This is a genomic window from Pseudorhodoferax sp. LjRoot39 (genome assembly GCF_964253035.1).
Classification (GTDB): Bacteria; Pseudomonadota; Gammaproteobacteria; order Burkholderiales; family Burkholderiaceae_C; genus Pseudorhodoferax.
In genome coordinates, this window is record NZ_CAXUQL020000001.1 from 3894047 (window position 1) to 4340629 (window position 446583).

General features: G+C 70.6%; 406 protein-coding genes, 3 tRNA genes, 2 pseudogenes, 2 riboswitches and 3 other annotated features (1 of these 416 running past the window's edge). Of the genes and pseudogenes, 177 read left to right on the forward strand and 234 right to left on the reverse strand.

Annotated features, from left to right (window positions below):
• Positions 1-312 precede the first annotated feature (312 nt).
• The 18 genes from ACSQ4M_RS18120 to ACSQ4M_RS18205 all read right to left on the reverse strand — a co-directional run bounded on the left by ACSQ4M_RS18120 (position 313) and on the right by ACSQ4M_RS18205 (position 19342).
• On the reverse strand, positions 313-2580 hold the full coding sequence (locus tag ACSQ4M_RS18120; protein WP_436190817.1) for a putative baseplate assembly protein: 2268 nt from the start codon (positions 2578-2580) through the stop codon (positions 313-315).
• 4 nt (positions 2581-2584) lie between these two features.
• Positions 2585-2977 carry a GPW/gp25 family protein gene (locus tag ACSQ4M_RS18125; protein WP_436190818.1) on the reverse strand — a complete coding sequence of 131 codons (393 nt, stop codon included), beginning with the start codon at positions 2975-2977 and terminating at the stop codon, positions 2585-2587.
• Positions 2974-4530, reverse strand: a complete 1557-nt coding sequence (locus tag ACSQ4M_RS18130) for a hypothetical protein (protein WP_436190819.1) — start codon at positions 4528-4530, stop codon at positions 2974-2976. Before ACSQ4M_RS18130 ends, ACSQ4M_RS18125 begins: the two co-directional genes overlap by 4 nt.
• 749 nt (positions 4531-5279) lie before the next feature.
• Entirely contained in the window at positions 5280-5969 is a 690-nt protein-coding gene (locus ACSQ4M_RS18135) for a phage baseplate assembly protein V (RefSeq protein ID WP_436190820.1), read from the reverse strand.
• Positions 5969-7051, reverse strand: a complete 1083-nt coding sequence (locus ACSQ4M_RS18140) for a phage late control D family protein (protein ID WP_436190821.1) — start codon at positions 7049-7051, stop codon at positions 5969-5971. Before ACSQ4M_RS18140 ends, ACSQ4M_RS18135 begins: the two co-directional genes overlap by 1 nt.
• 227 nt (positions 7052-7278) lie before the next feature.
• Positions 7279-7443, reverse strand: a complete 165-nt coding sequence (locus tag ACSQ4M_RS18145; protein WP_156473079.1) for a hypothetical protein — start codon at positions 7441-7443, stop codon at positions 7279-7281.
• Positions 7444-7455: 12 nt separating this feature from the next.
• A complete protein-coding gene (locus tag ACSQ4M_RS18150) occupies positions 7456-8427 on the reverse strand; it encodes a CIS tube protein (protein ID WP_436190822.1) in 972 nt (323 codons plus the stop codon).
• A complete protein-coding gene (locus ACSQ4M_RS18155; RefSeq protein ID WP_436190823.1) occupies positions 8427-8906 on the reverse strand; it encodes a phage tail protein in 480 nt (159 codons plus the stop codon). Before ACSQ4M_RS18155 ends, ACSQ4M_RS18150 begins: the two co-directional genes overlap by 1 nt.
• Positions 8903-10480: a phage tail protein gene (locus tag ACSQ4M_RS18160; protein ID WP_436190824.1), complete on the reverse strand. Its 1578-nt coding sequence runs from the start codon at positions 10478-10480 to the stop codon at positions 8903-8905. The genes ACSQ4M_RS18155 and ACSQ4M_RS18160 overlap by 4 nt, the downstream gene beginning before the upstream one ends.
• Before the next feature lie 724 nt (positions 10481-11204).
• Positions 11205-11648: a phage tail protein gene (locus ACSQ4M_RS18165; protein ID WP_436190825.1), complete on the reverse strand. Its 444-nt coding sequence runs from the start codon at positions 11646-11648 to the stop codon at positions 11205-11207.
• A gap of 10 nt (positions 11649-11658) precedes the next feature.
• Entirely contained in the window at positions 11659-13431 is a 1773-nt protein-coding gene (locus ACSQ4M_RS18170; RefSeq protein ID WP_436190826.1) for a phage tail sheath subtilisin-like domain-containing protein, read from the reverse strand.
• Between the two features lie 41 nt (positions 13432-13472).
• Positions 13473-14276, reverse strand: coding sequence for a hypothetical protein (locus ACSQ4M_RS18175; RefSeq protein ID WP_436190827.1), 804 nt, complete (start codon positions 14274-14276; stop codon positions 13473-13475).
• Positions 14273-14872 carry a DUF4255 domain-containing protein gene (locus ACSQ4M_RS18180; RefSeq protein WP_436190828.1) on the reverse strand — a complete coding sequence of 200 codons (600 nt, stop codon included), beginning with the start codon at positions 14870-14872 and terminating at the stop codon, positions 14273-14275. Before ACSQ4M_RS18180 ends, ACSQ4M_RS18175 begins: the two co-directional genes overlap by 4 nt.
• 19 nt (positions 14873-14891) lie before the next feature.
• Positions 14892-15107 (reverse strand): hypothetical protein, encoded by a 216-nt coding sequence (locus tag ACSQ4M_RS18185; RefSeq protein ID WP_436190829.1) that lies wholly within the window; start codon positions 15105-15107, stop codon positions 14892-14894.
• A 210-nt stretch (positions 15108-15317) separates the two neighbouring features.
• Positions 15318-16292 (reverse strand): sigma 54-interacting transcriptional regulator, encoded by a 975-nt coding sequence (locus ACSQ4M_RS18190; protein WP_436190830.1) that lies wholly within the window; start codon positions 16290-16292, stop codon positions 15318-15320.
• Positions 16293-16430: 138 nt separating this feature from the next.
• Complete coding sequence (locus ACSQ4M_RS18195; protein WP_436190831.1) at positions 16431-16844, reverse strand: hypothetical protein; 414 nt, start codon at positions 16842-16844, stop codon at positions 16431-16433.
• Between the two features lie 103 nt (positions 16845-16947).
• On the reverse strand, positions 16948-17901 hold the full coding sequence (locus ACSQ4M_RS18200) for a CysB family HTH-type transcriptional regulator (RefSeq protein WP_436190832.1): 954 nt from the start codon (positions 17899-17901) through the stop codon (positions 16948-16950).
• A gap of 232 nt (positions 17902-18133) precedes the next feature.
• Positions 18134-19342, reverse strand: coding sequence for an acyl-CoA dehydrogenase family protein (locus ACSQ4M_RS18205; RefSeq protein WP_436190833.1), 1209 nt, complete (start codon positions 19340-19342; stop codon positions 18134-18136).
• Positions 19343-19486: 144 nt separating this feature from the next.
• Between ACSQ4M_RS18205 and ACSQ4M_RS18210 the strand changes: the two genes are divergently transcribed.
• The 12 genes from ACSQ4M_RS18210 to ACSQ4M_RS18265 all read left to right on the forward strand — a co-directional run bounded on the left by ACSQ4M_RS18210 (position 19487) and on the right by ACSQ4M_RS18265 (position 32257).
• Complete coding sequence (locus ACSQ4M_RS18210; protein ID WP_436190834.1) at positions 19487-20590, forward strand: LLM class flavin-dependent oxidoreductase; 1104 nt, start codon at positions 19487-19489, stop codon at positions 20588-20590.
• A complete protein-coding gene (locus tag ACSQ4M_RS18215; protein WP_436190835.1) occupies positions 20590-21567 on the forward strand; it encodes a tripartite tricarboxylate transporter substrate-binding protein in 978 nt (325 codons plus the stop codon). Before ACSQ4M_RS18210 ends, ACSQ4M_RS18215 begins: the two co-directional genes overlap by 1 nt.
• Positions 21568-21595: 28 nt before the next feature.
• Positions 21596-22603, forward strand: coding sequence for an ABC transporter substrate-binding protein (locus ACSQ4M_RS18220; RefSeq protein WP_436190836.1), 1008 nt, complete (start codon positions 21596-21598; stop codon positions 22601-22603).
• A gap of 113 nt (positions 22604-22716) precedes the next feature.
• Entirely contained in the window at positions 22717-23352 is a 636-nt protein-coding gene (locus tag ACSQ4M_RS18225) for a LysE/ArgO family amino acid transporter (RefSeq protein ID WP_436190837.1), read from the forward strand.
• A gap of 152 nt (positions 23353-23504) precedes the next feature.
• Positions 23505-24527 carry an ABC transporter substrate-binding protein gene (locus ACSQ4M_RS18230; RefSeq protein ID WP_436190838.1) on the forward strand — a complete coding sequence of 341 codons (1023 nt, stop codon included), beginning with the start codon at positions 23505-23507 and terminating at the stop codon, positions 24525-24527.
• A gap of 4 nt (positions 24528-24531) precedes the next feature.
• Positions 24532-25569, forward strand: coding sequence for an ABC transporter permease (locus tag ACSQ4M_RS18235; protein WP_436190839.1), 1038 nt, complete (start codon positions 24532-24534; stop codon positions 25567-25569).
• Positions 25563-26354, forward strand: coding sequence for an ABC transporter ATP-binding protein (locus ACSQ4M_RS18240; RefSeq protein ID WP_436190840.1), 792 nt, complete (start codon positions 25563-25565; stop codon positions 26352-26354). The genes ACSQ4M_RS18235 and ACSQ4M_RS18240 overlap by 7 nt, the downstream gene beginning before the upstream one ends.
• 3 nt (positions 26355-26357) lie before the next feature.
• Positions 26358-27509, forward strand: a complete 1152-nt coding sequence (locus ACSQ4M_RS18245; protein ID WP_436190841.1) for a c-type cytochrome — start codon at positions 26358-26360, stop codon at positions 27507-27509.
• A gap of 58 nt (positions 27510-27567) precedes the next feature.
• Entirely contained in the window at positions 27568-27933 is a 366-nt protein-coding gene (locus ACSQ4M_RS18250; protein ID WP_436194038.1) for a DUF2946 family protein, read from the forward strand.
• Between the two features lie 85 nt (positions 27934-28018).
• The gene (locus tag ACSQ4M_RS18255; protein WP_436190842.1) at positions 28019-30310 is read left to right on the forward strand and encodes a TonB-dependent receptor; all 2292 of its coding nucleotides are present in this window, start codon (positions 28019-28021) and stop codon (positions 30308-30310) included.
• A gap of 16 nt (positions 30311-30326) precedes the next feature.
• Positions 30327-31187, forward strand: coding sequence for a copper chaperone PCu(A)C (locus ACSQ4M_RS18260; protein WP_436190843.1), 861 nt, complete (start codon positions 30327-30329; stop codon positions 31185-31187).
• Between the two features lie 251 nt (positions 31188-31438).
• Positions 31439-32257: a THxN family PEP-CTERM protein gene (locus tag ACSQ4M_RS18265; RefSeq protein ID WP_436190844.1), complete on the forward strand. Its 819-nt coding sequence runs from the start codon at positions 31439-31441 to the stop codon at positions 32255-32257.
• Position 32258: 1 nt separating this feature from the next.
• Here ACSQ4M_RS18265 and ACSQ4M_RS18270 read toward each other — a convergent pair whose 3' ends face one another.
• From ACSQ4M_RS18270 to ACSQ4M_RS18285, 4 genes are read right to left on the reverse strand one after another with little or no spacing between them, the layout of a single operon-like run.
• A complete protein-coding gene (locus tag ACSQ4M_RS18270; protein ID WP_436190845.1) occupies positions 32259-33302 on the reverse strand; it encodes a patatin-like phospholipase family protein in 1044 nt (347 codons plus the stop codon).
• Positions 33303-33327: 25 nt separating this feature from the next.
• A complete protein-coding gene (locus ACSQ4M_RS18275; protein ID WP_436190846.1) occupies positions 33328-33639 on the reverse strand; it encodes a hemagglutinin in 312 nt (103 codons plus the stop codon).
• Positions 33640-33644: 5 nt separating this feature from the next.
• Positions 33645-34010 (reverse strand): TfoX/Sxy family protein, encoded by a 366-nt coding sequence (locus ACSQ4M_RS18280; RefSeq protein WP_436190847.1) that lies wholly within the window; start codon positions 34008-34010, stop codon positions 33645-33647.
• Between the two features lie 7 nt (positions 34011-34017).
• Complete coding sequence (locus ACSQ4M_RS18285) at positions 34018-34281, reverse strand: VF530 family DNA-binding protein (protein WP_436190848.1); 264 nt, start codon at positions 34279-34281, stop codon at positions 34018-34020.
• Positions 34282-34374: 93 nt separating this feature from the next.
• On the opposite strand from ACSQ4M_RS18285, the gene ACSQ4M_RS18290 reads away from it, so the two are divergent.
• Positions 34375-35307, forward strand: coding sequence for a sterol desaturase family protein (locus tag ACSQ4M_RS18290; protein WP_436190849.1), 933 nt, complete (start codon positions 34375-34377; stop codon positions 35305-35307).
• On the opposite strand, the gene ACSQ4M_RS18295 is transcribed toward ACSQ4M_RS18290, so the two are convergent.
• Positions 35267-36382, reverse strand: coding sequence for an NADH:flavin oxidoreductase/NADH oxidase (locus tag ACSQ4M_RS18295; RefSeq protein WP_436190850.1), 1116 nt, complete (start codon positions 36380-36382; stop codon positions 35267-35269). The two genes, ACSQ4M_RS18290 and ACSQ4M_RS18295, sit on opposite strands and share 41 nt — an antisense overlap.
• A 1-nt stretch (position 36383) precedes the next feature.
• Positions 36384-37064 (reverse strand): GntR family transcriptional regulator, encoded by a 681-nt coding sequence (locus tag ACSQ4M_RS18300; protein WP_436190851.1) that lies wholly within the window; start codon positions 37062-37064, stop codon positions 36384-36386.
• Positions 37065-37406: 342 nt separating this feature from the next.
• Between ACSQ4M_RS18300 and ACSQ4M_RS18305 the strand changes: the two genes are divergently transcribed.
• Together ACSQ4M_RS18305 and ACSQ4M_RS18310 are read left to right on the forward strand one after the other, a co-directional pair.
• Positions 37407-38387: a Bug family tripartite tricarboxylate transporter substrate binding protein gene (locus ACSQ4M_RS18305; RefSeq protein ID WP_436190852.1), complete on the forward strand. Its 981-nt coding sequence runs from the start codon at positions 37407-37409 to the stop codon at positions 38385-38387.
• Between the two features lie 31 nt (positions 38388-38418).
• Positions 38419-40014 carry a gamma-glutamyltransferase family protein gene (locus ACSQ4M_RS18310; RefSeq protein WP_436190853.1) on the forward strand — a complete coding sequence of 532 codons (1596 nt, stop codon included), beginning with the start codon at positions 38419-38421 and terminating at the stop codon, positions 40012-40014.
• Here ACSQ4M_RS18310 and ACSQ4M_RS18315 read toward each other — a convergent pair.
• The gene (locus ACSQ4M_RS18315) at positions 40011-41606 is read right to left on the reverse strand and encodes a rhodanese-like domain-containing protein (RefSeq protein ID WP_436190854.1); all 1596 of its coding nucleotides are present in this window, start codon (positions 41604-41606) and stop codon (positions 40011-40013) included. The two genes, ACSQ4M_RS18310 and ACSQ4M_RS18315, sit on opposite strands and share 4 nt — an antisense overlap.
• A gap of 197 nt (positions 41607-41803) precedes the next feature.
• Between ACSQ4M_RS18315 and ACSQ4M_RS18320 the strand changes: the two genes are divergently transcribed.
• From ACSQ4M_RS18320 to ACSQ4M_RS18350, 7 genes are all read left to right on the forward strand, one after another.
• Positions 41804-44458 carry an excinuclease ABC subunit A gene (locus tag ACSQ4M_RS18320; protein WP_436190855.1) on the forward strand — a complete coding sequence of 885 codons (2655 nt, stop codon included), beginning with the start codon at positions 41804-41806 and terminating at the stop codon, positions 44456-44458.
• Between the two features lie 183 nt (positions 44459-44641).
• Entirely contained in the window at positions 44642-45538 is an 897-nt protein-coding gene (locus ACSQ4M_RS18325) for a TauD/TfdA dioxygenase family protein (protein ID WP_436190856.1), read from the forward strand.
• A 73-nt stretch (positions 45539-45611) separates the two neighbouring features.
• On the forward strand, positions 45612-46622 hold the full coding sequence (locus ACSQ4M_RS18330) for an ABC transporter substrate-binding protein (RefSeq protein ID WP_436190857.1): 1011 nt from the start codon (positions 45612-45614) through the stop codon (positions 46620-46622).
• A gap of 2 nt (positions 46623-46624) precedes the next feature.
• The gene (locus ACSQ4M_RS18335; protein ID WP_436190858.1) at positions 46625-47476 is read left to right on the forward strand and encodes an ABC transporter ATP-binding protein; all 852 of its coding nucleotides are present in this window, start codon (positions 46625-46627) and stop codon (positions 47474-47476) included.
• Positions 47473-48342 (forward strand): ABC transporter permease, encoded by an 870-nt coding sequence (locus ACSQ4M_RS18340; RefSeq protein WP_436190859.1) that lies wholly within the window; start codon positions 47473-47475, stop codon positions 48340-48342. The genes ACSQ4M_RS18335 and ACSQ4M_RS18340 overlap by 4 nt, the downstream gene beginning before the upstream one ends.
• 62 nt (positions 48343-48404) lie before the next feature.
• On the forward strand, positions 48405-49919 hold the full coding sequence (gene amaB, locus ACSQ4M_RS18345) for an L-piperidine-6-carboxylate dehydrogenase (RefSeq protein ID WP_436190860.1): 1515 nt from the start codon (positions 48405-48407) through the stop codon (positions 49917-49919).
• 61 nt (positions 49920-49980) lie between these two features.
• The gene (locus tag ACSQ4M_RS18350; RefSeq protein WP_436194039.1) at positions 49981-50523 is read left to right on the forward strand and encodes a peroxiredoxin; all 543 of its coding nucleotides are present in this window, start codon (positions 49981-49983) and stop codon (positions 50521-50523) included.
• On the opposite strand, the gene ACSQ4M_RS18355 is transcribed toward ACSQ4M_RS18350, so the two are convergent.
• On the reverse strand, positions 50524-51102 hold the full coding sequence (locus tag ACSQ4M_RS18355; RefSeq protein WP_436190861.1) for an RBBP9/YdeN family alpha/beta hydrolase: 579 nt from the start codon (positions 51100-51102) through the stop codon (positions 50524-50526).
• A gap of 80 nt (positions 51103-51182) precedes the next feature.
• Entirely contained in the window at positions 51183-52130 is a 948-nt protein-coding gene (locus ACSQ4M_RS18360) for a LysR family transcriptional regulator (protein ID WP_436190862.1), read from the reverse strand.
• Positions 52131-52242: 112 nt separating this feature from the next.
• On the opposite strand from ACSQ4M_RS18360, the gene ACSQ4M_RS18365 reads away from it, so the two are divergent.
• The 3 genes from ACSQ4M_RS18365 to ACSQ4M_RS18375 are packed head-to-tail and all read left to right on the forward strand — an operon-like array spanning position 52243 to position 54430.
• Positions 52243-53133: an MBL fold metallo-hydrolase gene (locus tag ACSQ4M_RS18365; protein ID WP_436190863.1), complete on the forward strand. Its 891-nt coding sequence runs from the start codon at positions 52243-52245 to the stop codon at positions 53131-53133.
• Positions 53130-53780, forward strand: a complete 651-nt coding sequence (locus ACSQ4M_RS18370) for a DsbA family protein (protein ID WP_436194040.1) — start codon at positions 53130-53132, stop codon at positions 53778-53780. Before ACSQ4M_RS18365 ends, ACSQ4M_RS18370 begins: the two co-directional genes overlap by 4 nt.
• Before the next feature lie 32 nt (positions 53781-53812).
• Entirely contained in the window at positions 53813-54430 is a 618-nt protein-coding gene (locus tag ACSQ4M_RS18375) for an NAD(P)-dependent oxidoreductase (protein ID WP_436190864.1), read from the forward strand.
• A 27-nt stretch (positions 54431-54457) separates the two neighbouring features.
• Here ACSQ4M_RS18375 and ACSQ4M_RS18380 read toward each other — a convergent pair whose 3' ends face one another.
• Together ACSQ4M_RS18380 and ACSQ4M_RS18385 are read right to left on the reverse strand one after the other, a co-directional pair.
• Positions 54458-56107, reverse strand: coding sequence for an FAD-dependent oxidoreductase (locus ACSQ4M_RS18380; RefSeq protein ID WP_436190865.1), 1650 nt, complete (start codon positions 56105-56107; stop codon positions 54458-54460).
• Between the two features lie 7 nt (positions 56108-56114).
• Positions 56115-57239: a Bug family tripartite tricarboxylate transporter substrate binding protein gene (locus tag ACSQ4M_RS18385; protein WP_436190866.1), complete on the reverse strand. Its 1125-nt coding sequence runs from the start codon at positions 57237-57239 to the stop codon at positions 56115-56117.
• Positions 57240-57330: 91 nt separating this feature from the next.
• Here ACSQ4M_RS18385 and ACSQ4M_RS18390 point away from each other — a divergent pair, with 91 nt between their 5' ends.
• Positions 57331-58236, forward strand: coding sequence for a LysR family transcriptional regulator (locus ACSQ4M_RS18390; protein WP_436190867.1), 906 nt, complete (start codon positions 57331-57333; stop codon positions 58234-58236).
• 52 nt (positions 58237-58288) lie between these two features.
• Here ACSQ4M_RS18390 and ACSQ4M_RS18395 read toward each other — a convergent pair whose 3' ends face one another.
• Both ACSQ4M_RS18395 and ACSQ4M_RS18400 read right to left on the reverse strand, forming a co-directional pair.
• Entirely contained in the window at positions 58289-59251 is a 963-nt protein-coding gene (locus ACSQ4M_RS18395) for a Bug family tripartite tricarboxylate transporter substrate binding protein (RefSeq protein WP_436190868.1), read from the reverse strand.
• A gap of 103 nt (positions 59252-59354) precedes the next feature.
• Positions 59355-60443 carry a tartrate dehydrogenase gene (locus ACSQ4M_RS18400; RefSeq protein WP_436190869.1) on the reverse strand — a complete coding sequence of 363 codons (1089 nt, stop codon included), beginning with the start codon at positions 60441-60443 and terminating at the stop codon, positions 59355-59357.
• 108 nt (positions 60444-60551) lie between these two features.
• On the opposite strand from ACSQ4M_RS18400, the gene ACSQ4M_RS18405 reads away from it, so the two are divergent.
• Entirely contained in the window at positions 60552-61484 is a 933-nt protein-coding gene (locus ACSQ4M_RS18405) for a LysR substrate-binding domain-containing protein (RefSeq protein WP_436190870.1), read from the forward strand.
• Between the two features lie 3 nt (positions 61485-61487).
• On the opposite strand, the gene ACSQ4M_RS18410 is transcribed toward ACSQ4M_RS18405, so the two are convergent.
• Together ACSQ4M_RS18410 and ACSQ4M_RS18415 are read right to left on the reverse strand one after the other, a co-directional pair.
• Positions 61488-62420, reverse strand: a complete 933-nt coding sequence (locus ACSQ4M_RS18410) for an AEC family transporter (RefSeq protein WP_436190871.1) — start codon at positions 62418-62420, stop codon at positions 61488-61490.
• Between the two features lie 95 nt (positions 62421-62515).
• Complete coding sequence (locus ACSQ4M_RS18415) at positions 62516-62947, reverse strand: hypothetical protein (protein ID WP_436190872.1); 432 nt, start codon at positions 62945-62947, stop codon at positions 62516-62518.
• A 143-nt stretch (positions 62948-63090) separates the two neighbouring features.
• On the opposite strand from ACSQ4M_RS18415, the gene ACSQ4M_RS18420 reads away from it, so the two are divergent.
• A protein-coding gene (locus ACSQ4M_RS18420; protein ID WP_157086564.1) for an IS3 family transposase occupies positions 63091-64316 on the forward strand; the annotation gives its coding sequence in 2 pieces (ribosomal slippage) (positions 63091-63379 and positions 63379-64316; 1227 coding nt in all).
• Positions 63369-63485 (forward strand) — a sequence feature (AL1L pseudoknot). Its footprint overlaps the gene before it by 117 nt.
• Positions 64317-64352: 36 nt before the next feature.
• Here the strand turns inward: ACSQ4M_RS18420 and ACSQ4M_RS18425 are convergent.
• The 7 genes from ACSQ4M_RS18425 to ACSQ4M_RS18455 form a co-directional block, all read right to left on the reverse strand.
• The gene (locus ACSQ4M_RS18425; RefSeq protein ID WP_436190873.1) at positions 64353-64565 is read right to left on the reverse strand and encodes a hypothetical protein; all 213 of its coding nucleotides are present in this window, start codon (positions 64563-64565) and stop codon (positions 64353-64355) included.
• Positions 64562-65191: a DUF1294 domain-containing protein gene (locus tag ACSQ4M_RS18430; RefSeq protein WP_436190874.1), complete on the reverse strand. Its 630-nt coding sequence runs from the start codon at positions 65189-65191 to the stop codon at positions 64562-64564. The genes ACSQ4M_RS18425 and ACSQ4M_RS18430 overlap by 4 nt, the downstream gene beginning before the upstream one ends.
• 19 nt (positions 65192-65210) lie before the next feature.
• Entirely contained in the window at positions 65211-65705 is a 495-nt protein-coding gene (locus ACSQ4M_RS18435) for a rod shape-determining protein (RefSeq protein WP_436190875.1), read from the reverse strand.
• A 70-nt stretch (positions 65706-65775) separates the two neighbouring features.
• Positions 65776-66168, reverse strand: a complete 393-nt coding sequence (locus tag ACSQ4M_RS18440; protein WP_436190876.1) for a nuclear transport factor 2 family protein — start codon at positions 66166-66168, stop codon at positions 65776-65778.
• Between the two features lie 51 nt (positions 66169-66219).
• On the reverse strand, positions 66220-67359 hold the full coding sequence (locus ACSQ4M_RS18445) for a serine hydrolase domain-containing protein (RefSeq protein ID WP_436190877.1): 1140 nt from the start codon (positions 67357-67359) through the stop codon (positions 66220-66222).
• A 138-nt stretch (positions 67360-67497) separates the two neighbouring features.
• Entirely contained in the window at positions 67498-68058 is a 561-nt protein-coding gene (locus tag ACSQ4M_RS18450; protein WP_436190878.1) for a hypothetical protein, read from the reverse strand.
• Complete coding sequence (locus ACSQ4M_RS18455) at positions 68051-68788, reverse strand: PEP-CTERM sorting domain-containing protein (RefSeq protein ID WP_436190879.1); 738 nt, start codon at positions 68786-68788, stop codon at positions 68051-68053. The genes ACSQ4M_RS18450 and ACSQ4M_RS18455 overlap by 8 nt, the downstream gene beginning before the upstream one ends.
• A 329-nt stretch (positions 68789-69117) precedes the next feature.
• Between ACSQ4M_RS18455 and ACSQ4M_RS18460 the strand changes: the two genes are divergently transcribed.
• Positions 69118-69912: a TerC family protein gene (locus ACSQ4M_RS18460; protein ID WP_436190880.1), complete on the forward strand. Its 795-nt coding sequence runs from the start codon at positions 69118-69120 to the stop codon at positions 69910-69912.
• On the opposite strand, the gene ACSQ4M_RS18465 is transcribed toward ACSQ4M_RS18460, so the two are convergent.
• The 5 genes from ACSQ4M_RS18465 to ACSQ4M_RS18485 all read right to left on the reverse strand — a co-directional run bounded on the left by ACSQ4M_RS18465 (position 69909) and on the right by ACSQ4M_RS18485 (position 74504).
• Positions 69909-70883 (reverse strand): Bug family tripartite tricarboxylate transporter substrate binding protein, encoded by a 975-nt coding sequence (locus ACSQ4M_RS18465; RefSeq protein WP_436190881.1) that lies wholly within the window; start codon positions 70881-70883, stop codon positions 69909-69911. The genes ACSQ4M_RS18460 and ACSQ4M_RS18465 overlap by 4 nt on opposite strands.
• 34 nt (positions 70884-70917) lie before the next feature.
• Positions 70918-71679, reverse strand: coding sequence for an SDR family oxidoreductase (locus tag ACSQ4M_RS18470; protein WP_436190882.1), 762 nt, complete (start codon positions 71677-71679; stop codon positions 70918-70920).
• The gene (locus tag ACSQ4M_RS18475) at positions 71676-72368 is read right to left on the reverse strand and encodes a fumarylacetoacetate hydrolase family protein (RefSeq protein WP_436190883.1); all 693 of its coding nucleotides are present in this window, start codon (positions 72366-72368) and stop codon (positions 71676-71678) included. The genes ACSQ4M_RS18470 and ACSQ4M_RS18475 overlap by 4 nt, the downstream gene beginning before the upstream one ends.
• A 180-nt stretch (positions 72369-72548) precedes the next feature.
• The gene (locus tag ACSQ4M_RS18480) at positions 72549-73511 is read right to left on the reverse strand and encodes a tripartite tricarboxylate transporter substrate binding protein (protein WP_436190884.1); all 963 of its coding nucleotides are present in this window, start codon (positions 73509-73511) and stop codon (positions 72549-72551) included.
• 39 nt (positions 73512-73550) lie between these two features.
• Positions 73551-74504: a 2-hydroxyacid dehydrogenase gene (locus tag ACSQ4M_RS18485; RefSeq protein ID WP_436190885.1), complete on the reverse strand. Its 954-nt coding sequence runs from the start codon at positions 74502-74504 to the stop codon at positions 73551-73553.
• A gap of 108 nt (positions 74505-74612) precedes the next feature.
• On the opposite strand from ACSQ4M_RS18485, the gene ACSQ4M_RS18490 reads away from it, so the two are divergent.
• Positions 74613-75767 carry a citrate/2-methylcitrate synthase gene (locus ACSQ4M_RS18490; RefSeq protein ID WP_436190886.1) on the forward strand — a complete coding sequence of 385 codons (1155 nt, stop codon included), beginning with the start codon at positions 74613-74615 and terminating at the stop codon, positions 75765-75767.
• Here the strand turns inward: ACSQ4M_RS18490 and ACSQ4M_RS18495 are convergent.
• Positions 75731-76702: a LysR family transcriptional regulator gene (locus tag ACSQ4M_RS18495; RefSeq protein ID WP_436190887.1), complete on the reverse strand. Its 972-nt coding sequence runs from the start codon at positions 76700-76702 to the stop codon at positions 75731-75733. The two genes, ACSQ4M_RS18490 and ACSQ4M_RS18495, sit on opposite strands and share 37 nt — an antisense overlap.
• 92 nt (positions 76703-76794) lie before the next feature.
• Here ACSQ4M_RS18495 and ACSQ4M_RS18500 point away from each other — a divergent pair, with 92 nt between their 5' ends.
• The 3 genes from ACSQ4M_RS18500 (at position 76795) to ACSQ4M_RS18510 (ending at position 79183) form a co-directional block, all read left to right on the forward strand.
• Positions 76795-77589: an SDR family NAD(P)-dependent oxidoreductase gene (locus tag ACSQ4M_RS18500; protein ID WP_436190888.1), complete on the forward strand. Its 795-nt coding sequence runs from the start codon at positions 76795-76797 to the stop codon at positions 77587-77589.
• 65 nt (positions 77590-77654) lie between these two features.
• Entirely contained in the window at positions 77655-78620 is a 966-nt protein-coding gene (locus ACSQ4M_RS18505) for a Bug family tripartite tricarboxylate transporter substrate binding protein (protein WP_436190889.1), read from the forward strand.
• A gap of 35 nt (positions 78621-78655) precedes the next feature.
• Positions 78656-79183, forward strand: coding sequence for a carboxymuconolactone decarboxylase family protein (locus tag ACSQ4M_RS18510; RefSeq protein WP_436190890.1), 528 nt, complete (start codon positions 78656-78658; stop codon positions 79181-79183).
• A gap of 85 nt (positions 79184-79268) precedes the next feature.
• Here ACSQ4M_RS18510 and ACSQ4M_RS18515 read toward each other — a convergent pair whose 3' ends face one another.
• Genes ACSQ4M_RS18515 through ACSQ4M_RS18530 form a run of 4 tightly spaced genes read right to left on the reverse strand, consistent with a single transcriptional unit; the run spans position 79269 to position 82514 of the window.
• The gene (locus tag ACSQ4M_RS18515) at positions 79269-79670 is read right to left on the reverse strand and encodes a RidA family protein (RefSeq protein WP_436190891.1); all 402 of its coding nucleotides are present in this window, start codon (positions 79668-79670) and stop codon (positions 79269-79271) included.
• On the reverse strand, positions 79660-80796 hold the full coding sequence (locus ACSQ4M_RS18520) for an alanine racemase (RefSeq protein WP_436190892.1): 1137 nt from the start codon (positions 80794-80796) through the stop codon (positions 79660-79662). Before ACSQ4M_RS18520 ends, ACSQ4M_RS18515 begins: the two co-directional genes overlap by 11 nt.
• 4 nt (positions 80797-80800) lie before the next feature.
• Positions 80801-81802, reverse strand: coding sequence for a tripartite tricarboxylate transporter substrate-binding protein (locus tag ACSQ4M_RS18525; RefSeq protein WP_436190893.1), 1002 nt, complete (start codon positions 81800-81802; stop codon positions 80801-80803).
• A gap of 37 nt (positions 81803-81839) precedes the next feature.
• Entirely contained in the window at positions 81840-82514 is a 675-nt protein-coding gene (locus ACSQ4M_RS18530; protein ID WP_436190894.1) for an HAD family hydrolase, read from the reverse strand.
• 72 nt (positions 82515-82586) lie between these two features.
• Between ACSQ4M_RS18530 and ACSQ4M_RS18535 the strand changes: the two genes are divergently transcribed.
• Both ACSQ4M_RS18535 and ACSQ4M_RS18540 read left to right on the forward strand, forming a co-directional pair.
• A complete protein-coding gene (locus ACSQ4M_RS18535; protein ID WP_436190895.1) occupies positions 82587-83507 on the forward strand; it encodes a LysR substrate-binding domain-containing protein in 921 nt (306 codons plus the stop codon).
• A 9-nt stretch (positions 83508-83516) separates the two neighbouring features.
• Positions 83517-83999, forward strand: a complete 483-nt coding sequence (locus ACSQ4M_RS18540; RefSeq protein WP_436190896.1) for a hypothetical protein — start codon at positions 83517-83519, stop codon at positions 83997-83999.
• A gap of 330 nt (positions 84000-84329) precedes the next feature.
• Here the strand turns inward: ACSQ4M_RS18540 and ACSQ4M_RS18545 are convergent, their stop codons facing one another.
• From ACSQ4M_RS18545 to ACSQ4M_RS18560, 4 genes are read right to left on the reverse strand one after another with little or no spacing between them, the layout of a single operon-like run.
• A complete protein-coding gene (locus tag ACSQ4M_RS18545) occupies positions 84330-85553 on the reverse strand; it encodes a hypothetical protein (protein WP_436190897.1) in 1224 nt (407 codons plus the stop codon).
• Entirely contained in the window at positions 85553-86302 is a 750-nt protein-coding gene (locus ACSQ4M_RS18550) for a hypothetical protein (protein WP_436190898.1), read from the reverse strand. Before ACSQ4M_RS18550 ends, ACSQ4M_RS18545 begins: the two co-directional genes overlap by 1 nt.
• A gap of 2 nt (positions 86303-86304) precedes the next feature.
• Positions 86305-86874 carry a hypothetical protein gene (locus tag ACSQ4M_RS18555; RefSeq protein ID WP_436190899.1) on the reverse strand — a complete coding sequence of 190 codons (570 nt, stop codon included), beginning with the start codon at positions 86872-86874 and terminating at the stop codon, positions 86305-86307.
• An 8-nt stretch (positions 86875-86882) separates the two neighbouring features.
• Entirely contained in the window at positions 86883-87158 is a 276-nt protein-coding gene (locus ACSQ4M_RS18560) for a DnaJ domain-containing protein (RefSeq protein WP_436190900.1), read from the reverse strand.
• 163 nt (positions 87159-87321) lie between these two features.
• Here ACSQ4M_RS18560 and ACSQ4M_RS18565 point away from each other — a divergent pair, with 163 nt between their 5' ends.
• The 8 genes from ACSQ4M_RS18565 (at position 87322) to ACSQ4M_RS18600 (ending at position 93450) form a co-directional block, all read left to right on the forward strand.
• Positions 87322-87645, forward strand: coding sequence for an ArsR/SmtB family transcription factor (locus tag ACSQ4M_RS18565; RefSeq protein WP_436190901.1), 324 nt, complete (start codon positions 87322-87324; stop codon positions 87643-87645).
• A gap of 22 nt (positions 87646-87667) precedes the next feature.
• Positions 87668-88165: an arsenate reductase ArsC gene (locus ACSQ4M_RS18570; RefSeq protein ID WP_436190902.1), complete on the forward strand. Its 498-nt coding sequence runs from the start codon at positions 87668-87670 to the stop codon at positions 88163-88165.
• Positions 88166-88179: 14 nt separating this feature from the next.
• Positions 88180-88665, forward strand: coding sequence for an arsenate reductase ArsC (locus ACSQ4M_RS18575; protein WP_436190903.1), 486 nt, complete (start codon positions 88180-88182; stop codon positions 88663-88665).
• A gap of 83 nt (positions 88666-88748) precedes the next feature.
• Positions 88749-90035: an arsenic transporter gene (locus ACSQ4M_RS18580; RefSeq protein WP_436190904.1), complete on the forward strand. Its 1287-nt coding sequence runs from the start codon at positions 88749-88751 to the stop codon at positions 90033-90035.
• Positions 90036-90060: 25 nt separating this feature from the next.
• The gene (arsC, locus tag ACSQ4M_RS18585; RefSeq protein ID WP_436190905.1) at positions 90061-90492 is read left to right on the forward strand and encodes an arsenate reductase (glutaredoxin); all 432 of its coding nucleotides are present in this window, start codon (positions 90061-90063) and stop codon (positions 90490-90492) included.
• Positions 90479-91195, forward strand: coding sequence for an arsenical resistance protein ArsH (arsH, locus tag ACSQ4M_RS18590; protein WP_436190906.1), 717 nt, complete (start codon positions 90479-90481; stop codon positions 91193-91195). The genes arsC and arsH overlap by 14 nt, the downstream gene beginning before the upstream one ends.
• 4 nt (positions 91196-91199) lie before the next feature.
• The gene (locus ACSQ4M_RS18595) at positions 91200-92384 is read left to right on the forward strand and encodes an MFS transporter (protein WP_436190907.1); all 1185 of its coding nucleotides are present in this window, start codon (positions 91200-91202) and stop codon (positions 92382-92384) included.
• A gap of 16 nt (positions 92385-92400) precedes the next feature.
• The gene (locus tag ACSQ4M_RS18600; protein ID WP_436190908.1) at positions 92401-93450 is read left to right on the forward strand and encodes an ArsO family NAD(P)H-dependent flavin-containing monooxygenase; all 1050 of its coding nucleotides are present in this window, start codon (positions 92401-92403) and stop codon (positions 93448-93450) included.
• A gap of 67 nt (positions 93451-93517) precedes the next feature.
• On the opposite strand, the pseudogene ACSQ4M_RS18605 reads toward ACSQ4M_RS18600, so the two are convergent.
• From ACSQ4M_RS18605 to ACSQ4M_RS18615, 3 genes and pseudogenes are all read right to left on the reverse strand, one after another.
• A pseudogene (locus ACSQ4M_RS18605) lies at positions 93518-93652 on the reverse strand (STAS domain-containing protein); the annotation flags it as partial.
• 4 nt (positions 93653-93656) lie between these two features.
• Positions 93657-96305: an AAA family ATPase gene (locus tag ACSQ4M_RS18610; protein WP_436190909.1), complete on the reverse strand. Its 2649-nt coding sequence runs from the start codon at positions 96303-96305 to the stop codon at positions 93657-93659.
• Positions 96306-96525: 220 nt separating this feature from the next.
• Complete coding sequence (locus ACSQ4M_RS18615; RefSeq protein WP_436190910.1) at positions 96526-97623, reverse strand: metallophosphoesterase family protein; 1098 nt, start codon at positions 97621-97623, stop codon at positions 96526-96528.
• 152 nt (positions 97624-97775) lie between these two features.
• On the opposite strand from ACSQ4M_RS18615, the gene ACSQ4M_RS18620 reads away from it, so the two are divergent.
• The 7 genes from ACSQ4M_RS18620 (at position 97776) to ACSQ4M_RS18650 (ending at position 108744) form a co-directional block, all read left to right on the forward strand.
• Positions 97776-98981: a PQQ-dependent sugar dehydrogenase gene (locus ACSQ4M_RS18620; RefSeq protein ID WP_436190911.1), complete on the forward strand. Its 1206-nt coding sequence runs from the start codon at positions 97776-97778 to the stop codon at positions 98979-98981.
• On the forward strand, positions 98978-99601 hold the full coding sequence (locus ACSQ4M_RS18625; RefSeq protein WP_436190912.1) for a c-type cytochrome: 624 nt from the start codon (positions 98978-98980) through the stop codon (positions 99599-99601). The genes ACSQ4M_RS18620 and ACSQ4M_RS18625 overlap by 4 nt, the downstream gene beginning before the upstream one ends.
• Positions 99602-99808: 207 nt before the next feature.
• Complete coding sequence (locus ACSQ4M_RS18630; RefSeq protein ID WP_436190913.1) at positions 99809-102340, forward strand: ATP-binding protein; 2532 nt, start codon at positions 99809-99811, stop codon at positions 102338-102340.
• An 81-nt stretch (positions 102341-102421) separates the two neighbouring features.
• Entirely contained in the window at positions 102422-104548 is a 2127-nt protein-coding gene (locus tag ACSQ4M_RS18635; RefSeq protein ID WP_436190914.1) for a hypothetical protein, read from the forward strand.
• Positions 104549-104553: 5 nt separating this feature from the next.
• Positions 104554-106503, forward strand: coding sequence for a hypothetical protein (locus ACSQ4M_RS18640; RefSeq protein ID WP_436190915.1), 1950 nt, complete (start codon positions 104554-104556; stop codon positions 106501-106503).
• Between the two features lie 25 nt (positions 106504-106528).
• Complete coding sequence (locus ACSQ4M_RS18645) at positions 106529-107875, forward strand: AAA family ATPase (RefSeq protein WP_436190916.1); 1347 nt, start codon at positions 106529-106531, stop codon at positions 107873-107875.
• Positions 107872-108744, forward strand: a complete 873-nt coding sequence (locus ACSQ4M_RS18650) for a hypothetical protein (RefSeq protein WP_436190917.1) — start codon at positions 107872-107874, stop codon at positions 108742-108744. Before ACSQ4M_RS18645 ends, ACSQ4M_RS18650 begins: the two co-directional genes overlap by 4 nt.
• Before the next feature lie 26 nt (positions 108745-108770).
• On the opposite strand, the gene ACSQ4M_RS18655 is transcribed toward ACSQ4M_RS18650, so the two are convergent.
• The 12 genes from ACSQ4M_RS18655 to ACSQ4M_RS18710 form a co-directional block, all read right to left on the reverse strand.
• Positions 108771-112454 (reverse strand): alpha/beta fold hydrolase, encoded by a 3684-nt coding sequence (locus ACSQ4M_RS18655; RefSeq protein ID WP_436190918.1) that lies wholly within the window; start codon positions 112452-112454, stop codon positions 108771-108773.
• Between the two features lie 34 nt (positions 112455-112488).
• Complete coding sequence (locus ACSQ4M_RS18660; protein ID WP_436190919.1) at positions 112489-113973, reverse strand: metallophosphoesterase; 1485 nt, start codon at positions 113971-113973, stop codon at positions 112489-112491.
• 10 nt (positions 113974-113983) lie between these two features.
• Positions 113984-114982 (reverse strand): alpha/beta hydrolase, encoded by a 999-nt coding sequence (locus ACSQ4M_RS18665; RefSeq protein WP_436190920.1) that lies wholly within the window; start codon positions 114980-114982, stop codon positions 113984-113986.
• A 149-nt stretch (positions 114983-115131) separates the two neighbouring features.
• Positions 115132-116853 carry a biotin carboxylase N-terminal domain-containing protein gene (locus tag ACSQ4M_RS18670; protein ID WP_436194041.1) on the reverse strand — a complete coding sequence of 574 codons (1722 nt, stop codon included), beginning with the start codon at positions 116851-116853 and terminating at the stop codon, positions 115132-115134.
• A 22-nt stretch (positions 116854-116875) separates the two neighbouring features.
• The gene (locus ACSQ4M_RS18675) at positions 116876-118468 is read right to left on the reverse strand and encodes a 5-oxoprolinase/urea amidolyase family protein (protein ID WP_436190921.1); all 1593 of its coding nucleotides are present in this window, start codon (positions 118466-118468) and stop codon (positions 116876-116878) included.
• A gap of 21 nt (positions 118469-118489) precedes the next feature.
• Positions 118490-119245 carry a LamB/YcsF family protein gene (locus ACSQ4M_RS18680; protein ID WP_436190922.1) on the reverse strand — a complete coding sequence of 252 codons (756 nt, stop codon included), beginning with the start codon at positions 119243-119245 and terminating at the stop codon, positions 118490-118492.
• Positions 119246-119271: 26 nt separating this feature from the next.
• Positions 119272-120066 (reverse strand): putative hydro-lyase, encoded by a 795-nt coding sequence (locus ACSQ4M_RS18685; protein ID WP_436190923.1) that lies wholly within the window; start codon positions 120064-120066, stop codon positions 119272-119274.
• A 10-nt stretch (positions 120067-120076) separates the two neighbouring features.
• Positions 120077-120781: an ABC transporter ATP-binding protein gene (locus ACSQ4M_RS18690; protein WP_436194042.1), complete on the reverse strand. Its 705-nt coding sequence runs from the start codon at positions 120779-120781 to the stop codon at positions 120077-120079.
• Positions 120774-121547, reverse strand: coding sequence for an ABC transporter ATP-binding protein (locus ACSQ4M_RS18695; RefSeq protein ID WP_436190924.1), 774 nt, complete (start codon positions 121545-121547; stop codon positions 120774-120776). Before ACSQ4M_RS18695 ends, ACSQ4M_RS18690 begins: the two co-directional genes overlap by 8 nt.
• A complete protein-coding gene (locus ACSQ4M_RS18700; RefSeq protein WP_436190925.1) occupies positions 121544-122581 on the reverse strand; it encodes a branched-chain amino acid ABC transporter permease in 1038 nt (345 codons plus the stop codon). The genes ACSQ4M_RS18695 and ACSQ4M_RS18700 overlap by 4 nt, the downstream gene beginning before the upstream one ends.
• Positions 122581-123459: a branched-chain amino acid ABC transporter permease gene (locus tag ACSQ4M_RS18705; RefSeq protein ID WP_436190926.1), complete on the reverse strand. Its 879-nt coding sequence runs from the start codon at positions 123457-123459 to the stop codon at positions 122581-122583. The genes ACSQ4M_RS18700 and ACSQ4M_RS18705 overlap by 1 nt, the downstream gene beginning before the upstream one ends.
• A gap of 16 nt (positions 123460-123475) precedes the next feature.
• Positions 123476-124723, reverse strand: a complete 1248-nt coding sequence (locus tag ACSQ4M_RS18710; protein WP_436190927.1) for an ABC transporter substrate-binding protein — start codon at positions 124721-124723, stop codon at positions 123476-123478.
• Between the two features lie 22 nt (positions 124724-124745).
• Between ACSQ4M_RS18710 and ACSQ4M_RS18715 the strand changes: the two genes are divergently transcribed.
• Entirely contained in the window at positions 124746-124946 is a 201-nt protein-coding gene (locus ACSQ4M_RS18715; protein WP_436190928.1) for a hypothetical protein, read from the forward strand.
• Positions 124947-125086: 140 nt separating this feature from the next.
• Here ACSQ4M_RS18715 and ACSQ4M_RS18720 read toward each other — a convergent pair whose 3' ends face one another.
• The gene (locus tag ACSQ4M_RS18720; protein WP_436190929.1) at positions 125087-125530 is read right to left on the reverse strand and encodes a VOC family protein; all 444 of its coding nucleotides are present in this window, start codon (positions 125528-125530) and stop codon (positions 125087-125089) included.
• A gap of 145 nt (positions 125531-125675) precedes the next feature.
• Here ACSQ4M_RS18720 and ACSQ4M_RS18725 point away from each other — a divergent pair, with 145 nt between their 5' ends.
• Positions 125676-126563, forward strand: a complete 888-nt coding sequence (locus ACSQ4M_RS18725; protein ID WP_436190930.1) for a LysR substrate-binding domain-containing protein — start codon at positions 125676-125678, stop codon at positions 126561-126563.
• 9 nt (positions 126564-126572) lie between these two features.
• On the opposite strand, the gene ACSQ4M_RS18730 is transcribed toward ACSQ4M_RS18725, so the two are convergent.
• The 15 genes from ACSQ4M_RS18730 to ACSQ4M_RS18800 form a co-directional block, all read right to left on the reverse strand.
• Positions 126573-127571, reverse strand: a complete 999-nt coding sequence (locus ACSQ4M_RS18730; RefSeq protein ID WP_436190931.1) for a GlxA family transcriptional regulator — start codon at positions 127569-127571, stop codon at positions 126573-126575.
• On the reverse strand, positions 127568-128182 hold the full coding sequence (locus ACSQ4M_RS18735) for a DJ-1/PfpI family protein (RefSeq protein ID WP_436190932.1): 615 nt from the start codon (positions 128180-128182) through the stop codon (positions 127568-127570). The genes ACSQ4M_RS18730 and ACSQ4M_RS18735 overlap by 4 nt, the downstream gene beginning before the upstream one ends.
• A complete protein-coding gene (locus tag ACSQ4M_RS18740; protein ID WP_436190933.1) occupies positions 128176-128745 on the reverse strand; it encodes an isochorismatase family protein in 570 nt (189 codons plus the stop codon). The genes ACSQ4M_RS18735 and ACSQ4M_RS18740 overlap by 7 nt, the downstream gene beginning before the upstream one ends.
• A gap of 85 nt (positions 128746-128830) precedes the next feature.
• Positions 128831-130129 carry an FAD-dependent oxidoreductase gene (locus tag ACSQ4M_RS18745; protein WP_436190934.1) on the reverse strand — a complete coding sequence of 433 codons (1299 nt, stop codon included), beginning with the start codon at positions 130127-130129 and terminating at the stop codon, positions 128831-128833.
• Positions 130126-130377: a (2Fe-2S)-binding protein gene (locus tag ACSQ4M_RS18750; protein WP_436190935.1), complete on the reverse strand. Its 252-nt coding sequence runs from the start codon at positions 130375-130377 to the stop codon at positions 130126-130128. The genes ACSQ4M_RS18745 and ACSQ4M_RS18750 overlap by 4 nt, the downstream gene beginning before the upstream one ends.
• Positions 130374-131477, reverse strand: a complete 1104-nt coding sequence (locus tag ACSQ4M_RS18755; RefSeq protein ID WP_436190936.1) for an NAD(P)/FAD-dependent oxidoreductase — start codon at positions 131475-131477, stop codon at positions 130374-130376. Before ACSQ4M_RS18755 ends, ACSQ4M_RS18750 begins: the two co-directional genes overlap by 4 nt.
• A 7-nt stretch (positions 131478-131484) precedes the next feature.
• Complete coding sequence (locus ACSQ4M_RS18760) at positions 131485-132420, reverse strand: 4-hydroxyproline epimerase (protein WP_436190937.1); 936 nt, start codon at positions 132418-132420, stop codon at positions 131485-131487.
• 189 nt (positions 132421-132609) lie between these two features.
• Complete coding sequence (locus tag ACSQ4M_RS18765) at positions 132610-133743, reverse strand: branched-chain amino acid ABC transporter substrate-binding protein (RefSeq protein ID WP_436190938.1); 1134 nt, start codon at positions 133741-133743, stop codon at positions 132610-132612.
• Positions 133744-133886: 143 nt separating this feature from the next.
• On the reverse strand, positions 133887-134858 hold the full coding sequence (locus tag ACSQ4M_RS18770; RefSeq protein ID WP_436190939.1) for a LysR family transcriptional regulator: 972 nt from the start codon (positions 134856-134858) through the stop codon (positions 133887-133889).
• 37 nt (positions 134859-134895) lie between these two features.
• On the reverse strand, positions 134896-136062 hold the full coding sequence (locus tag ACSQ4M_RS18775; protein ID WP_436190940.1) for a CaiB/BaiF CoA transferase family protein: 1167 nt from the start codon (positions 136060-136062) through the stop codon (positions 134896-134898).
• A 15-nt stretch (positions 136063-136077) separates the two neighbouring features.
• Positions 136078-137187 (reverse strand): zinc-binding dehydrogenase, encoded by a 1110-nt coding sequence (locus tag ACSQ4M_RS18780; protein WP_436190941.1) that lies wholly within the window; start codon positions 137185-137187, stop codon positions 136078-136080.
• Between the two features lie 9 nt (positions 137188-137196).
• Complete coding sequence (locus ACSQ4M_RS18785; RefSeq protein ID WP_436190942.1) at positions 137197-138498, reverse strand: TRAP transporter large permease; 1302 nt, start codon at positions 138496-138498, stop codon at positions 137197-137199.
• A 40-nt stretch (positions 138499-138538) separates the two neighbouring features.
• Positions 138539-139084 (reverse strand): TRAP transporter small permease, encoded by a 546-nt coding sequence (locus ACSQ4M_RS18790; protein ID WP_436190943.1) that lies wholly within the window; start codon positions 139082-139084, stop codon positions 138539-138541.
• Positions 139081-140121: a TRAP transporter substrate-binding protein gene (locus tag ACSQ4M_RS18795; protein WP_436190944.1), complete on the reverse strand. Its 1041-nt coding sequence runs from the start codon at positions 140119-140121 to the stop codon at positions 139081-139083. The genes ACSQ4M_RS18790 and ACSQ4M_RS18795 overlap by 4 nt, the downstream gene beginning before the upstream one ends.
• A 62-nt stretch (positions 140122-140183) precedes the next feature.
• Positions 140184-141638 (reverse strand): aldehyde dehydrogenase family protein, encoded by a 1455-nt coding sequence (locus ACSQ4M_RS18800; RefSeq protein ID WP_436190945.1) that lies wholly within the window; start codon positions 141636-141638, stop codon positions 140184-140186.
• A gap of 222 nt (positions 141639-141860) precedes the next feature.
• Here ACSQ4M_RS18800 and ACSQ4M_RS18805 point away from each other — a divergent pair.
• A pseudogene (locus ACSQ4M_RS18805) lies at positions 141861-142719 on the forward strand (HpcH/HpaI aldolase/citrate lyase family protein).
• Between the two features lie 12 nt (positions 142720-142731).
• Here the strand turns inward: ACSQ4M_RS18805 and ACSQ4M_RS18810 are convergent.
• A complete protein-coding gene (locus tag ACSQ4M_RS18810; protein ID WP_436190946.1) occupies positions 142732-143541 on the reverse strand; it encodes an AraC family transcriptional regulator in 810 nt (269 codons plus the stop codon).
• A gap of 129 nt (positions 143542-143670) precedes the next feature.
• On the opposite strand from ACSQ4M_RS18810, the gene ACSQ4M_RS18815 reads away from it, so the two are divergent.
• From ACSQ4M_RS18815 to ACSQ4M_RS18830, 4 genes are all read left to right on the forward strand, one after another.
• Complete coding sequence (locus tag ACSQ4M_RS18815; RefSeq protein ID WP_436190947.1) at positions 143671-144864, forward strand: MFS transporter; 1194 nt, start codon at positions 143671-143673, stop codon at positions 144862-144864.
• A gap of 77 nt (positions 144865-144941) precedes the next feature.
• Positions 144942-145187 (forward strand): type II toxin-antitoxin system Phd/YefM family antitoxin, encoded by a 246-nt coding sequence (locus ACSQ4M_RS18820; protein ID WP_436190948.1) that lies wholly within the window; start codon positions 144942-144944, stop codon positions 145185-145187.
• Positions 145177-145464 carry a type II toxin-antitoxin system RelE family toxin gene (locus ACSQ4M_RS18825; RefSeq protein WP_436190949.1) on the forward strand — a complete coding sequence of 96 codons (288 nt, stop codon included), beginning with the start codon at positions 145177-145179 and terminating at the stop codon, positions 145462-145464. The genes ACSQ4M_RS18820 and ACSQ4M_RS18825 overlap by 11 nt, the downstream gene beginning before the upstream one ends.
• Before the next feature lie 59 nt (positions 145465-145523).
• The gene (locus tag ACSQ4M_RS18830; protein WP_436190950.1) at positions 145524-146354 is read left to right on the forward strand and encodes a class I SAM-dependent methyltransferase; all 831 of its coding nucleotides are present in this window, start codon (positions 145524-145526) and stop codon (positions 146352-146354) included.
• Between the two features lie 30 nt (positions 146355-146384).
• On the opposite strand, the gene ACSQ4M_RS18835 is transcribed toward ACSQ4M_RS18830, so the two are convergent.
• Positions 146385-147473 (reverse strand): DUF3616 domain-containing protein, encoded by a 1089-nt coding sequence (locus ACSQ4M_RS18835; protein ID WP_436190951.1) that lies wholly within the window; start codon positions 147471-147473, stop codon positions 146385-146387.
• Between the two features lie 126 nt (positions 147474-147599).
• Positions 147600-149606, reverse strand: a complete 2007-nt coding sequence (locus ACSQ4M_RS18840) for a peptidase U32 family protein (protein ID WP_436190952.1) — start codon at positions 149604-149606, stop codon at positions 147600-147602.
• Positions 149607-149877: 271 nt separating this feature from the next.
• Between ACSQ4M_RS18840 and ACSQ4M_RS18845 the strand changes: the two genes are divergently transcribed.
• Both ACSQ4M_RS18845 and ACSQ4M_RS18850 read left to right on the forward strand, forming a co-directional pair.
• On the forward strand, positions 149878-151779 hold the full coding sequence (locus ACSQ4M_RS18845; RefSeq protein ID WP_436190953.1) for a sensor histidine kinase: 1902 nt from the start codon (positions 149878-149880) through the stop codon (positions 151777-151779).
• Positions 151780-151789: 10 nt separating this feature from the next.
• A complete protein-coding gene (locus tag ACSQ4M_RS18850) occupies positions 151790-153169 on the forward strand; it encodes a sigma-54-dependent transcriptional regulator (RefSeq protein WP_436190954.1) in 1380 nt (459 codons plus the stop codon).
• A 3-nt stretch (positions 153170-153172) separates the two neighbouring features.
• Here ACSQ4M_RS18850 and rrtA read toward each other — a convergent pair whose 3' ends face one another.
• From rrtA to ACSQ4M_RS18870, 4 genes are all read right to left on the reverse strand, one after another.
• Positions 153173-153781 carry a rhombosortase gene (rrtA, locus tag ACSQ4M_RS18855; RefSeq protein WP_436190955.1) on the reverse strand — a complete coding sequence of 203 codons (609 nt, stop codon included), beginning with the start codon at positions 153779-153781 and terminating at the stop codon, positions 153173-153175.
• Between the two features lie 105 nt (positions 153782-153886).
• The gene (locus tag ACSQ4M_RS18860) at positions 153887-154780 is read right to left on the reverse strand and encodes a transporter substrate-binding domain-containing protein (protein ID WP_436190956.1); all 894 of its coding nucleotides are present in this window, start codon (positions 154778-154780) and stop codon (positions 153887-153889) included.
• Positions 154781-154880: 100 nt separating this feature from the next.
• On the reverse strand, positions 154881-156683 hold the full coding sequence (locus tag ACSQ4M_RS18865; protein WP_436190957.1) for a hypothetical protein: 1803 nt from the start codon (positions 156681-156683) through the stop codon (positions 154881-154883).
• A gap of 68 nt (positions 156684-156751) precedes the next feature.
• On the reverse strand, positions 156752-158905 hold the full coding sequence (locus ACSQ4M_RS18870) for a M14 family zinc carboxypeptidase (protein WP_436190958.1): 2154 nt from the start codon (positions 158903-158905) through the stop codon (positions 156752-156754).
• Positions 158906-159196: 291 nt separating this feature from the next.
• Here ACSQ4M_RS18870 and ACSQ4M_RS18875 point away from each other — a divergent pair, with 291 nt between their 5' ends.
• Positions 159197-159499 carry a hypothetical protein gene (locus ACSQ4M_RS18875; protein ID WP_436190959.1) on the forward strand — a complete coding sequence of 101 codons (303 nt, stop codon included), beginning with the start codon at positions 159197-159199 and terminating at the stop codon, positions 159497-159499.
• Positions 159500-159608: 109 nt separating this feature from the next.
• Here the strand turns inward: ACSQ4M_RS18875 and ACSQ4M_RS18880 are convergent, their stop codons facing one another.
• From ACSQ4M_RS18880 to ACSQ4M_RS18895, 4 genes are read right to left on the reverse strand one after another with little or no spacing between them, the layout of a single operon-like run.
• Entirely contained in the window at positions 159609-160823 is a 1215-nt protein-coding gene (locus ACSQ4M_RS18880; protein WP_436190960.1) for an L-dopachrome tautomerase-related protein, read from the reverse strand.
• A gap of 39 nt (positions 160824-160862) precedes the next feature.
• Positions 160863-161156, reverse strand: coding sequence for a putative quinol monooxygenase (locus tag ACSQ4M_RS18885; protein ID WP_436190961.1), 294 nt, complete (start codon positions 161154-161156; stop codon positions 160863-160865).
• Positions 161157-161169: 13 nt separating this feature from the next.
• Positions 161170-161658: an SDR family NAD(P)-dependent oxidoreductase gene (locus ACSQ4M_RS18890; protein ID WP_436190962.1), complete on the reverse strand. Its 489-nt coding sequence runs from the start codon at positions 161656-161658 to the stop codon at positions 161170-161172.
• Between the two features lie 24 nt (positions 161659-161682).
• Complete coding sequence (locus ACSQ4M_RS18895; RefSeq protein ID WP_436190963.1) at positions 161683-162525, reverse strand: type 1 glutamine amidotransferase domain-containing protein; 843 nt, start codon at positions 162523-162525, stop codon at positions 161683-161685.
• Positions 162526-162711: 186 nt separating this feature from the next.
• Here ACSQ4M_RS18895 and ACSQ4M_RS18900 point away from each other — a divergent pair, with 186 nt between their 5' ends.
• Positions 162712-163611, forward strand: coding sequence for a LysR family transcriptional regulator (locus ACSQ4M_RS18900; RefSeq protein WP_436190964.1), 900 nt, complete (start codon positions 162712-162714; stop codon positions 163609-163611).
• 78 nt (positions 163612-163689) lie between these two features.
• Here the strand turns inward: ACSQ4M_RS18900 and ACSQ4M_RS18905 are convergent, their stop codons facing one another.
• The 4 genes from ACSQ4M_RS18905 to ACSQ4M_RS18920 are packed head-to-tail and all read right to left on the reverse strand — an operon-like array spanning position 163690 to position 167078.
• Positions 163690-164652 (reverse strand): TIGR03571 family LLM class oxidoreductase, encoded by a 963-nt coding sequence (locus tag ACSQ4M_RS18905; protein ID WP_436194043.1) that lies wholly within the window; start codon positions 164650-164652, stop codon positions 163690-163692.
• Positions 164652-165008: a MoaF-related domain-containing protein gene (locus ACSQ4M_RS18910; protein WP_436190965.1), complete on the reverse strand. Its 357-nt coding sequence runs from the start codon at positions 165006-165008 to the stop codon at positions 164652-164654. The genes ACSQ4M_RS18905 and ACSQ4M_RS18910 overlap by 1 nt, the downstream gene beginning before the upstream one ends.
• Positions 165009-165021: 13 nt before the next feature.
• Positions 165022-165834 carry a 2,5-didehydrogluconate reductase DkgB gene (gene dkgB / locus ACSQ4M_RS18915; RefSeq protein WP_436190966.1) on the reverse strand — a complete coding sequence of 271 codons (813 nt, stop codon included), beginning with the start codon at positions 165832-165834 and terminating at the stop codon, positions 165022-165024.
• A gap of 41 nt (positions 165835-165875) precedes the next feature.
• Positions 165876-167078, reverse strand: a complete 1203-nt coding sequence (locus tag ACSQ4M_RS18920) for an MFS transporter (RefSeq protein ID WP_436190967.1) — start codon at positions 167076-167078, stop codon at positions 165876-165878.
• Positions 167079-167193: 115 nt separating this feature from the next.
• On the opposite strand from ACSQ4M_RS18920, the gene ACSQ4M_RS18925 reads away from it, so the two are divergent.
• Both ACSQ4M_RS18925 and ACSQ4M_RS18930 read left to right on the forward strand, forming a co-directional pair.
• Positions 167194-168096, forward strand: a complete 903-nt coding sequence (locus ACSQ4M_RS18925; protein ID WP_436190968.1) for a LysR substrate-binding domain-containing protein — start codon at positions 167194-167196, stop codon at positions 168094-168096.
• A gap of 119 nt (positions 168097-168215) precedes the next feature.
• Positions 168216-168920, forward strand: a complete 705-nt coding sequence (locus ACSQ4M_RS18930) for a GntR family transcriptional regulator (protein ID WP_436190969.1) — start codon at positions 168216-168218, stop codon at positions 168918-168920.
• Positions 168921-168946: 26 nt separating this feature from the next.
• On the opposite strand, the gene ACSQ4M_RS18935 is transcribed toward ACSQ4M_RS18930, so the two are convergent.
• From ACSQ4M_RS18935 to ACSQ4M_RS18945, 3 genes are read right to left on the reverse strand one after another with little or no spacing between them, the layout of a single operon-like run.
• Positions 168947-169777: a shikimate dehydrogenase family protein gene (locus tag ACSQ4M_RS18935; RefSeq protein ID WP_436190970.1), complete on the reverse strand. Its 831-nt coding sequence runs from the start codon at positions 169775-169777 to the stop codon at positions 168947-168949.
• Positions 169778-169793: 16 nt separating this feature from the next.
• On the reverse strand, positions 169794-170498 hold the full coding sequence (locus ACSQ4M_RS18940) for an SDR family NAD(P)-dependent oxidoreductase (protein WP_436190971.1): 705 nt from the start codon (positions 170496-170498) through the stop codon (positions 169794-169796).
• A gap of 17 nt (positions 170499-170515) precedes the next feature.
• A complete protein-coding gene (locus ACSQ4M_RS18945; protein ID WP_436190972.1) occupies positions 170516-171640 on the reverse strand; it encodes a glycerol dehydrogenase in 1125 nt (374 codons plus the stop codon).
• 195 nt (positions 171641-171835) lie between these two features.
• Between ACSQ4M_RS18945 and ACSQ4M_RS18950 the strand changes: the two genes are divergently transcribed.
• The 8 genes from ACSQ4M_RS18950 to ACSQ4M_RS18985 all read left to right on the forward strand — a co-directional run bounded on the left by ACSQ4M_RS18950 (position 171836) and on the right by ACSQ4M_RS18985 (position 179509).
• Positions 171836-173098, forward strand: coding sequence for an ABC transporter substrate-binding protein (locus tag ACSQ4M_RS18950; RefSeq protein WP_436190973.1), 1263 nt, complete (start codon positions 171836-171838; stop codon positions 173096-173098).
• 22 nt (positions 173099-173120) lie between these two features.
• A complete protein-coding gene (locus ACSQ4M_RS18955; protein ID WP_436190974.1) occupies positions 173121-174008 on the forward strand; it encodes a branched-chain amino acid ABC transporter permease in 888 nt (295 codons plus the stop codon).
• A gap of 24 nt (positions 174009-174032) precedes the next feature.
• Positions 174033-175082, forward strand: coding sequence for a branched-chain amino acid ABC transporter permease (locus ACSQ4M_RS18960; RefSeq protein WP_436190975.1), 1050 nt, complete (start codon positions 174033-174035; stop codon positions 175080-175082).
• A complete protein-coding gene (locus ACSQ4M_RS18965) occupies positions 175079-175828 on the forward strand; it encodes an ABC transporter ATP-binding protein (RefSeq protein WP_436190976.1) in 750 nt (249 codons plus the stop codon). Before ACSQ4M_RS18960 ends, ACSQ4M_RS18965 begins: the two co-directional genes overlap by 4 nt.
• Positions 175809-176525, forward strand: a complete 717-nt coding sequence (locus tag ACSQ4M_RS18970; RefSeq protein ID WP_436190977.1) for an ABC transporter ATP-binding protein — start codon at positions 175809-175811, stop codon at positions 176523-176525. Before ACSQ4M_RS18965 ends, ACSQ4M_RS18970 begins: the two co-directional genes overlap by 20 nt.
• A gap of 157 nt (positions 176526-176682) precedes the next feature.
• A complete protein-coding gene (locus tag ACSQ4M_RS18975; protein ID WP_436194044.1) occupies positions 176683-177498 on the forward strand; it encodes a transketolase in 816 nt (271 codons plus the stop codon).
• A 2-nt stretch (positions 177499-177500) separates the two neighbouring features.
• Complete coding sequence (locus ACSQ4M_RS18980) at positions 177501-178517, forward strand: transketolase family protein (RefSeq protein ID WP_436190978.1); 1017 nt, start codon at positions 177501-177503, stop codon at positions 178515-178517.
• Positions 178514-179509, forward strand: coding sequence for an NAD(P)H-quinone oxidoreductase (locus tag ACSQ4M_RS18985; RefSeq protein ID WP_436190979.1), 996 nt, complete (start codon positions 178514-178516; stop codon positions 179507-179509). The genes ACSQ4M_RS18980 and ACSQ4M_RS18985 overlap by 4 nt, the downstream gene beginning before the upstream one ends.
• 108 nt (positions 179510-179617) lie before the next feature.
• Here ACSQ4M_RS18985 and ACSQ4M_RS18990 read toward each other — a convergent pair whose 3' ends face one another.
• The 7 genes from ACSQ4M_RS18990 to ACSQ4M_RS19020 all read right to left on the reverse strand — a co-directional run bounded on the left by ACSQ4M_RS18990 (position 179618) and on the right by ACSQ4M_RS19020 (position 187494).
• Positions 179618-180124, reverse strand: a complete 507-nt coding sequence (locus ACSQ4M_RS18990) for a cytochrome b/b6 domain-containing protein (RefSeq protein WP_436190980.1) — start codon at positions 180122-180124, stop codon at positions 179618-179620.
• Positions 180125-180146: 22 nt separating this feature from the next.
• Positions 180147-180419 (reverse strand): PepSY domain-containing protein, encoded by a 273-nt coding sequence (locus ACSQ4M_RS18995; protein WP_436190981.1) that lies wholly within the window; start codon positions 180417-180419, stop codon positions 180147-180149.
• Between the two features lie 23 nt (positions 180420-180442).
• The gene (locus ACSQ4M_RS19000; protein ID WP_436190982.1) at positions 180443-181123 is read right to left on the reverse strand and encodes a Fe2+-dependent dioxygenase; all 681 of its coding nucleotides are present in this window, start codon (positions 181121-181123) and stop codon (positions 180443-180445) included.
• Positions 181124-181182: 59 nt separating this feature from the next.
• Positions 181183-183552, reverse strand: coding sequence for a TonB-dependent receptor (locus tag ACSQ4M_RS19005; protein ID WP_436190983.1), 2370 nt, complete (start codon positions 183550-183552; stop codon positions 181183-181185).
• Positions 183553-183684: 132 nt separating this feature from the next.
• Positions 183685-186069, reverse strand: coding sequence for a TonB-dependent siderophore receptor (locus ACSQ4M_RS19010; protein ID WP_436190984.1), 2385 nt, complete (start codon positions 186067-186069; stop codon positions 183685-183687).
• On the reverse strand, positions 186042-187001 hold the full coding sequence (locus ACSQ4M_RS19015; protein ID WP_436190985.1) for a FecR family protein: 960 nt from the start codon (positions 186999-187001) through the stop codon (positions 186042-186044). Before ACSQ4M_RS19015 ends, ACSQ4M_RS19010 begins: the two co-directional genes overlap by 28 nt.
• Positions 186994-187494, reverse strand: a complete 501-nt coding sequence (locus ACSQ4M_RS19020; RefSeq protein WP_436190986.1) for a sigma-70 family RNA polymerase sigma factor — start codon at positions 187492-187494, stop codon at positions 186994-186996. The genes ACSQ4M_RS19015 and ACSQ4M_RS19020 overlap by 8 nt, the downstream gene beginning before the upstream one ends.
• 172 nt (positions 187495-187666) lie before the next feature.
• On the opposite strand from ACSQ4M_RS19020, the gene imuA reads away from it, so the two are divergent.
• From imuA to ACSQ4M_RS19035, 3 genes are read left to right on the forward strand one after another with little or no spacing between them, the layout of a single operon-like run.
• The gene (imuA, locus tag ACSQ4M_RS19025; RefSeq protein ID WP_436190987.1) at positions 187667-188389 is read left to right on the forward strand and encodes a translesion DNA synthesis-associated protein ImuA; all 723 of its coding nucleotides are present in this window, start codon (positions 187667-187669) and stop codon (positions 188387-188389) included.
• A complete protein-coding gene (locus tag ACSQ4M_RS19030; protein WP_436190988.1) occupies positions 188361-189656 on the forward strand; it encodes a DNA polymerase Y family protein in 1296 nt (431 codons plus the stop codon). Before imuA ends, ACSQ4M_RS19030 begins: the two co-directional genes overlap by 29 nt.
• Positions 189649-192957 carry an error-prone DNA polymerase gene (locus ACSQ4M_RS19035; protein WP_436190989.1) on the forward strand — a complete coding sequence of 1103 codons (3309 nt, stop codon included), beginning with the start codon at positions 189649-189651 and terminating at the stop codon, positions 192955-192957. Before ACSQ4M_RS19030 ends, ACSQ4M_RS19035 begins: the two co-directional genes overlap by 8 nt.
• 425 nt (positions 192958-193382) lie before the next feature.
• On the opposite strand, the gene ACSQ4M_RS19040 is transcribed toward ACSQ4M_RS19035, so the two are convergent.
• Genes ACSQ4M_RS19040 through ACSQ4M_RS19070 form a run of 7 tightly spaced genes read right to left on the reverse strand, consistent with a single transcriptional unit; the run spans position 193383 to position 200521 of the window.
• Positions 193383-194174 (reverse strand): enoyl-CoA hydratase/isomerase family protein, encoded by a 792-nt coding sequence (locus ACSQ4M_RS19040; protein WP_436190990.1) that lies wholly within the window; start codon positions 194172-194174, stop codon positions 193383-193385.
• 27 nt (positions 194175-194201) lie between these two features.
• Positions 194202-195050: an SDR family oxidoreductase gene (locus tag ACSQ4M_RS19045; protein ID WP_436190991.1), complete on the reverse strand. Its 849-nt coding sequence runs from the start codon at positions 195048-195050 to the stop codon at positions 194202-194204.
• Positions 195043-195870 (reverse strand): IclR family transcriptional regulator, encoded by an 828-nt coding sequence (locus ACSQ4M_RS19050; protein WP_436190992.1) that lies wholly within the window; start codon positions 195868-195870, stop codon positions 195043-195045. Before ACSQ4M_RS19050 ends, ACSQ4M_RS19045 begins: the two co-directional genes overlap by 8 nt.
• Complete coding sequence (locus ACSQ4M_RS19055; protein WP_436190993.1) at positions 195854-197023, reverse strand: acyl-CoA dehydrogenase family protein; 1170 nt, start codon at positions 197021-197023, stop codon at positions 195854-195856. The genes ACSQ4M_RS19050 and ACSQ4M_RS19055 overlap by 17 nt, the downstream gene beginning before the upstream one ends.
• Positions 197020-198231: a CaiB/BaiF CoA transferase family protein gene (locus ACSQ4M_RS19060; RefSeq protein ID WP_436190994.1), complete on the reverse strand. Its 1212-nt coding sequence runs from the start codon at positions 198229-198231 to the stop codon at positions 197020-197022. The genes ACSQ4M_RS19055 and ACSQ4M_RS19060 overlap by 4 nt, the downstream gene beginning before the upstream one ends.
• An 8-nt stretch (positions 198232-198239) precedes the next feature.
• Positions 198240-199427: an acyl-CoA dehydrogenase family protein gene (locus ACSQ4M_RS19065; RefSeq protein ID WP_436190995.1), complete on the reverse strand. Its 1188-nt coding sequence runs from the start codon at positions 199425-199427 to the stop codon at positions 198240-198242.
• Positions 199428-199429: 2 nt separating this feature from the next.
• Entirely contained in the window at positions 199430-200521 is a 1092-nt protein-coding gene (locus tag ACSQ4M_RS19070) for an acyl-CoA dehydrogenase family protein (protein WP_436190996.1), read from the reverse strand.
• A gap of 100 nt (positions 200522-200621) precedes the next feature.
• Between ACSQ4M_RS19070 and ACSQ4M_RS19075 the strand changes: the two genes are divergently transcribed.
• From ACSQ4M_RS19075 to ACSQ4M_RS19115, 9 genes are all read left to right on the forward strand, one after another.
• A complete protein-coding gene (locus ACSQ4M_RS19075; protein WP_436190997.1) occupies positions 200622-201587 on the forward strand; it encodes a tripartite tricarboxylate transporter substrate binding protein in 966 nt (321 codons plus the stop codon).
• Positions 201588-201601: 14 nt separating this feature from the next.
• Positions 201602-202573, forward strand: a complete 972-nt coding sequence (locus tag ACSQ4M_RS19080) for a Bug family tripartite tricarboxylate transporter substrate binding protein (protein ID WP_436190998.1) — start codon at positions 201602-201604, stop codon at positions 202571-202573.
• 103 nt (positions 202574-202676) lie between these two features.
• Positions 202677-203552 carry a S1 family peptidase gene (locus ACSQ4M_RS19085; protein WP_436190999.1) on the forward strand — a complete coding sequence of 292 codons (876 nt, stop codon included), beginning with the start codon at positions 202677-202679 and terminating at the stop codon, positions 203550-203552.
• 110 nt (positions 203553-203662) lie between these two features.
• Positions 203663-204163 (forward strand): sigma-70 family RNA polymerase sigma factor, encoded by a 501-nt coding sequence (locus ACSQ4M_RS19090; RefSeq protein ID WP_436191000.1) that lies wholly within the window; start codon positions 203663-203665, stop codon positions 204161-204163.
• Positions 204160-205122 (forward strand): FecR domain-containing protein, encoded by a 963-nt coding sequence (locus ACSQ4M_RS19095; protein WP_436191001.1) that lies wholly within the window; start codon positions 204160-204162, stop codon positions 205120-205122. Before ACSQ4M_RS19090 ends, ACSQ4M_RS19095 begins: the two co-directional genes overlap by 4 nt.
• Positions 205123-205194: 72 nt before the next feature.
• A complete protein-coding gene (locus ACSQ4M_RS19100; protein WP_436191002.1) occupies positions 205195-207642 on the forward strand; it encodes a TonB-dependent siderophore receptor in 2448 nt (815 codons plus the stop codon).
• A gap of 70 nt (positions 207643-207712) precedes the next feature.
• A complete protein-coding gene (locus ACSQ4M_RS19105) occupies positions 207713-209053 on the forward strand; it encodes a sigma-70 family RNA polymerase sigma factor (RefSeq protein WP_436191003.1) in 1341 nt (446 codons plus the stop codon).
• Positions 209054-209230: 177 nt separating this feature from the next.
• Positions 209231-211699: a TonB-dependent siderophore receptor gene (locus ACSQ4M_RS19110; protein WP_436191004.1), complete on the forward strand. Its 2469-nt coding sequence runs from the start codon at positions 209231-209233 to the stop codon at positions 211697-211699.
• A gap of 46 nt (positions 211700-211745) precedes the next feature.
• The gene (locus ACSQ4M_RS19115; RefSeq protein ID WP_436191005.1) at positions 211746-213092 is read left to right on the forward strand and encodes an NAD(P)/FAD-dependent oxidoreductase; all 1347 of its coding nucleotides are present in this window, start codon (positions 211746-211748) and stop codon (positions 213090-213092) included.
• A 1-nt stretch (position 213093) separates the two neighbouring features.
• Here the strand turns inward: ACSQ4M_RS19115 and ACSQ4M_RS19120 are convergent, their stop codons facing one another.
• Entirely contained in the window at positions 213094-213879 is a 786-nt protein-coding gene (locus tag ACSQ4M_RS19120) for an alpha/beta fold hydrolase (protein ID WP_436191006.1), read from the reverse strand.
• Positions 213876-214634 (reverse strand): SDR family NAD(P)-dependent oxidoreductase, encoded by a 759-nt coding sequence (locus ACSQ4M_RS19125; RefSeq protein ID WP_436191007.1) that lies wholly within the window; start codon positions 214632-214634, stop codon positions 213876-213878. The genes ACSQ4M_RS19120 and ACSQ4M_RS19125 overlap by 4 nt, the downstream gene beginning before the upstream one ends.
• A 110-nt stretch (positions 214635-214744) precedes the next feature.
• Here ACSQ4M_RS19125 and ACSQ4M_RS19130 point away from each other — a divergent pair, with 110 nt between their 5' ends.
• Together ACSQ4M_RS19130 and ACSQ4M_RS19135 are read left to right on the forward strand one after the other, a co-directional pair.
• Complete coding sequence (locus ACSQ4M_RS19130) at positions 214745-215722, forward strand: tripartite tricarboxylate transporter substrate binding protein (protein ID WP_436191008.1); 978 nt, start codon at positions 214745-214747, stop codon at positions 215720-215722.
• 308 nt (positions 215723-216030) lie between these two features.
• The gene (locus ACSQ4M_RS19135) at positions 216031-218193 is read left to right on the forward strand and encodes a putative bifunctional diguanylate cyclase/phosphodiesterase (RefSeq protein WP_436191009.1); all 2163 of its coding nucleotides are present in this window, start codon (positions 216031-216033) and stop codon (positions 218191-218193) included.
• Here ACSQ4M_RS19135 and ACSQ4M_RS19140 read toward each other — a convergent pair.
• A complete protein-coding gene (locus ACSQ4M_RS19140) occupies positions 218156-218389 on the reverse strand; it encodes a hypothetical protein (RefSeq protein ID WP_436191010.1) in 234 nt (77 codons plus the stop codon). The two genes, ACSQ4M_RS19135 and ACSQ4M_RS19140, sit on opposite strands and share 38 nt — an antisense overlap.
• On the opposite strand from ACSQ4M_RS19140, the gene ACSQ4M_RS19145 reads away from it, so the two are divergent.
• Both ACSQ4M_RS19145 and ACSQ4M_RS19150 read left to right on the forward strand, forming a co-directional pair.
• Positions 218373-221702: a hypothetical protein gene (locus ACSQ4M_RS19145; protein WP_436191011.1), complete on the forward strand. Its 3330-nt coding sequence runs from the start codon at positions 218373-218375 to the stop codon at positions 221700-221702. The two genes, ACSQ4M_RS19140 and ACSQ4M_RS19145, sit on opposite strands and share 17 nt — an antisense overlap.
• Positions 221703-221718: 16 nt before the next feature.
• Positions 221719-226413 (forward strand): GMC oxidoreductase, encoded by a 4695-nt coding sequence (locus tag ACSQ4M_RS19150; RefSeq protein WP_436191012.1) that lies wholly within the window; start codon positions 221719-221721, stop codon positions 226411-226413.
• Between the two features lie 126 nt (positions 226414-226539).
• On the opposite strand, the gene ACSQ4M_RS19155 is transcribed toward ACSQ4M_RS19150, so the two are convergent.
• A complete protein-coding gene (locus ACSQ4M_RS19155) occupies positions 226540-228327 on the reverse strand; it encodes a hybrid sensor histidine kinase/response regulator (protein ID WP_436191013.1) in 1788 nt (595 codons plus the stop codon).
• Positions 228328-228368: 41 nt separating this feature from the next.
• Positions 228369-229049 carry a response regulator gene (locus ACSQ4M_RS19160; protein ID WP_436191014.1) on the reverse strand — a complete coding sequence of 227 codons (681 nt, stop codon included), beginning with the start codon at positions 229047-229049 and terminating at the stop codon, positions 228369-228371.
• Positions 229050-229280: 231 nt separating this feature from the next.
• Between ACSQ4M_RS19160 and ACSQ4M_RS19165 the strand changes: the two genes are divergently transcribed.
• Complete coding sequence (locus ACSQ4M_RS19165; protein ID WP_436191015.1) at positions 229281-229919, forward strand: helix-turn-helix transcriptional regulator; 639 nt, start codon at positions 229281-229283, stop codon at positions 229917-229919.
• 85 nt (positions 229920-230004) lie between these two features.
• Here the strand turns inward: ACSQ4M_RS19165 and ACSQ4M_RS19170 are convergent, their stop codons facing one another.
• Positions 230005-230499 carry an Lrp/AsnC family transcriptional regulator gene (locus tag ACSQ4M_RS19170; RefSeq protein WP_436191016.1) on the reverse strand — a complete coding sequence of 165 codons (495 nt, stop codon included), beginning with the start codon at positions 230497-230499 and terminating at the stop codon, positions 230005-230007.
• Between the two features lie 76 nt (positions 230500-230575).
• Between ACSQ4M_RS19170 and ACSQ4M_RS19175 the strand changes: the two genes are divergently transcribed.
• The gene (locus ACSQ4M_RS19175) at positions 230576-231499 is read left to right on the forward strand and encodes an EamA family transporter (protein WP_436191017.1); all 924 of its coding nucleotides are present in this window, start codon (positions 230576-230578) and stop codon (positions 231497-231499) included.
• On the opposite strand, the gene ACSQ4M_RS19180 is transcribed toward ACSQ4M_RS19175, so the two are convergent.
• Positions 231459-232409, reverse strand: a complete 951-nt coding sequence (locus ACSQ4M_RS19180) for a LysR substrate-binding domain-containing protein (RefSeq protein WP_436191018.1) — start codon at positions 232407-232409, stop codon at positions 231459-231461. The two genes, ACSQ4M_RS19175 and ACSQ4M_RS19180, sit on opposite strands and share 41 nt — an antisense overlap.
• A 107-nt stretch (positions 232410-232516) precedes the next feature.
• Here ACSQ4M_RS19180 and ACSQ4M_RS19185 point away from each other — a divergent pair, with 107 nt between their 5' ends.
• Positions 232517-233278, forward strand: a complete 762-nt coding sequence (locus tag ACSQ4M_RS19185; RefSeq protein ID WP_436191019.1) for a sulfite exporter TauE/SafE family protein — start codon at positions 232517-232519, stop codon at positions 233276-233278.
• Between the two features lie 22 nt (positions 233279-233300).
• On the opposite strand, the gene ACSQ4M_RS19190 is transcribed toward ACSQ4M_RS19185, so the two are convergent.
• Positions 233301-234143, reverse strand: a complete 843-nt coding sequence (locus ACSQ4M_RS19190; RefSeq protein WP_436191020.1) for a dienelactone hydrolase family protein — start codon at positions 234141-234143, stop codon at positions 233301-233303.
• A gap of 78 nt (positions 234144-234221) precedes the next feature.
• Positions 234222-234932 carry a DUF502 domain-containing protein gene (locus tag ACSQ4M_RS19195; protein ID WP_436191021.1) on the reverse strand — a complete coding sequence of 237 codons (711 nt, stop codon included), beginning with the start codon at positions 234930-234932 and terminating at the stop codon, positions 234222-234224.
• 118 nt (positions 234933-235050) lie between these two features.
• Here ACSQ4M_RS19195 and ACSQ4M_RS19200 point away from each other — a divergent pair, with 118 nt between their 5' ends.
• Positions 235051-236088: a DUF3616 domain-containing protein gene (locus tag ACSQ4M_RS19200; protein ID WP_436191022.1), complete on the forward strand. Its 1038-nt coding sequence runs from the start codon at positions 235051-235053 to the stop codon at positions 236086-236088.
• Positions 236089-236124: 36 nt separating this feature from the next.
• On the opposite strand, the gene ACSQ4M_RS19205 is transcribed toward ACSQ4M_RS19200, so the two are convergent.
• Genes ACSQ4M_RS19205 through ACSQ4M_RS19215 form a run of 3 tightly spaced genes read right to left on the reverse strand, consistent with a single transcriptional unit; the run spans position 236125 to position 239083 of the window.
• Positions 236125-237723 (reverse strand): hypothetical protein, encoded by a 1599-nt coding sequence (locus tag ACSQ4M_RS19205; RefSeq protein WP_436191023.1) that lies wholly within the window; start codon positions 237721-237723, stop codon positions 236125-236127.
• Entirely contained in the window at positions 237720-238322 is a 603-nt protein-coding gene (locus ACSQ4M_RS19210; RefSeq protein ID WP_436191024.1) for a YceI family protein, read from the reverse strand. Before ACSQ4M_RS19210 ends, ACSQ4M_RS19205 begins: the two co-directional genes overlap by 4 nt.
• On the reverse strand, positions 238319-239083 hold the full coding sequence (locus ACSQ4M_RS19215) for a CDP-alcohol phosphatidyltransferase family protein (protein ID WP_436191025.1): 765 nt from the start codon (positions 239081-239083) through the stop codon (positions 238319-238321). Before ACSQ4M_RS19215 ends, ACSQ4M_RS19210 begins: the two co-directional genes overlap by 4 nt.
• Before the next feature lie 54 nt (positions 239084-239137).
• Between ACSQ4M_RS19215 and ACSQ4M_RS19220 the strand changes: the two genes are divergently transcribed.
• The 6 genes from ACSQ4M_RS19220 to ACSQ4M_RS19245 all read left to right on the forward strand — a co-directional run bounded on the left by ACSQ4M_RS19220 (position 239138) and on the right by ACSQ4M_RS19245 (position 243705).
• Positions 239138-240115 (forward strand): zinc-dependent alcohol dehydrogenase, encoded by a 978-nt coding sequence (locus tag ACSQ4M_RS19220; RefSeq protein WP_436191026.1) that lies wholly within the window; start codon positions 239138-239140, stop codon positions 240113-240115.
• Positions 240112-240753: a DUF938 domain-containing protein gene (locus ACSQ4M_RS19225; RefSeq protein WP_436191027.1), complete on the forward strand. Its 642-nt coding sequence runs from the start codon at positions 240112-240114 to the stop codon at positions 240751-240753. The genes ACSQ4M_RS19220 and ACSQ4M_RS19225 overlap by 4 nt, the downstream gene beginning before the upstream one ends.
• A gap of 3 nt (positions 240754-240756) precedes the next feature.
• Entirely contained in the window at positions 240757-241167 is a 411-nt protein-coding gene (locus ACSQ4M_RS19230; RefSeq protein WP_436191028.1) for a 6-pyruvoyl trahydropterin synthase family protein, read from the forward strand.
• Positions 241167-242213 (forward strand): glycosyltransferase family 4 protein, encoded by a 1047-nt coding sequence (locus tag ACSQ4M_RS19235; RefSeq protein ID WP_436191029.1) that lies wholly within the window; start codon positions 241167-241169, stop codon positions 242211-242213. Before ACSQ4M_RS19230 ends, ACSQ4M_RS19235 begins: the two co-directional genes overlap by 1 nt.
• Positions 242214-242221: 8 nt before the next feature.
• Positions 242222-243121: a class I SAM-dependent methyltransferase gene (locus ACSQ4M_RS19240; RefSeq protein WP_436191030.1), complete on the forward strand. Its 900-nt coding sequence runs from the start codon at positions 242222-242224 to the stop codon at positions 243119-243121.
• A 119-nt stretch (positions 243122-243240) separates the two neighbouring features.
• On the forward strand, positions 243241-243705 hold the full coding sequence (locus tag ACSQ4M_RS19245) for an AAA family ATPase (RefSeq protein WP_436191031.1): 465 nt from the start codon (positions 243241-243243) through the stop codon (positions 243703-243705).
• A gap of 14 nt (positions 243706-243719) precedes the next feature.
• On the opposite strand, the gene ACSQ4M_RS19250 is transcribed toward ACSQ4M_RS19245, so the two are convergent.
• A complete protein-coding gene (locus ACSQ4M_RS19250) occupies positions 243720-244670 on the reverse strand; it encodes a RibD family protein (protein WP_436191032.1) in 951 nt (316 codons plus the stop codon).
• Between the two features lie 59 nt (positions 244671-244729).
• Between ACSQ4M_RS19250 and ACSQ4M_RS19255 the strand changes: the two genes are divergently transcribed.
• Positions 244730-246052: an MgtC/SapB family protein gene (locus tag ACSQ4M_RS19255; protein WP_436191033.1), complete on the forward strand. Its 1323-nt coding sequence runs from the start codon at positions 244730-244732 to the stop codon at positions 246050-246052.
• Between the two features lie 9 nt (positions 246053-246061).
• On the opposite strand, the gene ACSQ4M_RS19260 is transcribed toward ACSQ4M_RS19255, so the two are convergent.
• From ACSQ4M_RS19260 to ACSQ4M_RS19320, 13 genes are all read right to left on the reverse strand, one after another.
• A complete protein-coding gene (locus ACSQ4M_RS19260) occupies positions 246062-247249 on the reverse strand; it encodes a serine hydrolase domain-containing protein (protein WP_436191034.1) in 1188 nt (395 codons plus the stop codon).
• Between the two features lie 98 nt (positions 247250-247347).
• The gene (locus tag ACSQ4M_RS19265; RefSeq protein ID WP_436191035.1) at positions 247348-248298 is read right to left on the reverse strand and encodes a helix-turn-helix domain-containing protein; all 951 of its coding nucleotides are present in this window, start codon (positions 248296-248298) and stop codon (positions 247348-247350) included.
• A 68-nt stretch (positions 248299-248366) separates the two neighbouring features.
• Positions 248367-249608 carry an MFS transporter gene (locus ACSQ4M_RS19270; RefSeq protein WP_436191036.1) on the reverse strand — a complete coding sequence of 414 codons (1242 nt, stop codon included), beginning with the start codon at positions 249606-249608 and terminating at the stop codon, positions 248367-248369.
• Positions 249609-249698: 90 nt separating this feature from the next.
• Positions 249699-250343: an RluA family pseudouridine synthase gene (locus ACSQ4M_RS19275; protein WP_436191037.1), complete on the reverse strand. Its 645-nt coding sequence runs from the start codon at positions 250341-250343 to the stop codon at positions 249699-249701.
• Positions 250340-252427, reverse strand: coding sequence for a PAS domain-containing hybrid sensor histidine kinase/response regulator (locus ACSQ4M_RS19280; protein WP_436191038.1), 2088 nt, complete (start codon positions 252425-252427; stop codon positions 250340-250342). Before ACSQ4M_RS19280 ends, ACSQ4M_RS19275 begins: the two co-directional genes overlap by 4 nt.
• A gap of 22 nt (positions 252428-252449) precedes the next feature.
• Positions 252450-255326 (reverse strand): aminomethyl-transferring glycine dehydrogenase, encoded by a 2877-nt coding sequence (gene gcvP, locus ACSQ4M_RS19285; RefSeq protein WP_436191039.1) that lies wholly within the window; start codon positions 255324-255326, stop codon positions 252450-252452.
• Positions 255327-255351: 25 nt separating this feature from the next.
• Positions 255352-255720 (reverse strand): glycine cleavage system protein GcvH, encoded by a 369-nt coding sequence (gene gcvH / locus ACSQ4M_RS19290; protein ID WP_056901841.1) that lies wholly within the window; start codon positions 255718-255720, stop codon positions 255352-255354.
• Positions 255721-255748: 28 nt separating this feature from the next.
• Positions 255749-256873, reverse strand: coding sequence for a glycine cleavage system aminomethyltransferase GcvT (gene gcvT, locus ACSQ4M_RS19295; protein WP_436191040.1), 1125 nt, complete (start codon positions 256871-256873; stop codon positions 255749-255751).
• Positions 256874-256931: 58 nt separating this feature from the next.
• Positions 256932-257031, reverse strand: a riboswitch (glycine riboswitch).
• A gap of 15 nt (positions 257032-257046) precedes the next feature.
• A riboswitch (glycine riboswitch) is annotated at positions 257047-257124 on the reverse strand.
• 27 nt (positions 257125-257151) lie between these two features.
• Positions 257152-258429, reverse strand: a complete 1278-nt coding sequence (locus ACSQ4M_RS19300; RefSeq protein ID WP_436191041.1) for a TRAP transporter large permease — start codon at positions 258427-258429, stop codon at positions 257152-257154.
• A 24-nt stretch (positions 258430-258453) separates the two neighbouring features.
• On the reverse strand, positions 258454-258948 hold the full coding sequence (locus ACSQ4M_RS19305; protein ID WP_436191042.1) for a TRAP transporter small permease: 495 nt from the start codon (positions 258946-258948) through the stop codon (positions 258454-258456).
• Positions 258949-259007: 59 nt separating this feature from the next.
• Positions 259008-259979 (reverse strand): TRAP transporter substrate-binding protein, encoded by a 972-nt coding sequence (locus ACSQ4M_RS19310; RefSeq protein ID WP_436191043.1) that lies wholly within the window; start codon positions 259977-259979, stop codon positions 259008-259010.
• A 109-nt stretch (positions 259980-260088) separates the two neighbouring features.
• The gene (locus ACSQ4M_RS19315) at positions 260089-261558 is read right to left on the reverse strand and encodes an alanine/glycine:cation symporter family protein (RefSeq protein ID WP_436191044.1); all 1470 of its coding nucleotides are present in this window, start codon (positions 261556-261558) and stop codon (positions 260089-260091) included.
• A 118-nt stretch (positions 261559-261676) separates the two neighbouring features.
• A complete protein-coding gene (locus ACSQ4M_RS19320) occupies positions 261677-263377 on the reverse strand; it encodes an electron transfer flavoprotein-ubiquinone oxidoreductase (protein WP_436191045.1) in 1701 nt (566 codons plus the stop codon).
• Positions 263378-263542: 165 nt separating this feature from the next.
• On the opposite strand from ACSQ4M_RS19320, the gene ACSQ4M_RS19325 reads away from it, so the two are divergent.
• A complete protein-coding gene (locus ACSQ4M_RS19325; RefSeq protein WP_436191046.1) occupies positions 263543-264325 on the forward strand; it encodes an SDR family oxidoreductase in 783 nt (260 codons plus the stop codon).
• A gap of 4 nt (positions 264326-264329) precedes the next feature.
• Positions 264330-264752, forward strand: a complete 423-nt coding sequence (locus ACSQ4M_RS19330; RefSeq protein WP_436191047.1) for an acyl-CoA thioesterase — start codon at positions 264330-264332, stop codon at positions 264750-264752.
• A gap of 1 nt (position 264753) precedes the next feature.
• Here ACSQ4M_RS19330 and ACSQ4M_RS19335 read toward each other — a convergent pair whose 3' ends face one another.
• The 4 genes from ACSQ4M_RS19335 to eat are packed head-to-tail and all read right to left on the reverse strand — an operon-like array spanning position 264754 to position 268994.
• On the reverse strand, positions 264754-265344 hold the full coding sequence (locus tag ACSQ4M_RS19335; protein WP_436191048.1) for a peroxidase-related enzyme: 591 nt from the start codon (positions 265342-265344) through the stop codon (positions 264754-264756).
• Between the two features lie 55 nt (positions 265345-265399).
• Positions 265400-266188: an ethanolamine ammonia-lyase subunit EutC gene (eutC, locus tag ACSQ4M_RS19340; RefSeq protein WP_436191049.1), complete on the reverse strand. Its 789-nt coding sequence runs from the start codon at positions 266186-266188 to the stop codon at positions 265400-265402.
• Positions 266185-267585: an ethanolamine ammonia-lyase subunit EutB gene (locus ACSQ4M_RS19345; protein WP_436191050.1), complete on the reverse strand. Its 1401-nt coding sequence runs from the start codon at positions 267583-267585 to the stop codon at positions 266185-266187. The genes eutC and ACSQ4M_RS19345 overlap by 4 nt, the downstream gene beginning before the upstream one ends.
• 2 nt (positions 267586-267587) lie before the next feature.
• On the reverse strand, positions 267588-268994 hold the full coding sequence (eat, locus tag ACSQ4M_RS19350) for an ethanolamine permease (protein WP_436191051.1): 1407 nt from the start codon (positions 268992-268994) through the stop codon (positions 267588-267590).
• 194 nt (positions 268995-269188) lie between these two features.
• Here eat and ACSQ4M_RS19355 point away from each other — a divergent pair, with 194 nt between their 5' ends.
• Complete coding sequence (locus ACSQ4M_RS19355) at positions 269189-270181, forward strand: helix-turn-helix domain-containing protein (protein WP_436191052.1); 993 nt, start codon at positions 269189-269191, stop codon at positions 270179-270181.
• On the opposite strand, the gene ACSQ4M_RS19360 is transcribed toward ACSQ4M_RS19355, so the two are convergent.
• Positions 270171-270725 (reverse strand): LuxR C-terminal-related transcriptional regulator, encoded by a 555-nt coding sequence (locus ACSQ4M_RS19360; RefSeq protein WP_436191053.1) that lies wholly within the window; start codon positions 270723-270725, stop codon positions 270171-270173. The genes ACSQ4M_RS19355 and ACSQ4M_RS19360 overlap by 11 nt on opposite strands.
• Before the next feature lie 76 nt (positions 270726-270801).
• Here ACSQ4M_RS19360 and ACSQ4M_RS19365 point away from each other — a divergent pair, with 76 nt between their 5' ends.
• From ACSQ4M_RS19365 to ACSQ4M_RS19385, 5 genes are all read left to right on the forward strand, one after another.
• Positions 270802-271599: a CoA transferase subunit A gene (locus tag ACSQ4M_RS19365; RefSeq protein WP_436191054.1), complete on the forward strand. Its 798-nt coding sequence runs from the start codon at positions 270802-270804 to the stop codon at positions 271597-271599.
• A 1-nt stretch (position 271600) separates the two neighbouring features.
• The gene (locus ACSQ4M_RS19370; protein WP_436191055.1) at positions 271601-272239 is read left to right on the forward strand and encodes a CoA transferase subunit B; all 639 of its coding nucleotides are present in this window, start codon (positions 271601-271603) and stop codon (positions 272237-272239) included.
• Positions 272240-272241: 2 nt separating this feature from the next.
• The gene (gene tilS / locus ACSQ4M_RS19375; protein WP_436191056.1) at positions 272242-273195 is read left to right on the forward strand and encodes a tRNA lysidine(34) synthetase TilS; all 954 of its coding nucleotides are present in this window, start codon (positions 272242-272244) and stop codon (positions 273193-273195) included.
• A 63-nt stretch (positions 273196-273258) separates the two neighbouring features.
• Positions 273259-274530, forward strand: coding sequence for an aspartate kinase (locus ACSQ4M_RS19380; protein ID WP_436191057.1), 1272 nt, complete (start codon positions 273259-273261; stop codon positions 274528-274530).
• Between the two features lie 38 nt (positions 274531-274568).
• Positions 274569-274661 (forward strand) — tRNA-Ser (locus ACSQ4M_RS19385).
• Positions 274662-274909: 248 nt separating this feature from the next.
• On the opposite strand, the gene ACSQ4M_RS19390 is transcribed toward ACSQ4M_RS19385, so the two are convergent.
• The 4 genes from ACSQ4M_RS19390 to ACSQ4M_RS19405 form a co-directional block, all read right to left on the reverse strand.
• Positions 274910-274983, reverse strand: a tRNA-Gly gene (locus ACSQ4M_RS19390).
• 375 nt (positions 274984-275358) lie between these two features.
• Positions 275359-276669: an IS1182 family transposase gene (locus tag ACSQ4M_RS19395; protein WP_436191058.1), complete on the reverse strand. Its 1311-nt coding sequence runs from the start codon at positions 276667-276669 to the stop codon at positions 275359-275361.
• A gap of 199 nt (positions 276670-276868) precedes the next feature.
• Complete coding sequence (locus ACSQ4M_RS19400) at positions 276869-277177, reverse strand: AzlD domain-containing protein (protein WP_436191059.1); 309 nt, start codon at positions 277175-277177, stop codon at positions 276869-276871.
• The gene (locus tag ACSQ4M_RS19405; protein WP_436191060.1) at positions 277174-277857 is read right to left on the reverse strand and encodes an AzlC family ABC transporter permease; all 684 of its coding nucleotides are present in this window, start codon (positions 277855-277857) and stop codon (positions 277174-277176) included. The genes ACSQ4M_RS19400 and ACSQ4M_RS19405 overlap by 4 nt, the downstream gene beginning before the upstream one ends.
• Positions 277858-277964: 107 nt before the next feature.
• Here ACSQ4M_RS19405 and ACSQ4M_RS19410 point away from each other — a divergent pair, with 107 nt between their 5' ends.
• Positions 277965-279533, forward strand: coding sequence for an AMP-binding protein (locus tag ACSQ4M_RS19410; RefSeq protein WP_436191061.1), 1569 nt, complete (start codon positions 277965-277967; stop codon positions 279531-279533).
• Positions 279534-279598: 65 nt separating this feature from the next.
• The gene (locus ACSQ4M_RS19415) at positions 279599-280726 is read left to right on the forward strand and encodes an IS5 family transposase (RefSeq protein ID WP_436189471.1); all 1128 of its coding nucleotides are present in this window, start codon (positions 279599-279601) and stop codon (positions 280724-280726) included.
• Positions 280727-280769: 43 nt separating this feature from the next.
• Here ACSQ4M_RS19415 and ACSQ4M_RS19420 read toward each other — a convergent pair whose 3' ends face one another.
• Positions 280770-281675 carry a LysR family transcriptional regulator gene (locus tag ACSQ4M_RS19420; protein WP_436191062.1) on the reverse strand — a complete coding sequence of 302 codons (906 nt, stop codon included), beginning with the start codon at positions 281673-281675 and terminating at the stop codon, positions 280770-280772.
• 173 nt (positions 281676-281848) lie between these two features.
• On the opposite strand from ACSQ4M_RS19420, the gene ACSQ4M_RS19425 reads away from it, so the two are divergent.
• The gene (locus tag ACSQ4M_RS19425) at positions 281849-282943 is read left to right on the forward strand and encodes an amidohydrolase (protein ID WP_436191063.1); all 1095 of its coding nucleotides are present in this window, start codon (positions 281849-281851) and stop codon (positions 282941-282943) included.
• On the opposite strand, the gene bktB is transcribed toward ACSQ4M_RS19425, so the two are convergent.
• Positions 282944-284128: a beta-ketothiolase BktB gene (bktB, locus tag ACSQ4M_RS19430; protein WP_436191064.1), complete on the reverse strand. Its 1185-nt coding sequence runs from the start codon at positions 284126-284128 to the stop codon at positions 282944-282946.
• A gap of 92 nt (positions 284129-284220) precedes the next feature.
• Positions 284221-284661 (reverse strand): Cd(II)/Pb(II)-responsive transcriptional regulator, encoded by a 441-nt coding sequence (cadR, locus tag ACSQ4M_RS19435; protein WP_436191065.1) that lies wholly within the window; start codon positions 284659-284661, stop codon positions 284221-284223.
• 61 nt (positions 284662-284722) lie between these two features.
• Here cadR and ACSQ4M_RS19440 point away from each other — a divergent pair, with 61 nt between their 5' ends.
• The gene (locus ACSQ4M_RS19440; protein WP_436191066.1) at positions 284723-286735 is read left to right on the forward strand and encodes a heavy metal translocating P-type ATPase; all 2013 of its coding nucleotides are present in this window, start codon (positions 284723-284725) and stop codon (positions 286733-286735) included.
• A 240-nt stretch (positions 286736-286975) separates the two neighbouring features.
• On the opposite strand, the gene ACSQ4M_RS19445 is transcribed toward ACSQ4M_RS19440, so the two are convergent.
• Complete coding sequence (locus ACSQ4M_RS19445; RefSeq protein ID WP_436191067.1) at positions 286976-287815, reverse strand: helix-turn-helix transcriptional regulator; 840 nt, start codon at positions 287813-287815, stop codon at positions 286976-286978.
• Positions 287816-287928: 113 nt separating this feature from the next.
• Between ACSQ4M_RS19445 and ACSQ4M_RS19450 the strand changes: the two genes are divergently transcribed.
• The 6 genes from ACSQ4M_RS19450 to ACSQ4M_RS19475 all read left to right on the forward strand — a co-directional run bounded on the left by ACSQ4M_RS19450 (position 287929) and on the right by ACSQ4M_RS19475 (position 294426).
• Positions 287929-288402, forward strand: coding sequence for a DUF3237 domain-containing protein (locus tag ACSQ4M_RS19450; RefSeq protein WP_436191068.1), 474 nt, complete (start codon positions 287929-287931; stop codon positions 288400-288402).
• A 27-nt stretch (positions 288403-288429) separates the two neighbouring features.
• On the forward strand, positions 288430-289404 hold the full coding sequence (locus ACSQ4M_RS19455) for a Bug family tripartite tricarboxylate transporter substrate binding protein (protein WP_436191069.1): 975 nt from the start codon (positions 288430-288432) through the stop codon (positions 289402-289404).
• A 26-nt stretch (positions 289405-289430) separates the two neighbouring features.
• Complete coding sequence (locus ACSQ4M_RS19460; protein WP_436191070.1) at positions 289431-291086, forward strand: DUF6351 family protein; 1656 nt, start codon at positions 289431-289433, stop codon at positions 291084-291086.
• Between the two features lie 38 nt (positions 291087-291124).
• Entirely contained in the window at positions 291125-291811 is a 687-nt protein-coding gene (locus ACSQ4M_RS19465) for a TetR/AcrR family transcriptional regulator (RefSeq protein ID WP_436191071.1), read from the forward strand.
• Positions 291812-291901: 90 nt separating this feature from the next.
• Positions 291902-293398 carry an AMP-binding protein gene (locus ACSQ4M_RS19470; RefSeq protein ID WP_436191072.1) on the forward strand — a complete coding sequence of 499 codons (1497 nt, stop codon included), beginning with the start codon at positions 291902-291904 and terminating at the stop codon, positions 293396-293398.
• A gap of 38 nt (positions 293399-293436) precedes the next feature.
• On the forward strand, positions 293437-294426 hold the full coding sequence (locus ACSQ4M_RS19475; RefSeq protein ID WP_436191073.1) for an NAD(P)H-dependent flavin oxidoreductase: 990 nt from the start codon (positions 293437-293439) through the stop codon (positions 294424-294426).
• Between the two features lie 5 nt (positions 294427-294431).
• Here ACSQ4M_RS19475 and ACSQ4M_RS19480 read toward each other — a convergent pair whose 3' ends face one another.
• A complete protein-coding gene (locus ACSQ4M_RS19480) occupies positions 294432-294977 on the reverse strand; it encodes a hemerythrin domain-containing protein (protein WP_436191074.1) in 546 nt (181 codons plus the stop codon).
• Between the two features lie 96 nt (positions 294978-295073).
• Positions 295074-296093 carry a zinc-binding alcohol dehydrogenase family protein gene (locus ACSQ4M_RS19485; RefSeq protein WP_436191075.1) on the reverse strand — a complete coding sequence of 340 codons (1020 nt, stop codon included), beginning with the start codon at positions 296091-296093 and terminating at the stop codon, positions 295074-295076.
• Between the two features lie 101 nt (positions 296094-296194).
• Here ACSQ4M_RS19485 and ACSQ4M_RS19490 point away from each other — a divergent pair, with 101 nt between their 5' ends.
• Positions 296195-297109 (forward strand): LysR family transcriptional regulator, encoded by a 915-nt coding sequence (locus ACSQ4M_RS19490; RefSeq protein ID WP_436191076.1) that lies wholly within the window; start codon positions 296195-296197, stop codon positions 297107-297109.
• On the opposite strand, the gene ACSQ4M_RS19495 is transcribed toward ACSQ4M_RS19490, so the two are convergent.
• On the reverse strand, positions 297099-297551 hold the full coding sequence (locus ACSQ4M_RS19495; RefSeq protein WP_436191077.1) for a DUF192 domain-containing protein: 453 nt from the start codon (positions 297549-297551) through the stop codon (positions 297099-297101). The two genes, ACSQ4M_RS19490 and ACSQ4M_RS19495, sit on opposite strands and share 11 nt — an antisense overlap.
• Positions 297552-297727: 176 nt before the next feature.
• On the opposite strand from ACSQ4M_RS19495, the gene icd reads away from it, so the two are divergent.
• From icd to ACSQ4M_RS19535, 8 genes are all read left to right on the forward strand, one after another.
• Positions 297728-298981, forward strand: a complete 1254-nt coding sequence (gene icd, locus ACSQ4M_RS19500; protein WP_436191078.1) for an NADP-dependent isocitrate dehydrogenase — start codon at positions 297728-297730, stop codon at positions 298979-298981.
• A gap of 240 nt (positions 298982-299221) precedes the next feature.
• On the forward strand, positions 299222-299869 hold the full coding sequence (locus ACSQ4M_RS19505; protein ID WP_436191079.1) for an STN domain-containing protein: 648 nt from the start codon (positions 299222-299224) through the stop codon (positions 299867-299869).
• Positions 299870-299880: 11 nt separating this feature from the next.
• Entirely contained in the window at positions 299881-300399 is a 519-nt protein-coding gene (locus ACSQ4M_RS19510; RefSeq protein WP_436191080.1) for an RNA polymerase sigma factor, read from the forward strand.
• A gap of 86 nt (positions 300400-300485) precedes the next feature.
• Positions 300486-301460 (forward strand): FecR family protein, encoded by a 975-nt coding sequence (locus ACSQ4M_RS19515; protein ID WP_436191081.1) that lies wholly within the window; start codon positions 300486-300488, stop codon positions 301458-301460.
• Between the two features lie 186 nt (positions 301461-301646).
• A complete protein-coding gene (locus tag ACSQ4M_RS19520; RefSeq protein ID WP_436191082.1) occupies positions 301647-315242 on the forward strand; it encodes a filamentous haemagglutinin family protein in 13596 nt (4531 codons plus the stop codon).
• A gap of 374 nt (positions 315243-315616) precedes the next feature.
• Positions 315617-316096 carry a hypothetical protein gene (locus ACSQ4M_RS19525; protein WP_436191083.1) on the forward strand — a complete coding sequence of 160 codons (480 nt, stop codon included), beginning with the start codon at positions 315617-315619 and terminating at the stop codon, positions 316094-316096.
• A 660-nt stretch (positions 316097-316756) separates the two neighbouring features.
• Positions 316757-317263 (forward strand): HNH endonuclease signature motif containing protein, encoded by a 507-nt coding sequence (locus ACSQ4M_RS19530; protein WP_436191084.1) that lies wholly within the window; start codon positions 316757-316759, stop codon positions 317261-317263.
• Positions 317190-318415, forward strand: a protein-coding gene (locus ACSQ4M_RS19535; protein ID WP_157086564.1) for an IS3 family transposase whose coding sequence is annotated in 2 segments (ribosomal slippage) — positions 317190-317478 and positions 317478-318415 — 1227 coding nt in all. Because the reading frame shifts where the segments join, the coding sequence is not laid out codon by codon here. Before ACSQ4M_RS19530 ends, ACSQ4M_RS19535 begins: the two co-directional genes overlap by 74 nt.
• Positions 317468-317584: a sequence feature (AL1L pseudoknot), on the forward strand. Its footprint overlaps the gene before it by 117 nt.
• Before the next feature lie 241 nt (positions 318416-318656).
• Here the strand turns inward: ACSQ4M_RS19535 and ACSQ4M_RS19540 are convergent.
• Positions 318657-318989 carry a hypothetical protein gene (locus ACSQ4M_RS19540; protein ID WP_436191085.1) on the reverse strand — a complete coding sequence of 111 codons (333 nt, stop codon included), beginning with the start codon at positions 318987-318989 and terminating at the stop codon, positions 318657-318659.
• Positions 318990-319210: 221 nt separating this feature from the next.
• Between ACSQ4M_RS19540 and ACSQ4M_RS19545 the strand changes: the two genes are divergently transcribed.
• Genes ACSQ4M_RS19545 through ACSQ4M_RS19585 form a run of 9 tightly spaced genes read left to right on the forward strand, consistent with a single transcriptional unit; the run spans position 319211 to position 328238 of the window.
• Complete coding sequence (locus ACSQ4M_RS19545; protein WP_436191086.1) at positions 319211-320845, forward strand: ShlB/FhaC/HecB family hemolysin secretion/activation protein; 1635 nt, start codon at positions 319211-319213, stop codon at positions 320843-320845.
• A 58-nt stretch (positions 320846-320903) separates the two neighbouring features.
• The gene (locus ACSQ4M_RS19550) at positions 320904-322682 is read left to right on the forward strand and encodes a DUF2341 domain-containing protein (protein WP_436191087.1); all 1779 of its coding nucleotides are present in this window, start codon (positions 320904-320906) and stop codon (positions 322680-322682) included.
• A 3-nt stretch (positions 322683-322685) separates the two neighbouring features.
• Positions 322686-323099: an ExbD/TolR family protein gene (locus tag ACSQ4M_RS19555; protein ID WP_436191088.1), complete on the forward strand. Its 414-nt coding sequence runs from the start codon at positions 322686-322688 to the stop codon at positions 323097-323099.
• Between the two features lie 10 nt (positions 323100-323109).
• Positions 323110-323835 (forward strand): energy transducer TonB family protein, encoded by a 726-nt coding sequence (locus tag ACSQ4M_RS19560; protein WP_436191089.1) that lies wholly within the window; start codon positions 323110-323112, stop codon positions 323833-323835.
• Between the two features lie 37 nt (positions 323836-323872).
• On the forward strand, positions 323873-325615 hold the full coding sequence (locus ACSQ4M_RS19565; RefSeq protein ID WP_436191090.1) for a putative porin: 1743 nt from the start codon (positions 323873-323875) through the stop codon (positions 325613-325615).
• 10 nt (positions 325616-325625) lie between these two features.
• Positions 325626-326333, forward strand: a complete 708-nt coding sequence (locus ACSQ4M_RS19570) for a hypothetical protein (RefSeq protein WP_436191091.1) — start codon at positions 325626-325628, stop codon at positions 326331-326333.
• Between the two features lie 26 nt (positions 326334-326359).
• Positions 326360-327250 (forward strand): peptidylprolyl isomerase, encoded by an 891-nt coding sequence (locus ACSQ4M_RS19575; protein WP_436191092.1) that lies wholly within the window; start codon positions 326360-326362, stop codon positions 327248-327250.
• 17 nt (positions 327251-327267) lie between these two features.
• Entirely contained in the window at positions 327268-327783 is a 516-nt protein-coding gene (locus ACSQ4M_RS19580) for a YbjN domain-containing protein (protein WP_436191093.1), read from the forward strand.
• Positions 327780-328238, forward strand: a complete 459-nt coding sequence (locus tag ACSQ4M_RS19585; protein ID WP_436191094.1) for a YbaB/EbfC family DNA-binding protein — start codon at positions 327780-327782, stop codon at positions 328236-328238. Before ACSQ4M_RS19580 ends, ACSQ4M_RS19585 begins: the two co-directional genes overlap by 4 nt.
• Positions 328239-328530: 292 nt before the next feature.
• Here ACSQ4M_RS19585 and ACSQ4M_RS19590 read toward each other — a convergent pair whose 3' ends face one another.
• Positions 328531-329424, reverse strand: a complete 894-nt coding sequence (locus tag ACSQ4M_RS19590; protein ID WP_436191095.1) for a LysR family transcriptional regulator — start codon at positions 329422-329424, stop codon at positions 328531-328533.
• Positions 329425-329528: 104 nt separating this feature from the next.
• On the opposite strand from ACSQ4M_RS19590, the gene ACSQ4M_RS19595 reads away from it, so the two are divergent.
• Positions 329529-330503, forward strand: coding sequence for a tripartite tricarboxylate transporter substrate binding protein (locus ACSQ4M_RS19595; protein ID WP_436191096.1), 975 nt, complete (start codon positions 329529-329531; stop codon positions 330501-330503).
• A complete protein-coding gene (locus ACSQ4M_RS19600) occupies positions 330503-331993 on the forward strand; it encodes an amidase (protein WP_436191097.1) in 1491 nt (496 codons plus the stop codon). Before ACSQ4M_RS19595 ends, ACSQ4M_RS19600 begins: the two co-directional genes overlap by 1 nt.
• 4 nt (positions 331994-331997) lie before the next feature.
• On the opposite strand, the gene ACSQ4M_RS19605 is transcribed toward ACSQ4M_RS19600, so the two are convergent.
• From ACSQ4M_RS19605 to ACSQ4M_RS19630, 6 genes are all read right to left on the reverse strand, one after another.
• Entirely contained in the window at positions 331998-332582 is a 585-nt protein-coding gene (locus ACSQ4M_RS19605; protein WP_436191098.1) for a rhomboid family intramembrane serine protease, read from the reverse strand.
• A 295-nt stretch (positions 332583-332877) separates the two neighbouring features.
• Positions 332878-333699 carry an HpcH/HpaI aldolase family protein gene (locus tag ACSQ4M_RS19610; RefSeq protein ID WP_436191099.1) on the reverse strand — a complete coding sequence of 274 codons (822 nt, stop codon included), beginning with the start codon at positions 333697-333699 and terminating at the stop codon, positions 332878-332880.
• A gap of 73 nt (positions 333700-333772) precedes the next feature.
• Complete coding sequence (locus tag ACSQ4M_RS19615; RefSeq protein WP_436191100.1) at positions 333773-334753, reverse strand: Bug family tripartite tricarboxylate transporter substrate binding protein; 981 nt, start codon at positions 334751-334753, stop codon at positions 333773-333775.
• 62 nt (positions 334754-334815) lie between these two features.
• Complete coding sequence (locus ACSQ4M_RS19620; protein WP_436191101.1) at positions 334816-335628, reverse strand: prolipoprotein diacylglyceryl transferase family protein; 813 nt, start codon at positions 335626-335628, stop codon at positions 334816-334818.
• On the reverse strand, positions 335619-336998 hold the full coding sequence (locus ACSQ4M_RS19625) for a CoA transferase (RefSeq protein WP_436191102.1): 1380 nt from the start codon (positions 336996-336998) through the stop codon (positions 335619-335621). The genes ACSQ4M_RS19620 and ACSQ4M_RS19625 overlap by 10 nt, the downstream gene beginning before the upstream one ends.
• A 192-nt stretch (positions 336999-337190) precedes the next feature.
• A complete protein-coding gene (locus ACSQ4M_RS19630) occupies positions 337191-337910 on the reverse strand; it encodes an aldolase (RefSeq protein ID WP_436191103.1) in 720 nt (239 codons plus the stop codon).
• Between the two features lie 158 nt (positions 337911-338068).
• On the opposite strand from ACSQ4M_RS19630, the gene ACSQ4M_RS19635 reads away from it, so the two are divergent.
• Positions 338069-338305, forward strand: coding sequence for a hypothetical protein (locus ACSQ4M_RS19635; protein WP_056668407.1), 237 nt, complete (start codon positions 338069-338071; stop codon positions 338303-338305).
• Entirely contained in the window at positions 338283-338624 is a 342-nt protein-coding gene (locus ACSQ4M_RS19640) for a hypothetical protein (protein ID WP_436191104.1), read from the forward strand. Before ACSQ4M_RS19635 ends, ACSQ4M_RS19640 begins: the two co-directional genes overlap by 23 nt.
• 152 nt (positions 338625-338776) lie before the next feature.
• Here the strand turns inward: ACSQ4M_RS19640 and ACSQ4M_RS19645 are convergent, their stop codons facing one another.
• Positions 338777-338980, reverse strand: coding sequence for a hypothetical protein (locus ACSQ4M_RS19645; RefSeq protein ID WP_436191105.1), 204 nt, complete (start codon positions 338978-338980; stop codon positions 338777-338779).
• A gap of 276 nt (positions 338981-339256) precedes the next feature.
• On the opposite strand from ACSQ4M_RS19645, the gene ACSQ4M_RS19650 reads away from it, so the two are divergent.
• Complete coding sequence (locus tag ACSQ4M_RS19650; protein WP_436191106.1) at positions 339257-341629, forward strand: DNA polymerase II; 2373 nt, start codon at positions 339257-339259, stop codon at positions 341627-341629.
• Between the two features lie 15 nt (positions 341630-341644).
• Here the strand turns inward: ACSQ4M_RS19650 and ACSQ4M_RS19655 are convergent, their stop codons facing one another.
• The 6 genes from ACSQ4M_RS19655 to ACSQ4M_RS19680 form a co-directional block, all read right to left on the reverse strand.
• Positions 341645-342676 (reverse strand): dienelactone hydrolase family protein, encoded by a 1032-nt coding sequence (locus ACSQ4M_RS19655; protein WP_436191107.1) that lies wholly within the window; start codon positions 342674-342676, stop codon positions 341645-341647.
• 30 nt (positions 342677-342706) lie between these two features.
• A complete protein-coding gene (locus ACSQ4M_RS19660) occupies positions 342707-343486 on the reverse strand; it encodes an alpha/beta hydrolase (protein ID WP_436191108.1) in 780 nt (259 codons plus the stop codon).
• 171 nt (positions 343487-343657) lie between these two features.
• Positions 343658-343748 (reverse strand) — tRNA-Ser (locus ACSQ4M_RS19665).
• A 24-nt stretch (positions 343749-343772) separates the two neighbouring features.
• Positions 343773-344162 carry a DUF2237 family protein gene (locus ACSQ4M_RS19670; protein ID WP_436191109.1) on the reverse strand — a complete coding sequence of 130 codons (390 nt, stop codon included), beginning with the start codon at positions 344160-344162 and terminating at the stop codon, positions 343773-343775.
• The gene (locus tag ACSQ4M_RS19675) at positions 344159-345076 is read right to left on the reverse strand and encodes an SPFH domain-containing protein (protein ID WP_436191110.1); all 918 of its coding nucleotides are present in this window, start codon (positions 345074-345076) and stop codon (positions 344159-344161) included. The genes ACSQ4M_RS19670 and ACSQ4M_RS19675 overlap by 4 nt, the downstream gene beginning before the upstream one ends.
• A gap of 35 nt (positions 345077-345111) precedes the next feature.
• Positions 345112-345543 (reverse strand): NfeD family protein, encoded by a 432-nt coding sequence (locus ACSQ4M_RS19680; protein WP_436191111.1) that lies wholly within the window; start codon positions 345541-345543, stop codon positions 345112-345114.
• Between the two features lie 119 nt (positions 345544-345662).
• Between ACSQ4M_RS19680 and ACSQ4M_RS19685 the strand changes: the two genes are divergently transcribed.
• Entirely contained in the window at positions 345663-348011 is a 2349-nt protein-coding gene (locus tag ACSQ4M_RS19685; RefSeq protein WP_436191112.1) for an Orn/Lys/Arg decarboxylase N-terminal domain-containing protein, read from the forward strand.
• A gap of 3 nt (positions 348012-348014) precedes the next feature.
• Here ACSQ4M_RS19685 and ACSQ4M_RS19690 read toward each other — a convergent pair whose 3' ends face one another.
• Positions 348015-348893, reverse strand: a complete 879-nt coding sequence (locus tag ACSQ4M_RS19690) for a DNA ligase (protein WP_436191113.1) — start codon at positions 348891-348893, stop codon at positions 348015-348017.
• Positions 348844-349629: an enoyl-ACP reductase FabI gene (fabI, locus tag ACSQ4M_RS19695; protein WP_436191114.1), complete on the reverse strand. Its 786-nt coding sequence runs from the start codon at positions 349627-349629 to the stop codon at positions 348844-348846. Before fabI ends, ACSQ4M_RS19690 begins: the two co-directional genes overlap by 50 nt.
• Positions 349630-349721: 92 nt before the next feature.
• Between fabI and ACSQ4M_RS19700 the strand changes: the two genes are divergently transcribed.
• The 15 genes from ACSQ4M_RS19700 (at position 349722) to ACSQ4M_RS19770 (ending at position 371303) form a co-directional block, all read left to right on the forward strand.
• Positions 349722-351563 (forward strand): extracellular solute-binding protein, encoded by a 1842-nt coding sequence (locus ACSQ4M_RS19700; RefSeq protein WP_436191115.1) that lies wholly within the window; start codon positions 349722-349724, stop codon positions 351561-351563.
• A gap of 73 nt (positions 351564-351636) precedes the next feature.
• Positions 351637-353463, forward strand: a complete 1827-nt coding sequence (locus tag ACSQ4M_RS19705; RefSeq protein ID WP_436191116.1) for an extracellular solute-binding protein — start codon at positions 351637-351639, stop codon at positions 353461-353463.
• Positions 353464-353480: 17 nt separating this feature from the next.
• Complete coding sequence (locus tag ACSQ4M_RS19710; RefSeq protein WP_436191117.1) at positions 353481-354512, forward strand: microcin C ABC transporter permease YejB; 1032 nt, start codon at positions 353481-353483, stop codon at positions 354510-354512.
• Between the two features lie 7 nt (positions 354513-354519).
• Positions 354520-355587, forward strand: a complete 1068-nt coding sequence (locus ACSQ4M_RS19715) for an ABC transporter permease (RefSeq protein ID WP_436191118.1) — start codon at positions 354520-354522, stop codon at positions 355585-355587.
• Complete coding sequence (locus tag ACSQ4M_RS19720; RefSeq protein ID WP_436191119.1) at positions 355584-357218, forward strand: ABC transporter ATP-binding protein; 1635 nt, start codon at positions 355584-355586, stop codon at positions 357216-357218. The genes ACSQ4M_RS19715 and ACSQ4M_RS19720 overlap by 4 nt, the downstream gene beginning before the upstream one ends.
• A gap of 146 nt (positions 357219-357364) precedes the next feature.
• Entirely contained in the window at positions 357365-357964 is a 600-nt protein-coding gene (rimP, locus tag ACSQ4M_RS19725; RefSeq protein ID WP_436191120.1) for a ribosome maturation factor RimP, read from the forward strand.
• Between the two features lie 54 nt (positions 357965-358018).
• Positions 358019-359515, forward strand: a complete 1497-nt coding sequence (gene nusA, locus ACSQ4M_RS19730; protein ID WP_436191121.1) for a transcription termination factor NusA — start codon at positions 358019-358021, stop codon at positions 359513-359515.
• Positions 359516-359539: 24 nt separating this feature from the next.
• Complete coding sequence (infB, locus tag ACSQ4M_RS19735) at positions 359540-362491, forward strand: translation initiation factor IF-2 (RefSeq protein ID WP_436191122.1); 2952 nt, start codon at positions 359540-359542, stop codon at positions 362489-362491.
• Positions 362492-362641: 150 nt separating this feature from the next.
• On the forward strand, positions 362642-363013 hold the full coding sequence (rbfA, locus tag ACSQ4M_RS19740; protein WP_436191123.1) for a 30S ribosome-binding factor RbfA: 372 nt from the start codon (positions 362642-362644) through the stop codon (positions 363011-363013).
• 3 nt (positions 363014-363016) lie between these two features.
• Positions 363017-363967, forward strand: coding sequence for a tRNA pseudouridine(55) synthase TruB (gene truB, locus ACSQ4M_RS19745; RefSeq protein ID WP_436191124.1), 951 nt, complete (start codon positions 363017-363019; stop codon positions 363965-363967).
• Entirely contained in the window at positions 363964-365790 is a 1827-nt protein-coding gene (gene typA / locus ACSQ4M_RS19750) for a translational GTPase TypA (RefSeq protein WP_436191125.1), read from the forward strand. The genes truB and typA overlap by 4 nt, the downstream gene beginning before the upstream one ends.
• Before the next feature lie 198 nt (positions 365791-365988).
• A complete protein-coding gene (locus tag ACSQ4M_RS19755) occupies positions 365989-367350 on the forward strand; it encodes a dicarboxylate/amino acid:cation symporter (RefSeq protein ID WP_436191126.1) in 1362 nt (453 codons plus the stop codon).
• An 89-nt stretch (positions 367351-367439) separates the two neighbouring features.
• Complete coding sequence (locus tag ACSQ4M_RS19760; RefSeq protein ID WP_436191127.1) at positions 367440-368138, forward strand: DUF6781 family protein; 699 nt, start codon at positions 367440-367442, stop codon at positions 368136-368138.
• Positions 368139-368205: 67 nt separating this feature from the next.
• Positions 368206-369945 (forward strand): sensor histidine kinase, encoded by a 1740-nt coding sequence (locus ACSQ4M_RS19765; RefSeq protein WP_436191128.1) that lies wholly within the window; start codon positions 368206-368208, stop codon positions 369943-369945.
• On the forward strand, positions 369942-371303 hold the full coding sequence (locus tag ACSQ4M_RS19770; RefSeq protein ID WP_436191129.1) for a sigma-54-dependent transcriptional regulator: 1362 nt from the start codon (positions 369942-369944) through the stop codon (positions 371301-371303). The genes ACSQ4M_RS19765 and ACSQ4M_RS19770 overlap by 4 nt, the downstream gene beginning before the upstream one ends.
• A 6-nt stretch (positions 371304-371309) precedes the next feature.
• Here the strand turns inward: ACSQ4M_RS19770 and ACSQ4M_RS19775 are convergent, their stop codons facing one another.
• Genes ACSQ4M_RS19775 through ACSQ4M_RS19790 form a run of 4 tightly spaced genes read right to left on the reverse strand, consistent with a single transcriptional unit; the run spans position 371310 to position 375447 of the window.
• A complete protein-coding gene (locus tag ACSQ4M_RS19775; RefSeq protein ID WP_436191130.1) occupies positions 371310-372137 on the reverse strand; it encodes an SDR family NAD(P)-dependent oxidoreductase in 828 nt (275 codons plus the stop codon).
• Positions 372134-372913: a citryl-CoA lyase gene (locus ACSQ4M_RS19780; RefSeq protein ID WP_436191131.1), complete on the reverse strand. Its 780-nt coding sequence runs from the start codon at positions 372911-372913 to the stop codon at positions 372134-372136. Before ACSQ4M_RS19780 ends, ACSQ4M_RS19775 begins: the two co-directional genes overlap by 4 nt.
• A gap of 17 nt (positions 372914-372930) precedes the next feature.
• Positions 372931-374436 (reverse strand): class I adenylate-forming enzyme family protein, encoded by a 1506-nt coding sequence (locus tag ACSQ4M_RS19785; RefSeq protein WP_436191132.1) that lies wholly within the window; start codon positions 374434-374436, stop codon positions 372931-372933.
• A 27-nt stretch (positions 374437-374463) separates the two neighbouring features.
• On the reverse strand, positions 374464-375447 hold the full coding sequence (locus tag ACSQ4M_RS19790) for a Bug family tripartite tricarboxylate transporter substrate binding protein (RefSeq protein WP_436191133.1): 984 nt from the start codon (positions 375445-375447) through the stop codon (positions 374464-374466).
• 80 nt (positions 375448-375527) lie between these two features.
• On the opposite strand from ACSQ4M_RS19790, the gene ACSQ4M_RS19795 reads away from it, so the two are divergent.
• Positions 375528-376322, forward strand: coding sequence for an IclR family transcriptional regulator (locus tag ACSQ4M_RS19795; RefSeq protein WP_436191134.1), 795 nt, complete (start codon positions 375528-375530; stop codon positions 376320-376322).
• 7 nt (positions 376323-376329) lie between these two features.
• Here the strand turns inward: ACSQ4M_RS19795 and ACSQ4M_RS19800 are convergent, their stop codons facing one another.
• The gene (locus ACSQ4M_RS19800) at positions 376330-377421 is read right to left on the reverse strand and encodes a DUF2855 family protein (protein WP_436191135.1); all 1092 of its coding nucleotides are present in this window, start codon (positions 377419-377421) and stop codon (positions 376330-376332) included.
• 163 nt (positions 377422-377584) lie between these two features.
• Here ACSQ4M_RS19800 and ACSQ4M_RS19805 point away from each other — a divergent pair, with 163 nt between their 5' ends.
• Positions 377585-378463 (forward strand): DMT family transporter, encoded by an 879-nt coding sequence (locus ACSQ4M_RS19805; protein ID WP_436191136.1) that lies wholly within the window; start codon positions 377585-377587, stop codon positions 378461-378463.
• A gap of 23 nt (positions 378464-378486) precedes the next feature.
• Positions 378487-378870 (forward strand): DUF2845 domain-containing protein, encoded by a 384-nt coding sequence (locus ACSQ4M_RS19810; protein ID WP_436191137.1) that lies wholly within the window; start codon positions 378487-378489, stop codon positions 378868-378870.
• On the opposite strand, the gene ACSQ4M_RS19815 is transcribed toward ACSQ4M_RS19810, so the two are convergent.
• The 3 genes from ACSQ4M_RS19815 to ACSQ4M_RS19825 are packed head-to-tail and all read right to left on the reverse strand — an operon-like array spanning position 378867 to position 381312.
• Positions 378867-379277 (reverse strand): diacylglycerol kinase, encoded by a 411-nt coding sequence (locus tag ACSQ4M_RS19815; protein ID WP_436191138.1) that lies wholly within the window; start codon positions 379275-379277, stop codon positions 378867-378869. The two genes, ACSQ4M_RS19810 and ACSQ4M_RS19815, sit on opposite strands and share 4 nt — an antisense overlap.
• Positions 379274-380629, reverse strand: coding sequence for a histidine kinase dimerization/phospho-acceptor domain-containing protein (locus ACSQ4M_RS19820; protein WP_436191139.1), 1356 nt, complete (start codon positions 380627-380629; stop codon positions 379274-379276). The genes ACSQ4M_RS19815 and ACSQ4M_RS19820 overlap by 4 nt, the downstream gene beginning before the upstream one ends.
• Complete coding sequence (locus ACSQ4M_RS19825) at positions 380626-381312, reverse strand: response regulator transcription factor (protein WP_436191140.1); 687 nt, start codon at positions 381310-381312, stop codon at positions 380626-380628. Before ACSQ4M_RS19825 ends, ACSQ4M_RS19820 begins: the two co-directional genes overlap by 4 nt.
• 62 nt (positions 381313-381374) lie before the next feature.
• Between ACSQ4M_RS19825 and ACSQ4M_RS19830 the strand changes: the two genes are divergently transcribed.
• From ACSQ4M_RS19830 to ACSQ4M_RS19840, 3 genes are read left to right on the forward strand one after another with little or no spacing between them, the layout of a single operon-like run.
• Positions 381375-382067 carry a phosphatase PAP2 family protein gene (locus ACSQ4M_RS19830; protein WP_436191141.1) on the forward strand — a complete coding sequence of 231 codons (693 nt, stop codon included), beginning with the start codon at positions 381375-381377 and terminating at the stop codon, positions 382065-382067.
• Positions 382064-383767: a phosphoethanolamine transferase gene (locus ACSQ4M_RS19835; protein ID WP_436191142.1), complete on the forward strand. Its 1704-nt coding sequence runs from the start codon at positions 382064-382066 to the stop codon at positions 383765-383767. The genes ACSQ4M_RS19830 and ACSQ4M_RS19835 overlap by 4 nt, the downstream gene beginning before the upstream one ends.
• A 49-nt stretch (positions 383768-383816) precedes the next feature.
• Positions 383817-385772, forward strand: coding sequence for a methyl-accepting chemotaxis protein (locus tag ACSQ4M_RS19840; protein ID WP_436191143.1), 1956 nt, complete (start codon positions 383817-383819; stop codon positions 385770-385772).
• Between the two features lie 24 nt (positions 385773-385796).
• On the opposite strand, the gene argC is transcribed toward ACSQ4M_RS19840, so the two are convergent.
• The gene (gene argC, locus ACSQ4M_RS19845) at positions 385797-386774 is read right to left on the reverse strand and encodes an N-acetyl-gamma-glutamyl-phosphate reductase (protein WP_436191144.1); all 978 of its coding nucleotides are present in this window, start codon (positions 386772-386774) and stop codon (positions 385797-385799) included.
• A 119-nt stretch (positions 386775-386893) separates the two neighbouring features.
• Between argC and ACSQ4M_RS19850 the strand changes: the two genes are divergently transcribed.
• The gene (locus ACSQ4M_RS19850) at positions 386894-387778 is read left to right on the forward strand and encodes a LysR family transcriptional regulator (protein WP_436191145.1); all 885 of its coding nucleotides are present in this window, start codon (positions 386894-386896) and stop codon (positions 387776-387778) included.
• A 77-nt stretch (positions 387779-387855) separates the two neighbouring features.
• Here ACSQ4M_RS19850 and ACSQ4M_RS19855 read toward each other — a convergent pair whose 3' ends face one another.
• The 4 genes from ACSQ4M_RS19855 to ACSQ4M_RS19870 form a co-directional block, all read right to left on the reverse strand.
• Positions 387856-389817: a gamma-glutamyltransferase family protein gene (locus ACSQ4M_RS19855; protein WP_436191146.1), complete on the reverse strand. Its 1962-nt coding sequence runs from the start codon at positions 389815-389817 to the stop codon at positions 387856-387858.
• A 151-nt stretch (positions 389818-389968) separates the two neighbouring features.
• Positions 389969-390865 carry a DMT family transporter gene (locus ACSQ4M_RS19860; RefSeq protein ID WP_436191147.1) on the reverse strand — a complete coding sequence of 299 codons (897 nt, stop codon included), beginning with the start codon at positions 390863-390865 and terminating at the stop codon, positions 389969-389971.
• Positions 390862-391371 carry a methylated-DNA--[protein]-cysteine S-methyltransferase gene (locus ACSQ4M_RS19865; RefSeq protein WP_436191148.1) on the reverse strand — a complete coding sequence of 170 codons (510 nt, stop codon included), beginning with the start codon at positions 391369-391371 and terminating at the stop codon, positions 390862-390864. The genes ACSQ4M_RS19860 and ACSQ4M_RS19865 overlap by 4 nt, the downstream gene beginning before the upstream one ends.
• 2 nt (positions 391372-391373) lie before the next feature.
• Positions 391374-392906 carry a DNA-3-methyladenine glycosylase 2 family protein gene (locus ACSQ4M_RS19870; RefSeq protein ID WP_436191149.1) on the reverse strand — a complete coding sequence of 511 codons (1533 nt, stop codon included), beginning with the start codon at positions 392904-392906 and terminating at the stop codon, positions 391374-391376.
• Between the two features lie 147 nt (positions 392907-393053).
• On the opposite strand from ACSQ4M_RS19870, the gene ACSQ4M_RS19875 reads away from it, so the two are divergent.
• The 4 genes from ACSQ4M_RS19875 (at position 393054) to ACSQ4M_RS19890 (ending at position 394605) form a co-directional block, all read left to right on the forward strand.
• Positions 393054-393359: a hypothetical protein gene (locus tag ACSQ4M_RS19875; protein ID WP_436191150.1), complete on the forward strand. Its 306-nt coding sequence runs from the start codon at positions 393054-393056 to the stop codon at positions 393357-393359.
• A 2-nt stretch (positions 393360-393361) separates the two neighbouring features.
• Positions 393362-393622, forward strand: a complete 261-nt coding sequence (locus tag ACSQ4M_RS19880; protein ID WP_056668525.1) for a hypothetical protein — start codon at positions 393362-393364, stop codon at positions 393620-393622.
• Between the two features lie 65 nt (positions 393623-393687).
• A complete protein-coding gene (locus ACSQ4M_RS19885; RefSeq protein WP_436191151.1) occupies positions 393688-394134 on the forward strand; it encodes a universal stress protein in 447 nt (148 codons plus the stop codon).
• A 63-nt stretch (positions 394135-394197) separates the two neighbouring features.
• Complete coding sequence (locus tag ACSQ4M_RS19890; RefSeq protein ID WP_436191152.1) at positions 394198-394605, forward strand: OsmC family protein; 408 nt, start codon at positions 394198-394200, stop codon at positions 394603-394605.
• Positions 394606-394635: 30 nt separating this feature from the next.
• Here ACSQ4M_RS19890 and ACSQ4M_RS19895 read toward each other — a convergent pair whose 3' ends face one another.
• Positions 394636-395550, reverse strand: coding sequence for a LysR family transcriptional regulator (locus tag ACSQ4M_RS19895; RefSeq protein ID WP_436191153.1), 915 nt, complete (start codon positions 395548-395550; stop codon positions 394636-394638).
• Between the two features lie 104 nt (positions 395551-395654).
• Between ACSQ4M_RS19895 and ACSQ4M_RS19900 the strand changes: the two genes are divergently transcribed.
• Entirely contained in the window at positions 395655-396746 is a 1092-nt protein-coding gene (locus ACSQ4M_RS19900; protein ID WP_436191154.1) for an alkene reductase, read from the forward strand.
• A gap of 25 nt (positions 396747-396771) precedes the next feature.
• Entirely contained in the window at positions 396772-397785 is a 1014-nt protein-coding gene (locus tag ACSQ4M_RS19905) for an aldo/keto reductase (protein ID WP_436191155.1), read from the forward strand.
• Positions 397786-397990: 205 nt separating this feature from the next.
• Here the strand turns inward: ACSQ4M_RS19905 and ACSQ4M_RS19910 are convergent, their stop codons facing one another.
• Positions 397991-398632 (reverse strand): peroxiredoxin, encoded by a 642-nt coding sequence (locus tag ACSQ4M_RS19910; RefSeq protein ID WP_436191156.1) that lies wholly within the window; start codon positions 398630-398632, stop codon positions 397991-397993.
• Positions 398633-398752: 120 nt separating this feature from the next.
• A complete protein-coding gene (locus ACSQ4M_RS19915; protein WP_436191157.1) occupies positions 398753-399505 on the reverse strand; it encodes a LeoA/HP0731 family dynamin-like GTPase in 753 nt (250 codons plus the stop codon).
• A 61-nt stretch (positions 399506-399566) separates the two neighbouring features.
• Between ACSQ4M_RS19915 and ACSQ4M_RS19920 the strand changes: the two genes are divergently transcribed.
• Positions 399567-400792 (forward strand): IS3 family transposase gene (locus tag ACSQ4M_RS19920; protein ID WP_157086564.1). Its coding sequence is split into 2 segments (ribosomal slippage): positions 399567-399855 and positions 399855-400792, totalling 1227 coding nucleotides; the frame shifts between segments, so codons are not numbered across the junction.
• Positions 399845-399961, forward strand: a sequence feature (AL1L pseudoknot). It overlaps the preceding gene by 117 nt.
• On the opposite strand, the gene ACSQ4M_RS19925 is transcribed toward ACSQ4M_RS19920, so the two are convergent.
• Complete coding sequence (locus ACSQ4M_RS19925) at positions 400756-401178, reverse strand: hypothetical protein (protein WP_436191158.1); 423 nt, start codon at positions 401176-401178, stop codon at positions 400756-400758. The genes ACSQ4M_RS19920 and ACSQ4M_RS19925 overlap by 37 nt on opposite strands.
• A 120-nt stretch (positions 401179-401298) precedes the next feature.
• On the opposite strand from ACSQ4M_RS19925, the gene ACSQ4M_RS19930 reads away from it, so the two are divergent.
• A complete protein-coding gene (locus ACSQ4M_RS19930; protein WP_436191159.1) occupies positions 401299-402426 on the forward strand; it encodes an IS5 family transposase in 1128 nt (375 codons plus the stop codon).
• Between the two features lie 193 nt (positions 402427-402619).
• Here ACSQ4M_RS19930 and ACSQ4M_RS19935 read toward each other — a convergent pair whose 3' ends face one another.
• From ACSQ4M_RS19935 to ACSQ4M_RS20015, 17 genes are all read right to left on the reverse strand, one after another.
• Positions 402620-402964, reverse strand: a complete 345-nt coding sequence (locus ACSQ4M_RS19935; RefSeq protein ID WP_436191160.1) for a DUF3325 domain-containing protein — start codon at positions 402962-402964, stop codon at positions 402620-402622.
• Positions 402961-404628 (reverse strand): PepSY-associated TM helix domain-containing protein, encoded by a 1668-nt coding sequence (locus tag ACSQ4M_RS19940; protein WP_436191161.1) that lies wholly within the window; start codon positions 404626-404628, stop codon positions 402961-402963. Before ACSQ4M_RS19940 ends, ACSQ4M_RS19935 begins: the two co-directional genes overlap by 4 nt.
• On the reverse strand, positions 404625-404927 hold the full coding sequence (locus ACSQ4M_RS19945; RefSeq protein ID WP_436191162.1) for a DUF3649 domain-containing protein: 303 nt from the start codon (positions 404925-404927) through the stop codon (positions 404625-404627). The genes ACSQ4M_RS19940 and ACSQ4M_RS19945 overlap by 4 nt, the downstream gene beginning before the upstream one ends.
• A 135-nt stretch (positions 404928-405062) precedes the next feature.
• A complete protein-coding gene (locus tag ACSQ4M_RS19950; protein WP_436191163.1) occupies positions 405063-406529 on the reverse strand; it encodes a diguanylate cyclase in 1467 nt (488 codons plus the stop codon).
• Positions 406530-406727: 198 nt separating this feature from the next.
• Positions 406728-407696 (reverse strand): Bug family tripartite tricarboxylate transporter substrate binding protein, encoded by a 969-nt coding sequence (locus ACSQ4M_RS19955; RefSeq protein WP_436191164.1) that lies wholly within the window; start codon positions 407694-407696, stop codon positions 406728-406730.
• A 25-nt stretch (positions 407697-407721) separates the two neighbouring features.
• Entirely contained in the window at positions 407722-408894 is a 1173-nt protein-coding gene (locus ACSQ4M_RS19960) for a CaiB/BaiF CoA transferase family protein (RefSeq protein ID WP_436191165.1), read from the reverse strand.
• Positions 408894-409859: a Bug family tripartite tricarboxylate transporter substrate binding protein gene (locus ACSQ4M_RS19965; protein WP_436191166.1), complete on the reverse strand. Its 966-nt coding sequence runs from the start codon at positions 409857-409859 to the stop codon at positions 408894-408896. The genes ACSQ4M_RS19960 and ACSQ4M_RS19965 overlap by 1 nt, the downstream gene beginning before the upstream one ends.
• Positions 409856-410218, reverse strand: coding sequence for an AtuA-related protein (locus ACSQ4M_RS19970; protein ID WP_436191167.1), 363 nt, complete (start codon positions 410216-410218; stop codon positions 409856-409858). Before ACSQ4M_RS19970 ends, ACSQ4M_RS19965 begins: the two co-directional genes overlap by 4 nt.
• Positions 410219-410950: 732 nt before the next feature.
• Positions 410951-412306 (reverse strand): acyclic terpene utilization AtuA family protein, encoded by a 1356-nt coding sequence (locus tag ACSQ4M_RS19975; RefSeq protein WP_436191168.1) that lies wholly within the window; start codon positions 412304-412306, stop codon positions 410951-410953.
• Positions 412303-414390: an acetate--CoA ligase family protein gene (locus tag ACSQ4M_RS19980; RefSeq protein WP_436191169.1), complete on the reverse strand. Its 2088-nt coding sequence runs from the start codon at positions 414388-414390 to the stop codon at positions 412303-412305. Before ACSQ4M_RS19980 ends, ACSQ4M_RS19975 begins: the two co-directional genes overlap by 4 nt.
• Positions 414387-415166: an oxepin-CoA hydrolase, alternative type gene (locus tag ACSQ4M_RS19985; protein WP_436191170.1), complete on the reverse strand. Its 780-nt coding sequence runs from the start codon at positions 415164-415166 to the stop codon at positions 414387-414389. Before ACSQ4M_RS19985 ends, ACSQ4M_RS19980 begins: the two co-directional genes overlap by 4 nt.
• 2 nt (positions 415167-415168) lie before the next feature.
• Positions 415169-416143, reverse strand: a complete 975-nt coding sequence (locus ACSQ4M_RS19990; protein WP_436191171.1) for a tripartite tricarboxylate transporter substrate binding protein — start codon at positions 416141-416143, stop codon at positions 415169-415171.
• Between the two features lie 21 nt (positions 416144-416164).
• Positions 416165-417049 (reverse strand): MaoC/PaaZ C-terminal domain-containing protein, encoded by an 885-nt coding sequence (locus ACSQ4M_RS19995; RefSeq protein ID WP_436191172.1) that lies wholly within the window; start codon positions 417047-417049, stop codon positions 416165-416167.
• A 727-nt stretch (positions 417050-417776) separates the two neighbouring features.
• Positions 417777-418754, reverse strand: a complete 978-nt coding sequence (locus tag ACSQ4M_RS20000; RefSeq protein ID WP_436191173.1) for a tripartite tricarboxylate transporter substrate binding protein — start codon at positions 418752-418754, stop codon at positions 417777-417779.
• 29 nt (positions 418755-418783) lie between these two features.
• On the reverse strand, positions 418784-419143 hold the full coding sequence (locus tag ACSQ4M_RS20005) for a Zn-ribbon domain-containing OB-fold protein (protein ID WP_436191174.1): 360 nt from the start codon (positions 419141-419143) through the stop codon (positions 418784-418786).
• Position 419144: 1 nt separating this feature from the next.
• Positions 419145-420287 carry a thiolase family protein gene (locus tag ACSQ4M_RS20010; RefSeq protein ID WP_436191175.1) on the reverse strand — a complete coding sequence of 381 codons (1143 nt, stop codon included), beginning with the start codon at positions 420285-420287 and terminating at the stop codon, positions 419145-419147.
• The gene (locus ACSQ4M_RS20015) at positions 420284-421084 is read right to left on the reverse strand and encodes an IclR family transcriptional regulator (protein WP_436191176.1); all 801 of its coding nucleotides are present in this window, start codon (positions 421082-421084) and stop codon (positions 420284-420286) included. Before ACSQ4M_RS20015 ends, ACSQ4M_RS20010 begins: the two co-directional genes overlap by 4 nt.
• 228 nt (positions 421085-421312) lie before the next feature.
• Here ACSQ4M_RS20015 and ACSQ4M_RS20020 point away from each other — a divergent pair, with 228 nt between their 5' ends.
• From ACSQ4M_RS20020 to alaS, 3 genes are read left to right on the forward strand one after another with little or no spacing between them, the layout of a single operon-like run.
• Positions 421313-421555: a type II toxin-antitoxin system Phd/YefM family antitoxin gene (locus ACSQ4M_RS20020; RefSeq protein ID WP_436191177.1), complete on the forward strand. Its 243-nt coding sequence runs from the start codon at positions 421313-421315 to the stop codon at positions 421553-421555.
• On the forward strand, positions 421555-421983 hold the full coding sequence (locus ACSQ4M_RS20025) for a type II toxin-antitoxin system VapC family toxin (RefSeq protein WP_436191178.1): 429 nt from the start codon (positions 421555-421557) through the stop codon (positions 421981-421983). Before ACSQ4M_RS20020 ends, ACSQ4M_RS20025 begins: the two co-directional genes overlap by 1 nt.
• A gap of 33 nt (positions 421984-422016) precedes the next feature.
• Positions 422017-424647, forward strand: coding sequence for an alanine--tRNA ligase (gene alaS, locus ACSQ4M_RS20030; protein WP_436191179.1), 2631 nt, complete (start codon positions 422017-422019; stop codon positions 424645-424647).
• Between the two features lie 21 nt (positions 424648-424668).
• On the opposite strand, the gene ACSQ4M_RS20035 is transcribed toward alaS, so the two are convergent.
• Complete coding sequence (locus tag ACSQ4M_RS20035) at positions 424669-425541, reverse strand: alpha/beta fold hydrolase (protein WP_436191180.1); 873 nt, start codon at positions 425539-425541, stop codon at positions 424669-424671.
• A gap of 127 nt (positions 425542-425668) precedes the next feature.
• Between ACSQ4M_RS20035 and ACSQ4M_RS20040 the strand changes: the two genes are divergently transcribed.
• Together ACSQ4M_RS20040 and ACSQ4M_RS20045 are read left to right on the forward strand one after the other, a co-directional pair.
• Positions 425669-426193: a TlpA family protein disulfide reductase gene (locus tag ACSQ4M_RS20040; protein WP_056668620.1), complete on the forward strand. Its 525-nt coding sequence runs from the start codon at positions 425669-425671 to the stop codon at positions 426191-426193.
• Positions 426194-426225: 32 nt separating this feature from the next.
• A complete protein-coding gene (locus ACSQ4M_RS20045; protein ID WP_436191181.1) occupies positions 426226-427338 on the forward strand; it encodes a transglutaminase-like domain-containing protein in 1113 nt (370 codons plus the stop codon).
• Here ACSQ4M_RS20045 and ACSQ4M_RS20050 read toward each other — a convergent pair.
• Positions 427328-428236, reverse strand: a complete 909-nt coding sequence (locus ACSQ4M_RS20050) for a pseudouridine synthase (RefSeq protein WP_436191182.1) — start codon at positions 428234-428236, stop codon at positions 427328-427330. The genes ACSQ4M_RS20045 and ACSQ4M_RS20050 overlap by 11 nt on opposite strands.
• A gap of 149 nt (positions 428237-428385) precedes the next feature.
• On the opposite strand from ACSQ4M_RS20050, the gene ACSQ4M_RS20055 reads away from it, so the two are divergent.
• On the forward strand, positions 428386-429222 hold the full coding sequence (locus ACSQ4M_RS20055; protein WP_436191183.1) for an undecaprenyl-diphosphate phosphatase: 837 nt from the start codon (positions 428386-428388) through the stop codon (positions 429220-429222).
• Positions 429223-429300: 78 nt separating this feature from the next.
• Here the strand turns inward: ACSQ4M_RS20055 and trmB are convergent, their stop codons facing one another.
• Genes trmB through flgB form a run of 14 tightly spaced genes read right to left on the reverse strand, consistent with a single transcriptional unit; the run spans position 429301 to position 440443 of the window.
• Positions 429301-430059 carry a tRNA (guanosine(46)-N7)-methyltransferase TrmB gene (gene trmB / locus ACSQ4M_RS20060; RefSeq protein WP_436191184.1) on the reverse strand — a complete coding sequence of 253 codons (759 nt, stop codon included), beginning with the start codon at positions 430057-430059 and terminating at the stop codon, positions 429301-429303.
• Positions 430060-430070: 11 nt separating this feature from the next.
• Positions 430071-430610, reverse strand: a complete 540-nt coding sequence (locus ACSQ4M_RS20065) for a nucleoside 2-deoxyribosyltransferase (protein ID WP_436191185.1) — start codon at positions 430608-430610, stop codon at positions 430071-430073.
• Positions 430611-430641: 31 nt separating this feature from the next.
• A complete protein-coding gene (locus ACSQ4M_RS20070; protein WP_436191186.1) occupies positions 430642-431685 on the reverse strand; it encodes a hypothetical protein in 1044 nt (347 codons plus the stop codon).
• Positions 431686-431702: 17 nt separating this feature from the next.
• Positions 431703-432614, reverse strand: a complete 912-nt coding sequence (gene flgL, locus ACSQ4M_RS20075; RefSeq protein ID WP_436191187.1) for a flagellar hook-associated protein FlgL — start codon at positions 432612-432614, stop codon at positions 431703-431705.
• A 7-nt stretch (positions 432615-432621) separates the two neighbouring features.
• On the reverse strand, positions 432622-433998 hold the full coding sequence (gene flgK, locus ACSQ4M_RS20080; RefSeq protein ID WP_436191188.1) for a flagellar hook-associated protein FlgK: 1377 nt from the start codon (positions 433996-433998) through the stop codon (positions 432622-432624).
• Positions 433995-434369 (reverse strand): rod-binding protein, encoded by a 375-nt coding sequence (locus ACSQ4M_RS20085; protein WP_436191189.1) that lies wholly within the window; start codon positions 434367-434369, stop codon positions 433995-433997. The genes flgK and ACSQ4M_RS20085 overlap by 4 nt, the downstream gene beginning before the upstream one ends.
• Entirely contained in the window at positions 434369-435481 is a 1113-nt protein-coding gene (locus ACSQ4M_RS20090) for a flagellar basal body P-ring protein FlgI (RefSeq protein ID WP_436191190.1), read from the reverse strand. The genes ACSQ4M_RS20085 and ACSQ4M_RS20090 overlap by 1 nt, the downstream gene beginning before the upstream one ends.
• 11 nt (positions 435482-435492) lie before the next feature.
• Complete coding sequence (locus ACSQ4M_RS20095) at positions 435493-436161, reverse strand: flagellar basal body L-ring protein FlgH (RefSeq protein WP_436191191.1); 669 nt, start codon at positions 436159-436161, stop codon at positions 435493-435495.
• 27 nt (positions 436162-436188) lie between these two features.
• Entirely contained in the window at positions 436189-436977 is a 789-nt protein-coding gene (gene flgG, locus ACSQ4M_RS20100) for a flagellar basal-body rod protein FlgG (protein ID WP_436191192.1), read from the reverse strand.
• A gap of 42 nt (positions 436978-437019) precedes the next feature.
• Positions 437020-437745: a flagellar basal body rod protein FlgF gene (locus ACSQ4M_RS20105; protein ID WP_436191193.1), complete on the reverse strand. Its 726-nt coding sequence runs from the start codon at positions 437743-437745 to the stop codon at positions 437020-437022.
• A 7-nt stretch (positions 437746-437752) separates the two neighbouring features.
• Positions 437753-438952, reverse strand: coding sequence for a flagellar hook protein FlgE (locus ACSQ4M_RS20110; protein WP_436191194.1), 1200 nt, complete (start codon positions 438950-438952; stop codon positions 437753-437755).
• Positions 438953-438970: 18 nt separating this feature from the next.
• On the reverse strand, positions 438971-439645 hold the full coding sequence (locus ACSQ4M_RS20115; protein ID WP_436191195.1) for a flagellar hook capping FlgD N-terminal domain-containing protein: 675 nt from the start codon (positions 439643-439645) through the stop codon (positions 438971-438973).
• A gap of 5 nt (positions 439646-439650) precedes the next feature.
• A complete protein-coding gene (flgC, locus tag ACSQ4M_RS20120; protein WP_189690833.1) occupies positions 439651-440070 on the reverse strand; it encodes a flagellar basal body rod protein FlgC in 420 nt (139 codons plus the stop codon).
• A gap of 10 nt (positions 440071-440080) precedes the next feature.
• Positions 440081-440443 (reverse strand): flagellar basal body rod protein FlgB, encoded by a 363-nt coding sequence (flgB, locus tag ACSQ4M_RS20125; protein WP_114469552.1) that lies wholly within the window; start codon positions 440441-440443, stop codon positions 440081-440083.
• 42 nt (positions 440444-440485) lie between these two features.
• Between flgB and flgA the strand changes: the two genes are divergently transcribed.
• A complete protein-coding gene (gene flgA / locus ACSQ4M_RS20130) occupies positions 440486-441163 on the forward strand; it encodes a flagellar basal body P-ring formation chaperone FlgA (protein WP_436191196.1) in 678 nt (225 codons plus the stop codon).
• Positions 441164-441179: 16 nt separating this feature from the next.
• Here the strand turns inward: flgA and flgJ are convergent, their stop codons facing one another.
• The 8 genes in view from flgJ to ACSQ4M_RS20170 are tightly spaced (at most 36 nt apart) and all read right to left on the reverse strand, a layout consistent with a single transcriptional unit that may run on beyond the window.
• Positions 441180-442010 carry a flagellar assembly peptidoglycan hydrolase FlgJ gene (gene flgJ / locus ACSQ4M_RS20135; RefSeq protein WP_436191197.1) on the reverse strand — a complete coding sequence of 277 codons (831 nt, stop codon included), beginning with the start codon at positions 442008-442010 and terminating at the stop codon, positions 441180-441182.
• Complete coding sequence (flgN, locus tag ACSQ4M_RS20140; protein ID WP_436191198.1) at positions 441997-442461, reverse strand: flagellar export chaperone FlgN; 465 nt, start codon at positions 442459-442461, stop codon at positions 441997-441999. The genes flgJ and flgN overlap by 14 nt, the downstream gene beginning before the upstream one ends.
• Positions 442458-442733 carry a flagellar biosynthesis anti-sigma factor FlgM gene (flgM, locus tag ACSQ4M_RS20145; RefSeq protein WP_436191199.1) on the reverse strand — a complete coding sequence of 92 codons (276 nt, stop codon included), beginning with the start codon at positions 442731-442733 and terminating at the stop codon, positions 442458-442460. The genes flgN and flgM overlap by 4 nt, the downstream gene beginning before the upstream one ends.
• A 36-nt stretch (positions 442734-442769) precedes the next feature.
• Positions 442770-443771, reverse strand: coding sequence for a flagellar motor protein MotB (locus tag ACSQ4M_RS20150; RefSeq protein WP_436191200.1), 1002 nt, complete (start codon positions 443769-443771; stop codon positions 442770-442772).
• Position 443772: 1 nt separating this feature from the next.
• Positions 443773-444675, reverse strand: coding sequence for a flagellar motor stator protein MotA (gene motA, locus ACSQ4M_RS20155; RefSeq protein ID WP_436191201.1), 903 nt, complete (start codon positions 444673-444675; stop codon positions 443773-443775).
• A gap of 16 nt (positions 444676-444691) precedes the next feature.
• On the reverse strand, positions 444692-445408 hold the full coding sequence (locus tag ACSQ4M_RS20160) for a FliA/WhiG family RNA polymerase sigma factor (RefSeq protein ID WP_436191202.1): 717 nt from the start codon (positions 445406-445408) through the stop codon (positions 444692-444694).
• A 2-nt stretch (positions 445409-445410) separates the two neighbouring features.
• Positions 445411-445866, reverse strand: coding sequence for a flagellar basal body-associated FliL family protein (locus ACSQ4M_RS20165; protein WP_436191203.1), 456 nt, complete (start codon positions 445864-445866; stop codon positions 445411-445413).
• Positions 445863-446583, reverse strand: the 3' portion of a protein-coding gene (locus tag ACSQ4M_RS20170) for a flagellar hook-length control protein FliK (RefSeq protein WP_436191204.1). 326 nt of this gene lie beyond the right edge of the window; the window shows 721 of its 1047 coding nt (coding positions 327-1047); the start codon falls outside the window, past its right edge; the stop codon is at positions 445863-445865. Before ACSQ4M_RS20170 ends, ACSQ4M_RS20165 begins: the two co-directional genes overlap by 4 nt.

Consider the following 446583-nt stretch of genomic DNA (forward strand, 5'->3'; position numbering starts at 1 on the left):
CTCGCCAAGAAAAGTAAGCAAAAGAAGGCGACCCCGGTGCCCCTGTCCCTGCGCTTCGCTCCGGGCAACCTGCGGTGCTCACGCCATGGGCTGCATTGCGCAACTCGCACCGTTCACTGCGTTCACTCAGCTCGAACAAGCGCAATGAGTCAGTTATTGAAGCGCAAGGTGCCCTTGCGCAGCCCATGGCGCTGCGCTCCTCGGCAGTGGCACAGGGGGAAGTCCCACACGGGCCATCGCTGCGCTCGGCCTGGGGCCCGGGCCATCGCTGCGCTCGGCCTCGGCTTTGGAGGGCGTGGCCACTTTGTTCCATCAGCACAGCTCCAGCACGACTGGCACCGCCACGGCGCTCGCATCGGCGAAGGGATTGGGCAGGGCGCCCAGGTCGGTCGGCGCGCTGGCGCCCTCGACGGCGATGACCGACAGCAGCTCGGGCAGCTGCCAGGGCGAGAGCACGAGCTGCTGGGCACCATCGGCCGCAATGGCCGGCAGCACCTGCCAGTCGTTGCCCTGGCGCTGGAACAGGCGCAGGCCGCGCAGCTCCTCGACGCCGGGCACGCGCGAGACCTCGACCTCGAGCTCGCGCGAGCGCACGGCGCGGCCCAGCGGCCAGCCACTGCCGTCCAGGCCGCCGGGGGAAAGCGGCCACAGCAGCCGGCGCAGCGCCTCGCGCACGTTGAGCAGCACCTGGTCGCGCGCATGGCCGTCGCGCACCAGCACGGCGACCGACAGGCCCAGCGCCACGTAGTCGCAGCCGATCACATAGAGCTCGGTGGCCAGCGGCGTGCGCACCGAGAGGTGGGCGTGCAGGCGCTCGATGAAGGGGCGGTCGGGCCGCGGGTTGGGGGCCGGTGCCAGCGGCGCGGCCGGCAGCGCGAGCACGCTGACCACGCCGGGCACGTTGAAGCGGCGGTCGCGCGGCTTGAAGCGCGGCAGCACCTCGATGCGGCCCACGTCGATCGACGAGGCCTCCAGCGCCAGGCTGCGGTAGTCGTCCTCGGTCACGGCCCTGTCGCGGTGGCGCAGGCGGGCCGGGATGCGGCGCTCGGCCACGGCCAGGGTCTCGGCGTCCTCGCCGCCGGCCAGCGGCAGCGGCTGCAGCACGCGGATCGGCGGGGCGGTCTGGCCGGACAGCAGGGTGCCGGTCAGTTCGGCCAGCGCCAGTGGCGGCAGGTTGCCGGCGCGGCCACCGCCGAAGCGGCCCAGCGCGAGACGCACGCGCATGCCGGCCTCGGGCACCTTGCCGCGCAGGCCGTCGCCCAGGCGCAGCATGCCGGCCTCGGCGTCGAGCTCGTAGGCGGTGGCATCGCGCGCGACCTGCGGGTCGGCATGGATGGCGGCCAGGTCGTCCACGCGGGTCCAGGGCTGGTAGCCGCGGCCCGGCGCCTCGACCTCGATCTGCACGCTGGCCGCGTCGACCGAGCCCAGCGGCAAGGCGAACTGCTGGTCGGCCGCGCCATTGGAGGCGCCCAGCACGCGGCCTGCCAGCGTGTTGCGCTGGTCGATCTCGACCGCGTTGACGCCGATCCAGGCCAGCGGCAGCTGCTGCACCTGCTGGCCGGGCTGGGGCCGCAGGCGCAGCCAGGCGACCAGGCGCGCGGCGCGGGCCGGGTCGTCGAGCCGCGGCGGCGCGTCGCCCACGCCGGCATGCGGGTTCTCGCCCACGTCGTTGGAGGGCGCCCAGATCGCGCGCTCGTCGGGCAGCTGCAGGCGCAGCGTGCCGGCGCGGGCCAGGCCGCCGCTGGTGTCGGTGCCGCCCTGTACGGGCAGCACGGTGTAGCTGGTGTCCAGCGCGGTGGCGCCGCGCGTGGTCATCTCCCACAGCACCGGCACCGGCGTGGCGGCGGTGACCTCGTCGAAAGGGCCGGCCGGACGCACGGCGGGCACCACGCCGACCGAGAGCAGCGGCGGCAGCGCGGCATCGCCGCCGCCCAAGGCGTTGCGCACTGCCGTGTTGACCTCGCCCTGTTGCGCGGGCTGGCGCGCGGGCGGGGCCAGCAGCGCGATCCACAGCGCACGGTCCACGCTCTGCGCGAACACGTCCACGCCCTCGGGCGCGGCGCGGCCCTGGGCGAACACGGGCGTGGTCTGGTAGGCCTTGAGCGCGCCGCTGATGCGGTGGATGCGCGCCAGGCCCTGCAGCAGGTCGCTGCGCTGAGCCAGCTGTGCGGGCGGCAGCGCGCGCTTGATGTAGGCCTCGCCCGTGATCGGCAGCACCGTGGTCTCGGCCAGGGTCTCGAAGGGCACGGCGGCCTTGAGCAGGGCACGCGGCTGCAGCGTGTGGGCCGCCAGCTCGGTGTCGCGCGCGAAGGCCAGGCCGACGATGCCGCGCGCCGGCAGCGCGGGCGCAAGGCCCATGCCCAGCAGCTTGAGGAACACCAGGCGCTGGCGCTCGGGCACCAGGTTGGCGCGGTACAGCAGCGTGTCGCCGAGCCAGGCGAACAGCTCGATCAGCGTGCGGCCGGGGTCGCCCTGGCGCGGGTGGGTCCATTCCGGCGTGTGGGCCGGGATGCGCGCGATCAGTTCCTCGACGAGGTCGTCGAAGCGGCGGTCGTCCAGCGAGGGAGGCAGGAGCGGCATGGCGTCAACCCTCTAGATCTACTGTCACGTTCATGGCGCCGGCCTGGCCCGAGCGGGCCAGCCGGTAGGCGATCTCCACGCGCACCTGGCTGGGTGCGCCGGCGACCTCCCAGACCTCCACGCGGTCGAGCAGGATGCGGCTCTCCCAGCGGGTCAGCGCGTCCTGCACCAGGTCGCGCATCTCGCGCCGCGTGGCGATGGTGTTGGGCGCGTGCAGCAGCCGGTCCAGCCCGCCGCCGAACTCGGGCCGCATGAGCTGCTCGCCCGGGCGCGTGGACAGGATGGCGCGGATGCCGTCGCGCACGCTGGTGGCCAGGTCGGGCCAGGCCAGCGCGCCGTGCGCATCGGGCAGCGGCAGCAGGGGCCAGCCGATGAGGGGGCGTGGATGCGCGCTCATGACTTCGGCGGAATCTTCGGGAACGGCAGGCAGATCTTCATCGAGAACATCCAGCCGAACACGATGTTGAAGAGCCCCAGGAACAGGTTCAGCACCAGGAAGGCGCAGATCGTGATGATGGGGATGTTGAAGCTGCAGATCCACGTGAGGCCGAACTTGCTGCTCGCGCCTTCGCCGTCCAGCAGCTTCTTGCTCGACCCGGACAGCAGGCTCTGCAGCGAGGGCGGCACGACGAAGGCCACGCTGGGCTTGAGCGCATCGAGCAGGCCCTTGTCGCTGGGGTCGGGCAGCGCGATCTGCACGGGCGGCGCGCCCGCGCCCTCGTACCAGGCCGCGATCACGAAGGGCTCGCTGGCCTCGCCCCAGACGATGCGCGCCGGGCAGGCGCCCTCGGGTGCGAGCCGCACGAAGGCGCGCAGCTGGTAGCGCGCGCCTGGCTCGTCGAAGCGGCCACGCTTGCCCTTGACCGCGGCGAAGCGGCGCTGCATGGCGGCGTGCATGGCGTCCAGCAGGCGCTGCGCGGCCGTGGTTTCCATGGCCGGCCAGCTGGCGGGCATCTCGACGCTGCCGGCCTGCTGCTGCAGCAGCACGGCCTGGGCCTGCTGCAGGAACTGGTCGGCGCGCACGCGGCGCTGCTGGGTCTCGCCGCTGCGCAGCACCAGCGGCAGTTCCAGCGTGGACAGCGCCTGCAGGATGGGCGCGCCGGCGCTGCCGAAGGCATCGAACTCGCTGGCCAGCTGGCGCAGCAGCAGTACGAAGCGGGTCAGGGCGGCATCGGCGCCGGCCTGCTCGCTGTCCTTGAGCCAGGCGGCCGTGATGTTCTGGCCGGTGCGCGGCAGACCCATGGCCTGGCCCTGCAGCGCCAGCACCAGGTGGTCGCGGAAGGCGGCCGAGCGCGGGCCGAAGTCGGTGCCGGGCGCGGCGGCCAGTTCGTCGTCGGCCTCGCTGATCTCGCTGCTGACGGTGGGCACCAGGCCGTAGTAGAGGGTCTGTCCGGCCTCGGTGCAGACGTCGGGCGGCGCCAGGTACAGCGGGATGGTCGCCTCCTCCAGCGCGCTGTCGGGCTGGGTGCGCGTGAAGCTTGCCAGCTGGCGGTCGATGTCGGGCACGCCGGTCAGGCCGCCTGTGCTGCGCTGACCGGGCAGCGGGTCGGCGTCGGCGCCGCCCACGCGCGTGAGCGGCAGCCAGCCGTGGATGCGGCCTGCGGACTTCATCCAGCCCTCGGCGCGGCCGTCGGCGCCGACGCGGCGCAGCACCATGCCGGCGGCCTGGATGCGCCTGGGGTCCAGCCGCGGTTCGCCGGCGGTGTCGCACCAGGCCTCCAGCAGCGCGAGGTGGAACTGGCGCTGGATCGGCTGGAACAGCTTGAGCGTGCCCTGGCCGTCGAGCGCGCGGGCGCGCAGGGCGCGCAGGCGTTCGCGGCCGGCGGCGTTGCGAAGGTCGTTGAGCGTGGCGGGCAGGAAGTCGTCGTCGCTGCGTTGCAGCAGCCAGGGGCGGGCGCTGCGGGCGAGGCCGCGCGGTGCGCCGATGAGGATGGGGTGGTGTTGGGCCATGTCAGTGGTCCGTGGCGCAATGCAATGCAACGGCCGAGCGCAGCGATGGCCCGTGTGTGACCCCGCTCCCACCCCTGTGCCCACGCCGAGGAGCGCAGTGGACTGGGCGGCGCGGGGAACCTCGCGCTTCAACATCTGACTCATTGCACTTGTCCGAGCTGAACGAACGCAGTGAGTGGTGCGAGTTGTGCAATGCGCCCAGGCCGCGAGCACCGCAGGTTGCCCGGAGCGCTAGCGGAGGGACGGGGGCACCGGGGCCGCCTTCTCTTTGGTTACTTTCTCTTGGCGGAGCAAGAGAAAGTGACTGCACTGCCGGGGGCATATCCCGGCCTCTGGTGCCCGCAGGAAACACTACGTCTGATCGAGGTGAGGAGGTGGGGACTTCATCCCCACACCCCGACCTACTTTTCTTGCTTCGCCAAGAAAAGTAGGCAAAAGAAGGCGACCCCGGTGCCCCTGTCCCTCCGCTAGCGCTCCGGGCAACCTGCGGTGCTCGCGCCATGGGCTGCATTGCGCAACTCGCACCGTTCACTGCGTTCACTACGCTCGGACAAGCGCAATGAGTCAGATGTTGAAGCGCGAGGTTCCCCGCGCAGCCCATGGCGCTGCGCTCCTCGGCAGTGTCACAGGGGAAATTCCGATCCGGGCCATCGCTGCGCTCGGCCTGAGGTTCGGGCCATCGCTGCGCTCGGCCGCAATGGGTTGCGGCTGTGCGGGGGCGGCGCGCGGTTCCAAGTGTCGTCATGGCATCACCACACATTTCCCGCACCGGGCGTATAGCTCGCGCTGATCACCGCATTGGTCTGCAGCACCGCGCACTTGACGATGCCCGAGAAGTCGGCGATGGCCGCATCGACCTTGACCATGCCGGCCGTGACCTCCACGTTGGCGGCCTGCACCGAGACCTTGGCCGCGGCCGTGACCGTGATGCCGGCGGTCTCCAGCTTGATGCTGTTGCCGTTGGCGTCCTCCACCGTGAGCTGGCTGGGGCCGTCCTTGAGCGTCACGCGCGTGCCGCCAGGGGTTTCCAGCGTCAGCGTCTCCTGGCCGCTCTCATCGACCAGCGTGATCTGGATGCCGTTCTTCGAACGCAGGCGCTTGGTGCGGTTGGCGCCGCCGGCCTCGATGTCGGCCGGCGCCGCGGCGCTGCCGTTCCACAGCCCGCCCACGATCAGCGGCGCGCGCGCATCGCCCTGGGCCATCAGCACCAGCACCTCGTCGTCCACGTCGGGCAGCATGAACAGGCCGCGCTGGTCGCCCGCGAACGGGGCGACGACGCGGGCCCAGAGCGGCGCGTCCTGGCCCGTGGCGCCGTCGAAGGCCAAGAGGCGGATCTGCACGCGGTTGAGCCGCTCGGGGTCGTCCAGCGAGACCACGCGCGCGAGCTGGGCCAGCGCGGCCCAGGGCGGCGCGGACATGAAGGGCAGGTCGCGTTGCATCAGGTCCCCAGCCAGGCGCACTCGGCCTGGAATTCGGTGCGGTAGCCCTGGCGCTGGTCGAACAGATGGCGCGCCTGCACCACGTAGTAGCTGTTGTCGAACTGCGGCGCGATGCCGGCCAGCCGCACATGGCCACCCACGCGCAGCCGCGCATTGCCCTCGGCCACACCCTCGGCGCGCACGAAGCGGCGCGCGCGCTGGTCGAACGCGGCCTCGGCCACGGCGCGGGCTTCCGCGTCGCTGTGCACCGCCGGGCCTGCCAGGTGCAGCGGGCGTGCGCCCAGCGCATCGCTGGCCCAGTCCGGGCCGCTGCGGCCGCTGCCGGGGCCGCCGTGCGACAGTGCGCTGGCCTGGCCGCTGACGGGGGCACCGTCGCGCGCGTTCCAGCCCGACACGCTGACGGCGCTGACCTGTCCGGCCAGGTCGGCCGTGATGCGCACGCGCGCCAGCTGGCTGTACAGCGTGAGCTCCAGGCTGCCGCGCTGCACCTCGCCGCGCGGCGCCACCTGCAGCCTGTTGCCGACCACCTGCAGGTCGGCGTCGAAGCGCGCGAGCAGCCGGCGCAGGAAACCGAGGTCGGTCTCGTCGAGCTGGGCCCAGGTGCCGCGTGGCTGGTCCAGCGCGGTCACATCGACGGCCAGGCCCAGAACGCCTGCGATGGCGCGCGCCACCTCGGCCGGCGACTGGTCGGTGTAGACGCGGGTGCGGCGGGCGCGGCGTGCGGCGCCCAGTGCGTCTTCGGCCAGCACCACGAGTTCGGGCGGCTTGCCGTAGTCGCAGACCATCTCCAGCGCGCTCACGCGGCCCTGGAAGATTTCCGTGGGGGCGGCGGCGTCGCCGCTGTAGACGGCCAGTTCTGCGCCCAGGCGCAGCGTGGAGCCGGCGTCGAAGGCGAGCTCGGGGCTGCCGTCGGTGGCGACCCAGTTGTTCAGCCGCAGCTCCAGGTGCGAGAGGCCGCCCTCGTTCTCCTCCATGCGCAGCGCCAGCAGCTGGGTGCTGAGCCGCGCGTCCTCCTGCCCCGCGATGCGCAGCGTCGGGCGCGCACTGAAGATGGCGCTGCGGCTGAGGGTGGCTTCGGTCATCGCGGTCAGAACGTTTGAATGAACCGATCGCGCCCACGACGGGGTGCGGCGGGCTGCAGGCGTAGGCGCAGGCCGCCGCCCGGGCTCATGCCCGGGCAAGGACTGCAACGCCCGCATGCGGCCTGGCGTGCCCCGGCCCGCAGGGCGAGGCCCTGGGCGCGGCGATCATGGTGAAAGCAGGTGCTCATGGGGCCTCGCGTGGGTGTGAGCGGTTCGTTCATACGTTCTCATTGGTCGCACAAACGTGCTTCGCGCTCGGCGCGCACGCGCAGGGTCTGCTCGATCTGTTCGGCCAGCGCGGCGCCATCGGGCGCGGCGGCGGCCGGCGCCGGCGCTGCAGCCGGTGGCGTGGGGCTGATCTCGGCGCTGACTTCTTCGAAGGTGACGGCCATGCTCTGTGCTCCTCAACCGAACTGGATGCGGCCATGCAGGTCCGCCTGGACACCGACCTCGGCGCTCAGGCTGCCGCCGGCCTGCACCACCGCGCGGCCGCCCGGGCCGAAGGCCGCGCCGGCCACGGGCGGCGCCGGCAGCAGGCTGGCGCGAGCGGCGCCCAGGTCGACCGACACGCCGGGCGGCGCGATGGACAGGCCGGCGAAGGCCGGGCCGGCGGTGGCCGTGAGCGCGGCGCCCACGCTGAGGCCGGCGCCGGCACCGACCGACAGGCCCGCACCCGCGCCGAGCGACACGCCGGCCCCGGCCGAGAAGTCGGCCGCGGCCGACAGCGTCACGCTGCCGCCCACCGCAAGGCCCGCCTCGGCGCCGAAGCGCAGGCTGGCCGACGCATTGGCACCGGCGATGGCGCGCGCCGCGCGCGGGTCGCCCAGTGCGCTGGCCACGCTGGCGGCGCCGGCCCCCGGCGCGGCGCTGACCGGGTCGGCCGGCAGGCTGCGGTCCACCGTGGGGGACGGGCTCTTGTTGCTCTGGAACTCGACCTCCTGGCTGGCCAGCGTCAGCGCGATGGACGAGCGCAGCGGCACGCCTTCGGCCGAGAAGAAGTCCAGCGTCTCCTTGAACTGCTCGACCACGCCGCGGAAGCGGTAGCTGCCCCAGCCGAACTCGACCTTGGGCGCGAATTGCTTGCTGCCGTCCTTCGCCGGCTCCAGGAGGCCGCTGATGTGGGCCGTGACGTCGCGCACCGAGACGCCGGTCTCGGTGGTGTCGAACACCAGAGTCATGCTGAGCTTGCCGCTGCTCTTCTTGACGAACTGGCGTGCGCCGTTGTTGCCGTTGCGGTCGTCGAACTCGTTGCTGATGGTGTACTCGAGCGAGGCCGGGTTGAACTGCAGCTCGAACGGCGCACCGCCCGCGCCCGGGCCGTCCAGCACCTTGAAGGTGGCGGCGGCCACGGTGGGGGCGTCGGGCAGCCAGGCCATCACGCGGCTCCGTCGAACAGGCGCAGGCCTTCGTGCGCCAGGTGCAGCTCTTCGATGCCGACCTCGGAGCCCTTGGCATTGAGGTCGGCGGCCTTGAACTTGACCGGCAGGCAGCGGTCCAGGCCCCAGGTCAGGGCCGGCTTGCCGGCGCTGTCCTGCACCACGATCTCGGCCGACAGCCGGTAGGCGTAGGCGCCGCCGCCGACCAGCTGGAACCAGCGGAACAGGTCGCGTGAGCGCGTCATGCCGCGCTTGAGCACCACGGTGGCGAAGCTGACCTGGCCGGCCCGCTGGGTGGCGCCGTAGTTGGCGCCGCCCGCGCGGATGAGCTTGGGCTCCATGGTGGCCTCCAGGCCCGTGCACTCGGCGAAGGCGCCGCTGCAGACCTCGACCGCGCCGCCGCCGCCGCTGCCCGCGCGCTTGAACGTGACCGCGAAGCGGAACACGTGCAGGCCGATGAAGGCGGCATCGATGGTCATGGGGATTCCTCCGCCAACGCGTCGACGCTGGCCGCGTGGCCGAGCTGCAGCACCACCGTGATCTGCTCGATGGCCATGGCCGGGCGCACCTGCAGCACGGCGATGAGGCGGCCGGCGTCCAGGTCGGACTGGGTCATGGTGCTGCGGTCGCAGCGCACCGAGAAGGCCTGCGCGCGCGTCGCGCCGCCGAAGGCACCGGCCTGCCAGAACCCGGCCAGCAGCTCCTCCAGCGTGCCGCGCAGGCGCGCCCACAGGGCAGGGCCGTTGGGTTCGAAGACGGCCGTCTCGCCGGCGCGCTGCGCGGCCTGCAGCAGCGTGGCGAGCAGCCGGCTGGCGCCGCCGAAGCGCCAGGGGTCCAGCGCCGAGGCGCTCACGTCGGACTGCAGCGCCCAGCCTTCGGCCTGCTGGGCGAACAGGCACACGCGCCGGGCCAGCAGGGCCGAGGGGCTGTCCGGTGCCAGGCCCCAGGCCGGCACGGGCTCGGCGCCACCGACATCGCGCAGCAGCGCGAGCGAGCGGTCGCCGGCCACCGCGCGGTGCGTGCCCAGCGTGACCGCGCCCTGGGCGACGAGGCCGGCCAGGATGCCGTCGGCCGGCTCCAGGCCCTGCGGCAGGTCGCCGGCCGCGGCGCGGGTGCGCAGCCAGGGCCAGGCCAGCTGCGACAGCGCCTCGGCGGGGCGGCCCTGGGCGGTGTCTTCCGCGATGCCGTCGGCCAGCACGCCGGCCTGCTCCAGGTAGTTCAGAAAGTCGGCTTGCGCGTGCACGCCGGCAACGCTGCGCGTGCCGGCCTCGGGCAGCGGCAGCGCGGCCAGCAGCGTGGCGCTGCGCCGGTGCCGGGCCAGGAAGCCGCGAACGCCGTTCAGCGCCACGCGCCATTGCTGGTAGCCGGCTGCGTCCAGCCGCGGCGCGGGCACGCGCTGCAGCGCGGTGTCGGGCTCGGGCGTTTCCTCCACGTCGCAGGGCGCGAAGCCCTCGGGCAGCGGTGCGAGTGCGCGCGCGGTGTCCGGCGGTGGCGGCAGGCCGGCGCACAGGTCGGGCAGGTCGGGCAGCAGCAGCAGGCTGGCCTGCGGCAGGCCGTAGAGGTGCTGCAGGCCGTGCCAGCTGGCTGGCTCGTGCGGTGCGAACGGTGTGGCCGTGGGCAGCAGCCGGGCCAGGCGCGTGGCGCGCTGGGCTGCGCGCATGGCGCTGCTTTCCTGGCAGGGCCAGGGATCGCCCACGCGCACGACGATGGCGCGCCTGCCGCCGCGCGCGAAGAAGCTGCGCACGGCCGCGCCGAGGTAGCTGGCGCAGTGGCGCGTGCCGTCCACGTCCACGGGCCGGGCGTTCCAGTCGTAGAAGCGGTCGAACAGGTGCCAGCTGTCCAGCGCCAGCGGAAGGTCCAGCAGGTCTTCGATCTGCGCGGGCGGGCGTGCCCAGGGGCCGCTCACCCAGCCGCCCGCGTCCAACTGCGCGCGCAGCGCATCGGGCAGCGGCCGGCCGGCGCGCCGGCCGACGTAGCCGACGAAGCAGGCCACGTCCGAGCGGTACAGGTCGGCGGGTGCGCTCGGCGCGACGGGTTCGAAGACCAGACCCATGTCAGTCCCCTGGTTTCCGTGCCATGGCCGAGCGCAGCGATGGCCCGGATCGGTTCCCGCTTCCCGGGGCCCCTGTGCCCACGCCGAGGAGCGCAGTGGCCTGGGCTGCGCGGGGAACCTCGCGCTTTGTGAACTGACTCATTGCACTTGTTCGAGCGTAGTGAACGCAGTGAACGGTGCGAGTTGTGCAATGCGCCCAGGCCGCGAGCACCGCAGGTTGCCCGGAGCGCCAGCGCAGGGTCGTGGGCACCGGGGTCGCCTTCTCTTTGGTTACTTTCTCTTGGCGAAACAAGAGAAAGTGACTGCACTGCCGGGGGCAATCCCGGCCTCTGGTGCCAGCAAATGACACTACGTCTGATCGAAGTGAGGAGGTGGGGGCTTCTCCCCCACACCCCGACCTACTTTTCTTGTCTCGCCAAGAAAAGTAGGCAAAAGAAGGCGACCCCGGTGCCCCTGTCCCTCCGCTAGCGCTCCGGGCAACCTGCGGTGCTCGCGCCATGGGCTGCATTGCGCAACTCGCACCGTTCACTTCGTTCACTACGCTCGAACAAGCGCAATGAGTCAGATGTTGAAGCGCGAGGTTCCCCGCGCAGCCCATGGCACTGCGCTCCTCGGCAGGGGCACAGGGGGAAGTCCCACACGGGCCATCGCTGCGCTCGGCCGCGGGCTCGGGCCGTCGCTGCGCTTGGCCTGGGGGCGATGCAGGGTGTGTTCGCATGGGGACTCAGGCGCTGTACTCGAGCGCTTCGGCGGACAGCACGACCTCTTCCATCGCGACATCCCCGCCACCCTTGCCGGCCAGCGTGGGCCCCGTGTACTTCATCGGGATCACGCCGCGCAGAACCCAGGACTGCACGGGCTTCTGCGCCTCGTCGAGCAGCGTGATGGTCACGCTGCGCTGGGCCGCCGGGCCCTGCACGCGGGCGCTGCCGATCCAGTCGAACAGGGTCTTGGAGTTCAGGATGCCGCGCTTGAGCGTGACGTCGGACACCTTGTGCACGCCAGCGACCTTGCGCACATGGTTTTCCTTGTCGTTGCCGAAGCGGTACTCGGCCACCGTGAGCTCGGTGCCGATGCCCGAGACATCGGAGAAGCCGCCGAAGACCTCGCCGCCGTCGAAGTTGACGATGAAGTTGAAGGCGCCGTAGGGCGTGGTGCGGTTTGCCATGCTGCTCTCCTCAGGCCGCATCCGCGGTCATCTGGCCGATGCGGAAGATCACGAACTCGGCCGGCTTGATGATGGCCACGCCGATCAGGCAGACCAGGCGGCCGTTGTCCAGGTCGTTCTGGGTCATGACGCTGCGGTCGCAGCGCACGAAGTAGGCCTGCTCTGCCGTGGCGCCCAGCAGCGCGCCGTTGCGCCACTCGTTGTAGAGGAAGTCGGAGATCGTCTGGCGCACGTTGGCCCACAGGCGCTCGCCGTTGGGCTCGAACACGGCCCACTGCGTGCCGCGGTCGATCGAGGATTCCAGGTAGTTGAAGTAGCGCCGGTCCGACACGTACTTCCACTCCGGATCGCTGGACACCAGGCGCGCGCCCCAGACCCGGTAGCCGCGCCCGGAAAGGTAGCGCAGGCAGTTCACGCCCAGCGGGTTGAGCAGCTCCTGCTGGGCGAAGTTGATGTCGAGCTCGAAGCGCAACGCGCCCGTCACGACCTCGTTGGCCGGCGCCTTGTGCACGCCGCGCTGCACGTCGTTGCGCGCGTAGATGCCGGTCACGAAACCCGAGGGCGGCAGCGCGATCTCGCGCGGGATGTCGTCGCGGCCCGCCCGGGCCAGCGGGTTGGCCACCACCACCCAGGGGTAGTAGAGCGCCGCACGGGTGGAGTCGACACGGCCGCGCGCGATGCGCATGTCGCCGGGCGTCTGGCGCGGCGCGCAGTCGAGCACGGCGATGCGGTAGGCACGGCGGCGTTCGGCGTGCGCGATCAGCGCGTTCTGCACGGCCGGGCCTTCGGCGTAGGCGCTGCTGCCGGGCGCGGCGACGATGGACACGTCTTCCAGGCCCGACAGCAGGGCCAGCGCGGCAGCGTAGCTGCCCTCCGTGGTCTCCGCGCCCAGGGTGGGGGCATTGCCGTCGCTGCCGCCAGCCAGGGTGAGCAGGCGGCGGCCCTCGGTGTCGCCGGCCACGGCGGGCAGCGCGCGCACGGCGGCCAGCAGTTCGAAGGCGTCCACGCCGGTGCCGACATCGGCCATGACCAGGTTGGTGAGCGCCTCGGCCCGGCTGCCGGGGGTCTGCGCCAGCACCGTGCCCAGCCAGCGCGGGTGGGCGCGCGCCAGGCCCAGGTCTTCCCAGGTCTGGGCGCCGCCGTCGGCGTCGACCACGTCCAGCGCCAGCGTCAACAGGGCGGCCGTGGCGCCGTCGCCACCGGGCACGTCGGCCGGGCCCAGCCCGGCGAGGTCGAGCGCGGTGGCGTCCGATTCGGCCCAGGCGCTGCCGCTGCCCTGGTAGAGCGTTTCGGTGTCGGCCACCGTGACGGCGAGCAGGCTGCCGGCCGGCGCCGTGGCCATGGTGCGCAGCGTGGCCGGGCGCTGGGCGACGCGGAACAGCACGCGGCCATTGCCGGCTGCGCCCGGAAAGCGCGCGCGCATGACCACGCTGGCGGCCGCATCGGCGCCCGTCAGCAGCGCGCCGGAGGCCGGCTGCGCGCCGCCGACCGTGCGCACCACGTACAGCCGCGAGCCGCCGTTGTCGAAGTAGGCGCGCACGGCATGGGCGACGTAGTTGAGGTTGCGCGTGGCGTCCGCCAGGTCGGCCAGACCCAGGTTTTCCAAACTGCCGTAGATGTGCTCGAAGTCGGTCAGGCTGGTGACCAGCTCGGGCACGCCGGCCACCGGCCCGCGCCGCGTGGGACCGACGAAGGCCGTGGTGCTGGTGCCCACGCCCTCGATGGATTTGGCGCGGAAGCTGGTCTCTTCCACGTAGACGCCGGGTGCCAGGTATTCGGGCATGGCCTAACTCCTTTCATGCAGACGGGAAGCTCGCGCGGCTGTCATGGCACGGCGAGCACGAGGGACAGGGACAGGCTGCGGCCCGCTGCGAGCGCCACGGCCTGCGTGGCGTTCGGCAGCGTGGCGGCGCGGGCTTCGAGCAGATCGGGGTCGACCAGTGGCAGCACAGCGGGCGCGCGGCCGGCCTGTACAACGGCCAGCGGCGTGCGCAGGCCGGCTTCAGGATCGAACACCCATTGCAGTTCGGCCGCCAGTTCGCTGACGACCACGGCGTCCGGATCGTCCGACCAGGTCGTGACGGGCACGCCAGGCACCGGCACCAGGGCCTCGCCGCGCCAGTCGGACAGGCCGCGCGCCAGCACGCGGCCATCGGCGCGCACCAGCAGCAGTGCGCCGCCCAGCGCATCGCCGCTGGCCTGCGCGTGCAGGCTGGCGCGCAGCAGCGACCAGTTGGCGCCGGTGGGGGCGGCGGCGGCGGGGTAGAGCGCGAGTTCGATGGGTGCGAACAGGCCGTCGGGCTGGCCGGGAACGGGGTCGCGCGGCAGGGCCAGGGTCGTGCTGCGCGGCAGGTAGCGGCCCAGCGGGTCGTGCACGCGGAGCGGCAATTCGACGCTGCCGATCGCGGGCGCCGCTGGCGGCAGTGCGAAGGCGGCTTCGTGCGCGGCCAGCGCATCGGCGCGCACGATCACGTACAGGCCGCTGCGGTTGCGCCGCACGCTGCCGCCAGCCAGCTGCAGTTGCAGCGGTGTGTCGATCTGCGTGCGCGTGACGGCGTCGATGCAGCGCACGGCGCCCAGCACGCGTGTTTCCACGCGTTCCAGTTCGCGCAGCGCCAGCGTGCTCACGACGGCGTCCCCGCTGCGATGGCGCTGCCGTAGGCCAGGCGCGTGGCGACGACCGGTGCGGCGTCGAGCAGGCCATCGGGATCCAGCCGCACACGGCGCGCGATGTAGGAGACCGACAGCCGGTAGGGCGGCTCCAGCGCGTCCCAGATGCGCATCATGTCTTCGGTGGACAGCTCGGACGGGATGATCTGCACCACCTCGTCGGCGCCCCAGCCGGCCTCGGGCGACAGCGCCGACGCGTCCAGGATGGGGTGCTGGTAGAGCTGGCGCATGGCCCAGGCCATGGGCAGCAGCTCGTCCTGCGGGTTGCCGGCCCAGGCCGTCAGCAGCAGGTGCACATCCAGGCCCAGCGGCGGTTGCTGCTCGGGCGACATGCGGTCGGGCCGGGCCTGGCGCAGGTGCTCGTTGACGGTCAGTCGGTAGCAGTACAGCGTGAGCCGCGTGGCGTCGTCCTGCGGCACGGCGAGTTCGCCCGAGGACAGCAGCGCGAAGTCGCACTCGGGCATGGCCTGGCCAGCCACCTCGGCCGGGTAGGTGTTGCGCAGGTAGGTCACGAGGGACTGCCCCACCGAGTGGATCGCCTGGATGTTGGCCATGGTTGTCGCGTCATGTCGTTCAATGCCTGCCCGACGGGGAGCGTGGTGCGCGGTAGATCGCGCCGTGGCCCGGCAACGGCACCCGCTCGATCCGGCCCTGCTGCAGCAGCGCAGACAGCGCCTGCTGCAGTTCCTGCGCCGTGACCAGCACCCCGGCCTTGCCCAGCCACCACTGCGCGATGCCGTCCTCGGAATCGGCCGCGAACGGGTGGCGCGCGAGGTAGTCCAGGATCACCTGTTGCGCCTGCCGCCACGCTGGTTCCGCCGGATCGTGCAATCACACCCCCCAGTCCATCTGACCATGCCATTGCGAACGCCGTGCCAGCCCGCAGGCCGCACGCAAGTGATTGATGGGATTGGCGTTCTTGCCGCACGCCGGGGGCAGGTGGGTCGCTGGCGACCCGGCGCGGCGGACCCGCTGGGTCGGCCGCCGCCCCGGTTGCTGCTACAGGCCGTGCTTCTTGAGCAGCTTGCCCAGCGCGCGCCGCTCCTTGCCGGCCAGCCGGGCGGCGTGGGTCACGTTGCCCTGGGTCTGCTGCATCAGGGCCTGCAGGTAGTCGCGCTCGAACTGCAGCAGCGACTCCTCGCGCGCATCGTGGAAGCTGCGCAGCGCGCCAGGGGCCACGCTGGCTGGTGTGACCACGGTCACCCGCGTGAGTGCCGGCTGGGGCGACAGCTCCAGCGTGTCGCCATCGGACAACATCAGCGCGCGCTGCACGCGGTTGTCGAGCTCGCGCACATTGCCGGGCCAGGCGTGGCAGGCCATCCAGTCCAGGCTGGCGGCGGTCAGCCGGCGCGGCGCCAGCGCATGCTGGCGCTGGTGCTCGACCAGGAAGTGCTCGGCCAGCAGCTGGGCGTCGCCCGGGCGTTCGCGCAGCGGCGGCAGCTCCAGCAGCAGCACATTGAGGCGGAACACCAGGTCGTCGCGGAAGTGGTGGCCGTCCAGCAGCGCGTCCAGCCGCGGGCTGGCGGCCGCGACGATGCGCACGTTGCCGCTGCACTCGCGCGCGCCGCCGACCGGGCGGTAGCGCTGGTCCTGCAGGAAGCGCAGCAGGGCGACCTGGGCGCGCGGCGGCAGCGCGTCGAGCTCGTCCAGGAACAGCGTGCCGCCTTCGGCCGCGGCCACCAGGCCGGTGCGGGCCTGGCGCGCGTCGGTGAAGGCGCCGCGCTCGCAGCCGAACAGCTCGGTCTCGACCAGCGTCTCGGGCAGTGCGCCGCAGTTGACGGGAACGAAGGGCCCGTGCTGGCGCGCCGAACGGTAGTGGATGGCACGCGCCGCCAGTTCCTTGCCGGTGCCGGTTTCGCCCCGGATCAGCACCGGCGCGTCGAAGCGGGCCATGCGCTCGATCAGCTGCAAGGCCTGCAGGAAGGCGGGCGAACGACCGATCAGGCGTGGCGCGGCAAGGCTGGCTGGCTGCATGGATCTTCCCGGTGGTGGGCGATCCCTGAGCCTAGCGCCGCCGGCCCCTGCCGGGCAAGTCGCAGGCCCCGCTGCCGGCGCGGCAGCGGGGCCTTTTTCGGCTGGATGGTGGATGACTCCAGTCACCCACCGAGCGGGTCAGCTGGCGCTCTTGTCCTTGAGCTTCTCGCCGCCGCGGCGGATGGCATCGCCGCTGCGTTCCATGCCGTTGCCCACGGCTTCGCCGGTGCGTTGGGCGCCATGCTTGATGGCCTCGCCCGTACGGTGCGCGCCGCGCTTGATGGCGGCGCCGGCATTGTGCGCGCCTTCCTTGATGTTCTGCTCCGCGCGGGCGGCCGGACCGGGCTGCGGGTTGCGCGGGTCGGCGCTGCGGTAAGCCGGCTGCGCGTCGCGCGCGGCTGGGGCCATGTCGGTGTTGCCGTTGCGGTAGTTCTGCAGGGCCTGGTCCATGCGCTGTTCGCGTGTGGTGTCCTGCGCCTGGGCCGTGGGCAGCAGGCCGGCGAGGGCGATGGCGGTGGCGGCGATCAGGCCCAGGTGGCGGGGAGTCTTCATGGTGCAATCCGTTGTCGTTGGGATGGCACAAGCGTAAACAGGGGCCGCCACCGGCGCAGTCGGCTGGCCGCGCGCGCTGGCGTGGGCCTGCGACTACGTGGCGTCAGATCTCGTAGCCCTCGGCTGTCGCGCGATCCTTGTCGGCCACCATGGCCTGGTCGACCACGCTGCGCTGCAGCGTCGGTGCGAAGGACTCGATCAGCGCGTAGACGTAGGCCCGCAGGTAGCTGCCGCGGCGCAAGGCCAGCTTGGTCAGGTTGATGCCGAACAGCGCGCCCGCGTCGATGGCGCGCAACTGGGTGTCGCGCTCGGCCTCGAAGGCGATGGAGGCGACGATGCCCACGCCCATGCCGAGTTCCACATAGGTCTTGATCACGTCGGCGTCCATCGCACTCAGCACGATGCGCGGCTCGATGCGCTGCTTGGCGAAGGCCTGGTCGATGTGGCCGCGGCCCGTGAAGCCCGCGCCGTAGGTGATCAGCGGATAGCGCGCCAGCTTCTCCAGGCTGAGCGGGCCGTCCAGCAGCGGGTGGTTGGGCGGCACGATGATGGAGTGGGTCCAGCGGTAGCAGGGCAGGGCCACGAGGTCGGCGTACTGGGCCAGCGCCTCGGTCGCGATGCCGATGTCGGCCTCGCCCGACAGCAGCATCTCGGCCACCTGGCGCGGCGAGCCCTGGTGCAGGTGCAGCCTGACGTTGGGGAACTGCAGCCGGAACTCCTGCACCGCCGTGGGCAGCGCATAGCGGGCCTGGGTGTGCGTGGCCGCAATCGAGAGCGAGCCGCTTTGCTGCGCCACGAACTCCTGGCCCGCGGTGCGCAGGTTGTGGCTGCCTTGCAGGATGTTCTCGATGATGGGCAGCACATGGGCGCCGGGCTCGGTCAGCCCTGTGAGCCGCTTGCCGGCACGCACGAACAGGTCGATGCCCAGCTCTTCCTCCAGCTCGCGGATCTGCCGGCTCACGCCGGGTTGCGAGGTGTGCAGGGTGTGGGCCACTTCGGTGAGGTTGAAGCCGCAGCGCACGGTTTCGCGCACGGATCTCAATTGCTGGAAGTTCATCGTGCCGCATTGTTCGGGGCGACACACAAATCTCAAACGATTGATTCGTAGGTTCTATATGGCCAAAACATCGCTGGAAAAAAAGCCCCATGCCGGCCGGCATGGGGCCCAAATCCCCTTCCAAGGGAGCAGTCGCTGAAAGGCGCGACGCAGCCACTGTAGGCGCGGCGCAGCAGGGGGCCAAGGAAGCTTCGCGCGCTTGCTTATGCGTCCAGCGCGCAGTGGATGGAGGCTAAAGGCCCAGCGCGCGCCGCCCGGCCGCGGCCAGCACGGCATCGCTCTGCGGCGCGTGCACGCGGCCGCACAGCACGTCGCGCAAGTGGCGCTGCAACGGGTTGTGGCGCGTGAGGCCATGGTTGCCGCAGAGCTTGAGCGCGCGTTCCACGGCCTCGATGGACTGGGCCGTCACGCTGTGCTTGAGCAGGCCGCTGTCGGCCACCGCAGGCGGCTCGCCGCAGTCCACCGCGGCCACGGCATCGTCGAGCTGCACGCGGTTGCTGCGCAGCAGGGCCTCGATCTCGCCCAGCGCCTCGTGCGTGCGCGGCAGGCTGGCCAGCGGCGCGCCCAGGCTGCCCGGTGCACGCTCGCGCAGAAAGCCCAGCAACCAGTCGCGCGCGGCGCGCGCCACGGCGTCGTAGAGCGCGCCCAGCAGCACCGCCATCCAGGCCTGGTGCAGCGCCTGGGCCTGCTGCTCGGCCGGGCTGCCGGCGCCGGGCGCCCAGTCGGCCGGGGCACGCAGGTCGACGGCGTTCTCCAGCGGCAGCGGCACGTCGTCGAACACCGCCTCATGGCTGCCCGAGGCGCGCAGGCCCAGGTGGTCCCAGCTGCGCTCGATGCGGATGCCGGTCGCCTCGCGCGGGACCAGGAACACGCCCGTGCGCGGCTGGGCCTCGTCGGTGCGGCCCCAGACGGCCAGCCAGTGCAGGCCCTCGATGCCGGTGCAGTACAGCTTGTGGCCCGACAGCCGCCAGCCGTCGTTTGTGCGGCGCGCCACGGTGCCGGGCAGGCCGCCGCGGCTGGGCGAGCCCAGCAGCGGCTCCACACGCAGTGCGTTGATGAGCGCGCCGTCGCGCACGGCATCGCGCGCCACGCGTTCGCGCAGTGCCAGCGGCCAGCGGCTGCCCTCGTGCGCGAGCGCCAGGTGCTGCAGGTAGGTCATGGTGAGGATCAGCGCCGTGGCTGGCTCGGCATGGGCCAGTGCGGCGACCACGCGGCGGGCCTCGGCCAGGCCGGCGCCCGCGCCGCCCCAGGTCTTGGGCACCACCAGCGCGACCAGGCCAGCCGCGTGCAGCGCCGCGAAGTTGGCCTGCGGAAACGCGCCGCTGGCGTCCAGCTCGGCCGCACCGGCGGCCAGCTGGGCCGTGAGGCGGGCCAGCACGGCGGGATGCAGGCCGGCAACGGCGGGTGCGCTGGGCAGGCGGTAGAGCAGGGGGGCGTTCATGGAGAGGGCTGATCGTGGGGACCGGCCGAGGCTATCGGCCTGGCCCCTCTGCCCAAACTTGCGGGCTGCATATGCATGCTTGCTTTTCTTCGTTTGGATTGCGTGCTCGGCTGGCTACTGTCGCGCCGATCAACCGGAGTCAACATGAGCCAAGTCGAATTCATCGGCATGATCCAGAGCCAGAAGGTCTCGGAGATCCACGCCGCCCAGGGCCCCGCCGTCGACCGCGACTACGTGCGCGCGTTCGCCCAGGCCCACGAGGCCGCAGGCTTCGACCGCATCCTGGTGCCCCACCATTCCACCGGCCCCGACGCCACGCTGACGGTGGCCTACGCGGCCTCGGTCACCGAGCGCATCGGCTTCATGCTGGCGCACCGGCCCGGCTTCGTGGCGCCCACGCTGGCGGCGCGGCAGTTCGCCTCGCTGGACCAGTTCAGCGGCGGCCGGCTGGCCGTGCACTACATCTCGGGCGGTTCCGACGACGAGCAAAAGCGCGACGGCGACTGGCTGGACCACGACCAGCGCTACGCCCGCACCGACGAGTACCTGGAGGTGCTGCACAAGGTCTGGACGGCGGACAAGCCGTTCGACCATGAGGGCGCGCATTACCGCGCGCGCAACGCGTTCTCCGAGGTCAAGCCGGTGCAGACGCGCAACGGCCAACCGCACGTGCCGGTGTATTTCGGCGGCGCATCCGAGGCGGCGATCCCCGTGGCCGGCAAGTACGCCGATGTCTACGCGCTGTGGGGCGAGTCCCTCGACCAGGCGCGCGAGCTGACCACGCGCGTGCGCGCCGAGGCGGCCAGGCACGGCCGCAGCGTGCGCTTCTCGGTCTCGTTCCGGCCCATCCTGGCCGAGACCGAGGAGAGGGCCTGGGCCCGCGCCGAAGCCATCCTGGCCGAGACGCGCCGGCTGCGCGTGGTGCAGGGCTTCGGCCGCGGCGGGCCGCAGCAGAGCGAGGGCGCGCGCCGCCTGCTGGCCGCGGCCGGGCAGGGCGTGCGCGTGGACAAGCGGCTGTGGACCGCGATCGCGCAGGAGACCGGCGCGCGCTCCAACAGCACGGCCCTGGTCGGCACGCCCGAGCAGGTGGCCGATGCGCTGCTGGACTATTACGACCTGGGCGTGAGCACCTTCCTGGTCCGCGGCTTCGACCCGCTGGAGGATGCGAGCGACTACGGCCGGGCCTTGATCCCGCTGACGCGCGCACTCGTCGCGCAGCGCATCGCCAACCGCCGCGAGGCCGCGTGATGCGCAGGCTCCAACGCATCGCGCTCGGCCTTCTCGGTGCCGCCAGCCTGCTTGCCGCACCGCTGGCCCAGGCCCAGGCCTGGCCCAGCAAGCCGCTCAAGCTCATCGTGCCGTTCCCGCCCGGCGGCGCGGCCGACACCATCGGCCGCTACTACGCCGAGCAGCTCGCGCACGCGCTGGGCCAGGCCGTGGTGGTGGACAACAAGCCTGGCGCGGGCACGGCGATCGCGGCCGAGGCCGCCGCGCGCTCGGCGCCCGATGGCTACACCTTGTCGCTGGCCACCAGCGGCCAGCTGACCATCCTGCCGCACCTGCAGGCCAACCTGCGCTTCGACCCGCTCAAGGACTTCACGCCGGTCTCGCTGCTGGCGTCCGTGCCCAACGTGGTCGCGGTCAATGCCAAGTTTCCTGCCGACTCGGTGGCCGCGCTGGTGGCCGCTGCCAAGGCGCAGCCGGGCAAGCTCAGCTACAGCTCCTGCGGCAGCGGCACGCTGTGCCACCTGAGCGGCGAGCTGTTCAAGGGCCTGACCGGCGCCGACCTGCTGCACGTGCCCTACAAGGGCAGCGCGCCCGCGGTGGCGGCCGTGCTGGGCGGCGAGGTGCAGGTGGCGGTCGACACACTGACCATCCTGGCGCCGCAGATCCAGGCCGGCAAGCTGCGCGGCCTGGTGCTCACCGCCGCCCAGCGCTCGCCGCTGCTGCCGGGCGTGCCGAGCGCGCCCGAGGCCGGCCTGCCCGAGTTCGCCACCTCCGGCTGGTTCGGCATCGTGCTGCCCGCCGGGGCGCCCGCGCCGGTGGTCGAACGCCTGCAGCGCGAGATCGCGACCATCGCGCGCGCGCCCAAGACCGTGCGCGAACTGGAAGCCAAGGGCATCACGGTGGAGCACAACCAGCCCGCCGCGTTCGCCGAGCTGATCCGGGTGGACCATGGCCGCTGGGGCCGTGTCATCAGGGACAGCGATGTGCGCATCGAATGAACTCCGTTCTTCCTTCCCGGACCACGCCATGACCACTTCCGCATCCACCCTCACACGCCGCCGCGCCCTGCGCGCCACCGGCAGCGCCGCCATCGTCGCGGCCAGCGGCCTGCTGGCCGCGCGCGCCTGGTCGCAGCCGCGCAAGCTCAATTTCGCCTGGAACGCCACGGCCTTCTGCCTGTCGCCCGTGGTCGTCGCGCAGGAGCGCGGCTACTTCGAGCGCAACGGCCTCTCGGTGGAACTGACGAACTACACCGGCTCGACCGACCAGCTGCTCGAATCGCTGGCCACGGGCAAGGCCGATGCGGCGGTCGGCATGATCCACCGCTGGCTCAAGCCGCTGGAGTCGGGCTTCGACGTGAAGATCGTCGGCAGCTCGCACGGCGGCTGCGTGCGCCTGGTGGGCGTGAAGGAGGCCGGCGTGACGAAGCTCGCCGACCTCAAGGGCAAGACCATCGGTGTCTCCGACATCGCCAGTCCCGGCAAGAAGTTCTTCTCCATCCTGCTCAAGAAGAACGGCATCGACGCCGACAAGGACGTGGCCTGGCGCCAGTACCCGGCCGACCTGCTGGACATCGCCGTGAACAAGGGCGAGATCCAGGCCATCGCCGACGGCGACCCCAACATCTACCTGATCGAGAAGCGCAACAAGGCGCGCTACGTGGAGATCGCCACCAACCTCTCGGGCGAGTACAAGGACAAGGTCTGCTGCATCCTTGGCGCGCGCGGCGAGCTCGTGCGCAAGGACAGGCCCGTGGTGGCTGCACTGGTGCGCTCCATCGTGCAGGCCTCCGACTACGTGGCCGACAACCCCAACGAATCGGCCAAGCTGTTTGCCAGCTACGCACCCAAGGTTGGCGTGGACGACCTGCAGGCGCTGCTGGGCACGCTCACGCACCGCCACCACCCGACCGGGCGCAGCCTGCGCGACGAGGTGGAGTTCTATGCGCGCGACTTCCAGTCGGTGGGGGTGCTCAAGCCGGGGACGAACGCGGCGCGCTTCGCGGACCACGTGTCGGTGGACGTGCTGGGCTGACGGCGGGCCGTCCGGGCACAGGCGTCGCTGCGCCGACCCTGCGCGGCTTTATGATTCCGGCTCACCCCCATTGAATCCGGTCCAGCTTGAGAGGTTGTCGGTAGCGCACCGACATGGTCGACCTCTCTGCACTGCCGCAAGGCTTTGTCCTCGGGCTGGGCATGTTCATCTGCCCCGGCCCCAAGGATGTCCTGATCCTGCGCGAGGCCCTGGCCGGGCGTTCCGCGGTGCAACTGGTCGGCATCGGGACCGGCAGCGATGTGGCGCTGATCGCGTTGAGCATGCTCGGGCTGTCCGCTGCCCTGCAAGCGGCGCCCGGGCTGCAGTCGGCGGCGCAGGTGCTGGGCATCGGGCTGTTGTTGCTGCACGGGGTCCAGGCGGCGCGCAGCGCGCTGATCGGCCATCCCGCGGCGCTGGGCGCCGGTGCGCACGCAAGTGCCCGCGCTGGACGCGGCTTGCGCCAACTGCTGTTCGTCTCCTTGCTGAACCCTACCGCCTGGCTCGACACCGTGCTCGTCATCGGCACGGTCGGCGCTGCCTTGCCGTCCGGATCACGGCTGGGCTATGCCGTCGGCGCCATGTGTGCATCGCTGGTGTGGTTCCTGGCGTGGGTCGCTGGCGCCCGTCACGCGCAACGCTGGATGGGCAACGCGCGCGCCTGGCGGGGTCTGGACGCGGGCATCGCGCTGGCGATGCTGGGGCTGGCGGCCTGGATGGCTGCGGGCCTGGTCGCGCCGACGCCACCATGACAGCGTTCGCGGCCAGGTGACCGCGCTGGGATGGCGTGCTGTGTGAATCTCTCATTTGCGCATATCCAATCGCGTTTTGCTGCGTTGGAAAAGCACGCAGTGCCCACTACCGTCGCTGCATTCTTGGTCCACGACGGAGAGGGAGTCTCACCATGTCCAGCCTGCACAGTCCGCACACACCCACCTGGTCGCGCCGCAAGCTCGTGCGCACCGCCAGCCTCGCCGCCGTGGCCGCCTCGGGCACGCTGCTGGCCTCGCGCGCACGCTCGCAGCCGCGCAAGCTGACCTTCGCCTGGAGCCAGGCGGGCTTTTGCCTGACGCCGGTGCCCGTGGCGCTGGAGCGCGGCTTCTTCCAGCAGAACGGGCTGGATGTGGAACTGCTGAACTGGGCCGGCGCGGCCGACCAGCTGCTCGAGGCCGTGGCCACGGGCAAGGCCGACGTGGCCGTGGGCCTGATCCACCGCTGGGTCAAGCCGCTGGAGGCGGGGCTGGACGTCAAGCTCGTCAGCAGCGTGCACGGCGGCTGCCTGCGCCTGGTGGCGGCCCAGGGCGGTGGCATCACCAGCGACGTGAAGAGCTTCAAGGGCAAGGTCATCGGCGTGTCCGATCTCAACAGCCCGGCCAAGCAGTTCTATGCGATCCACCTGGCCAAGCGCGGCGTGGACATCGACAAGGACGTGGAATGGCGCGTCTACCCGGCCGACCTGCTGGATGGCGCGGTCAAGAAGGGCGAGATCCAGGCGATCGCCGACGGCGACCCCAACCTGTACCTGATCGAAAAGCGCAACCCTGGCCTGTTCACCGAGATCGGCAACAGCGCCAAGGGCGAGTACGCCGAGCGCATCTGCTGCGTGGTCGGCGCGCGCGCCCAGTTCGCGCAGAAGGACAAGCCCCACGCCGCCGCCGTGGTGCGCGCGCTGGCCCAGGCCTCCAACTACGTGGCCGAGAACCCCAACGAGGCCGCGAAGATCTACCACAAGTACACGCCCAAGGTGCCCGTGGAAGACCTGCAGAAGCTGCTGGCCGAGCTGACCTACAAGCACCACCCGGCCGGCGCGCCGCTGCGCACCGAGGTCGAGGCCTTCGCGCGCGACTTCCACAACGCCGGCATCCTGAAGAAGAGCACGGACGTGGTGCGCTTCGCCAACCACGTGTCGCTGGACGTGCTGGGCTGATCCCATGAGCGCACTCGCACCATCCTTCGAGCCCGCGTCGCAGCGCCCGGCGGCGGCACGTCCCGCGCTGCAGGCGCAGCCGCCCGGCGGCATCTGGCGCACGGGCATTCTTGCTGCCCTGGCCTGGATCGGCCTGGGCGTGCTGACGCTGGCCTGGCCCAACAAGCCCATCGGCTTTTCCGACTGGGCCTTCACCGAGGCGTTCGGCATCACCGCACTCACGGTGGCGGCACTGGTGCTGGCGGTCGCATTGCTCGGCGCGCGCGCCGGCCCAGTGGGCCGCAAGCTGCGGCCCGCGGGCCAGTGGCTGGTGGCAGCGCCCTTGCTGCTGGCGCTGTGGGAGCTGCTGACGGCCAAGCTCGGCCTGTTGCCGCCGCCGTTCTTCGCGCCGCCGCAGAGCCTGATCGACGTGGTGGTGGAGGACTGGAGCCGGCTCGGCCTGTCGACCGCGCACTCGCTGCGGCTGCTGGCCAACGGCCTGGTGTTCGGCGCGCTCGTGGGCTTCCTCGCGGGTGTGTGGATCGGCTGGTCGCGCATCGCGGGCTACTGGGTGCATCCGCTGCTGCGCTTCCTGGGGCCGGTGCCGGCCTCGGCGCTGCTGCCGCTGGCCTTCTTCTTCGCGCCGTCGAGCTACTCGGCCGCCGTGTTCCTGGTGGCGCTGGCCACCTTCTTTCCGGTCGCGGTGCTGACCTGGTCGGGCGTGGCCTCGGTGCCCAAGAGCTACTACGACGTGGCACGCACGCTGGGTGCGTCCGAATGGTTCCTGGTGCTGCGCGTGGCGATCCCGGCGGCGCTGCCGCAGGTCTTCGTCGGCCTGTTCATGGGCCTGGGCGCCTCGTTCTCGGTGCTGGTCACGGCCGAGATGATGGGCGTGAAGGCCGGGCTGGGCTGGTACCTGCAATGGGCCCAGGGCTGGGCCGCCTACGCCAACATGTACGCGGCGCTGCTGGTCATGGCGGTGCTGTGCTCGGGCCTCATCACGCTGCTGTTCACGGTGCGCGACCGCGTGCTGTCCTGGCAGAAGGGGACGGTCAAATGGTGAGCACGGTGCAGGCCACGCCAGTGGTGAAGAAGGGCGCGCACATCGCGGTGCAGCAGGTCAGCCACTGGTTCGAACAGAAGGGCAGCGCGCTGCAGGTGCTCGATGGCGTGGACCTCACGGTCGCGCCGGGCGAGTTCGTCGCGCTGCTGGGTCCCAGCGGCTGCGGCAAGTCCACGCTGCTGCGGCTGGTCGCGGGCCTGGAGCCCGCCACCACCGGCACGCTGACGCAGGACGGCACGCCGATCACGCGGCCCGATCCCTCGCGCATCGTGGTGTTCCAGGACCCCACGCTGTTCCCCTGGCGCACGGTCTGGGACAACGTGGCGCTGGGCCCGCAGGCGCGCGGCCTGCTCAAGGACCAGCGCGCGCGCGTCGATGCGGCGCTCAAGCTCGTGGGCCTGTCGGACTTCGCGGCGAGCTTTCCGCACCAGCTCTCGGGCGGCATGGCGCAGCGCGTGGCGCTGGCGCGCGCGCTCGTCAATGACCCGCAGCTGCTGGTGCTCGACGAGCCGCTGGGCAAGCTCGACTCGCTCACGCGCATCGCGATGCAGAGCGAACTCGTGGCGCTGTGGCAGCGGGCCGGCTTCTCGGCGCTGCTGGTCACGCACGACGTGGAGGAGGCGCTGTTCCTGGCCCAGCGCGTGATCGTGCTGAGCGACCGACCTGCGCGCATCACGGCCGAACTCAAGGTCGACCTGCCGTACCCGCGCCAGCGCGGTCACCAGCGCCTGGCCGAACTGCGCCACGAGGCGCTGCGCCACCTGGGCCTGGACGCCACCTGGTAGCCGATGCCCCCTGCAACGGAGTGGCTGAACCAGCTCATCGCCGCACTGCAATCCGCCCAGTACGGGCTGCTGCGGCTGCTCGGTGCGCTGGGGTTGGTGCCGCCGCTGGACGGCCAGCCGGCCTGGCCGTTCGCCTTGCGCCTGTCGGGCGAGAACCTGCTGATCGACCTGGGCCAGGCGCGCCGCCTGGGCTGGACGTTGGCGGCCCTGGCGCTGGCCGCGCTGCTGGTGCTGCTGGCCCTGTTCTGGCGGCGTGGCCGCTGGCTGCTGCTGGCCGGCGTGCCCGTGCTGCTGTTGGCCGCGCCCTGGCCCGAGGCGCGCGTGCTGCTGGTGCCGGCCACGCCGGCCAGCTTCCACCGCTCGCCGACGGGCTTCTCGGCCCAGGCCATCGTGCAGGGCCAGGCGCTCTACGCGCAGCACTGCCTGGCCTGCCACGGCGCGGACGGGCGCGGCCAGGGGCCGTTGGCCGCGGCGCAGCCGGTCTGGCCGCCGAACTTCGCCGGGCCCTTGCTCTGGCGGCGGGCCGATGGCGACCTCTGGTGGCATGTGCTGCACGGCGTGCGTGGGCGCGGTGGCCAGGCCACCATGGCCGGCTTCGGCGATCGGCTCTCCGACGACGAGGCCTGGGCGCTGATCGATTTCATGAAGGCCCAGGGCGCCGGCCAGGCCTTGCGCGCGGCCGGCTTCTGGCCGCAACCCGTGGGCCTGCCGGATGTGGCGGTGCAGTGCGCGGGGCGGGGCGAGCGGCCGCTGCGCAGCTGGAGCGGGCAGCGGGTGCGCGTGGTGGCCGAAGGGGCAGGACAGGTGCTCGAAGACCCGCGCTTCGTCACCGTGCTGCTGCGGCCCGCGGCATCGCGGGCGCCGGCACCGGCGCTCGACTGCGTGGCCAGCGGCGATGCGGCCTGGCAGGCCTTCGCCCTGATCACGGGCAGCGAGGCGCTGGCCGGCACGCAGCTGCTGGCCGACCGCGATGGCTGGGCGCGCGCGCGCTCGGCGCCGGGCCAGGCCGGCTGGTCCGAGGACGACCTGCTGTGCCGCACGGAAGGCCAGCCGCGCGCGCCTGCGGGCGATGCGCGGGCCGATGGGCTGTCGGCCCTGATCGCGGCCATGGACGCCGAGCCGGTGCGCTACGTCAAGGGCGGCTTCGTGCATTGAGCACACCCTCATGCACAATCGCCACCCCATGCACGCCTTGCTCCGCCTGATCGCCCGCATGCCCCTGGTGGCAGGCCGGCGGCCGGGTGCAGGCCTGGTACGCGGCGTGCTCGCGCTGTTCCTGCTGTCGCTGGGCGCGGCCATCGCCTCGCCCGTGGTCAAGCCGCAGGCCATGGAGCTGATCTGCTCGGGCGCCGGCCTCATCAAGGCCGTGGTGCACACCGACGACGGCGTGCAGGAGATGGGCGCCGGCCACCTGGACTGCCCGCTGTGCGTGCTGGGCGGCGCGCCGCCGCTGCCGACCGCGGCCGCGCTGCCGGCCGTGCTGCCGCTGGGCCATGCGGTCCAGCCCATCCCCGCCGCGCGCATCGCCGCGGCCACCGCGGCGCCGCTGCCGGCGCGCGGACCGCCCTCGCTCGGCTGACATTGCCATCGATGGCGTAGCGCTGCTGCGCCCTTCCTTCGCCATGCAGCGGCGGGCCGTGCCCGCCATCCGAGAGAGTTGTTCCATGCACAAGATCACCGTGCTGCTGTCGGGCGCCTTCGCGGCCGGCGCAGCCCTGGCGCAGGCCGCCGACGCGGCGCCCGAGCGCCAGAAATCCCTGGGCGTCGTGACCGTCAGCGGCGGCCAGCCCAGCTCGCTACCCACGCAGATCCCGACCACCGTGGAGGGCGTCACGCGCGCACAGATCGCCACCACCGTCAACGCCACCGATGCCGAGGACGCGCTGAAGTACCTGCCCAGCCTGCTGGTGCGCAAGCGCTACATCGGCGACTACAACCACGCCATCCTGTCCACGCGCGCCTCGGGCACGGGCAACAGCGCACGCTCGGCCGTCTATGCCGACGGCATTTTGCTGTCGAACTTCCTGGGCAACGGCATCGCCAACGGCACGAACTACGCGCCGCGCTGGGGCCTGGTCACGCCCGAGGAGATCGAGCGCGTGGACGTGATGTACGGCCCGTTCTCGGCCGCTTACCCGGGCAACTCGGCCGGCGCCGTGGTCGACTACGTGACGCGCATGCCGAAGAAGCTGGAGGCCCACATCCGCCTGGGCTACGCGGCCCAGCCCAACAGCCTGTACGGAACGGACCGCACCTTCACCTCCTGGCAGACCAGCGCCTCGCTGGGCAGCAGGAGCGGCGACTGGTCCTGGTGGCTGGCGCTGCAGCGCGGCCGCAGCGAAGGCCAGCCGCAGACCTTCGCCACCGCGCTGCAGTCGGCCGGCCAGGCCGGTGGCAGCGGCGTGCCCGTGACGGGCGCGGTGCCGGGCCGCAACCTCACGGGCCAGCCCTGGTGGCTGCTGGGCAGCGCCACGCAGTACACCACCGTGCAGGACCAGGCCAAGCTCAAGCTGGCCTACGACATCACGCCGCAGCTGCGCGCCAGCTACACCCTGGGCTGGTGGCAGAACCAGTCCGAAGGCCGGTCGCAGAGCTGGCTGCGCGATGCGGCCGGCAACCCCGTCTATAGCGGCCCGGTGCAGATCGACGGGCGCAGCTACCAGCTGGGCGCGACGGCCTTCCCCTCGACCGACGACGCGCAGACGCACTGGATGCACGGCTTCTCGCTCAAGAGCCGCACCCAGGGCACCTGGGACTGGGAGCTCGTGGCCAGCCTGTACGACTACGCCCGGGACCGCCAGCGCGCGCCCACCACTGCGCTGCCGCAGGCCGCCAACGGCGGCGCTGGCACGCTGCAGACGCAGGACGGCACGGGTTGGAACCAGTTCGCGGCCAAGGGCACCTGGCGGCCGCAGGGCGTCGGCGGGGAACACACCGTGGACTTCGGTCTGGGCCGCGATGCCTATGAACTTAACATCGCCAAGACGGCGGTTTCCAGCGACTGGCGCAGCGGCGAGGGTGGCGCGCTCGTGAGCCAGGTCGGCGGCCGCACCAGCACCTGGTACGGCTGGGCGCAGGACGCCTGGGCCTTCGCACCGCAGTGGAAGGCCGTGCTGGGCGCACGCTTTGAGCGCTGGCAGGCCGAGGACGGCCTGAGCGCCATGGCCAGCAGCCGGCTGGCCTACGCTGCGCGCAGCCAGTCCGACGTCTCGCCCAAGGCCGCGTTGGCATACCAACTCACGCCGCAGACCGTGCTCAAGGCCTCGCTCGGCCGCGCCGTGCGCTACCCCACCGTGGGCGAGCTGTATGGCGCCACCTCGGGCGGCGCGCTGGACTTCGTCAACGACCCGAATCTCAAGCCCGAGAAATCCTGGACCAGCGAACTCACGGCCGAGCGCGACCTCGGCACCGGCCTGGCCCGCGCCACCTTGTTCCACGAGACCACGCGCGATGCGCTCATCAGCCAGCTGATCCCCAATAGCACGGTCTCGCGCGTGCAGAACGTGGACAAGGTGCGCACGGTCGGCGTGGAGCTGGCGGCCAACGCGAGCGATGTGGCCCTGCGCGGCCTGGATCTCTCCGGCAGCCTGACCTTCGCCAACAGCAAGACCGTGGCCAATGCGGCGAACCCGGCCAGCGTGGGCAAGTGGCAGCCGCGCGTGCCGCGCTGGCGCGCCACGGCGCTGGCCACCTGGCGGGCCGACGACCGCTGGTCCGCCACGCTGGCCGCGCGCTACAGCGGCCGCCAGTACAGCAACCTGGACAACAGCGACACCAACCCCTTCACCTACTTCGGGGCCAGCCGCTACCTCACGCTGGACCTGCGGCTGCGTTGGCAGATCGACCGGCAGTGGTCGGCCGCCTTCGGCATCGACAACCTCAACAACCAGCAGTTCTGGGCCTTCCACCCCTATCCGCAGCGCACCTACCACGCGCAGCTCCAGTTCGACCTCTGACACAAGGACCACCGTCATGCGCTCTTTGCTCCTGCCCCTGATCGCCGCCGCCGCGCCGGCCTTCGCCCACATCACGCTGCCGCCCGGCGGGGCCGCCGCCGGCAGCGACTACGAGGCCGCGTTCCGCGTCGGCCATGCCTGCAAGGACACGGCCGCCACCACCGCCGTCACGGTGCGCCTGCCCGAGGGCTTCACGCTGGTGGAGGCCCAGCCGCGCGCCGGCTGGACGCTTGCCAGCAGCGCACGCGAGGTGCGCTGGACGGCCGACGCCGCCAGCGCGCTGCCCGACAAGGAGCGTGCCGAGTTTGTGGTGCGCGGCAAGCTGACCGGCCAGCCGGGCACGCTGTGGTTCCCGGTGCGCCAGGACTGCGGCGCGCAGAGCGCCGACTGGGCCCAGCTGCCGGGTGCCGACGCCAGCGCCAAGCTGCCGTTCCCGGCGGCCCGGCTGGACGTGCTGCCGCCCGGCGTGGCCGCGGTGGACGTGAAGAACGCCTGGGCCCGGCCCAGCGTGCCGGGCCAGAGCGGCACGGGCGCCTTCATGCAGCTCAGCGCGCCGCAGGGCCTGCGCCTGGTGGGTGTGGCGACGCCGCTGGCCGGCGTGGCCGAGCTGCACGAGATGCAGATGGACGGCAACACCATGCGCATGCGCGAACTCAAGGACGGCCTGGCACTGCCGGCGCGCCAGACCGTGGAGCTCAAGCCGGGTGGCTACCACCTGATGCTGATGGACCTCAAGCAGCCGCTGGCCAAGGGCACGCAGCTGCCGCTGACGCTGCGCTTCATCGACGCCAGGGGCGCGGCCAGCCAGCGCGAGGTGCAGGTGCCGGTGGGCGTGCCCGAGGGGCAGGCCGCACCGGCCGGCGGCCACGTGCATTGAATCGGCCGAATATGACGCCGCGTGCGCCGAAGTGAATGCGTGTGATGTTTCGATACTCCGGATGTCGATCGAAATCACCGAATATCGAGAGCCATCGTCGGAATAACTGACAGCCAGTGATTCTCCGCATTCTTCGATCAATTCAAAGAGCCTGACGGCAATGGAGAATATCGAGAAGGGCATGCAGATTGCTGATTCAAAAGGGTCAACCCCGGTTGGCTTTCTTCTGTTTCAGCATTTGAGGATCTGTTATGCGACACATCACATTCACCCGCGCCGGCCTTGCGGCAACCCTGGCTTTGGCCGCCTGCGCGGCCTCGGCGGCACCCGTCACCACCTGGACCTACGCGATCACCAGCGCGTTCGACACCGACCCCTCGGTGACGACCTTCGTGAGTTCGGGCACCAACCCGGCCAACCCGGTCAACAGCAGCACCAGCTACTGGACCAGCGACACGCTGCTGCAGTGGGGCCAGAAGAACGGCAGCATCGCCGCCGGCACGCGCAGCGGCCTGGAGATCACGAACACGCCGGCCACGGGCACCGTGGACACCAACGGCAGCTTCGTCGCCGCCAACAGCTACACCCACTACAACAACAACGCACTGGGCGCCAACAGCTATACGCTGTCCACCACTAAGATCGATTCGGTGCTGACGCTGTATGCCGATGGCGTCGAGCAGGCATTTTCCACGGCCTACAGCGTTTATTTCCTGGAAACGCCCAATACCAACGCCACCTGCCCCGTACAGGAAACCAATCCCTGCAGCGACATTTTCGTCCTGGTGGGTTCTTTCGGTGAATCCTTTACCTACAACGGCTACGAATACAGCTTCGAATTCGTGTCCGATCCCTCGTTCACCCAATTGACCGACGCGCAGTGCGTGGCGGCGGGCTACGAGGCCGGCTGCTATGGCTTTGCCACGCCCGAAGGGCAGGACTACACGGTGAACTTCGCGTTCCGCGTGGTCGCGACCGAGGTGCCGGAGCCGGCCTCGGTCGCGCTGGTGGGCCTGGGCCTGCTGGGCCTGGCCGGCGTGCGCCGCCGCAAGAACGGCAAGCAGGGCTGATTCAGCCCTGGGCCACCGCGCGCAGCCCCGTGCTGCCGCGCTGGCCCACCTGGCGCGCGGGCCCGGCCAGCCAGGCCTGCGCCGCCGCGCGGCCCGCGTCGCGCAGGCGCTCGAGGAAGGGCAGGTGCGCGATCAGCCGCGTCTCGCCGCGCAGCGCGGCCAGTACCGGCCCGCCGTCCACCAGGTGCCAGCGCGCGCGGGCGATGCGCGCGGCCACGCCGCCGTCGGGCCACCAGCGCTGGCCGGCATCGGCCTGCAGCGTGGCCAGCAGCTCCAGTTCGCGCAGGAAGGGCGCCTGGAACGCGATGTCCATCGCCCGCTCGGCGATCTCGGCGCGCTGGCGCGGCGTGCGCGCATGCTGGCGCGGCGCCAGCAGCACGAGCAGTGTGTCGGCGGCGCAGCGCGCATCCGCGAGCAGCGGCAGCAGGGCCGGGTTGGCGCTGTAGCCGCCGTCCCAGTAGGGCTCGCCGGCGATGTCCACTGTGTGGTGCAGCGTGGGCAGGCAGGCCGAGGCCAGCAGCGCGTCCAGGGTGAGCGCCGCGTTGTCGAAGACCTTGAGCCGGCCGCTGTTGGCATGCGTGGCGGCGATCGCCAGCCGCGGTGCGTCCGCCCGGCGCAGCGCGGCGAAGTCCAGCTGCTCGGCCAGCAGTTCGCGCAGCGGATCGCGGCCCAGCGGGTTGAGCTCGTGCGGCGCGAACAGCTGCGACCACTGCAGCATGAGCCGCGCCAGCGGGTTGAAGGCCAGCGCATCGTCCTCGCCCACGGTCAGCCATTCGAAGGGCACGCGCGTGCCGATGGCGCTCCAGAAGCCGGCCAGCGCCGCGCGTGCGGCCTTGGGTCCGCCCTGCACCAGCCCATGGGCCAGCAGCACGCCGTTGATGGCGCCGGCGCTGGTGCCGCTGATGCCGGCGATGGCGAAGCGGTCGGCCTCCAGCAGGGCGTCCAGCACGCCCCAGGTGAAGGCGCCGTGGGCGCCGCCGCCCTGCAGGGCCAGGTTCAGGGCCGGACGGTGGGGGGTGAGGAAGGGCAGGGTGGGCCAGCGCATGCCTGCAGCATGCCATGGTCATTTGTCAGGGCTTGCCGCGGTAGCGGCCGGGCCGGGCGGCGCCGTCGATGATCTGGCGCCAGGACTTGCCCTGGGCGTGCAGCTGCTCGGCCGAGGGGCCCAGCGCGTTGCCGTAGCGCGAGCGGGTCCAGGCCTCGAGCCGGGCCAGTTCGTCGGCCGGCGTGCCGGCGCGAAAGCGCTGCTTGAGCGCATTGCGCTGCGCCACGGTCCAGCGCGCCACCTGCTCCTCCCCGCTGCCCGTGGCGAGGCGTTGCTCGGCCGCGGTGCGCAGCGCGGCGACCTCGGCTTCGTATTGCGCGCGCAGGTCGGCGGCCATGGGCTTCAGCGGCGCGCGCTGCCTTGCTTCGCGGCGGCCGGGCGCGCGGGCTTGGCCGCACGCAAGGCGGCGTCCCAGGCCAGGCGGGCCCAACGCGCGGCCTCCTCGCGGTCGTCGAAGACCTCGGCCGGCGCCTCGTGGTAGTTCATGCGCGCGGTCGCGCCCTGGCGCGCGTATTCGAAGGGCGGCAGGCCGCGGGCCTCGAACGCGGCCCGGTTCTGCGCGTCCGTCTTGAGGTACAGCCGTCCGCTCGCCACCAGCGCGAACATGCGCCCCTCGTGGAACACGCCATGGCCACCGAACATGCGGCGCACCGCGATGCGGCCGAAGCGCTCGAAGACCTCGTGCAGGTTGTCGCTGAATTCGCTCATGGGGTTCTCAGGCCCGGCCGGCGCGGCGCTGCTCGCGCAGCATGAACAGGTACAGGCCTTCGACCTTCTCGCGCGCCCACGGCGTCTTGCGCAGGAACCTGAGGCTGGAGGCGATGCTGGGGTCGTGCGTGAAGCAGCGCACGGGGACGCGCTGGCCCAGCTCGGGCCAGCCGAAATGGGCCACGAGCTCGGTCAGGATGCGCTCCAGCGTGAGGCCGTGCAGGGGATTGCGCGGTTGCGCGGGCGGGGATGGGGGCAGGCTGTCGTTCACGTGGCGATGCTGCCACAGACGGGCCGCGGGTTTGCGTGCCTCGCCCTGGCGCGCGCACGCGCGCACAATCGGCCGCCCCCAGATGCCCACGCCATGAACACCATCGAGAAGATCCTGCTGTTCGGTGCCGCGCCCGCCGTGCTGGCGCTGTCGCTGCTGGAGGCCGTCGTGCTGTCGCTGCGTGGGGGCTACGACTGGCGGGCCTACGGCGTCTCGCTGTTCGACTATGCCGGGCGCATCGCGCTCACGGTCTTCGTGCCGTTCACCATCGCCGCGCCGCTGGTGCGCTGGGTCGAGCAGCACCGGCTGGCGACGATCCCGGTGGATTCGGTCTCGGCGGCGCTGCTGCTCTTCGTGCTGCTGGAGTTCTTCTACTACTGGCTGCACCGCGCCGGCCACCGCGTGCGCTGGTTCTGGTGCAACCATGCCGTGCACCACACCCCCAACCAGCTGAACCTGGGCGCCTCGCTGCGCATCGGCATGTTCGGCAAGCTGACCGGCAACGTGGTGTTCCTGCTGCCCCTGGTCTGGCTGGGCTTCGAGCTGCGGCTGGTGCTGGCCGCGCTGACGCTGAACCTGCTCTACCAGTTCTGGCTGCACGCCACCTGGATCCCCAGGCTGGGCTGGCTGGAATACTGGCTCAACACGCCTTCGGCCCACCGCGTGCACCATGCGGCCAACCTGGAGTACCTGGACGCCAACTACGGCGGTGTGCTGATCGTCTTCGACCGGCTGTTCGGCACCTACGTGGCCGAGCGCGACGCGCTGCCGTGCCGCTACGGCCTGGTGCACCCGATGACGAGCCGCAACCCGTTCCGTGTGGAGCTGGCGCAGTGGATCGCGTTGGCGCGCGACCTTGCCCGCGCACGCAGCCTGCGCGCGCTGCTGGGGCACCTGGCCATGCCGCCGGGCTGGTCGCCCACCGGCGCGCACGAGACCACCGAGGCGCTGCGCGCGCAAGCTGCCAGCCCGGCGGCGCCGCCGCTCAGCGCGCCCCGAACGCCGCGCCTGCGAACAGATCCTTGAATTCGCGCGGCTGCGAGCGCCAGTACTGGCGCGGCGCGACCACCTGGGCGCCGAGCCTGGCCGCGGCATGCCAGGGCCAGTGCGGGTCGTAGAGCAGGCCGCGGGCCAGGGCCACGGCGTCGGCCCGGCCTTCGGCGACGATGGCCTCGGCCTGCTCGGGCTCGGTGACGAGGCCCACGGCGATGGTCGGCAGGCCGGTCTCGGCCTTCAGGCGTTCGGCGAACGGCACCTGGTAGAGCGGCCCCAGCGCGATGGCCTGCCGCGGCGAGACCCCGCCCGAAGAGACGTGGATGGCCGCGCAGCCGCGCGCCTGCAGTGCCTGCGCCAGCGCCACGGTGCTGTCCAGATCCCAGCCGCCCGGCACCCAGTCGGTGGCCGAGACGCGCACCCAGACCGGCTTGCCGGGCGTGAAGGCCTCACGCACGGTGTCGAACACCTCCAGCACGAAGCGCATGCGGTTGTCCAGGCTGGCGCCGTAGGCGTCGTCGCGCTGGTTGGACAGCGGCGACAGGAACTGGTGCAGCAGGTAGCCGTGCGCGGCGTGGATCTCGATGCCGTCCAGGCCCAGCCGGGCGGCGCGGCGGGCCGCGGCGGCGAAGGCCTCGCGCACGCGGCGCAGGCCGGCGGCGTCGAGCGCCAGCGGGGCCTCTTCGCCGGGCGCGTGCGGCAGGGCCGAGGCCGAGACGCCTTGCCAGCCGCCGGGCTCGGTCGTGCGCACCTGGGTGCCGCCATCCCAGGGCGCGCGGCTGGAGGCCTTGCGCCCGGCATGGCCGAGCTGGATCGCCACCGGCATGGGCGAATGCGCGCGCAGCGCGGCCAGCACGCGGGCCAGGCCGGCTTCGTTGGCGTCCGAGTACAGGCCCAGGTCGCCCAGGCTGATGCGGCCTTCGGCTTCGACCGCCGTGGCCTCCAGGACCAGCAGGCCGGCGCCCGACAGCGCGAGCCGGCCCAGGTGGATCAGGTGCCAGTCGCCCGGCGTGCCCTCGCTGGCCGAGTACTGGCACATGGGGGCGACCACGATGCGGTTGGCCAGCCGCAGCGGGCCGATCTGCAGGGGCTGGAAGAGTTGGCTCATCTCATGCAGTGGGTGTGGCGGTGTCGGCGGGGCGCGGTGCGGTGATGCCGGCGATGGTGCGCAGGATGTGGGCGCGCACCAGGGCTTCGACGCCCTCGGCATCGCCGGCCTTGAGCGCCACGAGGATCTCGCGGTGCACGTCCTGCACGTAGTCGACCGAAGGCCGGTTCTCCATCCAGACGCGCATGAGTGGCTCGATCACCGAATGCAGCGCCGAGATCTGGTGCATCAGCCGCGGTGCGTCGCTGACGGCGCACAGGCGTTCGTGGAATTGCCGGTGCACCGTGATCCAGTCCGAGGTGTGGGCCGCGCTGCGCTGCATCCTGGCCAGCAGTTGCTCCAGGTCGTGGATGTCGTCCGCGCTCACGCGCCGCGCCGCCATGGCTGCGGCCAGGCCTTCGAGCACGGCGCGCATCTCGAACACCTCGCGCACTTCCTTCTCGGTGAGGTCGCGCACCACGGCCCCGCGGTTGGGCCGCATCACGATCAGGCCCTCGGCCGCCAGCCGGTTCAAGGCCTCGCGCACGGGCATGCGGCTCATGCCCAGTGCGCTGGCGATCTCCTCGGGCACCAGGCGCGCACCGGGCCGCTGCAGCCCCATGCGGATGGCATGGCGGATGTGCTGGTAGGCCTCCTCCTGGGCGGTCGAGTGGGTGGATTCGAACGAGGAGGAGCGTTGCATCAGCATCAATGAGGCGGGGGATTTGCACGAAAGGCGGCGCGATTCTATGAGGGGGTCCGGCCTGTGCGCTGGCGCCGGACGGTGCCTTGCCGCGGTGCGAGATGCACGGCGCCGGTGCATGGCGCTGCTGTTGCCTGTGCGTTCAGTCCTGCGCCACCCGCGACATCCGGGCGATGGGCACGCCGGCAGACCCTGGCCTGGCACTTGCTTTACAGACGCATTCCGCAAATTGGATCCAAATATCCAAATATCCAGAAATTGCGGGATACTCGCGGCGGCCTCGGGCTCGCGGCCGCCAGACCAGACCCTTCGACCCTTCATTCGTCAGACAGGATTCCTTCCATGATTCTTGAGTCGTTGCGCACGTCCATCCTGGCGGCCATGGTCCTGGCAGTGGGCAGCGCCAGCGCGCAAACGCCCGCGCCGGCCTGGCCCGCCAAGCCGGTCCGCATCGTGGTGCCGTTCTCGGCCGGCGCCGCCACGGACCTGATCAGCCGGCAACTCGGCACCGGCCTGGCCAAGGCCCTGGGCCAGGCCTTCGTCGTCGAGAACAAGCCCGGCGCCGCCGCCATGATCGGCAGCGACGCGGCGGCGCGCGCGCCCGGCGACGGCTACACGCTGCTCATGAGCGGCCCGGCCTCGATGGTGACCAACCGCTTCCTCTACAAGAAGCTCAGCTACGACCCCGATGCGTTCGCGAAGGTGGCGGTGGTGGCCATCACGCCCAACGTGCTGCTGTCCCACCCCGCGCTGCCGTTCAAGACCGTGCCCGAGATGGTGGCCTACGCCAAGGCCCATCCGGGCAAGCTGACCTATGCCTCGTTCGGCGCCGGCACCACCTCGCACATGGCCGGCGAGATGCTGCGCCAGCAGGCCGGCATCGACATCGTGCACGTGCCCTACAAGGGCGCGGGCGAGGCCATCCCGGCGCTGCTGTCGGGCCAGGTGTCCATGTACTTCGACACCATCATGACCGCGCTGCCGCAGGTCAAGGCCGGCAAGCTCAACGCGCTGGGCGTGTCCAGCGCCACGCGCTCCGCGATGGCGCCGGAGATTCCCACCATCGCCGAGCAGGGCTACCCGGGCTACGACATCGCGCCCTGGTACGGCATCGTTGCCAGCCCCGGCACGCCGCAGCCCATCGTGGCCCGCCTGAACACCGAGATCAACAAGCTGCTGCAGGATGCCGCGTTCCGCGACAGCCTGGCCGCCACCGGCGCGGAGCCGCGCGGCGGCTCGGTCGCCGACTTCGAGGCCTTCGTGCGCACCGAGGTGCCGCGCACCGAGAAGCTGGTGCAGCAGTCCGGCCTCACCATGCAGTAGCAGCAACACTGCCTTCCTTCCAACCCAAGCCATGCCCATGCCCGATTTCGACTGGTCCTTTCCCTACCGTTCGCAGAAGATGCCGCTGCTCGCGGCCAACGCCGTCAGCACCAGCCAGCCGCTGGCCGCGCAGGCCGGCCTGCAGATGTTGCGCGAAGGCGGCAATGCCATCGACGCCGCCATCGCCACGGCCATCACGCTGACGGTGGTGGAGCCGGTCATGAACGGCATCGGCGGCGACCTGTTCGCCCAGGTCTGGCACGAAGGAAAGCTCTATGGCCTCAACGCCAGTGGCCGCGCCCCCGCGCGCTGGACGCTGGACCATTTCGCGGGCCGCAGCGCCATGCCCAAGGTCGGCTGGGACACCGTCACTGTGCCGGGCCAGGTGGCGGGCTGGCGCGCGCTGTCCGAGCGCTTCGGCAAGCTGCCGTTCGCGCAGCTGTTCGTGCCCGCCATTGCCTACGCGGCAGATGGCTTCCTGGTCTCGCCGCAGATCGCACGGCAATGGGCGGCGCTGGTGCCGGTGCTGGCGGAGCAGCCCGGCTTCAAGGAGACCTTCCTGGTCGAAGGCCGCGCGCCGCGCGCGGGCGAACGCTGGCGCTGCCCCGACCAGGCGCGCACGCTGGGCGAGATCGCCGCCACGGGCGGGCGCAGCTTCTACGAGGGCGGCCTGGCCGAGCGCATCGTCGACCATGCGCGCAAGACCGGCGGCGCCCTGGCCGCGCAGGATCTTGCGCAGCACCAGGTCGCCTGGGTCGAACCCATCGCCCAGGCCTTCCGCGGCCACCTGCTGCACGAGCTGCCACCCAACGGACAGGGCATTGCGGCCCTGATCGCGCTGGGCATCGTCGAGCGCTTCGACGTGGAGGCCATGGGCCTGGACAGCCCGGACTTCTACCACCTGGCCATCGAGGCCATGAAGCTGGCCTTCGCCGACCTGCACGCGCATGTGGCCGACCCGGCCCACATGCGGGTGCCGCCCGCGGCGCTGCTGGACCCGCAGTACCTCGCCGCGCGCGCGGCGCTGATCCGCATGGACCGTTCCTCGGTGCCGATGGCCGGCGTGCCGAAGCCGGGCGGCACCGTCTACCTGGCGGCGGCCGATGCCCAGGGCTCCATGGTGTCCTTCATCCAGTCCAACTACCGCGGCTTCGGCTCGGGCGTGGTGGTGCCGGGCACCGGCATCGCGCTGCACAACCGTGGCGAGAGCTTCAGCCTGCAGGCCGGCCACCCCAACTGCGTGGCACCGGGAAAGCAGCCCATGCACACCATCATCCCGGGCTTTGTCACGCAGGGCGGCCAGCCGCTGATGGCCTTCGGCGTGATGGGCGGCTCCATGCAGGCGCAGGGACATCTGCAGATGCTGATGCGCCTGGCAGCATTCCGCCAGAACCCGCAGGCCATGAGCGATGCGCCGCGCTTCCGTGTGGAGAACGGCCCGGTCGTCAACGTCGAGGCCCATCTGCCGGGCGCCGTGGCGCAGGAACTGCGCGCGCGCGGCCACGACGTGCAGGTGGCCCCAGGCGACAGCCTGGAGTTCGGCTCGGCCCAGCTGATCCACCGCGTCGAGGGTGGCTACCTGGCGGCCAGCGACTCGCGGCGCGACGGCCAGGCCGTGGGGTTCTAAAGCACCCGGAAGCCGTGCGTGCCGTCGCGCGCCAGCTGCGCGACGAGGCCGAACTCCCAGTCCAGATAGCCCTGCATGGCCGCGCGTGGCGCGTCCGTGCCTTCGTAGGGGCGGCGGTAGCGGTCGGTGCGCGGCGTGGCCAGGCGCGGCTCACCGGCCTCCAGGGGCAGGCCGGCCGCTGCCCAGGCCGCCGTGCCGCCAGCGAGCACCAGCACACGGGCCGCGGGCTGGCCGCGCGTGGCCAGCAGGGCCTGCAGTTCGGGGGCGGCGTAAGGGGCCAGCGCGCCGTCCGCACTGGTCAGCACGTACTGCTGCGCCGCTGGCAGTTGCTCCAGCGCCTGGCGCAGCTGCGCACGGATGGCGAACCAGGCGCCCGGGATGTGGCCGCGCACATGGGCCTGGCCCGGGCCCAGGTCGATCACCACGCTGTCCGACAGCGCGGCCGACAGCTGCGCGGGCGTGACGCGCTCCACGTCCGGCGCCGGCGGCAGCGCAGGCAGGGCGGCGCCGGTTGCTTCGAAGGCGCCGGCGCCGTCGAGCACATGGACCTCCCAGCCCATCTGCGCCAGCCACGAGCCCGTCATGTTCGCGCGCACGCCGTCGTCATCCACCAGCACGATGCGCGCGCCGCGCACCGGCACGCTGTGGTCGGTCTCCTGTACGAGCTGGCCGCCGGGGGCGTTGGCGAAGCCGGGCAGGTGGCCGGTGGCGTATTCCTCGGGTGTGCGCACGTCGAAGGCGTGCAGCGTGCGGCCGGGCTCGGCGCGCCACCGCGCCAGCGTCTGCGGCGTGGCGCGGCCCACGCCGGCACGCCGGGCTGTGTCGGCCGCCGCCTGGCGCGCCTGGGCCAGCCGCTCGGGCGCCACCTGCGCGGGCGCGCGCCGTGCCGCGCCATGGTCCAGCTGCTGGCCGGCCAGCAGCCAGCCGATGGTGCCGTTGCGCAGGGCCGCCACGGGATTGGGCACGCCCGCGTTGACCAGCGACTGCGTGCCGATGATGCTGCGTGTGCGGCCCGCGCAGTTGACGACGATGGTCGTGGCCGGATCGGGCGCGAGCTCGCGGGCGCGCAGCACGAGTTCGGCGCCCGGCACGCTGGTCGCGCCCGGGATGCTCATGGTCTGGTATTCGTCGAAGCGGCGCGCGTCCACCACCACGGCATCGGCGCCCGTGGCGATCAGCGCCTGCACCTCTTCGGCCGCCAGCGAAGGCGTGCGGCGCTCGTGCTCCACGAGCTCGCCGAAGGCCTTGCTCGGCACGTTGACGTCGCGGAACACCTCGCCGCCCGCGGCGATCCACGCGTCCAGACCACCGGCCAGCGCGTGCACCTGCGTGTAGCCCAGCGCGGCCAGCACGGCCGCGCCGCGCGGCACCAGGTCTTCGCCATCGTGCACGCCGTACAGCACGATCGGCGTATCGCGCCGCGGAATGCGGCGCCAGACCTCCAGCTCGATGCGCGACAGCGGCAGGTTGGCGGCCCACAGCGGATGCGACTGGGCGAACGGGTCTTCCTCGCGCAGGTCGAGCAGGGCGATCTCGTCGCGCGCCAGCAGCGCGGCGCGGACATCAAAGGGTGTCAGTGAGGGCAGGGGCATGCGGCGAGCATAGGCGCACGCCGCCCATGCGCTTGCGCGGCCGGCGCATCAGCACATGCGCAAAACGTGCTTGCATTCGACCGGCACGTTGTGGGCAACGGTCGGCCGCGGGCACTCGGCCGACAACGCAACGGCGTCGTGCGTGCTGGACCGGCGCTCGCATGCGCGCACACTGGTGTCTTCCCTTCGCCACCAGGATGTCTCCATTGGCACGAGCCCCCCGTCGAGCGCCGCCACGCGCTGCCCATCCGCCCACGGCCCTGCAGCGCGACGGCTTCGTCCAGGTGCGCGGCGCACGCGAGCACAACCTCAAGAACGTCGACGTCGACATCCCGCGCAACGCCTTCGTGGTGTTCACGGGCATCTCGGGTTCGGGCAAGTCCTCGCTGGCCTTCGGCACCTTGTTCGCCGAGGCGCAGCGGCGCTACCTCGACTCCATCGCCCCCTATGCGCGCCGGCTCGTAGACCAGGCCGGCATCCCGCAGGTCGATGCGGTCGAGGGCATGCCGCCCGCGGTCGCGCTGCAGCAGCAGCGCGGCACGCCCATGGCGCGTTCTTCGGTCGGCAGCGTCAGCACCGTCTCCAACCTGCTGCGGCTGCTGTTCTCGCGCGCGGGCCACTATCCGGCGGGCCAGGCCATGCTGTTCGCGGAGGACTTCTCGCCGAACACGCCGCAGGGCGCCTGCCCGCAATGCCATGGCCTGGGCCGCGTCTACGACGTGACCGAGCGTTCGGCCGTGCCCGACGACAGCCTCAGCATCCGCCAGCGCGCCGTCGCGGCCTGGCCCAGTGCCTGGCAGGGCCAGAACCTGCGCGACATCCTGACCACGCTGGGGCACGACGTTGACAAGCCCTGGCGCGCGCTGCCGCAGCGCACGCGCGACTGGATCCTGTTCACCGACGAACAACCCACCGTGCCCGTCTATGCCGGATTCGACCGCGACGAGGTGCGCGCGGCGGTAAAGGCCAAGATGGCGCCGAGCTACATGGGCACTTTCACGGGTGTGCGGCGTTACGTGCTGCAGACCTTCGCGAACAGCCCGAGCGCGGCCATGCGCAAGCGCGTCGCGGCCTACATGGTGAGCGCGCCCTGCAGCCTGTGCGCGGGCCGCAGGCTCAAGCCCGAGGCCCTGGCCGTGACCTTCGCGGGCCACGACATCGCCGCGCTGGGCGCCATGCCGCTGGCCGACCTGGCGCAGCGCCTGGCGCCCGCTGCCCAGGGGCACGCGGCCGCTGCGTCCGCCCACCGCGGCGCGCACCGGCCTGCACCCGCGAACCCGCGCCATGCCGGCGCGGACGACGTGCTGCGCACACCCGAGGATTCGCAGGAGAAGAACCTGGCCGCCCAGCGCCTGGCCGGCGAGATCCTCGCGCGGCTGCAGACGCTGCAGAGCCTGGGCCTGGGCTATCTCTCGCTGGACCGGGCCACGCCCACCCTGTCGGTCGGCGAACTGCAGCGCCTGCGCCTGGCGACGCAGATCGGCTCCAAGCTGTTCGGCGTGGTCTACGTGCTGGACGAACCCTCCGCCGGCCTGCACCCGGCCGATGGCGTGGCGCTGCACCAGGCGCTGGAGCGGCTCAAGGCGGCCGGCAACACGCTGTTCGTGGTCGAGCACGACGTGGCCACCATGCGCGCGGCGGACTGGCTCGTGGACGTGGGGCCGGCCGCCGGTAGCCACGGCGGCGAGGTGCTCTACAGCGGCCCGCCCGCGGGGTTGGCGGCCGTTGCACGCTCGCAGACGCGGCCCTACCTGTTCCCGGATGCGGGCGCCAGGCCGGCGCGGCGCGCGGTGCGCCAGCCGCGCGCCTGGCTGCGGCTGCAGCAGGTGCGGCACCACAACCTCGATGGTGTGGACGCCGACTTCCCCATCGGCTGCCTGAGCGTGGTCACGGGCGTCTCGGGTTCGGGCAAGTCCAGCCTGGTCAGCCAGGCCGCGCTGGAGCTCGTGCGCCGCCAGCTGCATGTGCCCGACGAGGCGCAAGAGGAGGTGACCGCGCCCGAGGGCGACGACGCCGCGCAAGCCCCCATGCCGCCCGTGCAGGGCCGCATTGCCGAGGGCCTGGAGCACATTGCGCGCGTGGTGCAGGTCGACCAGAAGCCCATCGGCCGCACGCCGCGGTCCAACCTGGCCACCTACACGGGTTTGTTCGATGCGGTGCGCAAGCTGTTCGCGGCCACGCCCGAAGCACGGCGGCGCCGCTGCGATGCCGGCCGCTTTTCGTTCAACGTGGCCAAGGGCCGCTGCACGACCTGCGCGGGCGAGGGCTTCGTCAGCGTGGAACTGCTGTTCCTGCCCAGTGTCTACGCGCCATGCCCCGACTGTCAGGGCAAGCGCTACAACGCCGCGACGCTGAAGGTCACCTGGCAAGGGCTCAGCATCGCCGACGTGCTGGACCTCAGTGTGGAAGCCGCCTGCGCGCGCTTCGCCGAAGAGCCCGCCGTGCTGCGCCCGCTGGAGGTGCTGCGCGACATCGGCCTGGGCTACCTGCGGCTGGGCCAGCCCGCGACAGAACTGAGCGGCGGCGAGGCCCAGCGCATCAAGCTCGCCACCGAGCTGCACCGGCCGCAGAGCGGCCGCACGCTGTACGTGCTGGACGAGCCCACCACGGGCCTGCATCCCGCCGACGTGGACCGGCTGCTGGCGCAGCTCGACAGGCTCGTGGCCGCGGGCAACACCGTCATCGCGGTGGAGCACGACATGCGCGTGGCGGCCGCGGCCGACTGGCTGGTCGACATGGGGCCGGGTGCGGGCCCCGAGGGCGGGCGCATCGTCGTGGCCGGCCCGCCAGGCAAGGTGGCCAGGCAGCGCGGCAGCGCCACGGCGCCTTACCTGGCGCAGGCGCTGCGCTGACGCGGGAGGGCCTTGCGCGTTCTGCGCATGTGCGCATGCGCAAAACACGCTTGTGAGATCAAGGGGGCCTGCACAGAAGTTTTTCGCATAAGCAAGCAAGTAAACAATCGTTGGTCGCCGCGCATGCGCGGCCTACAGTGCGGGGCATCGCTGCCCGGTGCAGTTCCCCGCATCGCCCCCCACATGCCCGCCTTGCTCGATTCTCCCGCCCAGTCCGAAGCGCCCGCCCAGGCCTTTGAAGTCCGCCGCCTCGACGCGCCCTTCGGCGCCGAGGTCGTGGGCCTGGACCTGTCCCAGCCCCTCAACGACGCCGACTTCGCGCGCCTGCACCGCGCCCACCTGGACCACCACGTGCTCGTGCTGCGCGACCAGCGCATCACGCCCGCCCAGCACGTGGCCTTCACGCGCCGCTTCGGCCCGCTGCAGATCCATGTGCAGAAGAAGTTCCAGCTGGAAGGCCAGCCCGAGGTGCTGATCGTCTCCAACATCAAGGAGGGTGGCCAGCCCATCGGCCTGGGCGACGCCGGCCACTACTGGCATTCGGACCTGTCGTACAAGGAAAAGCCCAGCCTGGGCTCGCTGCTGCACGCGCAGGAGCTGCCGAACGAGGGCGGCGACACGCTGTTCGCCGACCAGCATGCCGCCTACGATGCGCTGCCCGAGGCCGTCAAGGCCCGCATCGCCAACCTCAAGGCCGAGCACAGCTACCTGGCCAAGTACGAAGAACTGCGCGCGCGCAGCCCCTGGCGCCCGGCGCTCACGCAGGCCCAGCTCGACGAGGTCAAGCCCGTCGTGCACCCGGTCGTGCGCACCCACCCCGAGACCGGCCGCAAGGCGCTGTTCGTCAGCGAGCACTTCACGACCAAGGTCGTCGGCCTGCCGGAGAACGAGAGCCGCGCGCTGCTCGACCTGCTGTTCGCCGCGAGCACCAAGCCCGCGTTCCAGCTGCGCCACCAATGGCTGCCGCACGACATCGTGTTCTGGGACAACCGCTCGGTGCTGCACCTGGCGGCCGGCACGCCCGACAGCGAACGCCGCAAGCTCTACCGCACGACGATCGAGGGCGACCAGCCCTTCTGATCTTCCCGTTCCCATTGTTCAGCCCACGCTGCGGCGTGGGCAGTCTTCGCTCACCCTGGAGATTCCCGAGACCATGAAACGCATCACCCGCCGCCTCGCCACGCTCGCCACTGGCGCCGCGCTGCTCGCAGGCAGCCTCGCCGCCCACGCCGAAGGCCGCATCCGCATCGCCGAGCAGTTCGGCATCGTCTACCTGCTGCTCAACGTGGCGCAGGAGCAAAAGCTCATCGAGAAGCACGGCAAGGCCGCGGGCGTGGACATCAACGTCGAGTTCGTCAAGCTCTCGGGCGGCTCGGCCGTCAACGACGCGCTGCTGTCGGGCAACATCGAGGTGGCCGGTGCCGGCGTGGGCCCGCTGCTGACCATCTGGGACCGGACCCGAGGCCGCCAGAACGTCAAGGGCGTGGCCTCGCTGGGCAACTTCCCGTACTACCTGGTCAGCAACAACCCGGCCGTGAAGACGATTGCCGACTTCACCGACAAGGACCGCATCGCCGTGCCGGCGGTGGGCGTGTCGGTGCAGTCGCGCGTGCTGCAGCTGGCGTCCGCCAAGCTGTGGGGCGACAAGGACTTCGCCCGGCTCGACAAGATCAGCGTGGCCGTGCCGCACCCCGACGCGGCCGCCGCCATCATCAAGGGCGGCACCGAGATCACGGGCCACTTCGGCAACCCGCCGTTCCAGGAACAGGAACTGGCCGGCAACCCGAACGCGCGCATCGTGCTGAAGTCCTACGACGTGCTGGGCGGCCCGTCGTCGGCCACCGTGCTGTACGCCACCGAGAAGTTCCGCGCCGAGAACCCCAAGACCTACAAGGCCTTCACCGACGCGCTGGGCGAGGCCGCACAGTTCATCGCCGCCAACCCCGAGAAGGCGGCCGACATCTACCTCAAGGTCTCGGGCGGCAAGACCGACCGCGAACTGCTGCTCAAGATCATCAAGAACCCCGAGGTGCAGTTCACCACCGCGCCGCAGAACACCTACGCGCTGGCCGAGTTCATGCACCGCGTGGGCGCCATCAAGAACAAGCCGGCCTCGGCACGCGACTACTTCTTCGACGACGCGCACAGCGCGCAGGCGAACTGAGCATGGCCGAGCTGGTGCTTCGCAACGCCCTCTCCGCCGTGCCGCTGCGCGGGCCGGGCGCCGTTGCGCAACCGCTGCGGGCCGCCGAAGCCCAGCCGCTGCTGCAGGTCGACGGCGTGAGCCTGGAGTACCGCACGCTCGAACGCGTGGTGCGCGCCACGCACCGCGTCGGTTTCGACGTGCACGCGGCCGAGCGCTACGTGCTGCTGGGGCCTTCGGGCTGCGGCAAGTCCACGTTGCTCAAGGCGATTGCCGGCTTCATCCCGCCCGTGGAAGGCGAGATCCGGCTCGACGGCAAGCGCGTCACGGCGCCGGGCCCGGACCGCATCGTCGTGTTCCAGGAGTTCGACCAGCTGCCGCCGTGGAAGACCGTGCGCGAGAACGTGATGTTCCCGCTGCTGGCCTCGCGCACGCTGCCGCGCAAGGAGGCCGCTGAGCGCGCGCTGCACTACCTGGACAAGGTGGGGCTGTCCAAGTTCGCCGACGTGCACCCGCACCAGCTCTCGGGCGGCATGAAGCAGCGCGTGGCCATCGCCCGTGCGCTGGCCATGCAGCCGCGCGTGCTGCTCATGGACGAGCCCTTCGCCGCACTCGACGCGCTGACGCGCCGCAAGATGCAGGAGGAACTGCTCGCGCTGTGGGACGAGGTGCGCTTCACGCTGCTGTTCGTGACCCACTCCATCGAAGAGGCCTTGGTGGTCGGCAGCCGCATCGCGCTGCTGTCGCCGCACCCGGGCCGCATGCGCGCCGAGATCAACAGCCACGCCTTCGACCTGCAGAGCACCGGCGGCGCGGAGTTCCAGGCGACGGCGCAGCGCATCCACCATTTGTTGTTCGAGGAGACTGCGCAATGAGCGCGCTGAATCCCCCGGTGCGGCCCGAGACCGAGTGGCCGCTCGTCCCCTACACCGAGGGCAGCGTCGAACGCGCGCTGCCCCTTTCCACGCGCCTGTGGCAGCAGGCCTGGCTGCGCAAGGGCCTGATCCTCGCGGTGCTGGCCCTGCTCTGGGAACTGCTCGCGCGCTGGCAGGACAACGACCTGCTGCTGCCCACGTTCACTGCGACGATGCGTGCGCTGGTCGAGGGCTTCGCCAGCGGCGAACTGCTGGCGCGCGTGGGGATCTCGCTGTCGGTGCTGCTGCAGGGCTACGTGGCCGGCGTGCTGCTGGCCTTCGCGCTGACGCTGCTGGCCGTGTCCACGCAGCTGGGCCGCGACCTGCTCTCGACGCTGACCTCGATGTTCAACCCGCTGCCGGCCATCGCGCTGCTGCCGCTGGCGCTGCTGTGGTTCGGCCTGGGCCGCGGCAGCCTGGTGTTCGTGCTGATCCACTCGGTGCTGTGGCCGCTGGCGCTCAACACCTTCGCGGGCTTCCAGGGCGTGCCCGAGACGCTGCGCATGGCCGGGCGCAACTACGGGCTCAAGGGCCTGCGCTATGCGCTGCAGATCCTGGTGCCGGCCGCGCTGCCGGCCATCCTGTCGGGCCTGAAGATCGGCTGGGCCTTCGCCTGGCGCACGCTGATCGCGGCCGAACTGGTGTTCGGCGCGAGCTCGGGGCAGGGTGGCCTCGGCTGGTACATCTTCCAGAACCGCAACGAGCTCTACACCGACAAGGTGTTCGCGGGCCTCGTGACCGTGGTGCTGATCGGCCTGGCGGTCGAGACGCTGGGCTTCGCCACGCTGGAGCGGCTGACCGTCCGCCGCTGGGGCCAGCAGCGCTGAGCCTGGAAGGCCGGGCCGAGGTCGGGTACAAGGTGGGGACCTCCACCGCCCTGTTGCCGCACATGCCCGACCTGAAGGAACGCAGCCTTTCTCTCCTCTCCGCCTTGGGCGTGGACCGCACGCAGCTCGCTGCCGGCCCGCTCGCGGTCCGCTCGCCCGTGGACGGCAGCCTGCTGGCCGAACTGGCCATCGCGGGTCCGTCCGAGGTGGCCAGCGCCGTCGGCATGGCGCGCAGCGCCAGCCTGGCCTGGCGCGACGTGCCGGCGCCCCAGCGTGGCGAGCTCGTGCGCCTGCTCGGCGAGGAACTGCGCGCGGCCAAGCCGCTGCTCGGCGAGCTGGTCTCCATCGAGGCCGGCAAGATCGGGACCGAGGGCCTGGGCGAGGTGCAGGAGATGGTCGACATCTGCGACTTCGCGGTCGGCCTGTCGCGCCAGCTGTACGGCCTGACCATCGCGTCCGAGCGGCCCGGCCACCGCATGATGGAGACCTGGCATCCGCTGGGCGTGGTGGGCGTCATCACGGCCTTCAACTTCCCGGTGGCGGTGTGGGCCTGGAACGCGGCACTCGCGCTGGTCTGCGGCAATGCCGTGGTCTGGAAGCCCTCGGAGAAGACGCCGCTGACCGCGCTGGCCTGCCAGGCCATCTTCGAGCGCGCTGCGCTGCGCTTCGGCCAGGCGCCCGCGCAGCTGAACCAGGTCGTCGTGGGACTGCGCGAGACGGGCGAGGCCCTGGTCGACGACGCGCGCGTGGCGCTGGTCTCGGCCACGGGCAGCACGCGCATGGGGCGCGCCGTCGGCCCGCGCGTGGCGCAGCGTTTCGGCCGCACGCTGCTGGAGCTGGGCGGCAACAACGCCGTCATCGTCACGCCCAGCGCCGACCTGGACCTCGCGGTGCGCGGCATCGCCTTCGCGGCCGTGGGCACGGCCGGGCAGCGCTGCACCAGCACGCGCCGGCTCATCGTGCACGCCAGCGTGAAGGACGCGCTGGTGGCGCGGCTCAAGACCGCGTTCGCCAAGCTGCCCATCGGCAGCCCGCTCGAGGCCGGCACGCTGGTCGGCCCGCTGATCGACCGCCAGGCCTTCGAGGCCATGCAGGCCGCGCTGGCCGCGGCGCGCGCCGAGGGCGGTGCCGTGACGGGCGGCGAGCGCGTGCTGCAGGAGCAGCTGCCGCAGGCCTTCTACGTGCGCCCGGCCATCGTAGAGATGCCGGCGCAGACCGCCACCGTGCGCCACGAGACCTTCGCCCCCATCCTCTATGTGCTGGCCTACGAGGATTTCGACGACGCCATCGCGCTGCAGAACGACGTGCCGCAGGGCCTGTCGTCTGCCATCTTCAGCAACGACCTGCGCGAGGCCGAGCGCTTCCTCTCCGCGAGCGGCTCGGACTGCGGCATCGCCAACGTCAACATCGGCACATCGGGCGCGGAGATCGGTGGCGCCTTCGGCGGCGAGAAGGAGACCGGCGGTGGCCGCGAATCGGGCTCGGACGCGTGGCGCGCCTACATGCGGCGCGCCACCAACACCGTCAATTACTCGCGTGCACTGCCGCTGGCGCAGGGTGTGAAGTTCGACGTCTGAGCACAGGGGCATCGCAGGGCTGGCACACTCGCCGCTTCGTCCACCGGAGAAGCCCGTGACCCTGAGACTGTCCCTGCGCCGTGCCGCGGTGATCGCCGCCTGCGCCCTGTCCCTGTCCGCCGCGCAGGCCGCGCTCAAGCCCGGCGACGCGGCCCCGACCTTCGCGGCCGAGGCCGCGCTGGGCGGCAAGACCTTCCGCTTCCAGCTCGGCGATGCGCTGGCCAAGGGCCCGGTCGTGCTGTACTTCTTTCCCAAGGCCTTCACGCAGGGCTGCACGGTGGAGGCCCACCTGTTCGCCGAGGCCAGCGAGCGCTTCGCCGCGCTGGGCGCCACCGTGGTCGGCGTCTCCGGCGACAACATCGACACGCTCAAGCGCTTCTCGGTCGAGGCCTGCCGCGACAAGTTCGCCGTGGCCGGCGCCAGTGCCAAGACCATCGAGGACTACGACGCGCGCTCGTCCTGGCGCGCCGACATGGCCGACCGCATCTCCTACGTGATCGGCAAGGACGGCAAGATCGTCTTCACGCACCATGGCTCGGACCCCGAGGCGCATGTTGCCAACACCTTGAAGGCCGTCGAACAGTTGGCCAAGCAGGCGCGCTGATCAGCGCGCGGCCAGCGCGAGTTCTGCACCGCGTGGCGCCGGGCGCGCGATGGGGCGGGGCGGGGCCGTTTCCAGCGCCCGCAGCAGCTCCAGCCCCTGTGGCCACGCGCCGTGCCCCGATTCCACATTGATGTGCCCCGCTTCGGGCAGCCGCACGAGCTGGCTGCCCCAGGCGCGCGCATAGGCGCCGGCCAGGCGCACGGGACAGTAGGGGTCGTTGGTGCTGGCCACCAGCGTGCTGCGGAACGGCAGCCGCGCATGCGGCACGGGCGCGAAGTCCACCAGCACGGCGCGGCGCTCGGGGTCGGCCGGCGCCACCAGCAGCGCGCCGTGCACGCGGGCCTGGGCCTCGGGCGGCAAGTGGGACACCACGATGCAGCCCAGGCTGTGGGCCACCAGCAGCACCGGATCGGGCCGGGCCAGGATGGCCTGCACGGTGGTGTCCAGCCAGGCCGCGCGCCGCGGCGCGACCCAGTCGTCCTGCTGCACGCGCGTGACGTCGGGCAGCTGCGACTCCCACAGGCTTTGCCAATGGCCGGGGCCGGAGTTGCGCCAGCCCGGGATGATCAATGTGCGCATGCGGCGTTGTCGTCCAGAAGAGGGAGCGCCCCATTCTGGAAGCCGCGGTGCGCCCGGCCAACGAAGCTTTTCGAGCAAGCTTAGACGCGTGGGCGGCGGCTGCGTGCGGGGCCGGCCGGTGCCGCGGGCCAGTGCGCGGGCACGGCGAACCAATCCACCAGGAAATCCAGCAGCGCACGCAGCACGGGTGGCACGCGGCGCTGCGGCTGGTACAGCGCATGCACGCCCAGGGCCTGCGGCACCCAGAGCGGCAACAAGGCCTGCAGCCGCCCGGCCGCCAGCAGTGGGGCTGCCGCATAGACCGGCTGCAGCGTGATGCCCACGCCCTGCGCCGCGGCGGCCAGCAGCACCTGCGTCTCGTTGGCGCTGAGCGGGCCGCCCACGGGCACGCCGACGGGCCGGCCCTGGGTGTCGGCGAACTCCCAGACACTGCGGCCGAAGTAGGAGTAGGTCAGGCAACGGTGGGCGGCCAGGTCCTCGGGCCGCTGCGGCGTGCCGTGGCGGGCCAGGTACTCGGCCGAGGCGCAGACCACCGAGGCGCAGTCGGCCAGCCGGCGCGCGACCAGGCCCGGCTCCAGCTGGTTGCTGATGCGGATGGCCAGGTCGATGCGCTCCTCGACCAGGTTCACGGCGCGCGAGTCCACGCGGAAATCGATGGCCGCCAGCGGATGGCGCTGCAGGAACACCGCCGCCGCCGGCGCCAGCACCTCCTGCGCGAGCGACTGCGCGCAGGCCAGGCGTAGCAGGCCGCGCACCGGGTCGGCCTGGCGTTCGTCCTCGGCCACGCGCGGCAGCTCGCGCGCCACCTCGAGCAGCTGGCGGCTGTGGGCCAGCGCCTGCTCGCCCGCGCTGGTGAGGCTGAGCCGGCGCGTGGTCCGGTGCAGCAGCCGCGCGCCGGCCCATTGCTCCATCTGCGCGAGGTAGCGCGTGACCATGGCGCGCGACATGTCCAGCGCCGTGGCGGCGGCCGCCATGCTGCCGCGCTCGGCGATCTGCACGAAGACTTCGGCGGCGGTCAATCGGTCCACGAGAGGTCCATGATTTCATCGAATGGTGCAACAAAGCATTGCATGGTAGGCGGTTTTTCAATCGAATGGAGAAACCTAAGATGGCGCCACTTCTTCACTGCACCGCCGATCCATGTCCGTTCTCCCTTCCCGCCGCACGCTGCTCGCCGCTGGCCTCGGCATGGCTTTTGCCATTGCGGCACCGGCCACCGAACCGCTCAAGCTCGAGGTCTACAACGCCGGCGCCGAGGCGGTGTTTCCTGTCAGCTCGGTGCTCGTGACCGGCCCGCACGAAGCCGTGCTCGTCGATGCGCAGTTCCAGCGCAACGACGCCCAGGCGCTGGTCCGGCGCATCCGTGCCAGCGGCCGCAAGCTGACCACCATCTACGTGAGCCACAGCGACCCCGACTACTACTTCGGCCTGGATGTGTTGCGCGCCGCGTTCCCGCAGGCCCGCATCGTGGCCACGCCGGAGACCGTGGCCGCCATCGCCGCCAGCATGGAAGGCAAGCGCGCGCACTGGGGCCCTATCCTCAAGAGCAATGCCCCGGCGCAGCTGGTGCTGCCGCAGGTGCTGCGCGAGCGCCGCCTCACGGTGGACGGGCAGACGCTGGAGATCCGCGGCCCCGAAGCGGCGCGCAGCTTCGTCTGGATTCCCTCCCTGCGCGCCGTGGTCGGCGGCATCCCGGTCGCGGCCAACATCCATGTGTGGATGGCCGACACGCAGACGCCCGCCGCGCTCCGCCAATGGCTGCAGACGCTGGATGCCATCACGGCCCTGCAGCCGGCCACCGTGGTGCCAGGGCACTACCTGCCCGGTGCCGACGGCCGGGTGCCGCAGGGGCTGGAGAGCGTGGCCTTCACGCGCGCCTACCTCGAGGCCTTCGAGCAGGAGGCCGCCGCGGCGGCGGACAGCACGGCCCTGATCGCGGCCATGCGCAGGCGTTTCCCTGCGCTGGGCGAGCTGTCCTCGCTCGAACTGAGCGCGCGCGTGGTCAAGGGAGAGATGCGGTGGCCGCAATGAATGCCGGCAGCGCCCCCACGCTGCACTACATCTTCGACCCGCTGTGCGGCTGGTGCTATGCGGCCGCGCCGCTGCTGCAGGCCGCGCGCACGCTGCCGGGCCTGGCGATCGCGCTGCACGGCGGCGGCATGCTGGCCGGCAGCAACCGCCGGCCCGTCACACCGCAATGGCGCGAGCATGTGCTGCCGCACGACCAGCGCATCGCCGAGCTGTCGGGCCAGCCCTTCGGCGATGCCTACTTCGACGGCCTGCTGCGCGACACCGGCGCCATGCTGGACTCGGCCCCGCCGACCACGGCCATCCTGGCCGCCGAGGCCCTGGCTGGACGCGGTCTGGAGATGCTGGCGCGCCAGCAGCGCGCCCACTATGTCGAAGGCCGCTGCATCGCGGACGCCGCGGTTCTGCAGGCCCTGGCCACCGACATCGGCCTGGATTCGCAGGCCTTCGCCACGCAGAGCACCGCGCTGGCCGGCGCGCCCACGCAGGCCCACGTGGCCGACAGCCGCCAGTGGCTGGCGCGCGTGGGCGGCCACGGTTTTCCGACGCTGGCCCTGGTCCGCGGCGCGCAGCGCACCCTGCTGGACGCCGGCGCCTGGCTGGGCCGCCCCGAGGCCTGGCGCGCCGAGCTGGCGCAACAGATCGCCTGAACCCCGTTTCGTTTTTTCACAAGGAGCACACCATGTCCAAGATCGCCATCCTCGGCATCACCGGCAACGCCGGTTCCCGCATCGCCCATGAACTGCTGGCGCGCGGCCACAGCGTGACCGGCATCGCACGCGATCCGTCCAAGGCCACGGCGCGTCCCGGCCTCACGCTGGTCGCCGCCGACGCCACGCAGGCCGCCACGCTGGCGCCGCTGCTCGAGGGCCACGATGTGGTCGTGAGCAGCACGCGCTTCGTGGGCGGCATCGATGCGGCCACGCTGGTCGCGGCCGCGAAACAAGCCGGCGTGCCGCGCATCGCCGTGGTCGGCGGCGCCGGCAGCCTGGAGGTCGCGCCCGGCGTGGCGCTGATCGACACGCCGCAGTTCCCGGACGCGTACAAGGCCGAGGCCGGCGCAGGCCGCGTGTTCCTGCAGGCGCTGCGTGGGGAGAAAGACCTGGACTGGACCTTCCTGTCGCCCTCGGCCCTGTTCGCGCCGGGCGAGCGCACCGGCAAGTTCCGCCTGGGTGGCGACCAGCTGCTGGCCGATGCCCAGGGCAACAGCCACATCTCGATGGAAGACTTCGCCATCGCGCTGGCCGACGAGATCGAGCGGCCGCAGCACGCGCGCCAGCGCTTCACCGTGGGCTATTGAGCGCCGGCGGCGCCGGGGCGCCCGCTGTCAGCGCGCAGCGCCGCACAGCCGCGCGACCAGCGCCTGCGGATCGACAGGCGCCGCGTTGCTGCGCCAGGCCACATGCTGGTCTTCCCGGCACAGCACCAGGGCGTGGCGGTAGCCTTCGGGCGGCTGCACGCCGGCCAGATCCAGCACGGCCAGCGGCATGCCGCGCGCTGCGGCCGCCTGCTGCAGCGCAGTCAGGTCCACCCCGGTGTCGAAGCGCAGCAGCGTGTAGCCCTGGCCGAACGCGTCGTACAGCGAGCGCCCGTCCGCCAACCAGAAGTGCGGTGCGCGGCAGCCCGGCACGGTGGAGGGCGTGAAGCTGCCCATGCTGTAGGCCGGTGGTTCCTCCGCATCGGCGGCGACGATGGGCGAGCCGCTGTAGAAGTAGCCGAAGTTCAGTCCGGCGCAGCAGAACTGCTGGACGTTCAGTGCATAGGCCTCGCGGCCGACCTCCGCGCGCAGTTGCGCGCCGTGCGCGCTGTCCTCCTCGATGTCCGGCGGCACCGCGCGGCGCGCCTGGATCATCTTCTGCGCATGGTCCATCGCGAAGCGCGAGACCTGCTCGGTGATGGGTTGGCGCTCGGCCTCGTAGGCGTCCAGCATGGCCGCGTCGCCCCAGCCCTGCAGCTGCGCGCCGAGCAGCCAGGACAGGTTCAGCGCGTCGGCGATGCCGGCGTTCATGCCATAGCCCGCATACGGCACCCACAGGTGCGCGGCATCGCCCGCGATGAACACGCGGCGGTCCCGAAAGCGCGTGGCCACGAGCCGGCGGCCGACCCAGTCCTCCTTGCTGATCACCTCGTAGGCGAAATCCGCATCCACGCCCAGGATCTGGCGGATCGACCAGTCGCGGTCGACCGAGTCGAACTCCGGCTCGTTCGGGTTGAGGTGGTTGTGCACCAGCCAGGTGGACTTGCCGTCGATGGCGAACACCGTGCCGCAGCGCCGCGGGTTGACCGCATACCAGGACCAGGCCGGCTTGCCCGGCAGCATGGCGCGCAGTTGCGGCGCGCGGATGTAGGTGGACTGCACGCGCTGGATCACCGCCGTGCCCTCCAGCTTCGCGCCTATGCCCTTGCGCACCATCGAGCTGCCGCCGTCGCAGCCCACCGCATAGCGGGCGCGGATGCGCACGGGCTCGCCGGTGTCCAGGTGCCGAGCCGACAGCGTCACGCCGTCGGCGTCCTGGACGAGCTCCAGCGCCTGCATGCGGTTGAGCAGCGTCACGCCGGGCAGCGTGGCCGTGTGCTCCAGCAGGATGGGCTCCAGGTACAGCTGGTTGATGCGGTGCGGCGGCTCCGGCGTGGGCCACCAGGTGTCGGGGCCGCCCTGCGCGGTGTAGCGCTCCGCCCGGCCGGGAATCGGGATGCGGGTGAGCTCCTGGCCGCAGACGCTGGTGGCGAACGCCACGTCGTTCGGGTAGTCGGCGGGCAGGCCTGCGTCGCGCAGCTTGCCGGCCACGCCGAGCCGGCGAAAGCGCTCCATCGTGCGGGCCGCGACGTGGTTGCACTTCACGTTCGGCGGCTCGGCGTAGTGGCGCGTCTCCACCAGCGTGACGCGCGCGCCGCGGCTTTGCAGGTCCATGGCCAGCGTCAGGCCCACGGGGCCGGCGCCCACGATGGCGATGTCGGTTGCGATCTCTTGTGTCATGCGTCGTTCATTCGATGCGGATGTTGGCCTGGCGGATCACCCGGGACCATTTGCTGGTCTCGGTGGCGATGTAGCGCCCGAAGGCCTCGGGTGTGCCGGGCGCGGGTTCGACGCCCAGGTTGCGGATGCTGCTGCGGACCTGCGGGTCGCCCAGCGCCTCGTTGATCGCCGCATTGAGCCTGGCCACGCTGGCGGCGGACATGCCCGCGGGCGCGACCATGCCGAACCAGCCCGTGGAGTCGTAGCCCGGCACGCCGGCCTCGGCGACCGTCGGAACCTGGGGCAGCTGCGGCAGGCGCTGCGGGCTGGTGACGGCGAACGCGGTGAGTCTGCCGGCCTGGATCTGCTGCAGTGCCGACGGCAGGTCCACCACGGCCAGCGGCACCTGCCCCGCCAGCGTGTCCATGGCGGCGGGGCCCGAACCCTTGTAGGGCACCTCGACGAGCTGGAGCCCGGCCAACTGCGCGAGCAGCGCGGCCGACAGGTGCATCGCCGTGCCGTTGCCCCCGTGCGCGATCGACAGCGTGCCCGGCCGCGCCTTGGCCAGCGCGATCAGCTCGGGCAGCGTCCTGGCCGGCACCGAGGGGTGGCCGATCAGCACGAACGGGATGGCGGCCAGCATGGCGACCGGCTGGAAGTCCTTCTGCACGTCGAACGGCATTTGCGCGTACAGGCTGCTGTTGGCCGACAGCGCGCCGGCCGCGCCCACGCCCAGCGTGTAGCCATCGGCCGGCGCCTTGGCCACGAGCGACAGGCCGATGTTGCCGCCCGCGCCGGGCCGGTTGTCGACGATGAACTGCTGGCCGAGCCTGTCGTTCAGCCGCGGCACCAGCATGCGCACGACCACGTCCGTGCTGCCGCCGGGCGGGAAGGTCACGACCACGCGGATGGGCTTGCTGGGGTAGTCGCCCTGCGCGGCAGCGGGGCCCCCCAGGACGGCGCCCAGCGCGACGGCCAGGACAGCGAGCATGCGCCGCACGGTGGCGCCGGCGGGCGGGACAGTCTGCAGCGCATGCCGGCACCGGGCAGGCTGCCGGCGTGGCGCGCCCCGCGCGTCCGCCGGGTCCGCGCCTGCGGGTGGACGCTTCAAGGCCATGGACGCCGGATGGCGCTGGTGGGAGGTGGGGTCCATCGGATGTCTCCAGTCTTGTCGTGGGCGCATTGGAGCGCGGGGCTAGACTTGCGTAAATCGAAACATTCCGAACGATTCTTGTGGATCCTTCATGAATCAACGCTTCACGCCCACACTGCGGCAGATCCGCGCCTTCGTGGCCATCTACCAGCTGCGCAAGCTGGGCGCGGCGGCCGAGCACCTGCATGTGACGCAGTCGGCGGTGAGCGTCATGCTGCGCGAGATGGAGCAGGGCCTGGGCTGCAGGCTGTTCGACCGCACCACGCGCGCGCTGCAGCCGACCCAGGCCGCGGCCGACGCCGTCGCGGTGGCCGAGCGCATCCTGCGCGACGTCGACCAGTTCGGGGCCGGGCTGCGCGACCTGACGGCATTGCGCAGCGGCAGGGTCTGCGTGGCCATCACGCCGACGCTGGCCGAACTGGTGATGCCCGTGGCCGTGGAACGCTTCGGCCAGGCGCACCCGCAGGTGCGCGTGCAGGTGGACGACTGCGCACCCGACCAGTTCGTCGCGCGCGTGCTGGCAGGCCATGCGGACTTCGGCGTGGGTGCACCGGAGCGCGCGGCGACCGACGTGGACACCGAGGTGCTCGTCGCCGACCACCTGGCGCTGGTGTGCCGCACCGACCATCCGCTGGCACGGCTGCGCACCGTGCGCTGGGGGCAGCTGCGCGGGCACGGACTCATCACGGTGCGGCCCGGCTACGGCATCCGCCCCCTGGTGGACGGCGCTGCGGCGCAGGCGGGCATCCAGCTCGACGTGGTGAACGAGGTGACCTTCCTGTCGACCGCCCTGTGGATGACGGCCAGCGGCCTGGGGCCGTCGCTCATGCCGTCCGGCTATGCGCGCGAGCCTGCGGCGCGCGGGCTCGTGGTGCGCAAGCTGCACGAGCCGGTGGTGTCGCGCAACGTGTCCATCGTGACCAAGCGCGGGCGCTCGCTGTCACCGGCGGCGCAGGCGTTCGTGGCGTGCCTGCGCGCGGCCATGCGCGGCGCCTGAGCCGGCACACGCCTGCGCCGCAGCACCGGCGCAGGCCGCCGCGCGCCGCATCTCACTCGATCGCCACCTTCGCATCCTTCACCAGCCTGGCGTACCTGGCCGTGTCGTCCTTGATGCGCGCGGCCATCTGCTCGGCCGTGTCGCCCACGGGCTCGGCGCCGATCTCCTCCATGCGCTTCCTGAACTCCGCCGAGTGGATGATCCTGACCATCTCGGTGTTGAGCCGGGCCACGATGTCCTTGGGCGTGCCTGCCGGCGCGAGGATGCCGAACCAGGTGCCCTGGTCGAAGCCCGGCATGCCGGACTCGGCCAGCGTGGGCACATCGGGCAGCGTGCTGGAGCGCTTGCCCGTGGTCACCGCCAGCGCGCGCAGCTTGCCGCCCTTGATGTGCTGCACCAGCGGCGTCAGCGTGTCGAACGACAGGTCGATCTGCCCGCCCAGCAGATCGGTCGTCAGCGGTGCGCTGCCCTTGTAGGGCACGTGCACGAGCTCGACGCCCGCCAGGCCCGAGAACTGCGTGCCGATCAGGTGCTGCACCGTGCCGTTGCCGTTGGAGCCGTAGGCGATCTTGCCCGGGGCGGCCTTGGCCAGCGCGATGAGTCCCTTCACGTCCGTGGCGCTCGACCTGGCGTTGACCACCAGCACGTTGGGCACCACGGCCACCGTGGTGATGGGCGCGAAGCTCTTCTCGAAGTCGTAGGGCAGCTTCTTGTAGACGCTGGTGGCGATGGTGTGGTGCACGGCGCCCATCAGCAGCGTGGTGCCGTCGGCCTTGGCCTTGGCGACGAAGTCCGCGCCGATGGTGGCGCCGGCACCGGGCCGGCTCTCGACGATGACGGGCTGGCCCAGCGCCTGCGACAGCGGCGTGGTCAGCGAGCGCGCCAGTGCGTCGGAGCTTCCGCCGGGCGGGAAGGGCACGACCAGCGTGATCGGCTTGGTCGGGAAGGCCTCGGCCGAGGCCAGGCCACAGCTCAGGGTCAGGGCCAGCGTGGCCAGCGTATTGCGGCGGTTCATGCGTGTCTCCAGGAATCAGCGGGCAAGTGCCGTCCCCGCAGCGCTTGGCGGCTGCTTCGCAGGGGGACGGGCGGAAAGGGCGCGGGCACAGGGCCCGTCGGCGTCAGGCGGCCTTGCGCTGGGCGCTGCCGGCCACCAGGGCGCAGACGGCCTGCGTGACCTGGGCCGTGGTGGCCTGGCCGCCGAGGTCGCGCGTGTGCAGTTGGGGGTCAGCGGTGACCTGCTCGATGGCGGCCATCACGCGCTGGGCGGCGGCGTGCTCGCCCAGGTGTTCCAGCAGCATCACGACCGACCAGAAGGTGCCGACCGGGTTCGCCAGGCCCTTGCCCATGATGTCGAAGGCCGAGCCGTGGATGGGCTCGAACATCGAGGGGTAGCGGCGCTCGGGATCGATGTTGCCGGTGGGCGCGATGCCCAGGCTGCCCGCCAGCGCGGCCGCCAGGTCCGACAGGATGTCGGCGTGCAAATTGGTGGCGACGATGGTGTCCAGCGTGGCGGGCTTGTTGACCATGCGGGCCGTCATCGCGTCCACGAGTTCCTTGTCCCACTTGACGTCGGGAAAGCCCGTGGCCACCTCGGCGGCGATCTCGTCCCACATCACCATGGCGTGGCGCTGGGCGTTGCTCTTGGTCACCACGGTCAGCTGCTTGCGTGGGCGGCTTTGCGCGAGCTTGAACGCGTAGCGCAGGATGCGCTCCACGCCCACGCGGGTCATGATGGACACGTCGGTCGCGGCCTCGATCGCGTGGCCCTGGTGCACGCGGCCGCCCACGCCGGAGTACTCGCCCTCGGAGTTCTCGCGCACGATGACCCAGTCCAGGTCGTCCGGGCCGCAACGCTTGAGCGGCGCGTCGATGCCGCGCAGGATGCGCGTGGGCCGCACGTTGGCGTACTGGTCGAAGCCCTGGCAGATTTTCAGGCGCAGGCCCCACAGCGTGATGTGGTCGGGAATGTGCGGGTCGCCGGCCGAGCCGAACAGGATGGCGTCCTTGCTCCGCAGCAGCTCCAGGCCGTTGGCCGGCATCATCTCGCCGTGGGCGCGGAACCAGTCGCCGCCCCAGCCGAAGTCCTCGAAGTCGAAGGCGAAGCCGCTGCTGCCGGCCGCCACGGCCTCGAGCACTTCGCGGCCGGCCGGCACGACCTCCTTGCCGATGCCGTCGCCGGGGATGGTGGCGATCTTGTAGGTCTTCATGGGTCCGTCTCCTTGGGGAACAGTGTTGGGGATGGACGAACTGTAAGAACCATCCAAGGTGCTGGATCGGCGCTAAAGTGAATCCATTCTTAACTTGAACTCAACACCATGGGCCACGGCATCCAGCCCGCCGACCTGGGCTTCTTCTCCACCCTGGCCGGCGCGGCCAGCCTCAGCGCGGCGGCGCGCGAACTGGGCGTGACGCTGCCGGCCGTCAGCAAGCGGCTGGCGCAGATGGAGGCGCGCCTGGGCGTGCTGCTGGTGAACCGCTCGACGCGCCGCATGGGCCTCACGCCCGAAGGCGAGCTCTACCTGGAGCATGCGCGGCGCATCCTGGCCGACATCGACGGCCTGGGCGAACTGCTGGGCCTGTCCAAGGCCACGCCGCAGGGCCTCTTGCGCGTGAACGCCACGCTGGGCTTCGGCCGCAGCCATGTGGCGCCGCTGGTCTCGCGCTTCGTGCGCAGGAACCCGCAGGTGCAGGTGCAGCTGCAGCTGTCGGTCAGCCCGCCGGCACCGACCGAGGACCTGTACGACGTCTGCGTGCGCTTCGGCGCGCCACCGGACAGCCGTGTCATCGCGCGCAACCTCGGTGCCAACCGCCGGCTGCTGTGCGCCGCGCCGGCCTACCTGGCGCGGCACGGCGTGCCCAAGGTGCCGCACGACCTCACGGCGCACAACTGCATCGGTATCCGCCAGGGCGAGGAGGCCTATGGCGTGTGGCGGCTCACGCCGGCCAAGGGCAAGGGCCGCAGCGTCCGGCCCGAGGCGGTGAAGACGCGCGGCAGCCTGACGACCAACGACGGCGAGATCGCCGTGAAGTGGGCGCTGGACGGCCACGGCATCGTGATGCGCGCGGAATGGGACGTGCAGCACCACCTGCGCAGCGGCCGGCTGGTGCAGGTGCTGCCGCAGTACGACACGCCCGATGCCGATATCTACGCCGTCTATCCGCAGCGCCACCAGACCTCGGCCCGGGTGCGCGGCTTCGTCGACTTCCTCGCCCTGGCCTTCACGCAGCAGGGCGCGGCACCGGCGTGAGGCTCAGATCCAGGCGAGCCAGAGGTTGATCGTCAGGAAGGACAGCGTCATCGCCGCCAGCAACGCGGCCGCGCAGAGGCCTTCGAGCTGGTACTTCTGCGCCAGCACGGCGTAGACGCTCATCATGGGCACGCAGGCGTAGACCAGCGCGGCCTTGGCCAGTTCGCTGTCGCCAGGCGGCAGCAGCGTGAGGGCCAGCAACACCATGAGCGGGTGCAGCACCAGCTTGCCCAGCGTGATGGTGGCCACGTCGGCCAGCATGCCGCCGGGTTTGAGTCCCACCAGCGCACCGCCGATCGCGAACAGCGCGAGCGGGCTGGCGCTGCCCGCGACGATGTTGATGGTCTGGTGCAGCACGGCCGGCACATGCAGGTCCAGCGCCGAGACGGTGATGCCCACCGCGATCGCCACCACCAGCGGATTGCGCACCATGGCACGGGCCAGGCCCGCGAGGCGCCGCAGCACGCTGCCCGAGCCACCGCCGCTGTCGGCGACCGACAGCGCCAGCGGGATCATGAGCAGGTTCTCCACCAGCATCACGAGCGCCAGCGCCACACCGGCCGTGGGCCCCAGCAGCTGCGAGGCGATCGGGTAGCCGACGAAGGCGCTGTTGGAGCCCGACATGCCCATGCCCATGATGGCGGCCTTGGTCACGCCTTCGCGCCGCACGCGGCGCGCCCAGACGAAACCCAGCGCCAGCGCGGCGAGCGAGCCGGCCGCATAGGCCAGCAGGAAGCGCGGGCTCAGCACCTCGCCCAGCGGCCGGCTGGCCAGCGCGCGCAGCAGCAGCGCGGGCAGCGCGACCAGCGTGGCGAAGCGGCCCAGCACGCGCACCTGCGTGGCGTCGAACACGCGCAGGCGCACGCACAGGAAGCCGGCCAGGATCAGCAGGTAGATCGGACCCGTGGCCGCGAGCACATTGCCGACAGCAGTCATCTGGTAGGGAAAGGGGCGGCGCGCATCATCGGGGACAGGCGGGATTCTGACCGGTGACGGCCATCACGCAAATCGCGTGCCGGTGCGGGCCGGCTTCAACGCCGTGCAGCGTGCGCCATGACCTGCCCGATCGACTGCGCGCCCGGCGCGTAGGCTGCCATGGCCGCACCGACCAGCGCCACGAACACGGCCGTGGCGGCGAAGGGCAGCACGGTCCGGCGCACCGTGCTGGCCAGCCAGTGCGCGGGATCCTGGCCGCGCAGGTGGCGGAACAGTGCATAGGACAGCGCGCCGTCCACGAGCACCTCGGCGAACAGCACCGGCGCGATGTACACCACGTAGAGCGATGCCAGCGCCAGGCCGACGGCCAGCGCGATGGCCAGCAGCGGAACCGCGAGTTCATCGCCCTCGGCCGCCGCGCTGGCGGCGTCGCCCAGGGCGCCCAAGGGCGCGCCATCCGCGGACGGGCCATCGAACGCCGCCGAGGCACCGCCGCCGCCGAAGTCGCCGCCGCCACCGCTCTGCAAGCCGGGTGTCCGTGCCGGCAGCCGTGGCAGCGGCCCCGCAAGATCCACCAGGTCCAGGTAGTCCGCGGCGTTGGTGCGCAGCCAGAGCCAGACTGAACCGCCCCGTATTTTGAGGAGGCTCCAACTTTTGAGAGGATGGAGCCATGAGGAAGTCAGTGAAGTTTTCGCCCGAGGTACGCGAGCGCGCCGTGCGCATGGTGTTCGAGCACCGCGGTGAGTACGAGTCGCAGTGGGCGGCGGTGGTGTCGATTGCCGGCAAGATCGGCAGCACGCCGCAGACGCTGCTGAACTGGGTGCGCCAACAAGAGCGTGACACGGGCCAGCGCGAGGGCGTGACCACGACGCAGACGCAGCGCATGAAGGAGCTTGAAAGGGAGAACCGCGAGCTGCGCAAGGCCAACGAGATCCTGAAGCTGGCCAGCGCGTTTTTCGCCCAGGCGGAGCTCGACCGCCGGCTGAAGTCGTGAAGGCGTTCATCGACGCGCATCGCGCCGCGCACGGGGTCGAGCCGATCTGCAGGGCACTGCAGGTCGCCCCGTCGGCGTACCGGCGCCATGCGGCCCGCCAGCGCCACCCCGAGCTGCTGTGCGCCCGCGCGAAACGCGATGCGGTGCTGATGCCGCAGATCGAGCGCGTGTGGCAATCGAACCTGCGGGTCTACGGCGCCGACAAGGTCTGGCACCAGTTGCAGCGCGAGGGCGTCACGGTGGCCCGCTGCACCGTGGAACGACTCATGCGCCACATGGGTCTGCGCGGCGTGATGCGTGGCAAGGCCGCACGCACCACGATCAGCGACGCCAAAGCGCCTTGCCCGCTGGACCGGGTCAATCGCCAGTTCAACGCGCAGCGGCCCAACCAGCTTTGGGTGTCGGACTTCACGTACGTGTCCACCTGGCAAGGCTGGCTGTACGTGGCCTTCGTCGTGGACGTGTTTGCGCGGCGCATCGTGGGCTGGCGCACGAGCAGCTCCATGCGGACGGACTTCGTGTTGGGCGCACTGGAGCAGGCGCTGTACGACCGTCGTCCGCAGCGCGAAGATGCCCTTGTGTGCCACTCCGACCGCGGATCGCAGTACGTCAGCATCCGCTACACCGAACGGCTTGCCGAGGCCGGCATCGAGCCCTCCGTGGGCAGCAAGGGCGACTCCTACGACAACGCGCTGGCCGAGACCATCAATGGGCTGTACAAGGCCGAAGTCATCCATCGGCGCAGTGCGTGGAAGACCAAGGAATCGGTAGAGCTGGCGACGCTGCAATGGGTGGCCTGGTTCAACCACCAGCGCCTGCTCGAACCCATCGGGTACGTGCCACCGGCCGAGTTCGAGGCCAACTACTATCGAACTCTTGAGCAGCAGGCCATGTCGGCCTGACTCAAGCCAACGGGCCTCCGCGAATTCCGGGGCGGTTCAGACCAGGAACAGGAAGAACCCATAGGCGCAACACAGCGCGAGCGGATAGCGCAGCGCCATCGCGTCCAGGCCCAGCCGCAACAGCACGAACGAGGCGATCAACCCGAAGCCGCCCGTGAGCGCGACGATCAGCGCCATCTGCAGGCGCGGGAAGGCCTCGCGCGAGAGGCGCTCCGTCATCTGCCGGATGGCCCGGGCGCGCGGGTTCATGCGCGCCAGGCCTGCCACAGCGGCGTGTGCAGGGCGACGAAGCCCACGGCGTTGAGCACCACGCTGCCCCAGAACGCCGCACGGAACGACGCCTTGCTGGTCTTGTGGCGCAGCAGTTGCTGCGCGACGATGGCGCCCGGCCAGCCACCGGCCAGGCTCAGCAGCAACAGCGTGCTCTCGGCGATGCGCCAGCGGCCCGCGGTGGCGGCCGACTTGTCGATGGCATAGGCCAGGAAGCAAACGGCGCTGGCCACCAGGTACAGCCCTGCAACCCAGGCCGGCACATCCCACAGCAGGGCCACGACCGTGTAGACCAGGGCGAACACCGGGATGGCCAGGGCGCTCGCCGCGCTCCATGGCGCCGGGCTGTCATGGCGCCGCGGTGTGCGCGGCGCGGCCGTGCGCACGGCCTGCACCAGCGCGACGTTCCTGGCGCGCTTTTTTCCCGCGCGGCCGATCTCGATCTCGAAGCTCACGCGCTGCCGGGGCTGCGGCCGGCCGCAGCGGGCAGGGAAGGCCTTGATGTGGGCGAAGACCTCCTGCCCGCCCTGGTCGGCCTGGATGAAGCCGAAGCCGCGTTCGTCGTTCCAGGAGGTCACGGTGCCGGTGAAGCGCGGCGCTGCCATCAGTGCGCGGATCCGCCGGTCATGAGAGCAGCGTCCCGTCCAGGGGGAACTGGCGGGACAGCAATTCCTCGTCGGTCAACGGGCGCCCCTGCCAGACCCTGGCTTCGCTGGCACCCGCGCCCAGCGCCATTTCATGGAAGGCGCGGATCTCCACCTGCGTGAAGCCGCCGGCCGGATCGCCCAGCGGGTGCATGACCACGCGCGGTGCCAGAGACAGCAGGGATGCGCCCTCGACCCGGCGGATCACGGCCTTGAGCAGTTGCTCGGCCACGGTGAAGTCCGACACCAGGGACCTGGGATGGCCGAACGGGTTGACGATTTCCACCGACGGCTCCGCGGCGCGCAGGCGCGCGGCCGCGCCGAAGCCGACGATGCCGGCCTTGGGCGCGCGGGCGATGGCCACCTCGGGCGGCTCGGAGAACGACGCACCCGACTTGGGGTTGTGCACGCTGAGCCGCTCCGGGGCGATCTGGACGTACAGCATGGGCGCGAACCAGGACGTCAGCAGGCCCATCGGGGTGGCCCTGCTTCGGTACGGCACGCCGGGCCCGGTCCGGCGGGACGGGGCTTGCGGATGGACGGCTTCAAGGCTTGCGCGCCTGCAGCATCGCCGCCATCTTCTGGTGAACGAGGTTGATGGCCTTGAGCGGGCGGATGAACACCTTGAATTCGGTGATCCGGCCGTCGGCATTCCAACGGAAGCTGTCGATGCCGTTGACGGCGATGCCGTCGATGTCCACCTCGAACTCCAGCACCGCCGAGGCCGGGCCCGTGGTCTCCTGGACGTAGCGGAAGCTCTCGTTGAAGAAGACGTGGAAGGCCGCCGACAGGTACTGGGTCGTCACCGCCTTGCCGACCTGCGGCGTGTGGACCACGGGCGAGTGGAACACGACGTCGTCGGCGAGCAGGTCGGCGAGGCCCGCGGTGTTGCGCTTCGAGACCAGGTGGTGCCAGGTGGCAAGCGTAGCGATGGCCATGGGAAGTCCGTTTTCAGGATGGTGCGACCCCGAACGATAGCCGACGCCGACCTACCGGATGGCGCCGTGGATGAGACCTTGCACCCCGAACACCGGCCCCAGCTGGTCCTTGCGGTAGTAGTTGCCCATGAAGATCACATACACCAGGTCCAGGCCCGGCACGGCCACGAGCCGCTGCCCGCCCAGCCCGATGCCCAGCGTGCCGAAGGGCTCGCCATCTGGCCGTCGCGCCAGGTACCAGTGGTAGCCGTAGCGCACGCCCTCGAAGGCGGCGGTGCGCGGGGTCAGCGAGGCCGCAATCCAGTCGGCCGGCACCACGCTGCGGCCCTGCCAGCGGCCCTGGTCCAGCACCAGTTGGCCCACGCGCGCGAGGTCGGGCGCGCGCATGCGCAGGCCCGAGGCCGCGGCGGCCTCGCCGTTCAGGCCGGGCGTCCACTCCACGTCCTCGATGCCCAGCGGCGCGAACAGCCTGGCGCGCGCGTACTCCAGCAGCGGCATGCCGGTGCCGCGCGCGATCAAGTGGCCCAGCAGGGCGGTGGCGCCGCCGCTGTAGCGCCAGGCCGCGCCCGGGGCGCCGACGATGGGCTGCGACAGCACGTAGCGGTAGCGGTCGGCGCTGCGTTCCATCGCGATCTCGCTGTTGCGCGGGTCGGTGTAGGGCAGGTCCTCGTTCCAGGCCAGGCCCATGGTCATGGACAACACATGGGCGATGGTGATGGCGCGCCGGGCCGGCTCGGCGGCCAGGTCGGCGTAGGCCGGGAAGGCGTCGAGCACGGGCTGGTCCGGCGCCGGCACCTTGCCTTCGGCCAGCGCGATGCCGTAGAGCAGGCCCACGATGCTCTTGCTGACCGAGCGCAGGTCGTGCCGCGTGCGCGCGTCGAAGGCCACATGGCCCAGTGGCTGGCCCCAGCGCTCGTCGAGGCCGGTGTAGTAGCGCTCCAGCACGATGGCGCCGCGCCGCACGACGACCGCCGCATGCAGGTCGGCGAACTTGCCGCTGCGCACGCCCTCGTCGAGCTGGGCGCCGAGACCGGCAAAGACATTGGCGGCCGCCGCATCGGCGCGCGGCCAGGCGAAAGGGTCCACGGCCGGGGCGGCGATGGTCGGGGCACAGGCCAGGGCTGCGGCCGCCTGCAGCAGCCTGCGGCGGTCGCATACGGCCGGCTGCTCGGGTAGGTGCGCGGGGGACATGGCGTGTTCTCGGAGGGTGGGTGTCCGGGGCACTTCAGCGCCGTGTGGCGGCAGGCCTGTGTGCGGGCGTTACGCGCCGGCCGGGCCGGCTCGACATCCGCCGTGGCCGCGCCGGCTATGGCGGTGCCAAGCGTGGGCTCAGGGTCTCGCGTCAGCGCGCACGAGGCGCGCCGTGGCGAGATCGATCGACAACTGCACCCCGCCGGCCTGCAGCGACACGCGCTGCGGCTCGGCCGTGTGTCCTGGCGCAGCGCTCATCCAGGGCCCGGACCGGGCACGCGCAACCAGTTCCGCAATGGGGAGGCCGGACACCGCCGCAATGTCGGCCATGGAATGTGTGCCCAAGGTCTCGCCGCCCGGCCCCAGCACCATCAGCGCATAGGGGCTGGGCGTCTTGACCCACTCGTCCAACAGCAGCGTCGATCCTTCGTCCGACACCAGCGCCAGCGCCGGCCCCAGGCGCTGCGGCAGGGGCTGCGACCACAGGCTGTGGCGGCCCGCGGTGTCCAGGCGGAACATCTCCGCCACGACGTGCGGGTCCGAGGCAGCCTGCGCACTGCGCAACTGCAGCTCGAACCGGCCCGACGGCGAAGCGAAGCTGCGACGCGGCGGCGGCAGGACCTTCTTGTCGAGCGCGGGCACGGCGACCGGCAGCAGGCTGGCGATCGCCGCGACCAGGGTGACCCGTCGGTCAGCCACGCGCCCCCTTGCGGCGGCGCGTCACCACGGCCGCCAGGCCCAGGCCGGCCAGCACGAGCGCCTGCGAGGCGGGTTCGGGCACGTCGTTGATCACCTTGTCATCGGACAGCGCCAGCGCGATCTGCTCGGCCGTCAGCTTGTCCAGGCCAGCGCCATCGGGCGTGATGTCCGCGATGTCGGTGGGCGTCAGGCGGTCGTCGCCCGAGCGCATCAGGTAGTCCGTGTCCACGCCCGGATCGTCGTGCAGCAGGCCCAGCAGGTGGCCCAACTCGTGGGCGATGGTGTCCAGGCGGTTCTGCGCGAAGACGCCGTCCTCGATGACGATCTTGTTGCCGCCGATGTCGTTGACCTCGCCGTAGGCGTCGAAATGGAAGCCCACGAACCACATGCTGATGGTCAGCGGGTTGCCGGCGGCGCCCGGGGCGGCATTGAACAGGCCGGCGACCTCGCCAGCGTTGTCCAGCCCCAGGTACTGGCTGGAGTTGGTGGTGGTGAAGGGCAGGTAGTTGAAGGTCAGGCCGGCCTGCGCCCAGATCTTGTTCGTGGCCGCCAGGAACAGTTCCTGGCCCGGGTTCGCGCAGTTCCCGCCGGCGTCGTCGCACACCTGGATCGGCTGGATGTTCACGTAGCCCGCGTGTGCCGGAACGGCGAGACAGGCGACGGTCGCGGCGCAGGTGGCAGCCAGGGCGCGCGTGGCGTTGCCCAGACGGGCGCTGATCGTTCGATGCATTGGTTTCCCTTTGGTTATCTTGTAGTTACATTCAGAAGCGTCTTTGCACACAAAGTAGCGTGCAAAGTCAAACAGCAAAAACCGCACCAATACGGGGCGAGATTCGTAACAATTGTGTGCATCCAAGCGGAAAGGGGCTGCCAGCGCCGCGGCGGCTCTGGCGCCACAAGGTTCCATTTCCGCGAGTGTCAAGTTCTTCGACGCCCGTTGGCGTAATGCGCAGCACGAGAGCAGCGTTGTCCGTCGATGAAATCCCGCGGCCGCGCCCGGCCATTGCGGGTGCCCGCATGGCTCGGCGCATGATGCCGCGTCGCATCCCGGAACACACCATGGAAAGCCTGCAGGCCTTGTTCACCAGCCCCGCCGCCTGGGCCGCGCTCGCGGCGTTGGTCGTCATGGAGGTCGTGCTGGGCATCGACAACCTGATCTTCATCTCCATCCTGTCCAACAAGCTGCCCGAGGCCCAGCGGGCGCGGGCGCGGCGGCTGGGCATCGGCCTGGCGCTCGTCATGCGGCTCGGCCTGCTGTCCATGATCGCCTGGCTGGTGGGCCTCACGGCGCCGGTGTTCGACCTGGGCTGGCAGGGCGATGTGGGCCCCAGCGGCAACCCGAGTTTCGAGACCGAGTTCTCGTGGAAGGACATGATCCTGATCGCCGGCGGCCTGTTCCTGATCTGGAAGGCCACCAAGGAGATCCACCATGCCGTGGACCCGGTGCCCACGGGCAGCGTGTTCGAGAAGGGCGCCGGCACCGCGGCGCTGTCGTTCTCCTCGGTGATCGTGCAGATCATCCTGCTCGACCTGGTGTTCTCGATCGACTCCATCCTGACAGCGGTGGGCATGACGGACAACCTGGCGGTCATGGTCATCGCCGTGCTGGTGGCCGTGACGGTGATGCTGCTGGCCGCCGAGCCGCTGGCCAACTTCATCAACAAGAACCCCACGGTGGTGATGCTGGCGCTGGGCTTCTTGCTGATGATCGGCGCGGTGCTGATCGCCGAGGGCTTCGGCGTGCACGTGCCCAAGGGCTACATCTACGCGGCCATGGCCTTCTCCACGGTGGTGGAGATGCTCAACATGCTGTCGCGCCGCGCAAAGCAGCGCAGCGCGGGGCAGGCTTCCTAGTCCGGCTGGATGTTGGCCGCCTTGATGACCTTGGCCCACTTGGCCAGGTCCGACTTGATCACCGCCGCATAGTCCTGCGGCGTGCCGCCCTGGATCTCGATGCCGGCGGCTTCGAGCTTGCTGCGCACGTCGGGCAGCTTCAAGGCCGCGTTGATCTCGGCGTTGAGCTTGTCGACGATGGCCTTGGGGGTGCCGGCCGGTGCCAGGAAGCCGCCGTTGGTGTTGGCGTCGTAGCCCTTGAGGCCCTGCTCGTCGGCCGTGGGCACGTCGGGCAGCGCCGCGCTGCGCTTGAGCGTGGACACGGCCACCGCGCGCACGTTGCCGCCCTTGACCTGCGGCGCGATGGCGCTGATGGTGTCGATGTACAGCGCGGTGCGCCCGCCCAGCAGGTCGGGGTGCGCGGCCGACGAGCCCTTGTAGGGCACCAGCAGCATCTCGGCGCCCGACGCCATGCGGAACATCTCGGCCGCCATCTCCTGCGCGCTGCCGCGGCCCGAGGTGGCCACCTTGGCCTGGTCAGGGTGGGCCTTCATCCAGGCGATGAACTCGGGCAGGGTCTTGGCCGGGATCTGCGGGTAGATCGCGAACACCAGCGGCACCACGTGCGTGTAGACGATGGGCTCGAAGCTCTTCTCCGGGTCCCAGCCCAGGTTCTTGAACAGGAACTTGTTGATGTTGTGGCTGCCGCCCACGATGCCGATGGTGTAGCCGTCGGCCGGCGACTTGGCCAGCACGTCGGTGCCCAGGTTGTTGGAGGCGCCGGGCCGGTTGTCCACGATCACGGGCTGGCCCATGGAGATGGCCAGCTTGTCGCCCACCACACGGGCGATGGTGTCGATGGCGCCGCCCGGCGGCGCAGGCACGACGATCTTGATCGCGCGCGTGGGGTAGGCCTGGGCCGAGGCCAGTGTGGGAAGCAGGGCCAGCACGGCGCTGGCGACGAAGGTGTGGATCAGGGTCTTGCGTTGCATCGTTTGTCTCCGGTGGATGGTTGAGAAAGCCGGCTCAGCCGCGGCCCACGAAGGGCATGGCGCTGGCCATCACGGTCATGCTCAGCACGTTGGCCGACAACGGCAGCGCGGCGATGTGGCGCACCGCATCGGCCACGTGCTTCGCATCCATCATGGGCTCGGGTGCGGTCGTGCCGTTGGCCTGCAGCACGCCGCGCGTCATGCGCTCGGACAGCTCGGTCAGCGCGTTGCCGATGTCGATCTGGCTGGCCACGATGTTGAAGGCACGGCCGTCCAGCGCCAGCGACTTGGTGATGCCGCTCACGGCGTGCTTGCTGGCGGTGTAGGGGGCGGTGAACGGGCGCGGCACGTGGGCCGAGATCGAGCCGTTGTTGATGATGCGCCCGCCCTGCGGCCGCTGCTTGCGCATGAGGCCGAAGGCGGCGCGCGCGCACAGGAACACGCCGGTCACGTTGGTGTTGAGCACGGCGAACCACTTCTCCAGCGGCAGCTCGTCCATGGGCACGGCGGGAGCGTTCACGCCGGCGTTGTTGAACACCACGTCGAGCCGGCCGTAGCGGGCCTCGATGGTGTCGAACAGCGCCTGCACGCTGGCCGGGTCGGTCACATCGGTGGGCACGGCCAGCGCGGCCTGGCCACGTGAGGCGGCCTGGTCCACGAGGGCGTTCAGGGGTTCGGCGCGGCGGCCGGCCAGCACGACGGTGAAGCCGTCTTCGAGCAGACCCAGTGCGGCGGCGCGGCCGATGCCGCTGCCAGCGCCCGTGACGAGGGCGATGCGGGGAGTGGTGGTGTTCATGTCGGTTCGGAAGTGACGGTCATGGAGAAATCGCCGATGCCTGTGACGCCGCCCGTGATGCGGTCGCCCGGCTGCAGTGGGCCTACGCCCGCGGGCGTGCCGGTGAAGACCAGGTCGCCCGGCAGCAGCGCGACCGAGCGCGACAGCATGGTCACGAGCTCGGTCACGGGCCACAGCAGATCGGCGATGTCGGCGCGCTGGCGCTGCGCGCCGTTGACGGCCAGCCAGACCGCGCCCTGGCGCGGGTGGCCGATGGCGGCGGCCGGCACCAAGGGCGTGCAGGGCGCGGAATGGTCGAAGGCCTTGGCCGGCTCCCACGGGCCGCCAGCGCGCTTGGCCTCGCGCTGCAGGTCGCGCCGCGTGAGGTCCAGGCCGGCGGCATAGCCCCAGACGTGCTGCAGGGCCTGGGCGGCAGCGATGTCGCGGCCGCCCAGGCCGATGGCCACCACGAGTTCGATCTCGTGGCAGAACTCCGTGGTCTGCGGCGGGTAGGGCAGCGCGCCCTCGGCCGGCACCACGGCGCTGGCCGGCTTCATGAACCAGGCGGGCATCTCGCCGGTCCGCGCTTCGTCCGGGCTCCAGGCGTAGTTGCGGCCGATGCAGAACACGCGGTGGACGGGGAAGCGGGCCGGCGTGCCGGCCACGGCGAGCGTGGCCGGCGCGGCGGGCGGCAGCACGTAGACGCTCATCGCAGCGCACTGTCCGTGTTGCACAGAACCGGCCTGCAAGCCGCTGCTCCGACGAAGGCCGCGGAGCAGGCCATGCCAGCAGACGCCGCGGAACTGGCTCTGCCAGGCCGCTGGCGGCGCCCCCTGGGGGGGATGGGATTTCTACACGCAGTGAGAAATCCAAACGGGGGAGGGCTCATTTCACTCGATCGTGATCTTGCGGGCGCGGATGATCTGCGCGTAGCGCGCCCTGTCGTCCGCGATCAGCTTGCCGAACTCGGCCGGCGACGTCGCGCGCGGCACGCCGCCCAGGGCCACGAAGCGCGCCTTCACGGCTTCGTCGGCCAGCACGGCGCGCACGTCGGCGGCGATCTTGTCCTGCAGCTCCTGCGGCGTGCCGCTTGGCGCCAGCAGGCCGATCCACGAGATGGCGTTGAAGCCGGGGATGGTCCCCTCGGCCAGCGTGGGGACGTCCGGGAATGCCGAGACACGCTTGTCGCCCGTGACGGCCAGCGCGCGCAGCTTGCCGGCCTTGATGTGGCCGGAGGCTTCGAGCACCGTCATGAACGACAGCTGCACATGGCCGGCCAGCAGGTCGGCGATGGCCGGGCCGCCGCCGCGGTAGGGCACATGCAGGATGAAGGCGCCGGTCTGGTCCTTGAACATCTCGGCCGCCAGGTGCGGCGCGCCGCCCGCGCCCGAGCTGCTGTAGCTCAGTTGGCCCGGCCTGGCCTTGGCCAGCGCAACGAACTCGGCCGCGGTCTTGGCCGGCACCGCCGGGTTGACCATCATGGCCAGCGGCAGTTCGGCCACGAGCGAGACCGGCGCGAACGCCTTGTCCGCGTCGTAGGGCATCTTGGGGTAGAGCAGTGGGTTGATGGCCTGCGTGCCGATGTTGCCCAGCAGCAGCGTGTAGCCGTCGGGCCGGGCCTTGGCGACGAAGTCGGCGCCGATCTGGCCGGCCGCGCCGCCCTTGTTCTCCACGATCACGGGCTGACCCCAGCGGCGGCCCAACTGCTCGGCGATCACGCGGCCACCGGTGTCGGTGCCGCCACCGGGCGGGAAGGGCACGACCAGCGTGACCGGCTTGTTGGGAAAGCCCTGCGCGAACACGGGCGCTGCGGCGGCCAGGGCCAGCGCGATGAGAAGGTGGCGTTTGATCATGGGTTGTCTCCGCAAGGGGGTGGGCTCAGGTCGTGAGGCTCAGGTCGTGAGGCTCATCGCGGGGCGCTGGCCGGCCAGGGCCTGGTCGATGCTGTCCAGCACCATCTGCGCCATGGCCGTGCGCGTTTCCCAGGTGGCGCTGGCGCGGTGCGCCTGCAGCGTCACCTGCGCATGCTCGCGCAGGGCCTGCGGCACGCGCGGCTCGTCGACGAAGACGTCCAGGCCCGCGCCCGCGATGCGGCCTGCCACCAGGGCCTCGGTCAGGTCGGCTTCGTTGACGAGGCGGCCGCGCGCCACGTTGACGAGGAAGCCGCGCGGGCCCAGCGCGTCGAGCACGGCGGCGTTGACGATGCCCTCGGCCTTGTCGGCGGCGGCGCACAGCACCAGCGCGTCGGAGCCGCGGGCCAGGTCCACCAGGTTGGGCACGAAGCTGTAGGGCACGTCGTCCATGGCGCGCAGGTCGGTGTAGCCGATCGGGCAGCCGAAGGCGGCGGCGCGCACCGCGACGGCACGGCCCACGCGGCCCAGGCCGACGATGCCCACGCGCATGCCCGAGAAGCGGCGGGCCAGCGGGATCGCGCTGGGCGACGGGTTCTCCTCCCACAAGCCGGCGCGCACGAAGCGGTCGCCCGCGCAGAGGTTGCGACAGGCCGCGATCAGCAGGCCGATGGCCAGATCCGCCACGTCTTCGGTCAGTGCGCCGAGCGTGGCGGTGACGGGCAGGCCGCGCGCGCGGCAATAGGCCAGGTCGACCGCGTCCGTGCCGACACCGTTCACGGCCACCACCTTGAGCTGGGGCATCTGCTCCAGCATGGCGCGCGAGATGCCGGTGTGGCCGCCTGTGGCGACCGCCTGGATGCTCTCGCCGTGCTCGCGCAGCCAGCCCTCGGGATCCTTGAGTTCGAAGTGCTTGTGCACCTCGTAACGCGCAGCCAACTGCTCGTTGATGGCCGAGATCAGGATCGGGTTCAGTTGCAGGACACGCGGTTTCATGGGCAGTCGGGGCTCGGTTGGCAGAAGGTGGCGCATGGTAGATTTATGTTGATATCAATGTAAATATTGATGTATAAAATCAATATATAAACACCACAACGACCGACCATGGCCTCCTGGATTTCGATGGACGAGGCGTGCCGCCAACTCGGTGTGCGCGCGCAGACCGTGTACGCCTACGTCAGCCGCGGCAAGCTGGAGGTCATGCCCGACCCGGCCGACACACGGCGCAGCCTGTACCGCGCCGAGCATGTGGCGGCGCTGGCCAAGCGCAAGCAGGCCGGCCGCAAGCACGAGACGCTGGCGGCCAACACGCTGTTCGGTGCCGAGCCCAGCATTCCGACGGCGCTGACGGCCTTCTTCAAGGGGCGGCCGCACTACCGCGGGCGCGACGCGGTGGCGCTGGCCGAATCGGCCACGCTGGAGGAGGCTGCGCAGTGGATGTGGGAAGCCGAACAGGCGGTGGACTTCGCCTCGGTCGGGGCCAGGCCCGCCGGGCCGGTCGGCCGTGCCGCCGCGTTCACGGCGCTGGCGCAGCTGGCGGCCTCGGGCCACTCCACGCGCGGACGCCTCACGCGCGTGCTGCACCAGGAGGGCCAGGGCCTCGTGGGCCTGGTGGCCGATGCTTTCGGTGCCAATCCCGGGAGCGGGCCGCTGCACCAGCGCCTGGCGCGCGGGTGGAAGCAGCCGCCCGCGGTGGCCGAGTTGCTGCGCACGGCCATGGTGCTGCTGCTCGACCACGAGCTCACGAGCTCGGCCTTCGCCGCGCGCATCGCGGCATCCAACGGCGCCTCGCTGCCGGCCTGTCTGCTGGCCGGGCTCGCCACGCTGTCAGGCCCGCTGCACGGCGATGCCTCGGGCCGCGTGCGCGCGCTGTTCGCCGAGGTCGAGCGGCTGGGCGAGGAGCAGGTGGTGGCGCATTACCTGTCCACCGGCCAGCCGTTCGCGGGCTTCGGCCACTTCCTGTATCCGGACGGCGACCCGCGCGGCGCCGCGCTGCTGGCGCGCTTCGAGGCACCGCCCGTGATCGCGCGCTTCATCGAACGCGTGACCACGCTCACGGGCCTGCAGCCCAACGTCGATGTCGCGCTGGCCGCGCTGGTGGCGCACCATGGGCTGCCGCCCGATGCGGCCTTCGGCATCATGGCCACGGCGCGCAGCGTGGGCCTGCTGGCGCACAGCATCGAGCAGCTGGGCGTGACGCAGGTGATCCGGCCGCGCGGGCGCTACGTGGGCTTGATGCCGCAGGCCGCGGCCTTGTAGATGCGGCGGGCCGGCGCGAGCACGAGCCCTGCGTGCTGCGCGATCAGCTGCCGCGCAACGGCGCGCACCTCCTGCATGGCCTGCCGTGCGATCTCGCTGGGCTCGCCATGCTGGCGCGTGACGATGCCCACCGAGCGCACCGGCCCGTCGCTGATCTCCGAGACCCGCATGCCGCCCAGGTCCAGCAGCGGCATCATGCCCAGGTAGGGCAGCACCGCGATGCCCAGCCCCTGGCGCACGAAGCCGGCGATGGTGCCGACCTGGTCGAACTGCATCTTCGGCCGGAACTCCATGCCGCGCTGCAGGTAGGCCGCCACCATGTAGCGCATCGCGGTGCTGGCGTCGGTCATGCTGATCAGCGGCAGCTCCACCAGTTCGTCCAGTGTCCTGCTGGCGCCCACGCGTCGGCGCCAGCGGCCCGCGGACAGCAGCACGAAGCGGTCGCGCAGCACCTCCTCGTAGTGCAGCTCCGGGTGCGAGGGCGCGACCGAGGCCAGCGAGAAGTCGACATGGTGGTGGGCCAGCTGCTGGATCGACGCGGCATTGCTGCAGTCGTGGATGGTGATGTGCGGCCTGCCGTAGCGCTGCTCCAGTGCCGCGCACGCGGCCGGCAGCAGCACATTGGCCAGCGAAGGCAGCGAGGCGATGCGCAGCTGGCGTGTTTGCTCTTCGGCATGCGCCTGCAGGCGCTGCAGGCCGGCGTCGAACTCGCCGACCACGTCGCGCGCGATCAGCACCAGGCGCTGGCCCGCCGGCGTGAGGCGCACGGCGCGCGTGGTCCGCTCGAACAGCTTGAGGCCCAGCGCCTCCTCCAGGTCGCGGATGGCCTTGCTCAGCGAGGGCTGCGTCACGAAGAACTGCTCGGCCGTGCGGCTGAAGTTCAGCGACGCGGACAGCGCCAGGAACATGCGCAACTGGCGCGGGGAAGCATTCATGCCTTCATTCTATGAATGGATAGAAAGAAAGAACTTCTCCGATGGATCGCCGCTGCCTAGGATCGCCGCTTTCCGACCAACGAGGAGACGATGTGCTGGATCTGAAGGGCAAGGTGGCGCTGGTGATGGGTTGCGGCGCGGTGGGCGAGGGCTGGGGCAACGGCCGCGCCACGGCGGTGCTGTTCGCGCGGCAGGGCGCGCAGGTGTACGGCACCGACCTGCAGCTGGCCGCTGCGCAGGCCACGCAGGCGATCATCGCGGCCGAGCGCGGCGAGGCCGAGGTCGCGGCCTGCGATGTCACGCAGTCCGACCAGGTCGAACGCGCCGTGGCCGACTGCATCGCGCGCTTCGGGCGCATCGACGTGCTGGTCAACAACGTCGGCCTGTCGCAGCCCGGCGGGCCGGTGGACATGGACGAGGCGGTCTGGGACGCGCAGATGGACGTGAACCTCAAGAGCGCCTTTCTCACCTGCAAGCACGTCATCCCCGGCATGCGGGCGCGTGGCAGCGGCGCCATCGTCAACGTGTCCTCGGTGGCCGGCCTGCGCTACGTGGGCAAGCCGCAGGTGGCCTATGCGGCGGCCAAGGCCGGGCTCATGCACTTCACGCGCACCAGCGCCGTGATCCACGCGGCCGATGGCATCCGCATGAACTGCGTGGTGCCGGGCCTCATGCACACGCCGCTGCTCGAAGGCCTGGCCGCCAAGTACGCCAAGGGCGACACCGAGGGCTTCATCGCGCACCGCAACAGCCAGGTGCCGATGCGGCACATGGGCGACGGCTGGGACACGGCCCACGCGGCCCTGTTCCTGGCGGCCGACGAGAGCCGCTATGTCACCGGCACCGAGATCGTGGTCGACGGCGGCCTGGTGGCCGCGACGCGCTGACCCGCCACAGCGGGCCGGCCCCGGCCGGAACGCCAGGCATTTCCATCAAAAAAGGAGACATTCCCATGCTGCGCAGAACCCTCATCCACACCCTGGCCGCTGTTGCCGCGTGCACGCTGCCGGCGCTGGCCGGCGCCCAGGCCTACCCCAGCCAGCCCGTGCGGCTGATCGTGCCGTTCGCGCCGGGCGGCGCCGTCGACCAGACCGCGCGCACCCTCAGCAACACGCTGGGCGAGCGGCTGGGCCAGCCCATCGTGGTCGAGAACCGGCCTGGCGCCAGCGGCTCGCTGGGTGCGGGCGAACTGCGGCGCGGCAAGCCCGACGGCTACACGCTGCTGCTGGCGCTCGACTCCCAGGCCGTGAACCACCACATCGTCAAGAGCCTGCCGTTCGACACCTTCAAGGACTTCGACTACCTGAGCCTGCTGGTCACCACACCCCAGGTGCTGGTGGTGCGCAACGAGCTGCCGGTGCAAAACCTCGACCAGCTGGTCGCCTACCTCAAGGCCCGACCCGGCACGGCCTACGGCTCGGCCGGAACCGCCTCGGCCGGCCATGTGAACAGCGCGCAGCTGTCCATCGCCAAGGGCTTGCAGACCACGCACGTGCCGTACAAGGGCGCCGCGCCGCTGCTGGCCGACCTGCTGGGCGGGCACATCGACTTCGCGTTCGCCGGGCTGTCGGTGATGCTGCCGCACATCCAGGCCGGCAAGATGCGGGCGATCGCGGTCAGCACGGCGGCCCGCTCGCGCCAGCTGCCGCAGGTGCCGGCCATGAACGAGACGATCCCGGGCTTCGAGTTCCCGACCTGGATCGGCCTGGTCGGCCCGACCGGGCTGCCGGCCGAGGTGCGGGCGAAAATCTTGAAAGCCTTCCAGGAGACGCTGCGCGATCCGCAGGTCGCCGCGCGCTTCGCCGAGAACGCCTTCGACATCGTCGGCAGCACGCCCGAGGCGTTCGTGGCGCGCGTGCGCAAGGACGACCAGGTCATGGCCGACCTCGTCAAGCGCAAGATCGTGGGCGTCGACTGACGCCGCTCCCCCATCAACCATCAACGAAGCCCGATATGGCCCGCATTCCTTACGCCCGCCTGGACGACGACGCCGTCCGCCCGCTTGCCGAACGCATCACCGCCGAGCGCGGCAGCGTGCTGCACCTGTACCAGATGCTGCTGCACAGCCCGCCCGTGGCGCAGGGCTGGCTGGCCTACCTGACGGCGATCCGCCAGCAGTCCAGCCTGCCCGGCGCGCTGCGCGAGCTGGTCATCATGCGCGTGGCGCTGGTCAACGGCGCGCCGTACGAGGCCGACCAGCACGCGCCCATCGCGCGCCAGGAAGGCGTCAGCCAGGCCAAGCTCGACGCGCTGGAAAGCTGGGAGGCCAGCGCTCTGTTCGATGCGACCGAGCGCGCCGTGCTCGGCTACACCGACGCGATGACGCGGCACGTGCATGTGGACGACGCCGTGTTCGCCGCGGTGGCGCAGTGCTTCGCGCCGCTGCTGCTGGTGGAGCTGACGGCCACGATCGCGGCCTACAACATGGTCTCGCGCTTCTTGGAGGCGCTGCAGATCCATTCGGACGACGCGCGCCCGTGACATGGACAGCTGCGGCCAGGGACCAGGACGCACCGGGCCGGCGTGCCGGCGCCGCCGCCGCGGTGGGGCCGTGCGGCGAGCCCGCTCAGGACAGCGCCACGGCCTCCATCTCCAGCTTCAGCCCGTGGTGCAGCGGCCCGGTCGGCACGACCGCACGCGCCGGCCTGGCCTCGCCGGCCCAGGCGGCGTAGAGCGTGTCGAAGACCGGCCAGTGGGCGATGTCGTCCACGTAGACGCGCACCTGCAGCAGGCGGTCGATGTCTGTGCCCGCGGCCAGCAGGGCGGTGCGCACATTGGCCAGCACCTGCGCGGCCTGCTGCGCGAAGGGTGCGTCGGCCAGGCGCAGGCCGGTCGCGGTGATCGGCAGTTGGCCCGACACGAACACCAGCCCGGCGCCGCTGCAGGCGTGGCTGTAGTGGCCGCCCGGGCGTGCCAGGCCGGCGGGCGCGAGCGGCGCGGGCATGGCGGGGGTGCGCTCACCAGCCATGGAAGCGCTCCCAGGTCGTGATTGAGCCGTCCTGCGCCAAGGCCTGGTAGGCCGGGAACTGCGCGCCGGTGGCGCAGGCATGGTTGGGCCAGATGCGCAGCCGCGTGCCCACCGGAAAGCGCGTGGCGATGGCCGGATCCGAGCCTTCGGCATGCGACACGATGCCGTGCTCCTGGTTGGCGCCCGACAGCAAATAGCCTGCGATGGGCGCCCCGTCCACCGTGCAGACCTGGCCGTAGCCGTAGTCGCGGCTCTGGCGCGCGGTGCCGCGGTCGCGGCTCATGGCCATCCAGCCGGCGTCGACGATGGCCCAGCCCTTGTCGGCCTGGTGGCCGATCACGGTGGTCAGCACGCTGAGCGCGAGTTCGTCGTCACGGCACACGCCCACGTTGCGCATCACGAGGTCGAAGAACACGTAGACGCCCGCACGTAGCTCGGTCACGCTGGGCAGCGCAGCGGCCTCCAGCGCCGTGGGCGTGGAGCCGACCGAGACCACGGGGCAGGGCAGGCCCGCGGCGCGCAAGCGTTCGGCTGCGCGCACGCAGCCCGCGCGCTCCTGCTCGGCCAGCGCGGCCAGGGCCACGGGGTCGTCCAGCGCGTAGCTGGAGCCGGCGTGCGTCAGAACGCCCAGCAGGCGCATGCCCGCGCCATGCAGCGTGCCGGCGACTTCCAGCAGCAGCGCATCGTCCGGCGCGATGCCCGAGCGGTGGCCGTCGGTGTCGATCTCCACGAGCACGTCGAAGGCATGGCCCTGCGCGCGGCCGAATTCGGCGATCGCCCGGGCGCCCTCCATGCTGTCGGTCAGGATCTGCAGCGCGCAGCCGCGCTGGCGCAGCGCCAGCGCCTGCGGCAGCCGGTGCTGCGCCATGGCCACGGCGTAGAGGATGTCGGTGATGCCCTGGGCGAAGAACTGCTCGGCCTCCTTGAGTGTGGAGACCGTGATGCCCTGCGCTCCGGCGGCGCGCTGGGCGGCGACCACCTGGGCGCACTTGGTGGTTTTCACGTGCGGCCGCAAGCGCACGCCCAGCGCGTCGGCACGCGCTTGCATGCGTGCGATGTTGTGCTGCACGCGGGGCAGCGAGACGATGGCGGCCGGGGTGTCCAGCGTGGCGAGGGTGTGGGTCATGGTGTCAGTCGAGGTAGTCGCCCTTGGCGCGCAGGGCCAGTACGTCGTCGCGCAGGCCCTTGGCGATCAGGCCGGAGACGGTGGCGGGCGCGGCGTCCTGCGGGGCGGGCAGCTGCACGCCCAGCCCCTCCATCTGCCGGCGCAGCGCGGGGTCGGCCACCGCATGTTGCAGCGCGCGCGTCAGGCGCGCCAGCACCGGCTGCTGCGTGTTGCGCGGGGCGAACAGCGCGTTCCAGGAGCGCACGTCCAGCGCCAGGCCGGCCTCGGCCGCGGTGCCGGTCTGCGGCAGCTGCGCCAGGCGGGCGACCGACAGCACGGCGATGGACTTGATGCGCCCGCCCGCCACCTGCGGCAGTGCGGTGGTGGTCTGGTCGCACATGAAGTCGGTCTGCCCGCCCATGAGGTCGTTCATGGCCGGGGCCACGCCCTTGTAGGGCACGTGCGTCACGGCCTGGCCGAGCGCGGACAGCAGCAGCACACAGCCGTAGTGCGAGATGGAGCCGATGCCGGCGCTCGCGTAGCTGGCCTTGTCCTTGTGCGCGGCCAGCCAGGCGACGAAGCTGCGCAGGTCGGTGGCCGGCAGGTCGGCGCGGGCCAGCAGCAGCAGCGGTGCCGCGCCGGCCGGGCCGATGGGCGCGAAGTCCGCCACCGGGTCGTAGGCGAGCTTCTTGTACAGCGCGACGTTGGCCACGTGCGTTCCGATGCCGCCGAAGGCGATGGTGTAGCCGTCGGGGTTGGCCTTCAGCGCCTTGCCCAGGCCGATCACGCCGTTGGCGCCGCCCAGGTTCTCGATGACGATGGGCTGGCCCAGGTCGGCGGCCATCTTCTGCGCGACGGCGCGTGCCAGCGCGTCGCTCGGGCCGCCGGCAGGGAAGGGCACGACCAGCGTGACGGGGCGGCTCGGGAAGCCGGTCTCTGCCGTGGTGGCCGTGGCGGTGGCCGGCAGCAGCAGAGCGGTGGCCAGGGCTGCGAGGCCGTGGGCGAGAAGGCGGGGCAGTGGTGGCATGGGTCGGATCGGCAGGGTGGAGGAGATCGGTGGGCGCTCAGGCAGCGGCTGGGCGCGCTGTTAGCAGCCAGCCCGCGACGCCTGCAAGGTCGGGCGCCTCCACGTCGGCCAGCGGCGCGCCGGGCGGCCGCGGCAGGCCCACGCGGTTGTGCCAGTAGGTGCGCAGCCCCACGGCGGCCGTGCCGAACAGGTCGTAGCCCGAACCGGCCACGAAGGCGGCCTGCTGCGCGGACACGCCGAGCCGCTGCAGCGCCAGCTGGTAGGGACGCGGGTCGGGCTTGTAGAAGCCGGCCTCCTCGGAGGTGACGACCACGTCCCAGGCGATGCCCAGCCGGTCCGCGGCGCGCGCGCCGAGGCGGCGCGAGCAGTTGGTCACCACGGCGAGCTTGCAGTGCGGCTGCAATGCGGCCAGCAGTTCGCGTGCGCCGCTCCAGACCGGCAGGCTGTCCCAGCGGTCCTCCAGCGCCTGCGCCGCGCCGGCGGGCAGGCCGACCGTGGCGGCGGCCTGCTGCACGAGCTGCTCGTAAGGCTGGTAGGCGCCGCAGCCGTAGGTCAGGCGCAGGTACTCGGCGCGCCAGGCCCGGCCCTGGGCTTCGGAGCCGGCGGCGGCGTTCCAGACCGTCCAGGAGTCGAGCAGGGCGGTCAACAGGTCGAACAGGACGGCGCGCGGGGCGCCGTCGTCGGTGGCAGGGGCGTGGTGGGGTGTGTCCATGGCGGCAACTGTAGGCGTGTCAGGCCGCTACGGATGTTCATTGTTCAGTCATCAATCGTTAAGATCAGCTGAATGCAAATCGACGACCTGCGCCTGGCGGCGGCGCTGCTGCGCGAACCTTCGCTGAGCGCCGCTGCGCGCGCGCTGGGCGTCACGCCGCCCGCGCTGTCGATGCGCCTGCGCAAGCTGGAGGCCACGCTGGGCGTGGTGCTGGCCCAGCGCACGGCGCGCAAGCTGCAGCTCACGTCAGAGGGTGAACGCTTGGGCCGCGAAGCCTACGAACTGCTGCAACGGCTGGACGGCCTGCACGAATCGCTGCAGCGCGACGACCAGCGCCTGACCGGCACGCTGCGCGTGGCCGCGCCCTTCGGCTACGGCCGCAGCCATGTGGCGCCGGCGCTGGCGCGCTTCTCGCGGCTGCACCCCAGCCTGCGCCTGCAGCTGGACCTGCGCGAGACGCCCTGGCCCGACCGCAGCGATGCCGACGCCGTGGTGCACGTGGGCACAGTGCGCGATTCGTCGTGGGTGGTGCATCCGCTGGCCGCCAACGAACGCTGGCTGTGCGCCAGCCCCGGCTACCTGCAGGCGCACGGCACGCCCGCGCGCGCGGCCGACCTGGCCTACCACGCCTGCATCTGCATCCGCGAGAACGACGAGGACGTGACGCTCTGGCACCTGCGTCCGGCCGGCGGCGCACGCAAGGCCGAGTCGCTGCGCATCCAGCCCGCCTTCGTCACCAACGACGGCAGCGTGGCGCGCCAGTGGGCCGAGGAGGGGTTGGGCCTGGTGCTGCGCTCGGAGTGGGATGCGGCCGGCGCCGTGGCGTCGGGAAAGCTGGTGCGCGTGATGCCGGACTGGTCGTTCGGCACCGCGCCCGTGGTGCTGCTGGTGCCCACGCGCAAGGGCCGCAGCCCGCGCACGCAGGCGCTGGTGCGCTTCCTCGTGGAGCAGCGTGGCGATGCCGGCCCGGCCGCGGCCGAGGAGCCTGTGTAGGTGGCAGTGATGGCGATGCGCGTGATGGCAGCGTTTGCGTGGGGGGCACTGGTAGCAACCGGTGCTGCCCAAGCCGACACCTCAAAGGCCCCGGAGCGCAGAGCCGCCAAAGCTGAGCACTGCCAGCCGCGCACCGAGTTCGTCCCGGCGTTGTGCACCGTGTCGCTGCCGGCGATCAAGCGCGTTGTCATCGAACGCAATGCACGGGCCTCGCCGTCCGATGGCGCTGAGCCGTCCGATTGCAGCCGTTTCAGGCTGTCGCCTCGGCAGGTGCGCCGTTTTTTCGCATTGGTGCGACGCATCGACGACCCGAACCCCGAACACGCCATGGATCGCGGGCCCTGTCATGCCGAAGGCCGCGTGACCTTTGCCGACGGTCGCACTGGCCACTGGCGAATTGAACAGACTGGCAGCGCCACGCTGTCAGTCGGCAACGATGCACCACTTGCACTGATGTGCGTTCGCTGCAACTGGTCGCCGTTCCGTCTTTGAGGCTTCAGCTTTCGAGCGCACTGGGGTGCCTGCGGTGCGAGCCTCTTCGGACGGCCGGGCGAGGCTCATGGCCACGGCCCGTAGCGTGGGCCTGTTGGCGCACAGCCTGGAGCAGCTGGGCGTGTTGCCGGGCCTGGCGTCGGCGTGCAGCGGCCAGCGTGGCTTTGTCGACGAACTGCGTGAGGGACTCACCATCGTGCAGCGCGCTTTCGATCTGTTCGCGTACCGCGGGCATGACCGGTCCAGGTGGGAGTCGGGCGGTGTTCATGGGCCAGTCGTCGCGCAATTGCGATGCGATTCCCAGCGCTTGCGGCAGGCCTCTGAGAGCCGTCAGTCCGCGATGTTGCACTCCCGCCGCAGCAGCGCCAGCGCGTCCGCGGTGCCATGCACCTGGTCGCTGCGCAGCACGGGCTCGGCCTCGGCGATGAAGGCATTCCACAGCTGCAGGTAGTCGCTGCGCAGCGCGACCGGCGCATGTTGCGCGATGAACTGGCGCGGCAGGTCAGCATCCAGGCCCGACTTCTGGATCTTCCTGACCAGGGCCAATGCGGTCTTCTCGCTCAGCAGCGTGGCGTGCCTGCCGCCCGTGGCGATGCGCAGGAACAGCGTCAGCAGCGAGCTGTCGTCGCCGTGGCCCTCGGTGGCCTTGTCCCACAGCGCGCTGTTGCTGCGCTCGAAGTGCTCGATCTCGGCCAGCGCATCCTCGGACCAGAAGTAGCGGCCCAGGAAGGCCGGTGTCTGGTCGAACAGCTTGCGCACGCCGACCGTGGCATCGAGGATCCTGGGCAGGTCCTGCACGATGGACGCCAGCACGGACTGCACGACGTCGATGGTCGAAGCCGGCAGGTCCCTGGGCAGAGCGAGGGGCACCTGGGCCGGCTCGGCGTACTTCCTGCGCAGGCCCAACACCATCTTCTCGAAGGCGGGCCAGTCCGGCATGGCGTTGCGCCGGCATGCGCGCACCAGCAGGGCCGTGCGCAGCACGGCGTCGGCGTCCTTGCCGGCGTCTTCCAGGTCGTCGGCGTCCAGGCCGAGCTGCGCGGCCATCCAGGTGGCCGCCTCCACCAGCGCCGTGGCGTGGCTGCGCGCGGCGCGCTCGGCCTGCACCTCGGTCAGGCTGCGCAGCGACCACTTGGCCAGCAAGGGGATGTGCCTGTCCTCGAAGACGCCATGCTCCTGCATGCCGAAGTGGCTGCTCTGCGGCATCACGATCAGCGCCTTGAGCATGTCCGAGCCGCCCTTGGAGCGCGACAGCAGGCTGTGGTCGCGCAGGGACTCGGCCGCGCGGTCCAGGTCGCCGCCGCAGGAATCCTCCAGGTACAGGCTCACGAGGTTGACCAGGCGCGTGCGCGCCAGTTCCAGGTCGGGCCGCAGGTACTCGGTGCCGAAGTAGCGCGCGATCTGCACCATGCCCTTGGGCGCCTCCTGGCACATCGCGGCCAGCTTCTCGGGCACGAGGATGCCGTGGCGAACGCCGTGCTGCAGCGCCTTCTCGAAGAAGGGGCGCTCGTCGAACAGTGCGACGGACTGGGCGGCCTGCTCTGGATGCTCCATCAGATGGCCGATTCTTCGTCGTCCTCGCGCGCGGCGGGGGTGCTGCGGCCGCGGTCGGTGTCGCTGGTCTCCACGCGCACGTCTTCCTCGCCGGCCTCTTCCTCGTCGTCCGTGCCCAGGTGGTGGGCACGCGCCTGGGCGCGCAGCACCAGCAGCGTCTCGGTGAACAGGTCGGGGGTCTCGTAGCGCATGCGCCAGGCCAGCTCCATCCAGTCCTGGTCGGCCACCTCTTCGAGATCGATCTTGGGGCTGGCGTAGGCCGAGCCCAGCAGCGCCTGCTCGGACAGCATCTCGCCGTCTTCCTCGACGGTGTCGAAGGTGCCGGTGCGCGCGAAGGCCTCGATGCGGGCCCACTTCTCCGCGAAGTAGTTGGCCATGGCCTCGCTGCCGCCTTCCAGGTCGCCCACCGCGGTCAGGAAGGCCACGGGGTCGGCGTCCTCGCGGAAGATGATGGAGTTCACCATGCCGCGCAAATGCGTGTGGGTGAGGTCCTTGTAGCGCTTCTCGATCACGATGGCGCGCGCGAACTGCTCGGGCGTGACCAGCAGGTTCACGACCGATTCGCGCGAGGGGTCGTACTCGCGCATGACCGCCAGGATGTCCTTGGGCGCGAGCTGGTCCAGCACCACCATCAGCGCGCGGTCGCCCTCGGCGTCGGCCAGTTCGGTGAGGGCCGACTCGGCACCGGAAATGTCGCCTGCGGCGATCAGGCTCTGGGTCTTCTCGATCAGGGCGAGGTGGTTGTTCATGTTCAGTCCTTGCGGTCGAAGCCCTGCTCGGCGGCCCAGTCGGCGCGGGCGTCCTCGCGGGTCTGGGCGTCGGCGTCGTCCAGGTCGTCGGCGGAGAGGGGCTGGCGGTCTTCTGCGTCGCGGTCGTCGTCGTGTTCCTCGTCGGCATCGTCCGCCTCATCGCTGTCCTGCGCGCCGGCATGCCGGCTGCTGCCGACCATGTACTCCAGCGCGGCGGCCACGCAGAGGAAGTTGTCGCCTCCAGGGTGCTTGCGCAGCGTCTGTACTGTGGCCTGCGCCCAGGGGGCGATCTGGATGCTCTCGCTGAGGCTGTCCCAGGCGGTCAGGTTGCCGGCCTCGCAGGCCAGCAGGCGCTCCATCGCCGGCCCGGAGCGGAACTGGAAGGCCTTGTGCAGCACCACGGCCACCATCTCGGGGCTCAGCTCCAGCATGGCGACCAGGAAGCCGATTTCCTTGCGCCGTTCGGCCAGTCGCCGGTCCAGCACATTCGCGCCCTCGGAGTCCTGGCGCATGTCGTCGAGTTCGGCCAGGTAGGCGGTGCGCAGGTTGCGGAAGAAAGGAGAAACGTGCATCGGGGGGGCTAGGTCAGCGTGCGGAAATAGTCTGCCCAGATGCCACGCGCCGTTTCCAGCGGATCGTCGAGCAGGTTGCGCTTGCGGTTGTTGTCGTAGGCCTCGCGCTTGTCGGCGTCGCCCAGGATGTCGTAGGCCTCCTGGATGGCGCGAAAGCGCGTGGCGGCGTCGGCGGCGGTGCTGCGGTCCGGGTGGTGCAGGGCGGCCTGTTGGCGGTAGGCCTTCTTGATGTCCGCCAGGCTCGCGCCAGGGCCGACACCCAGGGCGAGATAGTGGTCTTGCATGCGGTGGCTGGCTGCGGTCCGCCGTGGGCGGCGAACGGCAAAAGGCCGCGATTGTAGAAGGGCGCGCGGCATGCCGTGGCGCGCAAGGCAGCAGCAGGCCCGCGCCTCGTGGGGCAGCTGCGCAGATGTGCTGATATTTCAATAATCGTTGTATAGTCGATCAATGGACGAAACCGATGCCGTGCAATCCCTCGCAGCCCTGGCCCATGGCATGCGTTTGCGCGTGTTCCGCGCCCTGGTGGTGGCGGGCGCCGATGGCCTGGTGCCGGGCGCGCTGGCCGGGCAGTTGCAGGTGGCGCCCAACGCGCTGTCGTTCCACCTCAAGGAGCTGAGCCACGCCGGCCTGGTGACGCAGGAGCGCCAGGGCCGCAACCTGGTCTACCGCGCGTCGTTCGACACGATGAACGCGCTGCTGGCCTACCTGACCGACAACTGCTGCGAGGGCGCAGCTTGCGCCATCACCGATGCAGCGCCGTGCCAATGCTGAACACAACTTCGCAACCCACACCATGACCACCCCTCCCGCCCTGAACGTGCTGTTCATCTGCACCGGCAACTCGGCCCGCTCGATCCTGGCCGAGGGCATGCTCAACCAGCTCGGCCGCGGGCGCTTCCGTGCCTACTCGGCTGGCAGCCAGCCCAAGGGCCAGGTGCATCCGTTGGCCCTGCAGACACTCGCGCACCTGCACTTCGAACACACCGGCTTTTCCAGCAAGAGCTGGGGCAGCTTCGCGGTGCCAGACGCGCCGCAGATGGACTTCGTGATCACCGTCTGCGACCAGGCCGCCGGCGAGGCCTGCCCGGTCTGGCCCGGCCAGCCGATCACGGCGCACTGGGGCGTGCCCGATCCGGCTGCGGTCGAGGGCCCCGGCGAAGCGCAGGAACGCGCCTTCCTGGACACGGCCGTCACGCTCAAGCGCCGCATCGAGTTCCTGCTGGCGCTGCCGCTGGCCAAGCTGGAGACGCTGGCCATCCAGCGCGAAGTGCGCGACATCGGCAAGCGCTGAAAGCTTGTGAAGACATGACGACGAACATCCTGATCCTGTGCACCCACAACTCCGCGCGCAGCGTGTTGTCCGAGGGCATGCTGAACCACTGGGCGCAGCAGCTGGGCGCCGACGTGCGCGCCCACAGCGCCGGCAGCGCACCCAGCGGGCGCATCAACGCGATGGCCACCGAGGTGCTGCAGGCGGCCGGCATCGACACGGCCGGCCACCGCAGCAAGAGCTGGGACGAATTCACCGGCGATGCCGCGCCGCGCATGCGCGTGGTGATCACGGTCTGCGACAGTGCGGCGAACGAGACCTGCCCGTACTGGCCCGGCTCGCCGGTCCAGATCCACTGGGGCTACCCGGACCCGTCGAACGCCGGCAGCAACGCCGGCGAGAGGCGCACCGCCTTCGAGGCCACGCGCCAGGCCATCGGTGAACGCATGCGCCGGCTGGCGCAGCTGCCCTTCGACACGCTGGACGACGCGCAGCTGCGCGCCGCACTGCAAAGCCTCTGAACCCAGGCGGGCCGGCCTGCCGCGGCGTCTCCGTGGCGTCTTGGCGGCGGCTGCCCTGTGCCACATCTTTTCCACCACGCACCATGCTTGCCGCCATCCTCATCTTCCTGTTCACGCTGGTGCTCGTCATCTGGCAGCCGCGCGGCCTGGGCATCGGCTGGAGCGCCTCGCTCGGCGCGGTGCTCGCGCTGCTGTTCGGCGTGGTGCAGCTGGCCGACATCCCGGTGGTCTGGCAGATCGTCTGGAACGCCACCGCCACCTTCGTGGCCGTGATCGTCATCAGCCTGCTGCTCGACGAAGCCGGCTTCTTCGAATGGGCCGCGCTGCACGTGGCGCGCTGGGGCGGCGGGCGCGGCACCCGGCTGTTCGCCTTCATCGTGCTGCTGGGCGCGGCCGTGGCGGCGCTGTTCGCCAACGACGGCGCGGCGCTGATCCTCACGCCCATCGTCATGGCCATGCTGGTGGCGCTGGGCTTCTCGCCCGCGGCCACGCTGGCCTTCGTGATGGCGGCCGGCTTCATCGCCGACACGGCCAGCCTGCCGCTGATCGTCTCCAACCTGGTCAACATCGTCTCGGCCGACTTTTTCGGCATCGGCTTCGACCAGTACGCGGCCGTGATGGTGCCGGTGAACATCGCCGCGGTGGCGGCCAGCCTGCTGGTGCTGTTCGGGTACTTCCGCCGCAGCATTCCGGCCCGCTACGACATGGCCCAGCTCAAGGCGCCGGCCGCCGCCATCCGCGATGCGGCCACCTTCCGCGCCGGCTGGGTGGTGCTGGCGCTGCTGCTGGTGGGCTTCTTCGGCCTGGAGCCGCTGGGCGTGCCCGTGAGCGCGGTGGCGGCCGTGGGCGCGGTGGTGCTGCTGGCGGTGGCAGGGCGGGGCGCGGTCATCAGCACGCGCAAGGTGCTGCACGGCGCGCCGTGGCAGATCGTGGTGTTCTCGCTGGGCATGTACCTGGTGGTCTACGGGCTGCGCAACGCCGGGCTGACCGACCGCATCGCCACGCTGCTCGACTGGTTCGCGCAGGGGGGCGTCTGGGGCGCGGCGCTCGGAACGGGCGTGCTCACGGCGCTGCTGTCCTCGGTCATGAACAACATGCCCACGGTGCTGATCGGTGCGTTGTCCATCGACGCATCGCAGGCCAGCGGCGCAGTGAAGGAGGCCATGGTTTACGCCAACGTGATCGGCTGCGACCTGGGCCCCAAGATCACGCCCATCGGCAGCCTGGCCACGCTGCTGTGGCTGCACGTGCTGCAGAAGAAGGGCATGGCCATTGCCTGGGGCACCTACTTCCGCGTGGGCATCGTGCTCACGCTGCCGGTGCTGCTGGTGACACTGTCGGCACTGGCGCTGCGGCTCAGCCTGGGCTGAACCTGAATCGACTGAAGGAACCGAGATGAGCGACACCACGATCTACCACAACCCTGCTTGCGGCACCTCGCGCAACGTGCTGGCCCTGATCCGCAACACGGGCGAGGAGCCGCAGGTCATCGAGTACCTCAAGACACCGCCCGACCGCGCCACGCTGGAGCGGCTGATCGCGGCCATGGGCATCGCGCCGCGCGCGCTGCTGCGCGAGAAGGGCACGCCCTACGCCGAACTGGGGCTGGACAAGCCCGGGTGGACCGACGCGCAGCTGATCGACTGCATGCTGCAGCACCCCATCCTGATCAACCGGCCCATCGTCGTCACGCCGCGCGGCACCCGGCTGTGCCGGCCTTCGGAGGCGGTGCTCGATCTGCTCGCCAGGCCGCAGCAGGGCGCGTTCGCGAAGGAAGACGGGGAACAGGTCGTCGACGAGCAAGGCGGGCGCGTTGCCAAGCCCTGATCTGCCGAACATCGACAGCGCGAGCTTTCGCGTGCCCGACTTGCAGCAACTGCTGCCCGCCGCGCGCGCCACGCATGCCCCGCGCATCGCGCTGCTCTACGGCTCGGTGCGCGAGCGCTCGTATAGCCGGCTGCTGACCGAGGAAGCCGCACGGCTGCTGCAAGCCATGGGCGCCGAGCCGCGCATCTTCGATCCGCGCGGCCTGCCGCAACCCGATGGCGCGCCCGAAGACCACCCCAAGGTGCAGGAGCTGCGCGCACTGGCCCAGTGGTCCGAAGGCATGGTCTGGTGCTCGCCCGAGCGGCACGGCGCCATGAGCGGCATCCTGAAATCGCAGATCGACTGGATCCCGCTGGCGCTCGGCGCGGTGCGGCCCACGCAGGGCAAGACGCTGGCGGTGATGCAGGTGTCGGGCGGCTCGCAGTCCTTCAATGCCGTGAACCAGCTGCGCGTGCTGGGCCGCTGGATGCGCATGCTCACCATCCCCAACCAGTCGTCCGTCGCCAAGGCCTTTCTCGAATTCGAGGAAGATGGGCGCATGAAGCCCTCGCCTTATTACGACCGCGTGGTCGACGTGATGGAAGAACTGGTCAAGTTCACGCTGCTCACGCGCGACAGCGCAGCCTGCCTGGTGGACCGCTACAGCGAGCGGCGCGAGGGCGCCGAGGCGCTGTCCAGGCGCGTCAATCTGCGCAGCATCTGAGAAGGTGCAGAGCCGGACCACGACCACCGTGATGCTGGGCGTGGCCCAGACGCTGGCGTGGGCCTCGTCGTACTACCTGCCCGCGGTGCTGGCGGGCGCCATCGGCAGGGATGTGGGCATCTCTGCGTCCACCGTCTTCGGCGCGTTCTCGGTGGCGCTGCTCATGGCCGCGGCCATCGGCCCCTGGGCCGGCCGGCGCATCGACCGGCTGGGCGGCCGCCCGGTGCTGGTCGCCAGCAACCTGGTGTTCGCCGCGGGGCTGGCGGGGCTGAGCCAGGCCACGCAGGCCAGCCATGTGTTCATGGCCTGGGCCGTGATGGGCCTGGCGATGGGCAGCGGGCTGTACGAGGCCGCCTTCGCCACCGTGGTGCGGCTGCACGGGCAGGACGCACGCCGTGCCATCACCGGCATCACCTTGTTCGCGGGCTTCGCCAGCACCGTGGGCTGGCCGCTGTCGGCCTGGCTGGAGAGCGTGGTGGGCTGGCGTGGCGCCTGCCTGGCCTGGGCCGCGTTGCACCTGGTGCTGGGCCTGCCGCTCAACGCCCTGCTGCCGCGCGCGTCCGCTGCGCTGCCCGCAGCGGACGCCGCCACGCCGCAGGGCGAGGGCGTCAGGTTGTCGGCCGCGCAGCAGCGGCGCGCGGCCGTGCTGATGGCCCTGGTCTTCGCCATCACCTGGTTCATCAGCACGGCCATGGCCGCGCACCTGCCCCGGCTGCTGCTGGCCAGCGGCGCGACCGCCGCCGTGGCGGTCGGCATCGCCGCGCTGGTGGGGCCGGCGCAGGTGGCCGGCCGCCTGGTCGAGTTCACGTTCCTCAGGCGCGCGCATCCGCTGCTCTCGGCCCGCATGGCCGCACTCGCGCACCCCGTGGCCGCGCTGTGCCTGGGCCTGTTCGGCGTGTCGGCCGCGGCGGCCTTCGCGGTGCTGCACGGCCTGGGCAACGGCATCATGACCATCGCCGTCGGCACCTTGCCGCTGCTGGTCTTCGGGGCCAGGGGTTACGGGCAGCGCCAGGGCATGCTGATGGTGCCCGCGCGCGTGGTGCAGGCGGCGGCGCCCTTCCTGTTCGGCATGGCCGTGGAGCGCTGGGGCGACGGCGCGCTGTGGATCTCCGCCATGCTCGGCCTGTGCGCATGCCTGGCGCTGGCGGCCATGGCGGCCGACATGCGCCGCGCCCGCACCGTGGATTGAATGCTTGAGCACTCCCATGACCCATGACGTGATCCTCATCGGCGGCGGCCAGGCCGCGCTGTCGGTGGCCTACTTCCTGCGCCGCACCGGGCGCACCTTCCACATCCTCGACGCCGAGCCGGCCGGCGGCGGTGCCTGGCAGCATGGCTGGGATTCGCTGCGCCTGTTCTCGCCCGCGGCCTGGAGTTCGATCGCCGGCTGGCCGATGCCGCCCACGGGTGACACCTATCCCGGGCGCGACCACGTGGTGGACTACCTGCGCGCCTACGAGCAGCGCTATGCCTTGCCGGTGGAGCGGCCGGTGCAGGTGTCGGCGGTCGTGCACGACGACCAGGGCTTTGCGGTGCAGGCGGGAGACCGGACCTGGGCGGCGCGCACGGTCGTGAGCGCCACGGGCACCTGGCGCAAGCCCTTCGTGCCGGAGGTTGCGGGACTGGCCGAATTCACGGGAACGCAGCTGCACTCGGCGCACTACCGCCGCCCGGACGCGTTCGCCGGCCAGCGCGTGATGGTGGTCGGCGGCGGCAATTCGGGCGCACAGATCCTGGCCGAGGTCTCGCTGTGGGCCGCGCAGACCCTGTGGGTCACGCCGCAGGTGCCCGCCTTCCTGCCCGACGATGTGGACGGTCGCGTGCTGTTCGAGCGCGCCACCGCGCGCTGGCGCGCCCAGCAGGAAGGGCGCAGCGTGGATGTGCTGCCGGGAGGCTTCGGCGACGTGGTCATGGTGCCGCCCGTGGTGGATGCGCGCGCACGCGGCGTGCTGGCATCGGTCAGGCCGTACGCGCACTTCACGCGCGATGGGGCGGTCTGGGCCGACGGCACGCAGCGCAGCTTCGACGCGGTGATCTGGTGCACCGGTTTTCGCCCGGCGCTCGACCATCTCGCGCCGCTGGGCATCGTGCAGGGAGGCCAGGTGGCGGTGGACGGCACCCGCGCGACCGGCACCCCGGGCCTGTGGCTGGTCGGCTACGGCGAATGGACCGGAACGGCATCGGCGACGCTGGTCGGCGTCATGCGCAGCGCCCGCAGCACGGCGGCGGAGATCGACGCCTACCTGGCGCGCTGAGCGCGTGGCGGCAGGCGCCGGCCACCGGCAGCGTGCCCATGTCGTGCGCGCGGTCCGCCCAGACCGCGCCCAGCACCTCGGCCTGGGCGCCCTGGCGGCGCAGCGGCATGACGGCCTTGTCCAGCGCGCTGACGGCCGCGATGTCCCAGAGGTGCGCGCGGCTCACGTCGATGACCACCCTGGGCACGACCTCCTTGAGGTCTGGGTCAGTTCGGGGAGCCGTCCAGCGCGCGCACCGCCACGCCCATGTCGCGCCACAGTTCGGGGTGGCAGGTGAACAGCAGCACCTGGTGGCGCTGCGCGGCGTCGAACAGCACGCGCTTCATGTGGCCCAGGCGCTCGCTGTCGCTGTGCACCAGCGCGTCGTCCAGGATCAGCAGCGTGGGCCGGCCGGCCTGCTGCAAGAGGTCGGCATAGGCGAAGCGGCTGATCAGCCCCAGCTGCTCGCGCGCGCCGAAGCTCAGTGCGTCCACGGCGCCGGATTCCGCGGCACCTGCTGCGCGGGGCCGCGTCAGCAGCGCAGGTGCCAGCTGCTCGTCGATCTGCACCACGGCGCCCGGCAGCAACAGTGGCAGGTAGTGCTGCAGCCGCTGCGCCAGCGGCGCCTGCAGCCGCGCCAGCGTGGCCTGGCGCCGGGCCTGCAGGCGTTCGCACAGCAGGTCGAGCGCGGCGGCGCGGCGGCGCAGTTCGTGCTGGCGGCGCAGCGTGCGCTGCAGCGTGCCGTCCAGCGCCGCACGCTGCTCTTCCAGGCCCTGCGCGCCGGCCTGTTCCAGCGCACTGTGCAGCACGAGGATCTGCTCGTGGCGCTGCTGGTGGGCGGCGCGCAGTTGCTCGGCGCTGCGCGCCAGGCGTGCGATGTCCTGCGCCACGATGTCAGGCCGGGCCGATTGCAGCGTGGCGGCGGTCTGCGCCACGCGCGCGTCCAGCGCCTGGTGCTCGGCCGTGGCCTGCAGCAGTTGCTGCTGCGCAGCCTCGCGCTGCGCCTGGCGTTCGGGCGCGGCCAGGCTGGCCTGGGCGCCCTGCAGTTCGGCGCGGGCGGCATCGCGCTGGCTGGCGGCGGCGGCCTGGCGGCGCTCCGCCTGGGCCTGCACCTCGCGCGCTGCGGCCAGTGCCTGCTGGGCAGCGCGCTGCGCGGCTTCGGCCTGCGCGGCGGGCGGGCCGTCGGCCACGGCCAGCGGCAGCCGGGCCAGCGCGTCCTGCGCTGCCTGCATGCGGGCGCGGGCCTGGGTGCTGGCCGTGTGCAGCGCGTCCAGTCCCTGCGGCGCGACCAGGGCCAGGGCCTGCTCAGCCAACTGCACCGTGGCATGCGCGGCCGTGCAGGCGGCCAGCCGGGCTTCGGCCTCGGCCAGGTCGGCCAGACCTTGCGCGGCCAGGGCCTGCTGCAGTTGGTGGCGCGCCTCGCGGTCGGCACGGGCGAGGTCGGCCAGGTCGTGGCCGCCGGGGGTGATGCGCAGTTCGCCGCCGCCGGGCAGTTGCAGCAGCGCAGGCGCGGTCAGCAGCCGTTCGCCTTCGCCCTGCAGCGGCTGCGTGTCCAGCTGCAGCGTCTGTCCGGCGGGCAGCACATAGGCCAGCCGCGTGGCCACGGCCTGCTGGCGCAGCGCGGCCTGGTCGCGCGCCTGCACCAGGCTGCGCAGTTGCTGCAGCTGTTTGGCGCTGAGGGTGGGCAGCGCGGCCGCCTGGGCGCGCTGGGTGGCCAGCGCGGCATGGGCGTCGCGCGCGCGCTGCAGCGCGGCATCGGCACGGGCGGCGTCGCTGTCGGCCTGGGCCAGCCGCTCCTGCAGGCTGTCGCGCAGGCTGCGCTGCTGCGCCGCCTGGGCCTGTTCCTGTGCGGCCTGGGCACGGATCTCGGCGCTCTCGCGCTGTTGCCGGGCGAGGGCGGCAGTGGCGTCGTCGGCCTGAGCCGCGGCCTCGGCCTGGGCCAGTGCGGCCTGGCGGCGGGCCAGGTCGTCGTCCTGCTGGGCGAACAGGGCCAGGCGCTGGCCCAGCAGCTCGCGCGTGCGGGCCAGGTCGGCCAGGCGCTGGCGGTCGTCGCCGAGCTGGCGGGCGCTGGCCTGCAGCGCCAGATGGCGTTCGCGGGCCTGGGCCAGTTGGCTGTCCAGCGCGTCCCAGGGCTGCTGGGCAGCGTCGGCCTCGTGGGCGCGGCGCAGCGTTTCGAGCCGGTCGACCTGCTCGCGGTACTGCGCGATGCGCGCGTCCAGCATGTCCAGCGCTGCGCGGTGCTGGTCCGCCGCGTCGATCGCGGCCTTGTACTCGGCCTTGGGCTTGCCGGTGTCGGTCAGCAGCTCGCCGCGGTCCTTGCGCAGCCGCTCTAGCAGCGCGTCCCCGCCGGTCGCCGCCAGTGCGCCTGCTGCCTCGCCCTGGCCGTTCAGCGCGTCGTGCAGGTGTTCGCGTGCATGCCGCACGTCCAGCTCCTGCCCGCTGCCTTGCTCCACCCACAGCAGGCCGGGGATGCCCCAGTGCTCGGGCTTGCTGGCGCCCTTGCCGGCGTAGGCGTAGCCGAACAGCTGGGCCAGGTGGTCTTCGGCATCCGTGCCTTCCAGCTGGCGCGTGCCGATGGCGAGCACGCAGCGCTTCTTGCCCAGGAAGCTCTTGACCAGATGGTGCGGCTGGCCGCCGAGCAGGAAGTCGATCTCCACGCGCGGCGCAGCGCCGCTGCCTTCGTCGCAGGGCCGCAGGTCGTCGACCATGCTGGACTTGTGGCGTTCGAAGAAGGCCGCGCGGATGGCGCGCACCAGCGTGCTCTTGCCGGCCTCGTTGGGGCCGGCCAGGATGTTGAGGCCGGGCGTGAAGCCGGCCAGTTCGAGCGGGGCGCGGAAGCGGCGCAGCTGCTCGACGCGCAGGCGGGTGATCTGCATGGTCATGACAGCGCGTTGCCCTCCAAGCCCGTGGCCGAGCGCAGCGATGGCCTGTGTGCGACCCCGCTCCCACCCCTGCGCCCACGCCGAGGAGTGCAGCCCATGGCACTGCGCTCCCCGGCAGGGGCACAGGGGGAAGTCCCACACGGGCCATCGCTGCGCTCGGCCTGGGGTTCGGGCCGTCGCTGCGCTCGGCCGGTGATGCGTAGGGGGATGCTCCTCATGCCCGCTCCGCCAACACGCCCGCCAGCAAGGCCAGCGCATCCTGCGCCGTCTCACTCTCGCCTTCGGCGCGCAGCTCGGCGATCACCTCGCCCAGGTAGCCGTCGGCCTGCAGTGCCGCGATGTCGGCGTCGGTGGGCACCAGGCGTAACGCGGACTGGTCGGCCTGCAGATGCCGCACGCGCGCCTCGGCCGCGCCCAGGCCGGCCTGCAGCCGCGTGCGGGCCGCCAGGTCGAGCTGGCCGCGCAGGCGCAGGTCGACCACGTGCTGCGGCGTGAGCGCGGCCAGTTGGTCCAGCAGGGCGTCGAGGTCGCTCTCGACCTGCAGCGCCGCCTCGATCTGCTGCCAGCGGAACTGGCCCACCGGCACGCGGCGCACCTGCGGCACGGCCCCGGGCGCGGCGATCTCCACCAGCAGCGCGTTGCCCGCGTCGTTGGCGCGGAAGCGGTCGGGCTCGGGCGTGCCGGCGTACGCGGTGCGCGCGTCGATCTCCTTGCTGCCATGCCAGTCGCCCAGCGCCAGGTAGTCGAGCCGGGCGCGCGCGGCGCGGTTCGGCGCGATGGGGTTGGCCGAATCGATGCCCTCGGCCAGGATGCCCTGCACGCTGCCGTGCGCGATGCCGATGCGCAGCAGGCCGGCCGGTGTCTCGGCGCCGTCGAACCAGGCCGTGAGGTCGTGGTGCGTGTGGCGCTGCGTCAGCGGCGCGGGCAGGGCGGCGAAGCCCTGGGCTTCGAACAGCTGCACGCCGGGCTCCAGCAGCAAATGGGCGTTGGCCGGCACGGCGCCCAGGCGCTGGGCGCGGCTCCACACGCTCTCGGCCAGCGCCGCATCGTGGTTGCCGGGCAGCAGCAGCCAGGGGCCGGCGAAGCCCGCCAGCGCATTGAACAGCCGGCGCACCGTGCGCTCGGAGACGGTCTGCGCGTCGAACACGTCGCCGGCCACGAGCACGGCGTCCACGCGCTCGGCCGCTGCCAGCGCGGCCAGCCGCTCCACCGCCTGCAGCCGCGCTTCGGCCAGCATGGGTGCGTTGTCGGGGGAGAGAGTGGCGAACTGACGGCCGATCTGCCAGTCGGCCGTGTGCAGGAAGCGGGGCATGGGCGCGCATTGTGCCGCGCCGGCCTGCGCTGTCCGCCGCGCGACATTTGCGCACGAATCGTTACAAATATCAGGGAATACACGTCTGTATGGCGATCAAGTGCGGTGCGATGTTCCAGCCCGAGAACGCTTTTCCACAACGAGAGGAGACCATGAAGAACGCCATGATCCGCGCCGTGGGCGCCGCCGTGCTGATGCTGGGTGTGGGCGGTGCCGCCTGGGCCCAGGCCAAGGCAGAGGAAGAGCCCGGCTGGGCCAAGGGCCGGCCCAAGACCGACACCGCCATGCGCATGGCGCCGGTGCCGGCCTTTCCGATCCCGACGGCGGCGGACCAATTGCCGACCAAGAAGTTCAAACTGCCGCCGGGCTTCAAGGTGGAGACCTTCGCTTCCGGCCTGCTCGATGCGCGCGGCCTGCGCCAGGGCGACAAGGGCACCATCTTCGTCAGCACGCTGTTCGTGGGCAACAAGGTCTACGCGCTGCCGGCCGACGGCAAGGGCCAGGCCAAGACCATCATCGACAAGATGCCGTTCGCCACCGGCATCGAATTCCACAAGGGCGCGTTGTACGTCGCCACCAACACGAAGATCCTGCGCTACGACGACGCCGAGGGCAAGCTGGACAACCTGGGCGAGCCCAAGGTGCTGTACGACAAGCTGCCCGGCGGCGGCGACCACAGCTGGAAGTACCTGCGCATTCGCGACGAGAAGCTGTACTTCGCCATCGGCGCGCCCTGCAACATCTGCGACCCGGGCGAGTACGCCAAGATCTACCGCATGAACCTGGACGGCACCGGCATGGAGACCGTGGCCGCGGGCGTGCGCAACACCGTGGGCTTCGACTTCAACCCCAAGGGCGGCCAGCTCTGGTTCACCGACAACGGCCGCGACTGGCTCAGCGAGGAGATCCCGAACGACGAGCTCAACGTGGTCAGCAAGCCGGGCCAGCACTTCGGCTACCCGTTCTGCCACCAGGGCAACATCTCCGACCCCGAGTTCGGCTGGGGCAAGGACTGCCTGGGCAACGAGTTCGCCAAGCCGGCCGCGCTGCTGGGCCCGCACGCGGGTTCGCTGGGGCTGAAGTTCTACACCGGCAAGATGTTCCCGGCCAAGTACCAGGGCGCGATGTTCATCGCCCGCCACGGCCCCTGGAACCGCACCGTCAAGTACGCCGACGTGTCGGTGGCCTGGCCCGACGGCAAGGGCGGTGCCAAGGTCGAGCCGTTCATGACGGGCTTCGTCGAGAACAACACCTACCTCGGCCGGCCGGTGGACTTCATGGTGATGAAGGATGGTTCGCTGCTGGTCTCCGACGACCACGCGGGCGCGATCTACCGCATCAGCTACGGCGGCAAGTGAGGCGCGCCGTCGTCCTGCAGGGCGCCGGCCTCGCGCTGGCGGCCCTGCTCGCGGGGCCGGCGGCGGCGCAGCAGGGCGCTGCCGCCTATGCCCAGCGCTACGCCACCGTCTGCGCCGCCTGCCACGGTGCCAACGGGCGCAGCGACATGCCGCTCACGCCCGCGCTGGCCGGGCAGCACTCGTTCTACGCGATCACGCAGCTGTTCCTGTTCCGCGAGGGGCGGCGCAGCAACGAGGCGATGACGGCCATCGCCAAGACGCTCACCGACGCCGACCTGCGCGGCTTTTCCGAGTACATCGCCACGCTGCCGGCCGTGCCGGCGCCGCCGCCGGCAACGCCGCCCGACGCTGCCCGCATGGCCAAGGGGCAATCGCTGGCGCAGCAGCACAAGTGCTTCGCCTGCCACGGCGCCGACCTGTCGGGCGGCCAGCAGGTGCCGCGCCTGGCCCAGCAGCGCGAGGACTACCTGCAGCACACGCTGCAGGAGTACAAGTCCGGCAAGCGGCCGGGCTACACCATGGCCATGGGCGAGGCGGTCGGCCCGGTGGCGCCCGAGGACCTGGACACGCTGGCCTACTTCATCGCGCGCTTCGCGCCCGCCGCTGCGGCCCGCAAATAGCTCCGCGCCCCCGGCCTGCACCTGCTGCGGGCCGGGGTTTTCGCCCGCCTGCCACCAGCATCCGATACAGTTCCGAACAAATATCGGACGGCTTCCGTCAGGTAAATGCACAAATATGTGCTAGCACGGCACAATCCCTGCCTCCAGGCCGGGCGATGCCGTGGCCGGATGGCGGCTAGGGCTTGGGCTTGGGCAACACGCTGGGACATGGCTGAGACTGTTTTTCGATTCGACCGGGCCGAGTTGCGGCTGGACACACGCGAGCTGTGCGTGGATGGCGCCCCCGTTGCCGTGGGCGCGCGCGCCTTCGACCTGCTGCAGGCGCTGGTGACCCACCGCGACCGGCTACTGACCAAGCACGAACTCATGGAGATGGTCTGGCCCAAGCTGGTGGTCGAGGAGAACAACCTGCAGGTGCAGGTCAGCACGCTGCGCAAGCTGCTGGGCAGCAAGGCGATCGCCACCGTGCCGGGCCGCGGCTACCGCTTCGCGTCCCTGCTGATCGACGACAGTCCTGCGCCGGCCGCTGCGCCGCGCGGGGTGGCACCGCCCGTCGCACGCGGCCATGTCGGCAACCTGCGCCAGGGCGTGCCGCTGCTCGGCCGCGGTGCCGACCTGGCGGCCGTGGCCGCGCTGGTGCGCGCGCAGCGCCTGGTCAGCCTGCTGGGCGCCGGCGGCATCGGCAAGACCAGCCTGGCCTGCGCCGTGGGCTGGGAATTGGGCCATGCCTTCGCCGACGGCGTCTGGCTGGTGCCGCTGTCCGAGGTGGCCGAAGCCGCCGCGCTGCCGCTGGCCGTGGCGCGCGTGCTGCAGATCAACCTGCCCGGCCCCGACCCGCTGGCGGCGCTGGCCGAGCGGCTGCCGCCCCAGGCGCTGCTGGTGCTGGACGGCTGCGAACACCTGGCCGGCGCCGTGGCCGAGCTCGTGGACCGCCTGCTGCAAGCCAGCCCGGGCCTGCACGTGCTGGCCACCAGCCAGGAACCGCTGCGCCTGGCGCGCGAGCAGCAGGTGCGCCTGGACGCGCTGACCGTGCCCGAACCCGGCACGCGCGAGGCCGCGCAGTCGCACGGTGCCGTGGCGCTGTTCCTGGCGCGGGCCCAGGCCGCGCTGCCGGGCTTCGCGCTCGACCCCGGCAACGAGGGCGCCGTGGTGGAGATCTGCCGCGCGCTGGACGGCATGCCGCTGGCGCTGGAATTCGCCGCCGCGCGCGTGCCGCTGCTGGGCGTGGAGGGCGTGCGCCAGCACCTGGGCCAGCGCCTGCGCGTGCTGAGCCGTGGCGCGCGCGACGCGCCCGAGCGCCACCGCACGCTGCGCGCCACGCTGGACTGGAGCCACGCGCTGCTGCGCGAGGACGAGAAGAAGGTGTTCCGCCGCCTGGGCGTGTTCGTCGGCGGCTTCGGCCTGGAACTGGCCCAGCAGCTGGCGGCCGACGCCACCACCGACGCCTGGGACGTGCTGGAACTGCTGGGCAACCTGGTCGACAAGTCCATGGTGGTGGTGGACACCGCCAGCGCCACGCCGCGCTACCGCCTGCTGGAGACCGCGCGCGCCTACGCCTGCGACCAGCTCGACCTGGCCGGCGAGCGGCCTGCGCTGCAGCTGGCGCATGCGCGGGCCATGCTGGCCATGTTCGACCGCCGCACGCGCATGGAGCGCCTGGGCCTGGAGACCGTGGACCAGTGGATGCAGGCCTGCCAGGGCGAGGCCGACAACCTGCGCGCCGCCATCGACTGGGCCGTGTCCGTCGGCGAACGCGCGCTCGCGCTGGACCTGGCCAACACCGCGGCCGAATTCATGTACGAGGCCGGCCGCTATCCCGAATGCGTGGCCTGGATGCGCCGCGCCGAGCCGCTGATCGATGCCGACACGCCCGAGCTCGTGATCGCGCGCTTCCAGTTCGGCCTGGCCATGGTCGGCCTGCACGGCGGCGTGGAGGGGCGTGAGCGGCTGCGCCTGCTGGACGCGGCGCTGGCCATCCTGGAGCGCCACCCGCCGTCCATGGTGCTGGTCTACGCGCTGTGCATGCGCGGCTACGTGGCCGGCATCTGCGGGGACCTGGCGCTGGCGCGCCGCACGCTGGACCGCGTGCACGCGCTCACGCAGCCCGCGCCCTTCGCGCCGCTGCGTGGCCTGCCGCTGTACATCGAGGGCATGGTGCGCCGCTTCGAGGGCCGCTCGCACGATGCCCTGGCCGCCTACACCGAGGCGCTGCCCTACGTGCGCCGCCATGGCGATGGCCGCACGCTGTTCTACCTGCAGAGCAACATGGCAGCGGTGCACCACGAGATGGGCCACCTGGACGAGGCCGTGGACCAGTACCGCCGCGCCATCTTGGCGCTGGAGGATTCGCCGCGCACCGACGCGCAGATGATGTCCTTCGCCCTGCTCTGGTACGCGCATGCGCTGACGGCGCAGGGCGTGCTGGACGAGGCGCTGGAGCAGGTGCGGCGCAGCTTGCCGTACTGCAGGCGTTCGGTCGGCCTGCGGCACTTCGCGGGCATGCTGGCACTGCTGGCGGCGCGGCGTGGAAAGCTGCGCGAGGCGGCCTTGCTGCTGGGCTGCGACGACGCGGCTCGGCAGCGCCGGGGCGAGGTGCGCACGCCGTTCGATCTGCGGACCATGAAGGCGGTGCTGGCGCTGGTGGGGGCCCAGCACGGGGAGGAGCGCGTGGTGGTGTGGCGGGTGCAGGGCGGGGCGTTGGAGGAGGGGGAGGTGGCGGAGTTGGTGCTGGGGGCCTGAGCCGCGGCGAACCGACCTGTTCGGCGATGCCCTACGGCGCACAGATGTCTATGGAATTCGGGCGATTCGGAGGCGGTAGGCATGACTTTGGAAGAGAACTCTGCCGCGTCGGCGACGACCGAGGGCGCGATGCCCCCCGACGCGCCCTGCGACTTGGTGATGAAGGGCGGCATCACCAGTGGCGTCATCTATCCGCGCCTGATTTCCACACTGGCGGCGCGCTACCGCTTTGCCAACATCGGCGGTACGTCTGCCGGGGCCATCGCTGCCGGCGCGTGCGCCGCTGCCGAGTACCGCCGCAGGCATGGGGGCGGACAGGCCGGATTCGACCAGCTCGACGCCCTGCCTGACCTGTTGAGCAAGAAGACGGGCGACAGCGGGCGGTCCAAGCTGTTCAGGCTGTTCCAGCCCACGCTGGTCTTGCGCAGGCACTTCGAGGTCCTGGTGGCGATGCTGAACAAGCCGCCCCGGGCAGCCTTCGAAGGCGCGGTCAGAAGCGTGCTGAGCATGTATCCACTGTGGCTGGTGCCCGGCTGGCTCCTGGCGAGCCTGTTGCTGACGCCGCTGGTTCACGGTGCCGTCGCCGGGTTGACAGGCACTCGGGCATGGGCGCTCGCGGCCATCGCGCTGGCCGTGGTGACAGGCGTCGCGGCCATGGTCGGCAAAGTCGCCCGCAGCGGCATTGCCACCGTGGCACTGCTGGTACCGGCCACAGCCGGCCTGTTGGCGGCGCTGGCCAATTGGATGCAGCCAGGCTTGTGGGGCTGGCGTCTGATGGGCATCGGCGTGGCCTTCGTCGTGCTCGCCGCACTTCTCCTGGCCTTGCTGGCGCTCATCGTGATGCTGCGCTTCTCCGTATCGCTGCTGCGCGGCCTGCATGCCAACGGCTATGGGGTCTGCAGCGGGCGCACAACGACCGGCAGTGCGGCGGCCGAGGAAGGCCTGACGGACTGGCTTGCCGGCTATCTGAACGACCTGGCGGGTTTGCCGCAGAAGGGCAGGCCGCTGCAGTTCCGCGACCTGTGGGGCACGCCGGACGCCAAGGCTGCACGGGACGTCCATCTGGAAGTGATGACCAGCGCGGTCAGCCAGAAGATGATCTACAGCATTCCGTTTCGCGAAGGCACACCTCGCTTCTACTACGACCCCGATGCCTGGGCGATGCTGTTTCCCGAGGCCGTCATGCAGTGCCTGACGGCGGCGGCGGGCCAGGGCGACGCCGATGACGATCTTCCGGGAGGCACGACGGTCGTGGATGCGCAGGGCAAACCGCTGCGACCATTGCCGCGCAGCGCCGACCTGCCGGTGGTGGTCGCCGTCCGCATGAGCCTGAGCTTCCCCGTGCTGCTGTCGGCGGTGCCACTGTTCAGCATCGACTGGAGCCGCGCGGAAAACCAGGCCGGGAGGGCCGCGCAGCGCCATGCCGCTGCGGGTGGTGCCAAGCCGGCGAGCCAGTACGTGGCAACGAAGATCTGGTTCTCGGACGGTGGCATCGGCAGCAACATGCCGCTGCACATGTTCGACGCCTTGCTGCCGGACCATCCGACCTTCGCCGTGAACCTGAAGGACGAGCATCCGGACTTCCCGATCCGGGAGCCCGAAGATGCGGGCAATGGCGCAGGCCGGATCTATCTTCCGGAGAACAACCGGGGTGGTAGCCTGCGCCACTTCGCCGCGCCGGCCGACAGCACCGCGCTTGGCGGGCTGGCTGGGTTTTTGTGGAGCATCGTCAACACGATGCAGAACTGGCGCGACGAGATCATGTTTCCCTATCCCGGTTTCCGCGACCGCATCGTCCAGATCAGCCAACGGCCGGCCGAAGGGGGGCTGAACCTGGACATGCCCAAGCCGAGCATCGACGCCCTGTCGCAGGCCGGCGCCATGGCTGCGCAGCGCCTGATCGACCGCTTCCATCCCGCTGGCGCTCAGCAGGGTAAGGGTTGGCGCAACCACCAGGTGCTGCGCATGGGGACGTTCCTGGGCGTGATGCAGCCGGCCAGCGCTGCTCTGCACGCATCGCTGGACGCCGGCACGTGGCAAGAGCATGTGCGTGACATCGGCTACGACAGCAAGGCGCAGCAGCAGTTGGCGCTCGACTTCCTGGAGGCGCTGAGGCAACTCGGCGCCAGCAGCGGCGACAACCCGCTGTCGCTCGAAAGCGGTGCACTGAAGCCACTGGCGCAGATGCGCATCTCGCCCAGGATCTGAAAACCATGCCGCCCGATCCCGGTCCGTCCATACCCATCGAGCCGGCGTTGGCCAGCGCTGCCGCTGTCTGGGCCGCGCTGGTCGCCCGGGCCGGCGTCGAAGAGCGTCTCAAGAACCGGGTCGGGCGCGACTACGAACTTGCAGACGCGGTGCGCGACGCGCTGGCCGAACGCCTGCAGGTGCCGCTACACGGTCGCGCGCTGACGGAAGTGCTGGGCTCGGGGTCACCGGAGGTCTCGGTCGAGCTGCTTCTGCGCTGCACACTGACGGCGATCCAGCCCTTCGCCGCGATGATGCGGGAGGTGTTGCAGACCCTGGTCCGTGCCGACGCCGGCGCATCGGGTGACGCGCTGCGGATCCGCTTCGATTTCAGTCCGCCGTCCGACCCTCTGACGCAGACGCTCGCGCAGTTCCGGCAGGCCGTGCAGCTGACGCGCCGCGCACTGGGCCAGGTCGAGATCCAGGTGCCGCCAGCCGACCTGGTGTGGGCGATCAGCCGGCAATTGCTGGATGTCGTACCCGACGGCTGGCGCGAAGGCGAGGGCCCATGGGGCAGCACCGAACCAGCACTGCCGTTGGCGCCCAGCGGCTTTCCTCCACTGGACACCCTGCTGTCGGCGCTGGTGGACATGGTCAACGCGATCCGCCGCTGGTTGCGCGACATCGATACCGGTGGAGACCGTGACTTGATCCGCCGCACGCTCGAGCAGGCGGCCATGTCGCAGCCCGGTGCGCCGGCTGAGGCGCGCCTGCAACTCGGCCGGGCCTGCCACGATGTTGTTGACCAGACGGTGCTGGCGGCTGCCGGTGCAGTGGTGCGGGCGGTGCAGCAGCAGCGCGTTGATCCGGCTGCGATCATCCAGCGGCTGCAACCGCTGGTGGCCCGGATCCCGCGCCAGCAAGGCTGGATCGACGAGACCTACCGCTTGCTGCTGGATGTCCTGAACCTGCCGGTCTGGAACAAGCGCAGCGAGCTGTACGCGGTGTGGATAGGTTGCCGCCTGCTCGCTGCCATCGACAGCGGCAACCCGGCCGTGCAACTGCATGCACCCGACGGCATCCTGTCCTTCGCATTCGGCGGTGCCAAGCTGGCCAGCTACAACCGGGGGGCCAAGCGCCACGATGTGTGGGCAGAACTGCGAACGCCGCTGGAGCATGGCAGCAACTTCAGAATCCGCAGCGAAGCGATCCAGCCTGATTACCGGGTGGTCGACGCCGAGGCATGGAACCAGAACGACGGCAGCGTGCTAGTCCTGGAGTGCAAACACTACCTCGACCCCAAGCCCGCCAACTTCGTCGGCGCCGCTGACGACTACGCGCGCAACTGCCGTGGTGCGCGGGTGCTGCTGGTCAACCATGGCCGCCTCGACGAGGCCGATCTGCTGTCCAGGACTCCGGTCTCGTCGCGCGACCGCGTGCGCTATCTCGGCAACGTGCAGGCGTCCGGCCATGACGCACAGGTCGCGGCACTCGACAGTGAAATCCGTGCCGCGCTGTTCGACGAAGCGGCGCCACCAGCGGCCTCGGTGCTGGCCGCCAGCATCGAGATCAGCTGGCAGGCCCCGCTGGGCGATATCGACCTGGCCCTGGTCCACGTCGATCCCGACGGCCGCCGATGCGAGATCGGCTTTCGCAGCCCGGGCTCGGCGACGGCCGCACCGTTCGCGCACCTGCTGGCGGATGTGCGGCAGGGTCCGGGTGCCGAGACCATCGAAATCCACCGCTGGCTGCCTGGCCGCTACGAAATCTGGGCCAGCGACTACGGCCGCAGTGGACGCATGGCCCGGGGGGCCATCGCGTGCACCATTCAGCTGGGCAACCTCAGGCTCAAGGTGCACTACCCGGGCCCGGCAGATGGTTCGAACCACTGGCTGGTCGCCACCGTCGACGGCGACAAACCCGAGCTCGAGATCCAGGGGCAGGCCTTCACGGAGCCGCCGCCTGGGATACCCTAGCGCGGGCCGAACTGAACAGGACACCATGTACATCAAGAGGTTGAAGATCGAGAACCTGCGCTCGCTGGCATCGGTCGAGTTGGAACTCAACACACCGTCGACACCGGGCCTGAAGCTGCCCAACGTGAATGTCATGCTGGGCGGCAATGGTCTGGGCAAGACCAGTGTGCTGCGCGCTGTCGCCCTGTCGACGTTGGGGCCGCTGCTCAGCGCTTCGTCGGGCTACGTACCGGACGCGCTGATCCGCCGGCCACCTGGTGTCCGAACGCAGCGCGCGATCGACAGGTTGCCACCAGCAACCATCGAGGGGGACATGGCGGTCGAACCGAACGAATTCGGCAAGCTCAAGCTGCCAGCCGAGTTGCGCTTGATCACGCACGTCGAGGCCCTGGGTACCACCCAGCGGCTGCGTTGGCAATGCGTCCCCGAAAAGGCTGCCAAGACGGTCGAGTTGGCCCAGTTCGACGAGCGAGCGACAGCATTCTTCGTTGTCGGCTATGGTGCAACGCGCCGCGTGGAGGCCTCGACGCGGGTCGACGAGAGCGCGCGCGCCAAGTCGCGGCTGCGCCGCTATGAACGTGTCTCCAGCCTGTTCGAGGACCACATCGGCCTGATGCCGCTGTCGTACTGGCTGCCAGGCTATGCCACCCACAACAAGGGCCGGTACAGCCAGGTGGTCCGCCTGATGAACGACCTGCTGCCGCTGTCCTGCCGCATGGAAGCCAACGCGACGAAGACCGCCGCCGGCACCGAGCACCTGTTTCGGATGAACGGCGTGACGGTGCCTTTCAGGGCACTGTCCGACGGCTACCGCGCCTACGTCGGCTGGATCGGCGACATGCTGTTCCATGTCTGCATGGGCGCCGGCACGGGTGTCAAGCTCGCAGACATGCGGGGTATCGTGCTGGTCGACGAGATCGATCTTCACCTGCATCCCGAGTGGCAGCGGGTGGTGGTCCCGACGCTGGCCAAGGCGCTGCCCGGGGTGCAGTTCATCGTGACCACCCACAGCCCGCTCGTGGTGGGCTCGCTGCAATCGCGCAACCTGTTCCTCCTGGCCGAGGAAGACGGGGCGACCGTGATCCGCCGACTGCCGGAGCGCGTGCATGGCAAGAGTGCCGAGCAGATCCTGTTGTCGCCTTACTTCGGCCTGGACAGCACGCGCGCACCCGATGTGTCGAACGCGCTGCAGATGCTGGCCGACCGCGCCAGTTCGGGCGATCGGACCGCACCCGCGAAGTACCTCGCCCTGCTATCTGGCGGCATGTCGGCAGACGACCTGGCGTCGATCACTGCACAGGCACCCGGTGCAGCGCGGCCCGCCAAGCGGGTGTCGGCCCGCAAGGCAACTGCAGTGAAGTCACGCACATGAGACGCTACCCTGTCGGCCGGCAGGAACTCATCGATTTGATCAACCAGGAAAGACCGACCTGGATCGACCGCGCGCGCGCACGCACCGATGCCTATGTGCAGAGTCGCGACTACACCGGCGGCAGTGAGTTCTGGGGCGAGATCAAGAAGGTCTACATCGATCTGCAGTTCGAGAAGTGCGCATACTGCGAGACCAAGCTGCAAGGCTTTCGCTTCGCCAGCAAAGTCCACGAAGTCGAGCACTTCAGGCCCAAGCAGAGCGTCAAGGTGTGGCCGAATTCAAGCATCGACCATCTCGCCAATTTCGTGCCGCCGTGCAGCACGGGAACGGCGTCGCCAGCAGGCTATTACGCGCTGTCCTACCATCCCTTCAACTACGCCATTGCCTGTACGCGCTGCAACTCCACGCTCAAGTCGAACTACTTCCCGGTTCGCGGTGCGCGCGACCCCGGCGGCGTTGATCCATCGCAGATGTCCGGCGAAGATGCGCTGCTTCTATACCCGATCTCGGACATCGACGACGACCCGACCGCACTGATCGCCTTCGACGGTGTTCTGGCGGTCCCGAAGCAGGCCAGCGGTCCAGCCTACGAGCGTGCAGTCGTCACGATCCGGTTCTTCCAGTTGAACCATGAGGATCTGACGACCCGACGTGCGTCGATCCTGGCGCCCTTGTGGCTGAACCTGGAAACGCTGGCCAGCAATCCGCCGGCCGAGATCGCGCAGCAGGTGCGTCGGGCGGTGGACCGTGCCTGCAGTCCTCGCAGCGAGTTCAGCGCGTGCATGAGCGCATTTCGCGCACGTTTCGAAGCCGACCCTGCAGGAGCCAGACAACTCGGCGAGATGGCCAATCTACTGGCCGACGGCTGAGCCCGGCGACCCGCACCGGCGCGCCTTCAATTGAACCGATCCAACTCCCCCACCACCCACGGATACACCTCCTTCGCCGCCGCGCGCCCCACGAACAGATCCATGTGCGCATACCCCTCGAACACCTGCCGCCGGTACAGCGCGGGGTCGTTGTACCGCCCCAGCCAGGCCTGGGTGCGCAGCGAGGTCTCGGGAAAGAACAGCTGGTTGTCGGCCCCCGCCATGAAGCTGACCGGCAGCGCGAGCCGCGGCGCGTTGGCGGGCGTCGCGTAGCGGTCCTTGCCGTCCGCGTCCACGGCCTTGCCGCGCTGCATGATCAGGCTCAACTGCTCGAAGGGGTGCAGCGAGACCGTGCCGAACATGCCGGCCAGCGCGGTGTGCGTGGCATGGTTGAGCTGGCTGTGCGTCCACGAAGGGCCGAACACCGCGAACACGCGGCGGCACAGCGGGTTCTTGCAGGCCTCGCCCTCGGGCACGGGCAGCTTGTAGGCCAGCGTGTCGATCGTGCGGTCCAGGTCGGTCGTGCCGGGCACGCTGTCGAATCGGCCCTGCAGCGGTGCATAGCCTTCCAGCAGACGGGCCAGGCCGATGTCGGCCTTGGCCGCGTTGAGCCAGTTGGTCACGGGGTGCAGCGTGAGCTGTGAGGCGATCAGCGAACGCACGCCGTCCATGCCGTCGAGCAAGGCCATCAAGAGGCTCATCGCGCCCACGCAGTGCGCCATGGCCTGCACCGAGGCGGCGCCCGTGGCTTCCCGGACCGTGCGCACGGCCGCCGGCCAGTCCTCGCGCACGATGTCGTCGATCGTGAACGGCGCGACCGGGCTGCCCGAATCGCTGCTGGCGCGGTAGTCGAACAGCCAGCAGTCGTAGCCGCGCGCGCACAGGGCTTCCACGAGGTTCTGGTCCACGGTGTCGGTGGCGAAGGAGCTTGCGCGCACCGAGAAGCCGGGCGCCAGCACCACCGGGCCGCGCGTGCCGCCGCGGTAGCGCGTGAGCCGGATCTGGAAACCGCGCGCCGGATCGCCCACCGGCACCTGCACCACCTCGGGCTGCGGCGCGCGCAGCATGCGGCGCGGCAGCAGCGGCGCGTCCTGCGCCGGGAAGTTGTTGAGGTCGGCCAGCAGGCCGCCGTAGGCGCGCATCAGCGTGGTGCCGAAGAAGCCCGCGAACTTGCCCAGGTAGACCTGCGAGATCGCGTCGCGCGCGCGCGGCACGGCGTTCTCGATCTGGCCGATCCAGTTGGCCGGCGGTTCCAGGCGGATGGTGGAGGCCTGCCAGGCCAGGTCTTCCAGGCCCAGCGTGAGCAGGCCCTGGGCCACCAGCGGCATGGTGGCCTCGTCCAGGTCGTAGACCCTGACCATCAGCGTGGTGGTGTCGGTCCAGGGCGAGGAGCCGGGCCGCTGGCGCAGCACCTTGTGGCCCTTGAAGCGCAGGCGGCTGCCGTTCTCGCGCTGCAGCACCATCTCGTAGCCCATGGTCCAGGTTTCCACCTGCTGCGGATCGACCGGGAACAGGTGGAACACGCCGCTCTGCACGGCCATGGGTGCGGGGCTCAGCGCCGGGCAGGTCACGGTGCCGCGGATCTGCGCCGGGTGCGTGGGGTCGTCGAGCAGGCGCGCCAGGTCGTCGGTGTGGATGGTCAGCGCGAAGGCCATGGACTGGCCGGCCGCGCGGCCCCAGGCGGCAGCCACGGCGTAGTCGCTGGCCAGGCGCTGGTCGCTGTCGCTGCGCGGGGTGACGGCCTGGGTGCTGATCCAGCCCGACATCGTCTCGGTGAATTCGAAGCTCGGCGACAGGCGCGAAGGGTCGTGCGCGATCAGTTCGGCCACGGCCTTCTTGGCGGCGTCGAGCAGGCCGTCCTCCACCACGTCGAGCGCGCGCTGCCACCAGTGGCGGTGCTTGCTCGGCGGCGGGGCCGGCGCGGGCAGGGGCGTGCGCGGGTTCAGTGTGGTGTCCACGCTCCAGCCGCGCGCATCGCACAGATGCTGCAGCGCGCGCTCGGCCAGCGCCGAGATGGTGAGCAGTGGGTTCACGCCCACGGCGCCGGGCAGGATGGCGCCGTCGCAGACGAACAGGCCCTCGTGCACGGCCGTGCCGGTGGCACCCGCGAACACGCGGCCCAGGTGGTCGACCACGCCGCGCGTGGCGTCGTCACCCATGCCGCAGCCGCCCAGTGGGTGCACGGTGATGAGCTTGTTGCCCAGCGGCTGGCTCCACAGCGGGTTGGCGACGAACTGGCCCGAGATGGCCTGGCTGGCGAGGTTGAGCCAGTCGTTGTCGCGCACGATGGCCGGGCTGCTGCCCGCGCCGGGCCAGTGGATGCGCAGCCGGTCGTTCTGCAGGCGCAGCTCGCCGGCCGACTCGTCCACGCTCATGACCAGATAGGTCTGCGTGCGCGCCACGGCGCCGGCATAGGCCGTGGCGGCCAGTTCGCCGGGGTGCTGCACGGCGTCGGCCATGGCCTGGGCGTCGAGCAGGCGCGCCTTGGCCTGGGCTGCGCCGAAGGTGAATTCGCCGCCGTTCAGCGCTTCGTTGAAGAACAGCGCGGGGGTCAGCAGCGTGGCCAGCGCGCCGGGGATCACGCCTTCCTCGATCACCAGGCCGTCGGCCAGCTCCGGCGTGGCGCGCATGTCGATCAAGCCGGCGATGCAGGGGCCGGGCAGTTGCTCCTTGGGCACGGGGTTGGTGCCTGCGCCCACGCCGTTGATGTTGCGGCGCTGGTCCTTGCCGTCCGGCGTGGCGGGTCGTGGGTCCCAATCGGTGTCGAAGCCCAGGGCCAGCACGTCGCCGTTGCCCGAGAAGCGCTGGCCCACACGGTCGGACAGGGCCAGGCCCTGCTCGCGCGAGCGCAGCAGGATCTCGGTGGAGCCGAGCGCACCGGCGCCCAGCAGCACGAGGTCGGCATAGACGCTGTCGGGCGCGGCCACGCCGGGCGCGGCATCGCGCAGCGCCACCGCCTCGAAGAACACGCGCCAGCCCTGGCCTTCGCGCGCCACGTGGCGCACGCGCGCGCCCGTGAAGATCTGCGCGCCGTGCGCGTGCGCGTCCGGCAGGTAGTTCATGCGCGTGGTGTTCTTGGCGCCCACGTTGCAGCCGCTGGTGCAGTCGCCGCACAGCGTGCAGGCCGGCTGCGGCACGCCGAAGGGGTTGGTCTGGTTCTCGAAGTTGACCGTGATGGGCGGGCGCGAGAAGGGCTTGCCCAGCACCTGGGCCGACTTGCGCAAGGCTTCCAGCTTGTTGAGGGAGGGAAAGTGCTCGGGATAGGGCGTGGGTGCGAGCACCTGGCGCGCGCGCTCCACGTAGGGCGCGAGCAGGGTCGGGTCGTCGCGGAAGGGCTGCGGCCAGGCTTCGGTGGCGAAGTGGCGCGGATCGACCTCCAGCGCCACGTTGGCGTTGATCAGCGAGGTGCCGCCCAGGCCGCAGCCGACCATGGCCAGCATGTCGTCGTTGAGGTGCAGGTTGTACAGGCCGTCGGCCGCGCCGAGCCGGCCGCGCGCGGTGTCGATCTGCATGTCGGCGCGCGCGCTGGCCAGGCCGTCGGGAAACTGGCCGGGCAGGATCTCGCGCCCGCGTTCGAGCACGCAGACGGATTGGCCGGCGCGCGCCAGGCGCGCGGCCGCCACGCCGGCGCCGTAGCCAGAGCCGACCACGACGGCGGTGTAGCGCGCGCCGATGGTGTGCAGCGGGCGGGCGATGGGTTGCAGGTTCACGCGGTCTCCAAAAAGTCTTGTTGTTGCAGGTGCTTCATGCCGCTTCGGCCGTGTCGAAGAAGTCGTCGAGCAACTGGCGCGCGCGCTGCTCCAGCGCTTCCTGCGCGCAGCCCGAGAACTGCTGCCAGGCGCCCGCGGTCTGCGCCAGTGCGTCGTCCAGGGCGGCCAGCATGGGGTTGGCCGCGTCGCTGAAATCACCCACGCCTGCCGCGCGCACGGGCGCCATGCGGCCGTTGACGGGGTCGTTGAACAGGCGCAGCGCGGCCATGTTCAGGTCGGTGTCCAGCAGCACCATGGAGGCGCCTTGCGTGGGCGTGAGCGTGGGCTGGTCCATGACCCAGCCGCCGGTGTTGAACACCGCCACGGGGCGCTCGAAGCCGGCCACGGGCAGGCTGTCCTCGAAGGGCTTGTGGGTGTGGCCGAACACGAAGCCCAGGTCCAGCTTCTCGGGGTGCAGAATGCCGCTGCGGCGCAGCTGGCGCCGGGTCGGGCCGCCGATGTACCAGGCCAGGTCGGCCGTGTCGGCGGCCGTCATGGTCTGGGCGTAGCTGGCGCGCTGCGACTGCGCCACCTGGCCCAGCGTGGCGTCCACCGCGCCCAGCACCAGCTGGTCCAGCGTGATGCCCTGCACCACCGCGGCGCGGCCGCTGGTCTCGAAGGTCTTGCCGATCCAGGCCACGAGCTTGGTGGCGAGCTTGCGCGAGAAGCTGTGCGAGGCACCGCCGTCGCGCATGATGTCGTACAGCCGCATGGCGGTGTGGCCGGTGGAGCCTGCGCTGCCCAGGTCGGACCACAGGAAGTCGACCCAGGCGCCGTTCTCGGCCTCCAGCTGCGCCACCGTCAGCGAATCGGCCGGCCGCGGTGTGCGGGCCAGGCCGGGCAGCTGGGCGTTGAGCGTGGAGACCATGCGGTACATCGGATCGACGTAGTGGCCGTGGTGCAGCACGCGGCAGCGCGTGGTGTCGGCATCGACGAGCGCGAGGTTGGGGTAGGCGATGTCGCAGCGCATGCCGTCCAGGCCGGGCACGCTGCGCAGCAGCCGGGTGAGCAGCGGCGAGGGCGGCAGTGGAGCGTCGGGCTGGTCGTACAGCGTGGTGTGCTGCAGCAGGTCGCGCGGGATGCGGCCGGCGTCCAGCGCGGCCTGGAACTGCTGGTCCTGGGCGGCACGCCACAGGTGGTGGTCGTGGTTGCCGGGCACGCACAGCACGCGCGGGGCGAACAGCGGCTGGCCGTCGGCATCCAGCAGCGCCGAGCGCGCGAACACGGCGAAGGATTGGGCCACGGCGCCCATGGGCGACAAGCCCATGTCCAACACGTCGCCGAGCAGGATCAGCGTGGGTCGCTCGGCACCGGGCGGCACCAGGCGCTGCAACAGCTGGCGCAGTGCGGCGCCGAAGGCGGAAAGCGTGTCGCTGCAGCGCGTGGGGTCGGGCTGGCCGCTGGCGTCGGTGCCGACGAGGCAGCTGTAGGCCGCACCCAGGTGGAGGTCGGAGAGGCAGAGGTAGCGCAGTGCGGTCATGGGTGTCGTTCTAGGCAAGCTGCGGGGCATAGCGCGGCACCGGGCGCGGCGCGCGCGCGGCGTCGGCGGAGGGCAGGTGGGCGCTGATGTGGTGGCGCGGCGGCAGCACGTCCAGGTGGCGCGCGAAGAAGCTGGCCACGCGGATCTCGTAGGCCAGCGGCAGCGCGCGGTAGGAGCCGCTGTGGCCCTCGCTGTCGGTGCGCCAGCATTCTCCGCCACAGGCCGTGGCCAGCGCGTGGGCGTCGGTGGCGGGCACGAAGCGGTCGCCCTGGCTGTGGATCACGAGCACCGGCCGGCCGCGCAGCCGCGGCATGCACGACAGCGGCTGCACGCGGCGAACGTCCACGCCCAGCAGCAGCCGGGCGGCCGCCAGCGTGCCGGGCAGGAACCAGTCCGGCGCCCGCGACAGGCGCGAGAACTGGCGGCCCAGCATCTGCTCGAAGCTGGCGAAGGCGCTGTCCAGCACCAGCGCGCCGATGGCCGGCTCGTCGACGGCGGCCAGGGCCGCGGTGCCGGCGCCCAGCGACACACCCAGCACGCCGATGCGGCCCGGCGCATAGCCGCGCGCCAGCAGGAAGTCCACCGCGCCGAGCACGTCGTGCCGTTCGTGCCAGCCGTAGCTCAGCCGCGCCGGGCTGCTGCCGCCGTGGCCGCGCAGGTCGATCAGCAGCACCGACATGCCGACATCGCGCAGCCGTTCCGCCAGCGCCAGCGAGGGCGCCTTGCCCTGCTCGCCGCGGCAGGCGTCCTTGCCGTGCACGAGGATCACGGCGCCCTGGCGCGGCGCGGCCGGCAGGTACCAGGCGTCGATCCGGGCGCGGCCGTCGCGCGCGGCGAACTGCACGGCGTGTTCCTTCAGCTGGGGGTGGCTCTGGTGCGGCGAGCGGCGCCCCGGGCGCACGCGGGTGAAGCGGTGGGCGATGCAGGCACAGGCCAGCGCATAGGCCAGGCCCAGCAGCGCGAACAGTGCGAGGGTGGCCAGGGGAGGGGCGAAGTCGGAGAGGTTCAAGGCGCGGCGCTCCGGTGAAAACGGGCAGGCCGCTACTGTCGGGAAAACCCGCGCGAAAGTCCTGAAACGCGCCTGAAAACTGCCTGAAAGTTCGGTGTCAACAGCGGCTGCGCCCGCCGGCGCCGCCTGCCGCGGCGCCGGCTTGCGGCTCACCCGATGTGGGCGATGGCCGTGCCGGCCTCCAGGTAGCGCGCGGCGGCGGCCTGCAATGTGATGCGCCCGGCCCGGTGCGCGACGATCTGCATTTCCATCTTCATGGCCTCCATGACGGCGATCGGCTGGCCTTCGGCCACGGTGTCGCCGTCCTGCACTTTCCAGGCCTGCAGCGTGCCGGACACCGGGGCGGACACGGCTTGCGCCGACGTGGCGGGGGCGGCCGGCAGCGCTTGCGGGCCGGCTGTGGCGCCGGCCAGGCCGCTCAGCAGTGCCGGCGGCAGCGCGATGGCGACACGCCGGCCGTCGATCTCGATGGCCATGCGCTGCAGCGCGGTGGGCTCCGGTGGCGCCGGCCGTGCGTCGGGCGCGAGGTCGGGCACCCAGTCGGTCTCGATCCAGCGCGTGTGCACGCGGAAGTCCTCGCCGGCAAAGTCCTCGTGCGCCAGCACGGCTTCGTGGAACGGCAGCACCGAGGCCACGCCCTCGATGCGGAACTCGCGCAGCGCGCGGCGCGCCCGGGCGATGGCCTGGGCGCGGGTGGCGCCCGTCACGACGAGCTTGGCCATCAGCGAGTCGAAGCTGCCGTGCACCAGCGAGCCCGTCTGCACGCCGGTGTCCAGCCGCACGCCGGGGCCGCCCGGGGCCTCGAAGCGCGTGATGCGGCCCGGGTGCGGCACGAAGCCGCGGGCCACATCCTCGGCGTTGATGCGCAGCTCGATGGCATGGCCGCGCGGCGCCGGCGTGGCCGTGAGCGACAGCGGCAGGCCGTCGGCCACGCGCAACTGCTCCACCACGAGGTCCAGGCCGCAGGTCTCCTCGGTCACCGGGTGCTCGACCTGCAGCCGCGTGTTGACTTCCAGGAAGGAGATGGCGCCACCGGCGCTGAGCAGGAACTCCACCGTGCCCGCGCCCACGTAGCCCGCATGGGCGCAGATGGCGCGCGCTGCGTCGTGGATGCGCGTGCGCTGCGCGTCGCTGAGGAAGGGCGCGGGCGCTTCTTCCACCAGCTTCTGGTTGCGCCGCTGCAGCGAGCAGTCGCGCGTGCCCAGCACCACCACCCGGCCATGGGTGTCGGCGATCACCTGTGCCTCGATGTGGCGCGGCCGGTCGAGGAACTCCTCGACGAAGCACTCGCCGCGGCCGAAGGCGGTCACGGCCTCGCGCACGGCCGATCCGTACAGATCGGCCACCTCGTCCATGTGCCAGGCGATCTTCATGCCACGGCCGCCGCCGCCGAACGCGGCCTTGATGATGATGGGCATGCCATGCTGCTCGGCAAAGGCCAGCACCTCGGCCACGTCCTGGACCGGCCCCGGGGTACCCGCCACCAGCGGCGCGCCGACTGCTCGTGCGATGGTGCGGGCCTGCACCTTGTCGCCCAGCGCATCGATCACGGCCGGTGGCGGGCCGATCCAGATCAACCCTGTGTCGATCACGGCGCGCGCGAAGGCCGCGTTCTCGGACAGGAAGCCGTAGCCCGGGTGCACGGCGTCGGCGCCGCTGCGGCGCGCCACATCGAGCAGCTTGGCGATGTGCAGGTAGGTGTCGGCGGGGCGGTCGCCACCCAGGCCCCAGGCCTCGTCGGCGCGCTGCACGTGCAGGGCGTCGGCATCGGCGTCGGCGTAGACGGCCACGCTGCGCACGCCGTAGTCGGCGCAGGCGCGGGCGATGCGCACGGCGATCTCGCCGCGGTTGGCGATCAGGACTTTCTTCATCATGGTGGAACCAGGAATGGGATCAGGCACCCGCCTCGACAGGGTCGAAGGCGGAGACCGGGTTGAAGCGCACGCGGGCATGGACGGGGATCTGGCCCGCGCGGTCGAGGTGGTGGGTGGCCACGGTGGCGATCACCGGGTAGCCGCCCGTGAGCGGGTGGTCGGCCATGAACAGCACGGGGTGGCCGCTGGGCGGCACCTGCAGCGCGCCCAGGGCCGTGCCCTCGCTGGGCAGTTCGCCGTCCACGGCGCGCAGCAGCGGCGCAGCGCCTTCCAGCCGCAGGCCGACGCGGTTGGACTGCGGCGTGACCCGCCATTCCTGCGAGAACAAGCGCGCCACGCCCTCGGGCGTGAACCAGTCGGTGCGCGGGCCCATGACCACGTCCAGCACCACGGTCTCGTCCACGCAGGGCAGGGGCGGCGGCGGTTCGGCCGGCGCGCCCACGATGGTGGCGCCGCGGGGGGGGCGCACGGGCAGCCGGTCGCCTGCGGCCAGCGGCGCGGGGCCGATGAAGGCCAGCGTGTCGGTCGAGCGGCTGCCCAGCACGGGCGCGACATCGAAGCCGCCGCGCACGGACAGGTAGGCGCGCACGCCGTGGCGCGGCGCACCCAGCTGCAGCCGGTCGCCCGGGCCCAGGGCCAGCGGCGCGTGGCTTGGGACGGGCCATTGGCTCCCGTCCGGCGCGTGCAGCGTGGCGGGCACGTCGGCGCCCGTGATGGCCACCACCAGGTCGCCCTGGCTCTCGACCTCGAAGCCACCGTAGGCCACGAGTTCGATGCAGGCCTCGCCGCTGTCGTTTCCCACCAGCCGGTTCGCCGTGCGCAGCGCGCCCTGGTCCATGGCGCCGCTGGCCGACACGCCCTGCGCCACCTGGCCGCTGCGGCCCTGGTCCTGCAGCAAGGCCTGCAGGCCGGGCCGGCGCAGCAGCAGGGCGTTGCCGCTGGCGGCAGGCAGCGGTTCAGGCGCCGGCGCGGTGGCGGGTGCGGGCGCCGCGAACACGCGCGCGCCCTGTTCGACGAAGCGCACCTGGAAGCCCGGCTGCAGCAGCGCCGGCACCGGGCGCGCCAGGTCCCACATCGGCAGGTCGGTGGTGCCGATGATCTGCCAGCCACCGGGGCTGGCCTTGGGGTAGACGCCGCTGAAGGCGCCGCCCAGCGCCACCGAGCCCTGTGGCACCTTGGTGCGCGGCGAGCTGCGGCGCGGCACCTTGAACACCGGGTCGCCGCCGGCCAGGTAGGCGAAGCCCGGCGCGAAGCCGCAGAAGGCCACGTTGAAAAGGCTGCCGGTGTGGCGCTGCACCACTTCGCGGCGCGTGAGGCCCAGCAGCCGGGCCACGTCGTCCAGGTCCTCGCCGTCGTAGCGCACGGGCACTTCGACGAGCGTGGTGTCGCGCGCGACGCGCCGGCCCAGGTCCAGCGCGGCGATGTGGCGTTGCAGCGCCGCGCGCGTGACCACCGACGGACGGAAGTTCACGAGCAGCGTGCGCGCCGCGGGCACGAGTTCGACGATGCCGGGCAGCGGCTGGGCCTGCAGCGCGTGCAGCAGCGCCAGCGTCTGCTCCAGGTCGGCCAGTTCGACCAGCAGCACATTGAAGTTGACGGGAAGAAAACGCAAGACGGTCTCCGGTTCCAAAGCTCAGGCGAACGGCGCCAGCGCCACGCCCGCGCCTTCCAGCACATGGCGCAGCTGCGCGGCCATGGCCAGTGCGCCGGGGCTGTCGCCGTGCACGCAGATGGAGTCGGCGCGCACCTGGGCCAGGCTGCCGTCGGCGGTCTCGACCACACCCTCCTGCACCAGCCGCTGCATGCGCTGCGCCACGCGCACCGGGTCGTGCAGCACGGCGCCCGGCGTGCCGCGTGGCAGCAGCGTGCCGTCGGGCGCGTAGCCGCGGTCGGCGAAAGCTTCGGCCACCACGCGCAGGCCGGCGTCGGCAGCCCAGCGCTCCAGGGGCGCGCCGGCCAGCACGACCAGCGGCAGGCTGGCGTCGACGGCGCGGATGGCGGCGATCACGTCCTTCGCCTGGCGCGCGTCGTGTGCGATGGTGTTGTAGAGCGCGCCGTGCGGCTTGACGTAGCGCACTTTGGTGCCGGCCACGCGCGCCAGCGCCTGCAGCGCGCCGATCTGGTAGACCAGGCCGGCCACCAGGTCGGCGCTGGCGATGTCCATGGCGCGCCGGCCGAAGCCGACCAGGTCGGGGTAGGCCACGTGCGCGCCGACGGCGATGCCGCGCTCGGCCGCGGCCTTGAGCGTGGCCAGGATGCCGGCCGGGTCGCCGGCGTGGAAGCCACAGGCCACGTTGGCGCTGGTGACGATGCCGAGCATGGCGGCGTCGTCGCCCATGCGCCACACGCCCAGGCTTTCGCCCAGGTCGCTGTTGAGGTCGATCTTCATGGGGGTCCGTTCTCGTGGGGCGGATCTCAGAGGGCCGCCAGTTCGCTGTTGCGTACGTCGGCCACCAGCATGTAGCCCGGCTTGTGGGTGATCGCCAGCGGCGGGCGCGCCACGCGGATGGCCTGCTGCGGCGTGACGCCGCAGGCCCAGAACACCGGCAGCTCGCCCGGGCGGATCTCCACCGGCATGCCGTAGTCCGGACTGTCGATGTCGGCGATGCCGATGGCGGCCGGATCGCCGAAGTGCACGGGCGCGCCGTGCACCGCCGGGAAGCGCGAGGTCACCTGGATCGCGCGGATGGCCTGCGCCGTGCTCATGGGCCGCATGCTGACCACCATGTTGCCGCCGAAGCGGCCGGCCGGCCGGTTGGCGATGCTGGTGTTGTACATGGGCACGGGGTGGTCGTTCTCGATGTGGCGCACCGGCACGCGGGCGTCCAGCAGCGCTGCCTCGAACGACAGCGAGCAGCCCAGCACGAAGCCGACCAGGTCGTCGCGCCAGAGCGCGTGCAGGTCGGCGATCTCTTCGACGAGTTCGCCGTCGCGGAACACGCAGTAGGCTGGCACGTCGCTGCGCAGGTCGATGTCCTCGCCAAGCTCGGGCACGTCGGGCGCGCCGGGCTCGGTCATGCCGATGACCGGGCAGGCCTTGGGGTTGAGCCGGCAAAAGCGCAGGAACTCGTCGGCGTGGTCGCGCGGCAGGATGGCCAGGTTGCCCTGGGCATGGCCGGGCGCCTGGCCGGCGGTGTGGTGGCGGAAGTCGCGCCGGCGGATGGCCTGGCGCAAGGCGCCAGGCTGCTGCCAGATGTGGGGTGTCGTCATGGTGTGGTTCTCACATGCCCAGGTACATGCGGCGTACCTCGGGGTTGCTGCTGATGTCCTGCGCCGTGCCGCTGAGCATGACCCGGCCGGTCTGCAGCACGTAGGCGCGGTCGGCGATCTCCAGGCTCTCGACCAGGCGCTGCTCGACCAGCAGCACCGTCACGCCGGTGGCGCGGATGGTCTTCACGGCCTCGAAGATCTCGTCGACGAGCTTGGGCATGATGCCCTGCGAGGGCTCGTCCAGCATGAGCAGGCGCGGGCGCGTCATGAGCGCCCGGCCGATGGCCAGCATCTGCTGCTCGCCGCCCGACAGTGTCTCGGCGCGCTGGGGCAGCCGCTCCTTGAGCCGCGGGAACAGGCTGAACACCTGCTCCAGCGGCCCTTCGCGGTCGGCGCGCTTGCGGAACAGGTAGCTGCCCAGGCGCAGGTTGTCGGCCACCGACAGGCGCGGGAACAACCGCCGGTTCTCGGGCACGTAGGCCAGGCCGCAGGTCGGGATGCGGTGCGGCGGCAGCGCGTCGAGCGCCTGGCCGTCGAAGCGCACCGCGCCCGCCTGCGGCTTCTCCATGCCGGCGATGGACTTGAGCAGCGTGGACTTGCCGGCGCCGTTGGCGCCCGCGACGACCACGATCTCGCCTTCGCCCACGGTCATGGAGATGTCGGAGATGGCGATCAGGCCGTTGTAGGCCGTCGTGAGGTTGGACACTTCAAGCAGCACGGTGGCGGTCTCCGAGGTAGGCCGAGATCACGGCCGGGTCGCGCACCACGTCCTGCGGTGCGCCTTGGCTGAGCACGCGGCCCAGGTTCAGCACCACGGCACGGTCCACCAGCGGCATGACGATCTCCATCACGTGCTCGACCATGATGACGGTGATGCCGCGGTCGCGGATGCGCCGGATCAGCTCCACGCCCTTGCGGGCTTCGCTCGGCGTGAGGCCGGTCATGACCTCGTCGAGCAGCAGCAGCCGGGGCTGCGTGGCCAGCGCACGCGCCACCTCCAGGCGGCGCCGTTCGGGCGGCGTCAGCTCGCCGGCCAGCACCATGGCGCGGTGCGCCAGGCCGCAGAACTCCAGCACCTCGAGCGCGGCTTCGCGTGCCGCACCGGCCCGCGGATGGCGCGCGAAGCTGCCCACCATCACGTTGTCCAGCACGCTCATGCTGTCGAACGAGCGCGGCACCTGGTAGGTGCGCGCGATGCCCAGTGCGCAGCGGCTCGGCGCGTCCAGCGCGGTGACGTCGCGGCCCTCGAACACCACCTGGCCCTGGGTCGGCTTGCGCGCCCCGGCGATGATGGCGAACAGCGTGGACTTGCCGGCGCCGTTGGGGCCGATCAGGCCGAGGATCTCGCCGCGCGGCACGTCGAAGCCGACCTCGGCATTGGCCACCAGGCCGCCGAAGCGCTGCCAGATGTCGGTGAGCTGCAGGATGGGACGGTCCTGGCCGAGGTCGCGCGCCGTGCGTGCGTCGGTGGCGGGGATCATGCGGCACCTCCCTTGGCACGCCGACGGCGGAACAGGCCGACCAGGCCCTCGGGCTTGAGCACCGAGACCAGCATCACCAGCGCGCCGTAGATGATGAGGTCGATGCCGGTGCCCGAGCCGCCCAGGTAGCTGCGCGTGACCTCGGTCAGCGGGATCAGGATGACCGCGCCCAGCAGCGGACCCCACAGCGTGCCCAGGCCGCCCAGCACCACGGGCAGCACCATCAGCAGCGAGAAGCGGAAGTGCATCACGCTGTCGGGGTCGATGTAGGCGACGAAGGCGGCGTAGAAGCTGCCGCCCACGGCCGTCAGGCTGGCCGACAGCGCGGCCGCCGCCATCTTGGAGCTGAACACCGTCACGCCCAGGCTTTCGCTGGCTTCGGGGTTGTCCTTGACGGCGCGCCACCAGTAGCCCCAGCGCGAGCCCTCGACCTGGAAGCTGATGAACCAGGTCAGTGCGAACAAGGCGAGCACGAAGTAGAAGTACGGCGCCTTGTCGCGCGCGAACTGCAACGTGGCCCAGCTGTCCGGCCCCAGCGGCCACTGGATGCCCATGGCGGCGCCGACGTAGTCCCAGTTGTGCACCAGCAGCAGGCCGATCTCCGCGATCACCAGGGTGGCGATCGAGAAGTAGTGGCCCTTCAGCCGAAAGCACATCCAGCCCAGCAGCAAGGCCATGGCGGCGGCCAGCACCGCCCCCACGGCCATGCCGAACCAGGGCAGCACGCCGTAGTTCACGTACAGCACGCTGGTGGCATAGGCGCCGATGCCGAAGTACAGCGCATGGCCCAGCGAGATCTGGCCGCAGTAGCCGCCCAGGATGTTCCAGGCCTGGGCCAGCGCCGCGTAGAGCAGCGTGAGGATCAGCACGTTGCGCAGGTAGGCGTCGTGCACGAGTGCGGGCAACAGCGCGAGCACGGCCAGCACGGCGAGCACGCCCAGCACCTGGCGGCGGCGGTGCGCCTGATGGCTGGCGACCACGCCGGTGGCGGCCGTGGCCGGCACGGCCGCGGACGAAATGGAGGCGCTTCCCATCACAGCTTCCCGAACAGTCCGCTGGGGCGCAGCACGACCACCAGCAGGTACAAGACATACACGCCGACGGTCTTCATCGAAGCCGGCAGCACCAGCGTGGTCGTGGCCTCCACGAGGCCGACCACGACGCCACCCACCAGCGCGCCGAACACGCTGCCGAACCCACCCAGCGCCACCACCACGTAGGCGATGCCGCTGAAGGCGCCGCCCACCTGCGGGTGGATGTAGTAGAAGTTGGCCAGCATGGCGCCGGCCACGCCCACCAGTGCCAGCCCCAGGCCCCAGCCCAGTGCGAACACGCGGTTGCGGTCGATGCCCACCAGCGCCACGGCGCCCTGGTCCTCGCGCGTGGCTTCCAGCGCGCGGCCGAAGTCGGTGCGCGACATCAGCAGGTAGAGCCCGCCGAAGGCCAGCAGCGAGACCACGGCCCCGGCGATCTGCGGCAGCGGCAGGAACACGCCGCCCAGCTCGATGGTCTTGTTGGCCAGCCAGCTGTTCGACACCTGGCGGTAGTCCGGCGTCAGGAAGTACTGGGCCAGGCCCTGCATCAGCGTGCCCAGGCCGAAGGTGGAGAAGATCTGCACCATGCCCACGTTGGCCTTGGCGCGCATGGCATAGCGCACCAGCAGCAGGTAGACCAGCACGCCGGCCATGAACAGCGCGGCGCCGACGATGGGCACCGCCAGAACCGGGTCCAGGTGCATGCCGACGAAGAGTCCGAAGGTGATGTACATGCCCATCATCAGGAACTCGCCGTGCGCGAAGTTGACGACGTCCATCAGGCCGAAGATGAGCGACAGGCCTGCCGCGATCAGGGCGTACATGAGCCCGATCAGCAGGCCGCTCACCAGCACCTGCGCAATCGCTTGTGCATTCATGGGTCTGCGTCCTGCCTCAAGCGCTCATGGGCCAGACCGGCTGGGCCATGGCCACGGCGGTCGGGAACACGGTGGCGAAGTCCTTGGCCTTGAACTGCTGCAGCACCGGGCTGGCGAAGGTGTTCTGGCCGCTGGCGTCGAACTTGATGCGGGCCCAGGGCATGATGGTTTTCTCGCCCGGGATGTCGGTGGCGGCCAGCGCGGCGCGCAGGGCTTCGCCCTCGACCGAGCCGGCCCGCTGCAGCGCATCGGCCAGCACGATGGCGGCCATGAACTGGCGCGAACTCGCGTCGTTCAGGTCGCGCCCGGCGCGGGCCTTGAAGATGCTGTTGACGAAGGTGATGGAGGGGCGCTTGCCCGCCGTGTCCAGCGCGAAGCTGGCGCGCGTGAGCATGCCCTGCAGCTTGTCGCCCACCACGTCCAGCGCGGCCTTCTCGACGAAGCCGGCGGCCTGGGCCAGGATGTTGTGCGGCTTGAAGCCGAGCTGGGCCGCCGTGTTCATGAGCAGGATGACGTCGGTGGTGTAGCAGGACGGCATCAGCACGTCGGCGTTGGCGCTCTTGAGCTGCTGCACCTCGGCCGACAGCGAGGGCGAGTTGGCGCGGAACTTCACGTCGGCCACCACCTTGTAGCCACGCGCGGCGGCGAGCTTGCGCTGCACGGTGGAGGAGTCGGTGCCGAAGATGGTGTCCTCGTAGAACAGCGCCACGGTCTCCACCTTCTTGCCCTGCTGCTTCTGCAGGTCCATGAAGTCGAACATGGCCTCGGAGAACATCTCGTCGTGCGCGGCCGGCCGGAAGAAGAACTTCAGGTTGCGCCGGTGCAGGCTGGGCGAGGACGAGTCGGCGCAGACGAAGGGCACGCCATAGCGCTCGCAGGTGGCGCCCACGGTGGCGGCCACCGAGGAGTGGAAGCTGCCGATGATGGCGACGGCCTTTTCCTGCGTGATCAGGCGCTCGGCCTCGGAGCGGCCCTTCTGCGGATCGGCCTGGTGGTCGGCATAGACCACGCGCAGCTTGGCGCCGCCCAGGCTGGCGATGCCGCTGGCGGCGGCGCCGGGCAGGTCGACCTGGGTGGGGGCGTTGATGATCTGCAGCGCCGTTTCGATGGCGTGGCGGGCGTCCACGCCCACCTGCGCGTTGGGCCCGCTCATGGGGTAGACGGCGCCGACGACGATCTCGCCGCCGGCTGCATGCGCCTGCAAGGAGGCCAGCGACAGGGCCGAGATGCTGCTGATCTGGAGGAGGGCTTCTCTACGGTTCATGGATATTCCTTCGTGGAAATGGATGGATATTGCGCTGGGTCAATATCGCATGATCCATGCCAGCCGAATAATCCGGGAAGTCCATGAATTGGTGGTAATTTCTCGATTTTCTGGTGACGGTGCACCAAGAATGTGCTGCGCCGAAATGCCGCTTTTCCAATTTGGTGCGTGGCGCGCAGCGAATCAAATTTATCCATTAAAATCAATGGATTGTTTCGATTGATCAGCGCGAAGTGGAAGCACAAAAAGGCCGCGAATATGATTCGCAGCCTTTATTGATATGGTTTATTAATCCGATATTTAGCGCGGTGCTCAATACCCAAGTCCGACGCCGATTCGCACCGGAATTGAAATGCCGAAATATTATTTGGCGAAGAGGCGATCTATATTCGCGAAGGCCTTGACCTCGAGTGCGTTGCCGGCCGGGTCTAGAAAGAACATGGTGGCCTGCTCGCCGACCTCGCCCTTGAAACGGATGTAGGGCTTGATGACGAAATCGGTGCCAGCGGCCGCGAGCTTGTCGGCCATGGCCTGCCACTGTTCCATGGGCAGCACGATGCCGAAGTGGCGCACCGGCACGCCGTGGCCGTCGACCGCGTTGCGCTGGGCCAGGCCGCACTCGTCGGGCGCGAGGTGGGCCACGATCTGGTGGCCGTAGAAGTTGAAGTCGATCCAGTCCTCGGAGCTGCGGCCCTCGGGGCAGCCCAGCAGGTCGCCGTAGAAGCTGCGCGTCTTGGCCAGGTCGTCCACTGGGAACGCCAGGTGGAACGGGGACATCAGGGTGGGGTTGGTGGTGACGTCGATCATGGTGGAAGCAGGTTGGAAAACCGGTTGTGCGTGTCGGCCGATCCGCTCGGTCCCTGGGCTCGCCAACGATGGAACAGAGTCTAAAAACGCTGAAGCAAAAATAAAATCAATATTTATTTGTTCGATGCACAAATAAAATCTATGCATGCTGCGTGAACTCAAGACCTTCCTCGCCGTGGCCCAGGAGGGCACCTTCGCCGCCGCCGGCCAGAAGATCGGCCTGACCCAGGCCGCCGTCAGCGCCCAGATCCAGCGGCTCGAGGAGCACCTGGGCAGCGAGCTGTTCGACCGCAGCGGGCGCAACGCCAAGCTCAACGCGCAGGGCTTGCAGACGCTGCTGCAGGCGCAGGAGCTGCTGCGCCTGTTCGACGAGATGTCGGGCGGACGGCGCGCACCGGGTGCGCCCGGGCGGGTGGTGCTGGGGTCGATCGCTTCGTCCCAGACCACCGTGCTGCCCGGCGTGCTGGAGCGCTTCCACGCGCAGCATCCCGAGGTCCAGGTGCGCATCGTGCCCGGCGTGTCCTTCAACCTGCTGAACCAGGTCGATGCGGGTGAACTCGACCTGGCCATCATGATCCGGCCGGCCTTCGCGCTGCAGGCCGACCTGCGCTGGACGCCGCTGTCACAGGAGAGCTACTGGCTGCTGGCACCCGCTGCGCTGCCGGCCGATCTGGGGTGGCAGGCGCTGCTGGCCACGCAGCCCTTTATCCGCTACGAGCGCAGTTCCTTCGGGGGCCGTCTGGTCGACCGCTTTCTGCGCCAGGCCGGCATCGCCGTGCAGGAGCGCGTGGAGATCGACGAGCTCGGCGCCATGGCGCAGATGGTGGCGCGCGGCCTGGGCGTGGCACTGGTGCCGCGCGTCTTCGGCCAGGCGCAATGGCCGGACGGCGTGCGCGCGCTGGCCTTGGGCGCGCAGGGCTTCTTCCGGGAGATCGGCCTGCTGCAGCGCACCAGCCGGATGCCGCATCCGGCCGTGGCGGAGCTGGCCCATCTGGTTGTGCAGGCGCACACGGGTGCGACCGACGTGGGCTGACCCCCGGCGTCAACGCCCGGTGTGCGGTGCCGACGGCGTGCCCGGCACGCCGAAGCGGTGCCAGGCCCGGCGCAGCTGCGTGTCCGACGCGAAGCCCGCCATCTCGGCGGCCCGCGCCACGTCCAGCCCGCTTTGCAGCGCACGCTGCGCCACTGCCAGGCGGATGCGGCGCAGGTAGTCCAGCGGCGCCACCTGCGCATGCAGCATGAACAGCCGCGTGAGGTGGCGCGGCGAGACATGGGCCACGCCCGCCATGCGCGGCACGCTCCAGGCGGCTTGCGGCTGTTCGCTCACCGCGTCCTGCACGCGGTGCAGCGCCGGGTGCAGGTGGCCACGGTGCGCCAGCATGGGCGAGAGCTCAGGGTCGTGCGGCCCGCGCCGCAGCGCCACCACCATGGTCTGCGCCACTTGTGCGGCGATGGCCTCGCCGCAGACCTCGGCGATGCGGTGCAGCACGAGGTCGATGCCGGTGGTCACGCCGGCGCTGCTCCAGATGGGCGCGTCTTCGACGAAGACGCGGTTGTCCACCACTTCGCAGGCCGGCTCTGCCGCGCGCAACTCGTCCAGGTGGTGGTGGTGTGTGGTCACGCGGTGGCCGCGCAGCAGGCCGGCGTGCGCGGCCAGCAAGGTGCCGGCGCAGATGGTCACGAGTTCCAGCTGCCCTTGCGCCGGCCGCAGGCCGCGCAGCCAGTGCAGCAGCGCGCGGGCTGGCGCATTGTCGACGGCGATGTGCCGGCCCGGCATGCCGACCAGCACCAGCCAGGTGTGGGCTGCGATATCGGCCGGCAAGGCACTGTCCAGCGGCAGCAGGCCGGCGATCTGCGCGCCGACGGAGGACTCCGTCTCGGCCAGCGGCCCGGCGAAGTGCAGCACGAAGCGCTCGGCGCGGCCCTGCGCGTGCAGGCACTGGTTGGCGATGCGCAAGGCCTCGGCCGGGCCGGCCCAGTCCAGGATCAGGCTGCCGGGCAGCAGCGCGAAGACCACGTGGATGGGCGGTTCCCCGGTCACGGCGTCTGCTGCCAGGCGTAGTCCATCTGCCGCGCCGTGCGCTCGGCCAGGGCAGGGCTGGTCAGGCGTGCGACGAGGTGCAGGCTCAGGTCCAGCCCGGCGCTGATGCCGGCGCTGGTCCACAGGCGGCCGGCCGCGTCGTGCGCGACCCAGCGCGGGCCGCCTTGCACCTGGAGGTCCGGGAAGGCGCGGCGCAGGTCGTCCAGGTCCTCCCAGTGCGTGGTGACCGGTTCTTCGCCCCCGAGCACGCCGGCCTGGGCGAGCAGGAAGGCACCCGTACAGACCGAGGCCACGGTGCCGGCCTGCGCCGCAGCCTGCGCGATCCAGGCCACGGTGGCGGGGCAGGCCAGCGCGCCATCGACCACGCCGCCGGGCACGATCAGCAGGTCGCTGGCCGGGGCGCTGGCGAAGTCGGCGTCGGGCAGCACGCGCAGACCGGCGCGGGCCCGCACGGGGGCCAGGTCGCGCGCGATGCAGCGCACCGCGAACGGGGCCGGCTGGCCCGGGTGCAGCCGCGCGTGCATGCGCACGGCCGTGGTGAAGACCTCGTAGGGGCCGGCGAAGTCCAGCGCCTCGACCTCGTCGAACACCAGGATGCCGACGTTCAGCATGCGGCGCCCTCCAGCCGGGCGATGGCCGCGTCGACGCCGACGACCTGCGCAAAGCGGTCCTGCAGCACCGTGGCGGTGCGCGTGCGGATGTCGGCCGCGCAGAGCACGGAGCCGTCGGCGTTGCGCATGTCCCAGGTCAGCGTGGCCTCGGCGCAGAAGTCGACGGCCCAGCCCAGATCGGACGCATGGCGGGCGGTGGTCTCGCAGCATTGCTCGGTGCGGATGCCGCTGATGAGCAGGCGGGCGATGCCCTGCTGCGTCAGCCAGACCTCCAGGCCCGTGCCCACCAGCGCGCTGTGGCGGCTCTTGTGGAAGCTGGCGGCCGGCGTGAAGGCGGCCAGGCCCTCGATGGGCCGCACATGGCCCGAGGCCAGCGCGAACGGGTTGTCGGCCGTCTGCGGGCCAGCCACGTGCAGCACGCGCACGATGGGCACGCCGCGCTGCTGGCATGCCGCGATCAGTGCGTTCTGTGCGGTGAGCCAGGCCGCCAGCGTGGCCGGATCGTAGAACGGGCGGTGGCGGAACGACTCCTGGGCATCGATCAGAATCAGACAGGCCTTCATGGTGTGCTCCGTGGCGATGGGATGGCGCAATTCTTCCCTGTGGAAAGGGTGTGCGCCATGGCACCACGGACGAGATTCGATCAGATCAGGACATCATGCTATCGCTGTCGTCGAGATCGGCCAGCGTGCCCGCGCGCACCGGCACGAGCGGCGGGCGGGGGGCCGGAGGCGTCCAGCCGAACAGCACCTGCGCGGCCGCGCCGCAGACGCGGCCCTGGCAGGCGCCCATGCCGCAGCGCGCCTGCAGCTTGGCCTCGGTCCAGTCGGCGCAGCCGGTCAGTGCGGCCAGCGGCACGTCCTCGCAGCGGCACAGCAGCGTCTCGGGCGTGGCCAGCTGGCGCAGCGGCGCGCCGAGCGCAAAGCGCTGGAGCAGCCGCTCGGCGAAGCGGTCCCAGTGCGCGAGCACGGGGCGCAGCGTCTGGGCCTGCCGGTTCTGCCCGACCGCGGCATGGCCGGCGATGGCACCCTGCACGAGCGCACGTTCGCTGCCGCCCACGCCCGTGCACTCGCCGGCCGCATGGATGCGGGGCCGGCTCGTGGCCTGCCAGTCGTCCACGGCCAGCGCGGGCAGGCCGTGGCGGAGGGCGGTGGCGCAGCCCAGCAGGCGGCCGAGCTCGGTGTTGGGCACCAGGCCGAAGCCGCAGGCCAGACGCTCGCAGGCGATCTCCTCGCTGCGGCCACGCGGGCCCTGCAGGCGCACGGCCTGCAGCTGGCCGTCGCCGAGCGCGGCCGTGACATGCCAGCCCGCGCGGTAGCCGGCGCCGCGCAGTCCGAGCCCCAGCCCCAGCCCCAGTGCCTGCCAGGCCTTGCCGGGCCAGCGCGGCAGGCCCAGCGCGAAGCGGGCCAGCGCCGGCCACGCCGCCTGCTCGGCCACGCGCAGCACCTGGGCGCCGGCCTGGCGCGCCGTGGCCGCCGCGGCCAGCAGCAGCGGCCCGCTGCCGGCGACGACGATGCGCTCGCCGGCCACGGGCATGCCGGCCTTGACCAGCGCCTGCAGGCCGCCGGCACCGGTCACGCCGGGCAGGGTCCAGCCCGGCAAGGGCAGCAGCAGTTCGCGTGCACCCGTGGCCAGCACGAGCGTGCCCCAGCGCAGCCGCCAGGCCTGCTCGGCGTCTTCGAGCAGCAGTTCGTCGTCTGCCGTGGCGGCCACCACGCGCACGCCGCCGTGCAGGCGCAGCGCGGCATGGGCCTGCACACGTGCGCGCAACTGGCGCGCCAGGGCCGGCAGCTGCACGCCTGGGCCATCGCGCCAGATCTGGCCGCCGGGGGCCGGGTTGTCGTCGAGCAGCACGGTGCGTGCGCCGCTGGCGGCCGCGGCATCGGCCGCCGCGAGCCCGGCCGGGCCGGCGCCGACGATGGCCACGTCGCAATGCTCGGTCCTCATGGCGCGGTGCCCGTGGCGATCTGCATGCCGGCGGCCACCAGGGTCTGGCAGGCCAGCCGGCGCCGGCCGTCGATGGCGACGCGGCATTCCTGGCACACGCCCATGCCGCAGACCGGTGCGCGCAGCGCGCCGCCCACGCTGCGTCGCGTGACCCCTGCGCCGGCGTGGCGCAGCGCGGCGGCGACCGAGATGCCGACCGGCACCTCGACCGGCTGGCCGTCGACCCAGAGGGCGATGCGCGCCGTCATGCGCCGGCTCCGAGCAGGCGGGCAGGGGCGTAGGGCAGGGGATCGAGCGAAGGGACTGCACCCGTGACGAGCGCGGCCAGCAGCGCCGCGCTGGCCGGTGCGGTGGTCACGCCCAGGCCTTCGTGGCCCAGGGCCAGCCACAGGCCCGCGTGGCGCGGGTGCGCGCCCAGCAAGGGCAGGCCGTCGGCGGTGGCGGCGCGCAGGCCGGTCCAGCTGCGGATCGCGTTGAGGTCCGCCAGCCCCGGCAGGTAGTCGATCGCCCGGCGCAGCATGCGCGCGAGCATGGCCGGCTCGACGGCCGTATCGACCGTGTCGAACTGGCGCGAGGAGCCGACCAGCAGCTGGCCCGTGGGCCGCGCCTGCACGTTGAAGGCCACCGAGTCGCCCTCGGCATGGTGGGCGCTCTTGACGTAGCCGAGCTCCACCAGCTGGTGCTGCACCGTGCCGGGGTAGCGGTCGGTGATGAGCAGATGGCCTTTCTTGGGCCGCAGCGCGATGTCTGCGCACAGCGTGGCCGCGTGCAGGCCGCAGGCCAGCAGCCGGTGCGGCGCACGGCGCCGGCTGCCATCGGCCAGCTGCACGGCGTCGCCGGCCAGCGCGACGGCGCGCGCGCGTTCGCGGCGCAGGCGCGGGCCAGCCTCGCGCAGCAGCCAGGCGGCCGCGGCGGGTGCGTAGACCAGGCCATCGCCCGGCACCTGCAGGGCGCCCAGCAGGCCGGGCCGCAGCGCAGGTTCGGCCGTGCCCAGGGCCTTGGCGTCGAGCCAGCGGCTGACCACGCCTGCGCCCGCCAGGCGGGCCTGCTTGCGCTCGGCCTCGGCTGCCTCCTCGGCGTCGGCGGCGATCCACAGCGTGCCGCAGGCGCGCGCCTCGCAGGCCGCGGGCAGCCGCGGCGCCCAGTCGCGCCACTGCGCGAGCGAGGCGCTGCTCAGCGCGAGTTCGGCCGGGTTGTCGTCCATGGCGACCAGGTGGCCCATGCCAGCGGCCGTGGCACCGGGCTGGCCGTCGTCGAGCACCAGCACGTCCAGGCCCGCGGCGGCCAGTGCCTGGGCGCAGGCGGCGCCGACGATGCCGGCGCCGATCACGATGCAGTCGGCGTCCACGGCCGGTTCAGGGGTGGATTCCCCAGGCAAAGGGGTCGTCGTCCTCGATCAGCAGCGTGGCCTCGGCGCTCAGGTGGGCGCGGCCGCGGATGGTGGGGATGACCTGGCCGGCCTCGCCGGGTTCGTAGCTGGCCTCGAACTGGCTGCCGATCACGCTGGCCTGGCGCCAGACCTGGCCGGGGGCGAGCTTGCCGTCGGCCGCCAGGCAGGCGACCTTGGCGCTGGTGCCGGTGCCGCAGGGCGAGCGGTCGTAGGCGTTGCCGGGGCACAGCACGAAGTTGCGGCTGTCGGCATCGGGGTCGTTGGCGAACAGCTCGATGTGGTCGATCTCGGCGCCATCGGTGCCCGTGATGCCCTGGGCCGCGAGTGCCTGGCGCAGCGCGGCCGCATAGGCCGTCAGCGCCGCCAGGTTGCCACCGTCCACGCGCTGGCCATGCTCGGCCACGAGGAAGAACCAGTTGCCGCCCCAGGCCACGTCGCCCAGCACGCGGCCGTGGCCGGGCAGGTCGACCGCCACCTGCTTGTGCAGCCGGTAGGCAGGCACGTTGCGCACGCTGACGCTGCCGTCGGCATGCAAGGTGGCCGTGACGGTGCCCACGGGCGTCTCGATGCGGTGCGCGCCGGGCTGGATGCGGCCCAGGTGCGCCAGCGTGGCGACCAGGCCGATGGTGCCGTGGCCGCACATGCCCAGGTAGCCCGTGTTGTTGAAGAACACCACGCCAGCGGCGGCCGTGGTGTCCTGCGGTTCGCACAGCAGCGCGCCTACCACCACGTCGCTGCCGCGCGGCTCCAGCACGGTGGCCGCGCGCCACTTGTCGTGCTCGGCCGCCAGCAGCGCGCGCCGCTCGGCCATGCTGCCGCGGCCCAGGTCGGGAAAGCCGGCCAGCACCACGCGCGTGGGTTCGCCGCCGGTGTGGGAGTCGATGACTTCGATGCGGTGCATGTCGATCCTTCCTGGCTGCCGTGGTTCCGCGGCGCCGTTTGCACTTTCACAGCATCCCCTTGCCTGCCAATGCGCCGAAGGCCGCGGAGCAGGCCATGCCGGCAACATCCGTGGGGCTGGCTCTGCCAGACCGCAGGATGTGCCCCCTCGAGGGGGAGCGGCGCGCGCAGCCCGCCGCTCGGGGGTGGGCTAATAGCTCGCCAGCGGGGACATTTTCCCGCCCTTGAAGGTCGACACCGTCACCGGCGCCTTCTGCAGGTTGCCCTGTGCGTCGTAGGCATAGCTGGCCGCCACGCCCTGGTGGCTGTTCTTGTGCAGGTAGTCCGAGACCTTGCCCGGGTCGGTGCTGCCGGCCTTGGCCATGGCTTCGCCCAGGAACATGGTCTGGTCGTAGTAGGCGGGCGCGTAGGCGTCGGCGTCCTGGTTGAAGCGGGCCTTGTACTTGGTGCGGAAGGCCGCGGCCGGGCTGCCGTCCTTGACCATGGCGCCGGCCTGGGCGCAGTAGACGGTGTCGTTGACCGCTTCGCCGCCGAGCTTGCCCATCTCCGGGCTGCACAGCGTGTCGCCGCCCAGCAGCTTGGCGGGAATGGCCAGGCGCTTCATCTGCTGCGTCATGGGCGCGGCCTGCGGTGCGTAGCCGCCGTAGAAGATCACGTCGGGCGCCTTGCCCTTGAGGTTGGTCAGGATGGCCGAGAAGTCGGTCGCCTTGTCGGTCGTGAACTCCTTGCCGACCACGGTGAGGCCCTGCTTCTCGGCCTCCTTGACGAACTCGTCGGCCAGGCCCTGGCCGAAGGCCGTGCGGTCGTCGATCACGCCGACCTTCTTGACCTTGAGCACCTGGGCCGCGTAGACGGCCATGGACGAGCCGATCTGGTTGTCGCTGGCGATGATGCGAAACAGGTTCTTGTAGCCACCCTGCGTGACCTTGGGGTTGGTGCCCACGGTGGACATCACCACGTCGCCACCGTCGTAGACGCGCGAGGCCGGGATCGCCACGCCCGAGCAGTACGGGCCGAGCACGAACTTCACATTGCTGTCGACGAACTTCTGCGCCACGCTCACGCCCTGCTTGGGGTCGCACTGGTCGTCCTCGGACGCGAGCTCGAACTTCAGCGTCTTGCCGCCCACGCTGATCTTCTTCGCGTTGAGTTCCTCGATGGCCAGGCGCACGCCGTTCTCGTTGTCCTTGCCGGCGTAGGCGTTGGGGCCGGACAGCGGGCCGCTGTGGCCGATCTTGACGACCTGCTCCTGGGCCAGCGCGGGGCCGGCCAGGGCCAAGGAGGCGAGAGCGCACAGGGCAGTGGGATGAAATGCGAAACGCATGGTGGTGTCTCCGTCGGATGCAAGGGTGAACGCCCGAGCGGGAGGTACCGCGCCGGGCCGCCGCCATCCTACTGCTGTGTACCCGGCTGCGGGTTTTCGCGGGGATGTATGCATCTGCTCCGACGGCAACGCCGGTGGCGTGCTCAGGGTGCGACCGGCAGCTGCACCTTGTTCAGCGCATGGCTGCTCGGCGTCCACCAGCCCTTGGCCAGCTCCTGGGCGAGCAATGCCTTCAGGATGGTGTTGACGCGGCGTGCCGCGCGCGACAGCGGCCGTCCGCTCGTATGGGCAATGGACACGCGCCGGTCGATGGTCGGCCGGACGATGCGCGCCGTGACGAGCGCGCCCGCGGCCGGCTCGTTCTGCACCGCGGCGAGCGACAGGATGGTGAAGCATCCGGTGCGGCGCACCATCTCCTTGAGCTGCTCGGCGGGCGCGTCGAGCTCGGCCACCATCTGCAGGCCGATGCCGATGCGGTCCAGCGCGGCGTCGACCACCGTGCGCAGCCCATGCTCGCGCCCGGGCAGCACCATGGGCAGGCCAGCCAGCCGGCTGGCCGGCACCTGCGCATCGGCGTCGAGCAGGCCGTGCAGTTCCTGCGGGCTGCGTGCCGCCAGGTAGAGGTTCTCGTCGAGCACCCACTCCAGGTCCAGCCCCGGCACGCTGGAGGTGGCGTAGACCAGGCCCAGGTCGACAGTGCCGTCCGGCAGCCAGCGCGCGATGTGGCCCGACAGGCCCGAGACCACGCGCAGCTGCACGTTGGGCATCTCGCGCTGCACGGTCTGCACCAGCGGCACCGTGAGCAGCGCCGTGAGCGAGCCCGGGATGCCCACCGCCACGCGGCCGACCTCGGCCGACTGGTGCACGCGCATGCTCGAGGTCGCCGTCTCCACCGCATCGAGCACGGTGCGCGCATGCACGAGGAAGTCACGGCCCTCGGGCGTGAGGATGGCGCCGTCGAAGCGGCGTTCGAACAGCTGCACGCCGAGCTCTTCTTCCAGCAACTTGATTTGCGCGCTGACCGAGGGCTGCGAGATGTGCAGCACCTGCGCGGCTTGCAGGAAGGAGTGCTGCTCGGCGATGGCGACGAAGTACCTGAACTGCTTGAGGTTCACCGTGGGATCTCGGGGCGCTGGGAGAGGGCGCGCAGTATCAGGCCATCCGGTCGAGTTCGGCCAGGATCTCGGCCGTGTGCTCGCCCAGGCGCGGGGCCGGACGCGTGAAGTGGCCCGGACTTTCGGACAGCCGCGGCACGATGTTGTGCATGGGGATGCTGCCCAGCTCGCGGTCCTCTACATGCACGATGGCCTGGCGGCCGGTCACGAAGGGGTGGTCCATGAGGTCGGCCACCGAGCACACCGGCCCGACCGTGACGCCGGCGGCCTCGAACGCGTCCAGGTTGTCTTGTTGGCTGCGTACGCCGATGAAGGCCGCGATGATCGCGTCCAGCGTTTCGCGGTGGGCTACGCGCGCACCGTTGGTCGCGAAGCGCGGATCGTCCTTGAGCTCCGGCCGGCCAATGGTGTCCAGGATGCGCATGGCCATGGACTGCATGGAGCCCGACAGCGCGACGTACTTGCCGTCGGCGCAGGCGTAGATGTTGCGCGGCGCGGTGTGGGTGGACTGGTTGCCCGAACGCATGGTGGGCACGCCGGTGAGCTGGTACTTGGCCGCCTCGGAGGCGATGACCGAGAAGATTGGTTCGAACAGCGACAGGTCGATCACCTGGCCGCGGCCCTCGCGCTCGGCCACACGCAGGGCGGTCAGCACACCGGCGGCGCCGTAGACGCCGGCGATCATGTCGGCCAGCGCCAGCGGCGGCAGCACGGGCGGCCGGTCGGGATAGCCGTTCAGGTGCGCGAAGCCCGACATGGCTTCCACCAGCGTGCCGAAGCCGGGCTTGTGGTGGAAGGGCCCGGTCTGCCCCCAGCCGGAGATGCGCACGACCACCAGCGCCGGGTTCAGCGCCAGCAGCGCCTCGGGCGCCAGGCCCATGCGCTCCAGAGCGCCGGGCACGAAGTTCTCGATGAAGACCTGCGAATGCCGCACCAGCTTGCGCAGCTGCGCCAGCCCGGGCTCGGTCTTGAGGTCGAGCACCAGCGAACGCTTGTTGCGGCCGTAGACCTTCCAGTAGATGTCCTGGTCTTCCTCGCGCCAGCTGCGCAGGTCGTCGCCCGCGCCCTCGCGTTCCACCTTGATGACATCGGCGCCGAAGTCGGCCAGGTACACGCTCAGCATGTTGCCGGCCACCAGGCGCGACAGGTCGAGCACGCGCACGCCGTGCAGCGGGCCGTGCGCGTTGGAGTTGAATCGTTGCATCGCTCCGCCCTCAGCCTAGACCAGGATCACCGGCTTGATTTCCTGCATGTTCTTCATGCGCTCCAGCGCGGTGTTCACCTCGTCCAGCTTGTAGCGGCCGGTGATCATCTTGTGGAACGGGAAGTCGTCGATGTGGGTGGCGATGAAGTCCAGCGCCAGCGCATAACTGCGCGCATCGCCCGAAAACGAGCCGATCACGTGGATGTTCTTCTTGACGATGAGCGAGGGCGCGAACTCGGTCTTGCCTTCGCCGAGCTGGCCCACGATCAGGTAGCGCGCGCCCTTGCGGCACAGGTGCAGGCCCTCGACGAAGGCGGCCGGCACGCCGGTGAACTCCAGCACGATGTCGGCGCCGCGCCCGCCGGTGTGCGATTGCACGATCTCCAGGCGTTCCTGCGCGGTCGTGCCTTCCACCGGGATGCACAGGTCCGCACCGAACTCGCGCGCCAGTTCCAGCCGCGCCGCGGGCGCGCCGATCACGATCACCTTGCGCGCGCCGCGCACCTTGGCGTTGGCCGTGGCCAAGAGGCCCAGCGGCCCGGCCCCCTGCACGACCACCACCTCGCTGGGGTCGATCTCGCCGAGCTGCGACATGGCGTTCATGACCGAGCGCAGCGCGCAGCTGGACAGGCTGGCCAGCTCGTTGGGCACCTTGTCCGGCACCTTGAGGCGGCCGGACTGCGGCAGCACGTAGCCGTACTCGGAGAAGCCGCCCAGCAGGTAGGGCGGCTGCTCCATGTTCTCGTACATGTAGGCGCGCCGGTTCATGCACAGCGTGGGTTGGCGCACCGTGGTGCAGAAGAAGCAGCTGCCGCAGGCGGTGTGGGTGTAGAGCACGCGGTCGCCGGTGCGCAGCGGGTTGCCCACCGAATCGCTGGCCGCGCCGAAGCCGAGCTTCAGCACGCTGCCCACCATCTCGTGGCCGATGATCACGGGCAGGTTGACCGTGAGCGACAGCGAGCCCTGCCACAGGTGCACGTCGGTGCCGCAGATGGAGCAGGCCTCGATCTTGACCAGCGCGGCGCCGGGCTCGACATCGCGCGGGATCGGCACGTTCTCGATCTGCAGCGGTTCCTTGAACTGGCGCAGCACCGCGGCGCGGGAGAATTCCGGAATGTTCGTCATGGTGGGTGTTCAGAAGAAGTAGCGGTACCAGAGGGACAGCTGGGGCACGTAGGTGATGGCGGCCATCACCACCAGCACGGCGGCCAGGAACCAGCCCAGGTGCCGCAGCAGGCTGACCAGGTCGGCGTTGTTGGTGCGCGCGGCCACGTACAGGTTGGCGGCCATGGGCGGCGTGAGCAGGCCGATCTCGATGTTGGTGACCAGGATGATCGCGAAGTGCACCGGGTCGATGCCGAACTTGGCGGCGGCCGGCGCCAGCAGCGGGCCCATCAGCAAGGTGGCGGCATTGGTCTCCATGAACATGCCGATCAGTAGCAGCACCAGGTTCACGGCCAGTAGGAACACCAGCGGGCTGTCGGTCAGCGTGGTGGCGTGGCTGGCGATGGCCTGCGGGATCTGCTCCAGCACCATGGCGCGGTTGAAGATGCTGGTAAAGCCGATGATCACGAGGATGGCGGCCGACGACAGCGCGGCGCGGCCGAAGATGCCGTCCAGCTCGCCAAAGCGTGTCATGCGGCCGAGCACCGTGACCAGCAGCGCGTACAGCGCTGCCACGGCGGCCGCCTCGGTCGGTGTGAACACGCCCGAGTAGATGCCGCCGAGCACGAGCACCGGCAGCAGCAGCGCCGGCGCCGAGCGCACCAGCACCGCGCCGACCGAGCGCCGCACCATCAGCCCGTCCGCCCGGGTGTGCGTGGCCGACTGCGCGGGCGCCGCCGTCTCCTGCCCGCCCGGCAGCACGCGGCGCGACAGCCGGGAGTGCACGAAGGCGAGCGCGAGCATCATCACGACGCCTGGCATCACCGATGCCAGGAACAGCTGCGTGATCGACACCCCGACAATGGAGCCGTACAGGATCAGCGGGATGGACGGCGGGATCAGCACGCCGAGCAGCCCGGCCGAGGCGTTCAGCGCCGCGGTGTAGCCGACCGGGTAGCCGCGCCGCGCCATCTCGCGGCCCACGGTGCCGCCGATGGCCGCCACCGTGGCGACCGACGAGCCCGTGATGGCGCCCATCAGCGCGCTGGCCAGCACCATCACATGGCCCAGCGGCGCGCGCAGCCAGCCCAGCAGGATGTCGCAGACGGCGGTGAGCTGGCGGATCAGGCCGCCGCGGTTCATGAGTTCGCCGCCGAGCAGGAACAGCGGGATGGCCAGCAGCGGGAAGCTGGAGACCGTGTCGTAGGGGATGGCCGCGAGCGAGGGCAGGTCGATGTTCCAGGCCTCGGCGCGGACCATCACGAGCAGCGCGAAGGCCACCCCAACGGGCACGCCGAAGACCAGAAGCGCGAGCAGGGCGAGCGCGATCATGCTGTGTGTCCCTCGGTGGGCGAGGTGCGGGGCAGGTACTTCATGCCAGCGACTCCTCGCGGATGGCCGGCTGGTTCTGGAGCACGCGCCACAGCTCGATGGCCGCGTGCACCAGCATCAGCACCATGCCCGCCATGACGAAGAACACCGGCACCCAGACGGGCGTGCCCATGTCCAGCATGCGCTCGCCGGACTGCCGCACGTCGAGGAAGAACAGCATGCCGATCCAGGCATAGACGCCGGCGAACCCCAGCAGGCACAGTGCGACGGCGCCGCGTGCTGCGCGCCGCACGCCGGGCTGCGGCAGCAGCTTGACCACGTCGACCGCGATGTGCGATTGCGCGTAGGTGCACATGGCCGCGCCGACGAAGGTCAGCGGCGACATCGCCACGATGGCCCATTCGGCCACGTTCGGCAGGCCCAGGTTGAAGTAGCGCACGGCCACGCTGAGCGAGACCGTGAGCAGCATGGCCAGCAGGCTCAGCATGCAGACCCAGCGCTCGGCGCGGAACAGGCGGTATTCGAACCGGTCCAGGCCGCCCGCCAGGGGCGGCGCGCCCGGCGCCATCGATGCGCTGGGTGTCATGGCTTGCGCAGCTTAGCCACTTCCTCGCGCAGCGCCTTGATGCGCTCGGCGCCGTAGACGGGGGCCAGCTTGTCCCACAGCGCCTCGCCCGTGCGCTGAAAGCCCACCATCGCTTCGACCGAGGGCACCGTCACGCGCACGCCGCCCTCGCCGATGCGCTTGAGGAAGCTAGCGTTGAGCTCGCGGTTCTTCTGGATCTGCTGCTTCGCCACTTCGGCGGCGGTGTCCTGCAGGATCTTCTTCTGCTCGGCGCTCAGGCGGCCCCACAGCCGTTCGCTGGCGGTGATCGCGCCCATGGCGTAGACGTGGTTGGTCGTCGTCATGAACTTCTGGGCTTCGAACAAGCGCGAGTTGAAGGTGATGCTGGCGCCGTTGTCCTGGCCGTCCACCGTGCCCTGCTGCAGGGCCGTGAACAGCTCGGGGAAGGGCATGGCCACGGCCTGCGCGCCGGCCGCCTCGAAGAAGCCCTTGATGCCGGCCGAGCCCGGCACGCGCAGCTTCAAACCCTTGAGGTCGGCCACCGTCTCGACCGCCTGCCTGGAGTTGGTGACGGCGCGGAACTCCAGCTCGAAGAAGCCCAGCGCCTGCATGCGGTGCTTGGCCATGGTGGCGCGCAGCGTGGTCTGCAGCACCCCCTGCGGGTTGTAGAAGAGCGCGTCGGCCTCCTGGAAGCTGGTGGCGATGTAGGGCAGGTAGTGGATGTCCAGCAGCGGGTCCAGCCCGGCCAGCGAGCCGGGGTTCAGGAAGGCCAGGTCGAGCGAGCCGCGCGAGAGCTCGCGCGCCAGCGCCTCGTCACCGCCGAGCTGGCTGTTGGGGAACAGCGCGATGGCGATCTCGCCCTTGGTCCGCTCGGCCACCAGCCGCGCGAAGTCCTTGCTGGCTTCGTCCACCGGGCTGTTGACGGCGAACACATGGCCGAGCCGGATCTTCATCTCGGCGGCGGCGGTGCCGGCCAGGGCTAGCGTGGCGAGCGTGGCGACGGTCAAGGTGGCGGCGGCGCGCTGCGCCCACCGCAGCAGGTCTGCGTGGTTCTTCATCGATGTCTCCGTTGTGTTGCTTTGTCTCTCGCCGGGCGCGCGGCCCGGCCCGTCCGCGGCGTTCAGCCGTGGTTCATCACGATGGTCTTGGCCACCGTGTATTCGCGTAGCGCCTCGAACCCCTTCTCGCGGCCGTGGCCGCTGCGCTTGAAGCCGCCGAAGGGCAGCTCGATGCCACCGCCTGCGCCATAGCCGTTGAGGTAGACCTGCCCCACGCGCAGCTTCTTGGCCACGCGGATCTGGCGCGCGCCGTTCTCGGTCCACACGCCGGCGATGAGGCCGTACTCGGTGCCATTGGCGATGCGCAGCGCGTCGTTCTCGTCGTCGAACGGGATCACCACCAGAACCGGGCCGAACACCTCCTCGTACGCCAGCTCATGGTCCAGCGGCACCGGGCCGAGCAGCGTGGGCTTGACGAAGAAGCCGCTGCGCGCGGCGCGCTCGTCCAGCCGGCCTTCGCCGATCACGGGGATGCCGTCCTGGCGGGCGCGCTCGAGGAAGCCGGCCACGCGTTCGTGCTGCACCTTGCTAATGACGGGGCCGCAGTCCAGGTCGGCCTCGTGCGGGCCCACGCGCACCGCGTTCATGCGCGCGGCCAGCGCAGCCACCACCTTCTCGTAGATGGAGCGCTGCACCAGCACGCGGCTGCCGGCCGAGCAGGTCTGGCCGGCGTTCTGGATGATGGCGTTGATGACCACGGGCAGGGCCTTGTCGAGGTCGGCATCCTCGAACACCAGCTGGGGCGACTTGCCGCCCAGTTCCAGCACGCAGGGCACGTGGTTGTCGGCGGCCGATTTTTGGATCAACGTGCCGACCTCGGGCGAACCCGTGAACGACAGGAAGTCGATGCCCTTGTGGCTGGACAGCGCCGCGCCGGCCTCTTCGCCGTAGCCCGTGACCAGGTTGATGGCGCCGGCCGGGAAGCCGACCTCGGCCGCCAGCTGCGTGAGCCGCACGATGCTGAGGCAGGCCTCCTCGGCGGGCTTGAGCACGGTGGCGTTGCCGGTGGCCAGCGCCGCGCCCAGCGTGCGGCCGAACATCTGCGCCGGGTAGTTCCAGGGAATGATGTGGCCGGTGACGCCGCGCGGCTCGCGCACGATCATGACCTGGTAGCCGTCCAGGAAGGGGATGGTGTCGCCGTGCACCTTGTCGGCGCCGCCGCCGTAGTACTCGAAGTAGCGAGCCGTGGCCAGCACGTCGCTGCGGGCCAGCTTGAGCGGCTTGCCGGTGTCGTTGGCCTCCAGCTGCGCCAACTCTTCCTGGTGGGCGAGGATGGCCAGGCCCAGGCGCGACAGCAGCCGGCCTCGCTCGGTGGCGGTGGTGCGGCCCCATTCGCCGTCGAAAGCGCGGCGCGCGGCGGCCACGGCCGCGTCGATGTCCTGGGCGTTGCCGCGCGCGATCTGGCCGACGACGTGGCCGTCGCTGGGGCAGATCATCTCGATCGCTGCGTTGGAGGCCGGCCGCACCCAGTGGCCATCGATGTAGTTCAGGGGCGGCAGATCGGTCGTGAAGGGCATGGTCTCTTGTCTCGCTCGTGCAGTGGTGGCTAGTGGCTGCGGAGCGTACAAGTGGGCGGGCGGGAGCAATAAATACTATTTATCTGCAGCTGTTCAAGCGTTGGCCTATAGGGTTCTGCGCAGGTGCAGGCAAATCCGATAGCCGTTCACCGAACAAACGATTTGCCCGCCTTGCACCGCGCCGCCTACGATGCGCGCCCCTCTCTGCAAGGACCAACCGGCATGACCACCACCCGCCTGCGCTCGTTTCTCTTCGTTCCCGCGGACAGCGGCAGGCTGCTGGACAGCGCGCTGGGCAAGCCCTGCGACGTGGTCATCCTCGACGTGGAGGACGGCGTGCACGCCAGCCGCAAGGACGGCGCACGCGCCACGCTGCGCGCGGCCATCGCGCGTGGCGGCGGCCGGCAAGACGGCGGCCGTGCGCATCAACGGCGACCTGGACACGGCCGTCTCCGACCTGCGCGAGGCGGTCTGCGCGGGCCTGGGCCTGGTGCTGCTGCCCAAGGTGGAGCATGCGCGCGACGTGCAGCTGCTGTCCCAACTGGTCGGAGCGCTGGAGGCCCGCGCAGGCGTGGCGGCGGGCCAGGTGCGCTTTCTGCTGCAGATAGAGAGCGCCATCGCCCTGCCGCGGCTGTACGAGATCGCGCAGGCCGATCCGCGCACCATGGGCATGATGCTGGGCAGCGAGGATTTCTCGCTGGACTGCGGCGCGCTGCCCACGCCCGAGCTGCTCATGCAGCCCAGCCTGATGGTCCTGCACGCCGCGCGCGCCGCGCGCATCCAGCCCATCGGCTTCGTGGGCTCCATCGCCGACCTGGGCGAGGTGGCGCAGTTCACGCAGCGGCTTGAGCAGGCCCGCGCGCTGGGCTTTCGCGGCGCGGTGATCGTGCACCCCAAGTTCCTCGACGCGGTGAACGCCTGCTACACGCCGGGCCCCGCGGCGCTGCAGGAGGCGCGCGCCATCGTCGCGGCCTTCGAGGCCGGCGATGCAGAGGGGGTCGGCGCGATGAAGGTGGGCGGCAAGATGATCGACAAGCCGGTGTACCAGCGCGCGCTGGCGCTGATCGCCGAGGCGGGCTGACTGCGCAGGGGCTCAACGCCGCAGGAAAGCGCTGGGCGGTGCGCCGAACGCGCGGCGGAAGGTGGCGCTGAAGGCGCTGGGGCTGTCGTAGCCATGGGCCAGCGCGACGGCGAGCACCGAGTCGCCGGCCGCCAGCCGCGGCAGGCTCAGCAGCAGCCGCGCATGGCGGCACCAGGCGCCGAAGTTCATGCCGGTCTCGGTGAGGAACAGCCGCGCCAGCGTGCGCGGGTGCATGTGCAGCTGCTCGGCCCAGCCGGCCAGCGTGGCGTCCAGGGACGGGTCGCTCACCAGCTTGCGGCACAGCCGCGCGAGCCGGGCGTGGCGCGGCATCGGCACGTGCAGCGCCAGCGGCGGCGCGGCCTCGATCTCGTCGAGGATCAGTTGCATGAGCCGCTCCTCGGCGCCGCCGGTCGGGTAGTCCAGCGGCAGCGCCACGGCGCGCACGATCAGCTCGCGCAGCAGCGGCACGACCGCGATGACCTGGCAGCTGGACCACAGTCCGGCGCGCGCACCGGGCTCGACGAACACCGTGCGCATGGCCACGGCACTCGGTCCCATGCGGATCTGGTGCACGACGCGCGGCGGCACCCAGACCGCGCAGCCCGGCGGCACCACCCAGCTGCCGGCGGCCGCGCGCACCAGCATCACGCCCTCGGTGGCGTGCAGCAGCTGGCCGCGCCGGTGGCTGTGGGCGGCGATCTCGGCGTCCATGGCCATGTCCTGGGAATGTGCGACGACGGGGCGGGCGGTCTGCTCGCCGTGGATGGGGCGCAAGGCCGAGGCGTGGGCGATGGATGCCGAAGGTCTGGTGTGCTTGTCCATTTCGCGACGATACCTGCCCATTCGTCGTGCGATGCCCGCGCCCCATCTTCCTAGCATGGCCTCTTCTGCCATTGCTTCGAGGACATCCATGCAATTGAATCCCTGCCGCTGCGCCGCTGGAGCGCCCCGATGAACCGCACCCGGCTCGGCCTCCTGACCGGCACGCACGCCGTCAACGACCTCTACCAGGGCCTGGTGCCCGCGCTGCTGCCCTTCATGGTGGCCGAGCGCGGTTACAGCTACACGGCGGCCAGCGGCCTGGTGTTGGCGGCCACCGGCCTGTCCAGCGTGGTGCAGCCGCTGTTCGGCATCTACGCCGACCGCGCGCCGCGGCCCTGGCTGGTCCCGCTGGGCTTCGCCACCGCGGCGCTGGGCCTGGTGCTGGCGGGCCTGGCCGGCAGCTACGCCGCGACCTGGTGCGCGGCCGCGCTGTGCGGGCTCGGCATCGCGGCCTACCACCCGCCCGCCACCGTGGCGGCGCGCCAGGCCGGCGGCGGCTCGCAGAAGGCCATGAGCGTGTTCTCGGTCGGCGGCGCCTGCGGCTCGGCCTGCGCGCCGCTGCTGGCGGCCGGCGTGGTCGGCAACGGCGCGCTGCACCGCAGTTGGCTGCTCGCGCTGCCGGCGCTGGCCATGCTGGCGCTGTGGTTCCTCGCGACGCGCCGCGATGCCGTGCCTGGCGCCGGCGCGCGCCGCACGGCCGTGCAGTCTGGCGCGGCCAACGACTGGCGCGCGTTCGCGCTGCTGACAGCCGTGGTGGTGGGCTGGTCCATTCCCTATGTGACCGTGCTGTCCATGCTCTCGCTGCTGGCCACGCGCGAGCTGGGCGCCGCGCCCGTGGTCGGCGCAGGCCTGCTGACGGCCTTCACGGCGGCCGGTGCGGCCGGCACGCTGCTGGGTGGCTGGCTCGGCGACCGGCTGGGCCGCATGTGGCCGATCCGCGTCGGCTACGTGATCGCGCTGCCGACCCTGGCCGGGCTCGTGCTCGCGCCGTCGGTGGCCTGGGCCTGGCCTTGCGCGCTGGTACTGGGCGTGGCCATGTTCCTGCCGTTCGCGCCGCAGGTGACGCTGGCGCAGGACTACCTGCCACGCAACCCGGCCACGGCGAGCGGCATCACGCTGGGCCTGGCGCTGTCGGTGGGGGGCATGGCGGCGCCGCTGCTGGGCCTGCTGTCGGATGCGCAGGGGCTGCGCGCGAGCCTGGTGGCGGCGCTGTGCGTGCTGTGCCTGGGCACGGTGCTGGCGCTGCGGCTGCGCGATCGGCGCCGCGTGGCGGCCGTTTCTGGCGACCCCATCGGCTTCGGACAGACGCCCGTCTCGAAATAGGGGTTGCAAAATTGGCGTCTAAATTGACGCCAAATTCGATGCTAATTAAAATGCGAGCATTTGGGAGCACCACCGCGATGGACACCATCCTGAGCCAGCGCTCGGTCAGCGTCACCGAGCTCAAGCGCGACTACGCGCAGATCCTGCGGCAGGCCGAGGACGAGCCGGTGGCGGTGCTGAACCACAACCGCCCCGAGGCCTACCTGGTTCCTGCCGCCCACTACGAGCAGTTGCTGGCGCAGCTGGAAGACCTGCAGGACGCCAAGCTTGCCCGCGAACGCGCCGACGGTCCCTTCGTCGAAGTGGACCTGGATGCGCTATAGCCTGCGCTTCCATGAAGTGGCGCTGGCGGAGTGGCGCAAGCTCGATGGCAGCATCCGCGAGCAGCTGAAGAAGAAGCTGGCCGAGCGCCTGGTCGAACCGCGCGTGCCGTCGGCCGCCCTGTCGGGCATGCCCGATTGCTACAAGATCAAGCTGCGGCAGGCCGGCTACCGGCTCATCTACCGCGTCGACGACGAGGTGCTGTTCGTGACGGTGCTTGCCAGCGGCCAGCGCGACAAGAACCAGGCCTACGCCAGCGCGGCCAGGCGGATCGGCTGAACCTCCCGCCTCCGCACCGGTGTACGCTGACGGCCGCTCAGTTTCCCGATACGCCGTCCATGTCCCCCACCGCCACCGACTATTTCGCCGCCAACCTCGCCAACTGGAACGAGCGCGCGCACATCCATGTGCGCGACGAAACCGGCTTCTACGGCATCGACACGCTGCTGTCCGGCGGCAACCTGCTGACCCCGATCGAGGCGTCCGAGGTGGGCAACGTGGCGGGCCTGCGGCTCGCGCATCTGCAGTGCCACATCGGCACGGACAGCCTGTCCCTGGCGCGCCTGGGCGCCGATGTCACGGGGCTGGATTTCTCGCCGGCCGCCATCGCCCACGCCAGGCAGCTGGCGCAGCGCTGCGGGCTGCCGGCGCGCTTCGTCGAAGGCACGGTCTACGCCGCGCCGCAGCTGCTGGGCACGGGCTTCGACCGTGTGTTCACGACCTGGGGCACGGTCTGCTGGCTGGACGACCTGGGGGCATGGGCACGCGCCGCGGCGGCCATTCTGGCGCCTGGCGGCAAGCTCTATTTCGCCGACACGCATCCACAGGTGTTCCAGTTCGAAGCCGACGCCACCGGCCGCTTGCAGTTGCAATGGGACTTCCGCACGGACCCGGCGACGCCCCTCGCCTGGGACGAGTCCACCAGCTACGACGGGTCGCGCGCGCGGCTCCACAGCACACGCACCTACGAATGGGTGCATTCCGTGGCGGGCATCCTGAACGCCTTGATCGGCGCGGGCTTCACCATCGATTTCGTGCGCGAGCACGAGGCCCTGCCCTGGCGCCCCTATCCCGACATGGTGCAGGGGGCAGACCGCCTGTTCCGGCTGCCTGCAGGGCATGTGCGCCTGCCGCTGGCGCTGTCGATCGGCGCGACGCGCATCGGTTGAACGGCGCAGGCGCCGCACGCATGCCCTGGGCTATCCGCGCTGCAGCAGATCGCCGAACACCGTGAACTCGCCATCCATGCGGTCGCTGCCTGGCGCGTCGTACAGCACCAGCCATCCCGGCTGACCGGCCAGCAGGCCGGCGGGAAGTTCGCAGAAGGCTTCGGCCCGGTTGCTGCCGCGCCGGTGCGGCAGCGACGTGGTCTCGCCCAAGGCGTGTTCGAAGCGCACCGGCTCGGTGTTGCCGGCCAGGGTGGCCCGGGCGCCCGGCCAGGTGAACAAACGGATGTCGCCATCGAGCACCATGGTCGGCCCGGCCAGGATGTACAGGTCGTCGCCGCGGAAATGCAGGTCGCGGATGCCCAGGCCCTGCAGCTGCAGGAAGTGCTTGCGCACCAGCGTGCCGTGCGCGTCCAGCGGCCGCAGGGCCAGGTGTGCGCCGCGCGGCGCCACCGCGATCTCCAGCAGCGCCGACCAGCCGCGCAGCACCGGGCCACGCAGTCCCAGCAGCAATCGGTCTCCGTACACGGCCAGGCCTTCGATGTCCAGGCCGTTGTCCTTGCCCGGAATCTTCAGGTAGTCGGCGAAATGCGGGTCCTCGGCCAGCAGCTGGGTCAGTGGGTTGGCGCGCGCCTTGCCCTCCAGCCGCAGAGCGCGGCGGCCATCGCGGGCCTGACGCACCAGCGTGGGCGCGCCGTCGTCGCCCGGCTCGATCGGCAGGCAGGCCAGCAGCCTGCGATTGCCGTCCAGGCTCACCTTGGCCAGCCGCCTGGCGTTCTCGGCGTGGTCGCGGTCGGGCTTGGCGTTCTTGCGCTTGAGGCCATGCGAGCCCACCACCCAGAGCCAGCCATCGACCTCGGCCATGCCCTCCAGGTCGGCTTCCTCGTCGGCTGCGCCCGGCAGGTCGAGCAGGGCCGCGAGCGGAAATTCGCGCGCATCGCCGTAACGCAGGCGCTCCTGGCCGACCGGTTCAAGCCGGCGCAGGCGTTCGATGCCTGCGGCCTCGTCGCCCACCACCCAGAGCCAGTCGCCCGTGAACGCGGCGCCTGACAGGTTGGTGTGCACCAGGCCGGCGGGCGGGAATTCGAGGCGGACGGCGTTGGCGGATCGGATGTTGGGCATGGCGGTGGTCTGCGCAGAGGGGAGGGGAAGCGGGAGTCTGGCACGGCAGCGGTCAACGCATTGCCAAACGCACCGCCCACCCCGGTCGTACCCGTGCCCAGCCCAGCCATTCCCTCCACCTACCCCTCAGTGCGCCGCCTGCGCCCCTGGCCGCGCCTTGTAGAACGTCATCGGCTGCGCCTGGGCCTCGTTCAGCACGGCGCGCTTGATCTTGCCCACCACGTGCATCTCGCAGGGCTTGCAGTCGAAGCGCAGGGTCAGCTTTTCCTTGCCGTTGATCAGCGCCAGCGGCTCGGCCTTGACCTGGCCCTGCACGCCCTTGACGCCCTTGGCCTGCTTGGGGCACAGCGACAGCGAGAAGCGCACGCAGTGCTTGGTGATCATCAGCGAGACCTCGCCTTCCTCCTCGTGCGACTCGTAGGCCGCGGCGATCACCTTGACGCCGTGGCGCGCGTAGAACTGGCGGGCCTGGTCGTTGAACACGTTGGCCAGATAGGTCAGCGTGTCCTCGGGGTAGGGCACGGGAGGCTCCACCGCGGCGGCGCGCTGCGGGCGCTGGTAGGCCGACAGGCGCGCGGCCTCCAGCCGCTCGCAGGCCTCGCGGCGCAGCTGGTTCACGAGCGAGGCCGGCACGAACCAGGGCTGGGCCAGGTCGATGGCGATGTCGATGGGTGCGAAATCGGTCGCGCCGAAGCGGCCCAGGTGCTCGCGCAGGCTGGCCAGGCCGCGTGCGGCGTCGCGCGCGGGCTCGTGGGCATGGCGCGCCGTGGCCTGCGCCTGGTGGCCGTCCTCGTCGGTCAGCTGCAGCGTGAAGCCCTGCGCGGTCTGCCCGAAGTGCACCCACACGCCGATGCGGCGTTCGCTGGACTTCTTGTCCAGCATGCGCACCCAGTCCATGTCGCGGTTGCGGTTCACCTCGGTGCCCTTGCGCAGGTCGCGCAGACCGGTCAGCTCGTCCTTGGGGAACACGCGCCAGCGGTTCAGCCTGGTCGGGCTGGCCGGCTCGGCGCGGTTGACGGCCAGGCCCACCAGTTCCTTCTGCAGGTCGTAGTAGCACAGGCCGTCGCCGTTGTGCAGCAGGGTGGCGGCGTCCGTGGTCTCGATCTCCACCCAGTTCGGGCCGACCTGCGTGACCCAGCCGATCGCGCGGCCCGGGTTCTTGGGCGTGTCGAAGGCACCGATGTCCTCCTTGCGGCCGTTGACGAAGTAGTCGGTGAACTCGCGGTTGAAGTTCTGGTCCGGATCGGGCGTGAACGTGAAGCTGGTGCGGCCGCTCGACGCACGTGCCAGCGGCGCGTGCTGCGGGTCGTTCTCGCGCGCCTCGATCAGTTCGTCGATCAGCTTGCGGTAGTGCGCCGTGATGTTCTTGACGTAGGCCATGTCCTTGTAGCGGCCTTCGATCTTGAAGCTGCGGATGCCGGCATCGACCAGCGCGGCGATGTTGGCGGACTGGTTGTTGTCCTTCATCGACAGCACATGCTTGTCGTGCGCGACGAAGCGGTTCTTGGAATCCACCACCTGGTAGGGCAGGCGGCAGGCCTGCGAGCAGTCGCCGCGGTTGGCGCTGCGGCCCGTGTGCGCATGGCTGATGTAGCACTGGCCGCTGTAGGCCACGCACAGCGCGCCGTGCACGAAGAACTCCAGCTGGCTGCGCGCGGGGTCCAGCACGGCGTGGATGGCGCGGATCTGCTGCAGCGTGAGCTCGCGCGCCAGTACGATCTGGGAGAAACCGGCGTCCTGCATGAAGCGCGCCTTCTCGGGTGTGCGGATGTCGGTCTGGGTGCTGGCGTGCAGCTGGATCGGCGGCATGCCTTCGAGCTGCAACAGGCCCATGTCCTGCACGATCAGCACGTCGGCGCCGGCGTGGTACACGTCCCAGGCCATGCGGCGCGCGCCGTCGAGCTCGTCGTCGCGCAGGATGGTGTTGAGCGTGATGAAGACCTTGCTGTTGAAGCGGTGCGCGTGGCGCGCCAGCCGTTCGATGTCCTGTACCGCGTTGCCGGCCGAGGCGCGTGCGCCGAAGCCGGGGCCACCGATGTAGACGGCGTCGGCGCCGTGGTCGACGGCGGCGATGCCGATGTCGGCATCGCGGGCGGGCGCAAGCAGTTCGAGCTGGTGGGCGAGCAGGGACATGGCGAAGCGGCGCGCACCTGGGCGGTGGCGGCGGTCTGTTGCGTGGGGAGGCGCGGATTTTATCGGGACGCGCGCCCACGCCGCATCCTTCTGCTGCATGGCACATCGGTATGTGCACCAATGGCGTGCGCGCCCGGCTTGTGGTCCAGTTGAAGCCTTTGCGTGCCAATCGGGCACACGATTTGCAGCATCTGTGCAAACACGACAGACGGCACCACGCCACAGTGAACATGACAAGCCCCTGGGCTGACGACTCCGCGGGGCAGGGCCGGTGAATCCCCAGCTGCGTTCCTCGATCCGCCACGCCGCCTGGAAGAGCGCGGCCTGGTTGCTCGCGCTGGCCTTCGTGGGCCTGAGCGGGGCGGCCGGCTACCTGAGTTTCGAGCGCCGCGGGGTGGCCAACCTGCAGGCCGACGTGCGCCACCGGCTGGAGTTGTTCTCCTCCGCCGTGGAGGGCATGATCCAGCGGCTCGAGGACGTGCCGGCCACGGTGCAGCTCAGCGAGGAGGTCCAGCGCCTGTTCCATGCGCCGCGCCGGGCCGCCGTGCGCGAACGGGCCGACCGCTACCTGCAGCGCCTGAACGCCTTCATGGGCGGCATCGCCATCTACGTGCTCGACGAGCGCGGGATCATCGTGGCTTCCAGCGGCAGCACCCAGCTGGACGCCCTGCCCGAGGAGGACTTCTCGTTCCGGCCCTACTTCCAGGAGGCGCTGTCCGGCCGCGTCGGCCGGCACTTCGCGATCAGCCTGGTCGCCAACCGGCCGGCCTACTTCGTCTCGCACCCGATCCGCGATGGCGCCAAGGTCGTGGGCGTGGCCGTGATCATGATCAACCTGGACCCGATCAACCAGATCTGGGACATGCTGGGCGCGCCCGCCTTGCTGGCCGACACCAACGGCGTGGTGATCCTCTCGTCCGACCCGGCCTGGACCTACACCACGCTGCAGGATCTGCCGATCGAGCGCCGTGTCGACCTGCAGCTCAGCCGCATGTACAACCGCATGCCGCTGCCGCGCTTTCCGCTGCAGGTGGAGCTCAAGGTCAATCCCGAGACGCTGTCCATCTACGGCAGCCTGCAGCGCGCCAACCGCTACTTCGGCTTCCAGGAGCTGGCGCAGATCGTCTCCGGCCGCAGCATCAACGGCATGGACTGGCGCGTGATGCTGTTCACCGACGTGGACGGCGCGCGCCGCGACGCGGTGCTGGCCGGCGCCGTCTCGGCGACCGGTGCCGCCTTCCTGATCCTGCTGGTGCTGGTCGTGGCCCAGCGCCGGCGCATCCACCGCCACCGGCGCGAGTCCGAGCGGCTGCTGGAGCAGGCCAACCTCTCGCTGGAGCACAAGGTCGGCCAACGCACGGCGGCGCTCACGCTGGCCAACGCGCAACTGGTCAAGGAGGTGGCCGACCGCCGGCAGACCGAGGCCACGCTGCGCGCCACCCAGGGCGAGTTGGTGCATGCCGGCAAGATGGTGGTGCTGGGCCGCATGGCCGCGGGCATCACGCACGAGCTCACGCAGCCGCTGGGCGGCGTACGCACCTTCGCCGGCAATGCCATGGAGTTCGCCAAGCGCCAGGACCTGGACAGCGTGCTGCAGAACCTGGAGATCATCGCGCGGCTGACCGAGCGCATGGGCACCATCATCCACCCGCTGCGCAGCTTCGCGCGGCGCACCGAGCCCTCGCTGAGCTTCATCGACGTGGGCCAGTGCATCGCCAACGCGCTGTTCCTCTACCAGACGCAGCTGGCCCACCTGGGCGTGGTGGTGGACAACCGCACCGCGGGCGAGCAACTGCCGGCCTGGGGCGATGCGCACCGCCTGGAGCAGGTGCTCGTGAACCTGATCGGCAACGCCATCGACGCCATGGCCGAGGCCCCGGCCAAGCAGCTCACGCTGGTGGCCGAGCGCATGCCGGCGGCCACCGAGGCGACCGCCGACGACGGCCGCCCCTATGCCCTGCGCATCGACGTGGAAGACACCGGCTGCGGCCTGCCGCCGGACTTCGCCTCGCACCTGTTCGAGCCCTTCTACACCACCAAGCAAAAGGGGCTGGGCCTGGGCCTGACGATCTCGCGCGACATCGTGCAGGACTTCGGCGGCGCGTTGCGGGCCTGGAACCACAACGGGCCCGGCGCTTGCTTCAGCATCTACCTGCCCTGCGCACCCCCATGAGGAGAACAAGATGAACGACGAGATGACCGTGCTGCTGGTCGAGGACGACCCCGACATGCAACTGGCCTGCCGCCAGGCGCTGAGCCTGGCGGGCATCCGCTCGCGCGCGCTGGACGCGGTCGAGCCCGCGCTACCCATCATCACGCCCGGCTACCGCGGCGTGGTGGTCACCGACATGCGGCTGCCCCTGGGCGACGGCCTGAGCCTGGTCAAGTACGCGCGCAGTGTCGACCCCGAGCTGCCCTGCATCATGATCACCGGCCATGGCGACATCAACCTGGCCGTCGATGCCATGCGCGAGGGCGCCTACGACTTCATCACCAAGCCGTTCTCGCCAGAGAAGCTGGTCGACTCGGTGCGGCGCGCGCTGGACAAGCGCCGCCTCGCGTTGCAAGCCAGCCTGGCCCGGCCGGCCCCGGCGCCCGCGGCCTGCCAGGGCAGCGACGGCCTGGCCCGCCTGGTGGGCTCCTCGGCCGGCATGCAGGCCGTGCGGCGGCTGATCGCCGAGATCGCCGGCTCGCCCGTGGACGTGCTCGTGCACGGCGAGACCGGCACCGGCAAGGAACTCGTCGCGCAGTCCCTGCACGAACTCTCGGGCCGGTACAAAGGTCCGTTCGTCGCGCTCAATTGCGGCGGCATGCCCGACAACCTGCTCGACAGCGAACTGTTCGGCCACGAGGCCGGCGCCTTCACGGGCGCGCAGAAGCGGCGCATCGGCAAGATCGAGCACGCCAACGGCGGCACGCTGTTCCTGGACGAACTCGAGAGCATGCCCATGGGCATGCAGGTCAAGCTGCTGCGCGTGCTGCAGGAGCGCAAGCTCGAACGGCTGGGCTCCAACACCACCATCCCGGTGGATGTGCGCGTGGTCGCCGCCACCAAGGAAAACCTGGTCGAGAAGGCGCGCAGCGGCCAGTTCCGGCTCGACCTGTACTACCGGCTCAACGTGGTGACCGTGGACCTGCCGCCGCTGCGTCGGCGCAGCGAGGACATCGCCGAGCTGCTGGCGCACTTCTTCGGGCTGGCCGCCAGCCGCTTCGGCCGGCCGGTGCCGCCGGTCGGCGCCGATCTGCTCGAGCGGCTGGCCGGCTACGACTGGCCCGGCAACGTGCGCGAATTGCGCAACCTGGCCGATTGCATCGCGCTGGGCGTGTCCACGCCGCTGCTGGGCGCGACGCTGCAGTACGCCTCCAGCGAACTGGCGTCGCCGCGCTCGCTGGCCGAATCGGTGGAGGAGTACGAGCGCAAGCTGATCCTCGAGGAGCTCCGGCGCAACGACGGCAGCCTGGCCCGCAGCGCGCGTGCGCTGCGCGTGGCCAAGACCACGCTCAACGACAAGATCCGCCGCTACGGCATCAGCGTGGCGCCGGCCGAGCCGCGCGAGGGCTGAGCTTCAGCAGCCGGCGCGGTCGTGGCGCCAGCTGCGCAGGCGCTGCGGCGCGGCCAGCATCAGCGCCGCACAGGCCAGGCCGAACACGTGGGCCTGCACGATGATGTGGCCACCCACCAGGGCCTCCTCGTGCCGGTCCGGCCCGCGGATCAGCTGGGCCCCGAGCCAGGCCGCGATGGTGCACAGCGCCGCGATGCTGACCGGGTCGAGCCGGCGCACGCCAGGCCACAGCGTCAGCAGGAACAGCCCGTACAGCACGCCGGACAGGCCGACGTAGTGCGCGAGGCGGGGCAGCAGCAGCACGAACAGCAGCGAGATGCCCAGCGCCAGCACAGCCACCTGGCGCAACAGCACGCGCGGCGCCGGCGGCGTGTCGGCCAGCAGCACGCAGACCAGCAGGCCGAGCGCGTTGAGCGCCCAGTGGGCCCAGCCCAGGTGGACCAGGTGGCCGGTCCACAGGCGCCAGAGTTCGCCCTGCAGCACGGCGCCGCGCTCGTAGCGCAGCACCTGCAACCAGGCCTCGGGCAACGCCTGCAGCGCGCCCAGCAGCACGGCGGCCGCTGCCGCGGCGAGGAGGGCGCGCCGCTGGGCGCGTGCGGGGGCGGCTGGCATGGGCGGTGCTCCGGTTGTGCGCGCGTCAGTCGACTGCATGCCGCCCCGGAAGCTTGGTCGCGCGCACGCGCGCCGATGGCAAGAACCGGGGCAGAGGGCGCCGGCTCATTGCAGCGGCCTGTCGTTGGGGTTGGCGAACAGCTCCAGCACCTCCGGCGACGGCGGCCAGTTCAGGTTCAGGCCCTTGGCGGTGATGGGCCGCTCGAACCACTTGCGGTACAGGGCCAGCAGCTCGCCCGATTGCATGAGCCGCGCGATCTCCCGGTCGACGATGCGTTTGAGCTGCAGGTCGCCCTGTCGCATCATGCAGCCGTAGGCCTCACGCGTCATGGGTTGGCCGACGACGATCCAGTCCAGCGGCTGCTGGGCCTTGGCGCGCTCGCCGTAGAGCAGGGCATCGTCCATCATGAAGGCGTCGGCCTGGCCGCGCTCCAGTGCGCTGAAGGATTCCTCGTGCTCGCGCGCCGCGAGGATCTGGAACTTCAGCCCGGAGGATTCGGCGAAGGTGCGGATCAGCCGCTCGGAGGTGGTGCCGGATGTCACCACCACGCGCTTGCCGGCCAGGTCCTTGAAGTCCTGGATGCCGGCGTCGCGGTGCACCATGAGCCGCGTGCTGATGACGAAGAACGAGGTCGAGAACAGCACCTGGCGCGCGCGCTCGACGTTGTGCGTGGTGGAGCCGCATTCCAGGTCCACGTTGCCACTGACCACCATCGGGATGCGGTTCTGCGCCGTCACCGGCACCAGCTTGGTGGTCAGCGCGGGCAGCTGCAGTTCGCGCCGGATCGCCTGCGAGATGAACGTGGACAGGTCGTGCGCGTAGCCCACCACCTGCTTGCGCGAGTCGTAATAGGAAAAGGGCACGGAGGACTGCCGGTGACCCAGCGTGATGGTGCCGGTCTGCTGGATCTTGCGCAGCGTCTCGCTGGCCAGGGCGGGTGCGGCGTCCACCAGCGCCGCCGTGGCCAGCAACAACGCAATCAGGGAGGTGGGTCGCATGGAGAGGCGTGAAAGCGGATCGGAACACCCGGTCGGTGCGCAGGCTGCCACGCGCACCGGCCGGGCCAGGCACCGCGCAGGCGGTGCGATTCTCAGGCGCTCAGAACGGCACCACGCAACGGGCGGTCGCGTCGGTCGGCCGCGCTATGGGCAGCATCGTCACGAAGCTGGTCGGTGTGCCGTAGACCATGCGCCGCTGCGCATAGGCCGTGCCGGTGGTGCCGGTGCCGAGCACGAGCTGCTTCAGGATGCCGTCGGACGGGTCGATGTCGGTGAACGGGGCCGTCTTGGTGACGCAGGCCGCGGTGCTGGTCGTGGCCGGGCGGTCGAACGCGAAGACCGTGCCCGGTCCCTTCACGTACAGGTACTGAACGGTCGCGCCGCCACCCGTTCCCGTGGTCAGACTGAAGTAGCGACCCGACCAGATGCGCGAACGCGTGGCCTCGCTGAAGCCCGTCACCGCCTGTGCGCCCAGCGTGCTGCCGAGCTTGACCAGGCGCAGGCCCGACAGCGAGATGCTGCCGTCGGCCTGGACGTGGGCCACGCCCGGATTGCTCGGCACCGACAGGTTGCCGTTGAAGTCGATCGTGGTCGCGCCGAACTCCACCACGTCGGCATTGCCGCCGCTGACGGCGTAGCTGCCGACCTGCACGCCGACGTTGCGGGCCGTCTCCAGCGCCGTGGCGGTGCCGGTCTGGCGGTCGTTCTGGTAGTAGAAGCTGCTGTGGGCGTAGGTGCCGTCGTCGAACACCACCATGTACTCGGGCCGGGACAGGCCCATGGGGCGCACCCAGCCACCGACCAGCGGGTTGCTGGCGCTGGCCACGCGGCTCAGGGCGGTGCCGTCCAGCGTCATGGCGTTGCCCGAGACCGTGGCGCTGTGGGCACCGGCGGCCGGGCCGCGCGCGTTGGCGGCTTCGATGAGTTCCAGCGTCAGCGTAGAGCCGCTCAGGCTGTAGCGGCCGTAGCGGTAGCCCAGGCCGTTGTCGAAGGCGTAGTTGGCGCCGACCGGCGTGGCGACGACCTGGTGCACGAACGTGCCGTCGCCGCCGAACAGGAACACCTCGCGCGTGGTGCCGTCGGTGCGGACCCAGGCGCCCTCGATGGGCTGGGCGGCGGTGGCGGCCTTGGCCTTGGCGGCGCCGGCCAGCGTGGCGGCGCTGGGCACCAGGCTGTCACGCGTGGCCAGGAACAGCGACTCGCGCTGCTCTGGCGTCAGCGTGGCCGGGATCTGGTAGAGCAGCTGCTGCAGCGAGCCCGGCGCCACGGCGCTGTAGGCCTCGAAGGCGGCGCGGCTGCCGCCACCCACGCCAGCGCTGACCTCGGCGAAGCCGCGCGTGAGCAACTGGCCCAGTGCCAGCATCTTTTGCTGCGCGACAGTGGGCGTAGCGCCTTCGGCAGCCTGGTAGTTGTCGTAGAGCTGGATGCCGCCGACCTGGCCGGCGGTGCCGACCAGGAAGGACAGCAGCGTCTCCTCGGCCTGGGCCAGGTTGGCCGAACGGCCCGAGTCGATCTCGGACTGCAGCAGCGTGGTGTAGGGAGAGATCACGGCGTGGCGGCCCAGCGGCGCGGTCAGCACATAGGGTGCGACGACGGGGCCCTCGGACGTGGTGCTGGTCGTGGAAGCCTGCACCAGCACGGTGGCGTCGGCGGCCTGTGTGGTGGTGATGGTGAAGCTGCCGTTGCTGGTCATGGCCGACGGTTCGCCGGCATCGCAGGCGCGGTTGTCGTTCAGGTCCAGGCAGGCGGTCGCGTTGTTCAGGCCGCGGTCGAGCACGGTGCCGGTGACCTGGCGTTCGGTCGGGGCCGGCGCGTCATCGCCGCCGCCGCCACCGCAGGCGACCAGGAAGGTGGACGCGGCCAGGGCCAGGGCCGAGAGCGCGCAGGTGTTGCGGGAATGCATGTGGTGTCCTCGAATTCGTTCTGGTGGGCTGCCGGGCCCGCGGCGCGGGCCCGGCACATGGACTGGGCTCAGAGGCCGCTGGCCGCGGCCTGCTTGCGGCGACGGTGCAGGGCCAGGCCAGCCAGGCCGGCCAACACGGCAGCCAGGCCGCCGACGGCACCGCCGCCACCGCTGCTCTTGGCCTCGGCGACGTCCAGGAACGCGGCCGACACGGCGCCGGGCTTGCCGTCGCTGTTGGTGCCCTGCACATAGACCATGTGGCGGCCCGGTGCCAAGCCGGTCGTGTCGATCTGGCCGAACGCGCGCTTGGTCGCGTCCGGAAAATCGGACTTGGCCTGGTCGGAGGTGCCCAGTTCCAGCGGCTTGCCTTCGGCACCGGCCTCCCAGGGCATCTTGTCGATGTAGACCTTGGCGTCGCGGATGTTGTAGACCACCGGGTAGGGCGGCGGCTTGATGGTCGCCTGGCCTGCGTTGCTGTAGCGGTAGCGGTTGTCGTCCACCAGCGCGGAGACGTTCACCTTGGTGCCAGCAGGCACGGCGGCGGTCTGCTCGACCTTCACGTCGACCGTGTCGGGACCGAACGGCAGCTGGTAGACGCGGTGCAGCGCCCGGCTCATGTAGTGGAAACCGTTGAAGTTCTCCGGGTAGGTCTCGCGGTCGAACACGCCGCAGTCCTCGTAGAAGGAGCGGCCCATTTCCACGGTGTACGACGGTGCGCCCAGGAAGCCGTAGAAGGCGTCCTTGGTCGTGCCTTCGGTGTTGTAGCTGAGCAGCTGCTGCGACGAGTAGTTGTTGTGGTAGGCCAGGCGCTGGGCGATGACGGCCATGCCCTTGTTGTTGGGCGTGTGGGTGTTGAAGCCGTTCTCGGCGCGCTCCACGCCCCAGGGCCACAGGATGGCACGCGCGTTGCTGTGCAGGTCGATGAACATGCCGCCCGGGTAGTCTTCGGACGCGCCGGTCTGCCAGTCCAGCTCGCCGTCGCCGTTGTTGGCTCGGTTCTTGAGGTTGCAATAAGGGCCGGGCGTGCCCACCAGAGGCTTGCCTGCGCTATCCACCGCCCACTTGTTGCGGCCGTCCGGCAGTGCGCCGCCTTCCCACTTGCACTGCGCCTGGTTCCAGGTGCCGCGCACGTAGTTCAGAACGGCCTGCGTCTCGGGTTCGGAGGCTGGGCTGGTGCCGCGGTAGGTGCCGCCGCAGACGCTGCCGTCCGAGCCGCCGGCGCCGCCAGTGGCCCAGCCGAACGGGTAGTTGCGGTTCAGGTCGACACCCGACTCGAGCTGGGCACCGGTGCCCGTGGTGCACAGCGCGGTCAGGTAGTTGGTGTTCTTGCGCTGGCGGGCCGAGCGGTCCTGCTCGGCCAGCTTGCGGCCGTCCGGGTTGTGGATGATGAAGTGGTACTGGTTGTTGTCCAGCATCATCGTGGCGTTCGGGTCCTTGCCGTAGTTGTCCAGCAGCCACTCGATGAACTTGGTGCCGACCTCCTGCGGAGCGTATTCGCGGGCGTGGATGCCGCCGGTCCAGACCATGCGCGGCACTTCCTTGCCTTCCTGCTTGGCGAAGTTGCCGACGACGATGGCGCGCACGTCGTGCGGCTGGGCCGGGAACAGCGACAGGTTGAAGCGCTGCAGCAGGCTTTGCGGGATGAACTTGGCCAGCAGGCTGGTATAGCTGGACCAGGAGTTGTCGTACTGGTTGTTGACGACGGTGGGTTCCTTGATCTGCGTCTTCATCCAGGCCGGGCCCAGCGTCTTGAGCTGCACCAGGTCCGGGTATTTGGCCTTGAGTTCGTCGAAGGTGGCGTAGGTCTGCTCCACGGTGCGGTAGCACGAGTGCGTGCCGTCGGCGATCGAGCTGGGCTGCTCGCGCGAGGAGCGCTTGACGGCGCCCGAGGCCACGTCGCGGCTGCGCGATGCAATGAAGGCCTTGATGCGCTCGGTTTCCTCCACGTCGATCTGCACGCCGATGCCCAGCGCCTCGACCGCGTGCATCTCCTCGTCGCTGACTTCCGCGTGGACCGTGCGCGTCTTCTGGTCCACATAGGGGTGGTCCAGCATGCCCGTCAGCTTGGACAGCTGGTCCTCGGAGGCGTAGGGGATCTTGACCGCATAGACCTGGTCCGGGTCACCACCGTGGGCATGGATGACCCCGGCGGCGCAGGCGAGAACGACGGAGGCCACGATGGCGGCGACCGGGGTCAGGCGGGGCGGATGGATTCGTTTCATCGAACGCTAACTCCTCAACAGTGGACGTTTGGGCCGAAGGCTGCGGGCGCCGGGGCGCCTGCAGGCCCACGCTGGCCTCTGGCTCTTGGCGGCCCTGGCCGCGCCCGGAAGGGCAGCGGCCAGAGGCACACGGAACACAAGGCAGTTCACGTGCCAGCTCCTGCGCGGCGGCAAAGCGCCTGCAAGTGCTTGTTTTGAAAGGAGGGCGATGCGGGGTATGCCGCGTTTGGCGTTCGGAAAGTCGAACGGGGTGGATGCGCCGTTCGGAAAACCGTCCGTGCGAGAAGCTAATTGCCGCTCGTCGGCGACCGTGCGATAGGCCGTCTGCGTTTCACCGGCCACTACACCAGCAGCTTCCAGGGCAAGGCCGGCGATGGGCGCTCCGTTGACTTCGTCGCAACGGACATCGGCGGCACGCCGGCCCGCGTGGAGGTGCTGGGCGATTTCCTGCGCCATGCAAGGCAGCACCCTGGTGTGGTGTTCATGCGCAAGGACCGGATCGCGCAACTGGCCGTGAGCTTGCCGGATGTTCCGGTCAAGGCGCTCTGTTCGTCCGCGCGGATGGGACCGAATCCATCGATTCGGTCCTGGTGATCGAGAGATGCGCGGAACAGGGCTGGGGTTTCCATGTCCCAAGGCGTTGACCTGCTCGGTGCTGCTGCGCGATACGCAGGCGCCGATTCCATCCCTGCAAGGGCCACATTCAGTGGGCTCGGGTCTTCCGGCCGTCGAGCGGCAGGCGCCACAACTCGTAGCGCTCCTCGCCGCTCCTGACCGCGCCGGCGAAGTGCTTGTTCAGCGCGCTGGAGGTGAAGACCAGGTCACCACCCGGAAGCAGCGCAGGGGTGTCCGGCCACTGAACGCCTTCGTCGGAGGCCAGCAGCGACATCGTCTGCGTGCGCGGGTCGTAGCGCACGATGCCGTTGTGCGTGACGTCCGTGATGTACAGCCGGCCCTCGGCGTCGGTCACGATCCCGTCCGTGTTGCCGCCCACTGGCCCGAGATCCTGGATGGCTGCGGCGATCTGCGCATCGTTCGACGTGGTGGTCCGCAGAACCGCCGTCGGCACCGACCGTGCCCGCGTTCCCGTCGTCACCGTCCAGTACAGCGTGCGTGCGTCGGGCGACAACGCGATGCCGTTGATGCCGAGCAGCAGCGGATTGCCCGGCCAGACCTCCGCGCCGTGGGACACGACCTGGACCGCAGGTTCGACCTGCAGGCCCGGGTGCTTGTCCAGCACGCGTCGCGCCTGGCCCAAGGCGAAGTCCACGACGATCAGGCCCACCATGTTGTCGGGCGCGCTGCGCATGCCGCTGTCGGAGATGTAGGCCACGCGGCGGCGCTCGTCGACGGCGATGTCGTTGAGAAAGCTGCCCTTGCGGTCGGCCACGCCGTCGAGCGCAATGCGCTTCACGGTGCGCCCCGATTTCAGATCGAGCACCAGCACCTTCTGGGCGCCAGCCGGGGCCTCGGCCTCCCCGGCAACGAAACCCATGTCGAGCGCCCACAACCAGCCGTTCCTGCGGTCGACGTGGAAGCCGAGCACGTTGCGCAGGCTGTGCTCCGGCGCGCCGGCCACGGCATTGCCTGCGACCGAAGGGAATGCGCTCAGCCGCGCCGGACCGGTCTTCGCGCGCGTGTCGAGCCTGCTGAGCGTCGCCGGTGCGGATGCGGACACCAGGCGCGGCGTGCTCACGTAGGCCGTGCCTTGCGCATCGAAGTGAAGGCCGGCGATGGGTGCGCCGACCGATGCGGCGAACGGCATGGGATCCTTGCCGTCCTTCGGCGCCTCCCAGCTCACGCCCGCGTAGCTGCGCCAGCGCTCGAGCGGGAGGCGGTCAGCCGCGCTGGCGGCTTGTTGGCAACCGAAGAGGGCGGCCAGCGCGAGGGCCGCAAATTGGAACGAGCGATGGAACATGGAGATACCTGATGTGGTGAAGGAAGGGGCAATCCGCCGCTACGCCACCTGGCGCAGGTGCAGGAGTTCGAAAGCGCCGATCAAAGGGCCTGCGTCGGCGCGAAAGGCATCCATGTGCGGGCCGCGCATGTGGCGCTCCCAGGAAGCCCGGTCGAGCCACCGTTCGAAGAACACGACCCTGCCGGGTCGGTCCATGGACTCGTGGAGTTCGTAGCTGAGGCAACCGGCCTGTGCGCGCGCGAGAGGAACCAGCGCGGCCTGCGCTGCGACCAGCGCCGTTTCATGGCCCGGCTTGGCTTGAACGAGCGCAACGATGGTGAGAGGGCTGGACATGTTGTGCACCCGTTCAGAGGATCGAGCGGAAGGTTCCGCCCTCGACGCGCACAGCGGCGCCGTTGGGCGCCGCGCCGAGCGGGCTCGCCAGCAGCGTCACCATGGCCGCGATCTCGTCGGCTTCGATCATTCGAGCGATGAGCGAACTGGGGCGGTAGGTCCGCAAGAAGTGGGCCTCGATCTCCGGGTCGCTCATGCCGGGGCGCGGGGCGGTCTCGGCCTCGCAATAGCCGAGGTTGTTCACGAGGATGTCCGTGTCTGGTTGCACGGCGATCAGCGCCGCCACGCCTTCGGCCGTGCTCTGGTCGGCGACGACCGTTGTCACCGCGCTGCCGGGCGCTGCGCTGACGATGTCGGCCGCTGCTGCGTCGAGCTTGCCGCGGCTGCGGCCGGTGATGGTGACCGCCACGCCTTCGCGCGCGAGGGAGCGGGCGATGGCCAGTCCGATGCCGGCCGTCGCGCCCGTGACGATGGCGCTCTTGCCCTGGAGTTGCATGTCCATGGTGGGTTTCCTGTGGGTTGTCGCCTACTTGAGGCGCTTGAGAATTTCTTGGGCCACGCCGACAGCCGAGGCGGGGTTCTGGCCGGTGATGAGTTCGCGGTCGATCACCACGTTCGCGGTGAATGGCACCTGGTTGCTGCCGTAGGCACCGCCGGCCTGTTGCAGCGCGGTCTGCGGGTAGAACTTCATCGCGCCGCCCTGGAGCAGACCCTTGGCGAGTTCTTCCTCCTGGTTGCTGATCACGGTCATGCGGTAACCCGCGTAGATCCAGTCGGGGCGCCGCTCGACGGTGCCGTGCGCCGCCAGCCGGGCCGTGAAGCCCGGTGCGTCGGGCAGGGTCGAGAGCAGGGCGATCGGGCCGTGGCACACGAGCGCCGTGGTCTTGTTGCGCGCATGGAAGTCCGCGAGCAGCCTGCCCAGTTCGGGGCTGGTGAGCAGGTCCTGCATGGGCGCGTGGCCGCCGGGAACGTAGACGGCGTCGAAGCGCGCGTAGCCCATCTGCGCGACGCGCGAAAGGCTCACCACCGGCGAGTCGGTGCGCGAGGTGAGCTTCAACCGGTCCAGCAGCGCCTGGTGCACCTTCAGCGCAGCTTCGTCGCCATCGAAGTACATCTTGTCGACCGAGCTGCGGTCCACGGTGGGCGCATGGCCCTTCGGGGTCGCGAACGTCAGCTGATGGCCGGCGTCGAGCAGCAGCCTCACCGGCTGCATCAGCTCGTTCAGGTAGAAGCCGGTGGCGAAGACCTTGCCGTCCTGGAGGTCGAGGTGGTCGGCGTCGGACAGCACGACCAGCACATGGGCGGCCTGTGCGCCGAGTGCGGTGAGGCTGAGTGCGCTGGCGAGGGCGAGATGGCGTATCGGGTGCATGGTTTTCTTTGGCAAAGGGGTGGGTGGATGTTTCAGAGAGGGAGGGCTGCGGCGGAGGGAATTCATCGTTTGCTCCCGGAAGAGCGCTGCGCGTGGAACGCCACTCCGCGATGACTTGAATGTATTGATTGCACCAGCGGAGATAAACTGGCCAGAAAGGAAAACATTCATTCTCCAAAGGACCAAATGAGCCGCAGATTCGATCACCTCGGCGACGTGGAGACCTTCGTCACCGTGGTCGAGAAGGGGTCGATGACGACGGCCGCCGTGGCGCTGGCGACCACGCCCTCGGTGCTCAGTCGGGCGATCACGCGGCTCGAAGCCCGGTTGGGCGTGCAACTGCTGCGGCGCACGACCCGGCGGTTGAGCCTCACCGAGCAGGGGCGGCTCTACCTGGAGCAGTCACGCGCGGCCTTTGCTCTCATCGACGATGCCGAGCGCGCGATACAAGGGCAAGGCGACGAGGTGACGGGTAGCGTGCGCTTGAGCGTGCCCACCACCTATGCCCATCACCGGTTGCCGGCGCTGATGCAGCGTTTCTCCGAGCAGCACCCGCAGGTGCGTGTTGAGCTGAACATCACCAACCGGAATGTGGATCTCGTGGCGGAGGGCTATGACCTGGCGATCAGATTGGGAAGCCTGCCCGACAGCGGGCTGGTCGCGCGCAAACTCGAAGATGCTGCAATGTGCTTGATCGCTGCGCCGAGCTACATCACCCGTGAGGGGGCACCCGCTAGCCTCAGTGAACTGGCGCGGCACAAATGCCTGCCGTTCGTGATGCCCAGCACCGGACGCGTGTCGCCATGGATCCTGCGCGAAGGCGGACGCGACATCGACTGGATACCGCATGGTGGCCTGCAGGTGTCGGACGATGTGCTGGGCGTGGTCACGCTCGCTCAGAGCGGTCTTGGCATCTGCCAGACCTACGATTTCATCGCGCAAGACCTCATAGCGCAGGGGCGAGCGGTCGAGATCCTGAAGCAGGCGCGGGGACGTTCACGGCCGTTTTCGGTGATCTATGCGCCACACCGGCGGCTGTCGTCTGCATTGCGGGCGCTGATCGATTCGCTGGTCGAGAATACTTAGAGCGAACGCGAGACCTTGGCGATGGTTGTTTCGATCCTTGATCGGGCAGCACTTCGAGCTCGGTTGCTGCCGCCGAACTCAAGCAGGTAAGACCTGCATCCTTGGCTTCTCCGAATGGAAGGCCGGCAGCACGAACGCCGCCACCTCCTCAAGGGTCTCCGCCAACGGGCGTTGGTTGCGCCGCAGGTGCAGCCCAACGTGCTGCACACCGACTTCGCGCAGCGCTTCGAGTTCGGCGACCAGCGCGTGGCGCCCCATGCGGCCGCCGAAGCGGTGGCGCTCGAGCGGGGCGTGTGCGTCTTCGGACAGGTCCAGGTGGATGAAGCTCATGTAAGGCTTGTCCGGCCCGGCTACCGCCCGCCATTGCGCCGCGCGGCGCGCATGGTCGGGCGGCGTGCCGGGGTAGGCCAGGCAGCCATCCATCTGCGCTCCGATCCAATCCGGGCTTTGCTGTGCGAGCCCAGCCACCAACAGTGGCACCGGCTGCTGCGGTCGAGGCAGAAGTTCAATGCCCGCGGGCAAGTGCGTCTGGCCCCAGTCGCGCAGCATTGCCACCTGTTCCCGAAATACGTCTCCGCGTGTCGTGAAGTCGCGACCAAAGATCGGGTACTCGACTGGCCGATCGCCGCTGGCGACACCCAATACGAGTCGGCCGTTGCTGAGGTGATCAACAGTCGCGGCCGACTTCAATGTCAGTACCGGTTCGCGTAGCGGGAGCACCACAGCGGCGGTGCCGAGCAGGATTCGCTCGGTCACCCCGGCGAGATAGCCGAGGTAGCTGAACACCTCGAACACCTGCGCGGCATCGCCGAAGGCCGGGTCGTAGAGCGGCACGTCGCGTGCCCACAGCGCGCGGAAGCCGAGCCGGTCGGCCAAGCGCGCGAGTGTGGCGTGCTGGGTCAGATCAGGAACACCTTGCGGCCGACCCGCAGCGCGGCGAGTGGTGTCGCCGACGGGCGACCAGTCGTTGTCGAGCGGCAGTTCGAGGCCGATGCTCAGGCCGTTGCCTGCGACGAGGGAACGGAGGGAGGCGCTCGTCATCATCGGGCAGTTGAAGAGATTTCGCGCAGGATTCCGGCCATGCGCACGAAGCCGTGCCGGGCCGTGGTGTAGAAGGATCGGGAGCGGCCTGCTGTGAAGTCGTCGATGTGGACCACGGTCCCCTGGTCGGCCTCCTGCCACGACAGAGCGTAGAGGCCGGGCCCGATCTCTTCGAACTCGTAGCGCACTTGGGCCGACGCGCCCTTGTAGGGGCCGGCGGTGACTTCGTAGCGCATCGTCTCACCGTCATCGGCGTAGACGTTCAGGACCGTCATGGCGGCGCCGTAGTCGATCTCGAAACTGCGGCCGATGAAGCAGGCGCGCTCACCAGCCGATTTCTGTCGTGTGCTGCGCATGATGCGGCTCCTCTCAGTCCCACGCGGGCGCGAGGCCCTCGGGGTTGGCGAGCCGCTCGCCGCGGTCCAGCGCGGCGATCTGCGCCATCTCGGCATCCGTCAATCGCAACTGCTGCGCCTTCAGGTTGCTCTGCAGGTTCGCGCGCTGCGTCGACGAGGGGATCACCGCATAGCCGAGCTGCAGCGCCCAGGCCAGCGCGACCTGTGCCGGTGTGGCGCCGTGGGCGGCGGCAATGGCCCCGATCACCGGATCGGCCAACACCTTGCCATAGGCCAGCGTCATGTACGAGGTGACGGCGATGCCCTGGCTCTCCGCGAACGCCGCCAGCCGGCGGTTCTGCAGGTACGGGCTCAGCTCGACCTGGTTCGTCGCGATCGCGCTTGCGCCGACCGCCGCGATGGCCTGCTGCAGCAGCGCGATGTTGAAATTTGACACGCCGATCAGCCGCGTCAGCCCCTGCGCCTTCGCCTCGGCCAGCGCGCCCATGAACTCTGCCACCGGCACCGCGCCGCCCGGCGAAGGCCAGTGGATCAGGGTCAGGTCCACCTGGTCGGTGCGCAGCTTCACGAGGCTGTCCTTCAGGCTCGCGACCAGCTTGCCCTGGGCCAGGTTGTCGGTCCAGATCTTGGTCGTGATGAAGAGGTCCTCGCGCGCCACGCCGCTCTCGGCAATGGCCTGGCCGACCGCGGCTTCGTTCTCGTAGATCTGCGCCGTGTCGATGAGCCGGTAGCCGACGTCCAGACCGTTGCGGACCGAGTCGATGGCGGTCTGCCCCTTCAGGCGGAAGGTGCCGAGGCCGAAAGCGGGAATGGTGTTCGTGTTCATGGGTTTCCTTGGTGAAGATGAAGGTTCAATCTGATCTGGGGTCAATGGCCGACCGGAACCGGCCCGCTGCTGCGCGCGGGGATGCCGCTGCGCTGGTCGAGCACGCCGCTCCAATGCGTCAGTGCCAGCGACACCAGCACCACCAGCGCGCCGATCCAGGGCGTGTGCATCAGGCCCAGGTGCGTGACGATCAAGCCGCCGGCCCAGGCCGCACCGGCGATGCCGAGGTTGAAGGCCGCGATGTTCAGGCCGGAGGCCACGTCCACCGCCTGCGGCGTGAAGCGCTCGGCCTGCTTGACGACGTAGACCTGCAGGCCCGGCACGTTGCCGAAGGCGACCGCGCCCCACAGCAGCACGGTGGCCAGCGCCAGCCACTTGTGCGGCGCCGTGAAGGTCAGCATGAACAGCACCGCGGCGAGCAGCGCGAAGACGATGCGCAGCGCGGCAATGGGCCCCAGGCGGTCGGCCAGCCTGCCGCCCCAGATGTTGCCCACGGCCACCGAGACGCCGTACACCAGCATCACCCAGCCCACGGCACCGGCGCTGAAGCCCGACATCTCGGTCAGGATCGGTGCGAGGAAGGTGAACGGAATGAAGCTGCCGCCGTAGCCGATGGCCGTCTTGGCATACACCAGCAGCAGCCGCGGCTCGGCCAGCACCCTGGCCTGCTGCGCCAGCGAGGCCGGCGGCGTGTGGCGGATGTTCTTCGGCACGAACAGCCAGCTGCCGATGAAGGCGACGACACCCAGCACCGAGACCGCGAGGAAGGTCTCGCGCCAGCCGAAATGCTGGCCGATGAAGGTGCCCAGCGGCACGCCGGTGACCAGCGCCACGGTGAGGCCGGTGAACATGATCGCGATGGCGCTGGCGGCTTTCTCCTTGGGCACCAGGCCGGTGGCGATGGTCGAGCCGATCGAGAAGAACACGCCATGGGCGAGCCCGGTCAGGATGCGCGCGGCCACCAGCGATGCGTAGCTGGGTGCCTGCCAGGCCAGCAGGTTGCCGGCCGTGAACAGCGCCATCAGGCCCAGCAGCAGCGCCTTGCGCGGCAGCTTGCCGGTCAAGGCGGTGAGTACCGGCGCGCCGATGGCGACGCCCAGCGCGTAGAGGCTCACCAGCAGGCCGGCCGAAGGCAGGCCGATGCCGAGGTCCGCGGCGACGGTGGGGAGCAGGCCGACGATCACGAACTCGGTCGTGCCGATGGCGAAGGCGCTGAGCGTCAGCGCGAGCAGGGCAATGGGCATGGGAACACTCCTTGTAGGGAAGGAAGTGTCGTCCGGCAGCCTTTGCAGAAAAACCCTGTTCGACTCAGAATACCCTTGATTTTAAATCAACAATCAACCGGCCTGGACGGCGCGCATGAAGACGACTCTCGAAGAACTCCAGGCCTTTGCCGCGGTCGTGGAAACAGGCTCCATCACCGCGGCGGCGGAGCGGCTGGGCCAGACCGTCTCGGGGGTCAGCCGCGCACTGAGCAGGCTGGAGAAGAAGCTCGACACCACCTTGCTGCAGCGCACGACGCGGCGCATCGAGATCACGGAAGAGGGCCAGGTCTTCCTGGCACGCACGCGTGCGATCCTCGCGTCCATCGACGAGGCGGAAGAGCAGATGGCGGCACGCCGCGGCCAGCCATCGGGTCGGCTTCGCATCAATGCGGCCACACCGTTCATGCTGCATGCGGTACTCCCATGGATACCGGAGTTCCGCCGCGCCTATCCGCAGATCGAACTGGAGCTCGACACCGACGAGCTCAACATCGACCTGCTGGAGCGGCGCACCGACATCGCCATCCGCATCGGTCCGCTGCGCGACTCCACGCTGCACGCGCGGCCTCTGGGCACCAGTCGCCTGCGCGTGCTGGCAAGCCCCGCCTACCTGGCAGAGCACGGCAGGCCGACGAACGTGGCGGCGCTGCAGGCGCACACGCTGCTCGGATTCACGCAGCCGGAGTCGCTGAACCGCTGGCCACTGCGCAGCGTGCACGGCGACGAATGGCCCACGGTGCCGACGATTGCGGCGTCGAGCGGTGAGACCTTGCGCAGCCTGGCCCTGCAGGGCGTCGGCATTGCATGCCTTTCCGATTTCATGACCGCCGCTGACCTGGCAGACGGCCGCCTGGTGCAGGTGCTTCGACGCGAGACCGTGGAGGCCCACCAGCCGATCAACGCGGTGTACTACCGCAACACGCAACTGTCGGCCCGCATTGCGAGCTTCCTGGACTTCTTCGCGGCGCGGATGAACGGCCTGGCCGCCGAGCGATGAGGATCGGGCGTTGAAGCCGTGGAGCGCGGAGCGACGACGCGTTTGTCGCCGACGGGGCACCCGCAGCCGGTGTTGGCGTGTATAAACAAGATATATCATGCGCCAAGTACGGAGCCGCCATGGCTGAGCTGGGTCGAGTCGAAAAACAGAATCTTTCCGAGCGGGTCTACGTCGAGATCCGCAACGCCCTGATGAACGGGCAATACCCACCAGGGGAGCGTTTGCGCATCGCCGTGCTCGCCGAGGTGCTGGGCACCAGCATCACGCCGGTGCGTGAAGCCATCTTCCGGCTGGCCAGCGAGAAGGCGTTGGAGATCACCGCCGCCACCTCCATCATCGTCCCGCAGATCGAGCTGGACACGGTGCGCGAGATCCAACTCATGCGCCGGTTGCTGGAGGGCGCTGCGGCCGCGCAGGCGGCGCGCACCGCCACGCCCAAGCAGATCGACCAGCTGGAAAAGATCCAGGACCAGTTCATCAAGGCCTCGGCCACCAATCCGCGCGATGCTGCCCGGCGCAACCGTGACTTCCATTTCGGGCTGATGGCCGTGGCCAGGCTGCCCAACCTGTTCGCGACGGTGGAGTCGATGTGGGTGCGCATGGGCCCGCTGCTGAACACCTTCCACACCCAGGTGCCCAAGCGCAACATCTTCAACGACAAGCACCCGCATTTCCGCGTGCTGCAAGGCCTGCGCACGCAGGACGCGGAACTGGCCGAACGCGCCATCCGCGACGACATCGCCTGGGGCGAGCGCGTGCTGACCGAGTGGATGAACGGCCGCTCGGTCGAGCACATCTACGCGAACGAAGTCGAGCCGGCCTGAGCCGGCGAGCCGGTGCGTGCGCGCATTCAGTCCGGCGCGGTGGTGAACTCCACCAGCAGCCGGACCTGGGCCGTGACCATGTGCACGCCCTTGTGGATGCGCAGTCCCCGTGCTGCGGCGCGCTGCAGCAGGGCCGTGGTGTCGGGCTGCATCACCACCTCGGCCACGGTGGCGCCGCTGTCCAGCCGGTCCGGGTCGAAGGGCAGGGCATCGCCCGCGTGCATGCCCAGCGCGGTGGCGTTGACCGCGAGGTCATAGCCTTGCAGCTCACGTGGCGCGACCGTGTAGCGCACGGCGGGAAACGCCGCGCGCAGCAAGCCGACCAGCTCTTCGGCCTTGTCGACGGAGCGGTTCACGATGCCCAGCGCCGTGGCGCCGCTGGCCAGCAGCTCGAAGGCCACGGCCGTTGCCGCACCACCGGCGCCGGCCAGCAGCACGTGGCGACCGGCGGGATCGATGCCTTGGTCCCGCAGCCCCTGCACGAAGCCCAGGCCGTCCAGCATGCGGCCCACGAGCCGGCCATCCCGCGCCTTGCGCACCACGTTGCAGACCTGGATGCGCGCGGCCGTGCCCTCCAGAACATCGCAGTAGCGCGCCATCTCCTGCTTGTGCGGAATGGTGACGACCAGGCCGGAGATGTTGTCGATCTGGCGCACCGCCTGCATGGCGGCGGCGAGGCCGTCGGGCGCGAGCTTCCACGGCAGCATGACGGCCGCGATGCCGTGCTCCACGCAGTGGCGGTTGAAGAAGGCCGGCGTGCGCACGTGCGCGCTGGGGTAGGCGAGCAGCGGTACCAGCCGCGTGTGGCCGTCGACGCGGACGGTGGGCTGGTCGGTCTGCGTGGTGTTGTTGTCCATGGGCACAGTGTCGTGTTCAGGCGATGCCGAAGCCGCCATCGACCGGCAGCACCACACCGGTGACATAGGCCGCATCGGCCGAGAACAGGAAGCGCACGACGCGTGCGATGTCCTGCGGCTGACCCCAACGGCCGATGGGAATGCGCGCCAGGATGGCGGCCGCGCGCTCGGGATTGTGGATGGCGCCGGAGGCCAGCCGCGTGTCCACCCAGCCCGGCGCCACCGCGTTGACCCGCACGCCATCCGGTGCGAAGGCCACGGCGTGTGAGCGCGTGAGGGAGTTGATGGCGCCCTTGCTGGCCGAATAGGCCGGATTGCGCGGCGAGCCGAACTGGCTCCACATCGAGGCCACGTTGACCACCGCGCCGCGTGCGGCCGTGAGGGCCGGGCGAGCCGCCAGCGTCACGCCGTTGACGGCGTTCAGGTTGATGCCGACCACGCGGTCGAAGCCCTCGGGCGTGAACTCCTGCAGGTCGTGCAGGATGATGCCGGCCGCGTTGACCAGGCCGTCCAGCCGCGGCAAGCGGTCGAACAGCGCCTGGACCTGGGCGCCGTCGCTGACGTCGAGGCGGTGGAACTCCAGCCCGTCCGGCCAGGCCTGCTGCGCCTCCAGGCCGGTGCAGACCACGCGCCAGCCGTGGGCGAGCAGTTCCTGCGCGCAGGCCAGGCCGATGCCGGTGCCGCCGCCGGTGACGACGGCGACTTTGCGTTCTTCATGCATGGGATGTCTCCAGAAAATCAGGGTTGGGAAAACGAAGAGACGGCCACCTGCTCGACCTGCCGCATCGCGCGGGCGATGTCGTCGGCAGAGAGGGGCCGGGGGAAATTGCGCGTGTGCGGCGCGGCCGCGGTCGCCGTGGCGGCCGCCTGCAGCAGCGCGTCGGTCGGCGGCACCGTCACGCCCAGTTCGCGCAGGTTGCGGGGCAGGCCGAGCTGCGCGTAGAACTGCCGCAGGTCCTGCAATAGCTCCGCCCGGCCATCCTCCAGCGTCAGTTGCACCAGCAGCCCATAGGCCACCTGCAGCCCGTGCAGGGCCTGCGCCGCACCGGGCAGCGCCGACAGCCCGCGCGTGAGCGCATGCGCGATCGACAGGCCGCCGTTCTCGAAGCACAGGCCGCTCAGCAGCACGGTGGCCTCGACCAGTGATTCGACATGCGCGTCCGGCTCGCCACGCTGCACCGCCTGCATGGCCGGCAGCGCGTGCGTGCGCAGCAGCGTGTAGCTGAGCTCGGCCAGCGCCAGCGCCGTGTGCGTGCCGGTGCCGCCGAACACGTTGGCGCCACCGGCGGCGGCGCAGTTCGCGACCTCGAACTTCTTGGACAGCGCGTCGCCGATGCCGGCCAGCAGCAAGCGCGCCGGTGCCTGGGCGATCAGCGCCGTGTCCACCACCACGGCGGCCGGGTTGTGGTCCATGTGCTCGACCGACAGCAGGCGGTGGTCCTCGTCGTAGAGAACGAAGATCTTGCTGGTCGGCGCGTCGTTGGAGGCGGCGGTCGGCAGCGTGATGACGGCTGCGCCCAGGGCCTTGGCCAGCGCCTTGCCGATGTCGATGCCCTTGCCGCCGCCCGCTGCGATGACCAGCGCGGGCTGCTGCTCGCCCACGCTGGCCACCAGCCGGCGCAGCTCGGCCGGGGTGGTCTCGCCGGCGAAGGGCAGCAGCGTGCACGCCACGCCTGCGGCGGCGCAGGACGCGACGACGCGTGCACCGACCAGGTCGAGCACGAAGGGGTCGGACACCAGCAGCGCGCGCCGGCCGCTGAGCCGCGCCAGCGCGCCGACCTGGGCCAGGGCGCCGGGCCCCTGGATGTAGCGCAGCGGTGCGCCGAAGATGCGCGGCCGCGCCGCGCCCGTGTTGTCTTGCATGTCGTCTCCTTGCAGTGCCGAGTCTGGTGGAACTAGGGCAAACCCGAAGTTTGCTATACGATACAGGATATATCATACGCCAACTCGAAGCGACCGCAACCCCGTATGTCAAGGGCCGGTCCTCGATGAAACGCCGCTGGCCCGCAGGTCCGGCGGAGATCCGCCAGAACCCAGTTCCTCATCCGGAGACATTCCATGACCGCAACCATTTCCCGCCGCCGGCAACTCGCCGCGGGCCTGGCCTTGTGCCTGTTCGGCAGTGCCGGTGCCCAGGCACAGCAGCCGCGCGAGGTGAAGGTGGGCTTCGTGCTGCCGCTGTCTGGCGGTGCCGCCACCATCGGCAACCAGACCAAGGTGGGTGCCGAGATCGCCATCGAACAGATCAACGCGGCCGGCGGCATCCGGGCGCTGGGCGGCGCCAGGCTGGTGCCGGTGTTCGCCGACAGCCAGTCCAAGCCCGATGTGGGCGTGGCCGAGACCGAGCGGTTGATCACGCGTGAGCAGGTGTCGGTGATGGTCGGGGCCTACAACAGCGCCGTCACTTTCCCGGCGACCGAAGTGGCCGAGCGCTACAAGACGCCCTGGCTGGTGACCGGCTCGGTGAAGGACGAGATCACCGAGCGCGGCTTCAAGTACGTGTTCCGGCCCAACAACATGGCCCTCTACGACGCCCGCGAGCAGATGGACGCGATCGACCTGCTGGCCAGGGAGAGCGGCAAGAAACCGCAGAACATCGGCCTGTTCTACGAGGGCACGGACTGGGGCCGCTCGCACAGCGCGGCCGTCAAGAAGCTGGCGCAGGAGCGTGGCTACAAGGTGGTGATGGACGAGTCCTACCCGCCCAACCAGTCCGACTTCTCGGCGCAGCTGCTGAAGGTGCGCGCGTCCAAGCCCGAGGCACTGGTGCTGGTCGCCTACACGCCCGACCACATCCTGTTCAGCCGCCAGTTCGCCGATGCCCGGCTCAACGTGCCCTATGGCATCCATTCGGTGGGTGGCGGCTCGGAAGACCCCTCGTTCTACAAGGCGGTGCCGCAACGCGCGGTGGAGTACCTGTTCGTGCAGGACGACTTCCAGGTCGACATCATGCAGGCCACCAAGGACCCGGCATCGCTGGACGCGGACAAGAAGTTCCAGCAGCGCATGGGCTACCCGCTCAACGCCTACGGCGCGCAGGGCGTCTCCAACGTCTACATCCTGAAGGACGTGTTCGAGCGCGCCGCGTCCAGCGAGCGCGAGAAGCTGCGCGAGGCACTGGCCGCGACCGACATCCGCAGCGGCACCGCACTGATCACCGGCTATGCCCGCGTCAGCTTCGACGCCAAGGGGCAGAACGTGGACGCGCATGGCGTGATCACGCAGAACCAGGGCGGCCAGCGCCGCACCGTGTGGCCGGCGGAGAACCGCGTTGCCGGCACCAGGCCGGTGTGGCCGCTGCCCGATTGGGCCCAGCGCTGAGGCAGGTCACGGGCACCGCGCCATGGACCCCCTCATCTTCTTCTACGCGCTGGTCAACGGCGTGCTGCAGGGCTGCATCTACGGCGGCATCGCCCTGGGGCTGAGCCTGATCTTCGGCGTGCTGCGCGTGATCAACTTCGCGCACGGCTCGTTCCTGATGGTGGCGATGTACGCCAGCTACACGCTGTGGTCGGCCTTCGGCGTGCACCCCTACCTGACGGCGCTGGTCACCATGCCGCTGCTGTACGGGCTGGGCTACTTCACGCAGAGCGCCGTCATCACGCCGCTGTTCCGGCGCGAGTCCACGCTGGTGGTCGAGCCGCTGGGCGCGCTGCTGCTGACCACTGGCGTCTACCTGGTCATGGACAACCTGGTGCTGATGGGCTATGGCCCGGACGTGCGCTCGGTCACGGTGGAGTTCGCCAGCGGCACCTTCGACATGGCCGGCCTGCCGGTCAGCGTGCCGCGCTTCGTCGGCTTCGCCGCCGCACTGCTGGTCGCCGCGGCGCTGTGGTGGGGCCTCAAGCACACCGACGTGGGCCGCCAGATCCGCGCCACGGCGCAGAACCGAGACGCGGCAGCCATGAGCGGCGTGAACGTCTACCGCGTCTACAGCCAGACCTTCGGCCTGGGCGCGGCGGTGCTGGGCCTGTTCGGTGCGCTGTTGGTGCCGTTCCTGTCGATCACGCCGACGGTGGGGCTGATGTTCGGCGTCAAGTCCTTCCTGGTGGTGGTGCTGGGCGGCATCGGCTCCATTCCGGGCTCCATCGTCGGCGGGCTGCTGCTGGGCGTGTTCGAGTCGTTCATGTCGCAGTTCGTGACCGCGACTTCGGCGGCGATGTTCTCTTTCCTGATCTTCATCGTCGTGCTGCTGTTCAGGCCCAATGGCCTGATGGGCAGCCGGCGCTGAAGGTCGCATGACGCAAAGCTTGCCATGCCATCCCTTCTGCACTTCTCCCATTCGCCGTCCACGTTGCTGCTCGGTGTTCCGCTGCTGCTGCTCGGCGCCGTGCTGCCGCTGGTGGTCAGCGATTCCTACACGCTGCACTCGCTGACCATGGTGCTGTACTTCGCGTACATGGCCACGGCCTGGAATTTCGTCTGCGGCTACGTGGGCCAGCTCTCGCTGGGCCACGCCGTGTTTGCCGGCCTGGCCGGCTACGTGACGGTGCTGCTGTTCACGCTGACCGGGCTGTCGCCCTGGCTGGGCATGCTGGCCGGCGGTGCGCTCGCGGCCGTGCTGTCGCTGGCCATCGGCTACCCGACCTTCAAGCTCAAGGGCCCGTACTTCACGCTGACGACCATCGCCTTCGCGGAGATCGTGCGCATCTGGTTCGAGAACACCGACGATTTCCTGGGCATCCCGCTCAAGGGCGCGCAGGGCCTGGTGGTGCCGCCCAGCCCGCTTGGCGCAGCGGTCTACCAGTTCGACGGCAAGCTGCCGTACTACTACATCGCGCTGGGCTTGCTGGCGTTGGCGCTGCTGGCCACTGTGGTGCTGGAGCGCTCGCGGCTGGGCTACTACCTCAAGGCCATCCGCGGCGACCAGAACGGCGCCGAGGCGCTGGGCGTGAACCCCACGCGCAGCTCGCTGGTGGCGCTGGCCATCAGCGCCTTCATGACGGGACTGGGCGGCGCCTTCTACGCGCAGTTCTTCCGCTACATCAACCCGGAGCGCAACATGGGGCTGGAGTTCTCGATCGACGTGGCGCTGATGGCCATCGTGGGCGGGCAGGGCACGGTGGTCGGGCCGCTGCTGGGCGCGCTGGTGCTGCACCCGATCGCCGAGCTCTCGCGTGCACATTTCGGCGGCCAGTTCCTGGGCCTGCACCTGGTGCTCTACGGCCTGATCCTGATCGCGGCGGTGCTGTACTTTCCCAAGGGCCTGATCGCGCCGCTGGACCGCTGGTTCCGGCGCCGGCTGCAGGCGCCGCGCCAGCCCGCGCCGGCCGCGTGGACCGCCTCCGGGGAGGTGCCGCGATGACGCAGACACAGGGCCCCGCGCTGCTGCGCGTGGAGGGCATCACCAAGCGCTTCGGCGGCCTGACCGCCGTGAACGAGGTGTCGTTCGAGCTGCGCCAGGGCGAGATCCTGGGCCTGCTCGGCCCCAACGGCGCGGGCAAGACCACGGCCTTCAACCTGATCGCCGGCTTCCTGCAGGCCGATGGCGGGCGCGTGCTGTTCGAGGGTCGCGACGTGGCGGGCCTGGCGCCCAGCAGCATCTGCCGCGCCGGCATCGCGCGCACCTTCCAGCTCTCGCGGCCGTTCGGCGGTCTGAGCGCGCTGGAGAACATCATGGTCGGCGCCTTCGCGCGGCTGGACGCCACGGCCAAGGCGCGCGAACTGGCGCGCGAGCTGCTGGACTTCCTGGGCCTGGCGTCGCGCGTCGACACCGATGCCAACGACCTCACGGCCTTCGACAAGCGCAAGCTGGAACTGGGCCGGGCGCTGGCCACGCAGCCGCGGCTGCTGCTGATGGACGAGGTGGTGGCCGGCGCCACGCCGGCGGAGGCGGCCGAGATGGTGGCGCTGGTGCGCAAGGTGCGCGACCGCGGCATCTCGGTGTTGATCGTCGAGCATGTGATGAAGGTGATCATGGGCCTGTCCGACCGCGTCATCGTGATGGACCAGGGCAGCCTGATCGCGAATGGCGAACCGCGCAGCGTGGTACAGGACCCGCGCGTGCTCGCCGCCTACTTTGGAGAAGGCTATGCCGGCACCGCTGTTTGAAGTCCGCGACCTGTGGTCCGGCTATGGCGAGCAGCAGGTGCTGCGCGGCATCGACATGGCGCTGGCACCCGGCACCATCACCGCGCTGATCGGTGCCAACGGGGCCGGCAAGACCACCTTCCTGCGCACCGTCTCCGGTTTGGTGCGGGCCACGCGCGGCAGCATCGTGCTGGACGGGCAGTCGCTGTTCGGCCAGCGGCCGCACCGCACGGTGGAGTACGGCTTCGTGCAGTCGCCCGAGGGCAAGCAGCTGTTCCCCGAGATGACGGTGCTGGAGAACCTGATGGTCGGCGCCTCCACACCCAAGGCGCGGGCGCGCCGGCAGCAGACGCTGGACGAGGTGTTCGCGCTGTTCCCGATCCTGGACGAGCGGCGCCTGCAGGTCGCCGGCACCATGTCGGGCGGCCAGCAGCAGATGGTGGCCGTGGGCCGCGCGCTGATGGCCTTGCCGCGCGTGCTGGCGCTGGACGAGCCCTCGCTGGGCCTGGCGCCCATCATGGTGGACCGGCTGTTCGAAGGCATCCGCAAGATCCGCACGCGCAACCTGGCGGTGCTGGTGATCGAGCAGAACGTGCAGATGGTGCTGAACATGGCCGACCAGGGCTATGTGCTGGAGAACGGCGCCATCGCCATGCACGGCAGTGGCAGCGAGCTGCTGCACAACCCCAGGCTGCGCGCCAGCTATCTGGGCCTCTAGCACCGGCGCACCACCGCATGCGGTGGTGTGCCTGAAAGAAAGATACACGATATATGAAAAAAGACCACCTGACCCGAGAGGAACTTCCATGTCTCAACTGAACGTGCCATTGGCACCCGCCGTCGCCGCCTTCGCGCCGACGCCCGAGCAACTGCGCCTGCTGCGCGACAAGGCGCGCTTCGTGCGCCTGGAGACGCTGCGGCTGATCGAGATCGCCAAGGTCGGCCACTACTCCTCGGTGTTCTCCTGCGCCGAGATCTTCGCCAGTCTCTACTACGACGTGATGGCGCTGCGCAAGGGCGAGCCGCGCTGGCCGCAGCGCGACCGCTTCCTGATGGGCAAGGGCCACGCGGCCGTGGGGCAGTTCCCCATCCTCGCGGAGTTCGGCTACATCAGCCAGGACGAACTGAACAGCTACACCCGGCTGGGCAGCCCGCTGGGCGACCACCCGGACATGACCAAGGTGCCGGGCATCGACTTCAGCTCCGGCTCCATCGGCCATGCGCTGTCGGGCGGCTGCGGCATGGCGCTGGGCGGGCGCATGGCGGGCCAGGACTTCAACGTCTTCGTGATGGTGGGCGACGGCGAGATGCAGGAAGGCCAGGTCTGGGAGGCCGCGCTGTTCGCGGCGCACCAGCGCCTGTCGCGCCTGGTCTGCATCGTCGACCGCAACGGCTACCAGCTCGACGGCAAGGTGGACGACGTGGTGGGCATCGAATCGCTGGCCGACAAGTGGCGCGCCTTCGGCTGGCAGGTGCACGAGGTCGACGGCCACGACCTGCACGCGCTGACGGCGCTGCTGCGCAGCCTGAAGGCCGACACCGCGCGCACCCAGCCGGCCTGCGTGATCGCGCGCACCGTCAAGGGCAAGGGCGTCTCGTACATGGAGACCGAGCCGGGCTGGCACCTGGGCTACCTGGCGCCCGAGGACGCGCGCCGCGCCGCCGAAGAAATCATGAGCAAGGAGATCTGAACATGAACGCACCCCTGCGCAATGCGCCGCTGAGCGCCGAGTCCTGGCAGTACCGGGCGCTGAACGCCATCACGCCCGGCCTGAACTACCTGTCCGACGCGCTGATCGAACTGGCGCAGGCCGGCCATCCGGTGGTGGCCGGTTCGGCCGACCTGCAGTACTCCAACGGGTTGAACAAGTTCGCCCAGGCCTACCCGGAGCGCTACGTGCAGTTCGGCATTTCCGAGCAGAACATGGTGACGGCCGCGGCCGGCCTGGCGACCACGGGTGTCATGCCGTTCGTGGCGACCTTCGCCTCGTTCCTCGGTCTGCTGTGCTGCGAGCAGATCCGCATGGACGTGGCCTACAGCCAGTTGCCGGTGCGGCTGATCGGCCACCACACCGGCATCTCGCTGGGCTTCTACGGCACCTCGCACCATGCGACGGAGGACATCGGCACCATGCGCTCGATTGCCGGGCTGACGGTGATCTCGCCGGCCGACGGCCCGCAACTGGCGGCCGCCATCAAGGCGTCGGTCGACTGGAAGCAGCCGATCTACTTCCGCATCGGCCGCGGCCGCGAGCCCGAGGTCTACGCCAAGGGCGCGCCTTTCGAGATCGGCAAGGCCATCGTGCATGCGGAGGGCGACGACCTCACGCTGATCGCCTGCGGGCTGGCCGTGCACGGATCGCTGCAGGCGGCCGAGCGCCTGCGGGCCGAAGGGCTCTCGGTCGGCGTGATCGACATGGCGACCATCAAGCCGCTGGACCGCGAGGCCGTGCTGCGCGCGGCAGCGCGCTCCAAACGGCTGATGACGGTGGAGGAGCACAACGTGCTCGGCGGCCTGGGCGCGGCCGTGGCCGAGGTGCTGGCCGACGAAGGCTGCGGCGTCAAGCTGCTGCGGCACGGCATCTACGACGAGTACAGCCTGATCGCGCCACCCACCCATCTGTACGCGCACTACCAGCTCGACGGCGAGGGCGTGGCGGCCGTGGCCCGCAAGGCGCTGGGCCGTGCAGCGGCGGAGGTGGCGGCATGACGATGCACCTGGTCCAGCACACGCCGGGTGGCGACGCGCGCACGCTGGTGCTGCGCGACGCACCGATCCCGGTGCCGGGCGACGACGAGATCCTGGTGCAGGTGGCCTACGCCGGCGTGAACCGCCCGGACGTGCTGCAGCGCATGGGCCTGTACAACCCGCCGCCCGATGCCAACCCCTACCTGGGCCTGGAGATCTCGGGCACGGTGCACGCCGTGGGCCGCGCGGTCACGCGCTGGCGTGTCGGCGACACCGTGTGCGCGCTGACGCACGGCGGCGGCTATGCCGAATACTGCCTGGTGGACGCGCGCCACGCGATGCCGGTGCCCGCCGGCCTCAGCCTGGCGCAGGCGGCGGCCCTGCCGGAGAACTACGTCACCGTCTGGGCCAACCTGTTCGCGCAGGGCATCGTGCGCGCGGGCAAGACGGTGCTGGTGCACGGTGCCAGCAGCGGCATCGGCATCACCGCCACGCAGCTCAGCGCGCAGCGCGGCGCCACGGTGTTCGCCACGGCCGGCAGCGACGACAAGCTGGCGATCTGCCGCGCCCATGGTGCGGCCGTGGCCATCAACTACCGCACGCAGGACTTCGAGCAGGCCGTGCGCGAGGCGACCGATGGGCGCGGGGTGGACGTGGTGCTCGACATGGTGGGCGGCGCCTATGTCGAGAAGAACCTGCGCGCGCTGGCGCTGGAGGGCACGCTGGTGCAGATCTCGTTCCTGCAGGGCAGCCAGATGCAGATCGACCTGGCGCCGGTGATGCTCAAGCGCCTGGTATGGACGGGCTCGACCCTGCGGGCGCGCACGGCGCAGAAGAAGGCCGAGTTGATCGCCGGGCTGGTGGACGCCTTCTGGCCCCTGCTGGCGCGCGGCCAGTGCCTGCCGCTGGTGCACACGGTCGTGCCGCTGGCCGAGGCCTGGCGTGCCCACGCACTCATGGAGAGCAGCCAGCACAGCGGCAAGATCCTGCTGGAGGTGAGGCCCGCAGGGTGATGCCTGCGCGTGCTTGTTTTGAAGGGAGGGCGATGCGGGGTATGCCGCGCTCGGCGTTCGGGAAACCGAGCGCGGGACGGTCGGACGTTCGACCGCCCGTGCGGCCGCTCAGGCGATGTCGTGTTCGCCGGGCGCGGCCTTGCGTCCCGTGACCATCGCCCGCACGAGGTTCTCGCGGTGCTGCCAGCTGGTGAACACCACGCCGGCCAGGTGCAGCACGACCAGGCCGACCATCAGCCAGCCCAGCACGAAGTGCGTCCAGTAGAGCCAGCCGTAGCCCCACAGCCAGTCCGTGGTGTAGAGCCAGCCCGACAGGCACAGCGCGGCGCAGCTGCCCAGCAGCGCCAGCACCATCCAGCCGCCGAGCGGGTTGTGGCCGAGGTGGCGCGGCGCCTGGCCGCGCCATACGCTCAAGGCATAGGCCCAGGTGGTGCGCGGCCCGCGCACGAACTCGGCGAAGCGGGCATGGCGGCTGGAGCCCAGGCCCCAGGCCAGCCGCAGCGCGACGATGGCGGCCACGGTGTAGCCGAGGTTCTCGTGCCAGCCGTCGGTGCGCCCGCCGGTCCACCAGGCCGTGGTGACGCACACGGCCAGGGCCCAGTGCAGGAGGCGCACCGGGCGGTCCCAGATCCTCAGCTCACTTTTCTTCGACACGCTCGAAGGTCTTGGGGTCGAAGAAGGCCTCGACGCGCTTGCCCTGCGGGTCCTTGCCGTAGACCTCGTAGCAGGTGTCGGTCTTCTCCATGCGGCGCACGGTCCAGCCGTCCTTGACGAGTTTTTCCTGCAACTCGGTGTGCGGGCGCCACTCGGCCTTGGGGTATTTGGTGCAGGTCACGTTGCCGTGGGCCAGGGCGTTGCCGGCCACCAGGGCCAGTGCCAGGGGCAGGGCGCGGGTGAAGAGGGTGGTCATGGAGGGCTCCTTGGAAACGGTGATCAGGTGACGGCCCAGCGCCGCACCAGGTTGTGGTAGATGCCCATGAGCTTGAGCACGCGCGGGTCCTGGGCGGTCAGCGTGGCGCTCAGCTCCTGGATGGTCTGGTCCAGGTCGTAGAGCTGGGTGCGGGAACGCTCGTCCTCGACCAGGCTTTCGACCCAGAAGAAGGACGCCACGCGCGCGCCGGCCGTGACCGGCGTCACGCGGTGCAGGCTGGTGGCGGGGTAGAGCACCATGTCGCCTGCAGCCAGCTTGACGGCCTGCACGCCGTAAGCGTCTTCGATCTCGAGCTCGCCGCCTTCGTACTCTTCGGGCTCGGCCAGGAACAGCGTGGCCGACAGGTCGCTGCGCAGGCTCTGGCCGCCCGGCAGCTGCAGGATGGCCGCGTCCACGTGCGCGCCGTATTGGCCGCCGCCCGTGTAGCGGTTGAATCTGGGCGGGTAGATGCGCTTGGGCAGGGCGGCCGAGACGAATTGCGGCGTCTCGGACAGGCGCCGCAGCAGGTGTTCGCCCAGTTGCTGGCCGATGGCGTCCTGCGCGCCGATCTGCTGGTTGTGCTTGACCTGGCGCGCTGCGCTGCCGGCGGTGGCGGCGCCGTCCTGCCAGTCGGCACGGTCCAGGTGGGCGCGGAACTGGCGGACTTCGTCAGGCGCGAGGACCTGGTCGATGGCGAGAAGCATGGATGGGTTCTCCAACGGAACAATGCCGGGCGGGCCCGGCATTGTTCCATCGGCGCGGATCAGAACTCGTAGTTCAGCGTCACGCGGGCGGCGCGGGCGTCGCCCTTGTACAGGAAGGCGCCCGAGCGGTAGACCGCCGTGTAGTAGTCCTTGTCGAAGGCGTTCAGCACGTTCAGGCGCACGTCGACGTGCTTGTTCACGCGGTAGCTGGCAAACAGGTCGTACACCGTGAACGAGGGCACGGGCTGCGAGCACACGCCGTTGGTGTAGCCGGCGCCGGTGTCGGGCTGGCCGCCGCAGCGGTTGCTCTCGTAACGCGCGATGGCGCCGACCGACAGGTCGGGCGTCAGCTGGTACTTGCCCTGCACGGTGACCGAGCGGTTGGCGAAGTTGGACAGCGGGTGACCGATGTTGGCAGCGGCGACCGACTGCAGCACCTTGGACTTCATGATGGCCAGGCCAGCCTGGACCTGGAATTTTTCCGTCACGTTGCCCGACAGGCCGAACTCGATGCCCTGCACGCGGTTCTTGCCGGTGTTGAACATTCCGGCGGAGTCGTAGCCGGTGCCTGCGGGCGCGGCTTCCATCACGTCCTTCTTGGTCGTGCGGAAGACGGCGGCCGTGAACAGCAGCTTGTCGTCCAGCAGGTTCCACTTGGTGCCGAGTTCGAAGTTCTGCGAGGTCTCGGGCTTGGCGCCGTCGGTGCGGCCGTTCAGGTCGACAACCAGACCGCCATAGCCGGCGCTGGTGCCCGTGTCGGACTCGCCGCCGTTGATGTCCTGCGCCGTGCCGTAGGCCGCGTAGACGATGCCCATGGGGTTGACCTTGTAGGTCACGCCCAGGTGGCCGTTGAACAGCGTCTTGTTGTAGCCGTAGTCGCCAGTCTGCACGCCGGTGGCAGGGGTGCGTGTAAGCAGGCTGAGGTCGGTGTAGTCGGCGCGCACGCCGCCGAACACGGTCCATTTGTCGGTCAGATCCACCGTGTCCATGGCGCTCAGCGCGAAGCTCTTGACCTGCCAGTCGCTGCCCCAGTTGCCCTTGGCGATGTTGCGGCCCAGCAGGTTGTTCAAGTCGGCGACGATGTTGCCGCCAGCGTCGAACATGCAGTAGGCGGGGGTGTTGGTCACCACGCCCGCCTGGGTGATCGCGCGCGCGATGCAGTTCGTGGCACCGGTGTTGGTGCTGGTGTAGCTGCCACGCTTGACCTTGTGGTCGGTGTACTCCAGTCCGAAGATGAACTCGTTCTTGGTGCCGGCGATCTGGGTGTCCCAGCGCAGGTTGGTCTGGTGCGCGAAGTACTTCACCTCCTGCCAGCCGTTGTGCGTGCTCAGCGACGCCGTGCTGTAGCCCGTGGTGGCGGCGGGAGAGGTGTAGCGCGTGGCCGCATTGGCACCCGTCACCACGTAGCCGTTGCTGGACTCGCCGTAGCGCGTCAGGCTGTTCACGGTCATGTTGGCGGCCGGCTTCCACTTGATGCGGGCCGTCAGCGTGTCCACGTCGGAGTTCAGGAAGTCCTGCGACTGGGCGTAGACGGGCACGCCGGTGGCAGGCCAGCGGTTGGGCAGGGTACCGGTCAGGTAGCTGCCCAGGTCAGGGTACTTGTCCTTGGCGCGCAGGCCGTAATAGTCCAGCGTGACCGACAGGTCGGCGCTGGCTTCCCACAGGCCGGACAGGGCCAGGCCGTTGCGTTCGCGCTTGGAGGGCGAGCGGTCGGGCACGCCCTCGCTGCCAACCAGCGCATTGACGCGCAGGGCGAACTGGTCGGTGAAGCCCTTGTTGGCGTCCAGCGTCAGGCGGCGGTGCTTGTCCGTGCCCAGGCCGACCGATGCGCGCGCGAAGTCGTAGTCCAGCGTCGCCTGCTTGGTGATGGCGTTGATGGCACCACCGGCACTGCCGCGGCCCGCGAAGCTGGAGTTCGGACCCTTGGTGATCTCGATCTGCTCGATCGCGAAGCTCTCGCGCGTGGTCATGCCGGGATCGCGCAGGCCGTCGACGAACACGTCGCTGCGCGCTTCCTGGCCACGGATGATGTAGCGGTCGCCGAAGGCATTGCCGTTCTCGCCGGTGCCCAGCGTGATCCCCGGCTGCGCCGCCAGGATCTGCTTGAGGTCGGTCACGCCGGCATCGTCGATGGCGTTCTTGGTGATGACCGAGATGGTCTGCGGCGTCTCGGCCAGTGGACGCGTGTGGCGCGTGTCGGCCGAGGTCTTGGCCTTGTAGGGCGCGCCGACCTCGGCATTGGGATTCGGGTCGATCTTGGTGGCCTGCACCTTGACCTCGTTCAGCGTGCCGCCGCTGGTGGTGGTCGTGGTCTGGGCCAGCGCGCCGAGCGGCAGCAGCATCGCGGTGGTCATGCCCAGCGCCATGGCGGGCGCAGCGGTGCGGGCGGCGCCGCGCAGGCTTTTCGGGATCTTGGTGTTTCGGCGCATGGTGTCTTCCTGTTGGCGTTGAATGAACGGGGCTCTCCTGCCTGCCGCACGGCTTGCGCAAAAGGGAACCGCACACCGAAAAAAAATCCATCCGGCCGCCGTGCTGCTGCAGCAGCGCGGAGCGGGGGAAGCTCAGAACGCCGTGCTCAACGCCAGCCGCAGCGTGCGCGGCGCGCCCGGCATGATGTTGTTGTTGCTGTGCGCGAACGCGTGGTAGCGCCGGTCCAGCAGGTTCTCGACGTTGGCCTGCACGCGCAGGCCGGGCGCGGGCGTGTAGTACAGCGCGGCGTCCACGCGCGCGTAGCCGGGCAGGCGCACGCTGTTGTCGGTGCTGGCGAAGACCATGCCGCGCAGGCTGGCGCCCAGGCCCAGGGCCCATTGCGGGTGCAGCGCCACGCGGTTCCACAGCGAGAGGCTGTGGCGCGGCACGTGCGGCATGACCGCGCCCGCCGGCGCGGCCGGCGACTGCGTGGCGCGCACGCGGCTGTCCTGCCAGGCATAGGCGCCCATCACCTGCCAGCCGGGCCGCCAATTGCCCGACAGGCCCAGCTCCAGGCCGCGCGTGCGCTGGCCGTCGATCAGGGTCTGGGTGTTGGTGGCCTGGTCCGTCACGCTCGCGTTGCGGCGGTCCAGCTGGTAGAGCACGGCGCTGGCTTGCAGGCCGGGGCTGGGGCGCCATTTGGCACCGAGTTCGTGGTTGACGAACTGCTCGGGGCGCAGGGCCTGGTTGCCCGGGTTCAGCCCGATGAGCTGCTCGCCCGCGCGTGGCGCGTAGCCCACGCTGCTGCCCAGGTACAGCGAGAGCGCTTCCTGCGGCTGCCAGAGCAGGGCGGCGCGCGGCGACCACAGCTGGTCCTGGCTGGACGGCGCGCGGTTCTGGGCGATGTCCTGCATGCGCACCGAGAGGCTGTCGTGCCGCAGGCCCAGCGTGGCCTGCCACTGGGGGGTGAAGCGGATCCTGTCCTGCAGGTACAGCGCGAACTGGCGCGCCTCGCTGCGGCTGTTGGGGTCGCCCGGCCGGCTGCGCCAGGTCAGCGGCACCCAGGACGTGGGTTGCGCCACCGGCAGGTAGAGCGTGGTGCTGCCGTCGGCGAAGAAACCGGTCTCGCGCCAGTTGTCGCCGGCCTGGCGCGACAGCTCGATGCCGGCCAGCAACTGGTGCTGCACGGCGCCCTGCATCCAGGACCAGGCCAGATCGGTCTGGCTGGCGGTGTTCTGGCGCCGCGTGCGGCTGTTGTGGGCCAGCAGGGCGACCTCGCGCCGGCCCGCGTTCTCGCGCACGCTGCCGGCGAACACGTTCTGGAAGAACTTGTCGTAGTCGGCATGGCGCAGGCGGCTCTGCAGGCGCAGGCCATCGCCGAGGTCGGCCTCGAACTGCGCGTTCAGCGCGTTCAGGCGCACCCAGGTGAAGCTGTCGTCGGGGTTGCCGAAGAAGGTGGCGCGGTCGGTGGCGAGCGGCCGGCCGTTCCAGGACGGGATGCCGCGGTCGTCCGTGCGCCGGTCCTGGAAATGCTCGTAGCCCAGGGTCAGCCGAGCCTGGCCGGGCAGGCGCCAGCGCACGACCGGGTTCACGCCCAGGCGGCGCAGCTGGAAGCCGTCGCGCCAGCCGGCCGATTCCTCGTAGAGCAGGTTCAGGCGCGAGGCCAGGTCGGGGCTGTGGGCCTGCGATGCGTCCAGCGTCACGCGGCGTTGCCGGTCCTCGCTGGTGGCCAGCACCAGTTCGCGCCGCGTGCTCCAGTCGGGCGCCTTGCTCACGCGGTTGATGAGGCCGGCCACCGCGCCGTGGCCGACCAGCATGGCGTCGGGCCCGCGCAGGGCTTCCACGCGCTCGACGTTGTAGAGGTCGCGGTAGTAGGGCATGTCGTCGCGCAGGCCGTCGACGAGGAAGGCGGCCGTGGTGCTGAGGCCGCGGAACACCGGCGTGTCGCGGTTGCCTTCGCCCTGGGCCGCGCCGACGCCGGGCACGTAGCGCAGCAGCTCGGCGATGTTCTGCACCGCCAGGTCGGCGATGAAGTCCTGTGTCAGCACCGTGAGCGACTGCGGCAGTTCCTGCAGCGGCGTGGCGCTGCGCGTGAGGGCCGGCGCGGCGGTGCTGGTGTAGGCCGGCGCATCGACGAAGGCGGGCGCGCGCACCGTCACCTGGGGCAGCACGGTGGGCGTGGTGGTGGCATCGGGGAGGCGGGCCGCGGGTGGCGGCGGTGTGGCGGCGGCCTGGCGCAGCGTGTAATGCGGGCCTTCCTGCACCAGCTCCAGGCCCGAGCCCTCCAGCAATTGGCCGAAGGCCTGCGGCAGCGCGTAGCGGCCCTGCACGCCGGGCGTGCTGCGCGCGTCCAGCAGGCGCGCATCCGCCGAGAACAGCACACCGGCCTCGGCCGCGAGCTGGGCCAGCGCGCGGCCCAGCGGACCGGCGGGAATGCGCCAGTCGCGCACCGTGGTGGCGGCGGGCTGTGCCCAGGCCGATGCAACGGCCAGCAGCAGGGCACAGGCGCTCAGGCGGCTTCGATGCGCACGAACCATGGCATGGGCCGGAACACGCGCACCGGCAGGCTGCGCTCCAGCGCCTGCCAGATCTGTTCGGGCTGGTCCAGCGGGTAGGCGCCGACCACGCGCAGCCCGGCCACCTCGGGCGCGCAGGCCAGGTGGCCGCGTCGGTGGCGCGCGAGTTCGGCCGCCAGCTCGACCAGGCGCATGCCATCGGCCACGAGCATGCCGCGTGTCCAGGCGTCGCCATGGGGTGGGGCGGCCTGGGCCGTGCCGGCGCTCTGGGCGTCGAAGCGCAGCTGCTGGCCGGCCGGCAGCAGCAGGTCCTGCGCCTGCGTGCGCGGCTGCACGCGCACCGCGCCTTCGAACACCGTCACCTGGCAGGCGCCGCCCTCGCGCCGCACGGAGAAGCGCGTGCCCTCGGGGCGCAGCCAGCCCGCGTCGAGCGCGACCTCGAAGGGCCGCGCCGGCTGCGCGCTGTCGGCCGCCGTGTCGATGCGCAGCTCGCCGCGCAGCAGTTGCAGCTGGCGTTGCCGGCCGTCGAAGGCCAGGCGCACGATGCTGTCGGTGTTGAGCCAGAGCCGGCTGCCGTCGGGCAGCAGGGCTTCGCGGCGTTCGCCCACGGCCGTGGCGTGGTCGGCCGTCCAGCGCTGCCAGCCCTGCTCGCGCAGGCCGGCAAAGGCCAGCAGGCCGCCGCCGGCGGCCACGCCCAGCAGCTTCAGGTGGCGGCGCCTGCTGCGGTCCAGCTGGCCGAAGGCGCTGCGCGTGGCGCGGCGGTCCAGCCGCGGCGCGAGGTGGTCGAAGCGGAGGCTCAGCGTCTCGACGCGGGCCCAGGCTTGCGCGTGGCGCGGGTCGGCCGCGAGCCACTGGCGCCAGCGCTGGCGTTCCGCCTCGCCCGCGCCGTCCTGCAGGGTTGCGAACCATTGGGCCGCCTCGCGCAGCACGGCCTCGGCCGCCTGCTCATGCATGCGGGTTCAGCAGCAGGCTGTGCATGGCCTGCGCCATGTATTTCTTGACCATGCGGTCGGAGACACCCAGTTCGGCCGCGATCTCGGCATAGCCCAGGCCATCCAGCCGCGCCATCAGGAAAGCCTGGCGCGCCTTCATCGACAGGCCGGCCAGCAGCGCATCGACCTGTTGCAGCGCCTCCAGCGCCAGGGCCTGCTCCTCGGGCGAGCCAGCCAGGGCCTGGCCCTGCGTGGCCAGCGCGTCCAGGTAGGCGCGCTCCAGCTCCAGCCGGCGCCAGTGCGAGACCACCAGCCCGTGCGCCACCGTGGTCAGGAAGGCGCGCGGCTCGCGCAGCGCGGCCGAGGCCTGCGACAGCAGCACCTTGAGGAAGGTGTCGTGCGTGAAGTCCTCGGCCTTGTGTGGGCAGCCCAGCTTGCGGTGCAGCAGCGTCTGCAGCCAGCTGCGGTGCTCGGCGTACAGGGAGCCGACGGACTCTGGGTGGGTGGGCTGCATGGCAGGGCGGAAAAGTACTGAAAACGTTTCTCATTCGATTCTATGGGCCACACCCGGGCGCACCGCCGCCGCTTGTGCCGGGTGTGACATCCATAAGACAGTGCGGCTGCTTGACCGGGCCGGCATGGGCTGGATAATGCTGTACGAATAACCAGTAAATTGAGTAAATCCCATGGCGTCCTCTTCCTTGCCGGAGCGGGCCGATATCTGGCGCGGCGATGCGCTGGGACTGGCCCCGGCCGCTGCCCTGCCCAGCGGCCACGCGGCGCTGGACGCCGAGTTGCCCGGCGGCGGCTGGCCCGCAGCCGGCCTGACCGAGCTGCTGCAAGCCCGCGCGGCCTGCCACGACTGGCGTGTGCTATTGCCGACGCTGGCGCGGCTGGCCTTGCCTGCGCGCGGCCCCGTGGCCCTGGTCGGTGCGCCCGAGGGCCTGCAGCCCTTCGCGCCGGCGCTGGCCGCGCAGGGCCTGCCGGCGACACAGCTGCTGTGGGTGCGGGCCGAGGAGGACAAGGCGCGGCTGTGGGCAGCCGAGCAGGCCGTGCGCTGCGCCGATGTGCCGGCCGTGCTGGCCTGGCTGCCGCGCGTGCGGGCCGACGGGCTGCGCCGGCTGCACCTGGCCGCGCTCGACCATGGCAAGCCGCTGTTCGCCTTCCGTCCGGCCGCAGCGCAGGCCGAATCCTCTCCGGCACCGCTGCGGCTGCGGCTGGAGGGCGAGGCGGCGCTGCAGGTGCTGGTGTTCAAGCGCCGCGGCCCCCCCATGGCCCGGCCGATCGCATTGCCGGCCGAGGCGCCGGCACTGGCTGCGCTGCTGGCACTGCGCCGGCGTGCCTGTCCTGCGCAGCCGGCCGTGCCAACCGAGACCCGCCATGGCCTGGATCGCCCTGTCACCGCCTGAGGAGCAGCTGCAGCCCTGGTGCTGGCAGGCGCTGCGCTTCACGCCGCGCGTGGCCGTGGACCAGGGCTGCGTGCTGCTGGAGGTGTCCGGCACGTTGCGGCTGTGGGGCGGCCTGCGCGCGCTACTCCAACAACTGCTGCAACCCGGTGCGCTGCAGCCCTGCCGCGCCTGGGCACGTGGCCGCACGGCCCTGGTGGCGCTGGCGCTGCTGCAGCTCAAGATCCGCGACCGCCAACCGCCAGCGCAGTTGCCAGACGGTCTGCCGCTGGACTCGCTGGCGGCCGCGGCACCAGCCCTGGCGGTGCTGGAGCGCACCGGCTGCCGCAGCTTCGGCGAACTGCGCGCGCTGCCGCGTGCCGGCGTGGCGCGCCGCTTCGGCGCCGCCTTGCTGGAGGCGCTGGACCAGGCCTACGGCGAGCGCCCGGCCGCGTACGACTGGTGCCTGCTGCCGCCCGTGTTCGACCAGAACCTGGAGCTGCCCGCCATCGCCACCGCCGCGCCCGAGCTGCTGTGGACCGGCCAGCGCCTGCTGGATGCGCTGCACACCTGGCTGCGCGCCGGCCAGCGCGGTGTGCTGGCGCTGGAGCTGGAGTGGACGCACGACCTGCGCCGGATCGACGGCCGCAGCCTGCCGCGCCTGGACCGCCTGCCCATCCGCACGGCCCGGCCCACGCAGGACATGGCGCACCTGTGCCGGCTGTTGCTGGAACACCTGCAGCACCGCAGCCTGGCCGCGCCGGCCAACCACCTGCGCCTGCGCACGCTGGAGGTGGCGCCGCTGCCCGGTGCCAGCGCCAGCCTGCTGCCCGAAGAGCGGCAGCAGGGCGAGCCCCTGCACGCGCTGGTCGAGCGCCTGGCCGCGCGCCTGGGCGCGGACCGCGTGCTGGTGCCCCGGCTCGTGGCCGACCACCGGCCCGAGTGCATGCAGCGCTGGGTGCCCGCACAGGAGGCGCAGCAGGGCGGCGCGCCGGCCGCCGAGACGCTGGCGCCCGACGCCGCGCTGTACCCGGCCTGGTTGCTGCGCGAGCCCTTGCCGCTGGAGATGGACCGGCAGGGCCAACCCGTCTTCCAGGGTCCGCTGCAGCTGCTGGCCAGGCCGCGCCGTGTGGATGGGGCGGGGTGGTGGGATCTGGACGCCGCCCAGCCTGCCATGCGCGATTACCGGCTGGCACGCAGCGCAAAACTGGGCCTGCTGTGGCTGTACAGCGAACGGCCGCACAGCGGCCAGGCCGAACCGCGCTGGTTCCTGCAGGGCGCCTATGCCTGATCCCTCGCGCAATGCCCAGGAGAAGGACGAAGAACGCGATCCCTGGAAATGGCCTTTGCCGCAGCCCGTGTCCGACCTGGCGGATCCGCTGGGCGATTACACCGAGCTGCATGCCTTGAGCAACTTCAGCTTCCAGCGCGGCGCCTCGCACCCGGCCGAGCTCGTGGTGCGGGCCTACCGCCTGGGCTACCGCGGGCTGGCGCTGACCGACGAATGCTCCGTGGCCGGCGTGGTGCGTGCGTACATGGCGCTCAAGGACTACGAGACCATGCTGGAAGAGGCGGAGCAAAAGACCGGGCAGGTCTACAAGCGTGATTTCCGGTTCCTGCCCGGCAGCGCGTTCGCCTTGCCCGGTTGCCGCCTCGTGGTGTTGCCGCACGACCTGACGGGCTGGGGCCAGCTGTGCGAACTGATCTCGCACGCGCGCCGGCACCAGGAAGTCGACAAGGGCGACTACCGCATCGGCTGGGACGACGACTGGGCCTCGCTGCGCAACTGCGAGATCCTTTGCGTGCCCGACCGCCATCCCGCGCCGGACCCGCTGCGGTTGCGCGCCACCTTGCGCCGGCTGCATGCGTGGTTCGGCCGACGGCTGTGGCTGGCGGTCGAACTCGCCGGCGCGGCCGACGACGCGCTGTGGCTGCGCCAACTGCGCCAGCTGTCCGCCCTGACCGGCGTGTCCCTGGTCGCGGCCGGCGGCGTGCTCATGCATGCGCGTTCGCGCAAACCCCTGCACGACGTGCTGACGGCCGTGCGCCTGGGCAAGCCCGTGGCCGACTGCGGCTTCGCGCTGGAACCCAATGCCGAGCGGCGGCTGCGCTCGCGCGTGACCTTGCGGCAGATCTATCCGCAAGAGCTGCTGGCGGCGACCGAGACCGTGCGCGAACGCTGCCGGTTCGACCTGAAGGAAATTGCTTACCGCTATCCGCAGGAAACCCTGCCGCCGGGCCGCACGCCGACCCAGGCCCTGCGCGAACTGACCTACGCCGAGGCCGCGCGGCTGCGCTATCCCGACGGCATGCCCCCGGACATCCGGCACAAGGTCGAGACGGAGCTGGCGCTCATCGCGGACTGCAGGTACGAGATGTTCTTCCTGACCGTGCACGACATCGTGCGCGAGGCGCGCCGCCTGGGCATCCTGTGCCAGGGCCGCGGCTCGGCCGCCAACTCGGTGGTCTGCTACTGCCTGGGCATCACGGCGGCCGACCCGCAGCTGTCGAGCCCGCTGATGGAGCGCTTCATCAGCAAGGAGCGCCAGAACGAGCCGCCCGACATCGATGTCGATTTCGAGCACGAGCGCCGCGAGGAGGTCATCCAGTACATCTACCGCAAGTACGGCGCCGACCGTGCCGCCATCGCCGCCGTGGTCATCAGCTACCGACGCCGCAGCGCCATCCGCGACGTGGGCGCGGCACTGGGCATTCCGGCCGCGCTCGTCGATGCCTTCGCCAAGGAGCACCACTGGTTCGACGCGGGCCTGATCGGCGAGCGCCTGCAAACCTTGCAGGAGACACTCCAGATCGACATCGACCCGCGCCGCGTGCTGCAGTGGGTGCTGCTGGCCGAGCAGTTGCGCGGCTTTCCGCGGCACCTGAGCCAGCATGTGGGCGGTTTCGTGCTGACCGAGGGCCGGCTCACCAGCCTCGTGCCGATCGAGAAGGCCGCCATGCAGGGTCGCTCCGTGATCCAGTGGGACAAGGACGACCTGGACCGCATGGGTCTCATGAAGGTCGATGTACTGGCCTTGGGCATGCTGACCGCGCTGCGCCGCTGCCTGGACTTCGTGAACCCGCTGCGCAGCCGGCAATGGGACCTGGCCGGCATCCCCATCGAGGATGCCGAGACCTACGACATGATCTGCCAGGCCGACACGGTCGGCGTGTTCCAGATCGAGAGCCGGGCGCAGATGTCCATGCTGCCGCGGCTGAAGCCGCGCGTGTTCTACGACCTGGTGGTCGAAGTGGCCATCGTGCGCCCCGGGCCGATCGGGGGCGGCATGGTGCACCCCTATCTGAAGGCCCGCGCGCAGCGTGACAAGGGCGAGCCCATCCACTACGAGAAACCCGCACTGATCCCCGCCTTGGAGCGCACCCTGGGCGTGCCCATCTTTCAAGAGCAGGTCATGCAGCTGGCCGTCATCGCCGCCGGCTTCACCAACGGCGAAGCCGACCGGCTGCGCCGCTCCATGGCCGCCTGGAAGAAGGAGGGCGACATCACACCCTGGCGCGAGCGGCTGATCGATGGCATGGTGGCCAGGGACTACAGCCCCGAATTCGCCGAACGCATCTACAAACAGGTCTGCGGCTTCGGCGAGTACGGTTTCCCCGAGAGCCACGCCTACAGCTTCGCCTTGCTGGCCTATGCCAGCAGCTGGTTCAAGTGCCACGAACCGGCGGCCTTCCTGGCCGCGCTGCTGAACTCCCAGCCCATGGGCTTTTACCCGCCGTCCCAGCTCGTGCAGGACGCCACACGCCACGGCGTCGCGGTGCGTGCGGCCGACGTGTCCTTCAGCGACTGGGACGCCACGCTGGAGGACGCGCCCGGCATGCGGGCGCAACCTGCCAAGGACAGCCGTCCGGCGGTGCGCCTGGGCCTGCGCCTGGTCAAGGCCTTCAACGAGAAGGCCGCCGAGCGCATCGTCCTGGCCCGCGCCGCCGGCCCCTTCGCCGATGTCGAAGACCTCTCGCTGCGCGCCGCGCTGGACCGGCGCGAACTCGATGCGCTGGCCGCGGCCGATGCCCTGCAATCCCTGGCCGGCCACCGCCGCCAGCAGGTCTGGGAGGCCGCCGCGCGCCACCGCGCGCCGGCCCTGCTGCGCGGCGCGCCCGTGCACGAGGCCCAGCTGTCGCTGCTGCCGGCCAAGGAGGGCGAGGAGATCCTGTTCGACTACGACGCCACGGGCCTCACGCTGCGCCGCCACCCGCTGGCCCTGCTGCGCGAGCGCCTGGTGCGCTGGCGCATCCTGAATGCCGCGCAGTTGAACGAACTGCCGCACGGCCGGCGCGTGCGCGCCTGCGGCCTGGTCACGGTGCGCCAGCAGCCCGGCACGGCCAAGGAAACCATCTTCGTGACGCTGGAGGACGAGACCGGCCCGGTCAACGTGATCGTCTGGAAGCGCGTGCGCGAGCAGCAGCGCGAACCGCTGCTCAAGGCGCGCCTGCTGGCCGTCGAAGGCCTGTGGCAGCGCGACGTGGACAGCGGCGGCCAGGTGCGCCACCTCGTGGCCGAGCGGCTGCGCGACCTCACGCCGCTGCTGGGCCGGCTGGGGCAGCAGCGCAGCCGCAGCCGGGATTTCCATTGAATGAAAAGACGCCGGGCGCCTGGTCTTTGGCGCGCAGCCGCGGGCATGCGTGTCTCGCGCGGCCTCCTGCCGCGGTGCGGGCCGGCGCATGGCGGAGCTCGGACGCGAACGGCAGGTGATCGCCACGATGAACAGCGCGCAGGCGATCGTGGAGGTGCTGCGCGGCAACCCGCACGTGTCCATCTGGTACCGCACCGTGGCGCGCGTGACGCGCCTGGACGACCCCGCCGCGCTGCGCATCCTGCCCCCTGTGCTTCGATCTGCTCACCGCGGAGATCGTCCTGTCGTGGGGCGACCAGACCCACGAGGACCGCTTCCATGTCTGGGCACGCCACGAGGTCGCGCGCATCGCATCGCAGCGGCTGACGCACACGGACAGCCTGCAATGGCCGACCGGCGGGGTCGGCTGAAAGGGGCCGTGCTGCTCAGCGCCCGGCGAACGCAGGCGCACGCCGCGCCGCCATGGCCGCCACGCCTTCCTTGAAGTCTGCTGTGGTGAACTGGCGGTTCTGCTCCGCGCTTTCCGTTGCCACGGCCTGGCGGATGGCCTCGACCAGCCCCGTGCGCAAGGTCTTGCGCGTGGAGACGACGGCCAGCGGCGCGGAGGTGGCGATCTCCTGTGCGAGCCGCACGGCCTCGGCGCGCACCTGGTCCTGCGCCACCAGCACGTCGACCAGGCCCATGGCCTGCGCCTCGTCGCCACCGATGCGCCGGCCCGTATAGAACAGCAGCGCGGCCTGCTGCGGCCCGACCAGCCGGGGCAGCGTGACCGACAGGCCGAAGCCCGGGTGGAAGCCCAGCCGGTTGAAGTTGGCCGAGAAGCGCGCTTCGGCGCAGGCCACGCGGAAATCGGCCACCAGCGCCAGGCCCAGCCCGCCGCCGATGGCCGGGCCGTGCACGGCCGCCACCACCGGCTTGGCGCAGGCGAACAGGCGCAGCGCCTCGTGGTAGAGCGGGTTGACCGCGCGCGGGCTCTTGTGCACGGCCGCGCCGTCGTCGCGCGCGAAGTTGGCGCCGGCGCAGAAGGCCGAGCCCTCGGCCGCCAGCACGATGGCGCGGCAGGCCGGGTCGGCGTCCAGCGCCTCGAAGGTGTCGGCCAGGCCGCTGATGAGCGCGGTGTCGAAGAAGTTGTGCGGCGGGCGGCGCATCTCGACGAGGGCCACGTGGCCCTCCATGTGCACGGCGATGTCGTCGAAGCGGGGCAGGGTGGTGGTCATGTGTTCAAGTCTCCAGGTTTTGGGTGTTCAACTGCGCTGGCGGCGGTGGGCGTCCCAGTGGCCGTCGTCCCAGTCCAGCAGGTCTTCGGCGCCGGAGGTGCGAAGGTGCGCGCCGCCGTCGATGGCGATGGTCTCGCCGTTGATGTAGGCCGCGCCGTCGCTCACCAGGAAGGCGGCCAGGTCGGCCAGTTCGCCCGCCTTCCCGTGCCGGCCCAGTGGCACGCGCCGTGTCACATCCGCGCCGGGCCGGCGGCCTTCGGGCATCAGCTGGCGCTGCGTGGCATCGGTCGGGAACGAGCCCGGCGCGATGGCCACCAGGCGGATGCCGCGCGGCCCCCATTCCACGGCCAGGCTGCGCGTCATGGCCTGCAGGCCGGACTTGGCCATGGCCGAGGGCACGGTGAAGGCCCGGCCCGTGCGCACCGAGGTCGACAGGATGCTCAGCACGCAGCCGCGCCGGCCCGCGTCGATCCAGCGCCGGCCCGCTTCCAGCGTGCAGTAGGCCGCGCCGTGCAGCGTGGGGCCGAGGATGGCGTCCAGTGCGCGCGGCGACAGGCGCTCGGTCTGCGCGATGAAGGTGGCGGCGGCGTTGTTGACCAGCGCGTCCAGCGGGCCGCGCGCCCAGATGCGCTCGAACATCTGTTCCACCTGGCCGGCGTCGCGCAGGTCGCAGACCTCGGTCTCGGCCGCGGTGGCCAGGCCGGCCGCGGCGGCGCTCAGCACCTCGCCGCGCCGCCCGCACAGCACGGGCGTGGCGCCCAGTTCGGCGAAGCGCGTGGCCATGGCCAGGCCCAGGCCCGTGCCGCCGCCGGTGACGAGGATGCGCCGGCCCTGCAGCAGCTGCGGGGCCAGCACGGTGGGGGTGGTGTCAGGCATGTTGGGCTCCTTGCAACAGTGCGCGCAGCTGCGGCACGACCTCGTCGACCGCGCGTTCGAGCTGGGTGATGAGGCCGCCCACGCCGACGGCGAAGCTGGCACCGCCCATGCCGCCCGGCGCAGCGACGGCGACGATGCCGATGCCCTCGGTCACCACGCCCTTGGAGAACGCGTAGCCCTGGCGCCGCACTTCTTCCACGCGCTCCTTCACGAACTCCGCCTCCACCGCCTGGCCGCCCGCCTGCAGCCGCTGGTTGCTGCGGTGCACCGCGCGGGCCAGGTGCTCGTCGCTGCCCTCGGCCAGCAGGGCCCAGCCCATGCCGGACATGCACAGCAGGCGCCGCGTGCCGGGCTGCACGTTGAACTGCACCGCGCGCGTGCCCAGGACCACGTGCACGTACTGCGCGTAGATGTCGTTCTCCACGCCCAGGATGGCCGTGAAGCCGGTGCTCTGCGCGATCCCGGACAGCGCCTGGAACACCCGGCCGCCCTGGAACATGCTGTCCATCACCCAGTCGCCGATGGAGGCCAGCCTGGGCGAGGCGATGTAGGCGCGCAGCCCCGAGTCATAGCGCAGGTAGCCCAGCGTGGCGATGCTCTTGAGCAGCACCTGCGCGCTGGACAGCGGGTAGTTCAGCTTCTCGGAGATCTCGCGCACCGTGACCGGCCGGCGCACCTCGCGCAGGTACTCCAGCACCTCGAACACACGCCCCGCCGTCTTGATGACCGATTGCTCCATGCCTGCCCCGTTGTGGTCCACTGCCGGCCTCGCGACCCGGTCGTCCAGCACAGCGGCGGCGATGCTAGCGCAGACGGCCACCGAGCAGCTCCCGGGCGACGACCCAGCGGTGCACCTCGCTCGGCCCCTCGTACACGCGCATCAGGCGCGTCTCGTTGGCCATCTGCTGCAGCGGCATTTCCTTGGTCATGCCCATGGCGCCGAAGGCCTGCATGGCCATGTCGATCACGTCCCAGGCCATCTCGGTGGCGTAGACCTTGATCATGGAGACCTGGGTGCGCGCCTCGTCGCCGCGGTCGATGCGCGCGGCGGCCTCGTAGGTCATGAGCCGGCAGGCGTGGATGCGGGTGGCGGCGTCGGCCACGCCCCACTGCAGGCTTTGCCGCTCGGACAGCGCGGCGCCGAAGGTGCGCCGCTGCGGCGCGAATTCGCAGACCATGTCCAGCGCGCGCTGGGCGCGGCCGATGCACCAGGCCGCCATCTGCACACGCCGGCTCGACAGCCGCGCCTGCATGGGGCCGAAGCCGCCGCCCTCGGCGCCCAGCAGCTGCGTAGCCGGCACGCGGCAGTCTTCCAGCCGGATCTCGTAGGTCGAGACACCGCCCAGCATGGGGATGCGCCGCTCGATGTGCAGGCCCGGCGTGTCCTTGTCCACGATGAAGGCCGAGATGCCGCCGCGCGCGCCCAGCGCCTTGTCGGTCACGGCCATCACGATGGTCCAGTCGGCCCGCGCGGCGCGGCTGATCCAGATCTTGCGGCCGTTCAGCACCCAGTGGTCGCCGTCGCGCACGGCGCGCGTGGCCATGCCGGCCGGGTCGGCGCCCGCGCCGGGCTCGGAGATGGCGATGGCCGAGACCGTCTCGCCGCGTGCGTAGGGCGCCAGGTAGCGCTCGCGCTGGGCCGCGTCGGCGGTCTTCAGCAGCATGCGCAGGTTGGGCGAATCGGGCGGCAGGTCGTAGGGCGTGATGGTGCGGCCCAGTTCTTCGTTGACGCCGACCATGGCCGTCACGGGCAGGTCGTAGCCGCCCATCTCGGCCGGCGCGTCCAGGCCCCACAGGCCGAGCGCGCGGGACTGTTCGTCGAGCCTGCGGTGCTCGTCGTCCTGCAACTGCAGCCCGCCGCCGGCGGCCTCGCGCGCCAGCACGGCGGGCTCCAGCGGCAGCAGCGATTCGCGCACGAAGCGGCCCACGAGATCCTTGAGCACGCGGTGGTCTTCCTCCAGCTCGAAGTTCATGCGGCCTCCTGGGGTGCCGGGGTCAAGGCGTCGATGGCCGTGGGCGCCAGGCCCGCCTCCTGCAGCACCTCGCGCGTGTGCTGGCCGATGGTGGGCGCGGGGCGGTACACGCGCGTGGGCGTGGCCGAGAAGCGGGTGGTCGGCCGCAGCTGGCGCACCGGGCCTTCGGTGGGGTGCTCGGCATCCTCGAACAGGCCCACGGCCTGCAGCTGCGGATGGTTGGGCAGTTCGTCCAGCGTGTAGATCGGCGTGGCCGGGATGTCCAGCCGCTCGCACAGCGCCATCCACTGCGCGGTGGTGCGCTGCGGCGTGAGTTCGCGCAGCTGCGCGTACAGCGCCCGCACCTGGGCGTTGCGCGCGTGCCGGTCGCGGATGCTGAATTTCTCCGCCAGGTCGGGCCGGTCCACGTCGGCGAAGAAGGCGATCCAGTGGCGTTCGGTGTAGGGCAGCATGCTGATCCACCCGTCGCGCGTGCGGGCGGGCTGGCGCCCGCCCTGCAGCAGCCGCGGGTAGCCGGCCGGCACGGCTGAGCCGCGGAAGGTCAGTCCGCCCATGTGCTCGGCCAGCACGAAGGCGGCCATGGTCTCCAGCATCGGCACCTCCACGTACTGGCCGGCGCCGCGGCGGCTCTTGTGCAGCAGCGCGGCCATCACGGCGTTGGCCACCACCAGGCCGCAGGTCTTGTCGGCGATCAGGCTGGCGGTGTAGGCCGGGGTTTCGCCGCCTTCTGCGCCCAGGCTGGCCAGGCCGCAGCCGGCCTGCACGATGTCGTCGAAGGCCGGTTTGTCGCGGTGCGGGCCGGCCTGGTCGAAGCCCACGGCCGCGCAGTAGACGATGCCGGGGTTCAGCGCCGCCACGGCCGCGTAGCCCAGGCCCAGCCGCTCGATGGCGGCTACGCGCATGTTGTGCACCAGCACGTCGACGGTGGGCACCAGCGCCAGCAGCGCGGCCCGGCCCTCGGGCGTCTTGAGGTCCAGCGCTACCGAGCGCTTGTTGCGGTTCACGGCCAGGAAGATCGAGCTCATGCCCGGGCGCTGCGAGATGCCGTTGGCCCGCATCATGTCGCCCTCGGGCGGCTCGATCTTGATCACGTCGGCGCCGTAGTCGGCCAGCGTCTGCGTGGCCAGCGGGCCGAGCACCACGGCCGTGAGGTCGAGCACGCGGATGCCCTGCAGCGGGCCGGTGGGGGAGGTGGGAGTGGTGGTCATGGTGCAGGTCAATTCGGCAGGCCGACAAGTTGGCGGGCCATGACGACGCGCTGGATCTGGCCCGTGCCTTCGACGATGTCCAGCGCCTTGACGTCGCGGAACAGCTTCTCGATCAGGTGCTCGCCGCGGCCGCCGGCCAGGCCCAGCACCTCCATGGCGAAGGTGGTGGCGTCGAACGCGGCCGGCGGCGCGGCGGCCTTGGCGGCCGAGGCTTCGAGCATGTTTGCCTGGCGCTGGTCGGCCAGCCAGGCGGCCTTCACGGCCAGCAGCAGTGCACCCTTGAGCTTGCGGCGGTGCCGCTCGAGCCGGTCGCGCAGGCGCTGGTCGGCCCACAGGCCTTCGTCGCGCATCACCTGGGCGGCCTCGTCCAGTGCCGCGCGGCCGATGCCCACGGCCATGCCGGCAATCGCCGGGCGGCCGGCGTTGAAGGTGTTCATGGCGCCCTTGAAGCCGCCGGAGCGCTGGGTGTAGTAATGCTCTCCGCCCAAAAGGTTGGCGTGCGGCACGCGGCAGCCGGAGAGGAAGAACGAGGTGCTTTCGTAGGCCTTCAGCCCCATCTTCTTCTCGAGGCGGAAGTCGCCCATGCCCGGCGTGCCGCGCTCGATGACGAAGGCGCGGTGGCCGGCGCGGCCCAGCGCCGGGTCGACGGTGGCGAACACCACCACCCATTCGGCGCGGCCGGAGTTGCCCGAGAAGGACTTGGCCCCGTCGAGGACCCAGCCGTCGCCCTCGCGGCGCGCGCGGGTCTTGATGTTGGCCACGTCGGAGCCGCCCGAGGGTTCGGTCATCGCGAACGCGCCCCAGAGGGGCCGGGCCGGATCGACGAAGGGCGCGAGAAAGCGCTGCTGCTGCTCCGGCGTTCCCATGGCCAGAATGGGCGGCTCGCCCAGGCCCGGGCCCGGCATGGCTACGCCGATGCCGCGGTCCCAGTAGGCGCCTTCCTCGGCCAGCAGCACCTGTGTGACGGCGCTGGCGGCCTTGTTCGGCGCGGCCTGGGGATCTGCGGTGCTGCCGGGCGGGCGCCAGCGCGTGCGGCCGAAGCCCTCGGCCAGCATGCGTTCGAAGAACGGGTCGTCCACCGGCAGCGGTGCGCCGGCGCGGTCGGCGCGCAGGCCGGCGGGACGCATGTGCGCGCGCCCGAGCTGGCGCAGGCGGTCGATCTTGGCGGCCTGCTCGGCCGTGATGCAAAAGTCCATGCTCAATGCTCCGTGGCGGTCTGCAGGAAGTCGGGCAGGGTGGCGTCGGGCTGCAGGGCCTGCGGCAACGCGTCGTCGCGCGCCGCGTCGGCGCCGCCCAGCAGCAGGCCCAGCGCGCGCAGTTCGCGCAGGTGCTTTTCCACCGGCACGTCGCGCATGAAGCCGGCGCCGCCCAGGATCTGCACCGCGTTGGAGCCGATGAACAGGGCCGACTCGGTGGCCTCGACGAAGGCGCCCGCGGAAGCGGCCGGGCCGTCGGCCGCGGCGTCGACACGCCAGGCGGCCTCGTGCACGAGCTGGCGCGCGGCGTCCACCGCGATGTGCATGTCGGCGATCAGGAAGGCCAGCGCCTGGTGGTGAGCGATGGGCTTGCCGAAGGCCACGCGCTCCAACGCGTAGTGGCGGGCGTACTCGGCCGCGGCGTGCATCTGGCCGACCAGCAGGGCCGCCACGTGCAGCCGGGCATGGGCCAGGGCCTGGGCGGCGGCGGCGCGGTCGCTCCAGTGGCCCTGCACGGGCGCGGCCTGCAGCCGCAGTTCGCAGGCGCCCGCGCCACGCAGGCCGCTGCCGGGCACGGGTGCCGGCTGCAGCCCCTGGTCGACGAGCGTGAGCCCGTCGCGCGTGAGCACGGCCAGCAGGTCCACGCGCTCGGTCGGCAGCCAGGCCAGCGTGCCGCTCAGCGCCTGGCCGCTGCGCTGCAGTGCACCGCGGTGGTCGAACACCAGGCAGGCCCGCGCCCCCGGCGTGCGGGCCAGCCGCGCGGCGTGCTCGTGCAGCAGCGTGGGCCCGCCGAAGGCCAGCAGCGCATGCGCCACGCTGCCCATGGGCTGCAGCGCCAGCGTGGCGCCAGGGCAGCCGCCGGCCAGCGCCTCCAGCATGCGCGCGCGCGCCAGCGCGCCCATGCCGGCGCCGCCGCAGGACTCGGGCCAGTCGATGCGGTCGAAGCCGATGCCATCGGCCTCCTCGCGCAGCGCCGGCGGCACGCCGCCAGCGGCCTCGAACGCGCGCTGCTGCGGTGCAAGCCGCTCCTGTGCGAAGCGGCCGGCCGTCTCCAGCACCAGGTCCAGCGCCTCGTCGGTCGCGAAATCAAGCATCTGCCTGTCTCCTTGTTTTGGTCATAAAAACATGAATGTGTTTTTATTAAACCATGGATGTATTATTGATGTCGAAGTTCAAGCAACCAAGGAGACACAAGTGGGTTCAACGAGAAGACAGGTCTGCATCACCGGCCTCATGGGGTTGGCGGCCGGCCTGGCCGCCGCGCAGCCGGCGCCTTACCCGAACCGGGCGATCCGGATCGTGGTGCCCTTCACCGCGGGCAGCGGCTCGGACAATTCCTCGCGCTACTTCGGCGAGCAGATCGCCACGCTGCTGGGCCAGCCTGTGGTGGTGGAGAACAAGCCCGGGGCCAACGGCATCATTGCGCTGCAGGCCGTGAAGAGCGCCCCGGCCGACGGCTATACCGTGCTGCTGGCCAGCAACTCGCCGATGGCCGTGAACCCGCTGGTGCTGAAGGACCTGGGCTACGACTCGGTGAAGGACTTCAAGCCGGTCTCCGGCCTCACGCGCGGCATGAACGTGCTGCTGGTCTCCAACGACTCCAAGTTCGCCAGCATCGACGCGCTGCTGGCCGCCGGCCGCGAGCGCGCGCTCAACATGGGCACCTATTCGGCCGGCTACGAGCTGGCGGGCGCCTGGCTGTCCAGCGTCTCGGGCGCGAAGTTCATCAACGTGCCGTACAAGGGCCAGGCGCCCATCGTCACGGACGTGATCGGCAACCAGCTCGACTTCGCGCTGGTGGACCTGGGTGGCGCCATGCCGCTGATCAAGGGCGGCCGGGTGCGCGCGCTGGCCGTGACCGGCGAGGCCCGCAACGCCGACCTGCCCGAGGTGCCGACCGTGCGCGAGCGCGGCTTCGAGACCTACGTGCAGTACAGCTGGGTCTCGTTCTACGTGCACATGAACACGCCCGACGACGTCACCGCCAGGCTGGCCGGTGCGCTGCAGACCGCGCTGGCCGCGCCCGGCGCGCGCGATTTCGTGCGCAAGAGCGGCGCCGAGCTCATGGCCTACCCGCCCGAGAAGATGCGCGCCTTCCACCTGTCGGAGATCGAGCGCTTCCGCCACATCGCCCAGGCCGCTGGCGTGCGGCCCCAATGAACAAGGAGACCCCGATGAACTTCACCCGCCGCCGCATGACCCAGGCCCTCGCGCTGGGCGCAGGCCTGGCCGCGCTGCCCGTGCGCGCCGCCGGCTTTCCGGACCGGCCGATCCGCATGATCCTGCCGTTCTCGGCCGGTGGCGGCACCGACGAGAGCTCGCGCTCCTACGCCGACGAGTTGCAGAAGCTGCTGGGCGTGCCCGTGATCGCCGACAACCGGCCCGGCGCCAGTGGCCTGGTGGCCATCAACGCCTTGCTGTCCGCGCCCGCGGACGGCTACACCCTGCTGGTGGCCACCAACTCGCTGGCCGCGGTGAACCCCGTCATGCGCAAGGATCTGCCGTACGACGCTTTCAAGGATCTGCAGCCCATCCACGGCCTGCTCAACAGCGCGCCGGTGATCTCGGCGCCGCTGTCCTCGGGCAAGGAACCGCTCAAGCAGATGCTGCTGCGCGCGAAGAAGGAGGGGCGCGCGCTGTCCATCGGCAACTACTCCGAGGGCTACCAGCTGCTGGCCGCATGGATCGGCACGCTGGAAGGCGTGCCGGTGGTGCACGTGCCTTACAAAGGGCCGTCGCCGATGCTGGTGGACCTGGTCGGCGGCCGGCTCGACTTCGCCATCAGCGATCCGACCAGCGCCATGGAGCTGGTGCGCACCGGCAAGCTGCGCGGCGTGGCCACGGGTGGCGCCGAGCGCGAGCGCCAGATGCCCGACATGCCGACCATGATCGAGCTGGGCTATCCGGACTTCGAGACCTATGTCTGGTCCTCGCTGTTCGTACGTTCGGGCACGCCGCCCGAGATCGCGAAGAAGCTGGCCGACGCCGTGGGTGTCGCGCTGGTGGCGCCGGCCATCCAAGCGCGCAATGCCAACCGGCCCGGCACGCCGATGATGCTGGCGCTGGGCGCGCTCGGTGATTTCCAGCGACGCGAGTACGAGCGGTTCAGAAAAGTGGCCGACGCGGCGGGCATGGCCGCGCGCTGACGAGCTGCACGGACAGGATTTCCACCAGTTGGGTGAATCCAGGACTGCATAGGCTCGGTTAGCATCCGAAACATCTGTGTGACACCTTGCAGCGCGTCTTGACATGCCACTTGCCGGATCGCAAAAACTGACCGATGAGATGGGCTACTGCGTTGCACGCATCGAGTGCGACACGCCCACTGGCGTGCAGTGCGGCACCGGCTTCTTCTTCGCCTTCCAGCTGGAGAACGGCAAGCGCAGCCCCTGCCTGATCACGAGCCGACACGTGGTGCACGGCGCGCGCAGCGGCCGCTTCTTCATCACGCGCAAGGACGCCGATGGCCGGCTGCAGCCCCAGCAGCCGCTGGAATGCCGCATCCCCGATTTCGAGGACAAGTGCCATCCGCACCCCGATCCCTCGATCGACCTGGTGCTGGTGTTCGCCGGCGCCAGCCTGCAGGCCATCAAGGCCGAAGGCAACGACTACCACATCACCTACCTGTCGCGTTCGGCCATCCTGCCGCGCGAGCAGCGCGCCGAGCTGGCCCATCTGGAAACCGTGGCCGTGCTGGGCTATCCGCTGGGCCTGTGGGATCCACAGCAGCTGCAACCCGTGGCGCGCCTGGGCATCACGGCCACCCATGCCAACCTGCCGTATGGCGGTGCGCCGCAATTCCTGGTCGACGCCCCCTGCCACCCCGGCATGGGCGGCGCGCCGGTGTTCCTGTGCACGCCGGCCACCGCAGGCGAGGGGAGCATGCCAGCGCAGCGCTCGCCCGGCGTGGCCCTGCTGGGCGTGCTCTACGCGCAGCGCCATGCCCACTTGCAGGGCGAGACGGGGGTCGAGCCGCTGGTCGGCCGCATGCGTGCCGGCCGGCCCGTGCCGCCGACGCCTCTGCCGGGCCCGGCGCCGCTGGGCGCGGTGCTCAGCACCGACAAGATCCTGGATTTCGAGCCGCTGGTGCGGGCGATGATCCACGGCTACATCAGCAAGTACTGAACCTGGTTCGGCGCGGCCTCCATGGCCGGCATGGCGCCCAGGCCGCGCCTTGCAGAGCGCAGCAGGCTTCGGCGGGCCTACAATGAGGGAATAAGAATTCTTCTCATCCAGTGAATCCGCACCAGCCCCTGATCCAGTTCTACCAGCAGCACCATGGCTGGTTGCGCGGCTGGCTGCAGCGCCGGCTCGGGCATGCGGGCGATGCGGCCGACTTCGCGCACGACACCTACCTGCGCGTGATCGAGTCGCGCACCGTGCTGGAGGACATCCGTGAGCCGCGCGCCTTCCTGACCACCGTGGCGCGGCGCGTCATGGTCAGCCACCTGCGCCGGCGCGAGGTCGAGCGCGCCTACCTCGACGCGCTGGCCCACCTGCCCGAGAACCTCGCACCCTCTCCCGAGGAGCGCGCCATCGTGCTGGAGACGCTGCTGGAGATCGACCGCATCCTGGACGGCCTGCCGGCCAAGGTGCGCCAGGCCTTCCTGTGGGCCCAGCTCGACGGCCTGTCCTATGCCGAGATCGCCGAGCGGCTGGGCGTCTCGCTGAGTTCGGTCAAGCAGTACATGGCGCGCGCCATCCGCCAGTGCTATTTCCCCGAGGGCGTGACATGACGGCCACCCCGCTGCCGGCCGCCGTGGTCGATGCTGCCGTCGAATGGCTGGTGCACCTGTGGTCGGGCGAGGCCACCGACACCAGCCGTGCGCAATGGCGGCGCTGGCGTGCCGCGGACCCGTTGCACGAGCAGGCCTGGTGCCATGTCGAAACCACCGATGCGCGCTGGCGCACGGGCGCACCGGGCCTTTCCGCCGCCCTGGCCGGTCGGCCAGCGGCCCCGCAACGGCGTCGCGCATTGGGCGGCATGGCCGCGCTGGCCGTGGCCGGCCTGGCGGTCTACGCCGGCCGCGAGCAGATGGCCACGCGCGGCTGGCTGGCCGAGCTGCGCACCGCCAAGGGCGAGCAGCGCCGGCTGCAGCTGCCCGATGGCACGCAACTGCTGCTCAACACCGCCACCGCGCTCGACATCGACTTCAGCCCCACGCTGCGCCGGCTGCGCCTGCACACCGGCGAGCTGCTGATCGCCACCGCGCCGGACACGCAAGCGCCCGGGCGCCCCTTCGTGGTCGACACGCCGGTCGGCCGCGCGCAGGCGCTCGGCACGCGCTTCACGGTGCGCCACGACGCTGACGGACCCGCCGCCGGGGCCATGCAGGTCGCCGTCTTCGAAGGCGCGGTGGAGCTGCGTGGTGCGAGTTCCGTGCGGCACATCGCAGCCGGTCAGGCGGCCCAGCTGTCGGCCGGCAGTCCTGCCGCGGACTTGCCATCGCCCCAGGCGCCGGCCTGGGCCGACGGTGTGCTGGTGGCCTCCGACATGCGGCTGGACGCTTTCGTGGACGAGCTGCGCCGCTACCGGCCCGGCCTGGTGCAGCTGGCACCCGAGGTGGCCGGCCTGCGCCTGTCGGGCGTGTTCCCGCTGGCCGACACCGACCGCATCCTGCAGGCCCTGGTCCAGGTGCTGCCGGTGCAGGTGCATGTGCCGGTGCGCTACTGGGTGCGCATCGGGCCGACCTAGCGTCTGCACCTTTTCGCGCCTCGCGCGACAAGGAGGGGAGAGCCACCTTTTCCTCCTCCTTTCCCGAGCACCATGCCGACATTTCCCGCCACCACATTGGCCGCCGCACTCGCGGCCGTCTTCGCCATCGCCGGCCCGCTGGCCGCCCCTGCCGCACGGGCGCAGACCGCCGCGGCCCAGCCCGTGGCCTACAGCATCCCGGCCGGCCCGCTCGATGCCGCGCTGACTGCCTTCGCGCGCAGCTCCGGCGTGCTGCTGGCTTACCAGCCCGAACTGGTGCGCGGCCTGGCCAGCCCCGGCGTGCAGGGCCACCTGGCGCCCACGCAGGCCCTGGCCACGCTGCTGGCCGGCACCGGCCTGCAGGCCGTGGTGGCCGAGAACGGCACCTGGACGCTGCGCCGCGCCGCCGAGCCCGCAGCCGCCGCGCGCCCGGTGGCCGTCACCGGGGCTGCCGTCACCGCGCTGCCCGAAGTCCGCGTGACCGCCCAGGCCGAACGCGACGGCCGCACCGAAGGCACACAGAGCTACACCGCCGCCGGCCCCAGCGCCGCCGCCACCGGCCTCGCACTCACGCTGCGCGAGACGCCGCAGTCGGTCACGGTCATGACGCGCCAGCGCATGGATGACTTCCACCTGGAGACGCTGGCCGACGTGCTGGTGCAGACGCCCGGCGTGACCGTGAGCCGGCAAGCCGACATGACCACCTTCAACGTGCGCGGCTCCACGGCGAATCTGAAGATCGACGGCAACCGGCTGCTGTCCAGCGGCTGGGGCTGGAACAGCCACATCATGTATTCGCTGGACGACATGGCCGAGATCGACCGCGTCGAGGTGCTCAAGGGCTCGTCGGGCCTGGTCAACGGCGATGGCGCCTACGGCGGCACCGTCAACCTGATCCGCAAGCGGCCCACGCGCGAGTTCCAGGCCAGCGCCAAGGTCGGCGTGGGCAGCTGGAACACCTACCGCGCCGATGCCGACATCAGCGGCCCGCTCAACCAGGCCGGCACGCTGCGCGGACGCCTGGTGGCCGCGCACAAGGACGCCGACTCCTTCCGCGACCGCCAGCACAACCGCAACAGCACGGTGTACGGCACGCTGGAGGCCGATCTCACGGAGGGCACCGTGCTGGGCGTGGGCCTGACCTACAAGGAGCGCACGCTGCGCGGCGCCACCGGCACCACGCCGATCCAGGCCTTCTCGGGCGACGGCGTGGCGGTGGCGCGCATGCCGCGCTCCTACAACAACGGCGCCTCCTGGGCCGGCTACGACCAGGAATCGCTGGGCCTGTTCGCGCGGCTGGAGCACCGCTTCGCCGGCGGCTGGTCGGCCAGGCTGCAGCTGGCGCGCGACACCGTGCAGACGCCCGACATGCGCATCGGCTACCTGCGCTACGCGCTGCCGGGCCAGGTGCAATACAACCGCTACACCGACATCCACGACCGCAACGACAGCTTGAGCCTGGACCTGCAGGGCCCGTTCCAGCTGTTCGGCCGCCAGCACGACCTGCTCGTGGGCATCGGCAACACGCGCGCACGCACCACGCTGCTGCGCGGCGCCGGCGCGGCCGCGACGCTGGCCGCCGCCGGCGTGGCCTATGCCGACGGCGGTGCCGGCATCGCCGAACCGGACTGGAACAGCATGGCGTACTCCAACGACCTGTTCAGCCGCAAGAACCGGTACGTGTACGCCACCGGCCGCCTCAACCTGGCCGATCCGGTCAAGCTCATCGTCGGCGCGCGCGTGACCGACTACGACCAGAACGACGTGACCGACATCGGCTGGTACAACTACCAGATGCACGAACGCGGCGTGGTCACGCCCTACGCCGGCCTGGTCGTCGACGTGGCGCCCGACATCTCGGTCTACGGCAGCTATGCCAGCATCTTCAACGCGCAGAGCGCCAAAGACGCGTCCGAGCGCGCCCTGCCGCCCGAGCAAGGCAAGACCTTCGAGATCGGTGCGAAGGGCGAGTTCTTCGCCAAGCGCCTGAACGCCAGCCTGGCCTACTTCTGGATGCGCACCGACAACACCGCCGAGGAGGTGGGCCTGAACGACAACGGCGACAGCATCTACCGGGCCGTGGACGGCGTGATCCGGCGCGGCTACGAGCTGGAGCTCTCGGGCGAACTCGCGCGCGGCTGGCAGGCCCAGGGCAGCTACGTGATGAACGACAGCACCCTGAGCAGCGCCTCCACCACGCCCCAGCACCAGTTCAAGCTGGGCAGCAGCTACCGCTTCGCGGGCGGCGTGCTGCAAGGCCTGACGCTGGGCGGCGGCATGCGCTGGCAGAGCGCCATCTCGACGAGCCGCGGCGCGGCCACGCTGCGCCAGGACGCCTACTGGCTGTTCGACCTCATGGCCCGCTACCAGGTCGACCGTCACCTGAGCGTCACGCTCAACGTGGACAACGCCTTCGACAGGAAGTACTTCTCGGGCGTCACCAACTTCACGAGCCAGGGCCTGTTCTACACCTGGGGCGCGCCGCGCAGCGTGAACCTCGGCGTGCGCTACGACTTCTGAGAAGCCAGGCGCGGGTGCTGCCGGCGCAGCAAGAGGATGAGAATGGTTCTCGATAGAATGCGCCGCATCCATGAAGCGCGAACCGGTCACCATGCCGCCAGCGGACGGCGTGGCGGCCGACTGGTCGCCGGTGTCGGCCGGCCTGGCCAGCCTCTATCGGCGTTGGCGTCTGCCGCTGGTCCGCCTGTTGCAGGGCCGCCTGGGCAGCCGCGCCGATGCCGAGGACCTGGCACAACAGGTGTTCGCGCGCATGGCCGCCACCGGCCGCATGCCGCTGGCCGGCAAGGAGCAGGCCTACCTGGCCCGCTCGGCCACCCATGCCGGCATCGACGCGTGGCGTCGGCGCGGCGGAACGCAGGCCCTTGAGCTGGTCTCGGCGCAGGACTGCGGCGACGCGCTGCAGTCCCTGCCGGCCGATGCGGCCAGCGACCCGCTGGACACCGCCCACCACCGCCAGCAACTGGCCCGGCTCGATGCTGCGCTGGCCGAGCTGCCCGCGCGCCAGCGCGAAGCCTTCACGCTGCATGCCGTGGAAGGCCTGACGCAGGAGGACGTGGCGCGGCGCATGGGCATCTCGCTGCGCATGGTGTCGCGCCACATCGGCCGCGCGCAAGCGCATTGCGCGCTGCGGCTGCGTCACGGGCCGGCAGTGCCGCCGTCCAGGCCGTCCACGCGCCGCACGGCCCTGGCCCGCGGCGCGGCACTGGGGCTGCTGGGCTGCCTGGCGCTGGGCGGCGGCTGGCAGGCCTGGAAGGAGGTGCAGGAGCAGCGCCTGCATTTCGCCACCGGCCCGCGCGAGACACGCGAGGTGACGCTGCCCGACGGCTCGCAGCTCGCACTGAACGTCGGCACCCGGCTGGAGGTGCGCTATGGCCTGCGCCGGCGTGCGCTGGTGCTGGTGCAGGGCGAGGCCTTCTTCCGCGTGGTGCCGGACGCGCAGCGGCCCTTCAGCGTCGATGCCGGGCACAGCCGCGTGACCGTGGTCGGCACCGCCTTCAACCTGCGCATGGCGCCCGCGACGCTGGTGCTGCAGGTGCAGCAGGGCCAGGTCGAGCTGCGGCCCGACCTGCGCGCGGCCCAGGGCACCGTGCTGCGGCTGGGCCCGGGCACCGGCGTCGCCGTCGACGCCGCCACCGGCCGGCACCAGGCGGTGCCGGCCCCGGTCGAGGCGGTCGGCGACTGGCGCAGCGGGCACCTGCGCCTGCAGCGCATGCCGCTGGGCGAGGTGGCCCAGGAACTGGCCCGCTACCTGGGCCGGCCCGTGGTGCTGGCCAGCCCGGCACTGGCGCAGTTGCCAGTGTCGGGCTACCTGGCCACGGCGGCGCCCGAGGACTTCCTGGAGCTGCTGCCCGACCTGGTGCCGGTGCACGTGCGCCGCGAGGCCGGCGGCTGGAGCATCGCGCCGCGCTGAATTTTTTTCCGCGCGCAGGTTCGTGTTGCGCACCGATCGCGCGTCTTCCACAGCAACGGCCGGAATTCTCCGGCCGTCCGGCTGCCAGCCAACCGCCCCGGGACACCGAGGCCCAGCCAACGGCCGCACACCCGCGGCGCGCCCTGCGCGCCGCCACGGCAACCACAGGATGTGCAGATGCGGACACGCAGGATGGGGGGCGCGCGCGTGCGCGCGATGGAGCAGGCGGGCATGGCCCGCGGACAGTCGGCAGCGCTGCTGCTGAGCGGCGCGCTGGCCGTGCTGGCGGCGCCGCAGGTACAGGCGCAGCAGCCGGCGCAGTTCGAGATCGCGGCCCAGCCGCTGGCCGCGGCGCTGGGTGCCTTCGGCCGGCAGTCCGGCGCACAGCTGCTGTTCGACGAGGCCGAGGTCGCCGGACGCCGCGGCCAGACGGTGCAGGGCCTGCTGCTGCCGCGCGAGGCGCTGGCACGCCTGCTGGTCGGCAGCGGTGTGGCCATCGCCAGCGAACGCGCCGGCGGCTACGTGCTCAAGGCGGTGGCGCCGGCCGAAGGATCGGCAGGCGCGGCGCTGGCACCGGTCACGGTCAAGGCACAGGCCCTGTCCGACGGCACCACCGAGCGCAGCGGCAGCTACACCACGCGCTCCACGGCCACGGCCACCGGGCTGCCGCTGTCGATCCGCGAGACGCCGCAGTCCGTCAGCGTGATCACGCGCCAGCGCATGGAAGACCAGGGCCTGACTCAGCTGACCGACGTGGCGGCCCAGACCGCCGGCCTGGTCGTGGCCCAGGGCGGCAACGTCGGCTCGGACAGCTCGCCAATCTACTCGCGCGGCTTCGCGGTCGACAACTACATGGTCGACGGCATCAAGATGCTGGAGAGCTACTCCAGCATTTTCCAGAGCCAGGACATGGCCTTGTACGACCGCGTGGAGATCGTGCGCGGTGCCACCGGCCTCATGAACGGCTCGGGCACGGCCAGCGCGGCGATCAACATGGTGCGCAAGAAGCCGACGCGCGCGTTCCAGGCCTCGGCCCGCGTGGAGGCCGGCTCCTGGGACCACTACCGCGCCGACGTGGACGTGGGCGGCCCGCTCAACGCCGCCGGCAGCCTGCGCGGCCGCCTGGTGGCGGCGAAGCAGGACGCCAAGTCCTACATCGACCGGCTGCAGGAAGACCGCACCGTGCTGTATGGCGTGCTGGAGGCCGACCTGGCGCCGCACACGCTGCTGCGCGCCGGCCTGAGCGAGCAGCGCCACGACTCCACCGGCCATGCCCGAGGCGGCCTGCCGGCCTACTACAGCGATGGCACGCGCACGCACTGGGCCCGCTCCGACTCGGCCGCGCCGAACTGGTCGTACTCCAAGCGCCACAGCACCTCGGGCTTCGTCGCGCTGGACCGCGCGTTCGACAACGGCTGGGAGCTCCAGGCGACGGCCATGCGCACCGTCACCTTCTCCGATGAACTGGTCGGCTACGCCAGCGCCGGCAACCCGGTGCGCGAGACCGGGGCCGGCGTGGGCATCTGGGCCACGCACTGGGAGTACAAGCCGCGCCAGAACGTGCTGGCCCTGCAGGCCAAGGGCAGCTTCGGCCTGTTCGGCCGCGAGCACGACCTGGTGGTGGGCGCCACGCACGCACGCACCCAGCGGCACAGCCCGTCCTACACCAATTGGACCCATGCCGGCTGGAGCAACGCCATCGACAACATCACCACCTGGGACGGCAGCAGCCCCGCGGCGCCGCCCAACCCGGCCGTCGGCACCAACGCCATGGACGAGCGCAGCAACAGCGCCTTCGCCTCGGTGCGGCTGCGCGCCACGGATGCGCTGTCGCTGATCGCTGGTGCGCGCGTGACCGATTGGCGCCGCGGCACGGCCAGCACCAGCAACCGCACGGGCGTGACGACCACCACCTTGCTGCGCGAGACCGGCGAGGTGATTCCCTATGCCGGCGTGGTGTTCGACCTCGACGCGCACTGGTCGGCCTACGCCAGCTACACCACCATCTTCCAGGCGCAGAGCCAGAAGACCGTGGACGGCAAGTACCTGGACCCGCTGATGGGCAACAGCCGCGAACTGGGCATCAAGGGCGCCTTCTTCGACGACCGCCTGAATTTCTCGGCCGCGGTCTACGAGACGCAGGAGGACAACAAAGCCATCGCCATCACCGACACGTTTGCGCCCGATGGCGCGCAGGCCTATGAAGCCATGTCCGGCACCAGGAGCCGCGGCTTCGAGCTCGAGCTGGCCGGCCAGCTCGCGCGCGGCTGGGAGGTCTCCACCAGCTTCGCGCGCAACCAGACGCGCGACCGCCTGGGCGCACCGCTCAACACCAACGTGCCGCAGAGCGTGGCCAAGCTGTACACCTCGTACCGCCTGCCGGGCGTGGGCCACGGCCTGGTGGTCGGCGGCGGGCTGCGCTGGCAGAACCGGATCTACACCGACAACCTGGGACCGGCGCGGGCGACCTTCGTCCAGGGCGCGTATGCCGTGGTCGATCTGATGGCGCGCTATGCGCTCACGCCCAAGCTGCAGGTCTCGGTCAACCTGCAGAACCTGTTCGACAAGTGGTACTACACGAGCACCGGCAACAGCTACTACGGCGCGCCGCGCTCGGTGCGTGTGGCATTGGACTTGCGCTACTGAGGGCAAGCCGGCGGCGGGGCCGCATGCGCTGCCCATAATGCCGCGCATGCAAGCACCATCTTCTGCCGGCGCGCGCCCGCGCGTCGTCGTCGTCGGCTGCGGCTTCGGCGGCCTGGAGGCCGCGCGGGCGCTGGCCGGCGCGCCCGTAGCCGTGACCGTGGTCGAGAAGACCAACCACCACCTGTTCCAGCCGCTGCTCTACCAGGTCGCCACGGCCGGCCTGGCCGCGCCCTCGATCGCCGCACCCGCGCGGCTGCTGTTCCGGCGCCAGCCCAACGTAACCACCTTGCTCGGCGAGGTCACCGGCATCGACGCCGCGGCACGCAGCGTGCAGCTGGCCGACGGCGAACGCCTGGGCTACGACCACCTGATCGTGGCCGCCGGTGCCACGCACAGCTACTTCGGCCACGACGACTGGGCGGTGCACGCGCCCGGCCTCAAGACCCTGGCCGATGCCTTCGAGATCCGCCGCCGCGTGCTGCTGGCCTTCGAGGCGGCCGAGCGCGAACATGACCCGGCCAAGCGCCGCGCGCTGCTGACCTTCGTCGTGATCGGTGCCGGCCCCACTGGCGTGGAGATGGCCGGCACGCTGGCCGAGATCGCGCGCCACACGCTGACCGGCGAGTTCCGCCGCATCACGCCGTCCGATGCCGAGGTGCTGCTGGTCGAAGGCGGCGCGCGCGTGCTGCAGGCCATGCCGCCCGCGCTCAGCGAACGCGCGCGCGAGCAGCTGCAGGCGCTCGGCGTGCGCGTGCGGCTGGCGGCGCTGGTCACGCGCATCGATGCCGAGGGGCTGGACATCACGCTCGACGCCAACACGCCGCAGGCCCGCACCGAGCGCATCGCGAGCCGCTGCATCACCTGGGCCGCCGGCGTCGCGGCCTCGCCGCTGGGCCGGCTGGTCGCCGAGGCCACGGGCGCCAGCCTGGACCGCGCCGGCCGCGTGCAGGTGCAGCCCGACCTGAGCCTTCAAGGCCACCCCGAGATCAGCGTAGTCGGCGACCTGGCCGCCGCGATGAGCCATGTGCCCGGCCAGCCGCCCAAGCCCGTGCCGGGCGTCTCACCGGGCGCCAAGCAGATGGGCCGCTGCGCCGCGGCCAACGTGCTGGCACGCATTGCGGGCCGGGCCACGCAGCCCTTTCGCTACCGCGATTGGGGCAATCTGGCCACCATCGGCCGCCACTCGGCCGTGGCCGACGTGCCCACGCCGTTCGGCCCGCTGCGCTTTTCGGGCTACTTCGCCTGGCTGTTCTGGCTGTTCGTGCACATCTTCTTCCTGATCGGCTTTCGCAACCGGCTCATCGTGCTGATGGACTGGGCCAGCGCCTACTGGACCTTCCGCCGCCATGCGCGCGTGGTGCACGACGTGCAGGCGCCGCCCGGGCCGAAGTAGCTCAGCCGACGCCGGCCAGCAGCCGCGCCACGGCCGCCAGCACCGGCTGCGGCTGCTCGCGGTGCGGCACATGGCCGCAGCCCGGCAGCAGCAGCGTCTCGGCCGGGCCGGCCACGCCGGCGGCGATGCGGCGCGGGTGCACGAGCGAGCCGTATTCGTCGTCCTCGCCATGGATGGCCAGCACCGGGCAGCGCACGGCCGGCAGCACGGCGTGGATGGACCAGTCGGCGAAGGCGGGCGAGAGCCAGGTCCCGGTCCAGGCCTGGAGCACCCAGCGCGCCTTGTCGCCGTGGTAGCGGGCCAGGCGCTCGAGCTGCCCGGGCTCGGCGAACTGCGCCTTCGCCACGCGGATGCCTTCGAGCGTGCGGTCCTCGGCAAAGGTCTGCGCCGACTCGGTGACGAGCGCCGTGCAGCGTTCGCCGAACGCGGCCGCCGTCTCCACGGCCATGGCACCGCCCACGCTGTGGCCGAAGGCGACGAACCGTGCCATGCCCAGTTGCTCGGCCAGGGCCGGCACATGGGCCTGCGCCTCGTGGCGCACGAAGGCCGGCGTCAGCGTCTCGCCGCAGGCGTCGGACTGGCCGAAGCCGAGCCGGTCGTAGGCCACGACGCGCCGACCCGTCGCCTGCGCCAGTGCGGCCGGGAAGTCGCGCCACAGCGCCACGCTGCCCAGCGAGTCGTGGAACAGCAGCACGGGCGCGGTGTCGGCAGCGGCGCCCTCGGGCGTCCAACTGCGCGCGAACAGCCGGCCGGCCGCCGTGGCGACCAGGTGATCCGATGTCCTCATGCGGGATCGCGCACGTCGGCCACCGGGTTGGCGCCGAAGTCGGGCCGCGCCAGGTAGGCCAGCACGCGCGCCGCCGCCTCTTCGGGCGAGGTCAGCTGCCCGCCCGCATGCATCTTCGCGAAGTTGCCCTGGTCGGGGAAGTGCGCCACGTCGGCGCCGCGCAGCTGGGCCTGCATGTCGGTGTCGATCACGCCGGGCGCGAGCGCGCAGACCTTGGCACCGTTCGGCCGCGCTGCCTCGTCCAGCGCCAGGCAGCGCGTGAAGTGGTCCATGCCGGCCTTGGCCGCGCAGTAGGCCGATTGCGAGGCCTGGGCGCGCCGGCCCAGGCCCGAGGAGATGTTGAGCACGCGGCGCTGGCCGCTCCAGCCGCCCGTGGCGCCCAGGAAGGCGGCCGTGAGCTGCATGGGCGCTTCCAGGCCCACGCGCAGAGCGCGGGCCAGGTCGGTCGGGTCGGCGTCGCTGAGCGGCACCAGCGCAGGGATCACGCCGGCGTTGTTGATCAGCGTGGCGCTGGCCCAGCGCGCGCCGTGGTGGCCGCTGAGCCAGTGGTCCAGCCGCGCAGCCACGGCCGCGCCGTCGGCCAGGTCGGCCTGCCACTGCGTGCAGTGGGCGCCGCCCAGCTGCTGCAGTTCGGCGTTGGCCTGGCGTGAAATGCACAGCAGGTGCTGGCCTTCCTGCAGCAGCTGCCGGGCCATGGCCAGGCCCATGCCGCGCGAGGCGCCGGTCAGGATGGTGAGGTGGGAGGAGGTGGTCATGGCAGGGTCGGGAGCGGGGAGGCGGCCATGTTAGGCCAGCGCGGGCGCGACACCTGCGCAGGCGGCCCGGGGCGACACTGCGCGGTGACAAGACGCCAAGGAGACACACCATGCCGACATTCCGCCGCCAACTGCTCACCGCCGCTGCCCTGGCCCTCGGCGCGGCCGCCGCACTGCCCGCCTTCGCGCAGACTTGGCCCGACCGGCCCGTCCAGCTGGTCATCCCGTACCCGCCCGGCGGCAGCGCCGACCTCGTGGCGCGGCCGCTGTCGATCAAGCTGCAGGAGCGCCTGGGCCAGCCCGTGGTGCTGGAGTACAAGCCCGGCGCGGGCGGCACGCTGGCCTCGCAGTACGCGGCGCGCGCCAAGCCCGACGGCACTACCTTCATCATGGTGCTGGCCGCGCACGCCATCAACGCGAGCCTGTACCCCAAGCTGCCCTACGACACGCGCAAGGACTTCGCGCCGGTCTCGCTGGTGGCCAACCTGCCGCTGCTGGTCACGGGCAGCAGTTCGCTGAAGGCGCGCACGGTGCCCGAGCTCATCGCCGAGGCCAAGGCCAACCCCGGCAAGATCACCTTCGCCTCGGCCGGCAACGGCAACACCAGCCACCTGGCGGCCGAGTACTTCAGCACGGCGGCCGGCGTGAAGATGACGCACGTGCCCTACAAGGGCAGCGCGCCCATGGTCAACGCGCTGCTGGGCGGCGAAGTGAACCTGGCTTTCGACAGCGCCTCGACCTCGCTGCCGCACGTGAAGGCCGGCAAGCTGCACCCGCTGGCCGTGACCGGCGACCGGCGCATGCCCATGCTGCCCGACGTGCCGACCATGCAGGAGCTCGGCGTGCCCAACTTCGTGGTCAACGGCTGGTACGCCATCCTGGCGCCGGCCGGCACGCCGGCCGAGATCACCGAGCGGCTGAGCCGCGAGATCGCCACCGTGGTGGCGCAGCCCGAGATCCGCGCCCAGCTGGAGGCCAGCGGCTACCAGCTGGTGGGGTCCACGCCGGCCGCATTGGGCGCGCACATCGACGCCGAGCTCGCGCGCTGGGCCAAGGTGGTCAAGGACTCGGGCGCGCGCATCGATTGAGGCGCGCCGCGGAGCAGGGCCCCGCTCAGCCGGGCTTGTGCTGCGCCACGCGCCGGCTGTGGCCTGCAGCACGCGCGACTGGACGGCATCGGGCGCGGCGGGCAGTTCCTCGGGCTTGTCCGGGCCCAGGCCGATGACCACGAACGCGCCGCCGCCCCGGTGCCCGGCGTTGCACACGTCCGCGCAGTCTCAACAAGCCCGCCTGCGTGCGGAACGCATGCCTGTCCAGGTGGAGCGCGACAAGGTTTCGCCACAGTTGTGTGCGCGAGCGGCGGGAGAATCGACGCACCGCTACCTCTTCGATCCCGATGACACCAGCCTTTGCCGAGGTCAGCTACAACCATTGGGTCGTGGCGCTCTCATTCCTGATCGCCAGCTACGCGTCCTTCGTCGCGCTGGACCTGGCCCAGCGCGTGCGCACGAGCGACCGTACCATCGCCCGCGCCTGGTGGGTCGGCGGCTCGCTCGCGCTGGGCACTGGCATCTGGTCCATGCACTTCATCGGCATGCTGGCCGTCACGCTGCCGTTCGAGGTGGGCTACGGCTATGCCGTCACCGCACTGTCCTGGGTGGCGGCGGTGCTGGTCTCCGGCGTGGCGCTGCACACGGCCAGCCTGGCCACGCTGAACCTGGCGCGGCTGGGCCGTGGTGCGCTGGCCATGGGCGCCGGCATCTGCGCCATGCACTACCTGGGCATGGCCTCGCTGGAGCTGACGCCCGGCATCCGGTGGGATTGGCTGCTGGTGCTGGCATCGGGCGCCATTGCCGTCGTCGCATCGGCCGTGGCGCTGGTGGTCTTCTTCGCGCTGCGCGGCTACCGCGGCGTGGCCGCGCGCTACCGGCAGGTGCTGGCGGCCCTGGTCATGGGCGCGGCGATCAGCGGCATGCACTACACCGGCATGGCGGCGGCAGATTTCTCCACGGGCAGCGTGTGCCTGACCGTCGACGCACTGCGCGGCGACAGCCTGGGCGTGCTCGTCACGGTGGCTGCCACCTTGCTGCTGAGCATGGCCATGTTCACCTCGCTGCTGGATGCCCGCATGCAGGGCAAGACCGAGCGGCTGGCGGTGTCGCTGAAGGCCGCCAATGCCGAACTGCAGCAGATCGCCTTCCGCGACGCGCTGACCGGCCTGCCCAACCGGCTGCTGTTCGACGAGCGCGTGGCCTCGGCGGTGGAGCGTTGCCGGCGCGGCAAGACCCGCCTCGCGCTGCTGTTCATCGACCTGGACGGCTTCAAGCCGGTCAACGACTCGTTCGGCCACCGGGTCGGCGACGCCGTGCTGCAGGAGGTGGGGCGTCGCCTGGCGACTGGGCTGCGTGCCTGCGACACGGTGGCGCGCGTGGGCGGCGACGAGTTCGTGCTGCTGCTGGAGGGCGCCGGCGACTCGGCCGCCATCGCGCAGACGGCGCAGCGGCTCATCGATCTGGTCAGCGCGCCGATGGAGCAGGGCGGGCACGAGGTGCGGCTGTCGTGCTCGGTCGGTATCGCGCTGTTTCCCTCCGATGGCCCCGATGCCGAACTCATGGCCCACGCCGACGCGGCGATGTACGCGGCCAAGCGTGCCGGCGGTGCGTCCTACGCCTTCTTCGAGGCGCACATGAACGCCGGTGTGCGTGAGCAGCTCGAACTGCAGCGCGACCTGCGCCTGGCCATCGAACGCGGCGAACTGGTGTTGCACTTCCAGCCCAAGGTCAGTGCGGGACGCGAAGTCATCACCGGCGTGGAAGCGCTGGTGCGCTGGCAGCACCCCACGCGCGGCACGCTGGGCCCGGCGCTGTTCATTCCCGTGGCAGAGCGCTTCGGCCTGATCTCCGCGCTCGGCAACTGGGTCATCGAGGAGGCCTGCCGCCAGATCGCGGCCTGGTACGGGCAGGGCCTGCGCCTGCGCGTGGCTGTCAACCTGTCGGTGCACCAGTTGCGCCAGGAGGATTTCGTTCGGCGCGTGGCGGCCACCATCGCGCGGGCCGGCATCGACGCGACGCAGCTGACCTTCGAGATCACAGAGTCGGTCGCCATGGAGGACGCCGAGGGCACGCGCAAGGCCTTCGAGGCGCTCGGCGCCATCGGCGTGCACCTGTCCATCGACGACTTCGGCACCGGCTACTCCAGCCTGTCCTACCTGCGCCAGTTGCAGGTGGGCGAGCTCAAGATCGACCGCTCCTTCGTGCAGGACCTGGAGTCCAGCGCCGACGCGCGCGCCATCGTCGAGGCGGTGATCCGGCTGGCCCATGCGCTGGGCCTCAAGGTGGTGGCCGAGGGCGTGGAGACCGCGGCGCAGCAGGATGTGCTGACCCGGCTGCAGTGCGACGACCTGCAGGGCTTTCTGTTCGCCAGGCCGATGGCGGCCGAGCGCGTGGCCGAGTGGGCCGCGGACAGGTGCCGGTCCGACCAGGTGGCGTTCGCGCTGTCGACCTATCAACCGGCCTGCGCTTTCAAGCTTTCAGCACAGGCCCCTGCAGCCCGGGCTTGAGGCAGCCCGATGCCACCGGCGTGCGAAAGCGCGCGTAGGCCAGCTCGGCATTCCACTGCGTGCAATGGGCGCCGCCCAGCTGCTTTGTCTCTGCATCGGCCCGGCGCGCGATGCGCAGCGGGTGTGCGCCGTCTTGCAGCAGCAGCCGGGCGAAAGTCTCCTGTGCATCCTCTGTTGTGATGATTTCCGAATCCAAGGAAGTGGAAAGAATCACAGAAGGACTGACGAAGAACTGCGCTCGGTCCTCACGCTACGCCATCGAGAAGCGGGCCCTGGGAGGAATCGACATGCATGGTGACGGTACAGCTGGCCTGCGAGCGGCGCCCGCGCGCGGTATGCGGTGGCCCTTCTGCCTGTTGCTGTCGGCTGTGTTGGCGGTCCTGTGGCCGGCCGCGCTGGCCGTGGGCCCCGCCTCGGCTCCAACTGGGCCGGCCTCCGTGGCGGCCGCACCTCCTGCAGATGCAGCGTCTGCCACCGCAGGGCTGTCGGCGGCGCGCACGCGCTATCCAGCAGCTGCCACGGCGCCCGCCCCGCACGCCGGCAGGCAGCCGCGCGTCGATGGTGTCGAAATCGGCGCGCCGGTCGATGCAGCCGGCAAGGGCGCCACCACGCTGCGCGGCACGCCATTGCTGTCACGCGAACCAGACAGCTTTCCCACGGAGCCACGGCCTGTCTTCGGGCAGATGGACCAAGTCTTCGATCCGAAGACGGAGAAGCTGGTTCCGCTCGAGTACCTGCGTGTGACGGACAGCCGCAACTTGCCGGCGGCGCGCCAGGCCGTGCGCGGACAGAACACCTGGATGCTCTGGGGACAGGGCAACGAGGTCTTCTGGGGCTGGTTGCAGGAACAGGGCTACGGTCTGGCCGACTTCCTGGTGCTGCTCGATTCGCGGCAGCGCGGGAGCCGCTTCAAGGATCTCGGCGTGGTCAACCAGCCGGGCATGCGTGCGAAGCTGGACGAGCCGATTCTGGGCCTGTATCTGGACGAGGCGGACGGCGACAAGGTCTGGCTGGAGGGCTTCTACCGGCCCGCCTCGCGGCGCGGGCGCGAGCCCTTCGAGATCGGCGACCGCAAGCTCTACGCGGCCACCATGGCCCGTCTGGCTCAGGACGGCGTCGATCCCCTGGTCTATGGCTACCCCTCGGGCGTCGTGGGGCTGCGCCTGCTGCCCAATCCCGACTTCTTCGGTGATACGCCGGCCGCGGAACAGGCGCGTGCTTACTGGAAGGAGAAGGTCACCGATGCAGCGCCCGGTGCCTACTACTTGAAGGACACGAAGGACAGGCCGCGCCAGGCCATCCATGCCGATCCGGCGCTGGTGCGTCCATTCCGCATCAGCATGGCCTGCGCGTTCTGCCATGTTGCCCCCCATCCGCTGAACCCGCCGGCCGATCCCGAAAACCCCGAATGGGCCAATCTGTCCAGCATCATCGGCGCGCAGTACTGGAATCCGCCCAAAGCTTTCCTGAACCTCAAGCAGCCGCACAGCTTCCTGTGGCAGCTCGTGGCCAGCCAGCAGCGGGGCACCGTCGACGCCTCGCTGGTCAGCACCGACCACATCAACAACGCCAACACCATGAATGCGGTGTTCGAGGTCAACGCGCGCAACCAACGGGCTCTCCTCAATCCGCCAGAAGAGCAGAGCGTGGCAAACCTGCTGCAGCCCAGCAGCGCCGATCGGCCGGACACCAGCCCGCGCCATACGCCACGTGTGTTGGTCGACGGTTCGGACAGCATCGGGCTCGAAGGCGCGCTGGCGCGCGTGTACCTCAACATCGGCGCTTACGCAGAGCAGTGGCAGCACCTGCACAACCCGTTCATCGGTTTCACCGCGCAACGCCCGTTCGAGCTGGCCACTGTGCAGCAGAAATCGGTCTACTGGCAGGCGACCGAGCGTTACCGCATCCCGCAGCTGGCGGCTTTTTTCACCCATGTGACCGAGCGCGGTGCGACGGTCACGCAGGCCATGAAGCTCAGCGCCACGAAAGAGGGGCGCGAGCGTCTGGCCGGGAAGGAGAAACTGGTCAAGTCCGGCCGCGAGGTTTTCCTGCAGAACTGCGCGGTGTGCCATTCCAGCAAACAGCCGTCGAACTTCGCGCTGAATTTCTCGCGCGGCTGGCGCACGGCTCCTGTGATGGCATCCGGTCCGCTGACGCTGCCGATGGACTACGCCGACTGGGACGCCTACCGGCTGAGCCCGGCGCACCAGGCCTATGTGGAACGCCTGAAGTCCTTCGTGCGCGAAGAGGAGGACGCGGGCAAGGATTTCGTGAAGGACAACTACCTGTCCACCGACATCCGCGTGCCGGTCACGCTGGTCGGCACCAATTCGGGCCGGGCGGTGGGAACCAACGCGATGCGCGGCCAAGTCTGGGACAACTTCTCCTCGGAAGACTACAAGAAGTTGCCGGAGGTGGGCGAAGTGCGCTTCTACAACCCCCGCCTGGCCGGCAGGGTGGCACTCGACCCGTGGGGCAACAACGACAGCTATGCGCCACCAAAAGGAGGCCCCGGCTATTACCGGCCGGCTTCGCTGGTGAGCCTGTGGGCCACGGCCCCCTATCTGCACAACAACGCGCTCGGTCGGCTCAACGCGCTTGACAAGGTTGATGCGCAAGGCAGGCGCCACCCCAGCAATGATCCCGATCCGTCGGTGGCCGCGCGGCTGGCCGGGTTCGACGACGGCATCGACAAGATGTTCTCGCGCGAAAAGCGGGTCGGAGGCAGCGGCCAGCTGGGCGACCTGCGCCGGGAGATCGCACGCTACGCGCAGGAACCCGGCTTCATCTACCGCACGACGGAGCCGACATGGATCGACTTTCGCGCAGTCTTCATCCGTCCGTTGCTGGCCGGCTTGGTAGGCGAGACGGTGCTGGACTTCGCCACCCGCTGGGTGTGGTTGCTGGGCGCTGTCATCGCCGCTGTGCTGGCGCTGGTGGCGCGCGCGCGTTGGGCCGGCTTCGTGCTGGCCGCGTTTGCGGCCGGCGTGGCGGCGCTGCTGCACGCGAGCGGCATTGCGGGCATCCATCCTTGGCTTTGGTGGATTCCGGCGCTGGCAGCGCTTGGCGCGGCGGTGTTCCTGCTCCTGCCGTGGCTGCGCCTGCCCACGCGCATCTTCTTCGGCCTGAGCGCGCTGGGCTCGCTCGCCATCGCCTGGTACCTCGGCGCCTGGGTCGACGGCCGCGGCAGCGACATCCGACTGGGACCCATCCCCCGGGGTACGCCTGTCAGCCTGGTGATGAACCTGAGTCCACAGGCGCCGTTCGCGGATCTGTTCAACGCTGCGGCGGGCCTGACGCGCGGCATGCTGCGTGTTCGCAAAGAGTTTCCGGGCGAGGCGTTGGCGCGCGATGAGCAGCCGCTTGCCGCCTTCTTGGCGGAGGCCGAGGAGCCGCTGCTGAAGGCCAGCAAATGTCCGGACTTCGTGCTCGACCGCGGCCACTGGTTCGCCGAGAACCTGTCGGAGCTGGAGAAGACGCAGCTCAAGGCCTTCCTGGAGACCCTGTGAAATGGCGCCGAGTTCCATGAACGCCCCGGGTCCGGACGACCGCACTGCGCTGCTCCGGCTGGCGCGCGACCCGGAAAGCACACCGTTTGACTACATCGTGGTCGGCTCGGGCGCGGGGGGCGGTCCCCTGGCTGCGCGGCTGGCGCTCGGAGGGCGGCGGGTGCTGGTGCTCGAAGCCGGCGTCGACCCCGCGCAGCCGGAGCCGGGCACGCAGCCGCGCGACGTCTATGCGGTGCCAGGCTTTCATGCCGCGGCAACGGAAGACCCGCAGACGAGCTGGATGTTTTCGGTGCGGCACTACGAGAGTGACGCCGACCAGGCCCGCGATTCCAAGTACGACGCCAGCCATGACCCGCGCAGCGGCACCTGCAAGGGCGGTATCCAGTACCCGCGCGCCGCCGCCATCGGCGGCTGCACTGCGCACCACGCGATGATCATCGTGCGCCCCAACGACGCGGACTGGGACCGGATCGCCGAGCGCACCAACGATGCGTCCTGGCGCTCCGAACGCATGCAGGGCTACTTCACCCGGATCGAGCGTTCGCTGGGCTATGGCATCTACGAGAGCTATGTGCACCGTGTGACCGGCGGGCTGTCCGGCCTGGTGCGCAGGATCGCGGCGTGGATCGAGCCGCGCCGTCAGCTCGACACCGGGGGCCATGGCACGCAGGGCTGGCAGCCCACCAACTTCATCGATCCGGTGGTGATCGCCCGCATCGTGCGCGGCGACCGCCCGTTGCGGCGCCTCCTGCTCGGCGTCGTCCTGGCCACGCTGGGGACTCGCGGCAAGCGCGCCGGGCTGCTGGGCGCATTGCTGCGTTCGCAGCTGCTGTCTTCCCTGGATCCCAACGCGCGCTCGCCCAACCTGCCGGCGCGTGCGCACGTGTCGCTGCTCTCCATCGGCACCGAGAACGGGCGCCGCAGCGGCCTGCGCGAGCACCTGTTGAGCGTGCAGGCGGACCATGGACCGCAACTGGTCATCGAGACCGGCACGCACGTCACGCGGCTGCTGTTCGCGCCCGGTGAGCCGCCCAGGGCGATCGGCGTGGAATTGCTGCGCGGCGCGCACCTGTACCGCGCCAGTCCCTCCAGCCCGCAGGCGCGTGTGCCGGAAGACTCCGAGCGCTTTTTCGCACGCCGCGAGGTCGTCGTCTGCGGCGGCGCATTCAACACGCCGCAGTTGCTCATGCTCAGCGGCATCGGCGACCGGGCCGAACTCTGCCGCCATGGCATCACGGGACTGCACGGCAGGCACGGGGACGTGGTGGCGCCCACGGTGCACCTGCCCGGTGTGGGCATGCACCTGCAGGACCGGTACGAGGTCAGCATCGTCAGCGAAGCCAGTGCCGAGTTCTCCACGCTGGCCGACGCCACCTTCCAGCCCGGCGCGCCCGGCGACAAGGTGCTGGCACAGTGGAAGCACGACGGCAGCGGCCTTTACGCGACCAATGGCGGCGCGCTCGCGCTGATGATGTCGTCCAGCGGCAACCAGGCGGTGCGCCGCGACCCCGACCTCTTCATCTTCGGCGTGCCGGCGGCGTTCCGGGGTTACTACTGGAACTGGTCGCGCGAGCTGCTGATGCCGACCAAGGGCGCCGGTACCGAGCAGCGCAACCTGTGGACCTGGGTGATCCTCAAGGCCTACACCGACAACGACCGCGGCCGTGTGCGCCTGCGCAGCGGCGATCCGCTGGAGCCGCCGCAAGTCGATTTCGGTTCCTTCCCCGATACGCCAGACATGCCACGGGATCTCGATGCCCTGGCCGAGGCCGTGGTGCGCATGCGCGAGATCAACGCTGCGGTGCCCGAACTCGTGCGCGAGGTACAGCCTGGTCCGGCGGTGCCGGCCGGGCGCTCGGCGTTGCTGGACCGATGGATCCGCGATGAAGCCTGGGGTCATCACGCGTGCGGTACCTGCCGCATGGGTGCGGCGCCCTGGACCGCCGACCCTGCCGAACTGCCAGCGGGCGACGCGCAAAGCGTGCTGAGCAGCGACTTCCGCGTGCATGGCGTGCAGGGCCTGCGCGTGGTCGACACCTCGGTGTTCCCGCGCATCCCGGGCTACTTCATCGCCACGCCGACGTTCATGATCGGCGAGAAGGCGGCCGATCTGCTGCTGGGCGATCGGCCGGAGTACCCGCGTGGCCTCGCGGCGCGCGAAGCTGCTGCAGTGCATCTGCGCCGCCATACCGCCATGACCGGCGGTGCGCCACCGGGGGGCGGTTTGCCCGGCTCCGGCGGCGCTGGCGGAGCCGCCGGTTCGGAAACGCTACCGGACAACACCGTGGGCCTGGCGCTGTCGGGCGGTGGCGTGCGCAGCGCGACCTTCTGCCTGGGCGTGCTGCAGGCGCTGGCGAAGCGGGGCCGGTTGCGTCAGGTGGACATCGTGTCATCTGTGTCGGGCGGCGCGTTCGTGGCCTCCTTCTTGGGACGCCTCTATACCCGGCTGTCCAAAGACGTGCCCGACAAGCCGGCGCGCGTCGAGTCCATCCTGTGCAACACCACGGCCTCGGAGTTGTGGTGGCTGCGCCGCCATGCCAACTACATCGACAGTGGCAGCCGCGACGATCTGCAGGCGGACGTCGCCATCGTGCTGCGCAACCTTGGCTTCGTCTACCTGTGGCTGGGCCTGCTGTTCTTCGCGCTGTTCGGCTTGGCGCGCTGGGCCGCCGACTGGATGTTGCCGCTGTCGTGGTTGCCCTTGCCGTGGCAGCCGCAGCAGCCCTTGCTGTCGTTCGGCATCGCGCTGTCGCCGTGGTGGTGTCTGCCACCCTTGCTGGCGCTGTTCGGCTGCGCGCCCCTGGCTGCAGGTTACTGGTTCGTGCTGAAGGATCCGCGCGAAGGCGTACGCGAGGTGGTGCCCCTGCTGCTCTGGGTGGTTCTGTTGGTCGGCACCGTGTGGGGGCTGGGCGTGCCGATGTTGCGTCCGTGGGCCATGCTGAGTCTTGTGCTGGTCCTGCTGGCCTGGGGGGCGCAGGAGATCGCAGGCTGGCGGACTCCGCTGCCCGATCCCGAGCGCGCGCAGCGCGGGGCTCGGGACTCTGCCGCCGCGCGCGCGACGCTGCCGCCAAGCACCGTGGTGCGCAACCGTCTGTCGCGGGCACTGGGCAGTGCCTTGTTTGGTCTGGCCGTGGCACTGGGCTGGGTCGTGCTCGACTCGCTGGCCCGCGCAGCGGCGGCTGGCGAGTTGCAATGGGCTGGCTGGTCGATGGCAGGCGTCGTGCCGCTCCTGCCGGTGCTGCGGGCCGTTGCCATGCGGTTCATCAGCAGTTCGGACAAGGCAGCGCCTTCGGCCTTCGATGGCCCGACCCTGCAGGTTCTGCTGGCCGCGCTGGCATTCGGCCTGGTGTTCGCGCTGCTGTTTTGTGTGGACATGGCGGCCCACTGGGCGTTTGGCTTGCTGCTGGACGGCCAGTCCCAGATCGGCCAGTGGCTGACCATCGCCGCGCTGGTGGCCTCGCTGGCCATCGGGCGGGCCGTTGCGTACCTCAACCTGTCGTCCCTGCAGCAGGCCTACGGTCAAAAGCTGGTGCGCACCTTCCTGGGCGCTTCCAACGCCGCGCGCGTGCATCCGCCGGGCGTGGATGTGCCGGTGCCGGTGCATGTGCCCGATGCTTGCGATGACCTGGAGTTCGACCGCTACAAGCCGCATGCGCATGGCGGCCCGCTGCACCTGATCGGCGTATGCGTCAACGACACTGTGGACGGCACCTCGGGTCGTCAGCTGCGGGACGACAAGGGCCTGCCGATGTGCGTGGGGCCGGCCGGGCTCAGCGTGGGGCTGCATCACCATGCGCTGTGGCCGCAGGTTGAGGCCGGCGCATTGAAGCGCACCGTGCAGATGACGCCCGTGCGGACCGGTTCCAATCCGCAGCAGTTCCACGTGCTCGCGCGCAGCGATGGCGTGCTCGCGCAGGTCGAGCGGCTCAAGCTCGGGCAGTGGGTCGCGATCTCCGGGGCCGCTTTTGCCACTGGATTGGGCCGTGGCACCTCGCTGGTCCGCTCGGTGCTGATGGGGCTGTTCAACCTGCGCGTAGGCTACTGGTGGAACAGCGGCATCCGCGCAGACGAGCGGCCCGGGCGCTTTCCGCTGGACCTGTGGGGGAAGCTCAAGGGTTTGGCACAGTTCCTGTTTCCACTGCAGATGCACTTGCTGGCCGAGTGGCGTGCCCGCTTCCCGGGGGCGTCGGCGGCGCTGTGGTACCTCAGCGATGGCGGCCATTTCGACAATACCGGCCTGTACGAACTGCTGCGCCGCCGCGTGCCGTTCATGATTGCAGTGGACGCCACGCAGGACCAGGATTACTGCTTCGACGACCTGGCAGTGCTGACGCGCCAGGCGCGGTTGGACTTCGGCGCCACGATCGAGTGGGATGGGGCCAGGCTGCTGGCTGCGCGCGCTGTCCCCCCGGAGTTCGCCGCCTGGCTGAAGCCCGAGGGCATTGCGCGCGACCTGTCCTCGCTCAAGCGCGATGCAGGTCGCTGTGCGACGCTGGCCCGGGTGACCTATGCCGACGACCCGTCCCGAACCTGTTGGCTGCTGCTGATCAAGCCCTGCGTGGGCATGGAGCTTCCCGCGGACACCCGCTACCAGGCGGCGACGCATCCATCCTTCCCGCAGGACCGCACGGTCGACCAGTTTTTCGACGATGCGCAATGGGAGGCCTACCGCGTCCTGGGCATGCGGGCGGGCGAAACGGTGATCGGTTGAGGAGGCTGCCCGCGCACAGGCCTCTCACCTGGGCCGCGGTGGCTCCCGGCATCCGTCGGCACCCCAACGGGCTGTACCTGCGGAAAGACCAATGGGCCGGCAAGCGAAAAGCCTGCTCCGCTGGTCTCAGTCCTTGGCCGGCGGGGGCGTCGTCGCGCGGGCGTGCAGCGCTTCGTTGATGGCCTGCGCCAGGCTCGCGTCGGTGACCGGCTTGCGCAGGCAGGGCATGCCCAGCTGCAGTGCCGCCGCCAACATCTCGGGTGAGCTGTCGGCTGAGACCAGCACGGCGGGCAGGCCGGGGCGGTGCTCGCGCAGTCGCCTGACAGTCTGCAGACCATCGGTGTCGTCCAGGCGATAGTCCACCACCGCCACTTCCACGGGCTCCTTGGCCACCACTGCGCAGGCCGCCTCGACAGTGGACACGGCATGCACCTTGCAGCCCAGGCTGGCGAGCGCGTGCCGGTAAGCCGACAGCACTGCCGCGTCGTCGTCCACCACGAGCACGCGGCGCGCGATCATGGCCGGCAGCGCATGCGAGCTGCCACCCACGACCGGCTCGGCACCGCCAGCGGCGGGCATGTCCAAGTGCACGCGCGTGCCTTCGCCCACGCGCGACTCGACCGCATAGCGGATGCCCGTCAACCGTGCCAGGCGGCGCACGATGCCAAGGCCAAGGCCATGGCCGCGCCGCCGGTCGCGCTGCGGATTGCCGACCTGGGCGAAGTCCTCGAACACCCTCTCCTGGTCCTGGTCGTCCAAGCCCCGCCCGGTGTCCCACACTGTCAGCCGGATGCGGTCCTTGTCCAGCAGACTCGCCCGTGCGCCGATGCTGCCTTGCTCGGTGAACTTCAGCGCGTTGTCCAGAAGGTTGGAGACGATGCGGCGTAGCATTTCCACATCGCTTGTCACGAAAACTCCGTCTTCGCACTCGCAGCACAGTGTCAGCGACTTGGCATGCACGGACGGTCGCAGGCGCTCGCAGACGTTTTCCAGGAAGCGCTTGAGCGGGATTTGCTGCAGATGCGGGCGCACCGCGCCGGCGTCGAGCTGGGAGATGTCGAGCAGGCCGTCGAGCATCTGGCGCAGCACTTCGATGCCCTCGCTGATCTCCTGTGCGATGGCGCGGGTCTCGCCCTCCAGCTGCATGCGTGTCAGGGTGCCGCTGTTCAGGGCCAGGCTCTGCATGGGCTGGCGCAGGTCATGGCTCGCCGCAGCCAGGAAGCGGCTCTTGGAAAGGTCGGCGCGAACCGCCGCGTCGCGCGCCTCGGCGAGCTGCTCGCGTTCGTGCGACAACTGCTCGAGCAGGACCGTGTTCTGCGTACGGATGCGGAACGCCTCTTCGAAAACGCGGCGGTTCTGCTCTGAGAAGCGAAACTGCACGCCCAGCAGCATCAGCAACAGGGCGGCGATCGCCCACGACCACCAGTGTGGCTGCAAGGCCCACACCAGCGCCGATGGCACGACCACCCCAGCCTGAAAGCCGATGCTGACGGGCCTGATCGTGTAGGAGGCCGAGGCACTGCCCGCCGCCTGCGACATCGAGACCATCGTCAGGATCGCACTCTCGGCGGTGTCCATCCAGAACATGAAGCCGGCACTTGCTCCGTGAAGGCAACCCAGCAGCAAGGTGCTCCAGCCGGCCTGGCGCAGGCGCTCCGCGACCGGCCGCTCCACCTGGGCCACCAGCCGCCGGAACAACGCCAGCCGCCACTCCCGCGCGACGGTGACGGCGACTGCCCAGGCCACGGGATACGGCCAGGGCAGCCCGCCGACGACACCCATGGCGGCAATCATCAAAACCGCGGCGAAAATCTGCCAGCGCAGCTTGGATGAAAACTCTGTGATGGTCTGCAGACGGAGTTCGTCGAGATCGTCCGCAGAGCCGGCCGCAGCCGTCTTGTGGCCGTTGTCCATGGGGGGCTTCGTTGCGCCGTGCACGATCTGGTCCGGTGCGTTTACCCCAGCGCGTGCGTGGCTCCGGCCTGCAGGACGCGGCACAGGGCCGAGACGCGGTTCTTCACACCGAGCGCCCTGTAGACCATGGACAGGTGCACCTTGACCGTGCCTTCGGCGATGTCCAGGCGGCGCGCGATGCTCTTGTTCGGCAGCCCCTGCAAGGCCAGTGCGAGCACCTCGCGCTGCCGGGTCGACAGGTCGATGCGCAGGAAGTTGGCCAGGTCCTCGCTGCCGACTTCGTCGGCCTCGTGGCCGCGCACCACGTCCTCGGAGAAGACGAACTCGGCCGGCACATAGACCCGCTGGCGCAGCACCAGGCGCAGCGCCATGGACATGTCTGCCTCGCTGTAGGACTTGGGAATGAAGCCGGATGCCCCGGCTTCCAGCACGGCGCGGATGTGATCACTCCCGCTCTCGGCCGAAAGCATGCAGACGCTGGCACCTTCGAACCGTTGCTGCATGCGCTGCAATGCCGGCAGGCCGGACAAGCCGGGCAAGTGGTAGTCCAGCAGCACGAGATCGACATCGCTGCACGGCAGCGCGCATGCAGCCTCCACGTCGAGTACAGCCTGGAACTGCAATGTTCCGGCCACCCCACCGGTTTCTCGGTGCATTTCTTCCAAGAGGCGCCGGGTGCCGTTCCAGATCAGCTGATGGTCGTCGACCAGTACAACATGCAACGCACACCTCCAGGCTTGCGTGGCCTCCGTCACCCTTGGCAGTGAACAGATCGCACACTGCCGCCAGCTTATCCCATGCGAGCCGGCGCCGGTGCGGCAGGTCACTAAACCAAAGCACTAGCCGGCGGGCACAGACCGGAGTTCAGTCCAAAGGAGCGACGGTTTACTGGTGGGTGCGTGGCCCGGTCCCTAGACTTTCTCCATCGGAATCACCGACAGGAGGACCTTGCGATGCAGGCGACAACAACGAGCCCTGAGCGGATGGCCGTCGATGCCGAGGCGCAGTGGGACGGCCATCCCGTGCTGACTGCTCTGGTCGCAGGGTTGGAGCGGTGCGCCCATGGCATGGCGCTGCTCGACGCTGCGGGCGAGGCGTGGTTCGCGAACGCCAGTGCGCGCGCGCTCTTCAAACGTCTGGCCTCGGGCGCGGACCCAGATCCACAACGCGTGCGCTGGCCACGCGATCGACATGCCGTGCTTGCCAAGGTGTGCCTCCAGGGCCACCGCGAGCTGGTGGAGCTCAAGCTGCCAAAGGGCAGCGTGTCGGTGGCGCTGCTGCCCGTGCCGGTGCGGGACAGGCAGCTGGCGTTCGCCCTGTTCGGCCGCGAGGAGATCTGCGGGCCTGTCGAACTGCAGCAGTTCGCACTGCGCCACCAGCTCACAATGGCCGAGACCCAGGTACTGGGCGCGTTGTGCAGGGGGCTCGTCGCCAACGACATCGCGCTGGTGCATGGTGTTGCCCGTACCACCGTGCTCACGCAGATCGCGGCGATCCGCACCAAAACCGGCAGCCCCAGCGTACGCGCGCTGCTGGCCTTGATGTCGCGCATGCCGCAACTCGTCCCATTGATCGGCGTCGTGCACCATTGATCCTTGCCGATCAGCGCGTCGGCCCGCGATGCGGGAGACCGAGGGCAGACTGCAGGTTCGCGCTGTCGACGTCCGGGCGGCCTGATCAGTCCGGCGCGTCCTGCAGCACCGGCACCTGCAGCCCGAGCTTGAGGCAGCCCAGCGCCACCGAGGTGCGAAAGCGGCGCACGTTCTCGTCGCCGCGCAGCAAGCGCTCGGCCAGCGCGTCGTAGTCGGCCATCGTGGCCACGGTCACGACCAGCAGGTAGTCGGCCTCGCCCGTGATGGCGTAGCACTGCTGCACGGCGGGCTCGGCCGCGATGCGCGCATGCAGGCCGGCCGTGCGCCGCGGGTGCTCGTCGTGCACATGCACCTCCACCAGCAGCGTGAGCGGGCGGCCGAGCTTGGCAGCGTCCAGCACGGCCACCTCGGCGCGGATCACGCCGGTCTCGCGCAGGCGCTGGATGCGCCGCTGCACGGCCGGGGCCGACAGGTGCACTTCCTGCGCGATCAGGCGCTGCGGCACGGTGTTGTCGCGCTGCAGGATGTCCAGGATGGCGAGGTCGAAGCTGTCCAGCGCAGGGGCGGCTCGTGCGGGCATGGGTGCGAGCGAAAGTTGCGTTCGAGGGCTGAAATTCGAGCAAGAACGAGGAGGTCGGCGCAATACATTCTCCCCGATGTCTTTCCCGCGCAGCCCCGTCGGCACCTCCCTGTGGTTCCCTTTCCTGGCCATCCTCGGCGCCGTCGGCTTCCTCGGGATCGGCACCTCCTGGGCCAAGATGGCTCTGTTCCCGCTGGTGGGCGCACAGGGCACGACGGCCTTGCGCGTGGGCCTGTCGGCCGTGGTGCTGCTGCTGTTGTGGCGGCCCTGGCGGCGCCTGCCCAACCGCGCGGACCTGCGCGTGATCGCCTGCTACGGCGTGGCGCTCGGCGTCATGAACCTGGCGTTCTACATGGCGCTGCGCACGCTGCCCTTCGGCGTGGCGGTGGCCATCGAGTTCTCGGGCCCGCTGGCGGTGGCGCTGTACGGCTCGCGTCGGCCGCTGGACTTCGTCTGGGTGGCGCTGGCCGTGGCCGGGCTGGCGCTGCTGCTGCCGCTGGGCCACGGCGTCGGCACGCTCGACCCGGTGGGCGTGGGCTTCGCGCTGCTGGCGGCGCTGTGCTGGGCCACCTACATCGTCTTCGGCAAGCGCGTGGGCCATGTGCCGGCGGGCCTGTCGGTGTCGATGGGCCTGGCCGTGGCCGCGCTGGTGGTGCTGCCGGTGGGCGTGGCGCATGCGGGCACGGCGCTGCTCTCGTTGCCGGTGCTGGGTGTCGGCCTGGGCGTGGCCATCCTGTCCAGCGCGGTGCCGATCTCGCTGGAGATGCTGGCGCTGCAGCGGCTGCCCCGGCAGGCGTTCGGCATCATGATCAGCATGGAGCCGGCCGTGGCGGCCCTGGTGGCGCTGGGCCTGCTGGGCGAGCGGCTCAGCGCGGGGCAGTGGGCGGCGATCGGGCTGATCATGGCGGCCTCGATGGGCAGTGCCGCCACGGCGCGCGGCATGGCCGCGCCGCAGTCCGTCAGGAAAGTGGCCGACGCCGCCGCACTGGCGCAGCGCTGACGGCGGCGGGGGCCACGCCTGCCAGCAGGTGCTCCACGAACAGCTGCGCGGCCGGCGCCAGCGCTTCGCCCGCGCGCAGGCACAACACCAGCTGGCGCGCGGCCCAGTCCTCGGCCAGCGGCACGCGCTGCACACCGGCGGCGCGGGCACACCGCACGGCCACCGATCGCGGCACGATGCCCAGGCCGATGCCCTGGCCGATGCCCTGGCCGACCAGCCGGCAGACCGACTCGAAGCTGCGCAGGCGCACGCGGTAGTCCAGCCGCCGACCGATGCGGCGCGCATGCCGCGCCAGGTGGGCGTGGAATGCGCTGTGCTCGGCCAGCCCGACCAGCGGCGTGGCCGCCACCTCGGCCAGCGTGACGCCGGCCCGCCCGGCCCAGGCATGGCCGCGCGGCACCACCAGCACCAGCGGATCGGGCCACAGCGGATGCACTTGCAGGCCGGCGAGGTCGGCCGCGTCCGAGGCCAGGCCGATGTCGCACAGGCCCAGGCGCAGCGCGTCGGCGATCTCCTCGCTGGGCCGCTCCTCCAGGTCCACCGAGATGCCGGCGTGGACGGCCAGGAAGCCGCTCAGCACGCCGGGCAGGTGCTCGGCCATGGCCGAGGTGTTGCACAGCAGCCGCACCTGGCCCTGCAGGCCCGCGCCGTAGCTGCCCATGTCGGCCTGCAGCCGCTCGACCTGCAGCAGCAACTGGCGCGCATGCTGCAACAGGCTGTGGCCGGCCGGCGTGGGCTGCACGCCGCGCGGTACGCGCACCAGCAGCGGCACGCCCAGCGAATCCTCCATGGCGCGGATGCGCTCGCTGGCCGAGGCCAGCGTCATGTGGCTCGCCGCCGCGCCGCCCGTGATGGAGCCGGCCGCGTGCACGTGGGCGAACAGGCGCAGGTCGGTCAGGTCGAAGCGCATGTCCGCACGCTAGCACGCGGGCGCGGCCCGTGCCTCAGGCATTGCCTGAGCCGGGCTGCGCGCATGCCGGCTGGTGGAGCCGGGGGACGCTGCGCAGAATCGGCGCCATGCTCCTGTCCGACAACCTCGCCCAATCGCCGGTGCTGCTGCCCACGCTCGTGGCCGGCGTGTTCCTGCTGGCCGGCCTCGTCAAGGGCGTGGTGGGCATGGGCCTGCCGACCGTGGCGCTGGGCCTGCTGGCGCTGTGGATGTCGCCGGCCGAGGCCGCGGCGCTGCTGATCTGGCCCTCGCTGCTCACCAACCTGTGGCAGATGCAGCCCTGGGGCCGGATCGCCGCCATGCTGCGCCGGCTCTGGCCCATGCAGGCCGGCGTGGTGGCCGGCACGCTGGGAGGCGCCTGGGCCTTCGGTGGGCTGGGCGGTGCCTGGGCGCCCGTGGCGCTGGGCGCGGCGCTGCTCGCCTATGCGCTGTGGGGGCTGGCGGGCCGGCGGCTGTCGGTCGCGCCCACGGCCGAGCCGGTGTGGGGCCCGCTGGTCGGCACCGCGACCGGCCTCGTGACCGCCGCTACGGGCGTGTTCGTGCTGCCCGCCGTGCCCTACCTGCAGGCGCTGCGCTGGAGCAGCGAGGAACTGATCCAGGCCATGGGCATCTCGTTCACGGTGTCCACGCTGGCGCTGGCCGCGGGCCTGCGCCTGGGCACCGCCCGGGTGGACATGCCCTGGGGGCTGTCGCTGGCCATGCTGGTGCCGGCGCTGGCGGGCATGGCCCTGGGCGCGGCGCTGCGGCGCCGGCTGTCACCGGCGCTGTTCCGGCGCTGCTTCTTCCTGGGGCTGCTGGCGCTGGGCGTGCACATGCTGCTGCGCGGCTGAACGCGCGCGGCGCCGGGCCGGATCAGGCCAGGGCCTTGCCGAATGTGGCCAGCAGGCGCGTCCAGGCGCGCTCGGACTGGGCGGCGTCGTACACCCGCGTGTCGGGCGGGCACCAGCCATGGGCCGCGGGGTAGACCTCCACCTCGGCCGGCAGCTTGGCGCTCTCGATCGCGCTGCGCAGCGTGGCCTTGGCCTCGGGATCCTTGGCGTCGTCGTTCTCGGCCACCGCGATCAGGTAGTGCGCCTGTGTCTGCGCCACCAGGCGGTGCGGGCTGTCGGGTGCAGCGGTCACCATGGCAGCGCCGTGGAAGCTGCCGACCGCGCCCACGCGGCCCGGCGCCACGGTGGCCGTGCGCACCGCGATCGGCCCGCCCATGCAGTAGCCGGTGGTGCCCATCCTGCGCTTCTTGTCCACTTCGCTCTGGGCGTCGAGCCAGGCCACGAAGGTCTTGCCGTCGCTGAGGTGCATGGCCGGCGTCAGGGCCTGCATCAGCGGCATCACCTCGGCGATCGGTGTCTGTCCGCCCTGCGGCGCGGTGGGCGCCTTCTTCTGCCGGTAGAAGGGGTTGACCACCAGCACGCTGTAGCCCGACTCGGCCAGGCGGCGGCCCATCTGCCGGAACGCGGGGCGCAGGCCGAACACGTCGGGCCAGACCAGCACGCCGGGTGCGCTGCCCGAGGTCGGGGCCACGAAGTAGGCATCGCAGACACCGTCGGGCGTGGTGATGCTGACCTCGCGCTCGGCCACGGCCGCGGCATTGGCCACGGCGGGCAGCGCGGTCAGCAGGCCGGCGGACGCGGCCCAGGCGCCGAAGTCGCGCCGGGTGTACTTGTGGAGCTCTTCCTGGTCGTTCAGATCGCACATGGTGGTTTCCTTTCCATTGGCTCGAAAAACAGCCGGGCTTATGCCACGGATCGGGATGACCGGCAACGCGGCAGGGCTTCAGGTGGGCGGCGTCGGCGCCTGCCGCCCGTTCATGTACTGGTTGGTCGTGAGGCCCATGGACACGTAGATGCTGGTAAGCCCTTCGATGCCCACGTCGGCGCGGCTGACCCATTCCTCGGGCACGTAGAGCAGGCCGCCGCCGACCGGCACCGGCGCGGTCGGCACCAGCACGCCCAGGTAGCGGCGGCCGCCGTCCATGACCACGGGCTCGGGCGTGCACAGCAGCGCGAGCACCGCGACCTTGCGCGCGTCGTCGCCCTGCGCGCCGTCGGCCGGCCGGCCGCCGAAGTGCAGCCACACCGGGCTCATGGAGCCCAGGCCTTCGCCGCTCTTGCGCGAGAACAGCTCGACCATGCGCGTGACCAGGTCGTAGATGTTGCGCACCAGCGGGATGCGCAGCATCAGCCGGTCGACGATGCGCCGCACGCCCACCTGCAGGCCGGCCTCCACCAGCAGGCCGAGCCCGTAGATGGCCGCGCACAGCAGCAGCAGGCCCAGCAGGTAGCCGATGGACTCGGACCGCGAGACCGAAACGCCGATGGCCACCAGCACCGAGCCGAACACGCTGGAGGGCCCGAGCCAGGCCGACAGCAGCTGCCAGATCCAGGCCAGCAAGGTCAGCGTGGCCGCCAGCGGCAAGATCGCGGCCAGCCCGGTCAGGAAGGTGCGGCCCAGGTGGCGGGACTTGGTGCGAAGACGGTGGAGCATGGACGGGGCCGGTGTGCGAAGCGCCGCATGATAGGGGCGTACCGTGGCGCCCCCATGCAGGGGATGGCGCGGCCCTGGCCCGTACCGCACACTGGCACCGACTTCCGGAGAAGCTTGCATGTCCCCTGTCCTGCGCCACGCCGCGTTCCTTCTGGCCCTGGCCGGCAGCCTGTTCGGCGCAGCGGCCACGGCCCAGCCTGCGCGCGTTGCGCCGGTCGGCGCGCCCTGGCCGGCCGGCGCGGGCTTCGTGTTCGACCAACACGGTGCCAAGACGCGCCGCTCGGTCAGCGGCATCGCCTGTGGCCTGGACGAAGGCGGGCACCGCGTCTGCCTGCTGGCCTTCGACGAAGGGACGCAGGCACGCTTTGCGCGGCTCGGCGATGGCGTGCTGCAGCCGCTGCCCGAGCGCATCGACCTGGGTACCCGTGGCAAGGAACTCGATGCGGAGGGCGCCGCCATCGATGGCGATTTCTTCTATGTCACGGGCTCGCACGCGGTCAAGCGCAAGGACTGCAAGCCCAACCCGGGCAGCGGCTACGTGCTGCGGTTGCAGCGCGATGCGCGCACGGGCCTGCTGGCCGGCGCGGGCGATGCCGCCATCCAGCGCTCGCAGCGCCTGCGCGCCCTGCTGGAAGCCGACCCTGCGCTGAAGGCCCGGCTGGGGCCGGGCAAGTGCCTGGGCGAGGGAGGGCTCGACATCGAAGGGCTGGCCGTGCACGGGGGCCGCCTGCATTTCGGCCTGCGCGGCCCGACCGATGGCGCGGACGCGTTCATCGTGTCGGTGGATGCGCAGGCGTTCTTCTCCGGCGCGCCCGCGGCCCTGGTCCTCACGCGCGTGCCGGTGGGCGTGGGACTGGGCCTGCGCGACATGGCCGCGACCGGCCAGGGCCTGCTGCTGCTGGTGGGGCCGGACGACCGCGCCAGCCATGCCGGCCTGGGCTGGGCCATCTGGTCATGGGACGGCGGCGACCCGGGCCTGCCGCCCAAGGCGCTGGCGCAGCTGGACCTGGGCCAGGTCGCCTTGCGGGCCTGCGACAAGGAGACCAAGCCCGAGGGGCTCACGGTGCTCCAGGCGTCGGCGCACGCCTACCGCGTGCTGGTGCTGTCCGATGGCATGTGCGATGGCGGCCCGCTGTTGTTCGACGTCCCGCGCTGAGCGCGCCTGGGCACGTCGCCGCGGCCGAATCTAGGTTCAATGCCCAGCGGCAGAGAAGCCGCGCAACAGCAGCGCCGTGAGTTCGTGCATGCCGCCGATGGCCGGCGCGCGCGGCGTGAGGCCCGGCGTGAAACCCATGGCCTCGAAGCGCCGCAGCAGGGCCGCGTCGGCGCTGATCAGGTGCACCGGCACGTCCCACGGCGCGCCCACGCCGCTGACGCCGGCGAACGCCTGGTGGTCGCCCAGCACGATGGTCAGCAGGCCCGGCGGCGCGCGGTCCTGCAGGTAGGCGCCCAGCCATTGCCAGGTGGCGGCGATGGACTGCACATAGCCCGGCACCGGCTCGCGCAGGGAGACGGGGTCGTCCAGTGCCAGGGCGTGCTGTTCGCGCGTGTAGGGTGCGGGGCCGGCCAGCCTGTCCCAGTCGGCCACGAAGGGCGCGAGCGGGCGGAACGGCGCATGGCTGTCCAGCGTGGGAAAGACGACGAAGCGCGGCGCGCGCGGCGGGGCGCCGGCCAGCTCCTGCGCGTGCAGCAGCGCCATCGCGGCCTGGTCGGGCAGCCGGGCCGGGCCGAACAACGGGCCGGCGTAGCCGATCGTGCGCGCGTCGGCGATGCGGTCGAAGCCGAAGAAGCGGCCTTCCGGCCAGTCGCGCTGCAGGCCCGGCATCCAGCCCACGGTGCGCCAGCCCTGCGCGCCGAAATGCTGGACCAGCGTGCGGCGCTGGCTGCTCAGCAGCAGCTCGTAGTCCAGCGGGTCGCGCGTGTCCACGCCGGCCAGCAGCGCGCCATGGGCCAGCCAGGAGCCGCCCGCGAAGGTGGGCGAGACCACGCGCGCCGACACGGCGCCGCGCCCGCTGGCGGCGATGGCGCGGGCCAGCGCGGCGCGCGGGGCGGCCAGCGCGGTGGCCTGCGCCGGCTGGTCCAGCGTGCTGACGCCGTAGGACTCGGAGAACAGCAGCAGCACGTCGGCGCCGTGCAGGCCGTCCAGGCCGGTGTCGAAGGCCGGGCTGTCCGTCAGGCGATCGGCCGCGGCGTCGCGCGGCAGCAGTAGCGCGGTCAGCGCCAACTGGCGCGCCAGCACGGGTGTGATGCTGCCCGCGAACCAGCGGTAGCGGTCCAGCCCCTGCATGCCATGCGCAGCGAACAGGGCCAGCAGCAGGGCGCTGGCGCCCAGCACCGCGTGCCGCAGCGGCCGCAGTGCGAGCGCACGGCCCAGCGTGTGCCAGCAGGCCTGCAGCAGCCGGTACAGCAGCGCGCAGGCCAGCACGAGCGCGCCGGCGCCGATGGCGATCTGCCAGCGCGCGATGCCCTGGTCCGCCAGCATCTGGCCCAGGTGGCGGCCGTCCCAGTAGACGTGCAGCGTGCGGCCGTACAGCGCGGCCGACGTGACCTCGGCCAGGCGCACGGCCACGAGCACGCTGCAGGTGGCGGCCAGCGCCGCCGCACTGCGCGGCGACAGGCGGCCGCGCCAGCCCGTCCAGGCCGCAGCCAGCAGCAGGGCCAGGCACAGCTCGGGCGCGATGCGCGCCGTCAGCTGCGGCCAGGGCGTGGGCCCGGGGTTGACCAGGGTCAGCAGTGCATTGAGCAGCAGCAGCGGTGCGACCAGGCGCAGCAGCCGCGCGGCCGGGCTCACTTGCGGATCGCCTCGAACTCGATCAGCAGCTGCACCTCGTCGCCGACCCAGCCGTTGGCCACGCCGTAGTCCATGCCGTAGGCGCTGCGCTTGACGCTGCCGCGCGCCGACACGCCCATGGTGTGCAGCTTGGTGATGGGCGAGGGCGCGCTCTTGTTCCAGGTGGCCGTGAGCGTGAGCGGCTGCCTGCGGCCCAGCAGCTCCAGCTCGCCGGCGATCTCGTACTGGCGCTCGGCGATGCGTTTGCCGCCGGCGGCGGTGAACACCATGCGCGGGAAGCTCGATGCGTTGAGGAAATCGCTGCCGCGCACATGCCGGTCGCGGCCGCTGTGCTGGGTGGTCGCGCTGTCGGTCTCGACCTCGATGCGCACCGCGCCGAGCTGACCGCTGGCCTCGTCGAAGCTGTAGCTGCCGCTGGCCTTGCGGAACTGCCCCAGCACCTTGGCGTAGCCGATGTGCTCGACCAGGAAAGCCAGCGTCAGGTGGTCGGGGTCGATCTCGTAGCGCGCGCTCTGCGCGAAGGCCGGCAGGGCGGCACAGAGCAGGCCGGCGCACAGGGCGCGGCGCAGGCGCAAGCGGACGGGGAGGGCATGGGTCATGGGCGGGCCTCGGTGGTGTGCCGGCGTGCGAGCCAGGCGATGTCGACGGCGAAGGACCAGGCCAGCAGGGCCAGGCTGGCGGCGGCCAGCGCGGCCGACCAGTCGGGTGCGATGACCGGGCCCAGGCACACGATCAGCGCGACGATCTGCACCACGCACACCGTCTTGCGCCGCCAGCTGGGCGGCAGCGGCGCCTCCAGCCAGGGCCACAGGCGCGCGGCCAGCACGAAGGCGTAGCGCATGCCCCCCGCGGCCAGCACCCAGGCGCCGGCCTTGCCGAACTGGAGCACCAGGGCGCTGAGCACGAGGATCAGCAGTGCATCGGTCTCCATGTCGAAGCGCGCGCCGAAGGCGCTGGCCTGTCCGCGGGCGCGCGCCAGCGGCCCGTCGACGGCGTCGAGCACGGCCGTCAGCGTGGCCAGCAGCACGGCGGCCCAGGCCAGCGGGGGGCGGGCCGCCAGCGGCTCGCCCAGCGCGGCGGCCAGCAAGGCGGCCAACGCCAGCCGTGCCAGCGTGATGGCATTGGCCGTGCCGAAGCGCCGGTGCGGCGCATGGTCTACCAGGCCCTGCCAGACGCAGACCGCGCCGAGGCCGAACAGCACCAGGGCCTTGGGGATGTACCAGGCGCCGAAGCCGGCGAGCAGGCGCGCGGCGAGTGCTGCCGCCAGCAGCGCAAGCAGGGCACAGCCCAGCGCGAGCGCTGTGTCGCGCTGCAGGGCGGCACGGTCGGGTGCGGCGGCAAGGGCATGGGCGGGGGGCAAGGCACTCCTCGATAAGATGCCCGACCAAGCATGCCAGCAACGCATTCACCAAAGGTGTCCAAGGGTTACAGCGCCTGCTGGACCGAAGCGCCCGGCCGCGCCGCGCTGCGCGGTGGCACGCTGCCTGCGCTGCCCGAAGGCAGCGTGCAGGTGCGCACACTGCACAGCGCCGTGAGCCGTGGCACCGAGCTGCTGGTGTTCCGCGGCGAGGTGCCCGAGAGCGAATACCGGCGCATGCGCGCGCCGTTCCAGCAGGGCGATTTCCCCGGCCCCGTGAAGTACGGCTACGCCAGCGTCGGCGTGGTCGAGGAGGGCCCGGCCGACTGGCTCGGCCGCGCCGTGTTCTGCCTGCACCCGCACCAGACGCGCTACCAGGTGCCGGCCGCGGCCGTGCATGCGCTGCCCGCGGGCCTGCCACCCGCCCGCGCGGTGCTGGCGGCCAACATGGAGACCGCCGTCAACGCGCTGTGGGACGCCGCACCGCGCCTGGGCGACCGCATCGCCGTGGTCGGCGGCGGCGTGGTGGGCCTGCTGGTGGCCTGGCTGGCCTCACGCGTGCCGGGCTGCGCGGTGGAACTCGTCGACGTGCAGGCCGAACGCGCCACCGTGGCCGCGCGGCTGGGCCTGGCCTTCGCGCTGCCGGCGGCGGCACGGCCCGACGCCGATCTCGTGGTCCATGCCAGCGGGCAACCGCAGGGCCTGGTCACGGCGCTGGGCCTGGCCGGCTTCGAATCCCAGGTGCTGGAGCTGAGCTGGTACGGCCGGCGCGCGGTGACGCTGCCGCTGGGCGAGGCCTTCCATGCCCAGCGCCTCTGCCTGCGCAGCTCGCAGGTCGGCCAGGTCGCCACGGCGCAGCGCAGCCGCTGGAGCCATGGCCGGCGCCTGGCGCTGGCGCTGGACCTGCTGCGCGATCCCGTGCTCGATGCGCTGATCACCGACCATGCGCCGTTCGACGCCTTGCCTGCCGTGCTGCAGCGCCTGTCCGATGGCGCGCCACAGACCCTTTGCCAACGCATCGACTACCCCCCATGACCATCGCCTCCACCCTGCAGCACCTGGCCCAGCGCAGCCCGGCCAGCGAGCGCAACCGCGAACCCATCCTCGAGCGGCTGCTGGCCTTGCTGCCACCCAGCGGCAATGCGCTGGAGATCGCCAGCGGCACGGGCCAGCACGTGGCCTTCTTCGCGGCACGCATGCCGGGCTGGGTCTGGCAGCCCAGCGACCGCACGGACGAGGCCTTCGCCTCCATCGACGCCTGGTGCGCACAGGAGGGTGCGGCCAAGGTCCATGGTCCGGTGCGGCTGGACGCCACCGCGCCGCGCTGGCCGGACGAGGGCCCGGCCTTCGAGCCCGGCAGCTTTGACCTCGTGCTGTGCGCCAACATGCTGCACATCGCACCCTGGGCCGCCTGCGCCGGCCTGATGCAGGGCGCGGCGCGCTGCCTGGCGCCGGGCGGACGGCTCGTGACCTACGGCCCCTACCTGGAGGCCGATGTGCCCACCGCGCCGAGCAACCTGGCCTTCGATGCCGACCTGCGCCAGCGCGACCCGGCCTGGGGCCTGCGCGCGCTGGCCGATGTGGTGGCCGAGGCCGAGGCCGCCGGCCTGCGGCTCGCCGGGCGCCACGCCATGCCCGCCAACAACCTGCTGCTCGTCTTCCAAGCGGCCTGAACCATGTACAGCGTCAACGTCCGCGACCACTTCATGATCGCCCACAGCTTCCGCGGCGAGGCCTTCGGGCCGGCCCAGCGCCTGCATGGTGCGACCTACGTGGTCGATGCCACCTTCCGGCGCCGTGCGCTCGATGCCGACGGCATGGTGGTCGACATCGCGCTGGCCACCAGCGTGCTGCGCGAGGTGCTGGCCGCATTCAACTTCCGCAACCTGGACGACGAAAGCGCCTTCACGGGCCAGAACACCACGACGGAGTTCATGGCCCGCGTGGTCTTCGAGCGCATCGCCGCGCGTGCGCAGGCCGGCGACCTGGGGCCGCACGCCCATGGCCTGGAATCGCTGCGCGTGCGGCTGCACGAGTCGCACGTGGCCTGGGCCGAGTACGAAGGGCCGCTCGTGCCGGCTGCCTGATGGCGCGCCACTGCGTGTTCCTGGTGCCTGGCGATGCGCGGGCGCGCACCGGTGGCACGCTGTACGACCGCCGCATCGTGGACGGGCTGCGTGCCATGGGCTGGCAGGTCGACTGGCGCTCGCCCGGCGACGGGTTTCCCTGGCCCGATGCGGCGGCGCGTGCGCAGGCGGCGACCTGCATCGAATCCCTGCCGGACGGCGCACTGGTGGTGGCCGACGGCCTGGCTTTCGGCGTGCTGGCGGAACTGGCCGAGCGCCACGCCCCGCGCCTGCGCTGGGTGGCGCTCGTGCACCACCCGCTGGCGCTCGAAAGCGGGCTGTCGCCACAGGACCAGGCTCTGCTGCAGGCCAGCGAGCGGCGCGCGCTGGCCTGCGCGCGCCAGGTGGTCGTGACCAGCCCGGCGACCGCGCGGGCGCTGGATGCCTACGCCGTGCCGGCGGCACGCATCGCCGTGGTCGCGCCGGGCACCGCCCCGGCGCCGCCCGCCCGCGGCAGCCGGCAGGGCCTGTCCCTGCTGTGCGTGGCCACGGTCACGCCGCGCAAGGCCCATGCGCTGCTGCTGCAGGCGCTGGCCGGCCTGCGCGACCGGCCCTGGCGGCTGCACTGCGTCGGCAGCCTGCGGCGCGATGCGGCCACGGCGGCGGCGGCGCAGGCCCTGGCGCAGACCTTGGGGATCGCGCAGCGCGTGACCTGGCATGGCGAAGTCGCCGCGGCACCGCTGCAGGCGCTCTACGCGCAGGCCGATCTGTTCGTGCTGCCTTCGCAGTACGAGGGCTACGGCATGGCTTTTGCGGAAGCGCTTGCGCACGGGCTGCCCGTGGTCGGCTGCGCGGCCGGTGCCGTGCCCGACACGGTGCCGGCCGCGGCCGGTGTGCTGGTGCCGCCCGGCGATGGCCCGGCGCTCTCGGCCGCATTGCAGGCGCTGCTCGACGACGCGCCGCGGCGCCAGGCCCTGGCCGCCAGCGCGCGCGCGGCCGGCCAGCGGCTGCCGCGCTGGGAGCAATCGGCCGCGCGCTTCGCCGCCGTGCTGGAGGCCGTCGCATGAGACACCCTGTGTCTCCCCCCCAGCAAGCGTGCTCCCCCTCGGGCGGCAGCGAACCGCGCGCCGCGGGGAGCGTGGGGGCCACCTGCGGCTTCAGCCGCGACTGGCTGGCCTTGCGCGAGCCCTTCGACCGTGCCGCACGCGCGGCCGGCGATGCCGCCATGGCCGCGCACCGCCCGGCGGGCCTGCTGCAGGTGCTGGACCTGGGCTGCGGCACCGGCAGCAGCCTGCGCGCGCTGGCGCCGCGACTCGGCGGCGCGCAGCGCTGGTGCCTGGTCGACCACGACCCGGATCTGCTCGCCGCCGCGCCGCAGGCCATCCGGCCCTGGGCGGAACGCCAAGACCTGCAAGTCGCATGGAGCTGCCACCGGGCCGAGCTTGCCACGGGGCTGGCCGACCTGCCGTTCCCCCAGCATGGCCTGGTCACGGCGTCGGCGCTGCTCGACCTGGTGTCCGAGGCCTGGCTGACCGAACTGGTGGCGCGCTGCCGTGCGGCGGGTGCGGCCGTGTGCTGGTCGCTCAGTGTCGACGGGCGGCTGGACTTCACGCCGGCCGACCCGGCCGATGCGCAGGTGCTGGCGCTGTTCGCCGCGCACCAGCGGCGCGACAAGGGCTTCGGCCCGGCGCTCGGCGAGACGGCGCCGGCGCGTGCCGACGCGCTGCTGCGCACGGCAGGCTACCGCACGCTGCTGGCGCAGAGCGACTGGCACATCGCCGGTGCCCGCGGCGCCGACGATCAGGCCATGCTGCAGGCGCTGGTCGAGGGCATGGCCATGGCCGCGCAAGAGCAGGGGCCGGCGCAGGCCGGTGCCGTGCAGACCTGGCGCGCGCGCCGCCTCGCCGGCCTGGCCGGCACGCGGCTGTGCGTGGGCCACACCGACCTGGTTGGGTACCTGGAGGCGCTGCGTTGAACAGGCTCCGGGCGCGAGCGAGCCTGGGACGCTACGACGCAGACGATGCCAGGTGGCCGACCGCGCAGACCGCTCCGCGCTTGCCGATGGAAGATCCATCGAACGCCGCACTGATCCGCATGCACATCAATCCAGATTTCTTTCTCGAGACCCCCACGGCCAGGGTTTTCACACCGGAGCGCAATGCCCGGGCATGGCAGCAGTGCTTTGCGCTACTGCCGCGGGTGCTGACCGAAGCCGGCCCAACCGGCACGCTGTACGTGCTTGTCGGCGCCCAGGGGGCGGGGAAAAGCACCTGGGCTCGCGCGTGCATCGGCCGCGAGCCGAGCGCGGTCGTCTTCGACGCTATTCTCGTGAAGCGCGCGGAGCGGGCCCCCATTCTTGCAACGGCCCAGCAGCACGGTGTCAGGGCCGTGGCGGTGTGGTTCCACACGCCGTTGGCACTCTGCCTGCAGCGCAATGCGTCCCGGCCGTCCGACGAGTTGGTCAACGCGCAGGGTCTGCGCAATGTCTTCGCGGCCATCGAGCCGCCGACAGAGCAGGAGGGCTTCGCCGACATCGTGCATGTCGGTCGTCCTGGCTGACCCGGCAGCAAGACTCAGCCGCGCAGGTCCATGTCCCACAGCACGTCGCCACCCATGGCGAAGGTGCGTGTGGGCGGCCGCAGGGCCTGGGCCATCGCGTCGGCGCGGCGCACCTGCAGGCCGGGGCGGCCGGCGCCGATGACCACGGGCGCGACGATCAGGTGCAGCCGGTCCAGGCAGTCCTGCTGTGCGAACTGCGAGACCGTGACACCGCCGCCTTCGACGAACAGCGTGCGCAGGCCGCGCGCGGCCAGTGCCGCCTGCAGCGCCGGCAGCGGCAGCTGGCCATCGCTGCCGGGTGCCAGCGCGATGACGTGCTCGGCACCGAGCCGGGCCTCGGCCTGCGCGCGGCAGGCAGCCATGCAGACCAGCAACGTCGGCGCCGCGCCGTCGCGGAACACGCGCGCGTCGGCACGCACGCGCAGTCGCGGGTCCAGCACCACGCGCACGGGGTTGGGGCCGGCCACATGGCGCGTGGTCAGCTGCGGGTTGTCCAGGCTCGCGGTGCTGGCGCCCACGATCACGGCGTCGCAGAGCGCGCGCAGGCGGTGCAGGTGCGTGAGGCCTTCGGGCCCGTTGACGTAGAAGGCGTCGCCGCAGTGGGTGGCGATGCAGCCGTCCAGGCTCTGGCCGAGCTGTGCGATGGTCCAGTCGGCGTTGCTGCCCTGGCGGTCCAGCAAGGGCTTGAGCAGCGCGAACAGCTGTTCGGCCTCGGCATCCCAGCCCGGACGCAGGGCGTAACCACCGGCCTCGGACCAGCGCAAGGGCATGCCGTCGACCTGCGGCGGCCGGCCTTCGCGCCGGCGCTGCGCGAGGGCCAGGCACAACGGCCACAGGGCTTCGATGCCGGTGTGCGGCAGGGGAACAGCGCTCAGGGTCTTCTCCCGGGGACAGGCGCGCGCCGGGCTGGCGCGGGCGGCTGCGGGCCATGCTAGCAGTGCCTGGTCGGTGCCACTGTAGGCCATGAAGCCTTCGCCGCCAGCCCCCGGACGGCAGCGGAAACACGGTCTTACACTGGTCCGCGATGCCCGAATCGTCTTCTCCCTTGCCGGCCGAAAGCTGGCCCTATGTGCAGATCCTGGTGCGGCTGGCGCTGGCCCTCGCGCTGGGCCTGTTGATCGGCCTGGAGCGCGAGCGCCGCGGCAAGGAGGCGGGCCTGCGCACCTTCGGTTTCGTGGCCCTGCTCGGCGCGCTGGGCGGCTCGCTGGGCACGCCGTTCGCGCTGGCGACACTGGCGTTGACCGGCATGCTGACCGTGGTGCTCAACGTGCAGACGCTGCGCGCGAACCAGGGCGCCGAACTCACGACCTCGGCGGCGATGCTGGTGACCTGCATGGCGGGCATCCTGTGCGGTCTGGGCCATACCATCTCACCGGCCGCGGTGATGGTCATCGCCACCGCGCTGCTGGCCTGGAAGGAGCGGCTGGCCGGCTTCTCCATGGGGCTGTCGGAGAGCGAGCTGCGCTCGGCGCTGCTGCTCGCGATCCTGGCCATCGTAATCTACCCGGCGCTGCCGGCCGGCAGCATCGGCCCGCTGGGCCTGGTGGAGCCGCGCGCGGCCTGGGTCACGGTGATCCTGATCGCCGGCATCGGCTTCGTGAACTACATCCTGTGGAAGCTCTACGGTGCGCGCGGGGCGGAGATCTCGGGCTTCCTGGGCGGGCTGGTCAACAGCAACTTCACGGTGATCGAGATGGCGGCGCGCGTGCGCCAGTCCGCCGGTGCGCTGCAGGACACGGCCTTGCGCGGCATCCTGCTGGCCACTGCCGCCATGCTGCTGCGCAATGCCACGCTGCTGGCCATCCTCGCGCCGCTGGCGCTGCTGGGCTCGCTGGGCGCGTTCGCCCTGATGCTGCTGTGCTGCCTGGGCCTGGTGCTGGCCAGCCTGCGCGGGCGGCGCGGCACGGCGCAGGCGCCAGCGCCGGCGATCACGCTGGACCTGCCGTTCTCGCTGCCGCAGGCGCTCAAGTACGGCGTGGTGTTCCTGCTGCTGCACGTGGTGGGCGCACTCACGCAGCGCCAGTTCGGTGATGCGGGCTTCTACTTCGTCAGCATGGTCGGCGGCCTGATGTCCAGCGCCAGCGCGGTGGCCGCCGCCGCCACGTTGGCCGCGCAAGGCAGCCTGGCGCCGGGCGTTGCCGGCACGGGCGCGGTGCTGGCCTCGTTCACGAGCATGGCGTTCAGCCTGTCCTTCGTGCTGCGCACCGGCCAGCGCGGGCTCATCGTGCGGCTGGGCGCCGCCATGCTGGGCGTGGGTGCGGCCGGCCTGGCGGGGCTGCTGCTGGCGCGCCAGCTCGAGCCCTGGCTCACGCAGTGGCTGCCAGCGCTGGGCCGGCTGGCCCGCTAGCGCAAGGTCTCAGCCTGCCGCGCGCGCCGGCCGCAGTTGGTCGTACACGCCCTTCTCGAAGGCATACAGCAGGTCCATCACCCCGGGGTCGGCGAACGGGAAGGTCTGCGTGGCCAGCACGCCGGCGATGCCCGTCTGCGGATCGATCCAGTAGAAGCTGTTGGCCAGCCCGGCCCACGAGAGGCTGCCGGCCGGACGGCCCGTGAAGGTCGGCGCCTCGTTGATCTGGAAGGCCAGGCTCCAGCGCTTGCGCACGCCGGGGAAGAACTCGGCGTCCGCGGTCAGCGGGATGGCCGCCTTCAGCAGGCGCACGTGGCAGTTGCCGCTCTGGTTGAGCATCAGGTGGTGCTGCACGGTCTCGGGCTTGAGCACCCGTTCGCCATCGAGCTGCCCGAGGTTGAGCACCATGCGCATGAAGCGCGTGTAGTCGCCGACCGTGCTGTACAGGCCGCCGCCGCCCATTTGGAATTCCGGCTCCTGCGTGAGCTCGAACGGGAAGGGCGCGAACTGGCCGTCCGCGCCGCGCAGGTGCACGCCGGCGAGCCGCTCGCGCATGCTTGGCGCGATGCGGAAGTCGGTGTCGTGCATGCCCAGTGGCTCCCACAGGTTGCGGCGCATGAACTCGCCGAGCGTGGTGCCGGTCACGGCTTCGACCATCTGCCCGGCCCAGTCGATGCCCAGGCCGTACTCCCAGCGCTCGCCCGGATCGGCGACCAGCGGCAGCTCCAGTGCCTTGCGTCGGCATTCGGTGACGCTTGGAATGGCCAGCGCCGCCTGCACCTTCTGCATGTCGGGGTTCCAGATCTCGTAGCTGCAGCCCGCGCTGTGCGAGAGCAGGTGCCGCAGCGTGATCGGGCGCCTGGGCGCACGGGTCTGCGGCTTACCGTCGGCGTCGAAGCCGGTCAGCACGCCGAGCGCGCCGATCGCCGGCAGCACGCGCGCGGCGGGCGCGTCCAGGTCGAGCAGGCCGCGCTCCACGCACTGCACCGCCGCCACGGAGGTCACGGCCTTGGTCATCGATGCGATCCACAGCACGGTGTCGGGCGCCATGGGCACGCCGCTGCCCAGCAGGCGTTCGCCGGCCGCACCCTGGTAGAGGATGCCGTCGCGGTCGGCCACCATGGCGGTCACGCCGGGGGCCTGGCCGGCGGCGATGCCGCGGGCCAGGATGCTGTCGAGGCTTGCCTTCATGTCCATGTCGTCTCCTGGTGTGTTGTGGGGGGGCAGTCTAGGCACATGCCGGCGGGACGGCGCGCCGTCCCGCGCCAGGAACCTGGCCGCTTTGCGCCAGCGCATCAGCGCAGGGCCTGTGCGCGAAATGCCTGTGGCGTCGTCTTGCGCAACCGTGCGAACTGCCGTGCGAAGTGCGATGCATCGGCAAAGCCGCAACGCCGGCCGATCTCCGCCACGCCCAGGCCGCGAAAGCGCGGCTGGCTCAGCATGGCCGCGGCCGCGTCGATGCGCAGCCGCATCAGCGTCTGCAGGAAGCTGCTGCCCCGGGCGGCCATCGCGCGGTGCAGCGAGCGTGTGGACAGCCCCGCGTCCAGGGCGACCTCGCCGGCCGACAGGCCCGGCTGCATGAAGCGCGCGCGCATGACCGCCAGCGTGCGTTCGAACGCAGCCCGGCTGGCCGGCCGCGGCCCGCCGCCCTGCGCGTCGCCCAGCAGCGACAGCAGGCCGCCCAACTGGGCTTCGATCAGTTCGTCCTGCGTCTCGGGCCGCTCGGCCAGCGCGCGCGGGACCAAGGCTTCCTTGATGCCGCGCAGCGCCAGGCCCCAACCCGCATCGCCGCGCAAGGGGCGGGCCAGCAGGCGTGCGGGTTCGGCCACCCAGTGCTCCACCCAATCGATGGGCAGTTCGATGGACAGGTCGTCCAGTCCCGCGCCGAAGTCGAAGTCGTACGGCTGGCGCGAGTCGATGAGCACCGCATCGCCGGGCTGCAGCCAGCTGGTGCGGCCGGTCTGGGTGGCGCACCAGGGCAGGCGGGGCTGCGACAGCAGGTAGTAGGCATTGCGCTGGCCGCGGGCGATCTCGGCTGCCGAGCGCGACACGCGCTGCGGTGCGCCGAGCGCCTGGTGGGGCAGGATGCGCCGCAGCGCACAGCGCTCGATGCTGCCGAAGAAGCCCTCCCGCTGCAGCGGCACGGCATCCATCTCCAGCACGGTGGCGTGCAGCGCTTCGCGCCAGCCGCGCAGTTGCAGGGGCGCGGGCAGGTCGTGCGTGGACCAGGAACGGAGGCTTCGCATGGGGCGGTCTCGGCAGCCGGGAAGCCGCAAGCATACGGCGGGCGGCGCGCCCCACGGCCATGCGGACGCTAGCCGGGCGCGGGCTGCGTGCCCGGTGGCCGGGGCGGCGGCCGGGCCACGAACGCGAAGGCGATCTGCGTGATGCCCGCGGCCAGCCCCATCGCAGCGGCGACCTGCCAGGCCAGCTGGTAGTTGCCGAGCAGGTCGTAGACCAGGCCGCCGCCGAAGGCGCCCAGGAAGCTGCCGAGCTGGTGGCTGCAGAAGGCCACGCCGGCCAGCATGGCCTGCCAGCGCAGGCCGAAGGTGTCGGCGATCCAGCCCGAGACCAGCGGCGCCACGCCCAGCCACAGGAAGCCCATGATGGAGGCGAACACCAGCGTGCTCTCGACCGTGGGCAGGGTGTGGAAGTACCAGACCACGACGAAGGAACGCAGCACGTAGATCAGGCCCAGCAGCACCTGCTTGGGCCAGCGCCCGCCGGCCCAGCCGAAGAACAGGCTGCCCAGCACGTTGAAGCCACCGATCAGGCCCAGCGCCTGCGCGCCGAGCATGGGGTCCATGCCGCACAGGTCCAGGTAGGCCGGCAGGTGCGTGGTCAGGAACACCAGCTGCATGCCGCAGACGAAGTAAGCCAGCGCCATCACGACGAAGGGCCGGTGCGCAAGCGCCAGGCGCAGCGCGCTGCCGGCCCCCTCTTGCGCGCCGCCGCCGGGCGGCACCGGCGCGGGCAGGCGGTCGACGCGGCCGGCCCACCAGGCCGCCGGCAGCATGGCCAGCGCCAGCACGGCGAAGGCCACCACGCCCATGCGCCAGCCCGATTGCTGGCTGATGGCCTGGCCCAGCGGCGCGGCGACCAGCGCGCCCAGCGAGCCGGCGGCCGAGACCATGCCCAGCACGGTGCTGCGCAGCACGGGCGGCACCGAGCGCGCGGCCACAGCCATGGCCAGTGCGCTGCCGGTGCAGGCCATGGCGGCGCCGATCAGGACGCCGGCGCCCAGCAGCACGCCCAGGAAGCCCTGGGCCGTGGCCAGCAGCACCAGCCCGAACAGGTACAGCACGGCGCCGCCCAGCAGCAGCGGCCGGTAGCCCACGCGCACGGCCAGCGCGCCCGCGAACGGCTGGAAGATGCCCCAGGCCAGGTTCTGCACCGAGATGGCAATGGTGAAGTCCGACACCGAGATGCCGATGTCGCGCGTGAGCGGCGGCATGAACAGGCCCAGGCTCTGGCGCAGGCCCATGGCCAGGCTCAGCAGCAGCGAGGCGCCGAGGAGGATGGGGAGGACGGGGCGCACGGCGGTCCAGCGGGACATCGCTTGTCTCTTCTTGGTCGTGGGGAGCGGCCAAGCATAGTCCTGCGGCCTGGCTGCGGCGGGCAGGGCTGTCGCCTGCGCGTCTGGGCTTCAGAACGGAGCGGGACTCTCGAACTGCAGCGCGCGCCCGTCGGCCGGGTGCTGCAGCTGGAGCCAGCAGGCATGCAGCAGCAGCCTAGGCGCGCACGCCTGCACGGCCGCGTCGGCATACAGCGGATCGCCCAGGATGGCATGGCCTTGCGCGGCCAGGTGCAGCCGCAGCTGGTGCGAACGGCCCGTGACGGGCTCCAGCGCGAGGCGGCTGCTCTGCGCGTCGCGCGCCAGCAGTTGCCAGCGCGTGCGGCTGGGCCGGCCGTCCACCGGGTCGACGATGGACAGCGGCCGGCGCGGCCAGTCCAGCCGGATCGGCAGGTCGATCTGGCCCCAGCCGTCGGCATCGGCCGGCAGATCCCAGCGGCCATCGACCACGGCCTCGTAGCGCTTGCCGATGCGGCGCTGCTCAAAAGCCATCGACAAGGCGCGTTGCGCCGCCGTGCCGCGGCCCATGAGCACCAGGCCCGAGGTCGCCATGTCGAGCCGGTGCACGACCAGCGCGTCGGGGTAGCGCGCCTGCGCGCGCACGGCCAGGCAATCCTGTTTGTCGGGGCCGCGGCCGGGCACGGACAGCAGGCCGGCGGGCTTGTCGAGCACCAGCAGTGCGTCGTCGGCATGGACGACCTGCAGGTCTGCGCTCAAGCGTTCTGCTGCAGCAGCCGCTGCACCGTAGCGCACAGCTCCTGCACGTCGTTGGGCTTGTGGATCAGCGCGCGCGCGCCCTCGGCCATGGCTTCGCGCTCGATCTCGGCCGTGACGTAGCCCGAGGCCAGCGCCACGGGCAGGTCGGCGCGGATGCCGCGCGCCTCGCGCACCAGGTCCACGCCGCAGTAGCCGGGCATGTTGTAGTCGGTCACGACCAGGTCGTAGCCCTGGGGTTCTGCGCGCAGGGCCTCGGTGGCCGCGTGCGGGTCGGTGAAACCGCTGACGCGGAAACCGCGCCGGCGCAGCAGCCGCTCGACCAGGAACACCAGGGCCTGGTCGTCGTCCACGTACATCACGTGCTGGCCGCTGCCCTGCACGCTGGCCGGTGGGGGCGGTGCGCTGGCGGCGGCCTCGGCGGCTTCGCTCGTGGACGGGAAGTACAGCATGAAGTGGCTGCCGCGGCCGGGCTCGCTGTGCACGTCCACCGCGCCGCCGTTGCTGCGCATGACGCCGTGCACCACCGCCAGCCCCAGGCCCGTGCCCTGGCCGACCTCCTTGGTCGTGAAGAAGGGCTCGAAGATGCGCTCGCGCGTGGCCGGGTCCATGCCCGGGCCGTTGTCGCGCACGCTGAGCCGCGCATAGTGGCCAGGCGCGAGGCCCAGCCGCGCGCAGCGGGCGGGCGAGGGCGCCTCGCTCTGCAGCTCGATCCAGACGGTGCCGCGTGCCTCGGGCGTGGCCTGGATGGCCTGGATGGCGTTGGTGCACAGGTTCAGCACGGCCTGCTCGACCTGGGTGGGATCGGCCAGCACCGCGGGCACGCCGGGGTGCACGCGCAGCAGCAACTCCACCTGCGGCGGCAGGGTCACGCGCAGCAGGCGCTCGGTCTCGCTGGTGACCTCGGCCAGGTCGGTGGGCACGCGGCGCGGCGCTTCGTTGCGGCTGAAGGTCAGGATCTGGCGCACCAGATCGCGCGCGCGCCGGCCGGCCTTCTCGATCTCGCGCAGGCTCTCCTGCGCCGTACTGTTCAGGCCGCTGTCTTCCTTGGCCAGTTCCACGTTGCCCAGGATGGCGTGCAGGATGTTGTTGAAGTCGTGCGCGATGCCGCCGGCCATGGTGCCCACGGCCTGCATCTTCTGCGACTCGCGCAGCTGCACCTCCAGCGCGCTGCGCTGCGCCTCCTCGCGCTTGCGCGCGGTCAGGTCGCGTGCGAACACGGTGGTGGTGTCGCCGAAGGCCATGCTGACCTCCACCGGCACGGCCGTGCCCCGCGCGGTCAGGGCCTGCAGCTCGGTGGGCGGCAGCTCGGTGGAAATCTGGTGCATGGCCAGCACCTCGGCCGCATCGGGGAAGAAGCGCTCCAGCGGGCTGCCCAGCGCGTCGGCCGGGGGGCACTGGAACAGCGCGGCGGCCGTGGGGTTGAACACCGTGATGCGGCGCTCGCGGTCGACGCAGACGATGGCGTCCAGCGAGGAGTTGATGATGTCCGCCAGCCGCGCCTCGCTCAGGCGCAACTGCTCGTTGCGCTGCTGCAGCTCGGCGCCGCTTTGCAGCAGCGCGCGGCGCTCGGCCAGCAGCGGGCCCTGGTCGATCACGGCGCAGATGAAGTGCGCCACGGGTTCGTGCGCATTGTCCAGCCGCGCGATGTGCAGGTCGCCCGTGATGGCGCCGTCGTCGCCGATCTGGAACAGCACCTCCTTGGCCTCGGCATGGCCCTCGGTGCGGGCCTGGGCGAAGGCCGACTGCACGGCCGCGGCGCTGGCGGCGCTCACGAAGGGCATCAGGAAGTTGAGCGGCCGGTCGCGCTCGGTCGGCTGGAACGAGCGCTGCGCCATCGAGTTGCTCTGCACCACGAGGTCGTGCTCGTCGATGACCATGAGCGCCAGCGGCACGCTGGAGAACAGTGTCTCGAAGCGTTCGGACGCGGCTTCGGCCATGGACTGGCTGTAGCGCAGAACCTTGTTCTGGCTTTCCAGCTCGGCCTGGTAGGTGCGCAGGTCGCGGATCAGCTGGGGCAGCTGGTAGCTCTCGATGGCCGGCGCGTCGGCCGGCATGTCCAGCGGTGGGCGGGCGGGCGTGTTCATCGGACGCCGCCTGCCGTCGCCCTCAGGCGTAGGACTCGACCGGCACGCAGCTGCAGAACAGGTTGCGGTCGCCGTAGACGTTGTCCACGCGCGCCACCGGCGGCCAGTACTTGGCCAGGGCCTGGCCCGGCTTGGCGACGGCGCCGAGCTCGCGCGCATAGGGGCGCGCCCAGTCGGCCTGCAGCAGCGTGGCGGCGGTGTGGGGAGCGTTCTTGAGCGGGTTGTCGCCTGTGGGCCATGTTCCGTCTTCGACCTGCCGGATCTCGGCGCGGATGGCGATCATCGCATCGATGAAACGGTCCAGTTCGAACAGGGTTTCGCTCTCGGTCGGCTCGACCATCAGCGTGCCGGCCACCGGGAAGCTCAGCGTGGGCGCGTGGAAGCCGTAGTCGATCAGGCGCTTGGCCACGTCCTCAGCCGTCACGCCGCTGGTCTTGGTGATGCCGCGCAGGTCCAGGATGCACTCGTGCGCCACATGGCCGTTGGCCGAGGCGTACAGCGTGGGGAAGTGATCGCGCAGCCGCGCGCTGACGTAGTTGGCCGACAGGATGGCCGTTTCGGTGGCCTGCGTGAGGCCGGCTGCGCCCATCATGCGGATGTACATCCAGCTGATCGGCAGCACGGCCGCGTTGCCCAGGGGGGCGGCCGAGACGGCGCCCACACCGCCATGGTCCAGGCCGGCCGTGTCGTGGCCGGGCAGGTAGGGCAGCAGGTCCTCGACCACGCAGACCGGGCCGACGCCGGGGCCGCCACCGCCGTGCGGGATGCAGAAGGTCTTGTGCAGGTTCAGGTGGCTCACGTCGCCGCCGAACTCGCCCGGCGCGGCCACGCCGACCAGCGCGTTCATGTTGGCGCCGTCCACGTAGACCCGGCCGCCGTGCCGGTGCACCAGCGCGCAGAGCTCCTTGACCTGGGTTTCGAACACGCCGTGCGTGCTGGGGTAGGTGATCATCACGCAGGCCAGGCGGTCGGCGTGCTTCTCGCACTTGGCTGCGAGGTCGGCCAGGTCCACGTTGCCCTGGGCGTCGCAGGCCGTCACGACCACCGTGAGGCCCGCCATCTGCGCACTGGCCGGGTTGGTGCCGTGCGCCGACGAGGGAATCAGGCAGATGTCGCGCTGGCCCTGGCCAGTGGCCTTGTGCCAGGCGCGGATGGCCAGCAGGCCCGCGTACTCGCCCTGCGAGCCGGCGTTCGGCTGCAGGCTGATGCCGGCGTAGCCGGTTGCCTGGCTGAGCCAGTCGCAGAGCTGGCGGTTCAGCGTGGCGTAGCCCTGCAGCTGGTCGGCGGGCGCGAAGGGGTGGATCTCGGCGAAGCCCGGCCAGGTGATGGGGATCATCTCGCTGGTGGCGTTGAGCTTCATGGTGCAGCTGCCCAGCGGGATCATGCTGCGGTCCAGCGCGAGGTCCTTGTCCGACAGCGCGCGGATGTAGCGCAGCATGCCGGTCTCGCTGTGGTGGGTGTTGAAGACCGGGTGCGTGAGGAAGGACGTGGCGCGGCGCAGGGCGGCCGGGATGCGGTCGGGCGCGCCGGCTTCGAGCGCGGCGAAGGCCGGCACCTTGGATGCGTCATCGGCGAACCAGGTCCACAGCGAGACGATGTCCTCGCGCGTGGTGGTCTCGTCCAGCGCCACGCCCAGGCAGTCCTCGGCCAGCAGCCGCAGGTTGGCCTGGCCGCGCTGGGCGCGGTCGAGGATGGCCGAGGTCTCGCGACCCGTGCGCACGGCCAGCGTGTCGAAGCCGGCGCCGTGCACGAGCGCGAAGCCCATGGCTTGCAGCCCGCGCGCCAGGATGGCGGCCAGGCGCGCCGTGCGCTGGGCGATGCGGGTCAGGCCCTGCGGGCCGTGGTAGACCGCGTACATGCTGGCCACCACGGCCGGCAGCACCTGGGCCGTGCAGATGTTGGAGGTGGCCTTCTCGCGGCGGATGTGCTGCTCGCGCGTCTGCAGCGCGAGGCGGTAGGCCGGGCGGCCTTCCACGTCCACGCTGACACCCACGAGGCGGCCCGGCAGCGAACGCTTGTAGGCGTCGCGGCAGGCCATGTAGGCCGCGTGCGGGCCGCCGTTGCCCATGGGCATGCCGAAGCGCTGCGTGGTGCCGACCACGATGTCGGCGCCCCAGCTTCCGGGGGGCGCCAGCAACACCAGGGCCAGCAGGTCGGCCGCCACGCACAGCGCGGCGTCCTGCGCGTGCAGCGCATCGGCCAGGCCTTGCACCTCGGGCAGCGCACCGTCGGTGCCGGGGTACTGCAGCAGCAGGCCGAAGCCGGTCTGCGTGCGCAGCTCGGCCAGCGGCGCGACCACGACCTCGATGCCCAGCGGCTCGGCGCGCGTGCGCACCACCTCGATGGTCTGTGGATGGCAGTCGCTGGCCACCAGGAACACATTGCTCTTGCTCTTGACGCTGCGTTTGGCCAGCGTCATGGCTTCGGCTGCGGCCGTGGCCTCGTCCAGCATGGAGGCGTTGGCGATGTCCATGCCGGTCAGGTCCGTGACCATGGTCTGGAAGTTCACCAGCGCCTCCATGCGGCCCTGGCTGATCTCGGCCTGGTAGGGCGTGTAGGCCGTGTACCAGGCGGGGTTCTCCAGGATGTTGCGCAGGATCACGCCCGGCGTCAGCGTGCCGTGGTAGCCCTGGCCGATGTAGCTCTTGAACACGCGGTTCTGCGCGGCGATGGCGCGCAACTCGGCCAGCGCGGCGGCTTCGCTCGCCACCGGAGGCAACTGCATGGGGGCGGCCCGCGCGATGCTGGCCGGCACGATGCCGGCCACGAGTTCCTGGCGTGAGGAGGCTTCGACCACGGCCAGCATGCGGGCCTCGTCGGCGGGCGTGATGCCGATGTGGCGGGCGATGAACTCCGAGGGGTTCTCGAGTTCGGACAGGGAGGGCGTGGTCTCGGCCATGGCGCGCAGGATCCGTTGGGTGTCGTTAGCTATTGGCAGCGAAGGCGTTGTAGGCGGTCTCGTCGAGCAGCGCGTCGAGCTGCGAGGCATCCGACAGCTTCACCTTGAAGAACCAGCCGGCCCCCAGCGGATCGCTGTTGGCCAGCGCCGGGTCGGCGCGCAGCGCCTCGTTGACCTCGGTGATCTCGCCGTCGACCGGCATGTAGACGTCGGCCGCTGCCTTGACGGACTCGACGACGCCGGCCACGTCCTTGTGCGCCAGGGTCTTGCCGACTTCGGGCAGGTCGACGAACACCACGTCGCCCAGTGCGTCCTGCGCATGCACGGTGATGCCGACGGTGGCGGTGTCGCCCTCGACCTTGAGCCATTCGTGGTCTTCGGTGTACTTGATCATGGTGTGTCCTCGGGTTGGGGAAATGGGTTCAGCCGCGGTGGTAGCGCGGTGGGGTGAAGGGCATGGTGACGACTTCCATGGGCACGGGCTTGCCGCGCACGATGGCGTTGACCTTGGTGCCGGCGGCGGCAAAGTCGGCGCGCACGTAGGCCATGGCAATGGGCTTGTCCACGCTGGGGGCGAGCAGGCCGCTCGTGACTTCGCCGATGGCCTGGCCGTCGGGAGACTGCAGCGCGGTGTGCTCGCGCACGGGCACGCGTTCCAGTGCGACCAGGCCCACGCGCTTGCGTTCGATGGGGCTGCTGCTGTCCAACTGGGCCAGCACCTTGTCGGCACCGGGAAAACCGCCCGCGCGCGCGCCGCCCGTGCGGCGCACTTTCTGCATGGCCCAGTTCAGGCCCGCCTCGACCGGCGTGGTCGTGGTGTCGATGTCGTTGCCGTACAGGCACAGGCCGGCCTCCAGCCGCAGCGAGTTGCGCGCGCCCAGGCCGATGGGCAGCACCTCGGGCTGGGCCAGGAGCGCGCGGGCCAGCGACTCGGCCCAGGGGCCGGGCACGGAGATCTCGAAGCCGTCCTCGCCCGTGTAGCCGCTGCGCGTGATGTACAGCGCCGCGCCGTTCCAGTCGAAGGCGCCGCCGGTCATGAACACGAGCTTGTCGACGCCGGGCACCACGCGGGCCAGCGCGGAGGCGGCCTTGGGGCCTTGTAGCGCGAGCAGGCCGTGTTCCGGCATCGGCACGACGGCGCAGCGCTGGCCGATGCGGGCCTGGATGTGTGCGGTGTCGGCCAGCTTGCAGGCCCCGTTGACGATCACGAACAGATGCTCGCCGCGGTTCACGAACATCAGGTCGTCGAGGATGCCGCCGTCGTCCGCCAGCAGCAGGCCGTAGCGCTGCTTGTCGATTGCGAGGCCCAGCACGTCGACCGGGATCAGGGTCTCGAATGCAGCGGCCGCATCGGGCCCTTCCAGGCGCAGCTGGCCCATGTGCGAGACGTCGAACAGGCCGGCCGCCGCGCGCACCTGCAGGTGCTCGGCCATCAGGCCCTTGGGGTACTGCACCGGCATGCTGTAGCCGGCGAAGGGGACCATGCGCGCGCCCAGTTCGAGGTGCAGGGCGTGCAGGGGGGTGTGCAGCAGAGATTCGGCGGACATGGCGGGCTTCCTGGAGGCAGAAACACAACATGGCGCTCCCCGAAGGAAATGCGCCATGGGCTGCCTCGCTGTCCGCTTTACCTGAGAGATTCGCCGCTTGCGCGGGTTGCCCCTTCGGTGGACCCGCTCGGGGCGGGCCTCTCTCCAGTGAGGAAGGTCTTCACAAGACCTGGGTCAGTCCTTTTGCCTGAGCGTTCGGACGGGTGTCCTGCGCCGTCGGCGGCCCGTTGTGAGGCGGGCTCTCTCCTGACGGCGCGGATTCTAACCAGCGGACAGCCCTATTTCGCGAACGCCAGGTCGCGCAGCGCCAGCGACAGCTCCGGCACATAGGTGATGACAAGCAGGCAGGCCAGGATCACGAGCACGAACGGGATCAGGTGCCCGATGATGCGGTCCAGCGGAATGCGCGCCACCGTGCAGGCCGCGAACAGGTTCACGCCGAAGGGCGGCGTGATCATGCCCAGCGCGAGGTTGACCACCATGATCAGGCCGAAGTGCACCGGGTCGATGCCGAAGTGCATGGCCACGGGCGCGAGGATGGGCGCCAGCACGATGATGGCGGCGCTGGTCTCGATGAACATGCCGATCACGAACAGCGCCGCGTTCACACCCAGCAGGAACAGCGCGGGCGACTGCAGCACGGCCTCCAGCCAGCGGCCGATGGCGTCGGGCACGCCGGCGCGCGTGATCAGGAAGGCGAACAGCCCCGCGTTGGCGATGATGAACATGATCACGGCCGAGGAGAGTACCGACTTGCGCAGGATGGGGAACAGGTCGCGCAGGCCGATCTCGCGGTAGATCAGCATGCCCACGACCAGCGCGTACAGCACCGCGACGGCCGAGGCCTCGGTGGGTGTGAACACACCGCCGTAGATGCCGCCCAGGATGATGACGGGCATCAGCAGCGCCCAGCCGGCCTGCCAGGTCGCCGGCAAGACGCCGAGGCGGCCGTCGCCGTCGTTCTTGCCCCAGCCCTTCCACTTGCAGTAGAGGTACACGAACAGCATCAGCGCGCCGCTGATCAGGATGCCCGGGCCGAAACCGGCGATGAACAGCTCGCCGATGGACACCTCGGCGCTCACGCCGTACAGGATCAGCGGGATGGACGGCGGGATGATCACGCCCAGCTCGGCGCTGGTGGCCTGCAGCGCGGCCGCGTAGCTCGTGGGATAGCCGTGCTTGATGAGCGCCGGAATCAGGATGGCGCCGATGGCGAAGGTGGTGGCCACGGACGAGCCCGACACGGCCGCGAAGATCATGCAGGTCAGCACGCAGGTCATGGGCAGGCCGCCCTGCACGCCGCCGACCAGGCTCTTGGCGAACTCGACCAGCCGGCGCGAGATGCCGCCGGTCTCCATGAGGTTGCCGGCCAGGATGAAGAACGGGATCGCGGCCAGCGGAAACTTGTTGATGGCGCCGAACATCTCCTTCACGGAGATCAGCATGTTGACGTTGGCCACCTGGATGCCCAGCACCGAAGCCAGGCCGATGGAGACGGCCACCGAGATGGTGAGCGCGAAGCACAGCACCATGGTGGAGATCATGACGGGGGTCATGGCGGTCCTTTCCTGTTGTTCTTGTTATTGGGCGGTGTCGAGCTCGTTGCGCTGCGGGTCGAGCCAGTTGCCGACGATGCCGAAGACGCAGAACAGGCCGCCGACCGGCATCGCCAGGTAGGCCCAGAACATGGACAGGCTCTCCAGCCCGGCCATGGTCTGCACGCTGCCGCGCTGCGCGTAGTCCCAGCCCCACCAGACGATCACGCCGATCAGCGACAGCGCGGCGATGGCGACCACGGCATCGAGCACGCGCCGCACGCCGGGTGGGCTCCAGCGGTACAGCACGTCCACGCTGACCATCGCGCCCTGGCGGAAGGCCAGCGGAATGCCCAGGAACACCATCCAGATCAGCGAGAAGCGGATCAGCACCTCGGTCCACTCGGCCGGTTGCTCCAGCACGAAGCGGGTGAGGATCTGGAACACGCCCAGCGCGGCGGCCACGACCAGCATGGCGCAGGCACCCACGAGGGCGATGAAGGTGGTGGCGCGTTCGACGCGCAGGAACAGTTGTCGCATGGCAGGGCCCGGAAAAACAAAAAGCCCGCGGAACGCGGGCGTCGAGGCGGCGCGCGCGTTTATTGCACGGCGCGGATCTTGTCCAGGTTGGCCTTGCCGAAGTCCTTCTCGAACTGCGCATTGACCGTGGTCAGCGCATTGACGAACTTGGCCTTGTCCAGGTTGTCGATCACGGTCACGCCCTTGGCACGCAGATCGGCCACGCCCTTGGCGTCGTCCTCGTCCACGCGGGCGCGGTTGGCCTTGGTGCCTTCCTTGGCCGCATCGACGAAGGCCTGTTTGTCGGCCGCGCTGAGCTTGTCGAACGAGGCCTTGTTCATGACGAAGATGGCCGGCGAGTAGACGTGGCCGGTCAGCGACAGGTGCTTTTGCACCTGGTCGAACTTGGCCGAGATGATCACCGACAGCGGGTTCTCCTGGCCGTCCACCGTGCCCTGCTGCAGGGCCGTGAACACCTCCGGGAAGGCCATGGGCGTGGTGATGATGCCGAAGCCCTTGTAGGCCGCGATGTGCACCGGGTTCTCCATGGTGCGCATCTTCAGGCCCTTCAGATCCTCGGGGGCCTTGATGTCGCGCTTCGAATTGGTCATGTGCCGAAAGCCGTTCTCGGCCCAGGCCAGCGCCTTGAAGCCCTTGGCGTCGAACTTGGCCAGCAGGTCCTGGCCGATCGGGCCGTCGAGCACCGCGCGGGCATGGGCCTTGTCGCGGAACAGGAAGGGCACGTCCAGGATCTTGGTCTCCGGAACGAAGTTGGGGATCGGGCCGCTGGAGGAGAAGGCCAGCTCCTGCGTGCCGAGCTGCACCGCCTCGATGGACTCGCGCTCGCCGCCCAAGGCGCCGTTGTAGAAGGTCTGGACCTTGTAGCGGCCGCCGGTGCGCTTCTCGACTTCCTTGGCGAAGGTGTCGATGGCGATGCCCTGGTGCGAGTTCTGGGCCGTGGAGATGCTGATCTTCATGGTGGTCTGCGCGAAGGCGGCGCAGGCCAGGCCCATGCCCAGCACGAGGCTGGCGGCGATGCGGGTGAGTTGCATGGTGTCGTATTTCCCTGAGGTGCAAAAAAATGCGGCGCCCTGGGGCGCCGCTTTCACGAACGGTGGCGACTATGCCTCAAACCAGCACCAGTGCGCCTCAGGATTTGTACTACGACTTGGGCTTTGCGGCCGCAGCGATCTGCCGCTGGCGGATCTCGCGCCACAGGTCGGCGTTCTTGATGCCCAGTGCGTCGGGATCGAAGATCGGGTCCTTGCCCTCCTTCTTCTGCTTCTCGTAGTCGCGCAGGCAGGCCAGCGCGGGCTTTTGCAGGATCAGGATGGCGATGATGTTGAGCCAGGCCATGACGCCCACGCCCAGGTCGCCCATGTCCCAGGCCACGCCGGCGCTGCGGATGGTGCCGTAGACCACCGCGACGATCAGCGCGATCTTGAGCACGAAGCTCATCCAGGGCTTGTGCGCCTTGCGGTTGATGTAGCTGAGGTTGGTCTCGGCCATGTAGTAGTAGGCGATGATGGTCGTGAAGGCGAAGAAGGTCAGCGCCAGCGCGACGAAGCTGGCGCCGAAGCCTGGCATCACCGACTCGACCGCGGCCTGGGTGTAGCCCGCGCCTGCGGCCATGCCGGGCAGCTTGTTGACGAGCATCGCGCCATCGGGACCCTGCACGTTGTACATGCCCGTGGACAGCACCATGAAGGCCGTGGCCGAGCAGACGAACAAGGTGTCGATGTAGACCGAGAAGGCCTGCACATAGCCCTGCTTGGCTGGGTGCGAGACCTCTGCCGCCGCAGCCGGGTGCGGGCCCGTGCCCTGGCCGGCCTCGTTGGAGTACACGCCGCGCTTGACGCCCCATTCCACGGCCAGGCCCAGCACCGCGCCGAAGCCGGCCTCCAGCCCGAAGGCGCTCTTGAAGATCAGCGCGATCATGGACGGGACCTGGCCCACGTTGATGGCCACGATGACCAGCGCGATCAGGATGTAGCCCAGCGCCATGAAGGGCACGACGACCTCGGCGAAGGCGGCGATGCGCTTGACCCCGCCGAAGATGATGAAGCCCAGCGCGATGGCCAGCAGGCCCGCGGTGACGGCCGGTGCGACGCCCCAGGCATTCTCGATGCCCGAGGCGATGCTGTTGGCCTGCACGCCCGGCAGCAGCAGCCCGGTGGCGATGACGGTGGCCACGGCGAAGATCCAGGCATACCACTTCTGGCCCATGGCCTTCTCGATGTAGTAGGCCGGACCGCCGCGGTATTGGCCGCTGTCGTCCTTCTCCTTGTAGATCTGGCCCAGCGTGGACTCGACGTAGGCGGTGGAGGCGCCCAGGAAGGCCACCATCCACATCCAGAACACGGCGCCGGGGCCGCCGAAGGTGATGGCGGTGGCGACGCCGGCGATGTTGCCGGTGCCCACGCGCCCGGACAGCGACATGGCCAGGGCCTGGAACGAGGAAACACCGGCCGGCGATTTCTCGCCCTTGAACATGAGCCGGATCATCTCCTTGAAGCCGCGCACCTGCATGAAGCGCGTGCGGATCGAGAAGTACAGGCCGACGCCCAGGCACAGGTAGATGAGGACCGGGCTCCAGACGTAACTGTTGAGCTTGCTGACGATTTCTGCCATGGCGTGTGGTTTTGGGTTGCTAGGAACAGAACCTTAGCAAGCCAAGTGCCAGGGCGGTATACGCGTTTGCACCGGTTTGGGGTGCGGTGCGTGGGTGTGCACCGCCGACCTTTCGGGCCTACATCCCTGCGTAGTTCGGCCCGCCGCCGCCTTCGGGCGTGACCCAGACGATGTTCTGCGTCGGGTCCTTGATGTCGCAGGTCTTGCAGTGCACGCAGTTCTGCGCGTTGATCTGCAGGCGGTCCTTCTGCGTGGCATCGTCCTTCACGAACTCATAGACCCCGGCCGGGCAGTAGCGCGCCTCGGGGCCGGCGTATTTGGCCAGGTTCACGTTCACGGGCACGCTGGCGTCCTTGAGCGTCAGGTGGGCCGGCTGGTGCTCGTTGTGGTTGGTGTTGCTGATGAACACGCTGGACAGCTTGTCGAAGGTCAGCTTGCCATCGGGCTTGGGGTAGACGATGGGCTTGCACTCCGAGGCCGGCTTGAGCATGGCGTGGTCGGGCTGGGTGCGGTGCAGCGTCCAGGGCATCCTGCCCTTGAGCACGAACTGCTCGAAGCCGTTCATGACGGTGGCCACCGTCAGGCCCTTCTTGAACCAGTTCTTGAAGTTGCGGTCCTTGTTGAGCTCGGTGTAGAGCCAGCTCTTCTCGAAGGCCTCGGGGTAGGCGCTCAGCTCGTCGTGCTGGCGGCCGGCTTGCACGGCGTCGTACGCGGCCTCGGCTGCCAGCATGCCGGTCTTGATGGCGGCGTGGCTGCCCTTGATGCGGCCCACGTTCAGGTAGCCGGCCTCGCAGCCGATCAGCGCGCCGCCCGGGAACACGGTCTTGGGCAGGGCCAGCAGGCCGCTGGCGTTGATGGCGCGCGCACCATAGGCCAGGCGTTTGCCATGCTTGATGCCGTGGGCTTCGTCGCCTTCCAGGTACCAGCGGATGTTGCGGTGCGTCTTCCAGCGCTGGAATTCCTCGAACGGGCTCAGGTAGGGGTTGCTGTAGCCCAGGCCGGTGATGAAGCCCAGCGCCACCTGGTTGTTGTCCAGGTGGTAGAGGAAGGCGCCGCCGTAGGTGTTGTTGTCCAGCGGCCAGCCGGCGCTGTGCAGCACCAGGCCGGGCTGGTGGCGGGCCGGGTCGATCTCCCAGAGCTCCTTGACGCCCAGGCCGAAGCTCTGGGGATCCTTGCCGGCGTCGAGCTTGTAGCGCGCGATGAGCTGGCGGCCCAGGTGGCCGCGCGCGCCTTCGGCGAACACGGTGTACTTGCCGTGCAGCTCCATGCCGATCTGGAACTCGTCGGTGGGCTCGCCGTTCTTGCCCACACCCAGGTTACCGGTGGCCACGCCCTTGACCGAGCCGTCGTCGTTGTAGAGCACCTCGGCGGCGGCGAAGCCCGGGAAGATCTCCACGCCCAGGGCCTCGGCCTGCTCGGCCAGCCACTTGACGACGAAGCCCAGGCGCACGATGTAGTTGCCGTGGTTCTGGAAGCAGCCCGGCAGCAGGAAGTTGGGCGTGCGCACGCCACCCGTCTCGGACAGGAACATGAAGGCGTCGTCGGTGACGGGCTGGGTCAGCGGCGCGCCCTTTTCCTTCCAGTCGGGGATCAGCTCGGTCAGCGCGCGCGGGTCCATGATGGCGCCCGACAGGATGTGGGCGCCGGGCTCGGAGCCCTTCTCGAGCACCACGACGGAGATGTCGTTGCCCTTTTCGGCGGCCAGTTGCTTCAGGCGGATCGCGGTGGCCAGGCCGCCGGGGCCGCCGCCGACGACGACCACGTCGTATTCCATGGCCTCGCGCGGGCCGTACTGGGCCAGGATTTCTTCGTTCGTCATGTGGGCTGTCTCGATCGTGGAAAAAAAGGCGTCGGGCGCGGCGCAGGCACGGGCCGTCCGCGCGCGAAAAATGTCCGGGATTCTATGCACAGGACTGCGGACGGCTTTCCACCTTGGCGACAGTCACAATGGCCGCTTCGCAGCGACGCAGCACAAGAGGCAGCCATGGCTTACAGCATCGATCTTTCGGGCCGCGTGGCCCTGGTCACGGGGGCGTCCAGCGGGCTGGGCATGCAGTTCGCGCAGGTGCTGGCACGGGCCGGCGCCGCCGTGGTGCTGGGCAGCCGGCGGCTGGAGCGGCTCAAGCAGTTGCGCGCGCGCATCGAGGGCGAGGGCGGCGACGCGCACGTGGTCGAGCTGGACGTGACCGACCGCGACTCCATCCGCTCGGCGGTGGCGCATGCGGAGACCGAGGTCGGCTCCATCGACATCCTGGTCAACAACTCGGGCGTGAGCACCATGCAGCGGCTGCAGGACGTCGAGGAGGACGACTACGACTTCATGTTCGACACCAATGTGCGCGGCGCCTTCTTCGTCGCGCAGGAGGTCGGCAAGCGCATGCTGGCGCGCTCCAGCGGCGCGGCGCCGGGCAGCTTCACGGGCGGGCGCATCATCAACGTGGCCTCGATGGCCGGCATCAAGGCCATGCCGCAGATCGGCGTGTACAGCATGACCAAGGCGGCCGTGGTGCACATGACGCGGGCCATGGCGCAGGAGTGGGGCCGCTTCGGCATCAACGTCAATGCGCTGTGCCCCGGCTACATCGACACCGAACTCAACCACGCGCACTGGCAGACCGAGCAGGGCCGAAAGCTGGTGCAGGCGCTGCCGCGCAAGCGCGTGGGCAAGCCCGAGGACCTGGACGCGCTGATCGTGCTGCTGGCCAGCGACCAGAGCCACTTCGTCAACGGCGCCGTGATCGCGGCCGACGACGGCTTCGCGGCCTGACGCCATGCGGATCGCCATCCCCGAACGCAAGAAGCTGGTCTACGAGACGCGCATCGCCATGCGCTGGGGCGACATGGACGCCATGGGCCACCTCAACAATGCCAACTACTTCCGCTACATCGAGACCGCGCGCGTGGACTGGTTCCAGCAGCTGGGCTGCATGGCCAACGGCCGCGGCGCCGGGCCGCTGATCGTCAACGCCTTCTGCAACTTCTACGCGCAGCTGCAGTACCCGGGCGAGGTGGTCGTGCGCCTCTTCGTCAGTGACCCGGGGCGCACCACCTTCGAGACCTGGGCGACGCTGGCACGCGCCGACGCGCCCGAGGTGGTTTGCGCCGAGGGCGGCGGCACCACCATGTGGGTGGACTACGAGGTCGGCAAGGCGGCGGCGCTGCCGGACTGGCTGCGCGCCGTCGTGGCCGACTGAACTACTTCCTGGCCTTGGGCACGCGGCCCATCAGGTAGAACTCTTCGTTGGGCAGCATGCCGCTGAAGCTGGCCATGCGGTTGGACAGGCCGAAGAAGGCCGTGATGGCACCGATGTCCCAGGCGTCCTCGTCGCTGAAGCCATGGGCGGCCAGCGCGGCGAAATCCGCATCGTCGACTTCGTGCGAACGTTCGCAGACCTTCATTGCGAAGTCCAGCATGGCGCGCTGGCGCGGTGTGATGTCGGCCTTGCGCCAGTTCACGGCCACCTGGTCGGCCACCAGCGGCTTCTTCTCGTAGATGCGCAGCAGCGCGCCGTGCGCGACCACGCAGTACAGGCACTGGTTGGCCGCACTGGTGGCGGTGACGATCATCTCGCGATCGCCCTTGCTCAAAGGACTGCTGCGGCCCACGCTCTCGGGGTCCATCAAGGCGTCGTGGTAGGCGAAGAAGGCACGCCACTCGGCCGGCCGGCGCGCCAGCGCGAGGAACACGTTGGGGACGAAGCCGGCCTTCTCCTGCACTTCGAGGATCTTGGTGCGCAGGTCCTCGGGCAGGGTGTTGAGGTCGGGCAGGGGGTAGCGTTGGGGCATGGGAGGTCTCCTTTGTGGGGACCGGTTGTACCACCCGCGCCGGGCGGACTGCGCTTCAGCCCGGCAACCGCGCTGCCGTGGCGTTGTCGACCACGGCCAGGTCGCTCTCGTCCTTGAGTTCCACGCCGCTGAGGCCGCGGCGCAGCGACTCGCGCACCAGCCAGGCCAGCTTGAACGCGGCCGCTGCATACGACAGGCCTTGTGGGCGCACGTTGGAGATGCAGTTGCGCTGCGCATCGTGCAAGCCCCGGCGGGGCCCGTGCGTGAGGTAGATGCCCAGGCTGTCGGGCGAGGACAGGCCTGGCCGCTCGCCGATCAGGATGGCGGACATGCGTGCGCCCAGGGCTTCGCCGATCTCGTCGGCCAGCGCGACGCGCGCCTGCGTGGCGATGACCACGGGTGCCAGCCGCAGCCCGGCCGGCAGCTGCGTGCGCAGCGCGGCCAGCAGTGGCACGGCATGGCGCGCCACGGCCAGCGAGGACAGGCCGTCGCCGATGACCAGGCAGAGGTCGCAGCCGCCTGCCGCTTGGGCGCGCAGGCGCTGGGCGTCGTCGGCATCGAGCGTGCGGCCGAGGTCGGGCCGGCGCAGGTAGGTGGCACGGTCGGCCGCGCCACTGCGCACTGTCCGGCTGTCCCAGCCGTCGGCCCGCAGCTCACGTGCCAGCGTCGCGGTGTCCAGCGCGGCGTGGATCGCATCGCGCGCCATCGCATGGGCCCAGCCGAAGCGCAGGGTTTCGTCGGTGGGCATGCCTTGGCCGGCGCGGCCCAGCGCCAGGCGCGCGGGCGTGGCCGCGCGCCAGTCCTGCCAGGCGTCGGCGGTGATGCCGGTCTTGGGCTGCGTCATGTGGGCGACTCCAGCGCGGCCAGGCCGCCCATGTCCTGCAGCAGGCGGTTGGCGGCCAGCGGCAGCAGCCGGCCATCGCCATCCGTCAGGTGCATGCGCGCCAACCAGGCCTCGAACTCCGGCGCGCGCTTCAGCCCCATGGTCTCGCGCACGAACAGCGCGTCGTGGAACGAGGTGCTCTGGTAGTTCAGCATCACGTCGTCGGCGCCCGGCACGCCGATCACGAAGGTGACGCCGGCCGCAGCCAGCAGCACCAGCAGCGTGTCCATGTCGTCCTGGTCGGCCTCGGCATGGTTGGTGTAGCAGACATCGCAGCCCAGCGGCAGGCCCAGCAGCTTGCCGCAGAAATGGTCTTCCAGGCCGGCGCGGATGATCTGCTTGCCGTCGTACAGGTACTCCGGCCCGATGAAGCCGACCACGGTGTTGACGAGCAGCGGCCGGTAGCGCCGCGCCAGCGCATAGGCGCGCGCCTCGCAGGTCTGCTGGTCCACGCCGTGGTGGGCACCGGCCGACAGGGCGCTGCCCTGGCCGGTCTCGAAATACATGACGTTGTCGCCCAGCGTGCCACGGCCCAGCGCGCGGGCGCCGGCGCAGGCCTCGTCCAGAAGTTCGGGCGTGACGCCGAAGGACAGGTTGGCCCGCTCGGTGCCGGCGATGGACTGGAACACCAGATCGACCGGCGCGCCGGCCTCCATGAGCCGCAGCGTGTTGGTCACGTGCGTGAGCACGCAGCTTTGCGTCGGGATCTGGAAGCGGTCGATCACCTCGTCCAGCAACTGCAGCAGCCGGCCCAGCACGGGCAGACTGTCGGAGGCCGGGTTCAGTCCGATCACCGCGTCGCCTGCGCCATAGAGCAGGCCGTCCAGCGTGGAGGCCGCCACGCCGCGCAGATCGTCCGTCGGGTGGTTGGGCTGCAGCCGCACGGCCAGCCGGCCCGGCAGGCCGATGGTGTTGCGAAAGCGCGTGACCACGCGGCACTTGCGCGCCACGGCGATCAGGTCCTGGTTGCGCATGAGCTTGGAGACGCCGGCCACCATCTCGGGCGTGAGGCCGGGCGCCAGCGTGGCCAGCGTGACGGCATCGGCAGCGTCCGACAACAGCCAGTTGCGCAGCTCGCCGACTGTCAGCGACGCGACCGGCGCGAACGCCGCGGTGTCGTGCGTGTCCAGGATCAAGCGCGTGATGTTGTCCTCTTCGTAGGGGATCAGTGCTTCGTTCAGGAACTGCGTGAGCGGCGTGTCGGCCAGCACATGGCGTGCGGCCATGCGCTGCTGTGCCGTCGCGGCGCCAATGCCGGCCAGGTAGTCGCCCGAGCGCGCCGGACTGGCGCAGGCCAGCACCTGGCGCAGGTCGTCGAAGGCGAAGACCTGGTCGGCGAGGGTGGTGCGGTAGCGCATGCTCAATCGGTTCCCGAGAGCAGCTTATCGTGCGCTGCAGCCGCGCGTTGATTGGCTGTCAGCCGGAAGTACGCGTAGGCCAAAGCCATCAGTGCCAGGAACAGCCCGGTGAGCAAGGTGTTGAACCAGACCATGGCGCCCAGGCACACCAGGCCGAGCCCCAGCGCGATGGCCGGGAACACCGGATAGAACGGAGCCATGTAGGGCCGGTGCAGGTTCGGTTCGGTGCGGCGCAGCTTGAACAGCGCGGCCATGGAGACCAGGTACATCACGATGGCGCCCAGCACCGCCATGGTGACGATGTTGGCCGTCAGCGTCTGGCCGCCGAAGCTGATCCACTCGTCGCTGAAGATGGCGGCCACGCCGATCACGCCGCCGGCCACCAGCGCGCGGTGCGGGGTGTCGAAACGCGGGCTCAGTGCCGCGAAGTAGCGCGGCAGGTAGCCCGCGCGGGCCAGCGCGAAGATCTGGCGCGAGTAGCCCATGATGATGCCGTGGAAGGAGGCGATCAGGCCGAACAGCCCGATCCACACCATCATGTGCAGCCAGCCGCTGGAGGCACCGACCACGGCCTTCATGGCCTGCGGCAGCGGGTCGTTGATGTTGGCCAGGGTGCGCCAGTCGCCCACGCCGCCGGCGAAGATCATCACGCCGAAGGCCAGCACCACCAGCGTGACGATGCCCGTGGTGTAGGCGACGGGGATGGTGCGGTGCGGGTCGCGCGCCTCCTCGGCCGCCATGGCCGCGCCCTCGATGGCCAGGAAGAACCAGATGGCGAACGGGATGGAGGCGAAGATGCCCGAGATCGCCTTGCCGTCCAGCACGCTGCCGCCGGCCCAGCCGTTGGCGACGAAGTTGGCCATGGACCAGCCCGGCGCCACCACGCCCATGAAGACCAGCAGCTCGAAGATGGCCAGCAGTGTCACGAACAGCTCGAAGGTGGCGGCGATGCTCACGCCCACCCAGTTCAGCGCGATGAAGATCACGTAGGCACCGAGTGCCAGCATCTTCGGGTCGATGCCCGGGAACTGCACGTTGAGGTAGGCACCGATGGCCAGTGCGATGGCCGGCGGCGCGAACACGAATTCCACCAGCGTGGCGAAGCCCGCGATGAAGCCGCCCGTGGGCCCGAATGCGCGCCGCGCATAGGCGAACGGGCCGCCTGCGTGCGGGATGGCCGTGGACAGCTCGGTGAAGCTGAAGATGAAGGTGGTGTACATGGCCGCGACCAGCACCGTGGCGACCAGGAAGCCCAGCGTGCCGGCCGTGTTCCAGCCGTAGCTCCAGCCGAAGTACTCGCCGGAGATGACCAGCCCGACGGCAATGCCCCAGAGCTGCAGCGGCCCCAGGACTTTCTTGAGATGGCCCGTGGCAGGGGTGGATGCGGCGGAGGAGGGGATGGCACTCATCGCAGTGGGGCTCGACGCGGAGCAGTGAAAGGAATGCGCCGATTGCAACCGCGCCGCCGGGCCGCGGCTATCCGCTTTCGGAAAATCCGCGCGCTTGGCGCATGCCGCGTCGCGGCGCTGGCGTGGCATCGGTCTTGCATGTACGCTGCATGGATTGCCTGGGAGAAGCGCGGATGCAGACAAGCCGACCCGCCATGGATGCCGCCTACCGCGTCCGCCGCAGCGCCGACGTGGACGAGCACGCCGGCCATCTGTCCTCCTGGCGCCAGGAATACGACCAGTTGTCCTGCGGCCACTTCACTGGAATGGTGCGCGAGCTTTGGCTGCATGCGCCGCGGCTGCAGGTCTTCCACGAGTTCACGGACCAGCAGACCAGCCAGCGCTGCAGGCCCTGGCCGGGATCGGTCTGGTTCGGCATTCCCGACGGTTTGGGGGAAGGCCTCTTGCACTTCTGCGGCCGGCTGCAGCCCGGCGAGCGGCCGCGCACGCTGATGGCCGCGCGGGCCGACGCCGGCTTCATCCTGCGCACGCCCCGGCGTTTCGGCATCTATGGCGTGGTGCTGGACGAAGACTGGCTGGCCGCCCGCGCTGACACACTGGGCCTGGCGCCGCTGCTGCAGGGGCGGGCCCAGGTCTGTGCGGCCGCGCTGTCGCCGCACCGGCACGTGGCGCTGTGCCAGACCATCGAATCCATGCTGGCGCTGGGCGCCAGCGACGAGGCGGCCCTGCCCTGGGCGCTGCGGGCCATGGACAGCCTGGGCGGGCAGTTGCTGCAGCTGCTGGCCCGGTGCAGCGACGACGCCGCATGGCAGGGGCCGCCGGCCAGCGCGCAGCGGCGCCTGGCCCAGGTCATGGCGGTGCGCGACATGGCGGCCGACCCGTTCAACCATCTGCTGTCGGTGGAGGATTTGTGTGCGCGGCTGCACCTGACGCCGCGCACGCTGCACAACCACTTCCTGGGCAGCGTGGGCATCTCGCCGGCGGACTTCCTGCGCTCGGTGCGGCTCAACGCCTGTCGGCGCCGGCTGCGCGGCACGTGCGCCGAGCAACTGCACGTGCAGGACGTGGCCGCGCAATGGGGTTTCTTCCACATGGGCCGCTTCGCGCAGGCCTATAGGGAACTGTTCGGCGAGCTGCCTTCGCAGACGCTGCGCCTGTCACGCCAGGCCGCGCCGCTCAGCGCGTGACGAGCCGGTGCACCAGATCGGCCGTGGAGCCGGCGCCGTACTTGCGCATCACGCGCGCGCGGTAGATCTCCACCGTGCGGTGGCTGATGCCCAGCACGCGGCCGATCTCCTTGGCCGTGAGGCCTTGCATGACCTGGGCCGCGATCTCGCGCTCGCGTGGCGTGAGGCTGGCGTGCACGCTGCGGCGCGCGCTCAGGTCCTCGAAGCTCCAGATGCCTGCCGCGTGCGGGACCGTGCGGTCGAAGGCCCGGCCGGTCACATGGCACCAGAACGTCTCGCCCTTCAGCCGCCCGTCCACGCGCCGCATGATGCGGTCGTCTGCGTACAAGCCCTTGGCGTTCATGACGGGCGTGATGCGCTCGCCCGTGCGTTCGTACTCGTCGGCACTCGGGTAGAGCACACGGAAGGACTGGCCGACCAGCTGCTCGCGCGCGGCACCGAACATCTCGCACAGGTGGCGGTTGCAGTCCACAATCGTCCGCTCGCGCGATACCACGAGCCCGATGGGCGCCAGATCGAAGGCCAGCCGGTAGTCGATGTCCATCGGGATTCTCATTAGGAAAAACTACGTATCTGGCTACGTAGTATCGTCCGCCCATCCGAATCCACAGGAGGCTCTCGTGAACAAAATCTATCCTTCCGCCGATGCGGCGCTGAAGGGCATCGTCCAGGACGGCCAGCTGCTGGCCGTGGGCGGTTTCGGCCTGTGCGGCATCCCCGAGGCGCTGATCGAGGCGCTCAAGGATTCCGGCGTCAAGAACCTGACCGTGATCTCCAACAACGCCGGTGTCGACGGTTTCGGCCTCGGCAAGCTGCTGGAGACGCGCCAGATCAAGAAGATGATCGCCAGCTACGTGGGCGAGAACAAGGAGTTCGAGCGCCAGTACCTGGCCGGCGAACTGGAACTGGAGTTCACGCCCCAGGGCACGCTGGCCGAGAAGCTGCGCGCCGGCGGCGCCGGCATTCCGGCCTTCTTCACCAAGACCGGTGTCGGCACCCAGGTGGCCGAGGGCAAGGAGCTGCGCGAGTTCGATGGCGAGACCTATGTGATGGAGCGGGCATTGCTGCCCGAGGTGGCGCTGGTCAAGGCCTATGCGGCCGACAAGTCGGGCAACCTGCAGTTCCGCCGCACGGCGCGCAACTTCAATCCGGCCGCCGCGATGGCCGGCAAGATCTGCGTGGTCGAGGTCGAGAAGATCGTCGAGACCGGCGAGATGGACCCCGATGCCGTGCACCTGCCCGGCATCTACGTGCACCGCATCGTGCTCAACGCGACACCCGAGAAGCGCATCGAGAAGCGCACGCTGCGCGCGGCTGCGCCCGTCGATGTGGCAGCCGCCAAGGTCGAGGCCCAGGCCGTGATCGCCCAGGCCGCGGCCAGCGACGCGCCCGTCAAGAATCAAAGCAAAGGAGCCTGACATGCCCTGGACCCAAGACCAGATGGCCGCACGTGCGGCGCAAGAGCTGGAAGACGGCTTCTACGTGAACCTGGGCATCGGCATCCCGACCCTGGTGGCCAACTTCGTGCCGTCGGACAAGGAAGTCTGGCTGCAGAGCGAGAACGGCATGATGGGCATCGGTCCGTTCCCGACCGAGGACGAGGTCGACGCCGACCTCATCAACGCCGGCAAGCAGACCGTCACCACGCTGCCCGGCACCTCGATCTTCGGCAGCCATGAGAGCTTCGCGATGATCCGCGGCGGCAAGATCAACCTGTCCATCCTCGGCGCGATGCAGGTCAGCGCCGAGGGCGACCTGGCCAACTGGATGATCCCGGGCAAGATGGTCAAGGGCATGGGCGGCGCCATGGACCTGGTGGCCGGCGTCAAGCGCGTGATCGTGCTGATGGAGCACGTAGCGAAGAAGAAGGACGGCACCGAGGACATGAAGATCCTGCCCAAGTGCACGCTGCCACTGACCGGCGTGGGCGTGGTCGACCGCATCATCACCGACCTGGCCGTCATGGACGTGACGCCCCAGGGCCTCAAGGTCGTGGAGATGGCGCCCGGCGTCACGCGCGAATCGCTGCAGGCCAAGACGGGCGTCAAGCTCATCTGAGCTTGTTCACCGAGGCGATCGCCGCCTTCGCGCCGCGGCTGCCGCTGGCCGTGGCCTACAGCGGCGGCGCCGATTCCTCCGCGCTGCTGCGCGCCTGCGTTGCGCGCTGGCCCGGCCAGGTGCACGCCGTGCATGTGCACCATGGCTTGCAGGCCGCGGCCGACGACTTCGAAACCCATTGCCGAGACACCTGCGCCGCGCTCGGCGTGCCGCTGGCCGTGGCCCATGTGCAGGCGCGCCATGCGCGCGGACAGAGTCCGGAAGATGCTGCGCGGCGCGCCCGCTACACGGCGATCGCCGAAGTTGCCGCACGCGACTGGGGCGAGGGTGGCCCACGCGACGTGGCACTGGCCCAGCATGCCGACGACCAGGTCGAGACCATCGTGCTCGCGCTCTCGCGCGGTGCCGGCCTGCCGGGCCTGGCGGCGATGCCGGCGCAGTGGGAGCATGGCGGTCTGCGGTTTCACCGGCCGCTGCTGCAGGTGCCGGGCGCGGCACTGCGCGCCTGGCTGGCCGAGCAGGGTGCGGCCTGGATCGAAGACCCCAGCAATGCCGACACCGCTTACCTGCGCAACGGCATCCGCGCCGAGTTGCTGCCCGTGTTGGAGCGACTGTTCCCGGCTTTTCGCAGCACCTTCGCGCGCAGTGCAGCCCATGCGGCCGAGGCGCAGGAACTGCTGCGCGGCCTCGCCGAGCAGGACCTGCAGGCCACCGGCATGCCGCCCGCCATCGCCGCGCTGCAGGCGCTGGCGCGCGCGCGCCAGGCCAATGCACTGCGCCACTGGCTGGCCGAGGTGCATGGCACGGCGCCCAGTGCCGCGCAGCTGGCCGAGCTGCTGGACCAGATCGACGCCTGCCGCACGCGCGGCCACCGCCTGCATCTGAAGGTGGGGGCCGGTTTCGTGCGGCGCAGCGGCGCGTTGCTCGATTGGTACAATCCCGCGCTTTCGAGTTGACACACTGCAGGGGCGTCGCCGGCCGACAGCCGAGCCCGGACAAGGCGCCTCCTGCCACTATCCATGGCACTCATCGTTCATAAATACGGCGGCACGTCGATGGGCTCGACCGAGCGCATCCGCAACGTCGCCAAGCGCGTGGCCAAGTGGGCACGCGCCGGCCACCAGATGGTGGTGGTTCCCAGCGCCATGAGCGGGGAGACCAACCGGCTGCTGGGCCTGGCCAAGGAACTGGCACCGTCCAAGGCCAGCGCCGCCTACAACCGCGAGCTCGACATGCTGGCCGCTACCGGCGAGCAGGCCTCGTCGGCGTTGCTGGCCATCGCGCTGCAGGCCGAAGGCATGGAGTCGGTCAGCTACGCCGGCTGGCAGGTGCCGATCCGCACCAACAGCGCCTACACCAAGGCCCGCATCGAGTCCATCGAGGACGACCGCGTGCGCGCCGACCTCAAGGCCGGCAAGGTCGTCATCGTCACGGGCTTCCAGGGCGTGGACGAGGACGACAACATCACCACGCTGGGCCGTGGCGGCAGCGACACCTCGGCCGTGGCCGTGGCCGCCGCGCTGAAGGCCCAGGAGTGCCTGATCTACACCGACGTGGACGGCGTCTACACCACCGATCCGCGTGTCGTGCCTGAAGCGCGGCGCCTGCAGACGGTCAGCTTCGAGGAGATGCTGGAGATGGCCTCCATGGGCTCCAAGGTGCTGCAGATCCGCTCCGTGGAATTCGCCGGCAAGTACAAGGTGCCGCTGCGCGTGCTGTCCAGCTTCACGCCCTGGGACATCGACCTGGACGAGGAATCCAGGTCGGGCACGCTGATCACTTTCGAGGAAGACGAGCAAATGGAACAAGCCATCGTGTCGGGCATCGCGTTCAACCGCGACGAAGCCAAGATCTCCGTCCTGGGTGTGCCGGACAAGCCCGGCATCGCCTACCAGATCCTGGGCGCCGTGGCCGACGCCAACATCGAGGTCGACGTCATCATCCAGAACGTCAGCAAGGACGGCCGGACCGACTTCAGCTTCACCGTCCACCGCAACGACTACGCGAAGACGATCGATCTGCTGAAGGAAAGGGTCCTGCCCGGCCTGGGCGTGCAGGAAGTGGTGGGCGACGCCAAGATCTGCAAGGTCAGCATCGTGGGCATCGGCATGCGCAGCCATGTGGGCGTGGCCAGCAAGATGTTCCGCTGCCTGTCGGAGGAGGGCATCAACATCCAGATGATCTCCACCAGCGAGATCAAGACTTCCGTCGTGCTCGACGAAAAGTACATGGAACTCGCGGTGCGCGCTTTGCACCGGGTTTTCGATCTGGACCAGCCCGCTGCGGCCTGATTCGCGCTGAATCCGTGCCATAATGGCGGGGTTTTCCAGGAAACGTGACCGAGTGGCCGAAGGTGCTCCCCTGCTAAGGGAGTATGGGGTGTAGAGCCTCATCGAGGGTTCGAATCCCTCCGTTTCCGCCAAACACCATAAGACGGGCCTTCGGGCCCGTTTTTCTTTGGTGCGTGCACATCACGTCAACACCGCGTCGCACGGCGCGCGCTGGTGGTGTTCATCTGTGCTGAAGGGTGGGCCGTGGCCTTGGGAGCGCCGTCGTCGAACCCCGGTGCAAACGCCGCAAAGAGGGCGGTCAGCGCGGCAGCGCCGACCAACGTGCGTTTGATGGGTGGACTTCGGCGGGCTTGGCGCGGCGAGCGCCTGCGCATTGCGTTGGAGCGGGTGAAGGGAATCGAACCCTCGTATGAAGCTTGGGAAGCTGCCGTTCTACCATTGAACTACACCCGCGCGGCGCGCATTCTACTGTGGCCGTTGGCCACTCCCGGCAGTGCCCTCGTCCAAAAGGATGCCCAGATTCGCCAAGCCACTGTCCCACTTCCTGAATGGGGCCTGAGCCACGCGATGGTCCTGCGTGACCGGGCAGTGAAGCGGGCCGGTGCGCTAGACGTGGACTTCGACCTGCCCGCCGTGAGCCGCTTCCTCGCCTGACAAGCCGTGAACGAACCACCTGTCAACGATGCAGGCCGACGCCAAGGTGCCTGCAAAGGCGCCAGTTGGTCCGCGGGTCACATCGCGCGGGCAGACACGGCGCGCAGCCGTGGAATGTGTTGGCGTCCTGTTGCGCGCGTGTACGGCCTCATGCGGGGGCGTATGCCCCTGAATTCATGCCGCTGGCTTGATCCCCAGGCTGCGCATGCGCATCAAGTTGTGCGCCAAGGCGTGCCACAGCAGCACAGCGCGCGCTTTGACCATGCCGCAGACGTTGAAGCGGTGCAGACCGCGTCGCCTGAGCTGCGCGTTGGCGCATTCGACGCTGGCGCCACGCCAGACGTACAGGTCCTTGGCGAAGTCGCTGGTCATGAATGCGCGCCACTGGGCTTGCGCCGCGGTGTCGGTGCCTTTGGGCGCCAGGCTGTCGATGCTCGGGTTGCGGCTGCGCGGCGGCGGCACCACCGGCTGGGTGCCGCGCTCGGTCAGCTCGTCGATGGCGGCAAGCTTGGTGAAGCCCCCGTCTGCCAGCCAGTGCTGCGGCGTGGTGGCGTAGCGCTGCTGGAGGTCTTGGTGTACCGGAGCCATCTGGCCCATGTCGCTGCCGCTGTTGGTGATGGCGACCGCGGCGATGAGTTGGGTCTGGACATCAACAGCCAGTTGCGCGTTCAAGGCCGGGCGAAAGCCTCCATCGGCCATCTTCATCACGCGCGCCTGGGGATCGGTGGTGCTCACGCGCGGTTCGGGTTCGGGCTTGACCGCAGCGGTGCATGTGCCACCGGGTGGTTCATCGCCCGGGGGCTGCTTGGACCGCTTGGCCGCTTTGGGCTGGGCCGGCGTCTTGCGCTGCAGCTTGTCCATCGTGGCCACAGCGGCCGCCAGGCGTTGCTCACGCTCGCGCGCAGCGCGCTCGATGGCCGCTTGCTTGCGCCGCGCGCTGGCACCGGCGTCCTCGCGCAGTTCGCGCTTGAGCGCACGGACCTGCTCTTGCGCTTGGGCGTGCAGTTCGGCCAGCTTGTCGCGGCGGCGAAAGCTGGAGGCCTTGGCGTGCGCACGCACGCGCAGTCCGTCCTGTGCCACGACATCGAGCGTGACCAGCCGGCGCTCGAGCAGCGAGGTGATCGAGCGCGTCAGCTGCGTGTCCAGCCAGGCTTCGTGCTCGGTGCGAAAGTCTGCCAGCGAGTGGTAGTTCACGCCCACGCCACCGCAGATCCAGCGGTAAGCGCCATCGCGCTCGCACAGCCGATCGATCTCGCGTGCCGAGCCCACGCCGTCCACCGTGGCCCACAGCCACAGCGCCACCAGGATCGCAGGGTCGATGGCTGGAGCGCCACCGCGGCTGCCAGCCGACTTGATGCGCGCATACAGCGGTGCCAAGTCCATGGTCTGCACGAAGGCCCACACGGTGCGCGCCGGGTGCGCAGGTCCCAGCATCGCGTCCAGGTCGACGGGGCGCAGTTCCACCTGGTTGCGCACCGGCGACATCACCCGTGGTGCGCCTTGCGCGCTGGCCGCAACCTGCACCGGCGCTTCGCCGCTTGCCGACAGTTCCCCTTGCCCGAACAAGCCTGGCTGGGCTTGTCCAACTGTGTTCCTGGTCTTCGCCGTGCTCATGCACTGAATGATCGCTCAGGTGCGCGGTTCGTTCACACCTTCTGAGTGGCCGGTGCGGCCGCTCGTGCGCTCAGCCGAGCTGGCGCAAGGCCGCCGTCACCAGCCCCCCCAGCAGCACGCTGCCGAACTGGCCCGCGCGCAGCAACCAGGCCACCGCCACCGCGGCCAACCCGCCGAGCAGCGTGGGCTCCAGGCCGCGGCCGGCGGCGCCCACGACCGAGCTGGCCAGCATGCCCGCCAGCAGTGCGGCCGGCAGCGCGTCGATGAAGGCCGCCAGACGGGGCGGAAAGCTGCGTCCCTGCAGCAGCACCGGGCCGACAGCCTTGATCGCGTAGTTGATCGCCGCGAACGCGAGCACGGTCCACAGCATGCTGTTCATGGCCCGGCTCCACGGCGCAACAGGGCGGGCAGGGCGGCGGCGCTGGCGGCCATCACGGCCACGCCGGGTGGCACCAGCCAGCACATGCCGGCCGTGACCAGCACGGCCAGCGCCACCGTGCCGCGGCGTTCGGACTCGGTGCGCACGATGTCCAGCACGAACACCAGGAAGAAGCCCGGGAAGACCAGGTCCAGGCCGATCGCGCGCGCCAGCGCGGGTTCGGGCGCAAGGTAGGCGCCGATGGCGGTGCCGGCCACCCAGGCCGGCCACTGCACCAGCGTGGCACCCAGCATCTTGGCGCGGTCCACGCCGCCGTCGGGCCGGCGCGCGGCGGCCCAGGAGGCATCGACCACGGCCTGGGCCTCCAGCGAGCGACGCCAGGCCCCACCCTTGAATTCGGAGGTCAGTGCCATCGGGATGAAGCGCAGATTGATCAGCGTGGCAGCGCCGATTGCGGCCGACATCCCGCCGCCGGCGAAGGCCATGACCAGCGCGAACTGCGCGCCGCCCGCAAACACGATGGCCGACATCAGCGTGGCCAGCCAGGCTGGCCAGCCCTGGGCGACAGCGGCGGCGCCGAAGCCCACGGCCAGCGCAAACGCGCCCACGCCGAAACCCGCACCCACCGCGAAACCCGCGCGCCAGCCGCCGCCGGATGCGGTGGTCTTGCCTGCCTCCATGCCGTCTCCCCGAAATCTGGAGCCGCAAATCTAGCAGGGCGAGCACAGGCGACACGCCGCCCAGCGCCCGGCCCGCAGAATGCGGCGCGCATTCCAGGGGAGACACCATGCACGTACCACCCGAGGCCCTGCGCGGCGGCACCGTCGCCGACCTCATCGTCACCGCCATCGCCAAGTACCCGGAGCGGGCGGCCTTCGCCAATGACGAGGCCACCGTCCACTACGCCGAATTGGGCCGGGCCATCAGCCGCATCGCCCAGCATTTCGACCGCCTGGGACTGCGCCCCGGCGACACCGTGGCCCAACTGGCCGTGAACCGCTGGGAGGTGTTCGCGGTGGTCGCTGCCGTCTACCTGCGCGGGCTGCGCTCGGTCACGCTGCACGCGCTGGGCAGCGAGGCCGACCACGCCCACATCCTCGGCCACAGCGGCGCCCGCGTCGCCATCGTCGACAGCTACCACCAGGCGCGCGGCCAGGCGCTGCGCGCGCAGTGCGGCCAGGTGCAGACCTGGCTGTCCATGGGCGCCGTCGACGGTTTCGACGACCTGCTGCAGGCCGTGCAGGACCTCGCCCCGCAGCCGCTCGTGCCCTGCGGCGACGCCGAGACCATCGTGCGCCTGGCCTACACCGGCGGCACCACGGGCCGGCCCAAGGGCGTGATGCTGAGCAACCGCGCGCTGGCCACCAACGCGCTGCTGGACCTGGCCGTCAAGGACTGGCCGCAGGAGGTGCGCTATGTGTGCCCGGCCCCGATCTCGCATGGCGGCGGCTCGCTCGTGGTGCCCACGCTGGTGCGCGGCGGCTGCGTGACGCTGCTGCGCGGCTTCTCGGCCAACGGCTTCGTCGACGCCGTGGCCAGGTACCGCTGCAACCTCTCCTGGCTGGTGCCGACCATGCTCTACGCGCTGCTGGACAGCCCGCGCGTGCGCGAAGTGGACTGGGCCGCCTTCCACACGCTGATCTACAGCGCCGCGCCGGCCGCGCCGGCGCGCATCCGCCAGGCGCTGGACATCTGCGGCCCGGTGCTGGTGCAAAGCTACGGCCAGACCGAATCGCCCAACGACATCCTGCTGCTGGACCGGAACGACCATGCACGGCTCACGGATGCCCAGCTCACGGCCGCGGGCCGGCCATACCCGCTCATGCAGGTGGCCCTGCTCGACGCGCAGGGCGCACCCGTGCCCGATGGCGCGCGCGGCGAGATCTGCGTGCGCGGTCCGCTCGTGATGGCGGGCTACCTGGACAATCCGGCCGAGACCGCCGCCGCGCTGGCCGGCGGCTGGCTGCACACGGGCGACGTGGCCTACAAGGGGGCCGACGGCCTGTACTACATCGTCGACCGCATGAAGGACGTGATCATCTCGGGTGGCTTCAACGTCTACCCCAAGGAGATCGAGGATGCGCTGTGCGCGCAGCCCGGCGTGGCGGCGGCGGCGGTGATCGGCATTCCCGACGAGAAATGGGGCGAGCTGGTCATGGCCTATGTGCAGGCCAAGCCTGGCACGCCACCGTCGGCAGATGCGCTGGTGGCGGCCGTGCGCGAGGCCAAGGGGGCGGTGGCCGCGCCCAAGCGCGTGGACTTCATCGATGCGCTGCCGCAGACCGCATTGGGCAAGATCGACAAGAAGGCGCTGCGTGCCCGGCACTGGGCTGCCGCTGGGCGCGCGGTGGGCTGAGAGGGCGTATCTGAATTAAAATACCCTGCGCGCCCTCTCGGTTCTGGGAGCGCAGGAGGTGACGAGTGGACACGGGGACGAGCAAGAAGCAACCCGGCAGGCCAGCACTGCTGCAAGCGCAGGACCTGCGCGCATTGGTGGAGCTGGCGCTGCGCATGCCGCAGTCGTCGATGGATGAGCTCACCCGCGAGTTCGTTCGCCACACGGGCATCGATGTCTGCTCGGCGACGATTCGCAAGGCGCTGAAGAAGGCGGGAGTCAAGCGCGTGCGCCCGCCTCGCGGCGCCAGCACGCGTGCGGCGGTCCAGGGCTCGGCTCCGCAGCGCTACGGCTACACGACAGCGCACCGCCGGCAAGCCAAGCCTGGCGGCATGAACACGGACCTGACCGATGCCGAGTGGGCTCTCGTGCATGACCTGTTTGAGCGCGAAGGTGGGCGCGGCAAGCCGATCACGCACGCGCGCCGCGACATTGCCAACGCCTGCATGTACATCGTGCGCACCGGCTGCGCGTGGCGCTTGCTGCCCGGCAACTTTCCGCCTTGGCGTGCGGTGTACTCGGCCTTTCGCGGCTGGGCACGCGCCGGCACCTTCGAGGCCATGCACGACCGGTTGCGCCAACAGTGGCGCGACCGCGTGGGCAAGGCACCCGAACCCACGGCGGCCATCATCGATTCGCAAAGCACGCGCAGCACCCCGCAGGGCGCAGACACCGGCTTCGATGCCGGCAAAAAGGTCAAGGGCCGCAAGCGCCACTTGGTGGTCGACACGCTGGGGCTGCTGCTGGCTGTGACCGTCACGGCTGCCAGCGTGCAGGATCGCGACGGGGCCGCATCCGTGGTGGCCCAAGCCTGCGCCAAGGTGACGGGCCTCAAGAGGCTGTACGCAGACTCGGCCTACGGCGGTCAGTGCGCCATGGACCTGGAGAAGACGCATGGCATCGCCGTAGAGATCGTCCGCAGACCTTCGAATCGCGTGACGGGCACGTTTGTTGTCGAGCAGCAGCAACTGTGGCCCGAGGCCCCAGCCAAGGGCTTCGTCGTGCAAGCCAAGCGCTGGGTGGTCGAGCGCACCCACGCATGGAACGAGCGTGCGCGCAGGCTGATCGCTCACCATGACCGCTCCAACTGGGCGCCTGTGGCCTGGGTCTGGCTCGCAGAAGCGCGTATGCTCGCAACTAGGCTGGCCGGGTAAATCATTTTAGATACACCCTCTGAGCCGGAGCGGGCCGGCCGCTTCAGTCGTGCATGTGTTCCGTCACGAACTGGCGGAACAGCTGCAGGGATGGACTCTCCGTGCGCCCGGCCAGCGTGATCAGGGCGAACAGCCCCTTGGCACCGAAGACGGGGCGCACCGGCAGCTCCACCAGTTCGCCCGACACGATGCCCTGCCGCGCCGCGGCAACGATGCCGAAGAAGACCACATCGGTCTGGCGCACCGTCGCGATCAGGCTGTCCATCTCCTCGCAGCGCAGGCCCACCGCCGTATTCGGGTTGGCGCGTGGCCCGTATTGCCGCATCAGCTGGTTGCCGATTTCATCGGTCAACGTGGTCGACGCGATGGGGTAGGGCAGCACGTCGTCGAAGCTGTAGGCGTCCGCTCCGCGCGCCAGCAGCGGGTGGCCGCTGCGGCAGATGAAGCCGGCACGCAATTCAGCCACCATCTCGACCACCAGGTCGTCCGCCGGCGGGACGGCGCGCCGGTCGATCACGAGCGCGTCGGCCGTGCGCGCGCGCAAGTGGCCCAGTTGCAGATCCAGTGCGCCGCGCATGATGTTGACCGGTATCTGCGGGTGGTGCCTGGCCATGTGCACCATGAACGGCGTCATCAGCACGGCCGCAGGCCCTGAGCCCAGGCCGATGCGGATCGGCCCGCCGTTGCCCTTCTTGGCCATGTCCACGCTGCGCCGCAGCTCCTCGGCGCCGAAGAGCAGCAGGCGCGCGCGCGCCGCCACCGCCTCGCCCAGCGGCGTGAGTTCATTGCGCCGGCCCATGCGGTCGATCAACTTGGCACCCAGCATTTCTTCGAGCAGCCGGATGCTGCGGCTCAGCGCCGGCTGCGTGATGTGCAGCCGCAGCGCGGCCCGGCTGAAGGAGCGCGCATCGGCAACGGCGAGCAAATGTTCGAGCTGCTTGAGGTTCATGGACTAACTAGAAGTTTTTTTTCTAGGACGGAGAAAAACAATGCATTGGACAGATGGGTGTGGGAATTTCTACCATGGTCTCATACCGTTATTTATGTGTACAAAATGTACATGAAGATGCAAGAAGAAAAGTTGCATTCAATTCGTGACGGTATGAAAAGGAGAAACCAGCCATGCCTCATCCCTTGATCGACAGCATCACCGCCCATGCCCAGATGTTCGTGAAGCTGCGCCGCGAACTGCAGTCGTCCGGCGAACGCGCCCCGGCGAATCTGCACACCAGCGACCTCGTGGCGGGACGCCTGGAGCAGTGGGGCTACAAGGTGGACCGCGGTCTTGGCGGCAGCGGCATCGTGGCCCAGCTGCAGCGTGGCAAGGGCAGCAAACGCCTGGGCCTGCGTGCGGACATGGGGGCGCTGCCGATGCAGCCCGGCTCGGCCGGGAGCCAGTTCGGCCACACCGCCATGCTGCTTGCTGCGGCCCACTACCTCGCGCGCCAGGGCGACTTCAGCGGCACGCTGAACCTGGTCTTCCAGAGCACAGACCAAGCCGAGGGTGGGGCCCGCCGCATGGTGGCCGACGGCCTGTTCGACCAATTCCCCTGTGACGCCATCTTCGCGATGCACAGTGCGGCCCGCCATCCGCAAGGCCGGCTGCTGCTGCGCGACGGGCCGGCCATGGCCTCGCACGACGAGGTGTCCATCACGCTGCACGGCGACGCGCTGCATGGTGCGGCCGATCCTGTGGTGGCAGGTGCAGCCATCGTGATGGGGCTGCAGAGCATCGCGGCGCGCACCGACGCGCAGCAGCTGGTGGCGGTCCAGATCAGCGGCTTCGAAGCCAGGGCCGTTGCACGGGCCGTGGCGCCCAACGCGACGCTGCAACTCGGCGTGCGGGCGCTCGACCCGGCCGTGCGCGACAAGCTGCAACGCCGCGTTACCACGCTGACCGAACTGCAAGCGCTCAGCTACGGGGTGCAGGCCACGGTCGACTACCGGCGGCAAGCGCCGGTGCTGATCAACAGCCCTCTGGAAACGGAGGTTGCGCGCCAGCTGGCCATGGAACTGCTGGGCCCAGGCCAGGTGGAGCCGCAGGCGCCCGCGTTCGCGGGCTGCGACGACTTCGCGTTCATGCTGGAGCAGGTGCCGGGCAGCTACCTGCTGCTGGGCAACGGCGACGGCCCTGAGCAGGACTTCAACGAAGCCAACCTGCCGATCGGTGCCGCCTACTGGGCCATGCTGGCCCAGTGCTACCTGCACGGCAACTGATCAGACCCGCTCGAACACGGCGGCGATGCCCTGGCCGCCGCCGATGCACATGGTGACCAGCGCATAGCGACCACCCACGCGCTGCAGTTCGTGCAGCGCCTTGACGGTGATCACGGCTCCGGTGGCGCCGATCGGGTGGCCCAGCGAGATGCCCGAGCCGTTCGGGTTGACCTTGGCCGGGTCCAGGCCCAGGTCCTTGGTGACGGCGCAGGCCTGGGCCGCGAAGGCCTCGTTGGCCTCGATCACGTCCAGGTCCGAGACCTTCAGGCCCAGCTTCTCCAGCAGCTTCCTGCTGGCCGGCACCGGGCCGATGCCCATGTACTTCGGGTCCACGCCGGCATGGGCGTAGCCGACCAAACGTGCCAAGGGCGCCAGGCCACGCGCCTTGGCCACCGAGGCTTCCATCAGCACCACAGCGGCGGCCGCGTCGTTCAGGCCCGATGCGTTGCCGGCGGTGACGGTGCCGTTCTCCTTCACGAACACGGGCTTGAGCTTGGCCATGTCCTCCATGGTGGCTTCGGCGCGGAAGTGCTCGTCGGTGTCGAACACCACGTCGCCCTTGCGGCCCTTGGACACCACCGGGACGATCTGCTCCTTGAAGTACCCGGCGGCGCTGGCCTTGGCGGCGCGGCGGTGGCTTTCCACGGCCAGGCCGTCCTGGTCGGCACGCGTGATGCCCCACTTGGCGGCGATGTTCTCGGCCGTCACGCCCATGTGGATGGTGTGGAAGGGGTCGTGCAGCGCGCCGACCATCATGTCGACGAGCTTGGTGTCGCCCATACGCGCGCCCCAGCGCGCGTTGAGCGAGGCGTAGGGGGCGCGGCTCATGCTCTCGGCGCCGGCGCCGATGGCGATGTCCGTGTCGCCCAGCAGGATGGACTGCGCGGCCGAGACGATGGCCTGCAGGCCCGAGCCGCACAGGCGGTTCACGTTGAAGGCCGGCGTGTCTTCGCTACAGCCGCCTTCGAGCGCGGCCACGCGCGAGAGGTACATGTCGCGCGGCTCGGTGTTGACCACGTGGCCGAACACAACGTGGCCCACATCCTTGCCCTCGACTTTGGCGCGCGCCAGCGATTCGCGCACGACCAGCGCGCCCAGTTGCGTGGGCGGCACGTCCTTGAGGCTGCCCCCGAAAGTACCGATGGCGGTGCGCACACCGCTGACGACGACGACTTCACGACCCATGTTGTTGCTCCTGAAGGGAAGAAAAAAATTCGCCGGCAATCTTCCCATGCGGACCGCCGGACCGGTGTCACCAAGCTGCCAAAGGTAACAATTCAGTGCACGCCGTGCACATGCCGCCGCCGCGCCTGCACGGCGGGCGCCGGTTCTTCGGCCAGGCTTTTGAGGATGCCGCAGTCGCCCTTTGCCTGGGCGTCCTGGCACTGGCTGCGCAAGGCCTTGAGCTGACGCTCCAGCGCGCGCAACTCGCGGATGCGCTGCGCCACATGGCCGATGTGGGCGTCCAGCAGCGCATTGACGCCACCGCAGTCGCCGCCCGGCGCGTCCTGGAACTGCAGCAGCGTGCGGATCTCGTCCAGCGCCATGTCCAGCGCACGGCAATGCCGGATGAAGGACAGGCGCTGCACATGGCTCTCGGCGTAATCGCGGTAGTTGCCCTCGGTGCGTGGCGCGGTCGGCAGCAGCCCTGCGCGCTCGTAGTAACGGATGGTTTCCACCGGTGTGTCGGTGGCGGCGGCCAGTTGTCCGATCTTCATGGCGCTTGACTCTACAGTGGCTTCAGGGTTTCCAATGCCTGCAACCGAGGAAAGACACCGCATGAAGCATTGCTGTTCAGAACCCGTGCCGCAGGCGCAGACCGTCCGCACAGGCCACCACCACAGCCCTGGCCAGGCGCATGGCCACGAGGACCACGACCACCACGACGAGGGTGAGGGAGGCCACCTGCACGACCACGACCATGGCGCAGGTCCGGGCGTGGGCCGCCTGGGCGCGGCGCTGGCCCTGGCCATCGCGGCCGAGTCGCTGCATTTCCTGGCCGGCGATGCGCTGTGGTCCAAAGGCCTGGGCCTGGCCGTGGCCGCTGTGGCCATCGGCCTGTCGGGCATGGAGACTTACACCCAGGGCTTCGCCGCGCTGCGCCGCGGCCGGCTCAACATCAACGCGCTCATGAGCGTGGCCGTCACTGGCGCCTTCCTGATCGGCCAATGGCCCGAGGCCGCCATGGTCATGGCGCTGTACGCCATCGCCGAACTCATCGAAGGCCGCGCGGCCGACCGTGCGCGTAACGCCATTGCCGGTCTGCTGGCGCTGGCGCCCGAGCAGGCCGAGGTGCTCCAGGCCGATGGCAGCTGGCGCGCGCAACCCGCGGCCGAGGTGCCGCTGGGCGCCGTCGTGCGCATCCGCCCCGGCGAGCGCGTGCCGCTGGACGGCACCGTGACCGAGGGCCGCAGCAGCATCGACCAGTCTCCGGTCACGGGCGAGAGCCTGCCGGTCGACAAGGGCCCGGGTGATACCGTGTTCGCCGGCACCGTCAATGCCGAAGGCGCGCTGCAGTTCCGCGTGACGGCTGCGGCCGGCAACACCACCTTGGCCCGCATCATCCACGCCGTCGAGCAGGCCCAGGCCACGCGCGCGCCCACGCAGCGCTTCGTCGACCGCTTCGCTGCCATCTACACGCCGGCCGTGTTCGTGCTGGCGCTGGCGGTCGCGCTGGGCGGGCCGCTGCTGTTCGGCATGGCCTGGCTGGATGCCATCTACAAGGCGCTGGTGCTGCTGGTCGTGGCCTGCCCCTGCGCACTGGTGATCGCCACGCCCGTCACCGTGGTCAGCGCGTTGGCCGCGGCCGCGCGGCGCGGCATCCTGGTCAAGGGCGGCAGCCACCTGGAGAACGCGCGCCTGCTCAAGGCCATCGCGCTGGACAAGACCGGCACCATCACGGCCGGCAAGCCGCTGCTGGTGCACTGGGAGGCCCTGGGCACCGACGACGGTGCGCTGGCCGGCCTGGCCGCGGCACTCGCGGCGCGCTCGGACCATCCGGTGTCCCGCGCGATCGCGCAAGGGGTGGACGCGGCGCAGTGGACCGTCGACGACTTCCGCGCCTTGCCCGGCCGCGGGGTGCAGGGACGCGTCAACGGCCGCGAACTCGTGCTGGGCAACCACCGCCTCATCGAGGAGCGCGGCCAGTGCAACGCCGCGTTGGAGGCGCTGCTGCGCCAGCATGAGGAGCAGGGCCGCACGCTCACGCTGCTGGCCGACGCCAGCGGCGTGCTGGCGCTGTTCGCCGTGGCCGACACCATCAAGGACAGCTCGCGCGAGGCCGTGGCCGAACTCAAGCGCCTGGGCGTGGTGCCCGTCATGCTGACCGGCGACAACCTCGCCACGGCGCAGACCGTGGCGCGCGAAGCCGGCATCGCCGAGGTGCAGGGCAACCTGCTGCCCGAAGACAAGCTGGCCGCCATCGAGGCGCTGCAGCAGCGCCATGGCGCCACCGCCATGACGGGCGACGGCATCAACGACGCGCCCGCGCTGGCGCGCGCCGACCTCGGCTTCGCCATGGGCGGCGCCGGCACCGACGTGGCCATGGAGGCGGCCGACGTGGTCATCATGAACGACGACCTGCGCCGCATCCCCGAGACCATCCGGTTGTCGCGCCGCACGCATGGCGTGCTGTGGCAGAACATCGTGCTCGCGCTGGGCATCAAGTCGGTGTTCATGGTGCTGGCGCTGCTGGGCACGGCGACGATGTGGATGGCCGTGTTCGCCGACATGGGGGCCACGCTGCTGGTGGTGGCCAACGGGCTGCGCCTGCTGCGCGCGCGCCAGGGCTGATTCAACCTAGATTCGGCAGTTGGATGCGCCCGTGGGCGCCGTGATCGGCGTGCCATGCAAGGCGCGACGACGCCGCGCACTTCCGTGCGCAAGGAGGAGCAACGCCGCATGGCGCGGCGAGCGCGGTGCCGGCGGGTGCATAGCGTCCTCACCCGGAAGGTGCGGCTCGTCGAAGCAACAGAATCCCGTGTCCACGCGGCCTGCATGGCGGCCGCGAGCGGTCAACTGCCGAATCTAGGTTCAACCGGCGTCGCGCTCCAGCACGAGCGCGAACAGCTCGTTGCGAAAGTGGATGCCCAGCCGCGCGAACGCACGGTTGCGGTAGGTCTTCACGGTGGGCAGCGAGAGCGCGAGATCGGCTGCGATGCCGTCCTGCGTCATGCCGCGCAGCAGCCGCGTGCAGACGTCGAGCTCGCGCGCGGTCAGCGCGCCGCTGTGCTGCAGCAGGCGCTGGCGCAGGGCTTCGGGCGAGCGCTGCGGCGCGGGCGCTGGCCCACGCAACGCCACCTGCTTGCGCGCCAGCGCCAGCAGCGCCGGGGCCAGCTGCTCGAAGTTGCCGATCTGCGCGTCGCTGAGCGCACTCTGGTGCCCATGGCGGTAGAAGTTGACGGCGAACAGCGCGCCATCGTCGGCGTGCTGCACGATGGACACGCGCTCGGCCATGCCGTGGGCCTCGTAGACGCGGGCGCGGTGCTCGTTCGGCACCTCGCGCGCCGTGATGTGGCACAGCTGCATGCGCTGGCCCGGCGCCTCGTCGAAGCCCAGGCTGCGGTCGCCCTGCACCGGGCCGGACAGGTAGGCGTTCCAGCAGGCGCGGGTGGTGTCGGGGATGCCCAGGCTGGCTGAGAGGTAGAGCTGCGGCGCGCAGCCCGGCCCGACCTGGTAGACCGACCACGAAGCGGCCGGCAGCAGCGGGTGCAACTGCTGCAGCAGGCGGGCGCCGAAATCGTCCGTGCCCAGGCACTCGACCATGGCGCCGACCGACACGCCAACCGACGCACCGACCGACACGCCGACCGGCGCGCCGAAGCCGGCCGGCGAACTGCCTGCCTGCCAGGCCGTGGGTGCCCATTTGCGCATGCTGTGTCTCCGGGTTCTTCCGTCATCCTCTGGGATGACTGCTGCCGCCACCTGGCGGATCTACGCTCGGCGCCGATTCTCCAGCCCTTTCGCACCCACGCCAGACCCACGCCATGGACCCCGCTTCGATCCCCGTGCCGCAGCTGCGGCCCTTCGCCGGCTTCGCCGTCGAGGTGGCCGATCCCCAGGTCGTCGGCGCCGTGCCGCACGGCCTGCGCCGCGTGATCCCCATCCTGGGTGGCACGGTGCAGGGCGAGGGTTGGCGCGGCCGCGTGCTGCCCGGCGGGGCCGACTTCCAGCTCATCGTACACGCAGGCTATGCCGAGCTGGACGCGCGCTACGTGGTCGAGCTCGACGGCGGCGATCTGGTGTTCGTGCAGAACCAGGCCGTGCGCAGCGGCCCGCCCGAACTCATGCAGCGCCTCGCGCGCGGCGAGCCGGTCGACCCCGGCCAGATCTACTTCCGCTGCCAGCCGCGCTTCGAGACCGCCTCCAAGGCGCTGGGCTGGATCAACGAACGCCTGTTCGTCGGCAGCGGCGTGCGCCGCCCCGACCAGGTGCTGATGCGCTTCTTCGCACTCGACTGAATCCCCACCATCCAACGGAGACATGCCATGAAATTCCACCGCCGCCTGGCGCTGTGCGCCGCCGCGCTCGTGCCCTTCGCCGCCTTCGCGCAGGCCCCGGCCTACCCGAGCAAGCCGGTGCGCATCATCGTCGGCTTTCCGGCCGGCACCGGGCCCGACATCGTGGCGCGGCTGCTCGCGCAGAAGCTGTCCGAAGGCTGGGGCAACCTGGGCGTGATCGTGGACAACAAGCCTGGCGCGGCCGGCCTGATCGCCGCATCGGAGGCCGCGCGCGCCGCACCCGACGGCTACACGCTGATGCTGGGCGAGACCGGCCAGCTCAGCATCGCGCCCAGCAGCTACAACAAGCTGCCCTACGACCCGGCCAAGGACTTCGTGCCGGTGTCGCAGGTCGTGACGGCCGACTTCATCCTGCTGGTCAACCCGCAGAAGGTGCCGGCGAAGAACGTCAAGGAGTACGTGGACTGGACGCGCCAGCAGAAGGGCCTGTTCATGGCCACCTTTGGCGCCGGCACGCCTGGCCACTTCGGCGCCTTCATGTTCGGCGACGCCATCGGCATCAAGCCCGAGCCCGTGCACTACAAGTCCACGGGCGACGCCATGAGCGGCATCTTCAGCGGCGACGTCTCGGGCGTGTTCGCCAGTGCCGGCCTGGCCGCGCCCAACGTCAAGTCGGGCAAGCTGGTCGCGCTGGCCAGCACGGGCGGGCAGCGCACGGCCGCGCTGCCCGAGGTGCCGACCTTCAAGGAGCAGGGCTACGCCAACCTGGAGTTCAACTCCTGGTTCGGCATCGTGGCTCCAAGCAAGACGCCGCCCGAGGTCGTCGCCAAGCTCAATGCCGACATCGTGCGCGCCATGCGTTCGCCCGACGGCCAGAAGAAGATGGAAGACGCGGGCTTCCGCGTGACCGGCACCACGCAGCAGGAGTTCGCCGGCGTCATCGCCGCGGACACCGCCAAGTGGGGCAAGGCGGTCGTCGCAACGGGCTTCAAGGCCGACTGAGAACCACCGAAGGAGGAGACACACCGATGAAGAACACCCACATCGCCTTTCCCTTGTGCACGCTCGCGCTGGCATTGCTCGCCGGCTGCGGCGGCGGCGGCGCCTCGCTGCTGGAGCTGGACGCCAAGGCGGCCGAGGCCGCCTGCACCGACATGGTCACCAAGGCGGGTCTGCCGGCCACCACGCTGTCCACGCGCTATGTGGCCGCCGGCACGCGGCGCCCTGGCACCGCCACCACCGGCGACTTCCTGGGCGGCCACTGCGTGGTGACCGGCAGCCGCGATGCGCGCACGGGCGTGGACGGCAAGCCCTACGCCATCGGCTTCGAGCTGAGCCTGCCGGACCGCTGGAACGGCCGCTTCCTGTACCTGGGCGGCGGCGGCAACGACGGCACGCTGCGCGACACCTCGCTGTCCTCCAGCATCTCCATCGGCACGCCGTCGCCGCTGGGCCAGGGCTACGCCGTGGTCTCGGCCGATGGCGGCCACCAGGGAACGAGCGCGAGCTTCGGCGCCGACCCGCAGGCGCGCATCGACCATGCCTACAACGCGCACGACAAGACCGCGCAATCGGCCAAGGCCCTGATCGAATGGCGCTACGGCAAGGCGCCCAACTACGCCTACTTCTCGGGCTGCTCGGGCGGCGGGCGCCAGGGCATGATGTTCTCGCAACGCTTTCCAAGTTACTTCGACGGCATCACGGCCGGCGCGCCGGCCATGCGCGTGTCCAGCGGCGCCACCGTGGCGGCGATGTGGAACAACCGCAAGTTCAACGACATCGCCCCGCTGGGCACCGACGGCAAGCCCGTGCTGTCGCAGGCCTTCTCCAACAGCGACCTGAACCTCGTGGCCGATGCCGTGCTCGCGGCCTGCGACGCCGGCGACGGTGTGGTCGACGGCATGGTGCAGAACACCCAGGCCTGCAGCTTCGACCCGGCCGTGCTGCAATGCACCGGCGCCAAGACCGACAGCTGCATCAGCACCGCCCAGGTCGGCGCGCTCAAGGACGTGTTCGGCGGCCCGAAGAACACGGCTGGCCAGGCGCTCTACGCCGGCCAGCCCTGGGACCCCGGCATCCGCGATGCCGGCTGGCGCGCCTGGACGCTGGGCACCTCGACCACCTCCACGCCCAATTCGCGCTACATCACGCTGATGCTGGACGCGCTGCGCAACGAGTTCTTCACGCCGCCCGATCCCACTTTCGACGCGCTGGCCTTCAACTTCGACACCGATCCGGCGCGCATGGCCGCCTTCTCGGCCGTCTACGACAGCTACAGCGACGACCGGCTCGCGGCCTACAAGGCGCGCGGCGGCAAGCTGCTGTTCATCCACGGCATGGCCGACCCGATCTTCTCGGCCAAGGACACGGTGGACTACTACCAACGCCTGGCCGCCAACAACGGCGGCATCGCGGCCACGCAGGGCTTTGCGCGCAACTTCCTCGTGCCCGGCATGGCGCACTGCTCGGGCGGGCCTGCCACCGACACCTACGACTCGCTGCAGGCCATGGTGGACTGGGTGGAGAAGGGCGTCGCGCCCGACAGCATCGCCGCGCGGGCCAGCGCGACCAACGCCACCTTCCCGAACCGCACGCGCCCGCTGTGCGCCTATCCCAAGTTCGCCAAGTACAAGGGCACGGGCAGCATCGAGGACGGGGCCAACTTCAGCTGCGAGGCGAGCTGAGCGGGGCAGGGCGGCGCGTGCCCTAAGATGCGCCGCCCATGACAGCCGCCAAGTCCGCTTCCCCTCCGCGCCGCAAGAGCGTGCGTGCCGTCAAGCCCGAAGGCCAGTGGCACCACGGCAACCTGCGCGAGTCGCTGATCCAGTGGGGCACGCACCTGCTGGACACCGAGGGCAGCGAGGCCATGAGCCTGCGCGCCACGGCCAAGCTCGCCGGCGTCTCGCAGGGCGCGCCGGCCCACCATTTCGGCGACAAGAACGGCCTCTTGGCCGCCATCGCGGCGCAGGGCTTCCGTGACCTGGTGGCGCAGCGCCAGCGCCGGCTGGCCACGGTGGATGCGACCGACGGACCGGGCCAGTTGCGCGCCGTGCTGCTGACTTACATCGCGTTCGCGCAGGCCCATCCGGCGCGCTTTCAGCTCATGTTCGGGCCGCTGCTGGGTCGGCGCGACGACTACCCCGAACTCGTGGAGGCCGGCACGGCCTCGTTCGCCATGCTGCGCAGCGTGGTGCTGCCACTGTTGCCCTCGCCGCGCGCCGGCACGCTCAGCGAGGACGACGTGGCGAACATCGTCTGGGCCGCCGCGCACGGCCTGGCCACGTTGCGCATGCACGGCCGCGGCGCGCCCATCCGCAGCGGCCCGCGCCAGAGCACCGAGCACAGTGGCGAGGCCCTGGTGCGCTTCTGCCTGCTGGCCATCGCCGGCCTGGCGGCCGCGCCGCGCTGACACCTTGGCGACTTGCGGCGCAGGCCGCGTACGTGCTAACCTCGCCGCCAACTAGACAGTGCCTAGTTCGGCGCAACAAAGGAGACGTGCATGCATCCCACGCTGGTGTTCGCAGACCAGACCTGGTCGCCCGCGGCCATGGCCGAACTGGCCGACCGCATCTCGGGCGGCCTGCGCGCGCTCGGCGTGGGCGAGGGCGACACCGCGGCCGTGATGCTGCGCAACGGTCCGGCCTACGTGGCCACCACCATCGCCTGCCGGCGCGCGGGTGTCTACCTGGTCTCCATCAACTGGCATTTCAAGGCGGCCGAGGCGGGCTTCCTGTTGGCCGACAGCGGCGCGCGCGTGCTGCTCGTGCACGAGGATCTGCAAGCGCAGATCGCCGGTGGCGTGCGCGAGGGCGTGGCCGTGCAGGCCGTGCCCGCCGACGAGACGCAGGGCGATGACTGGGCCAGCGCCTTCGCACAGGGCCATGCGCCGCTGCCGCCGGCCACGGCGGTGGCCTTCAACACCGTGGTCTACACCTCGGGCACCACGGGGCGGCCCAAGGGCGTGCGCCGCCTGCCGGTGCCACCCGAACGGCGGGCGGCGCTGGACGCCGCCAGCCAACTGGTTGGCCGCACGGTCTACGGCGTGACGGCCGCCTCCACGGCCCTGCTCAGCGCGCCCATGTACCACAGCGCCACCATGTCTTTCGTGCTGAGCTGCTGCGGCGCCGGTGCCACGCTGGTGCTGGAGCCGGGCTTCTCGGCCGAGCGCACGCTGGCGCTGATCGAACGCTACCGCGTCACCCACGCCTACCTGGTGCCGACCATGTACCAGCGCCTGCTGGCCTTGCCTGACACCGTGCGCAGCCGCCACGACCTCGCGTCGCTGCAACAGGTCTCTTCCACGGGCTCGCCCTGCGCGCCCGAGCTCAAGCGCCGGATGATCGAGTGGTTCGGCCCCGTCATCACCGAGGCCTATGGCTCCAGCGAGGCGGGCTACACCACCTTCATCGACAGCGCGAGCTGGCTGGAGCGTCCCGGCTCGGCCGGGCGCGCGCTGGGCGCGGCGCAGCTGCGCATCCTCGACGAGGCCGGCGCGCCCGTGCCCACCGGCCAGATGGGCCTGATCTACGTGCGCCAGCCGGCCATGCCCGACTTCAGCTACATCGGCCGCGACGAGGCGCGCGCCGCCATCGGCCGTGATGGCCTGGTCACGCTGGGCGACATGGGCTACCTGGACGCCGACGGCTACCTGTTCATCTGCGACCGCCAGTCCGACATGGTGATCTCCGGCGGCGTGAACATCTATCCGGCCGAGATCGAGGCCGAGCTGCTGACCATGCCCGGCGTGGCCGACGCGGCGGTGTTCGGCATCCCCGACGCCGAGTTCGGCGAAGGTCTGGCCGCGGCGGTGCAGTTGCACCCCGGCGCCGCCGTCGACGCGGCCGCGGTGCAGGCCTGGCTGCGCGAGCGCCTGGCCAACTACAAGGTACCGCGCACCATCGCCTTCCACGACAGCCTGCCGCGCGAGGACACCGGCAAGATCTTCAAGCGCCGGCTGCGCGCGCCCTACTGGGAAGGCGTCGCGCGCCGCATCTGACCCGTTTTTTTGTTCACCACCCGAGGAGACCTGCCGCCATGAGCCTGCCCCCCATCCTGTCCCAGCGCCTGCGCCTGCCCGTCGTGGCCTCGCCGCTGTTCATCATCTCCAACCCTGACCTGGTCATCGCCCAGTGCAAGGCCGGCATCGTGGGCTCGTTCCCGGCGCTCAACGCGCGGCCGGCCGAGCAGCTGGAGGTCTGGCTGGAGCGCATCACGACCGAACTCGCCGAGTACGACCGCCAGCACCCCGAGGCGCCCTCGGCCCCGTTCGCGGTCAACCAGATCGTGCACCGCTCCAACGACCGGCTCGAGCACGACATGGCGGTCTGCGCCAGGTTCAAGGTGCCCATCGTGATCACCTCGCTGGGCGCGCGCACCGAGATCAACGACGCCGTGCACGCCTGGGGCGGCATCGTGCTGCACGACGTGATCGACAACGCCTTCGCGCACAAGGCGATCGACAAGGGCGCCGACGGCCTGATCGCGGTGGCGGCCGGGGCCGGCGGCCACGCGGGCTTCCAGTCGCCATTTGCCCTGATCCAGGAGATCCGCGAGTGGTTCGACGGCCCGCTGCTGCTCTCCGGCGCCATCGCCTCGGGCCGGGCCATCCTGTCGGCCCAGACCCTGGGCGCCGACCTGGCCTATGTCGGCTCGGCCTTCATCGCCACGCAGGAGGCCAACGCTGCCCCTGACTACAAGCAGATGATCGTGGACAGCAGCGCCAAGGACATCGTGCACACCAACCTCATCACGGGCGTGCACGGCAACTACCTCAAGCCCTCGATCCGCAACGCCGGCATGGACCCGGACGCGCTGCCGACCAGCGATCCGTCCAAGATGGACTTCGGCTCCGACCGCCAGAAGCCCAAGGCCTGGAAGGAGATCTGGGGCTGCGGCCAGGGCATCGGCGTGCTGCGCGACGTGCCGCCGGCCGGCGAGCTGGTGGCGCGCCTGGCGCAGGAATACGGCGCAGCCCGGCGCGAATGGGTGCAGCGCGTGCTGCCCGAGGTGGCGCAGGCGGCCTGAGCCGTTCAGCGCAGTGGGGTGGCCCCGCGCCTGGCGGCCATCTCCTTGCCCATGGCCTGCTGTTGCATCGGCGTGAGCCCGCCTGCGACCACCGGGAAGGCCATGGCCTCTTCGGCCGCCAGGTGCCGGCGGTACAGCGCAGCGAACTGCGTCCAGCGCGCCACCGCGGCCTGCAGCGCCTGCGCATCCAGCCCACCGTCGACGACCGCCAGCAGGTCCGGTCGCAGCCGCGCCCAGTCGTGCTCCATGACCTGGTGGTCGGCGCGCAGCCGCGCGGCCAGGCCTGCCTTGCCGCGCTCACGCAACAGCGGCAGCACGTGCAGTTCCTCGTCCTGGTGGTGCAGCGGCGCGGCGATATCGAAGTAGCGCAGCACATCGGTTGCGGCGCTGCGGGCTTGGGCGTCGCAGCCCCGGTCGTGCAGGTGCCGGCCCAGGCGCTCGAGCAGGTCCAGCGAGCGCTCCATGCGCGCATGGCAGGCCGCCAGCATCTCGAAGGGCTGGTCGAAGCCGACGCTGGGGCCGGTGTGCAGCAGCGGGTGCGGGACGTTCATGCGCACCGGCATTGTCCCCGCCGGTGCGCGCGGACGCGCATGACCGCAGGCATGAACAGGCCGGCGTTTGACCCGCATCAAACGCCGGCCGATTTCTCAGAAGCCTTCCAGCACGATCTTGCCGCGCGCCTGGCCGCTCTCGAGGTGGGCATGGGCACGGCGCAGGTTCTCGGCGTTGATGCGGCCGTAGTGCTCGCCGATGGTCGAGCGCAGCAGGCCGGCATCGACCAAGCGGGCCACCTCGGTCAGCAGCCGGTGCTGCTCGACCATGTCGGGCGTCTGGAACAGCGAGCGCGTGAACATCAGCTCCCAGTGCAGCGAGACCGCCTTGCGCTTGAGCAGCGAGATGTCGATGCTGCCCGGCTTGGGGTCGTCGATCAGGCCGAAGCGGCCCTGCGGCGCGATCAATTCGGCGATCTGGGCGAAGTGTTTGTCGGTCTGCGTGAGGCCGACCACGTAGCGCGGCGCGGGCAGGCCGGCGTCCTTCAGTGCCTGGGCCAGCGGCCGGCTGTGGTCGATCACGTGGTGGGCGCCGAGCTTGCGCACCCAGTCCTGCGTTTCGGGCCGCGAGGCCGTGGCGACCACGTTCAGGCCCGTCAGGTTGCGCGCGAGTTGCAGCAGGATGGAGCCCACGCCGCCGGCCGCGCCAACGACCAGCAGGCTGTCGTTGCTGGGTGCCGTGTCGCGCGCGATGCCGAGCCGGTCGAACAGCAGTTCCCAGGCCGTGATGGCGGTGAGCGGCAGCGCGGCGGCATCGGCGTCCGTGAGGCTGGTGGGCGCCAGCGCCGCGATGCGCTCGTCCACCAGATGCAGTTCGGCATTGGCGCCGGGCCGGTTGATCGCTCCCGCATACCAGACGCGCTGGCCCGGCTGGAACAGCGTCACGGCGCTGCCCACCGCGCGCACGGTGCCCACGGCATCCCAGCCCAGCACCTTCCAGCCGCCGGGTTCGGCGCTGGTGCTGGCGCGCACCTTGGTGTCCACCGGGTTCACGGCGATGGCGCGCACCTCGACCAGCAGGTCGTGCGGGCCGGGCGTCGGGTCGGGCAGGGTCACATCCTGCAGCGCGCGCGGGTCGCTGATCGGCAGGGCGTTCTGGTAGGCGATGGCTTGCATGGTGATCTTTCCGAAAAACAAGGGAGTGGCGTGAGTGTGGCGCGGCTTCACCACCGAATACAGCGGCCAGGGCGCGAATCACTTTCAAAGAAAATGGAACGATGACCCGCATTGCCGACCTCGAACTGCTGGTGCGCGCGGCCGAACTCGGCAGCCTCACGGCCGCCGCCCGCGCGCTCGACTGGTCGCCGGCCGCCGCCAGCGCCGCCGTCAAGCGCATGGAAGCGCAATGGGGCGTGCCGCTGTTTGTGCGCAGCACGCGCAGCCTGCGTCCATCGGCGGAGGGCGAGCGGCTGCTGCCCCATGTGCGCCAGGCCCTGCAGGCCTTGCAGCAGGCGCGCGACGCGGCGCAGGCCCAGCACCAGGCGCTGCAGGGCGAGCTGCAGCTGGCCCTGCCGTCCGACCTGGGCCGCCATGTGCTGCTGCCCTGGCTGGAGGAATTCCAGCAGCGCCACCCGCAGCTGGCGCTGCGCCTGCACCTGGCCGACCGCAACAGCGACCTGCTGCGTACGCCGATCGACCTGGCCATCCGCTACGGCGCGCCCGATGCGGCCACGCAGGTGGCGCTGCCGCTGGCGCCCGACAACCGGCGCGTGCTGGTGGCCTCGCCCGGCTACCTGGCGCAGCTGGGCAGCCCGGCCACGCCCGAGGACCTGGGCACGCGCGAGGCGCTGCGTTTCATGCTGGGTGGCGAGGTGCCGGCCGCCTGGCCGCTGCAGGTCGATGGCCAATGGCGGCAGGTGCCCGTACAGGGCCGCCGTTCGGCCAACGACGGCGAGGTCGTCAAGCGCTGGGCGCTGGCCGGCCTGGGCATCGCCTACAAGTCCTGGCTGGACGTGGCGGCCGAACTGGCGGCGGGACGGCTCGTGCACGTGAACCCGCACTGGCTGGGCGAGCCCTCGCCGCTGGCCCTGGTGGTGCCGGCGCGCCGGCAGCTGACGCCGGCGGTGCGCAGCCTGCGCGACTGGCTGCATGCGCGCTTCGCCGCGATGGCGAAAGGGGAGCTCAGCGCTTGAACGGCTGGCCGGCCAGCTGGTAGCCGGCCTTGATGCCCTTCTTGGCGAACCAGCCCACGTTCATCTCGAGCACGAAGCGCACCGCCTTGGCCGAGCAGTGCGAATCGGTGGTCTGCGGCTTCATGTCCACCAGGTTCACGATCACGCCGGCATCGTCGACGAAGGCCGCGGTCAGCGGCAGCAGCGTGTTCTTCATCCAGAAGCACTGCACGCCGGGCTCCTCGAAGATGAACAGCATGCCCTCGTGCTGCGGCATCTCCTTGCGGTTCATGAGACCGATCTGGCGCTGCACCGGCGTGGTGGCCAGCTGCACGTCCAGGTGGTGCATGCCGGCCGCGAGCTGGGTGCGCGGCAGGTCGAGCTGCGGCCCTTCCTGGGCCAGGCCGGCGCCGGCGAAGCTGGCGAAGAGCAGGGGGGCGAGCAGGCGGAGCAACAGACGCATGACGGCGGTCTTTCGGTGACGGCAAAGCGGCCATTCTTCCACGCCGTGCAGTCGCTTGCGCGCCAGGGCTTGCCGCAGGGCGAAGGCTAGAATCCGCGCGCTTTTCGTCCGGTGCGAAGCCATGGCGCGCACCGCGTCCCAGATCACCCAAGCCTGCGCCGGAGTTTGTCCCCACCATGTCCCAGCACATCGCGCCGCCCGCCCGCGGCCAGAAGATCACGGTCAATGCCGACCACTCGCTGAACGTGCCCGATGAGCCCATCATCCCGTTCATCGAAGGCGATGGCGTGGGCCGCGACATCTCGCCGGTCATGCGCAAGGTGGTCGATGCGGCCGTGGCCAAGGCTTACGGCGGCCAGCGCCAGATCCAGTGGATGGAGATCTACGCCGGCGAGAAGGCCACGCGCCTGTATGGCGCCGACACCTGGCTGCCCGAGGAGACCGTGGCCGCCGTGCGCGAGCACGTGGTGGCCATCAAGGGCCCGCTGACCACGCCCGTGGGCGGCGGCATCCGCTCGCTCAACGTCAAGCTGCGCCAACTGCTGGACCTGTACGTCTGCCTGCGTCCGGTGCGCTACTTCAAGGGCGTGCCTTCGCCGCTCAAGGAGCCCGAGAAGACCGACATGGTCACCTTCCGCGAGAACTCGGAAGACATCTACGCCAGCATCGAGTTCGCGGCCCAGACGCCCGAGGCCATCAAGCTCATCGACTTCCTGCGCAAGGAGCTGGGCGTGACGACCATCCGCTTCCCCGAGACCTCGGGCATCGGCGTCAAGCCGGTCTCGCGCGAGGGCACGGAGCGCCTGGTACGCAGGGCCCTGCAATACGCCATCGACCACCAGCGCGACAGCGTCACGCTGGTGCACAAGGGCAACATCATGAAGTTCACGGAAGGTGCCTTCCGTGACTGGGGCTATGCGCTGGCGCAGAAGGAATTCGGCGCCGAACGCATCGACGACGGCCTGTGGTGCCGCTTCAAGAACCCCGACACCGGCAAGTGGATCATGGTCAAGGACGTGATCGCCGACGCCTTCCTGCAGCAGATCCTGATGCGCCCGGCCGAGTACGACGTGATCGCCACGCTGAACCTCAACGGCGACTACATCTCCGACGCGCTGGCCGCGCAGGTCGGCGGCATGGGCATCGCGCCCGGCGCCAACATGTCCGACACCGTGGCCCTGTTCGAGGCCACGCACGGCACGGCGCCCAAGTACGCGGACAAGGACTACGTGAACCCCGGCTCGCTGATCCTGTCGGCCGAGATGATGCTGCGCCACATGGGCTGGAAGGAGGCCGCCGACCTCGTCATCCACGCGATGGAGCAGGCCGTGCTGTCCAAGAAGGTCACCTACGACTTCGCGCGGCTCATGGACGGGGCCACGCAGGTCTCGTGCTCGGGCTTCGGGCAGGTCATGATCGAGCAGATGTAGCACAGCGCCACCTTGCCCCGCGCAGTGCGAAGGCCGTCGATTTCCGAGGAAGTCGACGGCCTTCGCGTTTCAGCGCCCATGGAACTCCGGCGGGCTGCACGCCATGAGATCGTGTGCCGTGGTGTAACGCCGTTGTAACGGCGGCCGGTGACCATCGCAGGCTCATCCAGGATGCCTGCACTGTGCCAAGTCGGTCGCTTCTCTCGTCGGTGTGCCCATGGCGCGGCTGCGGCCGCTGCCATGCTGGCATGTGCCGCCGGCATGGCGCAGCCGGCCGTGCCGGTCACGGCGCCGGACACGGACCAGGCCGCCGCACCGCAGACCATCGCCTTCGACATTCCCGCGCTGCCGCTCGAACAGGCCTTGCAGCGCTACGGCCGGACCACGCGGCAGCCGGCGCTGTTCTCCAGTGACATGGTCGCCGGGCTGGTGTCGTCTCCGGTGCGCGGACGCCATTCCGCGTCGCAGGCCCTGCGCCTGCTGCTGCAAGGAACGGGCTTGAGTTCCGACCGTGTGGAGACCCAGGCTGGCACCACCTTCCTGTTGCGGCCCGCGACCGGGACCGAGGCGGCCGCGCCGGCGCCCCGCCTGGCACTGGACGGTTTCGCCGGGCTGCTGCAATCGCGCACCATGCAGGTGTTGTGCGCCGACCTGCGCACCCGGCCGGGCACCTACCGTGTGCTGTTCCAGTTCGCGCTCGACGCGTCCGGCGCGGTCGACTCGGCCCGCCTGCTGGACTCCAGCGGCGATGCCGGCCGCGATGCGGTGCTGCTGGCCGCGCTGCGGCGCCTGCGCCTGGACGTCGCGCCGCCGGCCGGCTTCGTCGGCCAGCCCCTGACCATGGCCCTCGCGCCGACGCCGGCCGGTGCCGCGTCGCCGTGCGGCTAGGAAGCGGCCCGATGTCGCACAAGGCGGAACTCCCGCTGCTGGACTACCTCACGCAGTGCTATGCCAGCCTCAAGTCGCGGCTCACGCACGTGCTGGGCTGTGCGGACCTCGCCAGCGATGCCCTGCACGACACCTGGGTGCGCCTCAAGGCCAAGGACGAGCAGCGCGTCATGGACAGCCCGGGTGCCTACCTCATGCGCGTGGCGGTCAACATCGCGGTCGACATCCAGCGCCGGCAGCGCCGCATCCTCGACGGCGACGAGGTCGAGGAGCTGCTGGAGGGGCTGGCCGATCCGAAGCCGGGCCCGGCGCAGCTGGCCGAGTCGCGCTCGGAGCTGGCGCAGCTGACCCGCGCCATGGAAGCCCTGCCGGAACGGCGCCGGCTCATCCTCGTGCTGGTGCACTGGGACGGCGTGCCCCAGAAGGAAGTGGCCAGGCGCCTGGGCGTGTCGCTGCGCACCGTCGAGTACGAGCTCAAACGCGCCCACGATGCGCTGGACGCGCATTTCCTGGCGCTCGGAAAATCCTAGATGGCGGGTTTTGCATGGCTGGTTCGTTGTAGCTCCGGGCGCCCGCGTGCGCCCGCGGCGAACCCGTTCTGAGGAAGGCAGCAGCCATGGTCGAGCAAGTGGGGCCCCGTCCCGAACTCCAGCAACAGGCTTGGGAATGGCTGCGCCTGCTCGCGTCGGGCCAGGCCAGCGACCTGGACGCGCGGGCCCTGGCGCGCTGGGTGGGTACCAGCCCGGCGCACCAGGCCGCCTACAACGAGGCCAGGCGACGCTGGGGCGCCATGCATGCTGCCACCGGCAGCCTGCTGCGCGCCGATCCAGCCCTGGCGGCGGCGCGCGGGCGCGTGCAGCAACCGGCCCGGCTGCCGCGCCGCGCCGTGCTGGGTGCGGCGGCCGCAGCGAGCGTGGCCGGCATCGCGGTCGGCTTTCCCTTGCTGGGCACCTGGTCGGCCACCACGGCGGCCAGCGAGGACCAGACCGCCGCCGGCGAGCAGCGCGCGCTGGCGCAGGTCGGCCATGTGCAGGTCACGCTCAACACCCGCACACGTGCACGCCGGCAGTCGGGCGGCGGCGAGGCCCTGGGGCTGGATCTGCTGGCCGGCGAGGCCGCCGTGGACTTCCAGCAGAACGGGCAGCCTTTCTCCATCACCGCCGGCAACGGCATCAGCACCGCCGAGTCCGGCCGTTTCGAAGTGCGCTGCATGGACGGCAAGGTCCGCGTGACCTGCATCGAAGGCGCGGTGCGCATCCTGCACCCCTCCGCGCAACGCCAGCTGCAGGCGCGCCAGCAGGCCGTGTACGACACGCAGGCCGTGAGCGGCGTGGCCGCCATCGACCCCGCCGTGGTCTCGGCCTGGCGCAGCGGCCAGCTGGTGTTCCGCCAGACCCGGTTGGCCGAGGCGCTGGATGAGATCGGCCGCTACCGGCCCGGCCGCATCGTGCTCATGAACGACAAGGTGCGCGACAAGGCCGTCACCGGCCAGTTCGCCATCGCGGCGCTGGACCTGGCGCTCACGCAGCTGCAGCACGTCTTCGGGCTCACGGCGCGCAGCTTGCCGGGCGGCGTGCTGCTGCTCAGCTGAGCCGCCTTATCGCCGCTTTTCATGTCGGCGCGGTGACGCTGGAGCGCCTCGGCAGGCCTCTGTGCAGGGCTTGCGGTTTTGCGCCAGGCCGTTCGTTGAAGTGCTGACAAGGCTCCGATGCCGTGCCGCCACGCAGGCGCAGGCCGCGGAGACCCAGCCCAGTTTCAACCATTGATGGACAGCCCCATGACAGCTCGCGCGCGCACCCTTCGACGTCCTCCATCCCCGGTCGCGCGCAGGCGCCGGTTCCGCCTCGCGCCGCTGGCACGCGCGGTCGGCATCGCGCTGGCGGCCGGCGGCCTGATGGGCCCGGCGCAGGCGCAGAAGGTCTTCAGCTCCTCGTGGTTCGCCGCCAAGGGCGCGGCCCAGGGCCAGACCGCCACGCCGGGCGCGCAGCCGGGTGGTCCGGTGCTGGCGCAGCCGGGGGTGCCGGACCGCCAGTCGCAGGCCGCGCGCGACAAGCTGCAGACCTCCATCGCCAACCTGGGCCAGGCCGCCCAGGCCATTGCCGCACGGCAGTCGGCGCAGGCCACGGCGCGGGCGGCCGCGCAGGCCGCTGCCGGCACGGTGGCCGACGGCCTGGCCGAGGGCGGCCTGAAGGTCGACACCAACAGCCTCACGGCCGGCTGGATCGGCGCCAAGGGCCCCACGCAGAGCGTGGCCGATGGCCGCACCACGGTGCGCATCGAGCAGACCGACAGCCGCGCCATCCTGAACTGGGAGACCTTCAACGTCGGCCGCCAGACCACCGTCAAGTTCGAGCAGCAGGCCGGCGATGCCGTGCTCAACCGCGTCAACGACCCGCAGGCACGGCCCTCGCAGATCCAGGGCAAGATCGAGGCGGCCGGCACCGTCATGGTGGTCAACCGCAACGGCATCGTGTTCGACGGCAGCAGCCAGGTGAACACGCGCAACCTGGCCGCCGCCGCCGTCGGCCTCAGCGACGCGCAGTTCAACAAGGGCCTGTACGGCGACGCCCAGGGGCAGGGCCGCATCCCCACCTTCGCCAACGACCTGTCCACCACCGCCACCGGCTTCAGCCATGGCGCGTCCGAGGGCCAGGTCGTCGTCAAGGAGGGCGCCAAGCTGCAGACCCACGCCCCCGCCAGCGTGACCGAAGGCGGCGGCTACGTGATGCTGCTGGGCGGCCAGGTGCACAACGCCGGCGAGATCGCCACGCCCAACGGCCAGGCCGTGCTGGCGGCCGGCGACGCCTTCACCATCCGCAAGGGCATGGGCACCGAAGAGAACACCGCCTCCACCACGCGCGGCAACATCGTCGGCACGCTGCGCGTGCAGGACAGCGACGCCGGCCTGGTGCGCAACACCGGCCTGGTGCAGGCCAGCACCGGCGACATCACGCTGGCCGGCCACGACGTGCGCCAGGCCGGCGTGCTGCAGGCCACCACCAGCGTGCACACGCGCGGCACCGTGCACCTGCAGGCCAGCGGCGCGGACGCCCGCGTCACGCTGGAGGGCGGCAGCACCACCGCCATCGTGCTGGACGCCAGCGCCTCCACCGCACTGGACGTGCAGCGCGAGACCCTGGTCCAGGACAGCGACAAGGCCGACGCCGGCACCTACCACCGGCGCGACCAGTCGCTGGTGCAGATCACGAGCGCGGGCGACGTCGACTTCACGGGCAACAGCCTGACGCTGGCCACCAGCGGCCAGGTGCTCGTGGACGCCGCCGGCACCAGCACCGTGCACGCCGGTGCACGCATCGATGTGGCCGGCTACGTCGGCGTGAAGATCGCGATGGACGCCAACAACGTGCTGGTCAACGTGCAGGGCTTCGAGCAGCGCGACGCGCCCGTCAACCGCGACGGCGACCAGCTGCGCAACAACAACATCTGGCTGGACCGGCGCGACCTGGTGCTGGTGCCGGCCGGCACCAACGGCGCGGAGACCGACCGCTGGTACACCGCGGGCGGCCTGCTCGAGGTCGGCGGCTACCTGGGCATCACCGGCCACGGCATCGGCGAATGGTCGGCGCAGGGCGGCACCGTGCAGTTCAGCGGCGCGAACCTGGTCACGCGCCAGGGCTCGTCCATCAATCTGTCCGGCGGCACGCTGGATGTGCAGACCGGGCAGATCTACCAGACCTGGCTCAAGGGCGTGGATGGCCAGCTCTACAACGCCTCCAGCGCGCCGGGCGACCTGCTCTACACCGGGCTGTACCAGGGCTTCGCGTCGGCCCATGCGCGCTGGGGCAGCGCCGCGACCGAGCACTTCCGCAACCCCTTGATCGCCGCGCCGCAGCGGCTGGAGAACGGCTACACCGTGGGCCGCGACGGCGGGCGCATGGTGGTGGCCACCCGGGCCGCCACGCTGCAGGGCGACATCGAGACCGCCAGCTTCCAGGGCGAGCGCCAGACCGGCGTGCGCGAGGCCGGGCTGGACGGCTACCGCCAGGCCCAGACCGCCGCGGCGCGCAATGGCGAACTCGTGATCGGCAGCTACACGCCGGTCTACGACGCCACCACGCGCGACCTGCGCTACACCCCCGGTGCGGTGGCCGAGCAGATCACCATCGGCGCGGCCGGCAGCGTGCCCACAACGCCGCAGCAGGACGACGGTACCGCCGGGCCCAGCCGCATCGCGCTGGATGCACAGTGGCTGGGCGGCCTGGAACTCGGCGCGCTGCGCGCCTATGCCACCGGCAGCGTGGCGGTGGACCAGGCATTGACCGTGGCGCCGGGCGGCGAGATCGCGCTGCACGCCACGCAGGTGGACGTGCGCGCCGACCTCACGGCGCGCGGCGGCCGCATCGCGCTGGGCGACGTGGTCGAGCGCTACATCTCCGCCAGCCAGGGCTGGGGCCAGAACACGCTGGTGGCGACGCCGCTGGCCGACGTTGTGGCCGGCACCCAGGTCGGCGCCGGCGTCACGCTGGATGCGCGCGGCCTCTGGAACAACCTGCAGACCGACGCCACCGCCATCGGCGGCCTGCCCTACATCGACGGCGGCAGCATCGCGCTGCGCAGCAGCGGCGACGTGGCGGTCGGCGCGGGCGCGTTGCTGGACACCTCCTCCGGCGCGACCCTGCGCGCCGACGACAGCCTGGCCGGCGGCAAGGGCGGCAACATCACGCTGGTCGCCGATGCCTACCCGCAGCAAGGCCATGGCGCCGGCCGCCTGCAGCTGGACGGCGAACTGCGCGGCCACGGCGTCAAGGGCGGCGGCACGCTGCACCTGCAGACCGGCAATGCGGTCGTGCTCGGCGGCCAGGTGGCCGGCAGCGACGGCACGCTGGCCGCCGGCCAGGCCTCGCTGGTCGACCTCGTCACCGACGCGCCGTTCACCATCGCCGCCGGCGCCGTGCTGCCGGTGGACTACCACTTCACCCGCACCCATGCCGCCGCCGGCGAGGTGCTGGGCGGGGTGCCGCAGGTCGTCATCGGCGACCCGTCCAGCTGGATCACGGTGGGTGCGGCCTGGACGCCGCCCAAGCCGACCGACCAGAACCAGAGCTACGTCCTGGTGCTGTCCAGCGGCCAGTGGCTCACCGTCAACGGCTACAGCTGGACCACGCCGCCGACCGTGCCCGCCGGCAGCGTGATCACCAACATCATGTCGCCGGGCAACTTCCCGGCCGGCTATGTGGTGGGTGCGGATGTGTTCCCGAGCGGCATGCCCATCGTGCCGACGGCGGGTGTGCAGAAGGCCGGCACGGTCGCGGCCGCCGACCTCACCTATGCGGCCGGCAGCCGCATCGTCGCCGGATCGCGCCTGCCGCAAGCGGTGGCCGTCACGCCCGTGCTGCACCTGGACGCTGCGCAGTTCCAGCAGGGCTTCGCGCGCTACGAGGTGGTCGGCGGTGGCGGCCTGGCCGTGGCCGACGGTGCCAACCTGCAGGTGGCCATGCCGGTGCTGCAGGCCGAGCCCGCTTTGTTGCGCGGCCTGGCCACCGGGGCCGATCCGATGGCGGTCCTGGCGCCGCAGCTGGCGCCCTTGTTCACCGAGGACGCGGCCGCCGGCCGGCTCACCCAACGCGGCGGCGCCGACCTGCTGCTGAGCACCGCGTCCAACCGCAACCTGGTCGCGGGCACCGGGCCCACGCTGTCCGTGGCCGAGACCGCGCGCGTGCAGGTCGATCCGGGCCGCGCGATCACGGTGCGCGGCAGCGGCCAGACCAACATCGACGGCGGCTTGCGTGCCGCCGGTGGCCGCATCGCGATCGGCGGCCTGGGCCAGGACGCCAGCGTCGACGCCGTCAACAGCCAGGGGCACGACGGCTCGGTCTGGATCGGTGAGCGTGCCGTGCTCGACGTCTCCGGCGTGGCGCACACGGCGCTCGATGCGCAGGGCCGGCGCTACGGCCTGGTGCAGGACGGCGGACGCATCGAGATCGGCGGCGCCTACCGCGACCACGCCACCATCGCCGCGGCGATGGACAGCTTCGTCGTCATCCGCCCCGGCGCATTGCTGGATGCCTCGGGCGCGGCGGCCACGCTGGACCTGCCCGGCCTGGGTGCGACGCAGGTCGGCGGCGACGGTGGCCTGGTCCACCTGGCCAGCTTCAACGGCCTGTACCTGGACGGCGAGCTGCGCGCCGCGGCCGGTGCCGCGGGCGCTGCCGGCGGCACGCTGTCGCTGGCGCTGGAAGCGCCCAACTACCCCACGGCCAACGCCAGCGACCGGGTGCGCGTGCTGCGCGATCTGCAACTGGTGCAACAGCAGCAGCCCGAGGCGCTGGCGGCCGACCTGCGGCCCGGCCAGGCCGACCCGGCGCTGGTCTACGGCCATGCCCGCATCGGCGTGGACCGCATCGAGGCCGGCGGCTTCGACAATCTGTCGCTGCTGTCCAACGGCATGCTGACCCTGGGCGCCGGTGTCGACCTGACGCTGGGCCAGAGCCTGCACCTGGCCTCGCGTTCCATCGCCCAGGAGGCAGGCGCCGAAGAGGGCGACCGGGCCCGCCTTGCCGCGCCGCACGTGCGGCTGGCAGGCACCACGCGGATCGGCCGCGACCACCACGTCATGCCGTACCTGGCCGCCACGGCCTGGGGCACGCAGGGCCGGGTCGACGTGCTGGAGAACACGCAGCTGCTGATCGAAGCCGGCGTGCTCGACGTGCTGAACAGGGTGGAGTTCGGCGCCTACGGCCTGGCGCAGACCAGCGACGCCAGCCTGGTGTCGCGCAAGGGCTTCGAGCAGTTGGAGCTGCGCAGCCAGGGCGACCTGCGTTTCCTGCAGCACACCGTCAGCGACCGCACCCAGCTCGTCACCGAGGGCGACCTGGTGCTGGCCGCCAGCCAGATCTACCCCGCCACCGGCGCGCGCGCCGAGGTGATCGCCGGGCGCCACCAGGTGCAGGACCTGTACGGCAACTACGCGGTCGCCTACGACCCCGCGCGCACGCTGCGCGTGGAGCGCATCGGCAGCGGTGCCATGCCGGCCGTGCCGTATTCGGCCTTCGGCGCGCTGTCGCTGTACGCGGCCGACATCGACCAGGGCGGCGTGTTGCGCGCGCCCCTGGGCAGCGTGACGCTGGGCTTCGGTTTGGCCAGCCCGGCCAACGGCCAGGAGCCCAGCCGGATCGTGCTGCGCCCGGGCAGCATCACCTCGGCCAGCGCGGCCGGGCTGGCCATGCCGTACGGCGGCACCGTCGACGGCCTGACCTACAACTACAACGGCCGGGACGCGATGTACCACGGACTGGGCGGGGCGGCTGGCCAGGTCTCGCTGACCGCCGATGCGGTCCAGGTGCAGGCGGGTGCGCAGCTCGACCTGTCCGGCGGCGGCACGCTGACCGGCGCCGGCTTCCTGCCCGGCCGCGGCGGCTCGACCGATGTCCGCTTGAACCCGCTGGTGCAGATGGCGGCCGGCGGCGGCGGTTTCGTGCTGCCGGGCCTGGCCACCAACCCGGTCTATGCCATCGTGCCCGGCGTGCAGCAGGCGGCCGCGCCGGTGGCCGCCGAGAACGGCGCGGGCGACCCGGTGGTCGGCCGGCAGATCACGGTCGGCACCGGCGTGCCCGGCCTGCCGGCCGGCACCTACACGCTGCTGCCGTCCACCTATGCGCTGCTGCCCGGCGCCTTCCGGGTCGAGCTGAACGGCCTGGCGGCCGGTGGCGCCGCCTTCGGCGAGACCACGCAGATGCGCAACGGCTCCTACAGCACGGCCGCCAGCATGGGCATCGCCCGCACCGACATCGCCGACGCGCAGACCCTGCAGGCCGTGCTGACCCCGGCCGACACGATGCGCCGCTATGCGCAGTACAACGAGACCAGCTACGCGCAGTTCGGCCTGGACTGGGCCGCGCGTGAAGGGGTGCCGCGCCCGCAACTCGAACGCGATGCGCGCCAGCTGTCCATCATGGTCAGCGAGCAGCTCGAGGTGGCCCCGGGCGTGGCCAACTTCAAGCCCGCCGAAGGCGGCCGTGGCGGCACCGTGGTACTGGGCGGCCAGCGCATCGAGATCCTGGCCGACGGCGCGGCCGCGACCGAGGGCTTCGACGGCGTGTCGGTCCATGCCGGCACGCTGAACAACCTGGGTGCGGCCGGCATCAGCATCGGCGGCACGCCGGGATCGCAGTTCTCCTCGGACGGCTACACCTCGGCCAAGAACGCCTGGCAGGTCACCCTGGGTTCGGGCAGCGCCGACGAGATCATCGTGCGCTCGGGCGCCACGCTGCAGGCTGCGCAGGTGGTCCTGGTGGTCAGCAACCGCGAGCAGGGGCTGGTCGTGGAGCAGGGCGCCGGCATCAACACGCTGGGCAAGGGCAAGGCGCCCTGGGATTCGGCCGAAGGCTTCGTGCTCGTGCCGGGGGCCACCGCCGTGCTGGCGCTGAGCAACGGCTGGCTGGACATCATGCCCTCGGGCAACGACGAGAGCTGGGGCACGAAGGGCGCGGGCTACCTGCACATCGGCACCTGCGCCGCCGAGGCCAGCTGCAGCGGCGAGACCCGCCTGTATTCCGAAGGCACGATCACGGCGGCGACCAACAAGTCCTTCCTGCTCGACGATGCGGTGCGCTACGGCACGCGCAACCTCACGCTGGCCATGGCCGCGATCAACGTCGGCAGTGCCGGCGCGCTGGCCCAGGCCGGCGCCGAAGGCGTGGTGCCGGCCGGCCTGACGCTGAACCAGGGCGTGCTCGACCGCCTGTTGCGCGGCGACACCAGCACCGGTGCCCCGGCGCTGGAAAACCTGGTGCTGAGCGCCCGCGATGCCGTCAACTTCTACGGCAGCGTGGACCTGTCCACGCTGGACGCCAGCGGCAAGTCCTCGCTCAAGCAGCTGGTGCTGTCCACGCCGGCTTTCTACGGCTACGGCGACAGCAGCGACGTGGCCCGCATCGCCACCGACACCCTGGTCTGGAACGGCGCGATGACGCCGGCCGGCGAGGTCATCGCCGGCGGCGCCGGCACGGGCAGCGGCCGCCTGGTCGTCGATGCGCGCCAGATCGAGTTCGGCTACGGCGACAAGAGCCAGCCCAACACCGTGGCCACGCACGACCGCATGACCCTGGGCTTCGCCACGGTCGACCTGAACGCCAGCGAGCGCATCACGGCCAACCACAAGGGCACGCTGGCGGTGCACCAGTCGCAGGACGGCTGGGACGACGCCGCCCGGGCCTGGCGCTACAGCGGCGGCGACCTGAACATCACGACCCCGCTGCTGACCGGGCGCGCCGGCTCGGTGAACAAGATCAGCGCCGGCGGCAGCATTTCCGTGGCGGGCGTGCAGGGCGCGGCCGCGCCCTTGCCCGGGGCCGCGGCACTGTCCGATGCGCTGGGTGCCGAGTTGGCGCTGGACGCCGGGCGCGGCCTGGCGCTGGACACCGCCGTGCTGCTGCCCAGCGGCAAGCTCACGCTCACGGCGCAGGACGACGTGCAGCTCGCGGCGGGCGCCCAGCTCGACCTGGCCGGCCGCAAGATCGATTTCTTCGACGTGCGCAAGTTCAGCTGGGGCGGTGAGCTGGTGCTGGACAGCCGTGGCGGCAGCGTCGTGCAGCAGGCCGGCGGCCGGATCGACCTGTCGGCCGAGAACAACCGCGCCGGCAGCCTGACGGCGCTGGCGTCGCAGGGCACGGTGGCGCTGGCCGGTGCCATCGCTGGCGGCAGCAGCGGCCAGTTCGATGCCGGCGGCACGCTGGTGCCGTTCGCGGCCGGGTCCGTGGACGTGCGCGCCCAGCAGATCGATGACTTCGCCGGCCTCAACGCGCGGCTGACCGAGGGCCAGGTCTTCGGCGGGCGCAGCTTCCAGCTGAAGCAGGGCGACCTGGTCATCGGCAGCGAGCTGAAGGCGCGCGAGATCAATGTCTCGGTCGACAACGGCAGCCTGACGGTGAACGGCACGGTGGACGCCAGCGGCGCGCAGGCCGGCAGCATCCGGCTGGCCGCCAGCGGCGGCCTGACGCTGGGCGCGGGGGCGGTGCTGGACGCCAGCGCCAGCGTGCTGCGCAAGGACAGCTACGGCCAGCCGATCGAAGCGCCCAACCGCGCCGTGGTCGAGCTCGATTCGGGCCGCGGCCGGCTGACCCTCGGCAGTGGCGCGCGCATGGACCTCGGCGTGGACGGCGCCGACACCGCCTACGGCACCGTGGCGCTGAACGCGCCGCGCCTGGGTGGCGCGCGCGGCAACGACGTGGACATCGACGCCAGCGGCGCCGTGGCCATCACCGGCGCCAAGTCGATCGCCGTCAACGCTTTCCAGCGCTACGACGACGCCGCGCTGGGCACCGACGCCGCCGTGGACGGCCGCAGCTACCAGGTCATCGACCAGGCCTACCTGGACGCCAAGCATGCCGACAGCGCCGCCTTCATCGGCAACGCGCTGGGCAACGGCGCGCTGATGGACGGCAAGCTCGCGGGCCTGCGCGGCTACACCGCGCAGTTCCGGCTGCGCCCCGGCGTGGAAATCGCCAGCAATGCGACGATCAACCCCGACGGCGGCCTGCATGTGGACGGCGACCTCGACCTGTCGGGCCACCGCTATGCCAGCGTCAACCCCGCCAGCCAGCGCAGCACCGGCGTCTACGGCTCGGGCGAGGCCGGCGCGCTGGTGCTGCGCGCGGCCGGCGACTTGGTGCTGTTCGGCAGCATCAGCGACGGCTTCGACACCTCGCGCCTGAACGCGACGGCGGACGACCAGGGCTGGGTGCTGCCCGCCGGGCGCATGCCCTTCGGCGGCGACCTGGTGGTCCCGCACGGCGGCATGGCCACGCTGGACGCCGGCACCACCTTCGCCGCCGGCCGCACGCTGAACTACGCGCTGCCGGTCGCCGGCCTGAACCTGCCGGCCGGCACCGCCTTGCCGGTGGCCATGGCGCTGGCCCAGGCGTTGGAGCTGCCGGCCGGCACCGTGCTGGGCGTCGCCGTGCGCGACAGCCACGGCGCCGTGCTGCATGCGGCCGGCACCGTGCTGCGCGAAGCCGTGGTGCTGGAGGCCGGCACCGAACTGGGCGCGGGCTTCCGGCTGCCGGCCGCCGTGCAGATGGCGGCCACCGCCTGGCCGGCCGGCGTGCCGCTGCCGGTGGCGATGACGCTGTCGGCCCCGGTGCAGCTGGCCAAGGGGGCCATCGTGCCGTCGGAGACCGAGGTGGTGCTGCCCGGCGGCGCCAAGATGGTGAACCTGCGCCCGGCCGACGCCGACGGCAACCAGGGCCGCAACCTGGCCATCGCGCCCATGCTGGCGGCGGGCACGCAGTCCTGGGACCTGCGGCTGGTGGCCGGCGCCGACCTGGGCGCGGCCGACACCCGGCTGACCCTGCCGCATGCGCAGGCGCCTGCCACGCTGCGCCTGGCCGACACCCACTTCGGCATGGGGGCGGACGTCCAGACCGTCTACCAGATCAAGGCCGACGTGGACCCGGGCTTCATCGAGCTGCTCGGCCTGTACGGCGTCACGCTGCAGGCCGGGCAGATGTTGACGCCCGACGTCGTCCAGGTGCTGATCGACAACTTCATCGTGTCGCGCATCGAGGAGCTGGACCTGTTCGGCTTCGGCTCGGTCATCGACCCGGTCAGCAGCACGTTCACGCTGGGACTGGCACGCCAGCAGCTCTACAGCGTGCTGCGCACCGGTACCGGCGACCTGGACCTGGTGGCCGCCGGCAACGTGGACATGCGTTCGCTCTTCGGCGTCTACACCGCCGGCACGGCCTCGGCCTCGCTCGGCCCGGCCTACGACCAGGCGCGTGGCCAGCTGTTCGACGGCACGGTGCTGCGGCCCGCGGGCGCGCACTTCGAGCGCCTGGTCGACGGCGGCGCCGACAGCCTGTACGCGGCCTGGTACCCCGAGGCCGGCGGCAACGTGCTGGTGCGCGCCGGCGGCAACATCACGGGTGACCTGGTCGGCAACAACGACAGCCGCACCGACTTCGGCTACACCTTCAGCAACACGCGCCAGCAGATCGCCAGCGTGGCGGTGGGCAACTGGCTGTGGCGCCAGGGCTCGGGCAGCATCGCCAGCGGCGATGCGGCCGTGCCCACGGCCTGGTGGATCAACTTCGGCACCTACGTCGGCGGCGGGGCCAACGGCGCGCCCGACCCCTACGGCAGCTACCTGTACGGCAACGATCCGTTCCTGGTCGGCTTCACCGGCATCGGCACGCTGGGCGGCGGCAACCTGACGGTGCAGGCCGGCGGCAACGCCGGCATCACCGACCCCCGCGGCCAGCCGAGCACCTGGGGCGGCTCCGTGCACACGCCGCGCAGCCAGGGCCTGCACCTGGCCGTGGCCAGCAGCGGCCGCGTCACGCCGCAGGGCCAGCTGGTGCAGACCGGCGGCGGCGACCTGGATCTGCGCCTGGGCGGTACGCTGAACCCCGACCCCGCGCTGCGCATGGACAGCCACGACCTGAACAGCACCTTCGTCAACCTGCGCGGCGCCATGCAGATCGAAGCCGGTGCCGTGGGCGGTGTGCAACTGCGCTACGGCCTGGGCGACGTGATGGACAGCCGCAGCATCAACCCGTTCGTGGCCGGCCGGGCCTTGTCCACCGGCGGGCCGATCCTGGTGCTGGGCGATGCGGGTGTGCGCATCGACACCCGCGGCGACCTGGTGCTGGGCGGTGTGGCCGACCCCGGCCGCACGGCGCTGCTGAACGGCACGCCGTTCTCCTACGACGGGCAGCACTACGCGGGCAACGGCTGGAGCTGGTTCTCGCTGTGGACGCCGGCCACCGCGATCGACCTGTTCGCCGCCGGCGGCAACCTGACGCCGACCACGGCCTGGAGCGAGGGCAGCGGCCAGGAAGACGTGCGCTGGGCCGGCCCAGGCCGCAACCAGTCCGGCAACGGCGACGGCTACTTCTACCCCTCCATCCTGCGCGCCGTGGCCGCCAACGGCAGCATGTTCTACGGCCAGAGCGCCAGCGCCTTGACGAACTCCTACGGACAGACGCCCTTGCGCTACGGCGACGGCGTGGTGCTGGCGCCGTCGCCGCTGGGCGCGCAGTTCACCCAGGCCACCGGCAAGGGCGAGCTGCAGCTGCTGGCGCACGGCAGCATCCAGGCCAGCGGCTTCATGCTGACGACCTCGACGGCCGACCCGCTGGGCCTGCCCAGCCCGCTGCGCCCCGGCTTCGTCGGCGTCATGGCCGAGACTGGCGGCGGGCGCTTCGGCAATGAGCCGCTGCTGGTCTACGACGCGGCGGACGCGACGCTGGACCAGAACACCTGGATCCACGGCGGCTACCAGAACACGCCCGGTTCCGAAGGCGGCCGTATCAGCACCGCGCCGCTGTTCACCTTCGGCACCGCCGCCACCTCGGACCATGCGGTGCCGGGCCAGGCGCCGGCACGCTACTACGCGCTGCAGGGCGACATCGTCGGCCTGCGCATGGGGCAGGAGGTGCTGCTGGGCTTCCCGGCCGGAGCCGCGGGGTCGCGCTACGAAGCCTCGGGGCCGGTGGCGATCCGCGCCGGCCGCGACATCACCGACTCGGGCACGCCGCTGGGCCAGGAGGACACCATGGCCGGCACCAAGTCGGCCACCGGCAACACCCGCGGCAACCTGGTCGCGCACGCCTTCGCCGACGACATCTCGGTGGTGCAGGCCGGCCGCGACCTGCGCAACAGCAGCTTCTACATCGTCGGCCCCGGCCTGCTGGACATCAGCGCCGGCCGCGACGTCTACCTGGCCGACAACGGCGAGTTCAAGAGCCTGGGGCCCGTGGTGAACGTGAGACCGGGCGACCGCAGCAGCGGCGCCGGCATCTCGGTCTCGGCGGGCATGGGCCCGGGCGGGCGCTGGGACGCCTTTGCCGCGCGCTACCTCGACCCGGCCAACCAGGCCGACCTGGAACTGCCGTTCGCCGACCAGCCGGGCAAGGTGCTGCAGGTGTACAGCGGCGCGCTGACGCAGGCGCAGTGGCTGCGGCGCGAGTTCGGCTACAGCGGCGACGAGGCCGGCGCGCCGGACTTCCTGGCCGCCAAGCAGCGCGAGCTGGATGCCGTGCGCCAGGCCGCGCTGGCCGAGGGCCGCACGGCGGCGAACCGCTCGCTGGCGCGCGAGTACCGGCTGGCCGGCCAGGTGCACCTGGTGAACTGGCTGACGCAGCGCTTCGGCGGGGAGCAGCCCAATGGCCTGGGGCTGAGGTTCGACCCGGCGGCCACCGACGCCCGTGTGTTCTTCGCCGCGCTGCCGCCGGCGCAGCAGCAGGCCTACCTGCGCAACGTGTACTACGCCGAGCTGCGCGCCGCCGGCCGCGAGTACAACGACGCCGATGGCCGGCGCTTCGGCAGCTACCTGCGCGGCCGCGAGGCCATCGCCACGCTGTTCCCCGAGAAGGACGAAGGCGGCAGGAAGATCGCCTACGAAGGCGACCTGACGATGTACAGCAGCGCGCTGTACTTCAACGCCGACATCGTCAACGGCCAGCCGCCCGCGGCGCGCCCGACCGTGGGCCGCGACTACCTGACCAAGGCCCAGTGGCAGGCCCTGGGCAGCCCGATGTACAACGTCTCGTACTACGACGTGCTGGACGCCGGCATCCACACCAGCTTCGGTGGCGACATCAGCATCATGGTGCCGGGCGGGCGCACGCTGGTGGGCATCGACGGCGGCTTCAACCCGGGCCCCGGCTCGGGCGTGATGACGCAGGGCGAGGGCGACATCAGCATCTATGCGCAGGGGGACATCCTGATGGGCCAGAGCCGGATCTTCACGACCTTCGGCGGCAACATCCTGGCCTGGTCGGCGGCCGGCGACATCAACGCCGGTCGCGGCAGCAAGACCACCGTGGTCTACACGCCGCAGCGCCGCGTCTACGACAGCATGGGCAATGTGTCGCTGTCGCCCAGCACGCCCAACACCGGCGCCGGCATCGCCACGCTGAACCCGGTGCCCGAGATCGCGCCGGGCGACATCGACCTGATCGCGCCGCTGGGCACCATCGACGCGGGCGAGGCCGGCATCCGGGTCTCGGGCAACGTGAACCTGGCGGCCATGCAGGTCTTGAACGCCGAGAACATCGCCGTGCAGGGCGAGGCCATCGGCATCCCGGTGGTCGCTGCCGTGAACGTCGCCGCGCTGACCAATGCCAGCGCGGCCGCCACGCAGGCCAGCGCGGCGGCGCAGGAGGTGGTGCAGCGCGAACGCGCCGCGGCGCGCCAGGCGCTGCCTTCGGTGTTCCAGGTGCGCGTGATCGGCTTCGGCGACCAGCCGGCCGGCGGCGCGGCGGCACCGGCGGGCCGGCCGGCGCCGGGGGCGGTGTCGTACGACCGCTCCAGCCCGCTGCAGCTGGTGGCGGTCGGCGCCAGCGTCGATGCCGACCAGGCCAGGCACCTGACGGCGGCCCAGCGCGCGCAGTTGCAGCGCGGGGAGTGAGGTAGGTGGCTCCTGCACGCGGGCCGTGCGGGAGCCAGGCCGCCTTGTGCCATACAGTCTGGGCCCCGCGCACCGTCGCAGCCCAACGCATCCAGGCATGTCAGATCAAGCACTGAACCCGTCGGACCGACAAGTGGGCGCCTGCGCCTGTTTGCTCCACGGGCTGTTGCAACGCCTGGACATGGAGCGCCCTGGGTTTCTGGATGACTTCATCGGCGGTGTTTCCGAGGACCGGTGTCGAGATCGCCGATGAAGCGCTCGGCATGTTGCGCTTGCGCGACCAGCTTCGGTCGTAGCGCGGCTGGTGCCGCGCCGTCGGCGGGCCCCGTTCGACAACGCAAACAGCCACACCGAAGCGGACACCCGACTCCTCCATGCACATTGAAACCATCACCCTGGAACGCGTGTTCGACGTCCAGCGGCGCAAGGCATCGCGCTACGCCGCCCAGCGGACGGACTTTTCCTTCCAGTCCAAGGGTGTCAGGCGGTTCGCCGTCCAGGCTCCCGGCTGGCCCAGCATCGAGTCTGGTGCCACGCTGACCGTGGTGCTGGGTCAGGCAGGGCGCTGGAAGACCCTGGGCGGCTGGATCAACCATGCCACGGGCGAAGTCGTCTTGCCGGAGACGGGGCGTTCCATCTCGGGTGCCCTGCAAAGCTTCGTGCTGGCGATGCTGGCCGTTGCCGGGTGTGTCAGGGCCGGTACACCGCTCGGCCGTGCGGCTTTGGGGGGCGCGGCTGCATTGCTGGTTCTCCTGAGCGTGCGGCTTGTGGCGCAGTGGCGGCGCAAGCGGGCCTTGTCGAAGGCGATTCTTGGGTTGGCGGCGAAGGGTGAAGGGGGGAGGGAGGATGGCTGAGAGCGGCCAGGTGCTGTCGGTCGCCATTGCGCCGCCGCCGTCAGCTTCAGACTGATCGCGTTCGTTCGCGGTTTGGAACTGGGTGGCTGCTCTCGCCAAGAGCAGCAGTCGTCTGAGCCGGCCGGCATGTCTGCGGCCAGGTAGTACTGTGCGGCCGCGTGGGGGACAGGTCTTCGATGACGGCACGCAGGTGCGCAAAATGGGCGCAGCCCAGCCGCTGGACGTAGGCGCCATCCTCCGCAGTTGTTGTTCGCGGCGTCATGTCAGGCCTCAGTTGGGCCCGCCGGCCTACCGGCCTGCGAACTGAGGCGTCAGGAGTTGGCTGCCTCGGTCTTACCATCGCAAGACGCCCGATCGCCCTCTTTAACCGAGCAGTTGCTGGGCCTTCTTGATGGCACAGCTTTGGGATCAGCGGCGCAGGTCGATAGCCCCTTTTTGCGTGGGCGCCACCTGTTGCCACAGCTCTATAAGTGCTAGTCGCTAGTCAGAGACATGTGAGCCTGCACACGGAAATATTGACGTTGTGATTCGACGTCATTCGCAACCCATGAAGCCTTCCTAGGTCGAACCCCACCAAGGTGCTTTGTTACGATTCGCTACCAGCGAACGAGCCTGCGGCAATCCGGTCTTGCGGCTCTGTTATCGCAGCAAGGTCCTCGAATGGCGACGGCAAGAACAGACTACGGCGAGAACGAGCACAGCATCCTGTACGCAGAGACCTCCGGGTGCTGCCCGCTGTGCTCGAAGTCAATTCTTTTTCGCAAGCCGGGCTCAAGCAGGTTGAACAAAGGCTACGAAGTGGCTCACATCTACCCGCTGAATCCGACCCCGTCCCAAGTCACGGCTCTTATTGGCCGCGCCGCTCCTCAAGCTATCAATGCGCTCGAGAACGTCATTGCGCTTTGCCCCTCCTGCCACACGAAGTACGACAAGGACTTCAAGCTGGATGAGATGGACAAGCTTAGAAAAATCAAGGATGGCTTTCTCGTTGAGGCGCGCGCCAACGCAACGGTGGCCGACTACAAGATTCAAGAAGAGGTGTATGAACCGCCCCGTATTTTGAGGAGGCTCCAACTTTTGAGAGGATGGAGCCATGAGGAAGTCAGTGAAGTTTTCGCCCGAGGTACGCGAGCGCGCCGTGCGCATGGTGTTCGAGCACCGCGGTGAGTACGAGTCGCAGTGGGCGGCGGTGGTGTCGATTGCCGGCAAGATCGGCAGCACGCCGCAGACGCTGCTGAACTGGGTGCGCCAACAAGAGCGTGACACGGGCCAGCGCGAGGGCGTGACCACGACGCAGACGCAGCGCATGAAGGAGCTTGAAAGGGAGAACCGCGAGCTGCGCAAGGCCAACGAGATCCTGAAGCTGGCCAGCGCGTTTTTCGCCCAGGCGGAGCTCGACCGCCGGCTGAAGTCGTGAAGGCGTTCATCGACGCGCATCGCGCCGCGCACGGGGTCGAGCCGATCTGCAGGGCACTGCAGGTCGCCCCGTCGGCGTACCGGCGCCATGCGGCCCGCCAGCGCCACCCCGAGCTGCTGTGCGCCCGCGCGAAACGCGATGCGGTGCTGATGCCGCAGATCGAGCGCGTGTGGCAATCGAACCTGCGGGTCTACGGCGCCGACAAGGTCTGGCACCAGTTGCAGCGCGAGGGCGTCACGGTGGCCCGCTGCACCGTGGAACGACTCATGCGCCACATGGGTCTGCGCGGCGTGATGCGTGGCAAGGCCGCACGCACCACGATCAGCGACGCCAAAGCGCCTTGCCCGCTGGACCGGGTCAATCGCCAGTTCAACGCGCAGCGGCCCAACCAGCTTTGGGTGTCGGACTTCACGTACGTGTCCACCTGGCAAGGCTGGCTGTACGTGGCCTTCGTCGTGGACGTGTTTGCGCGGCGCATCGTGGGCTGGCGCACGAGCAGCTCCATGCGGACGGACTTCGTGTTGGGCGCACTGGAGCAGGCGCTGTACGACCGTCGTCCGCAGCGCGAAGATGCCCTTGTGTGCCACTCCGACCGCGGATCGCAGTACGTCAGCATCCGCTACACCGAACGGCTTGCCGAGGCCGGCATCGAGCCCTCCGTGGGCAGCAAGGGCGACTCCTACGACAACGCGCTGGCCGAGACCATCAATGGGCTGTACAAGGCCGAAGTCATCCATCGGCGCAGTGCGTGGAAGACCAAGGAATCGGTAGAGCTGGCGACGCTGCAATGGGTGGCCTGGTTCAACCACCAGCGCCTGCTCGAACCCATCGGGTACGTGCCACCGGCCGAGTTCGAGGCCAACTACTATCGAACTCTTGAGCAGCAGGCCATGTCGGCCTGACTCAAGCCAACGGGCCTCCGCGAATTCCGGGGCGGTTCACCCGATCAATTTCGGCTTTGGGCATATTGCTGACAGCCCACTCGGCAGAGCGCGATCGTCAGCAACCGCTGCACTGCTGCCGCACGAGTTCACGACGCGACGGGTAGTAGAGGGCGCGCAGGGGCCACCCGCTGCACCCCGCCACTTCACCCCAAACACCACCGCACCGTCTAAAAAAATCACCGGCAAGCACCCGCAGCCGTCAAGGCGCCACCGCGGGCCGCTGTGGCAACACCGAGTTGCCGAAGGTGTTGCCCATGCGCGTCTGCGTGGCTGCGCGGTTGAACACCCCGAGCTGGTTGGCGGACCGCTGCACGATGGCCTCGGCGCCCGATGGCGCACGGTCCGCGGCCGCGCGCGGCGCCGCAAGCCGCGGCTGCAGTTTGCGCTGCAGGCAGTCGTAGGCGGGCACGCGTTCGCCGTCGACCTCGACCTCGATGCAGGCCGGCGCATCGGCCGCATCAAGCTGAGCGGCCATGTCGGCCGCATGAACGCCCGCCGCCATCGCCAGCAGCAAGGCGGCGCCCCAGCGCACGGCGCATGGACAGGCAGGTACGTGCATCGGTCTGTTCCCCAGCCACAAAACCGCCATCCTGCCCCGGCTTCATCGCAGCGCGATGACAGTTCCGCGCCGCGCCGCTTCATGAAGATTTGGTGACTTTTTGCGGGTTCCCCCGGGCAGGCTCGTCTAGGAAGCAGAACGTGACACCGGTGCGGCCGGTGTCCTCATTTCCTGTAGGGATCGGAACTCATCACATGCGCAAAGTTTTCAGCAGCAGGCCGCCGGCGCTGGCGCGCGGCATCTGCCTGGCGGTGCTGCAGTGCCTGGGCGCGGGCATGGCGCAGGCACAGGCCGCCGATGCAGCCGGCGAGGCCGCTGCCACGGCCGCAGCGCCCGAGCGCACGGTGGACGTGCTCGAGTACGTGGTGCGCGGCAACAGCGTGCTCGACGTGCGCGCCATCGAACGCGCGGTGACGCCCTTCCTCGGCCCGCGCAAGACGCTCAAGGACCTGGAGGCGGCACGCGAGGCGCTGAACCAGGCCTACCAGGCCGGCGGCTACCAGTCGGTGCACGTGGACCTGCCCGAGCAGCAGGTGACCGAGGGCATCGTCTACCTGCGCGTGAACGAGACGCGCGTGGGGCGTCTGCGCGTGACGGGCGCCGAGTTCACTTCGCCGCGCGACGTGCGCGAGCAGGTGCCGGCGCTGCGCGAAGGCGAGGTGCCGAACTTCAGCCAGGCCCAGGCCCAGTTGAGCGACCTGAACCGCGGCGGCCAGCGCCAGGTGATGCCGCTGGTGCGCCAGGGCGCCGTCCCGGGCACGATGGACGTGGACCTCAAGGTCGAGGACCGCAGCCCCTGGCGCGCCAGCACCAGCCTCAACAACGACAACAGTGCCGACACCAGCAAGCTGCGGCTGACCACCACGCTGGGGCACGACAACCTGTGGCAGCGCGGGCACAGCGCCTCGCTGAGCCTGTTCGTCACGCCGCAGGACCTGGACCAGACCAAGGTGGTCTCGGGCTCCTACACCGCGCCGCTGCGCGGCAGCGCCTGGAGCCTGGAAGCCTCGGGCTATGTGTCCGACAGCGATGTCTCCACCACCGGCGGCACCGCTGTGCTCAGCAAGGGCTATGCGGTCGGCCTGAAAACCGTCTACACCGTGCCGGCCAGCGATGCCTGGTGGCACAGCTTCAGCGTGGGCATCGACCTCAAGAACAACAAGGAGTCGCTCACGCTGGGCACCGGCGGCGACCAGGTGCCGCTCAAGTACGCGCCGATCACGCTGGCCTATTCCGGCTACTACCAGGGCGAGCGCACGCAGTACGGGCTGGGCCTGTCGCTGGTCTACGGCACGCGCTCGTTCTTCGGCTGGGGCAGCAACTGGGCGGCCTTCGACTACAAGCGCTACAAGGCCACGCCGGGCTTCATGCTGGCCAAGGCGGACTGGAGCGGCAGCCGCGCGCTCGAGGGCGGCGCGCAGCTGGGCTTTCGCCTGAGCGGGCAGATGACCGATTCGCCGCTGGTCTCGGGCGAGCAGCTGGCCGCGGGCGGCATGAACTCGGTGCGCGGCTACCTGGCGGCCGAGAGCGTGGGCGACGTGGGCCTGGTCGGCGCGCTGGAGTGGCGCACGCCGCCGCTCGCTCTGCCCGCCGCCGCGCTGGAGAACGCGCGCCTGTATGTCTTTTCCGATTTCGGCCACCTGCGCCTGCGCGATCCGCTGCCCGAGCAGGAGGACCGCTTCACGCAGCTGGCCGTCGGCGCCGGTGCCAGCTTCCAGCTGGGCCGCCATGTCAGCGGCCGGTTCGACCTGGGCTACCCGCTGCGCAAGGGCGCACGCACCGAACGGCACGACCCGCGCGTGACCTTCAGCCTGCAGGCCAGCTACTGATTCCATCCCCGCTTACCGCATCCGTACCCACTTCACGAATCTCCGGAGAACCCAAGTCATGCGTCGACTTCTCGCTTTTGTGCTCGCTGTTCTGAGCACTGCGCTGCCCGGCCTGGCCCACGCCTGGTGGCAGGCCGAATGGTCCTACCGCAAACCCATCCTGCTTGACGGCGGCCCGCAGGGCGCGGCCATCGGCGCCGATGCCGGACGCGCGCCGGTGCTGGTGCGGCTGCACACCGGCAACTTCAGCTTCCAGGGCGTCTCGGACACCGGCGCCGACCTGCGCTTCGTGGCCGGCGACGACAAGACCGTGCTGAACCACCAGATCGAGCAGTTCGATCCGCTGCTGGGCATGGCCCTGGTCTGGGTCGACGTGCCGGCGCTGTCGGCCGGCGCGCCGCAGCAGATCTGGATGTACTACGGCAACCCCAAGGCCCCGGCCTCGGGCAACGGCCAGCGCAGCTTCGACCCGGACTACACGCTGGTCTACCACTTCGCCGAGACCGGTGCGCCGGCGCGCGACACCACGGCCTACGGCAACCACGCCCAGACCACCACCGTGACGGCGGAAGGCTCGGTGCTGGGCCGCGGCGCGCAGCTGGCGGCCACGCCGCTGATGCTGCCGGCCAGCCCCTCGCTGCAGGTGGCCGCCGGTGGCGCGTTCACGTTCAGCGCCTGGGTGCGGCCCGATGCACTGGGCGTGCGCCAGGTGGTCTATGCGCGCCGCGACGGCGCCGGCGAACTGGTGCTGGGCATCGACCAGGGCGTGCCCTTCGTGCAGGTCAACGGCCAGCGCAGCGCGCCGGGCCAGCCGGTGCAGGCCGGCCAGTGGTCGCACCTGGCGGTCAAGGCCGATGCCGGCGGCGTGGCGCTGCTGGTCGGCGGCCGCGAGGCGGCCCGCCTGGCGCAGCCGCTGCCGGCATTGAACACGGCCGCTGCGGTCGGTGCCGACCCCGGTGGCGATGCGGCCAGCACGGCCTTCAACGGCGTGATCGACGAGTTGCGCCTGTCCAAGGTCGCGCGGCCCGGTGCGCTGCTGCTGGCCGACGCCGTCTCGCAGGGGGCCGATTCGCGGCTCACGCAGTTCGGCCCGGACGAGCAGCAGGCCGGCAAGAGCCACTTCGGCTTCATCCTCGCGGCGATGCCGCTGGACGCCTGGGTCGTGGTCGCGGTGCTGGCGCTCATGATGGTGGTGTCCTGGCTGATCATGATCGGCAAGGGCCGCAGCTTCAACGCGATGGCACGGGCCAACGAGGCCTTCATCGGCCACTTCCGCGAGACCGCCGGCAACGCGCTGGAGTCGCTGGCGCAGAACGACAAGGTGCCGGCCGCAGTGCGCGTGGACTCTTCGCTGTGGCGCCTGTACGCGGTCGCCGTGGAGGAGCTGCGCCGGCGCCGTGCCAACGGCTACGACACCAACGCCGTGTCGGCCTCCACCATCGGCGCGATCCGCGCGGCCATGGACGGCGTGCAGGTGCGCGAGACCGAGAAGATGGCCAGCCGCATGAACTGGCTGTCCACCACCATCGAGGGCGCGCCCTACGTGGGCCTGTTCGGCACCGTGATCGGCATCATGCTGGTGTTCGTGGTGGCGGCCATGGCCGGCGCCGTGGACATCAACTCGGTGGCCCCCGGCATGGCCGCGGCGCTGCTGTGCACGGCGGCCGGCCTGGGCGTCGCGATCCCGGCGCTGTTCGGCTACAACTGGCTGGCCGCGCGCTCGGACGCCATCGGTGCCGACATGGCGGTCTTCGTCGACGAGTTCTCCACGCGCCTGGCCGAAGAGCAGGGCGAGGGCAGCCGCCTGCGCAGCGCCGCGCCGGCCCGGAGCGCCTGAGCCATGGCCAGCAGCGCAACCCGCTACCGCCCGAGAAGGCGCACCGGCGGCATCAACATCACGCCCTTCGTCGACGTGCTGCTGGTGGTGCTGGTGATCTTCATCCTGACCAGCAACGCCAGCATCCCCGGCATCAAGGTCGACCTGCCCAAGGCCAGTTCGGCGGTGCCGCTGGAAAAGCCCAAGACCAAGGCCATCACGGTGGACAACGGCGGGCGCCTGTTCCTGGACGCCTACCCGGTCACGCTGCCCGAGCTCGAGGAGCGGCTGCGCACCGAGAAGGCGCTGACGCCGGACTTCCCGGTCATCGTGCGCGGCGAGTCCTCGGTGCAGTACGCCCGCGTGGTCGAGGTGCTGGACCTGCTGCGCCGCATCGAGCTGAACCAGGTCGGCCTGGTCACCGGCAAGCAGCCGTGAGGGGCCCGGCGTGACCAAGAGTTCCGCACCAATGCTGCGGCAGGACGGCCTGTGGCGCCGCCATGGCGGCTGGGCCATCGGCGCCGCGCTGGTGCTCGGCCTGCTGCTGGGGCTGTGGCATCTGCTGTCCGACACGGCATCGCAGCGGCGCGAGACCGCGCCCACGGCGGTGCTGACACTGCCGCCGCCGCCCCCGCCGCCGCCCGAGCCCGAGAAGCTGCCCGAGCCCGAGCCGCAGAAGGTCGAGCCGCAGATCACCGAAGTGGCACCGCAGCCGGCCGAGTCGAACGAGAAGCCCATGGACGACGCGCCCGAAAGCCCGTCGGAGACCGCCGCCGCGCAGACGGGCGACCCGGTGACCATGGACGCGGCGGGCGAGGCCGGCTCCGATGCCTTCGCCGTGGGCGCCGGCAGCGGCGGCGGCATGTCCGGCGCGGGCGCCGGTGGTGGCGGCCTGGGTGCCGGCTCCTACAACCGCTACGTGGCCAGCATGCTGCAGAACGCACTGGCCCGCGATGCGCGCACGCGCAGCCTGGTGTTCGCCGACATCCGCGTCGACCTGTGGCTGGACGCCGATGGCCGCACCGTGCGCGTGCAGCTGGTGCAGGGCACCGGCACCGAGCGCATCGACGAGACCGTGCTGGCCTTCCTGCGCGAGCTCGACCGCCTGGACGAACGCCCGCCCGCGTCGGCGCGCTTTCCGATCCGCGTCTCCATGAAGGGCAGCCGGCCCTGACCACGACCCCTGACCTTCGAACCTCTCCATGCCTGTCATGAAAACATCTTCCCGAACCCCTTCCCGCAGCGTGCATGCGCTCGCCTGCGCCTCGGCCCTCGCGCTGCTGGCCGTGGCCGGCACCGCCCACGCGCAGGCCGCCGCCCCAGTGGCCGGCGAGAGCGCCATGGTCCGCTTGATCCGCGGCCTGGTGCAAAGCGGCGCGCTCGCCAGGGACGTTGGCGAGGCGCTGCTCGCGCAGGCCCAGACCGAGGCCATGGCCGCGCAGCAGGCGCAGCGCCAGGCCACGCTGGTGGCACCCACGGCGCGCCCGGCCGCCGAGCCCGGCGAGGTGCGCGTGCCCTATGTGCCGCAGGCCGTGCGCGACCAGATCCGCGACGAGATCAAGACCGAGGTCATGGCCCAGGCCCGCACGGAAGGCTGGGCCGCGCCGAACGAAACACCCGAATGGTCCAAGCGCATCCGCCTGAGCGGCGACGTGCGCGTGCGCAACGAATCGCGCTACTACGCCGGTGGCAACAGCAACGAGCAGATCAACTACGCCGCCATCAACGACGGCAGCGCCTACGACGTCAACCAGAACCTGAACGGCCCGCTGCCGCCCTTGCTCAACACGCGCCAGGACCGCAAGAACCAGTGGCGCGCGCGGGCCCGCATCGGCGTGGAGGCCGACATCTCCGAGAGCACCCAGGCCGGCGTGCGCCTGGCCACGGGCGGCGACGACGGCCCGGTCTCGACCACGCAGACGCTGGGCGGCGGCCTGGGCAAGAAGAGCATCTGGCTCGACCAGGCCTGGCTGTCGCATGCGCCGCTGCCCGGCCTCACGCTGGTCGGCGGGCGCTTCGGCAACCCCTTCGTCTCGACCGACCTGCTGTACTCCGCCGACCTGAACTTCGACGGCGTGGCCGCGCGCTTCAACCGCACGCTGCAGGGCAACCGCGACGTGGAGCTGTTCGGCACGCTGGGCGTGGTGCCGCTGGAGTACTCGAACAGCAACTTCCCGAGCAACAGCCAGCAAAAGGCCAAGAGCGAGAACAAGTGGCTGCTCGGTGCCCAGGTCGGCGCGAACTGGAAGCAGGGCACCGACAACCGCCTGCGCGGCGCGCTGGCCTACTACGACTTCCGCAACGTCAGCGGCGAGCTGTCGGCGCCGTGTGCGCTGTACGACGGCCGCACCCAGCAGTGCAGCACCGACTGGGCGCGTCCGGCCTTCATGCAGAAGGGCAACACGCTGATGCTGTTGCGCAACATCGCGCTGAACCCGAACGATCCGGCGGCCACCAAGATGCCGCAGTACTTCGGCCTGGCCTCCAAGTTCCAGCTGCTGGACGTGAACCTGCGCTGGGACACGCGCGTGGCCGGCGGCTACGGCCTGCGCCTGGACGGCAACTACATCCGCAACCTGGCCTATGGCGTGGACAAGATGTTCGCGCGTGCCGGCGGCGGCATCGTCAACAACTTCGACGCCGACGGCAACTTCCGCAGCGGCGGCAACGCCTACCTGCTGCAGGCCACCTTCGGCAAGCCGGCCCCGGCCGAGCGCGGCGACTGGAACCTGCTGGCCGGCTACAAGCGCATCGAGCCCGATGCCATGCCGGACGGCTACAACGACTCCAGCTTCCACGGCGGTGGCACCAACGCGAAGGGCTACTACGTCGGCGGCTCCTACGCGTTCGACAGGAACACCTGGTTCACGGGCCGCTGGAGCTCGTCCAGGCAGGTGGTCGGCGCGCCGGTGTCGATGGACCTGCTGCAGCTGGAAATCAACACCCGCTTCTGAGGAGCCCGCCGTGCCATCCACCCCTTTGCGGCGCGCCTGCGCCGTGGTCGCCTTGCTGGCGGCCTTCTCCGGCGCCGCCACGGCCCAGCAGCCGTCGATGGAGGAGCGGCTGCGCGCGCAGCTGCGTGCCACCACCGAGCAGCTGCAGGCGGCACAGAACGAACTCGCCACGCTGAAGGCGCGCGCCGTGCCGGCCCCGGTCGCGGCCGCACCTGCCGCGCCGGCGGTCGACACCAGGGCGCTGGAGCGTGAGCTGGGCAACAGCCGCACGCAGCTGGCGCGCGAGCGCGAGGCCCGCAGCCGGCAGGAGCAGCAGTTGGCCGAAGTGCGGCAGGAGGCGCAGGCCGGCATCGGCCGCGCCAATGCCCAGGCCGCGCAGTACAAGACCGCCTACGACGGCCTGCTCAAGATGGCGCGCGCCTCCGAGGCCGAGCGCCAGCGCCTGGCCGGCGAGGGCCAGTTCCAGACCGCGGCGCTGGCGCAGTGCCAGGCCAAGAACCAGCAGCTGTACGGCGTGGGGCAGGAGCTGCTGCGCGCCTACGAGGGCATCGACATGGGCACGCTGGTGCGCGTGCGCCAGCCCTTCGCCGCCAAGGTGCGCGTGCAGTACGAGCAGATCGCCCAGCAGTACGGCGACCAGCTGTACGAAGGCCGCTTCGACCCGCGCAGCGTGAACGCGCCGGCGGCTGCCGCGGCTCCGGCCGCACCGCAGCCATGAGCGCGCGGCCTTGGTGTGGGTTCGCCGTGGGGGCGGCCCTCAGCCTGCTGGCCTGGTCGGCCGCTGCGCAGCAGGCGGCCCCTGCAGCGCCTGCCGCCCGCATGGACGGCCTGTCGGTCTCGCAGCAGGAACTGGAGCAGATGCTGCGCGCGCTGCCCGAGGCCGAGCGCGCTGCCGTGCGCGCCGACCACGCTGCCCTGGCGCCCTGGTTGCGCGAGCGCCTGGCGCGCGAGGCCTTGCTGCGCGAGGCGCGCGCCAACCGGTGGGCCGAGCGGCCCGAGGTCCGCAGCAGCATCGATGCCGCGGTGCAGGAGGCGACAGCCCGCACCGTGGGCAACAGCTACCTGGCCTCGGTGGCGCAGGTGCCGGCCGGCTACCCCTCGCCCGACGAATTGCGCGCCGCCTATGCGCAGGCCCGACCCGGCTTGGCCGTGCCGGAGACCTTCCGCGTGGCGCAGATCTTCCTGGCGCTGCCGGCCGGTGCCGACGCCGCCGCGGTGGCCGCGCTGCGCGCGCAGGCCGAGGCGCTGGCCCAGCAGGCCCGCCAGGGCGACTTCGCGGCGCTGGCGCGCCAGCATTCGCAGGACAGCGCCAGCGCGGCGCGCGGCGGCGAGATCGGCCTTTTGCCGCTGGAGCGCCTGCTGCCGCAGGCGCGCGAGAGCGTGGCCGGCATGCAGGCCGGCCAGGTCGCGGCGCCGGTGCAGACGTCGGCAGGCTGGCACGTGCTCAAGCTGCTGGAACGCCAGCCGGCCCGCACCGCGACCCTGGAGGAGGTGCTGCCGCGCCTGACGGCCGTGCTGCGCGCGCAGCGCCAGCAGGCGCTGGCGCGTGCGCACCTGGAGAAGTTGGCGCCGGTGGCGTCGGTGGTGGTCGATGCGGCCACCGTCGATGCGGCCGTGCGCCATGTGTTCGAGTGAAGAGAAGGACGAAGACGATGACCGAAGTTTCCGACAAGCCCCAGGCCGAAACCGGCCCCGACCTGCGCAAGACCGGCGAGCTGCTGCTCGCGCTGACAGCCGACGACATGGCCGAGGCGATCAAGGCCGCGGGCTGCGCCGTCACGCCGATCGAGCAGGACGGCGTGGTGCGCCTGCACAGCGCCAGCCACGGCGTGGGCTTCCAGGTGCTGTGGGGCAACCAGCTGGCCCCGGGCCGCTATGCGGACCTGACCTTCAGCTGCCCGCTGCGCGTGCAGGGCGGGGTGCTGCCCGAGTCGGTGCTGGCCGACTGGCACCGCAGCAAGCGCTTTGCGCGCGTGGCCCTGCACGGGGACTTTGTGGTGCTGGAGATGGATGTGGTGGCAGCCGGCGGCATCGCGGCCACGCACCTGGCGGTGATGGTGCAGCTGTGGACCCAGATGATGGGCCAGTTCTTCGTGCACCTGCGCAACTTCAAGCCCGAGGCCGGCGATGCGGCGCAGGCCTTGCCCGAAGCGGCTGCGGCAGCGTGAGCGAGGCTGGCGGCCCAGGCTGGCTAGCACGGCTGCGGCAGGGTCTGCGCGCGCTGGGCTGGGTGGCAGCCGCCAGCGCGGCAGCACCTGCCGCGCAGGCCCAGGACGGTGTTCCTGCGCACTGGCTGCGCTATGCCACGCAGGTCAGCGCGCAGCTGCAGCAGCGCCTGAGCGATCCCGCCGATGCGGCCGTGCAGCGTCTGCACGGCTGGATGCAGGAGCGCGTGCTGGCAGCGGACACGCCGCTGTCGCAGCAGCTGGTGGCGCGGTTGTGGATTGCCGCGGACGGCCGGGTGGAGCGCCTGGAGTTCACGCCACTCGGCAAAGCCGAGGCGGATGCGGACCTGCGCGGGCTGCTGACCGCACAGCCCCTGGATGCCGGGCCGCCGGCCGACATGGGCCAGCCCTTGCTGCTGCAACTCGATCTGCAGCTGCTGGAGCGTGCACCCGGGTGAGGCGCCAGGGCGCCGGCCCGCTGCGCGCGTTGTGCTTGTCGTGGAGCGCTGGGGACAGCGCGGGGAGATTGTTTGTGCCGACCGTACTCGACCACGTGGCGTACTTCCTGAGGGCCTGGCGGTCGGCTCTGTGGGTGCTGGCGACCGGGCCCGTGGTCTTCGTCAGCCTTGTGGCGTACCGCGGTGGCCGGGCCCTGTGCGCCCGGGCACAGCGGTCACGCCGCAGCCATCCGTCCTGAGGGGCCCCGTCGCAGGCATCGAACGCAGGCCGCCGCCGGTGCGCCGAGCGGGCTCAGTCCCGCAGCAGCTCCGCGATGCAGCCGGCCAGCTCCTGCGCCACCGCACGCACCATCCCCTGCGCGGGCAGGCTGCGCGCGAAGTACAGGCTCAGCGTCATCCGTACCTCGGGCTCCACAAGCTTCAGGCAGCGCACGTCGTAGCTGCGCGCGATCTTCCTGGCGTAGCCCGCGCTGACCATGTAGCCGCCCTTGTTCTCCACCACCGACAGGGCCGTGGTGGCGCTGCCGATCACGCGCCAGTCGTCCAGCACGAAGCGGCGGTCCAGGTAGTGCATGACATGCAGCACGGCGCGCGAGTCCATGAAGATCAGCGGCTTGCCGATGACCTCGGCCCATGGGATGCAGGTGCGCTCGGCGAACTCCGCCTGTGGCGCGACGAAGTACAGCGGCACATCGCAGATGTCGATGGTCTCGATGCCGGCACCGGCCGCGCGCCGCGGGCCCACGGCCAGATCGAAGGCGCCGCGCAGCAGCGCGTCCTGCAGCGTCTCGGCATCGTTGTCGACGAGCGAGATCTGCACGCCGGGCCGGCGCTGCATGCAGGCGCGTACGGCCGGCAGCAGGAACGAGGCGTTCGCGAGCTGGGTGCCGCCGATGCGCAGGGCGCCCAGGCGGTTGTCGCGGATCGCGCCGGCGCTGTCGGTGCTGCGCTGGTGCGCCAGCACCACGTCGCGCGCGCTGCGGCCGAAGATCTCGCCCTGGGCCGTCGGCGCCACCGACTTGGGCGAACGGTCGAACAGCGCGAAGCCGACCAGCTCTTCGGCCTCGCGCACGGTCTTGCTCAGGGCCGGCACCGAGACACACAGCCGGTGCGCTGCCAGCGTGAAGCTGCGCAGCTCGGCGACCGCCACGATGGCCTTGTAGTGGCGCAGGGAGAGTTCCGGCATGGCGTGTTGCGCAGGGGTTAACAAGGCTTGCCGAATCGTCAATTGACCGATTCCTGGCGCTTCCTAGACTCGACCGCTTCCCCATCCTTCCCTGCAATTTTCGTATGAACAGTTCCAGAAGGCAGGCCGTCCGGGCCATGGCCGCACTCGCGGGCGCTGCCGCCCTGACCGGCACGGCACTGGCCGAGACCTTCCCGGCGCGGCCGGTCACTTTGATTGTGCCCTGGCCCGCCGGCGGCTCGGCCGACGCCGTGCTGCGTGCGCTGGCCAAGGCCACCGAGCCACACCTGGGCCAGCCCATCGTGGTCGACAACAAGCCCGGCGCGGCCGGCACGCTGGGGCCCACGGTCATGAGCAAGACGGCCAAGCCCGACGGCTACACCGTGAGCCAGGTCTCGCAGACGCAGTTCCGGCTGCCGCACATGCAGAAGGTCAACTACGACCCGATCAAGGACTTCAGCTACGTCATCCGCCTGACCGGCTACACCTTCGGCGTGGTCGTCGACGCCAAGTCGCCGTTCAAGACGCTGTCCGATCTCATCGCCCATGCGAAGAAGAACCCGGGCAAGCTGAGCTACGGTTCCGGCGGCACGGGCACCTCGCACCACGTGGCGATCGCGGCACTGGCCGACCGGCTGCAGCTGGACATGCAGCATGTGCCGTTCAAGGGCTCGTCGGAGAACCTGGTGGCGCTGCTGGGTGGCCATGTGGATGCCGCGTCGGACTCGACCGGCTGGGCGCCGTACCTGCAGTCCGGCCGCATGCGCCTGCTGGCGACCTACGGCTCCGAGCGCGCCAAGAAGTGGCCCGACGTGCCCACGCTGAACGAGATCGCGCCGGGCCTCGTGTTCGATTCGCCCTATGGCCTGGCGGCCCCCGCCGGCACGCCGGCCGAGCGCGTCAAGGTGTTGCACGACGCCTTCAAGAAGGGCATGGAGGAGCCCGAGTTCCTGCGCGTGATGGAGAACTTCGACCAGACGCCGCGCTACATGAACACCGCCGACTACACGGCCGACAACATCAAGACCTTCGCCGACGAGCGCGTCCTGATGCACAAGCTCGGATTGGCCAAGGAATGATGGACTTCGCAGAACAAGGCCTGGATGCCACGGCACTGGCGGCGGGCCTGGTGCAGGGCGCCTACAGCTGCACCGCGCTGATGCAGGACGTGCTGGCCCGCATCGCGGCGCGCAACCCCGACATCAACGCGGTCTGCCTGGTCGACGCGGACCATGCCGCCGAGCAGGCCGAGGGCAACGACCGCCTGCTGGCCGGGCTGGACACGGCTGCGCGTGCGGCCCTGCTGCAGGCCCGGCCCTTCTTCGGCGTGCCCTCGCTGCTCAAGGACCTGGGCACGGCCGACCCGCGCCTGCCGAGCACCATGGGCTCGGCCTACTTCGGCCAGGTGCGCTTCCCGCAGGAAGGCGACCTCACGGCGCGCTACCGCCAGGCCGGCTTCTCGCTGATCGGGCGCAGCACCTCGTCGGAGCTGGGCCTGAGCCCGACCTCCGAGGGCCCGAGCTATGGCGGCCCCACGCGCAACCCCTGGAACCGCGCGCACAGCGCCGGTGGCTCCAGCGGCGGTGCTGCCGCCGCGGTGGCAGCGGGCATGGTGCCGATCGCCCACGGCGGCGACGGCGGCGGCTCGATCCGCATCCCGGCCGCCTGCTGCGGCCTGGTCGGCCTGAAGACCAGCCGCGGCATGACGCCGTTCGGCCCGGCCCGCGGCGAAAGCTGGGGCGGCATGGTGTCCGAGCACATGCTGACCGTGTCGGTGCGCGACTGCGCGCGCGCGCTCGACGTCGCGGCCGGCGCGTCGCCGGGGGCGCCGTACGTGGCGCCGCACTTCGCGCGCCGCTTCGCGGAGGTGGTCGAGCAGGTGCAGGCCGCAGGCACCGTCACACCGCTGCGCATCGGCATCGTGGTGCAGGACAGCCCGGCGCTGGACGATGCCGTGCGCGAGGCCTATGCGCAGTTCGGCCGGCGGCTGGCGCAGCTGGGCCATGTCTGCGTCGAGGTGCCGATGCCGGTGTCGCCGCGCGAGGTCATGCAGCACGTCGTGCCGGTCATCGCGCAGAACGCCTGGGCGGCGATCGAGGCCCATGGCCGGGCCTGCGGCAACACCGCGCTGGACGGCCTGCAGAAGACCGTGCAGTCCCTGGTCCGCTACGCGCAGCGCATGTCGGCCAGCGACTATGTGCGGCACATCAACGGCCTGCACGCACTGGGCCGGCGCTTTGCCGACTACCTGGCCGCCACCGGCATCGACCTGCTGGCACTGCCGGTGCTGGCACGCGAGCCGGCGCCGATCGGCCGCTTCGGGCTGGACTGGGACGACTACGAGGACTACCGCTTCGGCGACGACAGCCTGCTGCAGTACTCGCCGTTCTGCCCGTTGGCCAATGCCACGGGCTGCCCGGCGCTGGCGCTGCCGGCCGGGCTCTCGCCGCGCCGGTTGCCGCTGGGCATGCAGCTCGTCGCGCCGCTGGGCCATGACGACCGGCTGATCGCCGTCGGCGCCCAGTACGAGGCGGCGTTTCCCTGGCAGCGCTACGCGCCGGCGGCTTGAACGTTCAGCGCCGCCCGAACGGCGTCTGCCCGCGCCAGTAACGGATCACCAGCCAGCCGCCCAGCAGCCCGCCCAGGTGCGCGAAGTGCGCCACGCCACTGGCGCTACCGGTCACGCCCAGCGTGAGTTCGATGGCGCCGTACAGCGTCACGAAGGCCCAGGCCGGCATCGGGATGGGCGGCAGCAGCGGCGTGATGCGGCGCTGCGGGAACACCATGGCAAAGCCCATCAGCAGGCCGAACAGGCCGCCCGAGGCACCCACGGTGGGCGCTGTGCTACCCGCCATGCCGGTGACCAGCAGCTGCGCCAGCGCGGCCGTGAACACGCTGGCGGCATAGAACACGGCCAGTCGGCGCGAACCCCAGACGCGCTCGAGCTCGCCGCCGAACATCCACAGGCCGTACATGTTGAAGGCCAGGTGCATGAGGCTGCCGTGCAGGAAGGCGTAGGTGGCGAGCTGCCAGGGCATGAACATGCCCGATTCCAGCGGCCACAGCGCGAACCAGGCGACGATGTCGCCGCCCAGCAGCATCTGGAGCACGAACACGCCGATGTTGGCGATGAGCAGGTTCTGGGTCAGTGGTGGCATGGCGCAGATGCTATGCGAGCCGGCTTGGCCGTCCGCCGGCTACGGGTTTGGCAGGCTCAGCCTAGATGCGGCAGTTGGATGCGCCCGAGGGTGCCGTGATCGGCGTGCCAGGCAAGGCGCGACGACGCGGCGCACTTCTGTGCGCAAGGAGGAGCAACGCCGCATGGCGCGGCGAGCGCGGTGCCGGCGGGTGCATAGCGGCCTCACCCAGCAGGTGAAGGTCATCGAAGACACCAAATCCAATGTTCATGCGGCTTTCCAAAGGGCTGCGAGCGGTCAACTGCCGAATCTAGGCTCAGTAACTGTCGGAGCGGCCGGCAGCGGTGCGCTGGTCGCGCCACTGGGCGGCGGTGCCGTCGGCGCCGTTGCGCAGCAGCAGCATGTCCATGACCACGGCCACGAACTGCGCGCCCTGGGCGATGCAGGCGCGGGCGCGCTCGGCATCGGCCATCAGGATGCCGGGCGCCTTGCCGGCGCGGCGGATGCGCCGGATCGCGTCGTCGATGGCCGCGTCCACCTCGGGGTGGCGCGGCTTGCCGGGGTGGCCCATGCTGGCCGACAGGTCGGCCGGGCCGATGAAGATGCCGTCGATGCCATCGATGGCGGCGATCGCCTCGATCTGGGCCAGTGCCTCGCACGTTTCCACCTGCACCAGCAGGCAGATCTCCTCGTGTGCATGCTCCACGTAGCCGGCCGTGCGGCCGAAGTTGGTGGCGCGCGTGGAGCCACCCATGCCGCGCACGCCGGCCGGCGCGTAGCGCGTGGCATGCACGGCGGCCTGGGCCTCGGCGGCGTTCTGCACGAAGGGCAGCAGCAGGCTGCGCGCGCCGATGTCCAGGTAGCGCTTGATCAGCACGGTGTCGTTCCAGGCCGGGCGCACCACGGCCTCCATGGGCACGGCGCCGGCGGCGGGCACGGCCGAGGCTGCGGCCTGCAGCTGGTTCAGCATGAGCGGCACGTCGCTGGGCGTGTGCTCGGTGTCGAGCAGGCCCCAGTCGTAGCCGCTGCCGGCGATCAGTTCGGTGGCATAGGGCGAGGCCAGCGTGGACCAGATGCCGATCTGCGTGCGGCCTTCGCGCAGCGCGCGTTTGAAGAGGTTGGGTTGCAAGGTGTTCATTTAAGTTTCAAAGATGCTGTGCCCCTGGAGGGGGATGGGATGTCTACACGACCTTCGACATCCAAACGGGGTGTCACTCGATCCTGATGTTGCCGGCCTTGACGACCTTGCCCCATTTGGCGACCTCGTCGTCGACGAAGCGCTGGGCGTCGGCCGGGCTGCCAGGCACGGCGGTGTTGCCGGTGGCGGCGAAGCGCTCGCGCACCTCGGGCAGCGCGAGGATGGCCTGCAGCTCGCGGTTCAGGCGCTCGACCAGGGCGGCCGGCAGGCCCGCGGGGCCGGACAGGCCGGTCCAGGACTGGGCCACGACCTCGGGTTGGCCGGCCTCGGCCATGGTCGGCAGGTCGGGCAGCAGGCTGTTGCGCTCGGGGCTGGTCACGGCCAGGCCGCGCAGCTTGCCGCCGCGCACCTGGGCGCCGGCCGAGGTGGCGTTGACGAACAGCAGGTCCACCTGGCCGCCGATCAGGTCGGTGATGGCCGGCGCATCGCCCTTGTAGGGCACGGCGTTGAAGTCGATGCCGGCGGCCTGCTTGAGCAGCTCCATCGACATGTGGCCCGAGGAGCCGATGCCGGTCAGCGCGAAGTTGATCGAGCGCGGCTTGGCCTTGGACAGCGCCACCACGTCGGCCACGCTCTTGCCCTGGAAGGCCGGGGAGGCCAGCAGCACGTTGCCGGCGCGCGTGATCATGCCGATGTGGGTGAAGTCCTTGCGCGCGTCGTACTTCACGTTGGGGTTCACGAGCTGGTTGATCGCATGCGTGCCCGGGCCGGTGACGACCAGCGTGTAGCCGTCGGCCGCGGCGCGCGCAACCTGCTCGGAGCCCAGCGAGCCATTCACGCCGGGCCGGTTCTCCACCACCACGGGCTGGCCCAGCCGGCGCGCCAGCTGGTCGCAGACCAGGCGGCCGATCACGTCGGTCTGGCCGCCGGGCGGGAAGGGCACGATGACCGTGATGGGCTTGCTCGGCCAGGCCGCCTGGGCCCGCAGCGCGGGTGCGGCGGTGGCGGCGAGCAGCAGCGCGAGGGCCCTGCGACGGGATGGACGTTGGTGCATGCGAGAGTCTCCTGTGTCGTTGTCGGGCGGCGGTTGCCGCGGCGCGACCATACCCCACGGGCTCAGGGCGCGATGCGGCGCAGCCGCTCGGCCAGCGTGGCGCGCGAGAGCTCGCCGATGCGCGCGTCCACGAGCCGCCCCTCGCGGTCGAAGAAGTAGGTGGCCGGCAGCGCGCGGTGGCCGAAGGCCTGGCCGGCATTGGCCCGGGGGTCGAACAGCAGATGGTGCAGTTGCAGCTGCTGGCCCGCGAGGTACTGCAGCACGCGCGCCGCGCTTTCGCCCTGGTTGGCGAAGACCACGTGCACATCCGGCCGCTCGGCCTGCAGCTGCTGCAGCACCGGCATCTCGCGCCGGCAGGGCGGGCACCAAGTGGCCCACAGGTTCAGCACCACGGGCTGGCCCTTGAAACTGCGCAGGTCCACCGTGCGGCCGTCCACGGCCACGAGCTGCAGGGCCGGCAGGCTGCGCTGCTGTTGCAGACCATGCCACTGCAACGCCAGCGTGCCCAGCAGCCAGAGCCCGGTGGCCGCCGCCAGCGCGCGCAGCACCGGGCGACGTTCGGGCCGGCGCACGGGCAGCAGCACGGCCGCCGCGAGCCAGCCGCCGACGATGCCGGCCACCGGGCTCCAGCCGCCGTCGCGGATGTCCAGCACCGACAGCGGTGCGGCCAGGTAGGCCTCGCGGTAACTCCAGACGAAGGCCAGCCGCGCGCAGAGCAGCGCGGCCAGCAGCACGCCCCACAGCCGCGGCTCGGTGTCCACGCCCAGCGGCCGCGCCAGCCGGCGGGCCAGCCAGAACGCCAGCAGCGTGCTGGCCAGCACCAGCAGCAGCGGGGCCGGCAGCACCACCGGCCCGAGCTGAAGGCTCAGGTCCATGCCGGCGGATGGCTGCCGGGCGGCATCGAGGGATGGCGGTAGCCAACCTGGGCGCGGCCCAGCTGCATGGCCGGGCGCACGGCGCAGAGTTCGCCGAAGCCGGAGGCGGTGGTGTCGAGGAAGGGCGTGCGCTCCGGCATGCCTGCCTGCAGTCCGCCCGGCACGCGGCCCAGGCCGCGCAGCCAGTGCGCGGTCTGCGCCAGCGAGACCTGCACATGCCAGCTGCCGCCTTCGCGTTGCTGGCGCCACAGCGCGGCCGCGGCGCCGAAGGCCATCAGAAAGCCCGATGCCTCGTCGAGGATCTGCATGGGCATGGGCCGGGGCTTGCCGTCGCCCGCGGCCTCGCCTTCAGCGTGGTTGAAGCCCATGGCCGTCTGCAGCAGCGAATCGAAGCCGCGCCGCGCGGCCCAGGGGCCTTGCGCTCCATAGGCCGTCAGCGAGACGCAGACCAGGCCGGGGCGCAACGCGGCAAGGGCTTCGGGGCCGAAACCCAGCGCGGCCAGGCCGCCGGGCCGGTAGCCCTGCGAGAACACATGGGCATCGGCCAGCAGCGCGCGCAGCCGGGCCTGGCCGGCGTCCGTGCGCAGGTCCACCTGGGCCGAGCGCTTGCCGCGGCTGGTGTCGGCGATGGCGGCGATGTTGGGCAGGTTCGGGCTGTTGACGAGCAGCACCTCGGCGCCCAGTGCGGCCAACGCACGCCCGCCGACCGGGCCGGCCAGGATGCGGGTGAGATCGAGCACACGCAGGCCGTCCAGCGGCAGCGCGTCCGCCGACAAGGGCGGCAGCGCGCGCGGCGGCGCGTCGCCGATGCGCGTGAGCGTCAGCAGGGGCTGGGCCGCGACGGCCTGCGCCTGCGGCGTGGCGTCCCACTGGTCGAAGCTGCGCAGCGCGGTGGCGACCAGGCCGCGTTCGGCCGTGGCCTGCTCGAAGTCCAGCGCGCGCCAGCCCAGCAGCGCGCGTTCGGCATCGCTGCGCTGGGCCGTGGCTGGGTCCAGGCCCAGCAGGCGCAGCGCGCCCTCGCGGTGGTGGGCGAAGTTGGCGTGCAGGCGCACATGGCCATCGGCGCAGCGGTACAGGCCGGAGAAGGCGTCCCACAGGTCGGGCGCCTGGCCGTCCAGGCTGAACCAGCCCGTGCATTCCAGGGCCGCGTGCACCATGTCCACGGCCACGCGCTGGCGTGCCACGCCGCGCGCATGGCCGAATTCGGCCGCGGCCAGAGCCGCCACCGCCATGCTGGCCTGCGCGGCCTGGCCCACGGCGAAGGAGGAGGGCACGACCGGATCCTGGCCCGTGAGCGCCAGTTCGGCCAGCGCGGCTTCGGGCAGGCCGGCCAGGGCCCAGATGGCGGCGACGGTGCGGGTGTTGTCCATTGCCATTTCAGTCTTCCATTGCATACGCGCGCCATCCGGCGAGCACAACATCGCCCCGCAAAGCGCTGATCGACTGGCCGCGGAGCAGGCCATGCCAGCGCAGCCGCGGAACGGGCTCTGCCCGGCCGCTGGGTGCGCCCCTTGAGGGGTATCGGATGGCTACACGAAGTGAGCCAGCCAAACGGGGTGAATTCACAGTGTTCGCCGCAGCGCTTCGAAGAAGAGTTCGGATTGCAGGCGCTCGCCCAGCGTCTGCTCGCACACGCGCGCCACCAGCTCGGGATTGGCGCGGCGCAGCGGCCGGCCGGTGGACTGGGCCAGCACCTGGGCCATGCAGGCGCGCTCCAGGTAGTAGAGGTCGTCGTAGGTGTGGGCTATGCGCTCGCCGCAGACCACCACGCCGTGGTTGGCGAGGAAGGCCACGTCGGCCCCCTGCATGGCACGCGCGATGCGCTCGCCCTCGGCGTTGTCCAGCGCCAGGCCGTTGTACGCGGGGTCCAGCGCCACGCGGCCGTGGAAACGCATGGCGTTCTGCGACAGGCAGCTGTCCAGCATGCCGTCCTCGGTCAGCGTCAGCGCGGTGGCATAGGGCATGTGGGTGTGCAGCACCACGGCCTGGCCGCACAGGCGGTGGATGGCGGCGTGGATGAACATGGCCGTGGGCTCCACGGCATGGCGGCCGGCCAGGCGCTCGCCATGGGCATCGACCATGACCACGTCGTCGGCCTGCACCTCGGACCACAGCAGGCCGCGCGGGTTGAGCAGGAAGCGGCCGCTGCCATCGGGCAGCTCCACGCTGAAGTGGTTGCAGACCCCCTCGGCCAGGCCATGGTGGGCGGCGGCGCGCAGGGCCAGGGCCAGGTCGTCGCGCAGCGCGGCGACGGTGGGGCTGTTGAAATCGTGGGAATGCATCGGGAGCTCCAGGTGGATGGCGCCGGCCATTCTTGCAGGGCTGCGCGCCAGCTGCCGCAAGGACGCGCGAAGGCGGGTGCCTCCACGCGGATGGCCTGCCGTCCGACAGGGCCTTCGCCGCCCGGGCCGCCAGACTCGGCCATCCACAGGAGGCCGCCATGAACATCCGCGAGAAACTGCAGGAACTCAGCATCTACGTGCCCGAAGCCGCGCAGCGCTACCGGGCCGGCAAGGGCTGCCTGGTCTGGCTGCCGGCCGAGGCCGAGGATGGATCGGCCGCGCTGTTCCTGATGCCCGTCACGCGCGAGCAGTACGAAGGGCTGATGGCGGCAGGCCTGGTCGGCAACGCCGGCTGGCATGTGGAGCAGCCCTATGTCGAGCCGCTGGCGCGCTGAACGCGGGCTGCGCGGGGCGCTACCCTGGGCGCTGGCCGGCTGCGGCAGCTGGAACAAGCCCGGCGCCACGCCCGACCAATTGGAGGCCGACAAGGCGGCCTGCGGCGCCGAGGCCGCCAAGGCCTGGCCGCCACGCCCGATGGCGGCGCCGACCTGGCCAACCGAGGCGGACCGCAAGTGCACGGACATCTACGGGCAGGGGCCCTGCGCGCCGCTGGTGCAGCCGCCCGGCACCTCCACCGATCTCAACGCCGGCGCGCGCAGCGCCGCCTTCGACCGCTGCCTGCAGTCCAGGGGCTACCGCTTCTCGTCCGGCTGAGCGCCTGTGCAGCAGGCGCTCTCGGATCCCCAGACGGGGGTGGTGTGTCCTTTCGGTCAGGGAGCCGTCGGCATGGGGTGGCTCAGACCACCATGCAGGCGTAGACCAGCAGCAGCACGGCGGTCAACGCCAACGGCAGCACGCGGCATGGCTCAGGCCTGCAGCGGGACCGGCGCGCGTTCCAGGGGACGCGTCTCGATCCAGTGGCTGCCCTGGCCGTGCATGGCCAGCGCCTCGGCCAGCCGCGCCTTCAGGAACCAGCGGTTCATCTGGCAGGCTTCCATCCATTGGCAATCGAAGCGCCGGCCGTCGGGGGCTGGGAGGGCCGCGGCGCGCGAGATCCGTATTTGTTGCATGGCGTGACGAGCGTAACGATGTTGTGACAGATGCCCCTGTGCGGTGACTCCGATGCGCCAGGTAGGACAGCGCCGACAAGGGGCGTGCCCAGCATGCTGCCCGGTTTGCAGGCACCGCGTGGCAGCCCGCGCCAGGCAAGGGTTTCGGGCGGATCCCACAAGGTTCTCCACAGGCTTGCCCACGCCCGCCGGGGACAAGTCGGCCGGCAATGGGGAGGCAGCGAGAATCGTGCCGCTCACCTCCCGCCGCACCGCTCCATCCATCCGCAGGCCTCCGTGGCGTCCACCGAACTCAAGGGCTTCATCCTCACGCGCCACTGGCGCGATGCGGCACACGGCACCGACATCGAATACTGGCTGGCGACAGAGCAGGGCCCGCGCAGGCTGCTGCTGCGCGCGCAGACCTCGGTGGCCTTCGTCGCGGCCCGGCACCAGGCCGCCGTCGAGGCCCAGTTGGCCACGCTGCCCGGCCTGGTGCTGCGCGAACTGGCACTGCGCTCCTTCGGCCAGGAGCCCGTGCTCGGCGTCTACGCGCGGCAGTTTCGCCAGTTGCGAAAGCTGGCCCGGGCGCTGCAGCCGCTGCAGATCCCGCTCTACGAGGCCGACGTGCGTCCGCACGACCGCCACCTCATGGAACGCTTCATCACGGCGGGCGTGGTGGTGGAGGGCGGGCAGCACGAGGGCGACACCATCGTCGATGGCCGCCTGCGGCCCGCGCCCGGCTACCGCCCGGTGGTCCAGGTCGTGTCGCTGGACATCGAGACCAGCGCGACCGAGGAGCTGTACTCCATCGCGCTGGACGGCACGGGCCCGCGCACGGTGCTGATGCTGGGCGACCCACCCGATGCGCCCGCCGATCCGGTGGATTTCACGCTGGTCTACTGCCCCAGCCGCCGCGCGATGCTCGAGCGGCTCAACGCCTGGTTCGTGGAACACGATCCCGATGTGGTGATCGGCTGGAACGTGGTGCAGTTCGACCTGCGCGTGCTGCAGAAGGCGGCCGATGCCTGCGGCGTGCCGCTGCTGCCCGGCCGTGGGCGCACGCCCATCGCCTGGCGCACGCACCCGGGCCAGCAGGGCTACCTGTTCGCGCCGATGCCGGGGCGGCTGGTCATCGACGGCATCGAGGCGCTGCGTGCGGCGATGTGGAGCTTTCCGTCCTTCAGTCTGGAATCCGTTGCGCAGGCCTTGCTGGGCGAGGGCAAGGACATAGGCGACGCCTACGACAAGATGGCCGAGATCGAGCGGCGCTACCGGGAGGACCAGCCGGCGCTGGCGCGCTACAACATCCAGGACTGCGCACTCGTGCTGCGCATCTTCGAGAAGGCCGCGCTGCTGCAGTTCGTGCTCGAGCGCGCGCAGGCCACGGGCCTGCAGGCCGACCACTTCGGCGGCTCCATCGCCGCGTTCAGCCACCACTACCTGCCGCGCATGCACCGCCTGGGCTATGTGGCGCCCAACGTGGGCGAGATCGCGGCCAAGGCCTACCCGGGCGGTTATGTGATGGACTCGCGGCCGGGCTTCTACGACGCGGTCGTGGTGCTGGACTACAAGAGCCTGTATCCGTCCATCATCCGCACCTTCCTGGTCGACCCCGTGGGCCTGGTCGAGGGCATGCATGCGCAGGACCAGAGCGCCCTCGTGCACGGGCCGCAGGGCACGGTCTTCTCGCGTGAACGGCATTGCCTGCCGGAGATCGTGACCACGCTGTGGCATGCCCGCGACGAGGCCAAGCGCGCGCGCAACGAGCCGCTGTCGCAGGCGCTCAAGCTGCTCATGAACTCCTTCGCGGGGGTGCTGGGGGCGTCCGAATGCCGCTTCTTCAATCCCCAACTGGTGTCGGCCGTCACGCTGCGCGGCCACGAGATGATGAAGCGCACGCGCGACTTCGTGGAGCAGCGCGGCTACCAGGCCATCTACGGCGACACCGACTCCATCTTCATCTGGCTCAGGCGTTCCCATGGCAACGAAGAGGCGCATGCCGTCGCTGCCGGACTGGTGCGGGACATCAACGCCTGGTGGACGCGCGAGCTGCGCGAGGCGCAGGGGCTGGAGAACTTCCTGGAGATCGAGTTCGACACCCACTACGCCAAGTTCTTCATGCCCACCATCCGCGGCTCGGACGTGGGCAGCAAGAAGCGCTATGCAGGCCTGAGCGTCGATGCCCAGGGCAAGGAGGAGATGGTCTACCGCGGCCTGGAGATGGCGCGCAGCGACTGGACGCCACTGGCGCGCCAGTTCCAGGAGGGCCTGCTGTCGCGCATCTTCCGCGGCGAGCCTTACCGCGACTTCGTGAGCGACTACGCCCGCGCGACGCTGGCCGGCGAGAAGGACGAATTGCTGGTCTACCGCAAGCGCCTGCGGCACCGGCTGGACGCCTACCAGGTCAACGTGCCGCCACAGGTGCGGGCGGCGCGCATCGCCGACGAACACAACCTGCGCATGCACCGGCCCGCGCAATACCAGCATGGCGGCTGGATCCGCTACGTCATGACGCGCAGCGGCCCGGAGCCGCTGGAAGCCCGCCAGGCGCGCATCGACTACGCCCACTACCTGGACAAGCAGCTGCTGCCGATCGCCGATGCGATCCTGCAGCCAATCGGGGACAGCTTCGCGGCCTTGACGAGTGCGCAGGGCCGGCTGTTCTAGGGGCGGTGGACGGGTTCAGCGCTGCAGATACGTCTTGACGAAACGGGTCACTTCGTCCTTGGCCGCGCGAGCGGCGGCAGGGTCGCCGCCGGTGTGCGCGCCTCGCTGTTGCCGGTCACAGGGGTGGCGCAGCATGTCTTCCCGACCAACGGCCTGCATCGGGTTGGCCGAGTTCGGAACGTAGAACCTTCCGGAGTCGTAGTCCTCGACAGACCGGCAGGCAGCGGTTGTCTGGAAGTTCGGATGGAACACGATCTTGTTGCCCGTATCGAACCCGTGGTACGCGCCGGGATAGGTGACCAGCTGGATGTTGGCGCCCTTCATCTTCATGACCTTGTAAGCGTGGCGGCAGTTGGCCAGCGGGACGTAATCCTCGGCCTCACCGACCAGCATCAGGATGGGTGCGCCGGTGGTTTGGGCCGCTGCCGCACAGCCACCGTAGAAGGCGAGGTGGCCTGCGAACTGCAACGGGCTCTTTTTCCCGAGAACCAGTTCATTCATGACCTTGAAGGACGCGACCTGGGCGCTCGTTCCGCCCTTGGAAAATCCCATGACGGCAATGCGCTGCGCGTCGATGAATGGGTGGGAGGCCAGCAAGCGCAGCGCCAACAGCGCATCGATGGCCGGAACGATCTGGCCGATCTGGCTTTGGTCCTCCATCGTTTTCTGGATGCCCCGGCCTGTGAAGTAGTCCAGCGTGAAGGTGGCAACGCCGATGCCATTCAAGTAGTCGGCCCAGGCTTTCACCGACTTGTTGGGTCCGTTGCTGCCGTGCATGAGGACTACGGCGGGTACCTTGTTGGCGGCCGAGGCATTCGTTCCGAACACGCCGGGGAATGAAATGGTCCCTGAGATCTCCGCGTCGAGTTCAAGCTTGCCGACTGCCCGGATGTCGCGCCTGGACGCATGGGCCCCAGCCGATCGAAAACTGATCTCGCCGCGGGTGTCGCTGGCAGAAAGACTTTCGCGCACTGGGCCCGCGTGCGCATGGACACCGGCAACAGCCAAGATGACGGCGGCGATGGTGGACTTCAAGAAGTTGGTCATGGCGGGCGATTTCCTGGGGGCTGTGGCCCGCTACTGTTGGGGAGCCTTAATCCAATCGGTGATCTGCGCGATCGCCTGCTGCTCCATGCCGATGAAGCCGTGCCAATGCCGGGCCGCGCAGACGTCGCCAACGGGGTTGGCCCCGCCGTCCACCACCATCAGCTTCTTGACCGGTGCATTGGACAGCCCTGACATGATGAGCGGGGTGTCGCTGGCCTGGCAGTGCTTGCAGGCGTCCCGGGCGTGGTGGTAGACCAGCACCGGCAGCCGGATGGCCTGCAGGTCCTGCCGTGGCACGGCGCCGGGCGTGGCGTGGCGGACCACGCTGGAGGTCAGCACCAGGCCGGCGACGGCAGGACTCAGTACCTGGATCGCCATGGCCGCCGCCGAGATCGTGCCGCGGCTGGTTCCGACGATCCACACGGGCAGGCTGCTCTTTTGCCGCACGAACGCAAGGACCGCGGCGGCGTCGGCCATGTGCTCGGGTTCGGTGCGTTCCACCCAGCCAAGCTCCGTGCCGTTGGGGCGCCCGAAGATCGCGACGTTGAATCCCCGCGCGAGGAAGTCCGGCGCCGAGCGCACCAGGAAGTTGCCCCCGCTGGCCTTGCCATCGACGACTTTGCCGAACCCGCCTGCGCCGCCGGGAAACAGCAGCACCGTGGCCTTGGCATCGGGCGCAGCCTCCCAGAACACGGTGGTCAGGACGTTCTCACGGGTGGGCACCTCGAACAAGGCGCCCTCTGCGTGGACAGCAATCCCGAACGCCTGCGTGCAGAGCAGGCCGAGCGCGCACAGCAGTCGCCGAACCATAGTGGACTCCCTTGAAATCACTGTCCGTCCGGCCCCGAGTCTGCCTGAAGCAGACGGACCGTTGGTGGACCCATGGAGTGCAGGACGTCGTCGACGAGTCCCGCATCCTGACGCGCTGAAAGACGGGCAGAAACGAAAAACGGCCCCGAAGGGCCGTTTTTCTGACTGTCTTGGCGGAGCAGGCGGGATTCGAACCCGCGGTGGGCTATTAACCCACACACGCTTTCCAGGCGTGCGACTTAAACCACTCATCCACCGCTCCGTGGGAAGCCCGCGATTCTAGCAGTCAATTTGCCGCATTCCGCTGCGGCCAGGCGTGGCGCTGCAAATCTTCCAGCAAAACGAACTCCAGCGCGCTGATGTGCGTGGACTCCAGCACCACGTGTGGGGCGCAGCCGGCCTCGTGCGCCTCTTTCCAGCGCGCCGCGCACAGGCACCAACGGTCGCCAGGTTGCAGGCCGGCGAAGCGGTGCTCCGGCCGGGGTGTCGAGAGGTCGTTGCCGCGCAGCTTGGAGAAGGCCAGGAAGGCAGCCGTCACGCGCGCGCAGATGACGTGCGCGCCCAGGTCGCTGTCGTCGGTGTTGCAGCAGCCGTCGCGGAAGTAGCCCGTCAGCGGCGCATAGGAGCAGGGCACCAGTTCGGAGCCCAGCACGTTGTGCGCCACCGGGTCGCTCATGGCCTGGGCGACTGCAGCCGCACCATGTTCATGGCCGAACTGATGAGGGCCGCGGTATCGGCCATATTGCTCGGCACGATCAGGGTGGTGGTGGCGTCGGCCGCGACCTTGCCGTAGGCGTTGACGGCGGCCTCTGCCACCTTGAGCTGCACAGCCTCGTTGCCGCCGGGCTGGCGGATCGCGGCGGCCACGCGCTCGATGGCCTGGGCCGTGGCATCGGCCACGGCGGTGATGGCGGCGGCCTCGCCCTGGGCCTGGTTGATGGCGGCCTGCTTCTCACCCTCGGAGCGCGCGATGAAGGCCTCACGCTCGCCCGTGGCGATGTTGATCTGCTCCTGGCGCCGGCCTTCGGAGGCGGCGATCAGCGCGCGCTTCTCGCGCTCGGCCGTGATCTGCGCCTGCATGGAGCGCAGGATCTCGGCCGGCGGCGTGAGGTCCTTGATCTCGTAGCGCAGCACCTTGACGCCCCAGTTCAGCGCGGCCTCGTCGATGGCGGCGACGACCTGGGCGTTGATGATGTCGCGCTCCTCGAAGGTCTTGTCGAGTTCGAGCTTGCCGATCACGCTGCGCAGCGAGGTCTGCGCCAGTTGCGTGACGGCCACGATGTAGTTGGACGAGCCGTAGCTCGCGCGCATCGGATCGGTCACCTGGAAGTACAGGATGCCGTCGACCTGCAGCTGCGTGTTGTCGCGCGTGATGCAGACCTGGCTGGGCACGTCCAGCGGGATTTCCTTCAGGCTGTGCTTGTAGGCCACCTTGTCGACGAAGGGCAGCAGGAAGTTCAGGCCCGGCGTCAGCGTGCTGTGGTACTTGCCGAGCCGCTCGACGACCCAGGCGTTCTGCTGCGGCACGACCTTGATCGACTGCGAAACGAACACCGCGGCAATGACCAATAGGACGAGTGCGACTTCCATCCGGGAACCTCCAGCGCGTTGAAAGGGAAATGCGTTCAGGCCTTGTCGACCATCAGCCGGTTGCCGACCACGCCGACCACGCGGTACAGGCCGGCTTCGGCTGGCTGTGCGGCGCGCTGCACCACGGTCCAGCGCGCGCCGCGGTAGTGTACGGAGGCCGTGCCGTCCGGATTCCAGCTGTCCACCGAGAGCGTCTCGCCGATGTCCAGGTTCATGTCGGGGTTGGTCGTGGCGGCGGCCTGGCGGCCGCGCGCGCTGCGGACGGCGTACCAGATGGCCACCGCGCCACCGCCGGCGATCGCCGCCGTGGCGACCTGGCCGGTCAGCGCCAGGCCCAGGTAGGCGGCCAGCGCCGCGGCCACGAAGCCCAGCGCGAGCATCAACAGATAGAAGGTGCCGGTGACCAGCTCCAGCACGATGCAGGCGCCTACCAGCAGCCACCAGAAGGTCGAATCTGCGATGCCCATGGGTGCTGTCCTCCTGTGAATGCCGCGCATTGTGGGTCAAAAGCCGCTGTGCGCATCGGGGCGTCACGCATTGTCCGTACACTTCGCGCCTTTCCATTTCCGCCTGGCCGGAGCTGCCCATGAAGTTTCGCTTTCCCATCGTCATCATCGACGAGGACTACCGTTCGGAGAACACCTCCGGCCTGGGCATCCGCGCGCTCGCCCAGGCCATCGAAAGCGAGGGCTTCGAGGTGCTGGGCGTCACGAGCTATGGCGACCTGTCGCAGTTCGCCCAGCAGCAAAGCCGCGCCAGCGCCTTCATCCTGTCGATCGACGATGAGGAGTTCAGCGCCGGCCCGGACCTCGACCCGGCGGTGCTGAACCTGCGCAAGTTCATCGAGGAAGTGCGCCGCAAGAACCTGGACGTGCCGATCTACGTGTACGGCGAGACCAAGACCTCGCGGCACATGCCCAACGACATCCTGCGCGAGCTGCACGGCTTCATCCACATGTTCGAGGACACGCCGGAGTTCGTGGCGCGCCACATCATCCGCGAGGCCAAGAGCTACCTGGAAGGCGTGCAGCCGCCGTTCTTCAAGGCGCTGCTGGACTATGCCGAGGATGGCTCGTATTCGTGGCACTGCCCGGGCCACTCGGGCGGCGTGGCGTTCTTGAAGAGCCCGGTGGGCCAGATGTTCCACCAGTTCTTCGGCGAGAACATGCTGCGCGCCGACGTCTGCAACGCGGTGGAGGAACTCGGCCAGCTGCTGGACCACACCGGCCCGGTGGCCGAGAGCGAGCGCAACGCCGCGCGCATCTTCAACGCCGACCACTGCTTCTTCGTGACCAACGGCACCAGCACGTCCAACAAGATGGTGTGGCACCACACGGTGGCGCCGGGCGACGTGGTGGTGGTGGACCGCAACTGCCACAAGTCCATCCTGCACGCGATCATCATGACCGGCTCGATCCCGGTGTTCATGAAGCCCACGCGCAACCACTTCGGCATCATCGGCCCGATCCCGCAGAGCGAGTTCGAGCCCGAGGCGATCAGGGCCAAGATCCGCGCCAACCCGCTGCTGGCCGGCGTGGATGCCGAGACCGTCAAGCCGCGCGTGATGACGGTCACGCAGTCCACCTACGACGGTGTGCTCTACAACACCGAGACCATCAAGCGCAAGCTCGACGGCTACGTGGACACGCTGCACTTCGACGAGGCCTGGCTGCCGCACGCGGCCTTCCACCCGTTCTATGGCTCCTACCACGCCATGGGCAAGCGCCGCGCGCGGCCCAAGGACGCGCTGGTGTTCGCCACGCAATCCACGCACAAGCTCTTGGCCGGCATCAGCCAGGCCAGCCATGTGCTGGTGCAGGATTCGCAGGACCGCAAGCTGGACCGCCACCTGTTCAACGAGGCGTTCCTGATGCACACCTCGACCAGTCCGCAGTACGCCATCATCGCCAGCTGCGACGTGGCGGCCGCGATGATGGAGCCGCCCGGCGGCACCGCGCTGGTGGAAGAGAGCATCCTGGAGGCGCTGGACTTCCGCCGCGCCATGCGCCAAGTCGAACGCGAATTCGGCGTCGACGAGTGGTGGTTCAAGGTCTGGGGACCTGATCAACTGGTCGAAGAGGGCGTGGGCACGGCCGACGACTGGATCATCAAGGACGCGGAGGCCGCCAAATGGCACGGGTTCGGCGACCTGGCCGACGGCTTCAACATGCTGGACCCGATCAAGTCCACCATCGTCACGCCGGGCCTGGACCTGGACGGCAAGTTCGCCGCCGAGGGCATCCCGGCCAGCATCGTCACCAAGTACCTGGCCGAGCACGGCATCATCGTGGAGAAGACGGGGCTGTACAGCTTCTTCATCATGTTCACGATCGGCATCACCAAGGGCCGCTGGAACACCATGCTGGCGGCGCTGCAGCAGTTCAAGGACGACTACGCCAAGAACCAGCCGATGTGGCGCATCCTTCCGGAGTTCTGCCAGCAGCACAAGCGCTACGAGCGCATGGGCCTGCGCGACCTGTGCCAGCACGTGCACCAGCTGTACGCCAAGTACGACATCGCGCGGCTGACGACCGAGATGTACCTGTCGGACCTCACGCCTGCGATGAAGCCCAGCGATGCCTACGCGCACATCGCGCACCGCAAGACCCAGCGCGTGCCGATCGACGAACTCGAAGGCCGCATCACCACCAGCCTGGTCACGCCGTACCCGCCCGGCATTCCGCTGCTGATCCCGGGCGAAGTCTTCAACAAGAAGATCGTCGACTACCTCAAGTTCTCGCGGGAGTTCAACCTGCTGTGCCCGGGCTTCGAGACCGACATCCACGGGCTCGTGGAGGTCGAGGACGACCACGGCAATGTGAGCTACTTCGCCGACTGCGTGGCCGAGGGCAAGCCGATGCCCGAGTCGCAGAAGGTCAGCGGCGACGAGCTGGTGCAGGTGGGCAGCGACGGGCCCTACGGCCGCACGATCTGAGTTTCAGCCGTCTTCGCGCACGCGCAGGAAGCGCGCGTGGCGCGGCAGGCCGCTCGCGTTCAGCCCGTTGTAGCGGTAGGTGACCAGGCTGCCGATGGCGGGCGGGTCGTCGCGTTGCGCGTCGGTGAAGCCGCCACCGAGCCTGAAGCGCCGGCCCTCGCCGGTCTCCACGAGCAGGGCGCCCATGCGGCCGGCGTGTTTGCCCTGGCCGGGCAGGTGCCCGATGACGCGGGCCTCGGCATCGTCGTAGGGTTTGAACTTCAGCAGGTCGTCGCTGCGCTCGCTGCGGTAGGGGGCGCTGCCCAGGTGCAGCATGAGGCCTTCGCCGCCGTCCTTCACGACCCGGTCGAGCAGCGCTTGCAAGGCCGCGTGCGTGGTGGCGCGCTGCTGCGGCACGGCGATGATCCAGGGTGCTGCGGCGATGGGCAGCATCTGCTGCAGCCGCGCGAGCCGGTGGTCGAAGTCGCCGGGCTCGGCGGGCACATCGAACACCATGAAGCGCATCGCGCGCCAGGCCGCATCCATGCTCTGCTGGCTGCGCACGGTGGACAGCGCGTGTTCGAAGCGGCCCCGGCCAGCCCAGAGTTCGCCGTCCAGCGGCACGGCCGGCAGCGGGGCCGTGAACCACGCGGGCGTATGGACGCGCTCACCGCCGCGGGTCCAGAGTTGCTGGCCATCCCAGTAGCCGCGCAGTCCGTCGTACTTCTCGCTGACCCAGTAGCCGGCCAGCGGCATGCCGCGGCGGTAGACGTTGGCGAGCATGAGCCTGGGCGGTGCGGCCCAGGCGGGCAAGGAAATGCCCAGCGCTGCGATCAGCAGCGCGCGGCGGTGCTTACTCGGCGTCGATGCCGCCGACGACCTGGCTGAAGCCGCCGTCCACATAGGTGATCTCGGCCGTCACGCCGCCGGCCAGGTCCGACAACAGGAAGGCGGCGACGTTGCCCACGTCCTCGATGGTCACGTTGCGGCGGATCGGCGAGACCGCCGCCACGGCCGGCAGCAGCTTGCCGAAGCCCTTGATGCCGCTGGCGGCCAGGGTCTTGATCGGGCCGGCACTCACGCCGTTCACACGGATGCCCTTGGGGCCCAGCGAGCCGGCCAGGTAGCGCACCGAGGCTTCCAGCGAGGCCTTGGCCAGGCCCATGGTGTTGTAGTTGGGCACGGTGCGCACGGCGCCCAGGTAGGTCAGCGTGAGCAGCGCCGACTTGTCGTTCAGGTAGGGCAGAGCAGCCTTCGCCATGGCCGGGAAGCTGTAGGCGCTGATGTCGTGGGCGATCTTGAAGGCTTCGCGCGACAGGCCTTCGAGGAAGTCGCCCGCGATCGCTTCGCGCGGCGCAAAGCCGATGCTGTGCACGAAGCCGTCGAACTTGGGCCAGACCGCGCCAAGGTCCTCGAACAGCTTGGCGATCTGCGCGTCGTCGCCCACGTCGCAATCGAAGATCAGCTTGGAACCGAAGTCGGCCGCGAACTCGGTGATGCGGTCCTTGAAGCGCTCACCGACGTAGCTGAACGCCAGTTCGGCGCCCTGTTCGTGGCAGGCCTTGGCGATGCCGTAGGCGATGGAGCGGTTGGACAGCACGCCGGTGATCAGCAGCTTCTTGCCAGTCAGGAATCCCATGTGGTTCTTCTCGTTCGTTGCGATGAAGCCTGCCGGCGGCACCTGTTCAGGGTTTATCCGAGGCGGCAGGGCGATTGGTGCAGAATTGTCGCATGCGATACCGCGTGCTTCCGATGCTGGCCGTGCTGTCCACGGCAGCGTTGCTGGCGCTTCCGGTGGGTGCGGCATCGGCGTTGGGCATGGGCTACACGCCCAAGTACCCAGCCACGTTTTCGCATTTCGACTATGTGAACCCGAACGCCCCCAAGGGCGGCGAGTTGGTCCTGTCGGCTGCCGGTGGTTTCGACAAGCTCAATCCGTTCACGTTGCGCGGCACGCCGCCGGCCGGCATGGGTTTTTCCAACGGCTTCGTGTTTGCCGAGTACGGCCTGCTGTTCGACTCGCTGACGACACCGAGCGAGGACGAACCGTTCTCCACCTATGGCCTGCTGGCCCAGGATGTGGCGCTGGCGCCGGACGGCCTGAGCGTCGTGTTCCGCCTGCATCCCAAGGCCAGGTTCTCCGATGGCACGCCGGTGCTGGCGGCAGACGTCAAGTACTCCTTCGACACATTGACGGGCCCGCAGGCCAGCCCCACCTTCCGCGCCTACTGGTCGGGCGTGAAGCAGGCCGTGGTCACCGGCGAGCGCAGCATCCGTTTCGACTTCAAGCAGCGCAATGCCGAGCTGCACATGATCCTCGGCCAGATGCCGGTGTTCTCGCGGGCCTGGGGCCAGGGCAAGCCGCTGGACCAGATCCTGACCGAGGCGCCGCTGGCCAGCGGCCCCTACGTGGTGGAGCGGGCGGAGTTCGGCCGCAGCATCAGCTACCGCCGCCGGGCCGACTACTGGGCCGCGGAGCTGCCGGTGCGGCGCGGTATGTTCAACTTCGACCGGGTGCGCTACGAGTACTTCAAGGACCGCCTGGGCGAGGAGGAGTCGCTCAAGGTCGGCGCGCTCGACGCCCTGGAAGAGGGGTCGATCAGTGCCTGGCTGCGCCGCTACCAGGGCGCCCGCTTCGCCAGCGGTGAACTGGTCAAGGAAGAGATCGCGCACCGGCGCTCCACCGGCATGCAGGCGCTGGTGTTCAACCTGCGCCAGGCGCGCTTTGCCGACCTGCGCGTGCGCCAGGCGTTCGCGCTGGCCTTCGATTTCGACTGGATGAACCAGCGCCTGTTCTACGGGCGCCGGGTGCGCACGCAGAGCTACTTCCAGAACAGCGACGACCTGATGGCCGGGCCGGCCATGACCGCGCAGGAGGAGGCCTTGCTGCAGCAGCTGCGCCTGCGCACGCGCTACACCGACATGACGCGTGGCGAGCTGCCCCGGCCCGCCGCCACCGGCAGCAAGGCCGATGCCCTGCGCCGCCAGTTGCTGCAGGCCAGGGACTTGCTGAACGAAGCCGGCTGGCACTACCGCGACGGAGCGCTGCGCAACGCGGCGTCCGAGCCCTTCGTGGTCGAGCTCGACATCGCCAGCCGCGCTTCGGAGGCGGTGCTGGCAGGCTATGTGCGCAACCTCGCCAAGCTCGGCATCGAGTTGCGCCTGCGACTGCGCGATGCCAGCCTGATCAAGGCACGGCAGGATGCCTTCGAGTTCGACATGGCGGTCGACCTGCTGGCCGGGTCGTCCAGTCCCGGCAACGAACTCCTCGACGACCTGGGGTCGGTGGCGGCTGCGCAGAAGGGCAGCCGCAACCTGGCCGGCATCAGCGATCCCGTGATCGACGAGCTGATCGCGCTGATCGTCGACAGCCACGACCGCACCACGCTGGCCGCGGGTGCGCGCCTGCTTGACCGGTTCCTGCTGCACCAGCACTATGGCGTGCCCATGTACTACGACAGCCGCTACTACGTCGCGCGCAAGGCCTGGCTGCAGCACCCGGATGCGGCCCTGCCGCAGCGCCTGCTGGCGCGCTCCTGGCTGCTGACCATGTGGTGGGCGAAGCAGCCATGAGCCTCACCCGACCACCCGAAGGTGCGCCAGCGCGCCAGGACGTGCACCGCAGCGCATGGCACAGAATCGCCGCATGAAGATTCGGTGTCTGTGCATGGCCTGGCTGGTGGCCTTTCTTGCGTTGCCTGCCTGGGGGGCGCATGCCTATGCCCAGTTCGGCGACATCAAATACGGGCCGGACTTCACCCACTTCTCCTATGTCAACCCGAATGCGCCCAAGGGCGGCGAGATCCGCATGGTCCCGCCGACGCGGCCCACCAATTTCGACAAGTTCAATCCGTTCACGCTGCGCGGGTCGGCGCCCTATGGGCTGTCGCAGGCCGGACTGGGTTACTCCCTGGTGTTCGAGTCGCTGCTGATCGGCAACGACGAGGAGCGCACGACCGCGTACGGGTTGCTGGCCGAGGACGTCGAGGTGGCTGCGGACTTCCTCTCCGCGACCTTCAGGCTGAACCCCAAGGCGCGCTTCAGCAATGGCGAGCCGGTGCTGGCCGCGGACGTGGTGCATTCCTTCGAGGTCTTCACCAGCAAGTACGTCGCGCCCACGTACCCCGCGGTGTATTCGCAGGTGCGCCGCGTGGTTGCCGTGGACCAGCGCACGGTGCGCTTCGAGTTCACCACGCCGGACCGCTCCCTGCCGCTGATCGTGGGCGGCATGCCGGTCTTCAGCCGCGCCTGGGGGCGTGGCAAGCCCTTCGACCAGGTCGTTACGGACGTGCCCATCGGTTCAGGGCCGTACCGCATTCCCAGTGGAGCCCTGGGGCGCGACACCACCTACGTCCGCGATCCGGACTACTGGGGCGCCGAACTGCCCACGCGCAAGGGACAGTTCAATTTCGACCGGGTGACGTTCAAGATCTACCTGGACCAGACCGCCCAGTTCGAGGGCTTGAAGGCGGGCGAGGTGGACTTCATGCGCGAGTTCACCTCGCGCAACTGGGCACGCCAGTACTACGGACGGCCGTTCGACCGGGGCGACGTAGTGAAGCGCGCGTTCGAGAACCAGAACCCCGCGATGTTCCAGGCGACGCTGCTCAACCTGCGCCGCCCCAAGTTCCAGGACATCCGGGTGCGGCAGGCGCTGGGCCTGGCGCTGGACTTCCAGTGGCTGAACCGCCAACTGTTCTACGGCATCTACACGCGCACCGAGGACTACTTCCCGAACAGCGAGTTCCGCGCGCGCGGACTGCCGGATGCGGCGGAGCTGGCCTTGCTCGATCCATTGCGCGCCCGCCTGCGGCCCGAGGTGTTCGGTCCGGCCGTGACGATGCCGACGACGGAGCCCCCCGGCAGCCTGCGCGACAACCTGCGCCAGGCGCGGGAACTGCTGCAGCAAGCCGGCTGGACCTACCGCGACGGGGCCTTGCGCAACGCGCGAGGGGAGCCGTTCACGATCGAGTACCTCAGCGACCAGCCCTCCTTGACGCGGGTGATCGCCCCCTACCAGGCGGCGCTGCGCAAGCTCGGCATCGCGCTGACGATCCGCAACGTGGACTACGCGCTGTCGCAGCAGCGCATGGACACCTTCGACTACGAGATGACCAGCATCAACATGATGCCTCTCGGCGATCTGGCACCCAGTGGTCTGCGCGAACTCTTCGGCTCCAAGGCAGCCGCGACGCCCGGCTCATCCAACTATGCGGGCATCGCCGACCCGGCGGTGGATGCCTTGATCGACAAGGTGGGTGCCGCGACGACCGACAAGGAGCAGGTGGCCTCCAAGCGCGCGCTGGACCGGGTGCTGACCCACGGCCACTACGTGATTCCGCAGTACCACGGCAAGGCCTTCCTGATCGGCTACAGGCCGCGGCCCTTCGTGCTGCCCGACAGCATTCCGCCCTACTACGAGGCCGACGGCTGGGCCGTCTCGACCTGGTGGGCCTCACCGGACAACCGCTGAATGCACCGACATCGACCATGCTGAACTACATCCTCAAGCGCCTGCTGCTGGTGGTTCCGACGCTGATCGGCGTGCTGACCCTCACCTTCGTGGTCATCCAGTTCGTGCCCGGCGGACCGGTGGAGCAGATGCTGTCGGAGTTGCGCGGGCGCGGCGCGGGCGGGGAGGCCGGCGTGGTGGTGTCCGACACGCGCGGCATGCGCGATCTCGGCCCCGAGCGCATCGCCGAGATCCGGGCGCTCTACGGCTTCGACAAGCCGGCCACGGAGCGCTTCTGGCAGATGCTCAAGTCCTTTGCGCAGTTCGACCTGGGCCAGAGCTTCTACCAGCGCAAGGGCGTCTGGGACCTCATCAAGGAGAAGATGCCGGTGTCCATCAGCCTCGGGCTGTGGACCTTCTTCATCAGCTACCTGATCGCCGTGCCGCTGGGCGTGGCCAAGGCGGTGCGTGCGGGTTCGCGCTTTGACTTCGTCACCACGCTGATCGTGCTGGTCGGCTATGCGATCCCGGGCTTCGTGCTGGGCGTTGCGCTGCTCGTGGTGTTCGGCGGGCAGTTGCAGTGGTTTCCGTTGCGCGGGCTGGTCTCGCCGAACTGGGAGCAGCTGTCCTGGGGTGCGCGCATCGTCGACTACCTCTGGCACATCACGCTGCCGGTGACGGCCATGGTGATGGGCAGCTTCGCGGTGACGGCCATGCTGACCAAGAACGCCTTCCTCGAGGAGATCCGCAAGCAGTACGTGCTGACGGCGCGCGCCAAGGGCCTGGACGAGCGCCGCGTGCTCTGGAAGCACGTGTTCCGCAATGCGCTGATTCCCATCATCACGGGCTTTCCGGCGGCCTTCATCGGTGCCTTCTTCACGGGATCGCTGCTGATCGAAACGCTGTTCTCGCTCGACGGCCTGGGCCTGCTCAGCTACGAAAGCGTGATCCGGCGCGACTATCCGGTGGTGATGGGCACGCTGTTCCTGTTCACGCTGATCGGCCTCGTGACCAAGCTGATCAGCGACCTGTCCTATGTGCTGGTCGATCCACGGGTGAAATTTGACTAGCAACACCATGCCACCCACGACCGCGGCGCCAGCGCCGGCGCCCGAGCCGCGCCACCTCTCGCCCGGCCGCCGCGCCTGGCAGCGTTTTCGCCGCAACAAGCTGGGCTTCTGGAGCCTGGTCGTCTTCACCACGCTGGTGGTGCTGAGCCTGTTCGCCGAGGTGCTGTCCACCGACAAGCCGCTGGTCGTGCGCTACGAAGGGCAGACCTACTACCCGGTGCTGCGCGACTACTCCGAGAAGGTCTTCGGCGGCGACTTCGAGACGCCGGCCGATTACCTCGACCCCTTCATCCGCCAGCGCATCACGGCCGGCGACAACTGGGCTGTCTACGCGCCCAATCCCTACGGTCCGCGCACGCTGAACTACTTCGCGGGCAAGCCGAATCCGGCCGCGCCCTCGGGCGAGAATTTCTTCGGCACCGACGACCGCGGGCGCGACCTGCTGGCCCAGCTCATCTACGGCTTTCGCGTGAGCGTGCTGTTCGCGCTCGCGCTGACCGTGATCGGCGTGGTGCTGGGCGTGGTGACGGGCGCCATCCAGGGTTACTTCGGCGGCAAGACCGACCTGGCGTTCCAGCGCTTCATCGAGATCTGGGGCTCCATGCCCGAGCTGTACCTGCTCATCATCTTCAGCGCCATCTTCGCGCCCAGCGTGGCGCTGCTGCTGTTGCTGCTGTCGCTGTTCGGCTGGATGGGGCTGTCGGACTACGTGCGGGCCGAGTTCCTGCGCAACCGGCAGATGGACTACGTGCGCTCCGCGCGCGCGCTGGGCGTGTCCAGCGTGCAGATCATGTGGCGCCACATCCTGCCCAACTCCATGGTGCCGGTCGTGACCTTTCTGCCGTTCCGCATGAGCGCGGCCATCCTGGCGCTGACCTCGCTCGACTTCCTGGGCCTGGGCGTGCCGCCCGGCACGCCCTCGCTGGGCGAACTGCTGAGCCAGGGCAAGGCCAACATCGACGCCTGGTGGATCTCCATGTCCACCTTCGCCGTGCTGGTGCTGACCTTGCTGCTGCTGACCTTCATGGGCGACGCGCTGCGCGATGCGCTCGATCCGCGAAAGGCCGAGAAATGACCCTGCCTTTGTTGCTGAACGCCAAACAGCTGCAGGTCTCCTTCGGCGGCCACACCGTGGTGCATGGCGTGGACTTCGCGCTGGCCCCCGGCGAGAAGCTCGCGCTGGTGGGCGAGTCCGGTTCCGGCAAGACCGTCACGGCGCTGAGCCTGCTGCGCCTGGTGCCGGACGCGCAGGTGGCGGGCCAGGCGCTGTTCCAGAGCCGCGCGGGCTGGACCGACCTCGTGAGCCTGCCCGAACGCGACCTGCGCGCGATCCGCGGGCAGGAGATCGCGATGATCTTCCAGGAGCCGATGACGGCGCTGAACCCGCTCTACACCGTGGGCGAGCAGATCGCCGAGGTGCTGCAGCTCAAGCAGGCGCTGCTGCGCGGCGAGGCCTGGCGTGAGGCCGTGCGCCTGCTCGGCGACACCGGCATCCCCGAGCCCGAACGCCGCGCCGGCGCCTTCCCGCACCAGCTGTCGGGTGGGCAGCGCCAGCGCGCCATGATCGCCATGGCGCTGGCCTGCAAGCCCGCGCTGCTGCTGGCCGACGAACCCACCACCGCGCTGGACGTGACGCTGCGCGGCCAGATCCTGGACCTGCTCTCCGACCTGCAGCGCAGGAACGGCATGGCCGTGCTGCTGATCACGCACGACCTGAACCTGGTGCGCCGCTTCGCCGACCGCGTGGCCGTCATGGAGGCCGGCCACATCGTGGAACAGGGCGCCGTCGAGGAAGTCTTCGCCCAGCCCAGGCACCCCTACACGCGCCGGCTCATCGACAGCCGGCCGCAGCGCGACGTGCAGGAAGCGCCGGCCGAGGGCCCACCCGTGCTGCGCGCCGAGGCCATGCGCGTGAGCTACCCGGTCACGCTGCCCGGCATCGCGGGCTGGTTCCGCAAGGGCCGCTTCGAGGCCGTCAAGGGCGCGGACTTCGCCGTGCCGCCGGGCCGCACGCTGGGCGTGATCGGCGAATCCGGCTCGGGCAAGTCCACACTGGCGCTCGCGGCGCTGGGTCTGCTGCCGTCGCAAGGCCGGCTCGAGGTGGCCGGCGGCGCCTGGGGCGGTGGGCGACGCGCCGAACTGGCGCTGCGCCGCGCCGTGCAGGTGGTGTTCCAGGACCCGTTCTCCTCGCTGTCGCCGCGCATGACCATCGAGGAGATCGTCGGCGAGGGCCTGCGCGTGCACGCGCCCGAACTCACGCCCGAGCAGCGCCGCCCACGTGTGCAGGCGGCGTTGGCCGACGTGGGCATGACGGGCGAGCGCTTCCCGGCACTGCTGCAGCGCTATCCGCACGAGTTCTCTGGCGGCCAGCGCCAGCGCATCGCGATCGCGCGTGCGCTGATCGTCGAGCCTCAGCTGCTGGTGCTGGACGAGCCCACCAGCGCGCTGGATGTGACGATCCAGAAGCAGGTGCTCGAGCTGCTGCAAAAACTGCAGCGCGCGCGGGGCCTGGCCTACCTGCTCATCACGCACGATGTGGACGTGGTGCGGGCCATGGCGCACGAGGTCATCGTCATGAAGGACGGCGCCATCGTCGAATCCGGGCCGGCCGACAGGCTTCTGGACCGCCCGGAACACCCCTATACGCGCAGCCTGGTGGCAGCCGCCGCACCTGTGGGTGTACACAGCGTGACAAATTTGGGCTAGAATGCGCGCTTCACGACCAAATGGGCGGGTAGCTACCGGCCCATTTTTTTTGGTCGCTTGATTTTGAGACTTGCGCCATGCAAATGCGTGAGTCGTGTTTGGCGTCAGTCGTGTTTGGCGCTAGTCGTTTGGGTTGAAGGAGAGCCGTGGCATTGCAGGAGCTGGTGACCAAGACTGTCGAAGGTCTGGGATACGACTTGGTGGAGATCGAGCGCTCTGCCGGGGGCTTGCTGCGCATCACGATCGACCATCCCTGGGCGCCGGGCACCGACAAGGGTGCCGAGCAGTTCGTCACGGTGGAAGACTGCGAGAAGGTCACGCGCCAGCTGCAATTCGGCCTGGAGGTCGAGGGCGTGGAGTATCGCCGGCTCGAAGTGTCCTCGCCCGGCATCGATCGCCCGCTGCGCAACGAAGCCGACTTCGAGCGCTTTGCCGGCGAGCTGGTCGACCTCACGCTCAAGGCGCCGTTGGGCGCCGCGGCCGATGGCCAGGTGTCCGCCAACCGCAAGAAGTTCCGCGGCCGGCTCGAACGTGGGGCGGCTGCCGCCGAGGGCCAGGCAGCGCAATGGCAGCTGCTGTGGAGCGAAGAGCCGCCCGCACCCAAGCCCGGACAGAAGCCATCGCGCAAGAAGGTCGATCTGCCCGTGCACGTGCTGGGCTTCACGCTGGACGAACTGCGCGACGCCCGCCTGGCGCCGGTGGTGAATTTCAAGGGCCGTGGCAACAGTGCGGCCGCCGAAGAATGAAGGGACGCCCCCGGATGTCCCCGCAACGAATGAAGACTGCAGGAGAAGCATGACATGAACCGCGAAATGCTGATGTTGGTCGACGCGATCTCGCGCGAGAAGAACGTGGAGCGCGATGTCGTGTTCGGCGCGGTCGAGGCCGCCCTGGCCCAGGCCACCAAGAAGCTGTACCAGGGCGAAGTGGACATCCGTGTGGCGGTGGACCGCGACAACGGGGTCTACGAGACCTTCCGCCGCTGGCTGGTCGTGCCCGATTCCGCCGGCCTGCAGAACCCTGAGGCCGAGGAGCTGTACTCCGACGTCAAGGAGGACATCGCCGACATCGAAGAGGGCGACTACATCGAGAAGCCGGTGGAGTCCGTGCCGATCGGCCGCATCGGTGCCATGGCCGCCAAGCAGGTGATCCTGCAGAAGATCCGTGACGCCGAGCGCGAGATGCTGCTCAACGACTTCATGAGCCGTGGCGACAAGATCTTCGTCGGCACCGTCAAGCGCATGGACAAGGGCGACATCATCGTGGAGAGCGGCCGCGTCGAAGGCCGGCTGCGCCGCAGCGAGATGATCCCCAAGGAAAACCTGCGCACGGGCGACCGCGTGCGGGCCATGATCATGGAGGTCGACCTCACGCTGCGCGGCGCGCCCATCATCCTGTCGCGCTCCTCGCCCGCCTACATGGTCGAACTGTTCCGCCAGGAAGTGCCCGAGATCGAGCAAGGCCTGCTGGAGATCAAGTCCTGCGCCCGCGATGCCGGCTCGCGGGCCAAGATCGCCGTGGTCTCGCACGACAAGCGCGTCGATCCGATCGGCACCTGCGTCGGCGTGCGCGGCACGCGTGTCAATGCGGTCACCAACGAGCTGGCTGGCGAGCGCGTGGACATCGTGCTGTGGAGCGAAGACCCGGCGCAGTTCGTGATCGGCGCGCTGGCCCCGGCCAACGTGTCCTCCATCGTCGTCGACGAGGAGCGCCATGCCATGGACGTCGTCGTGGATGAGGAGAACCTCGCCATTGCGATTGGCCGTGGCGGCCAGAACGTGCGCCTGGCGGCCGAGTTGACCGGCTGGAAGATCAACATCATGGACGCCGCCGAATCGGCGCAGAAGCAGGCCGAGGAGACCGACTCCAGCCGCAAGCTGTTCATGGAAAAGCTCGATGTGGACGAAGAGATCGCCGACATCCTGATCTCCGAAGGCTTCACCAGCCTGGAGGAAGTGGCCTACGTGCCGCTGCAGGAAATGCTGGAGATCGAAAGCTTCGACGAAGAGACGGTCACCGAGCTGCGCTCGCGCGCCAAGGATGCGCTGCTGACCATGGAAATCGCCAGGGAAGAAGGCGCAGAAGGGGTGTCGCAGAACCTGCGCGACCTCGAAGGCCTGTCGGCCGAGATGATCGACAAGCTCCAAGCGAACGGGGTGAACACCCGCGACGATCTGGCCGATCTGGCCGTCGACGAACTCACAGATATCACAGGCCAGTCCGCGGACGAGGCCACGGCCCTGATCATGAAGGCGCGCGAGCACTGGTTCTCCAGCGACGCCGCTTCGCATGAGTAATGGCTATGAAAGGTTGCGCAGTACATGTCCACCACCACCGTCGCTGAATTCGCCACTGAGCTGAAGAAGCCCGCCGAAACCCTGCTGGAACAGCTCAAGGGTGCCGGTGTCGCCAAGTCCTCATCCGCCGATACGCTGTCCGAGACCGACAAGCAAAAGCTGTTGAGCTACCTGCAGGCCAGCCATGGCACGCAGAGCGCCGACCGCAAGAAGATCACACTGGTCAAGAAGTCGACCACCGAGATCAAGCAGGCCGACGCCTCGGGCCGTGCCCGCACGATCCAGGTCGAGGTGCGCAAGAAGCGCACCTTCATCAAGCGCGACGACGCCGCCGAAGGCGAAGTGCAGACCGAAGGCAACGAGGAAGCCGAACGCGCCGCCGAGCGTGAAGAGGCCGAACTCGCCCGCCGCGAGGAAGAGGCGCGCGAGCATGCCGAAGCCCTGCGCCGCCAGGAAGAAGAACTGGCCGAGCAGCGCCGGGCGCGTGAAGCGCAGGAGCGCCGCGACCGCGAAGCCGCCGAGAAGGCCGAGCGCGAAGCCGCTGCCGCGGCTGCTGCGGCCGAGGCCGCGCGCAAGAGCGCCGAGCAGGCCCAGGCCCAGGCTGACGCTGCCCGTGCGGCCGAGGCCAAGCTGGCTGGCGCGCCGGCTGCAGCCGCTCCTGCTCCTGCAGCCGCTCCGGCGCCTGCAGCAGCCCCCACCGCCGCCGCCACGGCCCAGGCCGACAAGGCCGCCGCCGCGGCTGCCGCGTCCAAGGCCCGTGCCGAGGAAGAAGCTGCGCGTGCCAGCGAACTGGCCGAGCGCCGCCGCAAGGCCGAAGCCGAGGCGGCCGCCATCCGTTCCATGATGGCTGCGCCCAAGAAGGTGCTGATCGCCAAGAAGGAAGAGCCCAAGCCCGTCGCCAAGCCGGTCGAAGCCGCCAAGCCCGGCGTCAAGGGCACGCTGCACAAGCCTGCCACGCCTGGCGGCGTGCGCCCGGCCGTGGGCGCGCGCCCGGGTGCTCCGGCGCCAAGCGGCCCCGGCGGTGCCGGCAAGGAAATCAAGTCGGCCAAGACGTCTTCCGCCTGGGCCGGCGATCCGGCCAAGAAGAAGGCCATTCCCACGCGCGGCGATTCCAGCGGTGGCGTGGGCCGTGGCAACTGGCGCAGCGGCCCGCGTGGCCGCCGTGGCGACAGCCGCGACCAGCGCGACGACCATGGCCAGTCGGCACCGGCCGAGGCGCGCATCATCGAAGTGCACGTGCCCGAGACGATCACGGTGTCCGAGCTCGCGCACAAAATGTCGATCAAGGCGTCCGAGGTCATCAAGCACCTCATGAAGCTGGGCCAGATGGCCACCATGAACCAGCCGCTGGACCAGGACACGGCCATGATCGTGGTCGAGGAAATGGGCCACAAGGCCGTCGTGGCGGCACTGGACGATCCGGAAGCCTTCACCGAAGACGAAGCGCAGGGCCAGCAGGCCGAAGCGCTGCCGCGCGCACCGGTGGTCACCGTCATGGGCCACGTGGACCACGGCAAGACCTCGCTGCTGGACCGCATCCGCACCGCCAAGGTGGCCGCGGGCGAAGCCGGCGGCATCACGCAGCACATCGGCGCCTACCACGTCGACACGCCGCGCGGCATGGTGACCTTCCTGGACACCCCGGGCCACGAGGCCTTCACGGCCATGCGGGCCCGTGGCGCACAGGCCACCGACATCGTGATCCTGGTGGTGGCGGCCGACGACGGCGTCATGCCGCAGACCAAGGAAGCCATCAAGCACGCCAAGGCGGCTGGTGTGCCCATCGTGGTTGCGATCAACAAGATCGACAAGCCCGATGCCAACAGCGAGCGCGTGCGCAGCGAGCTGGTCGGCGAGCAGGTCGTGCCCGAAGAATTCGGCGGCGATTCGCCGTTCGTGGAAGTCTCGGCCAAGACCGGCAAGAACATCGATGCGCTGCTCGAGCAGGTGCTGCTGCAGGCCGAAGTGCTGGAACTGAAGGCACCGGTGGCCGTGGCCGCCAAGGGTCTGGTCATCGAAGCCAAGCTGGACAAGGGCCGCGGCCCAGTCGCCACCGTGCTGGTGCAGTCCGGCACGCTGAAGATCGGCGACGTGGTGCTGGCCGGCTCGACCTCGGGCCGCGTGCGCGCCATGATCGACGAAGACGGCCGCCCCTCCAAGGAAGCCGGCCCGTCGATCCCGGTCGAGATTCAGGGCCTGACGGAAGTGCCGCAGGCCGGCGACGAGTTCATGGTCATGGCCGACGAGCGCCGTGCCCGCGAGATCGCCACCTACCGCGCCGGCAAGTTCCGCAACACCAAGCTGGCCAAGCAACAGGCCGCCAAGCTGGAGAACATGTTCTCCGACCTGTCGGCTGGCGAAGTCAAGGTCCTGCCCATCATCCTCAAGGCCGATGTGCAGGGTTCGCAGGAAGCGCTGGCGCAGTCGCTGCTCAAGCTCTCGACCGACGAGGTCAAGGTGCAGATGGTCTACACCGGCGTGGGCGGCATCAGCGAGTCCGACATCAACCTGGCCATCGCCTCGAAGGCCGTGGTCATCGGCTTCAACGTGCGGGCCGACGTCGGTGCGCGCAAGCTGGCCGAAGGCAACGGTGTCGACCTCAAGTACTACAGCATCATCTACGACGCCGTGGACGAGCTGAAGACCGCGATGTCCGGCATGCTGGCGCCCGAGAAGCGCGAAGAGATCATCGGCCATGCCGAGATCCGCACGGTGTTCGTGGCGACCAAGATCGGCACGATCGCCGGTTCCTACGTGCTCGATGGCGTGGTGCAGCGCAATGCCCACTTCCGCCTGCTGCGCGACAACGTGGTCATCTACACGGGCGAGGTCGAGTCGGTGCGCCGCATGAAGGACGACGTCAAGGAAGTGCGCGAAGGCTTCGAGTGCGGTATCAAGCTGCGCAACTACAACGACATCCGCGAAGGCGACCAGCTCGAGCTGTTCGAAATCAAGGAGATCGCCCGGACACTGTGACCACCCCCAGTCTGCGCGCTGCGCGCTCCGCCAATCCCCTCCAGGGGGCGCCGTCTGCGGCCTGGCAAAGCCAGTTCCGCGACGGCCGTTGGCATCGTGAGCGTCGTACAGTGCAGACCGGGTGCCTCGTAGCGCCGTCGAAGAGTTGACATGCCAGCAAAGAAATCCGCAGCACCCAACCGCAGCCTGAAGGTGGCCGACCAGATCCAGCGCGATCTGACGGAGATCATCGCGCGCGAGTTGAAGGATCCGCGCGTGGGCATGGTCACCGTGCAGGCCGTCGAGGTCACGCCGGACTACGCCCACGCCAAGGTGTTCTTCACCGTGCTGGTGGGTGATCCTGCCGAGAGCGAAGCGGCGCTGAACCAGGCCGCCGGCTTCCTGCGCAACCATTTGTTCAAGCGCCTGCACATCCACACCGTGCCGACGCTGCACTTCCAGTTCGACCGCACCACCGAGCGTGCGGCCGACATGAACGCGCTGATCGCGCGTGCCGTCGCTTCGCGCTCCAAAGACGACTAGCCCATGCAAGCGCCACGCACCAGGGTGCAGCGGCGCCCTGTGCATGGGGTGTTGCTGCTCGACAAGCCGCTGGGGTTCTCCAGCAACGACGCCTTGCAGAAGGCGAAGTGGCTGCTGCGCGCCGAAAAAGCCGGCCACACCGGCACGCTGGACCCGCTGGCCACCGGCGTGCTGCCGCTGTGCTTCGGCGCGGCCACCAAGTTCAGCCAGCTGCACCTGGACGCCGACAAGACCTACGAGACCACCGTGCGCTTAGGGCTCACGACGACCACGGCCGATGCCGAGGGCGAGATCGTCCAGCAGCGCCCCGTGGCCTGCAGCATGGGCCAGGTGGTCGAGGTGCTGGACCGCTTCATGGGCCCCATCGCCCAGCTGCCGCCCATGCACAGCGCGCTCAAGAAGGATGGCAAGGCGCTGTACGAGTACGCGCGCGCCGGCCAGATCGTGGAGCGCCAGCCGCGCAACGTGGTGATCCATGAACTGGAGCTGCTCGAGATGCAGCTCGAGGGCGATGCGCCCTTCCTGCGCCTGAAGGTGGAGTGCTCCAAGGGCACCTACATCCGCACGCTGGGCGAAGACATCGGCGAAGCCCTGGGCTGTGGCGGCCACCTGGTGGCGCTGCGCCGCGTGGCGACCGGCCCGTTCGAGGCCGCGCAATGCATCACGCTCGCGGCACTCGAAGCGCTGAGCGAAGAAGAGCGCCTGGCACGCCTGCTGCTTTGCGAAGCCCTGCTGCCACAACACACGCGCGTCACCTTGTCCGAGCAGGATGCGGGGCGCTTTTTGTCGGGCATGCGCAGGCGCGGTGCCTGGCCCGACGCCGATGCCGCCGCGGTCTTCGGCGACCAACCGCATGCCCTTCTGGGCACCGCCCATGTCAAGGCCGGGGAGCTGATCCCCTCCCGGCTGCTGAGCCCGACCGAAATCCAACAGATCCTGGAAACCCAACCATGAGCAAACAGATCCGCAACATCGCCATCATCGCCCACGTCGACCATGGCAAGACCACCATGGTCGACCAGCTGCTGCGCCAGAGCGGCACCTTCGCCGAGCACGAGAAGGTCGTCGACACCGTGATGGACAACAACGCCATCGAGAAGGAACGCGGCATCACCATCCTGGCGAAGAACTGTGCCGTGACCTGGAAGGGCACGCACATCAACATCGTCGACACCCCGGGCCACGCGGACTTCGGCGGCGAGGTGGAACGCGCGCTGTCCATGGTGGACAGCGTGGTGCTGCTAATCGACGCGCAGGAAGGCCCGATGCCGCAGACGCGCTTCGTGACCAAGAAGGCGCTGGCGCTGGGCTTGAAGCCCATCCTCGTCGTGAACAAGGTCGACAAGCCGGGCGCGCGCCCGCAGCACGTGGTCAACGCCGCGTTCGACCTGTTCGACAAGCTCGGCGCGACCGACGAACAACTCGACTTCCCCGTGGTCTACGCCTCCGGCATCAACGGCTGGTCCTCGCTCGAAGAAGGCGCACCGGGCGAGCAGTGGGGCTCGGACATGTCGGCCCTGTTCGACACCATCCTGGACCACGTTCCCGCGAACTCGGGCGATGCGTCCGCGCCGCTGCAGCTGCAGATCTCCGCACTGGACTTCTCCACCTTCGTCGGCCGCATCGGCGTGGGCCGCATCAGCCAGGGCACGATCAAGCCCATGATGGACGTGGTCGTCATGGAAGGCCCGGACGGCAAGTCCTACAAGGGCCGTGTCAACCAGGTGCTGACCTTCCAGGGCCTGGACCGCGTGCAGGCCACCGAAGCCGGCCCCGGCGAGATCGTGCTGATCAACGGCCTGGGCGACATCGGCATCGGCGTGACCATCACCGACCCCACCAGCCCGGCACCGCTGCCCATGCTCAAGGTCGACGAGCCCACGCTGACCATGAACTTCTGCGTGAACACCAGCCCGCTGGCCGGCCGCGAAGGCAAGTTCGTGACCAGCCGCCAGATCTGGGACCGCCTGCAGAAGGAACTGCAGCACAACGTGGCGCTGCGCGTGAACGAGACCGACGAAGAAGGCATCTTCGAGGTCATGGGCCGCGGTGAACTGCACCTGACCATCCTGCTCGAAAACATGCGCCGCGAAGGCTACGAGATGGCCGTCTCCAAGCCGCGCGTGGTGTTCCGCACCGTCAACGGCGAGAAGCACGAGCCGATCGAACTGGTCACGGCCGACATCGAAGACCAGCACCAGGGCGGCGTGATGCAGGCCCTGGGCGAGCGCAAGGGCGAGCTCGTGAACATGGAACCGGACGGCCGTGGCCGCGTGCGCCTGGAGTACCGCATTCCAGCGCGTGGCCTGATCGGCTTCACCAACGAGTTCCTGAACCTGACGCGCGGCTCCGGCCTCATCAGCAACATCTTCGACAGCTACGAGCCGCACAAGGGCGACATCGGCGGCCGCAAGAACGGCGTGCTGATCTCCATGGACGACGGCGAGATCTTCACCTACGCCCTCGGAAAGCTGGACGACCGCGGCCGCATGTTCGTGCGCGCCAACGACCCGGTGTACGAAGGCATGATCGTCGGCATCCACAGCCGCGACAACGACCTCGTGGTCAACGCCACGCGCACCAAGCAGCTGACCAACTTCCGCGTGTCCGGCAAGGAAGACGCGATCAAGATCACGCCGCCGATCGACCTTACGCTGGAATACGGCGTCGAGTTCATCGAGGACGACGAACTGGTCGAGATCACGCCCAAGAGCGTGCGCCTGCGCAAGCGCCACCTGAAGGAACACGAGCGCAAGCGCGCCAGCCGCGAAAGCTGATTCGGGTTCTACTTACAGGGTTAACCCTTGAGACGGCCTCTGGATCTCCAGAGGCCGTTTTGCTTCTGCGTCTGGAAGGCCGGAGCGGCGGCCGGTCGGTGTGCTGAAATTTCGTTCTGAATCAACGGCTTGCTGCGTTCGCCGAGGTGGCACAGGCATTGCGAAGTGGTTTCTTTCTCCACCCCAAAGAGACAAGCCATGGACGCCGTTGCCAAGCCTCGCCCCTTCTACCGCTCCCTGTACTTCCAGGTCATCACCGCCATCGTGGTCGGCGTGCTGCTCGGGCACTTTTATCCCGACACCGGCGCCGCCATGAAGCCGCTGGGCGACGGCTTCATCAAGCTGATCAAGATGATCATCGCGCCCATCATCTTCTGCACGGTGGTGGTCGGCATCGCCGGCATGGAGGACATGAAGCGCGTCGGCAAGACGGGCGGCTACGCGCTGCTGTACTTTGAGATCGTCAGCTCCATCGCGCTCGTCGTGGGCCTGGTCATCATCAACATCGTCAAGCCCGGCGCGGGCATGAACGTGGACGTGAGCCAGCTCGACACCAAGGGCATCGCGGCCTACACCAAGCCCGGCCAGATGCAGGGCACGGTGGACTTCCTGCTGCAGGTGATCCCGAGCACCGTGGTCGACGCCTTCGCCAAGGGCGAGATCCTGCAGGTGCTGCTGTTCTCGGTGATGTTCGGCTTCGCGCTGCACCGCTTCGGCGGCCGCGGCACGCTGGTGTTCGACTTCATCGAGAAGTTCTCGCACGTGCTGTTCGTGATCGTCGGCTACATCATGAAGGTCGCGCCCATCGGTGCCTTCGGTGCCATGGCCTTCACGATCGGCAAGTACGGCGTGGGCTCGCTGGTGCAGCTGGGCCAGCTCATGGCCACCTTCTACGCCACCTGCCTGCTGTTCATCTTCGGCATCCTCGGAACCATCGCCAAGGCGCATGGCTTCTCGGTCTGGAAGTTCATCAAGTACATCAAGGAAGAACTGCTGATCGTGCTGGGCACCTCCTCCAGCGAGTCCGTGCTGCCGCGCATCATGGCCAAGCTGGAGAACCTGGGCGTGCGCAAGTCCACGGTCGGCCTGGTCGTGCCCACGGGCTACTCGTTCAACCTGGACGGCACCTCGATCTACCTCACCATGGCCGCGGTGTTCATCGCCCAGGCCACCAACACGCCGCTGGACATCACGCACCAGATCACGCTGCTGCTGGTGCTGCTGCTGACCTCCAAGGGCGCCGCCGGCGTCACGGGCTCGGGCTTCATCGTGCTGGCGGCCACGTTGTCGGCCGTGGGCCATGTGCCGGTCGCGGGCCTGGCGTTGATCCTGGGCATCGACCGCTTCATGTCCGAGGCGCGCGCGCTGACCAACCTGATCGGCAACGGCGTGGCCACCGTGGTGGTGGGCAAATGGACCGGCGACCTGGACGTGGCGCGCATGCAGGCCGTGCTCAACAACGAGACGCCGGCCGAGTCGGACAACCCCGAGGCCGTGCTCGACGCGGTGAACCACCACATGCCCGCATCGGCACAGGCGACGGGCAACGCGCGGGCCTGACCGCGGGACCCGATCGCAACTTGGTGCAAGATGGGGGCAGGGCGCCGGGGCCGGCGTCCGCATCTGTCCTTTGCACCAGGAGACAAGCCATGGCAAGCAGCAAGACCGGCATCGACACCGAAGCCTTGATCGCCCAGTACGAGCAGGCCACCAACAAGCAGAGCCAGGCCCTGCGCCAGGCCGTGCACGACACCACGCTCAAGGCCTTGCAGCAGCGCGAGCTCACGCTCAAGGCGATCAAGGACGTGGTCAAGTCGGTGACCGAGGCGGCGGCCCAGGGCGCGGCGCGCAACACCCATGGCGTGGACATCGACGCCATGCTCGCGCAGACCGTGGCCGGTGTCGACGATGCCGTGCGCCAGGCCGTGCAGGCCAGCCAGCGCGCGCTGCAGCAGCTGCTGGACCAGGGCCTGGACGTGCGCGAGAAGCAGGTCAAGAAGGCCATGGACGACATCGAGAAGATGGAGGACATGGTGTTCCAGACCATGCGCAAGGCCACCAGCAACGCTGCGCTGGCACCCATGCAGGGTGCCTGGGCCCAGGCACTGATGCTGTTCGGCCAGGGTGACAGCGCCACCGGCCAGGCCGCCAGCGAAGCCGTGGAGCAGCTGCTGGCCAAGGCCCAGGCGGCAGCGCGCGAAGGCCGCGCCTTCAACCAGCGCGCGGCCCAGGCCATGATGGACCACTACGCCACGCTGGTCAGCGGCGTGCTGATCGGCATGTCCGAAGCCATGGGCGCGGCGTCAAGCCCCGCAGCCAAGCCGGCGCCCGCGCGCAAGAGCCGCTGACGGGAGCGCGATGGCGGACAGCCCGGCCAAGCCAGCCCGCCCACTGCGTCGGACCGCGCACCTGGCGGTGCGCACCGCCACCGCCGCGCTGCTGATCGGCCTGGCCGCCTGGACCGGCAGCTGGCTCGCCATGCGCCAGGGCCTGGCCGCGCTGGAGCAGGTGGCGGCCCAGCGGCTGGAGGTGGCGGCCACGCGCCTCGATGCCCAGCTGGCACGCTTCGACTTCCTGCCCTCGCTGCTGGAGACCTCGCCCGAGGTGATGCAGTTCTTCGCGCATCCCGAGGACGGCCAGCGCGCCTACGGCGTCAACCTGTACCTGCAGTCGCTCAACGCCATCGCGGGTTCCGACAACCTGTACCTGGTCGATCGCGGCGGCACCGCCATTGCCGCGGCCGACTTCGCACTGCCCGGCACGCCGTACGGACGCGACCTGTCGTACCGCCCCTATGTGCGCGACGCGCTGGCCTCCGGCCGCGGCCACTTCTACGGCCTGGGCGTGACGACGGCACGCGCGGGCTACTACCTGTCGTACGCGTTGCCCTCGCAGGGCACCGCCCTGGGCCTGGCCACGGTCAAGGTCGACCTGGCCGGCATGGAGCAGGAGTGGCGCCAGCTGCCCGGGCCGGTGCTGGTGGTGGACGAGCACCAGGTCGCGATCCTGTCGAGCCGGGACGACTGGCGCTGGCGTCCGCTGGTCGCGCTGACGGACGAGGCCCGTGCCGAGGCCGCCGCCGCGCGGCGCTACGGGCCCAGTTCGCTGGCGCCGCTGGGCTGGCGCGACCGCGCCGAGGGCGACGGCCAGGCCCGCCGCGTGCGGGTCGATGGCCGGCCCTGGCTGGCCAGCACGCGCCAGGTGCACCAGGGCCGCTGGCAGCTGATCCTGCTCGACGACGAGGCAGCCGTGCGCGCCAGCGCGCGCAACTGGGCTTTCAGCGCCGCGCTGGCGATGGCGCTGCTGCTGGCTGCAGGTGCCTTGCTCGCCGCGCGGCGCCGCGCGATCCGCCAGCACCTGGCCAGCCGCGCCGCGCTGCAGCGGGCCCACGACGCGCTGGAGCGCAAGGTGGCCGAGCGGACGGCGGCTCTGCAGGCCGCGCAGGACGAACTGGTGCACGCCGGCAAGCTGGCCGTGCTGGGCCAGCTCTCGGCCGGCCTGGTGCACGAACTCAACCAGCCCCTGGCCGCGCTGCAGACGGTATCGGACAACGCCGACCAGCTGATCCAGCGCAACCGGCTGGACGAGGCGCGGGCCAACCTCGCGCGCATCGGCCGGCTCGTGGGCCGGCTCAAGCGCCTGTCCTCGCAGCTGCGGCTGTTCGCGAGCAAGCCGGCCGACATCCTTGGCAGCGTGGAGCTGCTGCGCCTGGTGCAGGAGCTGCAACAGCAGCTTGCGCCGCGCCTGCAGGAGGGCGGCATCGTGCTGTCGCTGGAGGGCCTGCCCGCCGCGCTGGCCGTGGCCGGCGACGAGAGCCGCATGGAGCAGGTGCTGGCCAACCTGCTGGGCAACGCCATCGACGCGCTGCAGGGCTGGCCTGGGCCGCGCCGCATCGAGGTGGCTGCCACAGTGGAGGGCGGCCGCGCCCGCGTCGCGATCCGCAACAATGGGCCTTTGATCGCAGACACCGTCCTGGCCCGCATGTTCCAGCCCTTCATCACCACCAAGCCCGCCGGCAAGGGCATGGGCCTGGGCCTCATGGTCTCGGCCCACCTCGTGCGCGAGTTCGGCGGCACGCTCAGCGCACACAACCTGGCGCCCACCGGGGCCGAGTTCGTCATCGACCTGCCGCTGCGGCGTGCCGATGCGCCATGACGGCTGAACTGCACCCGATCCGGGTCGTCTTCGTCGAGGACGACGAGGACGTGCGCGCCGGCAGCGCCCAGGCGCTGGAACTGGCCGGCTTCGCCGTGCAGGGCTACGAGTCGGTCGAGGCCGCGCGGCCCCATGTCGCGGCCGGCATGCCGGCCGTGGTGGTCAGCGACGTGCGCCTGCCCGGCACCAGCGGCGTGCAATGGCAGGCCGAGCTGCGCCGGCTCGATGCCGACCTGCCGGTGGTGCTGATCACCGGCCACGGCGACATCGCCATGGCCGTGCAGGCCATGCGCGAAGGCGCCTACGACTTCCTCGAAAAGCCCTGCAGCTCCGAGCAGCTGGCCGCCGTGGTGCGGCGCGCCGCCGACAAGCGCCAGCTGGCGCTGGAGGTGGCCTCGCTCAAGCGCCAGCTGGAAAGCTGGCCCGGCATCCAGGCCACGCTGCTGGGCCGTTCGGCTGCCATGCAGCGCGTGCGCGCACTGGTGCGCACGCTGGCCGCCGCGCCGGCTGACGTGGTGCTCTACGGCGAGACCGGCACCGGCAAGGACCTCGTGGCGCGCTGCCTGCACGAGCACAGCGCGCGCCGCCAGGCGCACTTCGTGCCGGTCAACTGCGCCGGGCTGCCCGAGTCGCTGGTGGACAGCGAGATCTTCGGCCACGAGGCCGGCGCCTTCACGGGCGCCACGCGCCGGCGCATCGGCAAGTTCGAGCATGCCCATGGCGGCACGCTGTTCCTGGACGAGATCGAGGGCATGCCGCTGCCCGTGCAGGCCAAGCTGCTGCGCGCGCTGCAGGACCGCAGCATCGAGCGCCTGGGCTCCAACCAGTCCGTACCGGTGGACTGCCGCGTGGTGGCTGCCAGCAAGGAAGACCTGCGCGTCGCGTCCGAGCAGGGTCGCTTTCGCAGCGACCTGTACTACCGGCTCGGCGTGGCCTTCATCGCGCTGCCGCCGCTGCGCGAGCGGCGCGAGGACATACCGCTGCTGTTCGAGCACTTCGTGCTGCAGGCCGCGCGCCGCTACGAGCTGCCGGCGCCGCTGGTCACGCCCGAGATCCTCACTGTGCTGATGGCCCACACCTGGCCCGGCAATGTGCGCGAGCTGCGCAACGTGGCCGACCGCTACGTGCTGGGCCTCATGGACGAGGAGCAGGCGCGGCTGCTGGGCGAGGGCGCGCCGGCCAGCAGCCTGCCCGAGCAGCTGGAGCAGATCGAGCGCGTGCTGGTGTCCGAAGGCCTGCGCCGCGCGCATGGCGACGTGGGCGCCACGGCGCTCGCGCTCGGCATCGCCAAGCAGACGCTGTACGACAAGCTCAAGCGGCTGCGGCTGGACGCGGCGACTTACCGCGCCGGCGAGTAGCGGCGTTCAGCTGTATTTGCCGGTCAGCCCGCCGTCCACCACGAGTTCCGTGCCGGTCACATAGGCCGCCGCATCCGACAGCAGGAAGGCGCAGGCATGGGCCACGTCCCACGCCGTGCCCATGCGCTGCATCGGAACCTGGCGTGCACGGGCCGCGCGCGCTTCGTCCAGGCTGCTGTCCGAGAACATCTTCGCCACGGTGCCGGCGATGCGCGGCGTGTCGATCAGCCCGGGCACCACGGTGTTGGCGCGGATGCCCTGGCCCGCGTACTGCTGCGCCACCATGCGCGTGAACTGCGTGACGGCCGCCTTGGTCACGCTGTAGCCCAGGTGCGGGTAGCCCACGTAGCGCATGCCGGCCACCGAGGAGATGGCCACCAGCGCGCCGCGGCCGCGCTCGGCCATGGCCGGCAGCACCTGCTGCGCGCACAGCAGCAGGCTGCGCACGTTGACGGCGTGGATGCGGTCGAAGTCCTCGGCGCTGGTCTCCATCGGGCCGCCGGTCTTGCCGATGCCCACGTTGTGGTGCAGCGCGTCGATGGGGCCGAAGCGCTCGCGTGCGGCCGCGAACAGCCGCACCACGTCGGCCTCCACGGCCACATCGCCGACCAGGGTCTCGGCCTCGCCGCCCTCGGCGCGGACCAGTGCCGTGGTCTCGGCCGCCGAGTCGGCGTCGCGGTCGGCCACGCAGACGCGCGCGCCCAGCCGCGCATAGGTCACGCAGGCCGCGCGGCCGATGCTCCAGCCGGGGCCGGCCGAGCCGCCGCCGGCGACGAAGACGACGCGGCCCGTCAGGTCCAGGGGCAGGGCGGGCGGGCGCGCATCCGCCGTCATGCCGCGCCTTCGGGCTTCTTGCCCACGAAGGGGATGGCGTGCTCGATCGTGTCCCAGATGAAGCGGCCCGAGGGGCTTTGCTGCTCCTCGACGATGTGGGCCACGAGGCCCGCCGCGCGCGAGATCACGGCGAAGCCGCGCATCACGTTGGTCGGCACGCCGATCTCGCCCAGCAGCGCGGCCACGGCGCCCGTGGCGTTGACCGTGATGGGCCTGCCCGCGACGGCGTTCACGGCCTTGGACAGCGTCTCCAGTGCGCGGATGCGGTCGCCCTTGAGTTCGGACTCGGCACGGCCCAGCTCCAGCAGCTTGTAGGCGCGCGGGTCCACCGGCTTGTGCAGGTGGTGGCCGAAGCCCGGCACGGCGCCCTTGATCTCCTTGTAGTGGCGGGCGATCTGCAGCGCCTCGGCATCCGGGTCGGCCGCGGCGGCGATGCGTTCGAGCAGCGGGGCGCAGTTCTCCATGGTGCCCACGAAGGAGCTGCCCACGGCCAGGAGGCCCGCGGCCACTGCGCCCTGCAGGTTCTCGGGTGCGCTCATGTAGACCAGGCGCGTGGCGATGGCGCTGGGTGTCAAGCCATGCTCCATGAGCACGATCAGCACCACGTCGCAGATGCGCATGTCCACCGGCCGCGGCGGGCGCTGCAGGATCTGCATGAGCATCACCTCGGTGAAGCTGCGTTGGCCCATCAGATCCTCGACGAGGTTGGCATCGCCGTAGTGCAGGCTGGTCAGCGTGTGGGTGCACAAACGGGTTTCGGGGGTCTTGGTCTTCATGCCTGTCTCCTTGGGAATCAATCGGCTGCCAGCGCGCGTTCGCGCACGGCGTTCTTGAGCACCTTGCCCACCGGCGAGCGCGGCAGGCTGGCGTGGAAATGGATGCGCTTGGGCGTGGCCACCGGGCCCAGGCGCTCGCGCACGAAGGCCGTCAGCTCGGCCTCGCTCGCCTGCTGGTCCGGGCGCAGCTGCACGGCGGCCTGCACGGACTCGCCCCACTTGTCGTCGGGCACGCCGAACACGGCGCATTCGTGCACGGCCGGGTGCTGGCCCAGCGCGTTCTCGACCTCGATCGGGTAGACGTTGAAGCCGCCCGTGATGACCATGTCCTTGAGCCGGTCCTTGAGGTAGAGCATGCCGCGTGCGTCGATGAGGCCGCGGTCGCCCGTGTGCAGCCAGCCGTCCACGATGGTCTCGGCGGTCTTCTCGGGCAGGCGCCAGTAGCCGCTCATGACGAGGTCGCCGCGCGCGACCACCTCGCCGACTTCACCGGTGGGCAGCAGCCGGCCGTCCGGCGCCATGATGGCCACGTCGCTGAACCAGGCCGTGCGGCCGACCGAGGCCCAGTTGGCCTCGTCCTCGAAGTCCTCGGGCTGCAGCACGGTCAGGATCTGCGGCGCCTCGGTCTGGCCGTAGGTGGTGGCCAGCACCGGGCCGAAGAAGGCGCGCACCTCGCGGATCTTCTCGGGCGGCATGGGCGCGCCGCCGTAGATCAGCCGGCGCAGTTGCGGAAAGTCGGCGCGGCTGGCGCCGCCCTGGGCCATCAGCATGTAGATGAGCGTGGGCGGCATGAAGGCCACGGTGCCGCCGCGTTCGCGGAAGGCCGCGCGCACGGCCGCCGCGCCGCTGCCGTCCAGCAGCACATGGCAGCCGCCCTGGGCCAGGATGGGCAGCAGGTAGGTGGAGGTGCCGTGCGTGACGGGTGCGGCCAGCACGTAGCGCTCGTGCTCGTCGAAGCCCCAGCAGTGGATCTGGTTGGCGATGTTGGCCATCCAGGCGCGGTAGGGCTGCATCACGCCCTTGGGCGCGCCCGTGGTGCCGCCCGTGAACTTGATGGCCTGGGTGGCGTCGTCGGGCAGCGCGATCTGCGGCTGCGGCGCGCCGGCATGGCGCGCCAGCAGGGCGGCCACGCTGTCGCCACCGGCCGGGGCCTGGTCGGTCCACAGGCGCTGGCCGGGCGCGCCCTCGAGCAGGGCGGCGCAGTCGGCGTCCAGCACCAGGATGCTGGGCTCGGTCGCGTCCACCAGGCGGCGCAGCTCGGGCCGCGTGCTCTTGGGGTTCAGCGGCACCCAGACCTTGCCGCAGGCCAGCACGGCCAGCAGCGCCACGATGTAGGCTACGCTGTTGTGCGCGCAGATGCCCACGCGGCTCTGCGGCTGCGGGTCGATGGCGCTCAGTGCGGCGGCCAGTGCGCGCACGCGTTCGGCCAGTTCGGCGTAGGAAAGGCTGCCCTCGGGCGCATCGATGGCGGTGCGCGCGGGCCAGCGCGTGGCGGCGCGCCAGAAGAAGTCGATCGGGTACATGGGTTTCTCAGTGGCGTGGGAGGGAACTCATTCGGCCGAGGCGCCGGAGGCCTTGACCACGGCCTGCCAGCGCGTGATCTCGGCATCGGCGAAGGCGCGCATCTGCTCGGGCGTGCCGGGCGCGGGCGTGGCCGCCAGGTCCTGCAGGCGCTTCTTCACTTCGGGTGTTTCCAGCGCTTGGTTCAGCGCCTTGTTGAGCTGGGCGACGACGGGCGCCGGCGTGCCGGACGGCGCGGCCAGGCCGAACCAGGACTGCACGTCCAGGCCCGGAAAGCCGGACTCGGCCAGCGTGGGCACATCGGGCAGCATGGGCAGGCGCTGCGCGCTGGTCACGGCGATGGCGCGCAGCTTGCCCGACTGCACATGCGGCAGCGAGGAAGGCGCGTTGTCGAACATGGACTGCACCTGGCCGCCCAGCAGGTCGGCCACGGCCGGGGCGCTGCCGCGGTAGGGCACGTGCAGCATGTTGAGCCCGGTCTGCATCTTGAACATCTCGCCCGACAGGTGGATGGACGAGCCGCTGCCCGAGGAGGCGAAGGTGATGCCGTTCTTCTCGGTCCTGGCGAAGCGCTGGTAGTCGGCCACCGTCTTCACGGGCAGGGAGGGATGCACGACCAGGATGTTCGGGATCTTGGCCATGAGCCCGATGGGCGCGAAGTCCTTGCGCGGGTCGTAGCCCAGCTTGCCGTACAGCGAGGCGTTGATGGTGTTGGCGATGGTGTAGACGTAGAGCGTGTAGCCGTCGGCCGGCGCGCGCGCCACCACTTCGGCGCCCACGTTGCTGTTGGCGCCCGTGCGGTTGTCCACGATGACCGGCTGGCCCAGCAGCTCGCCCATCTTCTGGCCGACCAGCCGCGTGACCACGTCGGTGGCGCCGCCGGCCGCGTAGCCGACCACCAGGCGCACGGGCTTGGCGGGCCAGCTTTCGGCGTAGGCGGGCAGGGCGCTCGCACACGCCAGGCTGGCGACAAAGGCCAGCAGGCGGCGGCGGCAAGGGTGGTGGTCGGTCATGTCGTCTCCTGGTTGGGGTGGTGTGGCCGGGGCTGCGGCACACTGCGCGGCATCGCTCCCGACCGCCGGAATTCTTCGCCATGGCCCGCTCCAGCACGAACCAGAACGTCCACTCTGCGGACGATTCATCCCTTGACGCCGGCGGCGCCCGCGCGTTGCGGCGGGGGCTGCAGTTGCTGGATGCGCTGCTCGATGCCGGCCCCGAGGGCCTGCGCGTGGTCGAGCTGTGCCGTGCCTGCGCGCTGGAGCGCGCCACCGTGCACCGCCTGCTGGCCACAATGCAGGCGGCCGGCTACGTGGCCACGGCGGGGCGCTTCCGCTACGCGCCGGGGCCACGGCTGGGCCGCGCCGCTGCCACCACGGGCCAGCCCAACATGGCGGTGCGGCTGCAGCCGGTGCTGGCCCGGGTCAGCGCGGCCTTCGGCGACGCCGCCTTCGCCATCGTGCGCGACGGCCCGCATTCGCACTGCATCGCGCGCCAGGTCGGCACGCACCCGGTGCAGGTGCTCGTGATCCAGGTCGGCACGCGCCAGCCGCTGGGCGTGGGCGCCGCCGGGCTGGCGCTGCTGTCGGCGCTGCCCGACGCCCAGGTGCAGCAGATCGTCGCGGCCAATGCGCCGCAGCTCGCCGCCTACGGCGGCATGACGGCCGAGCGCATGCACCTCCTGGTGCGCGCCACGCGCGAGCGCGGCTGGTCGGTGATCGGCAACCACGCCACGCGCAACGTGCTGGCCGTGGGCATGGCGGTGCGCGACGCGCGCGGCGAGCCGGTGGCCGCGATCAGCCTGGCCAGCACGCTGGCGCGCATGCCGCGCGAGCGCCAGCAGCTGGTGGCGCGCACCATGCGCGAGGCGCTGGCGCCGCTGGCGGTCTGAGCCTGTTTCAGGGCGCCGCCAGCGACACCATGTGGCCGCTGCGCGGATCGCCGGCGCCGGCCAGCAGCTGGCGGTAGAGCGCCTGCGCGGCCGCGGCACCCTGGTGGTGCTGCGGCACCAGCCAGGGCCGGGCCGGGTCGCCCACACGGGCCAGCAGCGCCTGCCAGGCCTGCAGCTGGCGCGCGTTGAAGCCCTGGCGGCCCCAGTCCTGCGTGCGCTTCTTGATCTGCGCAGGTGCGAAGAACGGCACGGCGGGCGGGCCCGGCAGCTGCACGTCCGTGCCCAGCTGTGCGAGGTGGGTGGCGCCCACCGTGCAGCTGTGGCGCAGCTGCACGAAGCGCGCGTGCACGGCCTGCCGCAAGGCGCTGTTGCCGGAGAAGTCCACGTACACGCAAGGCGTCTCGGCCGCCAGCGCATCGAGCGCGTCGTAGGCCAGCACGCGGTCGTAGCAGCCGAGGCTGGTGCAGAACGCCATGTTCGCGGGCGAGGTCAGGCCGACCACCGTGAGGCCGGCGCGCTGCGCCAGCTGGAACGCGCAGCCGAAGGCCGTCTTGCTCGACGCGCTGGACAGCAGCACGGTGCCGGCACCGAAGAAGCCCTGGTCGGCCAGGAAGTCGTCGATGAGCCAGGAGGTGATGAACAGCGGCCGCAGCAGGGCCTGCAGGTCCTCGCTGTCGGCGGTGTAGAGCGGGTCGTCCGCGCAGCGGCTGTAGTGGTTGTAGACCGGGTGCAGCGGCACGCGGTGCGGCGCCGCGTCGACGAAGCTGTCGGGCCGCAGCCGCTGCGGCTGCAGCACGGCCTGGTCCGCCATCGGCCACAAGCCGTACAGGCGCTCGCCGACCGCCACACCGGCCTGCGCGGATTGGACCACCGTGCCGAAGCCCCAGGCCGGCACGATGCCCCAGCCGACCTCGCCGCTCGGGAAGAATTCCCAGTAGCGCAGGGACTGGCCCAGCGCGGCATAGGTCAGGTTGTTGGACGTCAGCGCGAACGGTGCGATGCGCACGCGGATCTGGCCCGCGGCGAGCGCGGCGTCCGGCAGGGTCTGCAGCCGGGTCTGGTCCAGGGCGTCCTGGCGGACGAGCACAGTGGTGGGCATGGTGGCCTCCTTCAAGCATGGACGAAACACCTTAGCCCTGCGGCGTGACGGATGGCATCGCCTGCGCGGCGCGGCTGTCGCACCGGTGACGCGCGCCCTGGCGCCGGCCGGTGCGCACAGGCCGCACAATCGCCGCCCATCGGAGACAAGACAAACACGGGCCATGCATCTCACACACACGCGCGCGCTGTTCCTGATGGTGCTGGTCACACTGATGTGGTCGATTGCCGGCGTCGTCACGCGGCAGCTGCAGGCGGCCGAGGGCTTCGAGGTCACCTTCTGGCGCAGCTTCTTCACGCTGGTGGCGCTGGCCGTGCTGCTGCCGCTGCTGCAGGGCCGCACGCTGTGGGCGCGCATGCGCGCCGCGGGCTGGGCGCTGTGGATCTCGGGCCTGTGCTGGAGCGTGATGTTCACGGCCTTCATGCTCGCGCTGACGCTGACCAGCGTGGCCAACGTGCTCGTGACCATGGCGCTGGGGCCGCTGTTCACGGCGCTGGTGGCGCGCTTCGCGCTGGGCCACCGGCTGGCGCCGCGCACCTGGGGCGCCATCGTGCTGGCCGGCATCGGCATCGCCTGGATGTACGGCACGCAGCTCGGTGGGGGCAGCGGGGTGCTGACCGGTACGCTGGTCGCGCTGTGCGTGCCCGTGGCTGCCGCCGTGAACTGGACCGTGGTGCAGCGCAGCCATGCCGCCGGCCGCGACCTCGACCTGGTGCCGGCCGTGCTGGTGGGCGCGCTGCTGTCGTCGCTGACCACACTGCCGGCGGCGCTGCCGCTCACCGCCACGCCGCACGACATCGGCCTGCTGGCCCTGCTGGGCTTGGTGCAGCTGGCCATTCCCTGCGTGCTGGCAGTGCGCTGCGCGCGCGTGCTGGCCGCGCCCGAAGTCTCGCTGCTGGCGCTGCTGGAGGTGATTTTCGGCATCGCGCTGGCCTGGCTGGGCGCGGGCGAGCAGCCCGGGCCGTCGGTGCTGGTGGGCGGCTCGCTGGTGATCGTGGCCCTGGTCGGCAACGAGCTGCTGGGCTGGCGCGCGCGGCGCTGAGCGGCAGGCGTATGCTCGCGGCCATGCTGTGCCCGCACGTCCTGCACCCCGTCCGCCTGGCGGCGGCCTGCTTCGTCCTGGTCGCCGCGACGCTGGCCGCCCCGGACGCCGAGGCCTCGCAGTCGCTGCGCTGCAATGGCCAACTCGTGGGCAAGGGTGACTCGCCCGTGGCGCTGCTGCACAAGTGCGGCGACCCGGTGTACCGCCAGCCGGTCTGCGTGTCCATGCTGCAGCTGGGCTGGATCGTCACGCCCTACCGCGGCGACGGCCCCGGCGCCGTGCTGGCCAACCAGTGCGTGCCCATGGAGGAGTGGACCTACGACCGCGGCCCCGGCAACTTCCTGGGCATCGTGCGCCTGTACAACGGCGCCATCGAATCGGTGCGCGACGGCGCGCGCCTGCGTTAGCCGAAGCGCGCCAGCAGCGCCGCCACCCAGACCCCGCCGCAGAACAGCAGGGCCAGCAGCACCGCCGCGCTGCCCAGGTCCTTGGCGCGCTTGGACAGCGCATGCCACTGCGGGCCGACCCGGTCGATGGCCGACTCCACGGCCGTGTTGAGCAGCTCCACCACCATCACCGCCACCACGCTGCCGACCAGCAGTGCCACCTCGGCCCAGCCGCGGCCCAGCCAGAAGGCCAGCGGCAGCAGCACCAGCGCGAGCTGGGCTTCGAGCCGGAAGGCCTTCTCGGCCCAGCCGGCACGCAGGCCCTCGAACGAATGGCGCAGCGCATGCCACAGGCGCACGAGGCCGTGGCGCCGCTTGTGTGGGTTGTCGAACGTGGGATCGGACGGGGTGGGGCGGTCTTGGGTCACGGTGGGGACGTGTTGTGGCCGGGCGTGCTGCCCAGCGTGAGGGTGTCGCAGCGCCAGCCGTCGGCGTCGGGCCCGGTGGTGCCGAAGCCGCCACCGTGCACGGCGGCCACACGCCGCACGACCTGGTGGCCCAGCCCCAGGCCCAGCACGGCGCCGCCGCGGCGGTGATCGCCCGGGTGCAGCAGGCTGGCGGCGTTGTCGCGCACCTGCAGCGTGGGTGGGTCGGCCAGCACCCGGATCTCCACGGCGGTGCCGGGCGGCGTGTGGCCCAGCGCGTTGGCGACCAGGTTGCGCAGCGCGATCTCCAGCAGCACGGGGTGGCCGTTGGCCGTGCACTCGGCCGGCGCGTCCACCGCCAGCTCGTGGGCGCTCTCGAACGCGTCCTGGGCCTGCTCGGCCGCGATCCGGCGCGCCAGCGCCGCCAGGTCGAGCGGCTGCGCGGTTTCGGCCAGTTGGGCCCGGCTGGCCCGGGCCAGGGCCAGCAGGTCGTCCATGATGGCCGCGGTGCGCGCGGCGTCTGCCTCGACCTGCGCCAGCGCGGCCTGGCGCTCCCCGGTTGTCAGCGTGCCGCGCAGCGAGGTGGCGTGCAGGCGCAGCGAGGCCAGCGGCGTGCGCAACTCGTGCGCGAAGGTGTCGGCCAGCTCGCGCTCGTGCGCCAGCGCGGTCTGGTAGCGTGTGCCCAGCGTCTCGATGGCCGCCACCATGGCCTGGAACTCGGCGTGCGGCGGTGCGTGCAGCCGGCCGGCCTGGTGGATGTCCATGGCACGCACACGCGCGCTCAGGTCCAGCAGCGGCCGCAGGCCGCGCCGCACGGCCAGCGTGAGCACCAGCGTGACGATGGGCAGCAGCCACAGGCCGGGGGTGGCGACCTGCCCGGCGATGTCCTCGGCCAGGTCGTCGCGCTCCTGCACGCTCAGCAGCACGGCGACCTTGCGCGCCTGGCCCACGTCGTCACTGCGCACGAAGACGCGCCAGGCCTGGGCCGGCTGGCCCAGCTGCAGCGTGGCGAATCCCTCGGACGTCTCGAAGGCCAGCAGGGGCGCCGGGCCGGTGCGGGTGAGCAGCTTGCCGCTCTCGTCCCAGATGGCCACGCTCAGCGACTGCTGGTAATCGTGCGCTTTCAGGTTCGGCGCCACGCCCAGGGTGGCAGCATCGGGGCGCTGCTCCTCGAAGGCCGTGCCGGACTGCGCCAGCAGCAGCGAGGCCACGCTGGCCAGGTGGCCGTCGGTCAGCTCGTCGGACTCTTCCACGCCGGTGTGATAGCCGACCAGCATGAACACCGACCAGACCGCGACCAGCGCGCCCAGCGTCCAGGCCAGCAGCTGGCGCTGCAGCGAGGGCCGGCCCGTCACCGGCGTGCTTCCTCGGGCACGAAGTAGCCGACGCCGCGCATGGTCTGGATCAGGCCGTCGCCAAGCTTTCTGCGCAGGTGGTGCACGTGGACCTCGATGGCGTTGCTCTCCAGCGCCTGGTCGAAGCTGTACAGGCTGGCTTCGATCTGCTGGCGCGACAGCACGCGCGGGCTGGCCTGCAGCAGCGTGAGCAACACGCCGAACTCGCGCGTGGACAGCTCCACGCCGCGGCCGTCCTGGCGCACCTGGCGCGCCGCCGGGTCCACTTCCAACGTGCCGCGGCGCAGCAGCGGCTGCGGCCGGCCGGCCGCGCGGCGGCACACGGCGCGCAGCCGCGCCGCGAGTTCGTGCGCGTCGAAGGGCTTGCTCAGGTAGTCGTCGGCCCCCATGTCCAGGCCCGTGATGCGCGAGGCCACCTGGTCGCGCGCGGTCATGATGAGCACGGGCGTGGCCGGGTCGGGCAGGGCGTTCGGCACTGCCTGGCGCAGGCGCTGCAGCAGCGTGGCGCCGTCGCCGTCGGGCAGGCCCAGGTCGAGCAGCACCGCGTCGAAGGCTTCCACGCGCAGCGCCGACCAGGCGGCCTCCAGGCCGTCCACGCAATCGACCGCCCAGCCATGCTGGCCCAGCGTCAGGCGCAGGCCCTGGGCGATGCCCGGATCGTCTTCCACCACAAGAACACGCATGGCCGCCATTGTGCCGAGCGCTCTTAAGGGTTCCTTAAGTGAGGCGCCCGAAGCTCGCCGGCATGCAAGATCGACAAGGACTCCGAGGACCGGGCACCGTGGTGCTGGCCCTGCTCGCGTTGCCGCTGCTGTGGGACGCCGGCGGCTGGGACATGGCGCTGGCCGAGCACATGGGCGGCCCGGCCGGCTTCGCGCTGAAGGGCAATTGGTGGCTGACCCATGTGTTGCACGACCGGGCGCGCCAGCTGGCCTGGGCGGTGGGCCTGCTGCTGTGCCTGGGCGTGGCCTGGCCGGTCGGACCGCTGCGCCGGCTGCCCTTTGCGCGGCGGCTGCAGCTGGCGCTGTCGGGCCTGCTGGCCACGGGCATGGTCGCGCTGGTCAAGTCGGGCAGCCACACCAGCTGCCCCTGGGACCTCGCGGCCTTCGGCGGCGTGGCCCGCTACCAGTCGCACTGGCTGGGTTGGCTGCAGGCCGACGGTGGGGCCGGGCGCTGCTTTCCGGCCGGCCATGCCAGCGCCGGCTTCGCCTTCGTCGCGGGCTGGTTCGCGCTGCGGCGCGACCTGCCGCGCCTGGCCGCGCTCTGGCTGGTGCTGGCCGTCGTCGCCGGCCTGGTGCTGGGCCTGGCCCAGCAGCTGCGCGGCGCCCACTTCATGAGCCACACGCTGTGGACCGCCTGGATCTGCGCCGCCGTGGGCTGGGCGGTCGACTTCGCTTTCGCGCACACGCGCATGAACCTCCAAGGAGCCGCCGCATGATGCGCCGCCCGATGTCCCCGCTCTGGCTCGTGCTGGCCGCCAGCCTCTGGATGACCCTGGTGGGCAACGGCGCGCTGTGGCAACGCCTGTCCGCGTTGAACCTGCTCGCGGGTGGCCGGGGCCTGGCCTTCGGCGCTGCGCTGTGGCTGGCCATCTGGGCCCTGCTGGCCGCGCTGCTGGGCCTGTTCGCCTGGCGGCCCACGCTCAAGCCCCTGCTCGTGCTGCTGCTGTTCAGCACGGCGCTGGCGCGGCACTTCATGGACAGCTATGGCGTGCTGATCGATCCGGGCATGCTGGTCAACGCCATGCAGACCGACTGGCGCGAAGCCGGCGCACTGCTGAACTGGCAGCTGCTGGCCGGCGTGCTGGTGCTGGCCGTGCTGCCGGCCTGGCTCGTCTGGCGCCAGCCCGTGGCCTATGGCGGCATGGGACGCCAGCTCTGGCGCAATCCGGCGTTCTCGCTCGCGGCGCTGCTGGCGCTGGCGGCGCTGGTGCTGGCCATGTTCCAGCCGCTCGCTTCGGCCAGCCGCAACAACAAGGACCTGCGCTACCTCGTCAACCCGGTGTCCAGCGTGGTCTCGGTCGTGCGGCTGGCGGCGCGGCCGTTCCAGCACAAGGCCGGTCCGCTGCAGCCACTGGGCGAGGACGCCCGGCTGGGCCTGTCCACTCCCGCTGGCGGCACGGCACGGCCGCGCCTCTTGCTGCTGGTGCTGGGCGAGACCGCGCGCAGCGACCACTTCGGCCTGAACGGCTATGCGCGGCCGACCTCGCCGACGCTGGCGCGCGAGAACGTGCTGAGCTTTCGCAACGCCTGGTCCTGCGGCACCAGCACGGCCGAGTCGCTGCCCTGCATGTTCTCGCACCTGCCGCGCGAGGAGTACCTGCGCCGCGATGGCAACTACGAGAACCTGCTCGACGTGCTGCAGCGCGCCGGACTGGCCGTGCTGTGGCTGGACAACCAGTCCGGCTGCAAGGGCGTGTGCGACCGCGTGCCCAACGCCGCCACGGACCAGAGCGCCAGGAGCCCGCTGTGCAGCGGCGGCGAGTGCCTGGACGGCGCCATGCTGGAGCAGCTGGAAGCGCGCCTGGCGACGCTGGACCCGGCACGCCGCGCGCGCGGCACCGTCGTCGTGCTGCACCAGATGGGCAGCCACGGCCCGGCCTATGCAAAGCGCTCGCCGGCCTCGGCCAAGCGCTTCCTGCCCGAATGCACGAGCAATGCGCTGCAGGACTGCGATCCGCAGCAGCTGCGCAACGCCTACGACAACTCCATCGCCTACACCGACCAGTTCCTGGGCGAAGCCATCGCCTGGCTGCGGCGCAACCCCACGGGCACCGACAACGCGCTGATGTACGTGTCCGACCACGGTGAATCGCTGGGCGAGAACAACCTGTACCTGCACGGCATGCCCTACGCCATCGCGCCCGACGTGCAAAAGCACGTGCCCTGGATCACCTGGCTGTCGCCAGGCTTCGCGCAGGCCACGGCGCTGTCGGACAGCTGCCTGCGCGGCCGTGCCGACGCGAAGGTCTCGCACGACGATTACTTCCATTCCGTGCTGGGCCTGATGGACGTCTCCACGCGCATCTACCGCATCGCGCAGGACGCCTACGCCCCCTGCCGGCAGGACGCCACCTGGGCTGGCCGGCTGCCGCGCCAGGCCGCAGCCCTGGCCGGTGCGCCGACAGCCGGTTCCTGATCCGCCCTGTGCGGCGTGCGCGTGGTGTGGAACTTGCGGTGCTCGCCGCATGCTCCAACGCCTGTCCCTGTTTCACAAATTCGCCATCCTCGCGCTGATCGGCGTGCTCATGTGCCTGTTGCCGGCCTGGCTCTACACGCGCGGCGCGCTGCAGACGCTGGCGCAGGCCCGCCATGAAGCCCGCGGCGCCGCGCCGCTGGCCGCGCTCCACCAGGCCGTGCAGGGAATGCAGGTGCACCGCGGCCTGTCGGCCAGCATGCTGAGCGGCAACGAGGTACTGGCGGCGCGCCGCCCGGCCGCGCGCGACGCGGTGGCCAAGGCGCTGGAGGCCGCGGACGCGCGCTTGGCCGAAGCCGCGGTGCCGGCCGCGGAACGCCAGGCCTGGACCCAGCTGCGCCAGAGCTGGCAGCAGCTGGAGTCCGAGGTGGCCGCGCGCAGCCTGCAGGCGCCACAGAGCACGGCCCGGCACACTGCCCTGATCGGCACCACCATGCGCATCGGCGAGGAACTGCTGCAGAGCTTCCGGCTCACGGTGGAGCCGGAGCCGGCGCTGCAGGCGCTGATCCAGGCCGCGCTGGTGCAATCGCCCATGCTGGGCGAAAAGCTGGGCGTGATGCGGGCACAGGGCGCGTCCTTCCTCGCGCGCGGCGAGCTGCCGCCGCCGGGCCGTGCGCTGCTGCAGTCGCTGCGCGAGCGCGTGCTGGAGCTGCAGGGCGAAGCCTTCCGCAACATCGCACGTGCCAGCGCCGCCGACCCCACGCTGCGGCGAGCGCTGGAGGCGCCTGCGCGCCAGCAGAGCGAGCGCATCGCCGCCACGCTGCAACTGGCGGAGCGCGAACTGCTGCAGGCCGCCACGCTCACCTTGCCCGGTCAGGCCTATTTCGACGACTTCACACGGACCATCGACGGCCTGTACGAACTCAACGCGCTGGCCATGTCCAGCCTGGATGCGGCCCTGCAGCAGCGCATCGTGGACCAGCGCCGCGCGTTGCTGTGGACCGGCCTGGCGCTGGGCCTGGCCCTGCTGCTCGCGGGCGGCCTGATGGCTGCGTTCGTGCGCTCCATCACACGGCCGCTGGCGCAGGCCGTGGCGCTGGCGGATGCCGTGGCGCAGGGCGACCTGGCCGGCCCGGGCATTGCGCATGGCACGGACGAGGTCGGCCGCCTGATCGCCGCACTGCTGCGCATGCGCGAACAGCTGACGCAGGTGGTGCTGCGTGTGCGCGGCAACGCCGACGGCGTGGCCACCGCCAGCGCCGAGATCGCGCAGGGCAACAACGACCTGTCGGCACGCACCGAGAGCCAGGCCAGCGCGCTGCAGCAGACGGCGGCCTCGATGGAGCAGATGACGGCCGCGGTGCGCCAGAACGCCGACACGGCGCGCCAGGCCAGTGCGCTTGCCGCCAGCGCCGGCGGCGTGGCCGAGCAGGGCGGCGCGGTGGTCGCGCAGATGGTGCAGACCATGCAGGGCATCCATGCCGCCTCGGGCCGGATCGCCGACATCATCGGCGTGATCGACGCCATCGCGTTCCAGACGAACATCCTGGCGCTCAACGCGGCGGTGGAGGCCGCGCGCGCCGGCGAGCACGGCCGCGGCTTCGCCGTCGTGGCCAGCGGGGTGCGCGTCCTGGCCAAGCGCAGCGCCGACGCGGCCAAGGAGATCAAGGCCCTGATCACCGACAGCGTGCAGGGCGTGAACGCCGGCAACGCGCTGGCCGGCCGGGCCGGCACGACCATGCAGGAGCTGCTGGCCGCCGTGCGCCGCGTGTCCGACCTGATCGGCGCGATCAGCGCCGCCAGCCAGGAGCAGTCGCAGGGCGTGGCCCAGGTCGGCGAGGCCGTCACGCAGATGGACCAGACCACGCAGCAGAACGCCGCGCTGGTCGAGCAGATGGCAGCGGCCGCGGGCAGCCTGCGCAGCCAGGCGGGCGAACTGGTCGAGGGCGTGGCGGTGTTCCGCACGCAGGGCGCGCGGAACGATGCCTGGCGGCTGGAGGCGGCCTGACCGGCCTGGCCGGCGCAAGAGCGCTCACGCAGCCCGCAGGTCCGGTACGGCGGTGAAAGGCCCCTGCGTGTGGGCTGCCGACAGCCCGAGCATCAGGTCCAGGTTCTGCACGGCCGCGCCCGCCGCACCCTTGCCCAGGTTGTCGAACACCGCGGCCAGCAACACCTGGCCGGTGCGCTCCTGTCCGAACACCGCGAGCCGGATGCGGTTGCTGCCGTTGAGCGTCTGCGGGTCGATCCGCTGCGCATCGACGTCGCCGCCCAGCGGCTGCAGTTCGATGCAGGGCTGGCCCGCGTAGCGCATGGCGAGCGCGGCGTGCAGGTGCGCGGCGGTCACGCCCGCAGGCAGCAGGCGCTGGTGCAGCGCGATCGTGAGCACGATGCCTTGCCGGTAGTGGCCGTAGGCCGGCACGAACGCGGGGGCATGCGCCAGGCCGGCGTGCTGCTGGATCTCGGGCACGTGCTTGTGCTGCAGGCCCAGGCCGTAGACCTGCAAGGGCGGCGCACTGGCCGCAGCGGCGCCTTCGTGCGCCTGCAGCCCGGCCCGGCCTTGGCCCGAGTAGCCCGAGATGGCATGGATGGCCAGCGGATGGTCGGCCGGCACCAGGCCGGCCTCGACCAGGGGCCTGAGCAGGAGCAGTGCGCCGGTCGGGTAGCAGCCGGGGTTGCTGACCCGCGCGGCAGCGGCGATGCGCGCGGCCTGCGCCGGCTCCATCTCGGGCAGGCCGTAGACCCAGCCGGGCGCCGTGCGGTGGGCCGAACTGGCATCGATCACGCGAACGCCGGGACGGCGCACCAGGGCCACGGCCCCGCGCGCGGCGTCGTCCGGCAGGCACAGCAAGGCCAGGTCGCAGTCGTTCAAGGCCTCGGCGCGGTGGGCCGTGCTCTTGCGGTGTTCGGGCGGCAACTGCAGCACGCGCAGGTCGGTCCGGCCGGACAGCCATTGGCGCACCTGCAGGCCGGTCGTGCCTTGGTCGCCATCGATGAAAACGAGAGGGGTCATGGAGTGCTCCAACAGGGATCGGAGCGCATCGTGCCGTGCCTGGCGAATGCAGGCCAGTTGAATCTGACAAACTTGCGATTCACCATTCCTGAATCATCCAGCGACAACGGGCCTGCTCCATGCGCGAACTCAATCTCGACCGGCTGCGCACGCTGCTGACGGTGGCCGATCTCGGCTCGTTCGCCGCCGCCGCCAAGGCGCTGCACCTGGCACCGCCCACGGTGACGCTGCACGTGGCGCAGCTGGAGGCCCGGCTCGGCACGCGGCTGCTGCACCGTGCGTCCTCGGGCGTGACGGCCACGTCCGCCGGCAGCCTGTTGATCGACAAGGCCCGGCGGCTGCTGGCCGAAGCCGACGAGCTGCTGCAGGCCGTGCAGGCCCAGATCGCCGCGCGCGGCGGCCGTGTGCGCCTGGGCGCCTCCACCGGCGCGCTGGCGCACCTGCTGCCGCAGGCGCTGCAGGCCCTGTCGGCCCGGCATCCGGACATCGATGTGCAGGTCGCGGTGGTGACCAGCGTGGAGGCGCTCGCGCGGCTGGCGGCCGGCAGCCTGGACATCGGCATCGTCGCGCTGCCGCAGCCCGCGCAGCGGGGCCTGCGCGTGCGGGCCTGGCGCCAGGATCCCGTGCTGGCCTTCGTTCCCGCGGACTGGAAGCCGCCACGGCAGGTGACGCCCGCCTGGCTCGCGGCCCGGCCCCTGATCTCCAACGACCGCGGCACCCGGCTGTCGCGCCAGACCGCCGAGTGGTTCGCAGCGGCCGGGGAGCGGCCACAGGCGCGCATCGAACTGAACTACAACGACGCGATGAAGAGCCTGGTGGCCGCCGGCTACGGCGCCGCGCTGTTGCCGCACGAGTCCGGCGCGCCGCTGCCCGATGCACGCATCAGCATGCGGCCGTTGCGGCCGGCGCTGTCGCGTGCGCTGGGCATCGCGCACCGGGTGAGGCTGGACGACGGGCCGACGGAGTTGACGCTGCAGGCCCTGCTGGAGATGCCGACGCACTGACGCGCAGCGCGAAAAAAAAGCGCAAGGCCCGTTGCCGGGCCTTGCGCGTCGGGGCGGGGCCGCAAGAGCCCCAAGCGTTACAGCGCGCCGTCGCCCAGCACGATGCCTTCGCGGCGCGGGTCCACGCCGCCTTGCAGCATCCACTTGCCGTCCTTTTGGACGCGCATCACAGTGGAGATGCCGCTGGACTGGGCGCCGGTGCTGACCGTGTGGCCCATGGCGCGCAGGCCGGCGACGAGCGCCGAGGTGTCCAGCGTCGTGTTGGCGCCATCGACGTTGGTCGTCGGGCTGTTGGCTGCACCGAAGTCGACCATCGAGGTGGCCTGCTGCGCGTCCAGGCCCCAGTCGAGCGCACCGACCACGGTCTTCAGCACGTACTGGATGATGGTGCCGCCGCCGGGAGAACCGGTGGCCATCACGAATTCGCCGGGCTCGGCGCCGCGGAACACCAGCGTGGGTGCCATCGTGCTGCGGGGGCGCTTGCCCGGTGCGACACGGTTGGCGATCGGCGTACCGGTGCTGTCCGCCGGCTGGGCCGAGAAGTCGGTCAGCTGGTTGGTCAGCAGGAAGCCGTTGGTCATGTGGAACGAGCCCATCGACGACTCGACCGTGGAGGTGACCGAAGCCACGTTGCCATAGGCATCGACGATGGAGAAGTGCGTGGTGCCGGCTTCCTGCGAGGTGTCGCGGCCCAGCGGCACATCACCCAGGTTGCCGGCCTGTGCCGTGCCCATGCTCTTGGTCATGTCGATCAGCGCGGCGCGGCTCTTCAGGTAGTTCTTGTCGAGCATGGTCGCCAGGCCGCTGCCAGGCAGCGGGATGTAGTCCGTGTCGGCCACGTACTTGTCGCGGTCGGCGTAGGCCAGGCGCGATGCTTCGCTGACCAGGTGCACGCCCATCACGCTGGGCACACCGCCTTCGTTCGACGGGTTGGTCGGCGGGTAGAACGACAGCGGGAAGTTCTCCAGGATGCCCAGGGCCTGCGTGATCGCGATGCCACCGGAGGACGGCGGCGCCATCGAGCAGATGAAGTAGGTGCTGCGGTAGGTGGTGCAGGCCGGGTCGCGTTTCTTGGGCTTGTAGCCGGACAGGTCGGCCAGGGTCATGAGGCCGGGCGTGATGGGCGTGGCGGCGGTGTCGTCGCCCACGGTCTGGCCGACCTTGGCCACGATGGCCTTGGCGATCTCGCCGGTGTGCAGCGCGTCCGCGCCTTGCGCGGCCAGCGCCTTCAAGGTATCGGCGTACGGTGCGTTCTTGGTGGTGTCGCCAGCCTTCTTGGGCGTGCCGTCGGCGTTGAAGTAGGCGGCGACGGCGTTGGCATCCAGCCGCAGGCTGGCAGCGCTGCCGCTGATCGCCGCACCCATGCGCGCCGGAATGATGTAGCCGTTGGTCGCCAGGTCGATGCCTTCGTCGAACAACTGGTTCCACTTGAGCTTGCCATGTTCCTTGTGCGCCATTTCCATCATGCGCATCACGCCCGGCACGCCGATCGAGCGGCCGCTGCGGCGTGCGGAAGGAACGGGTGCGGCAGAGGCGGGGTCGGCCTGGTCCTGGCGCGCCAGGTAGTAACCGGTCGCTGCGGCGGGGGCCGTCTCGCGGCCGTCGTAGGCGGTGACCTTCTTGCTGGCCGCGTCGTAGTACATCATGAACGCACTGCCCGCGATGGTGCTGGACTGCGGCTCGACCAGGCCCAGCACGGCCTGCACGGCGATGGCTGCATCGGCCGCCGTTCCGCCGGCCTTCAGCACTTCACAACCGGCCTTGGTTGCCAAGGGCGTATTGGCAACGACCATGTAGCTGCTGGAGTGCTTGGCCTTGTAGCCCAGGCGGTATCCGGAAGCAGCCTCTGGCGCAGCCGGGTCGCCAGCAACCCCGGAGCCCACGACGACGGACGCGCCGCTGCTGGACAGCACAGAGCAGCTGTCGGCCTTGGTGTCGACGATCAGGTCATCGCCATCGCTACCGCCACAGGCAACGACAGTGAGCGCAATGGCAATGGGAGTGGCGATCCAGAGAGGGGTGCGTGTTGTGAATTTCATTTGAAAGGGATGGACCTCGGAACAGGGGAGCTGTGCACCAAAGCTGGGCACAGGGCGACGTGGGAAGCAGCTACTGTGCCAGCGGCGTTTCTGTTTCGGCCATTGCGGCAAACCAGCAAATTTGTTGCTGCTTGTTACAGACATTCCGCGCTCACTTCCGTGCCGGCAAGCGCACCACCCCCGTCGCCAGCGCCGTCCCGCACAGAATCACCACGCCACACCCCAGCATCGCAGGCGTCAGCGCCTCGTCCAGCAGCAGCGTGCCGTACAGCACGCCGAACACCGGCACCACGAAGGTCACGGTCAGCGTGCGGGCCGGCCCCACATTCGCGATCAGCCGGAAGAACAGGATGTAGGCCAGCGCCGTGCATAGCACGCCCACGGCCACCAGGCTGGCGAGCGCCGAGAGGCTGGGCGCCCGGCCGGGCCACAGCCACAGCGCCGGCAGCGCCAGGCCCAGCGTGGCGCCCAGTTGGCTGCCGGCGGCCAGCACCAGCGGCTTCACGTCGCCCAGATAGCGCTTGGTGAAGGTGGCGGCCAGCGCATAGCAGATGCAGGCCAGCAGGCAGGCCAGCACGGCCCAGCCGGTGGCGCCGCCGCCGGCCTTGGGCGTGAAGCTGGCCTTGTTCCAGGCCAGCAGCGCCACGCCGACAAAGCCCAGCGCCAGGCCCAGGCTGCGCGAGGCGCCGGGCCGGTCGCGCAGCCAGGCCCAGGCCACCAGCGCGCCGAACAGCGGCACGGTGGCGTTCAGGATGGCCGACAGGCCGGTGGAGATCGACAGCACCGCGTACGAGTACAGCGCGAACGGGATGCCCGAGTTGAGCAGGCCCACGAACAGCACCGGCCGGTGGTGGCGCACGAGCTCGGGCAGCAGGCCGCGCCGCCACAGCAGCGGCAGCAGGCACAGCGCCGCGATCCCCACGCGCGCGGCGGCCGTCGGCAGCGGGCCCAGCTCGATCGCGGCATTGCGCATGAAGAGGAAGGAGGCGCCCCACAGCGCTGACAGCAACAGGAAGTCGCCGAGCCAGGTCGTGCGCTTGTCCGTCATGCCGCGACTTCCAGGTCTGTGCTCTCCAGCGCCAGCAGCGCACTCTTGCGCGGCAGGCCGCCGGCATAGCCGGTCAGCGCACCGCCGTGGCCCAGCACGCGGTGGCAGGGCACGATCACGCTGATCGGATTGCGGCCCACCGCTGCGCCCACGGCACGCACGGCCGCGGGACGCGCGATGCCGCGGGCCAGTGCGCCGTAGCTGCTGGTGCGGCCGCAATCGATGTCGAGCAAGGCCTGCCAGACGGCCTGCTGGAACGGCGTGCCGCCGGACAGGTCCAGCGGCAGATCGAAAGCCATGCGCCGGCCGCCGTAGTAGTCGTGCAGCTGCGCCTGCGCGGCCTGCAGCACCGGATGGGCCGGCGCCTGCGGCCAGGCATCGGGCACGGGCTGGTGGCGCTGGCCGTCGAACCAGGCGCCGTTCAGGCCCCGGTCGGAGGCCGACAGCACCATGGCGCCCAGCGGCGTATCGATGCGGGTGCGCACGGTGGAGGGGTGGAACTGCATGCTCATTCCTTCGTTGTCTTGGTGGGGCGTGCGGGCAGGGTGGCCCAGGCGCGCAGCACGGCGTAGCTGCGCCAGGGTTTCCAGGGCTCGGACGCAGCCTCGGCCGCGCGCGCGGGATGCGGCGCGTCGCGCACGCCCAGCGCGTTGTGCAGCGCCACGTCGCCCGCGGGAAAGGCGTCGGGCCAGCGCAGTGCGCGCATGGCGACGTACTGCGCCGTCCAGTCGCCGATGCCGGGCAGGGCTTTGAGCGCGGCGATGGTGGCCGGCACATCGCCGCCGGGCTGCAGGTTCAGCCCGCCGGCCACGGCATGGGACAGCGCCACGATGGCGGCCTGGCGCTGGCGCACGATGCCCAGGCCGCCCAGGGCGTCGCCGGCGGCATCGCCGAGATCGGCCAGCGCCTGCGGCGCGGGGAACAGGTGGGTGAGGCCGGGTTCCGGCGTGGCGATGGGCTGACCGAAGCGCGTGACGAGGCGGCTGGCCAGCGTGCGCGCGGCCGCCACCGTGATCTGCTGGCCCAGCACGGCGCGCACGGCCAGCTCGTAGCCGTCCATGCAGCCGGGCACGCGCAGGCCGGCGCCATCCGGAAAACGGCTGCCCAGCACGGCGTGGATGGCCTCGGGGTCGGCGTCCAGGTCGAGCAGCACGCGCACGCGCCGGATCACCAGCGGCAGCACGGCACGCAGGCTGTCGGACACGCGCAGCAGCAACTGGTGGCGCTCGGGCGCGAAGGCCATGTGCAGCCAGCCTTCGTGCCGCTGCCCGCCCGCCTGCAGGGCCAGCGTGCGCGCGATGCCGGGGGCCGCGGCATCGGGGCCGGCCACCGTCTCCATGCCCGGGATCTGCCGCGCCGCGAAGAAGGCCAGCATGGCCTGCCAGTCGTAAGGCGGGCGGTAGCCCAGCCGCACCTGGCTGCCCTGGCCTTCGCGCTGGCCGCCGGCGCGGCGCAGGGCGGCCGGGTTGAGCCCGTAGTGCGCGACGAAAGCCGCATTGAAGCGGCGCAGGCTGTGGAAGCCGCTGGCCTGGGCCACCTGGGCGACGGGCAGGTCGGTGTCGGCCAGCAGCTGCTTGGCCGCGAGCAGCCGGCGCGTCTGCAGATACTGCAGCGGCGACACGCCGAACTGCGCCTCGAAGATGCGGCGCACGTGCCGGTCGGACACGCCGAGCCGCTCGGCCAGCGCCTGCACCGTGGGGCCGGCCTCGGGCCAGGCGTCGGGCGCGTCCAGCAGCCGCGCGGCCTGTTGCGCGAGGATGCTCGACGCGTCCTGCGTGGACCAGGGCAGCGCCTGCGGTGCCAGTTCGGGCCGGCAGCGCAGGCAGGGCCGAAAGCCTGCCCGTTCGGCCTGGGCGGCGTGCTCAAAGAAGCGGCAGTTCTCGCGCCGCGGCGTCTTCACGCTGCACACCGGCCGGCAGTAGATGCCGGTGCTGGTCACGCCGGTGAAGAAGCGGCCGTCGAAGCGCGCATCGCGGGCCGCCAGCGCGCGGTAACGGGCGGTGTCGAGCGGGTCGCCGGGGGAGGGGGTGGACGGGGCCATGGCCGCGATCATAGGTGGCGGGCCGTAGCGCGACTCGCCGTTTTCGGACATGTGCCTCGGCAGGGACCGACAGCGCTGCGGGAAGCCGGCCGACAGCCGCCGTGGCGCCGCGGCAGCACCATGGCGGCCGAAGGAGGGATCCCCGCCATGACCACCGCCAACCACTACTGCGTGACCGCCGTGCGCTACCAGAACCAGCAACTCACTGCCGTGCAACTCGGGCATGGCGACGGCAGCGGCGCCTGGCAGCAGGAGCCGCATGCGGTCACGGTCGACCAGGTGGTCGCCCGCATCGACGCGGGCGACCAAGTCCACGCCTTGCTGCGCGACGGTACGCAGGTGACGCTCGGCCCGCGCCTGAAGGTTCTGGAGGGTGGGGGCAGCGGCCGCTCGCTGGCCCTGGACAACAGCCCCAGTGACTGTCTGGAGCTGGCCGACCTGGAGCGCTTCTGACCATGCAGCGCAAGCCCCTGAACCATGTGCAGTACCTGGCCGAACTGAACCAGCGGCTGTGGGCCGATCCGGAGTTCTCCGAAGGAATGGCCTTCCGGATCTACCCCGACGGCAAGATCGCGGGCCATCTGCGCGATGCCTGCGACGTGGGCAGCTGCTGCATTCCTGCGGTGTTCGCCCGCATCGAGCAGTCCGTGGCGCGCGAGTTCACGCTCGCGGCGCCGGCGGTGGCACCGCCCGTCGCCGAAAGCATGCTGGCGTAGCGGGTGCCACGCGCCGCCGGGCGCCTAGACTCGGGGCCTTCGCTTCGCTCGCCAAGGAGACCCGCATGTACAAGCAGATCCTGGTTCCCGTGGATGGCTCGCAGACCGCCCTGGCCGCGCTGCGCCATGCCGTGGAACTGGCCCGCGCCGTCCAGGCCGAACTGTTCGTCGTCCACGTGATCGACATCTACCCCTTTCTGGGCATGGCCACGGAGACCGCCGTGGGTCAGGCCGAGTACCTGTCTGCCGCCAACGCCAATGCCGAAGGCGCATTGCGTGCGGCGGTGGCCATGGTGGAAGCAGCCGGCGTGCCCTGCGAGTCGGCCACCATCGAAGGCCATGCGGCCGAAGAAGGCATCCTGCAGGCGGCCGGCACCTGCGGCGCCGATCTCATCGTGATGGGCTCGCACGGCCGGCGCGGCATCGAGAAGCTGCTGCTGGGCAGCGTCACGCAGCGGGTGCTGCAGAGCGCGCGTGTGCCGGTGATGGTGGTGCGCGGCAGCGAGGCCTGACACCGCGGGCCGGGCCAGCGGCCGTGGCACCATCGGCGCCCCACCACCTGCCAGAGGAGCGCCATGTCCGCCGATGTCACCCTGCACGCCACCCTGGGCGCCACGCCCTATGCCGTCGAATTCCGCGACGAGGCCGGCCACCGCTGGAGCGGCGACGAGCCCGCGGTGCAGGGCGGCGGCGACACCGGCCCCACGCCGCACGCGCTGCTGCTGTCCAGCCTGGGCGCCTGCACGGCCATCACGCTGAAGATGTTCGCGGCGCGCAAGCAGTGGCCGCTGGAGGGCGTCGAGGTCGCCCTGACATTGCGTGCCGCCACGCCGGCCACGCCCGGCACCGACATCGCGCGCAGCATCACGCTGCAAGGCCCGCTCGACGCGGCCCAGCGCGAGCGCCTGCTGGCCGTGGCCAATGCCTGCCCGATCCACAAGGTGCTGACCGGCGAGGTGCGCATCGCGACGGCGCTGGCGTAGTCTGTCCCGGGGGCGCCCGGGCGTGCGCCATCAGCCCGCAGCGGCCTGCGCCAGTTCCCCCGCGACGGCCACGACCAGCTCGCGCAGCCAGCGGTGCGCAGGATCGTCGCGGTAGCGCACATGCCAGGCCATCTGCACCGGAAAGCTGCCCAGGTCCACGGGCGCGGGCAGCACCTTGAGACGCGCGTCGCCGGCCAGGCGGCGGCAGATCTGGCGCGGCAGCGTGGCGCAGTAGTCGGTCACGGCCACGAGCTCGGGGATGGCCAGGAAGTGCGTGACCGAGACCGCCACCTCGCGCTTGAGCTGCGCACGCTCGAGCCGCTGGAACAGCCCGGCGCGCAACCGGCCGGGCGGCAGCATGTTCACGTGCTTGAGCCGCTCGTACTGCCGGCGCGTGATGCGCGCGCCGATCTCGGGGTGGTCGGCCCGCACCACGCAGGCCAGGCCGTCGTCCATGAGGTGCTGCACGACCAGGTTGTCGGGCGGGTCGGTGATGCGGCCGAACACCATGGCCGTGGCGCCCGAGACCACGCCGGTCTCGGCCAGGTCGGCGCCGTAGGGTGTGAGCCGCAGCCGGATGCCGGGCGCCAGCGCGCGCAGCCGCGCCACCAGCGCGGGCACCAGCACGTACTCCACATAGCTGTTCGGCGCGATGGTGACCAGGCGCTGCGCGCTGGCCGGATCGAAGGCCTGCTGGCCGCGCACCAGGCCGTCCACCGTGGCCAGCGCCTCGGCGATGGCCGGGGCCAGTTCCTCGGCCTTGGGCGTGGGCTGCATGCCGTAGCGCTCGCGGATGAACAAGGGGTCCTGCAGCAGCGCGCGCAGCCGCGTGAGCGCGTTCGACAGCGCCGGCTGCGTGATGCCCAGGCGTTCGGCCGCGCGTGTCACGCTGCGCTCTTCCATGAGGGCCAGGAAGACGGGCAGCAGGTTCAGGTCGTAGCGCATCCAGATATATTGCTTGAAGAATATCTGAAATTCAACGAATAAATTGGATGAATGTGGAGCGGCGCTCCAAACTTCGCTCCATCCCATTTCAACGGAGCTGCACCATGACCACCGACACCCTGTTCACCCCCACCCACCTGGGCGCCATCGCCGTGAAGAACCGCATCGCCATGGCCCCGCTGACGCGCTCGCGCGCCGGCATGGACGGCGTGCCCTCGCCGCTGGCCGCCCGCTACTACGCCCAGCGAGCCTCGGCCGGCCTGCTGATCGCCGAGGCCACCAACATCTCGCGCCAGGCGCGCGGCTATGCCTTCACGCCCGGGCTGTACACCGACGCACAGGTGGCCGGCTGGAAGCCCGTGACCGAGGCCGTGCACGCGGCCGGCGGCCGCATCGTGGTGCAGCTGTGGCATGTGGGCCGCATGTCGCACACCAGCCTGCAGGAGGGCGGCGCTCCGCCTGTCGCGCCGTCCGCCCTGCAGGCCGGCGGCAACGTGTTCACCGAGGCCGGCTTCGAGACACCCTCGGCGCCGCGCGCGCTCGAACTGCACGAGATCGCCGCCATCGTCGAGGACTACCGCCAGGCCGCCGTGCGTGCCAAGGCGGCCGGCTTCGACGGCGTGGAGGTGCACGCCGCCAACGGCTACCTGCTCGAGCAGTTCCTGCGCGACAGCACCAACCGGCGTACCGACCGCTACGGCGGCTCCATCGAGAACCGCGCCCGTCTCACGCTGGAAGTGGTCGAGGCGGTGGCCGGCGTGTGGGGCGCGGACCGCGTGGGCCTGCGCCTGTCGCCGCTGTCCACCGCCATCGGCGAGACGCCGCTGGACAGCCAGCCGCAGCAGACCCATGCCTACCTCGCCAGCCAGCTCGGCGCGCTGGGCCTGGCCTACCTGCATGTGGTGGAAGGCCAGATGCATGCCGAAGACGGCACCAGCCGCTTCGACAACGCGGCCCTGCGCCAGGCCTTCGGCGGTGCCTACATTGCCAACAACGGCTACGACCGCCAGCGCGCCATCGCCGCCACGACCGCGGGCCAGGCCGACATGGTGGCCTTCGGCCGTGACTTCATCGGCAACCCGGACCTGGTCCACCGGCTGCAGCACGGGCTACCGCTGTTCAACGCGCCGGCCGCCGGATACTTCGGCGGCGGCGCCGAGGGCTACACCGAATTCAGCGTCGCCCAGGCCGCCTGAACCGATCACCACTTCCTGGAACACCATGGCACTCAAGGACCTCCTGCCCGGCCCGCTGGGCTTCGGCACCGCCCCGCTGGGCAACATGTTCCGCGACATCCCCGAGGCCGAGGCGCGCGCCACCGTGGACGCGGCCTGGAACGACGGCATCCGCTACTTCGACAACGCACCGTTCTACGGCGCCGGCCTCGCGGAGATCCGCATGGGCGAGGCGCTGGCGGGCCGGCCGCGCAACGACTACGTGGTCAGCACCAAGGTCGGCCGCCTGGTGCTCGACGAGCTGGAGGACGTGGCCGCGCGCGACCAGGGCGAGAAAGGCGGCGTGTTCCTGCACGGCCGGCCGAACCGCGTCGTCAACGACTACTCCGAGGACGCCACGCTGCGCTCCATCGAGGACAGCTTGAAGCGCCTGAAGACCGACCGCATCGAGATCGCCTGGGTGCACGACGTCGCGCAGGACTTCTACGGTGACGAATGGCTCAGCGTGTTCGAGACCGCGCGCAAGGGCGCCTTCAAGGCCCTGGACCGGCTGCGCGACGAGGGCGTGATCCAGGCCTGGGGCCTGGGCGTGAACCGCGTCGAGCCGATCGAACTGCTGCTGGACCTGCAGGGCCCGCGGCCGGACGGCTTCCTGCTCGCGGGCCGCTACACGCTGCTGGACCATGGCCGCGCGCTGCAGCGCGTGATGCCCAGGGTGGCCGAGCGCGGCCTGTCCATCGTGGTCGGCGGGCCCTACAGTTCGGGCGCGCTGGTCGGTGGCCCGAACTTCGAGTACGCGCCGGCCACGCCCGCCATCCTCGCCAAGGTGGCCGCGATCAAGGCCATCGCCGATCGCCATGGCGTGTCCATGAAGGCAGCGGGCCTGCAGTTCGCGCTGGCCCATCCGGCCGTGGCCGCGGTGATCCCGGGCGCGAGCCGGCCCGAGCGCATCGCCGAGGACCGCGCCGCGCTGCAACTGGCCGTTCCGGGGGATTTCTGGCGTGCGCTACGTGCGGACGGGCTGGTGCATGCCGATGCGCCACTGCCGTCGGGCGCCTGATCCCTGGGCGGCCTGCGGGGCCGGCTTATCCCGGCCGGCTGTGGACATCTTTGGGGACAGCGGCTGGACGGCGGCGCCAAAGCGAGTCCCCATGCGGCCTGGTGCTGCGCTGCCTGTTTTTTGGGCGGTCGACGGTCGCTCGGCCCGGGCCCCACGCAACGCGGCGGTGCTGCGCCGCTCAATGGACCTTGCCATGGCATGCGCCTCAGCGGTTCGGCTGCGGCGTGATGCGCAGGTAGGGCCGCACGGTGGTGTAGCCCTTGGGGAAGCGCTCGGCGAGTTCCCGGGGGTCCTGCAGGCTGGGCAGGATGACCACGTCGCCGCCATCCTTCCAGTTGGCCGGCGTGGCCACCTTGTGGCTGTCCGTCAGCTGCAGCGAGTCGATCACGCGCAGGATCTCGTCGAAGTTGCGGCCGGTGCTGGCCGGGTAGGTGATGGTGGCGCGCACCACCTTCTGCGGGTCGATGATGAACACGCTGCGCACGGTGGTCGTGGCCGAGGCGTTGGGGTGGATCAGGTCGTAGAGCTCGGACACCTTGCGGTCGGCATCGGCCAGGATCGGGAACTGCACCGAGGTCTTCTGCGTGGCGTCGATGTCGGCGATCCACTGCTGGTGCTTGTCGACCGGGTCGACGCTGATGGCGATGGGCTTGACGCCGCGCCTGGCGAACTCGCCCGACAGCGCGGCGGTTTTGCCCAGCTCGGTGGTGCACACGGGCGTGAAGTCCGCCGGGTGCGAGAACAGCACGACCCAGTCGTTGCCGGCCCAGGCGTGGAAGTGGATGGGGCCGAGACTGGATTGCTGGGAGAAATCGGGGGCGGTGTCGCCCAGTCGGAGGGTGGCCAAGGGGAATGCTCCTGAGGACGGGGAATCCATTCTGGGGAGCGGGCCGGTGCCGGCCAACGAAGCTTTGCTTGGATGCTTAGCTGCAGGGCGCATATGGGCGCCTCACGGGCACCTTGAAAGTCAGGAGAACAATCTGGACCAGAGCGATGCCTTCGCAGCAGCCGTGCTCGACGTTCCGGATGGGCCAGCCGAAGGAGAGGGTGCGATGCTTTCGATGATGGGCGTGGTGTCGAGGACGATTTCAGGCACGCTGTCCCATTTCACATGGTCGTTCTGGCTGATATCACGGAACTCGGCGTCGATCGCCGTACCGTGGTCGTACCATTTCTTGAAGCGAAGCTGTCGTTCCTGCAGTTGATTCATCTCGGTGTCGATGGCCGCGAGCTGCTGCTTGAGGCTCACGAAGGTCGGAAAGAATCTGTCGGAGAAATCAGGCGCGTCGATCAGCCGCAAAACCTCCTTGGATTGCTCCTGGAAGTTGCCAACCATGGTGCGGATGGTGTCCGCGAACTTGGCCTGCCGCTCCTGTTCCTGGTAACTGTCCCAAACTTCCAGCGCGAAGCCGACGATGGCGAGCGCGCTACCGAGGCCGTTGGCCAGCTTGGTTGCGCCCCAGGGCTTGAACTTCAAGTACTTGCTGATGTCCAGGCCCACCATTTTTGTGGCGGTGTTAATGCCGTCGCGCACCGCGAGCACGCTGCTGTTGGTGATGAGGCCTGATTGCGAAAGGAGGTTGACGCCTTTTTTCCCGAGCGCGGTGACCACATCGTTGTAGTGCGCAAGCTCGTTGTTGACGTTGATCTGAATCCGGCCCAGGTCACGCGCAATTCCCCCCACTTCGTCGCTGAACATCTCCTGGATGCGCTGCTGCACCAGGCAGCCTTTGAACCGCCCCGTATTTTGAGGAGGCTCCAACTTTTGAGAGGATGGAGCCATGAGGAAGTCAGTGAAGTTTTCGCCCGAGGTACGCGAGCGCGCCGTGCGCATGGTGTTCGAGCACCGCGGTGAGTACGAGTCGCAGTGGGCGGCGGTGGTGTCGATTGCCGGCAAGATCGGCAGCACGCCGCAGACGCTGCTGAACTGGGTGCGCCAACAAGAGCGTGACACGGGCCAGCGCGAGGGCGTGACCACGACGCAGACGCAGCGCATGAAGGAGCTTGAAAGGGAGAACCGCGAGCTGCGCAAGGCCAACGAGATCCTGAAGCTGGCCAGCGCGTTTTTCGCCCAGGCGGAGCTCGACCGCCGGCTGAAGTCGTGAAGGCGTTCATCGACGCGCATCGCGCCGCGCACGGGGTCGAGCCGATCTGCAGGGCACTGCAGGTCGCCCCGTCGGCGTACCGGCGCCATGCGGCCCGCCAGCGCCACCCCGAGCTGCTGTGCGCCCGCGCGAAACGCGATGCGGTGCTGATGCCGCAGATCGAGCGCGTGTGGCAATCGAACCTGCGGGTCTACGGCGCCGACAAGGTCTGGCACCAGTTGCAGCGCGAGGGCGTCACGGTGGCCCGCTGCACCGTGGAACGACTCATGCGCCACATGGGTCTGCGCGGCGTGATGCGTGGCAAGGCCGCACGCACCACGATCAGCGACGCCAAAGCGCCTTGCCCGCTGGACCGGGTCAATCGCCAGTTCAACGCGCAGCGGCCCAACCAGCTTTGGGTGTCGGACTTCACGTACGTGTCCACCTGGCAAGGCTGGCTGTACGTGGCCTTCGTCGTGGACGTGTTTGCGCGGCGCATCGTGGGCTGGCGCACGAGCAGCTCCATGCGGACGGACTTCGTGTTGGGCGCACTGGAGCAGGCGCTGTACGACCGTCGTCCGCAGCGCGAAGATGCCCTTGTGTGCCACTCCGACCGCGGATCGCAGTACGTCAGCATCCGCTACACCGAACGGCTTGCCGAGGCCGGCATCGAGCCCTCCGTGGGCAGCAAGGGCGACTCCTACGACAACGCGCTGGCCGAGACCATCAATGGGCTGTACAAGGCCGAAGTCATCCATCGGCGCAGTGCGTGGAAGACCAAGGAATCGGTAGAGCTGGCGACGCTGCAATGGGTGGCCTGGTTCAACCACCAGCGCCTGCTCGAACCCATCGGGTACGTGCCACCGGCCGAGTTCGAGGCCAACTACTATCGAACTCTTGAGCAGCAGGCCATGTCGGCCTGACTCAAGCCAACGGGCCTCCGCGAATTCCGGGGCGGTTCAATACGCAGGTCTTTGGCAAGCGCCTGGTACTGTGCCTGCATCGCAAGCTTGTCGTTGTCTCCAAGCATGATCCGCAAAGTTTCGATCAGCGTGGACTTTCCTGCATTCGTCTCGCCATAGAAAGCAATCGTGAACGTACTCCAGTCTGCGATCTCCTTGAGCTTCTGAATGTCCCCGTTGGTCCTTTCTCGGAACCTCTCGAGCAGTGTTCGGGAGCTGTTGATGGCTCCTTCCAGATCCTGGTTGCCGTGGGCCGCAAAGGCTTTCTCAGAAACCGTCGAGATCGACTGGTCGACCGCTGCGGTGATCTGATCGTAGAGGTGATCCATCTTGCTGGTGTCGGACATGTCTGCCGGGGATTGCTGTACGGGGAGAGAGCGACACTTCCTCACCAGAAGCTAAGAGGGTGTATCTGAATTAAAATACCCTGCGCGCCCTCTCGGTTCTGGGAGCGCAGGAGGTGACGAGTGAACACGGGGACGAGCAAGAAGCAACCCGGCAGGCCAGCACTGCTGCAAGCGCAGGACCTGCGCGCATTGGTGGAGCTGGCGCTGCGCATGCCGCAGTCGTCGATGGATGAGCTCACCCGCGAGTTCGTTCGCCACACGGGCATCGATGTCTGCTCGGCGACGATTCGCAAGGCGCTGAAGAAGGCGGGAGTCAAGCGCGTGCGCCCGCCTCGCGGCGCCAGCACGCGTGCGGCGGTCCAGGGCTCGGCTCCGCAGCGCTACGGCTACACGACAGCGCACCGCCGGCAAGCCAAGCCTGGCGGCATGAACACGGACCTGACCGATGCCGAGTGGGCTCTCGTGCATGACCTGTTTGAGCGCGAAGGTGGGCGCGGCAAGCCGATCACGCACGCGCGCCGCGACATTGCCAACGCCTGCATGTACATCGTGCGCACCGGCTGCGCGTGGCGCTTGCTGCCCGGCAACTTTCCGCCTTGGCGTGCGGTGTACTCGGCCTTTCGCGGCTGGGCACGCGCCGGCACCTTCGAGGCCATGCACGACCGGTTGCGCCAACAGTGGCGCGACCGCGTGGGCAAGGCACCCGAACCCACGGCGGCCATCATCGATTCGCAAAGCACGCGCAGCACCCCGCAGGGCGCAGACACCGGCTTCGATGCCGGCAAAAAGGTCAAGGGCCGCAAGCGCCACTTGGTGGTCGACACGCTGGGGCTGCTGCTGGCTGTGACCGTCACGGCTGCCAGCGTGCAGGATCGCGACGGGGCCGCATCCGTGGTGGCCCAAGCCTGCGCCAAGGTGACGGGCCTCAAGAGGCTGTACGCAGACTCGGCCTACGGCGGTCAGTGCGCCATGGACCTGGAGAAGACGCATGGCATCGCCGTAGAGATCGTCCGCAGACCTTCGAATCGCGTGACGGGCACGTTTGTTGTCGAGCAGCAGCAACTGTGGCCCGAGGCCCCAGCCAAGGGCTTCGTCGTGCAAGCCAAGCGCTGGGTGGTCGAGCGCACCCACGCATGGAACGAGCGTGCGCGCAGGCTGATCGCTCACCATGACCGCTCCAACTGGGCGCCTGTGGCCTGGGTCTGGCTCGCAGAAGCGCGTATGCTCGCAACTAGGCTGGCCGGGTAAATCATTTTAGATACACCCTCTAAGTAGAACGCGTCGTCGAGTTGCGCAACAGCTTGAGCGCATGCCTCGAGCGTGATGCCGAACTTGTCCGACGGGGCGAACTTCCGTGTGCCCCGGCCCGCACGCCCGTGCCGGAATCGACAACGGGGGTACCCCGGATGCGCGCAGCGCTGTCTTCTAGACGCCGCCCCGCCTACGAGGGGAGGCTACCCAGCACACTCAAGACCAGCAGCACGCCACCGGCCCGCAGCAGCCGCACGATGCGCGTGGGCGCATAGCTCAGCGTGAGCACCACGGCCAGCGCCGCCACCGTCATCGCGCCGAACCAGAACACCCAGCCCTGCGCGCTGCCGTAGCCCGCGACTGCGGCCCACAAGGACAGCGCCAGGCCCAGCGCGCCGCCGAGCTGCATCCAGCGCCGCAGCGCCGCTGGCGGCGTTTGGCCACGGCCCTTGTAGTCCTCGTAGTGGCGGTCCATCGCCAGGCTCAGCGCCGCGAAGCCTGTCAGCGCAGCAGAGAGGGCGAGCAGCGCCTTCACCGGCCGGCTCCCGCGGGCTCGGCCACCAGGAAGGGGGCGTCCGCCTCGGGCGCCGTGGCGCGCGGCTTGGCGGCCGGCTTGCGCTGGCCCACATGCCACGCCGCTGCGAGCAGGCCGGCGCCCAGGGTCAGCGCAGTCAGGTCGAAACCGGCGATGCGCCACGCGCCCGCGGCCAGGCTGGCGACGAGGCCCATGCCACCCGTCAGCGGGTTCAGTACTGGCAGCAGCGCGAACAGCAGGCCGCCCAGCGCCAGCTGGATCTGCCACAGGCGCCGGGCCGGCCAGGCCAGGCCGGCCACCGCCGCCAGGCCCCAGGCCCAGAAGAAGCAAGCGATCTCGGCGGCGGGCCGCTCGGCGATGCTCACGGGCACGCAGCGGTTGGCCCAGAAGAACACGGCCATGGCCAGCGGCAGGCCGGCGACGGCGCCCAGGTTGAGGCCATCGACCAGGCGCAGGCCGAACCCCACGCGGCCGCCCTTGGCGAGCGCCTTGGCGTGCTTTTGGCGCTCCTTGGCGGACCACAGCAACAGGCCCGTGGCCACCATCACACAACCGGCCACGCCCGAGGCGAAGAACAGCCAGCGCAGCAGCGGATGCGCGAAGCGGCCGATGTGCAGGCCGTAGAGCACGCCGCGCGTTTCGGAGGCCGGGGCGATGTCCTCGCCGGCGCGGCCCAGCAGCTGGCCGGTGGTGCCGTCGAAGCTCATGGAGCTCTGGTTGGCCGAGAGCTTGCCGGCCTCCTGCCGGTACAGCGTCACGCGGGCCGTGGCGTCGCCGGGGTTGCTGATGACGACGCGGCTGACGGCGGCGCCATGCCAGGCCGTGCTGGCCTCGCGCAGAAGCGCGTCCGCGGGCACCAGCGGCGCCGCCATGCCGGTGGGCTTCTGGTTGCTGAAGCCAGCCGACGAGGGGAAGACCTCGGCGATGAAGGTCTGGCGGTCGTCCTTGTAGACGGCCTCCTGGCCCCAGGGCATGTACAGGAACATCAGTGTGACCAGCCCGGTGTAGGTGATCATGAGGTGGTAGGGCAGGGCCAGCACGGCCGTGGCGTTGTGCGCGTCCAGCCAGGAGCGCTGGCCCTTCTTCGGCCGGAAGGTGAAGAAGTCCTTGAAGATGCGCTTGTGCGTGACGATGCCGCTGACGATGGCCACCAGCATGAACATGGCGCAACAGCCCACGATCCAGCGGCCCCAGATCGCCGACATGTAGTGCAGGTCGAAGTGCAGGCGGTAGAAGAAGTCGCCGCCGCGCGTCTCGCGCGGGGCTGCCACGGGGCGGCCCGTGGCCGGATCCAGCGTGGCCGATGCAAAGCGGGCACGGCGCGGGCGCTCGTCCGCGCGCGGCGCGGAAGCGGCCGTGGCCGGCGGCGGCACCGTCCATCCCGTGCGCAGCAGCGGCTCGCGCTCGCTGGGCAGCTCGATGGTCCAGCGCGGGCTGCCGGCCGCCTTGTCCTGCAGATGCTGCAGCGCCCATGCCACGGCCTGCTCGGGCACGGCCGGCGGGGCCGCCGTGCCCGCGTGCAGCTCGGGCTTCATCCACAGGCTGATCTCGTCGCGGAAGTAGGCCGAGGTGCCGGCCGCGAACACCATGAACAGCACCCAGCCGACCAAGAGGCCCGACCAGGTGTGCAGCCAGGCCATGGACTGGCGAAAGCCTTCCTTCATGCCGCGGCTCCCGCGCGTTGCGCCAGCCACAGGCCGCTGGCCAGCAGCAGCGCGGGCAGGGCCAGGCCGCCCCAGGCGCGCCAGGCGCTGCGCGCCGCGAAGGCCCACAGCACGGCGCAGGTGTAGACGACGAAAGAGGCCAATGTGCCCGTGATCACCGCCTCGGCGCGGTGCAGCGGCAGGTACAGCGCCACGGCCGTGGCGGCCAGGGCCGACAGCGCGTAGCCGCCGCCGACGGCGGCCAGGGCACGCGAGGCCACCGCGAGGCGGTAGCGCGCGCCGATCGTTTCCTTCGACATCCCTCGTTTCCTTCGGCCCCGATCGGACCGGATGGGCCCGGCATGGCGGGCTGGCGGGGAACAGGCTTCCCCGGGAACGGGCGATGTTAAATGAAAATTAATCTCAATTGAGAACTGTGCCGGCAAAGATCCGGCTCACACCACGTCGGTCAGTACCACGCGGTTGCGTCCGCCGTGCTTGGCCTCGTACAACGCGCGGTCGGCCGCTTGCAGCAGGCGGTCCAGGCTGGCGTTGGCCGGCTGGCTCACGCTGGCGCCGATGCTGACCGTGAAACCGGTGGTGCGGCCCTGGCCGAGGTCCACGGCGGCCTCGGCGCAGGCCTGGCGCACGCGCTCGGCGACCTCGCGTGTGCGCGCGGGGTCGGCATCGGGCAGCAGCACGGCGAACTCCTCGCCGCCCAGCCGCCCAAGCAGCAGCGGCCCTTCGGGCAGGCGGTCGGCGACGAGGTTGGCCGCCAGGATGATGACCTGGTCGCCCACGGCATGGCCGTAGGTGTCGTTGACATTCTTGAAGCGGTCGATGTCCAGCACCAGCAGGCCCACGCTGCGGCGTGCCGCGCGGGCGCTGCGCAGTGCCTTGCCGGCCTGCTCGGCAAAGGCGCGGCGGTTCATGGTGCCGGTCATCGGGTCGTGCTCGGCCATGTGGCGCAGCTGCGCCATCAGGATGCGGTTGGCGGCCATGGCGCTGGCCACGGCCAGCGGGGAGATGGCGATCAGCGTCACGCCCAGGCGCACCGACATCAGCATGGCCGGCGACTCGATCTGCACCGCGGTGTCGAGCACGCCCTTGGAGATCGCCACCAGCGTCCAGGCGGTGGTCAGCAGGGACAGCACCGCGGTGGGAAAGACGCCATAGCGCATGCCGCACCACAGCAGTGCCGGCACCGGGAAGGCCACGGCCCCGGGCCCGCCGACCAGCAAGGCGGCCGCCATCGAGGCCAGCAGGGCCAGCAGCGGCGCAGCCCGGCGCAGCGGCGGCATGCTCTTGCGCCACTGGCGCACTACCTCGCGGTGCTGCGCGGTGGGGATGCTCAGCACGGCCGGCAGGATGGTGAAGTAGTTGAGCAGTTCGCTGGCGAACCAGGCCAGGCCGGACTCCAGTGCCGTGCCGCCGAAGGCCACCGGCCCGACGAGGCTGCCGGCCAGGCCGCCCGCCACAGAGGCCAGGGCCGCGATCGCCAGCAGCTGCAGAACGCCGGCCGCGCCAAGGAGCTTGCGTGCGTCGGCACCGAAGGGCTGTGCCAGCATCAGGTAGCCGGTCAGCACGCTGGCGAAGTTGGTGAGCGTCAGCAGCACGGAGATCGGCAGCGCGTCGCCGACGATGAAGCCGGCCAACAGGTGGCCGACGCAGGCACCGATCCAGCCGGCCGCCGTGTCCAGCCGCGGAAAGCGGATGAACAGGCCCAGCAGCAGCGCATTGGCGGGCCAGAACACGGCCAGCTGACCGGCCAGGCGGGTCCAGACGCCGAACACGCAGACCGTCGCCATGATGGCCGCGACCAGCGCCCCCCCCGCCAGCAGCTGCGCCGGGGTCGCCGGCACAGCAGGGATGCTCGACTCCAGCTTCTGCGGACGGGTCAGCTTGTCGCGTTGGGAGTTCATGGTCTGCATTGCGTCTCCCTGCTTTTGTGGGGGCGGGTAGGCGCGCAAGCGTGCCAGTCAACGCAAATTGTTGCAGATGTCAGCGCCTGCTCAGTCGGGAATTTGTGAATATCGGACATCGAATGGGCCGACGAAAGCCCTTGACCGACCGAAATGCTGCGCGCCGGGCAGCGATGGGGCCGGCCATCACCCGGTCACTCAGTCCACCGTGGCGCCTGAAGCCTTGACGATGCGCTCCCATTTGGCGAGCTCGCTGCGCGCGTGGTCGGCGAACGCTGCAGGGGTGTTGCCCACGGGCTCGGCGCCCAGGCCGGCCAGGCGCTCGCGCACGGCCGGCTGGCGCACGATCTGGGCGATCTCCTGCGACACGCGCAGGACGATCTCGGGTGGCGTGTGCGGCGGCGCCCAGACGCCGTACCAGGTGCTGATGGCGTAGCCGGGCACGCCCGATTCGGCGATGGTCGGCACGTCCGGCAGCGCGCTCGCGCGCTTGGCCGTGGTCACGGCGATGGCGCGCAGCTTGCCGGCACGGATCTGGCCGATGCTGGAAGGCATGGAGTCGAACATCAGCTGCGTCTGCCCGCCGATCACGTCGGCCAGCGCCGGGCCGCTGCCCTTGTACGGCACATGCTGCATCTGCACGCCCGTGGCGATCTTGAAGGCCTCGCCGGCCAGGTGCGGCGCGGCGGCGTTGCCCGAGGACGCGAAGTTGAGCCGGTTCGGATCGGCCTTGGCCGCGGCGACCACGTCCTGCACGGTGTTGAAACCCAGGGACGGCGCGGCCACCAGCACCAGCGGCACATCGGCGATCAGGCTCACCGGCGAGAAGTCGCGGATCGCGTCGTAGGGCGGCTTCTTGTACAGGCTGGGGTTGATCACGTGGATGGATGCGTTGACCAGCAGCGTGTAGCCGTCGGGCGGCGCCTTGGCCACGATGTCGGCGCCGATCATGCCGCTGGCGCCGGGCTTGTTGTCCACCACCACGCTCTGGCCGAGTCGGGCTTCGAGCTGCTGGGCCACGATGCGGCCCAGGATGTCGGTCGGCCCGCCCGGTGGGTAGGGGATGACCATGCGGATGGGCTTGCCGGGCCAGGCCTGGGCCATGGTCAGGCTGCTGGCGGTGGCCAACAGCAGCGCAGCGAGGGCGCGGCGGTTCAGGCGGGTCATGCGTGGCCTCTTCGTTGTGGTGTGGTCAGGCCTGCACGGCGATGCCGCCTTGCTCCAGCGCTGCGATCTCGTCGGTTGCATAACCGAGTTCGGCTAGCACCGCGCGCGTGTGCTGGCCGGTGGCCGGCGCCGGCGGAATCGGGCCACCACGTGAGGTGCCGGGCACATACGGCATGGGCAGTGGCTGGTAGGGCGGTTGTGCGAGCTGGCCGAACGTGCCCATGTATTGCATCTGTGGGTGGTCCCGGAACTGCGCGTAGTCCTGCACTTCGGCGCACAACACGTCGGCCGCCTCCAGCGTGGCGATCCAGTGCGCACTGGGCTGCTGCGCGAGCTGCTCGGCGATGGCCGCGTTGAGGGCCGCGGCGTTGCGGCCGCGGGCATGGTTGTCGCGGTAGTCCGGGTCATCGCGCCAGCCGTCGCGGTCCAGCGCGGTGCACAGCCGCTCCCACATGTCCTGACGCAGCACCAGCAGCGTGACGAAGCCATCCTGCGTGCGGAACACGCCCGAGGGTACGGCCGTGGGTGGCGCCTGGCGGCCCGCGAACAGCGCGCTCTCGTAGAGTGGCGCGGCCTGGAAGGCGGCGCAGCACGCGGCCAGCGAGATCTGCACGTGGCGGCCACGGCCCGTGCGGCTGCGCGCGTACAGCGCCGCGCCCAGGGCCTGCGTGGCGTACAGCGCCGAGACCGTGTCGGGCACCAGCATGCCGATGCGGCGCGGCCGGCCGTCGGGCTCGCGGTTGAGCATGGCCAGGCCCGTGTAGGCCTGCAGCACCGAGTCGGTGCCGGGCTTGTCGACCCAGGGCCCGCTGGCGCCGAAGCCCGAGATCGACAGGTAGACCAGGCTGGGGTGGCGCGCGCAGAGCGAGGCCGCATCCAGGCCCAGCCGCGCCATCACGCTGGGCCGGAAGTTCTCGACCAGCACATCGGCCTGTGCGGCCAGGCGTTCGATGGCGGCGCGGCCCTGCGCTTTGCGCGCATCGATGCACAGCGAGCGCTTGCCCAGGTTGCTGGCCACCGCGAGCGGCGTCATGCCGGCCTCGCCGCCGCCCATCACGCGGATCCAGTCGCCGCCGGGCGGCTCGACCTTGACCACATCCGCGCCCTGCAGGGCGAGCAACGCGGCGCAGTAGGGGCCGGCCACGCCCTGGCTCATGTCGAGCACCCGCAGGCTGGCGTAGGCCAGTTCGTCCACCATCATTCGACCTTCACGCCGGTGGCCGCGACCACCTTCTTCCACTTGGCGATTTCGGCCGCGATCTGGCGGCCGAATGCGTCGGGCGTGTTGGCCACGGGGGCCGCGCCCATGTCGCTCAGGCGCTGCGCCGACGCGGGCCGGCGCAGCAGCTCGGCCACGGCCTGCTGCAGCTGTTCCACGATGGGCTGCGGGGTTCCTGCCGGCGCCAGCAGGCCGAACCAGGCGCCGGCCTCGTAGCCTGGCACGCCGCTCTCGGCCACGGTGGGGATGTCGGGCGTGCCGGGCCAGCGCTGCGCCGTGGTCACGGCCAGCGCGCGGATGCGGCCGGACTGGATGTGGGCCATGGACGAGGGCAGGTTGTCCACGCCCACCGGGATCTGGCCGCCGATCAGGTCGGTCAGCATCGGGCCGCCGCCCTTGTACGGGATGTGGACCATGTCCACGCCGGCCATCATCTTGAGCAGCTCCACGCTCATGTGCGGCGAGCCGCCCGCGCTGGTCGAGCCGAAGCTCAGCTTGCCAGGCTGGGCACGCGCCATGGCCAGCAGTTCGGGCAGGGTCTTGACGGGCAGGGCTGCGTTGACGGTGATCACGTTGGGCGTGCTGGCCACGCAGGTGATGGGCGCGAAGTCGGCCACCGGGTCGTAGGGCAGGGTCTTGTTCAGCGCGCTGTTGATGCCGTGCGAGCTGATCGTGGCCATGACCAGCGTGTAGCCGTCGGCCGGCGCCTTGGCCACGGCCAGAGAACCGATGGCGCCGCTGGCCCCGGCCCGGTTGTCGACCGTGAAGCTCTGGCCCAGCTTTTCGCCGAGGCCGGCGGCGACCAGGCGGGCCAGCAGGTCGGTGGTGCCGCCGGGTGGATAGGGCACGATCAGGCGCACGGGCTTGTTGGGGTAGGGCGACTGGGCGAACGTGGGCGCGGCGGCGAGTGCCGCCAGGCTTTGCAGGGCGGTGCGGCGCCTCATGCTGCAGCCTTCTCGGGGTAGTTGCGCAGCTGGCCTGCCAGTGCCTCGGGCACGTCGATGGGAAAGCGCAGCAGCGCGGCCGACATGGCCTTGCCGTACTGGTCCAGCGCCAGGCTGCGCGAGACACCGCCACCCAGCGCGCCATGCGCGACGAAGTTGATCGCGTGCAGGCCGTCCACGGGGTAGCGCAGCACCTCGCCCGTGATCGCGCCCTGGTAGAAGGTTTTCACTTTCTCGGCCGTCAGCTGCTCGGCGAGCAGCGGGTACAGCGCGGGCGCGTAGGCGAACACGGCGATGTTGACGGTGTTGCCCTTGTCGCCGGAGCGGCAGTGGGCGAGGTGTTGGAGCATCACTTGCATGTTGGGTCTCCGAGTTGTTGTGAAGGGGCCGAGCGCAGCGATGGCCCGTGTGTGACCCCGCTCCCACCCCTGTGCCCACGCCGAGGAGCGCAGTGGCCTGGGCGGCGCGGGGAACCTCGCGCTTTGTTGACTGACTCATTGCACCTGTTTGAGCTGAACGAACGCAGTGAGTGGTGCGAGTTGTGCAATGCGCCCAGGCCGCGAGCACCGCAGGTTGCCCGGAGCGCCAGCGCAGGGACGGGGGCACCGGGGTCGCCCTTTCTTTGGTTACTTTCTTTCGGCGAAACGAAAGAAAGTGACTGCGCTGCCGGGCGCACATCCCGGCCTCCGAGACTCATGCAAACGCAGTGTTTTCCATGCACACCAACTGCTGATCGGAGTGAGGAGGCGGGGTTTTCGCCCCCGCACGACGACTGACTTTTCTTGTCTCGCCAAGAAAAGTAAGCAAAAGAAGGCGACCCCGGTGCCCCTGTCCCTCCGCTAGCGCTCCGGGCAACCTGCGGTGCTCGCGCCATGGGCTGCATTGCGCAACTCATGCTGTTCACTTCGTTCACTGCATTCGGACAAGCGCAATGAGTCAGTTCACGAAGCGCGAGGTTCCCCGCGCAGCCCATGGCACTGCGCTCCTCGGCAGGTGCACAGGGGGAACTCCCACACGGGCCATCGCTGCGCTCGGCCTGGGGGTCGGGCCGTCGCTTCGCTCGGCCGCCGAGCGCTCTGGGTGCTCGCACCTCAGCTCTCCAAGTAGTGGATGCTGGGCTGGATCGCCTCGCGCGGCACCAGCGTGGACCACACGCCGATGACCTCGCGGGTGCGGTCCTGGTGCGGCACGCGCTTGCCTGTGTGCGCGATGCCCGAGACGGCCATGCCGTCGACCTCGCGGCCGACCTTGAGCGCTTCCTCCTTGGTCCGCGTGCGGGCCGCCACGCGCACCGCGATCTCGTAGGGCTCGGGCCAGTCGGCGGGCGTGGCCTTGCCGTGGATGGCGTTCATGCCCAGGAAATCGATACGCAGGTCTTCGGCCTTGAGGCCGACGATGCGGAAACGCTCCTCCAGGATGCGCCTGGCCAGTTTCGCCCGGCGCAGCGCGCCGGGGCCGGCGTAGAAGAACATGTCCTCGCCGATGAAGCCCTCGGTGCAGCCGACCGAGGCCTTGAGCGTGGACGTGCGCGGCTTGCCGCCGATGCCGGACACGCGCACGCGGTCGGGGCCGATCTGCTCCAGCCGGGTGGTCGTGAAGTCCACCACCACGTCGGGCGTGATGTAGTTGGCCGGGTCGTGCACCTCGTACAGCAACTGCTCCTTGACCGTGCGCAGGTCGATGGCGCCGCCGGTGCCCGCCACCTTCTCGAGCACCGCGCTGCCATCGGCCGCCACCTCGGCGATCGGGAAGCCGAAGTTCCAGGGTTCGGGCACGTCCTTGAAACCGGGGTCGCTGAAGTAGCCGCCCGTGACCTGCGCGCCGCATTCGAGCAGGTGGCCGATGCCGTTGCCCGCGCCCAGCCGCGCATGGTCCAGCGCGTCCCAGCCGAACTCCGCCATCATGGGCGCCATGAAGACCGAGGGGTCGGCCACGCGGCCCGTGACCACGATCTGCGCACCCGCGCGCAGCGCCTCGGCGATGGGCTCGGCCCCCTGGTAGACCTCGGCCGAGATGATGCTGTCTGCCAAGGAAGCCAGCGGCGCGCCGGTCTCCATGACGGTGTCGGCCAGCTGCGCGATGCGCTCGGTCACGAGGCTGCCGTCCACGGCCGCGATCTTCACGCCCTTGTGGCCCATGCCGCGCAGCAGCTCGGCGATGCGGGCCGCGGCGCCGCGCGGGTTGATCCAGCCCTGGTTGGACACGATGCGCACGCCCTGGGCCATGCAGGCCGGCAGCACGGCGCGCATGCGGTCGTCCAGGTAGGTGTCGTAGCCCGGGAAGGACGGGTCGCGCCGCGCGCGCACCTGGGCGGCCGAGATCGTGGCCTCGGCCATGGTCTCGAAGCACAGGTAGTCGAGCCGGCCGTGTTCGGCGTTCAGCTGCGCGGGTTCGATGCGGTCGCCCCACCAGGCCGAGCCGGAACCGATGCGGATGGTTTTGCTCACGGTGTCTCCTTCAATTCGATCAGGGCGTCGACGACGGTCGCGCCGTCGCCGGCTGCGCCGAGCAGCACGGGGTTGAGGTCGATGGACGCGATGCGTCCCTGCGCGGCCACGATGGTCTGCCCCACCTGCACGGCGATGCGCGCGAGCGCCTGCACGTCCAGTGGCGGGTCGCCGCGCGTGCCGGCCAACAGCGGCGCGATGCGCAGGCGCCCCAGTGCGGCCACCACCTCGGCCTCGGCGAAGGGCGGCACCAGCAGTGCCACGTCGCGCATGGCCTCCACGTACTTGCCGCCGTCGCCCACGGCCACGACAGGGCCGAACTGCGGGTCGATGTGGGCGCCGACCATGGCCTCGTGCCGGCCGCGCCGCATGCGGGCGACCAGCACGCCGTCCTGCGCGGCGCCCATGGCGGCCAGCTTGTCCCATTGCTGCGTGAAGGCGGTGGCGACCGCTTCGGCGTCCAGCAGGTTCAGCGCGACCAGGCCGTGCTCGGACTTGTGCGGCACGTCGCGCGAGCAGGCCTTCACGGCCACGGGGCCGCCGAGTTCGGTAAAAGCCGCGCGCGCGGCCTCAGCGCTGCGGCACAGCCGATGCTCCACCACGGGTACGCCCTGCGCGGCCAGCAGGGCCAGGCTGTCGGCTTCGTTGAGCAGGCCGCTGCCAGAGGGCAGGGCGGGCGCTTCCAGCGCGGGCGTTGCCGGCACCGGCTCGCGCAGCAAGGCCGTGTGCCCTGCCACCTGCGCGAGCGCACCGAGCGCCTCGTCCTCGTTGGCATAGGTCGCCACGCCCGCCGCACGGAAGACGGCAGCCACGCTCTCCTGCCAGGCCGCCACGGCCACGGGCTTGCCGCTGGCCTTCGCGAACGCGGCGGTGTCGCGCGCGAAGCGCTCCACGTCGTAGCCCGCGCCCGAGACCGGGATGTGGATGAAGACCATGTCGGCCGCATCGTCCTGCGCAAGCACGGGCAGCACCTCGCTGAACAGGCCGCTGTTGGACAGCAGCGCGGCCGTGATGTCGATCGGGTTGGTGGTGGTCGCGAAGCCCGGCAACCGCGCCGCGAGTGCGCGCCGCGTGGCATCGGACAGCGTGGCGATCTGCAGGCCGTGCTGCTCGGCCGCGTCGGCCCCCATCACGCAGCTGGCGCCCGAGTTGCTGACGATGACGAGGCGACGGCCAGCGGGCTGCCAGCCCTGCAGGTAGCCCGGCGCGGCCAGTGCCAGCGCATGCGGATCGCGTACGCGCCAGATGCCGTGGCGGCGCAGGAAAGCGTCGACCACGCGGTCCTCGTTGGCCAGCGAACCCGTGTGCGAGGACGCGGCCAGCGCACCGCCGGCCGTGCGCCCGGCCTTCACGGCCACGATGGGCAGGCCGCGCGCACGCGCATGGGCCGCCGTGGCGGCCAGCAGGGCCGGGTTGGCGATGTGCTCCAGGTACAGCAGCAGGAGCTTGACCTCGGGGTCCTGCGCCACGGCCCAGGCCAGGTCGGCCACGCCCACGTCGGCCTCGTTGCCGGTGGCGTGCACGTAGCGCACGCCCAGGCCACGTGCGCGCAGCAGGCCGTAGGCCATGGCGGCCATGCCGCCGCTCTGGCTGACGACCGCCACCGGGCCGTCTTCAGGCGGCATCTCGGTGAACAGCGTGGAAAAGCTCGCGATGGCGCCACTGCCGAAGTTGGCCAGGCCCTGGGTGTTGGGGCCCACCAGGCGCATGCCGGCGGCGCGGGCCACGTCGCGCATGTGGTCCTGTTGCGCGCGGCCTTCGGGGCCGGTCTCGCCGAAGCCCGAGGCGATCACCACGGCGCAGCGCACGCCGCGCGCGGCGCAATCCTCCACCGCCGCGATGGCCTGGTCGCCGGCCACGATGACGATGGCCATCTCGGGCACTTCGGGCAGCGCGGCCAGCGAGGGGTAGCAGGCCAGGCCCTGCAGCTCGCGCCGGCTGGGGTTGATCGGATAGAGCTTGCCACGGTAGCCCATGCGCTGCATGTAGGCGATGGGCCGGCCACCGATTTTGTGGACGTTTTCGGAGGCGCCGATGATGGCGATGGAGGCGGGGTTCAGCGCGGCGTGCAGGGTGTCGGTCATGCGAAGCGGGGCGAGCGTTTGTCGAGGAACGCGGCGATGCCTTCGCCGCATTCGGGGCTGTACAGGCTGGCGACGAAGGCGTCGCGTTCGGCGTCGAGCTGGGCGCGGTGCCCACGGCCGCGCGCCGCATGCACAAGCTGCTTGATCTGCCGCTGGGCCGTGCGCGGGCCGGCGGCCAGGCGCTCGGCCCAGGCCAGCGCCGCGGCCACGGCCTGGCCCGGCGGCGCGATGCGGTTGACCAGGCCCAGCGCATGCAGGCGCTGGGCAGTGATCACGTCGCCATCGAGCAGCAGCTCCAGCGCCGCCTGTGGCGGGAGCGCGCGGGCCAGCGCGTCGGAGCCGCCGCCGTCGGGCGACAGGCCGATGCGCACATAGGACATCACGAAGCGCGCGTCCTCGGCCGCCACGATGAGGTCGCAGCCCAGCGCCACGGAGAAGCCGCCGCCGGCAGCCGCACCCTCGACCGCCGCGACCACGGGCAGCGGGCAGGCGCGCATGGCCTCCACCCAGTCGTGCAAGTCGTCCAGGATCTGCAGCTGGCCGGCCTCGGGCTGGCTGCGCTGGTGCTGCAGCCGGCGCAGGTCGCCGCCGCCGCAGAAGTGCGCGCCATCGCCGCACAGCACGATGGCGCCCAGGCTGTCGTCGTCGGCCGCGTCGCGGAAATGCCGCGCAGCCTCGGGGTACAGGCTGGGATGCAGCGCGTTGCGCAGCTCTGGCTGGCTGATGGTCAGCAGCAGCATGCGGCCACGGCGCTCATGGAGCAGGCGCGCCGCCATCGTCAATCCATCCTGATGTTGGCGGTCTTGACCACCTTGCCCCACTTCTCGATCTCGCCGCGCAGCATCTGCGCGAACTTCTCGGGCGTGGTGGGCATGGCCTCGGCGCCGGCGTCGTACAGGCGCTGCTTCACATCCGGCTGCGTCATGACCTTCTGCAGATCGGCGCTGATCTTCTGCACGATGTCGTTGGGCGTGCCCTTGGGCGCCAACACGCCGGCCCACGAATACGCCTCGTAGCCCGGCACGCCGGCTTCGGCAATGGTCGGCAGGTCGGGCAGCAGGGCCGAGCGCTGCGCGCTGGCCACGCCCAGCGCGCGCACCTTGCCGGCGCGGATCTGCGGCAGCGCGGTCGGCGCGTCGGCGAACATCAGCTGCACCTGGCCGCCCAGCAGGTCGGTCATGGCCGGTGCGCTGCCCTTGTAGGGGATGTGCTGCAGCTGCACGCCGGCCTGCATGTTGAACAGCTCGCCGGCCAGGTGCGTGCCGCCGCCGTTGCCCGAGGAGCTGAAGGCGATCTTGCCGGGCTCCTTCTTGGCCTGGGCCACGAGTTCGGCCACGTTCTTCGCGGGCAGCGAGGGATGGGCGACCAGGATGATGGGGAACATCGCACCGAAGCTCACGGGAACGAAGTCCTTCTCGATGTCGTACGTGAGGCCGCCGGGCTTGAGCGCGGGCAGCACCGAATGGTGGATCGCGCAGACGAACAGGTTGTAGCCGTCGGCCGGCTGCTTGGCCGCGATCTCCGCGCCCACGATGCCGCCGGCCCCGGCGCGGTTGTCCACGATGCCGGGGTGGCCCCAGAGTTCGCCGAGCTTTTGCGCCATGGCACGGGCGGTCACGTCGACCGGGCCGCCGGCCGGGAAGGGCACGGTGAACTTGACGGGGCGGGTGGGGTAGCCGGATTGGGCAAACGTTGGCAGCGTGGCGAGGGCGGTGGTGGCCAGCACGAGCTGGCGGCGGTTGATCCGGGTCATGGGGGTTACCTCCGTGTGGTGTCAGGTGGCCAGCAGTGCGCGGCCGGCGTCGAGCACGGTCACGCTGCGTTCGACCGCGATGGCGCGGAACGCGACCTCGCCGGGCGCGGCGCCGCGGTACATCTCGAAGCGCAGCGTCTCGCCCGGGTAGACCGGCGAGGAGAAGCGCGCGAACAGGTTCTTGAGTGCCGTCGGCTGGCCGCCGCCCCAGGCTGTGAGCAGCGCGCGGCCGGCGATGCCGTAGGTGCACAGGCCGTGCAGGATGGGCCGCGTGAAGCCGGCGGCTGTGGCCGTGGCCGGGTCCGAATGCAGCGGGTTGCGGTCGGCGCAGAGCCGGTACAGCAGCGCCTGCTGGGGCAGCGTGCGGATCTCCAGCACCTGCTCGGGCGTGCCAGTGGGCGGCTTGGGCGGGGCGGGCGGGGCGCTGTCGGTCTTGCCGCTGCTGGCCGAGAAGCCGCCGTTGCCGCGCGCGAAGGTGGTGTGGCGCACGGTGGCGAGCAACTGGCCTGTGGCGGTGTCGTAAAGGGCCTTGTCGTAGGTCACGGTGGCGCCGCGGCCTTCGCCCTTGTCGACGATGGAGACCACGCGGTGTTCGGCGCGCACGGTGCCGGAGGCCGGCAGCGGTGCGTGCAGCGTGATCTCTTCCTCGCCGTGCACGATCCTCGTGAAATCGATGCCGGTGGCCGGGTCCTGCATCCACGAGCCCGGGAAGCCCAACACCACCGCCATGGTGGGCAGGGCAAGTGGCTGGCCGGCGTTGGTGTCGTTGACGAACTGCAGCTGCAGCGGGTCCATCGGATCGTCGCCCAGGCCCAGCGCGAGCGCGTAGCGCATGCTGTCGTCGGCCGTGTAGCGGTGCTCGATGGACGGGAAGGCCCAGTTCTTGAGGGTGTCGTAGTCGATCATGGTGGTGGTAGGCGTAGATGAAGTGGCACGGCCGAGCGAAGCGATGGCCCGTGCGTGACCCCGCTCCCACCCCTGTGCCCACGCCGAGGAGCGCAGTGGCCTGGGCGGCGCGGGGAACCTCGCGCTTCAATAACTGACTCATTGCACTTGTTCGAGCTGAACGAACGCAGTGAGTGGTGCGAGTTGTGCAATGCGCCCAGGCCGCGAGCACCGCAGGTTGCCCGGAGCGCCAGCGCAGGGACGGGGGCACCGGGGCCGCCTTCTCTTTGGTTACTTTCTCTTGGCGGAGCAAGAGAAAGTGACTGCACTGCCGGGGGCACATCCCGGCCCCTGGTGCTCGTGCGAAAGCAGTCGGTTCTATCGACAACCACGCTTGATCGACGTGAGGAGGTGGGGCTATCCACCCCACACCCGGACTTACTTTTCTTGCTTCGCCAAGAAAAGTAAGCAAAAGAAGGCGACCCCGGTGCCCCTGTCCCTGCGCTGGCGCTCCGGGCAACCTGCGGTGCTCGCGCCATGGGCTGCATTGCGCAACTCGCACCGTTCACTGCGTTCACTACGCTCGGACAAGCGCAATGAGTCAGTTCACGAAGCGCGAGGTTCCCCGCGCAGCCCATGGCGCTGCGCTCCTCGGCAGGGGCACAGGGGAAAGTCACATTCGGGCCATCGCTGCGCTCGGCCTGGGGTTCGGGCCATCGCTGCGCTCGGCCGATTGGGCGGAGTGGACTCATTCGATGGTCGCACCCGACACCTGGACCACCTTCGCCCACTTGTCGATCTCCGCCTGGATGAAGCCCGCGAAGGCTTCTGGCGTGTTCCACGCGGCGGCGAAGCCCTGGGCCTCGAAGCGCTCGCGCACCTCGGGCTGTTCCATGGCCGTGCGCAGCTCGGTGCTGAGCCGGGCGAGCACCTCGCGCGGCGTGCCGGCGGGCGCCAGCAGGCCGTTCCAGGCGATGGCCTCGAAGCCGGGCAGGGTCTCGGCCACGGTGGGCAGCTCGGGCGCGGCCGGCGAGCGCTGGGCGCTGGTCACGGCCAGCGCGCGCAGCTTGCCGCCCTTCACGTGCGGCATGGCCGACAGCATGGTGTCGAACATCAGTTGGGTCTGGCCGCCCATGGTGTCGGTGAGGGCCGGCGCGCTGCCCTTGTAGGGCACGTGGCGGATCTTCGTGCCCGCGGTGGCGTTGAACAACTCGCCCGCCAGATGGGTGGATTGCCCGTTGCCGGACGAGGCGAAGTTGAGCTCGCCGGGCTTGGCCTTGGCCAGCGCGATCAGTTCGGCCATGTTCTTAGCCGGCAGCGCCGGGTTGACCACGACGACGAGCGGCCCGCTCGTGAGCTGCGAGATCGGCGCGAAGTCGCGGCCGAACTGGTAGCTCAGGTTCTTGAACAGCGCCGGGTTGATCGCATGCGCCGTGGTGGCCACCAGCAGCGTGTAGCCGTCGGGCGCGGCGCGCGCCACGGCGGCGGCGCCGGTGTTGCCGCCGGCACCGGGCAGGTTCTCGATGACGAAGGGCTGGCCGGTCTGCATCTGCAGGCGCTGCGCGACCACGCGCGCCACGATGTCGGTGGGGCCGCCCGGCGGGTAGGGCACGACCAGCTTGACGGGCTTGGTGGGGTAGGCACCCTGCGCCAGCGCGGTGCCGGTTGCCAGGCCGGAGGCCAGTGCGCACAGCGCCGCGGCGAGGCGGCGTCGGATCTTCTGCATGCTTGTCTCCATCTTTCTTCTTTGATCGCTCAGGCGGCCGGCGCGAAGCGCAGCAGGCTGCGCCGCTCGTGCGCGAAGGTGCCGGCGCGCACGCGGTCGCCGATGCCGGTGCCCGGCAACGCATGGCCGACCACGCGCGGGCCCTCGGCCAGTTCGACCAGCACCAGCGTGTAGGGCACGAGCGGGCGGAACGCGTCCGACGGCGCGCGGCTGACCACGCTGGCGGCCAGCACGGTGCCCTGGCCGCTGGCCTCGCGCCAGGCCAGGCGCTGGCTGCCGCAGGCGGTGCAGGCCAGGCGCGAGAGGGTCTGCGGCGCGCCGCAGTCCTCGCAGTACTGGTAACGCAGCTGGCCTTGGGCCAGGCCTTCGGTGAAGGGGTGGGTGTTCATGTCATGCCTCCGACAGGATCAGGCTCACGTGGGACGACAGCACGCCGCCGTCGGCGTGCACGAAGGCGCGGCGGGGTGGGCGGGCCAGCTGGCGTTCGCCGGCCTGGCCGCGCATCTGGCGCACGGCCTCGACCGCATGGCCCATGCCGCCGGCCACGCCGCAATGGCCGAACGAGAGCAGGCCGCCGTGCGTGTTGAGCGGCAGCGCGCCGCCGGGTGCGAACGTGCCGTCGCGCACGCGGGCTGCGGCCTGGCCGCGCGGCGCGAAGCCGGTCTCCTCCAGCAGCATGGCCAGCGTGATCGTGAAGGAGTCGTAGATGCCCAGCCAGTCGATGTCGGCGTTCGACAGGCCGGCCTCGGCGAAGGCACGCCCGGCGGCGGCCGAGGCACCCGTGGCCAGCACGTCGTCGATGGCCGAGAGGTGCTGGTGCTGGTGTGCCTGGCCCGCGCCGACGATGGCGACCGGGGTGCCCGGGCCCGGTTCGGCCGACACCACGAGCGCCATGGCGCCGTCCGAGATCGGGCAGCAGTCCAGCAAGCGCAGCGGCGTGGCGATGGGCTTGGACGCGGCCACGTCGGCGGCGCTGATGGGTTCGCGCAGGTGCGCATCAGGGTGGCGCGCGGCGTTGGCACGCATGAGCACGGCGAACTCCGCGAGGTCGTCCTGCGTGGTCCCGGTGGCGTGCATGTAGCGCGAGGCCAGCAGCGCGTAGTAGGCCGGCACCGAGGCGCCGTTGGGCACCTCCATCTCGGCATCGCCGACCTGGGCCAGGGTCTGGATGGCGCTGTCGCGGGCCTGGCCCGAGAGCCGGTTCTCGCCGGCCACCACCAGCACGCGCTGGCAGCGGCCCACGCGCACGAGGTCGCGCGCGAGCATCAGCATGGCCGCGCCGGTGGCGCCGCCCAGCGCCATGCCGTGGCCGTACTGCACGGAAAGGCCGAAGCGCTCGGCGAACAGCGTGGACAGCATCAGGTGCGGCAGCGTGGTGGCGTAGCCGCACAGCAGGCCGTCGATGTCGCTGCGCTGCAGCCGGGCGTCGGCCAGGGCCTGGGTGGCAGCCTGGGCCATCAGTTCAAGCGGGCCCTGGCCCTCCAGGCGGCCGAAGGCGGTGTTGCCGACGCCGGCGATGTAAGCGGTGTTCATGCGGTGGTGTGAAGAAGGTTCTGGCACAGCGCGGCCTCGCGCTGCAGGCCGGCGGCGAGTTCGGCCTCGCGCTCGGCGATGCGTTCGTTGAGCGCGGCGATGCTGAGTGCGGCCACGGGGCGGCCGTCGGCGCCCAGGATGGGCGCGGCGATGCCGCCCATGCGCTCGACCACCACGTCCAGCAGCACGGCGTAGCCGCGCGCGCGTGCCTGGGTGCAGCGGTCCAGCAGCAGCGCGCGGTCGATGCGCGGGTAGCGGCCGTCGCGCGCGAGCTGGGCGGCCACCACGTCGAGCGCGGCCTCCTGCTCGCGCGGCGGCAGCCAGGCCAGCAGCGCGAGGCTGCCCGCGCCCACGCCCAGCAGCCGGCGGCTGCCGACCTCCAGGTAGTTGGCTCGGATTGGGTAGCGGCCCAGTTCCAGGTCCAGGCACAGCGACTCGGTGCCGCTGGGCACGGACAGGATGGCCGTGTCCTCGAACTGGCCTGCGAGGCGCAGCAGGCTGGGCCGGGCGAGCGCGCGCGGGTCGCACTGCGCGAGTGCAACGCTGCCTGCCCGTTGCAGCTCGGGCCCGCCGCGATAGAGCTTGCTGGCCTCGTCGCGGCGCACGAAGCCTTCGCGCGCGAGCATCTCCAGCAGGCGCAGCACGGTGGCCTTGTCCAGCGCGGTGGCCTGGGCGATGTCGGTCAGGCGCAGCGCCTGGCCAGCGGCCAGCGCACGCAGGATGCGGCAGGCCTTGGCGACCGAGGAGGGCGCCTCGATGGTGTCAGGGTGGGCCAGGACGGCCGAATCAGATTTCATTGAACGAAAGTCTGGAAGCGGTTCGCATCCTAAGCTGTCGTTGCTTCGCTGCAGTACAGGGTTTTCTACAGTTTTGCTGGATGAACCTATTTCGAGTCGCCACGGCCTGGCAGGTGGCCAGGCTGTTGCCGGTCAGCTTGGCCGGCCCGTCGGAGAGGCGCGAAGGACCAGGGATACGGCCAGACGCTAAAATCTGGTTGATTCAACCAATTTCCATCGGGGACGCCCATGGCTGCCATCGGACTGTTCGAAGCCAAGACCCACCTGAGCGAGTACGTGGCCCGCGCCGAGGCCGGCGAGGAGGTCATCATCACGCGGCACAACAAGCCGGTGGCCAAGATCGTCGCCTACGTGCAGCAGCACCATGCGCGCGATGCGCGGCAGAGCGCCGTGGCCGCCTTGCTGGCACAGGCGGGCGGGCGCACGCTGGGCCTGGACTGGCGCGCATTGCGCGACGAAGGCCGCCGCTGATGCAGGCATCGACGCACCTCGTGCTGGACACCTCGGTGGCCCTGGGGGCCGTGTTCGCCGACGAGCAGGACGCCTATTCGGTCGGTGTGCTGCAGGCCCTGACGGATCTGAACGCCGTGGTGCCCGTGCTGTGGCACCTGGAGATGGCCAACATCCTCTCGCGCGCGCTGCACAGCGAACGCATTTCGGCCGACGGCATCCGGCAGTGCTGGCAACTTCTGGCCGTGCTGGACCTGCAGACCCTGCCGCTGGAGCCCGATGCCCGCTACTGGACCGAACGCGCCCACGACTGGGACCTGACGTCCTACGATGCCTGCTACCTCGACCTGGCGCGCCAGCAGCGGCTGCCGCTGGCCACCAAGGACAGGCAACTGATGGCCGCCGCGCGGCGCGTCGGCGTCGACATCTTCCAGCCCGCCCAATCCTGATTTCGAGACAAGCTTTTTCAGCTACGTATCCCCATGAACCAGAACACCTCCTTCACCACCGTCGCCGACATCCGCAAGTCCTTTCTGGACTTCTTCGCCTCCAAGGGCCACACCGTCGTCGCGTCCAGCCCGCTGGTGCCGGGCAACGACCCCACGCTGATGTTCACGAACTCCGGCATGGTGCAGTTCAAGGACGTGTTCCTGGGCAGCGACAAGCGCAACTACGTGCGCGCGGCCTCGGTGCAGGCCTGCCTGCGCGCGGGCGGCAAGCACAACGACCTGGAGAACGTGGGCTACACGGCGCGCCACCACACCTTCTTCGAGATGCTGGGCAACTGGAGCTTCGGCGACTACTTCAAGCGCGAGTCGCTCAAGTGGGGCTGGGAGCTGCTGACCCAGGTCTACAAGCTGCCGCCCGAGAAGCTCCTGGCCACCGTCTACATCGACGACGACGAGGCCTACGACATCTGGCACAAGGAGATCGGCCTGCCGGCCGAGCGCATCGTGCGCATCGGCGACAACAAGGGCGGCAAGTACAAGAGCGACAACTTCTGGATGATGGCCGACACCGGCCCCTGCGGCCCCTGCTCGGAGATCTTCTACGACCACGGCGCGCACATCCCCGGCGGCCCCCCGGGCAGCCCCGAGGAAGACGGCGACCGCTTCATCGAGATCTGGAACCACGTGTTCATGCAGTTCGACATGCAGGAAGACGGCAGCCTGGTGAAGCTGCCGGCCCCCTGCGTGGACACCGGCATGGGCCTGGAGCGCCTGGCCGCGATCCTGCAGCACGTGCACAGCAACTACGAGATCGACATCTTCGACCGGCTGATCAAGGCGGCCGCGCAGGCCACCGGCTGCGAAGACCTGGCCAACCCCTCGCTCAAGGTCATCGCCGACCACGTGCGTGCGACGTCCTTCCTGGTCAGCGACGGCGTGATCCCGAGCAACGAAGGCCGCGGCTACGTGCAGCGCCGCATCATCCGCCGCGCCATCCGCCACGGCTACAAGCTGGGCAAGAAGACGCCGTTCTTCCACAAGCTGGTGCCCGAACTCGTGGCGCTGATGGGCGATGCCTACCCCAACCTCAAGGCCTCGGAGCAGCGCATCGTCGACGTGCTCAAGGCCGAGGAAGAGCGCTTCTTCGAGACGCTGGAAAACGGCATGGGGATCCTGGACGCGGCCCTGGCCGACGGCGCCAAGGTGCTGCCGGGCGAGGTGGCGTTCAAGCTGCACGACACCTTCGGCTTCCCGCTGGACCTGTCGAACGACGTGGCGCGCGAGCGCGGCGTGACGGTGGACGAGGCCGGCTTCGCGGCCGCCATGGAGAAGCAGAAGGCCGCGGGCCGCGCGGCCGGCAAGTTCAAGATGGACCGCGCACTGGAATACGCCGGCGCCGGCAACGTCTTCACGGGTTACGAGCAGCTGGCCCAGCCGGCCAAGGTCGTCGCGCTCTACCACGAGGGCACTGCCGTGCAGCAGCTCCAGGAAGGCCAGTCGGGCATCGTGGTGCTGGACACCACGCCCTTCTACGCCGAGAGCGGCGGCCAGGTTGGCGATTGCGGCATCCTCGCGGCCGAGGGCCTGCAGTTCGGCGTGGAGGACACGCTCAAGATCAAGTCCGACGTCTACGGCCACCACGGCGTGCTGACCCAGGGCACGCTCAAGGTGGGCAATGCGGTGGACGCCCAGGTCGACGTGGCGCGGCGCCAGGCCACCATGCGCAACCACAGCGTGACCCACCTCATGCACAAGGCGCTGCGCGAAGTGCTGGGCGACCATGTGCAGCAGAAGGGCTCGCTGGTCGACGCCGACAAGACGCGCTTCGACTTCACGCACAACGCGCCCGTCAGCGACGCGCAGATCACCGAGATCGAGAAGCGCGTGAACGCTGAGATCCTGGCCAACGCCGAGACGCTGGCCCGCGTGATGGACATCGAGGCCGCCAAGGCCACGGGCGCCATGATGCTGTTCGGCGAGAAGTACGGCGACAGCGTGCGCGTGCTGGACATCGGCACCAGCCGCGAGCTGTGCGGCGGCACGCACGTGGGCCGCACGGGCGACATCGGCCTGTTCAAGATCGTCTCCGAGAGCGGCGTCGCGGCTGGCATCCGCCGCGTGGAGGCCATCACGGGCGAGAACGCGCTGGCCTACCTGCAGCAGCTGGAATCCACAGTGCAGCAGGCGGCAGCCAGCCTGAAGGCGCCGGTCGCGGAACTGCAGGCACGCATTGCGCAGACGCTGGAGCAGGTGCGCGCGCTCGACCGCGAGGTGGCCGCGCTCAAGGGCAAGCTGGCGTCCAGCCAGGGTGACGAGTTGGTCGGCCAGGCGGTGGACGTCAAGGGCCTCAAGGTGCTGGCCGCGCGGCTGGACGGTGCCGACGTGAAGACCTTGCGCGACACCATGGACAAGCTCAAGGACAAGCTCAAGACCGGCGCCATCGTGCTGGCCGTGGTCGACGGCGCCAAGGTGCAACTGGCTGCCGGCGTGACGGCCGACAGCGTGGGCAGGCTCAAGGCCGGCGAACTCGTGAACTTCGTGGCCCAGCAGGTCGGCGGCAAGGGCGGCGGCAAGCCGGACCTGGCTATGGCCGGTGGCACCGATGCCAGCGGGCTGGCCAAGGCGCTGGCCTCGGTGCAGGGCTGGGTGGCAGAGCGGGTCTGAACCCGGCGGCCGCGGGCTGCCTCAGAGGGCGGACGCGGCCACCGCCTCGATGGCGCTGACCACCGCGTGCGGCGCGTCCTGCTGGATCTGGTGGCCGCTGCCCGGCACGCGGGCCAGCGTGGCGCCGCTGCGGCGCAGCCAGTCCTGGCGCAGGTCCTCCAGCATGGTGCGCAGGCCTTCGCCCATGTAGACGGGCGTTTCGGTCGAAGCCAGCAGCACCGTGGGCGCCTTCAGCTGCGGCTGCCGTTCCACCTGTTGCAGGCAGTCGGCCTGGGCATCGAACTCCTGGGCCATGGCCGGGCTGAACATGGTCTGGCGTGCCAGCTGCAGCAGCGCTGCTGCAGCGGGCTGCACCTGCTCCAGCGTGGCCTGCAGCTGCGGATGCGTGGGGTCCAACAGCACCAGGCCGGCGACGTCCTGCGGGTACATGCGGGCATAGACGTACTGGTAGAGGCCGCCGAGCGAATGCCCGACCAGCACATAGGGCGGCTGCAGCCCCGCCTGGCGCAGCAGCGCGTGCTGCTCCTCGGCGATGCGGCAGGCGCTGCGGGTGCCCGCGCGCCCGGGGCTGGCGCCATAGCCCGGCCGGTCTGGCACCACGGCCTCGTGCTGCGCCGGCAGTTGGCGCAACACGGCCGCCCAGGTGGCGTGGTCATCGCCCAGGCCGCTCTGGAACACCACCACCGGGCCCTGGGCCTGCGGTGTCGCGTGGTGCCTGAAGCTGATCGGTGCGCCCGCGACCATGGCCACCGCTGGCGCGTCTGCGCGCCCGTCCGGGTCCACGCGCGGCGCAGTGCCTGAGCAGGCCGCCAGCGCCAGACCCAACAGGGCGAGGGTGGTACGGCGCCACGGCAAGAGGCGGTCAGGATTCAGGTTGCGTTGATCGAGCGGCACCGCGGGATTTTCCGTGGTTGATGGTGCGAAATGCGGTCGAATTGACCGAAGATCCCGCCAGCGATCCGCACGGCTGCCTGTACGCCCCGGCCCCGTGTTGCAGTGCGACATGGCTGACAATCGCCGCATGGATCGCCGCACCCTGCTGCGCTCGCTGGCACCGGTGGCGTGGCTGGCGGCCGGCTCTTCCCACGCCCAGCACGCCGTCACGGACTGGCCCGCCGGCCAGGCCTTGCCCGCCATCGAGGCGCTGGACCTGCAGGGCCGGCCGTGGCGGCTGGCTGATCTGCGCGGCCGGGCCGTGTTGCTGAATTTCTGGGCCAGCTGGTGCGAGCCCTGCCGCGCCGAGATGCCCACGCTGCAGGTGCTGGCCGACCTGTACGGCCCCGAGCAACTGGCTGTGCTGGCGCTCAACTTCAAGGAGGCGCCGGCCACGGTCGCGCGCTTCGTGCAGCGCACCGGCCTGCGCCTGCCGGTGCTGCTGGACCGCGATGGCGCGATCGCGCGGGCCTGCGCCGTCAAGGTGTTTCCCTCCACGCTGCTGATCGCGCCGGACGGCCGCGCGCGCCAGCGGCTGCGCGGCGAGCTGGATTGGACCGGTGCCGAGGCCGAGCGCCTGGTGCAGGGCCTGTTCGCCACGCCGGGCCGATAATGCGCGCCCTTCGCCTTCAGGAAAGCACCGCCATGCCGGCCAGCCGCCGCCAGTTCCTCGCCCATTGCACTGCCGCCGCAGCGGCCACCGCCGGCCCCGTTTTCGCCCAGACGCGGGCCGTGCCGGCAGCCCGCCGTTTCGCCCCCCAGCCCCAGGGCTGGCGCAGCTTCGAGGTCACCACGCGCGTGGACCTCGCGCCGTTGCAGGGAGTGACCAAGGTCTGGATCCCGCTGCCCTCGCTCGACACCGGCTGGCAACGCACGCTGACGCACGGCTTTGCGAGCAACGGCCAGGCCCGCATGGCCGAGGATGGCCGCGAAGGTGCGCGCATGCTGGCGGTGGAGTTCGCGCCGGGCCAGGCCCAGCCCTTCGCCGAGGTCACGAGCCGCGTGGCCACGCAGAACCGCGCCGTCGACTGGTCGCGCCGCGCGGGCGCCACCGAATCGGCCGACACGCTGCGTTTCTACACGCGTGCCACGGCGCTGCTGTCCACCGACGGCATCGTGCGCGAGACCGCGCTGAAGGCCACGCAGGGCGCCCGCACCGATGTGCAGAAGGCCCGCGCCATCTACGACTGGGTCGTGGCCAACACCTACCGCGAGCCCAAGGTGCGCGGCTGCGGCGAGGGCGACATCGCGACCTTGCTGGAGACCGGCGACCTGGGCGGCAAGTGCGCCGACCTCAATGCACTGTTCGTGGGCCTGTGCCGCGCCGTCGGCGTGCCGGCGCGCGACGTCTACGGCCTGCGCCTGGCGCCCTCGGCCTTCGGCTACAAGGAGCTCGGCGGCAACCCGGCCAGCCTCAAGGGCGCGCAGCACTGCCGCGCCGAGGTCCACCTGGCCGGCCACGGCTGGGTGGCGATGGACCCGGCCGATGTCGCCAAGGTCATGCGCCTGGAGACGCCCGAGTGGATCAAGACCGTGCAGGACCCCGTGGTCGCGCCGGTCAACCGCGCCCTGTTCGGTGGCTGGGAAGGCAACTGGATGGCCTACAACACCGCACACGACCTGCAGCTGCCGGGCGCGCGCGGCGAGCCGCTGGGCTTCTTCATGTATCCGATGGCCGAGAACGCCCAGGGCCGTTTCGACCCCTACGCGCCGGACGACTTCAAGTACCAGATCACGGCGCGCGAGATCACCAGCTGAGCCGGCGTTCGCTCTCGAAGCGCCGGCGCTGACCCGTCACCGGATCGGTGAACGCGATGCCGCGCGCCAGCAGCTGCAGCGGCTGGCTGTGGTCATCGGCCTCGTCCGGTCCGCGCGTCACCGCGGGGTAGAACGCGTCGCCGCGGATCGGCATGCCCAGCGCCGCCATGTGCACGCGCAGCTGGTGGCGCTGGCCCGTGCGCGGCGCGAGCCGGTAGCGGCCCCAGTTGCCGCACGACTCCGCCAATGCCAGCCGGGTGCTGGCGTTCGGCTCGCCCTCCACCTCGCACTGCCGGAAGAACGGCGTGCCCTGCACGATGCGGCTCTCGCGCGTGCAGGGCAGCGCCAGGCCGGCCCGCAGTGGCGCAATCGCCTCGTAGTCCTTCTCGACCACCCGCTCGCGGAACAGCGCGTGGTAGGCGTCGCGGTCCTGGCGGCGGATGCTGAACAGCACCAGCCCGGCCGTCTCGCGGTCGATGCGGTGCAGCGGCTGCAAATCCACCAGCCCTGTCTCGCGTCGCAGCCGTGCCAGCAAGGTTTCGTGAAGGTAGCGCCCGCCCGGCGTCACGGCCAGGAAGTGCGGCTTGTCGGCCACCAGCAGGTGGTCGTCCAGGGACAGGATGGCGGCCTCGAACGGCACGCGCGGCTCGTCGTGCAGGCTGCGGTAGTACCAGGCCTTGCCGTGGGCGCGGTAGGGCGCGTCGGGCGACAGCGGCCGGCCCTGCGCATCCCAGATGTCGCCACCGCGCAGGCGCGCCTGCCAGTCGTCGCGCGGCACGTGCGGAAAGCGCTCGGTGAAGAAGTCCAGCCAGGTCGCCCAGGGGCCCGCCGGCAGGCCGACGGCGCTGGCCGACACGCCACCGCGCAGGGGCAGGGCAGGCGGGGTGGGGGCGGGCATGGCGCGGAATTGTCGCTGAGCTGTCATGCCTCTTGGTGGAAACCCTGGGCCGCTATCATCGGCCGGCCTTTTCACAGCCTCCAACATCCCATGCACCTGCCCCGTCCCGCATCGCCATCGGCTACCGTCACGACCCAGGGAGCCGCGCGATGAGCTCGGTGGGCTGGGGCGAGGCCGCCGTCCTCGGGCTGATCCAGGGCCTCACCGAGTTCCTGCCGGTGTCCTCCAGCGCGCACCTGCGCATCTTCGGCCCGCTGCTGCCCTCGGGCGGCGACCCGGGCGCGGCCTTCACGGCGATCACGCAGATCGGCACCGAGGCTGCCGTGCTGCTGTTCTTCCGCCATGACATCGTGCGCATCTTCCTGGCCTGGTGGGCCTCGCTCACGCAGCGCGGCCGGCCCATGGGCCCGGACGCCCGCATGGGTTGGCTTGTGATCCTGGGCACGGCGCCCATCGCCATCCTGGGCCTGTTGTTCAAGAACGCCATCGAAGGTTCGCTGCGCAACCTGTACATCACGGCCACCATGCTGATCGTGTTCGCGCTGGTGCTGGCCGTGGCCGACCGCCTGGGCCGCAAGCAGCGCACGCTCGACCGGCTGACCTGGGGCCACGGCATCCTGTTCGGTTTCGCCCAGGCGATGGCGCTGATCCCCGGCGTCTCGCGCTCGGGCGGCACCATCACCATGGGCCTGATCCTCGGCTACACGCGCGAGGCGGCGGCGCGCTACTCGTTCCTGCTGGCCATCCCCGCCGTGCTGCTGTCGGGCTTCTACCAGCTCTACAAGACCTGGGGCACGGAGAACACCGTGGGCGGCGGCCAGACGCTGCTGGCCACGGTGATCGCCTTCTTCGTCGGCTATGCCGTGATCGTGGGCTTCCTCAAGCTGGTGTCCACGCGCAGCTACATGCCCTTCGTCTACTACCGCGTGCTGCTGGGCATCGCGGTGTTCGTGGCGCTGGGCATGGGTGTGCTGCAGCCGATCTGAGCGCCGCGCCGGGCCGCCCCAAGCAAGCTGGCTCCCGCTTGGCGGGACCGGCCGCAGGGCTAAGGGTGCATCAGACCTTCAGCGGCGTCGGAACACCAGGTCCCAGACGCCATGCCCGAGCCTGAGGCCGCGGCGCTCGAACTTGGTGTCGGGCCGGTAGTGCGGCCGTGGCGCGAAGTCCGCCGCCGTGTTGGCCAGCAGCGGCTCGCCTGAGAGCACCTGCAGCATCTGCTGCGCATAGGGCTCCCAGTCGGTCGCGCAGTGCAGGTAGCCGCCCGGCGCCAGGCGCTGCGCCAGCCGCGCCACGAAGGGCGGCTGGATCAGCCGGCGCTTGTGGTGCCGCAGTTTGTGCCAGGGATCGGGGAAGAAGATGTGGATGCCGGCCAGCCCCTGCGGGTGCTGCTGCGCGTCCCAGGCCGGCAGCATGTGGTCGAGCACTTCGACCGCGTCGTGCGCGAGGATGCGGATGTTCGCCAGGCCACGTTCGCCGATCTGCTTGAGCAGTGCACCCACGCCGGGCTCGTGCACCTCGCAGCACAGGAAATTCGTCTCGGGCAGCAGCTCGGCGATGTGGGCCGTGGCATCGCCCATGCCGAAGCCGATTTCCAGCACCGTGGGCGCCTGGCGGCCGAAGGCCTCGGCCAGGTTCAGCGGCGCGGCCTGGTAGGGCAGCACGAAGCGCGGGCCCAGATCGGCCATGGCCTTGGCCTGGCCCAGCGTGGTGCGGCCGGCGCGCTTGACGAAGCTGCGGATGGCGCGTGGATGGGCGACGTCGGAGGGGGCCAGACCGGTGGACTGGTCCGGCGTTTCGCCGGAGGGAGAAGAGGGCGTGTTCACGCGGCGGGATTCTATGTGCGTAGGCCCAGCCGCTCGGCCAGCAGCCGCAGCGCGGCCTCGGGCGAATCGGCGATGCCGACAGAGCGGGCCAGCATCAGGTTGAGCCGCTGGCCCAGGCCTTCGACCATGGTGCCATCGGCCCGCTCGCGCAGCACGCCCTGGCCATCGGGTGCGCAGTCGCGGGCCGCACCCACGCGCGCCGCGTAGCTGCCCGGTGGCACGCCGTAGGCCGCGACGGGCTTGCCCAGCGCGATCGCGTAGCCGACCTCGAACACCGTGCCCGAATCGGGCTCCAGCCCGCGGAAATCGGCCAGGTTGGCGAGCACGCCATCGGCCTCCCGGATGCGCGCGACGTTGCCTTCGTAGATGCGCTGCGCCAGTGCGTCGCCTTGCAGCGCGGCCATGCCGGGCGCCGCGTCATCCGCCGGTTCCAGTCCGGCCAGGCCCAGGCGCGCGCAGGCGGCCTGGAGCCGCGCGAACACCTGCGCGCTGTCGGGCCGGAAGACGTCCGGGCCGGCGAGGTAGATGCGGGGCAGGGTGTCTGGAGGCATCCGCGCATTGTCGCTGCGCGGTCGGCCGGGTTCAGCCTGCGTCCAGCAGGCGTTCGACGCGCTGGCGCCCCAGGCCCCACAGCGCCGCGCCCAGCGTGGCCTGCCGGCCGTAGCTGTCGCGCGGACCGGACTCGCCGCGCAGGCGCGCGGCGAACGCGGTGCCGAAATCCTGGGCCCAGGCCGCGTCCCGTGCGGGGGCGGCATCGGCCAGGGCCGCGCGGTCGTCGTCGAGCACGGTGCGCGCGCCTTCGCGCGCCGCCTCGGTGCGCTGCAGCGCCGTGCCGAGCTGCTGCAAGGCCTGGCGGGCACCATCCTCGTCCTGCAGCGTCCATTGCGCCGGCGTCAGCACGTCCGGCTGCGGATCGGCCGCCACGCGGTGCAGGCGGCCGGACGCGAACTGGCGGCCTTCGCCCTGCAGGGCCAGGCCATCGCGCACCTGCGGCCAGCGCGCTTCGGCCACCGAAAAGCGCAGGCCGCCGCCGGCATCGGCCTCGGCCTGCAGGTCCAGCGGCGCCAGGGCCTGGGCGAAGGCATCGGCCCGGGCCTGCGGCGTGGCTTGCGGATCCAGTTGCACGCGCACGGCGGGACGGGCTGCCGACGGCAGGCCGACCGCCAGGGTCAGCGTCTCACGCGCCTGCGGTGGCTGGTCCAGCCCCCGCACCGAGAAGCTGCGCCGGGCGGGCTGCTCGGCGTTGAAGTGCAGCTGCGGGTCCAACGCCGTGCCGGCCGCCGTGGCGCGCTCGGCCCAGAGCTGGTCCAGGCGCGCGCGCTGGCTTTCCAGCCGGTCGGCCGGCACGGGCTGGCCGGCCGCCGCGCGGGAGAGGTCGCTCTGCAGGTTGCGCAGCCGCGGGGCCAGCCGGTCCAGGTAGGCCAGGGCCTGCTGGGCGCCGGCCACGCGCTGGTTGCGCTGGGCGTCCAGGCCACGCAGGCCGGCATGCACCACCGGCAGTGCCGACGGGGCCGGTGCCGGCGCAGCGGCTGGCACATCGCCCGTGCGCGGCACGGCCGCCACGCTGTCGGACGCATGCGACCGGTCCAGCCCGAGGCCGCCGGGACGCAGGGGAGTGATCTGCATCGTTGCTCAGCCGGCCTTCACAGTTGCGAGAACAGCGACAGGGTGGCCACACGCACATAGGCCTTCTGCGTGGCCTGCAGCGCCGTCTGGTAGCCGGTCAGCCGGATCGCCGCCTCGCCGTAGTCGAGCTGGCTCAGCGTGATCTTGGCCTGGTCGGCCGCCAGGCCGACATTGCCATGCGTTTCGTCCAGCGTGGACAGGATGTTCTGCGCACCGCCCAGGCCGGCGATCTTGCTGCTGACCGAGGCCATGGCTTCGTCCGTGCCGGTCAGCGCATCCTGCAGCATCGCGCGCACGGCCGGGTCGTTGTTGTTGACGCCGGGGGTCTGCATCTGCGCCACCGCCAGGTCCAGCCGGTTCAGCAGTGCCGCCATCTCGGGCAGACTCACGTTGGCCGACTGCGTGATGTTGTTGCCCACCACGACCTGCTGCCTGGCCTCGTTGCCGGCGAAGCTGTAGCGGCTGCCGGCAGCGGCCGTGCTGTCCAGTGCGATGGTGGCCGTGGTGCTCAGCGTGCCCGAGAACAGGTAGCGGCCTTCCTGGTCGCGGGTGTTGGCCGTGAAGTACAGGCTGTCGCGCAGGCTCACGAGTGCGCCGGCCATGGCGTTCAGGTCGTCGCCGGTGTTGGCGCCGTCGTTGGCCCAGACCATCAGGTCGCGCACCTGCTGCATGTCCTTCAGCGTGCTGTCCAGCGCGGTCTCGTTCTGCGTGAGGCGCACCGACAACGCGCCGATGTTGTCGCGGTACTGCGACAGCGCGGCCTGCTCGCGCTCCATGCGCGACAGGCGCACGGTGGTGACCGGGTCGTCCGAGGGCAGCAGCAGGCGCTGGCCGGTGGCCATCTGCTGCATGACCTGCTCCAGTCGCGCCTGGGCGCTGGCCAGCGTCTGGCTCATGGTCATGTGGTATTGACTGGTGGCGATGCGCATGGTGAGCCTAGCGGAGGATGGCGAGTGTCGCTTCGAACAGCGTGTTGGCCGTGCTGAAGACCTTCATGTTGGCCTGGTACATCTGCTGGTACTGCACCAGGTTCACGGCCTCCTCGTCTTCGTTGACGCCGCTGGTGGAAGCCCAGTTGGCCTTGGCATAGGAGCGCACCGTGTCGGCAACGCTCAGCGCGGCCTTGTTCTGCTGGCTGGTCGTGCCCAGGTTGCTGACGAGCTGCGTGTAGGCATCGCCGAGCTGGACCGTGCCGAGCGAGGCAATCGGTACCGACTGGTCCTTCAGCCCGATCAGGGTCAGCAGGTTGGCGCTGTCGCCAGGCAGTGCCGGATCGCTGGAGAAGCCCAGGTCCTGCGCGGTCAGGCCCGGCGTGATGGTCAAGAGCGCCGAGACGCTGGAGGTGTCGAGCTGGAACAGCGGCTTGCCGGGCGTGCCGTCCAGGCCGTAGCCGGCGGCCAGCTGGTTGTTGAACAGCGTGGTCAGGCCGGTCGCCATGTCGCTGATCGACTGCGTGAGCGGCTGCAGCGTCTTGGCCTGGTAGTCGTCCAGACCGCCGAGCTGGCCACCCATGTTGCGGCTGGCGATCGTGAAGACCTCCTTGGCGAAGCGCACCGTCAGCGCGGGCGTGCCGTCGGCCAGCGGCGCGGCCGCCTCGATCTTGCCGACCGTCATGCCCACCACCAGCGGCGTGCCGTTCTTGAGCGCCACGCTGCGCGAGCCGTCGGCCTGGTCGACCACGTTGACGCCGACCAGCGCGGCCAGTTCGTCGATGCGGTTGTCGCGCTCGTCGATCAGGGCCGAGGGGTTGGCGCCCGTGGCCCCGGCGCTGGCGATCTTGCCGTTCAGCGTGGCAACCTCGGCCGACAGCACGTTGACCTGGTCCAGCACCGCCGAGCGCTGCTGCGTGATGGCCGTGCGCTGGTTGGCCAGCACCTGGTTCATGCTGTTGAAGCGCACCGTCAGCGCTTCGGCCGAGGCGATCACCTGCTGGCGCAGCGGCGCGGAGGTCGGCTCCACACTGGCCGCGTTCAGCGCCGCATAAAAGCCGTCCAGCCCGGCGTTGATGGTCGACACGTCGTCGCCCATGACCTGCTCGAGCTGGGTCAGGTAGCCCTGCACGGCCGAATGCCGGCCCTGGGTGGAGGCGGACTCCCAGAGTTGCTGGCTCTTGTAGGCGTCGGCGAAGCGGATCAGCTGCGGCGTCTGCACGCCGTTGCCGGGCGACATGCCGCCCGTGGGCGCGGCGGCGCGCAGCAAGATGCCCTGGCGGGTATAGCCCGGCGTCTGCAGGTTGGCGATGTTCTGGCTGGTGGCGGCCAGGGCGGCCTGGGCCGCCATGGCGCCCGACAGCGCGTTGTTGATCATGCTCATGGCTGGGGTTCCGGCGGATTCGTCTGGGGCATCTGCTGAGACAAGGCGGCGCCATCGGCGGCCGGCTTAAGCGGCTCGGCCGGCGCACCGGGATACAGCTGGCGCAGCAGCATGTCGGCGATGCCGAAGGCACGCTGGCCGGCCATCTGGTCGGCCATGAGCTGGTCCGCCAGGCCCAGCAGCGGGTTGTCCGGATCCTGGCGCAGGAAGCCGTCCTCGCCGGCCAGCGCGCCGGTGCCCGCGCGCATGGTCTTCAGCATCTGCTGGATGAACATGCCCTCGAACTTCTGCGCGGCATCCTCGATGCGGGCGCGCACGGCGTCGTCGGGCATGGCGCCCGGAGCACTGTTGGAGATGGGGGAGGTCTGCATCAGATCACGACGAGCTCGCCGTCGATGGCGCCGGCCTGGTCCAACGCCTGCAGGATGGCCATGATGTCGTCGGGCGAGGCGCCGATGCTGTTGACGGTGTCGATGATGGTCTGCAGCTTGGCGCCGGCCGGCCAGGCGAACATGCGGCCGTTGCCCTGCTCGACCTGCACCTGCGACTGCGGCGTGACCACGGTCTGCCCCTGGCTGAAGGGCTGGGGCTGGCTCACGCGCGGGTTCTCGCTGATGACCACCTTGAGCGCGCCGTGCGAGACCGCCGCCGGCCGCACCGTCACGCCCTCGGCGATGACCACGGTGCCGGTGCGCGAGTTGAACACCACGCGCGGCGTCTCCAGCCCCACGTCCACGCGCAGCGCCTGCAGCTGGGCCACGAAGGCCACGCGCCGGGTCGGGTCCGTGGGCGCGGCCACCTCCACCGTGGTCGCATCGCGCGTGCTGGCCACGCTGCCGAAGCTGCGGTTGATGGTGTTGACGATGTTGGTGGCGGTCTCGAAGTTGGGCCGGCGCAGCGACAGGCGCACGTTGGGCGCGGTGTCGAAGTCGGTCTCGATCTCGCGCTCGATGCTGGCGCCGTTGGGGATGCGCCCGCCCGTCGGGGTGTTCACGGTCACGCTGGAGCCGCTGGCGCCCTGGGCCGACAGGCCGCCGATCACCACGTTGCCCTGGGCCAGCGCATAGACCTCGCCGTTGGCCGCGCGCAGCGGCGTCAGCAGCAGCGTGCCGCCGCGCAGGCTCTTGGCATCGCCCAACGAGGACACCGTGATGTCGATGGTCTGGCCCTTGCGGTAGCCGGGCGGAAAGCTCGCGCTGACCATCACGGTGGCGGTGTTCTTGCTCTTGGCCTCCACGCGCTCGGGCATCTTGAGGTCGAACTGCTTGAGCATGTTGTTGATCGACTGCCCGGCCGACTTGACCTGGGTGCTGTCGCCCGAGCCGTGCAGGCCCACGACGAGGCCATAGCCGATCAGCTGGTTCTCGCGCACACCTTCGACGTGGGCCAGGTTGCGCAGGGCCTGGGCGGCGGCCAGCACCGGGGCGGGCAGGGCGCCCAGCAGCAATGCTGCAGCGCAGAGGAAAAGGGAAAGCTTGCGCATGGCGGGCGTCCTCAGAACGGCATCCAGGGGCTGTTGAAGAAGGCCGTGAGCCAGCCCTGGCGCTGGCTTTCCGCGAGCGTGCCGCGGCCGGAGTAGGTGATGCGCGCGTTGGCGATGCGCTGGGACGACAGCCGGTTGTCGGTGTCGATGTCGGCCACGCGCGCGAACCCGCTGACGCGGATGAACTCCTCGCCCAGGTTCAGCGTGAGGCTCTTCTCGCCGCGGATGGCCAGGAGGCCGTTGGGCAGCACCTCGGTGACGACCACGGTGATGGCGCCCTGCAGCGCGTTCTGCTGCGTGGCGGTGTTGCCCGCGTCCGAGCTGCGCTGCGCGTCGATGCCGATGTCGGTCTTCAGGCTCCTGCCGCGGAACAGGAAGGGCGTGATCGAGGTGCTGCTGTTCTTGTCGCTGGTCACGCCGCTGCGCTTGCTGGCCTGGGTGGTCTCCTGCAGCACCACGGTCAGCACGTCGCCGGGCCGGAAGGCGCGGCTGTCGGAGGTCAGCGCAGTCACCGTGTCCATGGGCAGCACGCCGCCGGACACGCCGCGGCGCGGCGTGCTGACGATGATGAGCGGCTCCTCGGGCTGGGCCGCGGCCTTCGGGATGGGCGGCAGCGTCTCGCAGCCGGCCAGCAGCAGCGCGGCCAGCACCAGCAGAATCGACCAGGGCGACTTGTTCATTTCAGACCTCCGCAATCCACCCGGCGCTTACCTCGCGACCTGGGCCAGGTTCTGCAGCATGTTGTCGGCCGCCGAGAGCACCTTGGTGTTCATCTCGTAGGTGCGCTGGGCCGCGATCATGTCCACCATCTCCTCGGCCACCTGCACGTTGGAGCCTTCCAGCGCGCCCTGCTTGAGCTTGCCGCGGCCGTCCTCGCCCGGGTTGCCCTCGGCCGGCTCGCCGCTGGACTGGGTCTGCTGGTACAGGTTGTCGCCGATGGCCAGGAGGCCCGTGGGATTGACGAAGGTCGCCATGGTGAGCTGGCCCAGCTCGGTCGGCGTGGTGGCGTTGCCCACCATGGCCGAGACGATGCCGTTTTCGCCGATGGTGATGCCCGTGGCATTGGCCGGCACCGTGATCTGCGGGTTGATCGGCAGGCCCTGGGCATTGGTCAGCCGGCCTTCCAGCGACAGGCCGAGCTGGCCGGCGCGGGTGTAGGCGGTCTCGCCGTTGGCCAGCTCCACCTGCAGGAAGCCGTTGCCGATGATGGCCACGTCCAGCTCGCGGCCGGTGGTCTGCAGGCTGCCCGCGGTGAACACCTTCTGCGTGCCGGCCACGCGCGTGCCATTGCCCAGCTGCACGCCGCCGTCGGCATTGCGGTTGGCCGACATCTGGGCGCCGGGCTGCTGCTCCACCGTGTAGAACAGGTCCTCGAACACCACGCGGTCGCGCTTGTAGCCCACGGTGTTCACGTTGGCCAGGTTGTTGGCGATGGCCTGCAGCTTGGCGTCCTGGGCCTGCACGCCGGTCTTGCTGACCCAAAGGGCTGGATTCATGTTCGTTTCTCCTTGTCGTTCAGGTGTCGTTCGGGCGGCGCGTCACTCGCGCAGCAGCCGGTTGCCGTTGGCGGCCATCTCGTCGGCGGCCTTGAACAGCTTCATCTGCATCTCGAAATCGCGGTTGATCTGCAGCGTCGCCACCATCTCCTCGATCGGCGAGACGTTGCTGCCTTCCAGGTAGCCACCGCGCACCTGCACCTCTTCGCTGGGCTCCAGCGGGCCGCCGTCGCGCCCGACCAGCAGGCCGACCTCGTTCTTGCGCAGCGCGCCGGGCTCGGGCTTGACCAGCTTGAGCCTGTCGATGACCTGCATCTCCTGCGTGCCCTCGGGCAGCACCAGCACCGTGCCATCGGCGGCGATCTCGATGTGGTTGGTGGCCGGCAGCACGATGGGGCCGCCCTCGCCGAGCACGGCCCGGCCATCGAGCTGCAGCTGGCCCTCGGCGTCGAGCGTGAAGGCGCCGGCGCGCGTGTAGGCCTCGCCATCGCCGTAGGCCACGGCGAACAGGCCATCGCCGACGATGGCGGCGTCCAGTTCGCGGCCGGTCGGCGTCAGCGTGCCGCTGCGTGTCTGCACCGCGTCGGCGTCGATGCGTGCCATGTGGCGCGCGTCGTAGCCGTAGCCTTCCACGGCCTGGTGCGCCGCCGTCTCCATGTCGGCACGAAAGCCCGTGGTGCCGGCGTTGGCCAGGTTGTTGGCGCGCACCTGCTGGGCCTTGAGCGCACGCTCGGCCCCGGCCATGGCGGAGTAGATCAGCGCGTCCATCGCTGTCTCACACCGCCTGCATGAGCGACTGCATCATGTCGTCGGCGGTCGAGATCACCTTGGTGTTGGCCTGGTAGTTGCGCTGCGAGGTCATGAGGTTCACGAGCTCGGAGGTCATGTCCACGTTGGACTGCTCGATCGCGCCCACGGTCAGCTCGCCGGCCATGCCGGTGCCGGGCGTGGCGTACAGCGGCGTGCCGGAATTCGAGGTGGTGGTCCAGCTGGTGTCGCTGATGGCCTGCAGGGCCTGCTCGTTCGGGAAGGTGGCCAGCGCCACGGTACCGACCTTCTGCTTCTGGCCGTTGCTGTACTCGGCGATGACCGAGCCGTCCTCGGACAGCGTGACGTTCACGCGCGTGCCCGAGGCGTAGCCGTTGGGTGCGTTGACCGAGGGGCGCGACTCGCCCGAGTACTGCGTGGTGCCGGTGTAGTCCAGCGCGATGCTCATGGGCGTGGCACCTGCCGGCGTGGCCGCCAGCGTCACGGCCGGCACGGTCGTCAGCTTGCCGCCGGTGCCGAAGTTCAGCGCCTGCGGCGTGCCGTTGGCCACGCCGTCGAAGGTGTAGTGCACCGTCACCTGGTTGGTCGCGGTCTTCACGAAGTACTGCGTCACCGTGTGCTGGCTGCCCAGCGAGTCGTAGACCACCGAGACGTCCGAGCTGTTGTAGGTCAGCGGGTTGGTGGCGTCGAACGCCGCCGTGGGCGCGACCCAGTCGGACGACAGGTTGCTCACGTACTGCATGCGCGAGGTGGCCTGGGCCGCCACCTGGCCGCTGGGCACCTGCAGGTCGCCCATGGCACCCAGGCCGGCACCGTCCACCGGTACGCCGCTGGCATCGCGCATCACGGCGTAGCCTTGCACGCGGCGGTTGGAGGCGTCCACGAGGTAGCCGTCCTGGTCGGTGCCGAAGATGCCCACGCGGGTGTAGACCTCCACGCCGCTCGATTCCTTGGTCACGAAGAAGCCGCGGCCCTGCACCATGGCGTCCAGCCCGCGGCCGGTGGTCATGGCGCCACCGCCGATGTCGATGCTCTGCGTCAGCGAGTTGATCTGCGCGCCGGCCGGCTGGCTGCCTGCGTAGAGCGAGGCGAAGTTGGCGCGCGTGGACTTGAAGCCGTAGGTGCCCGCGTTGGCGATGTTGTTGCTGATGGAGTCCAGCGAGGTGTTGATGGCGTTGATGCCGGACAGTGCGATTTCGAAGCTCATGGCGTTCTCCTCAGGACTTCAGTTGATCGGGGTGGTGGGGCGGCCGTGGAAGCCGACGAGGGACGAAGCGGGGACCTGGCCGACACCGGCGACCTGCACCATGGCGGCGCCGTTGCTGCCGATCTGCACATTGCCCAGCAGGCCGGTGACGCTGGTGGCGGGTGTTTCCTTGGTGCTGGTTTCGACGCTCAGCGCATAGCTGCCGGCCGGGATGCCCAGCGCGGCCGGGTCGACCGCGGTGGAGACCGTGCCGATCGGCCGCGTGCCCAGCTCGATGCTGAACTTCTTGCCGCCTGTGCCCGTGAGCACCAGCGTGGTCTTGGTGCTGGGGCTGGAGAGGGTGAAGTCGACCTGCACCGGTTCCTTGTCCAGCTGGACCTGGCTGGTCTGCACCGTGACATCGGTGCCGACCTGCGAGCCCAGCGAGATCACCTGCATGCTGGCCATGGCGCTGGCGCTGGCCGTGCCCTGGTCGGCCAAGAGGCGCAGCGCCTCGACCTGGCTCAGCTGCGAGAGCTGGCCCACGAAGGCGGCGGGGTCGGTCGGCTCCAGCGGGTTCTGGTTGCGGATCTGCGCGACCAGCAGCTTGACGAACAGGTCGGAGATGTCGCCGCCCAGGGCGGAGGCGATGCTGGGCAGGCCGGCATTGGCCGAGCTGCCGCTCGCGGTCTGGTTGTTGACGGTGGTGACCATGGGGTTCAGCTTTCTCCGAGGCGCAACAGAGAGGCCTGCATCGACTTGACGCGGCTCAGCACCTCGACATTGGTCTCGAAGGCGCGCGAGGCCGACAGCATGTCGGTCATCTCGGCCACCGAGTTGACGTTGGAATAGAAGACATCGCCGTCGGCGTTGGCCAGCGGGTGGTCCGGCTCGTGCACGCGGCGCAGCGGCTCGGGGCTCTCCACCACGTCCAGCACCTGCACGCGGCTGCCGGCCGACTGGGTGCCCTGGCCGAGCTGGGCGATGGCCGCGAACACCGGCTTGCGCGCGCGGTAGCCGTCGGCCTCGGTGCCGGCGGCGCTCTGCGCGTTGGCCAGGTTGCTGGAGATGGTGTTCAGCCGCACGGTCTGCGCCGACATGGCGGAACCGGCGATCTGGGCGATGGCGCGAAAGCTCATGGTGTCCTCCTCACTGGCCTGCAATGGCCTTGGCCAGCCCTTTGAGCTTCATGTCCACGAAGCGCAGGCTGGTCGCGAAATCGGCCGCGTTCTGCGAGAACGCAGCCTGCTCGACACCGAGTTCCACGGTGTTGCCGTCCTGCGATGCATGCTGCGGCAGCCGGTACATCAGCTCGGGTGCGCCGCTGTCCAGCACCGCGAACGGGTCGTCGCCGCTGGCGCGGCTGAGCGCCTGCGCGAAGTCCACGTCGCGCGCCTGGTAGCCCGGCGTGCTTTCGTTGGCCAGGTTCGAAGCGAGGACCTTGGTACGATCCGCGCGTAGCCGCAAGGCGTCCGCATGCAGGCCCAGGGCCTTGTCGAATTGAAGTCCCATCACATCCCCTTTCGTCGATCCATCTGGTCGTTTGGTCTGGCCGTGGCCTTGCCGCTGGTGGCACTGGCCACCGTGCCGGCGCGCATGGAAGACCTGGTCGAGCAGGCCGCGCGCGACTGGCTGGTCGAGCAGGCCGACCAGCGCGCCCTGGCCGAGCCCGTGTTCGAGGTCAAGGCCGTGGCCCGGTTGCCGCAGCCTTTGCCGCCCTGCGCCGAGCCGCTCACGGTGGACGCGCTGGAGACGCGCTCCATCGCGCGCATGCGCTTTGCCGTGGTCTGCCCCGGCAGCGAAGGCTGGCAGCGCGAATGGGTGGTGCGCGCCGCGGTCTCGGCGCTGGTCGTGGTGGCCGCGCGCGACGTGCCGGCCAACCGCGCGCTGCAGGCCGAGGACCTGGCCATCGAGCGGCGCAAGCTGACCGACCTGGCCGGCGCCGTCAACCTGCCCGAGGATGCCATCGCGCAGTCCAGCAGCCGCACGCTGCGCACCGGGCAGGCGCTGCATGCGCGCTGGCTGTCGGCGCCCGTGCTGGTCAAGCGCGGCGACAGCGTGACCATCCGCGCGCGCAACGGCGGCGTGGAGGTCAGCGCGGCCGGCGAGGCGCTGGAGAACGGCAGGCCGCGCCAGGTCGTGCGCGTGCGCAACACCACCACCGGCAAGGTGATCCGTGCCAGGGTGCTGGAGGAGGGGCTGGTCGAGCCGGAGAACATGGGCGGGTCCTGATGCCTTGGGGTCTGCGTCATTCGCCGACAGCGCTGCGCGCGCGCACCTGGCGCGCCACGCGCGCCAGCTTGTCCGCGTAGTCGGGGTCGGTGGCGTAGCCGCCACGCGCCAGGCCTTGGGCGAAGGCCGCGGCATCGCTGCCCGTGTTCAGCGCGTCCTGGTAGCGCGGGCTGTTCTGCAGCAGCTGGGCGTAGTCGCGGAAGGCGCTGGCATGGTTGGGGTAGGCGCGGAAGGCCTCGGTGGTCTTCTGGGCCTCGCCGCCTTCGTACTCGGTGGTCAGTGCCTGCACGCTGGCACCGCGCCAGCCGCCGCTGGCCTTGATGCCGAACAGGTTGTGGCTGTCGCCGCCGTCGGCCCCGCGCAGCGGGCGCCGGCCCCAGCCCGATTCCAGCGCGGCATGCGCGGCCACCAGCTCGGGCGCCACGCCCAGTGCGGCACCGGCTTCGCGCGCCCAGGGCGCGATGGTTTGCAGAAAGTCCTGTTGCGCGGCCACCGGCACCGCCTGGCCGGGCGGCAGCGCGGCCGCGCCGGTGGTGCGCAGCGGGGTGCGCGCCAGGGCCGGCGTCAGCAGGGGCAGGGCCTGGCCCTGCGCGCCGTCCACCGCGGCGGCCTGCAGGGCGGCTGCGCGGCGCAGCAGGCCCTCGGTGCCCAGTGCCGGCAGTTCGCTCTGGTTCCAGCCGTTGCGCACGATCTCGGTGATCTCGGCCTGGGCGCTGCGCATGGCGCTGGCGAAGCTGGCAGCCTGCACGGCGTTGCCGCCGGCAGCCCAGGACGGGGCCGGTGCGGTGGGCGCGGTCGGTGCCAGCGCGCGCAGCGCCGTGCTGGAGGCGAAGTCAGGCGTCTGCATAGAGCGGGTCCTCCTTGCCGTGCAGCACGCGGGTGAGCAACTGGTGCTGCTCGGTCAGCAGGCGGGCGTTGCGCAGGTTCAGGGCCTTGCAGTCCTGCACGGCCTGCGCCAGCCGGTCCCACAGAGCCTGCACTGCCGCGCGCTGCGCGGCGGGCCACTGGGCCAGCAGGGCCGGCACGCTGGGCGCGGCACCACCGCTCAGCCGCGCCAGCAGGCCGTCGCGGAACAGGCGGCGCGCATCGAGCCGGTCGACCACGGCGACGAGGGCCTCGGCCAGCGGCTCCATGGCCTGGGCGTCGTGGCGCAGTGCGCCGGCGAATTGCTGGTCCAGCAGCGCGCGCAGTTCGGCGTAGTCGGCCAGGTCGGCCTGCACATCGCGCAGCAGCCGCTCCATGGCCGGACGCGGCAGGCGGGCTGCGCCGGCCGGCGTGGCGGCGGCGGACGTCGTCATCCACGGCTCCCGTGGTAGCGCTCGATGAGCTGGGCGAGCTTGCCGGCATCGAAGCCGAGCTCGCCGCGCTCCAGCGCGGCACGGATCTCGGCCACGCGGGCGGCGTCGATCTCGGGCATCTGCTGCAGCTGTGCGCGTGCGGTGGCCAGCAGCGCGCCGGTGGCCGACGCTCCGCTGCTGGCCACGGCACCGTGCGGTGCGGCGGGCGCAGGCGCGGCGCTGGCCGGGCCGACGGCCGGGGTGGCGGGCGTGCCGGAGCTGGTGATCTTCATGCGCAATCCTCGGGTTCTGGTTTCCATGGCCGTTCCTCAACGCGCACCCAGGCGCTCGCGCAGGGCCTGCAGCGCGCTGCGCTCGGGAATCACCGCGTCGGCGCCCGGCACGAACAGCGTGCTGCCCGCGGGCGGACCGAACATGGCGCGGATGGCCTGGGCATGCTCGGCGGTCAGCACCAGCAGCTCGATGCGGCGGTTCACGTCGGCGTCGGAACGGGACAGGTCCAGCGGCGCGCGGTCGGCCATGCCGATGACCTGCAGCACGCTGGTGGTCGGCATGCCGCCGGCCATCATGTGAAAGCGCGCCGCCATGGCGCGGTTGTTGGCCAGCGACCAGTTCGACAGCGAGCCCGGATAGGTCTCCACGCCCGAGAACGGGGTGGAGTCGGTGTGGCCCACGATCAGCATCTGGTTCTCGACCTGCGCGAACACCGGGCCGAGCTGGCGCAAGAGCTTGCGAAAGCGCTCGGTCGGGTAGGCGTTGCCGCGCTCGAACATGCCGAAGCGGTCGGTGTCGTGCAGCAGCACACGCAGGCCGTAGGGCGTGATGATGTTCTGCAGGTTGCTGGCCAGGCCCGTGTCGTCGGCCATGCGGGTGATCACCACGGCCAGCTCGCGCAGGTCGGCGGCGGTTTCGTAGCGGCGCGCAGGTGGCTGGTCGGGCTGGGTCTGGTTGGGCTGGCCGGCCTTGTTGGTGTCGCCGTTGGCATAGGCCTTGCGCGGCTGCAGCGTGTCGCTCTGCGCGGGCACGGGCTCGCGCGGGATCAGGCTGCCGCGCTGCTGGTCGAGCTTGGCGATCAGGCTGCCGCCGTCCTCGAACAGCTTGCCGCCCTGGGTGCGCCGCAGGTCGGCCACGGCCTCCTCGGAGCTGCGCGCGGCCAGGATCCAGAGCACCAGGAACAGGCACATGAGCGCCAGCACGAAATCGGCGAACGCCACCTTCCAGGCGCCGCCATGGGCCTCGTCGTGCCCTTTCTTGGACACCTTCTTGATGATGGTGGCATGGCCCTTGTCGGCCTTGGCGGCGGTGTTCATGTCAGGCTCTGTCGCCAGCGCGTCGCGCCGGCTCGGGCTCGCCGCCGCCGGTCAGCGCGTTGATCCAGCCCTCCAGCTTGGCGAAGCTGGGCTTTGTGTTGAGCTGCACGAGGCGCCGGCCGGCGTCGATGGCCAGGAGCGGCGGCTTGCCGGCCACGTGCGTGACGATGACGACCTTGACGATCTCCAGCATCGACATCTCCTCGGCCACCAGCTGCTTCATCATGTTGCACATGGGGTCGAGCAGGCAGTAGCACATGAAGATGCCGATGAAGGTGCCGACCATGGCCGCGCCCACCTTGGCGGCGACCTCGGCCGAGCCGGCGCCTTCGCCGATGGCGGCCATGGTCATCACGATGCCCAGCACGGCGGCCACGATGCCGAAGCCGGGCATGGCCTCGGCGATCTTCTGCAGCGACTTCTGCGGCTGGTTCAGCTCCTCGTGGATGGCCTCGATCTCGTGGTCGAGCACGCCTTCGAGCTCGTGCGCGCTGATCTTGCCCATGGCCATCAGGCGGAAGTTGTCGACGATGAAGGCCAGCAGCTTGGGGTCGGCCAGCACCAGCGGGTAGCGCTTGAACATGTCGCTTTCCTGCGGCGCCTCGACGTGCGCGTCCAGCGCCTTCAGGCCCCCGGCGGCGGTCTGCAGCAGCTCGTACATGAGCAGCAGCAGCTGGCGGTGGAACTCGTTGCCGTCGCGCCGCTTGCCCAGGCTGTGCTTGACCTGCAACCACAGCTCGCCGAGCACGTGCTTGGGGTTGCCGATCACCAGCGCGCCGGCACCGGCGCCGCAGATGATGACGATTTCGACCGGTTGCCAGATGACGCTCATCTGGCCGCCGTGGAACATGAAGCCCCCGAACACGGTGACGGCGATGATCAGCAGGCCGACTAGGAATTGCATGGTGTGGGGTCCCGGGTCAGGCTTCCTTCAGGAAGTCCTTCATCTTGCGCAGCGCGCCCTTGTTGATCTGGCACACGCGGGCATCGGTCAGGCCCAGCACCGCGGCGATTTCCTTGAGGCTCAGGTCGAACTCGTAGTACAGCTGCACCACGCGCTGCTCGCGCGCGTCCAGCACCGCGAGCGCCTGCTCGATGCTGCGCCGGGTCATCAGCGCGGCCTCGGGCGACTGGCCTTGCGAGGGCAGGCGGTGCAGTTCCTCGACGATCTCGTCGAAGCTGACCAAGAGCTCGGCGTTCTCGGCCAGGCGGTGCTCCTGCAGCTCGTCGGCCGAGATGTGCAGCTCGGACTGCAGCTCGGCCTCGCTGGGCGCATGGCCCAGCCTGCGCGTGAGCGCGCGTTCGGCGTCGCGCAGCTTGTGGCTGTCCTGACGCACGCTGCGCGGGCGCCAGTCCTGGCGGCGCAGCTCGTCCAGGATGCTGCCGCGCACGCGCAGCGCCGCGAAGGCGGCGAACTTGGCATCCGGCTCGCCGTAGCGGCGCAGCGCTTCCAGCAGGCCCATGAGGCCGATCTGCTCCATGTCTTCGCGGTCGATGGCGCCGCCGATCTGCGAGGAGAGCTGGCGCGTGATGCGCTTGACCAGCGGCAGCCAGGCCAGCAGCTGCTGTTGCTCCAGCGCAGCCGCGCCGCGCTCTGCAGCTCCCTTCAGTTCGGCGTATCCGTCGCGCAGGTCCATGCTCACTCGATGATCAGCTTGCTGATCAAGGCCTCGGAGAAGGGTTGCTCGATGCTGTCGGCCGCGTAGCGCGCCTTGTAGGCGGCGTTGACCTCGGTGGTCAGTTGCTCGATGGTCAGCCCGCCGGCCTTCTCCAGCGTGAACTCGGACAAGGCCATCACGGTGACGCTGCGCAGCAGCGGCAGCTGGTCCTTGACGGCCTTTTCCTTGACCGGGTCGTCGGCCTTGAACACCACGTCCACGGCCATGTAGTGCGCCAGCGGGTCGCCCGCCTGGCTGCGCAGCATCACGATGACCTTGTCCAGCGTGACATAGCGGAAGGTCGAGGGCTTGGGCGGCGGCGGGGCCTTGGCCTCGGTGCTGTGCCCGCGCTGCCACCACCAGAAGCCGCCGCCGGCCGCGCCCGCGGTCAGCAGCACGGCACCGGCGATGATGGCGATGAGCTTGCCTTTGGTCATGAGCGGTCCGTCGCGAGTGCGAAGTGCGCGAAGTGCTGGCCGGCTTCGCTCTGTTCATCGAGTGCGCGGCCGGGCTGCTGCTGGCGCTGCTCGCCCTGGCGCTGGCGGCCTTCGGCATCGCCGCGGGCCTGCTGCTGCGCCACCTGCACGCTGACATCGCCGCCCTGGCGCTGCGCCAGCTCCTGGCGCAGGCCGTCGCCGATGGCCTGCAGCTGGCGCACCACGTCGCCGTGGCTGGCGCTGAGCTGCACCTGGGTGGTGCCGCTGGCATCCTGGCGGATGTGGATCTCGATCTGGCCGCGGTGCGGCGGGTCCAGCCGGATCACCACGCGCTCGCTGCCGCGCTCGATCTGCACGGCGATGCGGTCGCCGAGCTGCTGCATCAGGGAGGGCGCACGGCCCTGCGGCGCGGCCTCGCCAGTGCGCGGCTCCACGCTGTCCTGCGGCGCGCTGGCGGCTGCCGGCACCAGGCCGGCGGCCACGCTGGGGCGCTCCAGCGGCAGCGCGGTGGTGGAGGTGGTGGCGCTGTCGGCCGGCGCGGCCTGGGGCTTGGCGGCTGGCAACGGCGACACCACGGCGGCCGGGGTTGGCGCGGCGACGCTGGCGGGCAGGGCTGGCGCTGCGCCGGTGGCGGCCTGCACGGCCACGGTTGCGGCCGCGGCGGCTGCCGGGCGCGGCGGCGCTTCGGCCGGCGTGCCGAGCACGGCTGGCAGCGGC

Bases quoted from the DNA above. Each gene is read 5' to 3' on its own strand.
- ACSQ4M_RS18120 (WP_436190817.1), bottom strand. From the start codon at position 2,580: ATGCCGCTCCTGCCTCCCTCGCTGGACGACCGCCGCTTCGACGACCTC.
- ACSQ4M_RS18125 (WP_436190818.1), bottom strand. From the start codon at position 2,977: ATGAGCGCGCATCCACGCCCCCTCATCGGCTGGCCCCTGCTGCCGCTG.
- ACSQ4M_RS18130 (WP_436190819.1), bottom strand. From the start codon at position 4,530: ATGGCCCAACACCACCCCATCCTCATCGGCGCACCGCGCGGCCTCGCC.
- ACSQ4M_RS18135 (WP_436190820.1), bottom strand. From the start codon at position 5,969: ATGCAACGCGACCTGCCCTTCATGTCCGCGCCGCCCTGGGCCGCGCTG.
- ACSQ4M_RS18140 (WP_436190821.1), bottom strand. From the start codon at position 7,051: ATGACCGAAGCCACCCTCAGCCGCAGCGCCATCTTCAGTGCGCGCCCG.
- ACSQ4M_RS18145 (WP_156473079.1), bottom strand. From the start codon at position 7,443: ATGGCCGTCACCTTCGAAGAAGTCAGCGCCGAGATCAGCCCCACGCCA.
- ACSQ4M_RS18150 (WP_436190822.1), bottom strand. From the start codon at position 8,427: ATGGCCTGGCTGCCCGACGCCCCCACCGTGGCCGCCGCCACCTTCAAG.
- ACSQ4M_RS18155 (WP_436190823.1), bottom strand. From the start codon at position 8,906: ATGACCATCGATGCCGCCTTCATCGGCCTGCACGTGTTCCGCTTCGCG.
- ACSQ4M_RS18160 (WP_436190824.1), bottom strand. From the start codon at position 10,480: ATGGGTCTGGTCTTCGAACCCGTCGCGCCGAGCGCACCCGCCGACCTG.
- ACSQ4M_RS18165 (WP_436190825.1), bottom strand. From the start codon at position 11,648: ATGGCAAACCGCACCACGCCCTACGGCGCCTTCAACTTCATCGTCAAC.
- ACSQ4M_RS18170 (WP_436190826.1), bottom strand. From the start codon at position 13,431: ATGCCCGAATACCTGGCACCCGGCGTCTACGTGGAAGAGACCAGCTTC.
- ACSQ4M_RS18180 (WP_436190828.1), bottom strand. From the start codon at position 14,872: ATGGCCAACATCCAGGCGATCCACTCGGTGGGGCAGTCCCTCGTGACC.
- ACSQ4M_RS18190 (WP_436190830.1), bottom strand. From the start codon at position 16,292: ATGCAGCCAGCCAGCCTTGCCGCGCCACGCCTGATCGGTCGTTCGCCC.
- ACSQ4M_RS18195 (WP_436190831.1), bottom strand. From the start codon at position 16,844: ATGAAGACTCCCCGCCACCTGGGCCTGATCGCCGCCACCGCCATCGCC.
- ACSQ4M_RS18200 (WP_436190832.1), bottom strand. From the start codon at position 17,901: ATGAACTTCCAGCAATTGAGATCCGTGCGCGAAACCGTGCGCTGCGGC.
- ACSQ4M_RS18205 (WP_436190833.1), bottom strand. From the start codon at position 19,342: ATGAACGCCCCCCTGCTCTACCGCCTGCCCAGCGCACCCGCCGTTGCC.
- ACSQ4M_RS18210 (WP_436190834.1), top strand. From the start codon at position 19,487: ATGAGCCAAGTCGAATTCATCGGCATGATCCAGAGCCAGAAGGTCTCG.
- ACSQ4M_RS18215 (WP_436190835.1), top strand. From the start codon at position 20,590: ATGCGCAGGCTCCAACGCATCGCGCTCGGCCTTCTCGGTGCCGCCAGC.
- ACSQ4M_RS18220 (WP_436190836.1), top strand. From the start codon at position 21,596: ATGACCACTTCCGCATCCACCCTCACACGCCGCCGCGCCCTGCGCGCC.
- ACSQ4M_RS18225 (WP_436190837.1), top strand. From the start codon at position 22,717: ATGGTCGACCTCTCTGCACTGCCGCAAGGCTTTGTCCTCGGGCTGGGC.
- ACSQ4M_RS18230 (WP_436190838.1), top strand. From the start codon at position 23,505: ATGTCCAGCCTGCACAGTCCGCACACACCCACCTGGTCGCGCCGCAAG.
- ACSQ4M_RS18235 (WP_436190839.1), top strand. From the start codon at position 24,532: ATGAGCGCACTCGCACCATCCTTCGAGCCCGCGTCGCAGCGCCCGGCG.
- ACSQ4M_RS18240 (WP_436190840.1), top strand. From the start codon at position 25,563: ATGGTGAGCACGGTGCAGGCCACGCCAGTGGTGAAGAAGGGCGCGCAC.
- ACSQ4M_RS18245 (WP_436190841.1), top strand. From the start codon at position 26,358: ATGCCCCCTGCAACGGAGTGGCTGAACCAGCTCATCGCCGCACTGCAA.
- ACSQ4M_RS18250 (WP_436194038.1), top strand. From the start codon at position 27,568: ATGCCCCTGGTGGCAGGCCGGCGGCCGGGTGCAGGCCTGGTACGCGGC.
- ACSQ4M_RS18255 (WP_436190842.1), top strand. From the start codon at position 28,019: ATGCACAAGATCACCGTGCTGCTGTCGGGCGCCTTCGCGGCCGGCGCA.
- ACSQ4M_RS18260 (WP_436190843.1), top strand. From the start codon at position 30,327: ATGCGCTCTTTGCTCCTGCCCCTGATCGCCGCCGCCGCGCCGGCCTTC.
- ACSQ4M_RS18265 (WP_436190844.1), top strand. From the start codon at position 31,439: ATGCGACACATCACATTCACCCGCGCCGGCCTTGCGGCAACCCTGGCT.
- ACSQ4M_RS18270 (WP_436190845.1), bottom strand. From the start codon at position 33,302: ATGCGCTGGCCCACCCTGCCCTTCCTCACCCCCCACCGTCCGGCCCTG.
- ACSQ4M_RS18275 (WP_436190846.1), bottom strand. From the start codon at position 33,639: ATGGCCGCCGACCTGCGCGCGCAATACGAAGCCGAGGTCGCCGCGCTG.
- ACSQ4M_RS18280 (WP_436190847.1), bottom strand. From the start codon at position 34,010: ATGAGCGAATTCAGCGACAACCTGCACGAGGTCTTCGAGCGCTTCGGC.
- ACSQ4M_RS18290 (WP_436190849.1), top strand. From the start codon at position 34,375: ATGAACACCATCGAGAAGATCCTGCTGTTCGGTGCCGCGCCCGCCGTG.
- ACSQ4M_RS18295 (WP_436190850.1), bottom strand. From the start codon at position 36,382: ATGAGCCAACTCTTCCAGCCCCTGCAGATCGGCCCGCTGCGGCTGGCC.
- ACSQ4M_RS18300 (WP_436190851.1), bottom strand. From the start codon at position 37,064: ATGCAACGCTCCTCCTCGTTCGAATCCACCCACTCGACCGCCCAGGAG.
- ACSQ4M_RS18305 (WP_436190852.1), top strand. From the start codon at position 37,407: ATGATTCTTGAGTCGTTGCGCACGTCCATCCTGGCGGCCATGGTCCTG.
- ACSQ4M_RS18310 (WP_436190853.1), top strand. From the start codon at position 38,419: ATGCCCATGCCCGATTTCGACTGGTCCTTTCCCTACCGTTCGCAGAAG.
- ACSQ4M_RS18315 (WP_436190854.1), bottom strand. From the start codon at position 41,606: ATGCCCCTGCCCTCACTGACACCCTTTGATGTCCGCGCCGCGCTGCTG.
- ACSQ4M_RS18320 (WP_436190855.1), top strand. From the start codon at position 41,804: ATGTCTCCATTGGCACGAGCCCCCCGTCGAGCGCCGCCACGCGCTGCC.
- ACSQ4M_RS18325 (WP_436190856.1), top strand. From the start codon at position 44,642: ATGCCCGCCTTGCTCGATTCTCCCGCCCAGTCCGAAGCGCCCGCCCAG.
- ACSQ4M_RS18330 (WP_436190857.1), top strand. From the start codon at position 45,612: ATGAAACGCATCACCCGCCGCCTCGCCACGCTCGCCACTGGCGCCGCG.
- ACSQ4M_RS18335 (WP_436190858.1), top strand. From the start codon at position 46,625: ATGGCCGAGCTGGTGCTTCGCAACGCCCTCTCCGCCGTGCCGCTGCGC.
- ACSQ4M_RS18340 (WP_436190859.1), top strand. From the start codon at position 47,473: ATGAGCGCGCTGAATCCCCCGGTGCGGCCCGAGACCGAGTGGCCGCTC.
- amaB (WP_436190860.1), top strand. From the start codon at position 48,405: ATGCCCGACCTGAAGGAACGCAGCCTTTCTCTCCTCTCCGCCTTGGGC.
- ACSQ4M_RS18355 (WP_436190861.1), bottom strand. From the start codon at position 51,102: ATGCGCACATTGATCATCCCGGGCTGGCGCAACTCCGGCCCCGGCCAT.
- ACSQ4M_RS18365 (WP_436190863.1), top strand. From the start codon at position 52,243: ATGTCCGTTCTCCCTTCCCGCCGCACGCTGCTCGCCGCTGGCCTCGGC.
- ACSQ4M_RS18370 (WP_436194040.1), top strand. From the start codon at position 53,130: ATGAATGCCGGCAGCGCCCCCACGCTGCACTACATCTTCGACCCGCTG.
- ACSQ4M_RS18375 (WP_436190864.1), top strand. From the start codon at position 53,813: ATGTCCAAGATCGCCATCCTCGGCATCACCGGCAACGCCGGTTCCCGC.
- ACSQ4M_RS18380 (WP_436190865.1), bottom strand. From the start codon at position 56,107: ATGACACAAGAGATCGCAACCGACATCGCCATCGTGGGCGCCGGCCCC.
- ACSQ4M_RS18385 (WP_436190866.1), bottom strand. From the start codon at position 57,239: ATGGACCCCACCTCCCACCAGCGCCATCCGGCGTCCATGGCCTTGAAG.
- ACSQ4M_RS18390 (WP_436190867.1), top strand. From the start codon at position 57,331: ATGAATCAACGCTTCACGCCCACACTGCGGCAGATCCGCGCCTTCGTG.
- ACSQ4M_RS18395 (WP_436190868.1), bottom strand. From the start codon at position 59,251: ATGAACCGCCGCAATACGCTGGCCACGCTGGCCCTGACCCTGAGCTGT.
- ACSQ4M_RS18400 (WP_436190869.1), bottom strand. From the start codon at position 60,443: ATGAAGACCTACAAGATCGCCACCATCCCCGGCGACGGCATCGGCAAG.
- ACSQ4M_RS18405 (WP_436190870.1), top strand. From the start codon at position 60,552: ATGGGCCACGGCATCCAGCCCGCCGACCTGGGCTTCTTCTCCACCCTG.
- ACSQ4M_RS18410 (WP_436190871.1), bottom strand. From the start codon at position 62,420: ATGACTGCTGTCGGCAATGTGCTCGCGGCCACGGGTCCGATCTACCTG.
- ACSQ4M_RS18425 (WP_436190873.1), bottom strand. From the start codon at position 64,565: ATGAACCCGCGCGCCCGGGCCATCCGGCAGATGACGGAGCGCCTCTCG.
- ACSQ4M_RS18430 (WP_436190874.1), bottom strand. From the start codon at position 65,191: ATGGCAGCGCCGCGCTTCACCGGCACCGTGACCTCCTGGAACGACGAA.
- ACSQ4M_RS18435 (WP_436190875.1), bottom strand. From the start codon at position 65,705: ATGGGCCTGCTGACGTCCTGGTTCGCGCCCATGCTGTACGTCCAGATC.
- ACSQ4M_RS18440 (WP_436190876.1), bottom strand. From the start codon at position 66,168: ATGGCCATCGCTACGCTTGCCACCTGGCACCACCTGGTCTCGAAGCGC.
- ACSQ4M_RS18445 (WP_436190877.1), bottom strand. From the start codon at position 67,359: ATGTCCCCCGCGCACCTACCCGAGCAGCCGGCCGTATGCGACCGCCGC.
- ACSQ4M_RS18455 (WP_436190879.1), bottom strand. From the start codon at position 68,788: ATGCATCGAACGATCAGCGCCCGTCTGGGCAACGCCACGCGCGCCCTG.
- ACSQ4M_RS18460 (WP_436190880.1), top strand. From the start codon at position 69,118: ATGGAAAGCCTGCAGGCCTTGTTCACCAGCCCCGCCGCCTGGGCCGCG.
- ACSQ4M_RS18465 (WP_436190881.1), bottom strand. From the start codon at position 70,883: ATGCAACGCAAGACCCTGATCCACACCTTCGTCGCCAGCGCCGTGCTG.
- ACSQ4M_RS18470 (WP_436190882.1), bottom strand. From the start codon at position 71,679: ATGAACACCACCACTCCCCGCATCGCCCTCGTCACGGGCGCTGGCAGC.
- ACSQ4M_RS18475 (WP_436190883.1), bottom strand. From the start codon at position 72,368: ATGAGCGTCTACGTGCTGCCGCCCGCCGCGCCGGCCACGCTCGCCGTG.
- ACSQ4M_RS18480 (WP_436190884.1), bottom strand. From the start codon at position 73,511: ATGATCAAACGCCACCTTCTCATCGCGCTGGCCCTGGCCGCCGCAGCG.
- ACSQ4M_RS18485 (WP_436190885.1), bottom strand. From the start codon at position 74,504: ATGAAACCGCGTGTCCTGCAACTGAACCCGATCCTGATCTCGGCCATC.
- ACSQ4M_RS18490 (WP_436190886.1), top strand. From the start codon at position 74,613: ATGGCCTCCTGGATTTCGATGGACGAGGCGTGCCGCCAACTCGGTGTG.
- ACSQ4M_RS18495 (WP_436190887.1), bottom strand. From the start codon at position 76,702: ATGAATGCTTCCCCGCGCCAGTTGCGCATGTTCCTGGCGCTGTCCGCG.
- ACSQ4M_RS18505 (WP_436190889.1), top strand. From the start codon at position 77,655: ATGCTGCGCAGAACCCTCATCCACACCCTGGCCGCTGTTGCCGCGTGC.
- ACSQ4M_RS18510 (WP_436190890.1), top strand. From the start codon at position 78,656: ATGGCCCGCATTCCTTACGCCCGCCTGGACGACGACGCCGTCCGCCCG.
- ACSQ4M_RS18515 (WP_436190891.1), bottom strand. From the start codon at position 79,670: ATGGCTGGTGAGCGCACCCCCGCCATGCCCGCGCCGCTCGCGCCCGCC.
- ACSQ4M_RS18520 (WP_436190892.1), bottom strand. From the start codon at position 80,796: ATGACCCACACCCTCGCCACGCTGGACACCCCGGCCGCCATCGTCTCG.
- ACSQ4M_RS18525 (WP_436190893.1), bottom strand. From the start codon at position 81,802: ATGCCACCACTGCCCCGCCTTCTCGCCCACGGCCTCGCAGCCCTGGCC.
- ACSQ4M_RS18530 (WP_436190894.1), bottom strand. From the start codon at position 82,514: ATGGACACACCCCACCACGCCCCTGCCACCGACGACGGCGCCCCGCGC.
- ACSQ4M_RS18535 (WP_436190895.1), top strand. From the start codon at position 82,587: ATGCAAATCGACGACCTGCGCCTGGCGGCGGCGCTGCTGCGCGAACCT.
- ACSQ4M_RS18540 (WP_436190896.1), top strand. From the start codon at position 83,517: ATGGCGATGCGCGTGATGGCAGCGTTTGCGTGGGGGGCACTGGTAGCA.
- ACSQ4M_RS18545 (WP_436190897.1), bottom strand. From the start codon at position 85,553: ATGGAGCATCCAGAGCAGGCCGCCCAGTCCGTCGCACTGTTCGACGAG.
- ACSQ4M_RS18550 (WP_436190898.1), bottom strand. From the start codon at position 86,302: ATGAACAACCACCTCGCCCTGATCGAGAAGACCCAGAGCCTGATCGCC.
- ACSQ4M_RS18555 (WP_436190899.1), bottom strand. From the start codon at position 86,874: ATGCACGTTTCTCCTTTCTTCCGCAACCTGCGCACCGCCTACCTGGCC.
- ACSQ4M_RS18560 (WP_436190900.1), bottom strand. From the start codon at position 87,158: ATGCAAGACCACTATCTCGCCCTGGGTGTCGGCCCTGGCGCGAGCCTG.
- ACSQ4M_RS18565 (WP_436190901.1), top strand. From the start codon at position 87,322: ATGGACGAAACCGATGCCGTGCAATCCCTCGCAGCCCTGGCCCATGGC.
- ACSQ4M_RS18570 (WP_436190902.1), top strand. From the start codon at position 87,668: ATGACCACCCCTCCCGCCCTGAACGTGCTGTTCATCTGCACCGGCAAC.
- ACSQ4M_RS18575 (WP_436190903.1), top strand. From the start codon at position 88,180: ATGACGACGAACATCCTGATCCTGTGCACCCACAACTCCGCGCGCAGC.
- ACSQ4M_RS18580 (WP_436190904.1), top strand. From the start codon at position 88,749: ATGCTTGCCGCCATCCTCATCTTCCTGTTCACGCTGGTGCTCGTCATC.
- arsC (WP_436190905.1), top strand. From the start codon at position 90,061: ATGAGCGACACCACGATCTACCACAACCCTGCTTGCGGCACCTCGCGC.
- ACSQ4M_RS18600 (WP_436190908.1), top strand. From the start codon at position 92,401: ATGACCCATGACGTGATCCTCATCGGCGGCGGCCAGGCCGCGCTGTCG.
- ACSQ4M_RS18610 (WP_436190909.1), bottom strand. From the start codon at position 96,305: ATGCAGATCACCCGCCTGCGCGTCGAGCAGCTGCGCCGCTTCCGCGCC.
- ACSQ4M_RS18615 (WP_436190910.1), bottom strand. From the start codon at position 97,623: ATGCCCCGCTTCCTGCACACGGCCGACTGGCAGATCGGCCGTCAGTTC.
- ACSQ4M_RS18620 (WP_436190911.1), top strand. From the start codon at position 97,776: ATGAAGAACGCCATGATCCGCGCCGTGGGCGCCGCCGTGCTGATGCTG.
- ACSQ4M_RS18630 (WP_436190913.1), top strand. From the start codon at position 99,809: ATGGCTGAGACTGTTTTTCGATTCGACCGGGCCGAGTTGCGGCTGGAC.
- ACSQ4M_RS18635 (WP_436190914.1), top strand. From the start codon at position 102,422: ATGACTTTGGAAGAGAACTCTGCCGCGTCGGCGACGACCGAGGGCGCG.
- ACSQ4M_RS18640 (WP_436190915.1), top strand. From the start codon at position 104,554: ATGCCGCCCGATCCCGGTCCGTCCATACCCATCGAGCCGGCGTTGGCC.
- ACSQ4M_RS18645 (WP_436190916.1), top strand. From the start codon at position 106,529: ATGTACATCAAGAGGTTGAAGATCGAGAACCTGCGCTCGCTGGCATCG.
- ACSQ4M_RS18650 (WP_436190917.1), top strand. From the start codon at position 107,872: ATGAGACGCTACCCTGTCGGCCGGCAGGAACTCATCGATTTGATCAAC.
- ACSQ4M_RS18660 (WP_436190919.1), bottom strand. From the start codon at position 113,973: ATGACCGCACTGCGCTACCTCTGCCTCTCCGACCTCCACCTGGGTGCG.
- ACSQ4M_RS18670 (WP_436194041.1), bottom strand. From the start codon at position 116,853: ATGAAGAAAGTCCTGATCGCCAACCGCGGCGAGATCGCCGTGCGCATC.
- ACSQ4M_RS18680 (WP_436190922.1), bottom strand. From the start codon at position 119,245: ATGAAGATCGACCTCAACAGCGACCTGGGCGAAAGCCTGGGCGTGTGG.
- ACSQ4M_RS18685 (WP_436190923.1), bottom strand. From the start codon at position 120,066: ATGACGACACCCCACATCTGGCAGCAGCCTGGCGCCTTGCGCCAGGCC.
- ACSQ4M_RS18695 (WP_436190924.1), bottom strand. From the start codon at position 121,547: ATGATCCCCGCCACCGACGCACGCACGGCGCGCGACCTCGGCCAGGAC.
- ACSQ4M_RS18700 (WP_436190925.1), bottom strand. From the start codon at position 122,581: ATGGGAAGCGCCTCCATTTCGTCCGCGGCCGTGCCGGCCACGGCCGCC.
- ACSQ4M_RS18705 (WP_436190926.1), bottom strand. From the start codon at position 123,459: ATGAATGCACAAGCGATTGCGCAGGTGCTGGTGAGCGGCCTGCTGATC.
- ACSQ4M_RS18710 (WP_436190927.1), bottom strand. From the start codon at position 124,723: ATGAACCGTAGAGAAGCCCTCCTCCAGATCAGCAGCATCTCGGCCCTG.
- ACSQ4M_RS18715 (WP_436190928.1), top strand. From the start codon at position 124,746: ATGGATATTGCGCTGGGTCAATATCGCATGATCCATGCCAGCCGAATA.
- ACSQ4M_RS18720 (WP_436190929.1), bottom strand. From the start codon at position 125,530: ATGATCGACGTCACCACCAACCCCACCCTGATGTCCCCGTTCCACCTG.
- ACSQ4M_RS18725 (WP_436190930.1), top strand. From the start codon at position 125,676: ATGCTGCGTGAACTCAAGACCTTCCTCGCCGTGGCCCAGGAGGGCACC.
- ACSQ4M_RS18735 (WP_436190932.1), bottom strand. From the start codon at position 128,182: ATGCTGAACGTCGGCATCCTGGTGTTCGACGAGGTCGAGGCGCTGGAC.
- ACSQ4M_RS18740 (WP_436190933.1), bottom strand. From the start codon at position 128,745: ATGAAGGCCTGTCTGATTCTGATCGATGCCCAGGAGTCGTTCCGCCAC.
- ACSQ4M_RS18745 (WP_436190934.1), bottom strand. From the start codon at position 130,129: ATGAGGACCGAGCATTGCGACGTGGCCATCGTCGGCGCCGGCCCGGCC.
- ACSQ4M_RS18750 (WP_436190935.1), bottom strand. From the start codon at position 130,377: ATGACGGCGCGCATCGCCCTCTGGGTCGACGGCCAGCCGGTCGAGGTG.
- ACSQ4M_RS18760 (WP_436190937.1), bottom strand. From the start codon at position 132,420: ATGCACCGCATCGAAGTCATCGACTCCCACACCGGCGGCGAACCCACG.
- ACSQ4M_RS18765 (WP_436190938.1), bottom strand. From the start codon at position 133,743: ATGCGTTTCGCATTTCATCCCACTGCCCTGTGCGCTCTCGCCTCCTTG.
- ACSQ4M_RS18775 (WP_436190940.1), bottom strand. From the start codon at position 136,062: ATGCAACGATTCAACTCCAACGCGCACGGCCCGCTGCACGGCGTGCGC.
- ACSQ4M_RS18780 (WP_436190941.1), bottom strand. From the start codon at position 137,187: ATGACGAACATTCCGGAATTCTCCCGCGCCGCGGTGCTGCGCCAGTTC.
- ACSQ4M_RS18785 (WP_436190942.1), bottom strand. From the start codon at position 138,498: ATGATCGCGCTCGCCCTGCTCGCGCTTCTGGTCTTCGGCGTGCCCGTT.
- ACSQ4M_RS18790 (WP_436190943.1), bottom strand. From the start codon at position 139,084: ATGACACCCAGCGCATCGATGGCGCCGGGCGCGCCGCCCCTGGCGGGC.
- ACSQ4M_RS18795 (WP_436190944.1), bottom strand. From the start codon at position 140,121: ATGAAGAACCACGCAGACCTGCTGCGGTGGGCGCAGCGCGCCGCCGCC.
- ACSQ4M_RS18800 (WP_436190945.1), bottom strand. From the start codon at position 141,638: ATGCCCTTCACGACCGATCTGCCGCCCCTGAACTACATCGATGGCCAC.
- ACSQ4M_RS18810 (WP_436190946.1), bottom strand. From the start codon at position 143,541: ATGGACAAGCACACCAGACCTTCGGCATCCATCGCCCACGCCTCGGCC.
- ACSQ4M_RS18815 (WP_436190947.1), top strand. From the start codon at position 143,671: ATGAACCGCACCCGGCTCGGCCTCCTGACCGGCACGCACGCCGTCAAC.
- ACSQ4M_RS18820 (WP_436190948.1), top strand. From the start codon at position 144,942: ATGGACACCATCCTGAGCCAGCGCTCGGTCAGCGTCACCGAGCTCAAG.
- ACSQ4M_RS18825 (WP_436190949.1), top strand. From the start codon at position 145,177: ATGCGCTATAGCCTGCGCTTCCATGAAGTGGCGCTGGCGGAGTGGCGC.
- ACSQ4M_RS18830 (WP_436190950.1), top strand. From the start codon at position 145,524: ATGTCCCCCACCGCCACCGACTATTTCGCCGCCAACCTCGCCAACTGG.
- ACSQ4M_RS18835 (WP_436190951.1), bottom strand. From the start codon at position 147,473: ATGCCCAACATCCGATCCGCCAACGCCGTCCGCCTCGAATTCCCGCCC.
- ACSQ4M_RS18840 (WP_436190952.1), bottom strand. From the start codon at position 149,606: ATGTCCCTGCTCGCCCACCAGCTCGAACTGCTTGCGCCCGCCCGCGAT.
- ACSQ4M_RS18850 (WP_436190954.1), top strand. From the start codon at position 151,790: ATGAACGACGAGATGACCGTGCTGCTGGTCGAGGACGACCCCGACATG.
- rrtA (WP_436190955.1), bottom strand. From the start codon at position 153,781: ATGCCAGCCGCCCCCGCACGCGCCCAGCGGCGCGCCCTCCTCGCCGCG.
- ACSQ4M_RS18860 (WP_436190956.1), bottom strand. From the start codon at position 154,780: ATGCGACCCACCTCCCTGATTGCGTTGTTGCTGGCCACGGCGGCGCTG.
- ACSQ4M_RS18865 (WP_436190957.1), bottom strand. From the start codon at position 156,683: ATGCATTCCCGCAACACCTGCGCGCTCTCGGCCCTGGCCCTGGCCGCG.
- ACSQ4M_RS18870 (WP_436190958.1), bottom strand. From the start codon at position 158,905: ATGAAACGAATCCATCCGCCCCGCCTGACCCCGGTCGCCGCCATCGTG.
- ACSQ4M_RS18880 (WP_436190960.1), bottom strand. From the start codon at position 160,823: ATGTTCCATCGCTCGTTCCAATTTGCGGCCCTCGCGCTGGCCGCCCTC.
- ACSQ4M_RS18885 (WP_436190961.1), bottom strand. From the start codon at position 161,156: ATGTCCAGCCCTCTCACCATCGTTGCGCTCGTTCAAGCCAAGCCGGGC.
- ACSQ4M_RS18890 (WP_436190962.1), bottom strand. From the start codon at position 161,658: ATGGACATGCAACTCCAGGGCAAGAGCGCCATCGTCACGGGCGCGACG.
- ACSQ4M_RS18895 (WP_436190963.1), bottom strand. From the start codon at position 162,525: ATGCACCCGATACGCCATCTCGCCCTCGCCAGCGCACTCAGCCTCACC.
- ACSQ4M_RS18900 (WP_436190964.1), top strand. From the start codon at position 162,712: ATGAGCCGCAGATTCGATCACCTCGGCGACGTGGAGACCTTCGTCACC.
- ACSQ4M_RS18905 (WP_436194043.1), bottom strand. From the start codon at position 164,652: ATGACGAGCGCCTCCCTCCGTTCCCTCGTCGCAGGCAACGGCCTGAGC.
- ACSQ4M_RS18910 (WP_436190965.1), bottom strand. From the start codon at position 165,008: ATGCGCAGCACACGACAGAAATCGGCTGGTGAGCGCGCCTGCTTCATC.
- dkgB (WP_436190966.1), bottom strand. From the start codon at position 165,834: ATGAACACGAACACCATTCCCGCTTTCGGCCTCGGCACCTTCCGCCTG.
- ACSQ4M_RS18920 (WP_436190967.1), bottom strand. From the start codon at position 167,078: ATGCCCATTGCCCTGCTCGCGCTGACGCTCAGCGCCTTCGCCATCGGC.
- ACSQ4M_RS18925 (WP_436190968.1), top strand. From the start codon at position 167,194: ATGAAGACGACTCTCGAAGAACTCCAGGCCTTTGCCGCGGTCGTGGAA.
- ACSQ4M_RS18930 (WP_436190969.1), top strand. From the start codon at position 168,216: ATGGCTGAGCTGGGTCGAGTCGAAAAACAGAATCTTTCCGAGCGGGTC.
- ACSQ4M_RS18935 (WP_436190970.1), bottom strand. From the start codon at position 169,777: ATGGACAACAACACCACGCAGACCGACCAGCCCACCGTCCGCGTCGAC.
- ACSQ4M_RS18940 (WP_436190971.1), bottom strand. From the start codon at position 170,498: ATGCATGAAGAACGCAAAGTCGCCGTCGTCACCGGCGGCGGCACCGGC.
- ACSQ4M_RS18945 (WP_436190972.1), bottom strand. From the start codon at position 171,640: ATGCAAGACAACACGGGCGCGGCGCGGCCGCGCATCTTCGGCGCACCG.
- ACSQ4M_RS18950 (WP_436190973.1), top strand. From the start codon at position 171,836: ATGACCGCAACCATTTCCCGCCGCCGGCAACTCGCCGCGGGCCTGGCC.
- ACSQ4M_RS18955 (WP_436190974.1), top strand. From the start codon at position 173,121: ATGGACCCCCTCATCTTCTTCTACGCGCTGGTCAACGGCGTGCTGCAG.
- ACSQ4M_RS18960 (WP_436190975.1), top strand. From the start codon at position 174,033: ATGCCATCCCTTCTGCACTTCTCCCATTCGCCGTCCACGTTGCTGCTC.
- ACSQ4M_RS18965 (WP_436190976.1), top strand. From the start codon at position 175,079: ATGACGCAGACACAGGGCCCCGCGCTGCTGCGCGTGGAGGGCATCACC.
- ACSQ4M_RS18970 (WP_436190977.1), top strand. From the start codon at position 175,809: ATGCCGGCACCGCTGTTTGAAGTCCGCGACCTGTGGTCCGGCTATGGC.
- ACSQ4M_RS18980 (WP_436190978.1), top strand. From the start codon at position 177,501: ATGAACGCACCCCTGCGCAATGCGCCGCTGAGCGCCGAGTCCTGGCAG.
- ACSQ4M_RS18985 (WP_436190979.1), top strand. From the start codon at position 178,514: ATGACGATGCACCTGGTCCAGCACACGCCGGGTGGCGACGCGCGCACG.
- ACSQ4M_RS18995 (WP_436190981.1), bottom strand. From the start codon at position 180,419: ATGACCACCCTCTTCACCCGCGCCCTGCCCCTGGCACTGGCCCTGGTG.
- ACSQ4M_RS19000 (WP_436190982.1), bottom strand. From the start codon at position 181,123: ATGCTTCTCGCCATCGACCAGGTCCTCGCGCCTGACGAAGTCCGCCAG.
- ACSQ4M_RS19005 (WP_436190983.1), bottom strand. From the start codon at position 183,552: ATGCGCCGAAACACCAAGATCCCGAAAAGCCTGCGCGGCGCCGCCCGC.
- ACSQ4M_RS19010 (WP_436190984.1), bottom strand. From the start codon at position 186,069: ATGGTTCGTGCGCATCGAAGCCGCCTGAGCGCCTGTGCCCTGCTGCTG.
- ACSQ4M_RS19015 (WP_436190985.1), bottom strand. From the start codon at position 187,001: ATGCATGAGCAGGCGGCCGAGGCCGTGCTGCGCGAGGCGGCCCAATGG.
- ACSQ4M_RS19020 (WP_436190986.1), bottom strand. From the start codon at position 187,494: ATGCAGCCCACCCACCCAGAGTCCGTCGGCTCCCTGTACGCCGAGCAC.
- imuA (WP_436190987.1), top strand. From the start codon at position 187,667: ATGGCGTCCTCTTCCTTGCCGGAGCGGGCCGATATCTGGCGCGGCGAT.
- ACSQ4M_RS19030 (WP_436190988.1), top strand. From the start codon at position 188,361: ATGGCCTGGATCGCCCTGTCACCGCCTGAGGAGCAGCTGCAGCCCTGG.
- ACSQ4M_RS19035 (WP_436190989.1), top strand. From the start codon at position 189,649: ATGCCTGATCCCTCGCGCAATGCCCAGGAGAAGGACGAAGAACGCGAT.
- ACSQ4M_RS19040 (WP_436190990.1), bottom strand. From the start codon at position 194,174: ATGACCACCACCCTGCCCCGCTTCGACGACATCGCCGTGCACATGGAG.
- ACSQ4M_RS19045 (WP_436190991.1), bottom strand. From the start codon at position 195,050: ATGCCTGACACCACCCCCACCGTGCTGGCCCCGCAGCTGCTGCAGGGC.
- ACSQ4M_RS19055 (WP_436190993.1), bottom strand. From the start codon at position 197,023: ATGAACTTCGAGCTGGAGGAAGACCACCGCGTGCTCAAGGATCTCGTG.
- ACSQ4M_RS19060 (WP_436190994.1), bottom strand. From the start codon at position 198,231: ATGACCACCACTCCCACCTCCCCCACCGGCCCGCTGCAGGGCATCCGC.
- ACSQ4M_RS19065 (WP_436190995.1), bottom strand. From the start codon at position 199,427: ATGGACTTTTGCATCACGGCCGAGCAGGCCGCCAAGATCGACCGCCTG.
- ACSQ4M_RS19070 (WP_436190996.1), bottom strand. From the start codon at position 200,521: ATGCTTGATTTCGCGACCGACGAGGCGCTGGACCTGGTGCTGGAGACG.
- ACSQ4M_RS19080 (WP_436190998.1), top strand. From the start codon at position 201,602: ATGAACTTCACCCGCCGCCGCATGACCCAGGCCCTCGCGCTGGGCGCA.
- ACSQ4M_RS19085 (WP_436190999.1), top strand. From the start codon at position 202,677: ATGCCACTTGCCGGATCGCAAAAACTGACCGATGAGATGGGCTACTGC.
- ACSQ4M_RS19095 (WP_436191001.1), top strand. From the start codon at position 204,160: ATGACGGCCACCCCGCTGCCGGCCGCCGTGGTCGATGCTGCCGTCGAA.
- ACSQ4M_RS19100 (WP_436191002.1), top strand. From the start codon at position 205,195: ATGCCGACATTTCCCGCCACCACATTGGCCGCCGCACTCGCGGCCGTC.
- ACSQ4M_RS19105 (WP_436191003.1), top strand. From the start codon at position 207,713: ATGAAGCGCGAACCGGTCACCATGCCGCCAGCGGACGGCGTGGCGGCC.
- ACSQ4M_RS19110 (WP_436191004.1), top strand. From the start codon at position 209,231: ATGCGGACACGCAGGATGGGGGGCGCGCGCGTGCGCGCGATGGAGCAG.
- ACSQ4M_RS19115 (WP_436191005.1), top strand. From the start codon at position 211,746: ATGCAAGCACCATCTTCTGCCGGCGCGCGCCCGCGCGTCGTCGTCGTC.
- ACSQ4M_RS19120 (WP_436191006.1), bottom strand. From the start codon at position 213,879: ATGAGGACATCGGATCACCTGGTCGCCACGGCGGCCGGCCGGCTGTTC.
- ACSQ4M_RS19125 (WP_436191007.1), bottom strand. From the start codon at position 214,634: ATGACCACCTCCTCCCACCTCACCATCCTGACCGGCGCCTCGCGCGGC.
- ACSQ4M_RS19130 (WP_436191008.1), top strand. From the start codon at position 214,745: ATGCCGACATTCCGCCGCCAACTGCTCACCGCCGCTGCCCTGGCCCTC.
- ACSQ4M_RS19135 (WP_436191009.1), top strand. From the start codon at position 216,031: ATGACACCAGCCTTTGCCGAGGTCAGCTACAACCATTGGGTCGTGGCG.
- ACSQ4M_RS19145 (WP_436191011.1), top strand. From the start codon at position 218,373: ATGATTTCCGAATCCAAGGAAGTGGAAAGAATCACAGAAGGACTGACG.
- ACSQ4M_RS19150 (WP_436191012.1), top strand. From the start codon at position 221,719: ATGAACGCCCCGGGTCCGGACGACCGCACTGCGCTGCTCCGGCTGGCG.
- ACSQ4M_RS19155 (WP_436191013.1), bottom strand. From the start codon at position 228,327: ATGGACAACGGCCACAAGACGGCTGCGGCCGGCTCTGCGGACGATCTC.
- ACSQ4M_RS19165 (WP_436191015.1), top strand. From the start codon at position 229,281: ATGCAGGCGACAACAACGAGCCCTGAGCGGATGGCCGTCGATGCCGAG.
- ACSQ4M_RS19170 (WP_436191016.1), bottom strand. From the start codon at position 230,499: ATGCCCGCACGAGCCGCCCCTGCGCTGGACAGCTTCGACCTCGCCATC.
- ACSQ4M_RS19175 (WP_436191017.1), top strand. From the start codon at position 230,576: ATGTCTTTCCCGCGCAGCCCCGTCGGCACCTCCCTGTGGTTCCCTTTC.
- ACSQ4M_RS19180 (WP_436191018.1), bottom strand. From the start codon at position 232,409: ATGCGCTTCGACCTGACCGACCTGCGCCTGTTCGCCCACGTGCACGCG.
- ACSQ4M_RS19185 (WP_436191019.1), top strand. From the start codon at position 232,517: ATGCTCCTGTCCGACAACCTCGCCCAATCGCCGGTGCTGCTGCCCACG.
- ACSQ4M_RS19190 (WP_436191020.1), bottom strand. From the start codon at position 234,143: ATGTGCGATCTGAACGACCAGGAAGAGCTCCACAAGTACACCCGGCGC.
- ACSQ4M_RS19195 (WP_436191021.1), bottom strand. From the start codon at position 234,932: ATGCTCCACCGTCTTCGCACCAAGTCCCGCCACCTGGGCCGCACCTTC.
- ACSQ4M_RS19200 (WP_436191022.1), top strand. From the start codon at position 235,051: ATGTCCCCTGTCCTGCGCCACGCCGCGTTCCTTCTGGCCCTGGCCGGC.
- ACSQ4M_RS19210 (WP_436191024.1), bottom strand. From the start codon at position 238,322: ATGACCCATGCCCTCCCCGTCCGCTTGCGCCTGCGCCGCGCCCTGTGC.
- ACSQ4M_RS19225 (WP_436191027.1), top strand. From the start codon at position 240,112: ATGACCATCGCCTCCACCCTGCAGCACCTGGCCCAGCGCAGCCCGGCC.
- ACSQ4M_RS19230 (WP_436191028.1), top strand. From the start codon at position 240,757: ATGTACAGCGTCAACGTCCGCGACCACTTCATGATCGCCCACAGCTTC.
- ACSQ4M_RS19235 (WP_436191029.1), top strand. From the start codon at position 241,167: ATGGCGCGCCACTGCGTGTTCCTGGTGCCTGGCGATGCGCGGGCGCGC.
- ACSQ4M_RS19245 (WP_436191031.1), top strand. From the start codon at position 243,241: ATGCACATCAATCCAGATTTCTTTCTCGAGACCCCCACGGCCAGGGTT.
- ACSQ4M_RS19250 (WP_436191032.1), bottom strand. From the start codon at position 244,670: ATGGCCTACAGTGGCACCGACCAGGCACTGCTAGCATGGCCCGCAGCC.
- ACSQ4M_RS19255 (WP_436191033.1), top strand. From the start codon at position 244,730: ATGCCCGAATCGTCTTCTCCCTTGCCGGCCGAAAGCTGGCCCTATGTG.
- ACSQ4M_RS19260 (WP_436191034.1), bottom strand. From the start codon at position 247,249: ATGGACATGAAGGCAAGCCTCGACAGCATCCTGGCCCGCGGCATCGCC.
- ACSQ4M_RS19265 (WP_436191035.1), bottom strand. From the start codon at position 248,298: ATGCGAAGCCTCCGTTCCTGGTCCACGCACGACCTGCCCGCGCCCCTG.
- ACSQ4M_RS19270 (WP_436191036.1), bottom strand. From the start codon at position 249,608: ATGTCCCGCTGGACCGCCGTGCGCCCCGTCCTCCCCATCCTCCTCGGC.
- ACSQ4M_RS19280 (WP_436191038.1), bottom strand. From the start codon at position 252,427: ATGAACACGCCCGCCCGCCCACCGCTGGACATGCCGGCCGACGCGCCG.
- gcvP (WP_436191039.1), bottom strand. From the start codon at position 255,326: ATGGCCGAGACCACGCCCTCCCTGTCCGAACTCGAGAACCCCTCGGAG.
- gcvH (WP_056901841.1), bottom strand. From the start codon at position 255,720: ATGATCAAGTACACCGAAGACCACGAATGGCTCAAGGTCGAGGGCGAC.
- gcvT (WP_436191040.1), bottom strand. From the start codon at position 256,873: ATGTCCGCCGAATCTCTGCTGCACACCCCCCTGCACGCCCTGCACCTC.
- ACSQ4M_RS19300 (WP_436191041.1), bottom strand. From the start codon at position 258,429: ATGACCCCCGTCATGATCTCCACCATGGTGCTGTGCTTCGCGCTCACC.
- ACSQ4M_RS19305 (WP_436191042.1), bottom strand. From the start codon at position 258,948: ATGCGACAACTGTTCCTGCGCGTCGAACGCGCCACCACCTTCATCGCC.
- ACSQ4M_RS19310 (WP_436191043.1), bottom strand. From the start codon at position 259,979: ATGCAACTCACCCGCATCGCCGCCAGCCTCGTGCTGGGCATGGGCCTG.
- ACSQ4M_RS19315 (WP_436191044.1), bottom strand. From the start codon at position 261,558: ATGGCAGAAATCGTCAGCAAGCTCAACAGTTACGTCTGGAGCCCGGTC.
- ACSQ4M_RS19320 (WP_436191045.1), bottom strand. From the start codon at position 263,377: ATGACGAACGAAGAAATCCTGGCCCAGTACGGCCCGCGCGAGGCCATG.
- ACSQ4M_RS19325 (WP_436191046.1), top strand. From the start codon at position 263,543: ATGGCTTACAGCATCGATCTTTCGGGCCGCGTGGCCCTGGTCACGGGG.
- ACSQ4M_RS19330 (WP_436191047.1), top strand. From the start codon at position 264,330: ATGCGGATCGCCATCCCCGAACGCAAGAAGCTGGTCTACGAGACGCGC.
- ACSQ4M_RS19335 (WP_436191048.1), bottom strand. From the start codon at position 265,344: ATGCCCCAACGCTACCCCCTGCCCGACCTCAACACCCTGCCCGAGGAC.
- eutC (WP_436191049.1), bottom strand. From the start codon at position 266,188: ATGACGCAGCCCAAGACCGGCATCACCGCCGACGCCTGGCAGGACTGG.
- ACSQ4M_RS19345 (WP_436191050.1), bottom strand. From the start codon at position 267,585: ATGCGCTACCGCACCACCCTCGCCGACCAGGTCTTCGCCTTCGACGAC.
- eat (WP_436191051.1), bottom strand. From the start codon at position 268,994: ATGAGTGCCATCCCCTCCTCCGCCGCATCCACCCCTGCCACGGGCCAT.
- ACSQ4M_RS19355 (WP_436191052.1), top strand. From the start codon at position 269,189: ATGGATGCCGCCTACCGCGTCCGCCGCAGCGCCGACGTGGACGAGCAC.
- ACSQ4M_RS19360 (WP_436191053.1), bottom strand. From the start codon at position 270,725: ATGGACATCGACTACCGGCTGGCCTTCGATCTGGCGCCCATCGGGCTC.
- ACSQ4M_RS19370 (WP_436191055.1), top strand. From the start codon at position 271,601: ATGCCCTGGACCCAAGACCAGATGGCCGCACGTGCGGCGCAAGAGCTG.
- ACSQ4M_RS19380 (WP_436191057.1), top strand. From the start codon at position 273,259: ATGGCACTCATCGTTCATAAATACGGCGGCACGTCGATGGGCTCGACC.
- ACSQ4M_RS19395 (WP_436191058.1), bottom strand. From the start codon at position 276,669: ATGTCGCCGGTGCGCAACCAGGTGGAACTGCGCCCCGTCGACCTGGAC.
- ACSQ4M_RS19400 (WP_436191059.1), bottom strand. From the start codon at position 277,177: ATGAACAGCATGCTGTGGACCGTGCTCGCGTTCGCGGCGATCAACTAC.
- ACSQ4M_RS19405 (WP_436191060.1), bottom strand. From the start codon at position 277,857: ATGGAGGCAGGCAAGACCACCGCATCCGGCGGCGGCTGGCGCGCGGGT.
- ACSQ4M_RS19410 (WP_436191061.1), top strand. From the start codon at position 277,965: ATGCACGTACCACCCGAGGCCCTGCGCGGCGGCACCGTCGCCGACCTC.
- ACSQ4M_RS19420 (WP_436191062.1), bottom strand. From the start codon at position 281,675: ATGAACCTCAAGCAGCTCGAACATTTGCTCGCCGTTGCCGATGCGCGC.
- ACSQ4M_RS19425 (WP_436191063.1), top strand. From the start codon at position 281,849: ATGCCTCATCCCTTGATCGACAGCATCACCGCCCATGCCCAGATGTTC.
- bktB (WP_436191064.1), bottom strand. From the start codon at position 284,128: ATGGGTCGTGAAGTCGTCGTCGTCAGCGGTGTGCGCACCGCCATCGGT.
- cadR (WP_436191065.1), bottom strand. From the start codon at position 284,661: ATGAAGATCGGACAACTGGCCGCCGCCACCGACACACCGGTGGAAACC.
- ACSQ4M_RS19440 (WP_436191066.1), top strand. From the start codon at position 284,723: ATGAAGCATTGCTGTTCAGAACCCGTGCCGCAGGCGCAGACCGTCCGC.
- ACSQ4M_RS19445 (WP_436191067.1), bottom strand. From the start codon at position 287,815: ATGCGCAAATGGGCACCCACGGCCTGGCAGGCAGGCAGTTCGCCGGCC.
- ACSQ4M_RS19450 (WP_436191068.1), top strand. From the start codon at position 287,929: ATGGACCCCGCTTCGATCCCCGTGCCGCAGCTGCGGCCCTTCGCCGGC.
- ACSQ4M_RS19455 (WP_436191069.1), top strand. From the start codon at position 288,430: ATGAAATTCCACCGCCGCCTGGCGCTGTGCGCCGCCGCGCTCGTGCCC.
- ACSQ4M_RS19460 (WP_436191070.1), top strand. From the start codon at position 289,431: ATGAAGAACACCCACATCGCCTTTCCCTTGTGCACGCTCGCGCTGGCA.
- ACSQ4M_RS19465 (WP_436191071.1), top strand. From the start codon at position 291,125: ATGACAGCCGCCAAGTCCGCTTCCCCTCCGCGCCGCAAGAGCGTGCGT.
- ACSQ4M_RS19470 (WP_436191072.1), top strand. From the start codon at position 291,902: ATGCATCCCACGCTGGTGTTCGCAGACCAGACCTGGTCGCCCGCGGCC.
- ACSQ4M_RS19475 (WP_436191073.1), top strand. From the start codon at position 293,437: ATGAGCCTGCCCCCCATCCTGTCCCAGCGCCTGCGCCTGCCCGTCGTG.
- ACSQ4M_RS19480 (WP_436191074.1), bottom strand. From the start codon at position 294,977: ATGAACGTCCCGCACCCGCTGCTGCACACCGGCCCCAGCGTCGGCTTC.
- ACSQ4M_RS19485 (WP_436191075.1), bottom strand. From the start codon at position 296,093: ATGCAAGCCATCGCCTACCAGAACGCCCTGCCGATCAGCGACCCGCGC.
- ACSQ4M_RS19490 (WP_436191076.1), top strand. From the start codon at position 296,195: ATGACCCGCATTGCCGACCTCGAACTGCTGGTGCGCGCGGCCGAACTC.
- ACSQ4M_RS19495 (WP_436191077.1), bottom strand. From the start codon at position 297,551: ATGCGTCTGTTGCTCCGCCTGCTCGCCCCCCTGCTCTTCGCCAGCTTC.
- icd (WP_436191078.1), top strand. From the start codon at position 297,728: ATGTCCCAGCACATCGCGCCGCCCGCCCGCGGCCAGAAGATCACGGTC.
- ACSQ4M_RS19505 (WP_436191079.1), top strand. From the start codon at position 299,222: ATGCTGGCATGTGCCGCCGGCATGGCGCAGCCGGCCGTGCCGGTCACG.
- ACSQ4M_RS19510 (WP_436191080.1), top strand. From the start codon at position 299,881: ATGTCGCACAAGGCGGAACTCCCGCTGCTGGACTACCTCACGCAGTGC.
- ACSQ4M_RS19515 (WP_436191081.1), top strand. From the start codon at position 300,486: ATGGTCGAGCAAGTGGGGCCCCGTCCCGAACTCCAGCAACAGGCTTGG.
- ACSQ4M_RS19520 (WP_436191082.1), top strand. From the start codon at position 301,647: ATGACAGCTCGCGCGCGCACCCTTCGACGTCCTCCATCCCCGGTCGCG.
- ACSQ4M_RS19525 (WP_436191083.1), top strand. From the start codon at position 315,617: ATGCACATTGAAACCATCACCCTGGAACGCGTGTTCGACGTCCAGCGG.
- ACSQ4M_RS19530 (WP_436191084.1), top strand. From the start codon at position 316,757: ATGGCGACGGCAAGAACAGACTACGGCGAGAACGAGCACAGCATCCTG.
- ACSQ4M_RS19545 (WP_436191086.1), top strand. From the start codon at position 319,211: ATGCGCAAAGTTTTCAGCAGCAGGCCGCCGGCGCTGGCGCGCGGCATC.
- ACSQ4M_RS19550 (WP_436191087.1), top strand. From the start codon at position 320,904: ATGCGTCGACTTCTCGCTTTTGTGCTCGCTGTTCTGAGCACTGCGCTG.
- ACSQ4M_RS19555 (WP_436191088.1), top strand. From the start codon at position 322,686: ATGGCCAGCAGCGCAACCCGCTACCGCCCGAGAAGGCGCACCGGCGGC.
- ACSQ4M_RS19565 (WP_436191090.1), top strand. From the start codon at position 323,873: ATGAAAACATCTTCCCGAACCCCTTCCCGCAGCGTGCATGCGCTCGCC.
- ACSQ4M_RS19580 (WP_436191093.1), top strand. From the start codon at position 327,268: ATGACCGAAGTTTCCGACAAGCCCCAGGCCGAAACCGGCCCCGACCTG.
- ACSQ4M_RS19590 (WP_436191095.1), bottom strand. From the start codon at position 329,424: ATGCCGGAACTCTCCCTGCGCCACTACAAGGCCATCGTGGCGGTCGCC.
- ACSQ4M_RS19595 (WP_436191096.1), top strand. From the start codon at position 329,529: ATGAACAGTTCCAGAAGGCAGGCCGTCCGGGCCATGGCCGCACTCGCG.
- ACSQ4M_RS19600 (WP_436191097.1), top strand. From the start codon at position 330,503: ATGGACTTCGCAGAACAAGGCCTGGATGCCACGGCACTGGCGGCGGGC.
- ACSQ4M_RS19605 (WP_436191098.1), bottom strand. From the start codon at position 332,582: ATGCCACCACTGACCCAGAACCTGCTCATCGCCAACATCGGCGTGTTC.
- ACSQ4M_RS19610 (WP_436191099.1), bottom strand. From the start codon at position 333,699: ATGAACACCTTGCAACCCAACCTCTTCAAACGCGCGCTGCGCGAAGGC.
- ACSQ4M_RS19615 (WP_436191100.1), bottom strand. From the start codon at position 334,753: ATGCACCAACGTCCATCCCGTCGCAGGGCCCTCGCGCTGCTGCTCGCC.
- ACSQ4M_RS19620 (WP_436191101.1), bottom strand. From the start codon at position 335,628: ATGGACCTGAGCCTTCAGCTCGGGCCGGTGGTGCTGCCGGCCCCGCTG.
- ACSQ4M_RS19625 (WP_436191102.1), bottom strand. From the start codon at position 336,998: ATGGACAACACCCGCACCGTCGCCGCCATCTGGGCCCTGGCCGGCCTG.
- ACSQ4M_RS19630 (WP_436191103.1), bottom strand. From the start codon at position 337,910: ATGCATTCCCACGATTTCAACAGCCCCACCGTCGCCGCGCTGCGCGAC.
- ACSQ4M_RS19635 (WP_056668407.1), top strand. From the start codon at position 338,069: ATGAACATCCGCGAGAAACTGCAGGAACTCAGCATCTACGTGCCCGAA.
- ACSQ4M_RS19640 (WP_436191104.1), top strand. From the start codon at position 338,283: ATGTCGAGCCGCTGGCGCGCTGAACGCGGGCTGCGCGGGGCGCTACCC.
- ACSQ4M_RS19645 (WP_436191105.1), bottom strand. From the start codon at position 338,980: ATGCAACAAATACGGATCTCGCGCGCCGCGGCCCTCCCAGCCCCCGAC.
- ACSQ4M_RS19655 (WP_436191107.1), bottom strand. From the start codon at position 342,676: ATGACCAACTTCTTGAAGTCCACCATCGCCGCCGTCATCTTGGCTGTT.
- ACSQ4M_RS19660 (WP_436191108.1), bottom strand. From the start codon at position 343,486: ATGGTTCGGCGACTGCTGTGCGCGCTCGGCCTGCTCTGCACGCAGGCG.
- ACSQ4M_RS19670 (WP_436191109.1), bottom strand. From the start codon at position 344,162: ATGAGCGACCCGGTGGCGCACAACGTGCTGGGCTCCGAACTGGTGCCC.
- ACSQ4M_RS19675 (WP_436191110.1), bottom strand. From the start codon at position 345,076: ATGGAAGTCGCACTCGTCCTATTGGTCATTGCCGCGGTGTTCGTTTCG.
- ACSQ4M_RS19680 (WP_436191111.1), bottom strand. From the start codon at position 345,543: ATGGGCATCGCAGATTCGACCTTCTGGTGGCTGCTGGTAGGCGCCTGC.
- ACSQ4M_RS19685 (WP_436191112.1), top strand. From the start codon at position 345,663: ATGAAGTTTCGCTTTCCCATCGTCATCATCGACGAGGACTACCGTTCG.
- ACSQ4M_RS19690 (WP_436191113.1), bottom strand. From the start codon at position 348,893: ATGTGGACGGCGGCTTCAGCCAGGTCGTCGGCGGCATCGACGCCGAGT.
- fabI (WP_436191114.1), bottom strand. From the start codon at position 349,629: ATGGGATTCCTGACTGGCAAGAAGCTGCTGATCACCGGCGTGCTGTCC.
- ACSQ4M_RS19700 (WP_436191115.1), top strand. From the start codon at position 349,722: ATGCGATACCGCGTGCTTCCGATGCTGGCCGTGCTGTCCACGGCAGCG.
- ACSQ4M_RS19705 (WP_436191116.1), top strand. From the start codon at position 351,637: ATGAAGATTCGGTGTCTGTGCATGGCCTGGCTGGTGGCCTTTCTTGCG.
- ACSQ4M_RS19710 (WP_436191117.1), top strand. From the start codon at position 353,481: ATGCTGAACTACATCCTCAAGCGCCTGCTGCTGGTGGTTCCGACGCTG.
- ACSQ4M_RS19715 (WP_436191118.1), top strand. From the start codon at position 354,520: ATGCCACCCACGACCGCGGCGCCAGCGCCGGCGCCCGAGCCGCGCCAC.
- ACSQ4M_RS19720 (WP_436191119.1), top strand. From the start codon at position 355,584: ATGACCCTGCCTTTGTTGCTGAACGCCAAACAGCTGCAGGTCTCCTTC.
- nusA (WP_436191121.1), top strand. From the start codon at position 358,019: ATGAACCGCGAAATGCTGATGTTGGTCGACGCGATCTCGCGCGAGAAG.
- infB (WP_436191122.1), top strand. From the start codon at position 359,540: ATGTCCACCACCACCGTCGCTGAATTCGCCACTGAGCTGAAGAAGCCC.
- rbfA (WP_436191123.1), top strand. From the start codon at position 362,642: ATGCCAGCAAAGAAATCCGCAGCACCCAACCGCAGCCTGAAGGTGGCC.
- truB (WP_436191124.1), top strand. From the start codon at position 363,017: ATGCAAGCGCCACGCACCAGGGTGCAGCGGCGCCCTGTGCATGGGGTG.
- typA (WP_436191125.1), top strand. From the start codon at position 363,964: ATGAGCAAACAGATCCGCAACATCGCCATCATCGCCCACGTCGACCAT.
- ACSQ4M_RS19755 (WP_436191126.1), top strand. From the start codon at position 365,989: ATGGACGCCGTTGCCAAGCCTCGCCCCTTCTACCGCTCCCTGTACTTC.
- ACSQ4M_RS19760 (WP_436191127.1), top strand. From the start codon at position 367,440: ATGGCAAGCAGCAAGACCGGCATCGACACCGAAGCCTTGATCGCCCAG.
- ACSQ4M_RS19770 (WP_436191129.1), top strand. From the start codon at position 369,942: ATGACGGCTGAACTGCACCCGATCCGGGTCGTCTTCGTCGAGGACGAC.
- ACSQ4M_RS19775 (WP_436191130.1), bottom strand. From the start codon at position 372,137: ATGACGGCGGATGCGCGCCCGCCCGCCCTGCCCCTGGACCTGACGGGC.
- ACSQ4M_RS19780 (WP_436191131.1), bottom strand. From the start codon at position 372,913: ATGAAGACCAAGACCCCCGAAACCCGTTTGTGCACCCACACGCTGACC.
- ACSQ4M_RS19785 (WP_436191132.1), bottom strand. From the start codon at position 374,436: ATGTACCCGATCGACTTCTTCTGGCGCGCCGCCACGCGCTGGCCCGCG.
- ACSQ4M_RS19790 (WP_436191133.1), bottom strand. From the start codon at position 375,447: ATGACCGACCACCACCCTTGCCGCCGCCGCCTGCTGGCCTTTGTCGCC.
- ACSQ4M_RS19795 (WP_436191134.1), top strand. From the start codon at position 375,528: ATGGCCCGCTCCAGCACGAACCAGAACGTCCACTCTGCGGACGATTCA.
- ACSQ4M_RS19800 (WP_436191135.1), bottom strand. From the start codon at position 377,421: ATGCCCACCACTGTGCTCGTCCGCCAGGACGCCCTGGACCAGACCCGG.
- ACSQ4M_RS19805 (WP_436191136.1), top strand. From the start codon at position 377,585: ATGCATCTCACACACACGCGCGCGCTGTTCCTGATGGTGCTGGTCACA.
- ACSQ4M_RS19810 (WP_436191137.1), top strand. From the start codon at position 378,487: ATGCTGTGCCCGCACGTCCTGCACCCCGTCCGCCTGGCGGCGGCCTGC.
- ACSQ4M_RS19825 (WP_436191140.1), bottom strand. From the start codon at position 381,312: ATGCGTGTTCTTGTGGTGGAAGACGATCCGGGCATCGCCCAGGGCCTG.
- ACSQ4M_RS19830 (WP_436191141.1), top strand. From the start codon at position 381,375: ATGCAAGATCGACAAGGACTCCGAGGACCGGGCACCGTGGTGCTGGCC.
- ACSQ4M_RS19835 (WP_436191142.1), top strand. From the start codon at position 382,064: ATGATGCGCCGCCCGATGTCCCCGCTCTGGCTCGTGCTGGCCGCCAGC.
- ACSQ4M_RS19840 (WP_436191143.1), top strand. From the start codon at position 383,817: ATGCTCCAACGCCTGTCCCTGTTTCACAAATTCGCCATCCTCGCGCTG.
- argC (WP_436191144.1), bottom strand. From the start codon at position 386,774: ATGACCCCTCTCGTTTTCATCGATGGCGACCAAGGCACGACCGGCCTG.
- ACSQ4M_RS19850 (WP_436191145.1), top strand. From the start codon at position 386,894: ATGCGCGAACTCAATCTCGACCGGCTGCGCACGCTGCTGACGGTGGCC.
- ACSQ4M_RS19855 (WP_436191146.1), bottom strand. From the start codon at position 389,817: ATGAAATTCACAACACGCACCCCTCTCTGGATCGCCACTCCCATTGCC.
- ACSQ4M_RS19860 (WP_436191147.1), bottom strand. From the start codon at position 390,865: ATGACGGACAAGCGCACGACCTGGCTCGGCGACTTCCTGTTGCTGTCA.
- ACSQ4M_RS19865 (WP_436191148.1), bottom strand. From the start codon at position 391,371: ATGCAGTTCCACCCCTCCACCGTGCGCACCCGCATCGATACGCCGCTG.
- ACSQ4M_RS19870 (WP_436191149.1), bottom strand. From the start codon at position 392,906: ATGGCCCCGTCCACCCCCTCCCCCGGCGACCCGCTCGACACCGCCCGT.
- ACSQ4M_RS19875 (WP_436191150.1), top strand. From the start codon at position 393,054: ATGACCACCGCCAACCACTACTGCGTGACCGCCGTGCGCTACCAGAAC.
- ACSQ4M_RS19880 (WP_056668525.1), top strand. From the start codon at position 393,362: ATGCAGCGCAAGCCCCTGAACCATGTGCAGTACCTGGCCGAACTGAAC.
- ACSQ4M_RS19885 (WP_436191151.1), top strand. From the start codon at position 393,688: ATGTACAAGCAGATCCTGGTTCCCGTGGATGGCTCGCAGACCGCCCTG.
- ACSQ4M_RS19890 (WP_436191152.1), top strand. From the start codon at position 394,198: ATGTCCGCCGATGTCACCCTGCACGCCACCCTGGGCGCCACGCCCTAT.
- ACSQ4M_RS19895 (WP_436191153.1), bottom strand. From the start codon at position 395,550: ATGCGCTACGACCTGAACCTGCTGCCCGTCTTCCTGGCCCTCATGGAA.
- ACSQ4M_RS19900 (WP_436191154.1), top strand. From the start codon at position 395,655: ATGACCACCGACACCCTGTTCACCCCCACCCACCTGGGCGCCATCGCC.
- ACSQ4M_RS19905 (WP_436191155.1), top strand. From the start codon at position 396,772: ATGGCACTCAAGGACCTCCTGCCCGGCCCGCTGGGCTTCGGCACCGCC.
- ACSQ4M_RS19925 (WP_436191158.1), bottom strand. From the start codon at position 401,178: ATGTCCGACACCAGCAAGATGGATCACCTCTACGATCAGATCACCGCA.
- ACSQ4M_RS19940 (WP_436191161.1), bottom strand. From the start codon at position 404,628: ATGAAGGAAGGCTTTCGCCAGTCCATGGCCTGGCTGCACACCTGGTCG.
- ACSQ4M_RS19945 (WP_436191162.1), bottom strand. From the start codon at position 404,927: ATGTCGAAGGAAACGATCGGCGCGCGCTACCGCCTCGCGGTGGCCTCG.
- ACSQ4M_RS19950 (WP_436191163.1), bottom strand. From the start codon at position 406,529: ATGAACTCCCAACGCGACAAGCTGACCCGTCCGCAGAAGCTGGAGTCG.
- ACSQ4M_RS19955 (WP_436191164.1), bottom strand. From the start codon at position 407,696: ATGACCCGCCTGAACCGCCGCGCCCTCGCTGCGCTGCTGTTGGCCACC.
- ACSQ4M_RS19960 (WP_436191165.1), bottom strand. From the start codon at position 408,894: ATGGTGGACGAACTGGCCTACGCCAGCCTGCGGGTGCTCGACATGAGC.
- ACSQ4M_RS19965 (WP_436191166.1), bottom strand. From the start codon at position 409,859: ATGAGGCGCCGCACCGCCCTGCAAAGCCTGGCGGCACTCGCCGCCGCG.
- ACSQ4M_RS19970 (WP_436191167.1), bottom strand. From the start codon at position 410,218: ATGCAAGTGATGCTCCAACACCTCGCCCACTGCCGCTCCGGCGACAAG.
- ACSQ4M_RS19980 (WP_436191169.1), bottom strand. From the start codon at position 414,390: ATGACCGACACCCTGCACGCCGCGCTGAACCCCGCCTCCATCGCCATC.
- ACSQ4M_RS19985 (WP_436191170.1), bottom strand. From the start codon at position 415,166: ATGGCGGCGCGCCTGCTCCATGAGCGCCGTGGCCGCATGCTGCTGCTG.
- ACSQ4M_RS19990 (WP_436191171.1), bottom strand. From the start codon at position 416,143: ATGACCCGGATCAACCGCCGCCAGCTCGTGCTGGCCACCACCGCCCTC.
- ACSQ4M_RS19995 (WP_436191172.1), bottom strand. From the start codon at position 417,049: ATGATCGACTACGACACCCTCAAGAACTGGGCCTTCCCGTCCATCGAG.
- ACSQ4M_RS20000 (WP_436191173.1), bottom strand. From the start codon at position 418,754: ATGCAGAAGATCCGACGCCGCCTCGCCGCGGCGCTGTGCGCACTGGCC.
- ACSQ4M_RS20005 (WP_436191174.1), bottom strand. From the start codon at position 419,143: ATGAACACCCACCCCTTCACCGAAGGCCTGGCCCAAGGCCAGCTGCGT.
- ACSQ4M_RS20010 (WP_436191175.1), bottom strand. From the start codon at position 420,287: ATGAACACCGCTTACATCGCCGGCGTCGGCAACACCGCCTTCGGCCGC.
- ACSQ4M_RS20015 (WP_436191176.1), bottom strand. From the start codon at position 421,084: ATGAAATCTGATTCGGCCGTCCTGGCCCACCCTGACACCATCGAGGCG.
- ACSQ4M_RS20020 (WP_436191177.1), top strand. From the start codon at position 421,313: ATGGCTGCCATCGGACTGTTCGAAGCCAAGACCCACCTGAGCGAGTAC.
- ACSQ4M_RS20025 (WP_436191178.1), top strand. From the start codon at position 421,555: ATGCAGGCATCGACGCACCTCGTGCTGGACACCTCGGTGGCCCTGGGG.
- alaS (WP_436191179.1), top strand. From the start codon at position 422,017: ATGAACCAGAACACCTCCTTCACCACCGTCGCCGACATCCGCAAGTCC.
- ACSQ4M_RS20040 (WP_056668620.1), top strand. From the start codon at position 425,669: ATGGATCGCCGCACCCTGCTGCGCTCGCTGGCACCGGTGGCGTGGCTG.
- ACSQ4M_RS20045 (WP_436191181.1), top strand. From the start codon at position 426,226: ATGCCGGCCAGCCGCCGCCAGTTCCTCGCCCATTGCACTGCCGCCGCA.
- ACSQ4M_RS20050 (WP_436191182.1), bottom strand. From the start codon at position 428,236: ATGCCCGCCCCCACCCCGCCTGCCCTGCCCCTGCGCGGTGGCGTGTCG.
- ACSQ4M_RS20055 (WP_436191183.1), top strand. From the start codon at position 428,386: ATGAGCTCGGTGGGCTGGGGCGAGGCCGCCGTCCTCGGGCTGATCCAG.
- ACSQ4M_RS20065 (WP_436191185.1), bottom strand. From the start codon at position 430,610: ATGCCTCCAGACACCCTGCCCCGCATCTACCTCGCCGGCCCGGACGTC.
- ACSQ4M_RS20070 (WP_436191186.1), bottom strand. From the start codon at position 431,685: ATGCAGATCACTCCCCTGCGTCCCGGCGGCCTCGGGCTGGACCGGTCG.
- flgL (WP_436191187.1), bottom strand. From the start codon at position 432,614: ATGCGCATCGCCACCAGTCAATACCACATGACCATGAGCCAGACGCTG.
- flgK (WP_436191188.1), bottom strand. From the start codon at position 433,998: ATGAGCATGATCAACAACGCGCTGTCGGGCGCCATGGCGGCCCAGGCC.
- ACSQ4M_RS20085 (WP_436191189.1), bottom strand. From the start codon at position 434,369: ATGCAGACCTCCCCCATCTCCAACAGTGCTCCGGGCGCCATGCCCGAC.
- ACSQ4M_RS20090 (WP_436191190.1), bottom strand. From the start codon at position 435,481: ATGCGCAAGCTTTCCCTTTTCCTCTGCGCTGCAGCATTGCTGCTGGGC.
- ACSQ4M_RS20095 (WP_436191191.1), bottom strand. From the start codon at position 436,161: ATGAACAAGTCGCCCTGGTCGATTCTGCTGGTGCTGGCCGCGCTGCTG.
- flgG (WP_436191192.1), bottom strand. From the start codon at position 436,977: ATGAATCCAGCCCTTTGGGTCAGCAAGACCGGCGTGCAGGCCCAGGAC.
- ACSQ4M_RS20105 (WP_436191193.1), bottom strand. From the start codon at position 437,745: ATGGACGCGCTGATCTACTCCGCCATGGCCGGGGCCGAGCGTGCGCTC.
- ACSQ4M_RS20110 (WP_436191194.1), bottom strand. From the start codon at position 438,952: ATGAGCTTCGAAATCGCACTGTCCGGCATCAACGCCATCAACACCTCG.
- ACSQ4M_RS20115 (WP_436191195.1), bottom strand. From the start codon at position 439,645: ATGGTCACCACCGTCAACAACCAGACCGCGAGCGGCAGCTCGGCCAAT.
- flgC (WP_189690833.1), bottom strand. From the start codon at position 440,070: ATGAGCTTTCGCGCCATCGCCCAGATCGCCGGTTCCGCCATGTCGGCG.
- flgB (WP_114469552.1), bottom strand. From the start codon at position 440,443: ATGGGACTTCAATTCGACAAGGCCCTGGGCCTGCATGCGGACGCCTTG.
- flgJ (WP_436191197.1), bottom strand. From the start codon at position 442,010: ATGCAGACGCCTGACTTCGCCTCCAGCACGGCGCTGCGCGCGCTGGCA.
- flgN (WP_436191198.1), bottom strand. From the start codon at position 442,461: ATGACGACGTCCGCCGCCGCCACGCCGGCCGGCGCAGCCCGCCTGCCG.
- flgM (WP_436191199.1), bottom strand. From the start codon at position 442,733: ATGAAGATCACCAGCTCCGGCACGCCCGCCACCCCGGCCGTCGGCCCG.
- ACSQ4M_RS20150 (WP_436191200.1), bottom strand. From the start codon at position 443,771: ATGAACACCGCCGCCAAGGCCGACAAGGGCCATGCCACCATCATCAAG.
- motA (WP_436191201.1), bottom strand. From the start codon at position 444,675: ATGCAATTCCTAGTCGGCCTGCTGATCATCGCCGTCACCGTGTTCGGG.
- ACSQ4M_RS20160 (WP_436191202.1), bottom strand. From the start codon at position 445,408: ATGGACCTGCGCGACGGATACGCCGAACTGAAGGGAGCTGCAGAGCGC.
- ACSQ4M_RS20165 (WP_436191203.1), bottom strand. From the start codon at position 445,866: ATGACCAAAGGCAAGCTCATCGCCATCATCGCCGGTGCCGTGCTGCTG.